This window comes from Dokdonella koreensis DS-123, assembly GCF_001632775.1.
Classification (GTDB): domain Bacteria; phylum Pseudomonadota; class Gammaproteobacteria; order Xanthomonadales; family Rhodanobacteraceae; genus Dokdonella; species Dokdonella koreensis.
The window spans coordinates 3,900,713-4,362,085 of record NZ_CP015249.1 but is presented as its reverse complement, the minus strand read 5'-3'; the positions used below and the strand labels follow the sequence as shown (position 1 = coordinate 4,362,085).

Here is a 461,373-nt window from a genome sequence, read left to right as displayed (position 1 = left end):
TTCTATGCCACGCCGCTGCTGTTGCAGCGCGGCCTCAGTGACTATTCGGCGGAACTCGGCTTCGTGCGGCGCAACCGCGGCCAGGCCTCGTTCGACTATGCCGGCGATCCGGTCGCCAGCGGCCTGTGGCGCCACGGCCTGACCGATCGCCTCACCGTCGAGACGCATGCCGAGGCGGGCGGCGACACGGCGCTGGCCGGCGGCGGTGCCCATCTCCTGCTCGGCATGGCCGGCGTGCTCTCGGCCGCGCATGCGCGCAGCCGCCATGCCGGGGCGAGCGGATCGCTGACCAGCATCGGCTACCTGCTGCGGCAGCGCCGGCTCCAGGTGGGCGTGCAGGGCAGTCGTACGCAGGGCGCCTACCGCGACATCGCCAGCGATTTCGGCCGGCCGCCGCCGCGGGCCAGTGCACGGGCGTTGCTCGGCCTCGACGCCGGCCGCATCGGCAACCTCGGGCTGGTCTTCGCCCACCTGCGCTACCCGGACGAGCCGGCGTCGCGCTACGTCAGCGCGTCGTGGTCGCGTTCGATCGCGAGGCGGGCGGCGCTGCATGTCAACCTCAACCGCAACCTGGAGGATGCCCGCGACCGTGGCGTCTTCCTCGGCTTCACGATGAGCCTGGCCGGCCCGGTGCAGCTCGGTGCCTCGCTGCAGCGCGAGCGCGGGACCGACACGCTGACGGTCGAGGTGGCGCGCCCGATACCCGGCGACGGCGGCACCGGCTGGCGCGCCCAGGCGCGCGGTGGCGACGGCGATGCCGGTGGCCTGGCCGAACTCGGATGGCGTGGACCCTGGGCGCAGCTGCTGGCCGGTGCGCAGGCGTCCGGTGACGAGCGGATGGCTTATTCCGGAATGAACGGCGCCCTGGTCTGGGCCGCCGGGCACCTGTTCGCGACGCGGCGCGTGGACGATGCCTTCGCGGTCGTGTCCACCGCCGGCGTCGGCGACGTGCCGGTGCTGCTCGAGAACCGCCCGATCGGCCGCACCGATACCGATGGCGTACTGCTGGTGACCCCGCTCAACGCCTATCAGCGCAACCGCATCGCGATCTCGCCGCTGAACCTGGCGGCGGACCTGCGGGCCGACGTCGTCGAGCACAGCGTGGTGCCGATGCGCGGCACCGGCACCCATGTGCGTTTCGACATCGCCGCGCGGGACGGTATCACGCTGACCCTGGTCGACACGGCCGGCAAGCCGCTGCCGGCAGGAAGCCGCATCCGCCGGCAGGGACATCCGCCCGCCGTGGTCGGCTACGACGGCCTGGCCTACATCGAGAACCTGGAGGACGACAACGTGCTGGAGATCGAACGGCCCGCAGGCCCCTGCCGTGTGCGATTCGCGCGGCCGGCGCGGCCGGCGGCCACCACGCCGGGACCGCTGACATGCCGATGAGCCACGCGGTGCGCACAGCGGCGGCGCTGCTGGCGGCCGTGCTCGGCGGCGGCGCACAGGCGGTGACGACCTGCAGCGCCACGATGACCGACATCAGCTTCGGCGCCGTGGACCCGCTCGGCGGCCTGGTCGACGCCACCGCCACGATCAACTACCAGTGCACCTACAGCAGCGGACTGCTCGGCAACCTCTACGGCGTCTATGCGCGGTTGTGCCTGAGCATCGGCACCGGCGCGCAGGGCACCGGCATCGCGCCGCGGCAGATGACCAACACCAGCGGCGACGTCATGGCCTTCCAGCTCTACCGCGACGCCGGCCACAGCCAGACCTGGGGATCGATCGATACGCCGGGGACGCCGCCGCTGCAGCGCGACCTGAGCTTCACGATCCTCGGCGTCGGCACCACCCGGACCGGCTCGGCCACCGTCTACGGGCGCGTGCCGGCCGGACAGACCGGGCTCGGCATCGGCAGCTACGCGAACGCGTTCAGCGGCATCCACACCCGGCTGTCGTTCCGCTACAACGAGGTATTGCTGAGCCTGGGCACGTACCCGGCGGACTGCGGCACCGCCAACAACGGCACGTTCGCGTTCACGGCGAACGCCAACGTGGCGCCGGCCTGCACGGTCAGCGCTGCCGATCACGATTTCGGCCCGGTGGACGGGCTGCTCGGCGTCGCCCACGATGCCGCCTCGGCGATCAGCCTGCGCTGCACCTATCGCGCGCCGTGGCAGGTGAGCCTGGGCAACGGCCAGAACGCGTCGGGAACCGCCCGGCGCATGAGCGGCGCCGGTGGCCTGATCACCTACGAGCTCTATCGCGACATCGCCCGCAGCCAGCGCTGGGGCAGCAGCCTGGGCATCGACACGCTGGCCGGGACCGGCACCGGCACCACGCAGAACCTGACCGTGTACGGCCGGGTTCCGGCCCAGGCGCCGCGCGCCGCGGGCCTGTACACCGACACCATCGTCGTGACCGTGACCTACTGAACGCCGCGTGGCCGGCGCGCCTTCAGCGCGAGGACACGTACTTCTCGCGCCGGATCTGCCGTACCGCCAGGCCGGCGTGCTGCAGCAGCGCGAAGCTCTCGTCGACCATGTCCGGATTGCCGCACAGGTAGGCGATGTCACGTGCCGGGTCAGGTGCCAGGTCGGCCAGCGCGACCTGCACGCGGCCGTTGCGGTCGCCCGGACGCGGCGGCGTGCGCGGCACGCGGCTGAAGCACGGATGGAAGCTGAAGCCGGGCACGTCCCTGGCGAAGGCCTCGAACTCCTCGCCGTAGAGCAGTTCGGCCTCGTTGCGGGCGCCGTAGACCAGCGCCACCTCGCAGCCCCGCTCGCCGATCGCCTGTGCCAGCGACGGCAGCATCGCCCGGTACGGCGTGACGCCGGTGCCGGTCGCCACCAGCAGATAGCGCCCGTTGTGGTCGCCGTCCTGCAGGCAGAAGCGCCCGTACGGACCGCTCGCATCGATCGTTTCGCCGACCGCCAGGTGCGCCAGCCGTTCGGTGGCGGCGCCGCCGCTCACGTACGAAACGGCGATCTCGACCCGTCCGCCAGCGGACGGGTCGTCGCTGCGGGTGGCGATCGAGTAGCTGCGCTTGGTCGGGGTGCCGTCGGCGTACTGGAAATGGAACTGGATGAACTGGCCCGGCACGAAGGCCACCGGCTCGCCGTCGGTGCGCTCGAAGGTGAGGTGCCGCACGCTGGGAGCCAGCATCCGGCCGGCGGTGAGGCGCAAGGGAAACAGCCTGATCACGGGGAAGGGAACCAACCGGTGGTCGCGGCCCGCTATACTAGCAGGGCCATGTCGGCCCTCCCCGCGTTGCCCCATCCCCCACTCCGATGAATACCGTGCCCGCGCTCGAACTCCACGAGCTGCGCAAGATCTATGCGACCGGCGTCGAGGCGCTCAAGGGCGTGACCCTGAGCGTCCAGCCCGGCGATTTCTTCGCGCTCCTCGGCCCCAACGGGGCCGGCAAATCCACGTTGATCGGCATCGTCAGCTCGCTGGTCAATGCCTCCAGCGGCGAGGTGCGGGTCTTCGGCGTCGACCTGCACGCCCAGCGCGCCGCGGCGATGCGCATGATCGGCCTCGTGCCACAGGAGATGAACTTCAACCTGTTCGAGAAGCCGTTCGACATTCTCGTCAACTACGCCGGCTTCTACGGCATCCCGCGGGCCGAAGCGATCGTCTGCGCCGAGCAGGAACTCAAGCGCGCCCAGCTGTGGGACAAGGCGCAGACGATGTCGCGCAACCTCTCCGGCGGCATGAAGCGGCGGCTGATGATCGCGCGCGCGATGATGACGCGGCCGCGGCTCCTGATCCTCGACGAGCCGACCGCCGGCGTCGACATCGAGATCCGCCGCGGCATGTGGCGCACGCTGCGCGAGGTCAACGCGGCCGGCACCACCGTGATCCTGACGACGCACTACCTCGAGGAAGCCGAGAGCCTGTGCCGCAACCTGGCGATCATCGACGGTGGCCGCATCATCGAGCAGGGGCCGATGAAGGCATTGCTGGCCAAGCTCGACGTGGAAGGCTTCGTCCTGGACATCGACGGCCCGCTGCCGGACCGGCTGCCGGAGATCGAAGGCGTCATGCTGGTGGCCGAGGACGGCCACACGCTGGACCTGGAAATGCCCAGGGCGATGGACCTCAACCGCGTGTTCGCGACGCTCGATGCCGCCGGCATCCGCGTGCGCTCGATGCGCACCAAGTCCAACCGCCTGGAGGAACTGTTCGTGCGCCTCACCGGAAACCGCGAGGCCGCCGCATGAGCACGCCCTCGACGCATCCCAACCTGGTCGCCTTCCTGACGATCGTGCGCCGCGAGGTCATGCGCATCCTGCGCATCTGGGGGCAGACCCTGGTACCGCCGGCGATCACGATGACGCTGTACTTCCTGATCTTCGGCAGCCTGATCGGCAGCCGCATCGGCGACATGGGCGGCCACGACTACATGGACTTCATCGTGCCGGGCCTGGTCATGATGTCGATCATCCAGAACAGCTACGGCAACATCTCCTCGAGCTTCTTCGGCGCCAAGTTCGGCCGCCACGTCGAGGAGCTGCTGGTCAGCCCGATGCCCAACATCGTGATCCTGTCCGGCTACGTGGTCGGCGCGGTGGTGCGCGGCCTGATGGTCGGCGTGATCGTGCTGGGCATCGCGATGCTGTTCACGCACGTGCGCATGCCGCACCCGCTGGTCACGCTCTCGACCGTCGTGCTCGGCGCGACGATCTTCTCGCTGGCCGGCTTCGTCAATGCGGTCTACGCCAAGAAGTTCGACGACATCGCGATCGTTCCGACCTTCATCCTGACCCCGCTGACCTACCTCGGCGGCGTGTTCTACTCGGTCAAGCTGCTGCCGGAATGGGCGCAGACGCTCACGTACGCCAACCCGATCTTCTACATGGTCAACGCGTTCCGCTACGGCCTGCTCGGCGAGAGCGACGTGCCGCTCGGCATCGCCTACGCGCTGATGATCGGTTTCACGGTGGGGCTGACCGCACTCGGCCTGTGGCTGTTGCGCACCGGGACCGGCCTGCGCTCCTGAGCGTGATCCACCGGCCGAGCGTGGCCGGGCGGTCGGTCAGCGCGGGGCCGGCAGCGCCGCCAGCCAGGCGGCGATCGCGTCGATCGAGGCGTCGTCCAGCCGGCTGGCGACGTCGCGCATGATGAAATCGTTGCTGGTGTGCACCAGCTTGCCGCTGCGATAGTCGCGCAGCCGGGTCGCCACGTACTGCGCCTGCTGGCCGTAGAGCAGCGGATAGGTCCGGTACTGCGTATCGCGGGAGGCCTCGGACGCGGCCAGTACATGGCCCTTGGCATCGGCGCCGTGGCAACCCTGGCACGGGGGTACGCCGCGCGCCGGGTCGCCGTCCCGGTACAGCGTGCCGCCGCGGTCGAGGATCGCCGGCTCGGCTGCCGCCGCGGGTGGCGGTACGTCCAGCGCCAGGCCGGCGTAGTGCACGGCGAGGTTGCGCAGGTCGGCATCCTCGAGCGGCTGCACCAGCGCCGTCATCGGCGACTCGGGCAGGGTTCCGCTCTTGTAGCGCAGCAGTTCCTGGTAGAGATAGTCGGCATGCTGCCCGGCCAGGTTCGGGAACAGCGGTACCGGCGAGACGCCGTTCGCGCCGTGGCAGGTGAAGCACAAGGTGGCGGCCTTCTCGGCGCCCGCGGCGGCATCGCCCTGCACCGGCTCGATCCGGCGCAGGTCGACGTAGTCGGCCGCACGGGCCGCCGGAGCGCTGCCGAGCAGGGCCAGCGCGAGGCCTTGGAATGCGAACAGTCCCAGCGTCTTCATCGCGCCCTCACAGTCTGATCGTCAGCAGCAGGCCGACCAGGTTCGCGTCGTAGTCCTCCGGGCCGCCGTCGCTGTAGACGCGATGGTCGATGACCCGGGCCTCGTCGAAGCCGAGGTAGTGCCAGTCGCTGACGCGGCCCCGCTCGTAGTAGTCGAACAGGCGCAGCGACACCTGCTCGTTGATCGGCATCGTCACGCCCAGCGTCAGCGAGTTGAGCTTGTACTTCATCGTCGGGAAGGCGTTGCCGGTGTAGGCGGCCACGTCCGGCCAGGCCAGCGCCAGTTCCGACGCGAAGCGGTAGTGGGTCAGCCCGCGCGACCACAGCCAGTTCCAGGCGGCGTCCACCTTGAACCGGCGGAAGTCGTGCACGAAGACCGCGCCCATGCTGTGGTTGCGCTGTTTGTCGTCGACCCACCAGCGGCCGGCTTCGGGATAGGTGGCGCCGCCGAGCACCGGATCGGTCTGTGCCGCCGCGCCGTCCTCGTTGACGTTGGCGATGCCGAGCTTGGACCGGTCGTAGGCGTAGAACAGGCTGGCGTTGGTGCGCGGTGAGGGCTGCCATTCCCATTGCAGCGTCGCGCCGAGCGTGTCGAGCTTCTGCCGGCCCAGCTTCGCGTCGTAGTCGTTCCAGTCGCCGCGCAGCGAGGCGGTGAAGCTCATGTCCTCGCGCGGCATCACGGTGGCCATCAGGTCGATCTTGTTCTGGTCGCGGCTGGCCATGTCGTACTTGCGCAGCGCATCGACCGTGTGCGCCGGCAGGCCGCCTTCCGGTTCCACGAAGCCGGGCAGGTGCTCGGAGAACGTGAACGCATAGGGATCGTAGTCGTAGCGGTCACCGGACCGGCGCAGGTAGACGTAGTTGGCGCGCAGCGTCAGCCAGCCGAGTGCGCGGTTGGTCCAGTTGAGCTTGACCGTGCTGTCGTCGACCTGGCTGCGTTCGCGGTGCGAAGGCTCGTTGCGCGTGAAGCTGAAGGTGGCGCCCAGGCTGTCGCGTGCCGACAGCCGCCAGTCCGCCCCGATGTTGGCCTCGGTCGTCTGCGTATCGAGCGGCAGGCTCATCACGCGCGTCAGGATCGACGCCCCGGTGACCGGGTTCCAGATGCCGACCTCGCCCGGCACGACGGTTCCCTGCGAGCCGTTCTCGGCGACGTAGCCGTATTCGCCGGTCAGCGGGTTGTAGGCGAGGTAGGTGTTGCGGTAGTCCTCGCGATAGAAGCGCAGGCCGCCGCGCCAGGTCAGGTCGGCGGTCGGCTGCAGCACGACGCGCGCGTCGACCAGGGTGGTGTCGATGCGCATGTCGGCCGACCGGCGCGACAGCGACGCCGGCGTGTTCCAGTCGGCGCACGCGTACAGGAACGGGTTGGTCGGGCCGACCTGGCCGTTGCCGACGAGGTCGATGCCGAAGGTGCCCGTGCAATTGATCGGCGCCAGCAGATCGTCGTCCTGGCGCATGCTCGCGCCCGAGGCGGTGACCGAGAACTGGCCGTTCATCGGCAGGCTGCGGCTCAGGGTGGCGCGCAGGCTGTGGTAGTCGTTGTCGGGCTCGGTCGAGAACTGGCCCTGGGTCAGCTGCGAACTGCGTACGCCCGGGCCGGTCACCACGTTCCACAGCGCATAGGGCTGCTCGTAGGTGAAGCTGCGGTAGCGGTCGCGGTAGAACGACCCCGAGTAGCCGATGTCCATGCGCCAGCGGTTGCCGACGAAGCGGATGCCGGCATTGGTGTTGACGGTGCTGTCGTCGATCGGCCGGATCGTCTCGAAGATGCCGCCGTTGTCGGCGAACGCGAAGTTGAAGAAGAACGGTCCGCCGAACGGCCGCGTGCCCTCGCGCTGCTCGTCGGTGACGTTGAAGTAGCCGGTCCAGCGCGGATCGAAGAAGTAGTTGATCCCGAGGCCCTGCTTGTCGCGGTTGACCTGCAGCACGCGCTCGGGCGCGGCGGCGGACACGGCCGCGACCTGGGCCGGGGTGCTGGCGCCGGGAACCAGGCCGCCGGCGAGGGTCAGGTTGTTGCTGCCCACGCCGTCCCAGATCGAGCGTGCGTTGCCGCTGACCACGTTCTGCGTCGAGCGGGCGTACGCCTCGATCTTGTAGCTGCCGGCGCGGCCGACCGTGCCCTTGATGTACTGGTCGTGCTCGCTGATGTGGCTGGCGCGCACGTCGATGTAGCTGCCGTCGGACGGTCGCACGAAGTGCAGTTCCAGCAGGCCGAGGACGAAGCCGTCGTCCCAGCCGGCGTAGCGGCGCCACAGCGCGCTCTTGTCGTCGCCGCCGATGGTGAAGTAGCCGAACTGGATCGAGGAGTCGTACTGCTGCCAGGCACCGCTGCCGTCGAGCACCGGCGGCTCGGCCGGACAGGCGTACAGCGTGCCGGTCGGCGTGCGCTTCTCGCCGGGGCGCAGCCATGTGGTGCCGCGCGGATCCTTCGGATCGGCGGCGGCGCCGGCGCTGGGGTCGAACTTGTTGGCGATCCACAGGTCCACCCCGACGCCGCTGTCGGCCGCGGCGGGCGCGGACAGGGCGGCGGCCACCGCCAGGGCGAGGCAGCAGGTCGGGTTCCGCGACGGGATGCGCATGGCAGGCCTCCTACTTGTGCAGCCGTGGACCGGAGGGGTTGTTCGATCCGTGGATCTGCGCGTGGCAGGTGATGCAGCCGCGTCCCATGATCCGCTCGTCCGGATGCGGTCCGCCGGCGAGCGACTGCGGCGTCTGCAGGTCGTTGGGATGGCGCAGGTGCGAATGGCACTGCTGGCACAGGAACGGCACCGGCGCCACCAGCAGGCTCAGCTGGTTCGATCCGTGCGGCGTGTGGCAGTTGAGGCAGCTGCCGCGGACCGGGGCGTGCTCGAACAGGAACGGGCCGCGCTTCTCGGCGTGGCACTGGTAGCAGGTCTCGTTGACGCTGTTGGTCTTCAGCAGCGGATTGGTCAGCGAGCCGTGCGGGTTGTGGCAGTCGGCGCAGGTCATCTGCCCTTCGGGCAGCGGCATGTGCGAGCGCCGGTCGAACTGGGCGCGGATGTCGCGGTGGCATTGCGCACAGGTTTCGTTGATCGACGTGCGCGCCATCGAGCCTTCCGGCGAGACCCGTCCCATCGGATTGTGGCAGTCGCTGCAGGACAGCCCGTTGCGCTGGTGCACCGAGCCGAGCCAGTGGTCGCGGGCGCCGCCCTGGTGGCAGGCCAGGCAAGTCTGCGTCTGCACCTCGATCGGCGTGCCGGCGCCGTGGGTGAAGCCGATGATCAGTCCCTTCTCGGGGGGCTGCGCCGCATGCGCGGAACCCGGGCCGTGGCAGGCCTCGCAGACGGGCGCGCCGGGCGTGGCGGCCGCGGCGGCGCGCAGGCCGAGCGCGTGCAGCGTGTGGCTGAAATGATCGTTCTCGAGCGCATGGCAGGCGGTGCAGACTTGCTCGCCGACCGCCTTGGCATCCGGCGCGGCGGGATTGTGCGCCACCGCGGCGTAGGCGAATCCCGGCGGGGCGTCGCCGATCGGCTTTCCCTCGCCGGAGAGGTTGGTCGCCGGCAGCATGTCGGCCAGCTGGTCGCGCGACTGCTGCGCCGGCAGCGGCAGCGGCGCCAGCAGCGCCAAGCCCGCGCCGGCCACGGCGGCGGTGGCCAGGAGAATGCGCAACAGGATCGGTCCGGGCTGCAGCATGGCCGGTCAACTCCAGGAGACGGGAAGGCGTCGCTGCGCGGCGGACGCGGGCGAGACGATCGGGAGGCGGGCACCGGCAAGGCCGGGCGGGCGGGTCGCGGCGGCGACACGCTGGGAGGACCGCCGATGCCGCGCACAGGGATGTGCTGCGGATCGCGGCAGGGCTGGCGACAGCTGGCCCACGATGGCACCCCAATTTGGTCGGGCCACGGCACAGTGCCCCGCCGTGGCCCGACCGAAACTAAACCCGTTGGTTTATGTCGGTCAAGCAGATTCGATGCTGCTGTGCATCAGGCCCGCACGCGAATGCGATGATCCGGTCCGCGCAGGCGGGTCACTCGGTGCCGCGATGACGGCCCCGCCAGGGCGCGTAGAACGCGCGCAGGCGCGTCAGGTCGGCATCGAGGTCGTCGCTCGGCACGAACGGGGCGCCGATGCCGATCGTCTTGTCCGGATAGTGGAAGTAGATCGGCAGGATCGGCACGCCGGCCTTGCGCGCGATGTGCCAGAAGCCGGTCTTCCAGCGCGTCACGCGCTTGCGCGTGCCCTCCGGCGTGATGCCGAGCCAGAACCGCTCGCTGCGCCGGAAGCGTGCGGCGGTTTCATCGACGATGCCGTGGGTCGCGCTGCGCTCGATCGGAATGCCGCCGAGACGGCGCAGCACGGTGCCGAGCGGGAAGAAGAACAGCTCGCGCTTGACCATGAAGCCGATGTCGGCGCCCAGCGCGACCTTCGCCAGTAGGCCCCAGATGCCGTCCCACCAGGACGAATGCGGCGCGCCGATCAGGACCAGCTTCGGAAGGTCGGGCAGCGTGCCGGTCACGCGCCAGCCGGCGCGTTCGAGCAGCCAGCGCGCCAGGCGCCGGCCGGGCCCGGGTGCATGCTGCGGCGCCGACGGCGGCATCGCCGGCCAGGCAGGTGCGGTCACTCCCCGCCCCAGTCGCGGCGTCCGCGCCCCTGCTTGATCGTGCCGCGCGATTTCTTGGCCTCGATGCGGCGCTCCTTGGCGGCACGGCTGGGCCGGGTGGCGATGCGCGGCTTGGGGACGTGCAGCGCGGCGCGCACCAGCTCGGCCAGGCGCGCACGCGCATCCTCGCGGTTCTTGGACTGGTCGCGGAAGCGGCTGGCCTGGATCACCAGCACGCCGTCGGCCGTCATCCGGCGGTCGCGGCGCGCCAGCAGGCGCTCGCGGACCGGATCGGGCAGCGACGGCGAGCGGGCGACGTCGAAGCGCAGCTCCACCGCGCTGGCGACCTTGTTGACGTTCTGGCCGCCGGGCCCGCCCGCGCGGACGAAGCTCTCGACCAGTTCGTCATCACCGATCCGGATGCGTCCGTCGATATCGAGCATGGGCTCCCCGGTGCCGGTTCGCTCTAGTCGCGGAAGTTGTCGAACTGCAGCGGCATCGCGATGTCGGCCGCGCGCAGGAAGGCGATCGCCGCCTGCAGGTCGTCGCGCTTCTTGCCGTTGACGCGCAGCTTCTCGCCGTTGATCTGCGCCTGCACCTTGAGGCCGGACTCCTTCAGCCGCTTGACGATGTCCTTGGCCAGCGGCTGGTCGATGCCCTGCTTGAGCGTCACGCGCTGGCGCGCACGGCTGAGGTTGGATTCCGGGTCGGCGATCTCGGCGCAGCGGATGTCGATGCCGCGGCCGGCCAGGCGGACCTTGAGGATGTCGAGCATCTGCTTGAGCTGGAACTCGACCGGCGCCGAAAGCGTGACCACGCTCGCATCGAGCTCGAAGCTGGCATCGCTGCCCTTGAAGTCGAAGCGCTGGCCGATCTCGCGATTGGCCTGGTCGACGGCATTGGTCAGCTCGTGCTCGTTGATCTCGGAAACGATGTCGAAGGAAGGCATCGGCCGATTCTAGCAGGTGGCGTCGAGCGTCCTGGTCCGGCCGGGCGGCCGCGGTCTATCGCGGGTCGGCACCGGCGTCGGCCTGCCCGGACGTGTCCGGCGACGGCCAGCCGAAACGGTCCAGCAGGCGCAGCCAGCCGGCATCGAGCGGGGCGTGCAGCTCGAGCGGGTGTCCGCCCACCGGGTGGCGCAGCCGCAGCCGCCAGGCGTGCAGCAGGAGGCGGTGCGACTGGAAGTGTTCGCGGAACAGCCGGTTGTGTTCGCCGCGGCCGTGGCTGGTGTCGCCGATCAGCGGGTGATGGATGTGCGAGAAGTGGCGGCGGATCTGCCGGTAGCGGCCGGTTTCCGGGACGATCTCCACCAGCGCGTAGCGCTGGCACGGATAGCGGCTGATCGCGATCGGCACCTCGACGGTGGCCAGGCGCTGCCAGCGCGTCAGCGCCGGCTTGCGCGGGCCCGATTCGCGAACACCGGGCAGCGGATAGTCGACCTGGCCGGTCGTTTCCGGCCAGCCGCGGCAGACGGCCAGATACCGCTTTTCCACGGAGCGCGCCATCAGCTGGCGCCCCAGGTCCGCGGCGATCTCGGCATTGCGCGCGACCAGCACGATGCCGCTGGTCGCGCGGTCGAGCCGATGGACCAGCTGCACCGGACCGCCCGCCTGCGCGCGCAGGCGATCGATCAGGTAGTCGCTGTCGCTGCCGACCAGCCGGCTGCGATGGACCGCCAGCGCGGCCGGCTTGTCGACGGCCAGCAGGTGATCGTCGCTGTACAGGACCGGCAGCGGTGCTTCGACGCCGCCGCCGGCGCTCACCGCTTGGCGTCTGCGGCCCGCTGCACCTCGTTGAGCAGCACCTGGGCGCTGCGCACGGCCATCTGCGAGGACTTGGCCAGCGCGGACTTGCCGAAGCCGCTGTTGTTGGCGGTCTCGGCGCTCATCTGCGCCCGGATCTCGCCGGCACCGGTCACGCACTCGTTGACCCGGCGTGTCAGGTCGGCGTTGTTGAGCTGGCTGCGTTCGATGATCTGGCGCGCCTGCTGGCAGAGGTGATCGAGTTCCTCCGCCGAGCTGTTGAAGCGCTGCTCGGTGGTCTCGCCGACCGGTTCGAACGTGTTGACCGGCGCCGCCGGTGCGGCCACGGGCGGCGGCGGTGGCGCGACGGCCGGCTGTTCGGCAGCGGGCAGCGCCGGCAGGGCGGCCAGCAGCTTCATGGCCCGCTCCGTCGGCTTGGACTTGGCCAGGTCGGTGAACAACAGCTGCTGCGGGTTGCGCGTCGCGTCGTTCAGCCAGCCCTGCACGGTGCGGCGGCACTCGTCCTTGTGGTCGCCCAGATAGGCCTCGGGCAGGCCGCTCTGCAGCTGGCCGTCGCCGGACCACGCGCGCAGGCAGTTCACGGCGTCGGCGTCGACGCGGTAGTCGGGCTGTCCTTCGGTATGCAGCAGCTTGGACAGCTCGGCGTCGGTCAGGCCGTCGGCCTTGCCGCTGCAGCCGGCGAGGGCCGCCAGGCAAAGGCCGAGCGCGGTCGAAAGAGCAAGGCGCGGGTAGGTCATCGGGATCTCCATCAGGTATCGGTAGAACGCAGGGCCGCGAAGAAGGCGCCGGTCGCGCCCAGCAAGGCCAACCATGCAGGCCAGGGAACATCGCCCGCCCGTGCGGTATCGGGTGCGGACGTCCACAGCAGCGCGGCGGCGACCACCAGGGCGGCGCCCAGCATGCGCCAGCCAGCGCTGCGCCGGTCGCTGCGGGCAGTGCCGGCCAGGCGCTTCAGATCGTCGGATGCGAGGCGAAGTTCCAGCCGGCCCTCGGTCGCCTGCTCCAGCAGGCGGTGCGTCAGGGTCGGCATGTCCGGTGCCGCGGCCAGCCATTCAGGTACGCGCCGCCGCAGCCGCGCCAGCAGCGCGCGCGGGCCGTGGCGCCGCCGCCAGATCCGCTCCAGCACCGGCTTGGCGGTGGCCCAGATGTCGATCGACGGGTCGAGCAGGCGTCCGACGCCCTCGATGTTGAGCAGCGTCTTCTGCAGCAGGATCAGCTGGGGCTGCAGCACCAACTGGTAGCGGCGCGCGGTCTGGAACAGCTTGACCGTGACCTCGGCCAGGGAGATCTCGCTGAGCGGCCGCGTGAAGTACGGTTCGCAGACGGCGCGCACGGCCGACTCGAGCTCGTCCAGGCGGACGCTCGCCGGCATCCAGCCGGCACGCACGTGCAGCTCGGCGATGCGCCGGTAGTCCTGGTTGAACAGCGCGATGAAGTTCTCGGCCAGCCAGTACTGGTCGGCCTCCGGCAGCGTGCCCATGATGCCGAAGTCGAGCGCGATGAAGCGCGGGTCCTCACGGCGGGTGGTGTCCACCCAGATGTTGCCGGCATGGGCGTCGGCGTGGAAGAAGTTGTCGCGGAAGACCTGGGTGTAGAACAACTCCACACCCTTGGCCGCCAGCCGCCGGCGGTCGATGCCGGCGGCGTCGAGGGCTGCCAGGTCGTCCACCGGGATCCCGCTGACGCGCTCGAGCGTCAGCACGCCGGCGGTGCTGTGCGACCAGTGGACCTCGGGCACCTTCAGGTCGTCGGAACCGGCGAAATTGCGGCGCAGCAGGCTGGCGTTGGCCCCCTCGCGTTGCAGGTCCAGCTCGTTGACGAGGGTGGTCTCGATCTCGTCGACGACCTCGTGCGGCCGGATCTTGTCGGCATTGGGATGATGGCGCGCGGCGACGTCGGCCAGCGCGCGCAGCAGCGCGACGTCCCGCGCGATGCGCGGCGCGATGTCCGGCCGCAGCACCTTGACCACGACCGCGCGGCCGTCCGGCAGCGTGGCCGCGTGCACCTGGGCGATCGACGCGGAGGCCAGCGGCGTCTCGTCGAACGCGGCGAACAAGGTCGCGACCGGCTTGCGCAGCTCGCGCTCGACGGCGGCGCGGGCGACGGCACCGGGAAACGGCGCGACGCGATCCTGCAACGCGGTCAGCTCGTCGGCGATGTCCGCCGGCAGCAGGTCGCGACGGGTCGAGAGGATCTGCCCGAACTTGACGAAGATCGGCCCGAGTTGGGTCAGCGCCAGTGCCAGGCGGGCGCCGCGCGGCTGGCTCGCGACCGCTGCCGACGGTCCGGGCAGCAGACGGCGCAGCCAGCGCAGCGAACGGCCGCCGCGCGCGTCGTCGACGAGGTCGAACAGGCCGTGCCGCGATGCCACGATCAGGATGCGGCCGAGGCGCGGTACCAGGCGCACCGGTGTCACGTGCCGGCGCCCGGGACCCGGCCCGCCAGCCGCTGTACGCGGGCGTGCAGGCGATCGCTGCGCTCGCGCAGCGCGTCGACCTCGTCGAGGAAGGTCTCGACCTCCGCCTTGGCGACCAGGTCGCGGCTTTCCTCGACCAGGTAGTCGGCGGTGTCGCGCGCCAGCGCACCGGCCGCGGCGCGCACCCAGCCGGCGCCGCCCCGGGCCAGCCGCGCGACCTGGAAGCCGGCGACGTCGCCGAACGCGCGGGCGAAGGCCTCGTCGATGTCGGGCGTGAAACCGTGGACGATCCGCTCGAGCCGCCGTGCCAGTTCGGCATCGCCGGCGATCTCGATGCGACCCGGCGCCAGCGGGGCATCGCCACCGCGGGTGGCCGCCATCGCCAGCAGGGCGCCGGGCGTCGCGGCCAGGCGCAGGTCGCCGTCGTCCGACGCCGGTCCGATCCGCAGCCGGCCCTCGTCCACCGTGGCGCGCAGCGCCAGGCCGGTACCGTCGAACCGCAGCACCACGCTGCGCCCGTCCAGCGCGGCCACGCGCCGCCCGGTTTCCGGGTCGAGCGCCAGCGCGCGTGCCAGCGCCTCCTCGAGCAGGCGGCCGAGAATGGACAGGGTGCGGCTGGGAGTGCGGGCGACGCCGGCGGCGGGGGTGGGCATCGGCCGATTCTACCGTGACCGCGGCGCGCCACGCCGCCGCGGCCGGACCTTCCGGCGGAGCGAAAGCCCTTGCGGGATTTGCCGCCGGTTCTTCTATCTGTCTTTCAAGGGGCCGATCCGTACCGGAATCGCGGCTTCGCAGACCGGGAACGTCAACGATCCGGCGGTAGCCGCCGGGCCGCCGTCCATTTCCTAACCGTCTTGCTCGGGGAGAGCGCATGAACATCGTTTCCGTCCGCTGGTTGCCGGCCGTTGCCGGCGTCGTCCTTTCCACCGCGGCCTGGCCGTCCGCCGCAGTTGCCCAGCCCACCGTTTCGAGCTACCAGCGCGCGGCACCCGGCGCGGCGCCGGCGGCCGGGGAAGCGCCCGTCTGCGCCGAGGATTTCGACCACGTCGACCGGCTGTACGGCGAGGACGGCTGGCTGCGCTTCAATACCAGCGCGCTGCCGACCGACTGGCCGGCACCCACGGCACGCCGTTGGGACCAGGGCAGCATCCATTCCGGCGCGGTCACCGGCGTGCCCGGGTCGAGCATCACCGCCGAGTACGTCGCCGACAACCACGGCACCGCATCGGTCTGGGCGGTGACGCCGCCGATCGACTTCGGTGCCGGCAACCGCCTGAGCTTCTGGACGCGCAGCCTGCCCGCGCAGTCCGGCAATTTCCTGAACCCGACACCGGCGCCGGACCGCCTCTTCGTGCGGGTGTGCACGGCAATGCCGTGCCTGGACGTCGGCGCCGACGAGGCCGCGGTCGGCGACTTCACGACCGCCGTCCTGGCGATCAACGAGAACCTCGCCTGGCCCGAACAGAGCGACGGCTGGCCGGCGTACCCGTTCTACTGGAGCCGCTACCAGATCGACGACCTGCCGATGTCGGGGACCGGCCGCATCGCCTTCCACTACCACGTCCCGAACTACTGGTGGCCCGACTTCGCCACCTGGCCGAACTGGGGCAGCAACGGCACCCAGGTCAACATCGACGCGGTCGAGCTGCAGGGCGCGGCGCGCTGCCCGTTCCGCCACAACCGGCTGTTCGGCGCGGGCTTCGAACCGACCGCGCCGATGCTGACGCAGAGCGTGGACCCGCGCACGATCACCCATCCGCTCAACATCGGCTGCGCGCTGCAGCCGACGTCGTACCTGCGGCGGTTCGACCTGGCCGGCGTGCCGGTGCTGTCCGGCGTGGCCACCGACACGATCGAGGTCGCCAGCGTCGAGGTGGGCATCGAGCTGGCGCGCAAGAACCAGCACATCAAGACGACGCTGTACACGATTCCGGACGGTGCGCCGCTGACCTACGCCAACCTCACGCCGATCGGTTCGGCGCGTACCCAGGTCTCGATCAGCGACAGCGGAGCGCTCAAGAACCTTCCGGTCGCCGGCCTGATCGAGACGTCGGCCGGCACGCCGGTCGCGGTCGACCTGGTGGTCGAGGTGACGGCCGAGGACGGCCTGGAATTCCTGCTCGGCGCCAACTCGGCCGGCCAGACCGCCCCGAGCTTCCTGGCGGCATCGGGCTGCGGGAATCCCGAACCGACGGACCTGGCGACCGGCGACTTTGGCGGCGGCGTCAACTATCCGGACATCCATCTGATCATGACCGTGAACTTCGAAGATCCGGCCGATCCGGGCACATGAACGCGGCCCCGTGCGCCGCCGGCGGCCGCGCATCGTCCGGCCGCCGGCGCGCCGGCACGCCACGCGCGACCCGCCGTGTCTAGCGGCCTGGTCGCGGCCGTGCCGTGCGCGGCCGTCGAGCGCGACCTGGCCGCGCCGCGGCCCGCGGCTGGACGCGGCCGGCCCGCGCGGCCCAAGATGGCGCCGGTTGCCGGACCCGCGCCGCTGGTGGACGTTCCCGAAGACATCACCCGACTGCTCGACCAGGCCCGCGACGGCGAGCGCGATGCCTGGGCGCGGCTGTTGCGGCGGACCTATGCCGACATCAAGCGGCTGGCGCGGCATCAGCTGGCGCAGGGCGCGACGATGCCGACCCTCAACACCACCGGTCTGGTCAACGAGTGGTACCTGCGCATCGTCGATGCGGGCGATGCGGTGCCGGAGAACCGGCAGCATTTCTTCGCCTTGACGGCCAGGATCATGCGCCAGGTGATCTGCGCCTACGCCCGCGAACGCGCCACCGCCAAGCGCGGCGGCGACCAGCGCCGCGTCGAGCTGGACCAGATCGACCAGGAGATCGGCGAGGAAGCGAACCGTTTCGTCGCCCTCGACCAGGCGCTGACGCGCCTCGCCGTCGAGAACGGGAACATGGTGCGCGTCGTCGAGTGCCGTTTTTTCGCCGGCATGACCGAGACCGAGACCGCCGAAGCCGCCGCGATTCCGTTGCGCACCGTGCAATGGCTGTGGGCGCAGGCGCGCGAGCGCCTGGCCCACATCCTGGAGGCGCCGTGACGACGTTGACCTTCGAACCCGGCGGCGCCTTGCGCAGCCGGCTGGTCTCGTCCCTGCTCGGCGCCGGGCTGGCGCCGCTGGAACCGGGCACGCGCATCGGCCCGTTTCGCGTCGTGCGCGAGATCGGCCAGGGCGGCCTGGGCGTGGTGCATCTGGCCGAACGCGCCGACGGCGCATTCGAGCAGCAGGTGGCGTTGAAGCTGATCGCGCCGGAGGCCGACGCCGACGTCGCCGAGGCGCTGCTCGCGCGCGAGCGGCGGCTGCTGGCGCGGCTGCAGCATCCGAACATCGCGCGGCTCCTCGACGGCGGCCGCAGCGAAACCGGATTGCTGTGGTTCGCGATGGACCACGTCGAGGGCGAGCGCATCGATCGCTGGTGCGATCGCCACCAGTGCGACCTGCGGGCGCGCATCGGCCTGATGCTGGCCGTGTGCGCCGCCGTCGCCTACGCGCATGCGCGGCTGGTGGTCCATCGCGACATCAAGCCGTCCAACATCCTGGTGGACGCCGACGGCGTGCCCAAGCTGCTGGACTTCGGAATCGCGGCGGCCCTGGACGACGCCAGCGACGATCCGGCCCGGCGCGCCGCGACACCCGGCTATGCGAGCCCCGAGCAGCATCGCGGCGACCCCGCCGGCGTGGCCCAGGACATCTACCAGCTCGGCCGCCTGCTCGCCGCGCTGCTGGAGCGAACCCCGGCGCGCTCGCGCCGCGCCGATGTCGAGGCGGTGTGCCGCCGCGCGACCGCCGCCCAGGCCGAGGCGCGCTATGCCAATGTCGAAGGCTTCGCCGCCGACCTGCGCGCCCTGGTCGAGCACCGTCCGGTCGCCGCCCGCCGCGGCGGATCGCTGCATCGGTTCGGCCTGCTGGTACGGCGCCACCGGCTCGGCACGATCGGCCTGTTCGCGGCCGGCCTGGTGCTGGTCGCGACGATCGGCTATTTCCTCTGGAACCTGGACCTGGCGCGCGACCGCGCCGAGCGCGAGGCGCGCACGGCCCGCCGGGTCAGCGGTTTCCTGGCCAGCGTGTTCGAGCAGGCCGATCCGGCGCGCAATCGCGGCGTCCGGCCGGATGTCGACACCTTGCTGGCCGAGGGGGCCCGGCGCATCGAGACCGAACTGGCCGACGAGCCGGCCGTGATGGGCGAACTGCTGACGACCCTGGCGACCGTCTATCTCAAGCTCAACGACAACCATGCCGCGCAACCGCTGCTGGACCGCGCCGTCGCGCTGGCCGAGCACGACCCGGAGCTTCCGTCCTCGGTCCGCGCGCAGCGCTACTGGCTGCAGGCGATGGCGCTGCGGCAGACCGACCGCGACCGGGCCGCTGCGCTGCTGGAGCGCGCGCAGGCGGTGATCGGCGACGCCACGCCCGAAGAGGCCGGCCTGCACAACCGCATCCTGCATGCGCAAGCGATGCTGGACAGCGCGGCGGGCCGCAAGGACCGCATGGTCGCGCGGCTGCACGAAGCACTGGCGCACGGACGACGCCACCTGCCGGAAGGCGACCCGGGCACCACCGCCAACCTGCTGAGCCTCGGCCAGGAACTGATCGGCACCGACCGCGGCGACGAAGCGCTGGACCTGCTCGAGGAGGCACTGCGTCGGGCCCGCGAGTTCCAGGGTGAGCGACACCCGTACACGGTATACGCGCAGTCGATGCTGGCCTCGGCGCTCGAGGCGCAGGGCCGCAGCAGCGAGGCCGAGGCATTGATGGGCCAGGTGCTGGTCGCGACGCGCGAGCTGTTCGGCGAGCGGTCCGGCAACTACGCGGTCCAGCTCAACCAGCAGGCCGGCCTGCTCCTGCGCCGCGGTGATCCGAAGGCCGCCGAGCCGCCGCTGCGCCAGGCGCTGGCGATCGGCGAGGCGCTGTCGGCCGAGAACGACCTGGCCAGCGTCGATACGCTGCAACTGCTCGGCGACGCGCTGCTGGCGCAGGGCGACGCGCCCGGCGCCGAGGCCGCCTACCGCCGCATGCTCGAACGCAACCGCGAAGGACGTCACGCGCAGGAAGCCGACGTCGGCCAGCGCTCGCTCAAGCTCGCGCAAGCGCTGGCCGCGCAGGAGCGCTGCGACGAGGCCGCCGCCGCTCTCGCCACGGCACGCCGGCGCGCAGCCACGGTTCCGGCGCCGCCCTCGCTCCAGTCGGAACTCGCGGTGCCGCTGCGCGGCTGCGATCGCTGACCGGCGGACGCGGGAGGATCGCGCGTGCGTGAGCCGCGGCGTTCCCGGGCCGGGGCCGGCGGGGCTGGCGGTCAGCGGCGCGCCAGGCGCGCCAGGGCGTCACGCGTGGACGCCTGCGGCGCGTAGCCCAGGTCGCGGCGTGCGGCGGCGATGTTGAACCAGGCGTTGCGGTTGACGAGGTTGAGCAGGAACGGTTCCAGCAGCGGCTGCCGGCCGCCGGGCAGGCGCCGGCGCAGGCCGGCACTGGCCGCCAGCCAGTGCGCCAGCTGCGGCGAGAGCCGGCGCGTCGGAAGCGCCAGTCCGTGCGCGCGCAGCAGCGCCGCGAGCAGGGCCTCGATGCTGATCGGCTCGCCGTCGCTGACGAAATAGCTGCGGCCGGCGATCGCCGCATCCGGTTCCAGGCGCTCGACCGCGAGCGCATGGGCCAGTGCCGCATTCTCGACGTGGCAGCAGTCGATGCGGTTGGCGGGACTGGCCGTCAGGCGCAGGCGGCCGCGGCGCGCCAGGTCGATCAGGCGCGGCGTCACGCGTGCTTCCTCGGGCGCCCACAGCAGGCCGGGCCGCAGCGCGACCGTCGCCAGCGCCTCGCCGTTGGCGGCCAGCACGCGCTGTTCGGCCAGCGCCTTGGCGTGCGGGTAGGCGGCCGGCCAGCGCGGCGGATACGGCAGTGTTTCGCCACCGCCGTTGATGTCGTGCACGCCGACCACCACGCTGGCGCACGAGGTGAACACCAGGCGGCGCACGCCGGCCAGCTCGGCGGCGGCCAGCACGACGTCGGTGGCGGCGACGTTGGCCTCGTAGCAGGCCTCGATGGCCGCCAGCGGATCGGCGTTGCCGGCGACGTGGACGATCGCATCGCAGCCGTTGGCGATGGCGATGACGGTGTCCAGCGATTCGGTCGTGCCTTCCCATTGCTCGACGCCGAGCGCGTCCAGCGGCGGCTGCGGCGTGCGTACCAGCGCGCGTACCAGGTGGCCGCGGTCGACCAGCTGGCGCGCGATCGCACGTCCGAGCAGACCGCCGGCACCGGTAAGCAGGATCTGCATGGTCGTGTGTCCCCGGGGACGCAGGCGACGGCCTGCGGACGGCACACTTTAACGATTCGCTCAGCTCCTGCGGACTAAGTTCATCACATTCTTCCTTGGGGATCGGCCGATGCGCTTCGTGGCAATGCTGTTGCTGCTGCTGGGCTTGAGCGCGCACGCGCAGGAGATCAGCGGTACCACCGCGTCGGGCGTCTGGTATCGCATCGCGGTACCCGCGGGCTGGCAGGCCGGCGGACCGCTGGTGCTCTACCAGCACGGGTTCAATTTCTCGGAGGCCGACGGCCCGCCGTCGCTGGGGCCGCTGCGCGACGTCATGCTCTCGCAGGGCTATGCGGTCGCCGCCTCGGCCTATGCCCAGCGCGGCTGGGCGGTGTTCACGGCGATCGAGGACAACCGCGAGCTGCTCGCGCTCTTCACCGAGGAGTACGGCGCGCCCGGCGAGATCGTGCCGTTCGGTGGTTCGCTCGGCGGCCTGCTGGCGCTCAAGCTGGCCGAGACGCCGGGACTGCCGCCGGTTCGCGGCGCCTATGCGCTGTGTCCGGCGGCGGCCGGCTCGCGTCTCTGGGATCACGCGATCGACATGCGCCTGGCCTACGACGTGGTCTGCGACGGATCCGGCCGCCTGCCGCGAGGGCCCCAGCCGCTGCCGTGGGCGCTCGACCTCGGCGACATCCCTGCCGACATCGAGGACCTGGAGAACCAGGTCGAGGTGCTGCGGGCACTGATCCCGCTCAACCAGTGCACCGGCGTCAACCTGCCCGAGCCCTTGCGCAGCAGCGGCATGAAGCGGCGGCTGGCGCAGCTGATGGCGGTGGCCGGGACCGATGACGAGACGTTCTTCATCACCAACATGGCCTACGCGATCTATGCGCTGAGCGACGTGGTGCGCGCGCCCGACAAGATGGCCGGGCGCAATCCGCTGGCCACCCGCGGCGTCGCCTATGCCGACCCGGCGATCGAGACCGGCATCGCGCGCGTCGACGCCGATCCGCTGGCCGCGCTGTCGCTGCGCTGGGCATCGGATTTCCGCGGTGCGGTGGGCAGCGCCAAGGTGCTCTCGCTGCACACCAGCGACGACCAGCTCGTGGTGCCGGCCAATCAGGACGTGCTGCGGCGGCACCTGCCGGCCGGCCAGCTCGTCAGCGCGATCGTGGCCGAGCAGGCACCGAGTCATTGCGGCTTTTCCACGGCGGAAGGACTGGCCGGCTGGGAGGCGCTGCGCGCCTGGATGGCCGGCGGCGATCGCCCGCAGGTCGCCGACCTGCAGCAGCGGTGCCAGGCCCTGGCCACGGCGGGTGCCGACGGCGATTGCCGCTTCGATCCGCAGGCCTCGGTGCCGGCCCTGGACGCGGTGATCCCGCCGCGGCCGGCGGCCACGGCGATCGACGCACGCTACAGCGGCTTGTGGTTCGATCCGTCGCGTGCCGGCGAGGGTATCTATCTGGAGATCCTCGATGCGCCGCGTGCGCACGTGTACTTCTACACGTACCCGGGACAAGGCGTGGCGGGCGACCAGGCGTGGTTGAACGGCGTCGGCACCGTGGTCGACGGCGGCATCGTGTTCGACCAGGTCACGCGGCCGGTACGCCAGGCCGGCGGCGATGGCGGCCAGCAGTTCGTGCACGAGCCCTGGGGCCGCATCCTGATCAGCTTCGACGGCTGCGACCGCGGCCGCATGCGCTGGGAAGGCCCGGAAGGCTGGGGCAGCGGCGAGGTCGCGCTGACGCGGTTGAGCGCGCTGGAGGGCCTGAACTGCGATGCGGCGCCCGCGGCGCCGCCGCAGACCAGCGGGGCCTGGTTCGACCCGGCGTTCACCGGCAGCGGCTTCCTGATCCAGCAGCTGGGCCACGGACGCAGCTGGATCGGCTGGTTCGACGCCGGCGCCGACGGCGTGCAGACCTGGGCCGAGGGCACGATCGAGCCGGGCGCGTCGCAGCTGACGCTGTTCAACCGTGCCGGCACCCGGTTCGGTGCCGGGTTCGATGCCAGCCAGCTGGTGCTGGCGCCCTGGGGCGAGGTGCCGGTGCTGGAGGTGTCCTGTGGCGATCGCGGCCGCGCCGAGCTACGGCCGCGGCCCGGTCAGCTGCCCGTGCCGGCGACGCTGGACCTCACGCGCCTGACACGGCCGCTCGGCACCCCGGACTGTCCGCCGTAACGCGATCGGCTTTTCGGAAGCCGCGGCGTCAGGTCCGCTGACCGGCGCCGCGGCGAGACGGGCAGCCGGTACCGGCCGGCGCCGTCACGCGGTCTTCGCCGGTCCCTGCCGCAGCAGGTGCGCCTGCAGGTGGGTCCAGGCGATGCCCAGCAGCGGCGCGGCGACGCCGAGCGCGGCCGCGCGGTGCACGAGGTCGCCGACGATGTGCGCAGCCTCGATGCGCTGGTGCGATTCGAGGTCGCGCAGCATCGATGCCGTCAGCGGCGAGCCGGTTTGGGTCAGCGCGCCCAGCGCGGTGGCCTGGACCGTTTCGGAGATCGCCTGTCCGGCGGCCCGGGCCACCTCGACGCATTCGGCGTACAGCGCCCGCACGAACGCCTCGCCGCCGTCGGTCGCGACGATCACGCCGATGCTCGCGCGCATCAGGCAGGTCGCGGCCGCGAGCGTCGTGAGGAACGAGTACTTGACCCACAGTTCGTGGTGGATGTCCTGGGCGTGCACCGCATCGAAGGACGCCGGCGCGAAAGCCTCGGCGATCGCGAGGCAGCGCGGGCTGTCGTGCGGGCCGCTGCGCTCGCCGAACGTGATCGACGCCACCGGCCCCAGGTGCAGGATCTCGCCATCGCCGCCCTTGGCGGCGCTGATGAAGCACAGGCCGCCGAGCATCCGCGCACTGCCGAAGCGCGCATCCAGAGCGTCGTAGTGCAGCAGGCCGTTGAGCAGGGGCAGGACGTCCGCACCGGCTTCCACCGCGGGCGCGATCGCCTCGATCGAGGCGTCCAGGTCGTAGGCCTTGCAGCTGAGCAGTACCAGGTCGTAGCGGCGCGCCGCGACATCGGCCGGCAGGTCCTCGGCCGTCACGCAGCGCACCGCCAGGTCGGCGTTGCCGACCGGGCTGCGGATGCGCAGTCCTTCCACGGCCAGTGCGCGTGCACGCGCCGGCCGGACCAGGAAACTCACGTCCGCGCCGGCTTGCGCCAGGCGGCCGCCGAAGTAGCCGCCGGTACCGCCGGCGCCGAGCACGAGCATTCTCATCGTTCAGATCGTCCGGCAGGGGGCGCTGCGCCCCGGTCGCCGGTCAGGATAGCGAGCGTCCTGTCCGTCTGCCACGGCGCCGGGCGGGATCGGCCGGGTGCTACGGAGTCTTGAACTCGCGCAGGAAGCGGTCGGCTTCCTGGGTGGCCTTGCGGATGTCGCCGCGCAGGCGGTCGGCATCGGCCTGGATGCGCGGCAGCTCGTCCTTGATCGCGCCGATCGCGACGGCGTTGAGGTTGTGCTTGAGGTACAGCACCTGGTCGTTGAGCGCGGCCAGGGCCGGCTTGAAGCTGGCTTCGGCGCGACGCATCGCCTGGCGCACGGTTTCGTAGCGGGCGCGCGTGCGATCCAGCTGGCCCTTGGATCGCGCGCGCAGGCCGGCATCCTGGTACTGCGTCAGTTCCTTCGTCCATTCGCGGAACAGCGCATCGGCGACCGACTCCACTGCACCGATGCGTTCGCTCATCGTCGCCGCGCGGGCCTGCGCGACATCCAGCTCACCCTTGAGCTTCTGGTAGGTGGCTTCGAGGTTGCCGCCGTCGAACGCGACTACCGAGCGGAACTGCTCGAGCGCGTCGACATAGGCCTGTTCGGCCTCGCCCTGCGAGGCGCGGGCCGCCGCGATGCGATCCACCAGCACGTCGCGCTTGGCGATGCCGAACTTCTCCAGGGTGCCGTAGTAGGCGCTCTGACAGGCGGCGAGCAGCGCGAAGAGCGCGATCAGCGCAACGGCACGACGGGCTGCGGACATGGCGGCTCTCGATGCGGGATTGCCAGCGACGGCCGGCGAGCCCGGGCGTCCGCCCCGCGGCGTGCCGCGGCGACGTGAAACGCGCGGCTGGCGCGAGGCGACGTCACTTGATCGGGTAGGTCTCGGTCGCGCCCTGCGGTGGGCGTTCGGCAGGCCGGTCCGTCGCCGGCCGGGCGACGGCGGGCCCGCACCGGTAGGCGGCCCAGCTCTGCGCGCCGTCGCGCGGATCGCCGAGCGGGCGGATCGTATCGGCCTGGAGGCCGGCGGCCTCGTTGCGCGCCATGACTTCCAGCTCGTCGCGGACCTTGAGGTTGCTGCGATCGACGGGGCCGACGCGGTCGAGCACCGAGACGGTGACCTTGCCGCGCTCGGTGCAGCCGCTGACGTTGCCGTCCCAGGCCACGCGCACGTTGCGGCCGCCGGCATCGAGCTTGATGCCCCAGCTGCAGCCGGCCAGCACGGCGCCGCACAGCAGCGCCGAAACACCCATCTTCATCAGGTTCTCCCGCACGGTTTGCCCGCCGCCGCGACTCGTGCGAGCGCGGCGGTGGGCTTCCGGATCAGCGTAGCACCTTGCCGTCGGCGTCGATGACCTTCACCTCGCCGAGCTTCAGGTCGCGGACAGGCTGCTCGATCTTCGACAGGTCGCCGACGATGACCCAGGTCAGCGCGTCGGCGCGGTACAGCGCCTTGGCGGTCGCCTGCACCTTCGCGTCGTCCAGCCCTTCGAGCTTCTGCTTGAGCGTGGCCACGTAGTCGTCCGGGCGACCGTAGAGCTGGTTGCCGACCAGGGCGGTCAGCACGGCGCTGGTCGCCTCGTAGGCTCCGGGCAGGGCGCGGACGCGCTGCTCCTTGATCTTGTCGATCTCGGCCTGGGTGAGCGGCTTGTCACCGGCGATCTGACGCACTTCCTTGAGCACCTCGGCGGCCGATTCGGCCGTCTTGTCGGTCTGGACCGAGGCGTACATCATCAACGGGCGTTGCCCGATGGCGTCCTGGATCATGCTCGACGCGCCATAGGCCCAGCGCTTGTCCTCGCGCAGGTTCATGTTGAGGCGCGAGGTGAACGTCCCGCCGAACGCGCCGTTGGCGGTCTGGACTTCCAGGTACTCGGGTGCGCGGGTCGAGGGCGCGAGCAGGCCGGCCATGATCAGCGACTGCGGCGAGTCCTTGCGGTCGATCAGGAACACGCGCGGCTTGGCCTGCGCCTTCACCGTCGCGATGTTCTTCTTCGGTATCGCGCCGCTCGGCGCCTGCCAGTCGCCGAAGACCCGGTCGAGCTCGGGAATGATCGCCTCGAGCGAGGTATCGCCGGCGACGATGATGCGGGCGTTGTCCGGCCGGTAGAAATCACGATGGAAGGCGGCCAGGTCCGCCGGCGTCAGCGAACGGATCGCTTCTTCGGTGCCGCTGCCGGTGAACGGGATGCCGTAGGCGTGGCCGGCGCCGTACAGCAGCGGCGGCAGGCTGCGCATCGCCAGGCTGTTGGGCTGGGTCTTCTCCTGCGCGATGCCGGCCAGCCATTGGGCGCGGATGCGATCGACGTCCGCCTCGCGGAATGCCGGATTGCGCACGACGTCGGCGAACAACTCCAGCGAGGGCTTGAGCTGGCCGTTGAGCGCGTTCAGGCCGATCGAGGAACTGTCCAGGCCGGCGCCGCCGCCGATGCGCGCGCCCAGGCGTTCCTTGCGCTTGGCCACTTCGATCGAGTCGAGCGTCTGGGTGCCTTCGTCGAGCATGGCCGCGGTGAAGCTGGCGGTGCCGAGCTTGCGCCCCTGGTCGGCCGCATAGCCGGCGTCGAACTGCAGCTGGATCTGCGTGACCGGGATCGTGTGTCGCTCGGCCAGCACCACCTCGATGCCGTTCTTGAGCTTGCCGCGCTGGACCTTCGGGAAGCTCAGGTCCGGGAAGGCGGTCACCTTCGGAAGGCCCTGCGTGCGGTCGAGGTCGCTGGCGACGGTGCGGTACTCGGCCTTCGCCGGTGCCACCGGCGCCGGCTTGCCCTCGGCTGCCGGCAGGCCCTTGACGGCCTTGTCCTCGGCGGCGAGGTCGGCGTCGGGCTTGGCCGGCACCACGGTCAGCGTGTAGTCGCCCTTGGCCAGCCAGCGGTTGGCCGCGGCCTTGACGCTGGCCAGGGTCGCCGCCTCGATGCGTGCCAGGTCGGTCTTGTAGGCGGCCGGGTCGCCGCGATAGACCTGGCCTTCGGCCAGGATCGTCGCCTTGCCGCCGAAGCCGCCGACTTTCTCCAGGCCGCGGACGAAGCCGGAGGTGATGCCGGTCTTGGCGCGTTCCAGCTCGTCCGCGGTCGGTCCCTCGGCGAGGAACTTGGCCCATTCCTCGGCGATGACCGCCTCGACCTTGGCCGGCTCGACCCCGTTCTTGACGTCGGCGGTCAGCATGAACAAGCCGGCGAGGTTGAAGGCCTGCGCGCCGGCGGACACGTCGTCGACCAGCTTGTCCTGGTAGACCAGGCGCTGGTAGAGCCGCGAGGTCTTGCCGCCGCCGAGCACCGAGCCGGCCAGTTCCAGCAGCGGCGCGTCGGCATCGCTGAGCGTGGGCATGTTCCAGGTGCGGTAGATGCGCGTCTGCGCGACGTGGTCCTGCTGCGTACCGCGCGTGGAGGTGGTGCGCGGCGCCGCCCAGGCCTGCTGGCGCGGCACCGGCGGGCCGGCGGGAATGTCGCCGAAGAACTTCAGCGCCTTTTCGCGCGCCACGTCGGGCGTGATGTCGCCGGCCAGCACCAGCGTGGTGTTGGTGGCGCCGTAGTAGTCACGGAACCACTGCTTGACGTCGTCGAGCGAGGCGGCTTCGAGGTCTTCCATCGAGCCGATCGTCGAATGCTGGTACGGGTGGTTGGCCGGGAACGCGTTCAGCAGGATGTTCTCGTAGACGCGGCCATACGGGCGGTTCTCGCCCTGGCGCTTCTCGTTCTGCACGACGCCGCGCTGGGTGTCGAGTTCTTCCTGGCCGATCGCGCCGAGCAGATGGCCCATGCGGTCCGACTCCATCCACAGCGCCATGTCCAGCGCGGTGGTCGGCACGGTCTGGAAGTAGTTGGTCCGGTCGAACCAGGTCGTGCCGTTCATGTCGGTGGCGCCGACGCGCTCGAACGGCTCGAAGTAGGTGCCCTTGCGGTGCTCCGAGCCGGAGAACATCAGGTGCTCGAACAGGTGCGCAAAGCCGGTCTTGCCGGTGGGCTCGTCGGCCGAACCGACGTGGTACCAGACGCTGACCGCGACCACGGGCGCCTTGTGGTCCTCGTTGACGACGACGGTCAACCCGTTGGGCAACGTGAAGCGGGTATAGGGAATGTCGATCACGTCGGCCACCGGTTGGGCGGAAGCGGCAAGGCTGGCCACCAGAAAGCCGGCGGCGATGGCGGGGCGAAACGATCTGCGCATGAAAGCTCCTCGTCGGACGAAAGGCCGATCGCCGATGACCGCGGCGCCGGCGAACCAGCGGACGGTAGAAGAACGGCGGGCCAGGGGGATCGGCCAATGGTACCGGATCGACTGCGGGCGACCGGCCAAGTTCACCGGGGCGGGACCGGGTGCGGCCGCGCGGCACTGTCCGCGTTCTCGCCGATGGACGTCGGATCGGACAGATCACCGCCGAATGAAATTACAAACTGTTGTTTTACATGTAATTTATTGTTGGCACGCCTATTGCTTTATCTGGTCTGCGGGGCAGCCGCCCCATTCGTAGACAGGAGAAAAACCATGAAAACCGAACTGTTCGTTCTGCGGGGTCTGTTCTTGATCGCCATGGCGACCGTCGTCACCGGCTTCGGCAGCTTCGTCCGCGCGGTGGAAGCCCCGGCCGCCCATGTGGTCCAGGCGTCGTCGGCCGATGCCGGTGCGGTACGCGCGGGCTGATCCGGCACCGATCGGATCGGCCCTCTCGTCCGTGAGCCTCCTCGGTCCTTTCGCTCGCCGCGGCACGCGCTGTTTCGCGCATGCCCGCCGCCGGGTATGCACGGCATCGGCCCGTGCAAGGCGCCGGCCGGGCGCTGCGTTAGGACACGTGCGGACGTTCCGCAACCGCCGTTCGACCGTCACGGTCGCCATCGCGCCGTCGACCGGTATCGCCGTCGACCGGTATCGCCGTCGATCGCAGTTCGGCCGTCGCGGCATTCCCGGGTCCGGCGCCGGGCCGCGCAACGAGCCTTTCATCCGGATAGCGCGCTGTCCGCGGCCGCGGCCGTCTCGCGCATAATGCGCCGGTGCTGCGCGTCGTCCTCTACCAGCCCGAAATTCCACCCAATACCGGCAACGTCATTCGCCTTTGCGCCAACAGCGGCGCCGAGCTGCATCTGATCCGGCCGCTGGGCTTCACGCTGGACGATGCCAGGCTGCGCCGCGCCGGGCTGGACTATCACGAGTACGCGCGGCTCGCCGTCCACGACGACCTGGACGCCTTTCTTGCGGCGGTCGCACCGCCACGCGTGTTCGCGCTTTCCACGCGTGGCAGCGCGCGCTACGACCAGACCACCTTCGGCGCCGGCGACGCCGTGCTGTTCGGCCCGGAGACGCGCGGCCTGCCGCAGGCCGTCCTCGACGGCGTACCGCCGGAGCGGCGAATGCGCCTGCCGATGCGGCCCGGAAACCGCAGCCTGAACCTGTCCAACGCCGTGGCCGTGGTGGTCTACGAGGCCTGGCGCCAGGCCGGATACGAAGGCGCGGATTGAGAAGGCCTGCGGCGGCGCGTTCGCGGCGCGCCGCGGGACACGGCTAGGGGAATTCGGGCTTCTGCTCGCGGGCCAGCAGCATGCGCATGCCTTCTTCGGGCGTGATCTCGCCGTGCAGCACGCGCTGGACGCCCTCGCTGATCGGCAGCTCGATCGCATGCTCGCGGGCCAGCCGCATCACGGTGTCGACGGTGACGATCGATTCGACCACCTGGCCGATCTCCTTGACCGCTTCGGCGATCGGCACGCCGCGACCGAGCGCGAGGCCCAGCCGCCGGTTGCGCGAGAGGTCGCCGGTGCAGGTGAGGACGAGGTCGCCGAGGCCGGACAGCCCCATCAGCGTCTCGGCGCGGGCACCGAGCGCGGCGCCCAGGCGCAGCATCTCGCTCATGCCACGGGTGATGAGCCCGGCACGCGCGTTGAGGCCCAGCTGCATGCCGTCGGCGACGCCGGTCGCCACCGCCAGCACGTTCTTCATCGCCCCGCCGAGTTCCGCGCCGAGCACGTCGGCACCGGTGTAGGCGCGCAGCAGCGGCGAATGCAGCAGCTGCGCGATGGCCTGCGCGTAGGCCGGATCGTCGGCATGGACGGTGACGGCGGTCGGCAGGCCGCGGGCGACTTCACGGGCGAACGACGGTCCGGTCACGACCGCCGCCGGATGGGCCGGGAAGCGCTCGGCCACCAGCTCGTGCAGGAAGCGCCCGGAGTCCGGATCGAACCCCTTGGTCGCCCAGACGATGCCGGCGCTCGGTGCGATCCAGGGCGCGATCCGGTCGAGCGTATCGGCGAAGGCGTGGCTCGGCACGACGATCAGCACGGTGCCGGCGTCGCGCACCGTGGTCTCCAGCGCGGCCGACAGCTGCAATGCGTCGGGAAACGGCAGGTCCGGCAGGTAGCGCGCATTGCTGCGCGCTGCCGCCATCTCGACGACCGACGCGGCCGTCCGGCCCCAGAGCGTGGTCGGCACGCCGTTGCGTGCCAGCAGCACGGCCAGCGCCGTGCCCCACGAGCCGGCGCCGATGACCGCGACCGGCGTGGTATCCGTCATCGCGCGATCAGGCGTTGAGGCCCTGGTTGGGCTGGTTCGCGCCCTCGGCGCGACGACGCAGCTGCTCGGCGTACAGCGCGTCGAAATTGATCGGCTGCAGCAGGAACGGCGGGAAGCCGCCGTTCTGCACGAGGTCGGAAACGACCTGGCGTGCATACGGGAACAGCGTGTTCGGGCAGTAGGTGGACAGGATCGCCTCGCGGGCGCCTTCGTCGAACCCGGACAGGCCGAAGATGCCAGCCTGCTGCACTTCGGCCAGATAGGCGGTCTTGTCCTCGACCTTGCAGGTCACCGTCGCGCCGAGCACGACTTCGAACACGTCGTCGCCGAGCTGGTTGACGCGCTGGCTGAGATTCAGCTCGATGTTCGGCTGCCCCTGCTGCTGGAAGATGTGCGGGGCGTTGGGCGCCTCGAACGAGGCATCCTTGATGTAGACGCGCTGCAGGTTGAGCTGGGCGCCGCCCTGCGGCTGCGCTGCGCCGTTGACTGCGCCGTCGGTGTTCTCTGCCATGTGTAGCTCCGGAAGTGTTGCGGAGGAAAGGGAAAAGACTGGGGATTATCCCATGCTGCCGGACCGTGCGCACCCCATGCGGCGGCGCGAGTCCCGGGTCCGCGCCCGCCGGCCACCGGCAATGCCTGGCGACCCGGGAGGCGCGGCCGTGCCCGAACGGCGCCGTCCGGCGCGTCCGTCCCGTGCCGGCATCAGCCGGTGGCGCGGCCCTTGACGACCGGCATCTGCGCCTCGGCCCAGGCGGCGAGGCCGCCATCGAGCCAGAACACCTTGCCGAAACCGGCCTTGGCGAGCTTGCGCGCCGCCTGGCCCGAGGCCTGGCCGTTGCGGCAGGTGAGGACGATCGGCAGTTCGCGGGCCTTGGCCAGGTCCTTGCCGTCGGGATCGAGCTGGCTCGGCGCGATGTGGCGGGCGCCGGGCACGTGGCCCTTCTCGTAGTCCTGCAGGCTCGATACGTCGATCACCAGGGCGTTTTCGCGATTGATCAACTGGGTCACGCCGGCCGGCGTCAGCGCCCGGTAGCCGCGCGTCAGGCGGCTGATCTCGGTGGCGATCAGCGCCACCAGCACGCCGATGAAGCCGAAGGCGAGCAGCGGGTGATGGCTGATGAATTCCGGAAGGCGGGCGAGGATTTCGGACACGATGGGCGACCTTGGCGCGCGCGAGGCGCGGACATGCGGCGGGCCGCGGATTATCGGCGAGCCTCACCCGCATGCAAAGCGCCGCGGTGGCGGGGCCGGCCGGCCTGTCGTGGCAGACTAGGCGCGCCGTCGCGCCGGCCGCGGCGCCGCACCCCGCCCAGCCATCCGTTCCGGAGCATCGACATGCCCGCCTGTGCCCCGCCGCTGCGTCGTTTCCCGCCGTCGCCGTCGCCCGGCCGGACCCTCGCCGATCGCCCATGATCGACCGGTCCGTCTGGCGCCTGGTGCTCGGCTATGGCCTGCTGGCGGCCTTGCTGCTGGTCTGCCTGCAACTGCTGAAGCTGGCGCCGTTGCGCCTGGCCGGCACGCGCGAGCTGGCGGCGGCGGTCGTCGCGGCCGGCTTCTTCGCGCTCGGCTGGCTGCTGCGCGCGCCCGAAAGACGCGCCGCGGAGCCCGCCGCTGTGCCGTCACAGCCGCCGGTGTCCGCCAGCCCGGCGCCGCCGGCCGGCCCGGACCTGAGCGCGCGCGAACGCGAGATCCTCGGTCACCTGGCGGCCGGGCTGTCGAACGAGGAAATCGCCGGGCGCCTGTTCGTCTCGATCAACACCGTCAAGACGCACGTGGCCAACCTCTACGCCAAGCTCGGCGTGCGGCGGCGAACCCAGGCGGTGGCGGCCGCGCGGCGCTGCGGCCTGCTGCCGTAGCACCGCAAATCGTTCCCAAGGGTGAGCCTGCGGGCGAACGTTCACCCGTTCGGGCGATGGTTGCCGGCAGCGCGGGCCGACTATCGTGACCGGGCTGTCCCATCCGTCCAGAGGAGCCCGACCATGCTTGCCTCGATCGTCCGTCACGGCGCCGCCGCCGGCCTGTTCATCGCCGCGGTGATGTTCCTTCCCTTCCTGCTGTTCGGGCGGCCGAGCCCGGAGTACCTGCGGCTCGGCGAGATCGTCGGCTACTCGGCGATGGTGCTGGCGCTGAGCGCCGTCTGGTTCGCGATGCGCAGCCGGCGCGCGCTGAACGGCTCGCTCGGCTTCTCCGAGGGGCTGGGCATCGGCGCCGGCGTCTCGCTGGTGGCGGCGCTGCTGTTCGGTCTCGCCACGTGGGCGTTCTACGCCTACAGCGGCGATGCGCTGCCGGAGGAGATCTATGCGTTCTACCAGGACCAGATCCACCAGAGCGGGGCCGATGCCGCGTCGATCGCCGCGCGGCTCGCCGAACTGGAGCGCATGCGGCCGATGTTCTTCGACAAGACGCTGCAGGCGGGGATCATGGCGGCGACGGTCTTCGTAATTGGCCTGGTCCTGAGCGTGATCTCGGCGGCAGCCCTGCGCCGCGTGCCGCGCACCGGTCCCGAGCCGGCCTAGGCCTTCGCGGTCCGGTGGCGCGCGGTCACCGGGCCGCGGCGGCAGGTGCCTCGACGACCTTGCGCGCCAGCGCGAGCGCGGCGGGGAAATCGTCGACGAAGTGCAGGTCAGCGCCGTCGGGGACGATGCCCATGCGCCGGAGGACGTCGCGCGGCTGCGGCTGCAGGCCCGAGAAGACCAGGCAGATCCCGTCGCGGCGGCAGCGCTCGATCAGGTTCTCCAGCGCGGTCACGGCGGACGCATCGATCAGCGGCACGCGGCGCAGGCGCAGGATGAACACGCGCGGCGTGCCGATCGCGCGCAGCACGTCGTCGATCCGGTTGGCGACCGCGAAGAACAGCGGGCCGGAGACCCGGTAGACCTCCACGCCGTCCGGCAGCCCGGCCCGCTGGTCCGATTCGGCGGTGGGTTCCTCGGCGTCCTCGCGGTCCTCGTCGATCAGGCCCACGTCCGATTCCAGCGCGACGACGTCGCTCATGCGGTGCATGAACAGGAACGCGGCCAGCACCACGCCGACCTCGACCGCCAGCGTCAGGTCGAACATCACGGTCAGCGCGAAGGTCGTGAGCAGGACCACGCGATCGCCGACCGGGGCGCGCATCAGCTGGCGGATGCGTTCGGTCTCGCTCATGTTCCACGCCACCATCAGCAGCAGGCCGGCCATCGCCGGCAGCGGCACGTAGTCAGCCAGCGGCGCGGCCAGCAGCACGAAGGCCAGGATGAACAGCGCATGGGCGACACCCGCCACCGGTGTGCGCGCGCCGGCGCGGACGTTGGTCGCCGTGCGCACGATCGCGCCGGTCGCCGGCAGGCCGCCGACCAGGGCGGAGGCCGTATTGGCGATGCCCTGCGCGACCAGCTCGCCGTTGGAGCGGTGGCGTCCGCCGGTCATGCCGTCGGCGACCACGGCCGAGAGCAGGGATTCGACACCGGCGAGGAAGGCGATCGTGAACGCGCTCGGCAGCAGGGCGCGCACCATCGCCAGGTCGAACTGCGGCCAGTGCGGCACCGGCAGCTCGGTCGGGATGCCGCCGAAGCGCGAGGCGATCGTGTCGACCGGCAGCCCGCTGGCCAGCACCACCACCGAGGCGGCGACCACCGCGATCAGGAACGCCGGCCAGCGCGGCCGGTAGCGGCGCAGCGCCACCAGCAGCACGAGCGTGCCGAACGCGAGCACGGCCGCCGCGGGATTGATGCTGCCCAGGTGCTGGAAGTACACCTGCCAGCGCTCGAAGAAGTCGGCCGGCAGGCGTTCGATGTCCAGCCCCAGCGCATCCTTGATCTGGCTGGTGAAGATGCTGACGGCGATGCCGGCGGTGAAGCCGGTGATCACCGGCTGCGGCATGTACTTGACCAGCGTGCCCAGCCGCATCACGCCGGCGACGATCAGGATCGCGCCGGCCATCAGGGTCGCCAGCACCAGGCCGTCGTAGCCGTGCTGGTCGATGATGTTGAAGATGACCGGGATGAAGGCCGCGGTCGGGCCGCCGATCTGCACGCGCGAGCCGCCGAGCGCCGAGATCAGCAGCCCGGCGACGATCGCCGTGGTCAGGCCGCTGGCGGGCGAGGCACCCGATGCGATCGCCAGCGCCATCGAAAGCGGCAGCGCCACGATCGCCACGGTGAGGCCCGCCAGCAGGTCGTGGCGCAGGTCGTCCGGACCGTAGCCCTGGCGCAGCAGGGTCACCAGTTTCGGGACGAACGGATTCCAGGCCCCGGTCGGGGGCGATGTGGCGGACATGGGACTCGCGCTGGGGCGCCGGCCGGAACGCGGCGCAGGCCGCCATTCTACTCCCAAGGCACCGTGGTGTTGGTGCGATGCAGCATGAGACAATGCCGCGCCGCGGTTTCCGAAGGTGTCTTCCGGCATGGCGATCGTCTCGGTCTTCGCATTCATCCTGGTGCTGCTGGCGATCGGCAGCCTGCTGCGGGTATGGCGCCTGGTGCCCGATTCGGCGCCGGAAACGCTCAACATCGTGGCGATCTACGTCTGCATGCCCGCCGCGATCCTGCTCAACGTGCCGCGCCTGTCGTTCGAGCGCGAGCTGGTCGGCCTGATCGCGATCCCGTGGCTGGCGCTCGTCGCCGGTGTCGCGCTGGTGCTGGTGCTGGCGCGGGTGCTGCGCTGGGACCGGCCGAGCACGGCCTGCCTCCTGATGGAGGTGCCGATGGGCAATACCGCGTTCATCGGCTACGCCCTGATCCCGGCGCTGGCCGGGCCGCCGGCGCTGCGCTATGCGGTGGTCTACGACCAGTTCGGCACGTTCCTGATCCTCGCCAGCTTCGGCCTGTTCGTGCTCGCGCTGTATGGCGGTGGCGCCCGGCCGAGCCTGGCGGCGATCGTCCGCCGCGTGCTCGGCTTTCCGCCGTTCCTGGCGCTGCTGTTCGGCCTGACGCTGATGCCGGCCGACCCGCCGGCCGCCGTGGCCGGCCCGCTGCAGCTGCTGTCCGGCGCGCTGCTGCCGATCGTCGTGCTGGCGCTGGGCATGCAGCTCAGGCTCAAGCTGCCCCGGCGCTACCTGGTGCCGCTGGGCATCGGCATCGCCGCCAAGCTGGTGCTGCTGCCGGCGCTCGCGCTGGCGCTGTGCGCGGCCTTCGGGCTCGGCGGGGACCTGCGCGCGGTGGCCGTGTTCCAGACCGCGATGCCGACGATGATGACGACCGGGGCGCTGCTGTCGATGGCCGGCCTGGCGCCGGAACTGGCGGCCGCGATGGTCGGCTACACCACCGTGCTGTCGATGCTGACGCTGCCGCTCTGGCATCTCGTGCTGTAGCGGCGCGACCGCTTGGGGCGCCGCGCGCGACACGCGTCCGTCCGACCGCGCGAGCCGGCCCCCCGACTTTCGGCGGTTGCCAGCGCACCGGCCTGCGGCGTCAATGATCGGATCCGGCGCCGTTTGTCGTCTTGATGACCGTGAACGTCTTGTCGATTCCCTCGCTTCAGGAACGGTACGGTCCGCAGCAGCCGATGGCCGGCGTCCTGCGCGTGGGCGACCATCGCGTCGACCTGGGCGCGCTGCGCCTGCTCGGCACGGAGGAGCCGCCGGTCCGGCTGACCCTCAAGTCGGTCCAGGTGCTGGTGGAGCTGGCGAGGAACCAGGGCACCACCGTCAGCCGCGACCACCTGCTCGACACGGTATGGCGCGGCACGCTGCCGACGCCCGAGGTGGTCACGCAGGCGATCAAGGAGCTGCGCCGCGCGTTCGGCGACAGCCGCGGCACCGCCGAGTACATCGATACGATTCCCAAGCTCGGCTACCGCCTGATCGCCGAGGCCTGCTTCGAGGACGACCCGCCGCGGGACGCCGAGCCTGGTCCGGCGGCGCCCGAGCCTTCCCACGACGTGCCGCCGTCGGACCGCCGGCCGGCCCGGTCGCGCCACCGGGCGGCCGGGCGCTGGGCGGCACTGGGCGGCGTGCTGGTTCTCGGCCTCGGCGCCTGGGTGCTCAGCACGCACGCGCTCGCGCCGCGCCGCCCGGCGCCGGCCTGGATCGTCGGGCCGCCCTGGCTGGTGACGACCGATCCGGCGCTGGAGATCGGGCCGGCGATCTCGCCTGACGGCAGCCAGGTGCTCTACCACCGGGTCGACGCCGAGGCCCGGGCCGGGCGCGTGCGCCTGCAGAGCCTGACCGGATCGCGCGCGTTGACGATTCCCACGCCGGCCGGCAGCAGCGACCAGCACGCGATCTGGTCGCCGGTGCCGGGCGAGATCGCCGTCACGCGCAAGAGCGAGGACGACTGCAGGATCCTGGCGATGCCGGCGCTCGGCGGGCCGTCGCGGCTGCTCGGGCGCTGCAATCGCGCGGAGGTCGTGCGGTTCGACTGGTCGCCCGACCGGCACTGGCTGGTCGGCATGGGGTCGGGATTCCTGGCGCGCGACGAAGCCGGCACGCGCCTGATGCGCCAGCCGGTGGGCGGCGGGGCGGTCGAGTCGTTCCCCTATCCGCACCGGCCGGGCGACATCGACCTCACGCCGCGGTTCTCGCCCGACGGGCGCCGCCTGGCGTTCCGCCGCGGCTACCTGCCGTACAGCGACCTGTACGTCATGGACGTGGACCAACCGGACAGCCTGCGGCGCCTGACCCGGCTCGGATCGCGCATGGTCGGGTTCGACTGGACGCGCGACGGCAGCGCGCTGGTGTTCTCATCCGATCATGCCGGCGACGCGGCGCTCTACGCCGTCGACGTGCGGTCCGGGCAGATCACGGCACTGGGCATCTCGCCGGCAGTCGAGCCGACCCTGGCGCGCGAAGCGGATGTCGGCGCCTACCGGGTGCCGGAGCAGCGCTTCCAGCTGGCCCTGCTCGACGCGGCGGGCACGGCCTCGCTGCCGGCACCGTCGACCACCAGCGACCGCGAAGGGGCGCTGTCGCCGGACGGCCGCCGGATCGCCTTCGTCTCGCGGCGTACCGGTCGCGACGAAATCTGGATCCACGATCTCGAGCACGGCGATGCCTACGCGTTGACGGCGCTGCCGCAAGGCGTGCCGCGCCTGCCGGAATGGCGCGCCGACGGCGCCGCGGTGCTGTTCGTGCTGCGCGGCGACGGACCGGGGCAGGCCTGGGAAGCGGAACTGGATACACGCCGCCTGACCGTGCGCTCGCCCGACGGGCTCGACGTCCACTACCTGAGCCCGGCACCCGACGGCCAGCTCTATGCGATCGCACTGGCCGACGGCGAACACGGCCTCTATGCGCTGACGCCGGGACCCGGTGCCGACCTGCTCGAGCCGGGCGTGGCGTTCGCCCGCGCCGGCGATGCGCAGACGGGCCTGCTCTTCAACTACCTCGCCCGTGGCGGCCTGTTCCGCTGGCGCGGCAAGGACCAGCCCGCCGAGCGGCTCGGCGACGGCCCGTACTTCCGCTACGAGATGCCGTGGGCGCTGGCCGGCGCGACCGCCTTCGAGGTCGTTCCGGAATTCCCGACGCGGCGCGTCGAGGCGATCGACATCGCCAGCGGCCAGCGGCGGCGGGTCGGGCAGGTGGACCAGGGCCTGGGCATCACCGCGGTCAGCAGCGACGCGACCGGGGAGAAGCTGCTGGTGTGGCTGCTCGATCGCGACGGCGGCGACATCGCCGGTTTCGAGCTGCGGCCGGCCGGTGCCGTCCGCCCGTGAGCGCCGGTGGCGGCGCCGGACGGCCGCCACGGCGATTTCACATCGATTTCCCGGCGATTTCCGCAGCACATCAGGACCTGCGCCGCTGCGATGACTAAACAGGAAACCCCCGTCCGACGAGGAGGTTTCCATGTTCGCATCGCATCACGCGCCATCCGGCGCGTCCCGGCCGCCCGGCGCGGCGGCCGCCTTCGAGTGCCGCTACCAGGCGGGTAGCGCCGACTGGATCGGCGGTCCGGGGCTGGCCCTGGTCGCCGGTTTCGAAGGCATCACGCGCATCCGCACCGCCGAGGGGCAGTGGTCGCTGGCCGCCGGCCAGGTGCACGTCGTCGAAGGGCCGCTGGTGGTGTTCGCCGATCGCGGCGACCGGCCGGCCTGGGGCGTGGTCGCCGGTACCGCCGCCGAGTGGGGCACGGCGCTCGGCGAGCTCGGCATCCCGGCTGCCCGCCGCTTCGTGCCGCCCGGCGAATACCGGCTCGAGCCGGTCCAGCTCGACCGCCTGCGGGCGCTCTGCCTGCTGGCCGGCCGCGTGTCCACGCACCGCGCGCTGGGCATCCTCGACGACTTCGGCCGCTGGCACCGGGCCGTGCTCGAGCAGATCGACCGCTGCCCGGGCCGCAGCCTCGGCCAGCGCCGGCGCGTGCATGCGCGCCTGCAGCGCGCACGCAACCTGCTGCGCGCGCGCTGCACGCAGGGCTATCCGACACGCCACGCGGCTTCGGTCGTCGGCTACACCGTCGGTCACTTCCAGCGCATCTTCCATCGCGTCTTCGGCGAGACCGTCCAGGGCTTCGTGCTGCGGCAGCGCCTGGAGGTCGCCCGGCACCTGCTGGAGACCAGCCAGCTGAGCGTCGGCGATGTGGGCCTCGCGGCCGGCTTCGAGTCGCGCTGGGCGTTCGCGCGCCAGTTCCGCCACCGCTTCGGCGCAACCGCCGGCGCGTTCCGCCGGAACGCGCTGGCCTGCGCCGACGCTACCGCACAGCGTCCGCCCCCCGGTTCCGCGCCGGCCGCACCACGTACCGCCGCGCGCGTCCCTAACGTTTCCCGCTACCCGGACGATGCGCGGCTCCCCGCCGCGTGACCGGGCTTTCAGCCGCATCGAGGCGATCATGAAGAACGAAAAGAACGAACAACCGATCCGCCGCCGTCCACCGGCCCTGCGCCGTTCCCTGCTGGCGCTCACCCTCGGCATGGCGCTCGGGCACGCCGCCCTCGCCCAGGAGACGGCCGGCTCGATCTTCGGCCGCATCCCCGATGGCCAGACCGGAACCGTGGTCATCGAGAACCGGGAAACCGGCCTCAAGCGCGAGATCGCGGTGACCGGCGACGGCCGCTTCCGCGTTCCCGGCCTGCCCAACGGCACCTACCGGGTGCACCTGCAGCGCGACGGCCAGGTGGTGGCCGAAGCGGCCGTGGTGGTCACCGCCGGCGCCGGCAGCGAAGTGCAGCTGCTCGCCGGCCAGCCGACCGAGCTGGAGGCCTATGTCGTCACCGCCAGCCGCGGCAATGCGATCGACGTGTCGACGGTCGAATCGCCGGTGGTGATCACCACCGAAGACCTCAAGAACATGCCGATCGCGCCGAACCTGACGGCGATCTCGCTGCTGGCGCCCGGCGTCATCGCCGGCGACTCCGCCTACAGCGACCCGCCGCGCTTCAGCGCGCTGCCGAGCTTCGGCGGCTCGGCGGTGTCCGAGAACGCGTACTACATCAACGGCTATCCGGTCACCAATCCGCTGACCAACCTCGGCTACTCCGAGCTGCCGTTCAACGCGATCGACCAGATCCAGCTGTCCACCGGCGGCTACGGCGTCGAGTACGGCCGCGCGACCGGCGGCGTCGTCAACGTCATCACCAAGCGCGGCAGCAACGCGTGGGAAGCCGGCGGCCAGGTGATCTGGCGCCCCGAAGGCCTGATGGCGGCGCCGCGCAACATCTACTACGGCGACAACGGCCGCGCGCTGGGCCAGCCCGGCGACGCCGGCCGCATCTACCAGTACCGCAACGAGAACCTGTTCAGCAGCAAGACCGCGTCGGCCTACCTGGGCGGTCCGATCATCAAGGACACGCTGTTCTTCTATGCCGCCGGCGAGTTCGTGCGGCAGGACGGCGGCGGCAGCGACGCGGCGGCCTCCTCGGCCACGGCGATCGAGAACGCCCGCACCAACGGCTGGCGCGACTACACCTACCGGACCCCACGCTGGCTCGGCAAGCTCGACTGGAACATCACCGGCAACCATCGCCTGGAACTGACCGGCTTTTCCGACCGCGCCAAGCAGAGCGTGGACCTCACCGGCATGGACTACACCGACTTCAGCCACAACGACGTCAAGGCCGGCGGCTACTACCGCGACGACAAGACGACGACGTGGATCGCCAACTACACCGGCTACCTGACCGACAGCCTGACGCTGTCGGGCATGTTCGGGCGCTCCAAGACCGACCACGTCAACGAGCCGTACCAGTACAACCCCGACTGCCCGAGCGTGACGGTGGCACCCGGTGCCGGTATCGAGGGCTTCACCTATCCGACCTGCCAGTTCGCGACCGACACGCTGACGCCGGCAGGCGCCAACGACAAGACCCGCAACGGGCGCCTGGACCTGGAATACCGCGTGGGGGATCACACGTTCAAGGCCGGCTACGACTACAACCGGTCCGAGTCGCTGATGGGCGAGGAGTTCTATCCGGGCGGTTCCTGGTGGGAATACCTGCGCAGCGACGACCCGAACACCCCGGTCGCACCGACCTTCGGCATCGGTTCGCCGGCCTCGGGCGGCGGCCACGGCCTGCAGGGCTACTACGTGATCCATCACGTCAACTTCGGCCGGTCCACCCTCAAGGTCGAGCAGAAGGCGCAGTACATCAAGGACCTGTGGCAGGTCACCGACAACGTGCTGCTGGAACTGGGCCTGCGCAACGAGCAGTTCGCCAACTACAACAGCGCCGGCGATACCTTCGCCAAGAAGAACCGCCAGCTCGCGCCACGGTTCGGCGCGACCTGGGACGTGCGCGGCGATTCCACGCTGAAGGTGTTCGCCAACGCCGGCCGCTATCACCTCGCGCTGCCGAGCCAGGTCGCCTATCGCGGGGCCGACGGCATCGTCAACACGCAGGAGGCCTACGTCTACACCGGCGTCGACCCGGTGACCGGGGCGCCGACCGGCCTGACGCCGCTCGGCCCGCGCTGGTCCGAGAACAACGAGTTCGGCCAGCCCAAGGACCCGCGCACCGTCGCGGCCGCCAACCTGCGCTCGCACTACCAGGATGCGGCGACGTTCGGCTTCGAGCAGGCGATCAGCGGCTTCAACGTCGGCGCCAAGGCGTCCTACCGCACGCTGCGCAGCGCGATCGACGACACCTGCGACGCGCGGCCGTTCCGGCGCGCAGCGCTGGCCAACGGACTGGACCCCGAGGCGGTCGCCGACTGGCAGTTCCAGTGCGCGCTGTTCAACCCGGGCTACGCCAACACGTTCTACCAGGACGTGGACGGCAACGGCGTGCTGGAACGCTACGACCTGTCGGCCGCCGACCTGCGCTACGACAAGGCCAAGCGCAAGTACTACGCGATCGACCTGTTCTTCGAGCGCCCGTTCGACGGCACCTGGTATGCGCGCGTGGACTACACCTTCTCGCGCAACTGGGGCAACACCGAGGGCCAGCTGCAGTCGGACTACGGCCAGGACGACGTCTCCCAGACGATCACCTGGGACTACCCGGAGCTGATGGAGCACGCCAACGGCCTGCTGCCCAACCACCGCAAGCACCAGCTCAAGGCGCGCGGCTACTACCAGTTCACGCCCGAATGGATGCTCAGCGGATCGTTCGTCTATGCGTCGGGCCGGCCGCGCAACTGCATCGGCTACTACCCCGATCCGGACAACGAAGGCGCCGGCTACGGTTCGTACTACTACTACTGCAACGGCGTGCCGGCGCCGCGTGCCAGCTATGGCTCGCTGCCGGCGATCTACCGGTTCGACCTGGGCGTGCGCTACGCGCCGGGCTGGGCCAAGGGCATGACCTTCAGCGCCGACGTCTTCAACCTGTTCAACCGCCAGTCGGCACAGAACGTGGTCGAGAACCGTTTCCTCAACACCTCCTCCTCGACGGTCAGCGCCAACTGGGACCGGGTCCGCAGCTACAGTCCGCCGCGCTACATCCAGTTCAGCGCGCGCTACGACTGGTAACGGTCGGTGGCGTGGCGTGCCGGTCCGTACGGGGCGGACCGGCCGTCACGCCGGCGGCGCCGCACGGCGGGTGCGCCAGCGCCGCACGCGGCGCGTGAGGAGCAGGTCGATGCGGTCGAGCAGGCGCGCGATCAGCAGCGATTCCTCGGCGAACAGGCCGGCGCCGATGACGATGACCAGCAGCCCGGGACCCGGCAACACCAGCAACATGATGCCCACCAGCACCAGCAGCGTCGCCAGCGCGAACACCAGCGACTTGCGCAGCAGGCCGCCCGGCCGTTCGGTCCGGCGCCGGTAGCGCTGCTGGAAGCGCGTCCCGCTGCGGTCGGCGACGAACTGGCGGAACTGCGCGCGGAAGGACTCGAACATGGAGGGTTTGCCGTAGACGACGGACGCCGAGGATTCGCTCATAGCCTATCCCGCTTGGGGTCGAGCGCGCAGTCTGCCGTGGCCTGGCTGAACGCTTCGGGCCGTCGACGTTCAGGCCCAGCCGAGCCGGAAGTAGGCACCGTCGCGATCGACGCGCAGCGGCTGTCCGTACAGCGCCGAGAGTTTCGCCGAGGTCAGCACCTCCTCCGGCGGGCCGTCCGCGAACACACGGCCTTCGCGCAGCAGGACCACGCGACCGATCTCCGGGACGATCTCGTCCAGGTGATGGGTGACCAGGACCAGCGTGATGCCGTGCCGTGCCAGCGTGCGCAGCGTCTCCACGAACTGGCGGCGCGCGACGATGTCCAGGCCCGTCGTCGGTTCGTCCAGCAGCAAGGCCTGCGGGTGGTGCGCCAGCGCGCGGGCGATCAGCACGCGGCGCAGCTCGCCGGTCGACAGCGAGGCGACCGGACGGGCCGCGAGGTGCCCGGCGGCGCTTTCCTCCAGGGCCGCCCGCGCCCGCGCGCGCAACGCCTCGGTGACCGGAGCGTGCAGGGGCGTGCGCAGGCTGGCGAAGAAGCCGCAGACCACCGCGTCCTCGGCCGAGAGATCGGTGACCGTCGAGAAGTCGCGGTGCAGGTCCGGCGCGACCAGCCCGAGCTGGGCGCGCAGCGAGAACACGTCCCAGCGCGACTGACCGAGAACCGTGACCGGGGGCGGACCGCCGCGCGCGAGCGCATACAGCTCGCGGTTGATCAGCTTGACGAAGGTGGACTTGCCGCAGCCGTTGGGCCCGAGGATGGCGACGTGCTGCCCCTGGTCGATGCGCAGGCTGACGTCGTGGAGGACGACCTCGCTGCCGCGCATGACGCGCGCGCGTTCGAGCTCGATCAGCGGCGGCGGCCGGCGGTCGGCCAGTGGCGGTGCGGCAGGGTCCATCCGGCGATGATCGCCGACTCGGCCGCCGCCGGCCAGGTTTCTGCGGCAGAATGCGGGGCCTGATGCCTGGGGGGATCCGATGAAGCCGTGCCTGCTGCTGTTGGGATTGCTGCTGGCGCTGCCGGCGGTCGCCGCTGACCGGGTCACCGGCCGCGCATTCGCGACACGTTCGGAGGTGATCGCGCGCAACGGCATGGTCGCCACCTCGCAACCGCTCGCGACACAGGTCGGCCTGGACGTGCTCAAGGCCGGCGGCAGCGCGGTCGATGCCGCGATCGCCGCCAATGCCGCACTGGGCCTGATGGAGCCGACCGGCAACGGCATCGGCGGCGACCTGTTCGCGATCGTCTGGGACGCCAAGACGAAGAAGCTCTACGGCTACAACGGCTCGGGCCGCTCGCCGCGCAGCCTGAGCCTGGCCTGGTTCCGCGAACACGGCCATGCGCGCATCCCGCCGTACGGGCCGCTGCCGGTCAGCGTGCCGGGCTGTGTCGACGGCTGGTTCGCGCTGCACCAGCGCTTCGGCCGCCGGCCGATGCGCGAACTGCTGGCACCGGCGATCCGCTATGCGCGCGAAGGCTTTCCGGTCAGCGAGGTGATCGCCTACTACTGGGAGCGCTCGGTGCCGCGCCTGCGCGACCAGCCCGGGTTCCTCGAACAGTTCACGATCGACGGCCGGGCGCCGGCCAAGGGCGAGATCTGGAAGAACCCGAACCTCGCCGCCACGCTCGAGGCGATCGCGAAGGGTGGCCGCGCCGCGTTCTACAGCGGCCGCATCGCGCGCACCGTCGGCGACTTCTTCGCCGCCCACGGCGGGTTCCTGAGCTACGAGGACATGGCCGCGCACACCGGCGAATGGGTCGAGCCGGTCGCCGTCGACTACCGCGGCTACCAGGTCTGGGAGCTGCCGCCGAACGGGCAGGGCATCGCCGCGCTGCAGATGCTCGCCATCCTGGAAGGCTACGACTTCTCGAAGATCCCGTTCGGCAGCGCCGAGCACGTCCACCTGTTCACCGAAGCCAAGAAGCTGGCGTTCGAGGACCGCGCGCGCTACTACGCCGATCCCGCGTTCGCGGCCGCGCCGCTGGAGCGGCTGCTGTCCAAGGACTACGCCGCCGAGCGGCGGCGCCTGATCGCGCCGGAGCAGGCCCGGCGCACGGTCGAGGCGGGCGACTTCAAGCCCGGCACCGACACGATCTACCTGACCACGGCCGATCGCGACGGCAACATGGTCTCGCTGATCCAGTCCAACTACCGCGGCATGGGCTCGGGGATGGCGCCGACCGGCCTGGGCTTCATCCTGCAGGACCGCGGCGAGATGTTCGTGCTCAAGGAAGGCCACGCCAACAGCTTCGCGCCCGGCAAGCGGCCGTTCCACACGATCATCCCCGCCTTCGTCACCAAGGACGGCCAGCCGTGGCTGAGCTTCGGCGTCATGGGCGGCGACATGCAGCCGCAGGGCCATGTCCAGATCGTCATGAACCTGATCGACTTCGGCATGAGCCTGCAGGAAGCCGGCGATGCGCCGCGCATCCAGCACGAAGGCTCCACCTCGCCGGAAGGCCAGGCCGAGCCGATGCGCGACGGCGGCTGGATCGACCTCGAATCGGGCTTCACGCCCGAGGTCGTGCGCGACCTCATGCGCAAGGGACATTCGGTGCGTTTCGCCGACGGACCCTACGGCGGCTACCAGGCGATCGGGCGCGATGCGCGCAACGGCACTTTCATTGGCGCATCGGAAAGCCGCAAGGACGGACAGGCGGCGGGGTACTAGCTTCCGATCCAGGATCAAAGGACAATCATGCCACCCGGTGGCATGGAAGCGTCTCTGTGCAGCGAGCCTTCAAGACCGGTCATTTCCAACGATGGATGCGCAAGACGGAGTTCACCGAGGCCGCGTTGCGCGCCGCCGTCGAGGAAATGGCGGCGGGACTGATCGACGCCGATCTGGGCGGCGGAGTGGTGAAGAAGCGCGTCGGGCTGGCCGGTCGGGGCAAGCGCGGCGGGGCCAGAACACTGGTCGCCACGAACAAGGGCAATCGCTGGTTCTTCGTATTCGGCTTCCAGAAGAACGATCGTGCCAATCTCAGCGATGAAGAACTGGAAGTCTTGCAGGCCATCGCCGTCGATCTGTTGGCGCTGACCGGCAACAATTGGATGAGGCCGTCCGCGACGGCACATTGCAGGAAATCTGACAATGACCACGAAGAACAAGCCCAAAAGCCGCATTCTCGACGCCGTCCACGAGACGGCCGGCGATCTGTACCGCCTGGGCTTCATCGACCAGCGCAAGATGCGCAAGTACGGCCTGCTGTGCCTCGAGCCGATCCAGGAATACGACGCCGCCAAGGTGAAGGCGCTACGTAAGCGCCTTCATCTGAGCCAAGTGGTGCTGGCGTCCGTGCTGAACACCAGTGCGTCCACGGTCCGAAAGTGGGAGGTCGGCGACAAGCGCCCCAGTGGGCCGTCGCAGAAGCTGCTGGATCTGATTGACCGCAAAGGGCTGGAGGCGGTTCTCTGAGCGGAAGGTCTCTCAAATCAAATGCGCCGCCTCCAGCTCGCGCTTGAGCAAGGCGTAGTAGATCGGCGCGGCAACTAGCCCGGCCAGGCCGAAGGCCGCCTCCATCAGCAGCATCGCCAGCAGCAGTTCCCAGGCGCGCGCGCGGATCTGGGTGCCGACGATGCGCGCGTTGAGGAAGTACTCCAGCTTGTGGATCGCGATCAGGAAGCCGAGCGCGGCGCAGGCGACCCATAGCGAGACCGACAGGCCGACGATGAAGATCACCGTGTTGGAGATCAGGTTGCCGATCACCGGCAGCAGGCCGACCACGAAGGTGAGGACCACCAGCGTCTTGGCGAACGGCAGGTTCACGCCGAACAGCGGCAGCACCAGCAGCAGGAAGATGCCGGTGAACAACGTGTTGAGCGCGGAGATCTTCACCTGCGCATAGACGATGTCGTGGAAGGCGATCGCCAGCCAGCTCGCGCGCTGCGTCAGGGCGCGCGCCAGCGGGCCGCGGTAGCGGTGGATGCTGAAGCTGTGCAGCGCGACCATCGCGCCCAGTACCAGGCCGATCAGCAGCTGCACGAAGGTGCGCCCGGCCTGGATGCCCGCCAGCTGCAGCTGGGCGGCGTGCATGCGCAGCCAATCGATCGCCGACGCGCGGAAGTCCTCGATGTTGTCCGGCAGGTGGTCCACGACCATCTGCGGCAGCTGCGAGCGCGCGCTTTCGATCAGCGGCATCATCTTCTCGAACAGCAGGCTGGGGTTGCCGCGCTCGCTGCCGAGGAACGCGATCAGGCCGATGATCGCCACGGTGAGGATGCCGACCACGACGACGCCGAGCAGCAGCACCACCAGCCAGTGCGCGCGGGCGCCCGGCAGGTGCTTCTGCAGGATCGGCGCCAGGCCGTGGACGAGCACGTAGACCAGCAGGCCGGCCAGCAGGGCCGGCAGCAGGTGCAGGTGGAGGATCGCCAGCAGCGCGAGCGCGGCCAGCACGTGGCTGGCGATCGTCACGCGCGGGGAAAGGGGTTCGTGAGAGGTCACGCGAGTTCCTGTCGTGTACGGTCCTGGCCGGTCCGGGGCGGCCCGCGCTTGCACGGGCGTAATAAACTGACCGGATCGTATGCGCTGGACCGTTGCGTTTCCAATCCCGGGAGTCATGATGAAGCCGTTTTCCGCTGCCGCCGTGCTGGCGCTGGCCCTGCTTGGCGGTTGCGCCACGCGGCCGGCGGTCGTCCCGCCTCCGGCGTCGCCCGCTGTCGCCCCACCTGTCGCGTCCGCGCAGCCGTCGGCACCGGCGCCCGACGACAACCTCAATGCCGTCGTGTGGACGCAGACCGCGGTCGAGCGCGCGCTGATCGCGCGCCAGGCGTTCCGCGCTGCCCGCGAGCGGCTGGTCGATGCGCTGGCCGATCCGGCCTGGGACGCGCTGCCGCGCGAGGAGCGCGAGCACGCGCCGGCAGGGCTCAAGCCCGCGGTGATCGTCGACATCGACGAGACGATGCTCGACAACAGCCCGTACCAGGCCCGCCTGGTGCGCGACGGCGCCAGCTACGACGAGTTCACCTGGGCCGCCTGGTGCCGCGAGGAGAGCGCCCAGGCAGTGCCGGGCGCGCTGGAGTTCGCGCGCTTCGCCGCCGAGCGCGGCGTGAAGGTCTTCTACCTGTCCAACCGCGCGCAGGACCTCAACGAGGCGACCTTGGCCAACCTGCGCAAGCGCGGGTTTCCGGTGAGCGGCGCCGACGCGTTCCTCGGCCTCGGCACCGTCGTCCACGGCTGCGAGCAGAACGGCACCGAGAAGGGCTGCCGTCGTCGCCTGGTCGCGCGCGAGCATCGCGTGCTGATGCAGATCGGCGACCAGATCGGCGACTTCGTCGACGTACTGGCCAATACGCCGGCCGGTCGGCAGCAGGCGGTGGAGCCGTATCTGGAATGGGTCGGCCAGCGCTGGTTCGTGCTGCCCAATCCCACGTATGGCTCGTGGGAGCCGGCGTTGTTCAACAATGCCTGGAGCCTGCCGGCCGGCGAGCGGCGGCGCCTGAAGCGCGAGGCGCTCGACTACGACTGATGGAGATCCATATTAAACAATGAGTTGATTGCCATATATTAAGGTGTTGCATTAGGTTGGGGCGGTCCGTATGATCCGGCCATACGCACGACGAGCCTGATGCGCCCGCACGATACAGGCACAACAACAACAATCGATTCCTCCTCCGGCTCTGCCGGACTCGCCCGGACGATTCCCATCGCCCGGGTTTTTTGTCGGCCGCGTCCGGCCCTTGCGCAGAGGCGTGGCGGTCAAGTCTGCTAGAGTGCCGCTCCGCCTTTTGGACTACTGGATCTCCTCATGTTCGCGAAAGCCCTGCGCATCGCCCCTCTGGCGCTGTTCGTCGTTCTCGCCGCCGCCTGCAACAAGGAACCCACGGCCGGTCAGGCCGTCGCTCCGGCCGCCAAGAGCGGCAGCAGTCCGGAAGCCGCCGTCCAGACCAGCATCGCCCTGCTCAAGTCCGGCGACGTCGGCGGCCTGATCGCGCATTCGCTGCCGCCGGAAGACTACGCACGCGTCAAGGCCGACTGGGGCAAGGACCAGGAGGCGCCGACCGACGAGGAGCGCGCGCACTTCAGCGAGATGATGGCCAAGCTGACCGCCGCCGACGCCGAACAGACGCTCTATGCCGAGATCGAGCCGCAGCTGGCCGCGTTCGACGCGCAGTACCAGCAGCAGATCCCGATGTACGTCAACATGGGCCGCGGCTTCCTGCGCAGCACCGTCCAGCAGAGCAAGGACCTGGCGGACGCGGAGAAGGAGCAGGCACTGGCCGCGATCGATGCGCTGGCCGACTGGATGCAGGGCACCCGCTTCACCGATCCGGACAAGGTCAAGCAGGTGCTCGCGATCGCCAGCGCGACCGCGCGCGAGATGAAGCTCTCGACGCTCGACGAGGCGCGCGCGCTCGGCTACGACGAGGCGATGCAGAAGGGCCAGCTGGTGTTCCAGGCGGTCAAGCAGGCGTTTGCCGTCTACGGTTTCTCGATCGACCAGACGCTGGACTCGGCCAAGACCACGGTCGTCTCCAGCGACGGCACCACCGCCAAGGTCAAGATCGACTACACGCTGCTCGGCAAGCCGCTTTCGGCCGATGCCGAGATGGTTCGCCGCGGCGACAACTGGTACGGCAAGAACGCGCTGGAGAAGCTCGAGCAGCACGCTGCCGAAGCGGCCGCCGCGCCCGCCAGCGAAGGCTGATCCCGGACCGGATTCCACGCCACGGTTCCGCCCGCTTTCCGCATCCGCACCATGGATCCGGCACTTCCCGGGCCCCGGCCGGCCGCTGTGCGCCGGCGGGCGCCGCCGCTGACTCGCCTGCTGTGCGCGCTGTTGCGGCCGTGGCTGCGGCTGCGGCTGCAGCCGGCCGAGCCGCGCACGCTGGTCGGCGAGGACGACGGCCGGCCGACCGTCTACGTCCTGGAGCGCTACGGCCTGTCCGATACGCTGATCCTGGACGAGGCAGCAGCGGCGGCCGGCCTGCCGGCGCCGTACTCGGCGGCCGACACGCTGCCGATCCGCCGCCGCCGCTCGGTGATCTACCTCTCGCGGCGGCCGCGCTGGTTCGGCCGCCCGCAGCACCCGACCCGCTCGGAGACGCTGGCGCACCTGTTCGCGCACGTCGCGCAGACGCCGGGCGCCGACGTGCGCCTGGTGCCGGTGTCGATCTTCGTCGGTCGCGCGCCGGACCGGCAGTCGGGCTGGTTCAGCGTGTTGTTCTCGGAGAACTGGGTGGTGGTCGGCCGCTTCCGCCGGCTGCTCGCCCTGCTCCTGAACGGCCGTGACACGATCGTCCAGTTCGCCGCGCCGGTGTCGCTGCGCCAGCTCGTCGACGAGGCCGGCGGCGAGGCGTCCGAGCGCAGCGTGCGCAAGCTCTCGCGCGTCCTGCGCGTGCACTTCAACCGCATCCGCGCCGCGGTCATCGGTCCCGACCTGTCCCACCGCCGCACCGTCGTCAACGCGGTGCTCAATGCCGAGCCGGTGCGCGAGGCGATCGCCGCCACCGCCAGCAAGGAAGGCCTGCCCGCCGCCAAGGCGCACAAGCGTGCGCGCGATTTCGCGATGGAGATCGCCGCGGACTATTCGCATCCGGTGGTGCGCTCGATGTCGTTCCTGCTGAACGGCTTCTGGAACAAGCTCTACGGCGGCGTGAAGATGCACCACTTCGAGTCGCTGCGCGCGAGCGTGCCCGGCCACGAAGTGATCTACGTGCCCTGCCACCGCAGCCACATCGACTACCTGCTGCTGTCGTGGCTGCTGTACCGCAACGGCTTGTCGGTGCCGCACATCGCCGCCGGCGTGAACCTCAACCTGCCGGTGCTCGGCGCGCTGCTGCGGCGCGGCGGCGCGTTCTTCCTGCGCCGCACGTTCCGCGGCAACGCGCTGTACTCGACCGTGTTCCGCGAATACCTCGGCCAGCTGTTCGCCCGCGGCGTGCCACTGGAATACTTCATCGAGGGCGGACGCTCGCGCACCGGCCGCCTGCTGGCGCCACGCGCGGGCATGCTGTCGATGACGCTGTCGAGCTTCCTGGCCCAGTCGCGGCGCCCGGTGCTGTTCCAGCCGGTCTACATCGGCTACGAGAAGCTGATGGAAGGCAAGGAGTACGCCGGCGAGCTGTCCGGCCGGCCCAAGCAGAAGGAGTCCTGGCTCGGCCTGCTGCGCGCGACCAAGGTGCTGCGCCAGCACTACGGGCAGGTGGCGGTGAGCTTCGGCGAACCGGTGTACCTGGCCGAGCTGCTCGACGAGGTCGCGCCGCAGTGGCGCCAGTCGCCGGTCGACCCCGACGACAAGCCCGAGTGGGCCGGCCCGGCGGTCGACGCGCTCGCCGAGCGCATCCTGGTCAACATCAACCGCAGCGCCGACGTCAATCCGGTCAACCTGCTGGCGCTGGCGCTCCTGTCCACGCCCAACCACGCGATGGCCGAGTCGGATCTGGTCGCCCAGCTGGATCTCGCCAAGCGGCTGCTGGTGGAGCTGCCGTACTCGGACCGCGTCACCGTCACCGCCCTCGATCCGGCCGCGATCATCGCGTACGGCGAGAAGATGCAGTGGATCGAGCGTGTCGCCCATCCGCTCGGCGACGTGCTCCGTTGCGGCGACGAACAGGCGGTGCTGCTGAGCTACTTCCGCAACAACGTCCAACATCTGTTCGCGGCGGCGGCCTGGGTCGCCTGCTGCTTCCTCAACAACCGGCGCATGGCGCGTTCCACGCTGGTGCGGCTCGGCCGCCTGGTGCACCCGTTCATCCGCTCCGAGCTGTTCCTGGCCTGGGACGAGCAGGCCTTCGGCGAGCGCATCGAGGCGACGCTGGACTTCTTCGCGCGCCACGACCTGCTCGAGGTCGACGAGGACGGCCGCATCATGAGCCGCGGTCCCGGCCAGAGCGATACCGCCTATCGCCTGCGCGGCATCGCCCACAGCCTGCTGCAGGCGTTCGAGCGCTACTACATCGCGCTCGCCGCGCTGGTGAAGAACGGTCCGCACAGCCTGACCGCCGGCGAGCTGGAGAACCTGTGCTACCTCACCGCGCAGAGGCTCTCGCTGCTGCACGAGGTCAACGCGCCGGAGTTCTTCGACAAGTCGCTGTTCCGCGGCTTCATCCAGAAGCTGCGCGAGCGGCGCGTGGTGTGGACCGACGAGAACGGCAAGCTGGACTTCGACGGTGCGCTTGAAGAGGTCGCACGCGACGCCCGCGTGATCCTCAGCCGGGAGATCCGGCACGGCATCCTCAAGCTGACCCAGGACATGCGTGCGCGCCTGGGCGAGGGACAGCCGGCCGGCGAACCGCCCGTTGCGGCCAAGCCCGCGGCGGAGTGAGGCGGCGGCGCAGCGGCCGTCAGGCGTCGAGGTCGGGAATCAGCCGGCTTTCGATCCAGGCGATCATGTCCTTGAGCCGCAGCTTGCGCTTCTTCATGCGCGTGATCTGCAGTTCGTCGGAGACGTTCGGGTCGATCGACAGGCGCGCGATCGCGGTATCGAGGTCGCGGTGCTCCAGTCGCAGCTCGGCGAGCTTGCGGACCAGCACGGCGGGATCGTCGGGGAACTGATGGTTCATGGCTGGGCGGCAAGTGTAGTGCTTTTGGCGGCGTGCGGGCGCCATCGGGCGGGGGCGTCCGCGGCACGTCCGCGGCAGGCTCGACGTACAATGCGCCGTCCCGTTCCAGCGTCCCGCCGATGACCGTCGCCGCCGCCCGCAAGCACGAACACGAAGCCGCCCGGCTGGCCAAGCGCCTGCGCCACCAGGTGGGCCAGGCGATCGCCGACTACAACCTGATCGAGGACGGCGATCGCGTGATGGTCTGCCTGTCGGGTGGCAAGGATTCCTACACCCTGCTCGACATGCTGCGGCGGCTGCAGGCCAAGGCACCGGTGCGGTTCGAGCTGGTCGCCGTGCACCTGGACCAGAAGCAGCCCGGCTACGATCCGGACGTGCTGCCGGCCTACCTGCGCGGCATCGGCATGCCGTTCCACATCATCGAGCAGGACACCTACAGCGTCGTGCGCCGCGTGATACCGGACGGCAAGACGATGTGCGGCCTGTGTTCGCGGATGCGCCGCGGCGCCCTCTACGACTTCGCCGAGCGCGAGGGATTCACGAAGATCGCGCTCGGGCACCATCGCGACGACATCGTCGAGACGCTGTTCCTCAACCTGTTCCATCACGCCGCGCTGAAGGCGATGCCGCCCAAGCTCAGGTCCGACGACGGCCGCAACCTCGTGATCCGGCCGCTGGCGTACTGCCGCGAGACGGACATCGCCGCGCACGCCGCCCATGAGGGGTTTCCGATCATGCCGTGCAACCTGTGCGGCTCGCAGGAGAACCTGCAGCGCAAGGTGGTCAAGGCGATGCTGGCCGACTGGGAGCGCCAGCAGCCGGGCCGGGTCGAGAACGTGTTCCGCGCACTGACCCATGTGGCGCCCTCGCAGCTGGCCGATCCGGCGCTGTTCGACTTCGCCGGACTGGGCGCGCGCGGTCCCGGCGCGGATGCCCACGACTGGCTGCGCGACAACCGGCCCGGCCCGTCCTGAGCCGAGCGCTTCCGTCCACCGCTTGCGCGTTGCGTGCCGGCACTCCGCGCCGGCCGGGTCGCGTTTCTCCGCCGTTCCTTCGTATCGAGATGCCATGTTCTTCCGAAACCTGACCCTGTTCCGCTTCCCCGAGACCGCCGTCGAGGCCCTCGACGACCTGGAGACCCGCCTGGAGTCCCAGCGCCTGCGCGCCTGCGGGCCGCTGGAGCTGGCCACGCGTGGATTCGTTTCCCCGTTCGGTCGCCAGTCCGACGCGTTGATGCACCAGATTGGTGCGTATACCCTGCTGACGATCGGCGGCGAGGACCGGCTGCTGCCGGGATCGGTGGTAACCGAGGAACTGGCCAACCGGATCTCCGAACTGGCCGAGAAGGAAGGCCGCCGGATCGGTGCGCGCGAGCGCAAGCGCTTGAAGGAGCAGGTGGTTTCCGAACTGCTGCCGCGGGCTTTCATCCGCCCGTCACGCCAGAGTGCTTATCTGGACGCCAAGAACGGCTGGCTGGTCGTCGATACGGCCAGCCGGAAGGTGGCCGAGGAGGCGGTCAGCCAGGTTCGCGAGGCGGTCGGGCAGTTTCCGGCCACCCCGATGGCGCCGGAAGAATCGCCGCGGGCGCTGATGACGGACTGGCTGATCCATGGCAAGCTGCCGGCAGGCTTGGCGCTCGGCGACGAGTGCGAGCTGCGCGATCCGGTCGAGGCCGGTGCCATCGTTCGCTGCCGTCGTCAAGAGCTTGAATCGGACGAGGTCCGGGAGCATCTGAAGACCGGCAAGCAGGTGTACCAGCTCGGGCTCACGTTCGACGAGCGCATGAGTTTCGTGCTCGGGGAGGACCTCACGGTCCGCAAGTTGCGTTTTCTCGATGTCGTACTGGATGAGCTGGGCGAGGAGTCGTCCGAATCGATCCAGGCGGAGATCGACGCCCGGTTCGCGTTGTTGACGCTGGAGTTGGCGCGCCTGTTCGACAAGTTCGGGGAGTGGTTTGGATTACCGCGGCCGGGGGACCGCGACTAGCGGACCCGTGTGGGTCATGAGGCAACGATGACCCTCGATAGCGACAACGGCAACAACTACCTGGAACTGGCGACGCAGACCGGCGACACGATCAAGGTCCTGCGTCGCAGCCATCCGCGTGCCCGGCGCCTGCGCCTGACGGTGACGCCCGGCGGCGCCCGCGTCACCTACCCGGAAGGGACCCATCCGGCCCAGGTGTTCGCGTTCCTGCGCAAGCACGGCGAATGGCTCGAACGAAAGCTCGACGAGCTCAACCTCGGTTCGCAGCCGCCGCCGCTGAAGGTGGGATCGGCCACGGTGATGCCGCTGCGCGGCGAGACCACGCGCCTGTCCTGGCGTGACGGCGCCTATCCGCACATCGAGCACACCGAAGACCGGTTGACGATCAGCCTGCCGCGACCGCACCGCCGCGCACCGGAAGCGGCGCGCGCCTTGCTGCGCTCGTTCCTGGAAGCGCAGATGCGGCGCGACATCTCGCGCTGGCTGGCGCGCTACACGCCGGAGCTGGGCCTGGCGCCGACCGGCATCCGCGTGCGGCCGCTCAAGAGCCTCTGGGGCAGCCTCGACACGCGCGACGTGGTGACGCTGGATCTCGCGCTGGCGCTGGCGCCGCCGGCGGCCCTGCGCTACGTGCTGGTCCACGAGCTGTGCCACCTGCGCATCCGCAACCACTCCAAGCGGTTCTGGAACCTCGTCCAGTCGCTGTACCCGGAATGGGGCGAGCAGCGCGACTGGCTGCGGCTCCACGGCCAGGCGCTCAAGGCCGAACTCGGCCGGCTGATCCAGGCGCCCGGCGGCGGCTGAACCTCGTCCCGCGCCGCTCAGGCGCGCGGCGGGTGGCGTCCGAAGAAATCCAGCAGCGCATCGGCCACCGGTCCGGGCCGTTCCAGGTGCAGGTGGTGGCCGCCTGCCAGCCGCACGATCTCGATCGCGGCCACCTCGGCCGCGCGGCGTTCGATCCACGCGCGCGGCAGGTAGGCCGTCTCCGGTTCGGTCAGCACCAGGAGCGTCGCCGCGTCGATGCCGGCCAGCAGGTCCAGCACCTGGTCCTCGGTGAAGCGCGCCGGCGAGGCGAGCCGCAAGCGGGCATCGCTCGACCAGGCCAGGCCACCGTCGACGGCCTGCAGGCCACGCTCGACGATCGGGCGCGCAGCGGCCGCGGACAGACCGCCGGCGGCGAGGCGCGCGGCGACGGCGGTGTCGATCGAGTCGAACACGCGGCGTCGGTCGCCACGGCGCGCGGCGCGCTCCCCGATGCCGCGGCGCAGCCGCTCGCGGGTATCGCCGGCTGCCGCGGTCAGCGGCCCGAGGGCTTCGATCAGCGCCAGGCGGCCGACCCGCTCCGGGAAGATCCCGGCGAAGACGCTGGCCAGCGTCCCGCCGAGCGAATGGCCGAGCAGGTCGATGCGCGGCCGGCCGAGCTGCTCGACCACACCGAGGATCTCGTCGAGGAAGTCGATGTAGGGGTACCAGGTGCCGGCGGGGCGATGCCCGGACCGCCCGTGGCCGGCCAGGTCGATGGCGATCACCTGATGGTGTGCCGCCAGCCGCGGTGCCAGATGGTCGAACGAGCCGGCATTGTCGAGCCAGCCGTGCAGCGCCAGCAGCGGCGGCAGTGCCGGGTCGCCCCAGCACCGGGCCGCGATCGGGAGGTGCGGCACGTCGAAGCGCCGCTCGCGGGCCTCGGTCACGGAACGGCGGGGTCGAGGTGGCGCCGGATCAGCTCGCCGACCAGGCGGACCTGGGCCGGCGAGGCGTTCAGTGCCGGAAGATACTCGTAGCGTTCCCCGCCGGCCGCCAGGAAGCGCTCGCGATTGGTGATCGCCAGCTCCTCCAGCGTTTCCAGGCAGTCGATCGAGAAGCCCGGCGCGAGGACCTGCACGCTGCGCACGCCTTCGCCCGGCAGCGCGGCCAGCACCGCGTCGGTGTACGGCTGCAGCCACGGCTCGCGACCCACCCGCGACTGGAAGCAGGCGAGGATCGGCGGCGCCGCCGCACCGAGCCGCCGCCGCAGGGCGTCGGTCGTCGCCCGGCACTGGTCGGCATACGGATCGCCGGCGCGGACGTAGCGCTCCGGAATGCCGTGGAACGACAACAGCAGGCGCTCGGCACGGCCGTGGGCCTGCCAGTGCGCCTCGACGCTGGCGGCGAGCCCTTCGACATAGGCCGGTTCGTCCGCGTAGCTGTCGACGAAATGCAGCTCCGGCACGCGCCGGCGCCGGCGCAGGTGGCGGCCGACCGCGTCGAGCACCGAGGCGGTGGTCGTCGCCGAATACTGCGGAAACAACGGCAGCAGCAGCAGGCGACGCACGCCGGCCGCCATCAGTTCGTCGATCCGCGTGCCGAGGTCGGGGAGCCGGTAGCGCATCGCGTGCCGCACCACCACGCCGGGCCATTCGGCCTGGACGGCTTCGGCCAGTGCCGCCATGCCGGTCTGCAGCGGCGAACCGGCCGGGGTCCAGATCGCGCGGTACAGCGCCGCCGATCGGGCCGGCCGGATACGCAGGATCACGCCGTGCAGCACCGGCAGCCAGAGCCAGCGCGGCTGTTCCACCACCCGCGGATCGGACAGGAACTCGGCCAGGTAGCGCCGCACCGCCGCCGGCGTCGGCGCATCGGGGGTGCCGAGGTTGATCAGCAGGACGCCGGTGTCCGGTGCGGGGCGGTCGGGGGCGGGAATCGGTTCGGTGGGCATACCGGGCGGAAGGCTGGGCGGCTGCGACGAATCTGGCCGCAAAAACGTCCGCCGCACGCGCGGTTGCAGTGCTTTGTTACGGCGGAGAGTGCTGCTAGACTCGGGGAGCCCGGCGTCGGCAGGACGGCCGGCCCGGGCGACGACTACCCATAACGATAACATCGACCGCCATGCGCATGCGTGCCTGCTTTGCCGCAGCCGTGCTTCTTTTCGCCTCGTCGCCTGCGTTCGCGCAACTGGCGACGCCGGCCTACGGCGTGGCGTTCCGTGACTTCTACCGGCTCGATCTGGCCACCCGGCGCGCGACCTTCATCGGCGAAGCCGGTCCGGTCAACGGCCAGGCGGTCGCCCAGATCCGCGGCCTGACCTACGGCCCCGGCGGCGAGCTGTTCGCCGTCGTCGGCAACCAGAAGATCATCGTCCAGCTCGATCCCGCGTCCGGCACGGCCAGCTATCGCGGCGCGCTGTCGGGCATGCCGACCGAGGAAGCGCTCGACCTGTCGATGACCTATGCCTGCGACGGCAACCTGTGGATCGCCTCGGCCAACGGCAGTCTCTGGAAGACCAGCCCGGCCGCGATCAACCCGGTCTACGTCGGCGACACCGGCCGGCCGATCACCGGCCTGGCCGCTCGCGGCGGCGTGCTCTACGGGGCCGCCGGTCGCGACGACAACGGCCTCTACCGGATCGACCAGACCACCGCGCGCGCCGAGCGCATCGGCGATTTCGGCCGCGTTCCCAACTACGTCAACGTCGTGGCCATGAGCTTCGACGCGTCGGGCAAGCTCTGGGCGACGCTCAACTACAATCCGCCGGCGCTGGTCGACTGGAGCGATCTGGTCACGATCGATCCGGCAACCGGCGCGCTGACCGTGCTCGGCTCGCTGGAAGGCCCCTCGCGCCTGCGCGGCATCTCGATGAACGGGTTCATCGTCGCGCCCACCGACTGCACGCCGACCGGCGGTCCGCCGGAGCCGGTGCCCATGCCGGTCCGTTCGCCGTGGGCGCTCGGCCTGATGACGCTCGCACTCGGCCTGGTGGCACTGTTCGCGCTGCGTCGCCGCCGGCTCTCCTGACCGCTTTCATCGGCGGCTCAGCTCGACCTGCTACGGTGTCGGGACCCGTATTTGCCTGGAGTTCCCCGATGCCTTCCCTCGCGCGCGTCTGCCTCGCCGTCGCCTTGCTCGTTCTGGCGCTGCCCGCCGTGGCGGGCGAGAAGGAAAACGAACGCGCCAGCAACGCGGTCCGTGTGCTCCAGGAAGTCATGCAGGCGCCGGACAAGGCGATTCCGCGCGACCTGCTCACCAACGCCTACGCGGTCGCGGTGATCCCGGATGTGATCAAGGCCGGCTTCGTGGTCGGCGGCCGCCACGGCTCGGGCCTGCTCTCGATCAAGTCGGCCGACGGCACCTGGTCCAACCCGAGCTACATCAGCATGACCGGCGGCAGCGTCGGCTTCCAGGCCGGCGTGTCGTCCACCGACGTGATCCTGGTCTTCCGCAACCAGCGCGGCGTCGAGTCGATCGTGCACGGCAAGTTCACGCTCGGAGCGGATGCGTCGGCGGCCGCCGGGCCGGTCGGCCGCACCGCGCAGGCATCCACCGATGCGCAGCTCAAGGCCGAGATCTACTCGTACTCGCGTGCGCGCGGCCTGTTCGCCGGCGTGGCCCTGGACGGCTCGGCGCTGACGATCGACAACAAGGCCAACCAAGCGGTTTATGGCAACGGCGTGACCGCCCGCCGCATCCTGGATGGCGGCGTCAGCAACGTGCCGGGCCCGGTCGTGGACTTCCGCGATCGCCTGGAAGAGTACACTTCGCAGTAATCGCGCCCGCCCTGCCGGATCGTTCCCCGGGGAACTCCTCGAAAGGCGGCGCGCGCCACCACGAGATCGAGGTTTCCCATGGGTAGTTTCAGTATCTGGCACTGGCTGATCGTCCTGGTCGTCGTCGCGCTGATCTTCGGCACCAAGCGCCTGCGCAACATCGGCGAGGACGTCGGCAGCGCGATCAAGGGCTTCCGCAAGGGCATGCAGGAAGGCGAAGAGGCGCAGGGCCAGCTCAAGGCCGATCCGCCGCCCACCGCCGCCAAGACCGAGAGCGAGCAGCGCGATCGCGCCGAATAGGACGCGGCCATGTTCGACGTCGGTTTCGGCAAGCTCGCGCTGATCGCGATCGTGGCCCTGCTGGTGCTCGGCCCGGAGCGCCTGCCGCGTGTCGCGCGCACGGCCGGTGCGCTGGTGCGCCGCGCACGCAGCAGCTGGCTCAACGTGCGCAGCGAGATCGAGCGCGAACTGGCCGCCGAGGACATGAAGCAGCAGGTCAACGACGCATTGCGCGCGACCGACCTGCGGGCCGAGGTCGACGCCACGGCCGAAAGCATCCGCCGCAGCGTCGAGCCGGTATCGTCCACGCCGGCGCCGGCGTCGCCCGCGCCTTCGACACCTCCCGCCGCAACGTCCGCTGCCGATGACCACCGCTGAGTACGCGGCGTCGACGGTGACCTCTTCGTCCCCGGTCTCCCACGCACATGCAAGTTGATCCCGGCATGGAAGAGGAGCAGTCCTTCCTCACGCACCTGGTCGAGCTGCGTTCGCGCCTGCTCAAGGCGGTGGCCGCGGTGCTCGTCGTGCTGGTCGCCCTGCTGCCGTTCTCCAAGCGGATCTATGCGCTGCTGGCCCGGCCGCTGGTCGAGCACCTGCCGGCCGGGGGCAGCATGATCGCCACCGAGGTCGCCTCGCCGTTCCTGGTGCCGCTCAAGCTGTGCTTCTTCGTCGCGCTGTTCCTGGCGATGCCGGTGGTGCTGTACCAGCTCTGGGCATTCGTATCGCCGGGCCTGTATCGCCACGAGAAGCGGCTGGCCCTGCCGCTGCTGGGCTCCGCCGTGGCGCTGTTCTACATCGGCTGCGCGTTCGCCTACTTCCTGGTGCTGCCGGCGGTCTTCACGTTCACCACCGGCATCGCCCCGGAGGGCGTGGCGGTGATGCCCGACATCAGCCGCTTCCTGGACTTTGCGCTGATCCTGTTCCTGGCGTTCGGGCTGTGCTTCGAGGTGCCGGTGGCCCTGGTGATCCTGGTCGCGATCGGCGTGGTGACGCCGGCGCAACTCGCCACCAATCGTTCTTACGCGATCGTCGGCGCCTTCGTGGTCTCGGCCGTCGTGACGCCGCCCGACGTGCTGTCGATGCTGATGCTGGCGATCCCGATGTGCCTGCTCTACGAGCTCGGCATCCTGGTTGCGCGCGCGATCGTGCGCCGCTCGGCCGCTGTCGACGCTGCAGCCGGCGACTAGTCGCCGGCTCTCCTCCGGTCGCGTCGCCGCGCGACCTGCCGGCGCAGGCCTTCGTACCGAGCGCCGCGTACGAAAAACCCGGTAGCACGGACCACCGCGACGCGCGCGGAGGCAGGTCGTGGTCGCGTAGACAGTTACAAAAAGTAACAAGTCAGCCGGCAGCGGCGGCCTGTGCGTACAGGTGCCGTCGATATACTGGCCCCAAAAGCAAAGGGATCTGCTCTGGATGCCGGCCCGGGACCGGACGGCACCGCGACGCAGGAACGGGTCGCCGGCACCATGGCGGCCCGCTGCATACTCAGCGACGGTGGATCCACATGAAGAATTCGACGCTCAATTCCGAAGACGCGCGTGACGCGTCCCTGCGTGTGTCCAAGCGCATGCGCGACAGCCTCAAGGCCGCTGCCGCGGTCATGGGCCGCCCGTTGTACGAAGTGACGAACGAGGCCATCAACCACTACCTCGGCAACCTCAAGCTCGGCGACCCGCTGGTGGCGATCCGCCGCAACGGCAGCGGCCGCGCGCGCACAGCCACCCGCTGACCGTCACGGCCGGCCGGCACGTCCCGGCTCCCTCCTTCCGGCCGGGCGCCCGCATCGGCGCCACCGCACCCCTGGACGCAGGGCACCGGACGGTCCAGCAATCTGGACGCTGCGGCGCGCCGTTACGAATCGCGCCGGTCCTGCGCGAGGGGTGATCAGTCGATCGGCGGCAGCACCGTGCTCACTTCGGCGATCGTCGTGATGCCGCGAGCGACCTGCGCGGCCGCGGAAAGGCGCAGCGGGCGCATGCCGGTGGCCAGCGCGGCGGAGGTCAGCTTGGTGAGATCCATCGCCGGCTCGATCAGCGCGCGCAGCTTCGGCGTGATCCGCAGCATCTCGTACAGCCCGGTACGGCCGAGGAAGCCGGTCTTGCGGCATTCCAGGCAGCCCTTCGGGCCGAACACGCGTTCGGGCGGCGTGATCTTCCAGCCGTGCGTCAATGCCGCCCAGGCCGGCTCGTCGACCGCCTGCTCGCTCTTGCAGTGCGGGCACAGCGTGCGCACCAGGCGCTGGGCGACCACGCCGGTCAGCGTCGACTGGATCAGGTAGTTCGGCACGCCGAGGTCGAGCAGGCGCGTCATCGCGCTCGGCGCGTCGTTGGTGTGCAGCGTCGACAGCACCAGGTGGCCGGTCAGCGACGCCTGCACCGCCATCTGCGCGGTTTCCAGGTCGCGAATCTCGCCGACCATGATGATGTCCGGATCCTGCCGCAGCAGCGTGCGCACGCCGGCGGCGAAATCCAGGTCGATCGCCGGCTGCACCTGCATCTGGTTGAACTCCGGCGAGACCATCTCGATCGGGTCCTCGACCGTGCAGACGTTGAGGTCGGGCGTCGCCAGGTGCTTGAGCGTGGAGTACAGCGTCGTGGTCTTGCCCGAGCCGGTCGGCCCGGTCACCAGCACGATGCCGTGCGGCCGCTCCACCATCTCGCGCCAGAGCTTCTCCTCGTCGGTGGCGAAGCCGAGCTGGCGGAACTCCTTGACCACGATGTCCGGGTCGAAGATGCGCATGACCAGCTTCTCGCCGAACGCGGTCGGCATGCTCGAGATGCGCAGCTCCACCTCGCGCCCGCCCTGCGAGCGCGTCTTGATGCGGCCGTCCTGCGGCCGCCGTTTCTCGGCCACGTCCATGCGCCCGAGGATCTTCACGCGCGCGGTGACCGCCGTCATCACCGGCGTCGGCAGCTCGAACACCTTGTGCATGACGCCGTCGATGCGGAAGCGGATCGGGCTGGTATCGCGGCGCGGCTCGAGGTGGATGTCCGAGGCGCGCTGCTCGAAGGCGTACTGCAGCAGCCAGTCGACGATGTGGACGACGTGCCGGTCGTCGACACCGACCTCGCCGGTCTTGCCCAGCTCGACCAGCTGCTCGAAGTTGAGGATCGCGCGGCCGTCGTGGATGTCGGACTTGGCGTCGCGCGCGCGCTGGATCGAGCGCTGCACGCTCCACCACTCGGCCAGGTAGCGGTTGACGTCGATCGGGCTGGAGACCACCCGCTGCACGTCCTTGCGCAGCACGTGGGCGAGGTCCGCGTGCCAGCGCTCGTCGAACGGCTCGGGCGTGGCGATGACCACCTGCGACTCGGTGACCGCCACCGGCAGGATGCGGTAGCGCTGCGCATAGGCGTGGCTGATGACCTGGGTCGCGGCGCCGACGTCGATCTTCATCGGGTCGATCTTGAGGTACGGCAGCTGCGCGCGCCGCGCCAGCCACTGGGTCAGCACCTCGACGCTGAGCGGCTTGTCCGGCTCGCGCACGTCGGCCAGCTTGAGGTTGGCGACCAGCACCAGCGGGTGCAGCTCGGTCAGGCCGCGCGCGGTGCGCACGTCGGCGCGCACGCGCTTGCAATCGGCCTCGGTGACCACGCCGTCGGCGAGCAGGGCGGCCAGCACGTCGTCCAGCTCCAGCCGCCCCCGTGCACCGAGCCGGGATTCCTTGCCCCGTTCCGACTGGGTGCGGTGCGGTTGCGTCGCCATGCGCTCGACCTCGGGAAAACCAGTGCCCGCGGCTATACTAACGCGCTTTTTCATCGCAACTGTGAGCCAGTGCATGGCCGGCCCGACCTTCCAGGACGTCATCCAGACCCTCAACCGCTATTGGGCGGAGCAGGGGTGCGTATTGATCCAGCCGCTCGACACGGAGGTCGGCGCGGGAACCTTCCATCCGGCCACGTTCCTGCGTGCGATCGGCCCGGAGCCGTGGGCCGCCGCCTACGTCCAGCCCTCGCGGCGCCCGACCGACGGCCGCTACGGCGACAACCCCAACCGCCTGCAGCACTACTATCAGTACCAGGTGGTGATGAAGCCCAATCCGGACGACATCCTCGACCGCTACATCGGTTCGCTGAAGGCACTCGGCGTCGATCCGCTGGTGCACGACCTGCGCTTCGTCGAGGACAACTGGGAGTCGCCGACGCTCGGTGCCTGGGGCCTGGGCTGGGAAGTCTGGCTCAACGGCATGGAAGTCACGCAGTTCACGTACTTCCAGCAGGCCGGCGGCCTCGAATGCCGGCCGGTCACCGGCGAGATCACCTACGGGCTGGAGCGCCTGGCGATGTACCTGCAGAACGTCGACAACGTCTACGACCTGGTCTGGACCGAGGCGCCGCACGGCACCGTCACCTACGGCGACGTCTTCCACCAGAACGAGGTCGAGCAGAGCACCTACAACTTCGAGCACGCCAACGTCGCCAAGCTGCTGGCGTGGTTCGACACCTGCGAGGCGGAGGCCGCGCGGCTGGTCGAGGCCGGCCTGCCGCTGCCGGCCTACGAGCAGGTCATGAAGGCCAGTCATACCTTCAACCTGCTCGACGCGCGCCGCGCGATCAGCGTGACCGAGCGCCAGCGCTACATCCTGCGCGTGCGCACGATCGCACGCGCCGTCGCCGAGGCCTATCACGCCCAGCGCGAGAAGCTCGGTTTCCCGGGCCTGAAGAAGAAGGAGGCCGCGTGATGACCACCACCGCCTCCCTGCTGGTCGAACTGGGCACCGAGGAACTGCCACCCAGGGCGCTCGACGACCTCGCCGCCGCGTTTGCCGGAGCGCTGGTCGAGGGCCTGGCCAAGCGCGGCGTCGCCGCCGATGCCGCCGGCGCACGCACCTATTGCTCGCCGCGGCGGCTCGCGGCCTGGATTCCCGCGGTTGCCACCACCCAGCCCGACCAGGTCGTCGAGCGGCGTGGTCCCGCGCTCGCGGCCGGGCTCGACGCGACCGGCCAGCCGACACGTGCCCTGGTCGGCTTCGCGCAGAGCTGCGGCGTCGAGGTCGCGGCACTGGAGAAACTGGAGACCGACAAGGGCGCCTGGTTCGTCCATCGCGCCGAGAAGAAGGGCCAGCCGACCGCCGCGCTGGTGCAGGCCGTTCTCGAGGACGCCCTCAAGGCGCTGCCGATCCCCAAGCCGATGCGCTGGGGCGGGCACGACTACAGCTTCGTCCGGCCGGCACACTGGCTGGTGGTGCTGCACGGCAGCGAGGTGGTGGACGCCGCCGTGCTCGGCCTGCGTTCGGGCCGGCAGTCGCGCGGCCACCGCTTCCATCATCCGCAGCCCGTGCACGTCGCCGACGCCGACGCCTGGCTGGACGCCCTGCGCGCGGCCAAGGTCCTCGCCGACCCGGCCGAGCGCCGCGCGCGCGTCCGCGCCGAGGTGGCACGCGCCGGTCGCGACACCGGCGGCGAGCCGCGCCTGTCCGACGCCCTGCTCGAAGAGATCGCCAACCTGACCGAATGGCCGGTCGCGATCGGCTGCGCGTTCGAGCGCGCCTTCCTCGAGGTCCCGGCCGAGGCGCTGGTGACGACGATGGAGGCCAACCAGAAGTTCGTCCCGGTGTTCGACGGCGAAGCCCGCCTCACCGAGCACTTCATCGGCGTCGCCAACATCGAGTCCAAGGACCCGGCCGAGATCCGCAAGGGCTACGAGCGCGTGATCCGCCCGCGCTTCGCCGACGCCAAGTTCTTCTTCGACGAGGATCGCAAGCAGCCGCTGGCGGCCTACCAGGGCGCGTTGGAGGCGGTGACCTACCAGCAGCAGCTCGGCAGCGTCTGGAGCAAGGTGGTGCGCGTGGCCGAACTGGCCCGCGTGATCGCCAACCGCACCGGTGTCGATGCCGGCCTGGCCACGCGCGCGGCGGCCCTGTCCAAATGCGACCTGATGACGCGCATGGTCGGCGAGTTTCCGGAACTGCAGGGCGTCATGGGCCGCTACTACGCGACGGCAGGCGGCGAGAACGCCGCCGTCGCCGCGGCGCTCGACGAGGTCTACGCGCCGCGCTTCGCCGGCGACGCGATCGCTGCCGGCCAGGTCGGCCGGGTGCTGGCGATCGCCGAGCGGCTCGACACGCTGGCCGGCATCTTCACCGTGGGCCTCAAGCCGAGCGGCAACAAGGACCCGTTCGCGCTGCGTCGCGCCGCGCTCGGTCTCGCGCGTACGCTGATCGAGGGTGAGCTGGAGCTGGATCTCAAGGCCCAGCTCGCCGAAGCGCTGGCGTTGCTGCCGGAGACGGCGTTCGCCGTGAAGGACGCGACACCCGGGAGCGATGCAGGCATACGCCGCGACGTCCTGGCCGCCGAACTCTACGACTTCATCCTCGACCGCCTGCGCGGCTACTACGCCGACCAGGGCATCCCCGGCGAGGCGTTCGAGGCGGTGCGCGTGCTGGCGCCGGCTTCGCTGCTCGACTTCGATCGCCGCCTGCGCGCCGTCGTCGCGTTCGCCAGCCTGCCCGAAGCCGAGGCCCTGGCCGCCGCCAACAAGCGCATCGGCAACATCCTCAAGCAGGCGGGTTTCACCACGCAGGCGGGTTACGCCGCGCGTGCGGACGACCCGCCGGCGCAAAGCGCGCTGCGGCAGGCGCTCGACAGTGCCGGCCAGGACTATCAAAGCCTGCTCGCCTCGCGTGACTACGTCGGTGTGCTGCGCACGCTCGCGACGTTGCGCGACGTGGTCGATCGTTTCTTCGCCGACGTGATGGTGATGGCGGAGGACGCCGACGTGCGCCACAACCGCCTGGCCCTGCTCAGCAACCTGCGCGTGATGTTCCTGCGCGTTGCCGACATCTCGTTGCTGCAGCGCGGCTGAGACCCGCACCGGAACGCGAGCACGCCTCGCCGCCGCCTGCCGTGCCGGCACGGCAGGCGTGAGCAGAGATCGCGCACGGATGCCGCGTGTCACGGCGATCGTGTACGCCATCGGCGGACGCGATCCGCAAGGCGATTCGAGCCGGGCTCGCGTACGGTCGGCTCGCGCACGGTCCGCCGCCGGCCCGTCGCCCTTCCGTCGCGCGAGCGGTCGCCACGGACACCGGCGCCATGCCGTCTCGGAACCTCCAGCCCGAGGCGGGCATACCGCCGGCGCCAGGGGTCAATCGAACCCGCCCTGAAAGATCGCGTCGGTCGAGCCGGCGCCCGAGAGCGGCAGCTGCGCGCCGATGCCCTGGTCGCTCATGACCATCAGCGTTTCGTTCTGCACGCCCGGCCCCATCGGCGAGAAGCGGATCTCGACGGTGCAGGTCTCTCCGGGCCCGAGCATCGGCATGCACAACATGCCGTCCGCCTGGAACGAGGGCAGCACCAGGAAATTCGAGATCGGCGCGAATCCACTGCCGGTATTGCGCAGCAGCACCGTGCGGGTCGCCGTCGTGCCGGTGGCGACGGCGCCGAAGTCGACGCTGGCCGGTTCGAACACCAGGCTCGCGGGATTGCCGTTGCCGAAGCCGGTACCCGACAGCGCAATCTGCGCCTGGGCGCCCTGTGCGGTGGTCAGCGTCAGCGTCGCGGCTGCGGGGCCGGCGGTGGTGGGTCTGAACTCGAGATCGACGATGCACACTTGCCCCGCCATCAGCCATTCGCAGCCGATGTCGCTGCCGGCGTGGAACGCCGGATCGGACGTGGAGAACGTCAGTTGGGTCAGCAGGCCCGTGCCGAAGTTGCGCAACTGGATCATCCGGCGTCCCACGGTGCCGACCGCGGTCTGACCGAAATCCACGCTGCTCTCCAGGAAGTCGGCGGCGGTGTCGCGCAGCACGCCGCGCCCGGACAGGGCCACATTGGCCTCGATGAGCGGATTGGGGCTGGAGATGCGCAGCGAGGTCGCGAGCGGCGTGACGTCGATCGGCTTGTAGCGCACCGTGATCTGGCAGCTCGCGCCGGCGGCGAGAAAATCGCAGGTCCGCGTGTCCACCAGGAAGGACGGCACGTCCCAGGCAAACCAGAGCATCGCCGCGGCAGTGCTGGTGTTGGTCACGGTGAGCGTGCGCGGCGCGCTCGTCGTGCCGACGTCGACGGTGCCGAAATCCAGCGTCTCTTCCGAGACCGATGCACCCTGCAACGGCGGGACCGCGGCCCCGAGCATGGTCAGGTGCGTCGTGGCGCTTTCGAGCGTGCTGACGCCCCAGCTGTCGGCAAGCGGGCCGGTAGCGCTCGGCGCATAGGTCAGGGTGATGCTGCAGTCCGCGCCCGGCGCCAGCGTCGCGCCGCAGGCGCTGGTGTCGACGCTGACGCCGGCTTCCGGCGCGGTGAACAGCAGCCCCGTCGCGGCGTGCGTGCCGATGTTGCCGAGCGTGACGGTGCGTGTCGCACTGCTGCCGGGCTGGACGTTGTGGAAGTCCACGTAGGCCGGCACGAAGCGCAGCCGGTCCGGGACCGGATCACGCAGTGCCACCTTGATGACCCGGCCGGGCGCGTTGAGCGTGCCGGCATAGGCGTAGTCGCCTCCGCTGTCGAGCGCGAGGCTCAGCAGCCCGTTGTCGTCGCCATCGAAGACCAGCGATTCGGCGGCCGTGAACGTGGACAGGTCGACCTTCAGCAGGCGCGCCGGTTTGGTCGCCGCGCCGAAGTACGCATACCGGCCGGCCGCGTCGATCGCGGCGGTACCGAGTCCGACGGAGTCGATACCCATGTGCAGCACCGTGCCCGGCTGGAAGCTCGCCAGGTCGACCTTGGCCACGTACGGCGCGTAGCTTGGGTTGGAGTAGGTGCCGAAATAGGCGGTCGAGCCGTCCGGCGCCATGACGGCCGAGCGGAAGCCGACCACGTGCGGCGGGAACGTGATCATGCCGGCCCACTGGAACGTCGCCAGGTCGATCCGCGCCACATTGGCCGGTGCAGTCATCGTGCCGAGATACAGATAGCGGCCGGCCGGATCGATGGTGGACGATTGCAGGTACTGCAGGCCGGTCTGCACGCGGCCGACCACCTGCAAGGTCGCCAGGTCGATCTTCTCGACCAGGCCCTCGTCCGAGCTGGTATAGCCGTAGCGCCCTTGCGGATCGATGCGGAAGGTCTGCGCGTAGTGGCTCAGCTGGCTGGTGCCGAGGAGCGTCATCGTCGACAGGTCGACCTTGCCGACCCTGGGGCCGGCCAGGCTGTCGTAGGTCACGTAGAGCGTGGTGCCGAGCGGGTGCAGGGCACCGATCGGGCCGTCGGCCGAGTCCACGCCCTGGTCGAACGGGATCTCGCCGACCGGCTCCATCGTGGCCAGGTCGATCGTGACCAGCGGGCTGGGCCGGCCCGGCGTCGGGCTCGTGATCACGTAGGCCCAGCGGCCGTCGCTGCTGACGAGCACGCTCCTGGCGTGGGGAAGGCCCGCGCCGACGATCGTGGCGTCGACGCGTTCGAGCGCGTGGGCACCGCCGGCGGACAACAGCAGCGCCAGCAGCACCAGCAGCAGGCCTGCGGCTCGCGGGGCCCGATGCAGCGGGTCCCTTGCAACCATCCAATCAGATGTCGCGTACATAAGTGTTTCCCCAAGCGAACGACGGTGGAGCAGCCCGCCACGATGCGGGATGCCGAAGCGAATGGCTGCGTGAACAGCGGGCCAGTCGAGTATGGAAGTGCGTAATCGGCCGCAACAAGCGGGCGCACCGCCGTGTTGGCGCCATGGCGGAAATGCGCCGCCGGGCAGTCACGCTTGCGCTGCCGCCGTTCATGCGTCCTCCCGCATGCCGAAGCGGTGCGCGGCGAGCCAGCCGGCCTGGAATCGTGTCCTGGCGCCGATGCGTTTCATGAAGGCGCCGATGCGGCGGTCCAGCGTGCGCGGCGACAGGCCCAGCGCGGCGGCGGTCGCCTTGTCGTTGGAGCCCGCGGCCAGGCGCGTCAGCAGCCGCTGCTCGCTGTCCAGCACGGCGCGCGGATCGGCGGGGTCGGACCGCGCGCAATCGGCGACCGACAGCGGCGCCGCCTGCCGCCAGAGCAGATCGAAGTAATCGCGCAGCGCCTCCAGCAGCGACGAGGCGCGTACCAGCAGAACCGGTCCTCCGAGGGCTTGCAGGCTCATCGGGATGAGGCCCGCCTGGCCGTCCGCGATCAACAGCTTCAGCGACAGGCCGGACCCGACGCGCACCTCGGCGCCGGCCTCCATGCAGACCCGCACCCGTTCGAGCACGCCGGGTGCGTCGAATGCCTCCACGTCGATCAACGTGCGATAGGCCACACCGCGTGCGAGGCCGTCGATTTCCGCCGCATCGACCGTATGCGGCGGTCCGGCGACGTACGGCGGCTTGTCCAGGCACAGGCACTCGGTTCTTGCGCCGCGCTGGATCTCGACGATGGCACGGCGCACGCGCTCCGCGTCGTCGAGCACCTCGATCACGTCGTTGCCGGGAGCGACCCGGAAGACCGCCGGGCGGAACTCCTCGATCAGTGCGGCGGCCGCGGCCCCAGCACGGGCCAGCGCGTCGGCCTGCCGCTGGATCAGGGCTTCCAGCACGATGTCGGGAGGCACCGCGCGGTAGCGGCGCGGCCGCTGTCGCGACGGCACGACCAGGCCCTTGGCCGACAGGTCGGCGACGAGGACGCGTGCCCGCGCGACCGGAAGGCTCAGCTGCGCGGCCAGTTCAGCTACCGATGCGCCGGCGCTGCGCAGCAGGGTCCGATAGGCGTCTTCCTCGATCGCGGCGAGGCCGAGCACCGCGAGCGCGGGAGACGCCGGGTGGTCCCCGGGCGCGAAGGCATCGGACATCATCGGGCTCCGTCCTGGCGCGGTTGCGCCACCGGACCTTCTTAGACGGGCCGGTCCTGCCGTGCATTCGCCACGGCTAACACGGGGCTAACACCGGTCTTCCGCCGCTTCCTTCGATAGCGTCGGCCGCCTACTCGGGGCAGCGGCAGGCCTCAGCGCAGCCCGGGGAAGTCGCGCAACGCCGGGTCGATGGTCCGCTCGCCGGCCAGGGCGTCGGCGCGATCGAGCGCCGCCTGCCAGGCCGAACGCTGGCGCGTGGCCCGGTAGAGCCGGACTTCGAGCACGGCGGCGTCGAAGTTGCGATAGGTGACGTCGCCGAGCAGCCCGACGATCTCCGCGGCACGATCGAGCTCGCCCCGGTCGACCAGCCAGGGAACATAGGCTTCGGCGATGCGCAGCCGGTCCCACGGCACCAGGTCGGCCGCCGCCTGCGCCTGCTCGAAAGCGAGCCGTGCCGCCTCGGCGTCGCCGCGCGCCATCGCCAGGGCCGCATCGGCCAGGCGCCGGTACGCAGCGACCGGCTTGGCCGGGGCGGCCTCGATGAACGCACCGAGCTGCGCCGCGGTCCGCTGCGCCGCCGCGACATCGTGGACGGCCTGCAGCCGCACGAGCACCAGATAGGTCAGTGCGACGTGCCGCGGATCCTCGTCCGGATCGAACAGGTGCTCGATCGCCCAGGCCGCTTCACGTTCCGCCCGCGCCGTCTCGCCGGACGCCAGCGCGGCGCGCGCGGCCAGCGCGTGGGCGAAGTACCGGTTGAGACGATCGTCGCCGTCGAGGATCTGGCGATAGGCGGGTGCGACGAGGCTCACGGCATCGGCGATGCGGCCGTTGTCCAGTAGCACGTCGGCACGGGCGAGCTTCATCGAGGCGCGCATGCCTGGATGTTCGATGCGCGCGTCGAGCTCGCGCATCCGCGGCTCCTGCGTGAGCGCCGCCTGCGGCTCGGCCAGCAGTGTCCACGCGGCGGCGAGGTGGCTGCGGATGACGCCTTCGTGCCAGGCCTCGTGAAACGCCTGCAGGCGATCGGCGGCGCGCGACAGCACCGCGATGCTTTCGGCCAGGCGTCCGGTCCGGCGCAGCAGGACGCCGACCTGCGCGTCGGTGCGCGTGACACCGAGCCAATCGCCGCTGGCGGCGAGCAGGACGCGCGCGCGTGCGTAGTCGCCGAGGCTCTGCTCGTAGCGGCCTTGGGAACTGGCGAGCGTGCCGAGCTCGCGCCAGGCACGGCCCAGTTCGTTCGTGCCGGACGTCCGGCCTTGCAGCAGATCGATCGTCTGCCGGGCGTAGCGCTCGACCTCGGCGAAGTCGCGGCGCTGGTAGTGCACCTGGCAGAGCGCATTGAGTGCGCGGGCGCGCAGGACGACATCGTCCGTTCCGGGATGGGCCGCGATCAGCGCTTCGAAGCGCTGCTGGGCCGCATCGAAGCGCCCGGTCGTGTACTCCATCCGGCCGAGCTCGTAGGCGAGCTCGGTGGACTCCGGATACCGGCGGTACGCCTGGTCCAGGATGACGCGGGCCGCCTCCGGCTTTCCGTCCAGATAGGCAGCCTGGGCCTGCTTGAGCACGACCGCCAAGGCGGGATCGACCTCGCCGGCCGGCGGAGGTGCGCCCTCGCCGACGCCGGCGAGCAACCGGTCCGCCGCCTCTCGCGCCGCGTCGAGCACCTGGTCGCTCTCGGCCGAGACGCCGAGGCGTATCGGCGCCTGGCCGTGGACGATCGTCAGCGCCACGCGCCAGCGCGGCCCGACCGCCTCCACGCGCGGCTGCACGATCCAGTTCGCGCCCGCGCTCTCGGCGAGATCGGCCAGCGCGGCCGCGTCGAGGCTCGCGGTGTCGCGTCCCTTGGTCAGCGCGACGCTGTTGTCGCTCGGGATCGTGGTCCGGCCCGACCCGGCGAGGCGTTCGGCGACGAGCGCCATGACGCCGAGCCGCAGCCAGGCCTGTCCCTCGGCCGGCTCGACGATCGCCGGCAGGACCAGCGCGGGACGCTGCGCGACCGGCACCGAGGCCGGGCTTTCCGCGGCGGCCGGCCGGACCGGCACCGGGGGTGCCTGGCGGACGAGCAGCGTTCCCAGCAGGGCCGTGGCACCGGCGATCCCGAGGGCGAGCAACCGGCCGAGCCGTCGCCGCGTGCGCGGCGCTCGGGCCGGCGCTGCCGCGGGGTCGGGCGCCACCGGCGGCTCGGCCGCTTCGGCGCTCGCATGCGGGCCCGGCGCCGGCTCGACCACGCGGGTCGCCGCGACCCAGTGGTAGCCGAATCCCGGAATCGTGCGGATCACGCGCTGCTCGTCGCCGCCGTCGTCGAGCATCTTGCGCGTACGGGCGAGCAGCTGCGCGAGGACGTTGTCGCCGACCTCGGTCTGGTTCCAGACCGCCGCGATCAGCTCGTCACGGCCCACCGCACGCGCGCGCTGCTCGATCAGATGCAGCACGCAGTCGAACACGCGTGCCGGCAGCAGGCAGACGCTGCCGTCGGGGCGACGGAGTTCGCGCGTCGCCGCCGACAGCTCAAACCCTTCGAATTCGTAGATACGCCCCGTCATGCCCGCTCGTCCGCAAGTCGGCTGCATTCAGCCGTCCATCGGCACGCGAGCAGACCCGACGGCACGACAGGCCGTCCGTCCCAAGCCTAAGCGAAGACGCCGGCGCCGCCTAGGCGCTCCCGCCGGGCCGACGTCAGTCGTGAACCGGCAGGGGCGGGATCGGCCGCGGCACCAGCGGCGGCACCGGTTCGCTGCGAAGCTTCTCCTGCAGGTAGCCGATCGCGCGGTCGAGCTGGCGGTCCTCGCCGGCGAAGGTGGCATGCGGCGGGTTCTCCACGACGATGTCCGGGTCCACGCCGACCGCCTCGACCAGCCACTGGCCGTCCACGCCGTACTGCGGGAACTCGGCCACGCGCGCGCGGCCGCGGTCGACCAGCGCGTTGCGGTCCGACAGCCAGACGCCGGCACCGGCCGTGCGCGTGCCGATCAGCGGCCCCAGCTTGAGCGCCTTGACCGCCGCCGAGAACGTCTCGCCGTCGGAATAGGTCAGCTCGTCGGTCAGCACCGCCAGGTGGCCGCGGAAGGTCTGCTGCATGTTCGCGTACGGCGGCGCGTCCGGCCGGGCCCAGAACGCCCAGGCACGGCGCAGCAGCTTCTCGATGATCCAGCTGTCGATGTTGCCGCCGCGGTTCCGGCGCACGTCGATGATGAGGCCGTCGCGGTCGTATTGCGCGTAGAACTCGCGCACGAAGGTGGCGATGTCGGCCGGACCCATCGCGCGCAGGTGCAGGTAGCCGATGCGGCCGCCGGCGACGCGCTCGACGGTTTCACGGCGTGCCTGCTCCCAGTCGTTGTAGCGCAGGTTCGCCTCGCGCATGCCGTTGGCCGGGACGACCACGAAGCGGCGCGTCGCGGCGGTGCCGCGGCGGACCTCGATCAGTACCTGCTGGCCGGCCTGGCCGCGCAGCAGGTCCGACAGGTCGCGCACGCCGGCGGTCGGCCGCCCGTTGATGGCGACCAGCAGGTCGCCTTCGCGCACGTCGATGCCCGGCTGCTGCAGCGGGCCGCGCTCGGACGGCAGTTCCGCTTCGGTCCGGTAGATGTGCGCGATGCGCCAGCCATCGGCGACACGCTCCAGGCGCGCGCCGAGGCCCGCCGCCTCCGGCACCGGGGCGCCCTGGCGCAGGTCGCCGCCGCCCACCTGCGAATGCAGGGCGCCGAGCTCGCCCATCATCTGGCCGAGCAGGTCGTCCAGCTCGCCGCGGTCGGTCAGCCGCGTTGCTAGGGGCGCATAGCGTGCGCGCACGGCCGCCCAGTCGACGCCGCGCAGCCTGGCGTCGAAGAAATGGTCGCGGTGCAGGCGCCAGGCGTCGTCGAACATCTGGCGCCATTCGGCCTGCGGGTCGATGCGCAGGTTCCAGTCGCCGACGCGCACGGCGGCCTTGCCGAGGTCGTCCGGCGCCTTCGCGCCGGCCTCCACGATGTACAGCGGGCCGGGCTCGTCGCGGCCCTGGCCGGGCTTGCGGAAATAGAGGCGCTTGCCGTCGCCCGACAGCGCGTACTCGGCGATGTCGCTGGCGAAGGTCTCCAGCTTGACGTCCTCGTTGCCGATCGCCGCGGTCTTGAGCGCGGTCTTGGGCCCCTCGCTGTCCAGGACGTACAGGCGCTTGTCGGTCGCGCCCAGCCCGCGGTAGTCGCCGGCCGGCAGCGGCACTTCGTAGAGCCGTTCGGCCAGGCCGTCGGTCTGGATCGCCGGCAGCTTCGGCGTGTTCTTCGCGTCCTTGCCCTTGGCGTCCTTGCCGTCCTTCGCGTCGCCCGCCTCGTCCTTCTTGCCGTCCTTGCCGGCCAGCTCGTCCCTGGCCTGGAACGGAAAGCGATTGCCGGCCTGCAGCGCCAGCGCGTATAGGCGCGTACGGCGCTCGAACGACGGACCGGTGTTGCGATCGCCCCAGGGCGAGCCGTTGGCCAGGGTGAACTGGCGATCGGACAGGAACCACAGCCAGCGCCCGTCCGGACTGAAGGCCGGCGACCCGGAGGCGTACTTGTCGCTGGTCAGCCACGCGAGCTTGCCGGTCGCCAGCGTGTAGAGCGCGAGGCGGCTGCGGTCGCGGTCGCGGCTGTCGGACAGGCGCACCAGCGCCAGGTGGCGGCTGTCGGCCGACCACACCACGTCGTCGTAGCCCTCGTTGCCGTCCTTGCCGCCGTCGTCGATCAGGCGGTTGCTGCCGCTGTCCAGGTCCAGCAGCCACAACCGGCCGCGCTTGTCGTCGTGCGCCAGCTGCTTGCCGTCCGGCGACAGGTACAGGCCCCAGCGCTGCGTATCGCCGTCCTTGGTCAGCGCGGCCGCGCCGGGGCTGCCGTCGGCCGGGAAGCGCCAGATCTCCTCCTCGCCGCTGGCGTCGCTGATCGCGTAGACCCATTTCCCGTCGCGGCTGGTGATCGCTCCGGCCAGGCGCGCGCCGGGTGCCGCGTCGACATCCACGCGCCGCAGCGGGCCGGTGCCGGCCAGCACTACCTGGCCACGCGCCGTCAGCGCCAGCCGCTCGCCGTCCGCCGACAGGCGGGCCGATTCAAGGTAGCGCAGCGGCTTGTCGATCCAGCGCTCGCGGCGCGGATCGAAGTCCCCGGCCAGCTCGATCGCCAGCGGCCGGTCCTCGCCGCTGCGCAGGTCCACCAGGCGCAGGTCCGCACCGGTCTGGTAGATCGCGCGGTCGCCGTCGAGGCTGGCCGTACGCACGTCGAAGTCGCGCCGCTGCGTCAGCGCGCGCGGATCGGTGCCGTCGGCCGCCAGCGACCACAGGTTGTCGCGGCCGTCGCGGTCGCTGATGACCACCAGGCGTCCGTTCCACCAGTGCGGCCGGCGCAGGTTCTCCTCGCGCGGGCCGATCCGCTCGGCTTCCGCGTTGCCGGCCAGGTCGTAGCGCCACAGCTGGCCGAGCGCGCCGCCGCGATAGCCGCGCGCGTTGTCGCCGGTCACCGACAGGCCAAAGCGGATGAAGTAGACCCAGCGGCCGGTCGGGTCGATCACCGCGTCGTTGGCGTCCGCCAACGGCAGCACGCCGCGCTCCAGCGTGTCGGGGTTCACGCGCACGACCACCCGCTGCGAGGACAGGCCGCTCGCGTCCATCGCCGTCATCAGCACCTGGCCGTCCGCCGTCCAGCCCAGCGCCAAGGTGCGGCCGTTGTCGAAGCTGATGCGCTTGGGCTGGCCGCCGGCCAGCGGCATCACGTAGACCTCGGTCGGCCCCTCGTACGTGGCCGAGAAGGCTACCTGCCGTCCGTCCGGCGAAATCGCCGCACGCGTCTCCTCGGCCGGATGGCTGGTCAGCCGCCGTGCCGTGCCGCCGGCCGCCGCCACCGTCCACAGGTCGCCCTCCGCGGTGAACACCACGGTCTCGCCGTGCAGCGCGGGAAAGCGGTAGTAGCCGGCTGCCGCACCCGCCGTCGTGGCGGTGGACAGGGCCAGCAGGCCGAGGGCGAGACGGGACAGCTTCATCGGGCGCTCCGTGGGGCGGGGACGGAAAGCGTCGATGGTACCGGCGCCGGTCATCGCCCACCCCTGCCATCCGGCAGGTGCCGGCCGGGCCGCGGTGAGGCGCTGCTATCCTGCTCCGTACCATGACTGCCCACGACACCCTGCGCCGCGTCCTGACCGCGCGCGTCTACGACGTCGCCCGCGAAACCGAGCTCGATCCCGCCCCGGCGCTGTCGGCGCGCCTGCGCAACCGCGTGTGGCTCAAGCGTGAGGACAACCAGCCGGTGTTCTCGTTCAAGCTGCGCGGCGCGTACAACAAGATGGCGCAGCTGACCGCCGAGGAGCGCGCCCGCGGCGTGTACGCCGCCTCCGCCGGCAACCACGCCCAGGGCGTCGCGCTGGCCGCCCGGCGGCTCGGCATCCGCGCGGTCATCGTGATGCCGGTGACCACGCCCGCGGTCAAGATCGATGCCGTCCGTGCCCACGGCGGCGACGCGGTGGAAGTCGTGCTGGCCGGCGAGTCCTACAGCGACGCCTACCAGCACGCCGTCACGCTCGGCATCGCGCGCGGCCTGACCCTGGTGCATCCGTTCGACGACCCCGACGTCATCGCCGGCCAGGGCACGGTCGCGATGGAGATCCTGCGCCAGCATCCCGGGCCGCTCGATGCGATCTTCGTGCCGGTCGGCGGAGGCGGCCTGATCGCCGGCGTCGCCGCCTACGTCAAGGCCTTGCGGCCCGAGATCCGCGTGATCGGCGTGCAGACCGTCGATTCCGACGCGATGGCCCGCTCGCTCGCGGCGCGCGAGCGCGTGGTGCTGGAGGAGGTGGGCCTCTTCTCCGACGGCACCGCCGTCAAGCAGGTCGGTGCCGCGACATTCGACCTGTGCCTGGCCCACGTCGATGCGATCGAACGCGTCGACACCGACGCGCTCTGCGCCGCGATCAAGGACGTCTTCACCGATACGCGCAGCCTGCTGGAACCCGCCGGCGCGCTCGCCGTCGCCGGCATGAAGCAGGTCGTCGAGCGCGAAGGCCTGCGCGACGCCAGCCTCGTCGCGATCGCCAGCGGCGCCAACCTCAACTTCGACCGCATGCGCTTCGTCGCCGAGCGCGCCGAGGTCGGCGAGGCCCGCGAAGCGCTGCTGGCCGTGACGATTCCCGAGGAGCGCGGCAGCTTCCGCCGCTTCTGCGCACTGCTCGGCGGCCGTTCGATCACCGAGTTCAACTACCGCATCGACGATCCGCGCCATGCGCGCATCTTCGTCGGCCTGCAGATCGCCGCCCGCGACGAGGGCGCCGCCGTCGCTGCCCGTTTCGCCGCGCAGGGGTTCGCCACGCTGGACCTCACCCACAACGAGCTGGCCAAGCTGCACCTGCGCCACATGATCGGCGGCCGCTCGCCGCTGGCGGTCGATGAACTCCTCTACCGCTTCGATTTTCCCGAGCGCCCCGGTGCGCTGGCGCGCTTCCTGGACGCGCTCGATCCGGCCTGGAACATCAGCCTGTTCCACTACCGCAACCACGGCGCCGACTTCGGCCGCATCCTGGTCGGCATCCAGGTGCCGGCCGGTGACCGCGGTGCCTTCGCGACGTTCCTCGCGCAGCTCGGCTATGCGTATACGGACGAGAGCGAGAATCCGGCGTATCGGTTGTTGTTGCGCGGTTGATCGCTTCTCGCTCGTAAGGGCAGCATGCTGGCTACAGCACTCTCCGCTCTACTGCTGCTACTCGGCATCGGCGTCGTAGCGCTCAACGGGGTCTACGCAGCTCAAGCGGTATCGCTGCGCCGGCGCGGCGATCGGCGCCACGTTTCGTTGATCTATGCCGTGCCGCAGCTCCTGGTCTGGGCAGCCGCGGTACCGGGACTTCGCGCCGATCCACCGGCGTTTCCGGCCTGGTTGTTCGTGAGCGTGGCGCTGGCCGACGTTTCGCTCTATTGGATGATCTTCGCCCTGGTGGCGGCACCGGTCCGCCGCTTCCGAAGCGCGCGCAGGGCAGCTCGCAGGCTCGATTGAGCCGCTACCCGCCGAGTGATTTCCAAGCCGCCAGCGCCGCCGCGCGCGTGTCCGCCAGATCGACCAGCGGTGCCGGGTAGCCGGTGCGGCGCAACAGGTCCGGGTCCTGCCAGGGCTGGTGCACCAGCGGCACCGCGATGCCGGCCAGTTCCGGTACCCAGCGGCGCACGTAGTGGCCGTGCGGATCGAACTTCAGACCCTGCGTCACCGGATTGAAGATGCGGAAGTAGGGCGCGGCGTCGACGCCGCAGCCGGCGGTCCATTGCCAGCCTTGCGCATTGTTGGCGAGGTCCGCGTCGACCAGCGTGTCCCAGAACCAGCGCGCGCCGTCCAGCCAGTGCTGGCGCAGGTTCTTGGTGAAGAAGCTGGCGACCAGCATGCGCACGCGGTTGTGCATCCAGCCGGTGCTCCACAGCTCGCGCATGCCGGCATCGATGATCGGGATGCCGGTGCGGCCCTGCTGCCAGCGGTGCTGGGCGTGGTCGTCGCGCGGGTCCCAGGCGAAGCGTTCGAAGCGCGGATCGAGCGGGGTGTCGGCCATCGACGGGTTGTGGTGCAGCAGGTACTGCGAGAAGTCGCGCCAGCCCAGTTCGCGCAGGTAGGCTTCCGCGCCTTGCCGCGCGCCCGTGCCGAGTCGCCCGGCGGCCTGCAGCACGGCGTGGGCCACCTGGTTCGGCGACAGCTCGCCGAAATGCAGATGCGGCGACAGGCGCGAGGTGCCGACCTGGTCGGGGCGGTCGCGCGCATCGGCGTACTCGCGCAGCGGGGCGCCGAGGAAATCGGCCAGTGCGTCCTGTGCGCCGGCTTCGCCGGGCTGCCAGGCGGTGGTGAAGCCGGCATCCCAGCGGATGGCGGGCAGCAGGCCGAAGGCCGCGAGCGGCAGCGCGCCGTCGAGCGTGGTGGACGGAATCCGCGGCGGCGCCGTCCACGGTGCGCGGGGACGCAGCAACGCCCGTGCCGTGCGCCAGTACGGCGTGAACACGCGGTACGGCGTACCGGCGCCGGTGACGACGGCAGGCGGCTCGGCGAGCAGTGCGCCGGACACGAAATGGACCGGGATGCCGTCACGCTGCAAGGCGCCGGCGACGCGCCGGTCACGTTCGGCGGCGGCCGGCTCGTAGAGCCGTTGCGCATAGATCGCTGCGGCACCCACGGCGCGTGCGGCGTTCCGTAGTGCGGCCAGGCTGGGGCCCTGGGCGAGATGCAGGGCCGCGCCGCGATCGGCCAGGCGTCCGGCGAGGGTTTGCAGCGCGTGATGCAGCCACCAGCGGCTGGCGGCGCCCGGCATCCATGGCGCTTCTTCTTCGGGCGCGTGCACGTAAAGGGCGACGATGCGATCGTGCGCGGCGAGCGCGGCCTGCAGCGCAGCGTTGTCGTCCAGGCGCAGGTCGCGGCGGAACCAGACGAGCGCGGTGTCCATGACCGTCAGCGGGCGTGGATGACCAGGCGCGACAGCACGAAGGTGACCGGGATCGTCGCGACGATCGCGAACGCGAGCGCGAGCCAGGCCGGCACGCCGACCAGGTCGACGGCCACGCGCAGCACCAGCAGGCTCAGCAGGTACTGCACCAGGTAGACCAGCGGATAGCGCAGGGCGGCGCGCCGGCTGAGCGGTTGGCGGAACACGAACAGCGTGTTCATGAAATAGCCGACCGAGATGCCGGCGAGGTAGGCGAGGCTGTAGGCCAGCTCGTAGCGCAGCCAGTGCAGCAGGATCAGGTACAGGCCGTAGGCGACGACGGTGTTGGTGCCGCCGACGACCAGGAACCGCAGGAACTCGCCGGCGACGCGGCGGCGGTGCTCAGGGGCCATGGCCGGCATCGCCGCCGCCGACGCGGTGCGCGACGATGTAGACCGGGCGCCGGTAGGCGGCGCTCATCAAGCGTCCGATGTACTCGCCGATCACGCCGAGGATCAGCAGCTGGATGCCGCAGGCGAGCAGCACCACCGACATCAGCGAGGTGTAGCCGGGGTCGGTGATGTGGCCGGTCAGCCGGCCGATCACCACGTAGGCCAGGTACAGGAAGCTGACCACCGCCAGCGCGGCACCGCCGTAGGTGGCCACGCGCAGCGGCAGGTGCGAGAAGGTCACGAAGATGTTGAGCGCATGCGAGATCAGCTTGCGCAGCGTGTAGGTGCTGTGGCCGTGCTCGCGTGTGCCGTGCCGGACCTCGACGGTGGCGACGCTGGAGGTCAGCCACGACAGCATGCCGTCGATGTAGGGCCGGTTGTGGCCGAGCGCGACCAGGTGGCGCGCGAGCGGGGCATGGATCGCGCGGAACGAGGTATAGGCCTCGTTGAGATCCGGGAAGGCGCGCTTGAGCGCGCGGCGCATCAGTTCGGAAGTCAGGTTGCGGTAGCCGGCATGGGTCCGCTGCGGGAACGTGCCGTAGACCAGCGGCGTCTCGGCGCTGCCGGCGGCGAGCAGGGCCGGAATCGCCTCCGGTGCGTGCTCCAGGTCGTCGTCGATCGTGACGATCCATTCGCCGCGCGCTTCGGCGATGCCGCAGACCGTGGCGGCATGCTGGCCGAAGTTCTGCGAGAGGCGCAGGCCGACGACCTCCGGATGCGCGTCGGCCAGCGCGCGGATCGTCGGCCAGGCTTCGGCCTGGCCGCGGTCGTCGACCAGGATCAGCTCGTGGCGAAGACCGGCCTGGCGCATCGCCGCCGCGAGGCGCTCGCGCAGTTCGGGCAAGGCGGCGCTGCCGCCGTAGACCGGGACGACGACGGAGACCTCGGGCAGGGCGGATGGCGCGTCAGGCATGCAGGTCAACCGGAACCAGGGGGCGCAAGTCTAGCTTGCCCGCGCGCTGCCGCTAGGCCTGGCCGCGCTCGGCCGCGCGCCGGAACCAGTCCCAGCACTGTGCGAGGCCTTCGGCCAGGCCGATCCGGGCGGTCCAGCCGTAGTCGGCCGCGACCGCGGTGCCGACCGGCGCGACGTGCGCCACGTCGACGCCGCGCGGCGGCAGGCGCTCGACGGCGATCGTGCGGCCGCTGGCGTGCTCGCAGGCGTTGACGAGGTCGAGCACGGAGGCGGTATGGCCGCTGGCGACGTTGTAGCAGGTGAAGCCCGGACGGCAGCCGGCGGCGGCGATCGTGGCGACGAGACCGGCCAGGTCGTCGACATGGCAGTAGTCGCGCACGTTGCGGCCGTCGCCCCAGATCGGGAACGGCGTACCGTCCAGCGCATGGCCGAACAGTGTCGGCACGATCGCGAAACCCTTGCCGACCGTCTGGCCCGGGCCGTAGACGTTGGTCGGCCGCAGTGCCGCCGCGCGCCAGCCGCTGATCGCGGTGCAGGCGTATAGGAACGCTTCGGCGGCCGCCTTGCCGGCGCCGTAGTACGAGCGCGGCTTCAGCGGCGTGGCTTCGACGGCACCGTTCGCGCCGTCGCCGTAGATCGCGCCGGCGGAGGAAAGATAGATCAGCTGGCGATCCGGGAACGCGGGCGCGAGTTCCAGCAGGCGGCCGAGCGGCAACAGGTTGCCGGTCACCTCCAGCACCGGCTCGCGGGCGGAGGCCCCGGGCGTGGTGACACTGGCGGCGTACACGATCGTCCGGCAGCCGGCCAGCAGCTCCGCCAGCAGGCCGGCATCCTCGATCGAGCCGCGCACCCGCGTGACCGTGCCCTCGCGGGTGACGCGCTCGGCGCGGCCCAGTGCCGTCACAGGCAGGCCGTCCGCGGCCAGTTGGCGGACGATCGCCTGGCCGGCGAACCCGGCCGAGCCGAGCACCAGCACGCCATCGGATGCCGCCGGCATGCTCATGCGGCGCTGACGGCGGTAGGCGATGCGGCCGGCCACGGTGCCGGATCGGCCACGACGATCCCGTCGCGGCTGGTCAGCCGCGCGCGGACCCCCTGGTGCCAGGTGCCTTCGCGGCCGCCGAAGCAGGCCTGGCGGTAGCGCTCGCCGTCGGGGTCGTTCCAGAACCCGAGCGGGAGCGCCGGAAACGGTGCGAGGCAGGCCAGCTCGCCTTCCTCGTCGCGCAGCGGCCGTCCGTCGGCGTCGATCACTTCCACGCGCATGCCCAGTCCCCGGCACTGCAGTTCGCCGCGGTGGATCGGCAGCAGCGGATTGCCGATCGCCAGGCACGAAACCAGGTCCGGCCCGCCGGCGACCGCGGCCAGCAGCACGCGCTGCTTGATCGCGCCGTAGACGTAGTCGTAGGCCTCGGCCGGTGGCGCCGGGCCGGTGACGGCGATGGTCCGCAGGTTCTGCAGCTTGTGCGTGTGCATCGGCGTGAGGCCGGCGGCCGCGGCGGCGGCGAGCGTGCGGCTGCGCGTGACCAGGACACTGGCGCCGACCTCGTCGAGGCGATCCCACAGGGCCTCGGGCGCGGCATCGGCGATCGCCGCGTCGAGCACCAGGGTTGCGCCGACCGCCAGCGCCGACACCAGCCAGTGCCAGGTCGGCAGGTCGTCGGTGGCGAGCACGATGCGGTCCTCGCGCTTCAGGTCCAGGTGCAGCACCAGTTCCTTGAGGTGCTGGATCAAGGTGCCGCCGGCGCCGTGGACGATGCCGGCGGTGGCGCTGGCCGACGGCAGCAGGTAGAGCGGGTGCGCGAACGGCAGCAGCTCGAAGGCCGGCACCGGTGCCTCCTCGGCGCCGAACGCGGCCCAGCTGACGACGGCATCGGTGACGGCCAGGGGGCCGGGTGGCGCCAGCACGACCACCGTGGCGAGCGACGGCGCCGCGTGCCGCAGCGCGGCCGGCAGCGACGGATCGGCGGCCGCTCGGCCACCGACGAACAGCAGCTTCGGCGCCAGCTCGGCCAGGTAGGCCGGATCCGGCAGGGCGTCCTCGCGCACCGGCAGCGGCGCCCAGAGCGCGCCGAGGACGATCGTCGCCAGCAGCGCGATCACGCGCTCGGTGCCCGGCGGCAACGCGGCGGCGACGCGATCGCCGGCACCGACGCCGGCGCGCGCCAATGCCTGCGCCACCCGGGCGACCTCGCCGTGCAGGGCGGCATAGCTCAGCGTGTGGCTGGCGCCGGCGGCATCGCAGGCGACCAGCGCCGGCCGGTCGTCGCGAAAACGCAGGAGGTTCTGCGCCACGTTGAGCCGCACCTCGGGAAACCAGCGCGCGCCCGGCATCTGCTCGGCATCGACCAGCACCGGGTCGAAGTCGCCGGAGGCACGGATGCCGCAGAACTCCCAGACCAGCGGCCAGAAGCGCGCCGGGTGGCGCACCGAGAAGTCATACAGCGGCGCGTAGCGGCGGATGTCGTCGTTGCCGGTCTGCTCGCGCACGAAACGCATGAAGCGGTTGAGGTTCGCGCGCTCGATGCGCTCGTCGCTCGGTTCCCAAAGCGGTTTGTTCATCGTGGCCCTGTATCCCTGCCGGATCGTGCGTGCCGCGGTGTGCCGATCGGTCGCGCTACGTTAGCAGGAAGGGCCGCCGGCGAACCACCGGCGACGCGGTTGTGCGCAGCGCGTCACGCGGCGCCGTGGTGATCAGGGCGCCAGGTGCGGCGCCAGCCAGGCCTCGAACGCGACTTCGTTCATGTTGCCCATGCGCTGCGCCAGCACGCGGCCGTCGCGACCGATCAGTACGTTGAACGGCAGCACGCTGCGGGTGTTGCCGAAGCGCAGCGAGAGATCCGGTCCGGTACCGGGCGCATCGATCAGGATCGGGTAGGCGACCGGATGCTCGCGCAGGAACGCCAGGGCCGGCTCGGCCTCTTCGGCGGCGACGCCGATGATCTCCACGCCCGCTGCGGCGTGGCGGCTGCGCGCGGCGTCGAGCATCGGCATCTCCTCGCGGCAGGGCCCGCACCAGCTGGCCCAGAAGTTGAGCACGACGAGCTTGCCGTCCCAGTCGGACAGCTGGCGCCGATGGCCGTCGCGGTCGGGCAGGGTGGCATCGAGGCGGCGATCACCGACGGCGAGCGCCTCGACGCCTGCGGCCGCCGGTGCGGCGGGCGCGGCCGGCCGCAGCCAGACGCTGAGCGCCAGGCCGGCACCGGCGCTGGCGAGCGCCAGTGCGACGATCAGGACATGATTGCGGTCGAGCACGGCCATGTCAGGGCACGGCCGGCGCCAGCGCCTCGGCGACGATCGCGTCGGTCAGCAGGGTCGGCAGCACGCGGCCCGGTTCTTCGCGGCCGCGGAACACGACGTACAGCGGCACGCCGACCGCGCGGTGTTCCTGCAGGAACGCGGTGATCTCCGGATCGACGTTGGTCCAGTCGCCCTTCATGTAGACGGCATTGGCCGCGGCGAGCCGCTCGCGGAAATGCGCCGAGCCGAGCACGTTCTTCTCGTTCGCCTTGCAGGTCACGCACCAGTCGGCGGTCATGTTGACGAAGACGGTGCGGCCCTCGGTGCGCAGCGCGGCCAGCTTCTCGCGCGAGTACGGCACGGCGCCTTGCGCCTCGATCGCGGCGGCATCGACGGCCGGCGGCGGCAGGCGCGTGATGCCGACGATCGGCACCAGGGCCGCCAGCACCACGGCCACGACGAGGGCCCGCACCAGCGGACGTCCGCTCCAGCGGCTGCGCTCGAACCACCACAGGCCCAGCGCGAGCACGACCGCGCCGGCCAGCACCAGGCCGATCGCATCGACGCCGCGCTGCTTGCCCAGCACCCAGATCAGCCAGACCGCCGTCAGGTACATCGGGAACGCCAGGACCTGCTTGAGCGTTTCCATCCATGCGCCGGGCTTGGGCAGGCGCGAGGCCAGCGCCGGCACGAAGCCGACGATCAGGAACGGCAGCGCCAGCCCGAGGCCGAGAGCCAGGAAGATCAGCAGGGCGACCAGCGAAGAAGAGGCGAACGCGAAACCCAGCGCCGGCCCCATGAACGGCGCCGTGCACGGGCTGGCGACGATGCAGGCGAGGACGCCGGTGAAGAAGTCCCCGGCCGGGCCCGAGCGATTGGCGAGGTTCTGGCCGGTGCCGGCCAGGCCGCTGCCGATCGAGAACACGCCCGACAGGCTCAGGCCCACGGCGAGCAGCACGTAGACCAGCAGCGCGACGAAGGCCGGCTGCTGCAGCTGGAAGCCCCAGCCCAGCGCCTGGCCGGCCGCGCGCAGCGCGATCACCAGCAGGCCGATCGCGGCGAACGACACCAGCACGCCGAGCGTGTACCAGAGTGCGTGGCTGCGCGCCTTGGTCAGGCTCTCGCCGCTTTGGGCCAGGCCGATCACCTTCAGCGAGAGCACCGGCAGCACGCAGGGCATGAGGTTCAGGACCAGGCCCCCGAGCAGGGCAAGCAGCAGGGCCCCGGCCAATGTGCCGGTGCCGGTCTCCGGTGGCGTGCTGCGCAGGGCGTTCTCGGCCGAGGCGTCCGCGGCCGAGGCGTCCGGTGCGGCGGCGGCCGGAACGAAGCCGGCCTGGGCCTTGGCCAGTTCCGCATCGGTCAGCGCCGGCAGGGCGACGTCCACGGTGCGGATCATCACCGGGTAGCAGATGCCGTTTTCCTTGCAGCCCTGGAAGGCCGCGCGCAGCTTCAGCGGTCCGGCCGCACCGTCGCTGCGGCGCAGTGCGACCGGCAGTTCCACCTGGTGGTAGTAGACGACGACGCTGCCGAAATGCTCGTCGACATGATCCACGCCCGGCGGCCAGCGCAGCGCGCCGAGCGTCATCCCGGCGGCGTCTTCCAGTGCCAGTTCGGTCTTGTCGCGATACAGGTAGTAGCCGTCCGGCATCGTCCAGCGGGCGAGGATCTCGCCGGGCGCCGAGGCGATCGCCTCGAACACGAAGGCCTTTTCCTCGGGCAGCGCGTCCTGGCCGGTGACCTGGCCGATCAGGCTGCCGCCACTGCCGCTGCCGAGTCCGGCCAGCCCGCCTACTGCTGCGGCCGACGTCGCCGTGGCCGGCGGCAGCTCCAGGCGCAGCCGGGTCGGATGCGGCGGGTAGCAGATCAGCGGCTCGACTTCGTGACAGCCCTGCACGGTGACGGTCAGCTCGATCGCCGTGGCGGCCGGGTCGGTCAGCGTATAGGCGAGGCTGCCTTCGACGGCGCCGTGGTAGATCTCGACGTCGCCGAAGAACTCGTCGTGCTTGGGAATGCCCGGCGGCAGGTCCGGCGCGGCCAGGGTCAGGCCGGGCTGGCTGGTCTTGGCGGTGATCCGCGAGCGGTAGAGGTAGTAGTCGGGGGCGACGTCCCACTGCAAGGCGATGCGGCCCGGGGCCGCCAGCGTGTAGCGAAAGACGAACGCCTGCTCGACCGGCAGCAATCCGTCCTGCTCCTGCGCCTGGACCGGCGATGAAAAAAGGCAGAGGCCGATCAGGCCGGCGAACAGATAACGGAACACGACAGGTACTCCAGAAAGGATCGACGGCACGGGCGCGGCGAGGGCGCCGCGGCGCGTATGCCTGCGCGGCCGGACCTTCGCCCGGTGACGGCCGGCGCCGGGCCGCGCCCGGATCATCGACCGCAATTGTCACGATCAGTTCAGGCCGGCGCCATCCCCGGCGACGCCGTGACGCAGCCGGCATCCTAGCGCGCGGTGGCTGCCGGCGCGCGCTCCGGTGCCGGCGGGTGCCGTGTTCCTGCATGAAAACAATCGGTTGGGCGGCGCCGCGCGTGGCCGGCCCTGCCCAAGGCGACCGGTCCGGGCCGGGCCGGCGCGAAGGGCCCGGCCGTGCCGGTACGGCCGTGCGGTCGAAGTCCGCAGATCCGGCGCCGTGACACCGGGGCGCGCCGGCGACCCCGGATGCCGCCGCGCCGCGCCCGCTGCGGGATCGGTGGCCTGTCAGTCCGGGCCGTCGAAGCCGTTGGCGAAGATCAGCGTATTGCTCTCGCAGACCGCCGGCGTGGTCGATTCGAACAGCGCCCGCGTCGCCCACTCGGGGTGGTCGATGAACGGGTTGCGGTTGCCCTGGAAGGTGTAGATCACCTCGTTGCGCGCGATCTCCGCGGCGTCCGGCGGATCACCGGCATGCCAGGCCAGCAGGTCGGCCAGCAGGCCCATGTAGGCCGGCACGTTGTAGTTGGATGTGCCGACGATCAGGCTGCGGTTGTCGGTCAGCTCCAGGTTCGGCTCGTTCTGGCCGCTGACCGGGTCGACGCCGCCCTCGTAGCGGATCGCCATGTACAGGATGGCGCGGGCGGTATCGCCCTTGCGGTGATTCCAGGTCTCGAACGCGCTGGCATTGACCCAGTTGGAGTTGCCCGGATAGGTGCCGGTGCCGCCGCCGACGCCGAAGTTCGCCTCGGTCGCGCGCTCGCCGCAGTTGGCCTGGGCCGGGCAGTTCGCGTACGGCTTGTTGCCGCGATCGGCGTTCCACTGGGTATCGGACAGGTAGAGCATGTGCGTGTCGGTGTAGGGCGCGTTCGGCCGGCCGAGGTTGCCGGTCGTGCTCGGGAAGCCGAGCGAGTTGGGCCAGGTGTGCTCGCGGTTGTAGGTCAGGCCGCTGCCGGTGCCGGCGCGGTCGCTGCCGGTGGCGTAGAGCCGGTTGCGGTAGACGTCCAGCACCTGGGCCGGGTTCGACGGATGCGCCTGCGCGGTCTCCAGGATCGTCCAGGTGCTGGTGCCCGATCCGCTGTACGGATAGGCGGTGTGGCCGCGGATCGTCGCGTGCAGCGTGCAGCGCAGCTGGCCGGGACTGCTGGTGTTGACCTTGGCGTAGTACCCCGTGAGCGAGCCGTCGGTGACCCGGAAGCGAACCGTGACCGACGCGGCCATCGGGACGTTGGCCGCATTGCGCACGCCGTTGGCGTCGATCGTGAACACGCAGGCCGCGCCCTTGGGCAGCAGTACGGCCGGCGTCAGCGTGCGGGTCGCGCCGGAACCGGTCTCGCCCAGCACGATCGGCTGTGCATCGCAGGCCAGGTCGAACGCGCCGGCGCTGGTCGTCACCGCCTCGCTGAAGGTCACGCGGACGTCGCTCGCGGCCGGCACGTTGACCGCGTTGTCGGCCGGCTGGGTCGAGACTACGGTCGGCGGCGTAGTGGCCGGATCGGCGGTGGTGAACGTGACGACGTAGTCGGACGCGAGCGCATCCGGCGTGCCGTCGCGATCGACCACGCCACTGGCGAGGGTCGTCCAGGTGCAGCTCTCGTTGGCGGCGAACGCCGGCGAGGGTGCGAGCGCGTACGAGCCGGGACCGCCGCTGACCGTGGCGGTGTGGCTGCCCGAGGTGGTGCACTGGATCGTGAACCACGGTGCCGTCACCGTGACCTCTTCGCTGAAGGTCACGTTGAGGGCGGCGCCGAGGCCGACGTTGGTCGCGCCGTTGGCGGGCGAGACGGCGACCACGGCCGGCGGCACGTCGGGCGGCGGATCGCCGGCGACCGTGAAGCTGACGGTATCGATGGCCAGGCCGTCGTCGGCACCGCTGGCATCGACGTCGACCCAGCGCACCCAGAGGCTCGCGCCCGGTGCGAGGTTCAATCCGCCGATCGTGCCGCTCACCGCCGTGCGGTTGGCCGCGAGGTTGCCGTTCAATGCGCGCGGCGTGCCGGTCGTGACCGGCGCGATGAAGTCGAGCGCGGCGACGTCGGTCCAGGTGCCGTTGCCGAGCGCGGTCGCGTTCACGCTGTACTGGAACTGCAGGCGGTCCGGCCGACCGGCCGCCCCGAGGCGCCACTGCTCGCCGGTGTAGGCGACGGCGACCTCGGCCAGCGCCGCGCCGGAGTCGTTGCGCAGGTGCGCGCCGATCGTCGGCACCAGCGAGCCGGAGCGCAGCAGGCCCAGGGCGCGCTCGCCGCTGCCGGCCGCCCCGTAGCTGTAGGTATTGCCGGCGTTGGCCGTGCCGTCGTCGGCGGCATAGGTGCCGTTGGCGTTGTTGCCGGTCTCGAGGAAATGCCAGCCGGCCGGCAGGGTCGAGCCGGTGCCGCTCGATGCCAGCGTATCGAACGTCTCGGTGGCCGGCGTGCCGCCGACCAGGCCGATGGACTGGGCGGACAGCCCGCCGCTGCCGGTCAGCAGGAGCAGCCAGATCAGGGCGCGCGCGGCGCCGGAACGTGAGCACATGACGGAAATCCCCAGCAACGGGCACCCCCTCGCGAAGGCGCCGAAAGCGCCACTCTAGCGTCCCGGCCGTGACAGGTGCGTGGCGCCGGTTCACAAGGCGCGCAACGGCGCGGCCCCTCGCCGGCGCAGGTAAAGGACGGGCGCGGGCCTTGAAGCGGATCGGCACGCCTCCAGATGGCAGCCAGCCGGTGCGGCTTCCGTTACGGTTGACGCGCCGCTAGAATTGGCACTCACTTAGGTCAAGTGCTAACAACGCTTGCCCAATCGTAACTAAATCAATCCTTTATCTTTCCACCCCACCTGTTGAAGGAAGCACCCATGGCACTTCGTCCCCTGCACGATCGCGTGATCATCAAGCGCCTGGAAGAAGAGAAGGTCTCGGCCGGCGGCATCGTCATCCCCGACAGCGCCGCCGAAAAGCCCAGCCGCGGCGAAGTCATCGCCGCCGGTAACGGCAAGATCCTCGAAGACGGCAAGGTCCGTCCGATCGCGGTCAAGACCGGCGACAAGGTCCTGTTCGGCAAGTACTCGGGCACCGAGGTCAAGGTCGACGGCGAAGACCTGCTGGTCATGCGCGAAGAAGACATCCTGGCGGTGATCGAGTAAGCCGGCGCCGCGCGCCGCTGATCGAGCATCCCTCCCCACCTAGCAGCAATCCATCGAAGGAATCCGTTCCATGGCAGCCAAAGACATCCGTTTCGCCGAAGACGCCCGCGCGCGCATCCTGCGCGGCGTCAACACCCTCGCCAATGCCGTGAAGGCGACGCTGGGCCCGAAGGGCCGCAACGTCGTGCTCGAGAAGAGCTTCGGTTCGCCGACGATCACCAAGGACGGCGTGTCCGTCGCCAAGGAGATCGAGCTGGCCGACAAGTTCGAGAACATGGGCGCGCAGATGGTCAAGGAAGTCGCTTCCAAGACCTCCGACGTCGCCGGTGACGGCACCACCACCGCGACCGTCCTCGCGCAGGCGCTGATCCGCGAGGGCCTCAAGGCCGTCGCCGCCGGCATGAACCCGATGGACCTCAAGCGCGGCATCGACAAGGCCGTCATCGCGGCCGTCGAGGAGCTCAAGAAGCTCAGCAAGCCGTCGGCCGACTCCAAGTCGATCGCCCAGGTCGGCACGATCTCGGCCAACGGCGACGAGCTGATCGGCAAGCTGATCGCCGAAGCGATGGACAAGGTCGGCAAGGAAGGCGTCATCACGGTCGAGGAAGGCTCGGGCCTGGACAACGAACTCGACGTCGTCGAGGGCATGCAGTTCGACCGCGGCTACCTGTCGCCGTACTTCATCAACAACCAGCAGAGCCAGCAGGTCGAGCTGGAAGACCCGTTCGTGCTGCTGTACGACAAGAAGATCTCCAACGTCCGTGAGCTCCTGCCGGTGCTCGAGGGCGTCGCCAAGGCCGGCAAGCCGCTGCTGATCGTCGCCGAGGAAGTCGAGGGTGAGGCGCTGGCGACCCTGGTCGTCAACACGATCCGCGGCATCGTCAAGGTCGCGGCCGTCAAGGCGCCGGGCTTCGGCGACCGCCGCAAGGCGATGCTGGAGGACATGGCCATCCTGACCGGTGGCCAGGTGATCTCCGAGGAAGTCGGTCTGCAGCTGGAGAAGGCGACGCTCAAGGACCTGGGCAAGGCCAAGAAGGTCGTGATCACAAAGGAGAACACCACGATCATCGACGGCGCCGGCGAAGCCGCCGCGATCCAGTCGCGCATCAAGCAGATCAAGGCGCAGATCGAGGAGACCTCCTCGGACTACGACCGCGAGAAGCTGCAGGAGCGCGTGGCCAAGCTGGCCGGCGGCGTGGCCGTCATCAAGGTCGGTGCGGCGACGGAAGTGGAAATGAAGGAAAAGAAGGCGCGCGTCGAAGACGCCCTGCACGCCACGCGTGCGGCGGTCGAGGAAGGCGTGGTCCCGGGCGGTGGCGTGGCGCTGATCCGCTCGCTGGCGGCCCTGACCAAGCTCAAGGGTGACAACGAGGAGCAGACCCACGGCATCCAGATCGCCAAGCGCGCGATGGAAGCGCCGCTGCGCGAGATCGTCACCAACGCCGGCGAAGAGCCCAGCGTGATCCTCAACAAGGTCGCCGACGGCAAGGGCAACTTCGGCTACAACGCCGCGACCGGCGAGTACGGCGACATGGTCGAGATGGGCATCCTGGACCCGACCAAGGTCACGCGCACCGCGCTGCAGAACGCCGCGTCGATCGCCGGCCTGGTCATCACGACCGAGGCGATGGTCGCCGAAGCGCCGAAGAAGGAAGAAGCCCACAGCCACGGCCCGGCGGGCGGTGGCATGGGTGGCATGGGCGGCATGGATTTCTGATCCTTCGCCTCCCGGCAGCGTCACGAAAAGGCCCCGCTTCGGCGGGGCCTTTTTTATGGGCTTTCTTCGCTCATTGGCGGGAATCAATCAGCTCTCCCTTTCGTCGCAGTCGCTGCTGCTCTCGCTGCTGCTCTCGCTGCTGCTCTCGCTGCTGCTCTCGCTGCTGCTCTCGCTGCTGCTCTCGCTGCTGCTCTCGCTGCTGCTCTGGCTGTTGGCTGTTGGCGCCTAAAGCGAGCCGAGCATCGCAGGTCGGCCAGGCCGAAGAGCTGCCCCGTGTCTGAGCGAAGCGAGTTGGGGCAGCGTGCCTGGCCGGCCGAGAAGCGCAGGGGACCGGCGCGGCGCAGCCGTGCCGGCTCGCGCCGGCGACGACGGTTTTGGTTACTTTTGCCAAGACAAAAGTGACCCGCGCGCGCAGCGTGCGGAAGCTCTTGCTTTGATCTTCCGCCGTGGCTTTTGAGGGATTGCCGGCACGGAGCAAAGCAGGAGCAAGATCAAGAGCTTTCGTCCGCTGCGCGGCCGAGTCCCTTTTGACGGGCCAAAAGGAACCAAAAGCCCTTTGCCCGGCGCAAGCCGATCCGGCTGCGCCGGCTCGGTCCCCTGTGCTTCTCGGACGACGAGGCACGGCGCCCCAACTCGCTTCGCTCAGACACGGGGCGCCTCTGCGGCCTCGCCGCCCTGCGATGCTCGGCTTGCTTTAGGGCGAAAAAGCCAAGGGCAAAATCCAAAGCAGGAGCCAAAGCAGGAGCCAAAAGCCGAATGACCCCGCAAATGGGCGAAGAACCCTTTTTTTGCGGGGCGTCCGGCGGATGCAGGCGCTGGAACCGCACCGCTCGCCGGCCGTGCCGGCGCGACCATCGGTCAGCGCCAGTCGCCGAGCGCCAGGAAGCCGGCCCAGTAGAACGGATGCGTGCTCAAGCCTGCCGCCTTGCGCGTGGCGAGCACCTGCCGCTGGGCGCTGCGCATGGCCTGCGTGGTATCGGCCTGCGATTGGAAGCGTGCCCGGTACAGCGCTTCGCTCCAGGCTGCCGTGGCCGTGTCGTCGACCGGCCACAGGCTGACGATGACGGTGCCGGCACCGGCGATGCGGAAGGCGCGCGCGAGTCCGTCGAGGCCCTCGTAGTGGCGCGTGGGACCGGCGGCGGTCGTGCAGGCGGCCAGCACGGCCCAGCGCACCCGGTGCAGGTCGAGTGCGGCGATCTCCAGGCCGCCCAGCAGGCCGTCGTCGGGGTTGCCGCTGTCCGGCGCCGGCGCGGCGAGGACCAGCGCGGCTGCCGTCGTGGCGGCCGGCGGCGCTTCGGCGACGAAGCCGACGCCGCGGTGGCCGGTAGCGTCCCGGCAGTCCGGCGCCGGTGCGGCGTCCGTGCCGTGCGTGGCCAGATGGACGATGGCCGCGTGCGGCGCCGCGTTTCGAAAGGCGGCCTCACTGGCGGCGGCGCCGACGAGGGCCAGCATCGGTGCCGCCTCGCTGGCGGCCACCAGGGCTTGCAGGCGGGCCGCTTCACGGCGCGCGCCCGGCAGCGGCGGCCAGGGCCGCCGGCAGCCGGCGCGCCGGTCGGTCCCGGGGCCGGACGGCCCCGTATGCGGGTCGGCCAGCGCGAGCACGCTGTAACGCGGCGCGTCGATCGGCGTCGTGGACGCGAGCAGTTCCTCCTCGTGGTTGAGCACGTGCACGAGGCGATCGCCGTCGAGCAGGTGGCCTGCGCCATCGGGCAGGGCGGCCCAGGCGAGCCGTTGCAGCGGTGCATCGGCGATCACGAACACGCGGCGTGCCGAGGTGGTCCGCGCGATCGGCTGCCAGATGCGACTGGCGACCTGCACACCAGCGGCGCGCAGCTGCGCAGGGTCGCTCTCGGGGGTCGCCAGCCGCGCCTGCCAGGCGGCGACCTCGGCCGCCAGCGCGCGAGCGGGCCCGAGGCGCAGGACCCGCACCGGCGTGCCGCTGCCGGCCTCGAGCACCAGCGCGTGCCACTCGCGCTCGCGATCGTGCATCTCGCGACTGGCGAAGTCCTCCGCGCGCCGGTGCGCGACCGGGATCATCCAGACCAGGGCGCTGTCCGGCGGCAGCGCCGCGCGCACGGCGTCGAGGCCGGGCTGCACGTCGGCGATCGCGACGCCCTTCGGCAAGGCCTGGGCGAGCCGGCGCTCGGCCCGTTGGAAGCGCACCTGGGCCGCGGTGTCGTCCGCCGTCGCCAGCCGCGCGCCTTCGAGCAGGCTGCTGGCGGCGAGCCATTCCTGCCACAGCGGTGCGATGGCGGGGTCCGACGCGAGGCGCGTGCGCGCCTGGCTGAGGCGGGCCGCCTGGATCGCGGTGACCTGGCCGCGCGCCGCGATCGCCAGCGACCAGGCCCGCTCGATCAGCGCCGGGCGGCCGCTGGCGAGCGCGATCGCGACGGCGAGGTCGAGCGTGGCGTACTCCTGTTCCTGGAACATCAGGGTCTGCTGGTCCGACAGGCCGGCGGCGACGTCGCGCAGGCTGGCCTGGCGCGTGTGCTCGGCCGCGGCGGCGGCGGCGAAGGCCGCGTCGTGGCGGCCCTGGCCCCACAGTGCGGCGGCCAGGCCGTGCTGCACGAACAGCGGTGTCGCCTCGCTGGCGGCCGGCATCGCCTCCAGCCGCCCGAGCATCGCGCGGAAGCCGGCCTCGGCCTCGCGATGGCGGCCGCGCCAGACGTCGACCATGGCGATGTTGGAGAGCGGCAGGTAGTCGCCGGGGTTCGCGGCCGGGTTGCGCAGCGCGATTGCGAGCGCGCGCCGATACAGCGCGACCGCCGCTTCGCGCCGGCCGTAGCGCACGCTTTCGGCATTGCCGTAGTTGTTCAGCACGCGTGCCAGCTTGAGGGAATCGGTGCCGTAGGCCTGCTCGAAGGCCGGGACGGCCTGCGCGTACCAGACGATTGCTTCCTCGATGCGCTCGCGGTGGCGCTCCAGGTTGGCGAGCGCATAGAGCAGGTCGGCGCGGAGGCGGCCGCGCGGATCGGGTGCACGGCCAGCGAGGGCCAGCGCTTCGCGGTAGCTGGCCTCGGCACGCACCACGTCGCCGCTGATGCGCTGGGCCTGGCCGAGGCGCAGCAGGCTCAGCGCGAGCGGCATCGGGTCGCTCGCGGCGCGTGGCCGCTGGATCGCCAGGGCCGCCTCCAGCGACGTCATCGCGCCGCCGTAGTCGCCGGCCATGCGCTGGGCGAAGGCGAGGTCGCCGAGGAGGGCGGCATGCCCGGCGCTGTCGGCGCCCTCGCGCACCCGGCTCAGGCCTTCGGCCTCGCGCAGGTCGGCCAGCGCGGCGTCGGTGTGGCGCTGCTCGGCCGCGGCCAGCCCGCGCAGCCGCAGCGCCTGCTGGCGCAACGCGGCATCGTCGTCCCCGGCACCGAGCAACGCGAGCGCGCGCGTGGCCGCTTCGGCGGCTGCCGCGGGTTGTTGCCGGTGCCAGTGCGTCTCGGCGAGCAGCAGCTGCAGCTCGGCCGGTGCCGCCGGCGCGGCGGCCAGGGCCTGGGTGAGCGCGGCGAGCGCGGCTTCGTCGCGGCCGGCGGCGAGCAGTGCACGGATCTGGGCCGGGGAGGCCGGATCGGCACCAGCGCCGGACAGCGGGGCGCTCAGCGTGGCGACCAGCCAGGCCGCACCCAGGACGGCGGCGCGCAGGCGCCGCTGTGCGAGGACGAAGCGATCGATCCGCACGGTCACCGCGCTGCTCCGGCTTGCCCGGCGCGAGAATAACGCACTCAATCGGCGCGATGCGGCAGCCGGTAGCGCCACAGGCGCAGCGGCTGGTCGGCGGCGTCGAGCTGCGCGACCAGGGTATCGAGGGGCGCCGACGCCGGAGGGGCGATCCCCGGGACCAGCACGCCGCTGCCCCGCAGGCGGACTTCGGCGTCGGTGGCGCCGTCCGTAGCGGCGAGGGTCTCGAGCACGTCGACCGGGGCGGCCGAGGCCACCACGAGGAACTCCTCGGCCTGCGCCGGCGAGGAGACCTCGATACGCAGGCTGCGCCCACCGCTCCGTCCCGGCAGCTCCACGCGCCGGCCTGCCGGCATCGGGTTGCGCGTATCGAGCGCCGGCAGCGGAAACAGGCGCTGCAGCGTGCCGTGGTCGTCGGTATTGAACACGTAGACCCAGGCCGGACGCTGGCTCGCCAGCGCGAACGAAAGGCGGTCGCGCAGGGCGACCGCGGTGCCGTCGGCGATCACCTGGGCGCGATCGCCGTCGTGGCGCAGCAGCTCCAGGTGCATCTCCGGCAGCGGCGGCGCGCGCAGCAGGGCCACCATGCCGGCAGCAGCGATGGCGAGTGCGAGCACGGCGGCGGCCATGCCGGCACGCCGTCGTGTCGGTGCTACCGAAGCGGGCGCCGCCGCCGCGGCGCCCGGCGCGTGCAGGCAGGCGGCGAGCGCATCGGCCATCCCGCCGGCGGTCGCATAGCGCGCGGCCGGGTCGGCGGCCCGCGCCCGCGCGATCACGGCACGCAGCGCGGGCGGCACGTCGCTGCGGTCGAACGCGGCGCCGGGGCGGACGGGATCGGGTGTCTCGCCGCTCAGCAGGAACTGCAGGACGCCGCCGAGCGCATAGAGATCGTGGGCCTGCGTGCGTGCGGCGCCGTGCAGGACTTCCGGTGCCAGCCAGGCCGGGCTGGCCTGCGTGCGCAGGCTGGCGTTGACCGTGGCGGGATCACCGCCGGCGCCGAGGTCGGCCAGGACCAGGCGGCCGCCGCGCTCGCGCAGCACGTTGTGCGGCTTCACGTCACCGTGCAGCAGGCCGGCCTGGTGCACGGCGGCGAGCGCCCGGCACAGGCCGATGCCGACCAGGGCAGCCTCGTCGGCGGCGAGCGGGCCGTCACGCGCGATCCGCTCCGCCAGCGTGCAGCCGTCGATCCACTCGCACCACAGGCCGGCACGTCCGTCGTGGACCGCCGCACCCAGCACGCCGACCACGTGGCAGTCGCGGATGCGCGCCAGCCGGCGTGCTTCCTCCAGGAAGGCATCCGTGCGCAGCGTGGCAGCGGCCGCCGGCGTGAGCAACTTGAGCGCGACATCGCGGCCGAGGCGGGGATCGTGCGCGCGGAACACCTCGGCGCTGCCGCCCTCGGCGACCCGTTCGCCGACCTCGAGCGGGCCCCAGCGGAACGCGATCGCGCGCGCGGGCACGGGTGCGTCGATCGCGCGGAACGCCGCGGCGATGTCCGACAGGGTCTTCAGCGCCGCCATGCGCGGATCGTCGGCGAGGTCCGCCGCCGTCCATTCGCAGGGCTCGGCGTCGAGGATGCGCTCGATCAAGCGGTCGAAGGCGGCATCGTCACGCGGTGTCATCGCTCATCGCCTTGGCCAGTTCGCCGGCGGCGCGCCGGATCGCCATGCGGGCGGCATCCGGGCGCATGCCGGTTTCGTCGGCGATGTCCGCGTAGTCCAGCCCGAACTCGATGCGCATGACCAGCAGTTCCTGGCTGCGCCGTGGCAGCGCCGCCAGCGCGTCCTCGTACCGGCGCAGCCGCTCGCTGCCGACGGCGGCCTCCAGCGGCGAGCGCGCCGTGTCGTCGATCAAGGTGTCGGCGAGGTCCACGCGCGTCCCGTGGCCGCCCGAACGGCGGATCTCGTTGCGCATCACGTTGAGCAGCAGGTGGCGCAGGTAGCCGAGGAAGCAGCCGCCGCCGGCGTACTCGAAGGCCTCCAGCCGGGTCAGCGCGCGCAGCAGCGTCGCCTGGACCAGGTCGTCGGTATCGGCCAGGTCGCGCGAATGGCTCGGCAGGCGGCCGTGCGCCCAGCGCCGCAGCACCGGCAGGTAGCGGGCGAGCAGGCGCTCGCGTGCGGAGTCGTCGCCGGCGCGGATCCGGTACAGCAGCTCCTGGGTGGTGTCGGCCGGCGCGGCGCCCATGCGCGGAGTTATAGCACGCGTATCGCGCACGGAAATCCGGCGCGGGCGCGGGCGGAGGAGTGGGAAATCGAGACTGGCCGTGGACATCGGGAGGGCCGCGGGAAGGGGCTCCGGACCCAACCCGGCGCGGCGGCGAAACCGAACACGCGGCGGGTTGTTCGGTTTGCGGCGCCGCCGGGTTTGGCATCGGCATCCGCAACCGCAGGAGTGCAAGCCATGTATCCATCCCCCGAGTCGGGCCGGTTCCGATCGGCCCTGTTCGTCGCGCTGCTCGCGACCGTCAGCGGCACGGCCGGTGCCGCACCTGGCGACCTCGATCCGACCTTCGGCGGTACCGGCATGGTCCGCGACGCAATGACCGGCAACGGCGCCGCCGCGACCGCGCTGGCGATCGACGCGGCCGGCCGCATCGTGGTCGCCGGCAGCGCCGCGCAGAACGCGATCGACGGTGACTTCGGCGTGCTGCGCCTCAATCCCGACGGCAGCCCCGATACGAGCTTCGCCGGCAGCGGCCGCGTGATCGCCGGCCACGCAGCGGCGAGCGACGAGGAGGGCTACGGCTTGGCCGTCCAGGTCGACGGCAGGCTCGTCGTGGCCGGCACCCGCTTCACGCCCGCCACCGGCGTGCGCTCCGTGGCGCTGCGCCTGGGCAGCGACGGCACGATCGACGGCAGCTTCGGCAACCAGGGCGACGGCTGGTTCCTGAGCGCGCGCCCCGGCGGGGACGTCGCGCTGGCGCTCGCGGCCGGTGCGAACGGTTTCGCGCTCGCCGGCTACGCCAGCGATGGCGGTGGCGGCATCGACGCCCTCGCCCTGCGGCTGGATACGCTGGGCATGCCGCTGCCGTTGTTCGGCGACGAAGGCTTCGTGCTGGCGGCACCGGACAGCAACTCGGCCAACGCGGTCGCGCTGCAGCCCGACGGCAAGGTGCTGCTCGGCGGGCACCTGGACGGTGACGGCGGCGCTGCCTTCATCCAGCGTCTCGCCGCCGACGGCAGCGCCGATGCCACGTTCGGGGGCGATGGCCGCGTCGAGCTGCCGGGCATGACGCGCATCGGTGACCTGCAGGTGCTGGCCGACGGCCGCATCGTCGCCGCCGGCCTGGCCGGCAGCGACACGCGGGTCACGCGCCTGCTGGCCGACGGCGCCGTCGATGCCACGTTCGGCAGCGGCGGCACGGTCGTGGTGACCGCGGCGAGCCAGGCCGTGGTCCAGCTGTGGCCGTTCGCGTTGGCCCTGCTGGCCGACGGCGGGCTCGTCGTCGCCGGCAACGCGAGCAGCTTCGCCGACGGCGCGATGGGATTCGCGCTGCGCCTGACCGCCGATGGCCAGGCCGATGCCGGCTTCGGCACCGGTGGCGTGCGATTGGTTGATGCGCCCACCGATCTCCAGATCGACGCGGTGGCCGTGCAGGCCGATGGCGCGATCGTCCTCGCGGGCGTCGATCGGGGCTCGGCCGGCGACGGCGACGACCAGTTCCTCGTCGTGCGCCTGCAAGGCGGTGGCGAACCGCCGCCGCTGCCCACGCTCTCGATCGCCGATGCCAGCGTCACCGAAGGCGATGCCGGCACCGTGATGATGACGTTCACGGTCACGCTGTCGGCACCGTCGCCGGGCGGTGTCGGTGTCATGGCGCAAAGCGACCTGGGCAGCGCGACGCCGAACGTGGACTACGTGCCGACCGGCACCTTCCTCACGCTCGACGAAGGCGTCAGCAGCGTCCTGTTCCAGGTGCCGGTGATCGGCGACCTGGCGGTAGAGGGCGACGAGACCTTCCTCGCGCGGCTCGGCGACGCGACCGGGGCGACGATCGCCGACGGCGTCGCCACCGGCACGATCGTCGACGACGACACTGCCGCGCCGGTCGTCGCGCAGCCGGTCCCGGCGGCCGGCTTGCCGGCGCTCGGTCTGCTCGGCCTGCTGCTGGCACTGGCGGCGGCGTGGCGTGGCCGGTCGAGGGCGCTGCTGTGAGCGCCGCACCACGACCGGCGCAGCGCCGCCGCGGCGACGTTCGTTCGCCCGCCGCCGCGGGTTTCACGACCGGTCATCCTGCCCGGGAGTGCCCCATGAACGGTCCGATCCCTACGCGCTCGCCACGCCGCGGCCTGCACTTGCTCTTCGCGCTGTGCGCGCTGGCCTGCGGCGCCCGCCCTGCCTCGGCGCTGGAACTGTGCGTGCAGACGCTCGGCGACCTGCTGGCCGGCCTCGACCAGGCCGGCCAGTTCCAGTCCGACCTCAGCGGCACCGTGACGCTGCGCCTGGTCGCGCAGACGTACGGCTACACCGGCTTCCGGCAGATCACCCAGGTCAACAGGCTCAACCTGCTCGGCGGCTATAACGCCGACTGCACGGCGCGCACGGTCGATGCCGCCAATACCGTCATCGACGGGCTCGCGCAGATGGACCTGCAACTGCGCCACGGCGGCCTCGGCGTGACGATCGAAGGCGTGCGCTTCCGCAACATGAAGCAGCTGCTGGTCTACGACATCGGCACCTGTGCCGACTACGGCCGCATCGTCACGATGCGCCGGAGCATGGTCGATACCGATACGTCCGCGGCGCAGGCCGGTTTCAGCCTCAGCAGCGTCTGCGGCAACGTCGTGTTCGAGAACAACCTGGTGCGCTCGCGCGGCGGCGTGACGCTCGGCAGTTCGCCGGCGGTGTTCGCGTCGGAGGTGTACGCCTCCAACAATACGATCGTGCAGTCCCAGCACGCCGGCCTGCAGCTCTATCGCGGACCCGATTCGCAGGCGGTCGGCTTCCACCTCAGCAACAACGTGCTCTGGAACAACGCCGGCGAGGACGTCGCGCTGGCGGCCAACAGCTGGCTGCCGACGGTGCACGCACGCCACAACCTCTGGCAGGGCACGCCGCTGCTGCAGCTGGCCACCTCGGCCGGCAACCTGGTCGCCGATCCGCTGCTCGGTGCGAACGGGCGTCCGGCCGAGCCGGCATCGCCGGCGATCAACAGCGGTCTCAACACACCGCCGGGCGGCCTGCCCGGCGTGGACCTGGACGGCGGCCCGCGGATCGTCGGCAGCGCGGTCGATCGCGGCGCCTATGAATCGGCCGTGGTCGACATTGCCGACCTGGTCGTGACGACCGCGGCCGACAGCGGCGCGGGATCGCTGCGCCAGGCGATCATCGACGCCAACTCGCACCCCAACGCCAGCACGGTCCGCTTCGCGATTCCCGGTCCCAACGGCGCGATCCTGGTTCCGGGCACGCCCTATCCGGATGTCCTCGCGCCGCTGCGCATCGACGGTTTCAGCCAGGCCGGCGCGCAGCCGAACACCAGCGAATGGAGCAACAACGCCAGCTACCGCATCTTCATCCAGCGCAGCCAGCGCATCAGCCATGCGTTCCGGGTGCCGGCCAGCGCAGCCGCGAGCGTGAGCCTGCAGCTCGACGGCCTGGTGCTCGGCGGCTTCGACAATGCGATCGTCCTGCAGGGCGGCAGCGGGCATGCGATCCGCGGCAGCCACCTCGGCTCGGGCTTCGCCGATTTCCTCGACGTGCCGGGCAACCTCAACAACATCGCCGTCGGCGGTAGCGCGCACGCCGTCAGCATCGGCGGCTTCGCGCCGGCGGACCGCAACTCGATCGCGGGTGCGGACGACATCGGCATATCGCTCGCCGGCAGCGGGATCCAGCACCTGGTCGTCAACAACCTCATCGGCACCGCGCGCAACGGCAACGAGGCACGCGGCAACGGCACCGGCATCCGCCTGGCGACCGACCACAGCGCGGTGATCGACAACCTGATCTCCGGCAACACGGTGGGCCTGGACGTGCGCGGCAGCAACGCGATCGTGTCGGCCAACCGGATCGGCCTGAAGGCGTTCAGCATCTGCCTGCCGCCGTGCACGCCCAACCACGCCCTGCCGAACGGCGACGGCGTGCGGTTCGCGGCGACAGCGCTGGACAACCTCGTCACCGGCAACACGGTGGCCTACAACAGCGCGCTGGGCGTAGTCCTGGCCGCGGGCGCGACCGGCAACCGCTTCAGTTCCAATCTCGCCTACCAGAACGGCTTGCGCGACTTCGACCTGTTGCAGCCGGCCGGCATGAACCCGATCGACTCGGACGTGCCGCTGGTCACGCCGGGCGGCTGCGGCAACGCGAACTGCGACCAGAACTTCCCGGCGCTGGCCGCCGCCGCGGGCACGCGCAACGCCGGCCGCGTGGCCGGCACGCTGTCGACCTGGAACGGCGTGCACCGCCTGGAGTTCTTCGCGGGACCGAGCTGCGGTGCCGGCGGCCAGGCCGGGGCCCGGCGCTACCTGGGCTCGGCGCAGGTGACGGTCGCCGGCGGCACACTGCTGCCGCCGGTCAACGGCAGCGCGCCGTTCGACCTGCCGATCCAGAGCACACAGTCGCTGTACGGCACGTGGATCACCGCGACCGCGACGTCGCCGAGCGGCAACACGTCCGAATACGCCGCCTGCGTCGCCTATGCCTGTGATCGCATCTTCGCCTACGGCCTGGATACCGACGCGGCGGAGGTCTGCCCGCCGATCGATTGAGTGTGCCGGCCGTGCCGACGGCCGCGTCCCGGCGGTGCGCGGCCGCCGGGACAGCGGCGGAGCATCGCGATCGGCTTGGTATGCTCGGGCCGTTCTTCCGCGGAGCATCGGCTGATGGCGACTACCGGCGAGGTCGGGAACGGTACGGCGCCGGACGCGCTGGCGGCACGCGCGCTGGCGGCGTTCGATACCTATGCCGAATGCACCGGTGCGGCGCGCGAACGGGCACTGGCCGCCTTGGCCGCGACCGATCCACCGTTGCATGCCGAGCTGGTCCGCTGGTTGGCGGCCGATGCGCGAGTGGGCGTGCTGGAGCGGCCGGGCGCGGCCGTCGCCGCGCTGCATGCCGCACCGGCCGATCCCGCGCCGGCCGGCACGGCCGACCGGCGGCTGGGACAGCGCCTGGGGGCATGGCGGATCGAGGCGGTGATCGGCCGGGGCGGCATGGGCACGGTCTATCGCGCACAGCGCGCCGATGGCGCCTACCGGCAGACGGTGGCGATCAAGTGCGTGCGTGGCGGTTTCGGCGGGCCGGCGCTGGCCGAGGCGCTCCGCAACGAGCGGCAGGCGCTGGCGGGCCTGCGCCATCCGGGTATCGCGGCCCTGCTCGACGGTGGCCTCGACGAGGACGGCGATCCGTGGTTCGCGATGCCCATCGTCGAGGGGCGGCCGATCGACGCCTGGTGCGCGGAACAGGCCCTGGGCCTGCGCGCGCGCGTGGCCTTGTTCGCGCGGGCCTGCGAGGGCGTGGCCCATGCGCACGGCAGCGGCCGCGTGCACGGCGACATCAAGCCGTCCAACCTGCTCGTCGAGGCCGGCCGACCGCTGCTGCTCGACTTCGGTCTGTCGGTGCTGGCCACGGCGGACCCGAGCCCGCCGCGCATCGCGGCGACGCCCGGCTACGCCGCGCCGGAGGTGCTGGCCGGCGCTGCCCTGTCGGTGGCGGCAGACATCCATGCGCTCGGTGTCGTGCTGTATCGCCTGCTGTGCGACCGGTGGCCTGCTGGCGTCGAGCCGACCGTCTTCCCGGCGCTGCACGCCGGCCCGTCGAGTCCGCAGCCGCCGAGCCGTCTGGCCGGTCGCCGGAACGGAGGACGGGGCCTGCCGCGGGCGCGGCTACTGCGCGGCGACCTCGATGCGATTGCGCTGCGCTGCGTGGCGGCCGACCCGGCGCGGCGCTACGGGTCGGTGGCCGCCCTGCTGGACGACCTGAATCACTGGCTGGCCTCGCGGCCGCTGCCCAGCCGTGGCCGCGCGCCCGGCTACCGGGCACGCCTGTTCCTGCGGCGCCATCCGGCGCCGGTGGTCGCGGCGCTGCTGGCGCTCGCGCTCGGTGCCGCCACGGCGGCGTACCGCAGCCAGACCGTGCAGGCCGCCCGAACGGTCCAGGACCTGGCCGGACTCTACGAGGCCTCGCTCGCCGCGCTGGCCGATGCCGGATCGCCGCTCGACGAGCCCGAGCGCCGCTTGCTGCGTCCCGATGTCGCCGCTGCGGCGCGCGCGGCCGGCCTGCCGGCGCTGGCGCGGCACCACATGGCGGCCGGCGACTACCGCCGGGCGGCGATCCTGCTGGCCGCAGCGCCTGCCGACCGCCTGCTCGATCCACGCCAGCGGGCCGGATTGGACGCGGCCCGCGCGCACCTCCTCAACGCCCGTTCCGCGCATGCCGCCGCCGGCCGGATCGCCGAGGCCGGGCTCGCGCACCTGGGCCCGCAGGCCGCCGACGCGCCGGCCCGCATCGGCCTGCAGGCCGAGCTGGCACGCGCCTGGTGGGGACGCGGCGAACCGGCGCGGGCCGAGGCGGTCCTGCGCGAGGCTTTCGTCGCGGCCGAGGGGCTGGCCGCGCACGATCCGGCGCCGATGACCGAACTGCTGGTCCTGCGCGGGCAGCGGCGGTTGCAGACCTGGCAGTACGCCGCCGCCGAACACGACCTGCTCGATGCGCTCGGCCGGGTGGCCGCCGGCGACCGGCGCCTGGCCGACGCCGTGCACGCCGAACGGGTGCGCGCGGCGCTGGCGCGCGAAGCGCCGGCCGAGGCGCAGCAGCAGGCGCAGGCGCTGCTCGCTGCGCGCCGGGCCGGCCTGGGTGAAACCCACCTGCGCACCGGCTGGGCCTGGATCGCGCTGGCACAGGCGCAGTACGCCCAGGCGCGGTTGGACGAGGCGCAGCAATCGGTGCGGCGCGGCGAGGCGATCGTGCGCGCCGCGCAGCCGGGGGACACGCCCGCGCTGGCCGACGCACTGGGCACGGCGGCGCTGATCGAGGCCCTGGACGGCGACCTGGCGCGCGGCGTCGCCCAGGCGCGGCAAGCGCTGGCGATCACCCGGGCGGTGCACGGCCCGTCGCACGAGCGGACGCTCGAGGCGATGCTGGCGCTCGGCAGCCTGCTGGCCTGGCAGGCGAGCCTCGCCGGGGCGGACCCGGCCGCGCTGGCGCCCGCCGTCGACCTGCATCGGCTCGGGCTGCACGAAAGCGAGCGGCAGGGCCTTCCGGTCGCGCTGCACCGGCTGTTCCTGCTGCGCGCCCAGGCCGCCTGGCGCGACCCTGCCGATACCGAGACCGAAGTGCGTCCGCTGATCGCCGAGCTGTCGCGCCTGCGCGGAGCCACCAGCGACCGTGCGCTGCAGGCGCGCATGCTGTTGGCCGGCGTCCTGATCCGCCAACGGCGCGAGGACGAGGCGGCGGCGCTGCTGCGGTCGCTGGCCGACGACGCGCAGGCGCGGCTGCCGTCGCTGGTCGCCGGCGTGTCGCTGGCGTCCGCGCTCGAAGCGCTGGGGGACATCGATCACACGGCCGGCCACGTGCAGCGCGCCGGCGCGCACTGGCGGCAGGCGCGCGAGGTGGCGTCGGGCCTGGTCGGAACGCACAACCCGGTGGTGCAGCGGCTGGCCGCCAAGCTCGGCAGCCTGGAGACGCCGGTGCCGGCGGCCGGGCCCGGTCGCGCCTAGCCAGCCGGCAGGCGATCAGATCGCCAGGTCGGTGTCGCCGAGCTGGCGCAGCAGGAAGGCGCGCGCGCGCCGCCAGTCGCGACGCACGGTGCGGACGTCCACGGCGTGCAGCCGGGCGATCTCCTCCTCGCCGCATCCGCCGAAGTAGCGCAGTTCCACGACCCGGCCCAGGCGCGCGTCGAGTGCGGTGAGCCGATCGAGCGCCTGGTCCAGCGCCAGCAGCTGGGTCAGTGGCGAAGCGACGCCGGCGGCGTCCTCCAACGCACCCGCCGCGTCGCGCCCGCCGCGCTTGTCGGCCAGCCGCTGCCGGGCTTCGTCCAGCAGCGCGTAGCGCATCGCGCGAGCGAGCAGGGCGGTCAGGTGCTGCCGGTTGCTGGCGGCCGCCGCGGAGCCGGCCAGGCGCAGCCAGGCCTCGCTGACCAGCGAGGTCGGCGAGAACGCCCGGTCGCCGTACCGCCGCACCTGGGCCTGCGCGATGCGGTGGAAGTCGCGGTAGAGCCGGGCATAGATCCGGTCCCAGGCACCGGGGTCGCCGGCATGCGCGGCGGCCAGCAGCACGGTGACCTCGGTGATCGCCGTGTCCTGTCCCGACACCGGATCGCGAAACGAAGGGGACTGCCGATCGCGTCGCGCCGGGCGCGTCGCATCGGTGCCGTTCCGCGGAAGACCCAGGAGAGCCAAATGTCCCGTCCGTTCGTTGCCGTCCTCGCCGCAAGCCTACGCAACCTGGCCGTTCCTGCGCCAGCCGCCTTCACCAGGGGCGCACCATCTGCGCCCTGCCGGCGCGTGCTGGCATTCCTCGCCGTATTCGTCGCCGTGTCCGGTCCCGGCCAGGCCGCCGCACCAGCCCTGCCGACCGCGGCCTACGCGCAAGCCGAACGCGTGCACGACTTCAACCTCAAGGGCCAGGTGCGCAATGCCCGGGTCGTGCCGCACTGGCTGGCCGACGGGCGCTTCTGGTACCGGCGCGACGACGACAGCGCCGCGCCGTATCGACTGGTCGATCCGGCCGCGCGTCGCCAGGTACCGCTGTTCGACGGCGTACGCGTGCGGCAGGCCTGGCCCGAGGCCGCCGGAATCGCACCGGTCGTGCCGGAGCTGCTGTCGGTGCGCAGCCCATCCGCTACGGAAATGGTGGCGACCTTCCGCGGCGGCGATGACGGCGACATCGAATGCGCGCTGGGCCGGTACGCCTGCCGGACGGTTCCCGCGATGCCGCGCGGCGCGCAGCTGCTGCCGGCGCCGGATGGTCGGCGCAGCCTGTTCGTGCGCGACGACAACCTCTGGCTGCACGACCCGCAAACCGGCGATCGCGCGCTCACGCACGACGGCGCGCCGTTGCACGGCTATGGCGTGCTGCCCGACTTCACCTTGCGCGCCATTCCCCACCGTCAGGGCCGGCTGAAGGTGCCGCCGTTCGCCACCCACTGGTCGCCGGACGGGCGCTGGGTGTTCGGCACGCGCTACGACGAGCGCAAGGTCGGGCGCTATCCGCTGGTCGCATCGGCGCCGCAGGACGGGTTCCGCCCGGTCGTCCACGAGATCCGCATGAGCCTGCTCGGCGATCCGGAGCCGGTGCGCGATGCCTGGTTCGTGGTCGACACCGCTGGCGGTGGCGTTCGCGCCATCGCCATCCCCGAAGGTTGGAACGGCCTCGCCGAGGCCGGCGTGCTCGGCTGGTCCGGCAGCCGGGTCTATGCGGCGATCGCCCGCTACGACCGGCCGGCACGTCTACGCCTGGTCGAGATCGACCTGGCTTCCGGCGCGGTGCGGACGATCGTCGAGGAGCGCTCGGACACGCGCGTGCAGCTCAACGACTATTTCTACAACCGCGCCGCCGTGCGCATCCTGGCCGGACGCGAAGAGGCGATCTGGTTCTCCGAGCGCGACGGCTGGGGTCATCTCTACCTCTACGACCGGCGAGACGGCCGCCTGATACGCCGGCTGACGTCCGGCGACTGGCTGGTGCGCGACATCGTCGGCGTGGACGAGGCGCGGCGCCGCGTCTACTTCACCGCGGGCGGGCGCGAAGGCGGCGATCCCTACCAGCGGCGGCTGTACCGCGTCTCGCTGGACGGCGGCCAGCCGGTGCTGCTGACGGCCGAGGCCGCCGACCACGCGATCGACAATGGACCCGGCGCGTTGGTGGGCGCGCTGGCCGGCGAAGGTCCGTCGGGCGCGCTTTCGCCCGCGGGCGACACCGTGGTCGACAGCTACTCGACGGTCGACCAGCCGCCGGTGACGGTCCTGCGTTCGACCGAGGACGGCGCCGTCGTGCTGGAACTGGAGCGTGCCGATGCATCCGCGGTGTACGCCGCGGGCTGGCGGCCGCCGGTGCGGACGCGGGTGAAGGCCGCCGACGGCCGGACCGACCTTTACGCGACGGTCTACTTCCCGCCCGATTATTCGCCGGAGCGCAGCTATCCGGTGATCGACGCGATCTACGGCGGGCCGCACGTCACCAACGCGCCGGTCGGTTTCGTCGAGGCGACCACGACGATGAACCCGGTCTCGCGCGCCAGCCTGGCGGCGCTCGGCTTCGTCGTCGTGACGATCGACGCGCGCGGCACGCCGGGGCGCTCGCAGGCGTTTCACGACGCGAGCTTCGGCCCCGGCGGAGGGCCGCAGATCGACGACCATGTGGCGGCGATCCAGGCGCTGGCCGGCCGCTATCGCGGCATGGACCTGGCGCGCGTCGGGATCTACGGCCATTCGTTCGGCGGCTATACCTCGACACGGGCGCTGCTGTTGCGCCCGGACTTCTACAAGGCCGCGGTCTCCTCGGCCGGCAGCCACAACGGCCAGGGCATGTACAGCGGGCCGGTCAACGGCGTGGACCGGCTGGTCGCCGGGCCGCCGGTCTACGGCACCGCGGGCGCGGCACGGCCGTCGCCGGGCACGGTCGCCGACAACTACCGCCAGCTCGACAACGCCGTGCTCGCCGATCGCCTGGCGGGCAAGCTGCTGCTGGTCTACGGCGACCTCGACGAGCACGCGCCAGCGGGGGTGACGGTGCAGCTGGTCGACGCCCTGGTCAAGGCCGACAAGACCTTCGACCTGGTGGTCCTGCCGAACCAGGACCACGACCTGTTCCGCAACGATCCCTACTACACGCGGCGACTCTGGGACCATTTCGTGGAACACCTGATGGGTCGGACCCCGCCGGACTACCGCATCACCTCGCTGCCCGGCAGGCGCTGACGGCGGCCGATTGCCAGCACCGGGCGCGCGTGGCACCGTACCGGCGGCGACCGGGGAAGGCTCGTGGCCGAAATCACCGAACTGATCGGCAAGGCGCGCGGTGGCGACCAGGATGCCGCCGCGCGCGTGTTTTCCCTGCTCTACGACGAGCTGCATCGCCTGGCCGCCGGCCAGTTGCGCGGCGATGCGGCCATGCGCGCGACCTCGCTCGTGCACGAGGCCTATCTGAAGCTGGCCCACCACGGCGCCCTGGCCGTCAACGACCGGGGGCACTTCTTCGCGGTCGCGGCACGCGCGATGCGCCAGATCGTCGTCGACCACGTCCGTGCGCGCGCCGCGCTGCGGCGCGGCGGCGACCTGCAGTTCGCCGCGCTGGAGACCACGGCGCTGCACCTGGCCGCGCAGCACCGCGACGATGACCTGCTCGCGCTCGACGAAGCGTTGGTGCGCCTGGGCGAGGTCGATGCGCCGCTGGCGGCCCTGGTCGAGATGCGCTTCTACGCCGGGCTGGAGCTGGCCGACATCGCCGTCCAGCAGGGGCGCTCGGAGCGGTCGCTCAAGCGCGACTGGCGGCGTGCGCGCGCATTCCTGCAGCGCACGATGACCGAGGCCTGACCGCGTGTCCGACGCCGCCCAACGCTGGAGCCGGATCGCCGTCTTGTTCGACGCGCTGGTGGAGCTGGGACCGGCCGAGCGCCAGCAGCGGCTGGCCGACCTCGAGCGCGACGACGCGAGCATCGCCGCCGACCTGCGCGCGTTGCTCGCCGCCGATGCCGACGCCAACGCCCTGCTCGACGCGGACGCGGTCGCCGTCGTGCCCGGCCTGCTCGCCGACGGTGCGCCGGCCGACCGCCGGGCCGGTCCGTACCACCTGCTGCGGCCGATCGGCGAGGGCGGCATGGGCGTGGTCTGGCTGGCCGAGCGCACCGACGGTGCCTACGAGCAGCAGGTCGCGGTCAAGGTGCTCAAGCGCGGCATGGACAGCGTCGCGATCATGCGCCGCTTCCTGCAGGAGCGACGCATCCTCGCCCGCTTGCATCATCCGCACATCGTGCGGCTGGTCGACGGCGGCATGAGCGCGGACGGCCGCCCGTTCTACGTCATGGAGCACGTCGACGGCCGCGCGATCACGCGCTACGCGGCCGAACACAGGATCGACGTGGCAGCGCGCGTCGCCCTGCTCGCGAAGGTCGCCGACGCGGTGGCGTATGCGCACACGCAGCTGATCGTGCACCGCGACCTGAAGCCGTCGAACGTGCTGGTGGACGCCGCCGGCGAGCCACGCGTGCTCGACTTCGGCATCGCCAAGCTGATCGAGCCGAGCGGCGAGGAGACCGTGACCGGCACCGGCCTGCGCGTGCTGTCGCCGGCCTATGCGGCGCCCGAGCAGATCCTCGGCGAGCCGGTCGGCACCACCACCGACGTGTATGCGCTGGGCCTGATGCTGTGCGAGCTGCTGGTCGGCCAGCTGCCGCAGCGCCGGCGTGCCGGTACGGCGGCACAGCTCGCGCAGGACGTCGCCCAGGAAACCAGCCAGCGTCCGAGCGCACTGGCGGCGCAGATGAAGCCGCAGCGCCTGGCCGAGCTCTACGAGGACGGCTTCAGCGCGCGGCATCTCGTACGCCTGCTGAGCGGCGACCTGGACGTGATCGTCGCGACCGCACTGCAACGCGATCCGGCCCGCCGCTATCCGACTGCGGCGGCCTTCGCCGGCGACCTGCGGCGCTGCCTCGACGGCCGGCCGATCACCGCGCGCATCGACTCCCCCGCCTACCGGATGCGCAAGTTCGTGCGCCGTCACCGGCTGGGCGTGACGGCGACCGTCCTGGTGGCGACGTCCCTCGTCGCCGGCCTCGGCGTTGCGGTGTGGCAGGCCTACCGTGCGCAGGCCCAGGCCCAGCGCGCCGATGTCGAGCGTGCCAATGCCGAGCGCCAGCTGGCCCGCACCGAGCGCGTCAAGGACTTCATCCTGACGCTGTTCCGCGAACAGGACCCGGTCAGCCGCGTCCGCGCCCAGGCGCGGTCGGCGCCGGACCTGATCCGCGAAGGCATCGCGCAGATCGACGCGACGCTGACCGGCGAGCCGGACCTGCAGGCCGAGCTGCTGCGCGACCTCGGCGAGATCCAGGTCAACCTCGACGACCGCGAGGCGGCGAAGGCGACCCTGCAGCGCGCGTGGGAGTTGCAGAAGTCCTTGTCCGGCGCCGACAGCGTGGCGAGCGCCGAGACGCTCGCCGCCTATGCCGATGCGGTCTATGCGGTCGGCGACGTGGAGGCGGCCGGCACGATGCTGCGCGACGCGGTGACGCGCCTGTACGCCGCCGGCCACGCGGAGCGGCCCAAGACCGCACAGGCCGAGGCGACACTGGCGATGGTCGAGCTGATCCGGTCCAACCCGGCCGAGGCCGAGCGGCTGGCCCTGCATGCGCTGGCGGTCGATCGCGCGACCTATGGTCCGTACGACGGACGCGTGGCCTCGCGGCTGGCGACGCTCGGCAAGATCCAGCAGGAAGCGGCACGCTACGCCGACGCGCTGGCGAGCTACCGCGAGGCCCTGGGGATCGTCGTCCACAGCGGGGGCGAAGACCATGCCCGCGCAGCGCTGCTGCACACCAGCATCGCCGACGTATTGCGCGTGCAGCGCACCTACGAGGAAGCACGTGGTCACTACGAGGCGGCGGTGCGGATCGAGCGCATCCAGCTGCCGCCCGGCCACATGATCCTCGGCGGCACGTTGATCCGGTTGGGCGACCTGCACCGGCGCATGGGGCAGTTCGACGCGGCGGACGCGGCGCTGACCGAGGCCATCGCCATCCTCTCCAGGACGCCGTCGGGCCAGTACGCGCAGGCGTTGCAGTTCCACGGCAACCTGGCCCGCGCGCAGGGCCGGCTCGAGCTTGCCGCGCAACGCTACCGTGCGTCGTTCGACGCGTTCCGCACCGTCGTCGGCGACAGCGTCTACACCTGGCTGACCGCGCTGGAGGTGGTCAGCGTGCTGACCGAGAGCGGGCGCCTGGCCGAGGCCGATGCGCTCGCCGTCGAGGCCGCGGCGGCACTGACGCGCATCTCCAGCGAAGACTACGAGACCGCCTACATGAACAGCGTGATCGGCGCCTTGCGGCACGCGCAGGGCCGCGACGGCGAGGCGATCCCGCTGCTGCGTCACACCGCCGAGGTGCTGGCGAAGGTCTACGGCGAGGACCACGCCGAAGTCGCGCAGGCACGCGGCGCGCTGGCGGCAAGCCTGATCGCGACCGGCGACGCCGCTGCGCGTCGCGAAGCGGCCACCTTGATCGAGACCGCCCGCTCCGCGCTCGAGCGGGGCGACGACGAGGCGAAGGAACCGTTCCTCGGCGCGATCTATCTCGAGCGCAGCCGGCTGCGCCTGGACGAGGGCGAGATCGCCGGCGCACGCGCGGACATCGGCGAGGCGCTGCGCCGGCTGCAGGCACCGGAGTACGCCACCCGGCTGCGCCAGGCGCGCGCGCTGGCGCGCCGCCTCGACGTGCGCGGCTGACGGCGGTCCACCGAGACGCGCGGCCCGCACCACCACGGTGCCCCGGCATCGCGGTGGCGGGCGTTCGTGCGCGAACATAGCGCCCTGCTCGGCGCTTGGCGCTGCCCCGGCGCGCAGCGGGTGCCGCCACGACGCGTGGTGCCGAGCCGGCGTACCGATCCGCGCGTCGATCCGTCGACGCGCGTCCCGCCGCCGGCGCCGGCTCAGCCCCCGATCGGCGCGGTGCCGGCCGGCACGTGGCCGTCCGGCGCCGGACCGAAGCGATTGGCGCCCGGCGTGCCGGGGATGAAGCCGTTGAAGACCAGCGCGACCAGGCCGCCGATCACCGGCACCAGGCCGATCAGGATCCACCACGCCGACTTGTCCACGTCGTGCCAGCGCTTGGCCTGGATCGCCAGCGCCGGCCACAGCAACAGCAGCATCACCAGTATCGGCAGCACGCCCAGGCCGCCGCCGGCCGCGGCGGCGTCCGGCGCATTGACCACGCTCATCACGCCGAACGCGCTGAGGCCGCCGAGCACCAGCAGCGAGACGACCACCAGGCCCCAGTACGGACCGCGTCCGACGCGGCCCTGGAACGAAAACAACAGCGTCTTCCAGCTCACCTGCCTTCTCCTTGCGAGGATGGGATGGGCACGACATCGGCGTCGCCCCGCTGCTGTCCACGCAGAACGCGGCCGGCGGGGGCCACGGTGACCAGCAGTCCCGCGCCCTCGTCGCCGGCGCGCTGGAAAGGAGCCGTCGTTGCCGTGTAGTGTCGTTTCCGCGGGACCGGGTGGTGCCGCCGGATGCGAGCGGCCGGAACGCTCGTCGACGGATGCTCCGGACGGGGCGGAACGAGTGGAGAACGGCATGCGCGCTGCCTGGATCGTCGGAGTGCTTCTCGGCCTGGCGATGGTGTCGCTGCCGGCCGCCGCGGCCAAGCCCGCCCCGGAGGCGGAGCCGGAGTCCCCGGCCGACACCGCCCGGCAGGCGCTGCGTCTGGCATTCGCGCAGTTTCGCGACGGGGACATCGCGGCCGCCGACCGCGGCTTTGCCGCCGTGGTCGCCTCGAGCGGTTTCGACGCGCTCGACGACCGGGAGCAGTACGAAGTGCTGGCGCTGGCCGGCCGGCTCGCCGGCGAACGCGGCGAGCCGGCGCGCGCGCATCCATTGCTGGTCCGCGCCAGCGGCTACGCCCAGGCCGAGGGCGGGATCTGGCATGCGCGCCTGCTGGCCGCCTCGGCGCTCGACGACGACGTTGACGTCGCGCGCTGCGTCGCCAGGATCTCCCGGCGCTGGCCGCAGGTCCTGCAGGAGTACGACGGCTGGGCCATCGTCCGCCTGGCGTCGAGACTGGAGGAACGGCCGGAGGCAGCGGCCGAGCACCGCGAGCTGCTCGATGCGCTTTTCGACACCGGCTTCAACGTCGGCGGCGAGTCGCCGGACGGTCTCTGGCTGGTGCTGGCGCGGCTGGCGCTCGAACAGGACCACGTGACGCGGGCGGCTGCCGTCGCGCGCAAGATCCGGGCGCCGCGCTCGGTGGTCGCGCTGCATGCCGATCGGCGCTTCGACCGCGTGGTCGACGACGCGTCACGCTTCGCGCTCGACGCGGTCATCGAGGCGGACCTGGCGCGGGCGCGCCGCGTGGCCGAAGCGGCACCCGATCGCCTCGATCCGCGCACCGTGCTGCAGCGGCGCCTGCTCGATGCGGGCCGGTTCGCCGAGGCGCTGGCCAGCGCCGACGAGGTGGTCGCGCGCGTCGCCGACGGCGACGGGGAGACGCACTACGCTGATTTCGAGAAGGAGTACGTCTGGATCCTGGACCACCGCGCGCAGGCACTGCAGGGCCTGGGCCGTTGGGACGAGGCTGTGGTCCAGCAGCGCCGCGCGGCGCGCCGCCCCGAAAACGGCCGCATGAACGTCAGCCAGGCGCTCAACCTGGCCTGGCTCTACGCTGAGCTCGGCCGCGACGAGGAGGCACTCGACGCGGTGGAGGACCTGGGTGCGCCCAGCCCCTACGGCCGCATGCAGCTGGAGATGCTGCGCCTGATGGTCGCCGTGCAGCGCCGGGACGCGGCGGCGGTGGAGCGGCATCTGGCCTTCATGCGCGAGCATCGCGACGATGCGGTCGCCACCTACCAGCTGGCGCTGGCGCATGCCGATCGCGCCGACGAGGCAGCCGCCTTGCTGATCGAGCGCCTGCGCAGCACGGACTGGCGCAGCGATGCGCTCAGCGAAGTCCAGGCCTACCTGGACGTGCCGGCGCCGCCGATCAAGAAGGCGCGTAGCGCCCGCCAGGCGGCGGTGGCAGCGCGCGCCGACGTCCGGACGGCGATCGCCGCAGTCGGGCATGCCGGGCCGCCGATCGCGCTGACCGCGCCGGGCTTCTGAGCCGCCGCCGGGACCGCAAACGAAAACGGCCGCCCGGAGGCGGCCGTTTCGCAAGACATGATCTACGCGATCAGATCGCGTAGTAGAGCTGGTACTCCAGCGGATGCGTGGAGGCGCGGAACTTGGTCACTTCCTGCATCTTCAGGTCGATGTAGCCGTCGATGAAGTCGTCGGAGAACACGCCGCCGGCCTTCAGGAACCCGCGATCCTTGTCGAGCGCGTCGAGCGCCTGGTCGAGGCTGGAGCAGACCTGCGGGATGTTCTTCTCCTCTTCCGGCGGCAGGTCGTAGAGGTCCTTGTCCGACGGCGGACCCGGGTCGATCTTGTTGATGATGCCGTCCAGGCCCGCCATCAGCAGCGCGGTGAACGTCAGGTAGCCGGTGTTGACCGGATCGGGGAAGCGGACCTCGATGCGACGGGCCTTCGGGCTGTGCACGAACGGGATGCGGCAGCTCGCCGAGCGGTTGCGTGCCGAGTAGGCCAGCATCACCGGCGCCTCGAAGCCCGGCACCAGGCGCTTGTAGCTGTTGGTCGAGCTGTTGGCGAACGCGTTGATCGCGCGGGCGTGCTTGAAGATGCCGCCGATGTACCACAGCGCCAGCTGGGAGAGGCCGCCGTAGCCGTCACCGGCGAACAGGTTGGTGCCGCCCTTGGCCAGCGACTGGTGCACGTGCATGCCCGAGCCGTTGTCGCCGACGATCGGCTTGGGCATGAAGGTCGCCGTCTTGCCGTTGCGATGGGCGACGTTCTTGACGATGTACTTGAGCGCGAGCAGTTCGTCGGCCTTGCTGACCAGCGTGTTGAACTTGACGCCGATCTCGCACTGGCCGGCGGTGGCGACCTCGTGGTGATGCACCTCGACGGTCTGGCCGACCTGCTCGAGCACCTTGCACATCTCGCTGCGCAGGTCGTGCAGCGAATCGACCGGCGGCACCGGGAAGTAGCCGCCCTTGACGCCCGGCCGGTAGCCGGAGTTGGCGCCGTCGAACTTGTCCTTGGACGACCAGGCCGCTTCTTCGGAATTGACCTCGAAGAAGGTCTTGCCCATGTCGTTCTGCCAGCGCACCGAGTCGAAGATGAAGAATTCCGGCTCCGGCCCGAAGAAGGCGGTGTCGGCGATGCCGGTCGACTTCAGGTAGGCCTCGGCGCGCTTGGCGGCCGAGCGCGGGTCGCGCGAATAGGCCTGCATCGTGCTCGGCTCGAGGATGTCGCAGGTCAGGATCAGGGTCGGGTCGCCGGTGAACGGATCGAGCACGGCGGTGGACGCGTCCGGCATCAGCACCATGTCCGACTCGTTGATGCCCTTCCAGCCGGCGATCGACGAGCCGTCGAACATGCGGCCTTCCTCGAACAGCGACTCGTCGATCGAGTGCGCCGGGAACGTCACGTGGTGCTGCTTGCCGAGCATGTCGGCGAAGCGGAGGTCGACGAACTCGACGTCATGGTCCTTGATGAGCTTGAGCGCGTTGTCTACAGACATGAAAGAGCCTCGGTGGTAATCGGTGGCTGCCCCGCAGCAGGATGCGTGCCAAGCGGCGGGAGGTCGGTCGATCAGGGGCTTGTGCGATCTCGTCGTTAAGCAGCCGACAAAAAAGCACCTCGTTGGTGCAATGTGCGGTGGCTACGGCACCGCCGTTGTGCAAACGGCGGAAGCGGCTGCGATTATCGCATCCATTCACGACAGCGCGGGGTTCTCGCCTATCCTTGCCGGTCTCGCTGTTCCGGCTCCCCTGCCATGCCCGATCTGATCGACGTCATCCTGCTCGGCATCGTCGAAGGTGTCACCGAGTTCCTGCCCATCTCCAGCACCGGCCACCTGCTGATCGCCCAGCACTGGCTCGGCGCGCGCTCGGACACGTTCAACATCGTGATCCAGGCCGGCGCGATCCTGGCCGTGACGCTGATCTACCGGCGGCGCCTCTGGCAGCTGGCCACCGGCTGGCGCGATCCGGCCAACCGCGACTACCTGTTCAAGCTCGGCACGGCGTTCGCGATCACGGCCGTGCTCGGCTTCATCGTCACGCGGCTGGGCTTCACGCTGCCGGACCGCGTCATGCCGATCGCGATCGCGCTGATTCTCGGCGGCTTCTGGATCCTGGCGGCCGAGCGGTACACCGCCGGCCGGCCGGCGAGCACCACGATCACCTGGAAGGTGGCGATCCTGGTCGGGCTGGCGCAGATCGTCGCGGCGATCTTCCCGGGGACCTCGCGCTCGGCGGCGACGATCTTCACGGCGATGCTCGCCGGTGCCAACCACCGGCCGGCGGCGACCGAGTTCGCGTTCCTGGTCGGCATCCCGACGATGTACGCGGCCAGCGGCTACCAGATCCTCAAGAAGCTGGCGGAAGGGCCGGGGCAGGAGGACTGGGCGGCGCTGGGCCTGGCGTTCGCGAGTGCGACGATCACGGGCTTCATCGCCGTCAAGTGGTTGCTCGGCTACATCGGCAGCCACAGCTACCGGCCGTTCGCGATCTATCGCATCGTATTCGGCATCCTGCTGCTGGTCGCGGTGCCTGGGGGATGAATGCGTCCGAGGGCCGGCCTGGCCGGTCCTTGCGGCGCCACGTTCGATGACGACACGCCTGTTCCGCTTCGAAGACTTTCGCCTCGATGCCGCGCGGCGCGAGCTGTGGCAGGGCGGCGAGCGCCTGGTCATTCCGCCCAAGGTGTTCGACTGCATCGCCTACCTGGTCGAGCACCGCGACCGCGCGGTCGGCCGCGACGAGCTGATCGCGGCGGTCTGGGGCAAGGCCGACGTGACCGACAACCTGCTCGACCAGGTCATGCTGCGGGCGCGGCGCGCGCTCGGCGATACCGCCGAGCAGCGCCGTTTCATCCTGACGATGCCGCGCTTCGGCTTCAGCTGGGTGGCGCCGACCGAAGAGGTGGCCGCGCCGGGGGCGTCGCCCGTGGCCATGCCGTCGCCGGCGCTGCCGGAAGCGCCGCCCCTCGCGGCCGCGGAGCCCGCCGCCGCGGCCGTCGCCGTTCCGGCACGGCAGGCACGCGTTCGCCGCTGGCCGGGCGCCGTCGCCGTGCTCGCGGCACTGGTGCTCGCGGCAGTGGCGGCCGCCTGGCTGCACGGGCGCCGGCCTGCGGACACCGCGGTCGCGTCGGCGGCACCGGCGGCGCTGGTGCTGCCGGTCGAGGTGCGGGCCGAAGGGGCCTTCGGCTGGGTGCGGCTCGGCGTCATGGACCTGGTCGCCGAGCGGCTGCGCCTGACCGGCAGGCCGGTCCTGCCGAGCGACAACGTCGTGGCGCTGACCCGCGACCGCGGACCGTGGACGCGCGGCAGCCCGGCCGCGGCGGACCTGGGCCGCGTGGCCGGCGCGTCGCTGCTGATCGCCGGCGAGGCGGTGCTGGCCGAGGGGCGCTGGCGCGTGGCGCTGCGGACGATTCTCGGCACCGACAACGAAATCCTCGTCGAAGGCCAGGCCAGCGACGTACTCGACGCCGCGCGGCTGGCCTCCGACCAGCTCGAGGCCGCGCTCGGCTGGTCGCCGGGCAGCGACGATCCGCTGCCCGGCGATCCGGCGCTGGCGTTGCTGCTGCGCCAGGTCGATGCCGCCCTGCTGGCCGACCAGACCGGCGTGGCGCGACGCCTGCTGGACGGCCTCGATCCGGACCACCGGACCTTGCCGGAGGTGCGCTTCCGCCACGCGGCGGTCGATTTCCGCGACGGCGACCTGGCTGCGGCCCAGGCCGGCTATGAGGCGCTGCTCGGCAGCCTCTCGGCCGACGATGCGCCGCTGTTGCGGGCACGCGTGTTGTCGGGCCTCGGCAACGTCCATCTGCGCCGTGGCCAGCCGGCCGAGCTGGAGGCGCTGTCGGACCAGGCGATCGGCCTGCTCGCCGGCCAGCCGCCGTCGGCGGAGCTGGGCCGCGCGCTGACCGGCCGCGCGATCGCGCGCAGCACGCAGGGCGACTTCGACGCGGCGATGGAGGATTTCGCACGCGCCCGCATCGTCCTGGAGAGCGTCGGCGATCGCTTCGGCCTGACCCGCGTGGAGGTCAACATCGGCATCCTGGACGCGCGCCGCAACCGCTATGCCGAAGCGCTGCCGGTGCTGACGGCCGCTGCCGACCGGCTGACCGCCTTCGGCGATTTCACCAACGAACTCTACGCGCGCGTGGCGCTGGCGCGGGCGCGCCTGGAGCTGCTCGATCCGGCCGCGGCGCTGGCCGGCGACGAACGCCTGCGCGAGCTGATCCAGAACGAACCGTCGCCGGCGCTGCGGCGCTACGCGAGCCTGGTACGCCTGCTCGTGCAGAACGCCAATGGGCGCCTGCGGGCGGGCCAGGTGATGGCCGAGGCCCTGAGTACCGACGCGGCGGCGGCCGGCGACGGCGTGATGGGCGCACTGGCGGCGGCGATGGTGGCGCGTGCCGCGCTGGCGCAGGGCGATGCCGCGCGCGCCGCCGCGGAGGCCGCGCGCGCGCTGCAGGTGGACTGGTCGAACGAGGGGCCGCTCGACTATGCACGCACGTGGCGGATCCTGGCGGTCGCGCGCCAGCAGGTGGACGCGCCGGCCGAAGCGCAGGCCACGCTGGCCGCGCTGCGCGACTGGGTAGCGGACCGTACCGACGGCGGCATCCGCATCCAGCTCGCGCTGGCCGAAGGCGCACTGGCACCGCCGGCGCAGGCCCGCACGGCCTACGAACAGGCGCTGGCGCTGGCGGAGACGCGGCGCGTGCCGGCCGAGCTGATCGAAATCGCGGACGCCTACCTGCCGTGGCTGATCCGGGAGGGCGATCTGGCGCGGGCCGGTGTCCTGGCCGGTCGCACGGCCGGCTGGGCCGGCCGCGACTACGAGGCCGCGCTGCTGCAGCTGCGGCTCCAGCACGCCCTGGGCAACCTCACCGGCTGGCGCAATGCACTGGCACGGGCACGCACGCTGGCCGGCGAGCGGGTGGTGCCGGCCGAGCTGCTGCGGGCGCCTTCGCCGCAGGACCGGATCGTGTCAGGCGCGCCGTCAGGCGCCTGACCTGCACGGCGTAAGGCCCAGCTAAGGACGCACGAAGGGCCGGCGAATGCTGGCGTCTCATTCGCTGTGGCACCGTCGGAGCGGCTACTCGGGCCGTCGTGGCCCCTGCGAGGATCATCCATGAAGAACAGCAGTCCGCCCGGCCGACCTGGCACGGGCCATTCCTGGCGCGTGCGGGGGCTGACCGCCCTGGCGACCGTCGCCATGGCCGCCGCGGCGGTCACGGCGGCCGCCGTCGAGGCACCCGCCGGCGCCACCATCAGCCGGCCGTCGCGATCGGCGCAGCCCTCGCCCGGCGGCGCCCAGGTCGACCCGGCCCTCCTGCGTGGCCTGCAGGCGGGTACGCCGCGCAGCTTCGTCGTCGAGTTCAAGGAGAAGGCGGACCTGTCCGCCGCCGCCGGCATGGGCTGGCAGCAGCGCGGCCACTACGTCTACGAGCAGCTGCGCGGCGCGGCCGAGCGCAGCCAGGCGCCGCTGCGCGCATCGCTGGCTGCGCGCGGCGCCACGGTCGAGTCCTTCTGGATCAAGAACGTCATGGTCGTGCGCGACGGCGACCTCGCCGCCCTGCAGGCCGCGGCGGCCCTGGGCCAGGTCGAGCGGATCCGCGGCCTGCCGTCGGCGCGCCTGATCGAACCGGCGCAGCCGCCGGTGTCCGCCGCCGCGCGCGGTGGCGAAGGCATCGGCGAGAACATCGCCTGGGTCGGTGCCGAGCAGGTCTGGGCACAGGGCACGACCGGTTCGGGCGTCACCGTGGGCCTCATCGACGGCGGCGTCTTCTACCAGCACGAGGCGGTCGTGTCGCAATACCGCGGCAACCTCGGCAACGGCAGCTTCGAGCACGACTACAACTGGCTGGGCCTGACGCCCGAGCCGTACGCCGGCATCGAACCGCACGCCACGCACGTGCTCGGGACGATCCTCGGCGACAACCACGCCGCCGCCGCGCGCGAGCGCATCGGCATGGCGCCCGACGCGCGCTGGATCGCCTGCGACGGCTTCCCGATGGAGGGCGACCCGGCGGTCATGCTGTTGCGCTGCGGCCAGTTCATGCTGGCACCGCACCGGCGCGACGGCAGCGGCGCCGATCCGGACCGGCGGCCGCAGGTCGTCAACAACTCCTGGTCGGAGGGCAACTGCGACGGGACGGCGTCCTCGTTCTATGCCGACATGGTCGAGGCCTGGGTCGCGGCGGGCATCTTTCCCGCCTTCGCCGCCGGCAACGCCTTCAGCTGCGGCCTGCCGGAGCCGGCCGGGCTGTCGACGGTCTCGAGTCCGGCCTCGCTCGGCACGGCGTTCGCGATCGGCTCCACCGGCAACCACGACGGCACCTATGCCGTCCATTCGCTGTGGGGACCGACCGCCGATCCCAGCCCGGGCACGCCGGCCTATCCGGACCCGCGTGGCTTCCCGCAGCTCAAGCCGCAGGTCGTCGCGCCCGGCGTCGGGATCCGCTCGGCGGTGATCGACGACGAGCATGCCTACGGCACGATGACCGGCACCTCGATGTCGACGCCGCACGTCACCGGCCTGGTCGCGCTGATGCTCGATGCCGGCAACTGCCTGGCCGGTGACTACGCGGCGATCGGCGGGCTGATCATGCAGACGGCGCGGCCGATCGCCTACGACTCGGCCGGTACGCCGTCGCCGGGTCCCGGCAACGTGCCCAACTACGCGACCGGCTGGGGCGAGATCGACGCCGCGGCGGCGGTCAGCGCCGCCGCCGATGCCTGCGGTCCGACCGGCTTCGTCGGCGGCACCGTGACCGATGCGTCCGGTACGCCGGTCGGCGGCGCGACCGTGGCCTTCCTGGATGCCGCCGCCACGCCGGTCCACCAGACCACCACCGACGCCTCCGGCCGCTTCGCACGGCGCCTGCCGGCCGGGTCCAGCCTTACCTACGGTCTGCGCGTGTCGGCCTACGGCTACCTGCCGTACACCGAGTCGGGCATCGTCGTCACGACCGGTCAGAATGTCCGCGTCGACGTCAGGCTGTCGGCCGCGCCGTTCCACAAGGTGTCCGGCATCGTCACCGATGCCACGACCGGCTGGCCGCTGCACGCGCGCGTCACCGTGGTCGGCGCCCCGCTGGCGCCGATCTGGACCGACCCCTCCACTGGCACGTACTCCGTGCGCCTCGCCGAGGGCGTGAGCTACCGCCTGGACGTGATGCCGGCGATCGACGGCTATCGCAGCCAGTCGCGCTTGATCGGCCAGGTGACGACCGGCCGCACCGAGAACCTCGGGCTGGCCGCCGACGCCGCCGCCTGCAAGGCGCCGGGCTACGCCTATACCGGCACCGCGATGACGCAGGACTTCGAAGGCGGCGCGCTGCCCCCCGGCTGGACGCGCAGCAGCCTGGGCCTGGGCTGGCAGTTCGGCACGCAGGCGGAGCTGTCCAGTCTCAATTTCGTGATCCCCGACCACGGCCGCTTCGCCGGCGCCAACGACGAACTCGGGCCCGACAGCGGGTGGGCGAACAACGGTCGCTACGACTACCTGGTGATGCCGGTGGTCAACCTGAGCGGCCTGGATCGTCCGGCGCTGCGCTACCGCAGCTTCCACACCTTCGTGCAGGACGAATACAGCCAGGGCGAGCCGGCACGGGTCGAGGCCAGTACCGACGGCGGTGCGACCTGGGTGCGTCTGGGCATCCCGCAGAGCACGACGTTCGCGGCTGGCTGGACCGAGGAAGCGATCGACCTCTCGCCGGTGATCGCGCCGTCGGTACTGATCCGTTTCCATTCGGACGACCTCGGCACCGACGAGTACGACCTGCGCGGTCCCGGCTGGGCGATCGACGACGTCGCCATCCGCACCGGCTGCACCGCGCCGGCCCAGGGAGCGCTGGTGATCGGCCAGGTCCGCGACGCCAATACCGGGGCGCCGCTCGACGGCGCGCAGGTGCGCGTCGACAGCGGCAGCCCGGTGACCACGCGCACCAACCCGGATCCGGCCGTCGGCGCCGGCTTCTACGCGGTGCACGCACCGGCGGGCGCGAGCCAGCTTCTCGCCGCGCCCGGGCCGACCGTCGGCGCCGGCTACGGCGACATCCAGGTACCGGCCGCGGCGCCGTCGGGTACCGTCCGCCGCGACCTCGGCCTGCCGGCCGGCCGCTTGCGCCTGTATCCGGACAAGCCCTCGGCGAGCATCGAGCTCGGCACCGTCGGCAGCACCACGATGACGGTGACCAACACCGGCGCCTGGCCGCTGGCCTACGGCTTCGAGGGTGTCGCCGTCGAGGAACATTTCGAGGACGCCTTCCCGCCGGCCGGCTGGACCGTCGTCAACCACGGTAGTGGCTGCACCTGGGGCCGGCCCGCGCGCCTGCCCAACTACGCCGGCGGCAACGGCCTGCCGGCCGGCATGGACCTGTGGGACGACTGCCGCGACGACGGTCCGGTCGACACCTCGCTGGTGTCGCCGCCGATCGACCTGTCGTCGAGCGCCACCGCGTCGATGGGCTTCTTCGTGTCGCTGCTGGTCGGCGCCGACAGCTGGCCGCGCCTGGACGTGGACGCCTCCACCGATGGTGGCGCCACCTGGACGACCGTGCACAGCCAGCTCACCGACGTCGGTGTGGACGGGGAGCCGTACCTGCTGGAACTGGACCTGTCCGCCTTCGCCGGCCACCCGGCGGTGCAGGTGCGCTTCCACTACACCGCGCTGCCGCCGTGGGGCTGGATCATGGTCGACCAGGCGCACCTGTTCAACTCGATTTCCAAGAGCGGCCTGGCGACGATGACGCCCGACCACGGCAGCCTGGCCGCCGGCGAGAGCCACTCGATCACGGTCGGCTTCGACGCTCGTGCGCTCGAACAACCCGGCGTCTATCCGGTGCCGGTGCGCGTTGCCGAGGACACGCCGTACGCCTGGCCGTTCGGCGAGGTCGAGGCGGTGATGACGGTCACCGCGCCGCCCAGCTACGGCGCGGTGGGCGGCATCGTCCGCGGCATGGGCGCCTGCGACCTGTCGCCGGCACCGATCGCCGGTGCCACCGTGCGCATCCAGAGCACCGCCGGCACGGTCACGACGACGACGGGCGCCGACGGCAGCTATCGCTACTGGTTCCCGGCGACGCAGGGACCGTTGCAGGTCAGCGTCGAGGCGGCCGACCACGTGCCGCGGACGCTGCCGGCCGCGCTGACCGCAGGAACGGTCACGCCGGCCGACTTCGACCTGCGCCTGCTGGCGCCGTGCCTGATGCCCGATCCCGGATCGATGACCGCATTCGTGCAGCCGGGCCAGACGCTCGCGCGGCCGTTCGACCTGCTCAACGGCGGCCCCGTCGCCGGCACCTGGCAGGCACGGGCGGGCGGCGACCCGAACGCCCTGGTGCCGATCTCCGTGGCGCAGACCCACAGCCCGGACCCGGAGGAGAACGCGAGCTTCGGCTGCATCATGACGGCCAGCGGCTACTCGCTGGAGAACCGCTACTTCCGCATCTTCGAACCGGCCGAGCTGCCGGCCAGCGGCTCGATCCGGCAGATCAGCGGCGTCAGCTTCGCGATCGACTCGGCGACTTCGCCGACCGGCTCGCAACCGGTGAGGGTGCGCGTGCACGCGTTGAACGGACCGATGCAACTGGCCAACCTGACCTTGCTCGGCGAGGCCGTCGCCACCGTGACGGACACGCCGTTGCAGCGCTACCGGGCCACGTTCGCCACGCCGGTGGTGGTGGCGCCCACCACCGTGCTGGTCGCCGAACTCTACGTCGCCAGCGGCGCAGCCACCGCGACCAGCGTGTACCCGGGCGGCAACTTCCAGGGTGATCGCACGCCGAGCTATTGGGCGGCGAGCGGCTGCGGCGCACCCGAGCCGCTGGCGCTGCCGGAAGCCGGGTTCGGCTGGATCAGTTTCCTGATCGAGCTGGACGTGCTGGGCAGCGACCCCTGCGGCCCCGGCGCCACGCCGGCGCCCTGGCTCGGCGTGGCACCGGCCAGCGGCAGCATCCCAGGTGACGGCAGCGCAGCGCTGTCGGCGACGTTCGCAGCCGGCAGCCTGCCGCTGGGCGCGCACCGTGGCGCTGTCTGCCTCGCCACCGGAGCCGGACGGCCGGTCGTCATGCCGGTCACGATGAACGTCGCGGTGGACGCGATCTTCGCCAACGGCTTCGAGTGATCCTCGCGGCCGCCGCCTGATCGCGGCAGCGGTACATCAAGCCCGGCGGCTGGTCCGCCGGGCTTTTTCGCTCTTCGCTGAGATGCGGAAAGGTGGCATGGATTTGGGGAAGAGTGTGGTCTCAACAATCGAGCGCAACACGTTTAGCGCACGGCGTCATCGAAGCAAAGGCCGTCGCTTCGCAGCGCATGTAATGAAGTGTCACACCGGCATGCTTTTAAAACTGCACAGTTCGGGTTAAGTTCGATGCACGTCGCAGGGAAGCCCACAGGGGGTCGCCCCGGCGTAGACGTCGGGCATCGGATCGGCTTTCCGTGGACGCGTGAGGGAGCGTGCAAGGCGCTCGCTCGATTGCCGAAGGGGTTCGGGTTCGGGGCCTGCAAAGGAGCTTTGCATGTCCGTGCTGCACCGCGCGCTGCGCGCCGTGGGTTTCTCTCCTTCCTCGCATCGAGTTGATCGCTCGTTGACCGCGCCGGTCCTGGCCGGGCTGCTGGCGCTGGCGCCGGGCCTGGTGCAGGGACAAGCCGGTGAAGTGTCGATCTACGACGAGCAGGGGAAGCTGCTGCGCGGCAGCGAGACGGCGGGGACCTTGGGTCCGGACCTGTTCGGTGACCAGGTGAGCCTGTACACGGGCAGCGTGGAGTTCGTGCAGACGGATGTGAGCATTCCGGGCAACAGCGCGCTGCCGGTGTCGGTGGGGCGGCGCTACCGGATCGGCCAGAACCAGCAGCCGAAGGGCCACTTCGCGGACTGGGACCTGGAGGTGCCGCGCGCACACGGGGTGTTCGCGACGGACATCGGCTGGGCGGTGGACGGCGGCGGCGGCCGCTGTTCGAGTTTCGGTGTGCCGCCGGCGGCCGCTGTCGGTGCGGCACCGGGCGGTACTGCCTACCAAGTGGAGGCCGAGGCGTACTGGCAGGGCAACTTCATCTACCTGCCGGGCAGTGGCGACCAGGAGATCCTGAAGCGGGCGCCGGGCAATGCGCCGCCGAGCAATGCCAACAGCAGCAGCTACACGCTGACGACGAAGGCGGGCGGGATGATCCGCTGCATCGGCAGCGGCGCGAACGAAGGCTTCGAGCTGCTGACGCCGGACGGGACGACCTACCGGTTGGACCATCGCATCCAGCGCGAGGCGTCGTCGATGGCGGGTGGCGGCGGCCTGGTCGCGCGGCCGGCGGGGGAGAGCCGGGGCGAGGCGCTGCCGAGCCGGGGTGTGAACGGGGTGCTGCACCGGATCGAGGTGTGGATCGTGCCGACCTTGGTGACGGACCGGTACGGCAATACGGTGAGCTATGTCTGGGATGGCTGGCGGCTGCTGCGGATCGAAGGCAGTGACGGGCGGTTGTTGACGTTCACGTACCCGGCCACTCCGTCCACGAGCCACGAGGTCCAGACGGTGACGGCGCAACCGGGGGGCGGCGAGCTGGCGCGGACCTGGACCTACCAGTACCAGACCCAGGTGTCGGCCGACCAGGGCTTTTCGGGGCTCAAGTACGTGAACCTGCCGGGCGGCCTGGGCGCGTGGACGTTCAACCTGGCGCAATTCATGTTCCAGCTGCCAACCGAGCCGCTGGCATCGAAATGCACCTATGCGCAGCCGGGCGTGGGCGAGCTGACCGGCTCGATGACGCATCCGGGCGGCACGACGGGCACGTTCACGCTGGATCGGCTGGAGCACGGCCGCACCTGGGTGGATTTCCACTGCACCCCGCCCACCGGCTTGCCGCCCGACGTGCCTGGCTCCTGGCCGATGCAGCCGCGGCAGTTCGGCGAGTGGTCGTTGACGAAGAAGCAGCTGAGCGGCCCGGGCCTGCCCGGCTACACCTGGGACTACGTCTACAACGAGAGCCTGAGCACCAGCAGCTACTGCTGGGACCCGGCGACGGCCGGTTCGGTCGGCACGCCGGTATGCACGGCATCCTCGCCGACGACCAAGACGGTGCGGGTGGTCGACCCGCAGGGATACCAGACCCGCTACACGTTCGGGATCCGGTCGAAGGTCAACGAAGGGCAACTGCTGAAGACGGAGTTCGGCTGGAACGGTTCGACGGCGCAGCGGACGGTGACGACGACCTATGCGGCCCCGGCGAGCCCGCCGTGGCCGTTGCCGCTGGGGACGAGCATCCAGCAGCGCGGCGATGCGTTCATGGGTGAGCGGCTGTTCCCGGAGTCGGGTCGCTCGACGACACAGGATGGCGTGACGTTCAGCTGGACGGTGGGCAGTTTCGATGCGCGCGGCCGGCCGCTGGGTGTGGGCAAGTCCAGTTCGCTGGGGAGCAAGGCGGAGACGACGGCGTACCACGACAACACGAGCAAGTGGGTGTTGGGCCAGGTGGCGAGCGTGATGGTGCAGTTCGGCAGCCAGACCTGGTATCCGGTGGTGAACACCTACGATGCGACGACGGCGAACCTGCTCACGCACAGCCGCTACGGCAAGCTGCACCGCAGCTACCAGTGGTATGCGAACGGGACGCTGTCCAAGAGCATGGATGCCCGCGGGGCGAGCTTCACGAGCTACACGACCAGCTACGGCCCCTACCACCGCGGCGTGCCGACCAGCATCACCTACGGCAATGGTGACTGGTTGAACGCAAGCATCAACGACACCGGCGAGATCCGGACGGTGCAGCAGGCCGCCGCGCCGGAATTCACGTCGCTGACGACCGGCTACCAGTACGACCAGCTGGGGCGCCTGAAGCAGGTGGACTACCCGGGGACGGGCTGGAACCCGCTGGTGATCGGCTACCAGTGGGTGTCGACGAGCGAGATGGGGGCCTCGCACTGGCTGCAGACGACCAGCCAAGGCAACGCCCGCACCTTGACGTACTACGACGCGCTGTGGCGGCCGGCGCTGACCAAGCGATACGACGCGCTCAGCACGGCCACTGAGGACGAAACGCGGCGGATGACGCTGACCCGGTACGACGGCGAGGGGCGGGTGACCTACCAGTCCTACCCGCAGCGGCTGATCACGTCGATCACGCCGTTGACGCTGCCGGGTGGGACGAAGACGACCTACGATGCGCTGGGCCAGGTGAAGACGACGCTGGCCGACAGCGAGCTGGGCCCGCTGGAGACGGTGGTGACGTACCTGAGCGGGTTCCGCAAGCAGGTGCTCAACCCGCGGCTGAAGACGACGGTGACCTCCTACCAGGCGTTCGACGAGCCGGTGGAGGACGCGCCGATGAAGGTGGTGCTGGCCGATGGCGGTGAGATCACCTACACCCGCGACGTGCTGGGCAAGCCGCTGACGCTGAAGCAGAGCGGCCCGAGCGGTGCGGCGCCGGTGGCCGAGCGCAGCTATGACTACGACACCTACCAGCGGCTGTGCAAGACGGTGGAGCCGGAGAGCGGGGCGACGCTGCTGGGATACGACCTGGCCGACAACGTGACGTGGCGTGCGACCGGCCAGAGCGGTGGGCTGGCCTGCGGCGGCGCAGTGGCGGCGCAGCGGGCGACGATGACCTATGACGCACGCAACCGGCTGCAGAGCACGACCTATGCCGATGGGGTGACGCAGGGAACGACGCAGAGCTGGACGCAGGACGGCAAGCTCAAGACGGTGACCTCCGGCGGTGCGACCTGGACGTACGGCTACAACACGCGCCGACTGCTGGAGAGCGAGACACTGACGTACGGCGGGACGAACTACCCCTTCACCTACCAGCACGACACGAACGGCAGCGTGAAGCAGCTGAAGTACCCGGACGATTCGCTGGTGAACTACGCGCCCAATGCACTGGGCGAGCCGACGTATGTGAGCGGGTACGCCACGCAGATCAAGTACCACCCCAATGGGGGGCTGTACCGGTTCGCCTATGCGAACGGGATCCAGCACGAGACGCTGCAGAACGCGCGGGGCCTGCCGGGATGGAGCACGGATACGGGCGTGATCGACGACACCTACACGTACGATGAGAACGGGAACGTCAAGACGATCACCGACGAGACTTCGGCCCCGAACGCGGTACTGGGCCCGAACCTGAGCCGGACGATGGACTACGACAGTCGGGACCGGCTGATCGTGGGTCACTTCAACGACCTGAGCACGCTGAGCGACCTGAGCGCGCGGGGCGTGACCTTCAGCTACGACATGCTGGACAACCTCCAGACCAACGTGACGGGGCTGCGGAACTTCACGTACCACTACAACGCGCAGCAGCAGCTGACGAAGATCACCAACGCGGCGCCGCCGCTGTCGTACGTGGACTATGCCTATGACACGCGGGGCAACATGACCTCGCGCAGCGTGGTGGACCCGGTGACGCCGGCGAACAACCATGCGCGGACGTTCACGTTCGACAAGGCGAACCGGATGACAGCGGTGACGGTGCCGTGGCCGGGGACGGGCGGGGCCTCGCCGGGGACGACGACGCACGGGTACGACGGCAACGGCCGCCGGGTGGCGATCACGCCGCCGGGCGGGGTGGCGAAGCTGCAGATGTACAGCCAGGGCGGCCAGCTGCTGAGCGAGATCCGGGCGAACGGATCGGGCCGGGTGAACTACGTGTACCTGGGCCGTCACCTGCCGGTGACGTCATTACGCAGGCTTGGATTCAGCGTATACGTGCCGGTCAGGGCCGCCTCGGCGAGCACGTGTCCGGCCATCGCGCGGCGGACGTCGGCGAGCGTGAAGCGCTCGGGCAGGTCGAGGGCCGGCACGTCCAGCGCATAGACACGGAAATGGTAGTGGTGCACCAGCGCATCGTTCCACGGCGGGCAGGGGCCGTCGTAGCCGAGGTAGTCGCCGGCCATGTCGGCGTCGCCGGCGAACCAGCCGGTGTAGTCATTGAGGCCCTGCCGCGATCCGGGCGGGCCGAATGGCTCGCGCTTGCCGCGCGCGACCACGCCGTCGGAACAACTGCCGGCACCCAGCTCGCGAAAGTCCACCGGGATGTTGGCCATCAGCCAGTGCGTGAATTCGGTGCGTGGCAGGTCGGCGGGCACTTCGCGGCCGGCCTGGTTGACGTCGTCGCCCACGGTCGGCACGTCGGTGTCGATGCAGGCCAGGACGAAGGAGCGGGTCGCTTCGGGCACGTCGCTCCAGGCCAGGTGCGGGTTGCGGTTGTCCGACAGCACGCACGGCTCGCCGGCGGGGCCCGGCTTGCCGAACGCGAACGACGCGGGAATCGGTTGCATCGGTTGGATGTCGTTGCTGCGGATCTGCATGGTTTCCAGCCTCGGTTGCGGTGAGGGTCCGGCGCGTCAGGCGCCGTGGACGACGGCGAACGGTTCGGCCAGCGCCTCGCGGTAATGGCGCCAATGGCCGGCGGGGAAGCGCGACGGCAAGCCGCCGGGCCATTGGTCGGCCAGCGCCAGCTCCGGTCCACGGCGCAGCAGGCTACCGAGGCCGAGGAAGGCCGACAGCGCCGCGCCGCCGGTCGCCGGGTCGGCCAGTACGGCATCGGCATCGACGTGCAGCCGGCGCGGGTCGTCGAGTGCGGCGCCATAGGCCAGGTGCCGGTTGGCGCGTGCCAGCCAGCTCGCCGCCGCACCGACGTCGCTGCAGCCGATGCCCGGCAGCCAGCCGAACGCCAGCCAGTTCAGCAGCGCGTCGCGCGGATCGCGTTCGACCACGACCAGCCGCGTGCCGGGCAGCGCCCGGCGCAGCAGGAGCAGCAGGCGCGCGTCCCAGCGCGGCAGCCAATCGACCAGCGTGGCACCGGGGTCGATGTCGGCGCGCTGCAGCGGCGCCAGGTAGCGCTGGCGGATCGCCTGGATCGCCGCTTCGTCCAGTCCGGCGCGGTAGGCGTCGAACTGCGGTGCGGCGAAGTCGTCGTTGCGCTGGAGGCGGCCGCTGCGGTCGCGCAGCACGGCCAGCCCGGGCTGGTCGGCCAGCAGCGCGGCAATGCGCTCGACGCCGCTGCCGGGCAGGCCGACCAGCAGGACCGGCGCGCGGTCCCAGGCGGCCTGCGCCGGTTCGGCGAGCGCGGCATCGAGTTCGGCCGGGATCGTGCGTGCCAGCGCGTGCAGCGCGCTGGGGGCACCGCGCTGGGCCTCAGCGAAGCAGGCGACGGCCTCGGCATAGGCGCCGGTACGATCGTGGACCTGGCCCAGGGCATTCAGGCGCAGCCGCCGCGAGCCGTCCGCGAGCGGTCGGGTGCCGAACGCATCGAGCAGCTCGCGCGCGCCGGCATCGTCGCCGTCGCGCAGGCGGGCGCGCACGCGCACCATCGTCGTGACCGGTTCGCCGGGCCTGGCCTCGGCGACGCGCTCGGCCGCTGCCAGGGCGGTGCGGTACTCGCCCTGCTGCTCGTGCAATTGCGCCAGGCGGATCTGCGCTTCCAGGTCGTCCGGGTCCTGCTCGGCCAGGACGGTCCATTCGGTGATCGCCTCGGCCGGGCGGCCGGTCGCCGCATTCACCTCGGCGCGGGCGGCGCGGACGGTGCGATCGCCGGGACTGTGCTGCAGGAAGGCGTCGTAGGCGGCCAGGGCTTCGTCGCGGCGACCCAGCTCCGTCAGGCACCAGGCCAGCGGCACCACCACCTGCGCCTGCCCCGGGCTCACGGCCAGGGCGGCCCGGTAGCCTTCGACCGCGGCCGCCAGGTCGCCGCGCGCCCGCGCCAGGTCGGCCAGGCCGAGCACGCCGATCGGTCCGAACGAGGGATGCTCGGCCAGCGTGCGGTAGTGTTCCTCGGATTCCTCGTGGCGCCCGTCCTCCAGCAGCAGCTGGGCCAGCATGTGGCGCGCCGGATGGAGGTTCGGGTTCAGCCGCAGCGCATTGCGGAAGGCCTGCTCGGCGAAGGCCGGCGTGTCGCGCAGCAGGAAGGCGCGACCCAGCAGGAACTGGATCGCCGAATCCGTGCTGGCGATCTGCGCGGCACGGGTGAGGAGGGCGATCGCGCGTTCGGCTTCCTTGCGCTGCAGGGCGATCCCGCCGAGTCCGGCGAGCGCCGCGGGCGCATCGGCCAGGCGCAGCGCCATGTGGAAATGCTGCTCGGCGCGATCCAGGTCGCCGCGCCGCAGCAGCGCCTGTCCCAGCGAGATGTGCGCCAGCGGCTCGTTCGGGTCCAGCGCCAGCGCGTGCTCGTAGCGCCGGCAGGCGGCGGCGAGGTCGAGCTTCTCGACGTACACGTCGCCGATGCCGATCAGGATGTCCGGTCGATCGGGCGCCAGCTCGTGCGCGCGCAGCATCAGCTCTTCGCCTTCGTCGTAGAAGCCGAGCTCGCGGCGCAGGATCGCGAAGCGGTACAACGCTTCGGGGTCGTTGGGATGCTGGCCCAGCCACTCGCGGTAGCCCTGGTCGGCTTCGGCGTAGCGGCCCTGGCGGTGCAGTTCGATCGAATTCTTCAGCATGAAGGGGGAGTGCCCGGAGGAGACCAAAGGCTGCGATTATGCCGCAGCTCGCCGAACCGTCCCGCGCCGGCACCTGAAACGGCCCGCGTCGCGGGCCACGGCCTTCGTTGCGATGGTGGCCCGCCGGTCCCGTGGCATCGGCGCGTCGTCTTCGCGAGGCTGATGAAGGTCCGGCTACACTCGGCGCCGGCCATCCCGCACCGGACTCCATGAGCGCCAACCAGGATCTTCCCGCGCTGCTGCGCGCACACACGCCGCTGCTGGTCGTCGAGTCGGCGGCCGAGAACCAGGTCGTCGAGGGCTTCCGCCATGCGATCGCCCAGGCGCTGCGGCCGCTGTACCGCTGGTCGATCACCGAGGGGCTGGCGCGGCTGGACATGGACATGGACGGCGAGCCGCCGCCGCCGGACACCACGGCGCTGCTGGAGGCGATCAAGCGGCAGGCCGAGCCGGGCGTCTACCTGCTGCTCGATTTCATGCCGTACCTGCGTTACCCGATGGCCTTGCGGATGCTGCGCGAGATCGTGCTGCGCGCGGGCAGCGCCGAGCACACGCTGGTTCTGGTCGCGCCGCGCATCGAGCTGCCCGAGGACCTGCTGCCGCATGCGACCCGCTTCGAGCTGCCGCTGCCCGACGCGCAGGCGATCGCGACGATGCTGCGCGAGGAGGCGTTCCGCTACTCGCGCGAGCACGGCCGGCGGGTCGAGGTGGACGCCGAGGCGGCGCGGGCGATCGTGCGCAACCTGCGTGGCCTGACGCTGGACGACGCACGCCGCATCGCGCGCAAGCTGATCCAGGACGACGGCGCGCTGACCGCCGGCGACCTGCCGGCGCTCGCCAGTGCCAAGCACCGCCTGCTCGACCGCGGCGGCCTGCTGCACTTCGAGTACGAGACCGCCGCCTTCGCCGACGTCGCCGGCCTGGACCGGCTCAAGCAGTGGATCGCGCAGCGCCGGCCGGCCTTCATCGGCGCGCGGCTGCCGGTGAAGCTCGATCCACCCAAGGGCGTGCTGCTGCTCGGCGTGCAGGGCTGCGGCAAGAGCCTGGCGGCCAAGGCGATCGCGGGCGGCTTCGGCGTGCCGCTGCTGCGGCTGGACATCGGCACGCTCTACGACAAGTACCACGGCGAGACCGAGCGCAACCTGCGCGAGGCCTTGCGCAACGCCGAGCTGCTCGCGCCCTGTGTGCTGTGGATCGACGAGATCGAGAAGGGCCTTGCCGGCGACGACAACGACGCCGGCGTCTCGCGCCGCGTCCTGGGTTACCTGCTGACCTGGATGGCCGAGCGCAAGGCGGCGGTGTTCCTGGTCGCCACCGCCAACCAGGTCGAGCGGCTGCCGGCCGAGCTGCTGCGCAAGGGGCGCTTCGACGAGGTGTTCTTCGTCGACCTGCCGCATGCGGACGCGCGGGCGGCGATCTTCGGCATCCACCTCGCGCGGCGCGGCCTGCGGCGCGAGGACTACGACCTCGGCGCGCTGGCCGCCGGCAGCGGCGGCTACTCCGGCGCCGAGATCGAGCAGGTCGTCGTCGCGGCGCTCTACGCGGCGGCGGCCGAGTCGGCGGCGCCGACCCAGCAGCACCTGATTGCCGCGATCGCCGCCACGCGGCCGCTGTCGGTGCTGATGGCCGAGCCGGTCGCCGCCTTGCGCGCCTGGGCGCGCGAGCGCACGGTGCCGGCGGACTGAGCCGGCCTCAGGCGGCGCTGGCCAGCCCGGTCGCGGCCGGGCCCGGCGCGGCCTCTTCGGCGTCCTCGACGAACTGCCCCTGGCGCGCGAGATCGGCGAACAGCCCGCCAGCGGCGACGAGGTCCGCGTAGCGGCCCTGTTCGACCAGGCGGCCGCGGTCGAGCACCAGGATCAGGTCCGCGGTGCGCACGGTCGACAGGCGATGGGCGATGACGAAGGTCGTGCGGTCCTTCGCCAGCGCCGCGAGCGCGCGCTGGATGCGCGCCTCGGTGGCGTTGTCGAGCGCGCTGGTCGCCTCGTCGAGGATCAGGATCGGCGCATCCTTGAGCATCGCCCGCGCGATCGACAGCCGCTGGCGCTCGCCGCCCGACAGCGAGCGGCCGCGCTCGGCCACCAGGGTCTGGTAGCCCTCGGGCTTGGCGGCGACGAAGTCATGCGCCTCGGCCGCGCGCATCGCCGCCTCGATCGCGGGCATGCCGGCCTCCGGGTCGGCGATGCGCAGATTGTCGAGGATCGAGCGGTAGAACAGCCCCGGCTCCTGGAACACGACCGCGATCGCGCGCCGCAGCGAGTCCAGCCGCAGCGTGCGGATGTCGTGCCCGTCCACCGTGATGCGGCCGTGCTGCGGATCGTAGGCCCGGTAGAGCAGCGACAGTGCCGTGGTCTTGCCGGCGCCGGTCGGCCCGACCAGCGCGATCGTGCTGCCGGCCGGGGCGCGGAAGCTCAGGCCGCTGACGGCCGCCGCGCCGTCGTAGCCGAAACTCACGTCCTCGAACGCGACCTCGCCGCGAACCGCCGGCAGCGCGATCGCGTCCTCGGCGTCGGTCACGCCCGGCCGCTGGTCGAGCACCTCGAAGAAATGGCGCAGCGAATGGGTCTGGAAGAACAGGTTCGAGATGAACCCGGCGAACTGTTCGAGCCGCCCGATCAGCATCAGCGAGAAGCCGACGAAGCTGACGATGTTGCCGACCGTCACCTCGCCCTTGCCGTGCAGGTTGGCGCCGAGCGCGAAGATCGCCACCACCGTCAGCGTGCTGGCGGTGCGGTTGAGGACCGAAAGGATCGCCCAGCCATTGAGGACCGGGTACTGCGCGGCCAGCACGCGCCGCATCATCTCGCGCAGCGCGGCCGCCTCGTCGCCCAGCCGCGTGAAGCTCTGCACGACCGAGACGTTGCCGAACACGTCTCCCGCGCGCGCGGCGATCTCGTGGTGCAGCTGCTCGACCTCGCCCTGCGCCTTGTGCGTCCGGCGCACGGTGATCGCGTTGAACGCGACGAAGCAGACCATCAGCCCGATCATCAGCGCCGCCAGCTTCCAGTTCATCCACAGCGCCAGCGGCACCATGACCAGGATCGCCAGCAGGGTTGCCAGGTGCTCGCGGAAGAAGCCCAGCCACAGCCCGAACAGGTTGCCGACGCCGGCATTCATGACGCGGCCCAGGCGGCCGGTGTGGTTCTCGCCGTGGAACGCGAGCGGAAGGCCGGCGGCGTGCTCGAAGAACCCGGTGATCGCCGCCAGGCGGCGGCGGTGCGCCAGGCGGTCGGCGTAGAGGGACACCCAGACGCCGGCGACCACGCCGCCCAGGCCCACCGCCGCCCACAGCGCGATCAGCCGCGTGGCCTCGCCGGCGCCGGGCTTGCCGAGCGCATCGACGACCTGGCCGAACAGCATCGGTTCCAGAAAGAAGACGCCGGCCAGGGCGAGGTTCGCCAGGGCCAGCAGAACGGCCAACCGCCACTCGGGCGCGAGCAGCCCGAGCACCCGCAGGTACAGACGCAGGATCGACACGACCCGACGGTCCTCGACAATGCGCACGATCGCGCGGCGCGCATTGGCGCATCACGCGGTTCAAGGAATGCTGAATGCAGGGCCGGTACGCGGCCTGCGGGGCGAACGACACCAAATGTCACGAATCGGCCGGCCGCCGGCGCACCGGTCCGCACCGCGTCCGGATGCCGCGCGCCCGCTGCCGGACGCTCCGGCGGGGCCGTGCTTGGCCTGCCGTGCCGGTGCCGCTACGCTCTGCGTCCGTCACCGAACCTGCAGCCCTTCCCATGCGCATCATCAGCTTCAACGCCAACGGCATCCGCTCGGCGGCCAGCAAGGGCTTCTTCGAATGGCTCAAGCAGCAGGATGCCGACGTGACCTGCATCCAGGAGACCAAGTCGCAGGAGGATCAGCTGGCCGATCCGTGCTTCCGGCCCGACAAGCACCACTGCTTCTACCGCGACGCGTCGACCAAGAAGGGCTACAGCGGCGTGGCGATCTACTCGCGCCGCGAGCCCGACGAGGTGCGCACGGCACTCGGCTGGGCGCCGTTCGACGACGAGGGCCGGTACATCGAGGCCCGCTACGGCAACCTCAGCGTGGTCTCGTTCTACATCCCGTCCGGATCCTCCGGCGACGAGCGCCAGCAGTTCAAGTACCGGGCGATGGCCTACCTCAAGCCGATCTTCGACGAATGGCTCGCCAGCGGCCGGGACTACGTGCTGTGCGGCGACTGGAACATCGTGCGTGCGCGGGACGACATCAAGAACTGGACGTCCAACCAGAAGAACTCCGGCTGCCTGCCCGACGAGCGAGCCTGGCTCAACGGCATGATCGCCGACGACCGCGGCGACGGCACGCCGCCGCCGGCGCGCGGCTGGATCGACAGCTTCCGCGCGATCAAGCCCGACGCGGTCGAATACACCTGGTGGTCCAACCGCGGCCAGGCGCGCGCCAACAACGTCGGGTGGCGCATCGACTACCAGATCGTCACGCCGACGCTGCGCGACCGCCTGCGCAGCTGCGCGATCACCGCCGCGCCGCGCTTCTCCGATCACGCCCCGTACGCGGTCGACTACGTTCTCTAGGAGTCTTGCATCCGAGGAAGGTGGTCCATGGCGTGCCGAGGTCCGGAATCATGGTGGCAGTTCCCATGCGTCGCGACTTCTATCGTTCCACCGAGTGGCCTTCGTATTCGCCGCTGATCTTGCGTTCGAACAGGACCCCTTCATTCCGCTGCAATGCCGCTGAGAGGGTGTTGGACAGCGATAGTTGAATCGTCGCAAGTCTGGTCGGTTTTCGGTGGCCGACTACATCGGCAATTACATCAATCTCATAAATGCCTGGCTCAAAGCAGTAGGCGTCCTCGTGGACAGATAGAACGAAGTGATGATTGGCGGCGAAACCAGTACGACTTGCATGTAGGCCACTGCCAGGGGACAGTTTTTCCATTTCACCGTAACCCCAAAAACTGAATATCCGTTCGTCGCTGCCATGCCGGACCTTGGCATACATGCCTTCAACGACCTGCCCTCGCGCCGCCGTGCTGTACAGCAATGTACGCAAGAAGACCTTGGGCGTAGATTTTGGAACGCTATCGAAGCCGAAGAACACGATGGTCGGCTTCGTCATTCTGAGTCGCCCGCGGGCAACGAACGCCAACCAAAACGTGCCGAGAGATATACCCAGCGACACGAGCGATATCGGGATGCTGACAAGTTCCATATGCTGCATAGCGCGAAGATGACTTGACAGAAACTAGGGCATCGCAAGCGCGACGTCGACTCTCGGCACGGACTAGCGAGTATCCCGGACTTTTGGCCCAGTAGCCTCGGGCTCAAGCGCGGCGGCATGCGCGCGACCCTCGGTTGCGGCGCGCACGTCGGACTCGCCGATCGAGCTGTCGATCAGGCCCGAGCGCATCATCCACGCGAACAGCACGATGCCCGGCAGGGCGGCGATCGTCGTCAGCACGTAGAAATCGATGTAGCCGAGCTTCTCGATCAGGCTGCCGGCGGTCGTGCCGGTTACCAGGCGCCCGACGATCGACGCCGCCGCGGACAGCAGCGCGAACTGCGTCGCCGTGAATGACAGGTTGCACAGCGCCGACAGGTAGGCGACCACGACGACCCCGCCGATGCCGCTGGCCACGTTCTCGAAGCAGATCGCGCCGGCGAGCAGGGCGTTGCTGTGCCCGTAGGCGGCCAGGCCGGCGAAGGACAGGTTCGATACGCCCATCAGGATCAGGCTCAGCATCACCGAGCGCTTGAGGCCCAGGCGCGTGTACAGCACGCCGCCGATGAAGATACCGACCAGGTAGGCGATGAAACCGAAGCCGACGTCGTACTGGGCGATCTCCGCGTTGCTGAAGCCGAGGTCGTCCAGCAGCAGGCGCAGCGTCAGGTTGGCCAGCGTGTCGCCGATCTTGTGCAGGAGGACGAACGCCAGCACCAGCCAGGCGCCGTGGCGGCTGAAGAACTCGGTCAGCGGCGCGACGACGGCGGCCGCCATGGCCTTCAGGCTCTTCGCCGCGACCGGCTCGCGATGCCGCTCCGGCTCGCCGAGCCAGAGGCAGGCCACCACCGCCGGCAGCACGAACGCTGCGCACAGCAGGTAGGCGCTGGTCCAGCCGATGTGCTCGGCCATCAGCAGCACCAGCGCACCCGCGGATACCGAGCCGATGCGCCAGCCGTATTGCGACATGCCCGAGCCGACGCCGAGCTGGCTCGGTTGCAGGGTCTCGATCCGGTAGGCGTCGATCACCACGTCGAAGGTCGCGCCGGCGACGCCGACGCACACCGCCGCCAATGCGGTGGCGCCCAGGTGCGCGGACGGCTCGGCGACCGCCAGGAACGCGACCGCCGTGGCGACCGCGGCCGCCGACAGCACCAGCCAGGAGCGGCGGTGGCCCAGCCGCCCCAGCAGTGGCAGGCGCAGGCGATCGACCAGCGGTGCCCAGAGGAACTTGATGTTGTAGACCAGGAACGCGAGCGAGAACGCGGTGATGCTCTTCTTGTCGATGCCGTCCTGCGCCAGCCGTGTGGTCAGGGTCGCGCCGATCATCGCGTACGGGAAGCCGGACGAGATCCCCAGCAGCAGGGCGCCCAGCGGCGCCGGTTCGAGGTAGGGCTTGACGAGCGCGGCGAGGCCGCCGGGACGGCCGCTGGAGGGTGAGGTCATGCGTCGCATGCTAGCCGATCGGCCGGGCCGTCGGCGGCGCGACGGTGTGGCGAAAGAAAGGCTGTCGTTCCGGAACGGGAATCTTGGCGGTGGACCGCGGCCTCACCCGCGGCCCGGATAGATCGCGCCCAGCCGGCGCGGTCCGCGAGCGCCGGTGACGCTGGGCAGGTTGCCGGCGCGATCGGACAGCCGCTCGCCGGCGAGCCAGGCGAACGTGGCCGCTTCGACGAAATCCGGATCGATGCCGGCCACCGCCGTGCTGTGCAGCGCGGCCGGTGCCAGCGCCGCCTGCAGGCCATCCATCAGTGCCCGGTTGTGCACGCCGCCGCCGCAGGCCAGTACCTCGCGCAGGCCGCCGGCCGTGCCGATCGCCGTGGCGATCGAGCGGATGCTGAGCGCCAGCAGGGTGGCCTGCACGTCTCGCGCGTCGCGGCCGGCCGGCAGGTGCGCGTCGAGCCAGTCCAGGTTGAAGTATTCGCGGCCGGTGCTCTTGGGCGCGGGCTGGGCGAAGTACGGATCGTCCAGCAGGCGAGCCAGCAACGGCGCGTCGACCGTGCCGCCGGCCGCCCAGGCGCCGCCGGCATCGCGCGCGGTACCCAGGTGCCGCGCCGCCCAGGCGTCCATCAGGCAGTTGGCCGGACCGGTGTCGAAGCCGATGACGCCGCCATCGGTGGCCAGGACCGTGATGTTGGCGATACCGCCGAGGTTGAGCACGCCGCAGGGCGCGCGCGCGCCGAAGGCTGCGGCATGGAAGGCCGGCGCCAGCGGTGCGCCCTGGCCGCCGGCGGCCACGTCGGCGCGCCGGAAATCGGCGATCGTGGTGATGCCGGTGCGCTCGGCGATGACCGACGGGTCGCCGATCTGCAACGTGAACGGGTGTGCCAGCGCCGGCCGGTGGCAGACGGTCTGGCCGTGCGAGCCGATCGCCGTCACCGCGGCCGGATCGATGCCGGCGTCGCGCAGCAGCGCCAGCGCGGCATCGGCGAACGCGGCGCCGACCTCGACGTCGAGCGTGCCGTAGTCGTCCAGGGCGATGCGCGCGGACGAGCGGGCCAGGTCGAGGATGCGCCGGCGCAATGCGTCGGGATAGGGTGCCGTGGTCGTCGCGACGATGCGCCGTTCGGCGCCGAGATTCAGCAGGGCGGCATCGATGCCGTCGGCACTGGTTCCGGAAATGAGGCCGAGATAGAGGCCGTCAGCCATTGCCCGCCGACCGCGGGCTGCTCGAGGCCAGGCGGCTGCCGTCGACCATCTGCAGCTTGGCCAGCATCGGCGAGGCCTGCTGCCGGAAGCGGGCGAGTTCGCCGGCCGGCAGCGGGGCGGCCGGCGGCAGCGTGACGGTCAGCGGGTCGCGGTGGGCACCGGCGACGCGGAATTCGTAGTGCAGGTGCGGGCCGGTCGCCAGGCCGGTGGCGCCGACGTAGCCGATCGTCGAACCCTGCGAGACGCGCTGGCCGACCTTGATGTTCGCGAAGCGCGACATGTGACCGTACAGCGTCGTGTGCTTGCCTTCGTGCTGGACGATGACGGTATTGCCGTAGCCGTTCTGCCAGCCGCGGAACGTCACCTTGCCGTCGCCGGCCGCGCGAATCGGCGTGCCGGTCGGCGCCGCATAGTCCACGCCCTTGTGCGCGCGCATGTAGCCGAGCACCGGATGCTTGCGGCCGGTGCTGAACTTGGACGAGATGCGCGTGAACTCCACCGGCGTGCGCAGGAAGCTCTTGCGCAGCGGGCGGCCGTCCTCGGTGTAGTAGACGGTCTCGCCGGTGGTGTTGGTGTAGCGGATCGCGGTGTAGCGCTTGCCCTGGTTGATGAAGGTCGCCGCCAGGATCTCGCCGTTGCGCAGGCGCTCGCCCTCGCGGTAGACCTCGTCGTAGATCACGCTGAAGCTGTCGCCCTCGCGCAGGTCCTGGGCGAAGTCGATGTCGTAGCCGAACGCGTTGGCGAGCTTGATGACCATGGCGTCGCTGATGCCGGCCTGCTCGCCGGCGTCGAACAGCGATCGCGTCACCACGCCGTGGGCGACCTGGACGCGGCGCTCGACCAGGCGGTCCTGCACCGCTTCCTGCACGCCGCTGCCGTCGAACTGCAGCGTGACGCGGGCGTTGTCGCCGCGGTCGAACCGCATCGCCGTCAGGCTGCCGTCGGCCGCCACGTCGAACGCGAACTCGTCGCCCGGGCGGATCCGGCGCAACGCCGAGGCGTCGTCCTGCGCGTCGAGCGCGCGCTGCAGGTCGGCGGGCGAGAGGCCCTGCTCGCGGAAGATGTCCGACAGCGACTGGCCGGCCTGGACGCGCACGATCCGCCATTCCCGCTCGTCGGCGCCCGGCTCGGCACCGGCCAGGGCGGCGATCGCCGGGTCGGCCTCGTCGAGCGGCCGCTGCGGCAGATCCAGCGAGACGGTGGTATAGGTGACCGGTACCGGATCCTGGCGGGTGGCGCCGGCGAACGTCGGCACGATGAAGCCGGCCAGCACGATCAGCGTCACGGCGGCGCCGCCCAGGACCCAATGCTCGCGGCGCCAGGACACCGGCGCGGCGGCGACGTTCTGGACGAAGGTCCAGTTCGCGCAGCGCGAATAGAACTGAAAGTAGTGACGCTGGGCCCAGCGGCGGATGGCGAGACGACGATTGCTCTGGCGGGTGGCCTGCGGCCGCTGGGAATGGTCGGTCACTGGTGTCGCCTCGGGGGTACTGGCGGCGTACCATACCGGCCCCCCGCGAGCGCCGTCAACGCCAATGATTACGCGGGTTTGCGCGATTTTCTTGAGTAACGAATAATTAACGCGGAGACACGGTCGGGCAGCCCCCGTCCCCCTCCATCCCCGCTGGCCAGACTCCCGGATTTTTCATGTCGGACATCCCATCCGCGCTCGACCTGATCGGTCGTGGCGCCGAAGAAATCATCAAGCGCGAAGACCTGGAGGCCCGGCTGCGGCTGGGACGGCCGCTGCGCATCAAGGCCGGCTTCGATCCGACCGCGCCGGACCTGCACCTCGGCCATACCGTCCTGCTCAACAAGATGCGCCAGTTCCAGGATCTGGGACACCAGGTGATCTTCCTGATCGGCGACTTCACCGGGATGATCGGTGATCCCACCGGCAAGAACGTCACGCGCAAGCCGCTGACCCGCGAGGACGTGGAGGCCAACGCGCAGACCTACGCCGACCAGGTGTTCAAGGTGCTCGACCGGGAGCGCACCGAGGTCCGCTTCAATTCCGAGTGGTTCGGCAGCATGGGCGCGGCCGACATGATCCGGCTGGCCGCCCAGCACACCGTGGCGCGCATGCTCGAGCGCGACGACTTCGCCAAGCGCTACGCCGCCCAGCAGCCGATCGCCATCCACGAGTTCCTTTATCCGCTGGTGCAGGGCTACGACTCGGTCGCGCTCCGGTGCGACGTCGAGCTCGGCGGCACCGACCAGAAGTTCAACCTGCTCATGGGGCGCGGCCTGCAGGAGCACCATGGCCAGCCGGCGCAGATCGTGCTGACCATGCCGCTGCTGGAAGGCCTGGATGGCGTCAACAAGATGTCCAAGTCGCTCGGCAACTACATCGGCATCAACGAGCCGGCGATCGACATCGTCACCAAGACGATGAAGATCGACGACGTGCTGATGTGGCGCTGGATCGACCTGCTGAGCTTCGAGATCGGCCTTGCCGAGGCGGCCCGGTTCAAGCAGGACATCGAGGCCGGCCAGCTCAACCCGCGTGACCTCAAGCTGCGCCTAGCGCGCGAACTGGCGGCACGCTTCCAAGGCGCGGCCGCGGCCGAGCAGGCGATCGCCGGCTGGCATGCCGTGGTGCGCGGCGAGGGTGATACCGCCCTGCTGCCGCTCAGCACCCTTCCGGTGCCGGTCGAGGGCCTGCGGCTGCCGGCCTTGCTGACCGCGGCCGGCCTGACGGCCAGTAACTCCGAGGCCAGCCGCAAGCTCAAGGAGAACGCCGTGCGCATCGATTCACAGGTAGTGGTCGACGCGCAGCGCGTGTTCGCGCCGGGGTTCGAGGGCGTGCTGCAGGTCGGCAAGCGCACGTTCGCGCGCGTACGCCTGACCGCCATCTAGCTGCATGCCGTGCCCGCCGCGCGTGTTTTCATGCGTGCGGCGAAAATTTTTCGTCTTCCCCCTTCCCGAAACGGTCGTGTCTGGTTAGGATGCGCGCCCCCTGCAGGACAGGCCGCGAGGCCGGGCGGGGTGGCAGGAAGGCCGCACAAGGAAGCGACGCCCGGGAGGGCGAAGAAAGTGAGCGGCGGGTGTTGACGGAAAGGAATTTGGTTGTATGATGCACGGCTCCCTCGGACGAAACGTCATGAGGAGCGGGACGAAGAAGGTTCCGCAAGCGATTGATCTTTGACAGTGCGCGCAGGTGACTTGTGTGGGCGCCTTGGGATGGAGAAGTCCATCGATACCAAGAAAGCGTCCAAGCAAGTTCAAAGCAGCAAGCTTTACATGCTTGGGTTGACTTTCAGAAAGAACAAGCCGCTGGGGAAACCTGGTGGTTGCAAGATCTAACTGAAGAGTTTGATCCTGGCTCAGAGTGAACGCTGGCGGCAGGCCTAACACATGCAAGTCGAGCGGCAGCGCGGGGGCAACCCTGGCGGCGAGCGGCGGACGGGTGAGGAATGCATCGGAATCTGCCTCGTTGTGGGGGATAACGTAGGGAAACTTACGCTAATACCGCATACGACCGAGAGGTGAAAGTGGGGGACCGCAAGGCCTCACGCGACGAGATGAGCCGATGCCGGATTAGCTAGTTGGTGGGGTAAAGGCCCACCAAGGCGACGATCCGTAGCTGGTCTGAGAGGATGATCAGCCACACTGGAACTGAGACACGGTCCAGACTCCTACGGGAGGCAGCAGTGGGGAATATTGGACAATGGGCGCAAGCCTGATCCAGCCATGCCGCGTGTGTGAAGAAGGCCTTCGGGTTGTAAAGCACTTTTGTTGGGGAAGAAAGCGTACGGATTAATACTTCGTGCGGATGACGGTACCCAAAGAATAAGCACCGGCTAACTTCGTGCCAGCAGCCGCGGTAATACGAAGGGTGCAAGCGTTACTCGGAATTACTGGGCGTAAAGCGTGCGCAGGCGGTTCGTTAAGTCTGCTGTGAAAGCCCTGGGCTCAACCTGGGAATGGCAGTGGATACTGGCGAGCTAGAGTACGGTAGAGGAAGGTGGAATTCCCGGTGTAGCGGTGAAATGCGTAGAGATCGGGAGGAACACCAGTGGCGAAGGCGACCTTCTGGACCAGTACTGACGCTCATGCACGAAAGCGTGGGGAGCAAACAGGATTAGATACCCTGGTAGTCCACGCCCTAAACGATGCGAACTGGATGTTGGGCACACTTTGGTGCTCAGTGTCGAAGCTAACGCGTTAAGTTCGCCGCCTGGGGAGTACGGTCGCAAGACTGAAACTCAAAGGAATTGACGGGGGCCCGCACAAGCGGTGGAGTATGTGGTTTAATTCGATGCAACGCGAAGAACCTTACCTGGCCTTGACATGTCCGGAATCCTGCGGAGACGCGGGAGTGCCTTCGGGAATCGGAACACAGGTGCTGCATGGCTGTCGTCAGCTCGTGTCGTGAGATGTTGGGTTAAGTCCCGCAACGAGCGCAACCCTTGTCCTTAGTTGCCAGCACGTAAAGGTGGGAACTCTAAGGAGACTGCCGGTGACAAACCGGAGGAAGGTGGGGATGACGTCAAGTCATCATGGCCCTTACGGCCAGGGCTACACACGTACTACAATGGTCGGTACAGAGGGTTGCAATACCGCGAGGTGGAGCCAATCCCAGAAAGCCGATCCCAGTCCGGATCGGAGTCTGCAACTCGACTCCGTGAAGTCGGAATCGCTAGTAATCGCGAATCAGCATTGTCGCGGTGAATACGTTCCCGGGCCTTGTACACACCGCCCGTCACACCATGGGAGTTGGTTGCTCCAGAAGCAGGTAGTCTAACCGCAAGGGGGACGCTTGCCACGGAGTGGTCAATGACTGGGGTGAAGTCGTAACAAGGTAGCCGTATCGGAAGGTGCGGCTGGATCACCTCCTTTCGAGTACGACTGATCCGCCCAAGGCGTCCACACAAGACACCTGCCTATTCAGAGCACACCCGTTCGCGGTCATGCGGTGCATGACTGACGGACGAGAACGCCGATCAAGATGGGTCTGTAGCTCAGGTGGTTAGAGCGCACCCCTGATAAGGGTGAGGCCGGTGGTTCGAGTCCTCCCAGACCCACCACTCGGCAAGCCCGGTACAGCGGCCATTTTGTGGGGCCTTAGCTCAGCTGGGAGAGCACCTGCTTTGCAAGCAGGGGGTCGTCGGTTCGATCCCGACAGGCTCCACCAGCTTCTCTGAATAAGCGCGCACTTAAGAATTTTGAAGCAGTCCGACGTTGAGGTCGGTCTGTGTTCTTTGACAACTTGGGACGTAAACAAGCGTTTTGGATCTGCCGATCCAGAATGTGTCGTTGAGGCAAGTAAAGCGAACGTCGAGGCTGTAGGACTCTGAGGCGACTTGGAGTTATATGGTCAAGCGACAAAGCGCATACGGTGGATGCCTTGGCGGTCAGAGGCGATGAAGGACGTGGCAGCCTGCGAAAAGCTCCGGGGAGCTGGCAACAAGCATTGATCCGGGGATGTCCGAATGGGGAAACCCACTCCGCGAGGAGTATCCAGATCTGAATACATAGGGTCTGGAAGCGAACCCAGGGAACTGAAATATCTCAGTACCTGGAGGAAAAGAAATCAACCGAGATTCCCTCAGTAGCGACGAGCGAACGGGGAACAGCCCAAAAGTGGTGCAAGTTCTAGTGGAGCGGTCTGGAAAGGCCGGCCATAGACGGTGATAGCCCGGTACACGAAAGGGCTTGTGCCATGAAAGTGAGTAGGGCGGGGCACGTGAAACCCTGTCTGAACATGGGGGGACCATCCTCCAAGGCTAAATACTCCTGACCGACCGATAGTGAACCAGTACCGTGAGGGAAAGGCGAAAAGAACCCCGGAGAGGGGAGTGAAATAGATCCTGAAACCGTATGCGTACAAGCAGTGGAAGCCCCTTCGTGGGGTGACTGCGTACCTTTTGTATAATGGGTCAGCGACTTACAGTTTGTGGCGAGCTTAACCGTATAGGGGAGGCGAAGGGAAACCGAGTCTGAATAGGGCGCATAGTCGCAGGCTGTAGACCCGAAACCGGGTGATCTAGTCATGCCCAGGGTGAAGGTCCGGTAACACGGACTGGAGGCCCGAACCCACTCCCGTTGCAAAGGTAGGGGATGAGGTGTGATTAGGAGTGAAAAGCTAATCGAACCCGGAGATAGCTGGTTCTCCTCGAAAGCTATTTAGGTAGCGCCTCAAGTATCACTGTTGGGGGTAGAGCACTGTTATGGCTAGCGGGTCATTGAGACTTAGCAAACCATTGCAAACTCCGAATACCAACACGTGCAAGCTTGGGAGACACACGGCGGGTGCTAACGTCCGTCGTGAAAAGGGAAACAACCCAGACCCGCAGCTAAGGTCCCAAAATCATGGCTCAGTGGTGAACGATGTGGGAAGGCATAGACAGCCAGGAGGTTGGCTTAGAAGCAGCCATCCTTTAAAGAAAGCGTAATAGCTCACTGGTCGAGTCGGCCTGCGCGGAAGATTTAACGGGGCTAAGCCATGTACCGAAGCTCGGGGTTCACACCTTTGGTGTGAGCGGTAGAGGAGCGTTCCGTACGCCTGTGAAGGTGAGTCGTAAGGCTTGCTGGAGGTATCGGAAGTGCGAATGCTGACATGAGTAACGATAAGGGGGGTGAAAAGCCCCCCCGCCGAAAGCCCAAGGTTTCCTCGCGCAACGTTAATCGGCGCAGGGTGAGTCGGCCCCTAAGGCGAGGCGGAAACGCGTAGTCGATGGGAAGCGGGTTAATATTCCCGCACCGCTCGTGATTGCGATGGAGTGACGGAGAAGGCTAGGTGTACCGGGCGTTGGTTGTCCCGGGGAAAGGCGGTAGGTGTGGATCTTAGGCAAATCCGGGATCCTCTACACCGAGCACCGAGACGAGTCCTTATCAGGACGAAGTCACTGAGGCCACGCTTCCAGGAAAAACTTCTAAGCTTCAGATCACGAGGACCGTACCGTAAACCGACACAGGTAGGCAGGGTGAGAATCCCAAGGCGCTTGAGAGAACTCGGGTGAAGGAACTAGGCAACATAGCACCGTAACTTCGGGAGAAGGTGCGCCCTTGATCGTGGCTCCGTGCGGAGCTGAGCGATCGGGGGCCGCAGTGACCAGGCCGCTGCGACTGTTTATCAAAAACACAGCACTCTGCAAACACGAAAGTGGACGTATAGGGTGTGACGCCTGCCCGGTGCCGGAAGGTTAATTGATGGGGTCAGCCGCAAGGCGAAGCTCTTGATCGAAGCCCCGGTAAACGGCGGCCGTAACTATAACGGTCCTAAGGTAGCGAAATTCCTTGTCGGGTAAGTTCCGACCTGCACGAATGGCGTAACGATGGCGGCGCTGTCTCCACCCGAGACTCAGTGAAATTGAAATCGCTGTGAAGATGCAGCGTTCCCGCGGCAAGACGGAAAGACCCCGTGAACCTTTACTATAGCTTCACGCTGAACGTTGAGTTCGTCTGTGTAGGATAGGTGGGAGGCGTTGAAACCAGGGCGCTAGTTCTGGTGGAGCCATCCTTGAAATACCACCCTGATGTGCTTGACGTTCTAACCTAGGCCCGTAATCCGGGTCGGGGACCGCGTGTGGTGGGTAGTTTGACTGGGGCGGTCTCCTCCCAAAGTGTAACGGAGGAGCACGAAGGTGCGCTCAGCGCGGTCGGACATCGCGCAGTGTGTGTAAGAGCAAAAGCGCGCTTGACTGCGAGATCGACGGATCAAGCAGGTGCGAAAGCAGGTTCTAGTGATCCGGTGGTTCTGTATGGAAGGGCCATCGCTCAACGGATAAAAGGTACTCCGGGGATAACAGGCTGATTCCGCCCAAGAGTTCATATCGACGGCGGAGTTTGGCACCTCGATGTCGGCTCATCACATCCTGGGGCTGTAGCCGGTCCCAAGGGTATGGCTGTTCGCCATTTAAAGTGGTACGCGAGCTGGGTTCAGAACGTCGTGAGACAGTTCGGTCCCTATCTGTCGTGGGCGTTGGAGATTTGAGAGGGGCTGCTCCTAGTACGAGAGGACCGGAGTGGACGATCCCCTGGTGTTCCGGTTGTCACGCCAGTGGCACAGCCGGGTAGCTACGATCGGAAGCGATAACCGCTGAAAGCATCTAAGCGGGAAGCGCGCCTCAAGATGAGATCTCCCGGGGCCTTGAGCCCCTGAAGGACCCATGAAGACTACATGGTTGATAGGTCGGGTGTGTATAGCAGCAATGCCGAGCTAACCGATACTAATGATCCGTGCGGCTTGATCATATAACTCCAAGACGCTTCCAGCCCCAACGGCATGTTCTGCCGGCAGGCCCGAACGCTTGTTTACGTCCCAAGTCCCCTATGTGAGACGGGCGCCCTCGGGCGCGGTCTCCGCCAGTTCCTTGGCGACCATAGCGGTGTGGTCCCACCCGATCCCATCCCGAACTCGGAAGTGAAACGCACCCGCGCCGATGGTAGTGTGGCTTAAGCCATGCAAGAGTAGGTCATCGCCAAGGGCCTCAAAGCCGACCCCCGCCTTACCGGCGGGGGTTTTTTGTTGTGCGCTGGACGCCAACCGCCAACCGCCGCTGCTCCATGCCGGCACCCACCGCGAACCGCCGGATCTCGCGCACCCGCGCCGGCCTATCCCGTACAGGTGAAACGAACTGCTATCGTTCCGCAGCTTCCGGCGAGGCTTTCCACGTGCACGATCATCAACGCGAGTTTCTCGAGCTGGCCCTGGCACGCCAGGCCCTGCGCTTCGGCGAGTTCACGCTCAAGTCCGGGCGGTTGAGCCCGTATTTCTTCAATGCCGGCCTGTTCGATTCGGGCCGGGCGCTGGCCACGCTCGGGCGGGCCTATGCGCAGGCGGCCACCGACTCGGGCCTGGCCTTCGACGGCCTGTTCGGTCCCGCCTACAAGGGCATCGTGCTGGCCGCCGTCACGGCGGCGGCCCTGGCGGACCGGCATGGCCGCGACCTGCCGTACACCTACAACCGCAAGGAAGCCAAGGACCACGGCGAAGGCGGTCTGCTGGTCGGCGCACCGCTGGCCGGCCGCGTGCTGATCGTCGACGACGTGATCACCGCCGGCACCGCGATCCGCGAGTCGCTGGCGCTGATCCGTGCCGCCGGCGCCACGCCGGCCGGTGTGCTGATCGCGCTGGATCGCCAGGAGCGCGGCCAGGGCGAGCGTTCGGCCGCCCAGGAAGTGGCCCACGAGTACGGCATCCCGGTCATCGCGATCGCCACGCTGGCCGATCTCCTGGCGTTTGCCGGCGAGCGCGAGGACCTGGCCGTTCATCGGCCGCAGCTCGCCGCCTATCGCGCGCGTTACGGGGTGTGACGGCGGTTCGGCGTCGGAAACGACGACCTCGCCTATACTCCCGTCGTCTGGAGGTGGACATGGCGTTCTACAGGGGAATCGCTCTTGCAGCACTGACGGTTCTGCTGGCTGCCGCGCAGCCGGCGGCGGCGCAGCGCTCCTCCCTGCCCGACCACAACCGCTACAAGTGGCGTGACAGCGAAGGGAACCTGCACTACGCGGACATCCCCACGCCCGAGGCCGTGCGGCTCGGCTACGAGGTCATCAGCCCGCAAGGCATCGTGATCCGCCGGGTCGAGCGCACCAAGACGCCCGAAGAACTCGCGGCCGCCAAGGCGGCGCAGGCCAAGGCACAGGCCGACCTGCAGGAGGCCGCGCTGCGCAGCCGTTCCGACTCGCAGATGCTGGTGGCGTTCCCGGCCGAGGCGGACCTGCTGCGTACCCAGCAGCAGCAACTGGACCTGCTCGACCAGACGATCAAGGCTGCGCGCATCAGCCTGCGCAGCCAGGAGGGCACGCTCGCCGACCAGCTCGCGCATGCCGACGAGCTCGAGCAGGCCGGCAAGCCGGTACCGGTCGTGCTGACCAACCGCATCCTCGATCTGCGCGAGCAGATCGACACCCACCGCAAGCTGATCGCGCGCAAGGAACAGGAGCGCGTCGAGACCGCCGAGCGCTTCGAGGCCGACGCAGCCCACTACCGCAAGCTCAAGCTCGCCCAGGACGAGCGGGCGCACTGACGGCCGGCCAGCGGCGGCCACGAGCCGCCGATTGGAAGAGCGTACCTGTGCTTGGCGCGGTTTCGTCGATGACCGATGGACCCGCCTGCCGTGAAGACCGGCACGCGGCCGCCGCGATCCCATGACGTGACCGGCCCGCGATGCGGGCCGGCCCGGTCGATCAGAACGGCAGCTTCAGGTCCGGATCCAGCGCCAGCAATTGCGCGCGGAAGGCGTCCTGGATGCGGTGCAGTGCCGTCGCATCGTCACCATCGAAGCGCAGCACCAGCACCGGGGTGGTATTGGAGGCCCGCACCAGGCCCCAGCCGTCGGGCCAGTCCGCGCGCACGCCGTCGATCGTCGTCAGCCGGGCGCCCTCGAAGCGGGCCTTGCCCTGGAAGTTCGCGATGAAGCGATGGGTCTGGCCTTCCTTCATCGGGATCTTCAGTTCCGGCGTAGAGACGGAATTGGGCAGCGCGTCGAAGATCTGCTTGGGCGTACGCTCCTCCAGGTCCCCGCCGAGGATCTCCATCAGCCGGGCGGCCGCGTAGATGCCGTCGTCGAAGCCGTACCAGCGTTCCTTGAAGAAGAAGTGCCCGCTCATCTCGCCGGCCAGCTCGGCGCCGGTCTCGCGCATCTTGGACTTGATCAGCGAATGTCCGGTCTTCCACATCAGCGGGACGCCGCCGTTCTGCAGCACGTTCTGCTGCAGCTTGCCGGTGCACTTGACGTCGTAGATGATCGTCGCGCCGGGCGCGCGGGTGAGCACGTCGGCCGCGAACAGCATCAGCAGCCGGTCCGGGAAGATCACCTCGCCCGCCTTGGTCACCACGCCCAGCCGGTCGCCGTCACCGTCGAACGCGAGCCCGAGGTCCGCATCGGTGTTCTTCACCGTCAGGATCAGGTCCTGCAGGTTGTGCAGCTCGGACGGGTCCGGATGGTGGTTGGGAAAGGTGCCGTCGACTTCGCAGTACAGCGGCATGACCTCGCAGCCGATCGACTCGAGCACCTGCGGCGCGATCGCGCCCGGCACGCCGTTGCCGCAGTCGACGACCACCTTGAGCCGCCGCTGCACCTGCACGTCGTCGGCGATCCGGTCGATGTACTCGCGGCTGACGTCCATGCTCTGCAGGCCGCCGCTGCCGCTGGTGTAGTCCTCGTCGCGGATGCGCTCGTAGAGCTTCTGGATCGCCGACTCGGCCAGCGTCTCGCCGCCGAGCACGATCTTGAAGCCGTTGTAGTCCGGCGGGTTGTGGCTGCCGGTCACGGCCACGCCCGACCCGGTGTTGAGGTGGTAGCAGGCGAAGTAGACCAGCGGCGTCGGCGCCAGGCCGATGTCGATGACGTCCAGGCCGGCAGCGCGCAGGCCCTCGATCAGGGCGCCGGAAAGCTCCGGCCCCGACAGGCGGCCGTCACGGCCGACGACGATCTCGCCGAGGCCGCGGCTGCGCGCTTCGCTGCCGATCGCCCGGCCGATGGCCCGCGCCGTGCCGATGGTCAGTGTCTGGCCGACCACGCCGCGGATGTCGTAGGTACGGAAGATGCCCTGGTCCACCCAGCCGTCGTCGGTGGCCGGGTGATCGGTCGGGGCTTCGGCGACCGCGGCGGGCGCAGGCGTTTCCGGCTTCGGCGGCTGCTTGATGACGTCGGACAAAAGCGTGTTCTCCTGAGGATGGGAAGGGCGCCGCAACAGGCCCAGCGCGCGCTCGAGGCCGGCCTTGCGCAGCCACAGGGCGGCCACGCCACCCAGCAGGCACAGTGCGGTCAGCACCGAAAGCAGCAAGGGTGAACGAGGCACCGTTATGAAATAGTTCGGCGGCGCCTTGCCGATGCGCAGGTCCGAACCGGCGACCGGCTTGCCGACATCCGCCAGCGAACTGGCATCGCCGTCGCCGATCGCCCGCAGCAGCTGGTCGCTGCGGCCGTCGCCCTGGCGCAGCTCCAGGCGCGCGCCGCTCAGGCGCTGGCCGGCGAACCGGTCGAGGATCGCCTGCGCCGGCCACTCGGCCAGCAGGTACGCGCGCGCCGGCCCGCCGGCCTCGCCGCCGACCGGCCAGGCCTGCAGCAGGACGGTGGGCTTGTCCTTCTCCTGCCGCAGCGCGGCGACGGTCGGCGCCGCGTCCGATTGCGCACGCATCAGCAGGGCAGCGCGGGCGTAGCCGACCTGGGCGAGGTCGTCGACCAGGACCGAACCCAGCGCGGCGTCGTAGAACCGCGCGGCGCCCAGCTCCGGCACGGTGGCCTTGATCAGGTTCGACGCCATCGCCAGGTCCGGCGTGGGCGACTGGAACAATTGCTGGACCGGCGCGCTACCCAGCGCGGCCTCGACCTGACGGCGCTGGTCGGCGATCCGCTTGCCGAACTCGGCCACCAGTTCGGTGCGCAGGCGCTCGGCCTCGATCGCGCCGCTGCTCTCGCGCATGACCAGCCAGGTCTGCCAGGCGAGAAAGGCCGTGCCGGCGAGCAGCACGGTCGCCGCGGCGACCGAGAGCAGCACGCGCGGATCGGGTCGGTAGCTCAGGCGCGGAAGACGCCGCTTGGCCGATGGTGATTCCTCGTTCCCCATGTCCTCCCCCGAGGGTTCGTTGCCCGTCGCGCCGCCGGCGGTACCGGGGCAGTGTGCCTGCCTGCACGTCGGCATTCCGAGAACGGCGCGCCACCTGCCGTCGACGCATTCTAGAGCGTGTCATGGCCTTTGAGGTGGGGCACCCCATCGGGAAGGCCCCGGCGCAGCCCGGTCAGGCTGTGGCCCTGGGCCCGGTGGCTCGTCGGATCCTGCCGCCTTGCCTGGCCGGATCACCGCGCCGACGCTCGAAATCGACCGCGCGCCGTACCGCGCGTCGGGGCGTTTCGGAGGCGCCGCGCACGAACGATCCCGGGCGGGGCAGGCGGCGCTTGCGGCCGCCGGAGGCGACCGGCCGCAGTCACTCCGGCTGTGCGGAACCGGCGCCGACGCCGGTGGATCCGAACCCGCCCAGGCCGCGCGTGCTTTCCGACGAGAAGGTCGAGACGACCGTGAACTGCGGCCGCAGGACCGGCAGGAACAGCATCTGCGCGATGCGATCGCCGGGATGGATCGTGATCGTGGCATCGGCGGCCGAGGGCGGATTGCGGTTCCACACGCTGACGAAGCACTCGGCCATGTAGTCGGCGTCGATGATGCCGGTGCCGTTGCCGAGCACCAGCCCTTTCTTGTGGCCGAGGCCCGAGCGGGCCACGATCACCGCGCACAGGGCGTCGGTGTCCATGTGCATCGCGATGCCGGTGGGAATCAGGATCGCCGGCGCCTGCGGCGCGATGCGAACCGGCTCGGTGACGCAGGCGATCAGGTCGATGCCGGCCGCCTGGGCGCTCTGGTAGCGGGGCAGGCCCCATTCGTGCAGGCGCTCGTCGAGGATGCGCAGTTCGATGCGGGGCGGGGGCGTGATCGAGGAATTCACGAAGGCGGTCCGGAAGGTACGAAGGAAGGCGATCGGGGACTGGGAGCGGTCCCGCTGCGGGGGCAGATTAGACCATGCCGGAGCGTCAGCGCAGCTTGCTCCAGCGCAGCTCGGTGATGCCGGGGGGCGGCCCGAAGCTGTCGGCGCGCGCCGCGCGCCAGAAGCGCTGGAACACCGCGTGCTCGGGGACGTCCGCCAGCAGTTCGCCGGGGCGCAGGAACGGATACAGCGTCGCCAGCGAGCGCACCTCGTTGCCGGAAACGCGTCGGATGATGTGCTCGGGCCCGAGTTCGCCGGGGTGGTGCAGGCCTGCGGCGGCGATCAGCTCCTTGAGCGCGTGCAGCGTGCCTTCGTGGAAGTTCCTGACGCGCTCGGCCTTGTCCGGCACGGCCAGCGACTTCCAGCGCCGCGGATCCTGCGTGGCGACGCCGGTCGGGCAGTGATCGGTATGACAGGCCTGCGACTGCAGGCAGCCGAGCGCGAACATGAAGCCGCGCGCGGCATTACACCAGTCCGCGCCGAGCGCCAGCGTGCGCGCGACGTCGAACGCCGTGATGATCTTTCCGGCCGCACCGATGCGGACCTGGTCGCGCAGGTTCAGGCCCACCAGTGTGTTGTGGACCAGCAGCAGGGCCTCGCGCAGCGGCACGCCAACATGGTCGGCGAACTCCATCGGTGCCGCGCCGGTGCCGCCCTCGGCGCCGTCGACGACGATGAAATCCGGGCGGATGCCGGTGCTGAGCATCGCCTTGGCGATGCCGAACCACTCCCAGGGGTGGCCGATCGCCAGCTTGAACCCGGTCGGCTTGCCGCCGGACAGCGTGCGCAGGTGCGCGATGAAGCGGAGCAGGCCTTCGGGCGTGTCGAAGGCCGAATGACGCGCCGGCGAGATGCAGTCCTCGCCTTCCGGAACGCCGCGCGTCAGCGCGATCTCGCGGGTGACCTTGGCCGCCGGCAGCACGCCGCCGTGGCCGGGCTTGGCGCCTTGGGAGAGCTTGAGCTCGATCATCTTGACCTGGGGCAGCGTCGCCCGCTCGGCGAACCGCTCCGCGCTGAACACGCCGGCGCGTTTGCAGGCGCCGAAGTAGCCCGAGCCGAGCTCCCAGACGATGTCGCCGCCGTTCTCGCGATGGTACGGCGACAGCGAGCCTTCGCCGGTGTCGTGGTAGAAGCCCCCGCGCCGCGCGCCCTCGTTGAGTGCCCGGATCGCGTTCGGCGACAGCGAGCCGAAGCTCATCGCGGAGATGTTGAAGACGCTGGCCGAGTACGGCTGGGTGCATTCGGGCCCGCCGACCGGCACGCGAAAGTCGTGGCCGTCGATCAGCGCCGGCGCCATCGAATGGTTGATCCATTCGTAGTCGCCGCGGTAGACGCTGCGCTCGGTGCCGAAGGCGCGCGTTTCCAGCTCGCGCTTGGCGCGCTGGTAGACGATCGCGCGCTGGTCGCGCGAGAACGGCACTTCGTCGTCATCCGCCTCGACCACGTACTGGCGCATCATCGGGCGGATCGCTTCGAACAGGTAGCGCAGCCGGCCGACGATCGGATAATTGCGACGCAGGGTGTGGCGCGTCTGCACGAGGTCGTGCACGCCCAGCGCGGTCAGGGCCAGGCCTGCCGCCGCCAGCACGCGCCAGCCGATGCCGTGGGCCCATGCGGCGAGGCCGACCGCCAGCGCCACGACGGCGATCACGAAGCACAGGTAGCGAAGCGGCACGAATCGGGTCACGGCTGGAATCTCGTCGGTTCTGGCTGGGCGCGAGGATAGCCCAAGCGTGATGCCATCCGGCCGTTGCAGACGTGTCGCCCGCGAGACGAAGCCCTACACTTGCGCGATGGACGAAACACCGCCTCCACCTCCGAAAAAACCCCGCGCGCCGCGCCGCAAGCCGATGCCGCCCGCGGATGCCGGGGCGAGTCCGGCCGCCGACGCACCCGAGGCTCCGGCCGTCGCGCGGTCGCCGCGCCGCCGTACCGCGCCGCCGCCGGACCCGTCGGTTTCGCCGGCCGCGGACGTAGCGGTCACGCCGCCGCCGCGCCGTCGTGTCGTCGCGCCGAAGGTCACCGACGCCGCCGCCGCGTCGGTGCCGGCCGATCCGTCGATCGTCGCGCCAGCGCGTCCGGCCGCGCCGCGCCGCCGGGCCACTTCGGCCGTGACGGCAGCGGAGCCAGCGGCCTCCCAGGACATCGCGCCTTCGCCCGGGGCGCGGCGCCCGCCCGTCCCGGCGTCGGCGCGCGCAGCGCAGCCGACGCAGCCGACGCAGCCGACGCAGCCGACGCAGCCGACGCAGCCGACGCAGCCGACGCAGCCGACGCAGCCGACGCAGCCGACGCAGCCGACGCAGCCGACGCAGCCGACGCAGCCGACGCAGCCGACGCAGCCGACGCAGCCGACGCAGCCGACGCAGCCGACGCAGCCGACGCAGCCGACGCAGCCGACGCAGCCGACGCAGCCGACGCAGCCGACGCAGCCGACGCAGCCGACGCAGCCGACGCAACTGGCGCAACTGGCGCAACCGGCGCAACCGGCGCAACCGGCGCAACCGGCGCAACCGGCGCAACCGGCGCAACCGGCGCAACCGGCGCAACCGGCGCGCGGCGCATCCGCGCCGCGGCGCGAGCCCCCGGCGGCACCGGCGGGGACGCCGGCGAAGGCGGCCGATCCGCCGTGGAGCCGTGCCGGCGCGGCGCGGTCCGCCACCGCGGCCCCCCCGGTATGCACCGATCACCAACCGGCCGACGCCTCGACGCGTTCGCAGCGCGTGATCGACGTCCTGCTCGGCTATCTGCCGGCCGACCGGCGCGGACGCATCCGCGAGTACCTCGTGCTGATGCGGATGGACCGCCCGATCGGCGCCCTGCTGCTGCTATGGCCCACCTGGTGGGCGCTGTGGTTCGCCGCCAACGACTTTCCGCCGGTCGGCCTGCTGGTGATCTTCACGCTCGGCGTCTTCGTGATGCGTGCGGCCGGCTGCGTCATCAACGACTACGCGGACCACGACTGGCTCGACGCCAAGGTGCAGCGCACGCGCGGCCGGCCGATGGCCGCCGGCCGGGTCTCGAAGCAGGAGGCACTCGCGCTGTTCGGCGGCCTGCTCGCACTGGCCTTCGTGCTGGTGCTGTTCACCAATACGCTGACGATCCTGCTTTCATTCGTCGGTGCCGCGCTGGCGGCCATCTACCCGTTCACCAAGCGCGTCACCCACCTGGCCCAGGTCGTGCTCGGCGCCGCGTTCGGCTGGTCCATCCCGATGGCGTTCGCGGCCGTGACCGGCAGCCTGCCGCCGCTGTGCTGGCTGCTGTTCCTGGCCAATGTGCTGTTCTCGGTGATCTACGACACCGAGTACGCGATGGTCGACCGCGAGGAGGACATCCGGGTCGGCGCGCGCTCGACCGCGATCCTGTTCGGCGACGCGGACCTGCCGATCCTCGGTGTGCTGATGGTGACGTTCGTCTTCGCGATGCTGCTGGCCGGCACGCGCGCGGCGCTGCCGTGGCCGTACTTCGTGGGCCTGGCGGCGGCGGCGGGCCTGTTCGCCTGGCAGCAGTGGATCATGCGCGATCGCGCGCGCGCGCCCTGCCTGGCCGCGTTCCGCAACAACAACTGGGTCGGCTTCGTGCTTTGGGCCGGCCTGCTGCTGGCCCTGGCGATTCGCTGAGGCGTACGCATGGATCCGACGACGCAGCCGGCGCTGCCCTGGCCCGCGCGCTGGCGCGAAACGCTCGAAGGCTATGCCGTCGAGCAGCAGACGATCGGCTGCTCGGACGCGGCGGTGTTTCGAGGGGTCGCTCCTGGACGGCCGACGCTGTTCATCAAGACCGAGGTGGCCGACCGGTTCGCCGAACTGCGCGACGAAGCGCTGCGTCTTCGCTGGCTGGCGACGACCGGCAGGCCGTGCGCCGGCGTGCTCGACCAGGTGCTCGGCCCGGAGCGCGACTGGCTGCTGCTGAGCGCGGTGCCGGGGCGCGACCTCGCCTCCTCGGCGCTGGGGCCGGAGACGAGCGTGCGGATCGCCGCCGATGCGCTGCGCGACCTGCACCGCATCGATCCGGCCACCTGCCCGTTCGATCACGCGGTCGATCGCCGCATCGCCCTGGCGGCGGCGCGGCTGGAGGCCGGCCGGGTCGACGCGGACGATTTCGACGAGGTCCATCGCGGGGCCTCGCCGACCGCGCTGCTGGCGCGGCTTCGTGCCTCGCGGCCGGCGGTCGAGGATCGCGTGGTCGCGCACGGCGACGCCTGCCTGTCGAACCTGGTCGCCGACAAGGGGCGGTTCGCCGGCTTCATCGATTGCGGGCGCCTGGGTGTCGCCGACCGGTACCAGGACCTGGCGCTGGCCGCCCGCGACATCGCCGAGACGTTCGGCGAGGCCTGGGTCGGCCCCTTCCTGGCCCGCTACGGCGTCACGCCGGACCCGGGCCGCCTGGCGTTCTACCGGTTGCTCGACGAGTTCTTCTGAACGGCTGCGCCGTGCACCGCACGGGCGCAGCCTCCACCGCGCGCCGGCGTCGCGGCGCCCCGGAGCGCGGGCGTCAGTCGAAGCCGTCGCGCAGGATCGTCGGCAGCACCTGCGCGAACAGGTCGTGCGACGGCCAACGGGTGACCTGGCCGTAGGCGGCCCAGACCGCGGCGTCCATCGCGTTGCTGGTGTCGTCGGGATTGTTCTCGTTGCGGCGGTTCAGGAGGATCACGATCTCGAAGCCGTTGCGGTAGCGCACGACGTAGCTCGCGGTGGACGGCAGGCTGCCGGCGTGAAAGGTCGTACGGCCCTGTGCGCCGTAGTCGCGCACGGCCCAGCCGCTGGCGTAGTAGTAGCTGCCTGGCGTGTACGGCAGCGGATAGTTCTGCGGCAGCGCGAACATGCGGTCGAGCGAGGCCTGATCGAGGATCGCGTTCGGCGCCTGGGGCGCATCGAGATTGGTCATCCAGCGCAGCAGCTCGGGCGCCGAGGCGACCCAGCCGCCATAGGCGTCCATCGTGTCCTGGTTGATCGAGCCGCCGTATTCCCAGGGGCGCAGCACACCGGTGGCGTCGATCACGCTCGGGCCCTGGCCGCCGGAGCGGTAGGCCACTTCGCCGGGCGCGCGTTCTTCGCGCCGCGCCCGGGCCAGGCGCAGGTTCCACACGCCGATCCGGTTGAGCATGCGCTGCGCGTAGCGCTCGTAGGACTGGCCGCTGGCGGCCTCGATGACGCGGCCGAGCAGCTTGTAGCCGTAGTTGCTGTAGTGGTAGGTCGTCCCCGGGGCGGCCACCAGCGCCACGCCGCTCTGGTAGCGGATCACGTCGGCATGAGAGACCGGCAGCGCGATGCCCAGGCCCTGTGCGACGGCGGTGTCGCGGAACACCGGGTCGTAGCCGAGGGTGGCCGGATCGCCGAAGCCGCCGAGCATCTCGAGCAGGTTGCGCACGGTCACCGTGGCCAGTCGCGGATCGGCGGTCGTGCCGGGCCGCGGCGTCAGGTCCACGTACTGGCCGATGGTGTCGTCGGGCGCCAGGTGGCCGTCCTGGATCAGGCGGTTGACCAGGGTCGAGGTGATCGGCTTGCTGCAGCTGGCGATGCGGAACAGCGAATCGGGCTGGGTGACGATGTCGTCCGGGCCGGGATTCCACGAGTAGCCGCGCGCCAGCACCAGGCGGCCCTGCCAGGCGACGGCGATCGCGCCCGAAGGCGTGTTGCGCGTCGTCATCAGCTGCTGCATCTGCTGGTCGAACGCGGCCAGGTCCGGCACGTCGACGCCGGTGACGGTCCACTGGGCGCGCGCCGGCGCCGGCATGCCGGCCAGCAGGCCGCCCAGCAGCGACAGCAGGATGAAACCCAGGACACGGGTGCTCGACGACATCGAAAGGCTCCTTGGACGGGTGACCTTTCAGAAGGCGGCAAATACCGCGAAACCGGCTCACGCGCGACGGCTCACACCGGTCACGGCGCGGAGCGCGTGTCCGATGCGGCGCGCTGCCGGCGCATCGGCTGCGCCGCCGTCCTCACGGTGCGCGCGCCAGCGCCCAGGCATCGACGCGCGCGACACCGGCAGCCGCCAGCACGCGGGCGCATTCGCCCAGGGTCGCACCGGTGGTCATGACGTCGTCGAGCACCGCCACATGGGCGGGCAGCGCGATACCCGCCCGCAGGGCCAGCGCCCCGCGCAGATTGCGCCGGCGCGCCGGCGCCTCCAGGCCGGTCTGGGCGGACGTGGCCCGGGTGCGCACCAGTGCGTCGTGCAGCAACGGCAGGTCGAGCGCGCGCGCCAGCGGCCGGGCCAGTTCCAGCGCCTGGTTGTAGCCGCGCCGGCGCAACCGGCCGGTGTGCAGCGGCACGCACAGCAGGGCGTCGGGCCGCGCCGGCGGGTCCAGGCGCGTCCGTTCGATCATCAGGTCGGCCAGCACGCGGCCGGCGGCCAGGTCGCCGCCGAACTTGAATCGCGTTTCCAGCAGGTCCAGCGGGTGCGCGTAGCGGAACGCGGCCCAGGCCGCGGTGAACGGCGGCGGGCGGCGGATGCAGGCCCCGCAGTGCGGGGCGGCCATCGGCAGCGGCAGCGCGCAGCGTGCACAGCGGACGGTATTGGCGGGCATGTCGGCGCGACAGCCGTTGCACAGGTCGCGGCCATCGGCGCCGGCATCGCCGCAGAGCAGGCAGCGCGGCACCAGGATCCGGCGCAGCAACCGGGCCGCCCAGCTGTCAACCTTTGCATACGCCGCCAAGTTGACAGCCCTCCGTGCCGGCCTCCAGACTCGCGCCACTTTACCGGAGCCGGAAGCCGCATGACCGCCACCTTGCGCCACGACTGGACCGTCGAAGAGACGGTCGCGCTGTTCGACCTGCCGTTCGCGGACCTGCTGCATCGCGCGCACGAGGTTCATCGCGCCCATCACGACGTCAACGCGGTGCAGGTCTCGACGCTGCTGTCGATCAAGACCGGCGGCTGCCCCGAGGACTGCGCCTACTGCCCGCAGGCGGCGCGCTACGCGACCGGCGTCCAGGCGGAGAAGCTGATGGCGCTGCCGGCCGTCGTGCACAAGGCGCGGCAGGCCCGCGAAGCGGGCGCGACGCGCTTCTGCATGGGCGCGGCCTGGCGCTCGCTGAAGGACCGCGACGTCGAGAAGGTCGCCGGCATCGTCGGCGCGGTCAAGGCGCTCGGCATGGAAACCTGCGCGACGCTCGGCATGCTGACGGGCGATCAGGCACGGCGGCTCAAGGCGGCGGGCCTGGACTACTACAACCACAACCTCGACACGGCGCCCGACTTCTACGGCGACATCATCTCCACCCGCGACTACCAGGACCGGCTCGATACGCTCGGCCACGTGCGCGACGCCGGCCTCAAGACCTGCTGCGGCGGCATCGTCGGCATGGGCGAATCGCGCACGCAGCGCGCCGGCCTGCTGCGTACGCTGGCGACGCTGCCCGAGCATCCGCAGTCGGTGCCGATCAACCGCCTGGTGCAGGTGGAGGGCACGCCGCTGGCCGGCACGGCCCTGCTCGATCCGTTCGAGTTCGTGCGCACGATCGCCGTGGCGCGCATCCTGATGCCGCTCTCGATGGTGCGGCTGTCGGCCGGCCGGGCGGAGATGAACGACGAGCTGCAGGCGCTGTGCTTCTTCGCCGGCGCCAACTCGATCTTCTACGGCGAGAAGCTGCTGACCACCGGCAATCCCGACGTCGAGGCCGACCGCGCGCTGTTCGCGCGCCTGGGCATCCATCCGCTGGAGGTAGTGCTCACCGACGACCACCACGGCGGCACGACCGTGCATGCCGACATCGTCGAGCCCTGCGACGTCGACGCGGCGGCCTGAACCGCTCCGGCCGGCACCGCGCCGGCAGGCGAGGGCTCAATGCAACTTCAGGCGTCCCGACACGCGCCGCTGCAGCAGGCGCGCCAGTGCCAGCACGAGGGTGTTGCCGGTGCCGAGGATCGCGCGGTGGTGATTCAGATGCAGCGACATGTACATCCACTTGGCGATCAGGCCCTCGACGAAGAAGTTCGGGCCGCCGAGCCCGCCCATCAGCGAGCCGACGCCGCGGTTCTCGCCCAGCGAGACCAGCGAGCCGAAGTCGCGGTAGACGAACGGCGCGTCGTGGCTGCGCTCGCGCCGGCGCGCCAGCAGCACCTTCGCCAGGTAGCTGGCCTGCTGGTGTGCGGCCTGCGCGCGCGCGGGGACCAGCTTCTCGCCCCACGGGCAGGCGGCGCAGTCGCCGAGCGCGTACAGATCCGGTGCGCCCGTGCGCAGGTGATCGTCGACGACGAACTGGTTGGCGCGGTTGACGCTGAGGCCCAGCCGCGTATTGGCATCGGCGGCCTTGATGCCGGCCGCCCAGACGATCAGGTCGGCGGCGATCTCGCCCTGCGCGGTCACCAGGGCGTCGGCGCGGACCTCGGTGACCGGCGTCGCCGTGAGCACACGCACGTTCTTGCGTTCCAGCGCCAGTTGCGCCTGCGCCGAGATCTTCTCCGGCAGGCCGGCCAGGATGCGCGGCGCGGCCTCCACCAGGGTGATGTCGAGCCGGAAGCGCTGGTCGGCGCGGAAGCCCTCCTGCAGCAGGGCATGCGCCTCGAGCAGTTCGGCCGACAGCTCCACGCCGGTCGCGCCGGCGCCGACGATCGCGATGCCCAGGCTGCGGTGCTCGGCGAAGGCCGCCCGCGTGAAGGCCGCCAGCAGGTGGCGCTGGAAACGCTCCGCGTCGCTGGCGCGTTCCAGCACGTAGGCGTGCTCGGCGGCGCCCGGCGTGCCGAAGAAGTTCGAGCCGCTGCCGAGCGCGAGGACGGCGTGGGTGTAGCTGATCGTGCGCTCGGGCACCACCTGGTGCCCCGTCTCGTCGCGCATCTCGCCCAGCGTGATGCGCTTGGCCTGCGGGTCCAGGCCGATGATCTCGCCGGGCGAGTAGCTGAAGTGGTTGCGGCGCGCCAGGATCATGTAGGACAGGCCTTCCTGGTGCGCATCGAGCGTGCCGGCCGCGACCTCGTGCAGGGTCGGCTTCCAGATGTGGAAGACCGAGCGGTCGATCAGCAGCACGCTGGAGGGGCCGTCGCGGCGCCCGAGTTTCCGGCCCAGCCGCGCGGCCAGCTCCAATCCGCCCGCGCCGCCGCCGACCACGACGATGTCGTAATGCATGAACACCGCTCCTGCTTCTGTGCGCGCGCCAGTCTACGCAGTTTCGCCGGGCGCGGCGGCCCCGCCGCCGGGTACCGGCCGTGAGCCGGCCGGACCTGCTCGCCCGCCTGGCCGCCGCCCAGGCCGACCGCGCGCAGGCCGCGCTGCTGCGCCGCCTGCGCACGGTCGACGCGGTCGACGGCACCGACATCGTCGTCGCCGGCCGGCGCCTGACGGGATTCGCCAGCAACGACTATCTCGGGCTGGCGGGTCATCCGGAACTGGTCGAGGCCCTGGCGACCGCAGCGCGGCGCTGGGGCGTCGGCGCCGGCGCCGCGCATCTGCTCGGCGGCCACCGCGAGGAACACGCCGCGCTCGAGGAGGCGCTGGCGCGCTGGACCGGCCGCGCCCGCGCGCTGCTGTTCTCGACCGGCTACATGGCCAATCTCGGCGTGCTGCAGGCCGTGCTGGCGCGCGGCGACCTGTGCGTGCAGGACAAGCTCAACCACGCCTGCCTGATCGACGGTGCGCACCTGGCCGGCGCCGTGTTGCGGCGCTACCCGCATGCCGATGTCGCGGCGGCACAGCGCCAGCTCGACACGGCGCCGGCCGCGCCGGCGCTGGTCGCCAGTGACGGCGTCTTCAGCATGGACGGCGACGTCGCACCGCTGCCGGCGCTGGCGGACCTGTGCCGGACACACGGCGCCAGCTTGATGATCGACGATGCGCACGGGCTGGGCGTGCTCGGGCCCGAAGGCGCCGGCAGCCTCGCCGAAGCCGGACTGGACGAGGCGGCCGCACCGATCCTGATGGCCACGCTCGGCAAGGCGCTCGGCGTCGCCGGCGCGTTCGTCGCCGGCCCGGCGGCGCTGATCGAGGGACTGGTGCAGTTCGCGCGGCCGCACGTGTACACCACCGCGATGCCGCCGGCGCTGGCCGCGGCGACGCGGGTCGCGGTCCGGCTCGCGCGCGAGGAATCCTGGCGGCGCCAGCACCTGGCCGCGCTGATCGCGCAGTTCCGCCTCGGCGCCGCGCAGCGAGGCCTGGCGCTGGCCGCCTCGCGCACGCCGATCCAGCCGGTGCTGGTCGGTGCCAGCGATGCGGCCCTGGCCGCCGCGCAGGCGCTGGAGGCCGCCGGTTTCTTCGTGCCGGCGATCCGGCCGCCGACCGTGCCGGCCGGCAGTGCGCGGCTACGCGTCACGCTGTCGGCGGCGCATCGCCAAAGCGACGTCGAGCGCCTGCTCGATGCGCTGGCCCGGGTGCTGCGATGAGGCCGGCGGCGGACGACATCGACGCGCGGCGGCCGGTATGGAAAGCCTTCTCGGCGCTGTACCTCGATACCGATTACCGCCGGGAGGTCCGGTGGGCCGCCCGCGCGGCCGCCGCCTCGCCGTATGCCGAAGCGGAATTGCAGGCGATCCTGCTGCACGAAGTGCATCCGGTGCTGCGCGGCAACCTGCGGGTCCCGGCCGGTGTCTGGGACGGCTTCGACCCGGACTGGCTGGCATCGACGATCCTGCGCCGGTCGCGGCGGCCGGGCTGGCTGCGCCTGGACGGCTGCATGCGCGGCTACGCCGATCACCTCTGGCGGCTGCTGGCGCCGCGCATCCGGCGCCAGCGGCGGATGGAGTCGCCGCAATGAACGATTTCGCCTTCCGGTCGCGGCCCCTGGCTGCCGATCTGCCCTGACCATGGCCCTCATGCATATCCAAACCACGGGCCGCGGCCCGGACCTCGTCCTGATCCACGGCTGGGCCATGCACAGCGGCATCTTCGCGCCGCTGGTCGCGGCGCTGGCCGCGCGGTACACGCTGCACCTGGTGGACCTGCCCGGTCACGGCGCCAGCCGCGACTACGCGCCCGGCGCGCTCGATCCGGCCGCCTGCGCGCACGCGATCGCCGCGGCCACGCCGCCGGCGGCGTGGCTCGGCTGGTCGCTCGGCGGCCTGGTCGCGCTGCGCGGCGCGCTCGACCGGCCCGGCCACGTGCGTGCACTGGTCGCGATCGCCGCCAGCCCGCGCTTCGTCGTCGGCGCGGACTGGCCGCACGGCGTGGGCGCCGAGACGTTCCGTGCCTTCGCCGACGGATTGGGCACGTCCTATCACGCGACGATCGAGCGCTTCCTGGTGCTGGAGACGCTCGGTTCGCCCGAGGCGCAGAGCGAACTGCGCGCGTTGCGCCAGCAGGTGTTCGCGCGCGGCGAGCCGGATGCGGCCGTGCTCTGCGACGGCCTGGCGATCCTCGATACCACCGACCTGCGCGCCGAACTGGCGACGCTCACGGTGCCGAGCCTGTGGATCGCCGGCCGGCGCGACCGCCTGATCCCGGCCGGCGCGATGCGCTGGGCGGCCGAGCACGCGCCCGGCGGGCACTACCTGGAACTGGCCGCCGGTCACGCGCCCTTCCTCAGCCATGCCGAGGCGGTCGCCGACGCGGTCGACGCCTTCCTCGGCACAGAGGCCGCGGCATGAGCGGCCCGGACGGCGCACCGTTCGACAGCGCGCACGTGCGCAAGGCCTTCGGCCGCGCCGCCGCCAGCTACGAAGCCCATGCCGTGCTGCAGGCCGAGGTCGAGCTGCGCTTGCAGGAACGCCTGGACCACCTGCCGCTCACACCGCGACAGGTGCTCGACGTCGGCTGCGGGACCGGCCGCGGCACCGCGCAGCTGCGCCGGCGCTACGGCAAGGCGCAGGTGGTCGCGATGGACATCGCCCTGCCGATGCTGCAGGCCGCGCGCCGCCATGCCGGCTGGCTGCGGCCGTTCGCACGCGTGGCCGGTGACGCCCAGGCGCTGCCGTTCGCCGATGCGAGCTTCGACCTGATCTATTCGAACCTGTGCCTGCAATGGAGCAGCGACCTCGCCGCCGTCCACGACGAGTTCCGCCGCGTGCTCAGGCCCGGCGGGCTGCTGCTGTTCAGCACGTTCGGGCCGGAGACGCTCGGCGAGCTGCGCGCGGCGTTCTCGGCGGTCGACGACCAGCCGCACGTCAGCCGGTTCCTGGACCTGCAGACCGTCGGCGACGGTCTGCTCGCCGCGGGCTTCCGCGACCCGGTCCTCGAACGCGACGTCTTCACGCTGACCTACGCCGACGCGCTCACGCTGATGCACGAACTGCGCGCGATCGGCGCGACCAATGCCGATACCGCACGCAGCCGCGCACTGACCGGCAAGACACGCCTGCGCCGTGCGATCGAGGCCTACGAGGCCTTCCGCGTCGAGGGCCGCCTGCCGGCCACCTACGAGGTCATCTACGCGCAGGCCTTCGCGCCGGAGCCCGGGCAGCCGCGCCGCACGCGGGGCGGCGACCTGGCCAGCTTCCCGATCGAGCGCCTGCGCGGCAGCCGCCGGGCGCGTACGCCGTGACGCGCCGCCGGGCACTCGCGGCGATCCTGGTCGCCCTGGTCTCCGCGCTGTTCTTCACGTTCACCTACGTGTTGAACCGCGTCGCCGCCACCAGCGGCGGCCATTGGGCGTGGACCGCCGCCTTGCGCTACCTGATCACGCTGCCGCTGCTGGCCGCGGTGCTGCCGTTCGCCGGCGGCCTCGGCGCACTGCCGCGCGCACTGGTCCGCCACGCCGGGGTGTGGCTGCTGTGGAGCCTGGTCGGCTTCGGCGTGTTCTGCGCCTGCCTGACCTATGCCGCGGCCAGCGGACCGTCCTGGCTGGTGGCCGGCAGCTTCCAGGTCACGGTGATCGCCGGCATGCTGATGTCGCCGCTGATCTACGACGACGCACGTCGCCGCATCCCGCTGCCGGCCTTCGCGGTCGGACTGGTGGTGGTCGCCGGCGTGCTGCTGCTGCAACTGGCGCATGCCGACGGGCGGCTGGACCGTGCCGGCTGGATCGCGCTCGGCTGCGTCGTCGTGTCGGCCTTCGCCTATCCGCTCGGCAACCGGATGATCCTGCTGCACCTGGAGCGCACCGGCACGACGCTGGGCACGCTGCAGCGCGTGTTCGGCATGACGGTGATGAGCCTCCCGGCCTGGCTGGCGCTGGCCGTCTGGGGCTGGCAGCAGGCCGGTCCGCCGTCGGCGACGCAGACGCTGTCGGCCGCCGGCGTCGCCGTGACCTCGGGCGTGATCGCGACGGTGCTGTTCTTCGCCGCGACCGAGCAGGTGCGCACCGATCCCACGGCGCTCGCCGCGGTCGAGGCGATGCAGGCCACCGAACTGCTGTTCGCGACGCTGCTCGGCGTGCTGTTCCTCGGCGAGGCCTGGCCGAGCGGGGCAGCGCTCGGCGGCGCGCTGCTGATCGTCGCCGGCATCGTCGGGTTCTGCCTGATCAGCGGGCGTCAGGTGCCGGTGTCCGGCGCCGCCGGACCGCCGCCGGACTGCTAGCGCGTGTCATGGACGTCGAGCTGGGTGCGAAGGCCTCTGGCGCGGTGATCCGGTTGGCCGTCTGGCCAAGGGTTGCAACGCCGCCGGGCGCCGCGCCAGGGGCCTTCCCGACGGGTTGCGCCGCCGCGCCGCCCCGGCCGCGTTGCCCATCTTGCCTTGGGCACCCCCCAAGGCGGCGACGGGCGCCTTGCCGGAACGACGCGGCGGCGCAACGCAGCTCACCTCAACTCACCTCAACGTCCATGAAACGCGCTAGCGTTTCGCCGCGCCGGAGCGGCCCGGGCGGTCGGCGTGGATCGTCGGCCAGACCTCGTCGAACCAGCGCTTGGTCTCCTCGACGAAGACCATCTGGATCGCCGCCAGCGCATTGCGTGCCTTCTGTGCGATCACGATCCGCTGCAACGGCAGCGGGTCGGCGATCGGCCGCCGCACCAGCGGGCGGCCGTCGTAGCTGAAGTCGCCGTAGGGGCGCGAGTACGCCAGCGCCACGCCGAGGCCGTTGGCGACCATCGCGCGCTGCAGTTCGAACGAGCCGGTGCGGATCGCCTGCGTGGGCCGCACGTTGCACAGATGGAACAGCTCCAGCACGTGCTGCCAGCTCTGCGCCTGGTCGGTCAGGATCAGCGGTTCGCCGCCGAGTTCGGCCATCGTCACGGTCTCGCGCGCGGCCAGCGGATGGTCCGACGGCAGCAGCGCCTGCGGCGCCAGCTCGCAGAGGATGGTCGCCGTGGCGCTCGCCGGCAGGCCGAGGTCGTAGCTGATCGCCAGGTCCGTCGCGCCGTCGTCCAGGTGGCGGCCGAGCGTGTCGAAGCCCTCCTCGCGCACGACCACGTCGATCGCCGGGCAGCGCCGGCGCAGTCGCGCCAGGATGGAAGGCACGCAGTACGGCGCGAGGTCCTCGAAGCAGCCGAGCACCAGTTCCCCGCGCAGTCCGCTGTCGGCATCGCCGAGCGTCTCCAGCGCCTCGGCGTCGGCCAGCAGCTGGCGTGCCTTGGCCATGACCACGTGGCCGAACGCGGTCAGCGAGACGCCCGAGCCGCGCTGGCGCACGAACACCGGTTTGCCGAAATGGTCCTCGATCTGGGTGATCGCCATCGACACCGACGGCTGCGACACGTGTAGCACCTTGGCCGCCGTCGTCACGTTGCCGTAGCGCGCCGCCGCCTGGGCGTAGCGCAGCTGCCTGAGGGTCAGGGTCATTCGATTTCCTGATGGGGCAGGCATGTTTTTAATATTTTACTTCCCGGTGACATGCCGACATTGTGCAGCACAAGGGACAACGACGGATAGGCGGATAGACGTCTATCCGGCCATGCGCGGGGACGTGACGCGCGCACTTCCGAGGGCCGCCGGGTCCGCCGCCTGCATTCGCCGGCGGCGGCACGCGGCGAGCCGATCGTGCACGTTCTCCGCTTCGACCACCTGCCGGCCGCGCCGCTCCGGGGCGTGCCGTGCGCGGCGGTCCCCTCGCGTCGCCACAGCGGCCGGAACGCTCCGGCCGAGTCCGCTTTTCGACTTCGGGAGAATCGCCGTCATGAACAGATCCTCGTTTGCCCGCCTTGCCGCGCTGGCCGTCGGCCAGGCGCTGCTGCTGCCGGGAGGCGCGCTGCAGGCCGCGCCGCCGGCGGCCCACGTCTTCGTGCATGCCCCTGCCGCGGTGACCGGCGGCGGGCTGCAGCTCGCGCTGACCGTCGCCGCGTTCGCTGGCGATCCCAACCACTGCGGCACCGAGACCGAGATCGAGGCGACCACCGGCGATCAGGTGCTGCTGTGCTACACGCTGACCAACAACGGATCGACCACGCTGACCCACCAGTCGCTGGAGGACAGCCTGGACGGCACGATCCTGGCCTACGAGCCGATCACGCTGACGCCGGGACAGAGCCACCGCCGCGTGCGCACGATCGTCGCCGTCGGCGACGTGCAGCGGACCGCGAGCTGGAAGGGCTACTCGACGCTGCCGCGCTACGACTACGTCGACACCGGCGCCTCCGGCTTCGTCGATATCGCCGCCACCGGCACGCGCATCGGCTTCGACGCCGCGCCGGACCTGGTGTCCTACAACAGCGCGTTCCCGCTGCGCTTCTACGGACGCACGTCTTCGGCGCTGTGCGTCAGCAACGACGGCGTCGTGCTGTTCGACGATCCGGACTGCCGCTCGCCGCAGGCCGGCTCGAAGCCCGACTACGGCTACGCCTACAACGAGCCGCTGCCGGTCCAGGTCGGTTTCGGTCGCGTGCTGGTGCCCACCGTGATCGCGCCGATGTGGTTCGACCTGGACCGTGCTCCCGGCGGTGTCTACGCGCAAACGCTCGGCACGACGCCCAACCGGCGTCTGATCGTTCAGTGGAACGACCTCAATACCAATATCGCCAGCGAGACGGCGGCCCGGTTCCAGGTGGTGTTCCAGGAGGGGAGCGACACGATCCGCTTCGAGTACGCGGCCACCGCATTCGGTAACGAAGCCGACCACGGCGCCTTCGCCACCATCGGCCTGCAGGGCGACCCGGCCGGTCTCTACACGCAGTACTCCTACCGGCTGCCGTCGCTCGCGCCCGGCAAGTCGATCCTCTGGAACTACACGCCCGAGATCGGCGGCACCGCGGCCGGCAACACCGTCCACGTCGATGCGGGCGTCCCCGCGATCGCGGTGGCGCCGGGCGAGCTGTCGGCGGTCGCCGGACCGGGCGAGACCGTCGTCAAGACGCTGACGATCGACAACGTCGGCGCGCGCGACCTGGCCTGGAATCTCGGCGAGGCACCGGGCGGCACGGCAGCGCACTTCCCGCGCACGCAGCGCTACATCCGGCCGCCGCTGACGAACGGCACCGAGGCGGCCACCGGCTCGCTGGCTACCGCTTTCGCCGGCGCCGCGCGCCTGCCGTGGCTGTCCGGCCAGCGGCCGCTGGCCCCGGCCGGCGGCCTGCCGTTCTTCGGCACCAGTCCGATCGCCGGCTTCCTCGGCTTCGACGGCGCCGACCCCGGCGGCACCTTCAGCATCATCAATCCCGACGTCGACACCTGGTACTTCGGCAGCCAGTTCATCGGCAACGACTTCAGCAAGCTCTACGTGATCGTCTACGACAGCTGGACCTACCCGCCCGGCACCTACGGCACCATCGACGTGACCACCGGCGCGTTCACGCAGCTGGGCCGGATCTCCGGTGGCGACAGCTGGACATGGAGCGGCCTGACGCAGGACCCGCTGACCGGCACGGTCTACGCGCTCAACAGCAACGACGGCCTGTTCGCGAAGCTCTACACGATCGACTTCGCCACCGGCCGCGCGACCAAGGTCGGCGACATCACCGGGCCGGGTCTCAACCCGCCGTACTCGGTGCACACGCTGGCGATCTCGCCGGGCGGCCTGATGTACGGCATCGACCTGTACGGCCAGATGTTCGTCGCGATCGACAAGTCGACCGGCCAGGCGCATCCGATCGAATCGCTCGGCCTGCAACTGGGCGGCTTCCAGGACCTGGAGTTCGACCCGCAGACCGGCGTCCTCTACTACTCGGCCGCGTACGTCAATTCCAGTGGCGTCATGGTCGGCGAGCTGCGCCGGATGGACCCGCTGAGCGGCCTGTCCACCCCGATCGGCGGCTATCCGCCGACCGGCGGCTTCCCCGGCACCCAGGTCGGCACGATCGCGCTGGCCAAGCCGACCGTCGGCTGCGCGGCGCCGGGCGACGTGCCGTGGCTCTCGCTGACGCCGACCTCCGGCGCGATCGCCGCCGGTGCACCGGGCCAGGACGTCACCGTCACGTTCGACGGCACGGGCCTGTCGGCCGGCCGCTACGAAGCGTCGATCTGCGTGCACAGCGACGATCCGCGCCGGCCCGACGTGGCCGTGCCGGTGAGCTTCATCGTCGCCGACGCGCTCCTGTACGACCAGGGCATCGCCGATACGCCGCTGCGCGCGTTCAACAACACCGTCGTCGCGCCGGTCGTCGTGACCGGCATGTCCTCCGAGGGCGCCGACGACTTCGTCGTGACCGCCGCCGAAGGCTGGCGCGTCTCGGGTTTCAACTTCACCGCCTACAGCAACAACGGCACGTTCCCGTCGCACGTCAACCTGCGCGTGCACGCCGACGACGGCAACGGCCGTCCCGGCGAGGAGATCGTCTGTCTGGCGCCGCGTGTGCCGGCCTACGTGCTCGGCGAGCCGGCCAACCAGATCGGCGTGTGGCTGGCTTCGCCGTGCGTGCTCGCGCCCGGCACCTATTGGGTGGTCTGGTCGTTCGCCGACGTCGACATCTCCACGCCGGTGCTCGGCCTGTGGGGACAGACCACGGTGCAGCACAACCAGCCGGCGGTCTGGCGCAATCCCGGCGGCCAGCTGAGCGCGGGCTGCACGGCCTGGTCGACGTTCGGCCAGTGTCCGGACCAGTTCAACGCCAGCGCGCGTGACTTCGGCTTCGCCGTCTACGGCCGCGTGTTCGACGTCTGCGACGACGTCCTGTTCGCCGACGGCTTCGACGGCGGGCCCGGCGCCTGCCGCGCGGCGCCGCGCGACTGACGCACAGCCGGAGAGGCGGCGCCGTGCCTTCTCTCCGGACGTCAGCCGCGGACGCGGCATTCCGGATGCGGCTCGATGCCGAGCCGCATCCTTCTCCCACACGATCGGGAATTCCACACGTGCGTGACACCCTTCGAACGACGCTGCTCTTCGCCGCGGTGCTGTCCGCGATCGGCGCGACGCCCGGACGCGCGGCCGACGCCGACGCGCCGCGCAGCTATCTGATCCGCTACGCCGAGCCCGGCCTGTTCGAGTCGCGACCCGGCGGCGGCGCACCGCGCACGGGTGCCGCGATCGAGCAGGCGCGCGTCGAGCTGGTGACCGGGCAGCGTGCCCACACGCAGGCGATGCGCGCGGCGCTCGGTCGTACGCCGATCGTCACGCATCACTACCTGGCCAGTCACAGCGGCATCGCCGCGCAGCTGACGCCGGCTGAAGCCGAGCGTATCCGCGGCCTGCCCGGTGTCGCCGACGTGCGGCCGGACGGCGTGGAGTATCTGGACACGTTCCGCACGCCGGCCTTCATCCGCGCCGATGCGGTCTGGGACGGCCTCGCCGTGCCGGGCTTACCGGGCAGCCGCGGCGAGGGCACGGTCGTCGCGGTGATCGACACCGGCATCACGCCGGATCACCCGTCCTTCGCCGACGATCCGAGCTGTCCGGCCGACGGGCTCGGTGCCAAGCTGCTGAGCCACGTCGACTGCGGCAGCACCGACGAGAACGGCCGCTGCAACGGTCCCGAGCCGCTCGACGCGATCGGACACGGCACGCATACGGCCGCCACCGCGGCCGGCAGCTTCGTCGCGGCCGACGGCGCGCGGCCCGCGGTCTCCGGCGTCGCGCCGTGCGCGCACATCCGCGCCTACAAGGCCTGTCCGGGACTCGGCTGCACGTTCTCGGGCATCTACGCGAGTCTCGACAACATCCTGCTCGACGGCGACGTCGATGCGCTCAATTTCTCGATCGCCGGCGGCACCGATCCGTGGAACGATCCGGACCGCGTCAAGCTCGACCTGGTTGCCAACGGCATCTTCGTCGCGGCCTCGGCCGGTAACACGACGCCGTCGCAGCCGTATCCGGTCGGCCGCGTCAATCACCTCGGGCCGTGGGTCACGACGGTGGCCGCGACCACGCACGACGTCTGGGCCGACGGCCTGCTCGACGTCGCCGATGCCGGTGCGCCGGCCGAACTGGCCGGCATCCAGCTCTACAAGGCCAGCGATGCGCCGAACCTGACGCCGCGATCGAGCCTGGCGATTCGCCACTACGACGCGCAGCCGACGATGTTCGAGGGCTGCAGTGCCGGTCTGGAAGGCGCGCCGGCCGACCTGCCGGCGTTCCCGCCCGGTTACTTCCTCGGTGCGGCCGCGCTGGTGCGCAATGCCGGCTGCGCGCCGGCCACGCAGATCGCCAATGCGTTCGCGGCGGGTGCCGAGCTCGTGCTGATCCGCGCGACGCCCTCGCTCGGCGCCACCGATCTGCAGAGCCAGGGCCAGCCGGCGATTCCGGCCTACGGCATCGCACTGGCCGCCGGCGAGGCGCTGGCCGCCCATGTCGCCGCGAACGCCGAGGTTCGCGCCGATCTCGCGCCGGTGCAGGGCGATGCGCTCGGCGTGTTCTCGCTGCGCGGCCCGACGCCCGGTCCGTACCGTGATCTGACCAAGCCCAATCTCTCGGCGCCCGGCGTACGCATCTTCGCCGCGTCCAGCCAGCCACCCGGCTATGCGACGCTCGACGGTACCTCGATGGCGGCGCCGCACGTCGCCGGCGCCGCGGCGCTGTTGCGCAGCCTGCATCCGGACTGGACCGTGCCCGAGATCGCCTCGGCGCTGATGACGACCGCCAGGGCCGCCGGCGTCGACGACAGCTGGTCGCGGCCCTGGACCTGGGATCAGGCCGGCAGCGGGCGCATCGACGTGGCCGCCGCCGTCGGTGCCGGCCTGGTGTTCGACGAGAGCGTCGAGCATTTCCTGGCCGCCGATCCGGCCGTGGGCGCCCTGGACCTGCGCGATCTCAATCTGCCGTCGCTGCGCGACACCGACTGCGCACCGAGCTGCACCTGGGTACGCGGCCTGCGCAGCACGCTGGCCGACCCGGGGCAATGGACCGTCAGCGTCGAGGCGCAGACGCCCGGTCTGCGGATCGGCGTATCGCCGGCCACCTTCACGCTGGCCGGCGCACCGGCCGGCGGCGGTGTGGCCGATCGGCTGTTCGCCGACGGCTTCGATCCGCCGGCGCCCGGTCGCGATCAGGTGCTGGCGATCACCGCGACGCCGCCCGAGGACGGCGTGCTCGCGTTCGGCCGCGTGATCCTGACCGAGGTCGGCGGACGCGCGCCGCCGCAGCACCTGACGGTCGTCGCCTCCGGCCGCCGGGCCGGCACCGGCCGGCCGCAGATCGCGACGCTGCCGGCGGCGGTCACGGCGCACGCGTCCATCGGCGACGGCATCGTCAGCCGCACACTGGTCGTCGCCAACGACGACAGCGGCGACCTGACCTGGCAACAGACCCGCGTGCATCAGGCGGCGGTGCTCTGGGATCAGCCGGCCAGCGGCGGCGCCGGCGTGCGCTCCAGCCGCTCGACGACGCAGAACGGCGGCGTCTACAGTGCCAACGATTTCCGCCTGCGTGCGCGCACCGCGCTGACGGTGATCCGCACGCCGGGACTGGCAATGGCGGCGCCGCTGACGAACCAGCCGGTCACCTGGGCGATCTATCCGGACGACGGCGGCCGGCCGGCCGGCGATCCGGAAACCCGGCCGGGTGCCGCGGTCTGGACCTACACCGCGCCGGCCGACGGTGCCGGCGTGTCGATCGACGGCGGCACGATCGCGCTCGACCTCGCCGCCGCCGGCCAGAGCGTGGACCTGGCGGCCGGCGTGTACTGGCTCAGCGTGTTTCCGACCTACGCCAATCCGGTGACCGGTACCGCTGCGCACTGGCGCTGGCTGCAGGCGACGCGGGCCGACCTGGGCGCCCAGCTGATCTCGCCGGTGATCTACGGCGTCTCGAGCTGGTCGCCGATCGGGGTCATCGGCGTGTCCTTCGACGATACCGCCTTCGCCATCGAGGGGCGCATCGGCGGCGCGGCGGTCGACTGCTCGGCGCCGTGGCTGCAGCTGGCTCCTGCGTCGGGACAGGTGCCCGGCAGCAGCGCGCGGCCGGTCACGCTGCGGCTCGATCCGCGCCAGCTCGCGCCCGGTACGCATCGGGCGAGCCTGTGCATCGACAGCAACGATCCGTACCAGCCAACCCTGATCGTACCGGTGACGTTCACGGTCGATCCTTGATGGCCGGCACTGCGTTCTGCCGATCCGCCGTCGCGGCGGATCGCGCAGCATGCACGCCTGTCTCCTTCGCTACCGGTCGAACGCCAGGCCGTGCCTGCGCTTCGTGCCGAGGGACCCGCACCACACTATGAATACCCCCATGGAAACGATGACCGTGCCCGGGACGGCGGTGCTGCCGACGCTTCGCATCCGTCAGGCGACAGCCGTCGATGCGGCCGCCCTGGCGATCTTCGCCGCCCGCACGTTCGAGGAGACCTACGGCAAGGACAACCGGCCCGAGGACCTGGCGCTGCACCTGGCGACCGCGTTCGGGCCGCGGCAGCAGGCCGCCGAACTGGCCGATCCGCACGTCGTCACGCTGCTGGCGCACTGTGACGGACAGCTGGCTGCCTACGCCCAGGTCCGGCGCGCCGTGCCGCCGCCCTGCGTCGCCGGCCGCGCGCCGATCGAGCTGCACCGGCTCTACATCGACCGTCCGTGGCACGGCCGCGGTGTCAGCCAGCGGCTCCTGGCCGAGGTGCGCACGGTCGCCGCCGTGCAGTTCGGCGGCGCCACGCTCTGGCTGAAAGTATGGGAACGCAACGCCCGGGCGATCGCGTTCTACGCCAAGTCCGCCTTCGTCGACGTCGGCGTCGCCGACTACTTCGTCGGCACCGACCGGCAGACCGACCGCGTGCTGGTCAGCACGCTGGCCGGGTCCGCGCCGCCGCCGTGACCGTGCGCGGCGCGATGGCTACAGGTTCGCGTCCATCCAGGCGATGCGCTGCGTGAGCCAGTCCTTGAGATAGGCGATCTCGCCTTCGTAGGAGCCGGCCACCACGGCATTGGGCCAGAGGATCTCGGTCAACACCGGCCACGGTCCGAAGTTGGCGCCGAACGCCGTGCCGTAGACATCGGCCTGCTGGTCGATCGCGTCCAGCAGCGTGTCGATCTGGCTGGCCTTGAGCGCGTCCCAGCGTGCCCGCACCGCCGCGCGGAACGCCGGATCCTCGAACAGGCGCACGTACCAATGGCCACCGCGTATCCACCAGCCGTACGGATCGTTCTTGACGCCGTGGAACAGGTTGCCCGCCGCGATGTCGAAGTCCCACAGCGGACCGCGCGCGAACTTGCCGCCGCGATCCTTGAAGTTCCAGATGCTGCTGCCGTCGCGTGCGTCCTGGTTCTTCAGCAGTTCGTTCACCAGGTACCAGTCGATGAAGCTCGCGGTGTCGATCCAGGCCGCGTAGCCGTTGACCGGGTCGGCGAAGTACGGGCTGTAGATCGCCGCCTCGGTATTGCGCACGTAGCTGGCGATGTAGGCGTACTGCTCCGGCGCCAGTGTCTCCTCGTCCGGGTTGTCGATGCAGAACGGCACCAGGAGCGTGTCGAACTGCACCGACGGCGCGCAGTCGCGCCGGCCGTCCAGCTCGAGCAGGTAGCCGCCGGAGATGGCCGGCCGGGTGATGTCCCCGGGCGTGAGCTCCGGGATGTTCACGCGGTCGCGATCGATGCGGATCTGCTCGGTCAGCTGGTAGACGCCGAGGTAGGCGCCGTTGAGCTGCACGTCGACGAAGCGCGACCGCGGCGTCCAGGCCATGCCCAGGCGCTGGCCGGCCTCGAACGCCACATAGTTGCGCAACAGCGTCTTGTCGGCGTGGTTGGCCAGCAGGACCCAGTGCTTGCTGCTGGGCATGCCCAGCAGTGGTGTCTTCTGGTCCAGCTTGACGCGGTAGGGCTTCTTGTCCATGAGCCAGGTGCTGTTGCCGCGGCCGCGGATCTGCAAGGCGCCGGCATGGTTGAAGCCGTCGCCCTCGAGCGTCATCTGCGCGTCGACATAGTCGTCGCGACCGATCGGTGCGCCGCCGGCCGTCGTGATCGCCAGCACCGGCAGTGCCTGCGGCGGCGCCGGCGGCGGCGGCGCTTCCAGGTCGTCCGCGAACACGGCATCGCGCGGCCGGCCCTCGACAGCGGCTGACGCCGTGCGGACCAGCCGCGTGCGCGCCAGCGCCGTCTTGTCCATCGCGAACACCGCCCCTTCGCCGAAGAACACGGCCCAGGCCATGCGTCCGACGTGCCAGTTCGTGGTGGACGTCCAGTACGCGGTGTCGAGTGTGTTCGGGAACCGCGTCGTGTCGATCGCCGGCCGGGCACCGTCGCGACGGGCCAGGCTCGCCAGCTCCTTGACGTTGGGCAGGCGCCAGTCGGCGTGGCCACGCCAGGCCTGCTGGTTCTGCGTCTGCACGCGCTGCAGCGCCTGCTGCCAGGTCATCTCCTGCGGCATGCCCTGGCACTGGCTGCCGCCGAACTGGCCGATCGAGCACTGGTCCCACATCAGCCCGCTGCGCGGGTCGGTCACGGTGCCGTTGCCGTTGTCGATCAGCGCGCCGAACGCCTCGCCGCCGGTCACGAGGCGGATGGCCGCCGTGCGGTGGCGCGCCAGCGTGTTGACCTGGCCGCCGTGGAAATTGACGACCCAGCTGCGTTCGCGCGCCGCGCGCTCGCCGGTCCAGTGGAAGGCCGTCGCCGTGGCGGGAAGGAAGTCCGGATCGATCGCCGGTGCCGACGAACCGTAGTCCACCAGCTGCTGCAGCTCTTTGACGCTGGGCAGGCGCCAGCCGAAGCGCCCGCACAGGCCGCCGTCGGCATTGGCGATTCCGGCCGCCCGGCGGGCCTGCAGCCAGTCGCCGGTGGCGCCGTCGATCGACCAGACCAGGCCCGTCACGTTGTCGCGCGTGCAGGCCCAGTCGTCCATGCCGGGTCCTGCCGCCGCATCCAGCGGCAGCAGGTCGCCGCGCGCCGAGACCTTGCTGAAATCGAAGCCGTTGCGGCCGGCGCCCTCCTTGACCAGGGCGCCCGTCAGGGCCGAGTGGTCGCGGCCACTGGCGGCGTCCTGGCCGGGCCAGTCCGGATCGTCGCACGCGACCAGGGCGGTGAAATCACCGCCGCTGTAGCAGAGGTCCAGGCCGCTGTCGTTGATTCGCTGCGGCAGTGGTTGCGTCCCGACCGCGGAGCCGGCGGCCAGGAGGGCCAGCCAGAGCCAGCGGGAAGCGATGCGTGGGCCATGCGCGTGCGCGCGGAAGCCGATGGCGGGGTCCATGAAGGAGGTCCTCCGTCGTTTGGGGCGGGCGGCCGCATCCGCGAGGGGCAGAGCAGGGCCTGGGGATGACGTCGCGCCGGGCGCGCGCCTTGGACCGGCTTCGATCGCGATCCGGTACGGATCGGCATGGGCGGTGCGGCCGCAAACCCGCTGCAAGCCTGCTTGCCCTGTCCCTGCGAAGTCGATAGCGTCGCATTATGCAGGCCACGCCCTCGCCTGCAAGTTCATGCCGGAGTGCTGCGATGTCCCCGAGTACCGCGCGTTGCCGCGTCCCCTCCGCCGCGCTCGGCGCCCTGGCGCTCGCCGCATGGCCGGCCATTGCGGCCGAAGTCGATCTTTCGCAGTGCGTCGGGATCGCCGACGCCAGCACGCGCCTGGCCTGCTATGACGTCGCCGCCGGGCGCAAGGAACTGCCCCCCGGCGTGATCGCCGACGCGCCGCCCGAAGCCCTGGAGCCCGCATCGAAGACCGCCAAGGCCGCACCCGAGGTCTTCCGGCACGACACCGGCCTGCAACCCAAGCCCCGGGTCTCGTTGCTCGACTCGCGCTGGGAGCTGGATCCGGACTCCAAGCTCGGCACGTTCCACCTGCGCGCCTACCGTCCCGTCTACCTGCTGCCGGCGTTCTACGCGACCAGCCTCAACCGTGAGCCCGGGTCTCCCTCGCCCGACAACCAGGTCACCGACGCGCTCGACATCGACCGGTCCGAGCTCAAGTTCCAGCTGAGCTTCAAGGCGAAGCTGTGGGAGAACATCTTCGGCGACAACGGCGACCTGTGGACCGGCTACACCCAGGTCTCGCACTGGCAGGTCTTCAACAGCGCCACCTCGCGCCCGTTCCGCGAGACCAACTACGAGCCCGACGTCAACCTGATCTTCCGCACCAACTACGACCTGTTCGGCTGGAAGGGCCGCCTGCTCGGCATCGGTGCCGTGCACCAGTCCAACGGCCGCGGCGATCCGTTCTCGCGCAGCTGGAACCGCATCGTCGGCAACGTCGGCTTCGAGCGCGACGGCTGGACCCTCAACCTGCGTCCCTGGTACCGCATTCCCGAAAGCCGCCACGACGACGACAACCCCGACATCAGCGACTACATCGGCCGCGGCGAGGTGCAGCTGATCCGCGTGACGAACCGGCATCAGCTGTCGCTGCTGGTCCGCAACTCGTTCAAGGGCGACTGGCACGGTGCGGCACAGTTCGACTGGGGCTTCCCGATCGCCGAGGAGCTGCGCGGCCACGTGCAGGTGTTCCACGGCTACGGTGAAAGCCTGATCGACTACAACCACCGCGCCTGGTACTTCGGCGTGGGGATTTCGTTGCTGGAGTGGTACTGACGCGGGCGCGCAACCTGCCCACGTCTGCCAGAGCAGGCGATCCACGAACCGGCGCGCGGGCCGGTGAAGACGCAATTGCCCGCGCGCTGCCCGCCGATGTCAGAAGAACGCCATTTCACCGTCGCCGCCGTCGCGCAGATTCGCGTTGAACTGCGGCGGTCGAACCGGGCGGACCTTCCACATGCGCCTAATGCGCGAACCGCGTTTTACCGCTGCCTTGACGCGGTCGTCGATTGCGCGCGTTCTCGCGGCCCGGAAGCGCCCGCGTCCACACACCCGCGGTCATCGCCTTGCCGAGGGTATCGCCGAGTTCCTGATCTTCGGCTGCAAGCAGGCCTGGGCCTGCGTGTTCGGCGGGGCGATGGTCGCGTTGATCGTGGCGACGCACCTGTACTACCCGCACGACGCGTACGTGACGCGCTATGACTTCCTGTTCCTCGCGGCGCTCACGATCCAGGGCATTCTCCTCGGCAGCCGGTTGGAGACCGTCGAAGAGGCCAAGGTGATCCTGATGTACCACCTCATCGGTACCGCGATGGAGGTGTTCAAGACCGAGGTCGGCTCCTGGTCGTATCCGGAGGCCGGCCTGTTCCGCATTGGCGGAGTGCCGTTGTTCTCGGGCTTCATGTACGCCGCGATCGGCAGCTACATTGCGCGATGCTGGCGCCTGTTCGATTTCCGCTTCACGCGACATCCGCCGATCTGGGCGCTCGGCCTGCTCGCTCTCGCGATCTACGTGAACTTCTATACGCATCACCGGTTCATCGACCTGCGGGTCGCTCTGTTCGCCGCCAGCGCCGTGCTGTTCGGTCGTTGCTGGGTGCACTACCGCATCTGGCGGGTGCATCGACGCATGCCGCTCCTGCTCGGTCTCTTTCTCGTCGCGCTGTTTGTCTGGATCGCCGAGAATCTCGGCACGTGGACTCGCACGTGGACGTATCCGCACCAGACCCATGGTTGGTCGATGGTGAGGCTGGGCAAGCTCGGCTCGTGGTTCCTGCTGCTCGTCGTCAGCTACACGCTCATTGCCGCGGTCAGTCGGCCGCGTGCGCTGGACCAGGCGGCCGCCGGAAGGTGTCCAGGCTGAAGCCCCGTCCCGGTCCAAGCGGCTGCCGGACGCCGAGGAAGCGCCGGGACATACCTTCTCGTCGAAGGTCGCCGTGCGACCGATGAACCCGCATGCACGCAAGGTTTCGCACGAGCGACCCGATCGTCACGGCAGCCCGGAAGCTCGCCGTGCAAGACCAGCCGAACAGGACAATCCTCGGGTTGCCGTGCGTTTCTGGCACCCGGTTTCGCCGCGTATTCTGGCGCGCCGTGTCGGATCGGCGCCACGTTGAGTGATTGGAGCGGCGATACGGCGGTCGTGTGCCGAATCAACGCTCGCGAGCGTGCCTGATCAGCGCGTCCAGATCGGGCGGAACCGGCATGCGTCGGAATGGGCTGATGTCGGCACCGCCGGTATTGCCGTGCGGCACCAGGCCGAATACGGTCTTGGTCGCCGCGCCGGCGATGCGCAGCAGCTGGCCCAGGACTTCGCGCAGATTCCGCTGTGCGAAGCCCCAGTACAACATGCGCACGTGCACACGGACGTGTTCGATCGTCGAGGCTTGCCCGAGTACATGCGCACGTTCCAGATGGACGAAGGCGCGCGTCGCATCGTCCTCGGCAAGCGCGCGATCCGCGGCCTGCAGTTCGGCGTCGACGTAGGGGCGGATCGCGCGCGTGAAAGAGGGCATGGAGGTCTTCCTCGAATCGGTCAGCACCGGCGGCCCAGGGCTGCCGGCGCCCGGCGCCGAAACATCATTCGGTCGCGGCCTGGCAGGCGAGCAGGTCGCTGTCCTTGATGACCCACTTGTCGGTGTCGCCGCACAGATCGACGCTTTCGACGATGCACTCGTCGCCGTCTTCGTCGACGACCCTGACGTCCCAGGTGCCGCAGGCCACGCCCGTCAGCGTCAGCTGATCGCCTTTGGCGAGCGTGTGCTTGCCCAGATGGTCCTCGCCCCAGTCCGAGTCGCTGGTCGGCGCGAAGTACAGCTCGTTGATCGACCAGTTCGACTGGTTGACGAAGATGACCTTCGAATCACCCTTGGCGGCCAGTGCCGCGGTGGCAGCCAGGACGAATGCGAGCGGCAGCATCGATGCGCTGCGAATCGGATGCGACATGAGTTTTCCCCCAGTTGGCGGACGGGTGCCGGCAGGCGATCGCGCTGCCACGGGTCGTCCGTGCACGAGTATACCGGCGGCGGGCTTCAGGTCATGCGCGCGAGACGAAGGCGTCGTACCGCATCGCGCACCGGGCCGGAGCTTGCGCGGGCGGTCGCGCATCGACCCCCGGTGTAGCCGAGGACGCCGTGGCGCCGCCGTTCCGAAGAGAACCGTCGCGCCGTACCGTGCCGGCTGGCGCGACGGCAGCCGACGTTACGGCGTGATCGATTCTTCGGTCAGCGCCAGTCCGTAGCGTGTCATCACCGCGTCGATCTCGGCACGGCTGACGGTCTCGCCGTTGCCGGCACGCTCGGCCTGCGCGAAGAATTCGGTGATGCGCGGCTCGCCGTTCGGCTCCGGGCTCAGCACGAAGCTGGGGTGCAGCGCGAAGCCGCGTGCCCATTCGGCGCGCACGTCGGCCCAGTAGGCCTTCGTCTTGCGCCAGTACGCGCGGCCCGGGCCGAAGTCGTGGTCGGTGATGCGTGTGTAGCTGTTGATGCCGTGCTCGCGCGCCAGCGCCTGTTCGGTGCCGTCGGCGCGCAGGACGACCTTGGTGTTGTCCTGCTCGTGCACCCAGCCGGCCGGCGTCAGCGTGTGGCGGTTGATAACGTCCAGCGCCTGGTAGTCGCTGCGCTTGGTGAACTCGCGGCGCGGCAGCGGCCGGCGCGTGAGGTCCGATTCCCAGGCATCCACGCCCGCGTCGTGGCGCCAGCGGCCGATGCCGGCATACCGGGGCGCGTCATCCACTTCATAGACCACCTGCGACCAGGCGCCTTCGGCATCGGTGGCGGCGACGGGCTCGGTCTGGAAGCGGCCGTTGCCCCGATAGCGCAGGATCTGCGTCGGCTGGTAGTGCCAGTCCTGGCGCCAGTGTTTGATGACGTGGACATCCTCGCCCATCTTCATGACCAGGATGTGCTGCAGCACGATGCTGGCGCCGTCGTCGCTGACGACCTCGACCAGCTCGGTGCCGCCCGAGCGTTGCGGTGCCTTGGGCTGGTAGCCCGGCGCGAGCGCAGCGGTCTCGTCGAACGTGAAGCGCACGCGAAACTCGCCGGCCATCGCCAGGATGCTGCGCCGGTCGCATTCGAAGGTGTTCTGCGCGGTGGGCGGCAGGCCGGCGCAGGGACGCGTGTAGACGGCCGGTGCGGCGGGCAGCGTGGCGGCCGTCGCGCCGGCCGGTTTCTTGGGGGCGGTGCCGGCGCAGGCGGTGAGGGCTAGGGCCGATGCGGCGATGGCGAGCAGGCGCATGTTCAATCCTCGGGGAACGAAAAAGGACGCTCCTGCGCCGGCGGCAAGGGGCGCAGGGAGCGGTGGCGTGATGCGACCGGGCGGCCGCCGGGGCGCGACGGACGATGCACGATCAGACGGACACCGGGGCACCGGCCCAGTCGGCGCGTTCGTCGGTGGCGATCAGCCGGGCGAGTGCCAGGCCCAGCGGCGAGATCGCCGCCGGTGGCCGCGCGCCGAGCGCGTGCAGCCACGGCAGGCGGTTGACCGATACCGTCAGGACGCTCGCGCGCCACGGCGTACCCAGCCGTGCCAGTGCGCCGCGCAGGTAGGTGATCGGTGCCTGCCAGCGGCTGCCGCTGCCGATCGGCTCCTCGTCGGTCCGGTTGCCGAGATCGGCGAGCAGGCGATCCCAGGCGAGGTAGTCGGTGTCGGGCAGCAGGAACAGCTTGGCCTGGGCACGGCCTTGCACGTCACGCACGGCCAGCCATTCGCGCGGACCCTGCGGCGTCACGGCGGAGCCGGCGACGACCTGGGTGCTGCGCGCGAGCGCGGACAACGCAGGATGATCGAGCAGCATCACGCCGCGCGCGGTCATGCAGGCGCGTTCGTGCGGCGACGGACGCGGATCCCGATGGATCCACAGCACCGGCCCCAGGCGTGGCAGCCAGTCGGCCAGGCGGACCAGGTCGTCGTCGCGAACCGGCGAGGGTGCGTCGTTGGCGGCCGGCAACGGGTCGAAGCCGGTCGTGGCCGGCTCCCACGACAGCGCTGGATCGTGAAGCGGGTAGCCGTCGCTCATGCGTGTTTCCTGCCTGGAGGCCAAGGGTCCGGCCGGTCGATGGCGGATCGAATCGAGCGCCGCCCCGCCGGGCGGGGCATGGCGCGCGCGGCCGCGGACCGGCGACGCCGGGGAGTTCCGAACGGAGCGCTGGCTGGCATGGCAACCGTGGATGGCGGGACGGTTTCCGGCTGGCTAGGCGACGTTGGAGCGTATGCGGACGCGCGGGGGAGCGCCGCCGCAGATCCGGGACATCGGCCGCTGCGGGCCGGGCGAACCTATTTGGTGAGGATCAGCTTGTCGTTGCGGGTCAGCCGCAGCCGGTATTCCTGGCCGGCGTGATCGATGACCAGCTCACGGCCACCGGAGAGGAGGCGCTGGCTGTCGATGCGCGGGGCGCGCTGTTCGGCGCGCGGCGGGCGTGGGCTGTCGGCGGTGGCGATGCGAACCGGAGCGGCATCGTGCGCCGATCCCGTGGAGAGGCTGGACGTCGTGAGCATGGAACCGTTCCTGTTGCGAGAGGTGTCGTGAATGATAACGATTCTCATTTGAGTGTCAACAGGCCGCATCCCTGCGCTTTCCGGACGCCCCGGGCCGGACCCGGGTCGGATCCCGACGCGGGCGCCATCCGGCGCCTGGCCTCGCGCATCCGGGAGAACGCATGCGCGTCCGGCAGGCATCGCCGGGGGTTCTCATCGACCCGAGCGTCGCCGAGTCAGGCCGGGCACGGTTCCCGTTACAGGGCACGCCGGGATGCCGACGGCCTTCGCTGCAGGCAGCCTCGTAGCGAACACCTTGCGGCGCCGTACGGCACGCAGGAACACCCGACGCGCGCGAGGCCGGTCAGCCGTCGGCCAAGGCCTCGCGGTAGACCGCGATGGTTTCCTCGACGCAGCGCGACCACGGAAAGGCGCGTGCGCGCTCGACGCCCGCCTGCGCTGCATGCGTGCGCCACGGTGCGTCCTCCAGCAGACGGACCAGGCCGTCGCGGATCGAGGTCTCGTCCAGCGGATCGATCGTCAGCGCGGCGTCGCCGGCGACCTCCGGCATCGAGGAGACGTTCGACGTCAGCACCGGCACGCCGCTGGCGAGCGCCTCGAGCACCGGCAGGCCGAAACCTTCGTACAGCGACGGGAACGCGAAGGCGCCGGCACCGGCATAGATCAGCGGCAGGTCCGCTTCGTCGACGTAGCCGAGCCGGCGCGCGACGCCGGCGGCTTCGAGCGGGCCGAGCACGCGCTCCAGCTCGCGGTTGAGCCAGCCGCGCGCGCCGACGATGACCAGCGGATACGCAGCGCGCAGCGCCGCCGGCAGCAGCGCATAGGCGCGCACCAGGCGGACCAGGTTCTTGCGCGGCTCCAGCGTGGCGACCACCAGCAGGTAGCGGCCGGCTTCCAACTGGTGCCGCGCCAGCGCGGTGGCGAGCTCGTCGGGCCGCCGCGGGCGATAGACCGGATCGACGCCGAGCGGGATCACGCGCAGCTTCGTGCGCGGCACGCCCAGGCGCTGGACGGCTTCGTCGGCGATGAACTGCGAGTCGGTCAGGATGAAGCGCGCGCGTTCGAGCGACGGCGGCAGGTGCCGGTCCATGAAGCGCACGCGCTCGACCGGGTGCGTCTCGGGGTAGTTCATCCACGACAGGTCGTGCACGGTCGTCAGCATCGGCCCGTCGAACGGCATCAGCACGTAGTTGGGCGTGTGCAGCAGGAAGCCGCGCATGCGCCGCGTATGCGCGCGGAACAGCGTGCCGCGCATCTGCGTGTAGAGCTCCAGCGCCGCGGTCTTGAACGGCAGCCGCTTGCGCAAGGTCGCTATCGTGCGGTTGGCGCGCAGCGCGTGCTCCGGATCGTCGACCCAGTGGTAGGCGGAGAACAGCTTGAGCGTCTCGATGTCGCGGTGGCGCGCCAGGCCGCGTGCCAGCTCCAGCGCATAGCGGCCGATGCCGGTCAGCGGCGCAGTGATCGCATCGACGTTGAAGATCACCTTCATGCGCGGCCCTCGCGCTCGAGGTCGGCCGTCACCATGCGCCGGGCCAGTTCCGCCAGGTCCACCTGCGGTGCGAAGCCGAGCACGCGGCGCGCCTTGGCCGCGTCGCCGAGCAGCAACGCCGCATCGACCGGGCGCAGCAGGCCCGGGTCGACCGTCACGCGCACGCGGCCGGCCGCGTCGACGGCGACTTCCTCCGCGCCGCTGCCGCGCCAGGTCAGCGCGATGCCGGCGGCGGCGAAGGCCAGCGTGGCGAACGCGCGGATGCGCGCGGCCCGGCCGCTCGCCAGCACGAAGTCGTCGCCGTGCGGCTGGGCGGCCATCGCCGCCAGGGCGGCGACGTACTCGGGCGCATAGCCGAAGTCGCGCTCGGCATCGAGGTTGCCGAGCGCGACCGCGTCCTCGCGGCCGAGCGCGATGCGCGCGGCGGCGCGTGTGATCTTGCGCGTGACGAAGGCCTCGTCGCGCCATTCGGACTCGTGGTTGAACAGGATCGCGCTGCTCGCGCGCAGGCCGTAGCTGGCCCGCCATGCACCGACCGCCGTGTGCGCGAGCAGCTTGGAGACGCCGTAGGGCGTTGCCGGCGCCGGCGGCGTGGTCTCGTCCTGCGGCGCCTGCCGTGGCCGGCCGAAGATCTCGGCGCTGGCGGCCAGCACGAAATGCGCGTCGCGCGCTTCGTTGCGCAACGCTTCGAGCAGGTGCAGGGTCGAGCCGCCGTTGGCGGCGATGCTGGCCAGTGGATCGGTGAACGAATCGGCCACGCGCGACTGGCCGGCCAGGTGGAAGATCGCCTGCGGGCGCACGGCGGCGACCAGCTCGCGGCAGGCGGCGGCGTCGCCGAGGTCCAGCGCATGCAGGCGCAGGCCGGGATCGGCACCGATGCGCAGCTCTGCCAGCCGCCAGGCCGGTGTCGCGCCGCCGGGCCGGTAGGTGCCGTCCACGGCGACCCCTGCGGCCAGCAGGTGCTGCGCCAGCAAGGCGCCGTCCTGGCCGCCGATGCCGGTGATGAGCGCGCGGGCGTAGGGCAGCGGGGCTACCGGGTCAGGCATGCGGCGGGTCTCCGAAGGAGCGCGGATTGTCGGCGATGCGGCCATCGTCCGACCAGTCGATGCCGAGCCGCGCACCGGCGGCGCGGGCCGCCTCGGCCAGCGCGGACGGCGCACCGCCAGCTGCCAGCTGCTCGATCGCGTGGCGCTGCAGCCAGTCCCACAGCAGGTCCGCGGCAGGGCCGGTGCCTTCGGCCACTGCGGTCCGGCCGCCGCCGGCGTCGCTGCGCAGCAACCGCCAGCCGTCCGCCGCGACCGGCTCGATGTGCCAGGCCTCGGCGCCGGCATCCGTCATCGCGGCTCCGGCAAGCCCCAGCACGCGCGGCCGCGGGGCGTTGGCCGCCGTGGCGCCGGCGAACAGGCGGCGCACGCGCCAGTCGAGCACGCGCCGCGGGTAGGAGAACAGCGTCGCGCCGACCTCGTCCTCGTAGCGCGGCCAGCGCGTCCGCAGCACGGCCATGCCTGCCTGGCCCAGCGCGATGCGGCGCGCGTGGCCGAAGCTGCGGCTGCGCGCATGGCGCACCAGCACGTTGCCGGCGACCGCGTGATGCCAGCCGGCCGCCGCGGCGCGCTGGCACCAGTCGTTCTCCTCGCCGTAGCCCTGCGGGAACGCCTGTGCGTCGAGCAGGCCGACCGCATCGAGGGCGGCGCGGCGCAGGTACAGGCAGAAGCCGTTGCCGGTCGGCAGCATCGGGTAGGCGAGCCCCGCACCCTGCCACAGCGCGCGCGCGGACTGCTCGAAGCTCCATGCGGCCGGCAGCGCGTTCTCGCATTCCAGCTCGGGGACCGAGAACGCCCCGGCGTTGTCCGAGACGGCGGTCGCGCTGGCGATGTCGGGACGGCTGGCGATCGCGCGGCGCAGGCCGGTCAGCCAGTGCGGCCCGACCTCGGTATCGGCATTGAGCAGCACGACGTCCGCGTCATCGGCCGCCTCGATGCCGCGATTGGCGGTGGCGGTGAAGCCGCGGTTGTCGGGATTGCGCAGCACGCTGACGCCCGCCAGTCCGGCGTAGCGCGCGAGCAGCGGCGCGACCGCCGGGTCGGTGCTGGCGTCGTCGATGACGATCAGCCGCGCCCGCCCGGTGGTGTGGCGCAGCACCGAGGCCAGGCAGCGCGCGACGTCGTCGGCGGCGTTGTAGACCGGCACGACGACGGCGACCGCCGGTGCCATCGCATCGGCGCCCGGCGGCAGCAGCTGGGCGCCGTCGTCGGTGGTCGCCAGGACCAGCGTCAGCGGCTGCCGGAGCAGCGGCGGCCCGTCGCGCGTGAGCCGCGGCAGCAGGGCGACCCGCCGCCGGCCGGCCGGCGCGAACGGGAACGCGAGCGCGGCGATGCCACGCGCGTCGATCGGCAGGTCGGTGAAATAGGTGCCGTCCAGGTCCAGCGCGACGCGCCGGTCCGGCGGCAGGCCGGCATCGGCGGCGAAGCGCAGCACCAGCCGATGGCCGTCCCAGTCGGCGTCGAGCAGCAGCGGCAGGCGCGATGCCGCCATCGTCAGCCGGCGCGGCGCGTGGAGAGGCCGTCGCGGTCGGTCGGAAGCGGGCGTGCCGTGCGCTCGGCCAGGATGCTGCCGTCGGCGATGGCGGCCTGCAGCGCGCGCTGGTCCGGCGTCAAGACGTCGAGCGCGCCCGGATGCGAGCGGCCGTGGCGCAGGCCCGGCTCGATCCAGTCGGCCACGCGCTCGGCCTGCGGTGCCGCCAGGCCGGCGACGCCGAGCGCGACCAGCTCGTGATGGAGTGCCTGCGCGGTCGCCAGCGGCGTGTCGACGAGGGCGGCGTAGTCGACCAGCACGCGCGGCTGGCCGAGGCTGGCGTTGAAGGCCTCCACCGTGTAGCGCTCCCACAGTGCCAATGCCTGGTGGCGTGGCATGCCGTCGCGCCGTGCCAGCGATTCGGCCACCTCGACCGGGTCGCGCACGACGTGGATGAAGACCGGCCGCGTCAGCAGCGGCAGCAGTTCACGCGCCAGCAGGCACAGCCGCGGCTCCTTGATGAACCAGGGGCGGCGCGGCTCGAGCGTGTCGAGCACGGCGGCGGCCTCGCGGCGGAACGCATCGATCGCCGCTGCCGGTGCGGTCACCGGTGGCCGCTGCCAGTCGCCGCCGGCGGCGGCGAGGCGGCGCACGCAGGCCATGTGCAGGTCGGCGTGCTCGTAGTGGCCCTTGGGATTGTCCGGCCCGCGCAGCAGGCGCTCGTCCGGTCCCGGCCAGACGCCGAGGGTGGCCAGCAGGCCACCGACGCTGGAGGTGCCGGAGCGGTGCATGCCGAGCACCACCAGCTGGCCGCCGGCCGGCCGTGCCAGGTCGACCGGTCCGAAGACCGGCGGCGCCGGCTGCGGCGCGGTGAACGTGCCGTCGCGGGTGATCTGCTCGTGCAGCCGGTCGGCACTGGCGTCCAGGTCGTGCGCGGCGGCGAAACCGTCCGCCTGCGCCAGGGCCGCCGTGCGCCAGGCCTCGCGCTGCGCGAAGGCCTCGCGCAGGCGCGCCGTCAAGGCCTCGCCGTCGACGTCGGCCCACAAGGCGCCGCGCTCGGCCGGGTCGGCGACCATCCGGTACTCGACCGCATGGCCGTAGGTCTCCACCAGGTCCTGCTGGCTGCCGTAGGCCGGTGCGATCAGCGGCCGGCCGCAGGCGATCGCCTCGCGCGCCAGCGGATCCCAGCCGGCGCCGCGGCGTGCGCTGACGACGACGTCCGCCGCGGCGATCAGCGCGGCGCGCTGCTGGGCCGGGAACGACCAGCCCGATAGCGCCGTGATGCGCGGCGCGTCGGCACCGGCGGACAGGCGCTCGACGGCCTCGCGGATCGCCAGCTCGTCGTCGCCCGGGCGGATGTAGACCAGCAGCTCGACCGGATCGTCGGCGTGGAACGCCGCGCGGAACGCCGCGACGAGACGCTCCGGAGCGTCACGGCGCAAGCGCTCGACGACGGCCAGGAACACGGTCCGGTCCGGCGCCCGGGCCAGTGCCCGGGCCTGCGGATGGAAGTACGCGCGATCCACGCCCAGCGGCACCACGTCGATCGGCCGCCGATAGCCGGCGCTGGTGAAGGCCTGTGCCTGGAACCGGTCCGGCACCAGCAGCCGGTAGCACTGCGCGTAGCGCTCGGCCCAGGCCGCCGGCACGCGGTCCCAGTCGCCGAAGGCGAGCGCCAGCCGGCGCCGCCCGACGATTGCGCTGTCGGGCGGTTCGGCGGCGCAGTACAGCGCCGCCTCGGGACGCGCCGGCAGGCTGCGCCGGGCGGCCAGTTCCAGGCGGAAGTCCTGGGCATCGAGCACCTCGCGCCGCACCGGCGCATAGGCCATGCGCAGGCCGCGGGCGTCGAGCCGCCAGACCAGCTTGCGCGCCAGGTGCGCATGGGCCTGCGGCGTGGCGGTGGTGCCCTGCCAGAGCACCGTGCCGCGGTAGCCCGCGCGCAGGCGCTGCTGCCAGCGCGCGGCGAAGCTGCGCCGGCTGTCCTGCCACAGGCGCTGGCGGAAGCCGCCGTCGTCCTGGGTGGAGCCGTGCTGGACGTGGTGCAGCGTCACCGCGCCGGCGACCACGCTGGCGATACCGGCATCGGCCGCGCGCAGGCAGTAGTCGGTGTCCTCGTAGTAGCTGTGGAAGGCCTCGTCGAGCACGCCGATGCGATCGATGCAGTCGCGCCGGAGGTAGGCCAGCGCGAAGGCCACCGCCTGCACGCGACGCGTCCGGCCGTACTGGCCGATGTCGATCTCCTGCAGGCCCGACTCGCTCTGCTGGCCCCACAGGTCTTCCGGCTCGATGAAGCCGCCGGTGTGGAACAGCCGCGGCTCGCCCTCGCCACCCAGCAGGCGGCAGCCGACGATGCCGTGCTCGGGTGCCGCATAGGCGGCATCGCGCAGGCGGTCGAGCCAGTCGGCCTGGGTGAAGATCAGGTCGTTGTTGAGCAGCACGACGTCGTTGTCGGGCGGCGCCGCGGCGATGCCGGCATTCATGCCGCGCACGAAGCCGAGGTTCTCCGGCAGGCGCAGGTAGCGCAACCGGTCGCCGTAGGCGGCGATCGCGGTCGGCGTCTCGTCGGTCGATCCGTTGTCGACGACGAGCAGGTCGGCATCGGCCGGTGCGCTGGCCAGCAGCGAGTCCAGGCACTGCCGGGTCAGCGGCCACTGGTTCCAGGCCAGGACGATCAGCGTCGCGCCGCGCACCTCACGGCTCCGTGCGCGTGTCCGGCCAGAGCCGGGCCAGGAGACGCGCCAGGTCGTCGCGCGCGTAGCGCGCCGGTGGCGTCAGCAGCAGATCGGCCGCCTCGACCGGCGCGGCGGCCGCCGGCGCGGTACCGGTCTCGATCTGGTGCATCGCCAGCACCAGCAGCTGCCGCGGCGAGAGCCCGCGGCGGCGCGCGGCGCCGGCCAGGCGTGTGGCGGCTTCCGCGTTCACGCGGCCGCCCCGGTCAGGTGCAGCTGCTGGTGGTAGGCCTCGAACACGCTGTCGCGGTCGCCTTCCATCACGCTGCGGCCGTGCTCGATCCACAGCAGCCGGTCGCACAGCTTGGCTACTTCCGGCTCCGAATGGCTGACCAGCACGACAGTGTGGCCCTGGCGCATGCGCTCGCGCAGCGCGGCGCCGGATTTCTGCTGGAACTCGGCATCGCCCACGGCCAGCACCTCGTCGATCAGCATCACGTCCGGTTCGACCTGGATCGCGACCGAGAACGCCAGGCGCATCACCATGCCGCTGGAATAGCTGGAGATCGGCTCGTCGAAGAAATCGCCGAGCTCGGAGAATTCGCGGATGGCCGGCAGGCGGGCGATGATCTCGCGCTGGCGCAGGCCGAGCATCAGGCCCGACAGCACGGCGTTGTCGCGGCCGGTCAGGTACGGCATGAAACCGAGCGCCAGCGACAGCAGCTGGCAGGAGACCGGGCCGCGCCGCACGCGGCCGCGATCCGGTTCCAGGATGCCGGCCAGCACGCGCAGCAGCGTGCTCTTGCCGGCGCCGTTGCGGCCGATCACGCCGAGCCGCTCGCCGCGCTTGAGGCGCAGGCTGACGTCCTCCAGCGCCCAGTAGCGGCCGCCGCGCATGCTGCGGGTGGCGTTGAAGGCGACGCCGACGTTCTCCAGCTCGATCAGGACTTCGTCGGACATGTCAGGCCGCCAGCTTCGGATAGCGCGGCGTCAGGCGCACGATCATCGTGATGCCGAGCGCGCAGACGGCGGCGGAGACGCCGGCCACCTTGGCCAGCGCGCCCCAGTCGGGCCAGCGTCCGTACATCACCACGCCGCGGGTGGCGTCGACCAGGCCGGCCACCGGATTCCACTGCATGACCGCATGCACCTTCTCGGGCATGTTGGTCAGCGCGAACACCACGCCGGACAGGAACATCACCACGGTCAGCACCTGCTCGATCACGAAGCGCACGTCCGGCACGAACGGTACCACCGCCGCCAGGATGAAGCCGCCGCCGGCGGCGAACAGGAAGATCGCCACGAAGATCACCGGCAGCGCCAGCCAGGCGACCGTCGGCGGATGGCCGAGCAGCCAGAGGATCACCGCCAGCAGCGCGAAGATGAAGAAGAACTTGACCGTGTCGGCCAGCATCTGCACCAGCGGGAACACGATCAGCGGCAGGCGTGCCTGGCGGATCAGGCCGAGGTTGGACCAGATCGCGTAGCCGCCGTGCGTGATGCACGACTTCATCCACTGCCACATCGTCAGGCCGGTCAGCAGGAACGCCAGGTTGTCCGGGCCGCCGGTCTTCAGGATCACGTCGAAGACCAGCCAGAACGCGCCCATCATCATCGCCGGCTCCAGCAGCCACCAGATGATGCCGAGGTAGTTGCGGGCGCGTTCGGCGCGCAGTTCCGCGTAGGTGCTGAACAGGATCAGCTCGATGACGTGTTGGCGCATGCGCGAACCGGTGAGGTCAGGCCGCGCAGGATACCGAAAAAGGGAGGGGGTTCGCCCATCTGCAGGATCCTTGGGCTTCGGATCAGCTCCGGCTCTGGCTTCGGCTTCGGCTGTTGCTGTGGCTGTGGCTTTTGCTTTTTTCGCCCTGAAGCAAGCCGAGCATCGCAGGGCGAGGAGGCCGCAGAGGCGCCCCGTGTCTGAGCGAAGCGAGTTGGGGCGCCGTGCCTCCTCGTCCGAGAAGCGCAGGGAACCGGTCCGGCGCAGCCGGATCGGCTTGCGCCGGGCAGAGGGCTTTTGGTTCCTTTTGGCCCATCAAAAAATGTCCGGGAGACATTTTTGACATCGCGCAGCGATGGCCCGGAGGGCGGCGGCCAGGGATGGCTGCCGCAAAAGGGACTCGGCCGCGCAGCGGACGAAAGCTCTTGATGTTGATCTGGCTTTTCTCTGTGCCAGCGATCCTCATCGGAAAACCACAGCAGAAGATCAGAGCAACGGCTTCCGCACGCTGCGCGCGCGGGTCACTTTTGCGGCCCGCCATCCCTGGCGGCCGCCCTCCGGGCCGTCGCTACGCGACGACAAGAATTTCTCCTGGAAATTCTTTGTCTTGGCAAAAGTAACCAAAACCGTGGTCGCCGGCGCGAGCCGCCGCGGCTGCGCCGCGCCGGTCCCCTGCGCTTCTCGGCCAGCCAGGCACGCTGCCCCAACTCGCTTCGCTCAGACACGGGGCAGCTCTGCGGCCTGGCCGACCTGCGATGCTCGGCTCGCTTCAGGCGCCAACAGCAAGGGCGAGAGCACGGCAACGGCAACAACGACCAGAGGGAGAGCGACGGGCCGATCGATTCCCGCAGATCAGCGAAGAAGCACGATCACGGCGGGCATGTCCGGTCCAGCACCGGTCCCAGCCACGCCAGCGCCAGCACCAGCGCGGCCAGCACGGCGCCGGCCGCCAGCCGCAGCGGCGTGAACGCGATCGGACCCGCGCCGGCCGCGGCCGCGCGCCGGCGCGCCAGCGAGACCAGCCAGCTGGCCGCCAGGCCGCAGGCGATCGGCAGCAGCGGAAACAGGAAGCGCGCCTTGACGTGCAGCGGCAGCATCAAGGCGAGCTGGTACCCGGCGAACAGCACCAGCAGCAGCGCGATCCGGTCCGGACGCCGCCGCCACGCGACCAGGCCGAAGGCGCCGCCGGCGAGGATCAGCGTGTGGAACAGCGCATTGGCCGCGGTCAGCGTGCCGGTCAGCCACGGTGCCGTGCGGTAGGCCGCCAGGTGACCGGCGCAGGCCGGCCCCGGCAGCTGCGAGACCAGCGGCGTCTTGGCGTTGAACAGCCGGAAATACTGGCGGCCGAGCTGGTCGGCCGCGATCCGCAGCAGGCCGCGTTCGGCGACCAGCGCGTCGATCTTCTCGCGGGTGGCGGCGTTGCGCGCCTGCGGCGTGTCGCCGGCTGCCATGAACGCGGGCAGCGTGAGGCCGCCCATGTCCTCGACGTAGTCGCTGCGCCAGCGATCGGTCAGCCCGATCCACAGGTTGTAGACCGAGCTGTCGGCGATCATCGGCGTGCCGTAGTCGCGCCAGCCCTGGAGCAGCGCCGGTGCGGTGACCAGGCCGGCGCCGGCGAGAAACGCGGCGATCGCGAGCAGCCGCGCGCGCGCCTGGCCGCGACCGACGAAGGCCAGCAGCAGCACCGGCCAGAACGCGGCCAGCAGGCTCTTGGCGAGCAGGGCCAGGCCGGTGCAGACGCCGGCCAGCGCGGCGCGTGCCGGAACCAATGCGTCGCTCGCCAGCAGGCGCAGCACGGCCAGCACCAGGAACAGGTGCACGACCTCCGGCCACAGCCAGTGCGCGTAGGCGGCCGTGCCGGGATTGAGCAGGAACAGCGCCGCGGCGAGATTGGCGGCGGCCACGCGGCCGTCGATGCGCCGCCACAGGCTGCGCAGCAGCGCCGCGCAGCCGGCCAGCAGCGCGGTCTGTACCAGTTGCACGGCCAGCAGGTGCGGTCCGGCCACCGCGGTGATCGCGGCGATCAGCAGCGGCTGCAGCGGCGGCCAGATCGTGCTGGCATGCCAGGGGCCGCCGGCCAGGATCGCCTGGGCGGCGGCCAGGTAGCCGCCCTCGTCGCCGATCAACTGCTTGGGGCCGCCAGCGTAGTACGCCCACCACAGCAGCGCCTGCGAGGCGGCCAGCAGCGCCAGCGCCGCCAGGGACCAGCGGCGCCGTCCCGCCCGACGCGCCGCAAGCTGCGCGGGCGGGACGGTCATGGCCGGATCACGGCGTGGCGGTCTTCTTCGCGACGCGCTTGGCCGGTGCCTTGAACGTCGGCGTGAACTTCTCGCGGACGCCGGCGGTGGAGATCGACTCGACGTAGTACCAGTACTCCTTGCACGGGTCGATCGTGTCGTCACGGAACGAGTACTTGTGCGACTCGTCGGTGGTGCCGGCGCCGAGGATCGGGTCCTTGGTCAGCTTCGCGAACTCGCCGGTCTCGCTGTCGCTGCGGAAGACCTCGAAGCCGAAGTTGTCCTGTTCGCTGGCGGTGCTCCAGCGCGGCGTGTTGGCGACGCGCTCCTCGGCCGGCAGCGCGCTCTGGTCGCCGCACTCGCCCTCCGGCAGCGCGGCAGGGGGTGCCGGCGTGGCAGCGGTGGCGGGCGCTGCCGCTGGTGCGGCCGCCGGTTCGGTAGCGGGCGCGGCCGTCGGCGCCTCGGCCGGTTTCTGCTCGCAGCCGGCGAGGCCGAGCGTGATGGACAGGGACAGCAGGAGCAGGGCAGAGCGTTGCATCGAAGCCTCCGGGAAGTCGGGACGGGCATCCGCCGCCGTGCAGCGGCAGGCAGGCTGGACAACGGGTGATGGCGGCAACGATAGTCGCCCGATGTGCTGGCTGGCAACTTGTCTGCGGCGCCTGCCGCTCGTGCTCGGCGCCTGGCTGGGCGCGACGGCGCCGCTGCCGGCGGCCGAACCGCGCCTGCGGGTCGAGCTGACGCCGCCGGGCGACCTCTATCCCGCGCTCGACCTGTCGCAGGCGGTCCGTGGCGATGCCCCGCACGGTGGCGGCACCGGCCTGCTGCGCATCCACGTCGAGAATCCCGGTGCGGCCCGCACCGTACGCCTGCGTGTGCAGACGCCGGGCCTGCGCGCGCCGGCCGTGCTGGAAACCGGGCTGGCGGCCGGCCAGTCGCTGGAGTGGTGGCCGCGCCTGGCCTGGGACGCCGCCGCGGTGCAGGCCCTGGCGGCGCCGCGCCGGCAGGTGCTCGCGGTCCGGCTCGAAAGCGCCGGCGCCGCCGCCGCGGAGGAGGTCGACGTGCGCCTGCACGGGCTGGACGAGGCGCTCTATTACGTGTCCAGCGACGGGCAGGCGGTCGATCTCGCCGGCATCTTCGCGGCCTACGTGGACCCGCACAGTCCCGCGGTCGACGCGATCCTGGGCCGCGCCGGCCTGCTGGCCGAGGCGGCCCAGGCCGTGCCGGGGACCCGCGGACGCAGCCGTCGGCTGGCCCTGGCCGAGGCGGTCTGGACCGAGCTGGTGCGCCGCGGGCTGCGCTACTCGGCCGAGGTGCTGGCGATCGAGGCCGGCCCGCACCTGTACAGCCAGCGCGTGCAGCTGCCCGGCCAGACCTGGCAGCGGGGCAGCGCCCATTGCCTGGACGCCAGCGTGCTGATCGCCTCGGTGCTCGAGCGGCTCGGTATCCCGACCTTCCTGGTGCTGGTCCCCGGCCATGCCTTCGTCGGCTTCTATGTCGACCCGGAGCGGCGGCAGGCCGAGTTCGTCGAGACGACCCTGCTGGCGGCCGGCGGCACCTCCGCCGCATCGTTCGCGGCCGCGCGGGCCGCCGGCCGCACGCGCTATCGCGATGCGCTGCCGCACCTGACCGCCGGCGCCCGGCCCGGCTACGTCCTCATCGATACAACCGCGGCGCGGGCCTATGGCATCATGCCGCTCGCCGTCGGGGCCGGCAGTGGCGAGGGCCGCGTGCCGTCCCGCGAGTGAGCGCCGGAGCCGATGCTCCGATCCGAGCTTCGCCCGGACAGCGCGCGAGCGCGTGTCCGCCGGCTTTCCAACCTCATCGACCGCCCGTGACCGAACAGACCGACGACACCTACCTGGCGCGCATCAAGGACGAGATCCGCGCCGAAGCCGAGGCGGCGCGCCGGCGCTCGCCGCTGCCGCGACGCGAAGCGCCGCCGGCCGCGGCCCAGCCGGATGCCCCTGCCGATGCGCCGCGCGTGCGCACGATTCCGGAACTGTCCGGCCTGCACCACCTGGAGTTCCTGCACAACGCGTTCCGCGCGGTGCTCAAGCGCCCGCCGGACGGCCCCGGGGAACTGGTGCAGCTGCGGCTGCTGGCCGCCGGCGCCAGCAAGGTCGAGATCCTCGGCAATCTTCGCTATTCGCCGGAAGGCCGCGAGGTCGGCGTCCCGATCCCGGGCCTGCGGCCGCGCTACCTGCTGACCAAGCTGTTCCGCGTGCCGGTGCTCGGCTACGTCGCCGAGTGGCTGTTCGCGCTGGCCGGCCTGCCCAAGCTGATGCACCACCTGCGTGCGTCGGACACCTATCACGTCGCCCATGCCCGCGACCTGCGCAAGGCCTTCGACGCGCGCTTCGACGACCATACCCGCGACATCGCCGAACACCAGCGCCTGATCGAGCAGCACCTCGATCGCATCAACCGCGCCGGTGAGGACCTGCGTCGGGTCCAGGTCGAACTCGGCGGCCTGGCGACCACCACGCAGCGGCGCTTCGCGGCGGTGGACACTGCGCTCGATGCCGTGCGCGACCTGTCCGGCACGCGCATCCAGGGCCAGCTCGACGAGCTGCGCCACCACGTGCTCAGCATGAACCACTGGCTGACCTCGCTGCGCCAGACGATCGCCGCGCTGGAGAATCCGGACGACGCGGCGAACCGTTCGGCCCGCACGCTGGCCGCGACCGTCGTGGCGCGGCACCTGGCCGGCGACGCCGGGCGCCCGCCGCGCCTGGCCGGCTGGCGCGATGCGCTCGCCGCCGCGGCCGGCACCGGCCGCGTGCTCGACCTGGCCAGCGGCCAGGACTGGCAGGCGGCGCTCGCCGAGCGCGGCCTGGCGATCGAGCCCGCGGACGCCGGCGACCTGCCCTCGTTCCTCGACGATCCGGCCACCGCGCTGGTGCGCACCGGCGACGGCGCGCTCGGCGCGCTGACCGCGCTCGGGCTCGCCGGCGTGCTGCGCCGGCTGCCGGTCACCGGCCTGCTGGCAGCGGCGCAGCGCACGCTGCAGCCCGGCGGCGTGCTGCTGCTGGCGTTCACCGACAGTCCGGCGGCGATCGCCGACCGGCTCGACGGTGGCGCCGCGGGCGCGACGATCGAACCGGCGCTGGTGGCCGAGGCACTCGCCGCGGCCGGCTTCCTCGACGTGCGCCGGGTCGACGCGGCCGACGGCACGCCGGCCCTGCTCGCGCGCCGTCCATGACCGGATGCGCCGCATGAGAATCGCGGTACTGGTGCCGGGGCTGCGCGCCTACGATGCCGTCAGCAACGATGCCCGCCAGATGGCCGCGGCGCTGCGCGCGCAGGGCCACGAGGTGGCGCTGTTCGCGATGGAGGCGCACGGCATCGACGAGCCGGTGCTCTCGCACGAGGACCTGGCCGGCTGGATCCGCTCGCCGGACGATCTGGTGATCTACCACTTCTGCACGGCCTGGGACTTTCCGCTGGAGCTGTTCCGCCGCATCCGCGCGCGCCGCGTCGTGCGCTACCACAACGTCACGCCGCCGGACTTCTTCCGCGGCTGGTCCGACGGCTACGTCTCCGCCTGCGGCAACGGCCGCAAGCAGATCAGCGCGTTCGCGCGGCTCGGCTGCGAGCTGTACCTGGGCTGCTCGCCGTTCAATCTCGAGGATTTCGCGGCCGAGCGCGTCGACCCGGCGCGCATGGCGGTGCTGGCGCCGTTCCATCCGGTCGAGGACCTGGCCGCCCTCGTGCCCGATGCGCGGCGCCTGCCCGACAACGGCGGCGCGCCGCTCCTGCTGATGGTCGGCCGCATCGTGCCGAACAAGGGCTACCTGGAGCTGGCCGAGGCGCTGGCCGCCTGCGTGCGCGAGGTCGACGGGCAGTCGCACCTGCTGCTGGTCGGCAAGCTGGCACCGGCGCTGGCCAGCTACGGCGATGCGTTCTGGACCCGTATCGACCAGCTCGGACTGCGCGGCAACGTCACCCTGATCGACGACGCCGACGGACCGACCCTGCGTGCCGCCTACGAGGCCGCCACCGCGCTGGTGATGCTGAGCGCGCACGAAGGTTTCTGCGTGCCGCTGATCGAGGCGCTCGCGCTCGGCACGCCGGCGGTCGCCTACGGGTCGAGCGCGATCCCGTGGACGCTCGGCGACGCCGGCCTGGTCTGGGACGACCGCGATGCGCACCTGATCGCCGCATCGGTCGGCCGCGTCTACGCCGATCCGGCCTTGCGCGAACACCTCGTCGACCACGGCCGCGCGCGCTATCGCGACGCGTTCGCGCCCGCCGTGCTGGAGCGCGAGCTGGCCGCCGTCATGCGCCGGTTCGATTGACGACGATGCCGCGCGATCCGTCCGCCACCGGCTCCGGCGCCTCGCGCGGACGCGCTGCGCACAGCGGCCGCCCCAACCGATCCTCCCGCCGCGCGCGGAGCCCGTACCGATGAAAGCCGCGATCCTGATCCCCAACATCGCCAGCCGCGACGCGGTCGGCGCCGACGCGATGGCGATGTTCCGCATCCTCGTCGACGCCGGCATCGAGACCCGCATCTTCTGCGACGCGGCCGGCGACATCGGCGAGAAGACCTACCCGGCCGAGCGCCTGCCCGCGTTCGCCGGCGGCAGCGACGACCTGGTGATCTACCACTACTCGATGGGGTGGAAGAAGGGTATCGACCTGCTGCGGCGCTGCCGCGGCTTTCGCGTCGTCAAGTACCACAACGTCACGCCGCCGGCCTTCTTCGAGGGCATCGCCGGCGACTACGTCGAGGCCTGCCGCGGCGGCCGCGCCGAGATCGCGGCGATCGCCACGCTCGGCTGCGAGCTGTACCTGGGGGCCTCGGGCTACAACCTGGCCGAGCTGGTCGAGGCCGGCCTGACGCCGGCGCGCGGCGGCGTGCTGGCACCGTTCCACCGGATCGACGCGCTGGCCGAGGCCGAGGCCGACCTCGATCTCGTCGACGAGCTGACCGACGGCGCGAAGAACATCCTGATGGTCGGCCGCATCGCGCCGAACAAGGGCCATGTCGACCTGGTCGACGCGTTCGCCGCCTACGTGGACGCCTACGGCGATCCGGCGCGGCTGGTCATCCTCGGCAAGATCGATCCACGCCTGGCCGTCTACACCGACCGTATCCGCGCGCGCATCGACCATCACCGCCTCGGCGGCCGCGTGCGCTGGATCAACGGCGCCAGCGAGGGCCAGCTCAAGGCGGCCTACCTCGCCAGCCACGTCTTCATGCTGCTGAGCGAGCATGAGGGCTTCTGCGTGCCGCTGGCCGAATCGATGGCGCTCGGCACGCCGATCGTCGCGCGCGCGACCAGCGCCATTCCCGAGACGCTGGCCGACGCGGGCCTGTCATGGGCCTCGAACGACCCGTACCTGTTCGCCGCCAGCGCCGCGCGCCTGTTCGGCGACGGCGCGCTGCGCGACACCCTGCGCGGCGCTGCGTTGCGCCGCTACCAGACCACCTATGCGAGCCGCGTGCTGCGCGAGCGGTTCCTGCGCTACCTGGAGCCGGCCCTGTGAAACGCCGCGTCGCGATCGTCGTCCAGCGTTGCCACGAGAAGCTCGTCGGCGGCGCCGAAGCCCATGCCTGGCAGTATGCGACCCTGCTCGCCGACGACTACACCGTCGACGTGCTGACCTCCACGGCGATGGACTACATCCGCTGGGACAACGACCTGCCGGCCGGCGTCGAGCAGCGCGACGGCGTGACGATCCGCCGCTTCCGCGTCGAGCACGGCCGCAAGCCGTACTTCGGCCGCCTGCACCGGCGCGTGCTCGACCGCTTCGAGGCCACCGCGGGTGCACCGGACCAGGACCGCTACGGCTGGCCCGAGGCGCTGGAGGAGGAGTTCATCCGCTCACAGGGGCCGGTCTGCCCGGACCTCTACGACCACCTGCGCCAGCACGGCGAGGACTACGCGGCGGTGATCTTCCTGACCTACCTGTACCCGACCACGTTCGACGGCGTGCGCGCGATGCCGCACCGCCGCTGGGGCCTGGTGCCGACCCTGCACGACGAGCCGCCGGCCTACCTGCGCGCGGTCGGGCAGATGGCGCGCAACGTGCCGCGCATCCTGTGGAACACGCAGGCCGAACGGCACCTCGGCGGGCGGCTGTGGAATCGCGATTCGGGCAACCTCGTCGCGATGACCGTCGCCACCGAGCCGGCGCCGCCGGCGCGCGAGGCGACGCCGTACCTGCTCTACTGCGGCCGCATCGACATCAACAAGGGCTGCGACCACCTGCTGCAGTGGTTCGCCGCCTACAAGGCCGCCCGGCTGGCCTCGCCGCTGCGCCTGCTGCTGACCGGGCACAACATCATGCAGGTGCCCGACGACGCGAACGTCAGCGTGCTCGGCTTCGTCGAGGAAGACCGCAAGTTCGCGCTGATGGCCGGCGCGGTCGCCTTCGTGCAGCCCTCGCCGTACGAGAGCCTGAGCATCGTCGCACTGGAGGCGATGGCGCAGGGCACGCCGAACATCGTCAACGGCCGCTGCGAGATCCTCGCCGACCACGTCGCCCGCAGCGGTGCCGGCTTCGTCTACCACGACCAGGCCGCGTTCGACGCCGCGCTCGACGCCGCGATGGCGCTCGACGCCGCCGAGCGCGCGCGCCAGGCCGACCTCGCGCGCCGCTATGTGCTCGACAACTACAGCCGCGACCAGGTGCGTGCGCGGCTGATCGCCGAGGTCGAGGCGCTGGCCGGCGGCTGACGCCGCGACCGCCTGCACCGTCATTTCTCCGCCGCCGGCAGACGCGATAAGGTGCCGGCGTGAGCCGCATCGAGTACCGCTTTCCCCCGTTTCGCCTGTCCCCGGCCGCGCGCGAGCTGTGGAAGGACGCTGCGCTGTGCGCGCCGACGCGGCCGGTGTTCGACTGCATCGCCTACCTGGTCGAGCATCGCGACCGCGCGGTCGGCCGCGACGAGCTGGTCGCGGCGGTCTGGGGCCGGGTCGACGTCTCCGACGGCCACCTCAACCAGACCATCGTGCGTGCGCGGCGCATGCTCGACGACGACGCGCAGACGCAACGCGTGGTCCGCACCGTCTCGGGCTTCGGCTATCGCTGGATCATGCCGGTGATCGCCAGCGACGTGGAGGACGTGCCGGCCGCACCCATCGCGCCGGAGTCCGAGCCGCCGCCTCCTGCGCAGGCGACGCCCGCCGCGGTGCCGCGCACGTCGCGTATTCCGCGCCGCATCGGCTGGGCCTTGCTCGCGCTGGCGCTGCTGATCGTTACCGCCGGCGCGCTCCATCGCTTTACCGCGCCGCGGCCGGTGCCGGCGGCCGCCCCGGTCATCGCGGTGCTGCCGGTCGCGGTCAGTGCGGGACCGTCGGAGGAATGGGTCCGGCTCGGCGTGATGGACCTGGTCGCCGGCCGCCTGCGTGAGGCGGCGCTGCCGGTCGCGCCGAGCGAGGCCGTGATCGCCGCGCTGCACCGGATGACCGATGCCGCACCCGACCGGGCCGCGCTGGCGCGCCTGCTCGAGGCCGGCACCCTGGTCGAAGGCCGTGCGCATCGGGCCGACGGCGCCTGGACGGTGACGCTGGCGACGGTGCCGGCCGACGGCCTGCCGCAGCGCGCCGAGGGCCGCGCCCGCGAGGTGGTCGAGGCGGCGCGCCAGGCCAGCGACCGTCTGCTCGCCGCGCTGGGCCGCACACCGCCCGGCGAACTGCCGGGCGACGGTGCGCTGCGCGAACGGCTGGCCCAGGCGCAGGCCGCCGTGCTCGCGCACGCGCTCGACACGGCCCGCACGATCCTCCAGCAGCTCGCCCCGGCCGATGCCGAGCGGCCCGAGGTGCGCCAGCGCCTGGCCGAGATCGATTTCCGCGCCGGCCGGCTCGACGCCGCCGAAGCGGCCCTGGCCGACCTGCTGGCGCTGCCGGAGGTCCAGGCCGATCCGGTGCAGCAGGCGCGCGCGATCGCGCTGCGCGCCAAGATCCACTTCCGGCGTGGCCGGTTCGAGAGCGCCGAGCGCGATTTCGACGCGGCGCTCCCGGCGCTCGCGGCCGGCCCCTGGCCGCAGGAACTCGGCGATGCGCTGGCCACGCGCGGTGCGGCACGGGTCGCGCTCGGCCGCTACGAGGCCGCCTCGGCCGACCTTGGCCAGGCGCGCCTGGCGATGCGCCAGGCGGCCGACCCGCTCGGCGCCGCCCAGGTGGAGGCCAATTTCGGCGTGCTCGAAGCGCAGCGCGACCGTCCCGAGCGCGCGCTGCCGTACCTGGCGATCGCGGCCGAGCGCTTCGAGGCATTCGGTGCCGCCGAGCGGCTGCTGTTCGTGCTGACCGCCACCTACGACGCGCAGGCGGCGCTGCTGCGCTGGACCGATGCGCTGGCGACCAGCGACCGGCTCTGGGCCTTGCGTGACCGCATCGCCGATCCGGCGTTCTCGCTGGTCGTGGCCTGCCGGCGCGGTCGCGTGCTGCTGGCACTCGGCCGCTACGGCGAAGCCGAGGCCCTGTTCACCGAGACCGCCGCGCGGCGCGAGACGGTGCGGCCGGAGGTGCTGCGCTACCTGCACGACTTCGAGGCCGACCTTGCCGCGCGGCGCGGCCGCTGGGCCGACGCGCTGGCGGCCGCCGATCGCGCGCTGGCGACCTGGCCGGCCGGCCCCGGCCACGACCGCTACGCCCACCTGCTGCGGCTGCGCCAGCAGGCCCGCATCGCGCTCGGTACCGCGCCGCTGCCGCGCGAACCGGCCTATGACGTGGCCGGCACCGCCGAGGCCTCGCCGCTGCTGACGCTGGCCGCCGCCGAATGGAACGACCACGCGCACCGGCCCGATCCGGCCGCCGCGCTCTACGAGGCCGCCTGGCGCCGCGTCGACGCGGCCGGCACGCCGGCCCAGATCGCCTGGGTCGCCGGCGCCTATGTCCCCTGGCTGCTCGCGCGCGGGCGTCTGGACGAGGCCGCCGCGCTGGCCGGCCGCGCCGCCGCCTGGGCCGGCGAGGACTACGGCTGCGCCGCGCTACAGGTGGCCGTGTTCCATGCGCGCGGCCAGCGCGAGGCCTGGGCCGCCGCACTCGCCGCGGCGCACACGCTGGCCGGCGAGCGCACGCTGCCGGCGGCCTGGACGACCTGGCCGCCGGAGGACGCGACCGTCCCCGCCCGGTAGGGCCACGTCGCGCCGGTGGTCGCCCGGCCATCGGTCCCGCCGGCCGGCGCCTGCCGGCCCCGGCGGACCGCTGATCGGTGGCGGGGCGCACGCCGGATCGGCGCGCCGCGCCCGGCATTCTCGATGACGGACAGGGCCCGGACGCGCTCGCGTCCGCGTGGCCGATGGCGGCCCGCCGCCGTGGCGTCGGCGTGTCATTGCTCCGTCACTGGTTTGTCGCCACCACCGAATGACTGTCACACGGCCCCGGCCCAGGCTGCCGCGAGGCCATGGCAGGCCGTGACGCGCCGAGGCGCGCCCACAGCCGAGCATCCGGCATCAGACCTTCATCCAAGAAAACGACACTGGGGAGTGCAATGAACAAGGCCATCATCATGCTGCTGGCGGGACTGTCCGCCGGCTCATCGGCCGTCTGTACCGCCGCCGAGCCCGCGCTCGGCGCACCACCCGCGCTGCGGGCCTATGCCGGCATCGACCAGGACCGCAGCGCCGCCCTCGACGATGCCTACGCCGCGTTCGACCTGCGTGCGCTGTCGGCCTGGCCGACCGGCTTCAGCGTGATCGAATCGCTGCCGATCGCGCTGGCCGCCGAGCGCTTCCTCAACTACGGCATGGGCACGTTCATCGACGACAGCTTCGGCCTGCAGTTCCTGCTCGGGCCGGGCGGCCGCTTCGCCTCGCTCGACACCGGCACCGGCGCGCTGACGCCGCTCACCGACCGGTTGCAGCCGGCCGACCAGCCGTGGCTGTGGTGCTACCAGACCATGGCGACCCCGTGCTGGTCCGCGCTGCACTGGGATGCGACCACGCGCACGCTGTTCGCGATGGCGATCGACCCCTGGGCGCCGCCGTACGCCAGCCGCATCTACACGATCGACCCTGTCGCCGGCACTGCCCGTCCGGTCGGCGAGCCGCTGACCGGCCTCATCGTCCGGCCGATGGCGATCGATCCGCACGGCCGCATGGTCGGCTACGACGAGCTCAGCAGGCAGCTGCTCGAGATCGACAAGCGCAGTGGCGCCTACGACGTCATCGGCACGCTCGACCTCGCGCCGAGCATCCCGCCCGGCGGCCTGCTGCCCGGCGCCGACATGGGTTTCTCGGCCGACGGCACGCTCTGGCTGGTCGGCACCCGGTGGGACGCCGAGGTCCAGCCCAAGTCGACCTACTACCACAGCTATGCGTTCACGGTGGACCGGCAGACCGCGCGCGGCACGCTGGCCGGCGACGCCGGCCTCGTCAACGTGCACCATCTGTCGATTGCCGAAGCCAACCGCGGCCCCGACGTGCTGTTCGCGGAAGGCTTCAACGGCGCGGACGCCTACGATTTCCGCCTCGCCGTCGACATCGCCGAGCCCGCTCCGGTCCCGGCCGGCGAGCCGACGCCGCTGCTGCTGCGCCTGAGCAATTTCGGCAGCGGCGAGATCGTGCTGACCGCGCCGTGGACGATCACGCTGCCGGCCTCGGTCGCCGTCGCCGACGTGCCGGCCGTGCACAGCGACTGCCCCGACGCGTTCGTGCGGGCCGACGCCGGCGCCTCCCAGGTCGAAGTCCGCGCCGGCGTGCGCGTCCGCAGCGAGCTGACCTGCACGATCGAGTTCGCGATCCGCGCGACCCAGGCCGGCAACCATACGATCACGGTGCCGGAACGCGCGGTGCAGACGCAGAACGGCGGCAACGGCAATACGGCGACGACCGTGTTCGTGGCCAGCCCGGCGGTGGTCTCGCCGGTGCTCTACGACCAGATCCACTACATCGGCGAGGGTGGCGGCGCCTATGCGGTGCGCTGGGACGCCGGCGTCGGCCCCGGCCCGACCTGGTCGTCCGAGGGTGCCGACGACTTCAGCGTCGACGGCGCCGGCTGGACGATCACCGAGATCCAGCTGATGGGCGGCGCGGCCAGCCAGCAGGTGGACCTGGCGATCTATCCGGATGCCGGCGGCCTGCCCGGCGAGACGCCGGCGTGCGCCGCCGCGGCGACGCCGTTCACCTATCCGCCGGACGGTCCGCGCGCCCTGGTGTCCGCGCCGCTGCCGACGCCGTGCACGCTGGCGCCGGGCAGCTACTGGCTCGGTGTTTCGTTCGTCAACGACTACTCGTTCTGGCAGCCGAACCTGCCGATCAGCGGCCGCCAGGCGGTCTGGCGCAATCCGGGCGGCGGCGTGCTCGCCCAGGTCGCGCCGTGCCCGACCTGGAACACGCTGACGCACTGCCTCGGTGCGATCCAGCAGGGCAAGGACTTTTCGTTCCGCTTGATCGGTACGCGCTCCTGAGCGTGACCCCGCGTGCGGCAGGGGCCGTACGCGGGGTCAGCCAGCGCACGCAGGCCCGGCTTTTTTTGCACGGGCCGGTCCCTGCCGGAACGCCCCTTCTATGGATGCACCTCACCGCTGCGCTTCGGCACCTCGGTCGACGAGGAGCGCATGCTCGGCGCCTTCGAGCAGCACCACGCCATCGCCGCCGACCAGCGCGAGCGCCGCGCCCGGATGCACGGCCGCCCAGGCGCTGCTCCGTGCCGCGCCCGCGCGCGGCGCGAGGCGAAGGCGGACGAGGTCCTGCGTATCGAGCCGCAGGCGATCGGCCCGAACGCGGCTGTCGTCCGGTAGGCGCCACTGGCGCACGGTCTCGATCGCCGTGCCCTGCGCCGGCGCGAGCGCGAAGACATCGCGCACGCCGTCCTGCAGCGGCAGGGCCTCGGTGCCGTCGGCATAGGGCACGTCGAAGCGGTCCTTGAAGATCACCAAGGTGTTGGTATCCGTCAGCGGCGCGATGTCGCCGGCAGCGAACGTCAGCGTGGCCGTCGTTTCGCTGGGCGTGGCCTGCATCGGCACGCTGAACAGCCAGGTTGCCCGCGCACCGGGCGGCAGCACGGCGGTATCGGCCAGAAGGCCCGATCCCGCAGACGCACAGACCACGCCGTCGACGCCGGGGAAGCACTGCCACGTCGCCGCATCGCCGTCGAAGGCCGGCGACAGCGTCACGGCAACCGGAACCGTCGCCGCGGTCGCCGGGTCCTCGTTGGTCAAGGTGATGACGTAGGTGATCGTCTGCCCGTACCGCGCATAGGCGTGCGCGTCGTCGATCGTCGCCACGAGCGTCGGCTCGCCGGCGGCGGCGACAGGCATCCAGAGCGTGCAGCCGATCAATGCGGCGCGGATGGCGAGGTGCATGGCATGCTCCCGGATCGATGCATTGAGGGGATGGCGGGACGGGCGGTTCGCGAAGGAGCGGATCATGGCGTCCCCTCGAAGTCGTCGCGGAACAGCACGACCGTCGCCACGTCGACGACCGGATCGAGCCCTTCGACCTCGAAGCGGAAGTCGAGCGTTCCGGCGGGGGTGTGCGTAGCGACCGGGACGTGAATCAACCAGGTCATCGACACGCCGGGGGGGACCGTCACGTGGTCGTCGATCGCGCCGTTGCCCAAGGGTGTGCAGCTCGCATCGACGCTGCCGGCGATGCACTGCCACGTCGCCGCGCCCACGTCCGCGCCGCCGCCGAAGCGGGCGCTCACGGCGGCGTTCACCGCCGGGCCGTTGCCGCTGTTGGACAGCGTGACGATGTAGTCGACGATCCGGCCGTAGGTCACGTAGTCAGGGGCGGCCTGCGTCAGCGTGAGCGTCAGCACAGCCGTCGTACACGTCACCCCGACGTCGTCCACGTCCGCACCCGCCAGGACGCCGCTCGCGTGTGATGTCACCGCGCAGCGCTGCAGCGGCGAGGCCGGCTGCTGCGACACCGTCACCGTCCACGCCGTGCCGTTGGCCAGCGGTGCAAACGTGAATGCCGGCGCATCCGCCGAGACGACCTGCGTATCGCCGCCGTTGATCTGGATCTGCACGGTCTGGCCGCTCGCCAGTCCCGCCACCGTGCCGCCGACCGTGTAGGCCGTCGACGTCACCACGCCCGAGCCGATGTAGGTCCGCTGATGGACCGAATCGCGCACCGTCACGCCCGTGCCGCCGACGTTGGCGGTCGCGCCGGCTGCCAGTGCCGGATCGGCGAACCATGACGGCGCGCCATCGACCCCTGCGCTCGCATCGAGCCCATCCTGGTCGACGATGGCGTACGCATCCACGCTCACCGCCGGCACGCCCTGCATCACGTGCGCGCCCTGCGCGACCACGCGCACGTGGGGAAAGCCGTTGAGCACCGGATATGGATAGCCGGCCACCCAGGTCGCGGCCGTGTCCCACAGGCCGGTGGCGATCGGGCCTTGCGAGAGCCAGCGCAGCGTGGAAAGACCGGTGCCGCCCGCGCTGGCACCTTGCCCGCTGGCGTCCGTGTCCCAGAAGCTGTTGGTGGTGTCGCCGCCGAGGCTCCTGCCGACCAGGCCGCCGACATGGGGCGCATGCGTGGTGCTCGATGCAGACGCTGTGGCGGTGGAATAGACGCGATCCAGGCTCGCGCCCTGGTGCACGCCGAGCAGGCCGCCTGCCGCCGCCAGGTCCGCGGCGGTTGCCCGCACGATGCCGGTGGCATAGGCATTGCGGATCGTGCCCTGGTTGTAGCCGACCAACCCTCCGACATTGGCAAAAGGGTTGCTGTTGACGGCGCTGACGTCGGCATCGAGCGCGAAGCTCTCTTCCACGTCGCCTGCGTCCTTGATATAGCCCACCAGGGCGCCGGCCATCGCGTAGCTGCCGCTGCCGGTCAGCTCGATGCGCGGACGCAACAGGCCGATGCGGCGGATCGTGCCGCCGTTCAGTTCGCCGATCAGGCCGGCCACGCCGAAGTCGGCCGCGCTGCGCGCGGCGATGCGCAGGTCGCCGATCACGTGGTAGCGGCCGTCGAAGCTGCCGCTGAATGGTGTGGCGTCACTGCCCACCGGCACGAAGCCGGTGCCCGGCCACATGCCATTGCCGCCGGCCGGCGTGCCGTCGCTGCGGCCGGTTTCGCCGGCGTCGACGTGGCGCGCCAGCGTGTAGTGCGCGTCCGGTGCCATGTACATCAACTGCAACTGATGTGCGGTGCCGATGCGCGTCGCATGTTCCATCTGCAGGAACGGGCGCGTAGCGCCGTCCACCATCGTCCAGGTGGCGCTGCCCGGCGTGTTGCCGAACGTACCGAGCGCCTGGCCCGACGCCGTGTCGTAGGCGCCTTGCCGGAACGCGTAGTCGGCCGCACCGCTTTGCGCCGGGTCGCTGGTGACGGGATTGAGGTTGGTGACGGTGGCGTTGGCGTTGACGAAGCCGACCGCGCTGGCCTGGCCGGTGCTGAAGCGGTCCCAGTACGCGTCGCTGACGGTGCCGTCCATGGCCAGGCCGACCAGTCCGCCGACGTAGGTGCCATTGCCGGTCACCTGGCCGCTGGCCCACGTGCGGCTGATGGCGCCGCGGTTGCCGCCGGTCAGTCCTCCGGCACCGTCGCCCGCGACCGTCACGCGGCCGGTGGCGTAGGCGTGGCTCACCTCGCCAGTGGTGAAACCCACCAGGCCGCCGCCGTACTGGGTGTCCGCGGCCACCTCGGCCGTGGCGAAGGCATGGTCGATGGTCCCCGCCGCGCTGTAGCCCACCAGTCCGCCGACCATGGAAATCCCCGTAACCGAACCGCCATCGACGCCGATGTTGCGCACCACGCTGCCGGCGTCGATGGCGCCGAACAGGCCCACGCAGAGCGTGTCGCCCCGGTCGATGGCGAGGTTGCCGACCACGTGCCCCAGGCCGTCGAACCGGCCGGTGAAGCCGCCGGCACAATTGCCGATCGGCACGAAGCCCGCGCCGCCGTTCCAGTCGCGGGTGGCCGTGGCGTCGATGTCGTCGAACAGCGCGAAGTGACCGGCCAGATCGCTGCCGACCGCCTGCAACTGCTCCAGCGTGGTCACCGGCGTGTAGACCCGCGCGCTGCCGGCGCTGGCGCTTTCCGCCTTCACGTACACCGCGCCGGGCACGGATTTGAGGTACGGCGTGGTCTTGCCGTTCTGGCTGGCCCACACGGCGGCGTCGAAACCGCCCGGCAACGCCGAAATCAGGTTCGCCAGGGGAATCGCCGTGCCGGCGCCATTGTCCGGGTGCGCGCCGGGCGTGTCGCCGGCGAACCAACCGTCGCTGACGCTGCCGCCGGCACCGGCTGGGTTGTGGCCCACCAGACCGCCGACATAGCTGTTGCTGCTGGCCGAAACACCGCCGGTGGCAAAGACATGCTCGACGAGGCCCCGGTTGTAGCCCACGAGGCCGCCGACCTCGAGGCTGCCCGCCACATTGCCAGTGGCATAGGCGTTGCGCAGGGTACTGCCGACGTCGGCGGCTCCCACCAGCCCGCCGATGCTGGACGAGGTGCCCGTCACGTTGCCGCTGGCCCAGACGTTGTCGACGGCACTGCCGGGATAGGTGGTGCCCACGAGGCCGCCGACCGCGCCCGTGCCGGTCACGTTGCCGCCGGCCCAGGCATCGGCGATCAGGCTGCCGCTGCCACTGTGGAAGCCCACCAGACCGCCGACGAACAGAGTGCCCGAGACGTCGGCCGTGGAATAGACGCGGGCGATGACGCCGGAGCTGTTGCCGACCAACGTACCGACCCACCCGCCGCCCGACACGCTGCCGCCGCGCACGCCGAGGTTGCGGATCACGGCGCCCCCGTCAGCGCTGGAAAACAGTCCCGTATCGTCGGTATTCCCGGGGATGACGAGATCGAGCAGCCGATGGCCGAGGCCGTCGAACCGATCGCTGCCGCCGAGAATACCGAGCGGCGTGGTACTGATGACATCGCTCCAGTCCACATCGGCCGCCAGCGCGTAGGCGCCGTTGATGGTGCCGCTGGCGGGACGAATGGCTTCCAGTTCGGCCATGGTATGGATCAGCGTGTAGGGCGTGCCGTTGACGCGGTAGCTTTGCCCGGTTCCCGTGAAATCCACGCGCCCGGTGAAGCCGCCGCCGGTCAGCGCCATGGCCACGCCGCCGTCGGCTTCCGACGCGTCGGTTTCAAGTGACAGGCCGGCCGAGCCTGCGGCGGTCATCACCGCGTTCACGTTCACGTTGCCCGAAGGCGCCGACAGCGTGAGCGTGTGCGCGCTCCAGCTCACCGTATCGTTGACGACGACATCGCCCGACGCGGCGGTGAGCGTGACGTCGCCCTCGGCCAGCTGCGCCGACAGGCGCGCGCCGGTGATGTCGCCGCCCGATGGCGCGATCACGTAGTCGGCCAGGGCCGGCGTGGAAACCAGGGCCGCGAGCGCGGCGACGGCATGCAGGAGCGCGATCGATCTCATGGGGGATGTCCTGGGGTTCATGCGTTCGCGCCGTCGAAGTCGTCGCGGAAGATCAGGTCCGGCTCGACCGCGCCGATGTCGCAGTGCGCGCCCTCGGGCCGGGCGGCGGCGAGGTGACGGGTGCCGTCGCCGCCGGCGGGGCCAGCGGCGCCAGCGCCAGCAGCAGGGCCCCGCTCAGCGGGGCACGTCGAAGGGATCGGGTGTTCGGCGCGGCCATCGTCGGCTTCCTCGGGACCGGGTCAACGGGAAATCACGCCCTCGGCCCGGACCGCGGCCCCAGGCTGAACGCGGCACCGGGCAACCGTTGCGAAGCCGTGACCGACTTCGAATCCGGCCGCAACCGAATGCCGATACGCTTCGCAGGCACGTCGCGGCCGCGCGAGCGCCCACGGCGATGCCGCGCAACGGCTGCCCGGTGCGAATGTGGAAACCCGCGCAAATGCGGCATCGGCTACGGAGGCGAGGGTAGGCCTACACGGCGATCCGGGCTATCACACGTTGGGGTGAGTTGATGACGAAGTCAGAAGCCGATCACAGTGAATCCGAGGCCGGCTTCATGCGCCGGGTGATCGCCTTGTACGCGGCCGAGCCGGACCTGCATGTCTTGCCGCGCGAGGTGTTCGACTGCGTGTCCGTGGCCGCCCGGAGCGAGATCGTCGCCTATACCGAGTTCCATACCGGTTCCGGCGAGTTCCGCGCCGAGTTCTCGCGGCCGGACCCCGATCCGGAACGGCGTACGCGGCTGGCGGCCGCGTACATGCGGCATGCCCGCAGCCACCCCTTCTGGGCCCGGGACCCGGTGTTCTTCGGCGAGCGCGTGCTGCGCGAGTCCGACTTCTTCAGCGACGCCGAGTACATGGCGCTGCCGATCGCGCAGGAGGCCTACCTGCCGAGCGGGGCGCACCGGCAGATGGCCTTCCTCATCGTCAACGAAGGCTATGCGCTGTCCGTGTCCGCCCACCGGGTGGTCGGGGAGCCGGCGTTCTCGGACACCGAGCGCGACCGGATGCAGGAGCTTCGCGGGCATGTCGCCCGGCTCTATCGCCAGGCGCTGGAACGGACCGCGCGCACGATGCCGCCGGTGGAGCGGCTGATCCACCTGTGCCCGGATCTCACGACGCGCCAGCGCGACGTCGCGCGCTGGATCGCCGAGGGCAAGTCCAACGAATCGATCGCGCAGCTGCTCGGCATCCGCCTGGACACGGTGAAAAGCCATCTGCGCATCGTCTACGACAAGCTGGGCGTGGACGACCGGCTGGCCGCGGCGCTGGCGATCCATCGGCGGCCGCCGTTCGCCAAGCTGCCGCCGATGTGGACCTTGCCCGGCGCCCGCTGGAGCGGCGAGGGCCTGCGCACGACCGGCGCCGATTGAGCATCGCCGCGCGGATGGGAAACCGGCGGCGCCCCCGGCGGGACGACGCCTGCGCGTACCGCTGGAGCGGCACGCGCTTCCACGCTCGCTGCCGCGGGCGGCCCTGACCGCCTGCGGCAGCGATCAGCGCAGCACGTCGTCGAAGAACGCCAGCGCCCGCGGCGAGCCCGACTGGCCGAGCCAGAACAGCGCGCGCTGCTTGACCTCGCGCGGCTGGTCGCCCCGCAGCACCGCGATCAGCGCCTCCTCGCCGCGGCCGTCGTCGAGCTGCGACAACGCGAACACGGCCTGTTCGCGCACCGATTCGGACGCTTCGCGCGAAAGGGCGGCGAGGATGTCGTCGGCCGCCGCCGGTGCATCCATCTGCGCCATCCAGAACAAGGCGCGGCTGCGCACCGCGTCGGCTGCGTCCTCCCGCGCGATCGTGCGGACCGCCGCATAGGCGCCCTCGGCGCTCGATTGCGAGGCCGCGAACACCGCATGCTCGCGCAGGTCCGCGTCGGGATCGCTGCGCGCGTGGCGAAGGATCGCGGCCAGGCCGGCCGCGCCGCGCATCTGGCCCAGCCAGAACAGCGCCTGCTCGCGCCGTTCGCGCGGGCGCCCCGGCTCGGCGTTGCGCTCGAGTGCGGCCGTCGCGCTCGCATCGGCGTGCTGGGCGATCGCGACCAGCGCCTGCTCGCCGGCCTTGCCGTCGCCGTCGGTGGCCTGCGCCAGCAGCGCGACACTCTCGGCCGGCACGACCGGATCGATCCAGCGCACCGCGGCGGCATCCTCGATCGGACAACTGGCCGACCACGCGCGCACCGTGTCGACCACGCCGTCCTTGACGTGCAGGTACACCGCCAGTGCCGCGTCCGCGGACGACGGGGCCGCGGTCACGATCGTGCTGCCGTGCGCAGTGCCGCCGTCCAACCGGCAGCCGGCCGTGCGCGCGCCGCCCCGCGCGATCGTGTAGCAGCACGACTGACCGGCGCCGGCGACCGCCGCCACGCGGTAGCCGACCCAGCCGTCGGCGGCGGCGACCTGGGATTTCAGCGTGGGTTCGGCGGCAATGCTGCCGCTCGCGCACGCGGCGGCGAGCAGCCAGAGGCTGGCTTGCAGGGTGTTCATCGGGTTCTCCTCGTCGTGGATGGCCGCAGCGGTGCGGCCGCTGGGCAGGGGTGGGGAAGGCCGCATCGTCCGCGGCCGCCCGGTGTGCGCCGGGACCGCCGCTTCGACGCGGCCATCCCGGGTGGGCGGACTTGCGCTCAGTCGCCCAGCGCGCGCTCGATCAGGTCCAGCGTGGCATCGCTGTCGACCATGCCGAGCACGCGCAGCACCGCCTTCTTCTCGTCCGGCGTCTTGGCCTCGCCGTACAGGCGCTTCAGGCCGGCGCTGTCATCGGCGATCAGCATCGCGCGCAGGGTGGCGTCGCGCAGCGCGGCGGTGTCGGCCTTGGCGTAGAGGCCGGCCAGCAGCTCGGCACCGTGGCCGGACAGGCCCACCGCTTCCAGCGCGGCAGCGCGCACGGCCTCGGGTTGCTTCGTATCGCCGGCGATCGCCGCCACGCGTGTGCCGTCACCGGCGATGCCGAGCGCGCGCACGATCGCGCTGCGCGCCGCCGGGTCGGTCGTCGCGTCGAACAACTGGCCCAGTTCCGCCGTCGCGCCCATCGCGCCGAGCATCTGCGCGGCGTGCTCGCGCACCACCGGATCGGACTCGCTGCGTGCCGCCGCCAGCATCAGGTCCTTGCGGTCGGCGATCAGCCAGGCATCGATGACCTGGCGCTTCTCGGCCGCGTCGGTGCTGCCGGCATAGAGCTCGCGCAGGCGCTCGGCACCGCGCGGGTCGCCGCCGATGCCGAGGATGCGGATCGCCTCGGCGCGCAGGGCCGGATCGGCCGTGCTGCGCGTCACCTCGATCACCGCGTCGAGCGCGCGCGCGTCGCCGAGTTGGCTCAGCACGAACAACGCGCGCTGCTTGGTGCGCAACGGCCGCTGGCTCTTGAGGACCTTGCCCAGCAGCGGGATCGCGCGATCGGGCGGTGCGGTCAGCAGCGCCTCTACGGCGGCGTCCGCTAGGTCGTCCTGCTCGCTCACGGTCGCTGCACCCGCCGCCGCCGCGGCGGGCTTGCCGGGTGCGACCAGCGCATCGGCGTCCTTGCCCCAGCGGCTGGCCGGAAACTCCCGGTGCAGGCGCTCGACCAGCGCGCGGGCCTCGGTGGTGCGGCGCAGTTGGACCAGCGTATGCGCACGCCAGTACAGGGCGGCATCGGCGCTGCGCGGCTCGCGCTCGCGCAGCTGCTGTTCGAGCTGCTCGAAGCGCTGCAGCGCGGTGGTCCAGTCCGCATCGCGCAATGCCGACTGCGCCTGCCAGTAGAGGCGGTTGGCCGCCTGGTCCGTCGGCGCCATGGCGCCATCGTCCAGGACGGCCGACGCCGGACCGGCAGCAAGGGCCAGCGCCAGGGCGAGCAGGGGGGTTCCGAATCGGGTCATGCCGGGGTCCTCAGGGTTTCAGGTGCGCTGCACGCGCTGGTGATCGAGCCGGACCTGGGTTGCGCGCACCTGGAACAGCAGGTCGGTGTCGCGCAGGTAGTCACGCAGGCCTTCATCGACTTCGACGGGCGCCGATGACGCGCGGTTAGCCAGCGACAGCAGCACCGGCTCCAGCCGCTGCAGGAAATCGGCCAGCACCAGGTCGCCGGCTTGCGCGGCGGCGCGGGCATAGAGCCGGTTCGACGCGACCAGCGCGGCGGCCCGTTCGCGATTGCCGGCCAGCAGGGTGGCATCGGCGCTGTTGCCGGCCGTCAGCAGCACGCCCTCCGTCGTGCGCAGGTGGGCGGCCACATAGGCGTCCAGCACGCGCGCGGCCGCGGCGTTGGCACGCGCTTGCGCGGCTTCATCGGGCGTGGGTGCGCTCTGGCGGCCGGCGAAGAAGCCGACGCCGACGGCCAGCGCGAGCGCGCAGGCCGCGGCCCAGCCCAGCCGCGGCGGCGCCGGCAGCGCCAGCGCCGCCCGCAGCCGGCGCAGCCAGGTGGGCCGGACCGACGCCGGACGCAGGCGCGGCTCGATCCGGCGCCAGAGCCGCTCGCCAAGATCCACGTCCGCCACCGGCACCGGCGTCGCATCGGCCAGCGCCAGCGTCGCCTCCAGCGCGACCAGCCGCGCGCGCAACGGCGCGGAGGCCACCAGCGCCGCTGCGATCGCGGCCCGTTGCGGCGCATCGAGGCCGTCGTCGTAGAAGTAGAGAACCAGGTCGTCGTCGCTGATCGGAGTCATGGTGTTCATCCCGCGGGTTCGATCGCCGCACGCAGCTTGCGCACGGCCCGAAAGATCGCCTGCTTGCAGGCGTTGACGTTGAGCGACAGCGCCGCGGAGATGTCCTCCAGCGACTGCCCCTCGTGGTGGCGCAGCACGAAGGCGGTGCGCTCGGTGCTGCTCATCCGGGCCAGCACCGCCTGGATGCCGCGGCCGATCTGCGCGCTGGCGGCATGGCGCTCCGGGCCCGGCGCCGCCTCCATCACCGCCAGCACGTCGTCCTCGTCGCTATCGGCCTGCAGCACCTCGTGCCGGCCGCGCCGGCGCATCTGCTCCAGCGCCGCATTCACCGCGATCCGGTGCAGCCAGGTCGAGAACGCTGCGCGCCCGTCGAAGCGGCCCAGGTGGCGGTAGGCGCTGATGAAGGCCTCCTGCAGGGCGTCCTCCGCCAGCGCGCGATCGCCGGTGATGCGCGCGCAGACGCGGAACAGCCGGTCGACCTGGGGGTCGATCAGCCGCCGGAATGCCTGCGTATCCCCCTGGGTGGCCCGCTCCAGCCAGGCCGCTTCGTCATCTGCCATGCCCCCTAGGATGCACCTCGGGGCGATTCGGTTAGCCGGCCCGCGCCACCGGCCGTGCGCAGTAGACTCGGCGGTCTCGCCAGGCCGGCCGTGCCGGCCCCGGAGTGCCCGATGAGCGATTCACCCCACGACGCGGCGATCCTGGCCGCCTGGCTGCGCAACGCCGCCCCCTGGGAAGCCGCCGTGCGCGAGCAGCGCATCGAGAGCCGCCGCCTGGTCACCGACCACGCGATCGTCGCCGCCGTGAAAGAGGCTGCACCGCGCTACGTGCTGGACCTCGGCTGTGGCGAAGGCTGGCTCGCCCGCGCCCTGGCCGCCGAGGGTATCGCCGTGACCGGCGTGGACGCCGTGCCCGCCCTCGTCGAGGCCGCGCGCCAGCAGGGCGACGGGCCGTTCCACGTCGTCGCCTACGAGCAGCTCGCCGCCGGCGTGCCCGGCGGGCCGTTCGACACGGTGGTCTGCAACTTCGCGCTGCTGGGCGAGCAGTCGGTGGAGCAGGTATTCGCGGCGCTACCGGGCTTGCTGGTGGCCGGCGGGCGTTTCATCGTGCAGACGCTGCATCCGCTCGTCGCCTGCGGCGAGGCACCCTATCGCGACGGCTGGCGTGAGGGTTCCTGGAGCGGCATCGACGGAGATTTCGTGGACGCGCCGCCGTGGTACTTCCGGACGTTGGAGAGCTGGGTGGTGCTGTTTGTGCGGTATGGGCTGGCGTTGGAGGCGCTGTGCGAGCCGGTGCATCCGGCGACCCAGCGGCCGGCATCGGTGATCCTTGTTAGCAAATGCCGGCGTGACAGCTGAAGCTTTCAGAAGCGAAAGTGCCGTTAGTAGCGACGTCGAGCAGCCAAAGAGCCGGCTCCGACTGAAGTCCTACTAATGTACCGGCGCAGCTAAGCCATCCTGGCCAGCACCACAAGCGCGGCGCATGCTTCCGGTGGCAAATACTATGTGCTGCAACTGGCAATTGTGGCTATGGCTAAAGGCCGAATCTCGGTGTAAGAAATCTCCTACTTACCCACTTAAGGCTAGGCTATCGAGTTCTTGGCGCACTTGCGTCAGCAACTGACCTGCCTTGCGTGGATTGGCATCGGCGTAGGCCAACGCGACGAGCACAAGAGGGTGAATATCTAGAACCTCACACAACTCACCTAACTTTCCTAGAGTTGGACTCTTCAGGTCGCGCTCTAAGGCGCTTAAGTACGTGCGGCTGGACACGTTAGAGAATGACTCTTGGCTCAAGCCGCGCGCTTTTCTGACCATTCTTAGTGCAGCCGCCAATGAGTTCTTCGCCGCCATGAGGTGGTCTCCCAGAAAAGAGGGATAACACCCTATTGATATCTATAGAGCTACAACCTATAGTGTTCAAACCAGGGCCTTGGAGGTGCTTGGTGGAATCAGCGTTCTGCGGAATGTGTGCGCCTATCAAAGGTTCGCCGAGAAGCGGCGAAGGCCTTTAATCGTGCATTGAGTTCCGCTCATCAATGTCGGTAAGTGCAAGGTACGCTCAAAAGATAAGGAGCTCTTCATGTCGTCCTCTTCCGTGGTGGAACGTTTCGAGCAAATCGATCAAATCGCTTCGCGAGCAAGATCGCTTGTTACCGTCTTAATACTTCACTATACGACGCCTGATCGACATAGCGAGCTGGGCGACACTCATATGGTGGATGTTCTTGAGTTGCTAGAGGAATCCCTGGAGCAAGTTCGTGAGAGAGCGCGCTCATAAAGGAACTGGAAAGACATGCTGTCTTCCGCCTCTCAAATCCCTCTACGAAATTTATCCGGGGATCGGGCGTCCGCGCATACACTACATTGCTTCTCATTCTCTCGAACCTCGAAGGTCCTGCCACATAAGCTGCATAAGCGATGAACGACACAAAATGTTTCGGCTCGCATGGTTGCAGAGTCTGTGACTAACATAAAAAGTCTATTGAGAAATCTCATGGCGAAATCTTCCGATGTGCTGTAAGCATCTATCTGCACATGATAAATATTCGTAGACTCTGCAACTTTCCTAGCCCCAGCCTGGAGTGGAAGAGGCGAAACAATAATTCCCGCGTCCGCCCCAGTATCTCTCAACACAAATGCGAGAGCGCCAATGTTAGCCTGGGACTGCCGATTGTTCGTTCTGCGGCATTCCACAACCACAACCCGCGCGCTACCAGAGGTGACACCTTTAGCGTCAATTTCCCACTCAGTGCCGCTTGAACCATATATCCGCTGCTTTCCTTCAAATCGTTCCACCCCGAACTCAGAGGCAAAGCGGTTCAATAGCTCCTTAGCGAGAGCTTCGTATCGTTCCCAAGGCTTCAGTTCGCGAGGGCGGGTCATTGCAAAGTAAGTATTGGGCCGCGCCGTGAAGCAGTGCGGGCTCTAGAATCATTGAGCGAGCGGTAAAGCCGCCGCATGGATAAATAGTGCGTTGCCGGGCAGCGAACTACCCAATGTTGTCGGATACGGACAGTCGCTGTCGGCCTGGCTAGTTTCCCCTCTGGGGCAATGGCCCGCAACTTCTTGCTGCTCGCCGAGTAGCCAAACGAACAGCTGATACTCGTGAGATGCTTGAGCTTGTCAGGAGTATCAGGCGGCAGCCTGCTCACCCTTTGCCATGTCGCCCTTAGATGCAGCTGCCATCGCCACGAGGCTGGTCACCTTCGACTCGAGCGAGACATTTACTTCCATAGTTATATTATAAGAACATGATTTTATTGAGATAAATTATCAGGGGGTATTAGTTTCTTCAGCTCGGATTCGTAAACAAAACTTTCTTCTATGCGCACGGAGACTTCTTTACTGAGGCCAGCAATAGTCTTGTTTAGACCATTGCCATCCAAGATGTCGCCATCGAGCGAGCGATAAGATGGGCGAGTTCCACTTAAGGCCTGTTCCGACAGAAACTGGATGTGAAGTCGCTTAATTTGGATCTCAGCCGCAATTAAGTTTATTAGCGCAGTGATGGCCGCTACGCGAACAGATACTTGCGCGGCATCGGCTTGTGCTGCATGAGACTTCGAGGATTCCTGCAACGCCATTCGCGTATCTTGCAACTCTTCTTTTTGCAATAAGATAGAGTGCGTTAGCCAATAAAAAGCGAAATATGCAACTAATGGGTTAAGGATTCCGCCAACATAGTCTCCAAACTGCCCCCAAGCATCTGCGCTATTTGAAATATTGCCGCCATGGATGATCCAAAACCAGATCGTATAAAAGCTAAAAGTAAATACAATGGCAAGGACAACAATCAAGCGGGATTTTCTGACATTATTGTTCAGCGAGCTTAGGTCCATCCTTTCTCTTGTCATGTCGACCCTCTAGCCAATTTGTACCTATTCTCGTGATTTGCAGGCACAGGCCGCGCCGCCAGTAGCTTGTAGGTCTCGGCTTACACGACCTGAAGAATGCGTTCTCGATTCGCGGCAGTCACACTGCTAATTTATATTGATTTATTATATGGCCCGACTATTTCTTTTGGCGGAAACGGGGTGGGGTCACTTTGCTCGGTGGGAGCTCGCAAGGCGGGGATCATCGACTAAGGTGCGCTGTTGGGCTGTCCGGCGCATACGCCAAGCGGCATAGCCCAGACCTAAGCCGCAGAAGCCCGTTGCAGACCCCAGCCATGGAACCAGCCGATTGTCAGACTCCCAGGCGGCTGCGGACGCAGCGTACGTGCGGATCGCACGATCTCCAACGGTCAGTTCCCATACGTTATGGTACCGGTCATCTGAATATACTGGCCCGTGGGTTTTGCGCTCATAGCGGATGGAAACAACCCTATCGCCCGCTTGGTTCAGTGCATTCCGGACCGCACCCATCCCCTTGGCTTTGGATAAGTAGTCAAAGCGCTCGCTGATCCCCGCTAACCTGAAGCGGGTTCCATATTTGTATTCCTCTATCCAAGCCACCTTGCCAGTCGCTTCTAGCAATGTGTCTTCCGCTGCGATGCCAGCCTTGGGGTCTAGGTTCACGAGACAAATGGCTGCCATCACAAAACCAACCAACGAACAAAAGGCGAGGTATTGCCAGTTGTATTGCTTGTTCATCGGCAAGGTGGTCAAGTGGCTGAGCTAGGTCGAGAAAATCTGGGTCAGGGCAACTCTGGATCGGAATCAGTTTCCTGCCGCCGGGAGTTCGGCCGGCGAAGGTGTGCCCGGTGCGCTGCGCTGCCGCGGTGGCGCGTTCGCGTTATCCATGTCCGAGAAGATCAGCCACGGCTCGCCGGGCGCGCGGCGCAGGGTGAGGGTGAACTTTCCCGTGTCGCCGGGCCCGTCGCCGTAGCCGTATGCGCCGATGATGTAGCCGGTCGTTTCTCCGGCGGAGAACGCGAGCGCGCGCAGCCGCAGAGAACCGCCGCTGTTGCCTTCATAGGCGGTCCGGATGGCGGAGCGTCCGCGGATCGGCGGACGGTTGCTCTGCAGCACGAACCCATCCTCGGCAAACAGCGCGGCGAGGGCTGCCGCGTTGCCCGCGCGCCATGCGCGCTCGTAGTCGCGAAGCACGCGGTCCAGGTCAGCGGGTAACGCGACGCCGGGGACCTCTGCGGACGGGACCGGTTCCGGGGCACTCTGTCCAAGGAGCGGTCCCGCCATCAGCATGGCGCCGAGGGCGACGATAACGAGGATGGGACGATTCACTACCATCTAGTCGATTCCTCTCAAGCTCGTGGACCTTCACCGGGGATTTCCCGCGCAGGATCGTACCGCCGACGATCAGCCCGGGAACAGTGTGCCAGCCGGCCGAGAGCGTGCGCGGGTAGCAGGCCGGGCGAGCGGAGCTACCGTTCCTTCTTGCGCCTTGCATGCGATACAGCATCGATCGCCGCACCGAACGCGGCGCCCAACGCCGTGCCGAGCGCAAGCTGGTCAAAGGCCGCGCCGAGTGCCACGCCGATGGCGATGCCGACAGCGATCCCGGCGCCGGCAAGAGGCTTCTTTTCCTGAGTCTTGTCATCGGATGCAGTCATGTTCACGCTCCCATGAATGTGCCTGCTGGCACGTGAAATACCTGACGTTTGAGCGAGGCCGCACTGCGAGGTGGCATTGGTTCGAATCAATGACCACGTGGTTTCGCTCGCAGCGGTGAAGTTGTCCGGCTGCATGACCATCCGGAACTAGGAGGCCTTTGCCTTGGCCCGCAGCGACAGGCAGTAGCCCAGCGTCACGGCTATCCCTGCCATGACCGCGCTGCATCCGCCCGCTACCGCGAGTTGAATCGGGGCGAACAGCCACAGCCCGGCATAGACGAGGCCACTCAGCGTCATGGTCCAGCCTCCTACGCGCGCAGCCTGACGAGCCCGTGAGCTCGGCACGATCCGCTTGGGCATCCGGTTGCCGAACCAGGCGACCATCAGTCCCGTGGCGCCCATGACCATCCGCGTGACCGTGTCGGCATCGATATAGCCGAGCTTGCGCGCGAAACTCGCGCCGAGCGCCAGAACGAGAATGCCACCGCCCCAGGCGAGGTCCGAGAGCAGCTCCCTGTTCATCGTGCAGTCTCCTTCTTGAGCTTCGGCGCCTGCGTGCCCAGGCCGAACGAATGGACGAAGCCCAGCAAGGCTTCTTCGAGCACCGAGAGCTTGAGGTGATAGATGACGGACTTGCCGGCCTTCTCGGCATGCACCAGGTCGGCTTCTTTCAGCACCGCGAAATGCGCCGACATCGTCGGCTTGGAGACGTCGAACTGGTCGCTGAGCTCGCCGGCGCTCATCGGCCCGTCGCGTAGCAGCTGCAGCACCCGCCGGCGGGTAGGGTCGGAAAGGGCTCTGAAGACCTGGCTCATGGTGCGATAGTTAGCTAATCATCGAAATGTGTCAAGTGACAACCCTCTTCGGACGGAGCGTGTTCTGGACAGAGCTGAGGCTGGGCTGGTATCTGTCGCGCTGCCTTGTCGGCCGCCCGCGACCAGCTTAGCCGTCCGAGGCGATCTGGGAGCGGGCGGCAACGCGGAGTGCTCCGCGGCGAATGTTTGGCGCCGGTACCGTCGAAAGCGTGACCCTGCTCCTGTGCCCTGTCGATTCCGCGCCCTGCCGAACGTCGTGGCGGCGTCACCCCCGATTTTCCGCCCGGCGCCGTACCCTGCGTCGGGGCGCCCGAAGCCCAGGAGCAAGCAATGACCCCTGAAACACCGGCATCCGGTTCCGCCACCGCCGCCCACCCGCCGCACTCGCTGTGGCGCGAACTGCGCGACGCGGTCCGCGGTACCGACGCCGACTACACCCGCATCCCGCTGCGCCGCGCGGTGTTCCTGCTGGCCGTGCCGATGGTGCTGGAGCTGGTGCTGGAGTCGACCTTCGCGGTGGTCGACATCTTCTTCGTCTCCAAGCTCGGCCCCTCGGCCGTCGCCACGGTCGGCCTGACCGAGAGCTACCTGTTCCTGCTCTATGCGGTGGCGATGGGCCTGGCGATGGCGGTGACCGCGGTGGTGGCGCGGCGCATCGGCGAGGGCAAGCGCGAGGAGGCGGCGATCACGGCGGTGCAGGCGATCTTCGTCGCCCTGCTGGTGTCGGTGCTGCCGGCGCTGGTCGGCATCTTCTACGCGCAGGACCTGCTGCGGCTGATGGGCGCCGACGCCTGGGCGATCGAGCACGGCTACCGCTACACGCAATGGATGCTCGGCAGCAACGCGGTGATCGTGCTGCTGTTCGTGATCAACGCGATCTTCCGCGGTGCCGGCGACGCGGCGATCGCGATGCGGGTGCTGTGGCTGTCCAACGGCCTCAACATCCTGCTGTGCCCGCTGTTGATCTTCGGCTTCGGCCCGGTGCCGGCGCTGGGCATCGAAGGCGCAGCGATCGCTACCACCATCGGTCGTGGCTGCGGCGTGCTGTACCAGCTCTGGATGCTGTTCCACAGCGGCAAGCACATCCGCGTGAGCCTCGCGCAGCTGGTCTGGCGCGGTGCAGCGTTGTGGAACATCGTGCGCACCTCGCTCGGCGGCATCGGCCAGATGATCGTGGCGATGACGGCGTGGATCTTCCTGATGCGCATCCTCGCCGAGATCGGCAGCACGGCAGTGGCCGGCGCGACCATCGCGATCCGCCTCATGATGTTCACGATGATGCCGGCCTGGGGCATGTCCAATGCGGCCGCGACCCTGGTGGGACAGAACCTGGGCGCCGGCCACGCCGATCGTGCCGAGGCGTCGGTGTGGCGCATCGGCTGGTACAACATGGCCTACCTGATCGGCGTGTCGGTGCTGTTCTTCGCGTTCCCGCAGCCGCTGGTCGCGTTCTTCAGCAGCGACCCGGAGGTGGTCAAGGTCGGCGCGGAATGGCTGCGCATCCTGTCGTACGCGCTATGGGTCTACGGCTGGTGGATGGTGACGGTGCAGGCGTTCAACGGCGCCGGCGACACGATCACGCCGACCAAGATCAATGTGGTGTTCTTCTGGCTGATCCAGATTCCGCTGTGCTACCTGCTGGCGATCCACTTCGGCTGGAAGGAGCTGGGCGTGTTCTGGGGCGTGTTCGTGTCCGAGACCTCGGTCGGCCTGTTCACGCTGTGGCTGTTCACGCGCGGGCGGTGGAAGCAGGCGAAGGTCTGAAGGGCGGGGAATCGAGAACAGGGGAGCGCGCTCGGGGGTAGCGTCGTCTTGTCGCCCGGGAAAACTCGACGCTCCTCTGATTTGCACCTAGGCGAGCGTAGACGCACGCGGTGGGTGCGGGTACAACCGCGGCTGAAGGGGGCCGCGGTGCGCCCTGTCCGCTTGCCGGGCCGCGTCTCGAATCGTTGTCATCGTGCCAGGCCGGCGTCGCGGCGCAACCGGTGAGACGCGCGCCGCGCAGGCTGGCCCGCCCATCTCGTGGTTCATCGCCAATGCTCACTACGCTCGCCGTCGCCAACTACCGATCCCTGCGCGACCTGGTGCTGCCGATGGGGCGCTTGAACGTCGTCACCGGCGCCAATGGCAGTGGCAAGTCGAACCTGTACCGCGCGCTGAGGCTGTTGTCCGAAACCGCGCAGGGCGGGGTGGTGCCGGCGCTCGCACGTGAAGGCGGGCTTCAGTCGACGCTGTGGGCCGGGCCGGAGACGATCAGTGCGCGCATGCGCCGCGGCGAAGTGCCGATCCAGGGCGGTCCGCGCACCGCGCCGGTGTCGTTGCGACTGGGTTTCGCAGGTGACGACTACGGCTACGCGATCGACCTGGGCCTGCCCGAGCCGAGCCTGTCGCGTTTCGCCCACGATCCGCAGATCAAGCGCGAGGTGATCTGGAGCGGGCCGTTCCTGCGCCAGTCGAACGTGCTGTTGGACCGGCGCGGACCGATGGCGCGGGTGCGTGCGGGCCGCGGCTGGCGGGTGGCGGCCGAGCACGTGAGCCTGTTCGAGAGCGTGTTCGCCCAGCTCGCCGACCCGCAGGCCGCGCCGGAAGTGTTGAGCCTGCGCGAGACCATCCGCGGTTGGCGGTTCTACGATCATTTCCGTAGCGACCTGCAAGCGCCGGCGCGCCAGCCGCAGCTGGGCACGCGCACGCCGGTGCTCAGCCACGACGGCCGTGATCTGGCCGCGGCGTGGCAGACCATCGTCGAGATCGGCGATGCGCGTGCGCTGGCGGCGGCGGTCGACGATGCCTTTCCCGGAACGCGCGTGGCGGTGGTCGGTGACGGCGACCGCTTCGCGCTGGAGTTCTCCCAGCACGGATTGCTGCGGCCGTTGTCGGCGGCGGAATTGTCCGACGGCACGCTGCGCTATCTGTTGTGGATCGCCGCCTTGCACACGCCGCGCCCGCCGCCACTGATGGTGCTCAACGAACCCGAGACCAGCCTGCATCCGGACCTGCTGCCGGCGCTGGCACGGCTGATCGCGCATGGGGCGCGCAGCACGCAGGTCTGGGTGGTGTCGCATGCCTCGCGCTTGATCGCGGCCCTGGAGGCGCAAGCCGATTGCAACAGCATCCATCTGGAGAAGCAGTTCAGCCAGACCGGGATCGTGGGTCAGGGGATGTTGGATGCGCCGGCGTGGTATTGGCCGGAGCGGTAGCCAGGTGCGGTGGTGGAGAGCGACGGTCGATCATGACGCCCCTGCAAGGTCGATGCCCGCCTTTGAAGACGGGGCGGACCAGGACGTTGACGTGTGGCGGCGGCCGATTGCCCTGCAGCACGAGCCCAGCGGGGTGGAGCAGCGGCGTCGCTTGCGCGCCTGCGCGTTCGCAGCCGCGGAGCACGCGATCGAGTTCGGGCGGCGGCGCGACACCAGGCATCCCGTTCGACGTGGCGGGCTACGGGATGTGTTGCCCGGGCAGCGGCCTTGCCGTCGGTGCCAGATTGAAGGTGACGCAAGAGCGGATCGATCTACGACCTTCCCGGCGACGCCTCATCCAACGAGCAGGTCTGCGTTGGATCCGGCGGGCAACCGTGTGGAACCGGTACGGGGTCTTCGCTCAGCCCAGCAGCCCCCACACCGCCGCATTGATCGCCAGCCCGCCGACGATCAGCCACGCGAACAGCGTGCCGGCCAGCGCCAGTGGACGCAGGCCGGCACGGCGGATCGCGGCTATGCGCGTGCTGGCGCCGAGGGCGGCCATTGCGGTGGCCAGGATGATCGCGTCGAGTTCGACGCCGATCGAGACCGCGCGCCCGGGCAGCACGCCGAGCGAATGGATGCCGGCGACGGCGATGAAGCCGAGCGCGAACCACGGCACGTGCAGCCGGGCGGGGCTGGCGCCGGCGGCCGGCTCCGGGGCCTTGCGCGCAAGCCAGGCGGAGAGCAGCAGCAGGAACGGCGCCAGCATCATCACGCGGACCATCTTGGTGACCACGGCGACGTCGGCGGCCTGCTCGCCGACTGCGCGGCCGGCGACGACCACCTGGGCCACCTCGTGCACGGTGGAGCCGGCATACACGCCGTAGTGCAGCGGCGAGACATCGGCGCCTAGCGAGCCGGCCAGTGTGTACAGCAGCGGATACAGGAACATCGCCACCGTGCCGAACACCACCACCGTGGCGACTGCGACGGCGACCTGCTCGTCGCGTGCGCGCGCGACGGGTGCGGTCGCCATCACCGCGGCGGCGCCGCAGATCGCGCCGCCGGCGCCGACCAGCATCGACGTCGTCGGGTCCAGGCCGAACAGGCGTGGCCCCAGCCGCCAGGCCAGCGCGAACGTGCTGGCCAGCGCCAGTGCGTCGATCAGCACGCCGGCGACGCCGATGGCCGCCACGTCGTGGAAGCTGATGCGCAGGCCGTACAGCACGATGCCCAGGCGCAGGAGCGTCTGCTTGGCATACGCCAGCCCGGATGCGGAGGCGCCCAGCCAGCGCGCCGGGGCAAGGTTGCCCACCGCCATGCCGATGACGATGGCCAGCGTCAGCGCGCCGATGCCGTGACCCTGCAGCCAGGGATGGCCGGCGGCGAGGGTGGCGGCCGCGGCGATCGCGGCGGCGAGGGCAAGCCCGGGCAGGCGCGCCAGCCAGGGGTGGCGGGCGGGGAGGGCGGGAACGACGGAGGACATGGGTGCGCGAGCGGTTGGACGTAGCGGGCGCGCACTCTGGCAGCTTGCCTCATATCCATAAAACGGATTCTTCTAATAGAATCTATGTACTTTATCGATAGATGGCGGTATGCGGCTGACCTTGCGTCAATTGCAGATCTTCCGTGCGGTGGCCGAGACCGGCAGCACCGTGGCGGCGGCGGACCGCGTGGCGCTGTCGCAGTCGGCGACCAGCGTCGCGCTGGCCGAGCTGGAGCGCGCGCTCGATGCGCGGCTGTTCGATCGCATCGGCCGCCGCCTGCTGCTGAACGATCGCGGCCGGGCTCTGCTGCCGGCGGCGGTGGCGCTGCTGGACGATGCGCGCGACATCGAGGCCGCGTTCGGCGGGGCCGGCCGGCCCGACCTGCGCCTGGCGGCCAGCACCACGATCGGCAACTACGTGCTGCCGGGCCTGCTCGCCGGCTTTCGGGCGCAGTGGCCCGAGGCGCGGCTGGGCCTGCGCGTGGGCAATACGCTGGAGGTGGTCAACGCCGTGACCGCGTTCGAGGTGGACCTGGGCTTCATCGAAGGGCCCTGCCGTGCCGACGCGGTGACGGTGATCCCGTGGCGCCAGGACGAGCTGGTGGTGGTCGCGGCACCGACCCATCCGCTGGCGCGCAGCGCGGCGCAGGGGCGCCTGCCGCTGCGTCGCCTGCGCGAGGTGCGCTGGCTGCTGCGCGAACCGGGCTCCGGCACGCGCGAGGCGGTCGAACAGGCGCTGCTGCCGCACCTCGACCACCTGCCGGCCGACATGACGCTGGGCAGCTCCGAGGCGATCAAGTACGCGGTCGCCGAAGGGCTGGGCGTCAGCTGCCTCTCGCGCAGCGTCGTGCGCGATCTGCTGGATCTGGGCCGGCTGGTGGTGTTGCCGACGACGTTGCCGCGGCTGAGCCGGCCGTTCTCGTTCGTCCACCACGAGAAGAAGCGCCTGTCCGAGGCGCTGCAGGCCTTCCTCGCGCACTGCATCGGTTGAGCGCCCGGCCGCGCAGGACGCCGGCGGCTCCCGAGCCGCCCCGTTCGCATCGACATCCGGGACGCCTCGCGCCGGCCTGAGCCGATCGGCCGCCGTTCTGCGCAGAGAGACCGACGGCGCCGAGCGCGGCGCGCCCCGTATGAGGACCGGTCCGATGATGATGGCGTGCTCGTTCGCTTCCACCCGCTACCCCGGCACGACCCGCCGCCGGCCGGTTCGGTCCGGCCGGCGCCAGGGTGTCGCGCTGGCGCTGCTGGTCGCGACCCTCTGCGGCAGCGGCACCGCCGCGACAGCCGCGCAGCCCGCGGTGCCGGAACGCTGGACGCTGGGGATCCCACTCGGCGGCGTGCCGCTGATGGCCGCTACCGAGTGTCCGCGGTCGCTGTTCCGCGACGCGTTCGAGCGCGGCACGCTGGCGCAGCCGGGCGGCGCCGGCTCGCCGATGGCGTATGTGACGCGCGCCGGCTACACGATCAAGATCGACCACCACACGATCACGGTGACCGATCCGTTCGGCTTCAACACGGTTGAGCACTGGGGCGACCCGCACGAAAACCTCAACGGCAAGCACATCAAGGACTGGGGCGGCGAGCCCGAATGGGACGGCTCCCGGCGTTCGGTACTGCTGGACGGCGGTGCCAAGCTGACGATGCATGCGGTCGGTCCGCAGGGGCTGGTCCTCGAAACCGCGATCTACGACGGCGACCGCAACCTGCGGTTCGCCAACACGACCAATACGGTGGTCCATCACGGCCAGGACGCGGCCGACACCGCGGCGCGCGATGCGGCCGAGTACGACGGCGAGACCGCCTCGTTCGCGACCGATCCGCTGACCGTGATCGCGATCTACCGCAACGTCTACAACGAGGACCCGGCGTTCCAGCGCGTCGAGGGCGAACGCATGCTCGGCTCGACCGGCGGCTGCGCGAATCCGAACCAGGTCAACGACTACTACGACGACCCGCGGCTGGGGCATACCTGAGCGCGCGGCCTGCGCCGCGCGCCCAGGACGGGTTGCGCCTCAGCGGGTGCGGCCGACGACCAGGTTGTCGAACACGCCCCAGGCGTGGTCGCCGTCGGGCAGCGGCACCGGCGCGGTGACGGTCAGGCTGCGGATCGGCCGCGTCGCGACGAAGCCGCGGAAGTCGCGCTGGCTGGTCGCGGTGAACGTCTCGACGGTGCCGTCGTCCAGCGTCAACACGATCGGCGTGGGCAGCTGCAGGTTCTCCTCGATGCTGGCCGAGACGAAGAACGACTGGCCCCAGAAGTTGCCGCCGAGCGCGGTCACCGGCGCGCCGGTGAAGGTGATCGTCAGCGAACTGTCCTCGCCGGGACCCATCGGCGCGAGCATGCCGGCACCGGCGAACAGGAACAGGTTGCCGAAGAAACCCGCCGGCGCGCCGATGACGGTATAGGTGAAGCCGCCGTCGCCGAACGCCAGCGGGCCGTGGACGTAGCCGCTGCGCAGGCCGGTGAAGGCATTGCGGTGCGCGCCGGGCGCGACCTCGGCCAGGAAGGCGTCGGCATCGTCGTACGTGCGCAGCGCGCCGCCGCAGAGGCCGTCGCCGCTGTCGTCGAAACCGTTCGCGAACACGCGGTCGGCGGCGACGCAGGCCTCGGCCGTCACCGTCAGGTGCAGCGGGATCGACCGTACCGTGCCGGTATCGCTGCCGGTCACGCACAGCAGGGCGTCGTGGTCGCCGGGGGCCAGGCCGCCGCTGTCGATCGTCAGCGTGGCCGCGGCACGCGCGCCACCGGCGACCTGGCCGGCGGCCTCGTCCACCTGCAGCCAGGCCGGCGTGCCGGGTGCCGCGCAGTCGGCGGTGGCGGCCGCCACCGCGTAGTCGAGCAGGCCGCCGCCGGCATTGCCGATCGCGAGCGGCTCGGTGCGCTGCGTGCCGGCACTGACCGTCACGGCCAGGCGTGTCGGCAGCGCCGCCTGCGGGACCGTCGGCGCCAGGCGGATGTCGTCGATCCACCAGCCGTTCGGTGCCTCGGGCGTGCCGGCGCAATCGGTGCCGAGGCGCCAGCGCAGTTGCACGCTGCGGCCAGCCGCCGCCGGTGGCAGGACTGCCGCGACCGCCCCGAAGCGGCCGTGCGCGCCGCTCCAGGCCGACCGCCCGGCCAACGGGTTGGCGTTGCCGGCGCAGGCGGCCGGCGTGGCGAGCACGCCGTCGTAGCCGCCGGTGGTGAACTGCCCGCCGGCGGCGAGGATGTCCTGGAACGCGCCGCCGTCGATGGCGATCTCCAGCACGCCGCCGTCGGCGCCCGCATCGGTCGCCAGGCGCTGGCGGAACTGGATCTCGCCGCCGTCGGCCGGCACCGCGATCGGCGCCGTGGTCAGCGCCGACTCGCCGCGCGCCGCCGGGGCCGGCGCATGGACAGCGTTGGGCGCGGTGTCGACCAGCGCCGCCTGCGTGACCCACGGCACGCCGGCACCGGTCGCCGCGGTGGCCCAGCCGCCGGGCAGCGCCGGTGCGGCGAGGTCGTCGAAATGCCAGCGCAGCGCGGCCGTCGCGTCGTCGGCGAAATTGAGGGTGACGCTCGCCTCGTTCGGCCCGCCGCCGGTGCCGTCGCCGAGCAGGTGGACGGTCAGCGGCAGGTCGCCGACATAGTCGGCCGGCACGTCGACGTCGACGATCACCACCTGCAGTTCGCCCGGTGCCGGTGAGCCGGACAGGCTGCCGCAGCCGGCCGGGTCCGGATAGCCGCGCTGGTACCAGCCGCCTTCGCGCGTGCCCATGCCGAGCACCAGGACGTCCACGTCGCTGCACCAGGTGAAGGTGTTGCGCTCGCGCACGGCCGAGAGCGTGACGCCCTCGGGCACGCTGAAGTAGGTCGCGTCGGCACCGCCGAAGGCCTCGGAGATCACGCGCAGGTCGATCACGTAGCTGTTGGTGCGGCCACGCGCGTAGGTGGTCGGTTCGGCGGTGGCGGTAACGGCGATGTCGGCCCAGGCCGGCGCGGCGGCGAGCGCCGCCAGGAGCATTGCGGCGGCCAGGGATCGGCGCATGCGGGAGCCCTCCGGGGCTGCGTGGACTGCGGTGGGGCAGCAGACAGGGCGGGCGTTCATTGCGCGCTCCCGAAGACCAGGTTGTCGAGCGTCGGCCAGCGGTCCGGCGTGGTGCCGGCGGGCGGGTCGGTGAGGTCCGGCGCCTCGATCAGCAGGTAGGCGATCGGCACGCCGGTGCTGACGAAGCCGCGGAACGTGTCCGGGTCGGCACCGTCGATGATCGCGGTAGCGCCGAGCGTGCCGTCCTGCAGGATCACGTCGATGCCGATCGTGCCGTCGGTCGGCCGCAGCGAGAAGTCCGACGGCCAGACGTTGCCGCCGATCGCGGTGATCGGCCGGTCGTCGAGCGTGGTCCAGATCATGATCGGCTCGTCCACCTGGTCGATCGAGACGAAGCCCGGGCCGTTGTAGAGGCCGTGATGGGTGCCGACCGGCGTGAACACGTAGAGATTGAACCCCGCGTCGGTGTAGTGCAGCGGCGGGCTATGGCCCGGGACGAGCTCGTCGAAGTCCTTCTCGATACGGTCGGGGCCGACCGCGGCGAGGAACGCCGCCCGATCGGTGTAGACGGTCACGTCGCTGCCGCGGCGGTCGAACGCGTCGGCGAAGACCGGATCGGTGGCGGCTGGCCGGGGTGCGCTGGTGCTGCCGGGCGCGCCGGAACGGGTCGTCGGGGCGCCGAGGGCCGGCGCTGCGGTGATCGCCAGCGCGATCAGGGCCGTGCTCGATAGGGGAACTGCGGATCGTCGTTTCATGGGATCGTCATGCGCTCACGAGGGAAGGCCGGCGGGGCGGACGTGGAGACGGCAGGGTTCGCCGGTACCGCGCACACTGTGATGACCGCCGTTCGCGCCGGTCCATTCCAGCGGCCTTACGACCGCCTTACGAACGTCTTCGCGCCGTGGAAGGGGCCTTTCCGATCAAGGACGTAAAGCGGCCGGCGCTGCTGTCAGCCCGGCCGGCAGGCGGCGTTCGCCGGCGACGCGGCGGGCGGCATCGAGCGCCGCCTGCCAGGCCGGCACCGCGCCCAGCGCGTGCGCCACGCGCAGCCGGACCACGGCGCTGCCGTAGTCCTCCTCGGCCCAGGTGCCGACCCGGCCGGCCAGCTCGGCGGCCTCGCTGGTGCGGCCGGCAGCGAGCAGGAACGGGACGTAGGACGCGACGACCTCGGCGATCGTCACCGGCAGGCCGATCGCGTCGGCCTGCGCCAGCGCCTGCCGGTAGGCCGCATCGGCTGCGTCGCCCTGGCCCCGGCGGGCGGCGCGCTCGGCCTCGGCCAGGCGCCGATACGGACCGGCATGGCGCGTGCCGGCATCGTCGCCGGCCGTGGCCGGCGTCGGCGTCGGCGGGCCGTCCTCGTGCAGTGTCCGCTCGCGCACCAGTGCCGCGCGGGCGCGCAGCACGTCGTCGCCGCCGCCGGGCAGCGGCCCGGTCGGCAGCTCGGCCGCATCGCGGCGCGCGTCGTCGCTGCGCGCCTCGGCGAGGGCCAGCTCGACCTCCAGCAGGCGCAGGCGCTCGGCGTCGCGTGACAGCGCCAGGTAGTCCTGGGTGCCGGTCGCGAGTGCGTCGAGCAGTTCGCGCGTCTCGCGCAGGCGCCCCACCGCGAACAGGCTGCGCGCGCGCTGCAACGTCAGCACGCGCCTGAGCAGCGGGTCGTTGCCGGGCGCGGAGGCGGTCCAGGCGCGTTCGTTGGTGGCCAGGGCCGCGCGGATGTCCAGCAGGTCGAGCTGGATGTCCTGCAAGCCGATCAGTGCGCTGCGCAACGGCCGCCGCGCGCCGAAGGCCTCGAACGACCGGGCCGCGCGCTCGAAGCGCGGCCCCGCTTCGGCAAACGCGCCACGGCCGGCATCCAGGACCGCCCAGCTCAGGTCCACGCGGGCGACGCCGAGCGCATCGCCGCTCTGGTCGAGCAGGACGCGCGCCCGGCCCAGGTCCGCCGCGCCGCCGCCGGCATCGCCACGCATCGACGCGGTGATGCCACGGCCCAGATAAGCCTCGCCGAGCGTGTGCGGAAAGGTGGCGGCACCCGGCACGGCCAGGGCGGCGTCGAAGTCCGCGCGGGCCTCGCCAGCCTGGTCCAGCGGGATGCGCGCGGCGCCACGCGTGATCAGGATGCGCATGCGCAGGTAGGGATCGTCGGCGCCGGAGGCCGCATCGAGCAGTGCCGAGGCCTGGTCGATGGCGGCCTCGAAGTGGCCGAGCCGGGCCTCCACGCGTGCCGACAGCAGGCCGGCTTCCGGATCGTCCCGCAGCGACGGCGGTGCCGCATCCAGCAGCGCGCGGGCGCGCGGCGCATCGTCTTCGAGCAGTGCCGTGCGGGCCTGCTGCAGCAGGCCGACGAGAACGCCGTCCAGGCCGCGATCGGGCAGCGCACGCCCCAGCGCCGTCAGCAACCGGTCGCTGGCCTGCTGCAGGGCCGTCATCAGGTCCGTGTCGGTCGCGCCGGTCCGCAGCGGCGGCACGCTCGCCAGCGCCGCCGTCAGCGTCACCGTCCACGCCGTCCCCTGTCGCACGGCCACACCGGAGACGACGGCGTCGATGCCCTCGCTGCGCAGACGTGCGTCCTGGGCCGCCGCATCGGCGCCGGCGGAGGCCAGCAGGCCGAGCGTGCCTTCCGCGGGCTGCACCGCCAGGCCGGCGCGGCCGAGGCGGTCGGCCAGCAGATCCATGCCGCCGAGCCGGACCCAGGCCAGGCCTTCGACGGGCTCGACCGCGAACGGCAGCACCGCCCATCGCTGCGCCGGCGCGGTTTGGGCCGGTGTGCCGGCGGAAGTGACCGGCGCGACCGGTGTCCGGGTGGCATACCAGAGGATGCCCGCTGCCAGGGCTACCGCGATCGCAATCGCGGCGAGCCGCATGGCGCGGCCGAAGCGCGCCGGGACGGCCCCGACCTTCGTCGGCATGCCGGCTGCGTGACCGGCGGCGGACGCGGGTGTGGACGTGGCCGTCGGGGCCGGCTCCGGCACCGTGGTTGCCGGGGGCGCGTCCGCGGCCGACGAGTCCGCTACCTGTGTCGGCGCCACCCAGCGATAGCCGAAGCCGACGATCGTACGGATACAGCGCTGCTGCTCGGCATCGTCGCCGACCGCCCGGCGTGCGCGCAGCACCAGCTGGAACAGCTGCGTCTCCGACACGTTGTCGCGGCGCCAGGCCGCCGCGATCAGCTCCGCGCGCGATACCGCGCGCTCGCGCTGCTCGACCAGGTAGCACAGGCAGGCGAACACGCGCGGCGCGAGGTCGACGAGCACGTCCTCGCGCCACAGCTCACGGCGCACGGGGTCGAGTCGGAATGCGCCAAAGCGGTAGACGGGGGCGGACATCCGCGCACTATGGGATATCGTTCGAGGGAGTCAATGGTGATTCCACCCAACCAGTGCATTTTCTCCGGGGTCCGGCACCTCGCTTGCCACGCCGTCGAACCATCCGCGAACAGCCGTTCGCCCGGCGCATAGTCTCGCGCCAACCGGATCGCGGCGCGGTCATTTCCGAAGTACGGGTCGTGCCCCGCGGAGCTGGCTTCGGTCGAAGCGGGGCACTGTATGTACGTGCTGCTTCGTATGAGAGCACAGGGCAGCCGAAGCGCCTGCATTTGCGATAGCCCATCTCGTGCAGAACCCGGGCATGGCACCGAATTTGGAACGAGCCGAGGTCAGTGGAGCCGATCATGTGCGCGTCGGCCTACGTGGGCGAATCGATGGCGCTTCGCCAGGATATGGATCGCGTCGGCCTCATTCCGCCCGCGATCGTGCAGACTCGTCGTCCGGGCGGGGCTCAGGGAGCGGCCTCGAAGTTGCCGCTGAAAATGGCGTCGGTCAACACCAGCCGGTACCGATACGTCGTCACCTCGGTCGTCGCGGCAATGTGCCACGCACCGCCTCCTTGATAGGCGGCACCAACCTGCGTATTTGCGTCGAACGCCCCCAGCCCTGCGCTTCGTGTCCTCAGCGTGCCGGTACGGCCGTCGATCAGCATCAGCGTGTCATCAGCGGCCGCCAGCACGCTTCCTGCGTCGCCCGCGAGCGCCTGAACCGCATGAAAGGATGCATCGAACGTGAAGCTGCGCAACGTGGTACGAGTCGAGGCATCGAGAAAGCGCATTTGGCCCGTTTGCGTGAAGACGAGGATTTCTGGCCCACCGACGCCATCGGCCACGTAGGCCGCACCGTCGTTGGGCATGGCCAGCTCCCATGAAACGCTGCTCGCCGACCGGCCGAAGCCGTACAGGCCTCCATCGGTAGCCACGACGAAAGTGTCCTCGGCGTGCGAGGTACCCGGCAGCACGAAAACGCTCTTGACGAGGGCATAGGGCCCGCCGAACCCTTCTGACGTCCAAAGCGGATTGCCGTCACTCGCGGACAGCACGCGAAGCCTCGGCCAGTTCGGGCTCCAATTGCGTATGCCCTCGGCGACCAGCAAGGCGTCGTTGCCGTCCTGGGCCCAATCGTACGTCGTTGCCGCTCGAATCGGTCCGAACACGTCTGCAGGCGTTCCTCCGACCTGCAGCGTAGGGGACATATCGGAAGGGTCGAGTACCACGATTCGCCCGATGTCGCCTACGTGAAACTCGTTGCGAGCACCCGCCAGCACGATCCTGGGACGTGCGTCGTTCGCCCTGCGGGCCAGGGCGATGGTGCGTGTGATGATGCGGAATGGATCCTCCAAGGTGCCGGCATCGGCCGGTGAAAGCCAGCCCTCGGTGCCGGTCACGAAATCGAGCTTCGCGATGCTGCCGGGACGGGTGCTATCGGGACCGGCGACCAGAACGTCCTCACGCCCGTCACCATCGGCGTCACCTACGGCCGCAGCCGTATAGCGCCTTCCGTTCGGGATGAACTGCCACCTTGTCGTGCCTGTGGCGATATCCGCAACGGCCAGCGCCGGCGCTGTGGAGTAGTGGTTGATGGCAGAGAAAATGATCTCGGTCTGCCCGTCACCATCGATGTCGGTGGCTGCCAATGCGGAGATGGGTGCCCCATTCGAGATGCGGAAGCGCTCCGTTTGTGTCGCCAGGTCGAATGCGATGACCGTCGATGCGCTGCCTCCGGTCAGAATCACGTCCGAACCCTCCACCTCGTCCACTGCCATGGCCATCGAGGAGATCGGCTCCGATAACACCTGTCGCCAAACAGGGCCCCAGGGCATCGCCCCATAGACGTCGAACCCGGTGAACTCGAAGAACGGAGCCGTTGCCCAGACCTGCGCGCCGCTCGCTCCCGGCGGCATCACCGCAATGCGGTGTCCGAATGCGGTCGGAGACTGCCAATCCGTCGCGAATGTCGCTCCATCCAGGACCGCGCCTGAGTAAAGGCCGCCGACAATGATCTCGAGTGCGGGATCGGCGTCAAGTTGCGCCAGGGCCAAGTCGTTGTTGTCGGCGGTAGCGATCTCGTGAATCAGTGTGCCCGCACCGACCGTATAGATTCGTATCCCAGCTGCATTCAGAACGACCAATTCGTCATTGCCGTCGACATCGATGTCGCCGATAGCCGCAGCCAGAATGCCTGCCTGAGTATCGAAGCGGCGCACTTCGACCATCGGCCACTGACCATAGATGCGAACAGTGCCGTTCTGACCGACCGTGACGATTCGCGGTGCGCCATCTTCGGACCAGGCCAATACGCGTGCAAAGCCACTTGCGCTGGGCGTATCCACGCCGTCATAAGGGACGACAAGGTCCTGCTTCAAACCGATCGCCCCATTCGTGTCCACGCCGGCGACGAGCAGAAGCGGGTTGCCCTGCAGAGCGGAGAACACGACATCCGTGATGCCGTCTCCGTCCACGTCAGCCAGAGCAAGCCGTCCCGCACCGGCGGCGTTGAAAGTGTCGATCCGGTGACCGACCTCTAAGAAATGCGCGAGGTCCTGTGCAGAGGGCGCAGTGGTTGCGAGCGCCAGGAACAGGAGTTGGAAGCTGATGGCAGGTTTCATGGTGGCACCGGAGAAGGGTGGCCGGAACGGGGTGTCAGAATAGCCGGGAGGCACCAAGATGAGAAACGCTGAAACCCTGGGGCATCGCGCGGTGTCGGCGGGCCAGCCGGCCGGAGATGGCGGTCCCCTCTCATCGCTGCTCGCGCGCGGTCAATTTCATCGCTGAGAACGCTCGTGCCGTTCATGAGCACCTCGCGCCATAGTGCGCGTGCGGCTTTTTTGCGTGTGATGACTCGTTGCGGGATCGCATGGCTTGGTCTCAGTGCGTTCGCGCGTCGCGATCACGCATGACCAGGCATTCGTTCCGTGCCGGCGGCATCCTTGCCGCCGGCTTCGTCGAAACACCAGGGTGCGTGGCGCACCGCTTCGGAAGCGCCCCGTTCGTGGGCGTCGCCGGCTTCAGGGGCCGCCCGCACCCTCGAACCCATCCGCGAACACCCGCTCGTCCGCCGCGTAGTCCAGCATCAGGCGCAGCGTCGCCCGGTCGTTGGCGGCATTCGGGTCGTCCTGTGCGGCCTGCACCTTCAAGACCGCCTCGACCGGGCCCGGCCCTGCGTCGGTGCCGATGCCGGCGTCGATCTCGAGCATCGCCGCGAACGCGTTCACCGGCAACGTCGCGCCGATGAGCGCGCAGCGGACCTCGCCACCCTGCGGCGCGCACGTCCAGTCACCGCTGCCCCGCGGCACGCCGTCGATCCAGCGGCCGGAAAGGAAGACCAGTTCCGGCGGCAGCGTGACCGTGACCGCGACCTCTTCGGCCGCGTCGGGGCCGAAGTTGCCGACCGTGGCCAGCAGGTGGACGCGGCCGCCGATGGCGGCGCGGCTGGGCAGGGCCATGCCGCCGATGCCGAGGTCGGCGGTACCGCCGGTGCAGCCGGCGCAGCGCAGGTCCAGCGTCAGTGGCAACGCCGGCAGCGGCACATCGAGGTTGCTGGTGATCCGCACGGCCGCGGTATAGGTGCCGGTGTCGGTGAGATCGGCGGTATCCAGGCGCACCGCGAAGCTCGCGCTGCCGCCGGCGGGTACCGTCAGCCGTGCCGGCGCGACCGAGGCCCAGCCGCCGCCATAGCCGTTCTCGCTGTTGGCGATCAGGTTGATCCACAACTCGACGGCATCGGGCACGCCGTCGCCATCGAGGTCGGCGCTGTGGCTGCCGTCGTTGAAGCCCTTCAGCACAGTGCGGCCGTCGTTGCCGATCAGCAGGGCCGCTTCGCCGGCCGCGGGCCCGGCGGGTGTGTAGCCGGCGATCGCGATCGCGCCGGGGGCCGCGGTGAAGCGGTAGCCGTTGATCGCATAGATGCCGCTGGCGGGTGCCAGCAGTGCGGGCACGGTCTGCGGCCGGGTGAAGACGCCGTGCGCCGGTTCCCACCAGTGGATCGGTGCCGGCGGGTTGTAGACGGTCGTGAAGCTGGCGACGCCGAGGCGCGGCCACAGCGGTGAGGCATCGATGCCGTTGGAGTGCATGACCAGCTTGCCGCCGGCGCGCACATGCGCATGGAGTGCGGAGACGGCACCGGGGCTGATCGGCATCGTTTCGTGCCCGACCAGCACCAGGTCCCAGCCGCCGCCGGCCAGTGCCGAGACGAAGCCGGCGAAGTCGCCGTCGTAGTGGGCGGTGTAGCCCCAGCCGAGGGCCTGCAGCGCGCGATCGAGGTAGGTGGCCGGTGCGCGATGGACGATATCGTCGGCATAGACCAGGACGCGTGGCGCACCGGTCAGCGGCTGGTCCGGCGTCCAGCGGTAGGCGCCGGGATACAGGCGTGCGGCCGGATCGCCGTCGGGCGGCGGCGTGCCCAGTGCGTCGCGGTAGAGCCATTCGCCGTGGCCTGCCGCTTCGTTGGCAGCGGCATTCCGCTGTGGGGCGGTGAAGCTGCCGACCGCCAGGTCCAGCTCGACAGGTACCGTGCCCGCGTTGGTCACGGTAACGGTGCGGGTCGCTGCCGCGCCGATCGGCAGGGATTCGTCGATCGCTGCGGGGGTATAGCTGACGTCGGCGTACTGGCGCAGCAACGCGAAGTCCGCGGTCAAGGTGGCACCGCCCGTGATCGTGACATCCGTGCGCGCGTCGAGGTAGCCGGGCGCCGAGACCTGGACGGCATACGGCCCCGGTGGCAGGTCGATCGCGTAGTCGCTGCCGACCGCGCCGGTGGACACGCCACCGCTCGCCGTCACGCGGACGCTGGCGGTCACTGCGCCGCCGCTTTCGGCATCGGTGACCGTGCCGGCGAGCCGGCCACAGGTGGCGCACACCAGCTGCAGCGTCACCGGCAGTGGCGCCACCGGATCAGCCGCGTTGCTCAGGAAGCGCAGCTCGGCCGTGTAGGTTCCGGGCTGCCGGAATTCGCGCGCGTCGAAGCTGACCGCGATGACGGTCGAGGCGCCGGGCGCGAGGGTCCGCTCGTCGCCTTCGACGGTGATCCAGGCCGTTTCGGCGAAGCAGGCCTCGGCAGGACGGTAGCGGTTGGCTGCCAGGAAGCCGAGCCCGGCGTCGACGCCGCCGACGGCCCAGACCTCGCCGCCGGTGAACGCCTGCGTGCAGTAGCCGCCACCCAGCGCGGTCAGCGGCGCCAGCGGAGGCGCCAGGTCCGTCCAGCCGCCGATCGGCCAGGCGGCATGGTCGAGCACCTCGACCTGGCCCGACGCTTCGTACAGATCGCCGCCGCTGGCATCGCCGCCGATCGCATGAAGCCGGGTGCCGGTCGCGGCCAGCGCGAAGTCGGCGCGTGCGGAGGTGAACGCCGGGCCGGTTTCCCATTGCCCGGTCACGAGGTCGTAGCGCTGCGTGCGGTCGACGTTGGCCGCCGGCGAGCCGACGCCCCAGCCGCCGACCACATAGAGATGGCGGCCGACCTGCGCGTAGCCGGATGCGACGGTGCCGACCGGCATCGGCGTGCCGGTGCTCCAGGTGCCGGCCTGGATGTCGAAGACGTCGACGGCGTGGCTGACGTTGCCGAAGGCGAAGCCCGGCGCGCCGCCGGCGACATGGATGCGGCCGTCGTAGGCGCCGATCGCCGCGCCCCACAGGCCGCGCGGCAGGGCCGGACCGGCGGCCCAGGCATCGGCGGTGATATCGTAGACCAGAAAGCGGTCGGTGCCGTCGCCACCGGCCGCGTAGAGGTAGCCGTCGTGGCAGGTCAGTGCGATGCCCTCGCCACCGCCGACGCTGCTCGGCAGCGGCGCCAGTGTCGTCCAGGTGTCGCTCGCCGCGTCATAGCGGCGCACGGCACGGCTGTACTGGCCGCTCTCGATACCGCCGACGACGTAGTAGCGATCCGGGTCGCCGGGGCACTGCGCATGGCCGTAGCGTGCCAGGCCCGCTGGCAGGGGCGCCGCCGCGGTCCAGCCGCCGGCCGCCACGGCCGGCATGCTCGAATCCCTGCGCAGCGAAGCCGGTCCGTGCGCCGCGGGTGGACTGAAGGCGGCGGTGTCGACCGGTTGCGTACGTGGTGTGCGGCGCGGCCCCTCGGCATTGCCGACGCGGGCGCGGAACGTCAGCGGCACCGTGCCGGTGTTGGCGACGGTGACCGGCAGCTGGACCTGGTCGCCGATGGCCAGCGACTGCGTGATCGTGCCGGGACTGTAGGCGAGCAGGGGCTCCTGGCGCACCAGGGCGAAGTCGGCGGCAACCGCACCGCCGTCGGGGATGGTGAGCGTGCGGCTCTGCGCGAAGTAGCCGGGCGCACTGACGGTGGCGGTATAGGTGCCGGCGGGAAGATCGATCGCGTAGTCGCTGCCGATGCCTTCGAAGGCGGTCTGGCCGTCGTCCAGCCGGACCGACGCGCCCGTCACCGGGAAGCCCCGGCGGGCATCGGTCACGCGGCCGGCGGCGTGGCCACAGGTGGCGCAGCCGATCTGCATCGTCAACGGGACCGGCGCGGGTCCCTGGGCGAACGCGCCGACCAGGTTCAAAGTCGCGGTGTAGGGGCCGGGTGGCGCCACGATCGTCGCGTCCAGCCGCAGCTCGACCTGCACGGTGCCGCCGGCCGGAACGCTGCCCGCATGCGGATCAGCACTCACCCAGGGACCGGCGCCGTCGTTCTCGAACGCCAGCACGCCGACCTGCACATCCTCCGGGAAGGCGCCGACCGGTGCGCTGGCACCGGTCGCCGTGTCGATCACGCGCAACTGGCCGCCATTGCCGTAGGCCGCCCAGAACAGCAGGCCGCTCGCATGGTGGAAGGCGATGCTCTGGGCGTAGTTCGCGTCGATGCCGAGCGAACCGATGCGGGTCGCCTCGGCGGTCGTGGGGTCCAGCGTGTAGAGGCTGTCGGTGACGATGTCGATCGCATAGAGCGTGCCGTCGGGCGCGAACGCGATGTCGATGATCAGCGGCGCGGCCCGCGTGCTGCCGATTCGCGTCGGCACGGCAGTGGCCGGGTCGATCGTGTACAGCGTGGACTCGGTGCCGTTCGGCCCCATGCCGGTAGCCACCGCGTAGAGCCGGCCGTCCGGCGTGCTGGAAAGGCCGGTCCAGTTGCCGAGCGGCGTGGCCACACCGATGGCGGCGTGCGCGCCCGTGGCGACATCGACGGTGCGCAGCACGTTGTCGTAGTGGTCGAGCGTGTAGAGCCGCGTGAAGTCGCGGCCACGGAAATCGCCGGTGTACGGCGCGCCGCTCAGGGCGGCGACGACGTTCCACCGATCGGGCCGGTCGACGTCGGGGATCTGCACCAGCCGTTGCTGCGGATAGACGTTCAGCGCGAAGGCGCGCGCGCCGGTCAGCGGCCAGGCGTACACCGCCTCGGTGGCTGCGGCCGCGGGGCGGGTGCCGGGCAGCGGCGCGCCGGCCGACGGCGCCTCGCCGGACGGGGCGAGCGTGCCGGTGAAGCGCGGGATCGACACGCCACGTAGCGGCGCGGCGCCGTGGCCGTCGATGCGGATCGCGAACTCGGCCGGTGCGGGACCCGGGTTGGTCAGCGTGAGACGCCGCGTGAACACGGTGCCCGGTGCGACGGTCTGTTCGATCGATGCCGGGCTGGCCACCAGCTGCGCGCCATCGAGGACGAAGTCGAGCGTGGTCGTGCCGTCGGCGGTCACCGCCGTGCCGGTGACGGTCTGCGGCGCGTAGCCGGTGCGTGCGGCGGTGGCCGCGTACACGCCGGCGACGGGCGTCAGCCGGTAGGCCCCGGCCGCGTCGGTGCGCACGACGAAGGGGCCGACCGTGACCGACGCGTCGGCGAGCGGCATGCCCGAACCGGCGTCGGCGACCGTGCCCTGCAGGGTGCCGGTGGCGCCTCCGAGGGCGATGGCGGCCTGTACCGCGGCCAGCGCGTCGAGCGTGCCGTGACCCCAGTCGTTGTTCGGCCCGTCGGTATAGTCGCCGCCGCAGTTGGAACCGGTCTGGCCGGTCAGCGGCACGGCGGTGGCGTAGATCAGCTGTTCGGTCAGGGCGACGTCGCCGCGCAACGCCGGGTTCGCCTGCCACATCAGGCCGACCGTCGCGCTGACGTGCGGGCCGGCCATGCTGGTGCCGCTCCAGCGCGCATAGGTGTCGCCCGGGACCGCCGAGCGGATTGCTTCGCCGGGCGCCATGATGCCGGGCTTGTACGCACCGGGCTGCAGGGTCGAGGGGCCGCGGCTGCTGCGAGCCGTCAGCAGGCCCGGTATGCCGGCGCCCAGGCCGACCGAGCCGGTGGTGAGCACGTCCGGATAGTCACCGGGCGAGCCCAGCGTGCGGCAGCCGGGTCCTTCGTTGCCGGCCGAGACCTCGACCAGGATGCCGGCCGCCCGTAGCGCGGTGACGGCCTGGCGGAACACCGGACGGTTGCCGCCGATGTAACCCCAGGAGTTGTTGACGACGTCCGGCGCCAGCTCCGGCCGCGGATCGTCGCCGGCCAGGTTCCACGGTGCCAGCATGAACTCGAAGCAGGTCAGGAAGCTGAGGTCGTTGCCCTGGCCTGCGTCGGTCATGTTCTTGCAGTGGATCGTGCGGGCCCGCGGCGCAACGCCGATGCGATGGATGCCGCGGTCGTCGCCGACCAGGGTGCCGGTGGTATGGGTGCCGTGACCGTGACCATCGCCGGGTGCGGCCGGATACTGGCCGGTCGCATCCCACCAGTGATGATTGTGATCCGCGCGGATACCGTCCCAGCCGCGATACTGGTTGATGATCGCCGGATGGTCCCACTGCAGGCCGGTGTCGCTGCCGCCGATCACGAGACCGTCGCCTTCGACGCCCAGCGCCCAGGCCTGGTCGGCCCGGATGAAGCGCAGGCTCGATTCGATCGCCTGCGAGGTTGCAGCCGGTTCGTCGTCGCCGGGCTCCGGCGGGTCGAGCCGGATGCTGCGGTTCGGCACGATCGCCGCCACGTCCGGCCGGGCGGCCAGTCGCTCGACCAGCGGGCGGTCGCCCTGCGCCACGTAGATCGCATTGGCGATGTAGAACGATCGGTAGCCGATGCCGTCGGCATCGAGCTCGGCCCGCACGGTGCGCTGTGTCGCGTCGGCGTGCTGCCGGAGCGTGTCGAGCACGAAACGTCCCTTGGCCGCCTTGCCCTGGCGCTGGTCGGCCGAAGCCAGGCCGGCCGGCTCGGCCAGGACGACGAAGAAGTCGGTCGGCTCATCCCGGCCGAGCGTTTCGGCCAGCTGCGGGTCGATGGTGGCAGCGGCCGTGAGGGCCGGTCCTCCGCCGAGGGCGGCCAGCGCGGCCAGCAGGCACCTCGGCAGCCATCCGTGCCTTCGGCCGGCACGTGTGTTCCAGTTCGAATCGTTCATGCGAAATCCCAGGCGTGGAGAAAGAGCAGGCGCTGCGCCGGACCCGTCCCGCGTCGCGGGGCATGGATGCGCGACGGATCGCGGCGCAGCGACTGGCTTGATGCCCGCCGCCCGCCTGGGGCTCATGTCGGTTGGCTTAGCGACTGCTTTGAAAGGCCTGAACGTCCGATCTGAACGCGGGATGTGCAGGTTCCGGCGCACGCCTGCGTCGATCGCAGGGCACCGGCGCCGGTTGCTGCGCGCGGACGGGCGACGCAACGAACCGTGGCAGCGGGGGTGGATGCGGGCCGCCGGCCGGCGACGCGCTGCGTCAGTGCGGCTGCGGGCGCGCTGGTGGTGCACCGCGATGGCGGCCATGTGGCCGCCGGTTGCGCGATGCCGGCCATCGCGCGGGCACGGTTCCAACCCCGGCGTGCGCGGGACGTGCGGCGGGTCAGCTTGGTCGAGCGCTGCCGCGGAGCGCGGCGGCGCGGTCCGCGTTAGCGGCTGGCGATCGCGTGGCGCGGCAGCGCCAGCAGCTCGGGCGGGATCTCGCGCTCGCCGGCCAGCACCTCGGTCCGCACCCGCGCCACCTGCCAGGCGCCGGCATCGGCCAATGCGTGGTAGACACGCAGCTGCAGCAGGGCCGCCTCGTAGCTCTGCAAGGCCCAGCCGGCACTGCGGCCGGCGGCTGCGACGGCCTCGTCGAGCCGGCCCCGGTCGATCAGGTACCCGGCATGGGCCGCGGACACGCGCAGGATCAGCGCCGGCGCGCGCGGATGCTCGGCCTGGTCGAGGGCCTGCCGGAATGCCGCCTCGGCGGCGGCATCATCGCCGTGCAACACCGCCTGCTCGGCCTGCATCAGCGCAGACAGCACGATCACCTCCGGCACGTCATCGGGTGCGTGCGCCCGCCGCGACACGGTATCCGCAATGGCCGCCGCCGCGGCGAGATGGCCCTGGCGGCGCTCCGCGGTGAACGCCACGTACTGGCCCCAGACGAACTGGTGCGGCGCGGTGGTCCGCAGCGCGTCGGTCAGGGCGGAGGCCGCCAGCTCCGCGGCCCGGGCGGGCTGGCCCGATTCAAGCGCGTGCGCCGCGGCGACGATCTGCATCCATGCGTCCAGTGCCTCGCTGCGGCCTTCGGCCGGTGCGTCGCGCAGTTGCTGCAGCAACGCGGCTGCGTCGTGCAGGCGGCCGTTGGCGGTCAATACCTGCACGCGGTTGGCGTTGACCAGCTCGCGCGTGCCCGGATGGGTGACGCGGTCGAGCAGGGCGGCGATCCGCGCATCCTGCGCCAGCGCGGCGGCGGGTTCGAGCAGGCCGAGCAGGCTGCCGGCGATGTTGATGCGGGCGCCGAGCTCCGGCTGCAGCGCCTGGAAGGCCGCAGCGCGCTCGGCGGCGCGGTGGAAGTACGGCAGCGCCTCGGCCGGGCGCCCGCGCAGTTCGTGCAGCGCGCCGACATTGTTGTCGAGCTGGGCCAGCGCCAGCTGGTCGCCGCTGCTTTCGAGCGCGACGCGGGCGCGGGCGTAGTCGTCCTCGGCCTCGTCGAAGCGCCGCAGCCAGCTGCGCGCGAGCCCGCGTCCGTTCAGCGCGATGCCGAGCTGGTTGCGCGCCTCGCCGGTGGCGGCACCGGCGAGCCCACGCACGGCCTGGTCGAACTGGACGGCCGCGGCCTGGAAATCGGCCAGGCGCAGGCAGGTGTAGCCCAGGCCGTGGTGCACCTTGGCCTGCAGCACCGCGTCCTGCGCGAGGCGGGGTTCTTCCAGCAGTGCGCGGAACGCCGCCTGCGCCTTGTGCACGTGGCCGGCCAGGTGATCGATCTCGGCCAGCCAGTAGCGCACGTCCAGTGCCGCGCCGTGGCGCGCGGCGGCGGCCTGCAGCAGCACGCGCGCCTGGTCGTGCTGCTCGGCCCAGGCGGCCGCCTTGACCTGCTGCAGCAGGCGCGCGCGGTCGTGCGCCTCGGCACCGGCATCGCCGCCGGCCGGTGTCAGGTCGAGCCGGCGCGCGAGATCATCGGCGGCGAGGTAGGCCGCCGCCAGCGGATCGGCTGCGCTGCCGAGGCCGGTGGGCATCGGCGAGGGTCCATACAGGCCGTGCAGGCGCACCTGCCATCCGGTCTCCACTGCCTCGGCACGCACGCCGAAGATCCAGGCCGGCGCCGTAGCCGCCGCCAGCGCCGCCGCGACGACGTCCTCGGTGGCGGCATCCGCATCGAAGCGGCGCACCAGGGCGACGACGTTGTCGCTCGGCAGCACCGGCAAGCCGGCATCGCGCAGGCGCTCGGCGATCGCGTCCATCAGGCCCAGGCGCATCCAGGCCTGGCCCTGGCCGGGCGCCAGCTGCACCGGCAGCACGATCGCCTTGGGTTCGGGCGCAGGCACGGGCGGCGGTCGCGACACCGGTGTGCCGCTGCCGACCAGCAGGCCGAGCGTCGCCACCGCGGCCGCCCGCCAGTGCCGCCACGCGTGGGCATCGCCGGTCCAGCGGGCCGCGCGCCGCATCGACCGGCCTGCCCGCTCGCGGACCTGCGACCATCGCGCGCGCAGGCGCCCGGCCAGCGGGTGGACCCGGCCGGCCGGTCGCGCGGCGGCCCGGCGGGAAGGCGCTGGCGCCGGCGTGGCGGTCACGTCGGCGATCCAGGCATAGCCGAATCGCGGAATCGTGCGGATGGCGTAGCGTTCCGGGCCGGTGTCGCCGATGGCCCGGCGGCAGCGCAGGATGATCTGGTCGACCAGGTTGTCGGTGGCGTCCACCCGCCCCCAGACCGCGGCGATCAGCTCGTCGCGGCCGATCGCGCGTCCGCGCTGTTCGATCAGGTAGGCCAGGCAATCGAATGCGCGCGGCGTCAGCGCCACGCGTTCGCCGCGATGCCACAGTTCGCGCAGCGCGGTGTCGATCTGGTAGTCGCGAAATCGGATCGTTTCCATGACCATCGGGAGCCTTGCGTCGCGGCGAACGGGAGGTTGCCGGCGGTCCCGAGGGCACTGTGCCGCGATCGGTTTGTCGATGCAAGTATCGATTTCATGTTAGTGAAACTTATAGTTCAATCGTAGCGGACAGGGCGGGCGCGACGGCAGCGGCGGCGCGCACGGTGACCGGCCCGGCCGGCCGGTGGCCGGTGCTGGCCGGCGGGGATCGTTGCTATGCTGCCTCGCGCCGTGCCGATGCCGGCCGAGTCCGGGTTCCGATGTCCGAATCTTCCGCTGCCGACGCGATGGCCGATCTGCTCGCCCGCTGCGGCGCCGGCGAGCCGGCTGCGGCCGAGCGCATCACGCCGATCGTCTATGCCGAGCTCAAGGCCCTGGCGGCGCGTGCGCTGCGCGGCGAGCGTCACGGCCATACCCTGCAGACCACCGCCCTGGTCAACGAGGCCTGCCTGCGCCTGCTCGGCCAGCGGCAGGTCGATCCGGCCAACCGGGCCCAGCTCGTCGGGCTCGCCGCGCAGGCGATGCGGCGCGTGCTGGTCGACTACGCGCGGCGTCGCCAGGCCGACAAGCGGCCGCATCCCGACCAGCGGCTGGCGATCGAGGAGATCGACCTGCCGGCGGCCCAGGCCGACCTGATCGGCCTCGATGCCGTGCTCGATCGCCTGGCGCAGCTCAGCCCACGCCAGGCCCGCGTGGTCGACCTCAAGTTCTTCGCCGGGCTGGAACTGGAGGAGATCGCCGAGGTGCTCGCCATCGCCCGGCCGACCGTGGTGCGCGACTGGCGCATGGCGCGCGCGTGGCTGCAGCGCGAGCTGGCCTGACCGCGAGCGGGCAGGGCCGGCGCCTCACTCGAAGTCGTCCGCGAACAGCCGGTCGTCGCCGATGACGGTGAACGTCACGCGCTGGGGATGGTAGGTGACCAGGCCGACCGACGGCGCCGCCACGACCTTCGCGAAGGCGCCGGTGACGTTGCCGGCGACCGCGATCGTGCACGAGGTACCCAGGGCCGGCGTGGCGTCGAAGCTGACGCGCAGCGTGCCGCCGAGGGCCAGCGTGCCGGTCGCGTCCAGGCCAGAGCAGGTGCTGCCGGTCGCGCTGCGGATCGCCAGCGTCGAGCCCGGCTGCAGCCCGACATCGCCGCGCACGGCGAGCGTGCCGTAGGGCAGGGCGGCATCACCCGGCGCCAGCGTGCCGCCGTGGGCGACGTCGGTCGAATGGACCGTCCCGTTGCCGGCCAGCGCGGCGCCGGCCTGCACCCGCACCGACCCCACGGCGCCCGGTCCGGTAGCCGCCGGGCTTCCGTTGGCCACCAGGGTGCCGGCGTCGATCGTCCAGTGCTGTGGCGCGCCCCAGGCCGCGGCAAGGCCGCTGCCGACCAGGGTCCAGGTCCCGCCATCGATCTTGCGGTAGGCGCCGAAGCCCTGGTAGGCCGCCGCGCTGCGCACGTCGGCCGCGCTCAGCTGCGCCAGGTCCAGGGTGCCGCCCGTCGCGCCGCCGAGGGCGAGGACGTCGGCGGCCTGGCCGGTGCTCGACAGCGCGATCACCGTGCCGGCAAAGCGGGCGCCCGGCTCGATCACCAGGCGGTTGCCGCCGCCGAGGAACTCGATCGCGGGCGCCGGCGGCTGCACCGCGGGCGCGTACTGCAAGCCGCCGCCGATGTGGCCCGACGTGACCACCGTCGCAGCGCCGGTGCCGGTCACGCCCGTGCCGCCGCGGCCGCTGATGTCGAGGCGGTCGCCCGCGCCGCCGTCGCCACCGGCGATCGCACCGCGGTTGACCAGGGTCGCACCGGCCATCACGACGCCGGCACCGCCGCCGCCGCCGCCGCCGTGCGTCACGCGGAAGACCGAGGTATCCAGGCCGCGCTCGCCGCCGGTGCCGCCGACGATCGTGCCGGTATTGGTCAGCGTCGCGCCGGTGCCCAGCCAGGCGCCGACACCACCCCCGCCACCGCCGCCGCCCCCGCTGAGGCGGCCGGCGTTGTCGCCACCGCGTCCGCCGTTGCCGCCGTAGAGGCCGGCCTCGTTGGTCCAGGACCCCGTTATCACGGCGCCGGGTGCGCCGCCGCCGCCCCCGCCCCCACCGCCGCCGCCCGCATCCTGGCCGCCCCCGTTGCCACTGCCGCCGCCGCCCCCACCCCCGCCGATGCCGTCGTTGCGCGGACCGCCGCCGGCACCGCCACCCCCGCCGGCGCCGCCGAACAGGCCGACGCTGCCGACACTGGGTCCGGCCCCGCCGGTCCCGCCCTGGCCGCCGTTGACGCCGCCGCTGCCGCCCGGCGCCAGCGTGCCCGGCAGGGTCGTCATGCTGGTGTTGTTGCCGCCGCCCCCGCCGCCGCTCAGGACCTGCGCCGACGGATTGCCGCCGGCGATGCCCGGCTGGCCCGGCGTGCCGGGCACCAGGCCCGCCGTGCCGCCCGCGCCGCCGGCATTGCCCGGGCTGACGCTGCCGGGTGTGCCGCCCGCGCCGCCGGCGTGGCGATCGCTGCCGGGAAGGCCGCCGGGGCCGCCATCGATGCCGCACACGTCGCCGGCCTCGCAGGCCTGGGCGGCGGGCAGGGCGGCAGCCATCGCCCAGGCCAGCGTGGCGCCGATCGCGGCGGCCGCGCGGCGGCGTCCATCAGCCCGTGTCTTCATCACATCCTCCTGCATCGTCGGTCCGATCCGTGCCGCCGCCGGTGACGGCGGCGCGTTCATCCTCCAACGCGCAAAGGCGCGCGCGCGCGGATCATCGGCGTCGATCGGCGCTGCTATGCTCGGCGGCATGCCTTGCCGTCATGCCAGACACGCCCGTGTTGCCCGGGGTGCCGCCGCAGCGTGGCCGGCCCATCGCGGGTCGCTGCCCGCCGCCGCGTACGCGCGATGAGCGCGGAGGCGGACGCGCGCTATCGCCGCGCACAGGCGATCGCCCACCAGGCGCTCGACCTTCCGTCCGACGCGCGCGAGGCCCATCTCGCCGCCGCCTGTGGCACGGACGTGGACTTGCGCCGCGAGGTCGACTGGCTGATCGCCGCGGTCGAGGGCGACGAGCCGGCCGATGCGCTCGCCGGGGTCGTCGACCTGGCCCGCACGCTGCTGGCCGAGGCGCGCGTGGAGTCCGCCGCGCCGCGCCGCTACCGGCTGGTCGAGCGCCTCGGCGAGGGCGGCATGGGCCAGGTCTGGCTGGCCGAACGCGACGACGGTGGCCCGCGCCAGCGCGTGGCGCTCAAGCGGCTGCACGGCGTCGGTGCGCCCGGTGCCGGGGAGGCGGCGCGCTTCCTCGCCGAGGGCCGCATCCTGGCGTCACTGCAGCATCCGAACATCGCGCACCTGATCGACGCCGGCTTCGACGCGGACGGTCAGCCGTTCCTGGCGATGGAGTACGTGGACGGCCTGCGCATGGACCAGTGGTGCGCCGCCGCCCCGCGGCCGATGCGGGCGCGCATCGAGCTGTTCCTGAAGGTCTGCGGCGCGGTGGAGCATGCGCATGCCCAGCTGGTGATCCACCGCGACCTCAAGCCGGCCAACATCCTGGTCGGCGCGGACGGCGAGCCCCGGCTGCTCGATTTCGGCATCGCGCGGCTGCTCGACCGCGACGCCGGCGCGGCACCGGCGACCACGGTGCTGCGCGCGATGACGCTGGCCTACGCGAGCCCGGAGCAGGTCGAGGGCAAGGCGCTCGGTACCGCCACCGACATCTACTCGCTCGGCGTCGTGCTGTACGAGCTGGTCGCCGGCGTGCGGCCGTTCGACCACCTCGATTCGGAGCACGAGCGGTCCAACGCGATCGTCTCCGGCACGTTCCCGCCGCCGAGCCGGCCGGCGCGGCGCGCGCCGGCGCCGCGCCGCATTCCGGCCGACATCGACGCGATCGTGCTCAAGGCGATGCGGCGCGAACCCGCGCAGCGCTATGCCTCGGTGGCCGAGCTGGCCGACGACCTGCGCCGCCACCTGGCCGCGCGGCCGGTGCTGGCGCGGCGCGGGCAGTGGGGCTACCGCGCGCAGCGCTACCTGGCGCGCAACCGCTGGGCGATCGCGACGGCGGTGCTGCTGCTGGGCCTCGCGGGCGGCTTCACCTGGCGCACGCTGCTGGCCGAGCGCGAGGCACGGCGGCAGGCGGCGGTCTCCGACCGCGTGGCCGAGTTCCTGGTGTCGGTGTTCGCCGCTGCCGATTCCAACCTCAACCGCGACCTGCGCCACGATCTCACCGCGCGCGAGGTGCTCGACGCCGGCGCGGCGCGCATCGGCACGGAGCTGGACGGCCAGCCGCACATCCGCGCCCGCCTGCTCGAGGCGGTCGGCAACGCCTATCGCCACATGAACGCCAATCCGCGGGCGGCCGCACTGATGCGCGAGGCGGCGGATCTCAACCTCGATCCGGCGGTCGACCAGCCGCTCGCCGCCGCGCGCTGCCTCGAAGCGCTCGCGAACATCATGGCCAACGGCGAGTTCCCCGCGGACGAGGCCGTGCGCGCCGCGCGCGAATCGCTGACGCTGGCCGAGCGCCTGACCGCGCCGGGCTCGCAGCCGGTCGCCAACGCCTGGATGGTGCTCTCGCTGGCGCTCAATCGCGCCGGCCAGCTCGCCGCCGCGCAGGCCGCGGCGGAAACGACGCTGGCGATGAACCGGCAGTTGCCGCGCGGGGGCGACAACCGCATCGGCGCGGCCTTCCACAACCTGTGCATGATCACGCTGGCCCGTGGCGACGTCGCGACCGCGCGCGGCCACTGCGAGCAGGGGCTGGCCGAGCTGCCGGCGGGCGACAGCCTGTCCCGCAGCCAGCGCTACAGCCGCCATGCCCAGCTGCTCGCTCGCGCCGGCGACCTTCCCGCCGCCATCGCGACGATGGAGGACGCGCTGGCAATGGCCGGCCGCATCGAGGGCGAGCGCGGTCCGTTCGGTGCGCTCTATCGGCTGCGCCTGGCCCAGATCCTCGACCAGGCCGGCCGCTATCCGGCGGCGCTGCAGCGGCTGGAAGAGGCACTGGCCGACCAGGTACGGCTCAACGGCAGCGACAGTGGCGAGGCGGTCGCCGTGATGCTGGCCACCGGCGAGCACTACCTGCTGACGGGCCAGTACGCGCGCGCGCAAGCGTCGCTGCGTCCGGCCCTCGACGCCTCGCTCGCGCGCTACGACACGGATGACCCGCGTGTCCTGCACGCCCGAACGCTGCTGGCCCGCGTGCTGATCGACAGCGGCGAGGCCGGCGCGGAAGCCCGCAGCCTGCTCGATGCGGCGCAGGCCGGCTGGGCGTCCAAGGACGATCCCGGCGCGACGCTGGCGCCGTACACGCCGCTGGCACAGGCGCACTGGCTGTTCGCCACCGGCGATGCCGTGCAGGCCACTGCGCTGCTCGACCGGGTCGAGGCGCCGGCCACGCGCGCCGACGCCTGGGTGCTGGCCCAGTCCCGCCTGCTGCGGGCCGAAATCGCGCGGCACACCGGCGATGCCGAGGCGGCCCTGCGCGCCGAGGAGGCGGCCTGGCGCGCACTGGACGCGGCGTTCGGTGCCGGGCATCCGCAGGTGGCGCGTCTCGGACTGCGCTATGCGGCCAGCCTGCGTGCGGCCGGCCGTGACGCGGACGCACAGGCACTGGAAGCGGCATCACGGCCGGTCTTGGAGGCGGCGTTTCCGGCCGATTCGGCGTTCCGGCGCGGGCCGGCTGCGCCCGGCTAGCGGCATGCGTTCCGGCGCGCCCGGCCGGTCCGGACCCCGTGCGTCACGAGCCGGCAGGCATGCCGTGGCTCAGGAGGCGGGCGGTTCCGCGGCCGGCGATTCCCAGGGCGGCCCCTCGTCGAACGCGGCCACCAGCCGGTCGATCAGCGCGCGCACGGCGCGGCTGACGTAGCGCGTCTGCGGATAGACCGCGTAGATGGCGTCCGCCGTCGGCGGCGAGCCGGGCAGCAGCTCGATCAGTGTGCCTTCGCGCAGCGCCGGGGCGGCGATGAACAGCGGCAGCAGGGCGATGCCCAGGCCCGCGATCGCCGCGTCACGCATGCTGTCGCCGTTGTTGAGATGCGTGCGGCCGCGCACGACGATCTGGCGCGGCGCCTCGCCGTCCGCGCGCGGCGCGAACTGCCAGTACGGTGCCACCGACGCGTTGCCGTAGCAGATGCAGTCGTGCTGCTGGATGTCGTCGATCGCCTGCGGCGTGCCGTTGTGATGCGCGTAGCCGGGGCTGCAGACCAGCACGCGCCGGCTCGGCGCGATGCGCCGCGCCATCAGCGAGGAATCGTGGAGGCGGCCGATGCGCACGCCGAGGTCGTAGCCGCCGGCCAGCAGGTCGACGTAGCGGTCGTCCAGTTCCAGCGTCAGCTCCAGCGCCGGGTGCTCGCGCATGAAGTCGTACAGGACCGGGCCGAGGTAGGCGGTGCCGAACGTCATCGGTGCGGCCACGCGCAGGCTGCCGGCGATCGACCCGGCGTCCTCGCCGGAGGCCTCGTCGACCGCCTGCTGCATGCGTGCGAGCACTTCGCGCATGTGCTCGTAGAAGCGCTGGCCGGCATCGGTGACGGCGACGCCGCGCGGCGAGCGGTGCAGCAGCTTGGCCTGCAGCGTGCTTTCCAGCCGCGCGACGCGCGCGCTGAGCTGCGATTTGGAGACGTTCATCCGTGTCGCCGCGGCGTTGACGCCGCCGCTGTCGACCACCTGGATGAAGGCCCGGATGTCGCCGAAGTCGGGGTCCATCGCGGTATTGAAGCACGGAAACCGCGGATGCCGGCGCGCCAGCGGCACGGCTCCAGGTGGTGTTCGGGAATAGCGAACGCGCCGTTCGCGGTTCGCCGGCTAGGCGCCCGGCCGGGCGCTGCCTAGAGTGCGCCGCATCGACGCAACGGAGACACCGCCATGCACACCACCCGTCATTCGAACGATCGCGGCTTGGCCGATTTCGGCTGGCTCAAGAGCCGTCACACCTTCTCGTTCGGCGACTACCACGATCCGGCGCACATGGGCTTCGGCCCGCTGCGCGTCATCAACGAGGACCGCGTCGCGCCCGGCAAGGGTTTCGGCGCACACCCGCACCGCGACATGGAGATCCTCTCCTGGGTGCTGGACGGCACGCTCGAGCACAAGGACAGCCTCGGCACCGGTGCGCAGATCCGCCCCGGCGAGCTGCAGCGCATGAGCGCCGGTACCGGCGTGGTGCATTCGGAGTTCAACGCCTCGCCGACCGACCCGGTGCACTTCCTGCAGATCTGGATCCTGCCCGAGCGGCAGGGCCTGGCGCCCGGCTACGAGCAGCACCGTTTCGACGCGGCGGATCTCGCCGATCGCTGGTGCCTGATCGCGTCGGGTACGCCGCGCGACGGCGCGCTGAAGGTCCACCAGGACGTGGACCTGTACGCCACGCGGCTCGCCGCCGCGCACGAGCTGAGCCATGTCCCGGCCGCCGGCCGCAAGCTCTGGCTGCAGGTGGCGCGCGGGTCGGTCGAGGTCGACGGCGAGGTGCTGAACGCCGGCGACGCCGCGGCCTGGACCGATGCGGCGAAGCTGGTCGTGCGCGCGGCGGACGACGCCGAGCTGCTGCTGTTCGACATGACCCCGTAGTAATCCCTCCACCCCGGACCCCGACGCAGGAAACGCCATGCCCATCGCCACCGCCACTCCCGCCGCGACGCTGCTCGACGGCGCCGACCACACCCTGATGCTGATCGACTTCCAGTCGCAGATGGCGTTCGCGACGCGTTCGATCGACGTCGTCGAGCTGCGCAACAACGCGGCGCTGATCGCCGAGGCCGCCCGCACGTTCGCGGTGCCGGCGATCGTCACCACGGTGGCCGAGAAGAGCTTTTCCGGCCCGACCTTCGACGAGGTCACCGGCGTGCTGGCGGACCGGGCGCCGATCGACCGCACGACGATGAACGCCTGGGAGGACGCCGCGGTCGTCGCCGAGGTCAACCGCCTCGGCAAGGGCAGGGTGGTGTTCGCCGGGCTGTGGACCAGCGTGTGCATCGTCGGGCCGGTGTTGTCGGCGCTCGCGCAGGGCTTCGAGGCGTACGTCATCACCGATGCCTGCGGCGACGTCAGCGCCGAGGCGCACGAGCGCGCGGTGCAGCGCATGGTGCAGGCCGGCGCCCGGCCGCTGACCGCGCTGCAGTACCTGCTGGAGCTGCAGCGCGACTGGGCGCGCGCCGCCACCTACGACGCCACCGTGGCCACGGCCGTGGCCCATGGCGGCGGCTACGGCGTGGGCCTGGTCTATGCCAGGACGATGTTCCAGGCGCAGGAAGGCCACTGAGCCGCGCCATACCCCTTCCATCCCCCCACGAGACCCCGACGATGAGCACGATCACGACGAAAGACGGCACCGCGATCTTCTACAAGGACTGGGGCAGTGGACAGCCCGTGGTGTTCTCCCACGGCTGGCCGCTGTCCGGCGACGCCTGGGACGTGCAGATGCTGTACCTGGCCGAGCGCGGCTACCGGACGATCGCGCACGACCGGCGCGGCCACGGCCGCTCGGCGCAGCCCTGGCACGGCAACGACATGGACACCTACGCCGACGACCTGGCCGGACTGATCGAGACGCTCGACCTGCACGAGGTGGTGCTGGTCGGCCATTCCACCGGCGGTGGCGAGGTCGCGCGCTACGTCGGCCGCCACGGCACCGGCCGCGTCGCGAAGGTGGTGCTGGTCGGCGCCGTGCCGCCGCTGATGCTCCAGACTCCGGCCAACCCCGGCGGCCTGCCGCTCGCGGTGTTCGACGGCATCCGCGCCGGCGTGCGGGCCGATCGCTCGCAGTTCTACAAGGACCTGGCCGCCGGGCCGTTCTACGGCTTCAACCGGCCGGACGCCACGCCTTCGCAGGGGTTGGTCGACACGTTCTGGCTGCAGGGCGTGATGGGCGGACTCAAGGGGCAGTACGATTGCATCCGGCAGTTCTCCGAAGTGGACTACACCGAGGATCTCGAGAGGATCGACGTGCCCACGCTGATCGTCCACGGCGACGACGACCAGGTCGTACCGATCGAGGCCTCGGCCCGGCGTGCGGCCGGGCTGGTCCGGAACGCGGTCCTGAAGGTCTATGCAGGCGCACCGCACGGCCTGGCGAGCACCCATGCCGACCGGCTCAACGCCGACCTGCTGGCCTTCATCCAGGACCGGGGCTGAGGGCGCGCCGCGATGAAGCTCTATGCGGCTTCGCTCGCGGTCGGCGTCCTGGTCGGCGTGATCTACGGCCTGCTCCACGTGCGATCCCCGGCACCGCCGGTGATCGCCCTGATCGGCTTCGCCGGCATCCTGCTCGGCGAGCAGCGGGTGCCGGCCGCGCGGAAGTGGGTCGCGCACGCGCCGGCCGGCATCGTGCAGGCCGGCCGCGCCGCGCCGGCGCGCGACCCGGCGCGGCCACCGGCGTCCGCCGGCAGTGACGAACCTTCGCACTGACCTCCCTTCCGTCCGACGCACAGACGCAGACCTGACCATGCCCGAGCCCGCCGATCTGATCGTGCACAACGCCAAGGTCGCCACCGTCGATCCGGCCCGGCCGCAGGCGCAGGCATTCGCCATTGCCGACGGGCGGTTCCTGGCCGTCGGCACGGACTCGGACGTCGTCGCGCTGGCCGGCCCCGCGACGCGCACGGTCGACGCCGGCGGCCGCACCGTGATCCCCGGCCTGATCGACTCGCACGTGCACGTGATCCGCGGCGGGCTCAACTACACGCTGGAGCTGCGCTGGGACGGCGTGCCCTCGCTGGCCGATGCGATGCGCCTGCTGCGCGCGCAGGTCGCGCGCACGCCGCCGCCGCAGTGGGTGCGCGTGGTCGGCGGCTTCAGCGAGCACCAGTTCGCCGAGAAGCGCCTGCCGACGCTGGCCGAACTCAACGCCGTCGCGCCCGATACGCCGGTCTTCATCCTGCACCTGTACGACCGCGCGCTGCTCAACGCCGCCGCGCTGCGTGCCGCCGGCTACACGCGCGACACGCCCGATCCGCCCGGCGGCCGGATCGTCCGCGGCGCCGGCGGCGAGCCGACCGGCCTGCTGCTCGCGCAGCCCAACGCGCTGCTGCTCTATTCGGCGCTCGCCAAAGGCCCGCGGCTGCCCTACGACTACCAGCTCAACTCCACCCGCCATTTCCTGCGCGAGCTCAACCGCCTCGGCGTCACCAGCGTGATCGACGCCGGTGGCGGCTTCCAGAACTACCCGGACGACTACCGCGTCGTCGAGGACCTGCATGCGCGCGGCGAGCTGACGCTGCGCATCGCCTACAACCTGTTCACGCAGAAGCCCAAGGAAGAGCTCGCCGACTTCACGCGCTGGACCGCGGCCAACCGCTACCGCCAGGGCGACGACTTCTACCGGCTCAACGGCGCCGGCGAGATGCTGGTGTTCTCGGCCGCCGATTTCGAGGATTTCCGCCAGCCGCGGCCGGAACTGCCGCCCGGCATGGAAGGTGACCTCGAAGCGGTCGTGCGCCTGCTCGCCGCCCATCGCTGGCCGTGGCGGCTGCACGCGACCTACGACGAATCGATCGGCCGTGCGCTCGACGTGTTCGAGAAGGTCCATCGCGACATCCCGCTCGACGGCATCGGCTGGTTCTTCGACCATGCCGAGACCGTCAGCGACCGCAGCCTCGAGCGTATCGCCCGGCTCGGCGGTGGCGTCGCCGTGCAGCACCGCATGGCCTACCAGGGCGAGTACTTCGTCGAGCGCTATGGCGCCAAAGCCGCGGAGCGTGCGCCGCCGGTCCGGCGCATGCTGGACCGGGGCATCCGCCTCGGTGCCGGCACCGACGCCACGCGCGTGGCCAGCTACGACCCATGGACCGCGCTGCACTGGCTGACCAGCGGCCGCACGGTCGGCGGCACGCGCCTGTACCCGCCCGGCAACCGGCTCGACCGGCACACCGCGCTGGACCTCATGACGCGCGCCAACACCTGGTTCTCGGGCGAGGACGGCGTGAAGGGCCAGATCCGGGCCGGCCAGCTCGCCGATTTCGCCGTGCTGTCGGAGGACTACTTCAGCGTGCCGGAAGACCGCATCCGGCAGATCGTCTCGCTGCTGACCGTCGTCGGCGGACGCATCGTCCACGCCGATGGCGCGTTCAAGTCGCTCGACCCGCCGCTGCCGGCACCGATGCCGGACTGGTCGCCGGCCAATTTCGGCAGCCGCTACTGGAAGTCCGACGCGGCGCAGGCGGCGGTGCGTGCCGCGCCGCCGGCGACCGCCTGTGCCGTCCACGCCGGGGCTCGCGCGCCCGCGACCGGACTGGCCGACGCGCACGGTTTCTGGGGCGCGCTCGGCTGCGCGTGCTGGGCGTTCTGATGCGCACGGCCCCGCAGCGCCGGCCTGGCACGTCCCTGCGGCGTCGCCGCTGCCGGGTTCCGCGCCGTGCCGCCGGGCCCGCGAACGTCTTCTTCCTTGCCGAGATCCGCCGATGAACGCCAGCGCCGCCCCGCTCGAGTCCCCACGCCGTCCCGTTGCCGAACCGGCCGCCGACGCACGGGCGTCGGCCTTGCTGGCCTTCGTCGCCGGCTTCGTCGACACGGCCGGCTTCGTCGCGTTGTTCGGCCTGTTCACGGCGCACATGACCGGCAACCTCGTGCTGATCGGCGACAGCCTCGCCACGCACCGCGCCGACATCGCCGGCAAGCTGCTGGCGTTCCCGGTATTCCTGGCGGTGGTCGGCGCCACGCGCTTGTACGAGCACCGCGCGGCGCGGCGCGGGCGCGATCCGGCCGTGCCGATCCTGGTGGCCGAGATGGTCGTCCTTGCCGCGTTCCTCGCGGCGGGCGTGTACTTCGCGCCGTTCGTCGCGGCCGGGGCGCCCGGCACGATCCTGGTCGGCATGCTCGGCGTCGCCGCCATGTCGATCCAGAACGCCGCTTCACGCAGCGCGCTCGCCGGCCACGGACCGACGACGGTCATGACCGGCAACGTGACGCAGGTGACGATGGACCTGGTCGATCTCGCGCGCGGCGTCGAGGCGGCACAGGCGCAGGCGCGCCTGCGCAAGATGGCGCCGCCGCTGCTCGGCTTCGCGATCGGCGCGATCGCGGGCGGGTTCGGCGTGGTGGGCTTCGGCTTCGCCTGCCTGGCCTGTCCGTTCGCCGCGCTCGGTCTCGTCGTGCTGTGGCGCCGGCGCCGGCCGGGCTGATCGACGTCGCAGTGTGTCGCGGCCGTCAGCTTGCGGCGGTGCGTTCCTCCGCGCCGGCGAGCAGGGCGGCTTCCTGGTCCGCGCTCAGCCCGATACCGGCCGCGGCGAAGTCGAACGCATCGCCGCGGCGCACGCGATGGTCCAGCCAGTTGCTGCGTATCGTCTCCTCGATCGCGCGGAAGCGCAGGCCGGCCGCGCGCGCCTTGGCATTGCTGGCCGTCGCGAAGCCCGGCACCGCCGCGTACGGCGGCGCCAGCGGCAGGCCGTACATCGCGCGCGGGAAGTCGCCCTTCCAGATCACCTCGGCACGGCTGCCGACGACACGGCCGGCCGCGGCGATGTAGTCGCGCAGCGACAAGCGCTCGGCCGGGCCGGCGACGTTGTAGATGCCGGCGAGCTTGCGTTCGCCGGCCAGCACGGCGAAGTCGGCGACGTCGCGCACGTCGATCAGCTGGGTCGGGTCGCTGCCGTCGCCGGGCAGCAGCACGCGCCCGCCGCGCTGCAGGCGCGCCGCCCAGTACGCGCCGCTGCCGTCGTTGTTGCCGCCGCCGCAGATCGAGCACGGGCGCAGGATGGTCGCGCGCGCGCCGAACACGCGCTGCACGATCGCCTCGTTGGCGGCCTTGCGTCCGCCATAGGTCTTCCAGTCGTTCTCGTAGAGATCCGGCAGTTCCTCGAAGGTCTCGGCCAGCGGCAGCACCGCGGCGGTCTCGTCCGGGCCCTCGGTCTTGAGGTCGCGGAAGACGCTGACGCTCGACACCATCAGATAGCGATCGGTGCGATCGGCCAGCAGCCGCGTCGACGCCTCGACCAGCCGCGGGTAGTAGGCGCACAGGTCGATCGTCAGGTCCCAGCGGCCGCCCTCGAGCGCGGTCATGCCGCCGTCGCGATCGGGATAGCGGTTGCCGCGCAGCCGGGTCACGCCCGGAAACAGGTCCGGCGCGGTCATGCCGCGATTGAACAGCGTCACCGCGTGCCCACGCGACAGCGCGGCCTCGACGACCGCCGGCCCGAGGTAGCGCGTGCCGCCGAGCACCAGGATCTTCAGCGGCCGGCCCGTCGGCCCGGCCAGCGTGGGTCCGAGCGCCCGGGCCGGTGCCAGTACGGCGGCGCCGGCGAGGGCGGCCCCCAGTTGCAGAAAACGACGACGATCCAGAGGCATGGCGATCTCCTGACGGGGGGGGGCGGGAACGGCAGCGCAGCGGCGCGGCCACGGTCGGCCCGATCGTGCGGAAGCATCCCCGCCGCGAACAAGGCCGATCCGGCCCGAACGGGACGAACCGAGTGTCTGGTGCGGCCGGCGGTTGACACGGACTACTGTTCTATCTGTACTATGTGATATAGTACAGATAGCCGAGGTGCCGTGTGGCCCGAACCCGTCCCTTGATGATCCAGATCGCCACCGGCGATTCGCGCCCGATCGGCAAGCAGATCGTCGATGCCGTGCGCATGAAGATCGCCACCGGCGAGCTGGAGTCCGGCGACCAGCTGCCGAGCGTGCGCGGCCTGGCCCAGCAGCTGACGGTCAATCCGAACACCGTCGCCAAGGCGTATGCCGAGCTGACCGCCGAAGGCTGGCTGGAGGCGCGGCAGGGCCTGGGGCTGTACGTCGCCCCGCCGCGCCAGCGCCTCAGTGACGCCGAGCGCGCGCGGCGCCTGGACGAGGCGATCGGGCGCTTCCTCAACGAGGTGGTCGCCCTCGGCTATCCGCACGACGCGGTCCAGGCCCGCCTGCTGCACGCATTCCGTGCGCTGGTGCCGCGCAAGACCGCCTGATCCTTTCCTACGGAGCGTTCGATGTCCGATCCCGACTACGTCGTCCAGACCGTCGCGCTCAGCAAGCGCTACGGCCGCAAGCTGGCGCTCGACCGCCTGGACCTGCAGATCCCGCGCGGCCGCATCCACGCGATCGTCGGCGCCAACGGTGCCGGCAAGTCCACGCTGTTCCGCGTGCTGCTCGGTTTCCTGCCGCCGAGCGCCGGCACGGCCCATATCCTCGGCCGCGACAGCCAGCGGCTGACGCCGGCGGACCGCGGGCGCATCGGCTTCGTCAACGAGGAACACACGCTGCCGGGCTGGGTCCGCGTCGATGCCGTGGTGCGCATGCAGCGGCGCCTCTACCCACGCTGGAACGAGGGTGCGTTCGCCGAGGTGATCGGGCACTACCACGTGCTGCCCGAGCAGCGCGTGGGCCAGCTCTCGCGCGGCGAGCGCGCCGGGCTCAACCTGGCGCTGGCGCTCGCACAGTCGCCGGAGCTGCTGGTGCTGGACGAGCCGACGCTGGGCCTGGACGTGGTCGCCAAGCGCGCCTTCCTCGAATCGCTGATGTATTCCAGCGCGGCCGAGCGCTGCACGGTGATCTATTGCTCGCACCAGATGGAGGAGATCGAGCGCGTCGCCGACAACCTCATCATCCTCGAGCGCGGCCAGCTCAAGAACATGTCCACGCCCGAGGACTTCTGCGCGCGCGTCACGCACTGGGTGGCCGACGTGCCGTTCAAGGGGCCCGAGCCGGCCGCCGTGCCCGGCCTGCTGCAGGTCCAGCGCCTGGACGGGCTGTACCACTACCTGGTGCTGGACCAGGACGAGACCTTCGCCGAGTTCCTGCGCAGCTGCGGCGCGCGCTCGGTGCAGAGCATGCCGGTGGGGCTGGACCGCGCGGTCAACGGCTTCCTGGCGAAGAACCACGCCGCTCCGGCCGCCGCCTGAGCCGCACACGATTTCGAGGACGACGAACCATGTGGGACCTCTTCAAAGCCGAGCTGCTGCGCCTGCGCGTCTGGGCGCTGGCCTATGCCGCGGTGCATCTGGCGATCCTCGGTTTCCTGATGCGCGTGGTGGACCTGGCCCAGCAGCCGCTGCTGGTGTACCGCGTCTTCGGCGCCGTCTATGCACTGACCGGCGTGCTGCTGGGCCTGTACCAGATGGCCGGTTATCGCCGCCCGACCACCTGGCTCAACCTGCTGCACCGGCCGCTGGCGCCGTTGCGGATCGCGCTGGCGCTGCACGGCGCGGGCGCGGTGCTGCTGGCGGTCGGCGTGGGACTGCCGGCGCTGCTGGTCGCAGTCGGCCAGGAGACGATGACCGCCCGCGTCGTGGACCTGCGCCACTGGCTGCTGCCGCTGGCCGCCTGGCTCATCGCGCTCGGCCTGTACCTGGCCGGCTCGTTCGCGATGCTCGCGCCGCGCCGCGTTGCGCTGGCGGCCCTGGTGCTGCCGCTGGCCTGGATCGTCGGCGGGGCCAGCGGACCCTGGGCGCTGCTCGTGCAGGCGCTGACCGTGGCCTGGCTGGCGGCTCTTGCGGTGATCGCGTTCAAGCCGGACCTCGCCGCGCCGCCGCGGCATCCGCTGGCCGTCGCCGCCGTTGCGCTGCCGGTGCAGATGGCGGTCTACCTGGCCTTCCTGGTGCTGTGCTTCGGCGTCGAGATGCTGTGGATCATGCAGGGCTCGCATCCGCTCAACAGCGCCACGGCGCCAGCCGGCGGCGCGATCGAGACCGACCGCATGGACGGCCGGCAGCGGCTGCTGGCCGGCCTGGCCGCCAGCGACGATCCGCAGGCACCGCTGTGGCGCGAGCAGGTGACGCTCGCCGACGTGCTCGGCGTCGGCTGGCAGCTCGCCGCCGGATTGCAGCGCCAATCGCTGACCAACGTCGCGCCGATGGAATTCGACGACAGCGAGCGGCGCGTGCGCTGGGTGTTCAGCCATGATCGCATGCGGCTGGAAGGCTACCGCCTCACCGATGGCGCCGGCACCGGCGAGCTCGGCATCGGCAACGATACCGCCGCGTTTCCGGCACCGGCCCTGCCGGCCGGCACGCTCGGCCCGCTGCCGGCCGGCGACGGCCTGCTGATCGCCGGCGACACGCTCTACCACTACGTGACCGAGACCGGCCGCATCCTGCCGCGCATCCACCTTGCCGATGGCGAGCCACTGGCCGGCGTGCAGCCGCTCGGCGAGGCCGTCGCCGCGCTCGGCGCGCGCGCGCTGGCCGTCTACGACGGCCGCGATGCGGCCGATGCCGACGTGCCGTTGACGCCGCGCCTGCGCATCCCGGTGCCCGGCGCGTTCGGCGACCTCAGCGCGATCGACGTGGTCGAGCGGGTGGACGGCTACCTGGCCTCGTTCGCATTCACCGCGCAGGCACACGACATGCGCGGCGCCTTGCCGTACCAGGTGGTGCTGGCCGTGGACGACGACGGGACGCTGCGGACCATCGCCCGCCGCGACATCGACGCCGATTTCCCGGCGCTCTACCGGTACCAGGCCTGGTGGCCCTCGCCGTTCCTGCACGCGCTGCGCGAGGGCGCGCGCGGCCTGTTCGCCCGGCCCGATGCGCTCACCGCCACGCAGTGCGCGCCGGTGCCGCGCGCGATCGTTTGGCTGGCGGCCGTGCTCGCGGCGCTGGCCGCGCTCGGCGCGCTGCTGCTGACGCGCAACCGGGCATTCTCGCCGGTCGCGCGCGCGGCCTGGATCATCGCCTGCGCAGTGGTCGGCCTGCCGGCACTGGCGAGCCTGTGGCTGCTGTACCGGCCGCAGGAACGCCTCGGCACCGTGCCGCTCGCGCACGCCGCCGCGGCCTGACCGCGCTCCGCACCGTTCCATCGGGACCCGCCGCCGCGGCGCGTCCCGATGCCCGCTCGCGCCCGAGCTCCGCCTGCACTCGCTGGAGGTCCGCCATGCCGTACCGTCCATTCCTGTCCGCCGCGCTGTTCTGCGCGGCTGCCATCCCCGGCTTGGCCGCCGGCACGCCCGTCGACGCCGCCGTTGCCGAACACGCCGCGATCGCGGCCGAGCGCCATCGTGCAGCGGCGCCACCGCGGCCGCGCACGGACTTCCTGCTGCGCTCACCCCTGCGCAGCGTTGCGCTGGCGCCCGATGGGCGGCACGTCGCCTGGCTGCTCGACGACGGCCGCACACGCAGCGCCTGGGTGATGCCCACCGCCGGCGATGCTCCGCGGCGCCTGCTGCCGGCCACCGAGGCCGGCCGGCTCCTGTGGACGCGCGATGGCCGTTGGCTGCTGCTCGTGTCGGACCGCGCGCTGTTCGCGCTCGGCGTCGACGGCCAGCCCGGCGGCGGACTGGTGACGCCGCTCGGCGGCGCCGACGAGCGAGAGCTGCTGGCCGTCGACCCGGCCCGGCCCGCCGCCGCGATCGTGCTCGAACACGGTCGCGCGACACCGGACGCCGCGCGCCGCTGGCGCCTGCTGCGCGTGGACCTGCACGGCGCGCGCACCGTGCTGCACGAGGACGCGCGGCGCCTCACCGATGCCGCCTTCGCCGCCGACGGATCGCTCGCCTACCTGCAGCGCGTCGAGGACGAGCACCTGGCGATCCTGCGCGCGGACGCGCACGGGCTCGCGCCGGTCGTCCGCTGCGAACGACTGCACCGGTGCAGCCTGTTGCCACGCGTCGCTGCCGACGGTGCCTTGTGGATGACCAGCGACCTGGCGGCCGACCGGGCCGGGCTGGTCCGGCTCGCCCCCGACGGCACGCACCAGCGCGTGCACGCCGATCCGCGCAACGAGGCCGACATCGACACGGTCGCGACCGACCCGGTCGACGGTCGGCCGCTGGTCGCCCACTACCGCGGCGGCGAGCCGGCCGGCTACGGCGTGACCGCCGAGGCTGCCCGCCACGTCGCGGCACTCGATCGCCAGCTGCCGGGGCGCGATCTGGCGATCACGGTCGGCCAGGCACGGTGGCTGGTCGGCGAGCGCGCCAGCACGCTGCAGGAAACGCGCTGGCACCTCTACGACCCGGCGACCGGCGCGCTGCGGCGCATCCTCGACGAAGCGCCGCGCCCGGTCCGCAGCGGCGTTCCGGCGCCGGACGGCTGGTTGCCCGAAGCGGCGCTGGCACCGAAGATCCCGGTCGCCTGGTCCGCTTCCGACGGCCTGCGCCTGCACGGCTTCCTGACGCTGCCGCCGGGGACCGATCCGGCGCGCGTGCCGCTGGTCGTCCATCCGCACGGCGGACCGTGGAGCCACACGCGGCCCGACTACAGCGGCTTCGTGCAGTTCCTGGCCAACCGCGGCTATGCGGTGTTCGAGCCGAACTTCCGCGGTTCCACCGGCTACGGCCGTGCCTACCTGTTCGCCGCCCGCGGCGATTTCGGTGACGGCCGCGTCCAGCAGGACATCGTCGAGGGCACGCGGGCGCTGCTGGCGCGCGGCATCGGCGATCCCGCCCGCGTCGGCATCGCCGGTGCCTCGTTCGGCGGCTATGCGGCCCTGCTCGGCGTCACCGGATCGCCGGACCTGTTCAAGGTCGGCATCGCCGGGGTGCCGCCCCCGGACTTCGGCTGGAACCTGCGCTGGGTCGCGCGCAGCCGCGAGGCGCTGGCGCTGTCGCGCAGCATCGGCTTCGAGGCCTGGATGCGCCTCGTCGACCTGGACCTGGCCGATCCGGCCACGCTGCAGCGGCTCTCGGCCGCCTCACCACTGGCCAACGCCGCGCGCATGGACCGGCCGCTGCTGCTGTTCGCCGGCGGCGAGGACCGCCGCGTGGCGGTGCGCGGTGTCGTGGAATACGCCGCGCAGCTCAAGCAGCTCGGCAAGGACATCAGCCTCTACGTCGATCCGGAGGCCGGCCACGCGCTGGAAGACCCGGTCTCGCGCGAGGCGTGGCTGTACCTGGCCGAGCGGATGCTGGCGCAGCACCTCGGTGGGGAGGAACCCGCGCCGCCCGACGCCGAGCTGCGCCGCTATCTCGATCGCAGCGCGCGCCTGGAAGCGCCCGGCCTGCGCCAACCCTGACTGGCCGCATAGCGACCGGTGCATCGCACGGTCGCGTGTGCAGATGCCGGTCACGATGCGGGCGTGCCGGATGGCGCGCGGCGCATCGTTATAACCCGGGCCGGATCGATTGATACACTCTGGCCGTCATAGCGCACACGAAAGGATCTGCCGTGCTGATCTCTCTCCTGTTTGCCACGGTGCTTGCCGCCACTCCTGAAGCTGCGCCGCCGCGACTTACCTGTATCGCCGCCACGGTCCGCGCCAGCGGCCGGATCGCCAAGCGCCGCGTCGAGGTCAGCTCCGGTGACAAAGCGGCCGATCGCCGCGCGCTGGACTATCTCGGCATGCTCGACCTGTCCAAGCTGGTCCCGACCTTCGAGCGGGTGGCATACAGCGGATATGTCGTCGTCGCCGAGCCCACGCCGCAGGCGTTCGAGCTCACATTCAACGAACAGCACCGATTCCACGATTCGTGCGATGCGGCCTTCGCCGCGCGCAATGCGCCCTGACATTGCCTACCGCTGGCGTCACCCGCTCGCCCGATGAATGGCGAGTGATGTCAGAGACGGCACCGGTGCAATGTGCTGTCCCAGCTGGGCCGGCGCGGGCGACAGCCACACTGCCGTGCGCCGACAGCGGACGGACCGCACGTCCCTTGCGCCCGGCAGGAACGAGGTCACGGGTCGGCGTACTGCGCCTCGCCGTTGCCGAACGACCAGTTTTCCTTCGGCACCTCGACCAGACTGATCAGCACGTCCTCGCGGCGCACGCCCAGGTGCGCGTGCAGGCCCTCGGCGACGGCGCGGTAGAACGCCTTCTTGAGCGCGATGCTGCGGCCCTGGTTGAGCGTGACCTGGATGACGATGCAGTCGGCGCTGCGCGCGATGCCTAGGTAGGTGGCGTCCACCACCAGCGTAGCGCCGGTGTGCTCGGCGAACACCTGGAAGCGGTCGTCCTTGGGGACGTTGAGGGTCTGCGTCATCGCGTCGTAGATGACGTCGCTGATGCCTTGCAGATAGTCCGCGCTCTTGCCGGCGCGCAGGTCGATACGGGCGAGGGGCATGGGGGCTCCAGTGCAACAGCCGCTGGCGGCGGCTAGCACCGAGTATGCCGATACGGCGGTCCGGCGGACATCTGCCCGCGGCCGTCGTCCGTCGCGACACCGGCACGGTGCGTGCCGGTGTCGCCGGCCCACTAGGGGGTCTCGAAGCCGTCGTCGAACAACCCGTCGCCTTGGCCGCCGCCGACCGTGAAGCGCACCGGCACCGCGACGATCCGGCGCGTCAGGTCGTTGCTGCGCACGCATACCGTCGCCTCGTAGCGGCCGGCCGCTAGGTGGGTCGCGTCGAGCGTCGCCGTGAGGCCGGCATACCGGCCTGCGTCGATCACGCCGCTGGCCGGGGTGACGCGCAGCCACGGAACCTCGTCCGGCGCCGTGCAGCCGGCGTACGGGATCGCCAGCGAGAACGCGACCAGGTCGACTGCAAGGCGGGTCGGGCCCACTTCGCTGGCGCGGCCGTTCGCCGGGTCGATCGTGTAGATCGCCGGCCGGGCAGGGAAGCCCGGTGCCACGTAGGGATGGCCGGCGTACCAGAGCACGCCGGTGCGCGGATCGAAGTCGATGCTGCCGATGTTGGAGAGCGTGAAGCCGATTGCGCCGATGCCCTGCCACTGGCCGTTGCGCTTGTCGATCGCGATCAACTGGGCGCCGCGCGCGTCCAGGCCGTAGAGATGGCCGGTCGCATCGAACGTGGCGCTGGTCACGAACGTGCCGTCGATCCGCGCGACCTGCGTCAGCGCGGCACTGGCCAGATCGATCGTGTAGAGGTAGCTGACGCTGGTGCTGGCGACGTCCCAGCCGGTGACGTACATCGTCTGCGTGGCGGGATCCCAGGCCAGGTCGGTCAGCCAGACGTTTGGCGCCGTCGGAGCGAAGCCGACATAGGTCATCTGGCCGTTGGCCGTGTCGACCGTGAAGAAGCCGCCGCCACGACCGATCACGTATTGCTTGGAGAAGTCGTTGTGCGCGAACGCGCCGCCGGTGTAGGTGTCGATCGGGTACGCCGCGATCGAGCCGAGCACCGACGGATAGGCCGCGTCGAGCGGGAAGTACTCCAGATGATCCGGGTGCGCACCGCCGCCGGGACCGACGCCGCCGATGGCATAGGCCGGCACGTTGGCGTCGGTGAGCGGGCCGGTGTCGCGCGGCAGGAATGGCGCAGACACTGGCGTGCCGTCGGTCGCCACCTGCGCATCGGCCAGCTCACGCAGCGTCGCGACCGAGGCCGGTGTCGCGTGGTACGGCATTGCCGGGAAATGGGCGCGCGGATCGTCGCGGTCGGCAGCCGCCGTGTCGATCGACCAGGTCAGGGCCCGGCTGCCGGTGTTGCCGAGCGTCAGCGGCACCTGCGTCGTCGCGCCCGCTTGCGCCGATCCGATCAGCGCGCCCGGCGCGACCGAGACCACCGGTGCGCCGACGTCGAGCGTGACCGCGGCCGAGGTCGTGAACGCGTTGTCGATGACGCCCGGGAACCAGGCGATGGAGGTGCCGTCTCCGACCACGACGTTGCCCGAGCCGACCTGGGTCGAGAACGCCGCGTCGCGCTGCACGCCGATCGTCGCGCAGGCGCCGCCGTTGCAGCTGGCGGGGTCCGGGCTGGCCCCGATCGCGCTGTACTGGACGTCGGCATACTCGTAGGAGAACGTGCCGGTGGCCTCGTCGATGATGACCTGAAATGTCGCGCCATCCGTGTTGGATGCGCCGTCATAGTGGACCAGGTCGTCCCATTGCACGACGAAGCGGCGGTTCGGCGCGGTGCCGAGCGTGGCGTAGTAGATCCCGCCCGGCGCCGAATCGAAGTCGTCCCACAGCGGCAGCATCGCCGGGCCGCCGAGCCCGCCGTTGGGCAGCGGGCCGTTGTCGCCCCACAGCGGCCGCACCATGCCGACGTACAGGCCGCCGTTGGTGGCGATGCCGAGCTGGTTGGTGGTAGTGCCGTAGAAGTTGAACGAGAACGGCATGTCGACGCCGAGTGTATTGTCGTTGCCCAGCTCCATCCGCGTGCCGACGCCGGTGATGTCGACGAAACGCGAGCTGCCACTGCTGGTGTAGTCGTAGCCGGGCAGGCGGTCCTGGCCGGTCAGCGTGGCCTGTATCACGCCGCTGTCGGCGATCTCGGTGGTGACGAGGCGGTTGTAGCGCAGGCTCTGGCCGTCGCCGAGAGCCTGCTGGCGCAGCGAGAACAGCAGTCCGCCCTGGGTGTCGCCGAGCGTCTGGTAGTCGAGCGCGATGCCGGTACGGTTGGTCATCGTGTAGCAGAAGTTGACCTTGTCGCCGGCGCTGACGGTGAGCCGGGTCGCTGTGCCGCACTGCGTCGGGTCGCCATTGTCGAGCGCCATCGTCAACGTGAGGGTGAGCGCAGTGCCATCGCCCCCGCCGGGATAGCCGACGACGTCGAAGCCGAGCGCGCTGGTGGCGGTGTTGCAGCTGGTCGCCGGTTGCCAGGTCGCGCAGCCGGCCGCCGGGCTTTGCCAGGCGGCGGTCGCACCGGGCGTCGGCGACGGCAGGTAGCCGTTCCAGTACAGCGCCGTCGCGAGCGGCTGCGAGCCGTCTCCGTCGATGTTGGCCTGCAGCGCGACCCAGTAGGTGCCCTTGGGCAGCAGGCAGGCCTGCGGCAGCGGGACGCTCAGCATCGTATCGTCGTTGTCTAGGATGCCGGCCACGGCGGTCGCCGCGCACAGCGCCGGCGCGGCGGCGTTCGGCAGGCCGGCCGCGTCGGCGTGGACGGTCAGGTTGTAGGTGATGCCTGCCGTCACCGGCGGTGGGTTGGCGATCGCGATCGCGAAGTTGAACGCGCTGACGGTCCAGCCGTCCGCGTCGGTCACCGTGAAGTCGTCGGCGGCCTTCGTCGGGTTGCCATCGGTGGCGGTCTGCGCGGTCAGCCCGCCGCTGTAGAAGTCGGCTTGCTGCCGGTACAACACCATGCCGCTGGCCGCTTCGCGCGGTGCAGCCGGGGATGAGGTCGCCGGCGGCGGGACCGCGCCGGCAGGAGGGGCGAAGGCCGCGGACAGGGCCGCAGCGATAGCGAAGGTGGTCGGGCTGGTGCGCGTGAGCATGGAAGGTCCGGGTCGGAAGGTGGCGGTCGGGTTCGGGTCGTCCGAACCGTCGAGGAGCGTAGTCCTGGCCGGCCCGAGCGCCATGACCGCGCCCCTTCGCTCATTCCGCGGGCGTGTCCGAACCGTTTCCGGAGGATGACTTTTCTGCAACCGGTTGCACTGCCGCCTCCGGTGCCGGTGGCAGCGGCCGTTCGCCCGCCAGTCGGCGGGCCTGCGCCCAGGCCGCGGCGGCCGCCCCGTCCTGGCCGAGCGCGTGGTACAGCGCCCGCTGTAAGTCGGCCGATTCGAAGTCCACGTCCGCATAGCCGGCCACCCGGCCGATCACCGAGCTGGCCTCCGGCAGATCGCCCTGGGCCAGCAGGAAACGGCCGTAGCCGCCGGCGACCTCGCGCAGCACATCCGGCACGCTCCAGCGTTCGGCCATCGCCAGCGCGTCGGCATAGGCGGCGCGCGCCGCATCCGGATGCCGCTCGGCCACCGCCTGCTCGGCCTCGGCCAGCCGTGCGAACAGCGCCACCGAGTCGTCGCGGGAGGTCGCCGCCCAGGCCACGAACGCGCGGGTCTCGGTGCCCGCCTCCTCGATGCGGTCCAGCGCCTGCAGGCTGAGCGCCACGGCGCGCCAAGCGGCTGCACGGTGCGGGTTGTAGGCGGGCGAGGGCAGGGCCGCCAGCGCCTGACGCGCCAGCGTCAGTGCCACAGCGGGCCGGTCCTGGGCCAGGGCCAGGCGTGCAAGCCCGGTCCGCGCGATCGCCTGCTCGGCCGGATAGCCGTCGCGTCCGGCTTCCTCGACCGTGCGCTCCAGGGTCGCCCGCAGCTCGCCGAGGCGGCCATTGAGGTCCAGTGCGTTGGCGCGTTCCAGGTAGGCATGCAGGCGGGTGCCGGCATGCGTCACGCGCGGCAGCTGCGCCATGACCCGTGCACTGGTCTCCAGTGCGTCGAGTGGCCGCAGCAAGGTGATCTGCGCGGTGCCGATGTTGATCAGCGACGTTACATATTCGTCGATCATGCCGAAGCGCTCGAAGCGCTCGCCGATGCGCTGCTGGGTCGCGATCACTTCCGCATAGCGGCCCTGCAGCGCATGCAGGTTGCTCAGGTTGCCGTCGATCTGCGCGACCAGCAGCGCATCGGCGGCCAGCGTCGCGGCGACCCGTGCGCGCGCGAAATCCTGGCTGGCCAACGCGTAGGACTCGCGCATCAGGTGGACCACGCCGCGGTTGTTGTTCGCGCGCGCGACGTCGCTCGGCAGGTTCTGGCCGTCGAGCAGCGTGATCGCGCGGTCGCAGGCGTGCAGTGCGGCCTCGGACTGGCCCAGCCGCGAGAGCGCGATGCACAGGCTGCGCTGGATGCGCGCCTGGGTGACCGGATCGGCTTCGGCCGATACCTCGTCGGCCAGCGCTTCGAGCTGCTGGCGCGCGACTTCGGAGTTGCCGAGGTCCAGGTCGATCTGCGCGCGGCGCATCCGGACCGGCAGGCTGCGCTGTGCGGCTGGCGTGGCGGCATCGATCAGCGCGCGTGCCGCGGTCGCCTGACGCGCCAGCCGCAGCGCGTCGATCCGTTGCAGCAGCTCGGTCTCGGAAGGCTCGCCGGTGGCGGCCGCCGGTAGGCGCTTTCCGAGCCGCTCCAGCACGCGATCGGCCACCGCGCGTGCCGCGGCGACCACGGTATCGGCCTCGACCTCGACCGGCTGCGATGCGCCCACCGTGTCGACCAGCTCGGCGCGCACGATCCAGTTCGGCCCGGCGCGGCGTGCCGCCGGGGCGATCAACAGACCCTCGGCGGTTACACGGCGTACTGCCGTCACCGCCGCTTCACGGCCGGCACCGGTCGGTACCAGGCGCACGACGTTGTCGCTCGGTAGCGTCGCTACGCCGCCATCGCGCAGGCGCGTGGCGATCAAGTCCATCACGCCCAGGCGCAGCCAGTCGTCCTCCGGCGCCGCGGCGATCTCTGCCGGCAGCACCGCCGCCGCATGGGCCGGCAGGTCGACCGCGTCCGGCACCGCGACCACCGGTGCGCCAGGCTGCCAGGTGCCGGCCGCGAACCAGGCCACCGCGGCCGCGGCCAGCAGCGCCACCGCCAGTACGACGCCCACAGCATCCCGGCGGCCTGCCGACGGCGACTCCGCAGGGGGTATGGCTGCGTGCACGTGGGCCAGGTCACCGGTCGCCGGCGCGCCGACGCCGGGCACGGCCTCGTCGGTCTCGACCGCTGCGATCCAGCGAAAGCCGTAGCGCGGCACGGTGCGTAGCAAACGCTGCGTCTCGCCGGTGTCGCCGATCGCGCGGCGCACGGTCAGGATCGTCTTGCCGATCGCCGCGTCGCTGACGCTGGTCCTGCCCCAGACCGCGGCCACCAGCTCGTCGCGCCCGACTGCGCGGTCGCGGTGCTGGATCAGGTAGACCAGGCAGTCGAACACGAGTGGCGGAACGGTGACACGTTCGCCCGCGCGATAGAGCTCGCGCGAAGCGACGTGAAGGCTGCAGTCGTCGAAACGGAAGACGCCGGGTGTCATTGCGGCAGAGTAGCAACGGCCGCTCGCGTTGGCACGGATGCCGATGCACGCGACGTCTCCGACAGCCTTCGGTCCGCCGGCCGGTCCACTCGCGTGCCGGCCCGCCGTCATCGCCGTAGCCGATCGCCGGGATCGGCACATCCGCCGGCGCGCGAGCCATGTGCGGCGCCCTCTCAACGGGCTAGGTCGGTCTCCCCGGCAGCGGCCGCGGCGAGCGCGCCGATCCGCTTGGTCGTCGCCGTGTGCGAGGCGCAGCCGCCGTGCCCGCACCCGCAGTGGTCGTCGACCGCGGCCAGCGGTGTGTCCGCTGCCGCGTTGGCGCAGTGCGGACCGCAATAGGTCTGGCCCTCCTCGATCAGGCAGCCGCAGCCGTTGCGGGCGCAGCGCCTTGCTGGAGCCGTGCTTGCCATCGCCGATCCCCATCAGTCCCAAGGAACCCCGACCATCGCCGATCGCGACCTGCTGCGGCGTGACTGGCGTGGTAAATGCGCCGATACGCGGCCGGCCGGTCGGTCGCGATTCACGTCCGGTGGCGCCGCGCGCCCGCTGCGTGCTCCGGAGGTGAACAGCCCGGCAACGCCAACGGCCGTGGGCGCGCCGGAGCTGCGAAAACTCAGCAGCCGTTGCGGCGCGGATAGGCCTACTCGTGGCCCCTTCCTCACCAGCGAGACAGCGCCATGAAGCCCAAGTACGACGAGAACCAGCTCAACGAGCTGCTGTACCAGGCCCTCGAGACCGAGCGGGGCGGCATCAAGGTCTACACCGCGGCGGTCGCCTGTGCCGTCAACGATGACCTGCGCAAGGAGTGGAAGGAGTACCTGGAGGAGACCCGTACGCACGAACGGGTTCTCACCCATGTGTTCGAGCAGCTCGGCCTGGACGTCGAGGCGCGCACGCCGGGTCGCGACGTGGTCGCGCACCAGGGCGCTTCGCTGGTCGCGGCGATCGAGCAGGCCGTGGCCGCCGGCGATCCGGCCGCCGCACAGCTCGTGGCCGCTGAATGCGTGGTGTTGGCCGAGACCAAGGATCACCTCAACTGGTCGCTGATCGGCCACGTCGCCGAACGCGCCAGCGGCGCGACCGCCAAGGTGCTCAAGCAGGCCTACGAAGCGGTCGAGTCCGACGAGGACCATCACCTCTATCACACGCAGGGCTGGACGCGGGAGCTGTGGATCGAGTCGCTCGGCCTGCCGGCCGTGCTGCCGCCGCCGGAAGAGATCAAGCACGTGGAGACCGCCATCGGCGCCTCGCGCGCCGAGCAGGCACGCGAGACGATGCTGTAGCGGTTGTCGTATGCATGGCGGCGATGCAAGGTCGCCGCCATGCGGATGGGCGAGGCAAAGGGGGAAAAGCGAATAACGGAAATTTACCGCCGCGGGCGCATGCTCCGGCCACAGTTTTCTGTCTCGCGCGTTACGAGCAACCTTCGTTGATCGGGAGTTTGCCCGCCTGGGGTCGATGCAAACTCCCTCGTACGTGGCAGCCGTTATTCCCGCTCGAACGTGATCCGTCGGGTTCAAAGGAAAAATGGCAATGAGTTCCGACGCAGTTCCATTGTGGCGTTGCATGGCGGTGATCGAAGTGGGCGACCACATCGATCGCCTCGACGAACTGATCCGCGAGGACGGCCTGCACTACCGGCTGGTTCCCTGCGCCAGCTCGCCCAAGGGCTTCCTCTGGTACGAGCTGCACGTGGACAGCTCCGGCAGCGAGCACCGGGCCGCGCGTACCGCCTGGGCAATCCTCTGGGCGATCAAGCGACTCGCCGCCGACGGTGTCGTCACCGATCTTCGCATCGTCACCGGCGCCGAATGGCTCCATGTTCCGCCATCCGCATTGCCGCGGATCGACGTGGACATCAGTGGCGCGGCGCACCACTGAAGGACGCCTTGCCGATCCGGCAGCGCCGCGTGCCGGCTCCTCGGGCACACGCAGGCGTGCGCAGGCTCATGGGATCGGCGTGCCGGGTGGCTCCGGCGCGGTCGGCGGCGCGGCCGGCTCGCGAACCTTGGGCCATGCCTTCTGCAGGCTTTCCGGATCGCCGCGGTCGTAGATCACCGGGTACTTCCATTGGCCGGACAACGCGATCAGGTCGACCGTTCCCAGCTGATACCTGAAGGCCCGGCCGGTGATCGCCGCCACCAGCACCAGCAGGGTCAGCGACAGTGCCAGGCGCAGGTAGACTTCGTGCATCAGGTGGTTGGCCTGCAGCACCTGGTAGAGCTTTTCGGTGCCTTCGCGAAACGGCGAGTTGCTCCACAGCGAGAGCAGGTCCACGGCCAGCACGCCGGACAGCGCACCGGCGGGCAGGAAGAAGACGATGTTCGTCGCCAGGAACGTGCCCAGTTTCAGGACCGCGTTCTGCCGCTGCTCGGACCGCTTCTTGGACTGGGCGTTGTAGGCGGTATCGACGATGTTGCGCCCCTCGAACGGCCGGCTGTGCTGGCCGGTGAACAGTTGCGTGGCGTAGAGCTGGTTGCGGAGGTAGAACCGCGCCGCGTCGCTGAAGTCGAACTCGGCCACGTCCTTGATGAGGAAGTAGACGATGTGGTTCTCGCGCTTGAGCGCGTAGTAGCCCCAGAGCACCGCGACGAACAGCAGCATGCCGCCGACGATGCCCGCGTCCGATGCGCTGAATCGCCCGCCGAGGTACGGCAGGTCGAACTGCAGGCCCGACACCCATTCCTTCATCTGCAGCAGGACCATCTGGTCCGGCCAGTTCTTTTCATTGAAGACGCGTCCTTCCGCGCCCTCGGCCATCAGCCGCGACCAGGACGCCAGCTGGTTGTAGGACACCGAGATCAGCAGCAGCGAGATCAGCGACGTCACGATGTAGAACCATCGGGAACGCTCCGACGCGCGCTCCACGTCGCGCATCCGGGAATCCAGATAGGCCTGCTCGCCGTCGCGCAGCGAGATCGTCCTGCAAGGAACCGTCATAACTATCCCCTCATAGCCAGTCAACGATGGGCTTGCGTTCGATGTGGGCGATGGTGCGGTGTCGTTCGTTCTCCGTCTGGGTCTGGGCGTGGAGGCGATCCGGTTCGGCGGACGTGTGCCGGCCGATGCGCGCACCACGGGTCCCGCCATTCTAGGGCGCAGATCGGTCCGGGAAAGGCGCATCCACGGCCGGTGCGGCCCTTGCGCGGGCCACCGGCCGGCCGGGCACTGCGCCGCCTGCACGGCCGGTGACTGTGCAGGGCAGTACCCGCTGCCGGCGCGGTTTCCTTGGCGGGTCCGGGCGAGGCGACGCCCGGACCCGGGCAGGCCGCCGGGGCCGGCGCAGCGCGATCCTCAGTCGAAGTCGGTCGCGAAGATCCGGTCCGTGCACGCGAATACCTGTGCCGGATCGACCAGGACGTTGAACGCGGTATCGGCCGGCCACGGCGTCGGCGAGTAGATCCCCCAGCGACCGTCGACGAGACCGTAGTCGAGATCGAAGCCGCCCATCGGGCCCGGGCTGGCCGGGGAGACCACGCGCGTGACCTGGGCGGCCGCGCACGGGGTGCCGTTGAGCAGCGGATGGTCGAGCAGCACCAGGTTACGGCCGGGTATCGCCGCCACGCGGAACGCGTTCGGGCTCGGCGGCTGCGCGTAGACGTTGAATGCGCTGCCGGCCGGCAGGTTCGCCTGGTCGAGATTGGCGACGTGCCAGCGTCCGGCGCTGCCGGTGCCGCTGTAGTACACGCCGATCGGGTGGTCGTTGTAGGCCGGCGAAGACGTCCAGTTGTGCGCGACGATCAGGATGCGCGCGGCTTGTCCGTTGGCCGCGGCGTTGTCGACCTGTGTGCGCCATGTCGTCGTATTGGCCGCTGTCGCCGCATGGATGAAGCGACCCGCGCCGGGAGCCGGCGCCCAGACGTTCCAGATCAGGCCCGGCAGCAGCGGCGCGACCGACTCGTTGTAGATCGCCCAGGTGCCGGCGGTGTAGAACAGCCCGAACGGCATCACGGTACGCCCGCCATAGTTGTAGACACGCGTGGCCTGCAGTTCGGCCGTGAACGGTGCGGCCAGCGGATGGCGGATCACGGTCCAGTTCGCATTGACCGAGCCGATCGTGGCGACGTGGCGCATCGCGCCGTCGCCAGCCTCGTATGCGCCGATGTCCGCGCGCGCGCCCTTGAGGCGGCGCAGGCCGTCCGCGTCCAGCGTCGGCAGGCCGGCTTCGATGATGAGGTTGGCCAGCCCCGGGCCGTCGGCGGCGTCGATCGCCGGCGAGCCGGGCCGCAGTCGCGGCGCATGGCGCGCCACCAGCTGCGCCGGGCCGGAGACCGTGTTCGGTCCGGGCGTGGCCAGGTTCACCGGTGCCTGGACGAGGTTGTAGTCGTTGTCCAGCCCCGGCGTCAGCGCCGCCGTGAAGACCAGGCCACGCGTGGCCGCCTGGATCAGGTTGTTCCGGACCGACCCGCTGATCCGTGCCGCCGGGCTGCCCGAGTCCCAGCCGAGTGCCGAGATGCCGTGCTGCGCGCCGGTGATCGTGTTGTTGAACACCTGGGCCTGGATCGTGCCCTGGCCGACGGTGAGACCGACACCGGTGCTGCTGCCCTGGGCGGTGCCGGTCGCTACGTTGTTGGCCGCGACCACCTCCAGCGTGGACGCGCTCGACGAGAACAGCCCTTCGCTGAAGAAGAACGCCGCGCGGCCGAACGCCCCGCTCGCGGTGTTGCCGTAGGCGCGCACGGAGGCGGTGGCGGGCTGGCTGCCGATCGCGTGTGCATCCACGAACAGGCCCGCGCCCTGTGCCGTGGGATCGGCGTTGCGCGCGAGCGTGTTCCAGGCCACCACGGCGTTCAGCGTCGCGCCGCCCGCCTCCAGGTGCAGCAGCCCCTCGTTGAGCGAGCCGGGCAGGCCGCGCACGCGGTTGCCGGTCACAGTGGCGTTGACGGTGGCGCCGCTGGTTGCAGTCACGGCGATGCGGCCGGTGCTACCGGACGGCGTGCGCTCCACGCCGACATCCTCCACGGTGAAGCTGGTGATTCCGGTGCCGTTCTTGCGCAGGTCGACCGCGCCGTCGGTGAAGTCGATGCGGCTGACCGTCACCGTGGCGGACACGCCGCTGCCGATGGTCGTCGTCACCGAACGGCCACTGGCGAAGCGCGCGCGCAGGCCGGGCAGCGAGGTCAGCGTCAGGCTGCGGTTGGCGAGGCTGATGTCCTCCTCGATCGGCGCCAGTCCGGCGATCTCGATACGGTCGCCATCGGCAGCGCCGTCCATGCAGGCCTGCAGCGTGCCGGTGCACGCCGCCGACGGCCAGACGCGGGTGGCCGCGTCGGCGGACGGCAGCAGGGCCAGGACGAGCCAGGGGAGATGGTGCCCGGCGCGGGCAGGGAAGAAGCGGTTAGGCACGATGGGTGTTCCTCGGCAGCGGAATGACGAGGGCACCTAGCGCAAAAGGGCGCGACGGGAAGACATCCACTGCAGCCAGGGGTCGTCCTAGGGCTGTTCGACGAGCGGCGGCGCCCGATGCCCGGCACGCCCGGGCGGCTTCGTCGGACGCTCACCCGCTCCGGGCGGGCGTCGATCGCCGTGTGCTCCCCGGACACCGTCGACCTGCCGTCGACGCTCCGGCGCAATCGGGCGTCCGGGTGAAGAATGCCGTAGGCGGGCGCGGCACGCGCAGTCCGTTGCCCGATCGAGCACGCGCCATCCCAGCCGCGCCTGACGGCTCAGGCATCGAGCAGGGTCAGCAGCGCTGCGGGCATCTGCGCGACCGGCCGCGGGGGCGGAGAAGCCTCGCGCAGGCGCAGGTACAGTGCCGCCGATGCCGCCAGTGCGGCGGCCACGGCGCGCGCGTCATGGCCGGCCAGTGTCGCGGCCAGCGCCGCCGTGGTCTCCGGCGATTCGATGCGGCGCATGCCGCGTTGCGGCCGGCCGGCGTTGCGGTGCAGCAGCGGGCCCAATACCTGGTCGCGGAAGAACGCCAGCATGCCGATCGCCTCGAACAGCTCGCCACGCCGGCACTTGGTCACCCCGTAATGCAGCCAGACCCAGGCGCGGTCCTCGAACCACTGCGCATCGCGGTCCGGCCACTCGACGTGCGCTGCGTCCAACTGCGTGGTGATCGCCGCCGGGTCACGCGCCCACAGCAGGCGCGGCCGCTCCACCATCGCGTCGAGTGCAGCGGCGGTGACGAACTTCAGGTCCACGTGCACCAGCGGCGGGCCGTACAGGCAGATCAGCAGGCGCGGCTCGCCCACGTGCTCGCCGGTGAACGCTGCCAGCAGCGGCCCGGCCGATGCGGCGATCGCGTGGCGCGTCGTCATTACCTGCGCATAGGCGTCGGCCCGCACCACCACCACCAGGTCCAGGTCCGAGTGCGCATCGAACGCTCCATGCACCAGCGAGCCAGCGCCGAGAATCGCCTCGATGCGGTCATCGGCGCACAGCGTGTCGCACACGGCGGCCAGCGTAGCGGCCTGGGGTTGGGGCAGGGCGATGTCCATGCGAGGCTCGACGATGGAGGGGAGACACCCGCACCGCGCGGGCGTGACGATTCGATCATCGAACGCATCGGGTGGGAAGAGGGATGCGCGCGAGCACGAAAGGAGTACTCACGCGCCGGCCCCTTGGCGCATCGCACGCCGTCAGCCGCGTTCGCCCCACGATGCCTGAAGGAAATGCCATGGCCGCACCTGCCCTCATCCGCGAAGCGCGTCCTGACGAATACGAGGCCCTCGGCCTGTTGCTGATCGCGGTCTATTCCACCCTGGAGGGCTTCCCCACGCCGCGCGAGCAGCCGGCGTACTACCGCACGCTGGCCGACGTCGGGGCCCTGGCTGCAAGGAAGAACGTCACGCTGCTGGTGGCCGCCTCGACGGACGGCACGTTGCTCGGCGGTGTCGTCTATTTCGGCGACATGACCGAATACGGCAGCGGTGGCAGTGCACCGACGGAGCGGAACGCCGCCGGCATCCGCCTGCTCGGCGTGCGCAGCTCCGCGCGCGGACGGGGCATCGGCAAGGCGCTGACGCACGCATGCATCGAGCGCGCCCGCAGGCAGGGTCGTGCGCAGGTGATCCTGCACACGACCGAGGCGATGCATGCGGCCTGGGGACTGTACGTGAGCCTGGGTTTCCGCCGGTCCGATGACCTGGACTTTCTGCAGGAGGGGCTGCCGGTGTTCGGGTTTCGGCTTCGATTGATGGAGGAATAGTCCAGGCGTCGCGCACCCGTTGCGTCGGAGCTACGATGGTGGTGGGATCGGCATCCTGCACGGTGCAAGTGCCGCGCTGACAGGAGCACGCCCATGAAGACCTCGAGCATCCCGGCTTTCGCGCTGGTCGCGGTGGCCGGCCTCGCCTTCGCCGTCCGGCCGATCGCCGCCCGGGCGGAACCGCCGGTGCAGGCGCACATTGCTCACGCCCATGCCGGCGGCATCTGGAAAGCGGCGGTGCCGGCCCATGAGATGCAGGCGGAGTTCGACCGCCTCGATGCCTACGGTCTCGCCGTCGGCGCGCGCATCCAGGCCGATTGCTCGCTCAACTGGGTCGATCCCGATGACGGCAGGCGTTACTGCTTCGCCAGCGGCACCTCGCTGGTCTACTTCCTCGAAAGTCCCCGGACGTATCTGGCGCAGGCGCGTGGCTACTGGCAGGGTTTGAAGAAGGCGCACTGAGGCTCGGGTTGAATCAGCCACGAGCGGCGAAGGGCGAGAGGCCCGGCCCTTCGCCCGGCTTTCCTACACGGCGGAGTCGGCCGGCTTGCTGCAACCGCGGTGGCCGCAGGCGCAACTGTCCCCGACCTTGCTGGCGTGCTCGCGGCAGTGATCGCTGCAGTACTCGGTACCGATCGGCACCTGGCACGTGCACGGTGCATGCGCGCACTTCTGATGCTGCTCGATCTGCATGGCGGTTCTCCGGAGGAGGGGTGTGCGCCTTTATGCGCCGCAGAGCCTGAATTGTCTCGGCCTGCGACCACGCGAAGTCAACGGTCATCCAGCGCCGAGTCAGGTAAGGAATCTCCTGCATCGGCACAGGCCATCGCTGCGTGGCTTGCGTTGGGGCGCCTTCCCATGCCGGCCCGGCGCGCTCAGTCCATGTCGTCGGCAAAGAGCGTGTCGGACACGGCGGCGGTTTCGGCGGCTCCGCTGTCGCAGGCGATGCCGGCGGCGGGGCGCAGGTAGCGCCGCTGGTCGAGCCGGGAAAACACCCCACCGGCGATGTTGCACCAGGTGGCCACGCCGCGGTCGACCGCCGGGCTGTAGCGCGTCGGCAGGAACGTCCGCGTGAAGCCGCCGTTGTCGGCAAGCGGGCCGAGGAACAGGTCCATTGGCGGGACGTCGATGTCGTTGGTGGCCGCAGGGAGCCGGCAGGTATTGCCGGGTACTTCGAGATTGCCCTCCGCCTGGGTCATGCCGGCGCCGCTCGCGAAGGCGCAGGTGCCGTCCAGGATACTGTTGTAGATGCGTAGATTGGCCGCGGCCCCGCGTACCGCCAGCAGCGAGGCGACTGCGTTGTCGGGCACGAATGGTCCCGCACGCAGCGTTGCATGGAACAGCCAGAACACCGCCGTGTCGCCGGCGGTATCGACGCCGATCGCATGGCCGGCCGCGTTGGCCACCTCCGGCCGGAACGTGTTGTCGTAGAACGTGGTGTCGCTCATGACGAGGTTGCCGCCGGCCGTCACGCGCACGGTCGATCCGATCAGGCCGGGCCCGGAACCGCCGCCGCCGCGGTTGCCAATGAACAGCGCCCGTGCGATGCGCCAGGCTGTCTCGTCCTGGGCCAACAGCACCGCGGGCGCGCCGTTGGCGAGACGGGCATCGTCGACGATGTTGTCGCGGAACTCGACGTCCTCCAGCCACGCCATGCCGTCGCGGCTGCCGTGCAGCGGACCGGTATTGCCCACGAAACGCGTATGACGGATGCGCACGTCGCCACCGCTGCCGCCCAGCACCAGCGGCGCGGCATGTCCGCGGATCGTGCTGTTGCGGATGGTGGCGGTGCCGCTCGTAGTGAACGCCACGCCGTACAGGGCCGGCGTTGGGCCGATCACCTCGACGCGATCGAGCACCAGGTCGGCACTGCCGTTGTAGACCAGCACGCTGTTGAGCGTGCTGTCGGCAATGCGTACCGACCCGGCCCCGCATTCGCAGCCCAGCGCATCGCCCAGCACGGCATGCTCGACGCGTAGCTCGGCCGGGGCGCTGGTGCCGATGGCCGAGATCGTTCCTCCGCCAGCCGGCACGCGTACGAAGCGCAACAGGGCCGTGCCGCTGCTTACCTTCAGCGCCTGACGCTGGGAGGACAGCGCGAGCCCGTCCAGTGTCAACGCGCCGAGCGGCGTGACCTCGATCAGGTCGAAGTTGCCGGTGCCGACGATCCGTGTCTGGGCCATGCCTTCGCCCTCGATCGTGACCTCTCCGTATACCGGCAGTGTTCCGCGGGTGACGGTGTACTGGCCCGAGCCGAGCACGATCGTGTCGCCGCCCGGCGTGGCGACGGCGGCGTCGAGCGCCTCGCGCAGCGAGCAGTCCGTGCTGGCGCAGGCGCCGGGAGTGGGATCGTCGCCCCGGGTCACGACAAAGGTCGCAGCGGTCGCTTGGGACGCCGCCAGCGCGATGCACAGGGACAGTACACGGGAGTGAAAGGGCATGGCGATCTCCTGGAGCCTGTCCTTTCCACGGAAAACGATGCGGGCGGGTGCCACGCCGATTGATCATGCGGACTGCCGCGTCGAGCCAAAAAAGAAGCGGCCCCGAGAGGCCGCTTCCGCGAGATCGACAGGGCCGACCCCGGAACCGGTCAGCCGTCCTTGGTCGGTTTCCCGGCATCGACCCAGTCGGCGTACTCGGCCTGGGAGATCTTGCCGTCGCGATCGACATCGATGACCTCGAACTGCTTGAGCACGCTCGGGAACGGGATCAGTTCTTCCTTGGTCAGGAAGCCGTCGCGGTCGGTGTCGGTCTTGGTCCACTCGGGCGCCAGTTCGGCGGAGTTCTGGCGCGGCGTCTGCGCGAACGCGGCCAGCGAGACGGCGGTGAGCGTGAGGGCGAACAGGGGATGCTGGATGCGTGGCAATTTCATCGCGTGTCCTCTCGGGAATGACTCGATCGGTCGAACGGCGAGTCGGTGACAGGGGAGGCTAGTCGGGCCGGTCCGACCGGCGGATGAACTGGGGGAGTGATACGGATCGCGGTTCAGGGCTGGGATAGGTTCGCGTGGCTGCGCTCGCCACGTGGTGGGTTCCGGTCCGGGGGTGGCCGGTACGAAATCAACGCCGATGGCGCAACGTGTTGATCAGGTGGGCATTGTCGCTGCGGGCGATGCCGCTGTACGGAGTGTTCGTTGTTCCGGAGGAGGTGTCGCGCTTTGCGCGCGTCCGGCTGGCCGCTGCATTGCTCTTCGGGCCGCTGGGCGGTGCCGCCGTCTGAACGCGGGCGGCAATGGGCGGGCGCGTCGCCGTGTGGCCAGGCAATAAAGCGGGGGCCGGCGCCCCGGTCGCGTGCCGGCCCCGACTCGGCCCTGATTCAAGGATTGGCCGAGTCATTGCTTGGGCGGGCACCTGCCGTTGCCGCCGCACCGCTCGGTGTCCGCAGGGTGAGCGGCGGGAAAAGTATTCTTGTGGACGGTCTCGGGGCGTCGGCGTATCGTGCGCTGGCGGTGGGGGACGGCGACAAGAGGGTCGGCGGCCGCTGCGGGGAGCGAGATCGGGACGGACACCGCGACGTCTCGATGGGGAATCGAAAATGACGATGCAGAGCCGGGCCGCGCGCGCGGCCGTTTCGTTGTGCGTGATGGTCGTGGCATTGGCGGCTGGTGCGCTGGGCGCGCAGCCGGCAACCGGCCCACTGCAGTTTTCGGCGCCGGTGAGTGCGCCTTTCGTCGAGACCAAGCCGGTGGTGGCCAACCCGTTCAGCGAGGCGGCGCGGCCGGTCTCGCCGCGGGCGTTCTCGACCGAGTTCCCGGCCGAGGTCGAGCCCAATGGCACGCCGGCGACCGCGACGCCGCTCGGCGCCGCGACGTACGTGCGCATGCAGGGCAACCTCTTTCCCGCAGCCGATGTCGACTACTTCAGCTTCGCCGCGCAGGCCGGTGACCGCATCTACGCGGCCGTCATCACCGCGGCCAACACGAGCACCTCGGCCGACAGCCAGCTGAACCTGCTCGACACCGACGGAACGACGGTGCTGGAGTTCGACGACGACGACGGCTCGTTCGCGGCGACGTCCTCGAGCATCGCCGGCACCGTGATCCCCGCCGATGGCACCTACTACCTGAGCGTCAACCACTTCACCGCTGCGCAGACCCTGCGCCCCTATGAGCTGCATGTGCGCATCCAGCGCGGTAGCCCGACGCCGGAGGTGGAATCCAACGATACGCCGGGCACCGCCAACCCCTTGCCGGCCAACGGCTGGGTCAGCGGCACGCGCAATCCGCCCGCTGCGACCGAGCAGGACTGGTACGCCTTCACCGCGAACGCCGGCGACACGGTGTTCCTCAGCCTGGACGCCGATCCGGAGCGCGACGGCGTGCAGTGGGACGGCCGGCTCGGCATTGCGCTGTTCGGCGATGCGGCCAACCAGATCCTGGTCGTCAATGACACCAGCTCCGGGGCCGGCAATCCGCTGTCCGAGGCACTGGTCTTCACGATCAAGACCGCCGGTACGTACTTCGCCTTCGTCGATTCGGCCACTGCCGCCGTCGGCGGACCGACGGCCACCTATCATTTGAGCGTCAGCGTGCAACCGCCGCCGACGCCGATGCCGTTGGCCGCATGCACCACCTACACCAGCACCGACGTGCCCAAGACGATCGGGCCTGCCAACGGCCTGGTCAGCTCGCTCATCACCGTGCCCGGCAACCCGCGCATCGGCGACCTCAACGTCGAGATCCAGCTCAACCATGCGCTGATGGCCGACGTCGACGCGCACCTGCGCTCACCGAGCGGCAACGACATCGGCCTGTTCACCGACATCGGCGCGGCAGCGACCGGCGGCCAGGCGCAGATGGATGTCGTCTTCGACGACGAAGCGGCGATACCGCCCACCTTCACCGCGTTGCGCAACATGGCGCTCAAGCCCGAGTTGAACTACCGGCTCTCGTGGTTCGACGGCGAGAATGCCGGCGGCACCTGGACGCTGGACCTGCGCGACGACGTCAACAACGCCTCCGGCGGCACGCTGACCAGCTGGAGCCTGCGCATCTGCGAGCCGCCGCCGCCGCCGACATGCGGCCCCGGTTTCGTCCAGACGACCGTGTACTCGACCGACTTCGAGAGCGGCGCGGCCGGCTTCACGCACAGCGGGACGCAGGACGAGTGGGAACTGGGCCTGCCGGCGACGGTGGCGACGACCACCGCCAACCCGGTCGCCGCGTTCAACAGCTGCGCCAGTGGCGTCAACTGCTGGAAAACCGACCTCGACAATACCTACAACATTTCGAGCAACCAGAACCTGACCTCGCCGTCGATCAACCTCGGCGGTTTCTCGCCGCCGATCGTGGTGCGCTGGTCGCACCAGTACCAGATGGAGAGCGCGAGCTTCGATCTCTACAGCGTCGACCTGCGCGAGGTCGGCGGGGCCAATCCGGTCCGGCTGTTCGAGTGGCTGGACGCCACGATGACCGACGCGGTAGGCAATCCAACGGTCAACATCCCGGCCCGCGCCGGCTGGAGCCAGGTGGTCACGCGCGCCGATGCGCTGGCCGGCCAGAACGTCGAGCTCAATTTCAACCTGACCAGTGACAACACGGTCAACTTCGGCGGCGTAGCGGTGGACGACGTCAGCGTGACGGCGTGCCGGGTGGCGATAGCGGACCTGTCGATCACCAAGACCGACGGGGTGACGACCGCGGTGCCGGGCGGCAGCGTGACCTACACGATCACGGCCTCCAACGCCGGTCCGGATGCCGACACGGCGGCGACGGTGGCCGACACCTTCCCGGCGGCGCTGACTTGCACCTGGACCTGCGTGGGCGCCGGCGGCGGCACCTGCACGGCCGCGGGCAGCGGCAACATCGCCGACACCGTCAACCTGCCGTCCGGCGGCAGCGTGACCTACACCGCCTCGTGCGCGATCGGCCCCAGCGTGACCGGCACGCTCAGCAACACCGCGACGGTCACCGCCAGCGTCGCCGACCCCAACCCGGCCAACAACAGCGCCACCGACACCGACACGCTGACACCGCAGGCGGACCTGGCGATCACCAAGACCGACGGCGTGACCAGCGTGATCCAGGGCGGCTCGACGACCTACACGATCACCGCCTCCAATGCCGGCCCGAGCAATGCGTCCGGCGCGACGGTGACCGACACCTTCCCGGCGTCGCTGACCTGCACCTGGACCTGCGTGGGCGCCGGCGGCGGTACTTGCACGGCCGCGGGCAGCGGCAACATTGCCGACACCGTCAACCTGCCGGCCGGCGGCAGCACCACCCACACCGCCTCCTGCGGGCTGAGCGCCAGCGCCACCGGCACGCTCAGCAACACGGCAACGGTCGCCGCGCCAGCCGGCGTGACTGACCCGACGCCGGGCAACAACAGCGCGACCGATACGGACACGATCACCCTGCTCGGCGCCGCGGTGACCGCGTCCAAGACCGTCGCCGGCAGTTTCGTGCCGGGCAGCCCGGTGACCTACACCGTCACGCTGACCAACAGCCTCGGCGCCCAGGCCAACAACCCCGGGGACGAGTTCACCGACGTGCTGCCGGCGGCCTTGACCCTGGTCTCGGCGACCGCGACCAGCGGCTCGGCGGTGGCCACCATCGGCACCAACACGGTGACCTGGAACGGGGCGATCCCGGGCGGGGGCAGCGTGACGATCACGATCACGGCGACCCTGTCGCCGTCGGCGACCGGCACCGTCGCCAACCAGGGCAGCTTCGCCTACGACGGCGACGCCAACGGCAGCAACGAGACGAATGGCCTGACCGATGACCCGGCCCAGCCCGGCGCGGCCGATCCGACCGTGTTCACCGTCGGCGCGGCGGTGGCGGACCTGGCGATCACCAAGACCGACGGGGTGACCACGGCGACGCCGGGCGGCAGCACGACCTACACGATCGTCGCCAGCAACGCCGGCCCGAGCGCGGTGACCGGTGCGACGGTGACCGATACCTTCCCGGCGTCGCTGACCTGCACCTGGACCTGTGCCGGCAGCGGTGGCGGCACCTGCGCGCCGAGCGGCAGCGGCAACATCGCCAGCCCCGTCACCCTGCCGGTGGGCGCCAGCGCGACCTATACGGCGACTTGTGCGATCAGCGCCACGGCCAGCGGCACGCTGGTCAACACGGCGACGATCGCCGTGCCGGCCGGCGTCAACGACCCGACGCCGGGCAACAACAGCGCGACCGATACCGACACGCTGGCCGCCACGGCGGACCTGGCGATCACCAAGACCGATGGAGTCACCAGCGCGACGCCGGGCGACAGCACGACCTACACGATCGTCGCCAGCAACGCCGGCCCGAGCGCAGTGACCGGCGCGACGGTGACCGACACGTTCGCCGCGTCGCTGACCTGCACCTGGACCTGCGCCGGCAGCGGCGGCGGCACCTGCGCGCCGAGCGGCAGCGGCAACATCGCCAGCCCCGTCACCCTGCCGGTGGGTGCCAGCGCGACCTATACGGCGACCTGTGCGATCAGCGCCACGGCCAGCGGCACGCTGGTGAACACGGCCACGATCGCGGCGCCGGCCGGCGTCACCGATCCCACGCCGGGCAACAACAGCGCGACCGACACCGATGCGCTCGGCGCCGAGACGGCGCTGTCGATCAGCAAGACCGACGGTGCGACCACGGTGGCACCGGGCGGTACGCTGACCTACACGATCGTCGCCAGCAATGTCGGTCCCAGCGCCGCCGTCGGTGCCACCGTCAGCGATGCGTTCCCGGCGGCCTGCGTGGCACCGGCCTGGACCTGCGCGGCCAGCGGCGGCGGCAACTGCCCGGCCGGCGGCAGCGGGGCGATCGCGGCGAGCGTGGACCTGCCGGCCGGCGCGGCGGCGACCTTCACGGCGACCTGTCCGGTCGATCCGGCGCTGGCCGACGGCACGGTGATCACCAATACCGCGACGGTCGCCGAAGCGGCTGGTGCGACCGACCCGGACCCGTCCGACAACAGCGCCACCGACACGACGACCGCGGCGGTACCGGTCGCCGGGGCGGCGGTGAGCGTGCGCAAGAGCGTCAGCGGCAGTTTCCTGCCGGGCGGGGCGATCCGCTACACGCTGGTGCTGGTCAACAGCGGCGGGCCGCAGGGCGACAACCCGGGCGACGAGCTGACCGACGTGCTGCCGCCGCAGCTGGTGCTGGTGGCGGCCAGTGCGAGCAGCGGCGCGGCCAGTGCGAACCCGGCCACCAACACGGTGACCTGGAACGGGGCGATCCCGGCCGGCGGCAGCGTGACGGTGCTGATTGATGCGACGATCCGCAGCGACGCCAGCGGCACGATCGGCAACCAGGCCGGCGTTGCCTACGACGGCGACGGTGACGGCAGCAACGAGGCGACGGCGCTCAGCGACGATCCGGCGGTACCGGGGGCAGCCGATCCGACGGTGTTCCCGGTCGGCGCACCGGCGGTGGTGGTGCCGGTGCCGACCCTGACCGGGCTGGGTGCGCTGCTGCTCGGGCTGGGCCTGGCCGGCCTGGCGATCGCCGCGCGGCCGCGGCGGCGACTGCGCTGAAACCATCGGGCCGGCCCCGCGTGAGCGGGACCGGCCCGGGCGATGCGAGCCGGCCGCCGTCGCCGACGGCCGGTTCGCGTCGGCGCATCAGTCGTCGAAGCGGGCAGTGAAGATGCCGTCGTTCTCGAGCCGCACGATGCCCAGATCCACCAGCCGCGAGCCGGTGGCGCGCTGGCTGGCACCGGCGAGAACGGCCCGGCCGCCCTGCAGCGTGAGCGCGGTGGAATCGCTGTAGATGCCGCTGGGCGCCAGGTCGAGCTGGAACACGCCGTCCTGGCCGAAACCGCCGTCGAGCGCACCGTCGGCGCCGAGCCGCACGGCCATGAAGCCCTGGCGGACATCGGGAATCGCATAGGTGATCGAAGCGACCAGCTTGCCGTCGCTCTGCCGCGCCAGGCCGCTGACGTAGCGGTTCCAGGCGCCGGTCGCGAGGGCGACCGGCCGATAGCCGGGCATGGCCGGGTCACCGAACGTGGCGTCGTCGCTGCCGTCGGCCGTGAGGCGGCCGAAGACCACCTGCACCTCGCTGGCGTCGTCCTGGTAGTAGCCGCCGAAGACGATCCGGCCGCCGGCATCCACCACCAGCCGGTTGACGCCGTTGTAGGGCGAGGTGCTGGCCGGCAGGACGAAGGTGCGCCGGCCGTTCTCGCCGAAGCCCGCGTCGGGCTGCCCGTCGGCGCCCAGGCGCACGATCAGGAACGTGTAGATGCTGCCGAAGATCTCGTCCGGCACCGCGGCCATGCCGCCGGCGACGATGGCGCCGTCGCCGGTGATCGCCAGCGTACGCAGGTAGCCGCTCTCGTCCTCGGCGCCGAGCGCGACGATACCGTCGGTGCCGAAGCCGGGATCGGGCTGGCCGGAACCATCGAACCGCGCGAGGATCGCGCGGTCCAGGCCCGGGCTGCTGCGCTCGCCGGCGGCCACGATGCGGCCCTGGTCGTCGACGCCGAGCGCATGGACGTACGTGCCGGTGACGCGCACGATGCCGTCTTCGCCGAAGGCCGGGTCGAGGTCGCCGTCGGCGCCGAGCTTGACGATGAAGCCGGTGAGCGGGCCGAAGGCCTCGGCGCTGCCGGCCAGCAGGATCGAGCCGTCCTCCAGCGGCACGACCGCCTCGACGATCTGCATCTGCGTGCCCGGCTGGATGTCGGGCAGTACCCGTAGGCCGGGAATGCCGGGGATGTTGCCGAAGTCGGTATCGACCGCGCCGTCGGCGCGCAGGTGCACCAGCGTGCCGCGCATGTGCGGGTCGGGGCTGCCGTTGATGAACTTGTTGCGCGAGCCGCCGACCAGCACGCTCCCGTCGGGCAGCGTGACCGCCGCGTTGGCACGCAGCTCGTGCCCTTCGACGCCGTCCGGCACGACGAAGGTGGCGCCGTCGGTGCCGAAGCTCGGGTCCAGCACGCCGTCGGCCGCCCCCACGGCCAAGGGCGCTGCGCCGGCGGCGACACAGAACAGGACGGACAGGTAACGACGCACCATCGACGATTCTCCTTGCGAAACGGCCGGAAACGGATTCCCGAGCCTGGGGGCCGGGCGGTGCCCGCGCATCCGTATTCGATCAAAGCGGCATTCGTTTCCCGTAAAACGGTCGTCCCGGCCGTGCCGGGCGCCGGCGATCACGCTCTCGATCGGGTGGGACCGGCGCCGTGACGCTGCCGCTCAGGGTGCGACGAGGAGGCGGGCCGGCAGTACCCGTTCGCCGGCCAACCGCCGGCAGCGCGCGAGCGCGCCGTTCCAGGCGGCGGTCTGGCCGAGCGCGTGATAAACGCGCAGTTGCAGCAGGGCGGCTTCGTAGTCGTGATCGGCGAAGCCGCGTACCCGCTCGGCCAGCGGTGCGGCCTGCCCCGGCAAGCCGGCCGCGATCAGCCGCTGCGCATAGCCCTGCGCCACCAGCAGGACGTCCAGCGGCGTCCGGCCCTCGTCCGCCGCGGCCAGTGCCTGCTCGAACCCGGCCATGGCGATGCCGGCATCGGCGGCGTGCTCGGCAGCGGCCAGCCGTGCAAGCAGATGCGCGGGCGGTGTGTCCAGCCTCGCCGCCCGGGCGTCGATCCGGGCGACCGTCGCGGCTGCCGCCGCGACTTCGCCGAGCGCCTGCTGTGCACGCAGCAAGGTGATCCAGGTCTGTTCGGCCAGGCGGGCGTCGTCGCTGTCCGGGAGGGTCGGCAGTGCTTCGGTGGCGAGCCGTTCCGCCTCGGCCGGCGCCTCGGCCGCCAGCGCCAGGCGCGCCGCGATCGCCGCGGCGCGCGCGCGGAGGGCCGGTGAGGCGGCCGGATCGGCGGTGGCCAGCGCCAGCAGGGCCTGGGCGTCGGCCAGCCGGCCGTTGGCGGCCAGGACCTGCGCGCGGGTGAGTTCCGCGGCGAGGCGGCGCTGCGGATCGGCCACCTGGCTGGCCAGCTCGTGCAGCCGCGCATCGGAGGCCAGCGCCGCGTCGGGCCGCAGCAGGATCAGCTGCGCCTGCGCAGCCGCGTCACGGGCGTTGAGTTCGGCGGCGTAGAGGCGGAAGGCGGCGAAGCGGCCGATGGCCCGGTCGAGTGCATCGACCGCTTCGGCGTGACGGTCGCGCAGCAGGTCGAAGGCGCCGAGGTTGGCATCGAGGACCGCCAGTGCCAGGCCGTCGCCGGCCGCTTCCAGTGCGCTGCGCGCCGCCGCGAAATCCGCGAGCGCGGCGGCGTTCTCGCGCCGTACCGCATGTGCACCGGCGCGGCTGTTGTAGGCCTTGCCGAGCAGGTCGGGCACCGAGCGATCGCGGAGCAGGTCGATCGCGGCATCCAGGCGCGGCAGGGCGGCCGCGCTGTCGCCGCGCTGCATCGCCAGGATGCCCAGGCCATGCAGCGCACGGGCATGGATGATCGGATCCTGCTCGGCCGGCACGGTGGCGACGAGGTCGGCGAAGCCGGCTTCGGCCGCGGCGGATTGGCCGGCCTGGTAGTCGATCTGGGCCCGCCGAAAGCGCAGCTGCGGGTCCGCGCGCAGGGCCGCGCCGGCCTGGTCGAGCAGGACGCGCGCGCTGTCGAGCCGTTCGGACAGCATCGCCGCGTCGACCTGCTGCAGCAGGTCCTCGAGCGCCGGCTCGGCGGCCGGTGTGGTGCTCGCCTGATCGCCGCCCAGCCGTGCCGCGAGCCGGTCCCCGGCCAGCCGCGCCGCGGCCAGCAGGTCCAGCGATTCGCCCTGGACGTCGATCGGCGGCTCGCGGCCGAGCACGGTCCGCAGCGAGACGCGCCAGTGGCCGGCCAGCGCATCGGCGCGCGCATCGACGACCAGTCCGGCCGCGGCGGCCGTCGCCAGCGCGTGCAGCGCGTCGCCGCGATCGTCGGCCGCGAGGCCGCGCGCGAGCGCGACGACGTTGTCGCTCGGCACCACGGCCAGCCCCGCCGCGCGCAGGCGGTCGGCCACCAGGTCCATGACGCCCAGGCGAGCCCAGCCGGCTTCGGCGTCGCCACTGACCGTGGCCGGCAGCACCAGCGTGGCCGGCCGCGCCGCCGGCGGGCCCGCGGTGGCCCCGGTGGCGCGGTCCGGCACGGCGGCGCTGCGCCAGAACAGGCCGCCGGCGATCGCCAGCGCGACGGCGGCCAGTGCGAGGCTGACGCGAAGCGCGACGGCCCGATGCCGGTGCGTCACCGGAGCCGGAACCGGAAGGTCCAGACCAGGGACGATGGCCGCGTCGTCCTGTGGCCCTGCCGGCGGCGACGCGTGCGCGGGCATGGCCTGCGGTGCGGTCTCGATCGTGACCGGCGCCACCCAGTGGTAACCGTAGCGCACGATCGTGCGGATCGCATGCTGCTCCTTGCCGGTATCCTCCAGCGCGCGCCGCGCGAACAGCACGGTCTGGCCGAGCACGTTGTCGCCGAGCTCGGCCTTGCCCCAGACGGCCGCGATCAGCTCGTCGCGACCGACCGCCCGATCGCGGTGCTCGATCAGGTAGACGATGCAGTCGAAGGCCTTGGAGGGCAGGGCGATCGTCTCGCCGCCGCGGCTCAATGTACGGGTGGCCGGGTCGAGGCGGAAGTCGCCGAAGCGGTAGGTGGCGGACGTCATGATCCTGGCGGTATGCAGGCGCCGCCGCGCGCTGTCAATCGCGCCGTGCCGGCCCCGTCCTGGCCGACGCTGCAGCGCTCCCGTTGCCGGCGGGCGAAATGGTATACCTGCGCGCCGTTTCGCCTGCGATCCGCGATCCGCCGATGACCGATCCCGCTCCCCGCACGCTGGCCCGCCGTGACGTCCGCACACTGCTGCTGGCGGCGCTCGGCGGCGCGCTGGAGTTCTACGACTTCATCATCTTCGTGTTCTTCGCGGCGACGATCGCGGAGCTGTTCTTTCCGCCCGACCTGCCCGAGTGGCTGCGCCAGCTGCAGACCTTCGGCATCTTCGCGGCCGGCTACCTGGCGCGCCCGCTGGGCGGCATCGTCATGGCGCACTTCGGCGATCGCGTGGGCCGCAAGCGGATGTTCATGCTGAGCGTGCTGCTGATGGCGGTGCCCACGCTGCTGATGGGGCTGCTGCCGACCTATGCGAGCATCGGCATTGCCGCGCCGCTGCTGTTGCTGGTGCTGCGCCTGTTGCAGGGCGCCGCCGTGGGCGGTGAAGTGCCCGGTGCCTGGGTCTTCGTCGCCGAGCACGTCCCGCCGTCGCGCGTGGGCCTGGCCTGCGGCACGCTGACGGCCGGGTTGACGCTGGGCATCCTGATCGGCTCGCTGGTGGCCAGCGGCATCAAAAGCGCATGGAGCCACCAGGCGGTGCTGGACGGAGCCTGGCGCATTCCGTTCGTGCTCGGCGGCGTATTCGGCCTGCTGGCCGTCTGGCTGCGCCGGTTCCTGCACGAGACCCCGGTGTTCGAGGCCTTGCGGGAACGGCGCGCACTGGTCGAGGGGTTGCCGCTGCGGCAGGTGCTGGGCGGCCACCGGCAGGCCGTGGCGGTCTCGATGCTGCTGACCTGGCTGCTGACGGCCGGCATCGTGGTCGTGATCCTGATGACGCCGACGCTGGTACAGAACCTGTTCGCGATTCCGGCCGCCGTCGCCGCGCGGGCCAACAGTGCCGCGACACTGGCCCTGTGCGCCGGCTGCATCGTCTACGGCCTTGCCGCGGACCGGTTCGGCGTACGTCGAGTGCTGGTGATCGGCGCCGCCGTGCTGGCCGGCGCGACCGCCGTGCTGTACCTGGGGCTGCGCAGCGCGCCGCACCAGATCATGGGGTTGTACGCGGCCGCTGGCTTCTGCGTCGGTGTGGTCGGCGTGGTGCCGACGGCGATGGTGCAGGCCTTCCCGGCGGCGATCCGCTACTCGGGCATTTCCTTCGCCTACAACGTGGCCTATGCGATCTCCGGCGGCCTGACGCCGTTGGCGGTCGCGTTCTGGCTGCGCAGCGAACCCAACGCCGCCGTCTACTACGTGGCCGCGGCCTGCGCGGTGGGCGCCGCCGCTGCCGGGTGGCGCCGGCGGCTGAAGCCGGCCTGAGGCGGCTGCCCGGCAGCGGTTCCGGCGGGACTCCCGGCGCGGGACAATCGCAGCTTCCGCCGTCACGCCACGCCTGCCATGCACCCGGACCTGTTCGCGACGAAACCGGCCGCCTCGCTGCCGGACGCCATCCGCACCGGCATCGGTGGCTGGACCTATGCACCCTGGCGCGGCGTGTTCTACCCGGCCGGGCTGGCGCACAAGCGCGAGCTGGAGTACGCCAGCCGGCAGTTGGACGCGATCGAGGTCAACGGCACGTACTACGGCGCACAGAAGCCCGCCACCTATGCGCGCTGGCACGCGGAGACACCCGCCGGTTTCGTGTTCTCGCTCAAGGCGCCGCGCTATTGCACCGAAGCGCGCCGGCTGGCCGATACCGGCCGGACGATCGACGCCTTCGTCTCCGGCGGGCTGGCCGAGCTGGGCGACCGGCTCGGTCCGATCCTCTGGCAGTTCCGGCCGCAGCGCCGCTTCGATCCGGACGATTTCTCGGCCTTTCTCGATCTGCTGCCGCGCACGCTGGACGGCGTGCCGCTGCGGCACGTGCTGGAAGTACGCCATCCCAGCTTCCAGTGCGACCGCTACCTCGCCCTGGCACGCGCGCACCGCCTGCCCACGGTCTTCACCGATTCCCCGGACTACCCGTCCTTCGCCGACCTCACCGGCGACGTCGTCTATGCCCGACTGATGCGCAGCCGCGAAGCGGTGACCACCGGCTACCCCGCCGCGGAGCTGGACGCCTGGGCCACGCGTGCACGCGCCTGGGCCGCCGGCACGGCGCCGGCCGATCTGCCGTACGTCCAGGCGGTGCAGGCGGCCACCCCGGCCAGCCGGCGCGATGTGTTCGTCTATTTCATCAGCGCCGCCAAGGTGCGCAACCCGGCGGCTGCGCGGGCGCTGCGCGGATGCCTGGATCGCTGAGCGCTGCCGCGCGGCGCCAGCCAGCCGGCGCCCGTGTCGCGGGTTCTGAGACACGTCGATCGCACAGTCCCGGTCGCCACCCCTGCGCCCGAAGGCATGCCGGTGCGGACGTTCCGGCGTCCGGGCAGGTGATCGTACGGACGGGCGCCCCACAGACCAGGACGTGATCATGATCGACCCCTCCCGCCAGATCTGGCCGCAAAAGGCCTGCAAGCCCAATCAGCTGACGATTGGCTACGACCACTATCGCCCGCTCAAGGGACAATGGCTGCCTCGCCAGGTGCCGGTCTTGAAGCTGGGCGGGCAATGGCTGGCGGACGCCGGATTCAAGGTCGGCAGCAAGGCCGTCGTCACGATTGCCGACGGCGAGCTGGTGATCCGGGTCGTACCGCCCGCGGAGGCGGCGGTGCCGCAGCGACCGTGCCGGACGCGCATGGCCGGGCGAGCATCGGCGGCGTGATCGCATCCGTCGCCTGAGGCCGTTCTGCGGTCATGGGCGGCGGTCGCCTGCGGCCGGCCGGCAACGCCGGGCGGCCCGCGCGTTCGCGCGAAGCGGTCGGTGCGGTCTTGTTCGATACGCCGGGATGCGAACGTCGCCGACGATGCTGCAGAATCGGTGCTTTCGCCCGCAGCGGGATCGGAGCATGGGTATCCTCGTCACCGGCAGTGCCGGCCACCTCGGCGAAGCGCTGATGCGCACCCTGGTTGCCCAGGGAAGGAACCCCGTCGGCCTCGACCGTCTCGCATCGCCGTTCACGACCCATGTCGGCTCGATCACCGATCGCGCTTTCGTGGCGCGCTGCCTGCGGGGCGTGCGGACCGTCTTCCATGCGGCCACGCTGCACAAGCCGCACGTCGCCACGCATGCGCGGCAGGATTTCATCGACACCACCATCACCGGCACGCTGAACCTGCTCGAAGAAGCGGTGACGGCCGGCGTGGACGCCTTCGTCTACACCAGCACGACGAGTGTCTTCGGCGGCGCGCTGACGCCGGCGCCGGACGCACCGGCAGCCTGGGTGACCGAGGACGTGGTTCCGGTTCCGAAGAACATCTACGGCGTGACGAAGGCCGCGGCCGAGGACCTGTGCCAACTGCTCCACCGCCACGATGGGCTGGCCTGCATCGTGCTGCGCACGTCGCGCTTCTTCCCGGAAGCCGACGACGACCCGGCGGCCCGCGATGCCTATGCCGACGCCAACCTCAAGGCCAACGAGTACCTGCACCGGCGGGCCGACCTGGAAGACATCGTCCAGGCGCACCTGCGCGCGGCGGCCTGCGCGCCGCGGCTCGGCTTCGGCAGGTACATCGTCAGCGCGACCACGCCGTTCGCCCCGGCGGACATGCCGGCCTTGCGTACCGATGCGCCGGGCGTGGTCCTGCGTCGCGTGCCCGCCTATGCGCCCGAGTACGCCCGACGTGGCTGGACCATGGCGCCGCAGATCGACCGCGTCTACGACAATGCGCGCGCGCGGACCGACCTCGACTGGCATCCGCGCTACGACTTTTCGTATGTGATCGACCGGCTGCGGGCCGGCGAGGACGTTCGCAGTCCCCTGGCCCGTGCGGTCGGCGCCAAGGGTTATCACGCCGAGACCTTCGCCGAGGGACCTTATCCGGTGCGGGCACGCTAGGTCTGCAGCACGACGGCCGCAGGCGCAGGAACGGGGCGTTCGTGCGATCGATCCGACCGGGCATGGCCGATGGCCGGGATCGGAAGGCCGCGTGTCCGGCGTTCGCAGGTCCCGAGACACGCGCTTTCGTCCGTGTCGGCACCCATCGTCGATGCCGACGTGAGGCCCCGGCGGCAGAATGCTCCCGTCGGGTTGCGGCGGTCGCGCACCGGCATGATTCGGCAGCCAGGCCGATGTCATAAGAGCAACCTTTAGGTTGCATTGTTGCGGCGGTCGGCGTAGGGTACGAGCAACCAGGAGGTTGCATATGAACGATACCACCCACTCCACCGATCGCATCCAGAAGCGTGTCGTACTGAAGGCCCCACGCGAGCGGGTGTGGCAGGCCATTGCCGATTCGTCCCGGTTCGGGACCTGGTTCGGCGTCGAGATCGAAGGTCCGTTCGAGCCCGGCGTCCGCGTCGGCGGTCGGCTGGTGCCGACCACGGTGGATGCCGAGATAGGCCGCCAGCAGAGTTGCTACGCCGGCATGGAATTCGACTTTCACGTCGACCGTATCGAACCGATGCAGGTGTTCTCGTTCCGCTGGCACCCGTGTGCCGTCGAGCCCGATGCGGATTATGCGAAGGAGCCGATGACCCTGGTCGTGTTCGAGCTGGCCGACGCGCCGGAGGGAACGCTGCTGACGATCACCGAATCGGGCTTCGACCAGATCCCGCTGGCCCGACGCGCCCAGGCATTCGCATCCAACGACCAGGGCTGGACCGAGCAGGTGCGGCTGATCGAGAAGTACCTCGCGCAAACCGCTTGAGGCATGATGCGCCGTCCATGCCGCGTGCTTCCGCTGCCCGCTTGATCGACGCCGCGCCGTTGTTCGCCGCCCTCGGCGACCCGGCGCGGCTCACCATCGTCTCGCGCTTGTGTGAGGACGGGCCGTTGTCGATCGTGCGGCTGACCGAAGGCGCGAACATCTCGCGCCAGGCCGTCACCAAGCACCTGGTCGCCTTGTCCGACGCCGGTCTGGTACGCGGCGAGCGCAGCGGCCGCGAGCGCGTCTGGCAGCTCCAGCCGCATCGGCTGGACGACGTGCGTCGCTACCTGGACCAGATCGCGCTGCAATGGGATGCGGCGATCGCGCGGTTGTGCGCGCTGGTCGAGGAAGAAGGCTAGCCGGTTGTGGCGGCCGATCGGCGACCGGACAACGAGGCGTGCGACAAGAGCGGTGGCCTTACGGATCGATGTGGATCGGCGTTCCGTTCGGCACCAGCGCGTAGACCCGGTCCATTTCCGCGTTGGTCACGGCGATGCAGCCGTCGGTCCAGTCGAACGCGCGGTACCCCGCGTTGCCGCCGTGGATCATGATGTCGCCGCCGGGCGGATAGCCGCCCTCCCGCGCGCGGCGCCGGTCCGTCGCGCTCGGATACGAAATGCGCAGGCTCAGGTGGAACCGGCTGTTGGGATTGCGTCCGTTGATGGTGTAGTCGCCTTCGGGCGTGCGCTCGTCGCCTTCCCGTTGCTTGTGGCCGTGCGGCGCGTCGCCGAGCCGTACCGCATAGCGGGCGATCGCCTCGTCGCCGCGGTAGAGCGTCATGCGCCGGTCGGACTTGTCGACGTGGATGCGCGTGGCGCGTTGTTCGGGTGGTGCCAGGTCGGGTGCGGCCTGGCCGGCCACCGGCGCGGCGGACAGCACGAGCACGAGGGCTGGACGAAACATCGGCGCTCCGGTGTGTGCACGGTGGGAGAAAGAGGCCATCCGGCGGCATTGGTTCCGCACGGGCCGCACGGCACCGGCACCGATAGCCCCGGTCTTGTCCGGTCGTCTTCGGCGTCATGCCCGCGTGTCGTGGCCGGCCCGGGCCGCGTGCCTCCCGCATGCCGGCCGATGACGCCGTATGCTGGGTCGGTGCAGCCGCAGGCGAGGTAGCGAGATGTCAGAAGACACGTCATGGCCCGACATGCGTGCGCTGAAACTGTTCGGCATCGCGTTGCCGATTCTCCAGGCACCGATGGCGGGTGCCGGCTTGTCGGCGTTGGCCGTCGCCGTGGCCGAGGCCGGCGGTCTCGGGGCGATTCCCTGCGCGGCGATCGCACTCGACCAGGCGCGTGCCGAGGTGGCCGCGTTTCGCGCGCGGACGCGTCGCCCGCTCAATCTCAATTTCTTCTGTCATGCGCTGCCGCCGGTGGATGCGGCGCGGTTGCGTGCGTGGCGCGACCGGCTGGCGCCGTACTACGCAGAGCGTGGCGTGGTGCCGCCGGAGGCGCTCGGCGACGCCGGCCGGCAGCCGTTCGATGCGGCGGCGTGCGCCTTCGTGGAGGAGGCCTGCCCGGAGGTCGTCAGCTTTCATTTCGGTTTGCCGCCGGCGGATCTCCTGGCGCGTGTGCGCGCGGCCGGCGCCAAGGTGATCGCCTCGGCCACGACGGTACGCGAAGCGCGCTGGCTGGCCGAGCGTGGCGTGGACGCGGTGATCGCGCAGGGTGCGGAAGCCGGCGGCCATCGCGGCCTGTTCCTGACCGACGACGTCACGACCCAGGTCGGCACCTTCGCCTTGCTGCCGCAAGTGGTCGATGCGGTGGACGTGCCGGTGATCGCGGCGGGCGGCATCGCCGACGGCCGTGGGGTGGCGGCCGCCTTCGTGCTCGGCGCCTCGGCGGTGCAGGTCGGCACCGCCTACCTGTTCTGCCCGGAAGCGAGCGTGACGCCGGCACATCGCGCGGCACTGCGTGCCGGCGGCGACGCCGACACGGCCCTGACCAACCTGTTCAGCGGCCGGCCCGCCCGCGGCATCGTCAATCGCCTGATGCGCGAACAGGGGCCGCTCGACCCCGGGGTGCCGCCGTTTCCGCTGGCCGGTGCCGCATTGGCGCCGCTGCGCGCGACCGATGCGGCCGGCGACTTCACCTCCTTGTGGTCCGGCCAGGCGCGGGCCCTGGCGGTCGAGCTGCCGGCCGGCGAGCTGACGCGCCGGCTGGCGGCCGACGGGCGGAGCGCGCTGGCGCGCGCTGCAGCGCCGGGGATTGAAGTCCGGCCCACTGACTCCACATGGACAGTAAATATTGAATTTCTCTCCATATGAAGCTAGATTGTGAGCCGAGGTACCCATGACGCCCGTCCGCTCCGCCCTGTCCGCTCCGCCTGACGCCGATCCCCGGATGCTTTCGGGGCCGGCCTTGCGGGCGTTCTTCCGCATCGCGGAGCTGTGGGGACTCAAGGCGGCCGAGCAGCGCGTCCTGCTCGGCAGTCCGCCCGAATCGACGTTCTTCAAATGGAAGCGCGCGCGCGAGGGTGCCTTGCCGCGCGACGTGCACGAGCGCATCAGTTACGTGCTCGGCATCTACAAGGCCTTGCAGATCCTGTTCCCGGATCCGGTCCGCGCCGATGCCTGGGTGCGCAAGCCGAACCAGGCCGAGCCGTTCGCCGGCACCAGCGCGCTGGAACGGATGCTGTCGGGCAACGTGGCCGATCTGTACGTCGTGCGCCAGTACCTGGACGCCCAGCGTGGCGGGTGGGGCTGATGGCCGCGTCCATGCCCATCGCCAACGTCCAATGGCGGCCGGCGCACCGGATCGTCTCCAGCCGCTTCCCGCCGGTCAGCCTCTGGGACCGGATTGCCGATCCGGCCGACTACGAGGCGCTGGCGGTGCTGGAGGGGCTGACCAATCCGCGCCTGCGCGAGGAACTGGGCCAGCTGGCGCAGGTGCCGGCGGCGCGTCGTGTCTCCGGGCCGGGCACGACGCCGGTGATGGCCGCCTTCACGCACGTCGATCCGGCCGGCAGCCGGTTTTCCGATGGCAGCTATGGCGTCTTCTACGCGGCACGGGCGATCGAGACCGCCATCGAGGAAACGCGTTACCACCGCGAGCGCTTCCTGGCGAGCACGCGCGAGCCGCCGATCGAGCTCACCATGCGCTGCTATGCCATGGACGTCCGCGCGCAGTTCCACGACCTGCGCGGCGGCTACCCGCAGGCACACGATCCCGACGACTACGCTGCCGGCCGGGCGCTCGGCCGGCGCCTGCGCGAGGCCGGGTCGAACGGCCTGGTCTATGACAGCGTGCGCCATGCCGGTGGGGAGTGCATCGCGGCGTTCTGGCCGGATCAGGTCGGGCCGTGCCGGCAGACGCAGCACCTGGGCTACTACTGGGACGGGCGGCGCATCTCGCACGTGGTGCGCAAGACGCTGATCGACTGACACGCCGGCCGGTGCGGCCGCGCCGTTCTGCCAGCGCCGCGCACGGTCAGTCCCCCTCGCCGCGCGATCGCGGCCGCAGATCCTCGAAGTACGGCGTCAGCGCCTCGACGAAGGCGTTGCGCAGCACGCCGACGACGGCGGCCCAGGTGCTGAGGTCGGCATCGTCGATCGACCCGCTGATCGGGATGCGCGTGCCGAACTGGTCGGCCGGGTGGTTCTTGAACACCGTCACCACGCCCTGCACGATCGCCTCCCAGGCGATGCGGAACGGGTTCTTGCCGTCCTTGCCGACGTCCTCGCGCCAACTGAAGATCTTGAGCTGCTGGAACAGCGGCTTGGCGTAGCCGGTCAGGCGTCCGTGGGCGGCTTCCAGCTCCAGGACGATCTCGCCGTTGCCCGACTCGATGTCGAGGTTGGCATAGGCCTGGGCGAGGTCGTTGATGTGCGTGAGGTCGATGCCGAGCACGCGCAGCGCCAGCTCGAACTCGTCCATGCGGCCGAACGGGTCGAAGCGTGCCTTGGCCTCCAGCGCGGCGTCGCCGAACAGGCGGCCCTGTGCCGTCAGCCCGGCGACGCGCGCACCGGCTTCGTCGCGGACATTGGTCAGGTTGTCGATCGTCGCCTCCACGGCGGTGGCGCGCAGGTCTACCGGTGGATCGGAGACGAAGTTGTGGAACACCACGGTGCCGTCGTGGATGCGGATCGCGTCGATGCGGATCGGCACCAGCGCATCCAGCCGGTCGCGCCAGTTGACGCCGGCACCGGTCTGGCTCTCGGCCGGGGTGCGCCCGTCGACGAAATGCACGGTCGGCGCCTGGAAGGCGACCTCGGCGACCACGGCGCCCTTGAGCAGGGCACGCCAGCTGACCAGGATGTCCACGTCCGGTGCGTCCAGCAGCGGCACCGGCACGCCGTCCTTGGCGATGCGCAGGCCCTGCAGGCGGTAGGCGCCGCGCCAGAGGCTGAGGTCCAGGTCCGCGACATGGCCGTGGTAGGTCCCCATCGTCGCGAGCCGGCTGTTGACCACGCTCTTGAGCACCGGCGGCAGCGCCAGCCGGGCCGCCACCAGGACCAGCACGAGGACGACCAGGGCGATGCCGCTCTTGCCGAGCCGCCTCATGACGGCCATCCGGTGGCCGGCATGCGGCTGCCGGCAGCGTGCCGACGGACCTGGGCGCGTGCGATGCGGTCGGGGGATCTGCGGATCGGGGGCATGCGGCTCTCCGGGCAGCGGCGAGCGGGCAGGGTGGCCCAGCGCGAATGGCTCCACGGTGAATCAGGCGGCTCAGCTCAACGCGGAGGTCGCCTCGAACGGCAGCTCGCGTGCGCCGGCGGCGGCCAGCGCCGCCTCGATGCGCGGCAGTTGTCCGGTGTCGACATCGACGACGACCAGGATGCGGCCGGCCTCGATCTCCGCCTCGAACTGCCGGCGGATCGGATTGGGTACCGTCGATCCGATCAGCGCCGAGCTCCAGCTGCCGACGGCCGCCCCGGCCAGGGTCAGCAGGGCGACACCGGCGACCGTGATGCCGACGGCCGGCACGGTGATCGCGGCGAGGCCCGCCAGCAGGCCCATCGCGCCGCCGCCGGCCGCACCACGCAGGGCCGCCGGCACCAGGTCGCTCTCGACGTTGATGCGGTCGTCGTGGATCTGCCGCAGCTCGATGTCCGAGCGCGCGATCAGCGAGACATCGCCATCGTCCGCGCCGGCCGATCGGGCGGCGGCGACGGCGGTCTCGGCGGCCGTCACATCGTTCACGGAAAAGACGCGTCGCTGTTTCATCGCCGTGCCCTCGCTGGGAACCGACCTTCGTTCTGCTCGTCCGTGCCTGAACCTGCGTCGAGCGGACGTCACGCCGAATAGGCAAGGATGGCCGAGGATCGGGTATTCGCACCCAGACGGCCCGTCGCTACGCTGCGTGATACCCGACCACCGGTGCCCCAGTCGCTGCCGCCAGCCCGTCCGGGCCGCGTCGGTCCCCGGCGGTCCGTTCGCCTGCTGACACCCCGTTGTCAGCAGGCCCTCCCTATCGTCGTACCCAACACGTCGCGCCGACGGCCCTGCGGCCGCCGGCGCTCCGGCGTCCGGCCGGCGATGCCATTCCACCCCGCTCGAGGAAACCCCCATGCGCAACATCGTCTATTTCTTCGTTTTCGACGGCTTCGCCGATTGGGGAGCCGCCCTGGCGCTGTGCGAGATCCGTCGTCCCGGCGACTACCGGGTGCGCACGGTCGGCCTGCGCCGCGCGCCCGTGCAGTCCATGGGTGGACTGACGGTGATGCCGGACCTCACGGTCGATGAGGTCGACAGCCGCCACGGCGCCCTCCTGATCCTCCCCGGCGGCACCGCCTGGGAGCGCGGCGAGAACGGCGCGCTGGTCGCGGCACTGCCGCAGTGGCTGGCGAAGGGCATGGCGATCGGCGCGCTCTGCGCCGGCGTGCTGGCGCTGGCGCGTGCCGGCCTGCTCGAACGGCGCTGGCACACCGCCAACTACCCCGGCTACATCGAGACCTTCGAGCCCGGCTATGCCGGGTCCGCACAGTTCGATGCCAGTGCGCTGGCGGTCGGCGACGCCAACCTCATCACCGCCAGTGCCTTCGGCGGCGTCGAGTTCGCCCGCGAGGTGATCCGCCTGCTCGACCTGTACGACGCGCGCGACAGCGAGGCCTGGTACCGCCTGTACAAGTACGGCGATCCGCCGTCGTGGCTGGTGGCCGAGACGGCGCCTGCCGAGGCGCTGATCGAGCGCTGACGGCGTCGAGCGCTGCCCGCCGGCTGCTCGCCGGCGGGCAGCCGCTGCGCCGTTCCGTCCTTCGCCCGTTGCGGCCTCCCATGCCCCCGCTGCTGCGCTCCGATCCCGCTGCGGTTTCCCCGGGCCACCGGCCGGGCCGCGCTGCCGTGTCGCCCGGCGGCCCGTCCACGAAACGGTGCTGCGGTTCTTTGCCAGCCGGCCGGCCAGCGGCGATCATCGGCGGATGCGCCGCGCCGACCGTCTCTTTCTCATCATCCACGCCTTGCGCGGCCGCCGCACCGCCCTGCCGGCGCGGCGACTGGCCGAGACGCTGGAAGTCTCGCTGCGTACCGTCTACCGCGACGTGGCCGACCTGCAGGCCTCGGGTGTGCCGATCGAGGGCGAGGCCGGCATCGGCTACGTGCTGCGCAAGGGGTCGGACATTCCCCCGCTGATGTTCACCGCCGAGGAAATCGAGGCGCTGGTGGTCGGCACTCGGTTCGTACGCGCGTTCGCCGGCGGCCGGCTCAATGCCGGCGCACAGGCGGCACTGCTGAAGATCGAGGCGGTGCTGCCGCCGGAGCTGCGCGAGCGCGCGATGCGCTCACGCATCTATGCGCCGGCCTATGCCTCCAAGAACGGCCTGATCGACCGCCTGCACGAGGCCATCGCGGCACAGCAGGTGCTGCGGCTGGACTACCGCGACGAGGCCGGCCGCGCGAGCCTGCGCGAGGTGGAGCCGCTGTGCCTGGCCTGCTGGGGCGGTGTCTGGACGCTCGGCACCTGGTGCCGGCTGCGCGCCGACTTCCGCAACTTCCGGCCGGACCGCATCGCCACGTTCGAGGCCACCGGCGAGGTCTTTCCGGACACGCCCGAGCGCGGTATCGGTGCCTACCTGCGTACCGCGGGCATCGATCCGGCGGCGATCGAGGGGTGACCGGCGGGACTCAGATCACCCGCAGCGTGATCGCCTTGAGCACGGCGCGCGTGCGGTCGCGCGTCTCGAGCTTGTCGAGGATGTCCGAGACGTAGTTCTTGACGGTGCCTTCGGCGAGGAACAAGGAGCGTGCGATCTCCTTGTTCGAGTAGCCGCCGGCCAGCAGGCGCAGGATCGAGACTTCCCGCTCGGTGAAGTGCGTCTTCGGCGCCGCCTGCTCGCGGTAGGCATAGCGTGCGCGGACCGGTTCGGTCGCCACCGGCTGCAGCAGCGACTCGCCGCGGGCGACCGCGCGGATCGCCTCGACCAGGTCCTCGGGTGCGGCGTCCTTGAGCAGGAAGCCCTGGGCGCCGGCCTCGACCGCCTCGAGCAGGAGGGCGCTGTCGTCGAACGTGGTCAGCAGGATCACCGGCGTGCGGTCGCCGCGTGCGCGCAAGGCGCGCAGCGCGTCCGGTCCGGACAATCCCGGCATGCGGATGTCCGACAGCACGACGTCGACCGGCGTCGTCGCCAGCGCTTCGAGCAGGGCGTTGCCGTCGGCCGCCTCGACCACGACGGCGACGCCGCCGAGGCTTTCCAGCAGCGACTTCAGTCCCGCCCGCACCAGGGCCTGGTCGTCGGCGAGCGCGATGCGCAGGACGGGCTCGGTCATCGGGGTGCTCCACAGGACCCGGTCATGTCAGCGGCACCCGCGCGGTGACGCGGAAGCCGCGCTCGGCGTCGATGGCGAGCGTACCGCCGACCGCAGCCAGTCGTTCGCGCATGCCGGCCAGGCCGTGGCCGATGCGCAGCGTGCGTGCGCCGCGGCCATCGTCGCATACGGTGAGCACCAGGCTGCGCCCGTCGCGCGCCAGCCGCAGCCATACCTGGCCGGCACCGGAGTGGCGCACGGCATTGGTCAGGGCCTCCTGCGCCACGCGCAGCAAGGCCTGCGCCTGGCCGATGTCGTCGACACGCGCATCCTCGGCCAGGTCCAGGTGGACTGCCGGCCGCGGGATCGGCACGGCCAGCTGCGTGATCGCCTGGCGCAGGTCCAGGCCGTCGGCCTGGCGCAGCTGGCCGACCACGCCGCGGATGTCGCCGAGCAGGCTGTCGGCCAGCGTCGCGGCCGTCGTCACCGCCGGCGGCGCACCGGCGGGATCGCGTGCCAGCAGGGCCAGCTGCAGCTTGAGTGCCGTCAGCGTGTGGCCGGCGACGTCGTGCAGCTCACGCGCCAATCGCAGGCGCTCGCGGTCGCGTGCGCTTTCCTCCAGCAGCGAATGGGTCGCCAGCAGGTGCGCGTTGACCTGGGCCAGTTCGGCGCGCGCGGTCTCCGCTTGGTGCGCATACAGCGCGGTGGCCGCGGCGAAGATCTGGAAGCCCATGTGGATCACGGTCAACAGCAGGGGTGTGGAGTTTCCCCACAGCCGGCTCAGGATCAGGTAGAGCGCGATGTTGGCCAGCACCAGTACGGTGATCCAGGCCGGTCGCGACATCAATGCCGGCAGTTGCGCCGCCGCGATGACCAGCAGCACCGCCGCGAGGACCTCGCGCGTGACCATGCAGGTCAGCAGCGCGATCAGCACCTGCGTCAGGACCAGCACGCGCTGCCAGGAGGCCGGCGGCGTCGACTCCTCGACCAGGATGCTGACGAGCAGGCATGCACCGAAGCTGGCCAGCAGCACCGCAAGCGCCGGGTCCAGTGCGTCGGACGAATAGCGCAGGACGCCCGCGAAGATCGCTGCCCAGGTGATGAGGCCCGCCAGGGCGAGCGGCTCGACCAGGCGGCGCAGCGCGGGGAGTACGGAAGCGGGACGCATCGGGGGCGTGGAGGCGGGCGGGCCGCCAGCATCGCGTGTGCGCCGCCCGCGCTCAAGTCGTCCGGCAGCGAAGGTGACTTCCGGCAGGTCGCGAAGGTGACGCCCGGCATCTGCCCGCGACGGCGGCCGATGCACAGACTGGTCCCGTACAGACCGCCCCTTCCTTCGCCCCGGAGCCTGCCATGATCGTCCGCCCCGCGCTTCTCGCCCTGATGCTGGCCGCAGGCAGCGCCGCTGCCGCCGACCTGACCGTGACCGTCAGCGACATCCGCGTCCAGACCGGCCAGTTGAAGATCGCCGTCATCGGCTCGGCCGAGGGGTGGGACGGCAAGGCCAAGCCCGCCGCCGTCGATGCCGCCCCGGCCGCCGGCACGCAGGCCACCTTCCGCTTCGCCGACCTGCCGCCGGGAGCCTATGCGGTGCAGGTCATGCACGACGAGAACGACAACGGCAAGCTCGACACCAACTTCGTCGGCATGCCGATCGAGGGCTACGGCTTCAGCAACAACCCGCCGGTGATGCGCAAGCCGACCTGGGACGAGGCCCGGTTCGAGCTCGCCGCCGACGGCGCCACGCTCGTCGTGCACCTGCGCTGATTGCCCTCCGCCCTGTCCTTGCCTGCGAGGTCCGCCATGAACCGCCGCCGTTTCCTTCGTGACCTGCTGTCCGGCGCTGCCGCGCTGGCCTGCACACCGGCACTGCTGCACGCCGCCACCGGCAGCGACGGCAGTGCCCGCTTCGCGGCCGGGCTGCGCCAGCGTCCGTGGCTGGCCGGCTGGAAGAGCGTCGACAGCGAGTCCCTGGGGCCGACCGCGGCCACGCTGCAGGGCCGGCTGCCCAAGGGGCTGGCCGGCACGCTGTACCGCAACGGTCCGGCCTGGTTCGAGCGCGACGGCTTCCGCTATTCGCACTGGTTCGACGGCGACGGCATGGTGCATGCCTGGCGCCTCGGCGACGGGGCGGTCAGCCATCGTGCGCGCATGGTCGCCACGCCGAAGTTCACGCGCGAGCAGGCCGCCGGGCGCTTCCTCTATCCGGCCGTCGGCACCACGATCCCGAATGCGCTGGCGGTCCGCAACAACGACGATGCCAACGTCGCCAATACCTCGGTCATGGTCGTGGACGGCCGCCTGTTCGCGCTCTGGGAAGGAGGCTCGGCCTTCGAGCTGGACCCCGATTCCCTGGTCACGCGCGGGCCGACGACCTGGCGCGAGGACCTGGCACTGGCACCGTTCTCGGCACATCCGCTGCGCGAGCGCGACGGCACGCTCTGGAACTTCGGCTCGATCTCCCTGCTCGGCGGCTCCGGCCTGCTGGTCTGGCGCATCGGCAAGGACGGCAGGCTGATGAGCGCCACGCAACTGGCGGTCGAGCAGAGCGCCTACCTGCACAGCTTCGCGATGACCGACCGTCATCTGGTTTTCGTGCTTATGCCATTCCGGCGGACCGAGGGCGGCGCGTTCTTCGAGAGCCTGCGCTTCGCGCCGGACCTGCCGTGCAAGGTGGCGGTGGTGCCCAAGTCCGCGCCCGACACGGCGCAGTGGTTCGAGGTCGACTTCGCCGCGATCTATCACTTCGGCGATGCCTTCGAGCGCGACGGCCGGATCCAGGTGCGTGCGGTGCGTCACACCGACCCGGTCGGCGCCGGCTCGCCGATGGCCGGGGCGATGCGCGGCGAACAGGAACAAGCACCGACCTCCGGCCACCTGCGCACGCTGCACCTGGACCTGCGCAGCGGACGCGCACGCTGGGAACTGCACGCCAAGCACGTCATGGAGTTCCCGCTGTTCGACACGCGCACGCGCGGCGATCGCCCCGCCATTCTCTATGCGCCGACCGAAGTCAATCCGGCGGTGCCGTACTTCAACGCGGTGATGGCCTTCGACCCGGAACGCGATCGCCGCATGGTCCACCGCTACGGCGATCACGTCCTGGCCGAGGAGCACGTCTTCGTGCCGCGTCCCGGCAGCCGCCGTCCCGGCCAGGGCTGGCTGCTCGGCACCCTGCTGGACAGCGCCCGCGGCCGCTCCGGCATCGCGGTGCTCGATGCCGAGCACGTCGAGGACGGCCCGCTGGCCGAGGCATGGCTGCCGTACACGTTCCCGCTCGGGTTCCACGGGACGTTTGCGGGCTGAAAACAGTCGCCGTCGCCGGGAAGCGGCGGAGCCGAAGGCGCCGGGGCGTCGGCGATCAGTCCCGTGGCATGCGAGACCGCGCCCGGCCCCTTCGTCCGATGGCGGTCCATCCGGCGGCTGCGAATGCAGCGAGCAGGATCAACCGGAATGCATCCGACAGCGCCGGAACGGACTGCGGGCTCGGAGCAGGCGCATCACCGCGCAGGGCGATGCTGTACATGCGCAATCGCCGCGGATCTCCCTGGATGAAGGTGGTGTCGGTCCAGTTGACCACCAGGGTGGAGCCGTCCTCGGAAAGATCGAAGCTCGGCGGGTAGTAGTCAGGCCCTCCATTCAGTGTGGCAGTCGCGTTGATCATCCGCCCGGTCCAGCGATCCTTGACGTAGACGCCGCCCGCTGGCTGTGGCGTGTCGAGCAGATTGGTCGCGCGGGTCGCGAATGCGAGATAACGCCCATCGGCGCTGATGCGAACCTGCTCGGTATAGCTGTCGGGGTGCTGGCCCTGCGCACCGATGGATGCCAGCTCGACGCTGCCGTCGGAAAGATCCATCAGATAGGCGTTTCGCATCGGCAGATCGCCCCCGCCGACCACCAGTTCCTGACCGTGTGCCGTGAACACGAGATAGCGATTGTCTCGCGTCAACTGCAGGTCGTAGGGCTGGATGTGCGTGGAGAATTCACCGCCACCGGCGGGAAACGTCAGCCTGCGCGTGTGCTGCATGCGCCGGTCTCGCAGAAAGATGTTGACGAAGCCGGCCGGATTGTCGTCCGTGAGTTCGCTCGCTGCCGAGACGAAGGCGACGAAGCGTCCATCCGTCGACGCGGTGGCTTCCCACAAGTAGCCTTCGATGGGACGCCCATCCAGCGTTATCGAGATCAGTTCGATTGCACCCGTTACCCAGTTCCGGACGTACAGGTTTTCTCCCGATGTCGTTCCGCCGCCGATCAGATCGGTCCGGCCTTTCAGAAGCACCTCGTTCGTGAGGAAATTGGCGTCCAGCGCCGAGGTACTCAACTCTGGGGCTGCTCCATCAGCTCTGCGTGCGATGAGATGCGTCGTAGCCTCGTGCACGTCGCGCAGATAGGCAAATGCTCGGCCGAAATCGAAGATCGTCCAATCGGTTTCGGGCGTCAGCGGCGCGTTCGAAACGAAGACGACGTATCGACCGTCGTGCGAGGCCTTGAGACCCCAGCCGTGATAGGGGTGATACTGTCCCTGGTCGTCCAGGTCCAGCATGTCGACCCGGCCGGTATGGCGGTCGCGCAGGTAGGCGTGTCTCGGCGGATCGCTCAGTGGCTCCTCACCGGGGCCTTCACGCAGGCCCGCATGGTTGCAGGTGACGATGAGGTATCGGCCATTCGGCGAGACCCCTCCTGTCCAGCAGAAGCCCATGACGATCTGGCCGTCCGACCCGTACGACTCCAGCACCGGAGCGCCGACTTCCAGCGCAGACGTGTCGGATGCCGCCGTCATGACGGCCAGTCCCAGAAGTGCGGCCGAACGGCGTGATGCACCACTTCCGCGCGAACGCGGCGACCGGCCGTCACGTCGTATCGCCACAGCGCCGATCCAGGTCAACAGGCCCGCCAGCACCAACCAGGCGGGGCGCGCCGTGGATGGAACCGCAATCGGATCGGCGGGCACAGGATCGCCCCGAAGCGTGGCCGAGTACATCTGCTGCCGGCGCGGATCGCCTTGCGGGTATGCGCTGTCGATCCACGTGAAGGCCAGCGTCGAGCCATCGGCCGACAGGTCGAGGTCCGGCAGGCCGGACTCGGGCATCTCACCCAGCGATGCCGATGCGTCCACCAGTGCGCCGGTGAGGCGGTCCTTGACGTACACGCCCGGTCGTTGCGGCGTGTCGAGCAGGTTGGTCGCGCGCGTCGCGAACGCGAGATAGCGACCATCCGCGCTGATGCGTCCGCTGGCGCTGGCGCCATCGGGACGCTGTCCACGCGAGCCGGTCGAAGCCAGCCTCACGGAGCCGTCGGTCAGGTCCATCAGGTACACGTTCGAGTACGGCAACGCTTCCCCATCCTCGACCAGTTCGCGGTTGGAGCTGGTGAACACCAGATAGCGGCCATCGGCAGTCAGCTGCAGCGACCCGTCCGTCGAAAGCGGTGTCTCGAACTCGCCGCCGCCCGCCGGAAAGCTCAAGCGCCGCGTGGTTCGTGCCTGCCGGTCACGGATGAAGAGATTCGGCAAGCCTCGTGGATTGTCATCGGTGAGGTCGTCGGCGCTCGACGTGAAGACGACGTATCGCCCGTCGGCGGACAGCACACCGGGCCCTCCGTGGCTCGGAGCGCCGTTCATCGCAACGGTGACGCGTTCCACGGCGCCGGTTCGCCAATTGCGTACGAACAGACTGCCCCCGTACGGCGTGAACTCGCCGGTGAGGAGATCGGTCTGGCCGGACAGTAGGACTTCGCCGCGCTCGAAATCGGGCAGGCCGCTCTGCCACATCGCGTACTCCGGAATGCTGCCGTCGGCCATCCGGGCGATCAGCTCGGTGGTGCCGCCGAGCGTATCGCGCAGGTAGACGTATGAGCGTCCGGGCGAAATCGCCGGCCAATCGAACTCCGGGATCAGCGGCGCTCTCGACTCGAAGACCACGTAGCGGCCATCCGCCGATACCAATCCGTAGCGTGCGCTTTGCGCGTAATAGCGCCCCTGGTCGTCGACGTCGGCGATCTCGATGCGCCCCGTGAGGCGATCGCGAGCGAATACGTGGGTTGCCGGGCCGCTCTGCGGCACGTCTGGCTCATTCTGCAGGAGCTCGGGTTGATTGCAGGCGAACACCAGATGGCGGCCGGTGACTGACAGCCGCGTGCTGCCGCAGAAGCCGAGTACGGGCTGGCCGTTCGAATCGACCGATTCGGCGACCAGGGGCCGACGCCCAGCGCAAGTGCGGGCGCCGGCACGAGCGTGGTCATCAGGGCGATCCCTGCGCGCCATGTGCTTCTCATGAGATTCGTTCCCCCCGTCCCGGGACTCGGGTGCCGGGGCGATTTATACCAGCAGCCATGTCCCATCGTGTCGGCCGGCTGCGGCAGACGGTCCATTCGGTGCGATGATCGCGACTTTGGATTCGTCGGGATTCGCAATGCCACGTCTGATCATCTGGCTTTCGTTCTGTTCCTTGCTGGCTGGCGCCTTCGGCACGGCGCCGGCCCTGGCCAACGAGACCGACGAGGCGTTCCGTGCGATCACCGCGCGGGAATGGACCTGGCGCAACGCCGAGTTCTCCGGCGACGAGGACGGCGAGGACACGACGGCGCGCCGCCGCCTGCCGTCGGTCGATCCGGCGACGCACAAGGCGCGGCTCAAGGTCTGGGAGGGCGTCCTGGCCGAGCTCGACGCGCTGGACCCGGAAGCGCTGTCGGACGAGGAGAAGATCAACTACGCGGTCTATCGGCCGCAGGTGGAGAACCTGGCGGCGTCGGTGCGGTTCCGCGACTACGAGATGCCGTTCAACAGCGACTCGTCGTTCTGGTCGGACCTGGGATTCATGACGCGACGGCCGATGCGGACCGCGGCCGACTACCGCGGCTACCTGGCCCAGCTCGACGACGTGCCGCGCTATTTCGACGAGCAGATCGCCAACATGCGCCGCGGCCTCAAGCGCGGCTTCAGCGTGCCGCGCGCGGTCCTGGACGGGCGCGACGTGTCGATCGCCGCGGTGGCGGAACTGAAGGACCCGACCGAAAGCACGTTCTACCAGCCGTTCCGCGTGCTGCCGGCCTCGATCCCGGCGGACGAACAGGCGGCCTTGCGGCGCGAGGCGGCCGAGACGCTCGGCCGGCACGTGATACCGGCCTATGCCCGGCTCCTGAAGTTCTTCCGTGGCGAGTACCTGTCCAAGGCGCGCACGACGCTGGCGGCCGAGGCGATGCCGGACGGCCGGCGCTGGTACCGCCAGCAGATCCGCGAGTACACCACGCTGGACCTGGATCCGGAGGCGATCCACGCGATCGGCCTGGCCGAGGTCGAGCGGATCGAGGGCCAGATGCGCCAGACGATGCGCGACGCCAGGTTCGAGGGGAGCTTCCCCGAGTTCCTGGCCTTCCTGCGCAGCGATCCGCAGTTCTATGCCAAGACGCCGGAAGAACTCCTGATGCGCGCGGCGTGGATCGCCAAGCGCGTGGACGGCCAGCTGGGGCGGTTCTTCGGGCTGTTGCCGCGCGGGCGCTTCACGATCGTCCCGGTGCCGGCCGACATCGCGCCGTTCTGGACGGCGGGCCGGGGCGGCGCCACCACGTACTGGGTCAATACCTACGACCTGCCGTCGCGTCCGCTCTACAACCTGCCGGCGCTGACGCTGCACGAATCGGCGCCCGGCCACTCGCTGCAGGGCGCGCTGGCCAACGAGCAGACCGGCCAGCCGGAGTTCCGGCGCAAGAACTACATCTCGGCCTACGGCGAAGGCTGGGCGCTCTACACCGAGAAGCTCGGGCAGGAGATGGGCATCTACGAGACGCCGTACGAGGAATTCGGCCGGCAGACCTATGAGATGTGGCGTGCGGCGCGGCTGGTGATCGATACCGGCGTCCACCACAAGGGCTGGAGCCGCGAGCAGGCCCTGGCCTACCTGCGCGACCGCACGGCGCTCAGCGAGCACGAGGTCACGACCGAGGTGGACCGCTACATTTCCTGGCCGGCGCAGGCGCTCAGCTACAAGCTCGGCGAGATCCGCATCGTCGAGCTGCGTGCCGAGGCCGAGCGGACCCTGGGCACGCACTTCGACATCCGCGCGTTCCACGACGCGGTGCTGGCGCTCGGCTCGGTGCCGCTGCCGGTGCTCGAGCGCGAAGTACGCCGCTTCATCGCCGCGGCGAAGGACAAGGCGGACGGCAAGGACGAGGAAAAGGTGGACGTGGCGTCCGGCTGATGCGCCCGGGAGGGCCGGGCAGGCGCTGCCGCGTCAGCCCAGGCCCGCGAGCGGCCCCATGAAGCGCCGGTAGTAGACCAGTTCGTCGATCGAGTCGCGCACGTCGCTGAGCGCGGTATGGGCCGCTTCCTTGACGAAGCCGCGCCCGATCTCCGGCGCCCAGCGCCGCGCCAGCTCCTTGACGGTGGAGACGTCCAGGTTGCGGTAGTGGAAGAACCGCTCCAGGCGCGGCATCAGGCGATGCAGGAAGCGCCGGTCCTGGCAGATGGAATTGCCGCACATCGGCGACTTGCCGGCCGGGACCCAGTGGGCGAGGAATTCGACCGTCAGGGCCTCGGCGGTGGCCAGGTCGATGTCCGATTCGATCACGCGCTGCCACAGGCCCGAGCGGGCGTGCTGCGTGCGGTTCCAGTCGTCCATCGCCTCCAGGCGTTCGAGCGGATGCCGCAGCGCGAAGGCCGGCCCTTCGGCCAGGACCGTCAGGTGCTTGTCGGTGACGATCGTGGCGATCTCGAGGATCGAGTCGCTGTCGGTGTCGAGCCCGGTCATCTCCAGGTCGATCCAGACCAGATTGTCCTCGTGCGCCTGCGCCACCGTCATCGTCTCTCGTCCGCCGGTCCGAAGCGCCTATTCTGCCTGCTGCGGCGGGATCCCGGAACACGCCGGCCTTGCCTCCCGCTCCGGTCCCGCTACGCGCATCGCCGCGGCGGCGGGGAGAATGCCCGTGCCGTCCCTGGCACGGGCACCGGGGGAGCGGCTCAGCGCTGTTCGAAGTCGCCGAGGAAGATGCGGTCGCCGCCCAGCTCGTAGGCGCCGATGTCGGTGCGCGAGGCGGCCTGGTTGGCCAGGTTCGGGTCGCTCCAGGCACGGACGAAGCCCGGGCCGCGCTGGTCGGTGGTCAGGTTGCCGGGGTTGGAGCCGGCGTCGACCGCGGGACTGGTCCGCGCCAGGGCATGCACCGGGATGAAGCCCAGGCCGCCGCCGTGCATCGCCAGCGGGCGCAGCTGCGCGTCGGTCGCGAACAGGTTGGCCACCGACTCGCCGTTGATCGCACCGGCCTCGGGCAGGGTATGGAACAGCGAGTTGCGCACGTGGACCCTGCTGGGCGTCTGCGGCGAGGTCGACAGGTGCGACAGGTCGATCGCCGGCACGGTGCTGGTGCCGTTGGTGTTGTGGTTGAACAGCGTGCTTTCGAGCGTCACGGTGGTGGCGGTGCCGGCGACCCACAGCGCGCCGCCGGCGCCGGTGGGTACCGCGTGGGTCGGCCCGTTCTTGTTGTAGGCGAAGGTGCTGTTGCGGATCACCGTGGTGCCGTTGCTCACCGACAAGGCACTGGCGACGCCGGACTGGTGGCGCGAGCGGTTGTCCGAGAAGGTCGTGTTCTCGATCACCGCGCCGGCATCCCCGGGACTGCTCGAGACCACCAGTTCCAGGCCGCCGCCATGGGTCTGGCCGGTGGAGTTGCCGACGAAGGCACTGTTGGCGATGCGCAGACTGGAAACCGTGCCGATGACGGCGCCGCCGCCGGTGTGGCCGGCCCAGTTGTCCTGGATCAGCGTATCGGCGATCACCGCGTGGACGCGCGGCGAGCTCAGGCGCAGGCCGCCGCCGAACGAGGCGCGGTTGCCGGCGATGTAGCTGCGGCGGATCGTGGCGGTACCGGCGGTGAAGTAGATGCCGCCGCCGGAGCCTTGCGCGTCTTCCGGCGCGCGGTTGTTGACGACCACGACGCCGTCGAGCGTCAGGTCGGCCTCGGTCATCCAGATCGCGCCGCCGTGGTTGGTCACGCTGTTGTTGGAAAGCGTGAGGGCGGCCAGCGTGAGGTTGTCGTCATTGGCCCAGATCGCGCCGCCGTCGTCGGCACGGCCGCGCGTCAGCGTCAGGCCGCTCAGGCTGACCGTGCGTGGCTCGCCGGTGGTGCGCTGGACGCGGAACAGGCGCGTCGTTTCGTTGCCGTCGACCGTCACCAGATGGGCGCCCGGTCCCTGGACGTTGAGGCTGCGGCTGATGCGGATCTCGCTGCCGAGTGCGATGGTGCCGGCCAGCCCCGGCTGGAACTGGACCAGGTGCGGTTCGCCGCTGCTGGCGTTGGCCTGGGCGATCGCGTCGCGCAGGCTGCCCGGCCCGCTGTCGGCGAGGCTGGACACCGTGAACGTGGCGGCGCCGGCCAACGGCGCGCTGGTCAGCAGGCAGGTCAGCAGGGCGGATCGGACGGGTATCATGGTGCACTCCGTTACAAAGGGTCGAAAGTGGACGCCGTCCCTTCCATTCGGGACTGGCTGTGGCGCGGACGGTCCGGTACAAGAGGGCGGCCGTGCCGGCATGGCGCGGTGGCTCCCGTGGTCGCTGCGGTCATGCCGCCGCCTGCTGATCCAAGACGCAGGCACGTGGAATTTCCTATCACTGCCTGAAGTCCGTCGTAGCCATGACCGACCTGTCCGCTGACTCCGCCGCCACCCGTCGCGATGTGACCGTGTTGCTGCACGCCTGGAGCGACGGCGACGCTGCGGCGGCCGACCGGCTCACCGAGATGGTCTATGCGCAGGTGCGGGCGATGGCCGGCAAGCACCTGCGGCAGGTCGATGCCGGCGTCACGCTGCAGGCGACCGAGCTGGCGCACGAGATGTTCATGCGCCTGCTCGAGGCGGATGTCAGCTGGCGCGACCGCCGCCATTTCTACGGCGTGGTCAGCGCCGCGCTGCGCAACATCCTGATCGACACGGCGCGTGCGCGCGGCAGCGAGAAGCGCGGCGGCGGCCAGGTGCACGTCACGCTGTCGGCGGCGGACGGCATCGCCGACGAGCGCAACGACGCCCTGGTGCTGGACGAGGCGCTGAAGGCGCTCAAGGCGCTGGACGCCCGCAAGCACGAGATCGTGGAGTTCCACTACCTGCTGGGGCTCAAGCGCGAGGAGATCGCCGCGGTCACCGGTCTTTCGGTGCCCACCGTCGATCGCGACCTGCGCTTCGCCCGGGCCTGGCTCAAGGAACGCATGCAGGCATGAACAGCGAGGACCGCTGGCAGCGCCTGCAGGCCTTGTTCGATGCGCTGATCGCCGTCGCGCCCGGCGAACGCGAGGCCTGGCTGGCCGAGCGCGAACCCGATCCGGACCTGCGCCGTGAGGCGCTGTCGCTGGCGGACGCCGACAGCACCGTGCACGACGGCATCGCCGAGCGCCTGCGCGGCGTCGCCGAGGACCTCGGCGACCAGCCCGAGAGCGGAACCCGGCTCGGCTCCTACCGCCTGCTGCGCGAGATCGGCAGCGGCGGCATGGGCACGGTATTCCTGGCCGAACGCGTCGATGCCGAGTTCGACCGCCAGGTGGCGATCAAGCTGATCCGCGGCATCGCCACCGCCGATGCGCGCCAGCGCCTGCGCCGCGAGCGGCAGATCCTGGCCGACCTCAACCACCCCAACATCGCGGCCCTGCTCGACGGCGGCACCAGCGACGCCGGCCAGCCGTACCTGGTCATGGAGTACATCGAGGGCGCGAGCATCACGCGCTACTGCCAGAGCCGCAGCCTGCCGCGGCGGCAGCGCCTGCGGCTGTTCCAGCAGATCTGCCGGGCCGTGCACTACGCGCACCAGCGGCTGGTGATCCATCGCGACCTCAAGCCCGCCAACGTCCTGGTGCGCGACGACGGCACGCCGGCCCTGCTCGACTTCGGCATCGCCAAGCTGCTCGACGCGCAGCACTCCGGCCAGCAGACGCAGACCGGCGTGCCCTGGTTCACGCCGGCCTACGCCAGTCCGGAGCAGCGCGCGGGCCGCCCCGTCAGCACGGCCACCGACGTCTACGGCCTGGGTGCGCTGCTGTACGAGCTGGTGCTCGACCAGGTGCCGGCCCCTGCCGCCGACGGCAGCCTGCCGGCACCGAGCAGCATGGCCCTGCCCGATCAGGCACGCGTCGACCGCGACCTGGACATCATCATCGGCAAGGCCACCCATCCGGAACCGGACCGTCGCTACGGCTCGGCCGAGGCGCTGGCCAACGACCTGGAGCGCTACCTGCGCGGCCAGCCGATCCAGGCCGCGCCCGACAGCCTGCGCTACCGCCTCGGCAAGTTCGCGCGGCGTCACCGCTGGGGCGTGGCGGCCGCCGCGGCCGGCATCGCGCTGGCCCTGGTCTTCACCTGGCGCCTGGCGGTCGAGCGCGACCGCGCACTGCGCGCCGAGGCGCAGGCGCGCAGCGAGTCGGCCACCGCAGAGCAGGTCATCGAGTACCTGGTCTCGCTGTTCGAGGAGGCTGCCCCCGAGAGCAGCGGCGATCGGCCGGTCACGCCGCGCGACCTGGTCGATCGCGGCCGGACCGAGCTGGACCACCGGCTGGCGGACCGGCCGTTGCAGCGCATCCGGCTGCTCGGCGCGCTCGGCGACATCTACGAGCGGCTGGGCCTGACCGACCAGGCGATCGGCACGCTGGAGGCGGCCGTGGCGCTGCAGCGCGAGACGGATGCCGACGATCGGCGCATGGCCGCGCTGCTGCAGGAGCTGGCGCGCAGCTATGCGCTCGCCCAGCGCTTCGACCTTGCCGCCACGCACGTCGAGGAAGCCGGCCGCCTGTTCGAGCGCATCGGCACCGAGCCGGTGCAGATGGCCGAACTGCTCGGCTCCAAGGCGTTCTACCTGACCAACCTGGGCCGCAACGAGGAAGCCGTCACCGCCGGACGCAGCGGCCTGGCGCTGGCCGAACTCGCCGGCGGGCCGGACGGCGAGGACGCCGCGGTCGCCGCCTCGATGCTGGCCAACGCGCTGACGGCCGGCGGCCAGCTCGACGAGGCACGCGCGACGGCCGAGCGCGCGGTGGCGATCCTGCGCCGGATCAAGGCGGCCGACGACGATCTCCTGATCAGCGCGCTCGGGCACCTCAGCCAGATCGTCTATGCGCAGGGCGACATCGCCGCCAACGAGCGGCTGCTGCGCGAGATGCTGGCCGCGCGCGTGGACCGCTATCCACCCGACAGCGCGCGCATCACCACCGTGCGCAACGAGCTGGGGCGCTCGCTCTATCGCCAGGACCGGCTGCGCGAGGCCACCGCGGAGTTCTCGACCATCGTCGCGGCGATGCGCGGCCAGAAGGAGGACGCCGGCTATCTCGTCGCGCTGAACAACCTGGCCAGCCTGCTCGAAACGATGGGCGACCATGCGGCGGCCGAGCCGATGTTCCGCGAAGTGCTCGAGCTCAGCGAGGCCGATGGCGTCGGTCCCAGTCCGCGGCTGGCGACGTTCCGCCAGAACCTGGGGCGTTCGCTGCTGCTCCTGGGGCGCCTCGACGAGGCATGGCCGCTGCTGTCCAAGGCCATCGTCGGCGACGACCAGGACATGGTCCTGCGCTCCGAGCGCATGCGCCAGCAGTTTCACCTCGGCGAGTGGATGCGCCGGCGCGGGCGCCACGCCGATGCGCTGGCGTACTTCGCGCAGGCCGAGAAGGCCATCGCCGCACTGCCGCCGGAGCAGCAGTACCGCGTCGCCGTCGTGATGCGTGCACGCGGACTGGTGTTGCAGGCGCTCGGGCGCAACGCCGAGGCCGAGGCAGCGCTGCGCCGGTCCGAAGACCTGCTGCGTGCCGAGTTCGGCGAGAACGGTTCGCAGGTGGTCGAGGTGCAGGTGGACCTCGCCGGCCTCCTGGTGGACACCGGCCGCATCGCCGATGCGCGGCAGCTGCTCGATGCCGTGGCGCCGTCCCTCAACGACCGTTTCGTCGACCAGGCACCGGTGCGGGTCCGCTACCACGCCCTGCGCCAGGCCGTGCAGGACGGTCCGGCGGCGGTCGCACAGGCACCGCACCGCTAGCGTCTGCGTCCCCACCGTTCGGCAAAGTGCGCCGGCTTGCGGCACACTGCGGCCGCATGCCGTTCCTGATCGCCCTGCTCGACTTCGCCGGTTCCGTGGCCCTGCTGCTGTGGGGCACGCACATGGTCCAAACCGGTGTGCAGCGTGCCTACGGCCCGCGGCTGCGGTCCCTGCTCGGCGCTGCGCTGCGCCGGCGCGATCGTGCATTCGTGGCCGGCGCCTGCATCACGGCGCTGCTGCAGAGCAGTACCGCTACCGGCCTGATGACCACCGGCCTCGCCAACCGCGGCGTCGTCGCGCTGGTGCCCGCGCTCGCGGTGATGCTGGGCGCCAACCTGGGCAGCACGCTGATCGTGCAGGTGTTCTCGTTCGACGTCGCGGCGTTGTCGCCGGTCCTGATCCTGGTGGGCGTGGTCCTGTTCCGGCGCGGGGCCGGGTCGCGCGCACACGACCTCGGCCGCGTGTTCATCGGCCTGGGGCTGATGCTGCTGGCCCTGCACCAGCTGCTGGGCGCGATGAGCCGCTACGAGGACGCCCCGGCCCTGCGTGCGCTGCTCGGCGCCGTGTCGTCGATGCCGGTGCTGAACCTCGTCCTCGCCGCCGCGATCACCTGGGCGGTGCATTCCAGCGTCGCCGTCGTGCTGCTGGTGATGTCGCTCGCGGCGCAGGGTGTCGTCGCGCCGGAGGCGGCGTTCGCGTTCGTGCTCGGCGCCAACATCGGCACGGCGATCAACCCCGTGCTCGAAGGTGTTTCCGGTCCGGATCCGGCCGGCCGCCGGGTGCCGGTCGGCAACCTGCTGCCCCGGGTCGTCGGCGCATTGGCGCTGCTGCCGTTGCTGCCCCTGCTGGTCGATTTCTCCGCCGCCTGGCATGCCGAGCCGGCGCGAGCCGTGGCCGACTTCCACACCGTGTTCAATCTCGCCCTGGCGGTACTGTTGTTGCCGCTGCTGGTGCCGTATGCCGGGCTGCTGCGCCGGCTCCTGCCCGATCGCCCCATCGCGGACGATCCGGGCCGGCCCGTCTATCTCGATCCCGCCGCGCGCCAGCTACCGGTCGTCGCGCTCGGCAACGCCACGCGCGAGGCCTTGCGCATGGCCGACGCGCTGGAGCGCATGCTGGCCGCCGTGCGCCCGGTGCTGGAGCCGGGCAGCCGCGTCGGGGATGCCACGCCGATCCAGGCCCTGGACGACGTGCTCGACCGGCTCAACGCCGCGATCAAGACCTACCTGGTCTCGCTCGACATCGACGAGCTCGGCGCGGCCGACCACCGGCGGCTCAACGACATCCTGCGCTTCGCCACCCACCTGGAGCAGGCCGGCGATGTCGTCGACCGTGGCCTGCGCGGCCATGCGGCCAAGCGATTGCGCCAGGGCATGGCCTTCTCGCCGGAAGGCCAGCGCGAGCTGCTGGCCTTGTTCGACCATCTGGTCCCGAACCTGCGCATGGCCGCCGCGCTGTTCACCACCGAGGACCTGCGCGGCGCGCACGCGCTGTACGCGGAACGCGCGGCGTTCGACCGGGCCGAGAGCGAGGCCACCGACCGACATTTCGAGCGGCTGCGCAGCGGCCGCACCGACACGCTGCAGACCAGCGCCGTGCACCTGGACGTGCTGCGCGACATCGCGCAGATCAATACGCTGATCGTCGAATCCGCCGCCCCGCCGGTGCTGGAACGCGCCGGCGAAGCACCGGCGCCTTCTCCGAGGCAGGAGCCGTCATGAGTACCAGCTTTCTCTGGCACGACTACGAAACCACTGGCGCCGACCCGCGCCGCGACCGCCCGGCGCAGTTCGCCGCGATCCGCACAACGCCGGACCTGGAGCCGATCGGCGAGCCGGTCGATTTCCACTGCCGCCCGGCGCCGGACGTGCTGCCGCATCCGCAGGCCGTGCTGATCACCGGCATCACGCCGCAGCGCATGCAGCACGACGGCGTCATCGAAGCCGACTTCGCCGCCCGCGTCCACGAGGAAATGAGCACGCCGGGCACCTGCGTCGTCGGCTACAACTCGATCCGCTTCGACGACGAGTTCACCCGCCACCTGCTGTACCGCAATTTCTTCGACCCGTACGAGCGCGAGTGGAAGGACGGCAACTCACGCTGGGACCTGATCGACCTGGCGCGCATCTGCTACGCGCTGCGGCCCGACGGCATCGCCTGGCCGCAGCGCGAGGACGGCAGCCCGAGCTTCCGGCTCGAGGACCTGGCTACCGCCAACCGCATCGTCCAGACCCGCGCCCACGAAGCCCTGTCCGACGTGGAGGCGCTGATCGGACTGGCGCGCCTGATCCGCCTGCGCCAGCCGCGGTTGTTCGAGTACCAGTTCGCGCTGCGCCGGAAGCAGCGGGTCTTCGAGCTGCTCGACGTCGCACAGATGACGCCGCTGCTGCACGTCTCCTCGCGCTATCCGGCCAGCCGCGGCTGCCTCGCGCCGATCGCCCCAGTCGCTATGCACCCGAGCCTGCCCAATGCGGTCCTAGTCGTCGACCTGGCCGACGATCCCGGCGAGCTGATCGCGCTCGATGCCGAAGCCATCGCCGACCGCGTCTTCACGCCGCGTGCCGACCTGCCCGAAGGCGTCGAGCGCATCGGCCTCAAGGCGATCCATGCCAACCGTTCCCCCGCGCTCGCGCCGCTGTCCACGGCGCGCGGCATCGATACCGCACGCATCGGCCTGGACCTGGACCAGGCCTTGCAGAATCTGGAGCGCTTGCGCACCGCCGAGGGCCTGGTTGCCAAGGTGCGGCAGGTCTTCGCGCTGGCCCGCGACGCGCAGGCCGCCGTCGATCCGGAGCTTGCGTTGTACGGCGGCTTCCTGCCCGATGCCGATCGCGCCTTGCTGCGCGAGGTCCGCCGTACGCCGCCCGAGCAACTGGCCCGGCACGCCACGGCGTTTCGCGATCCGCGCTATGCCGAGCTGCTGTTCCGCTATCGCGCGCGCAACTGGCCCGAGACGCTCGACGCCGACGAGACCGCGCGCTGGACAGCCTTCCGCCGCGAGCGCCTGCTGCGGCCGACGCCGTTGACCGGGTTGACGCTGGAGGACTATTTCGCGCAGATCGCCGCCTTGCGCGCCGATCCGGCGCAGTCCGATCGACAGGCGTTGCTCGATGCGCTGGAAGCGTGGGGGCGGCAGCTCGAAGGTGAGCTTGAGGAGATCGGTGGATAGGGCTTGTTGGCTCCCTCGAAGGCTTGGCCTTCAAGCGCATCAGGGACTGGACTTACAATGCCGGTCTTTCAAGACCGCGTTGGGGAATAGCATGAGCGCACCGGAAGAAAAGAATGTGCCTGCGTGGGTAAACAGAGGCAAGACGATAAAGCAGCTGATAGGAGAGCTTGGCACATTCGATGACCAGGACATGAAGGTCGTCATATCTTTGGATGGAGGTGCCACTCACAAGCAGATCAGCCTTGTTGGGCGGCAGAAAGGAAATCTCTGCGTGCTCATGAATTGCGAATGAGCGCGGCAAATGCTAGAAGTGCCACTCAGTTGATGGCCATCGTGTGCAGAGAGGATGTGCGCCTTTGGAGGGCGTAACAGGCGCTCCGCCAATACGCGGCTTCCATAGCCATCCATGCGGAGAAGGGCGGAGCGATGGCACTCCTTCCCGTCATTGCTCACAGGTTTCGCACCATTTGATGCGAGGCAACGTGCTTGGACTGGTTCACCATTGCACGAGGCGCGGCCCCCGCAGCCGCGCGTTGCGAACTAGTTGAGTCGAGAGCTCCGCTGTCGGGGTGCGCTCAGCCGCCGAACACCGATTTCAGCAGCGCGCTGCCGGTGGCGACCGGGTTCTCGCGGATCGCCGCTTCCTGCTCGGCGATGGTGTGGAACAAGCCGTCGAGCGCCTTGTCGGTGACGTAGCGGTCGATGTCGAGCTTGTCCTTGCTGGCGCCGAGGTTGCCCAGCATGCCGCCGCCCTTCTCGGTCAGCTGCTTGTAGGCCTTGGTGACGCCGGCCGAGTCGGTGGCTTGCTTGACCAGCGGCAGCATCTTCTGGCGCAGCGCGTCGCCGCTGGTGCGGCGGAAATAGGCGGTGGCCGCGTCCTGCTTGCCGCCGACGATGCCGACGGCGTCCTGGACCGACATCGCGCGGATCGCGTCGCCGAAGATCTCGGCCGCGGCCGGTACGGCCTGCTCCGCGGCGTGGTTCATCGCGGTTTCCAGCTGGTCGACGTACTTGCCCTGGCCGAGCTTGCGCGCGGCCTTGGCGACGGACTGCAGTTGATCGGGCACGGCGATGCGCACGGCCTGGTCGGCGAGGAAGCCGTCGGGCTTGCCGAGTTGCTCGATCGCCGACTCGACGCTGCGGGACAGGGTTTCCTTGATGCCGTCGGCGGCCTGGGTCGTATCGGCGGCGGCGGCCGGGACGGCCAGCAGGGCCAGCCAGGCGAGGACCAACGGAAGAACGCGGCGGATCGGCGAGCGGTTCATGGCGGCTCCGGTGAGCGGTGCGGTGCGGCCATTCTACGGCGATGGCGGCCGGCCTGCGGCCGCGCCGTCCGGGGTGCAAGAACATGCGAAGGCCGGCGCTTGCACGCCGGCCTTCGATGCCCCCTGATGCACGCGGCCGGTCGTCCGTTCCGACCGCGGCACGATGCCGGTCCGCGCGTGGGCATGGACCGTACGGTCGGACCATGCGGTCCGGCGACGGCGGCCGCTGTAACGGCCGCCATTCGCGCGGCACGATCCCTCGCGCCGGCGCGGTCCTGATCTAGAAGCGGTAGCCGACGGCGATGCCGTAGACGAGCGGATCGATGTTGACGGTGCCGACCTTGGTGCCGTTGACCTTCACGTCGGTGTCGATGTCCATCCAGCGCGCGTCGACCGTGAGCGACCAGCGGTCCTTCAGCGCGAAGTCGACGCCCAGGTGCGCAGCCAGGCCCCAGGAGTCGTCCAGATCCAGGTTGGTGCCTTCGAGCGGGCCGGTCTCGTCGGTCGAGAAGAAGCGCGTGTAGTTGAGGCCCAGGCCGACGAACGGATTGACCTTGGCATCGGGCAGGAAATGCCACTGCAGCGAAACGGTCGGCGGCAGGTGCTTGGTCTCGGCGGCCTTGGCGCCGTTGAGCTTCACCTCGTGCTTGAACGGCAGGGCCGCCAGTACTTCCAGGCCGAGATTGCGCGAGAAGTAGTACTCGACCGTGAAGGTCGGCTTCCAGTCGCTGTCCACGCGGGCTTTCAGCGTGCCGTCGGCAAGCGTGCCGTTGTTGGACTTGGGGTCGACCACGTGCGCACCGACCTTGACCTGCCAGTCGCCTGCATCGGCGGCATGGAGGGCGGGGGTGCCGGTGGCGAGGACGGCGAGGACGGCGGCAGCAAGCATCTGTTTCATGGTGGGGCTCCTTGGGTTCTAGTGGTATGCCGTCATGATCCGTTCCGGCCCGGCAGCGCCCTTGATCCTGGTCAACTGCGGAAACGGGTGCGGCACCCTGCCACGCCTGCAAGCGACATGCCTTCGCAGCGCGCTCGCCGGGATGGATGAGTGGATTTGTGGACGGATTGGCAATTGGCGACGCACGGAATGCGTCGCCGCGCTGCCCCGAGGTGATGCACCCCGCGAGCCGCGTCGGGCTAGAAGAGGCTTCCCTGCGGCGAGGCCGGCCGCGGTGGTTGGAACAGGTCGGTCGCCAGGCGCAGGTCGCGCGTGCGTTCGAGCCCGGCCTTGCGGCAAGCGACGGCGAAGCGCTGGCGCAGCAGGTCCGCGAAGACGCCTTCGCCGCGCATGCGCTGGCCGAAGCGCGGGTCGTTGTCGCGGTTGCCGCGCATCTGGCGCAGCAGGCTCATGACGTGCTCGGCGCGTTCCGGCACGGTGAGGTCCAGCCAGTCGCGGAACAGGTCCTTGAGTTCCCACGGCAGGCGCAGCACGGTGTAGCCGGCCGTGCGCGCGCCGGCGGCGACGGCCCGTTCGAGGATGCGCTCGATCCAGGCGTCGGTCACGGCCGGGATGATCGGGGCGACCATGACCCCGCAGGGCACGCCGGCGGCGGTCAGGTTGGCGATCGCCTCGATGCGCCGGCGCGGCGCGCTCGCACGCGGTTCCAGCGTGCTGGACAGGCGGTTGTCGAGCGAGGTCACCGAGACGAACACCTGCACCAGGCGATCGCGCGCCATCGGCGCGAGCAGGTCCAGGTCGCGCTCGACCAGGGCGTTCTTGGTGATGATCGTCAGCGGGTGGCGGCATTCGGCCAGGACTTCCAGCACCTGGCGCGTGACGCGGTAGCGTCGTTCCGCCGGCTGGTAGGGATCGGTGTTGGCGCCGATGTTGATCGGCGAGCACACGTAGCCCGGCCGGGCCAGCTCGGCGCGCAGGCGCTCGCCGGCGTTGACCTTGGCGAACAGCTTGGTCTCGAAGTCCAGGCCCGGGGACAGGTTCAGGTAGGCATGCGAGGGGCGCGCATAGCAGTACACGCAGCCGTGCTCGCAGCCGATGATCGGGTTGATCGACTGGGTGAACGGGACGTCCGGGGAATCGTTGCGGCTGATGATGCTGCGCGCGCGGATCTCGCGGACCTCGGTGGGCGGCCGCGGCGCGTCGCGTTCCTCGCGGTACCAGCCGTCGTCCTCGGTGGTGCGCGTGCGCGTCTCGAAGCGGCCGGCCGGATTGGACGCGGCGCCGCGACCCTTGATGCGCTGCGGGCGGTCGAGGAGGGCCGGATCGGGTGGCTCGGGGCGGGGCATGCGGGCAGTATGCGCCGGCCGGTCTCAGCGTCTGCGAAACGGTTGCAAGCCGTAGCCCCGCCCCCATCTTCGCGGCTCCGCGCCGCACTGGAGGGTGCCGCCGGCCAGCCTGCCGTCCACCGTCCGCGCCGGATGCGCCCTTTCATTCTGGAGTCAGCCATGGCACTCGTCTGCGATATCCCCGGGCTCAACCTCGCCGTGCCGCGCGGCGCGTTCCCGGATCCCGCGCGCGACATCGATCCGGCCAGCATCAGCGGCCCGCAGAACGCGGTGCTCGCGGCCGGTTGTTTCTGGTGCGCGGAGGCCGTCTTCCGCGAGCTCGACGGCGTGCTCGACGTCGTCAACGGCTACAGCGGCGACAGCGCCGCCACCGCCGACTACAAGACCGTCTGCGCCGGCCAGACCAATCATGCCGAGGTCGTCTCGATCGACTACGACCCGGCCCGGATCAGCTACGGCCAGCTGCTGAAGGTGTTCTTCTCGGTGGCGCACGACCCGACCCAGAAGGACCGCCAGGGCAACGACATCGGCCGCCAGTACCGCTCGGCGGTGTTCTACGCCGATGCGGCGCAGAAGGAGGTGGCCGAGTCCTACATCGCGCAGCTTTCCGCGGCCGGTGTCTACAGCGAGCCGATCGTCACCGACGTGGTGCCGCTGGAGGCATTCCACCGGGGTGAGCAGTACCACCAGAACTACGCGGCCCTGCACCCGGAGCAGCCGTACATCGCGGCGGTGGCGATCCCCAAGGTCGTCAAGGTCCGCAAGCAGTTCGCCGACCGCCTCAAGAAGGAGCCCTCATGAGCAAGTCCGCATCCGGTTATGAGCTGACCCTGGATCCGGCCGAGCGCAACCGCCTGGCCGCGCGGCTGGATCCGGAGGAGCGCCGCATCCTGCTCGACCACGGTACCGAGCGGCCGTTCTGCGGCGGCCTGCTGGACAACCACCAGGACGGCATCTACGTCTGCCGCCTGTGCGCGTTGCCGCTGTTCCGGTCCGACGCCAAGTTCGAGTCGGGCAGTGGCTGGCCGAGCTTCTTCACGCCGTACGACCCGGCGCACCTGCGCGAGCTGCGCGACGACAGCCACGGCATGGTCCGTACCGAGATCCGCTGCGCGCGCTGCGACGGCCACCTGGGCCACGTGTTCCCGGACGGCCCGCCGCCGACCGGCAATCGCTACTGCATGAACTCGGTCGCGCTCGACTTCCTGCCGACCGATCCGTAGCACGGCTGCGGCGCAGGGCCGCCGCGGCTCCGTTCACGCGGGTGCAACGATACCGCCCGCCACGCCGGTGGCGGGCGGTTCGATGCTGCGAGCGCAGCATAAACCTCATGATTTTCATGAAATGTCGGCCGTCGCCGCCGGAAGGCGCCGATTCGGCTTGCGGCGCCGGGATCGATTCGGCACAACACCGCTCTGTTCATGAATCCAGGGGACGTCTTCGATGCGAGCGGCAGGTTTCAGCGGGTCCTTTCTCGGCGCCGCCCTGGCGTTTTCGGCACCCGTGCACGCGCAGGCGCCGGCCGATGCGGACGCCGATGCCGAAAAACTGCCGACCGTGGTGGTCACCGCCACCCGCACCGCCAGGAACGCCGAGGACGTGCCGGCCGCGATCGACGCCGTTCCGATCGACACCGCCGACCAGGCCGGCCTGGGCGTCAATGTCTCCGAAGTGCTGGAGGCGGTGCCGGGGGTGCTGGCCCGCAACCGCCAGAACTACGCCCAGGACGAGCAGATCTCGATCCGCGGCTTCGGCGCGCGCTCCACCTTCGGCGTGCGCGGCGTGCGCCTGTTCGTCGACGGCATCCCGGCGTCGATGCCGGACGGGCAGGGCCAGGTCTCGCATTTCAACCTCGATTCGGCCAGCCGCGTGGAGGTGCTGCGCGGCCCGTTCTCGGCGCTGTACGGCAACTCGGCCGGCGGCGTGATCCAGCTCTTCACGGCCGACGGCCGCGACGCGGACGAGCTGCGCCTGGGCCTGGTCGGCGCCAGCTACGGCGTCGGCCGCGCCAGCGTCAACGCGCGCGGCAGTGCCGGCCTGTTCGGCTACAACCTCGATTTCAGCCATTTCCAGACCGACGGCTACCGCGACCACAGCGCCGCCCGCCGCGAGTCCGGCAACGCCAAGCTGAGCTGGGACTTCGGCAGCGGCAGTACGCTGACGATGGTCGCCAACACCGTCTACATCCCCGATGCGGACGATCCGCTCGGCCTGACGCGCGCGCAGTACGAGGCCAATCCGCGCCAGGTCGCCGCCGTGGCCGAGCAGTTCAACACGCGCAAGAGCGTGGACCAGAAGCAGGTCGGCGCGATCTTCGAGCAGGCGCTGGGCGGCGCCCATACGCTGCGCCTGATGGCCTACGGCGGCCGGCGCGAGGTGGAGCAGTTCCTGGCGATCCCGGCGGCCACCCAGGCCAACCCGCTGCACGCCGGCGGCGTGATCGACCTGGACGGCGACTATGCCGGCACCGACGCGCGCTGGACCTGGGCGGCCGATCCGCTGGAGCTGACCGTCGGGTTCAACTACGACGAGCAGGACCAGCACCGGCGCGGCTACGAGAACTTCGTCGGCGAGGCGCTGGGCGTCCGCGGCCGGCTGCGCCGCAACGAGATCAATACCGTCGACAACTTCGACCAGTACGCCCAGGCCACCTGGCGCCTGGCCGAGCGCTGGTCGCTGATGGCCGGCGTGCGCCACAGCAAGGTGAAGTTCGACATGCGCGACCGCTATGTCGTCGGCACCAACCCGGACGACAGCGGCAGCCGCGACTACTCGGCCACCTCGCCGGTGGCCGGCCTGCTGTTCGAGGCTTCGCCGGACGCGAGCTTCTACGCCAGCTGGGGCAAGGGCTTCGAGACGCCGACGTTCAACGAACTGGGCTACCGCAACGACGGCGGTTCCGGCCTCAACTTCGGCCTGCTGCCGGCACGCACGCGCAGCGGCGAGCTCGGCGCCAAGCTGCGCCTGGGCGCGCGCGCCGCGCTGGACATGGCGGTGTTCCGTGCCGACACCGACGACGAGATCGCCGTGGCCACCAATGCCGGTGGCCGCACCAGCTACCGCAACGTCGGCGCCGCGCGCCGGCAGGGCGCGGAAGCCGGCCTCACGCTGGGCCTGGCCGACGACCTCAGCCTGCGCCTGGCCGCCACCTGGCTCGAGGCCACCTTCCGCACCGGCTTCCTGACCTGCACCGGCGTGCCGTGCACCAACCCGACCACGCCCGTCGCCGCCGGCACGCGGATCCCCGGCGTGCCGCGCACCGACGTGCACGTGGGCCTGACCTGGGGCGGCGAGCGCGGCTGGCGTTTCGGCGCGCAGGGCGACTACGTCAGTTCCATCCCGGTCAACGACACCGGTACCGAATCGGCCCCGATGTCGGCGGTCTTCGCCGCCGACATCGGCTACGGATTCGACCTGCCGAACGGACGCCTGCGCAGTTTCCTGCGCGTGGACAACCTGTTCGACCGCGACTACATCGGTTCGGTCATCGTCAACGACGGCAACGGCCGCTACTACGAGCCCGGTCCGGGCCGCAGCTTCATGCTCGGCGTGCAGTGGGTGTGGGCGCAATGACCGCGCCCGCGCGCAGCCGCGGGATCGGCGCAGCGGACGCCTGAAGGCCGACGGCGGCGGCCCGCTTCGTCGCGATCCTGGCCGCCGGCAGCCCGGCCTGCTGACGGAGGCGCCGCTGCTGGCGCATGTGCGCCATCTGCGGACGCAGGCGGCGCTCGGTCATCGGGTGCTGTGTGGCCCGTTCACCGACGGCGACGGTGCCGTGCAGGTGCTGGACGCAGCGGATCGTGCCGCTGCGCGCACGCGGATCGAGGCCGATCCGTTCGTCCGCGCCGGCTACTGCGGCCGCTGCCTGCGGCATGAATTCCCGGATGCCGCCGAAGCCAACGATGGGCTGATCGGCGATGCGGCGACGCGCGCCGGCCCTGCCGGGGCGGGCCTGCCTCCACCCCTGCGGACGACCCGTTCGCCTGACCCGGCGGTCCGTGTGTGGCCTTGGGCCGCCTTCAAAAAAAGATTCCCGCAGTTCCGGCGTCTCACGACGAGCGGCTGCGGGAGAGTGGTGTCGTCGCCCGGCCAGGGGAGGGAATGCGGGCGACGGAGTGCATCCTCGCCGGCCGGCGTCTCAGGGGTTGAGATTGGGCCTCGCCTGCGCCGACTCGGCTGCCATCGCCAAGGCCAGGCTCTTCGGCGCTGCCGGGGTGGCCGCACCGTAGCCGTCGCCGGCGCGGCGGCGCCCAGCCGGTTCACGCGCAAAGGGTGCGGCTTCTTCCAGAGCACGGCCGGCTTCGCCTGGCATGCCGTGATCCCCGATCCGATGCCCGGGCCGTTCGAGTTGCTGCCGCCGAGGCGCTGGAAGTGAACGACCCGACCTACGCGCCCGGCGCGGGCCTGGTCGATCGCTGCGCGGTGAGGCAGGTCGCGCTATCCCTTGAGGTGATCGGCGAAGTACTGCCGAGTGCCCGCATCCGCACACCACACGTAGCAGCCCTTCAGTCCGCGAGTCATCAACGTGCGGTAGGTGTTGCGAATGATGCGGTCGACACGTGCCCGTGTGGTCTCCGGATCGGTCTTCATCAAGGCCTTGTAGCCGCGGATCGAACGATCCATGCGCGAGCGCTTCTCGGGGGAGGTGACCAGTTGGCCATCGCGGGCCTGCAAGTCCGGGCCAATGATCACACCGACATAGTCCAGCTCCAGTCCCTGACAGGTATGGATGCAGCCGACCTCTTCGATCGAGTGGCGTGCCATGATCCAAAGGCTGCCATCCCGATCCAGGTTCCAGCGCTTCTGGTAGCCGAATTCAGGAATGACGATGTCATAGGCATCGGCATTCGCTTTGCTCGTCCAGTCCCAGCAGTAGCCGGCCACCATGCGGGACTTGTTGTTGGACGCATTCCGATCGGCTATCAACGCATGCAGCTCAGTCGGCGAGTCGAGCAAGCGAAAATCAAAGAGCTCTCGATCAAGATGGTCGTTGGCCGTTTCACGAATGCCCAGCATGTTGTCCAGCCACGCCAAGTAGCCGTCCGATCCACCGCATCGAAACTGCGATGCCAGTTGCAGATGCGTGACCTCGGCACCCAATGCCCCGGCCCATCGCTCCAACTCGCGCGAATGGCCGATGTCGCTCAAGGTCACGATCTGGTCGTCATCGACGAACATGACGGCGCACCTCGCAGCGGCGATCAGCTCCTTGATCTGATTCTCGCCGAGATTGGCGTAGAGGCCGCTCTTCTCGTTGAGGCGATGGGCTTCATCGACGATCAGCGCGTCGAAGGTGTTGGCCGTCGTCTCGATGAAGCCGCCCGAACCTCCAAACATCGCTGAAATCTCCACCTGTCTGCGATGACCGCGCAATCGTTCCTGGTAGACGGCGCGCGGTGCCGCATTCTTCGACACGTACTTGCTCAGCAATCCTCGCCGTGACAGCTCAACGATGAGGTTGATGGCTACGACGGATTTTCCCGTGCCTGGGCCGCCCTGGACGATGAGCACGTGCTTCCTTTCCGTGGAAGCGCTGCAAATTCTGGCGATCGCGGTTTCGTAGACGAGCTTCTGGTCGTCTATCAGCACGAACTCGCGATTGCCTTTGAGCATCTCTACGAGACTGTCGGCGAGCATCTTGGATGGTCGAATGCGGCCCTCGTCGATTCGATAGAGAAGCTCGGCATTGTCACCGTGTCTGACGTGCTGCCTGATGAAGTCGCGCAGACGCTGACGCTCGGTGAGGCCACGCAGGAACAGCGGTGCCTTGTCGATATAGGGCGCGTAGCGTGGATGATCGATCACGCCGTCCGGAAAGTAGTTGTGCAGGTAGGCGCAGGGCCGCAGCGCCACGCCATGCTCGTAGACCGCCTCGTTGAATCCTTCCAGCAGAGCCGCATAGGACCAGGCCTGGTACGACGGGTGTGGGCCTTCGGTCTCGGCACGACCGCCACGACGCGCAATCACGATGCCGTCCTTGTCGGTCAATCTCGACTCCGACCATTGCTTCAGCTCGATGATCACCACATGAGGTCGTCCGTCATCGGACCGGCCGGACAGGATGAAATCGACACGCTTGGAGGTTTGCGGAATGCCGAACTCGATACCCACGCCCATGTCGTCGGCCAAGTCTGGGTCCGCCAGCACGTCGGCCATCTGGCCCAGCGACGCACGCCACGCCCTGATCTCGGCGTCGGGGGCGTACCGGTTGGTCTTCTTCAGATACTCACTGGCGATGACGTGCTCGATCGCTCGCTTGTCGGCATCTTCGAGAAATTGCGATTTCGTCGCCTGATAGACGATCACGTTGGGCGCTCCCCCTGCTGCGGTCAGCGCTCGGTGTACTTGGTACTGTTGCCCTTCGCCAGCGCAACCGGGTACTTCTGCGCATTGGTGGCGATCTTTGCCTTCGCTGCGTCGATCGGATCGATATCCAGCTTGTCGCACAGCTGCAGCAGGTAGAGCAGGACATCGGCGACTTCACTGCTCACCTGGTCGACTTTGGCGGGAGGCAGATTGCGACTTTGCTCCTCCGTTACCCACTGAAAGTGTTCCAGCAGCTCGGCTGCTTCCACTGACAGGGCGCTGGCCAGGTTCTTGGGGCTATGGAACTGGCCCCAATCCCGCTCCTGGGCGAAAGTTCGCAGGGAAGCTTGAAGTTCGCGAATGTCGTCGTTCATTGGTGTGATGCGCTATAGCTCGATGTCATGGTAAACCACGAACCCGTGACCGCTGACGTCCCGCTGGGCAGTCGTCCGGGAAGCATCCGATGCGCGATGGCAGATGCCGCGGCATCCGCGCCGGTCAGACCCGCTCCTTGAGATCGGCGCGGTAGCGCCGGCTGCACGGCAGCGTGCTGCCGTCGGCCAGGTGCAGGCGGGCGTCGCCGGTGTCGAGCGGTTCGATCGAGACGATGCGGTCGAGGTTGACGATGTAGCTGCGGTGCACGCGCGCGAAGCGCGCAGGATCCAGCCGTGCCTCGATGCCGGCGATCGTGCTGCGCAGCGGGTAGTCGTGGCCGCGCACGCGCAGGTTGACGTAGTTGCCGGCGGCCTGCAGCCATTCGATGTCGTTGGCGGCGACCAGGAAGTCGCGGCCGAGCTTGCGCACCAGGAAGCGTTCGGGCCGCTCCACCGATTCGAGCGGGGGGCCTTCGTCGGGTGCGGCGAGCAGGCTGGCCTCGCCCTGCAGGCGGCGCAGCGCCAGGCGGTAGACCTCGATCGCCAGCACCATGCCGGCGTAGCTGCGCACGTCCTTGAGATATTCGTAGCCCAGTTCCACCGGCCAGTCGCCGAACACGTAGGTGCCGCCCATCACGCGGTAGGCCAGCACGCGCAGGCCCACCATGCCGCCGACGTGGACCAGGCAGACCAGGACACTGGCCGCCAGGTGCAAGGCGAGGTAGCGGCGCAGGCCGTCCCACTGGAACGGCACGCGGCGCGTGAACCACACCACGCACGGCACGATCACGAGCCACAGCAGCGCGCTGGAACCTTCCCAGACGGCCGGTTCCCAGTCGGCGGTGTCCAGGCCGGAACGCCGGGCATCCATCAGCACGGTGATGCTGTTGGCGACGGCGTTGACGAGGATCGTGCCGACCCAGAAGCCGGTCTCGACCAGGCGCTGCCACGGCCGGTAGCGTTCGTAGGCGGTGGGCGAAGAGGCAGGGGATGCGGGCATGGCGCGCATGGTAGGTCGTGCGGCCGGTGTTTGCGTGCCGGCGTTTCGACGGGCGGTCGTCGCACGCCGGCGGCGGCAGCCGCTTCGTCCTTGCGGGTGCGGAGGCGAGCGCCACTTTCCGTTTGCGGGCTTTCATGTAACATGTAGAGTTATATGAAAAGCGACAGCCGGCTTTCCTCCGTCCTCCATGTGCTGCTGCACATGATCCACAGCGACCGGCCGCTCACCTCCGAGGCGCTGGCCGGCTACCTCCAGACCCATCCGGTGGTCGTGCGGCGCACGCTGGCGGGCTTGCGGACCCTGGGCTATGTCGGCTCGACGAAAGGGCACGGCGGCGGCTGGGTCGTCACCTGCGACCCGGCCGTGGTGACGCTGCACGACATCTACACGGCGGTGGGCGCGCCCGCGCTGTTCGCGATCGGCCATCGCACGCCCGATCCGGTCTGCCTGGTCGAGCAGGCCGTCAACGCGGCGCTGGACGACGCCTTCCAGGAGGCCGAAGCCCTGCTGACGGCGCGTCTGGGCGGCATCACCCTGGCCGCCCTGGCGGCGGACTTCGGCCACCGCCTGGCGGCGCATCCACGGAGCACGCACATCCATGCACACTGAAATTCCCCGCTACGACGCCGACGTCGTGGTGATCGGCGGCAGCTACGCCGGCCTGTCGGCGGCCCTGCAGCTGGCGCGCGCGCGGCGCCGGGTGCTGGTGGTGGATGCCGGCGTGCGCCGCAACCGCTTCGCCGCCCATTCGCACGGTTTCCTCGGCCAGGACGGGCGCGCACCGGGCGACATCGCCGCGGCCGGCCGCGCCGAGGTGCTGGCCTATCCGACCGTGCGCTGGCACGACGGTGCCGCGACCGGCGCGCAAGCGGACGGCGACGGATTCGCCGTCTCCCTGGCCGATGGCGCCACGGTCCGTGCGCGCCGCCTGGTGCTGGCCGTCGGCGTGGAGGACCAGTTGCCGCCGATCGACGGCCTGGCCTCGCGCTGGGGCCGCAGCGTGTTCCATTGCCCGTACTGCCACGGCTACGAACTGGGGGGAGGCCGCATCGGCGTCCTGGCGACGAGTGCCCTGTCGCACCACCACGCGATGATGCTGCCGGATTGGGGCACGGTCACGCTGTTCACCAACGGCTGCTACGCGCCGGATGCCGCGCAGCGCGAGGCGCTGGCGGCGCGCGGTGTCGCGATCGAGCCTGCACGCGTGGAGTGTCTCGTGGACATGGCCACGCTGGCGCTGGCCGACGGACGCCGGGTGGTGCTGGACGGCCTGTTCACGCTGAGCCGCACGCAGGTGAACGGCTCCGTGGCGGCGCAACTCGGCTGCGCGATGGACGAGGGGCCGATGGGCGCCTACCTGCGCACCGATGCGATCAAGGAGACCTCGGTGCCGGGCGTGTTCGCCTGCGGCGACGCGGCGCGTGCCGCGGGCAGCATCGCGTTCGCGGTCGGTGACGGCGTGCAGGCCGGCGTCGGCGCGCATCAGTCGCTGCTGTCTCGCTGACGGCGCTACCCGCGGTGCGGGATCCGTCGGATTGCTATCGATACTTTCACAAAACATGTAAGTGAAACTTGCATGCGTGTGTGCGTTGTGCCAGTCTCGGCACGACGGGGCGCTTCAGGGAGAAGCCGTGCACACGACGATGCCGCGGGATCGATCGGCCCAGCCGGAGGCTGCGAATGGCGGCCCCGGATGCGCACTCGCACCGGACGCCCGCGGGCGGGGTCGGGCACCTGCATCCGCTTGCGCTGCTGCCTCGACTGACGCGGCGCCGGGCCATGCCCGCCGCCGCGGCAACCCGCCGTTTCTCCCGTCCGGTGCCGCCTACCTCGTACGCCTGCCATGCCGCCCGCGACCCGCGCCCGCCGCGATCGCGTCGCCCGGCATGTCCGCAGGCATCCGGCGCGATCCGCTTCCCGACCCGATCACCAGACACGGCCGCGAAGGCCCAAGGAGGCCGTTCCCCAGCGACCCGAAGCGATGACTCATCGATGTGGTGTGGCGCCATCCGGCTGCCCGGGGCAGGCACAGGCCGGTCGGCATGAAACCCGACAACCAAAGGAGAAAAGCACCGATGAAATGGCACCTGATACTGGCCGCTGCGGCCCTGTTCCCGATCGCCTGCGAGGCGACCGAGCTCGGCAGCCGGCAAGGCCCGGCCGTGATCGACGCGAGCATGCAGCCCGCGCTCGACGCCGAGGTCCAGCGGCGACGCGACATCGAGCAGTTCCTTGCGCCGATCAAGTCCGAGCGCGACCTGGCCGAGCACCTCGACACCCAGCTGGGCCGCGGCTCGCCGCTCGATCGGTTGAGCACCCACGCGCGCACGCGCTTCCTCGGCAGCCTGACGTTCAACGAACGCGGCCTGACCGGCTATCGCTACGACGACCTCGAAGCCGAGCTCGGCGTCAGCGAGGCCTTCCAGGTGCTGAGCCTGTTCGGCGCGCAGGACACGCTCGGCACGCTGCGCCTGCGCCAAACCACCGACCGCGATGCGCAGTTGCAGGCGCTCTACGGCAAGGGCAGCGAGGCGGTGGCCGCGGACCACTTCAACTACAAGTGCGTCTCCCGGGCGACCTGCGAGTTCGGCAACAACTTCATCTGCATGAGTGGCTGTCTGACCTACATCCAGTGAGCATGCGGCAGGGCCCTGGGAACCGGAGCCCTGCCGTGTTCCGTGGCGGGCCACGGCCGTAGTGGCCGTGGCCGGCGGTTCCGGGAGCGGCATGTGAAAACGAAACGGTTGGCGTGGTTGTACGCGGTCGTCGCGGGCGCGTCGGTGGCGACGGCAGGCCCGGTGCGCGATCTGCAGAAAGACTACGACGTCCTCGTGGGCGTTCAAACGGCGGCGATGGATCGTCCCGAGCCCGAACGTGCCACCCTGATCGCGGCCAGTTACCGCGAGCACTTTCAGGCGGTCGCGACCGGAGACCTGCAGGCGGTCGCCAGTGCGGACCTGGACCTGGTGTTCCGCGCGGCCACCATCGCCGCTGGCTACACGCTCGAGCGTGCCTATGTCGTGCAGATGAAGGCGGTCTACGACGTGCTGGCGGCGCGAAACGCCATCAGCGGGCGCCATCCTCAATCGATGCTCGAAGCCTTCGTCGCCGCGCGCATGCTCGAGGATGCGCGCCGCTTCGCGCAGGCCATGCCGTCACTGGGCGTCACGCTGCCGGCGTTCCGCGACGCGGCAGGCGGATCGGACGGGCCGATGCTGTGGTCGGTCCAGGACCAGGGCAGGACGCTGGTCCGCCAGGCGGCCGACCTCGGCACGTCGACGGTCGTCGTCGTTGCGCATCCCTTGTGCGGCTTCAGCCAGGCCGCAGCGGTGCAGATCGCCCGGGACGAGACATTGCGCGGACGCTTTGCGCAGCAGTCGATCTGGGTGCTGCCGCAGACGGCGATGATCGACACGGCGCAGGTGTTGGCCTGGGAAAAGGACCATGCGCCGTTCTCGATGGCGTACGTCGACCGCCAGCGCGGGTGGCCGATGATCGACAGCTGGGCCACGCCGACGTTCTACTTCTTCAAGGACGGCAGGGTCGTCCACGAGGTGGTCGGCTGGCCGCAGGAAGGGCGCAAGGCCGAACTGCTCGAAGGCCTTGCGAAGATCGCCGCGGAATGAAACGGCCGGCCGCCGCCGCGCCGATACGTTCGTGCCATGCCGCGATCGATCGCGGATAGCCGCGGCGCGGCATTGCACGTGGCGCAGCTCACGGTGACGACCCCGCCGCCGCCGCCGGCGCCGGTTCGGCGGCCCGCGCCAGCGGACCGAAGCCGTCGCGCCAGCTCAACCACCATTGCTTCGGGCGCGGGCCGGGCAGGGCGTCCCACCAGGCGGTGATCGCGGCGCGGTCGCCGCCGATCCAGCGGGCACGATGGGCCGGATCGACGATGCGCAGTCCCAGCAGCGCGCCGAGCCGCGGATAGAGCGCGGTCGCCGCCAACCCGGGGTAGCGCGTCAGCACCGCCAGCAGGGTCATCGCATCGGCCGGTTCGGCGGCGGCGGCCAGCCGCTCGGCGGCCGGCGCGGCGTCGCCCTCGCCGCGCATCGCGGCATCGACCGCGTGCACGGCCTCCCGCACCGCCGCGGCGGCCTGCGGGCGCAGCGGCGAGGACGCCGCGCCGCCGGGTGCCAGCTCGGCGACGAAGCCGGCCGGCACGAGGATCTCGTCCTGGACCGATTGGTAGCCGACCCAGCCGCTGCGCACGTCGAGCACGCCGCGGCCGTCGGCATCGCTGGCGAGGACGAACTCGCAGCCGAGGTCGACGGCGACGCCGCCGGCGGTGAGCACGCCGAACTGGCCCGGCGGCGCCCAGACGCGCGCATGCAGGCGGCCGTGGTCCAGCGCCAGCCGGTGCGTGCCGGTGCCGGTGGTGGCCAGGCGCACGCGCGAGCCCGGCTCGATGCGCAGCTGGCCGATCCGGGCGATCCTCACCAGCGCGGCCTGGTCGGCCGGCGTCTGCAGGATGCCGCCGACCGGCCAGACCTCGTCGGCGCGCGCGGCGGCGGCCGGCGTGCCGCCGGCCGGCAGCCAGGTCACCGCCCACGGACGGGCCGCCGGCCAGGCGAGGCGGTACGCGTGCCAGCCGGCCACCGCGGCGACCAGGCCGGCGGCCAGCGCGACGGCGGCGAGCAGGCGCGACCGGTGCCGGCGCACCGGCGTCACGGCCGGCACCGGCAGGGCGCGCCGGTCGGCACGCCAGGGCCGCAAGGCGTCCTCGAGCGCGGCGATCGACGGCTCGACCGGGCCGCTGGCGTCCCACAGGTAGGTGGATAGGCGTTCCACCGATGCGCCGGGCTCATGCTTGGCCATGACGGTCCTCCTCGGGCGTGATGTCGAGCAGCGCGCGCAGGCGACGCACGCCGCGGTGAAGATTGACGCGGACCGAGTCGGGCGTGAGTCCGCACAGCGCGGCGATCTCCGGGCCGGTCAGGCCCTCGACCAGGCGCAGCGCGACGGTCTCGCGATAGGCCTCGGGCAGCCGATGGAGCGCGGCCAGCACGCGCTCGGCTTCGGTCAGCCGCTGCGGGTCCTGGCCGGCGTCGGCCGGCTCGGTCCCGTCCAGCGGCACCCAGGGCTGCGCGCGGGCGCGCGTGGCGGTCCGCTGGGCGATGCGGTACAGCCACGCCGGGAACGCGGCGGCGTCCTTCAGTCCGGACAGCGCGCCGAAGGCCGCGATGAAGCACTCCTGGCACAGGTCGTCGGCCTGGGCAGGACCGACGTGCGCGATCATCACGCCGTGCACCAGGGGCAGGAAGCGCCGGTGCAGATAGGCGAACGCCGGCTGCTCGCCGGCGCGCGCGGCGGCGACGTACCGGACCAGCTCGGCGGCTTCGCCTGCGTGCATCAAGCGTCCTCGGGATGGCCGGGAATGCGAAGGCCCAGGCGGATGTCGCGCCGGCCGTGCCATCGCCCGTCTTCGTGCTGCAGCGACAGGATGCCCGATCCGCCGCGGCCTTCGGCATGTCGGCGCTCGGCGGCGGTGAGCAACGGGTCGTCGTCGAACACGAAATCGTCGATGTAGTAGTACGGGCGGCCCGGCTCGCGGACGACGGCGTGGATGTGCGCCGGCATCGTCTGCCCCGGATAGGACGCCGGCCGGATCGTCTCGATCCGGTAGCGGCCGTCGCTGCCGGTGCGCAGCCATCCGCGCAACACGCCGTGGCGGGCGGCGGCGCCGCGCTGGCCCGGGGCGGTCCGGTAGTGGCCGGCGGCATCGGTCTGCCAGAGGTAGAGCACGACGCCGGCCGCCGGCATGGCGCCGACCCGGTGCAGGATACGGCCCTCGACGACCAGGCGCTCGCCCGGTTCGGCGGTGCCGGCCAGCACGGCGGTCGCGTCGAGCGTGGTGGGCTGGCCGTCGTCGATCGCCTCGCAGCTGTCGCAGGGGCCGCCCAGGGTGGCGGCGGCCCAGCCGGACCGCGACGCTCCCGCGACGAGCAGGCCGGCGATGCCGGCCGCCACGGTCTTGACCAGGGTGCGGCGGTTCATGGCGCGCTCCCGGCGGGCGGCGGGCAGGCCGCCGTGGCCGGTGCCAGCACGACCGGTGTCGTGTCGGCGGGTACCGCCAGGCGTGCGAACACCGGCGCGTCGCCGATCCGATAGGCGGCGAGCGCCAGCCGGTCGCCGACGCTCCAGGCGCGGTCGCTGGCCGTGGGAGCGGCCGTGATCGCGATGCACCCGGCCGCGTCGGTCCGCAGCCAGCGCTGGCGGACCGCCCGGCGCTGGAACAGGCCGGCGCTGCCGCAGGCGGCGTCGCCGGCATCCGGCGCGGCGTAGACCAGGGCATCGGCCAGCGGGCGCCGGTCGCCGTCGCTCAGGCACAGTGCGGCGGCCGGGGCGGCGACGACCGGCAGGGTCGTTTCCAGGTGGTCCGGCGCCGCCCACAGCGCCAGCTTGACCGCCTCGGGGTCGGTGCCCGGGGGCACCGCGGGATTGGTCAGGTCCAGGAAGCGCACGGCATAGCCCGCGGCGTCCGGCAGGCCGTCCGTGTCGTCGGCGGAAAAGGCCGCGATCAGCCGACGCTGCGCGAACACGTAGCCCCAGGCCGCGGCCGCCAGCGGACGGCCGAAGTCGCGCTCGGCCTCGGCCAGCGCCGGGCCGTCGAGCGTGGCGACGAACCAGCGCGGGTCGTCGCGGCCACCGGCCAGCGTGCGGACCAGCTCCGGCGCCGGTGCCGGACCGGCGACGACAATGAAGATCCGGAAGCGCGGATCGGTCACCCCGAGCGCGGCAGGGGCCAGCGCCTCGGCCCACTCGGCCGCCGCCCGGACCGGCATGGCAGCGGGAACGAAGGCGACGATGCCGGCATCGTAGCCGTGCCGGCACATCGGGCAGACACGCTCGCCGGCATAGGCGCCGGCCACGTGCAGCGGATCGAAGGCGGGCAGGCCGTCCCAGCGCGCGATCGCGCCGGCGCCCGTCATCGGTAGCAGGGCCGCGAGCAGCGCGGCCAGTCCTCGCAACACGGTCATCGTTCACTCCAGGCAGGTGGGTACCGGAAAGGAGGGGGCGGCAGGGGCGACCGTTAACGGGCACTCGGCCGGCGATCGGCCAGCGGCCCCCGCTGGCCCGGAAAACACGCCGTGGAAGGGGCGTGGACGATTCGTGGAACGGCATAAGCACTTCGTAACGAGTCCGTGATGGCGTCGCTACGGCGCGGGTGGTCAGATGGATGCCCGGTCGCCGCCCCGGCACCGGCGTCCGGCTGCCTCCGGACTTCCGCCCGTCGCGGCCGGCATCTGGCCGGTGCATCCCTTGCGTCCGCGACCGGGCCCGCATACAGGATCCGCTCCCATGTTCGCCACACCTGCTGCTTCCAAGCCCCTCGTCCTGGCCCTGGTCCTGGCCGTGCCGACGGTCGCCACCGCCGCCGACTGGCTGCCGGCGTCCGGCACCGGCACCTGCTCGGCCACCGACGTGGATTTCTCCGACACGCGCCACGGCTTCGCGGCCGGCGCCTTCAACTGCGGCCTGGTCACCGACGACGGCGGCCTGACCTGGACCCCGATCCGGGTGGTGCCGCAACAGGGGCAGAGCCTGCTGTTCGCCCATGCTGCCGATGCCGACACGTTCTACGCGGCCCGCCAGAACCTGTACCGCAGCACCGACCGCGGCAAGACCTGGACCGAGCTGGCCGCGCTCGGCGCCGCCGGCGGCGGCAGCGTCTTCGACATCCATTTCGCGGATGCCGCGCACTGGGTCGCGGCCAAGGGCGGCCAGATCCACGTGACCGACGACGGCGGCGACAGCTGGACGCTGGCCTACCCGGGCGAGTTCAACATCAACTTCGACGAGTTGCACTTCCCCGACCCGCAGACCGGCTACGCCACCGGCGGCATCGTGCGCAGCTCCGGCGAACTCGGCACGGTGCTGCGCAGCGACGATGCCGGCGCCAGCTGGACGCTGCTGACCTTCCCGCACGGCAAGATCACCGCGGCGGACTTCATCGACGCGGACCACGGCATCGTCGCCACCCAGAGCCAGGGCCTGTTCGAGACTCTCGACGGCGCGCAGACCTGGACCTCCATTGCCGCCAGCCCGGACGTGACGCCGATCATCGACCTGGTCCATCGCGGTACGCATTGGTATGCGGCCACCTATGCCGGCTGCGTGCACGAGTCCTTCGACAACGCACGCACCTGGCAGGAAAGCTATTGCGATCCGGCCGAGCGGGCGCTGGCGGCGCTCAGCGCCCGTGGCGGCGCGATCGTGGCGGCCGGCAACGACGGCGTGGCGGTGTTCGAGGAACGCATCCTGCGCGACGGCTTCGAGGAGCCCCAGGCGCCCCGGTTCTGAGGACCGTGCGCACCACGGCGGCAACTCCGCGCCCGTCGGGCGCGGGTGGCCGCGCCGGTGCGCCGTTCAGCGGCCGCTGCCATCCGGCCCGGTGTCCGGAGGCGGCAGCGTGAACTCGATCGCGGCCAGTGCCTCGCGCGCGCGGCGCTCCAGGTCGGCGCGCCGCGCACGCGCACGTTCGGCGGCCGTGCCCTGGCCGTGCGCGGCGGACCACTCGGCGAACAGGCGCAGCACTTCGGCGTCGTTGTTCGCGTCCGGGTCGAAGCCGGCGGTGACCAGGGCGGCGACGGCCGGATCGCCGCCGGCGATCGCGATGCGCAGGGCGACGCGGTTGAACTCGTTGCGTTGCGGATCGTCCCGGTCCGGATCGTCGCGCTCGGCCTCGAGCGCCGCCAGCGCCGCCGCGCGCTCGCCGGCGGCGGCCGCGGCGAGTGCGTCGACCAGCCGCCCGGCGTGCAGAAAGACCGCCGGGTCGGTCTCGGTGGCGACCTGTGCCAGGTGGGTGCGGATCGCCGGCAGGGCCGCCGGTTCGGCGACGAACGCCGCGAGTGCCTGGTAGCGCAGCACCAGCGCGGCCAGTTGCGGGTCCTCGCGCGGGTCGACCAGCGGCCAGGCGGCCCGGTAGCCGGCCAGGCCGGCGGCCGCGTCGCCGCCGGCGCGCCGGCAGCGTGCATCGGCCGCGGTCGCCACCGCCTTCCAGTAGCGGTTGGACTGGTCGTGCAGCGCTGCCAGCACGGTTCCGGTGACCGCGCAGGCCTCGGCGTACAGGCCGGTCTCGGCCAGCACCCAGGCCATCTCGACGCCGCTGACCACCTGCGTGTGCAGCATCTGCGCCTCGCGTGCGCGCTGCCAGGCACGCACCAGCAGCGGCAGCGCCTCGAACGGCCGCTCCTGCCAGCTCAGCATGCGCCCCAGCAGGTAGGTCTGGCCGATGGCGGTGCGCTCGTCGCCGAGCGCCTCGGCGGCGGCCAGCGCGCGGTGCGCGGCCGCCTGCTGGGCCGGAAAGTCGCGCCGTGTCTCGGCGATCAGGCCCTCGGTGTGGGCCAGGTACGCCAGGCGCTGGCGCAGGCCGTAGCGCTCGATCAGTTCGCGGCCGCGCCGCAGGTCCTGCGCCGACTCCGGTGCGCGTTCGAGGATCGCCAGCGCCTGCGCCGCCATCAGGTGCAGCCGGGCGCGCACCTCCGGATCGGCGCCTTGCTCGGCCGGTCCGCGGGCGCGGTCGATCAGGGCCAGGGCGGCGCGCCGATCGCCGCGACGGAACTGGTTCTCGGCCAGTGCCAGCAGCGCGGCGGCCTGCAAGCTCGGCATCTCGTGCTGCGCGGCCGCCTCGGCCAGCCGCGCGAGGGTGGCGTCGCTGCGGGCGAGGTCGCGCGTATTGGCCTCCGCCTCGCCGAGGCGCAGCTGCGCCGGCAGGAAGTCCGGCGCGTTCTGCACGCACAGCGCGAAGTACGGCTTGGCGCGCGTCCAGTCGCCCTGGGCCGCCAGGTCCAGGCCGCGGGCGAAGGTCTGCGCGAAATAGTCCTCGCCGTGAGGTCCGGATTCCGGTCGCGCCGGCGGCGGCTGCAGCCCGAGCAGACGCAGGATGCGCGGTGCCGCGTTGACGCCGAGCGTGGCGACATCGGTCGCGCTGACCACCAGGCGGTCGCCGTGGGCCGCCGCGCCGCCGCCGTCCACCTGCAACGCCAGTTCGTAGAGGTTCTCGCCGATGCGGCGCAGGCGTCCGCCGACCACCACCGTCGCGCCGGTGGCGTGGCGCAGGCGGTCCTGCGGCGAGGCGTCGCCGACCGGTGCGAAGTTGGCCGCCCGTGCCGTCTGCAGCGCGTCGCCGACGTCCACCGCGCCGGTCTCGCCGATCAGGCTGCCGATCAGGCCCGGCAGGCCGTTGCGGACCCAGTCCAGGCTGGCGTCGCCGGTGGCGTTCTCGACCGGCAGCATCGCCAGGCGCAACGGCGGTGCCGGGGCCTGGCGCGACAGCAGCGCGAGCAGCGCCGCGACGGCGGCCGCCAGGACCAGGACACCGACGGCGGCGAGCCAGCGTGCGCGCCGTGCCGGGCGCCGCGCCGGCGCCGCGCCGGCGCTCGCCGTCGGCGCGGGTTCCGCCACGGGGACCGCGGGCTCCGCCGTCGCCGGTTCGGCCGCGAGGCATTCGGTGGGGGCCGCCCATTGCAGGCCGCGGCCGTAGACGGTGCGGATCGTCGCCTGGCGCTCGCCGTCGTCGTCGAACGCGCGCCGTGCCTTGTAGACCAGCTGGCTGAGCGCGGTATCGGTGACCGGTCGCCGGCCCCAGAGCGCCTCGGCCAGCGTGCGCTTGTCGAGCGCGCGGTCGCGGTTCTCGATCAGCATCACGATCAGGTCGAAGACCTTGGCTTCCAGCTCCAACGGCTCGCCGGCGCGCAGCAGGCGGCGTTCGGCGGGAATGATCGTGTAGTCGCCGCAACGGTACGCGGCAGGTGTCGCCTGGTGGGCCATCCGGTCTCCGGGGGTCCGCGCGCGGGTCGGCCGCGGACGCTCTAGGATACCCCGGCGCCGTCCGGTTGCAGGGACGTCAGGCCTCGCGTTCGAGGTCGTGCGCGACCAGCCAGTCCCGCGCCTCGCCGATCGAAGCCGGGTTGCGATGCATCTCGTAGAGCCGGAAGCGCCGGTAGACCGCCGCGTTGGCGCTCAGGTGCGCGCTGATGTAGCCGCGCGCGCCGTCCAGCACGGCCAGCCGCAGCAGGTATTCCTTGAGGAAGATGCCGAGGAAGATCAGCGGGCACAGCGCGATCGACGGCTGCCTGCCGGCGGCGTGGCGATCGGTGGCCTTGAGCTCGGCGTAGCAGGCCGACTTGAGCTGCTTGTGCAGCAGCGTGGGCGTGGTGCGGTGATGCAGCGGCGCGTCCAGCATCGCCACCGGGCCGCGCGCGCGCAGGGTCTCGTGCACGCGGGCGTCGGTCCAGCGCGCGCGCTCGCGGTGGTACAGCCGCAGCTTGCGCTCGCCGCGCAACGGCCGGTAGGCGCGCATCGGCGCCGCCATGAAGAGGCCGTGGCGGCGCAGCCCGGCGGCGGCGGCCGGGCCGGCCAGCAGCGCGGGCAGGCGTTCGCGGCACTCGGCCTCCAGTTCCGGCGAAAGGTACTCGTCGGCGTCGAGCATCAGCAGCCAGTCGTGCCGGGCGAACGCGGCCGCGGCATTGCGCTGCCGGCCGAAGCCGAGCCACGGCTGGTGGACGACACGTGCGCCGTGCGCGGTGGCGATGGCGACCGTCGCATCGGTGCTGCCGCAGTCCACGACCAGCTTCTCGCTGGCGAACGGCACGCTGTCCAGGCAGCGCGCGATGGTGTGCGCCTCGTTGTAGGTCAGCACGACGAGGCTGAGCGGCAGTATCGCCGGGGTGGATGCGACCGCGGCGGGATCGGACAGGAACGCGGTCATCGGGTCGTCGCCTCTTCCCGCAGCGGCGTGCGGTCACGAAGCGAGCCGGGCGATGCCGGCGATGGGCGGGAAGGGGACGGCATCATCACGTACGACTCTCGAGCGCCCGGCTGGGCGTGGCGGATCGTGCGCGGTCCCGATTAAACGATGTGCGAACGGCGGCGTGAAGAATCCGTGACAGTTCGCCTGAACGCCCGGCGCGGGCGCGACCCGTTTCCGGGCCGTGCACGCGCCGTCCGGGACGGCACGCGCGACGTCCGCCCGGCAGTCTCAGGCACCGGATGTCGGTGCAATGTCGGCCCGTGCCAGGCGCGCGGCACGCTTCGCTTCGCGAAGCGCCCGCTTCTCGGCCCGGCGCGTGCGGCGCCGCTCGGCCATCCGCGCGAACACCAGGTAGATCGCCGGCGTCGACAGCAGCGTCAGCGTCTGCGAGACCAGCAGGCCGCCGATCATCGCGATGCCGAGCGGCTGGCGCAGCTCCGAGCCGATGCCGAAGCCGATCGCCAGCGGCACCGCGCCGAGGATCGCGACCATCGAGGTCATCATGATCGGGCGGAAGCGCACCAGGCAGGCCTCGCGGATCGCCTCGATCGGCGGCTTGCCGTGGTCGCGCTCGGCGTGCAGCGCGAAGTCGATCATCATGATCGCGTTCTTCTTGACGATGCCGATCAGCAGCACGATCGCGATGATCGAGATCAGCGTCAGCTCGGTATTGGTCGCCAGCATTGCCAGCAGGCAGCCGACGCCGGCCGAGGGCAGGGTGGAGAGGATCGTCACCGGGTGGATCAGGCTCTCGTAGAGCATGCCGAGCACCAGGTAGACCGCGATCACCGCCGCGATCAGCAGCAGGCCCTGGCTGGACTGCTGCTGCTGGAAACGGCGCAGCTCGCCGCCGAACTCGCCCTGGATGCTGCCGGGCATGCGCAGGTTGCGCATCGTCTCCTGGATCAGCGGGATCACCTGGCCCATGGTCACGCCGTCGGCCATGTTGAAGGTGAGGTCGAACACCGGGAACTGGAAGTCGTGCTGGATCATCAGCGGCGCGCGGCCGGGTTCGAGCCGCGTCACGGCGGTCAGGGGCACCATCGCGCCGGTGTTGGCGCGCACGTAGAGGCGCTTGAGCGTATCCACGCCGGGGGATTCGCCGGTGATGGCGTTCAGCACGACGCGGTACTGGTTGAGGTCCGAATAGATCGTCGAGATCTGGCGCTGGCCGAACGCGTTGTAGAGCACGCTGGAGATCGCGCCGACCGACACGCCCAGGCGCGAGGCGGTGTCGCGGTCGATGACCAGGTTCTGCTCGATGCCGCCGTCGTCCAGCGCGGTGCCGACGTTGGTGATCTGCGGCAGCTTCTTCATCTCGGCGGCCAGGCGCGGCCCCCATTCGAGCAGTTCGGCGTAGTTGCTGCCCTTGATCGAGTAGCTGAACTGCGAATCGCCGCCGCGCGGGCCGCCGCCGCCGCCCAGGTCCTGCACCGGCCGCAGGCGCAGCTCGATGCCGGGCAGGTTCTCGGTCTTGCGGATCAGCCGGTTCATGACCTCGAACGTGGACTCGTCGCGGCCGTTGCCGAACGGCTTCAGGTTGATGAAGAACTGGCCGCGGTTGGAACTGGCGCCCGGACCGCCGCCGCCACCGACCGACGAGCCGACGCTGGCGACCGCCGGATCGGCCATCAGGATGCCGGCGACCTTGCGCTGCAGGCCGACCATCGCCTCGTAGGACACCGTGGCGCTGGCGACGGCGGTGCCGTTCATCATGCCGGTGTCCTGCTGCGGCACCATGCCGAACTTGAGGAACGTCGACAGCCAGATCGTGGCGATCACCAGCAGCAGCGGCTGCAGGCTCATGATGCGCGGATGGCGCAGCGACCAGTCCAGCGCGCGCTGGTAGCCGGAAAGCATGCCGGCGTGCATCGCGTCGATGCGCCGGCTCAGCCAGGAAGGCTTTTCCTCGCCGTGCGGCTGCAGGTAGCGGCCGCACAGCGCCGCCGTCAGCGTCAGCGAGACCACGGCCGACATCGCGATCGCCGCGGTGATCGTGACCGCGAACGAATGCAGGAACATGCCGATGAAGCCGCCCATGAACAGCAGCGGCACGAAGACCGCGATCAGCGAGGCGGTGATCGAGACGATCGTGAAGCCGATCTCCTTGGCGCCGTCCAGCGCGGCCTGCAGCCGCGACTTGCCCATGTCCAGGTGGCGCACGATGTTCTCGATGACGACGATCGCGTCGTCGACGACGAAGCCGATCGAGATGACCAGCGCCATCAGCGTCAGGTTGTCCAGTGTGAAGCCGAACGCGTACATCACGATGAACGCACCGGCCAGCGACAGCGGCACCGACAGGCCGGCGATCACGGTCGGGGCGACGCGGCGCAGGAACAGCAGCATCGTCATGATGACCAGCGCCAGGCTGATCAGCAGCGTGATCTGCACCTCCATGACCGAGGCGCGGATCGTCGCGGTGCGGTCGTTGAACGGCGTCAGCTCCACGCCTTCCGGCAGCCAGCTGCGCATCAGCGGCAGCTCGTCGTAGATCTTGTCGACGGTCTCGATGACGTTGGCGTCGGCCTGCTTGCTGATGACCATCAGGATCGCGCGCTGGCCGTTGAACCAGGCCGCCTGGTTTTTGTTCTCCTGGCCGTCGCCGACGGTGGCGATGTCGCGCAGCCGGATCGGGATGCCGTTGCGCACGGCCACGACGATGTCGGCGAACTGCGCGCCGGTCTTCAGCGCGTCGTTGGCGGCGATCGTCATCGTCGTGCGGCCGTCGCTCAGGAAGCCCTGCGGCGAGGTCACGTTGGCAGCGGCGATCGCGTTGCGCACCTGGTCGGCCGACAGCCCCATCGAGCTCAGCTTGCGCAGGTCCACGTCCACGCGCACGGCCGGTGTCGCGCCGCCGGTGATGTTGACGTCGGCGACGCCGGCCACCTGGCGCACCCGCTGGGCCAGCAGCGAGTCGGCCATGTTGTACAGGTCCGCCGTGGTGCGGGTCTTGGAGGTCAGCGCCAGCAGCAGCACCGGGTCGTTGTTGGGGTTGGCCTTGCGGTAGATCGGCGCGGTGCGCAGGCCCGACGGCAGGTCGGCCATCGAGGCGTTGATCGCCGCCTGCACGTCGCGGGCGGCGGCGTCGATGTTCTTGTCGAGCGAGAAGAACAGGATGACCACGGCCGAGCCCTGCCGGCTGGTCGAACTCATCTGGTCGACGCCCGACACGCGGCCCATGTGCCGCTCCAGCGGTGCCGCCACGGTCGAGGCCATGTTCTCGGCATCCGCGCCGGGCTGGTTGGCGACGACGAAGATCACCGGGAACTCGACGTTCGGCAGGGCCGCGACGCCGAGCTGGAAGTAGGCGATCAGGCCACCGACGAGGACGCCGAGGGCGAGCAGGATCGTGCCGATGGGGCGTTTGATGAAGGGGGCGGCGATGTTCATAGGGAGATTATGTACGCCGTGCTTGCCGTCACTGCCGTTGCAGGGCGTGCTTTGCTGGTGGTGACGTGCATGCCGTCCTTGGCTTTTTCCGCTCGCCTCCGGGGCGAGCGGGTCACTTTTCTTTGGGTGGCCAAAGAAAAGTAACCAAAAGAAAGGCCACCCGGCGCACGCGCCCTCCGCACAGTCCCTGTGCTGCGGGTCCGCGGGATGGCTACGGGGTTGGCCGACAGGCCATCCCTGGCCTGACGGCCAACGGGCCGGCATCGTGCCGGCCCCCCTGCGGGCTGATCCTGCGCCATCCCGCCGCGCGCGACGGGACCCGAAGAAGCGCGCATCCTGCGCGCCGAAGCCGAAGCCGAAGCCGAAGCCGAAGCGTGTTGCGTGACAGGTGGCGCCGAGCTTGCGCTTTGCTCTGGCTTGCGCGCGCAGGAAGCGCGCTGATGGGGCCCCTGTGCCGCGGCAGGTTCACGGAGAAAGGCCCGAAGGGGGGCCGGCACGATGCCGGCCCGTTCGCTGTGGGCACAGGGATGTGCCGTCAGCGAACCCCGGAGTGAACCTGTGCAGTCGGAGGGCAGGATGCCCGGAGACCGTGGCACCGGGGTGCCCTTCTCTTTGGTTACTTTCTCTTGGGCACGCAAGAGAAAGTGACCCGCTCGCCCGGGAGGCGAGCGGAAAAAGGCAGGGATGCCGCCCCCCGAGCGCAGCGAGTCAAATACCTATCAGTACGACCGCTATCCACGACACCAAGCGTCGGATCGTAGGCAAGCGAAAAAAGACGCGCCATCCGCGTGCGAAGCATTGGTATGCAGCCGGTGACTGGCGAGGCGAAGCCGGCGATCACGCCATCCTCCCCGCGTGTGCGAGGTCGCGCCGCTCGCGCCGTGCCTTGAGCCAGTCCGACACCCGTTCCATGTACAGGTACAGCACCGGCGTCGTGTACAGCGTGATCAGCTGCGACAGCAGCAGGCCGCCGACGATCGACACGCCCAGCGGCCGGCGCAACTCCGAGCCGATGCCGGTGCCGAGCGCCAGCGGCAGCGCGCCGAACAGCGCGGCCGCGGTGGTCATCAGGATCGGCCGGAAGCGCAGCAGCGCGGCGCGGCGGATCGCGGCCTGGGCGCCGGCACCGGCGCGCTGCGCATCGATCGCGAAGTCGATCATCATGATCGCGTTCTTCTTGACGATGCCGATCAGCAGGATGATGCCGACGATGCCGTCGATCGACAGGCTGAAGCCGCACAGCGTCAGCGCGAGCAGGGCGCCGACGCCGGCCGGCGGCAGGGTCGAGATGATCGTGATCGGATGGATGTAGCTCTCGTACAGCACGCCCAGCACGATGTAGATGACGATCAGCGAGGCGAGGATCAGCAGCACCTCGTCGGTCATCGAGGCGGAGAACTCGGCCGCCTTGCCGATGAAGTTGCCGCGTACCTGCGGCGGCATCTGGATCGAGGCCTCGACCTCCTCGATCGCGCGCACCGCCTGCGACAGCGAGTACCCCGGGGCGAGGTTGAACGAGATCGTCACGGCCGGCAGCTGGTTCTGGTGGCTGATGACCAGCGGCGCGTTGACGACCTTGGCGTCGACCAGCGAGGCCATCGGGATCGTGCCGCCGCTGCCGAGGTTGATGCCGGTATTGCCCTGCGCGCCGATGCCGCTCGGCGTGGCCGAGTTGCTCGACGTGACCTGGCCGAGCGTGGTCGCGTTGGAGCCGATCAGCGCGCCGTTGCCGCTGCCGCGTACGCCCAGGCGGTTGAGCAGGTCCGCGCTGGTGCGGAACTTCGGATCGACCTCGAGCACGACGCGGTACTGGTTGAGCTGCGTGAAGATGGTGGAGATCTGGCGCTGGCCGAAGGCCGAGTACAGCGTGTCGTCGATGGTCTGGATCGGCACGCCGAGGCGGCTGGTCTGGTCGCGGTCGATCGTCAGCTGCAGCTGCAGGCCGGCGGCGGCGAGGTTGTTGTCGACGTCGGCCAGCTCCGGCCGCTTCTGCAGGGCGGCGGTCATCTTCTCGGCGAACGTGTGCAGCTCGTCGACGTTGACGTCGGTCAGCGCGTACTGGTACTCGGTCGGCGCGATGCGGTTGTCGAGCGCGATGTCCTGCACCGGCTTCAGGTATAGCGCCACGCCGGGAATCGCGTCGACCGCGTCCTGCAGGCGTGGCAGGATCTGCGCCAGGCTGCCGCGCTCCGAGCGCGGCTTGAGCACGATGTTGAGCTGGCCCTGGTTGAGCGTCGGGTTGATCGAGCCGGCGCCGATGAACGCGGCGACGCCGCTGACGGCCGGGTCGGCGCGCAGGGCCTCGGCGACGCGCTGGGTGCGGTCGAGCATCGCCGGGAACGCGATCGACTCGTCGGCCTGGACCACGCCGGTGATCATGCCGGTGTCCTGGTCCGGCAGCAGGCCCTTGGGCATCATGACGAACAGCAGCACCGTCAGCGCGACGGTGGCGGTGAGTACCAGCATCGTCAGCGGCTGGTGCGCGAACACCCAGTCCAGGCTGTTGGCGTAGCCGTTGACCAGGCGGTCCCACCAGCTGCGCTTGCGGTCGTGCTGGACGGCGTGGTCGCCTTCGGCTTCCTCCTTGGGCGCGTTCTCGCGGCGCAGCAGGTAGGCGCACATCATCGGCGTCAGCGTCAGCGAGACGATCATCGACAGGCCGACCGCGATCGACAGCACGACCGCGAATTCCTTGAACAGGCGGCCGGTCACGCCCGGCATCAGCAGCAGCGGCAGGAACACCGCGATCAGCGAGACCGTCAGCGACAGCACGGTGAAGCCGATCTCGCGGGCGCCTTCCTCGGCGGCTTCCTTCGGCTCGCGCCCCTTTTCCAGGTAGCGCACGATGTTCTCGATCATGACGATCGCGTCGTCGACGACGAAGCCGGTGGCCACCGTCAGCGCCATCAGCGAGAGGTTGTCGAGCGAGAAGCTCGCGAAGGCCATGACCGCGAACGTGCCCATGATCGACAGCGGCACGGCGACGCTGGGGATCACGGTGGCCCAGAGCCGGCGCAGGAACACGAAGATCACCGCGATGACGAGGAAGATCGTCAGCATCAGCGTGAATTCCACGTCCTCCACCGAGGCGCGGATCGTCACCGTGCGGTCGGCGAACACGTCCAGGTGCACGTTGGCCGGCAGGACGGCGCGCAGCTCGGGCAGCATCGCCTTGATCGCGTCGACGGTCTGCACGATGTTGGCGCCGGGCTGGCGGCGGACATCCAGCAGCACGGCCGGCTTGCCGTTGGCCCAGGCGGCGAGCTGGTCATTCTCGACGCCGTCGACGACGTTGGCGATGTCGCCCAGGCGCACCGGCGCTTCGCCCTTGTAGCTGATGATGACGCTGCGGTACTCGTCGGCGTCGGAGATCTGGTCGTTGGCGCCGATCGTGAACGACTGGGCGGCGCCGTCGATCGTGCCCTTGGGGCCGTTGACGTTGGCCTGGGTCAGCGCCGAGCGCACGTCCTCGATGGTCAGGCCCTGGTTGGCGAGCGCCGCCGGATCGACCTGGATGCGCACGGCCGGCCGCACGTTGCCGGCGATGCTGACGAGGCCGACGCCGGCGACCTGCGAAAGCTTCTGCGCGAGGATCGAGTCGGCGTAGTTGTTGACCTCGCGCAGCGGCAGCGCGTCGGAGTTCATGACCAGGGTCAGGATCGGCGCGTCGGCCGGGTTGACCTTGTTGTAGACCGGCGGGTAGGGCAGGTTGTTGGGCAGGGTGCCGCGCGCCGCGTTGATCGCCGACTGCACGTCCTGCGCCGCCGCGTCGATGTCGCGGTTCATGTTGAACGTCAGCAGGATCGTCGACAGGCCGGCCGACGAATCGGACGTCATCATCGACAGGCCCGAGATCTGGCCGAACTGGCGTTCCAGCGGCGTCGTCACGAGCGCCGCCATCGTCGTCGGGCTGGCGCCCGGGTACTGGGTGGTGACCTGGATCGACGGAGCGTCGATGTCGGGCAGCGCCGAGACCGGCAGCTGGCGATAGCCCATGAAGCCGAGCAGCAGCAGGCCGGCCATCAGCAGCGAGGTGGCGACCGGTCGTCGGATGAAGAGGGTGGAGAAGCCCACGGCGTCAGGATTCCTGGAGGCGTCGCGCCCGCGAGACGGGCGGCGGCGGGAGTAGGGGCGTCAGGCCGGCCGCAGCCGGCGTCGAAACACGGTGTCGCAGGCCCGGTGCGCAGGCGCTGCCATTGCCGGAAGGGCAGGCGGCCGCCGCGAGTGCACCGGGTGGCATGGCGGCGTCAGCCGGCCCGCCGGCGCGCGGTCTTGGCCTCGCCCTCGGCCGGCGGCGCGCTGGGCGGCGCGACCTCGCCGGGCGCGAGCGGCTTGACCTTGCCGCCGACCTTGAGCCGGAACTGGCCCTCGGTGACGACGCGGTCGCCGAGCGCCAGCCCGCCGGAGACCAGCACCAGGCCGCCGTCGACCGTGCCGGCGGTCGTGACCGGCTGCATCTTGACGGTGTCGTCGCCCTGCACGATCCAGGCGTACTCGCCTTCCGGCCCCTGCTGGACGCCGGTGGCCGGCACCACGGTGCCGTCCTTCACGATGCGGACCTGCAGGCGGATGTTGACGAACTCGCCGGGCCAGAGCCGGCCGTCGGCGTTCGGGAACTCGGCCTTGAGCTTGAACGTGGCGGTCGAGGTGTCGATCGTGTTGTCGATCACCATCAGCTCGCCCTCGGCGATCGGCGTGGCGTCGGTGCGCGAAAGCGCCAGCACCTTGAGCGGCACGGCGTCGGCCTCGCGCACCTTGGCCATGTCCTGCTGCGGCAGGTTGAAGACGACGTTGAGCGGCCGGGTCTGCGTCAGCACGACGATCGCGGTGGCGTTGGCCTGGACCAGGTTGCCGACGTCGACCTGGCGGATGCCGGCGAGGCCGTCGATCGGCGCGGTGATGCGCGTGTAGCTGAGCTGGGCGCGCGCGCTGGCGATCGCCGCCTCGTCCGAGGCGACCTGCGCCTCCTGCTGGCGGACGGTCTGGCGCTGGTTTTCCAGGTCCTGGGCGGAGACGAACTTCTGCCCGCTCAGTTCGTCGTAGCGCTTGAGCGTGCTGCGCGAGGCGGCCAGTTGCGCCTCGTGCTGCTTCTTGTTGGCGATCGCCTGGTCGAGGGCCGCCTGGTAGGTGCGCGGGTCGATCTGTGCGATCAGGTCGCCCTTCTTGACCTCCTGGCCTTCACGGAAATGGATCGCCATCAGCTGGCCGCCGACCTGGGCGCTGACGGTGACGGTATTGAGCGCCTGCACGGTGCCCAGCGCGGTCAGGAACAGCGGGACGTCCTGCGCGGATGCCGGTACGACGGTGACCGGGATCGGTCCCTCCTCGCGGTCAGGGCCCCCTTTCGGGGTCTTGGGGGCGCCGGCGGCGCGCCAGACGAGCGCGCCAACGACGATCACCGCCACGGCGGCGAGGAGGAGCTTGCTGCGGGACATGCGTGTTCCTAGGTTCCTGGCTTGGGCTGGGAGAGGGCGGGGCATCCCTCCTCCGGGTCGGGTATTCCTCCCGCCGGTCGCGCTATTGTCCCGGCGCGGCGTACGGCCTGCATCGGCCGAGCGTCATGGCCGTGCAGCCAGTCAGCCGGCCGTCAGGAAACTCGGCGGGGCGCGGAGTGTGGGTCAAGTCGATGGCGAAAGTTGCAGGCCGGGCAGGTCTTTACGTGAATTTTCCAGCGGCCCGGCGGCCCCCGGGGCGTATCGGTCCGGCTGGTGCGTCCTTTCGGCGCGGGCCGGCTGGACGGGGGCGGCGTGCAAGCTGTGCACTGGATCGCCGCACGCGACTGTGCCGGACGGCACACTCCACCCGGTCCGGTTGGCACACGGGCTGCTTCCCTTTTTTCCGCGTACTCATGTCGACAGGAAACCCTTGATGAATATCCGCCCGTTCCTCGGCGTCGCGCCGCGCCTGGCCGCCACCGTCTACATCGACCCCGCCGCGACGGTCATCGGCAACGTGGAGCTGGACGAGGATGCCTCCCTGTGGCCGGGGGCGGTGGCGCGCGGCGACGTGCACGCGATCCGCATCGGCGCGCGGACCAACATCCAGGACTGCGCCGTGCTGCACGTGACGCACGACGGCCAGTACACGCTCGGCGGCTTCCCGCTGTCGATCGGCGCGGACGTGACGATCGGGCACGGCGCGGTGGTCCACGCCTGCACGATCCAGAGCGCCGTGCTGATCGGCATGAACGCGACGATCCTCGACGGCGTCCTGGTCAAGAAGCACAGCATGGTCGGCGCCGGCGCCGTCGTCACGCCGGGCAAGGTCGTCGGGGAGGGCGAGCTGTGGCACGGCAACCCGGCCCGCTTCGTGCGCCGGCTCAACGACAGCGAGATCGAGCACCTGTACTACTCGGCCAAGCACTACGTGCGGCTCAAGAACCAGTACCAGGGCAAGCTCTGAGGGGTACCGCCGTCGCCATGCACCGTTCCGGTGCCGGCAGGCCGGCCGTCAGCGGGCAGGGTCTTCCAGGGCGATCGCGTCGTAGCCGCGATCGCTGAATGCGATCAGGCACAGGCCGTGGCCGAACGGGTCGGCGAGCTGGGCGATGCGGCCCCAGGCGGCGGGGCGGATCGCGCCCTCGCGCACGGCGCCGGCGGCTTCGGCCCGGGCCACCGCCGCTTCGAGGTCGGCGACGACGAAATCCAGGTGCACCGGCGTCCAGTGCCGCCCGTAGTCGCGCCGGTGGTCGGCCGCGGCGACGCCGCCGGGCGGCTGCAGCAGCAGGTAGACCGGCGCGTCGGCGCCGAGCAGTTCGACCGCGCCGCCGCCGAGCCGCCGGCCGGGCCGCAGGTCCAGCGCCGCGCAGTAGAACGCCTCGGCGCGCGCCAGGTCGGGCACGTCGATATTGACCAGCAGCGCGGGACGCACCGGTCGCGCGGCGGACTGTCCGGCGTCGCTTCCTGACATTCGGTGTCGCCGCCGCGTCAGACGTCGCCGTCCTGGAGCCAGCCTTCGCCGGTGCCGCGCTGCAGGACGCGGTCGGACGGCAGCAGGTCGCCGGCCGGGATCGAGGGCTGGTCGGCCAGATGCGCATAGATCGGCGTGAAGTCCGGCCGCGTGGCCTCCATCAGCTGCTCGAAGCTGTCGATGACGTGGTAGGTCTTCTGGTAGGTGTCGATCCGGTAGCGCGTGCGCATGATCCGCTCCAGGTCGAAGCCGATCCGGTTGGGCGCCGCCGATTCCAGCGAATGGATCGACTCGCCCTTGGACGAGACGATGCCGGCACCGTAGATGCGCAAGCCGTCGTCCTGGCGGATCAGGCCGAACTCCACCGTGTACCAGTACAGCCGCGTGAGGTTGACCAGCGCCTCGGCACCGATGCCGTGCGCCTTCACGCCGCCCTTGCCGTAGGCCTCCATGTAGTCGGCGAACACCGGATTGAGCAGCAGCGGCACGTGGCCGAACAGGTCGTGGAACAGGTCCGGCTCGGCGATGTAGTCGATCTGCTCCGGGCGGCGGATCCACCAGGTCACCGGAAAGCGCCGGTTGGCCAGGTGGTCGAAGAAGGTCAGCTCGGGCAGCAGGCCCTCCACGCCCACCAGCTGCCAGCCGGTCGTGCGCGCGAGGACCTCGTTGAGGTCGTCGAAGCGCGGGATCGCGTCCGGCGACATGTGGAAGCGCTCCTGGTTCTCGATGAACTCGCGGCAGGCGCGGCCCTTGAGGATCTCGCGCTGGCGCCGGAACAGCGTCGCCCAGGTCTGGTGGTCGGCCGGGGCGTAGCTCGCCCACGGCTGCTCGACGATCTCGGTGGTGTAGACCGGTACGTAGCCCTTGTCGGTCTGCAGGCTCTCGACGCGGCGGGGGGCTTGGCTCATGGGGCGGCTCCGGTCGATGGACGGGACCATCGTATCCGGGATGGCGCGCAAGGAGCTTGCGATGTTGCGGCTCCCGCGGCAGCAGGAGCAATATTATTGCGTTTAGACACAAGAGCGAGCAAAGAAATGCATGGCCCCATCGCGCTCGACCGCACCGACCTGCGCCTGCTCGCCCTGCTGCAGCGGGAAGGGCGCGCCACCAACAGCGACCTGGCCGCGCGCATCAACCTCTCGGCCTCGGCCTGCCTGCGCCGGATCCAGCGCCTGGAGAGTGCGGGGGTCATCACCGGCTACGGCGCGTGGATCGATCCCAAGACGGTGGGGCTCGGGCTCCAGGCCTTCGTGCGCGTGCAGTTGGAGAAGCACGGGCCGAGCGCGATCGACCGCTTCGTCGAGCGGGTCAACGGCTGGGACGAGGTGGTCGCCTGCCACGCACTGACCGGCGACATGGACTACCTGCTGCACGTCGTGGTCGGCGACCTGGAGCATTTCTCGCGCTTCCTGCTCGACAAGCTGCTCAACGCGGCCGGCGTCGCCGACGTCAACTCCAGCTTCGTGCTGCGCACGGTCAAGCAGACGCGCGAGCTGCCGCTCGATCCGGCCTGAGCGGCGGTGGGGAACGTCGCCGCGCGTCGGTCATAATCGCGCGCTGGTTTCGATGGGAATCCAGACGTGGAAAATGCAATACGGATCGGCGCGGTCGCGGCCGTCGCCGCGTTGGGACTGGCGGGCTGCCTGGGCACCCGGCCACCGGCCCGCGCGCAGGCCGCCGCGATCGAGGTGCCGGCCATCGCACGGCCGGGCGGCGAGACGCCGGAGTGGTGGTTCCGCGCGGGTGCCGCCGCTGCACAGCGGGCCCGTGCCGGTACGGCCGGGCAGGCCCGCAACCTCATCGTGTTCCTCGGCGACGGCATGAGCATCGGCACGATCGCCGCGGCGCGCATCCTCGAAGGCCAGCGCCGCGGCGATTCGGGCGAGGAGAACCGCCTGAGCTTCGAGGACTTCCCGTACACGGCGCTCAGCCGCACCTACGAGACCGACCAGCAGACGCCCGATTCGGCCGGCACGATGTCGGCGATCATGACCGGCGTGAAGACCCGTGCCGGTGTGATCGGCGTCACCCAGCGCGTGCCGCGCGGCGACTGCGCGGCGCTGGCCGGCAACGAGGCCGCGTCGCTGCTGGAGCTGGCAGCGGCCGCCGGCATGGCGACCGGCATCGTCACCACGGCGCGCCTGACCCATGCCACGCCGGCGGCGACCTACGGGCACCAGCCCGACCGCCACTGGGAGCATGACGGCGCGATGCCCGCGTCCGCGCACGCGCAGGGATGCATCGACCTGGCCCGGCAGTTCGTCGCGTTCCCGTTCCCGCTCGACCTCGCGCTCGGCGGCGGCCGCGCGCGCTTCCTGCCGGCCACGCAGCCGGATCCGGAGCGTCCCGGCACCACCGGCCTGCGCCGGGACGGCCGCGACCTGGTCGCCGAATGGCTGCGCCGTCCGGGCGCCGTGTACGTATGGAACGCCGACCAGCTCGCGGCGATCGATCCGGCCGCGGCCGGACCCGTGCTCGGCCTGTTCGAGCCCGGGCACATGAACTACCAGCACCAGCGCGCGCGCGATGCCGGCGGCGAGCCCGGCCTGGCGGAGATGACGCGCGTGGCGATCGAACGGCTCGCGCGCAAACCGCACGGTTATTTCCTGATGGTCGAGGCCGGACGCATCGACCATGCCCACCATGCCGGCAACGCCTTTCGCGCACTGGACGAGACGATCGCGCTGTCGGACGCCGTGCGCACCGCGGTCGCGATGACCGACGCGGCCGACACCCTGATCCTCGTCACCGCCGACCACGCGCACACGATGAGCTTCGTCGGCTATCCGGTGCGCGGCAATCCGATCCTGGGCCTGGTGCGCGGGGTGGCCCACGAGGACGACAACGAGTCAGGCCCGGTACTCGATCTGCTCGGCCGGCCGTACACGACGCTCGGTTACGCCAACGGGCCCGGCTACGCCGGCGCCAGTCAGGCGCAGGGCGCCGGCGCCAAGCGCTTCCCGCACGCGCCGCGGACGGTCGAGCCGGCCGTGGGGCGGCCGGACCTCGCCGCGATCGACACCACCGATCCGGACTACCTGCAGGAGGCGCTGCTGCCGCTGGCGTCCGAGTCGCACAGCGGCGAGGACGTGGCCGTGTTCGCGCGCGGGCCCGGCGCCGAGGCGGTGCGTGGCTCGCTCGAGCAGAACGTGCTGTTCCACCTGCTGGCGCAGGCGAGCGAGCCGATCCGCCGGACGCTGTGCCGGATCGGCAGCTGCACGGCGCAGGGCGTGCCGGTGCACCTGCCCGACCGCCGCCGCCTGCTGCCGGTGACCCGTGGCGAGCGCTGAGCGTGCGTGCGGCCCGTGCCCGCGAGCGGCGGGAGGGTTCAGCAGCAATTCAATCCGGGCTGTCGAGACTGTCGCTCCGCAACCAGCCTTGCGCCTGGTTGCGGGCGCCTTCAAGATGAAGTCCATGTCCCTCTCCCGCTGGTTGTTGTCGCTGGTCCTCCTGCCGGTTGCGGTCGGGTTCGCGTCTTCGCCTGTCGGCGCACGCGAGATCACCGTGCAGGAAGCCGTGGACCAGGTACAGCGCGAGACCGACGGCAAGGTACTGTCCGTGCAGACGATGGAACGCAACAAGCGCAAGATCTACCACATCAAGGTGTTGACCCGGGACGGCCAGGTGAAGGTGTTCCAGATCCGCGCCAACCAATAGGACACTAAGGAGATCCACCATGCGCGTACTGCTGGTCGAAGACGAAGCGCCGCTGCGGGAAACCCTGGCGGCCCGGCTCAAGCGGGATGGGTTTGCGGTCGATGCCGCAGGCGATGGCGAAGAGGGTCTCTATCTGGGGCGCGAGGTACCGTTCGACGTGGCGATCATCGACCTGGGCCTGCCCAAGCTCTCGGGCATGGACCTGGTCAAGCAGCTGCGTGACGCCGGCCAGCGCTACCCGATCCTGATCCTGACCGCGCGCTCGTCCTGGCAGGACAAGGTGCAGGGCCTCAAGAACGGCGCCGACGACTACCTCGTCAAGCCGTTCCACGTCGAGGAACTGCTCGCCCGCATGAATGCACTGGTGCGCCGCGCCAGCGGCTGGTCGCGTCCGCAGCTGGAGTGTGGCCCGATCGTGCTCGACACCACCGCGCAGACGGTCCACGTCAACGGCCAGTCGGTCGACCTGACCAGCTACGAGTACAAGGTGCTCGAGTACCTGATGCTGCACGCCGGCGAGCTGGTGTCCAAGGCCGACCTGACCGAGCACATCTACCAGCAGGATTTCGACCGCGACTCGAACGTGCTGGAGGTGTTCATCGGCCGGCTGCGCCGTAAGCTCGATCCGGAGAACGCGATCAAGCCGATCGAGACCGTGCGCGGCCGCGGCTACCGCTTCGCGCTGGAGCGGACCGACACCCCGGAAGAGGCGGAAACCGCCACGGGCAACTGATCGATGGCGCGACCGCTGTCGCTGCAGGCGCGCTCGCTGGCAGCGGCCGGTATCGCATTGACCGCCTTCCTCGGTCTGGCGTTCTTCGCGCTGGACCAGGCGTTCTACGACGCCGCGGAAGGCTCGTTGCGCGAACGCCTGCAAAGCTACGTGTTCGCCTACCTGGCCGGATCGGATACGACACGCGGCGGCGAACTGCTGCCACCGGAGTACGGGCCCGACCCGCGCTTCGACCGGCCGGCCGGGTCAGGCCTGTACGCCGGCATCGTCGGCGCCAAGATCCGCGGTGCCAAGGACCAGGTCTGGCGCTCGCCGTCGGCGCAGGACCGGAACCTGCCGTTCGGCGAGGAACTGCCGCAGGGCGCGGTGCGTTTCCGCGGGCCGATCACCACCGACCAGGGTGACCTGTTCATGCTCTCGCAGGGCGTCACCTGGAACACGCCGAGCGGCGGCGAGCTGCAGCTGACCTTCCACGTCGCCGAGGACGTCAACGGCCTGCGCCGCCAGGTCGAGATCTACCGGCGCACGCTGCTGGCCTGGCTCGGCGGCCTCGGCGTGCTGCTGCTGCTGTTGCTGATGGCGGTGCTGCACTGGAGCCTGGCGCCGCTGCGGACGCTGACGCGCGACCTGCGCCGGGTGGAGCAGGGCAGCCAGGAGCGCCTCACCGGCAACTACCCGGTGGAGGTGGCCGGCGTCACCACCGGCCTCAATGCCTTCATCGACGGCGAACGCCATCGGCTCGGCCGCTACCGCAACACGCTGGCGGACCTCGCCCACAGCCTCAAGACGCCGCTGGCGGTGATCCGCAACCAGCTCGAGTCCGGCAGCGATCCGCAGCAGTTGCGCTGGACCGTGCTCGAGCAGGTCGGGCGCATGGACGAGATCGTCGCCTACCAGCTGTCGCGCGCGGCCACCTCGGGGCACTCGACCTTCGCCGCGCCGCTGCCGGTGGAGCCGTATGCCGAGGAAGTGGTGCGCAGCCTGGAGAAGATCTACGTCGCCAAGAACATCCTGTGCGAGTTCGACATCGACAGCCAGGCGCGCTTCCACGGCGAGCTCGGCGACCTGATGGAAGTGCTCGGCAACCTGCTCGAGAACGCATTCAAGTGGGCCGGCCACCGCGTCGTGCTGACGGTGCGCGAGATCGCCACGCGCGACAAGGCGCGCCCGGGCCTGCAGATCCTGGTCGAGGACGACGGCCCCGGCATCGCCGAGGACAAGATCGAATACGTCCTGCAGCGCGGCGTGCGCGGCGACGAGCGCGTGCAGGGGCACGGCATCGGTCTCTCGATCGTCCAGGACATCGTCAAGGCCTACCGCGGCGAGCTGGTCGTCTCGCGATCCGAGGCGATGGGCGGTGCGCGCTTCGACGCGCGCTTCCGCATCCACTGACCACGGGCCTGTCGCGCGCCGGCGCTGCGACGCCGCCTGCCGTCAGTCCGGCGCCGCGCCGGCGAGGATCGTCTCGGTCACCCGCTGGTAGTCGCCGCCGAAATGATGGTTGCCCGGCAGCGTCACCACGCGGAAGCGCCGCCGGTCCAGGGGCGTGCAGGCATTGTCGTCGTCGCCTTCGCCGGCGATGCACAACAGCGGAACGCCGAGCCGCCCGATCTCCGGCGCCACCGGCAGGCCGTCGTCGGTATCGGCCATCCAGTTGCTGACGTGGAACTCGAACGTGGCGGTCGGGCCTGGCGCCAGCGCCGCGGCATAGGCGATGCGCGCACGCGTGGCGTCGGGCAACCGGTTGATCGCGAACGGCAGGACTTCGGCGCCCATCGAGTACCCGATCACGATGACCGACGGCTTGTGCCAGCGGCTCACGTAGGTGTCGATGATGCGGCCGAGGTCGACCGCGGTCTGCTCCGGCGACTTGGCCGACCAGAAGTATTTCAGCGTCGAGACGCCGACCACCGGGATGCCCTGCGCGGCGAGCGTGTCGGCGACCTCGCGGTCGAGGCCGGCCCAGCCGCCGTCACCGGTCAGCAGGACGGCCATCCGGTCGCCGCCCTCGCGCGTGGCCGGCACCTCGACCAGCGGCAGGTCGGCGAGATTCGCCGGCGCCTCGGAGCGGTCCGCGCGCGTGGCGTCGGCGGCCAACGTGTCGAATGCGGCCAGGTAGGCCTCGCGCCAGTCCGGCGTCAGGCGATAGGCGCCGTCGACGCCGGGTACGACGCTGTGATGCGCACCGGCCACGGCGGCGGCGAAGGCCGGCACGCCGGCACTCGCGGATGCGGTGTCGGCCGCGCCCTGCAGCACGATCCAGGGCGCGGGCGGCGCCGCCGGCTCCAGGGCGTAGCGGTCCGCGGTGCCGGCCACCGGATGGCTGCGCAGCAGGTAGGCGCCGCACAGCTCCTTGTCGAGCGCGACCACCGGCGAGAAGCCGAGGCTGAGTGCCCCGGCGAACGTGCCCGGCGGCTGCTGGACCAGGATCGCGTAGACCATCGTGGCGCCGGCACCGATGCCGGCGAGCAGCGGTGGCCGGACCTGCGCCAGGTGGTAGTGCGCCTGCACGGCGCGGCCCAGGTCCTCGAAGTCCGACGACAGGTACAGGCACGGTGCGCCGTCCCGCTCGACCGCGGCGCGAAAGCGCGGGTAGTCGATGCCGGCGACCAGGGCGCCGCGCTCGGCCAGCGGGCGCGCGCGTTCGGTCATCGCCGCATCCCAGCCGGCCTCGCCCGACAGGTACAGCACGACACTGGTCGGCGCGTCGGCGGGCCGCAGCACCGTCAGCGCGCCGAAGCGGCCGAACGCGAATCCCGTCGCGTCCAGTTCCACCGGCAGCGGGGCCGGCGGCTGCGGCACGCCGGCGCGGCGCGGCAGCAGCAGCGCGACCAGGCCGATCAGCGCGACGACGAGCAGGACCAGGACATGGGACAGGCGAGGGCGCGGCATCGGTCAGTGCTCCAGGCGGGCGGCGGCGGTGGCGTGCAGGATGCGCAGGCTGGCCGGTCCGCGGTTGATCAGGCGCGTGAGGTCCAGGAAGACGCCGGGCAGGTGCACGCCGCCGGGCGCGGCCAGATAGCGCGGCTTCCACTCGGGGCCGAACTTCTGCTTGTAGCGGCGCAGGCCCTCGAAGCCGTAGAAGCGCTCGCCGTGGCCGGCGAGGAAACCGAGCAGGCGCTGCGAGCGTGCCGCCAATCGATGGCGGGCCATGCCCGACAGCGGCGCCATGCCGAGGTTGAAGCTGCGATAGCCTTGCGCGCGGCCCCACAGCATCAGCTCGATGAACAGGAAGTCCATGACGCCGCGCGGCGCATCGGCCGCATGCCGCATCAGGTCGATCGACAGCTCGCCGCCGGCGGCAGCCGGCCAGAGATTGGCGAAGGCCACCGGCGTGCCGTCGGCCGCCAGGACCAGGGCCAGCGGAAAGCGGCGCAGGTAGGTCTCGTCGAAGAAGCCGAGCGAGAAACCCTTCTCCGACCCGGCCTTGAGCGCGAGCCACTGGTCGGAGATGCGGTGCAGCGCCGGCAGCCACGGATCGATCGCGCCGGCCGCGACGTACTCGATGCGCAGGCCCTCGCGCAGCCCGCGATTGCGCGCCTGGCGCAGTTCCGCGCGCGTGCTCCCGTCCAGGCTGAAGCCGGCCAGGTCGACGAGGGCTTCCTCGCCGAGCTTGACCAGCGCGAGGCCGAGGTCGAGGTACGCCTCCAGGTCCTCGCGGCCGATCTGGTAGAACACGCAGCGCAGGTCGCGCTGGTCGGCCAGCTCGCGGAAGGCCCAGCGCAGATCCGCGCGATCGGCCGGCGTACCCAGCGGGTCGCCCATCGCGATCAGCGATCGGCCGGACTGGCGGAACATCAGCAGCCCGCTGCCGCTGGGCGCCGTCATCACGGCCTTGTCGCCGAGGTAGACCAGGTTGGCGTGACTGTGCGTGGCGTTGTCGATCAGCGGCTTGAGCGCATCGAGTTGCTGGTGGTCGGGCAGCGGGTCGCGGCGCGGCGCCGGACGCAGCAGCTGCCAGAGCGCGATCAGCGACAGCACCACCACCACCGCCAGCAGCGCACGCAGGGCCCGCGGCGCGTCGCCGCTGAGTTCGAACTGCCACCACAGGCGGTTGCGGTAGGGGACGTTGCGGTAGGCGAACAGCATCAGCCAGCCGGTGCCGAGCACGACCAGCGCCACGTTGCGCCACCAGACCAGGCTGAAGCGCGCCTCGAGCACGGCCGCCGGCCGCGAGAAGCGGCGGCGGTTGGCGATCAGCAGGACGGCCAGCGCGGCGATGGCCGCGATCAGCAGCGGCGGGTCGCCGCGCACCAGGGTGATCGGCACGCCGGCCGCCAGGACGCCCAGCGTCAGCAGCCAGGCGCCGTGGCTGCAGCGGCGGATGCCGAGCGCCAGCACCAGCAGGAACACGCCGAGCAGGCTGCCGAGCAGGTGCGACAGTTCCAGCAGCGGCAGCGGCGCGGCCACGACGGTTTCGTCGGGTACCGGCAGGGCGCCGGCGATCAGCAGCCAGGCACCGGCGGCGAAGACCGCGGCGGCCGTGACCGTCGGCACGACCGCACCGGCGAGACGCGAGATCCGCCGCGCCGTTCCGCCCAGGCTCCAGGCGGTCACGCCCGCCAGCGCCAACAGCAGCGGCAGCCCGTAGTAGACCAGCCGGTACGCGACGATCGAGGCGAGCAGGGCGCTGCGGTCGATCGCCGGCAGGGTCTGGATCATCGTCCATTCGAAGACGCCGAGGCCGGCCGGCACCGTCGAGACGACGCCGGCCAGGATCGCGATGACGTAGCTGCCGACGAAGCCGAGGAAATCCGGTGCGCCGGCCTCCGGCAGCAGCACGTACAGGGCGGCGGCGGCGCAGCACAGCTCCGCGGCGCTGACCACCAGCGCCACCACGGCGACCGAGCGTGACGGCAGCCGCAGCGACAGGCGGCCGATCGCCAGCAGGCGCGGCTCGCGGCGGAGCAGCGCCAGGCCGAGCAGCAGCAGTGCCAGGATCGCGACGCCCAGGCCGCGCCAGAACGCCGGGGCGCCCGGCAGCACCGCGGCCAGGTGGGCCGGTGCGGCCGCCAGCGTCAGGCCGGCCAGGGTCCAGGCCCCCAGCACGAAGGCCAGGCTCACCTGCACCGCGATCCGCCCGATGTCGGCCAGGCCGACGCCGGCATCGCCGTAGCCCTTCAGGCGTACCGTGCCGCCGGTGAGCGGCGCCAGGCCCAGGCTGTGCCCGAGGGCGTTGGCGACGAACGAGGTCGCCGCCAGCCGCGGCCAGGGGACGTGCTTGTCGACCAGGCGCAGCCCCTGCCAGTCGAACAGGACCAGCAGGGCGTAGCTGGCCAGCGTGAAGCCGAAGCCGAGAACGAGCGCGCGCAGCGGTACCGCGCGCAGCTCGCCCACCAGCTGGTCCCAGTGGATGTCGTGGAATTCGCGTTCCAGCGCGTAGACCGCCAGGGCCACGACGAGGATGCCGAGCACGCTGCGCAGATGCGTAGGCGAGAAGGGCGATTTCACGCGGCGAGAGGCGCTCGGTGTGCCGGCGGGCGGCGAGGTTCGCAGCGGATGCTACTGCGGGGCGAGGGCTTTGGCACGGCCGCCGTGACGCCGGCCCGGCGGCCGGTTCAGCTTGGCCCGGTTTCGAGCAGGGACTGCGACCAAACGGGAGTGCAAAGCGTCCTGGGTTTGCGCAGAATGCAGCCGTCCTCGATCGCGACCCCCGATCCGAAATGTTCCCCAATCCACCCCTGTTCCCGGCGTCGCCCGGCCGGCGCCCGCCGCGCCTGAGCGTCGTCGTGCCGTGCTACAACGAAGAAGCGGTGCTGGAGCAGACGCACTGCCGGCTCACCGCCGCCTGCCGGGTCTCGGCCGGCGACGACTACGAGATCGTCTACGTCGACGACGGCTCGCGCGACACCACCTGGACCCTGCTCGATCGCCTCGCGTCGGAGGACGCGCACGTGGTCGCGCTGTCGCTGTCGCGCAACTTCGGGCATCAGCTGGCCCTGAGCGGCGGCCTGTCGGTGGCACGCGGCGAGCGGATACTGATGATCGATGCCGATCTCCAGGACCCGCCGGAACTGCTGGCCGACATGATGCAGCGCATGGACGCCGGCGCCGACGTCGTCTACGGCCTGCGCACCGAGCGCGAGGGCGAGACCGCGTTCAAGAAGTCCAGCGCGCAATGGTTCTACCGCACGCTCAACCGCCTGACCGACGTGCCGATCCCGCAGAACGTCGGCGACTTCCGCCTGATCAACCGCCGCGTGCTCGACGCCCTGCTGGCGATGCCCGAGCAGCACCGGTTCGTGCGCGGCCTGATCGCCTGGCTCGGCTTCCACCAGGAGGCGCTGCCGTACGTGCGCCATGCGCGCGCGGCCGGCGAGACCAAGTACCCGCTGCGGCGGATGCTGCGCCTGGCGGCCGATGCGATCACCGGTTTCTCGGTCCGCCCGCTGCGGGTCAGCATCCTCTTCGCCGGCATCTCCTTCGCGGTGGCGCTGGCGATCTCGCTGTATGCGCTGCTGGCCTGGCTGGGCGGCAACACCGCCCGCGGCTGGACCAGCCTCATCATCATCGTCGCGCTGTTCTCGGGCGTGCAGCTGCTGTGCCTGGGCATCATGGGCGAGTACCTCGGGCGGATGTTCATGGAACTGAAGCGGCGTCCGCTGTTCGTGTTCCGCGAACTCAAGACCCGGGGCGGGCCCGGTGCGTCCGCGCCGGAGCGCCCACCCGTCGCCGCTGCCGACGTGCCGGTGACGGAGCAGCAGCCGTGAGGCGCGATACCGTCGTTCCGCGCCGCGCCCGGTCCCGGGACTGACCCGCGCGCATGGATCGCCTTCGAACGTCCGATACGTCCGGCTTCCTCAGTTTCCTGCACGTGTCCGCGCGCGCCCTGGCCGCCAGCCCGCTGGCGGCGATCCTGGGCCTGTACGCGGTGTCGCGCATCGCCCTGCTCGCCATCGGCGCACTGACGGTACTCACCGTCGACTCGACCGTGTACCTGGATACCGGTCGCTCGCTGCTGTGCCGGTGGGACTGCGGCTGGTACCTGGAGATCGTGCGCAACGGCTATTCGCAGCTCGCTCCGGCCAACGCGCCGGGACAGACCTCGCTCGCGTTCTTTCCGGTCTACCCGCTGCTCATCGAGGGCTTGGCCACGGTCGCCGGCATCGACGTGCTGGCCGCGGCGCTGACGATCTCGAACCTGTGCTTCGTCGCGGCCCTGGTCTACATCTACCGCTATGCGTGCCTGCTCGGCTTCTCCCGGCAGACCGGGCTGCTGACGGTGGCCCTGCTGTGCTTCGTGCCGCAGGGCTTCGTGTTTTCGGCGGCCTATACCGAGAGCCTGTTCCTGCTGCTGCTGGCGGGGGCGATGTATCACCTGCGCCGGGGCCATTTCCTGCTGGCGGGCCTGATGGCGGCGGTGCTGTCGGGCGTACGCGCCAACGGTGTGTTCTTCGTCTTCTTCGTGCTGTTCTGGATCCTCCGCACGTTCGGCTGGCAAGCCTTCCTGCGGCCCTGGCAGCGCCCGCAGCTGTTCGTGCCGGTCGTCCTGGCGCCGCTCGGCTTGTTCTGCTTCTGGGCCTACTGCTTCGCGATGACCGGCGACGCGTTTGCGCAGGCGTCCACCGTCGCCCATGGCTGGGGCTGGCGCTCGGACCTGCCGTGGCGCAACGTGCTGGCGCACCTGCTGACCGGCAACCTGGCCACCTACTGGGTGTTGTGCAGCCTCGGCGCGTTCGCCGCTTCGTTCCTGCTGCTGCGGCTGCGGCTGTACGAGGAATTCGGCTTGTGCCTGCTGATCCTGCTGCTGCTGTGGACCGGGCAGATCCCCAATTCGCTGCTGCGTTACACGATCGTGTTGTTCCCGATCGCGATCGGCCTGGCCCGGCACCTGGAAGGCCGCACGCTGGCGGCCGCCGTCGTGTTCTCGTGCTTCGCGTTGCTCAACGGATTCCTGATGACCGCATGGACACTCGGCAAGTCGATCACGATCTAGGTCTATGGCAGTCGCCGTGGCGGCGCTGGCTGCTGCTGGCGTCGATGCTGGTGCTCGGGAGCGGCTACATCGCCGCGTTCGTGTTCTTCCGGACGCACAGCGAGGACTTCGTCGCGCGCCAGATCGACGCACGGGCGCTCGACTACGCCTGCGCGAACCGGCTGTCGCCGCCGGCCGAGCTGCGTTTCGCATCGGGCAGCGCGGACCTGGCGTTGCTGGGCACGGGATGGAACCAGGCCGACACCGACGGCCTGTGGAGCCGCGATGCCGATGCATCCTTGATGCTGTGCGCACCGGCCGGACGCGATCTGCTGCTGGACCTTCGCCTGCACAGTTTCGTCGCGCGGCGGCACCCGGCGGTGGACGTCACGCTGCTCGCCAACGGAACGATGCTGGGCCAGTGGCGCACGCGTGTGGGGCAGAACCGGATCGACGAGCAGGTACGCATCCCCGCGACGCTCATCGGCGATGGCCGGATCAAGCTGACGTTCCGGGTCGACACGCCGGCCTCGCCGCGGGTCATGCGGACCGGACCGGACATGCGCCGGCTCGGCATCTTCGTTTCGCAGCTGAAGATCCTGCCGGCGCCCGAGCGCTGACACGCCCGCCGGAAACGGCGTTCCGCCGCGGCGTCCGACAACTCCTGCCGACCTTCACCGGCCCCCCTGCGGCGCCGGTCGCGCGGTCGCTACGGTGTCGGCGTCGTGGGTGGCCGGACCGTGTCGGCCATCGGCGAGAGCGGGTGGTCCTCCGGGCGGACCTGCTTCAACGGATCGAACGCGCCTGGCAGGTCGAGCAACGGGTACGGCGGCGGCGACAGGCGTCGCTCGCCGGCCAGCGCCACCGCGCGCGCATAGGCGCGCTGCAGCGCGACCGGACGCTCCAGGGCGGCGTACAGGCGCGCCTGCGCCCAGGTGATGCGCACGTCGGCATCGGCATAGGGCGCCAGCTCGGCCATCCGCGCCGACGCCTCGTCGATGCGGCCGGCGTCGATCAGCGCGTGGAGATACGGTTCGGCGATGGCGACCGCGTCGGCCGGTTCCGGATTGCCGCCGAGCGCCTGCAGGGCCTGGGCGTAGTGCCCGAGTCCGGTATCGACCGCTCCCCGTGCGACCGCGACCTCGGCGTCGGCGAGCAGGCCGTAGGCGCGGTGCCAGCCGTCCGTGTACTGGTTCAGCCAGGTCTGCAGGCCGGCGTTCTCGGCTTCGGCCTCGGCCAGGCGCTGGCTGCGGACCAATGCACCCAGGAGCACCAGCCGGTTGGCGAGGTAGACGTCGCCGGCGCTGTTCTCCAGCGCCGCGGTCGAGGCGAGGCGTGCCTGCGCGACCGCCTGCTCGGGCCGGTCGCGCAGCAGTACCAGCGCCGCGGCCACCGCTTCGGTTTCGGCACGCACGCCGGCGTCCGCCTCGGTGGAGGCGCCGTCGCGAATCGCCTGCAGCAGGGTCTCGGCCTCGGCCAGTGCGCCCTGCGCCGCCAGCACGCGGGCGCGGGCGAGCACCAGGTGCCAGCGCAGCCGCTCGTTGGCCGTCGCGGTCTCGGCCGGCCAGAACCGGTCGCTGGTCGCCCGGGCGGCCGCGGTGTCGAGCAGGCGCAGCTCCACCTCGCTCTTGAACAGGCGCGCATAGACCAGCTCCTCGCGGGCCGAATACGGTTCCAGGCCGCGCTCGGCGGCGCGCAGTGCATTGAGGGCCGCCGTGGCGTCGCGCCGGCGCATCTGGATCTGGCCCAGCGAGAGGTCGACGGTGGCGCTGCCGATGCTGTCGCCGGCCGCTTCCATCTCGATCCGGGCCCGGCCCAGGTCGGCCGTCGCTGCGTCGAGCTCGCCGACCATCGAGGCGACCATCGCGCGGCCCATGTAGGCATAGCCGAGCACGCTGGGTTCGCCGCCGCCGGCCAGCAGGTCGATCGCTTCGCTGTAGGCGGCCATCGCCGGGTCGGGCTGGTCGGCGCGCACGTGCAGCGCCGCGAGCGCGTTGAGCGCACGGGCGCGGGTCGCCACCGCCAGCGTGCCGGCGCCGCGGTCGAGCAGCTGGCGCAGGCGCTGTTCGGCGGCGCGGTAGCTGCCGGAGCGGATCTCCAGGTAGGCCATCAGCACGTCCACCTCGGGCGCAGCCGCCAGGTCCGGCGGCGCCTGTTCGATCAGCCGGGCCGCGGCCGCGAAACGCTCGCCGAGTACGGCCGCATGCGCGCGCTGCAGCAGCTCCTGCAGCGCGCGCGGCGGCGGGTCGCCGGCCTCGGGCGGCGTGTGGCCGAACAGGACCAGCAGGGCATCGCTGGCCTGGCGCCCGGCCAGCAGCACGTCACCCGACTGGGCCTCGACGACGGCCGGCGTGCCGGCGCGGACGGTCTCCAGCCGCACGTTCCACCGGTCCCCGGCCCGGCTCGCCTCGACCCGGATCGGCTGCGGCGCGGCGGCATCCGCGGTGGCGGCAGGGCGGCCGTCGCGCAGCAGGCCGACGACGCTCTCGCTGCTCAAGGTCGCCAGGCCGCCGTCGCGCAGCCGGCCGGCGACCAGGTCCATCAGGCCCAGCCGCAGCCAGTCCCATTCGCTCCCGGCCCGTACCTCGACCGGCAGCACCATCGCCGGCGCGGCGGCCGCCGGCAGGGCCTTCGTGGCCACCGCCGGCGGGGACGGGACCGGGGCGCGCAGGCCGGCGAGGCCGAGGCCGAGCAGCAGGCCACCGGCGAGCAGGCCGCCGGCCCAGTGGGCGGTCCGCCGTACCCGGCTGCGCGGCCGGCCGGCCACGGCCACGGCGTCGGCGGCTACGGCCACGTCCGCCAGGGCCGGGTCGGGAGGGGTAGCTTCGACGTCGGGGGTCGTGGGGGCGACCCAGCGATAGCCGAAGCGCGCGACCGTGCGGATGCAGTGCGATTCGGCAGCCGTGTCGCCGAGCGTGCGGCGGATCTTGAGGATCGTCTGCTCCAGCAGCTTGCCGCCGATCTCGGTGCGGCCCCAGACCGCGGCGACCAGCTCGTCGCGTCCGACCGCGCGGTCGCGCTGTTCGACCAGGTAGCACAGGCAATCGAACGCGCTGGCGGGCAGGTGCACCAGCGCGCCGTCCGCGCGCAGCTCGCGCGCTTGCGGGTCCAGGCGGAAGTGCAGGAAGCGACAGATCGGGGCGGCCATGCCCGTAGGGTAGCGCCCGGCGCATGCCGGTGCGGCGCCGCTTCACCTGAACCGCCGCGGTGACGGCCTCGCGACTACCGGCCGCGAACCGGCTGCGAACCATCGATGAACCTGCGTCGGCACCGTGTCCGGTAGAACGGGACGTGTGGCTGTGCGGCCAGGCCGCCGTCCGGCACGCCCCGTCCCCCCTTGCCGCGGAAGCGCCGATGAACACACCGATGCTCAAGAAGATGGTCCTGCTCTCGTGCGCCCTGGCCGCGCCGGCGTTGCCGGTCGCGATCGCCGCACCGGTCCGCTCCGACGATGGCATGCGCGATGTCCCGGTGCAGGCGGTGCCGCTGCATCCGGCCCCGAATGTCCGCAACACCACCGACGACGCGGCGCCGTCCCGCTACATCGTGCGTCTGGAGGCGCCTTCGGTGGCGGCCTACAACCGCGCCGTCGCGGCGATGCCCACCCTGCGCGCCGAGGGCATCGGCGCGATCCCCACGCGCCGGACCGGTGCCGGCCGCGAACGGCTCGACACCCAGGCGCCGGAGGCGCGCCGCTACGCCGACTACCTGCAGCGCGAGCAGGCGGCGGCGGTCGCGCGCATCGGCCGGGCGCTCGGCGCGGCGCCGACCGTGGCCCACGCGTTCTCGTATGCGCTGAACGCGGTGGTGATCGAGCTGACCGCCGACCAGGCGGCGCAGGTGCGGCGGCTGGCCGGCGTGGCCTCGGTCCAGCGCGAGCGCCGCTGGCTGCCGGCCACCGACGTCGGGCCCGGTTTCATCGGCGCGCCGTCGTTGTGGTGGGGACAGCCGGCGGCGCAGGACACCCTGTTCGCCAACGGCTTCGATGCGGTCGAGGGCATGGCCGGCGACGGCATCGTGATCGGGACGATCGACAGCGGCTACAACAGCGCCAGCCCGTCGTTCCAGGCCGTGGACGGCGATGGCCGGCCGATCGTCAATCCGCTGGGTGCCGGCGTCTACCTCGGACAGTGCGGCGTGCCGGGGATCAGCGACCGCGGCTGCAACGCCAAGGTCATCGGCGTCTACGACCTGATCAACAGCGGCTCGGCCTCGGCGCCGTACTCGGTCGAGGACCGGCAGGCGCACGGCAGTCATACCGCCAGCACCGCCGCCGGCAACCGGCGCCGGTCGCCGCTCGGCGGCGTCGGCATGGCCGGCGTGGCGCCGCGCGCCAACCTCGTCGTGTTCTACGCCTGCGGCCCGGCGCCGGTCTTCTGCCCGGAGTCCGCCACGGTCGGCAGCGTCGACCGGGCGGTCGCCGACGGCGTCGTCGACGTTCTGAACTACTCGCTGACCGGCGGCCTGTCGCCGTGGGACGACAACACCTCGCTGGCGTTCCTGGCCGCGACCGAGGCCGGCATCTTCGTGGCCGCCGCCGGTGGCAACACCGGCCCGGGCGTGCTGCAGTCGGCCGGCCTGGTCAACCACGTCGAGCCCTGGGTGACCACCGTCGCGGCCGGCTCGCACACCGGTGGCGCCACGTTCCAGGCGCGCCTGGACCTGACCGGGCCGGGCCAGCCGCCGGCGCCGACGCGCGGCATCGCGCTGACCGGGGCCGTACCCGGCACCGACCGGCCGGCGACGGGGCCCTTTCCCGCCACGACGCCGGTGGTGCTGAGTCCGCAGTTCAACGCTGCCGACCTGACCGGCAGCGACGGCTGCAGCGGCTACCCGGCCGGTACCTTCGCCGGCGCGATCGCCCTGGTCAGCCGCGGCACCTGCCCGTTCGCCGACAAGGTCGCCGCCGCGGTGAACGCCGGCGCGATCGCGGCCGTCATCGCCAACAACCGGACCGAAGGCACCTTCGTGCCGGACCTGTCGGCCGGACCGGCGACCGTGCCGGTGTTCATGGTCCTGCAGGAGGACGGGCTGGCGCTGGCGGCCTTCCTCGGTGCGCAGGCCGGCCGTGCCGGCACCGGCGCGATCCCGTACCCGCATGTGCGCCTGCCGACACCGGCGGACGTCCTCGGCACCTACAGCCTGCTCGGCCCGGCACCGGCCGTCGACGTCGTCAAGCCGGACCTGCTGGCGCCCGGCTCCTTCATCCTGGCCGCCGTCAACAACCGCACGCTGCCCGACGGCAACGGCAATCCGGTGCCGGGGCGTGGTGCCGATGCAGTGGGCATCCAGAGCGGCACCTCGATGGCCTCGCCGCATGTGGCGGGCGCGGCGGCGCTGCTGATGCAGCGGCATCCGGACTGGTCGCCGGCCGAGATCAAGTCGGCGCTGATGATGACGGCGCACGAGGACGGCCTGACCAAGAGCGACGGCACCACGCCGAGCGATCCGTTCGATCGTGGTGCCGGCCGCATCGATGTCGCGCGCGCGGCCCGCGCCGGCCTGGTGCTCGACGCGACCGGCGCGCAGTTCGCCGCCGCAGATCCAGCGTCCGGCGGCGATCCGGCCCGGCTGAACCTGGCCAGCATCCAGGACCTGGCCTGCGGATCGACGCGGCGCTTCACCCGCACGCTGCGCAGCACGCTGCCGGCCGCGCAGGGCTGGAGCCTGGCGGTGACCGGCGATCCGGCCCTCGTCGCCGGCATCGCCGCCGGTACGACCGGTTTCACCGTGGCGTCCCAGGCGCAGCAGGCAATCGATCTCGACATCGCCTGCGACCAGCTGCCCGCCGACGGCGCGGTGCGGTATGCGCGGCTGGTACTGACCGCCGCCGATCCGGCGTTGCCGGCCCTGCACCTGCCGATCGCGATCCGCGTCCCGCCGCCGCGCATCGCGGCGGCGCCGGCACCGCTCGGCCTGGTGCTGGCCGGGCAGCCCCAGGCGACGGCGGTGCTCACCGTATCCAACCTCGGCGGGCCCACGCTCGTGGTCGACCGGACTGTCAGCGGCACCGCGCCGTACGGGTGGGCGCAGCAGCCGATCCAGGACGACGGGACGCTGTACGGCTACGGCGACGCCGAGTTCATCGACCTGCCGCCGACCGCCAGCCACCAGTACAGCGCGGATGACTTCCTCGTCACCGGCCATGCGCCGGTCGACCTGGCGACGATCCAGATCACCGGCCACAGCCTGCAGCAGACCCTGACCAGCATGGGCCCGAACGCAGCGCTGCACTGGCGGATCTTCGCCGATGCCGGCGGCATTCCGGCCGACCATCCGGGCGGCAGCATCCCGCCGGTCTGGCACTTCGACGCGACCGCCGGCTCGCCGGGCGTCAGCGTGACCGAGGTGCGCAACTCGACCGGCCTGATGGTCGACGTGGCCCACCTCGATCTGGCGGCGGCCGGGCTCCACACCGCGCTGCCGCCGGGACGCTACTGGCTGATGGTCTATCCGACGGTGCCGTGCACACCGCTGTCGCCGATCTCCTGCGACGGCTGGAACTGGTCCGGCAGTACCGAGGGCAACGGCGAAGGCCCGGTCCAGCGCGCACCGTCGATTTCCGGTACCTGGACGCGCATCACGACGGTGCCCGGCCTGACGATGACGATCGAAAGCCGGCCGGCCTGTGCCGCACCTGCCTGGCTCGGCGCTACCGGGCTGCCGCTCGGCCTGGCGGCGTTCGCCGATGCCGGCGTGACCGTGACGGCGGGCGCGGCGGCACTGGGGGGTGTCCCCGCCACCGCCTACCTGTGCCTGCAGAGCAACGACGCGGTGACGCCGCTGCTGCCCGTCCAGGTCAACGTGCAGCCGTAGCCGGCGCCGTGAAACCGAGGCCGCGTCCCGGGTCGACCGGGGCGCGGTCTATCGGGGGGTGGAGGACATCCCCTAGCCGCCGGCGGCCGGTTCGCTGACGAAGCCGATCCGCGCGTGGCTGCCGTCGCAGAACGGCTTGTCGCCGCTGGCACCGCACCGGCACAGGCGCACGTCGGTGACGCGCGCCACCATGCGCCCGGTGCCGCTGACGATCTCGATGTTGCCGCGGACGTGAAGCGGACCGTTGGGCTGCGGCTCGATCGCCAGCGGCCCGTCGCGGGTGGCCAGCATCGCGGTCTGGCTGCCGGTCGGCGGCTCGCCGCTGGCGGCGAACGCGACCGCGTGGTGGCTGCCGTCGCAGAACGGCTTGTTCCTCGACGCACCGCAGCGGCACAGCGTGGCACGGAATCCGGCGGGTTCGCCGTCGATGCGCAGGTCGCCGCGGAACGCATACGGGCCGGCCTCGCGCACCGTCATCAGGTTCACCGGCGGTGGCGGCTCGTCGGGACGGCCGTCGCGGCGCGCATAGCGGATCGCGCCGGACGGGCAGGCATGCGCGATCTCGACCAGCCGCTCGACGTCGAGGGTGTCGGGATGGATCCACGGCCCCTGGACGTTGGCGAGGAACACGGTCGGCGCGCCGGTGACGCAGAAGCGGGCGTGGATGCAGCGCCGGCCTTCGTAGATCAGCGTGAGGTCGCGGCCTTCGATGTGCTCGATCGTGCCGGGTACCGGAGCCGCGGCGACGGGTGCCGCGACCGCTGCGACCGCGGCCGCCGGTTCCGGCGCGGCCGGTGCCAGCGTGCCGAGGTCGAACCCGGCCAGGGCACGCGCCGCGAGCGCGTCCAGCACGGCACTCGCCGCCTGTGTCCGCGCGGACGCGGGGAGCGGCAGTTGTCGGGCGGCATCGGCGAGCTGCTCGAACCGTTCGCAGAACATCCGGCGGGCCGCCGGTCCGGGCGGCAGGGCCGCGGCATCGCGCAGCGTGATGAACGAGACGCCGGCATTGCCGGCCACGCGCGGGGATGCCGGCAGCCGTGCGGCCAGCTCCGCCAGTGGCACGAAGGCATGCATCAGGCCCAGGGCCAGGTCCGCCGCCAGGGTCTTGTCCGCATCCGGCGCCGGCACGGCATAGGCATAGGCCAGCAGCCGCAGCATCAGCCCGTACACGCTGTTGGCGAGGTCCACCACCGCGGCCGCCGCGGGATCCTCGATCCAGACCCGGCCTTCGCGCTGCGGGCTGCGCAGCACCGGATTGGTGGCGGCCGGAAACGCGGGTTCGAAGTCCGGTGCTGCCGCGCGTGCGGCCGCGAGTTCGCGGCGGATGTCGGCGAACCGCCGGTAGTGCGATTCGGCCGCATGGGCGGCCGCGCCTTCGCCCTGCGTGACGATGGTATCGAATGCAGCCAGGGCGGTCCGGGAGCACACCACCCGCGCGATGCCGGGCAGTGCCGCTTCCGCAGCCGAGAGCTGCAGGGCCGGATCGCCGCAGAAGGTGGCCGCCTCGCCCCACTGGCCCACCATGTCGCGCAGGCCCTGGCCGATCGCGGCATAGAAGGTGCCGACCGTGTCGTAGTCCATCGGCATCGGCGTGATGCGGCGTACCGGCCGGTCGCGCACGAAGCCGTGCCCGGCCGCGAAGCCCTCGCCGTCGGCTTCGGCCGATCCGGCCGGGCGCTCCAGGAAAATGAAATGCTGCAGCGTGGCGGCGTTGAACGGCGCCAGCCTGACCACGACGCTGGCCGGCAGGGCGCCGGGGTCCAGCGGCAGGTTCAGGCGGCCGATGCGCGGCGCGCCGCCCAGGGCGGAGGTGATGTTCCACACCGCCACCAGATGGCCCATCTCCTCGATCGCCACCTGCACGATGGCGCGCCGCCAGCGGCGGGTGGCCGCGAGCTGGTCGGCGTCGAGGCCGTCGTCCTCGTCGGTCTTCAACGAGAAGGCCGCGTAGAGGTAGGTGCACATCAGGCAGTGCTCCAGCTCCGCCGCCTCGTACAGCAGGTGCAGGAGCTGCTCGCGACTGGTGATCGTTTGCGCGGAGGTGAGACGGACCATGCCTGGCTCCTGCGCCGGAGGCGCACGTGCATTGCTGGGAAGGTCGGTTGCCGTCGACGCGGATGCGGGCGGCGAGCCATGGTACGCCGCCGATGCGGCGGCGGACCAGAGCAGCGCTACGCCGGCAGGCAGCCCTCCTGCCGGCGAGCGTTCAGGCCGGCCGGTGGCGCCGTTCCAGTTCGGCGACGACGTCGGCCAGGACCAGGTCGCTGCCGTGCAGCAGCACCAGCAGGTGGAACAGCAGGTCGGCCGCCTCGGCGCGCAGCTCGCCGGGTTCGCCGGCGAGCGCCGCCAGGGCGGTCTCGACGCCTTCCTCGCCGACCTTCTGCGCCTGGCGCTTGCGTCCCTTCGCGAACAGGCCGGCGACGTAGCTGGTGGCCGGGTCGGCGGTGCGGCGCGCCGCGATCAGCGCCTCCAGCCGGTTCAACCACGGGTGTGCACCGCCGTCGCCGTCGAAGCAGCTGGCCGTGCCGGTGTGGCAGGTCGGCCCGGCCGGGACGGCCTGGCACAGCAGCGTGTCGCCGTCGCAGTCGGCGGCCAGCGAGACCAGGGCCAGTACGTGGCCGGAGCTCTCGCCCTTCTTCCAGAGCCGCCCGCGGCTGCGCGAGAAGAAATGCACCTGGCCGCTGGCCAGTGTCTGTTCCAGCGCGGCGCGGTCGGTGTAGCCGAGCATCAGCACGCGCCCGTCGTGGGCGTGCTGGACGATCAGCGGCACCAGCCCGTCGCCCTTGTCCCAGTCGATGCGTTCGGCGAGCGTGCTCACGTGCGCACCGTCAGGCCGCGCGCGGCCAGGTAGTGCTTGAGGTCGCCGAGGTGGATCTCGCCGCTGTGGAACACGCTGGCGGCGAGGGCGGCATCGGCCTCGCCGCGCTCGAAGACGTCGGCGAAGTGCGCCGGCGTTCCGGCACCGCCGGAGGCGACCAGCGGCAGGCGCGTCGCCGCGCGCACGGCGGCGAGCGGGCCGTGGGCGTAGCCGGCGCGCACGCCGTCGGCACGGATCGCATTGAGGACGATCTCGCCGGCGCCGCGCTCGCCGATCTCGCGGACCCAGCCGAGCAGGTCGCGGCCGCTGTCGGCGGCGCGGTCCGGCCGGCCGCTGTTGGCGACGACGCGCCAGCTCGCCGGTGCCTCGCCCGGCGCGTCGAGGTCGATGCCGACGACCACGCACTGGCTGCCGAAGCGGCCGGCGAGCGCGTCGATCAGCGCCGGCTGCGCCAGCGCCGGGCTGTTGACCGACACCTTGTCGGCACCGGCGGCCAGCACCTGCTCGGCGTCGGCGATCGAACGGATGCCGCCGGCGACGCAGAACGGGATGTCGAGCTCGGCGGCGACGCGCTCGATCCAGGCGGTGTCGACCCGACGTCCTTCGGGGCTGGCGGTGATGTCGTAGAACACCAGTTCATCGGCGCCTTCGGCCGCGTAGCGGCGCGCCAGCGCGACGATGTCGCCGACCACGCGATGGTCGCGGAAGCGCACGCCCTTGACGACCACGCCGTCGGCGACGTCCAGGCATGGGATCAGGCGGTACGCGAGCATGCGGCGATCTCTTCCAGGGCGAGGCTTCCGTCGAGCAGGGCCGTGCCGGCGACGCAGGCGGCGACGCCGGTGCCGCGCAGCGCGTCGACGTCGGCGCGATGGCGCACGCCGCCGGACGCGATCCAGTCCAGCTGCGGCCAGCGGCCGGCGAGCATGCGGTAGAGGACCAGGTTCGGGCCCTCGCCCATGCCGTCGTGGGCGATGTCGGTGCTGAGCACGTGGCGCAGGCCGCGTTCGGCCAGGTCGTCGAGCAGGACGGCGATGTCGGCGTCGCCGGTCGCCTGCCAGGCATCGACCGCCGGCCGCCAGCGGCCATCGCTGTCGCGCAGCAGGTCCAGTGCCAGGCACAGGCGATCGGGCCCGAAGGCGTCGAGCCAGCCGGCGAAGGTGTCCGGGTCGCGCACGGCGACACTGCCGACCACGACGCGCGCGATGCCCGCGTCGAGCAGGCGCGCGACGTCGTCGCGGCTGCGCACGCCGCCGCCGGCCTGCACCTGCACCTCGCCGGCGGCGATCCGCTGCAGCAGCGCCACCTGTACCGGGCGGCCGGCGCGCGCGCCGTCGAGGTCGACCAGGTGCAGCCACTGCGCGCCGGCACCGGCGTAGCGCGCCGCCAGCGTCTGCGGCTCGTGGTCGAACTGCCGGCTGCGATCGAAGTCGCCCTGGCGCAGGCGCACGACGCGGCCGTCGCGCAGGTCGATGGCGGGGATGATCTTCATCGGAGCGCAAAGAAGTTGGCGAGCACGCGGCGCCCGGCGGCGGCCGATTTCTCGGGATGGAACTGGACGCCGTGAACGCGGCCGTCGCCGACGGCGGACGCGAACGCGGTGCCGTAGGCGGTCGAGGCCTGCGTCGTCGCGCCGACCGGCGCGGCATAGCCGTGCACGAAATAGAACCAGGCATCCGCGTCGATGCCGTCGAACAGCGGCGCGCCCGGCGCTGCCTGCACCCGGTTCCAGCCCATGTGCGGCCAGCGCGGCGCGTCCGGCAGCCGGCGCACGCGTCCCGGCAGGACGCCGAGGCATTCGGTGCGGTCCTCCTCCGAGGCTTCGAACAGCAACTGCATGCCCAGGCAGATCCCGAGCAGCGGTTGCGCGAGGCGCGGGAGCAGCCGGTCGATGCCGCGTTCGCGCAGGCCGTGCATCGCATGGCCGGCGGCACCGACGCCGGGCAGGACGAGATGGCTGGCGGCGGCGATGCGCGCCGGATCGTCGCTGACCTCGGCCGCCACGCCGATGCGCGCGCAGGCCTGGCGCAGCGAGCCGAAGTTGGCGCCGCTGCCGGGGATGATGACCGCGCGCACCGTCATGCCAGCACGCCCTTGCTGCTGGGCACGTCGCCGGTGCCGCGCCTGAGCGCGGGACGCAGCGCCCGACCGACCGCCTTGAAGCAGGCCTCGATCATGTGATGGGTGTTCTCGCCGTGCACGCGCAGGTGCACGGTGGCACCGAGCGCATCGGCGAGGCTGCGGAAGAAATGCGGCACCAGCTCGGTCGGCAGCGTCCCGACCACCTCGCGCGGGAAGCGGCCGTCGAACACGAAGTACGGCCGGCCCGAGAGGTCGATCGCGGCCTCGGCCAGGCTCTCGTCCATCGGCAGCGTGAAGCCGTAGCGGCCGATGCCGCGCCGGTCGCCGAGCGCCTCGCGCAGCGCCTGGCCGAGTGCCAGCGCGCAGTCCTCGACGGTGTGATGCTCGTCGATGTGCAGGTCGCCGTGGCAGGCCAGCCGTAGCGCGAAGCCGCCGTGCACGCCGAGCTGCTCGATCATGTGGTCGAGGAAGCCGATGCCGGTGGCCACCTCGGGCCGTGCCGTGCCGTCCAGGTCGATCGCCACGACGATGCGCGTCTCCCGCGTGGTGCGCTCGACCCGCGCGGTGCGTGGCGCGTCGAGCAGTGCGCGCGCGATCGCCGGCCAGTCGCCGTCGGTGCCCAGGCGAAGCCCGCGGATGCCGATGTTGCGCGCGAACTCCAGGTCGGTCTCGCGATCGCCGATGACCGCGCTGCGGGCGCGGTCGAGCGCGCCGTCGACGAGGTAGTGGCGGACCATGCCGGTGCCGGGCTTGCGCGTGGGCGCGTTGTCGGCGGGCCGGTGCGGGTCGATCAGGACCTCGCGAAAGCCGACGCCCTCGCTGGCCAGGATGTCCAGCAGCAGCTGCTGCGGGCCGGCGAAGTCGGCCTCGGGAAAGCTGGGCGTGCCCAGGCCGTCCTGGTTGCTGACCATGACCAGCGCGTAGCCGGCGTCGATCAGGCGCCGCAGCGCCGAGATCGCGCCGGGGACCAGCCGGAACTTGGCGTAGCTGTCGATCTGCTCGTCCGGCGGCTCGGCGATCAGCGTGCCGTCGCGGTCGACGAACAGGATCTTCGGTGCACTCATGCCAGCGCCTCCAGCAGCGCCTCGTTCTCGTACGGACTGCCGACGGTGATGCGCAGACAGTCGTCCAGGCCCGGCTGCGCCGAGACGTCGCGCAGCACGATGCCGGCGGCCAGCGCGCGCTCGAGCGCCGCCGGGCCGTCGTCGAAACGGGCCAGCACGAAGTTGGCCGCCGAGGGCCAGACCCGCCGCACGCGCGGCAGCCGCGCCAGCGCGTCGGCCAGCTGGCCGCGTTCGGCGACCAGGGTGGCGATGCGCGCGTGCGTGCGCTCCAGCGCCGCCGGTTCCAGTGCGGCGACGGCGGCGGCGACGCACGGCAGCGGCAGCGGATACGGCGCGGCGATGCTGCCGATGAAGCGGGCCACGTCGGCATGCGCGATCAGGCTGCCGATGCGGGCGCCGGCCAGCGCGTGCGCCTTGGACAGCGTGCGCAGCACGACCAGGTTGTCGTACCGGTCGAGCAGGGCGGTCGCGCTGGGGATGCCGGCGAACTCGATGTAGGCCTCGTCGACCACCAGCAGCGCGCGTCCCGCCAGGGCCTGGGCGAGGTGGCCGATCGCGTCGTGGTGCAGCTCCCCGGTCGGGTTGTTCGGCGAACACAGGATCACCAGCTTGGTGTCGGCGTCCGCCAGTGCCAGCAGCCGGTCCGGATCGAGCGCGAAGTCCGCCTCGGCGCGCAGCGCCAGCGTGCGGTACTCGGCGCCTTGCAGCTGCGCACCGATGCGGTACATGCCGAAGCTCGGTGCCAGCCCGACGACGTTGTCGCGGCCGGCGCGGCAGAAGCCGCGCAGCAGCAGGTCGATCGCCTCGTCGCTGCCGCGGCCGGTCCAGAGCCGGTCCTCGGCGACGCCGTACAGCGCTGCCAGGTCGCTGCGCAGCGCCAGCGGCTGGGGATCGGGATAGCGGTTGAAGCCGGTCGGGCAGCCGTCGCCGGACCACGGCGACTCGTTGGCGTTGAGGCGGATCGTGCCGACCAGGCCGCTTCGGCGAGCCGAGGCGTACGGCTGGAAGCCGGCCAGGTCCGGGCGGACGCGCGCGAGCATGTTCATGCGCCGACCGCCTGCGCACGTCCGAGTGCGGCCAGGCGCAGGTCGACCGCGCGCGCGTGCGCCTCCAGCGATTCGGCGCGGGCCAGCACGGCGGCATCCGGCCCGATCGCGGCCAGGCCTTCGGCGCTCAGTTCCTGCACGTAGACGCGGCGCAGGAAGCTGTCGACGCCGACGCCGCTGTAGGCCCGCGCGAAGCCGAGCGTCGGCAGCACGTGGTTGGGTCCGGCGCAATAGTCGCCGAGCGTCTCCGGCGACCACGGGCCGAGGAAGATGCTGCCGGCCGCCGACAGCCGCGGCAGCAGGGCCCGCGCATCGCGCGCCTGCACGATCAGGTGCTCGGGCGCGTAGCGCTCGGAGACCTCGACGGCTTCGGCCAGGTCGCGCACACGGATCAGGCGTGCGTGCGCGAGCGCGGCCTGGGCGATCGCGCGGCGTGGCAGCGTCGCCGCCTGGCGCGCCACGGCCGCCTCGACCTCGTGCAGCAGGCGTTCGCTGGGGCTGACCAGGACCACCTGCGAGTCGGCGCCGTGCTCGGCCTGCGCGAGCAGGTCGGCGGCGACGAAGGCGGCATCGGCGGTCTCGTCGGCGATCACCAGGACCTCCGACGGGCCGGCCGGCAGGTCGATCGCCGCGCCGTCCGGATCGGCGGCGACCTCGAGCTTGGCCTGGGTGACCCAGGCGTTGCCGGGACCGAACAGCTTGTCGCAGCGCGGAACGCTGGCCGTGCCGTAGGCGAGCGCGGCGATCGCCTGGGCGCCGCCGAGCTTGAACACGCGATCCACGCCGCACAGGCGCGCGGCGGTGAGGATGACCGGGTCGGCGCGCCCGTCGGCGCGCGGCGGCGTCGCCAGCACGATCTCCGGGCAGCCGGCCAGCCGCGCCGGCACCGCCAGCATCCAGACCGTCGACGGCAGCGGCGCGCTGCCGGCCGGCACGTACAGCCCGACCCGGGCGATCGGGCGGATCAGCTGCTCGCAGCGCACGCCCGGTGCGGTATCGACACGCAGCGACGGCGGCACCTGCGCGGCGTGGAAGCTGCGCACGCGGTCGATCGCGCGGCCGATCGTCGCGCGCAGGGCCGTGCCGACCTCGGCCTCGGCGGCGGCGAACTCGGCCTCGTCGACGGCGAAGCGTGCCAGCGTGCAGCCGTCCAGCCGTGCGGTCAGCTCGTGCAGGGCGGTATCGCCACGCGCACGCACGTCGGCGAGCAGCGCGCGTACCTGGTCCAGTTGCTGCGGATCGCGGACCTGGCGCGGGCGCGCCAACGCGGCCTCGCGCTCGGCCTCGCCGAGAGCCGACCAGTCGAACCTCTTCATGCCAGCATCCGCTCCACGTTCAGTACCATCAACCCGCGCGCACCGAGGCGCTTGAGATCCTCCAGGTGCTGCCAGTCCAGCGCGCCGCTGCACAGCGCCTGCACGGCGATGTCGTCGGGCAGTCCGTCCAGGCTGAGCACGCTCGGCGATTCGCGCACCGGCAGCAGGCGCGTGATCGCCGCCAGCGCGGCGCGCGGTGCCTGCAGCATCAGCAGGCGCGCGCCGTCGCTCGACTGCGCGCCTTCGATGCGCGCGCACAAGCGCTCGACCTGCTCGGCCTTCGCGCTGCCCAGCGGATGCGGGCTGGCGGCGAGCACGGCCTCGCTGTGCAGGATCGCGACCAGCTCGTGCAGCTGGTTCGCGGCCAGCGTCGCGCCGGAGGAGACCAGGTCGCAGATGGCGTCGGCCTTGCCGAGCCGCGGCGCGATCTCGACCGAGCCGCTGAGCACGACGATCTCGGCGCGGATGCCGTTGACGGCCAGCCAGTCGGCGAGCAGGCCCGGATACGACGTGGCGATGCGCAGGCCGTCCAGCTGGGCCGGCACGGTTATCGGCCCGCCGTCGGTCACCGCCAGCGACAGCCGGCAGCCGCCGAAGCCGAGCGCCAGCCGTTCGGCCGGCGCGTCGGTGCCCGGGAGCGCCGTCAGGCGCTGCTCGGCCAGCACGTTGCGGCCGACGATGCCCAGTTCGCAGCTGCCTTCCATGAGCAAGCCGGGGATGTCGTCGTCGCGCACCAGCAGTACGTCGATCGGCAGGTTCTCGCCGTAGAGGAACAGGCGGTCGCGGCTGGCGCGGAACGAAAGTCCGGCCCGGCGCAGCAGGGAGAGCGAAGTCTCGGCCAGGCGGCCGGATTTCTGCACCGCCACGCGCAAGCGGTCGCGTGCGATCGTCACGATGGCGTCCTCGCCGGCGTGGCGCCGGCGGTCGCCGCGGGCCGGTCGAGCCCGAGCCGCTGCGCCGCCAGCCGATAGCCGCCGGCGCCCTGCTCGAGGCAGCGCGCGACACGACCGATCGTGGTGACGCTGACGGAGGTGTTCTCGTGGATCTCGCGGTAGGGCTCGCCCGCGATCAGGTGCGGGACCACGCACCAGCGGTCGCGCATCGCCTCGCGCTCGGCCGGCGTGCACAGGTCGTCGAGGAAGGCCCGCATTTCCTCGACGCTGCGCAGGGCCAGGAGGGCTTCGCAGAGCGAGCGCTCGGCATGCCCGGAATCGAGCGAGGGTTCGGCCTGACGTCGTTTCATGGGTGTAATGTATTAGCGCGTTAATACATTAGACTAGTCCTCGCAGGTAGCCCGGTCAAGCGGCGTGTCGGCATCGGGTTGCTCGTCCCGCGGGACGCCAAGCGGGCGCCGGCGCGCCTGGCACCTAGACGAACGGGCCGCGTGCGCGCTTGCGGACGGTCCTGGCCGCGGCACCGGCCAGCTCGCGGAACTCCCGGGCCATGTGGGCCTGGTCGGCATAGCCGCCGTGCGCGGCCTGGTCGGCCAGTGCCGTCGCATCGGCCTGGATCGCCGACAGCGTGTCCTGGAAGCGCAGCAGGCGCAGGTAGGTGCGCGGCGGCAACCCGACCGCGTGCTGGAACCAGCGCTGCAGGCCGCGCATCGACCGGCCGCTGCGCCGGGCCAGGTCGGCGACCGATGCCGAGGCCACCACCGCGCGGCCGATCGCACGATCGGCCGGCGCCACCGCCGCGTCGAGCGCGGCGCCGATCGCATCGGCGTCGCCGGCGTCGAGCGCGTGGAACAGCGCGACGGTGCGGTCGGGCAGGCCGGCGGCGTCGAGCGCGATCCAGTCGTTGAGGAAGCCGCGGCAGGGACGGCCGCCGAGGGCATGCCAGGTCCACGGCCACAGCCGCAGGCCGACGAAGGCAGCGTCGCCGCTGAAGTGCAGCAGCGCCGGCCGGTCGATCAGGCCGGCGACGAACACCGCCGGCTGCGCACGTCCCCAGGTCGAGCGGCCGTGCAGCCGCCGGATGACCTCCACGCAGCCGTCCGGCGTCGCGCTGTGCTCCACGCCGGCCGGGGCGGCGCCGTCGCCGCGGAGTGTCCAGAACGTCTTGGCCAGGTCGCCCAGTCCCGGCAGGGGAATCTCCGCGTACTCCATCGCCAGCTCCGGTTGTCGTGTTCGTTCAAGCGCCGCCGGTCGCGCGGCGATACCGTGCGCCCTTCTTGACCGGTGGGAGTCCCGAGATGAAGAGCGTACTGGCAATGGCCCTGGCTTGGAGCGTCGCTGCGGCAATCCCGGCGGCTGCCGCCGGCGGCGCGGCGATCGACCAGTTGGCCTGGATGAGCGGCACCTGGGGGGCGGAGAAGGACGGCCGCTGGACCGAGGAGCACTGGACCGCGCCGCGCGGCGGCCTGATGCTGGGCGTCAACCGCACCGGCGCCGGCGACGCGGCGCGTGGGTTCGAGTTCCTGCGCATCCAGGCCGGCAGCGACGGCGTCCTGAGCTACTGGGCCGCGCCGGCCGGGCAGGCGCCGGTGCCGTTCCGCCTGACGGCGAGCACCGCCGACAGCGTCACGTTCGAGAACCCGCAGCACGACTTCCCGACCGTCATCACCTACCGGCGCGAAGGCGATCGCCTGCAGGCCACGATCGCCGGACCGGGCGGCGCGAAGGCGATGAGCTGGACCTGGCAGCGCCGTTGATCCCGCCCACCGCCGCGTGCTGCGCGCCGATGCGGGAAGCGCGGCGCGTGCGGCCGGGCGCCGTGGCGCGGTCAGGCGCCAGCCGCGTCCTGGCCGTTGCCGCGCGCCAGGCGGCTGTGCCGGATGCTGTAGCCGAAATAGACCAGCAGCCCCAGGCCCATCCAGATCAGGAAGCGCTCCCAGGTCGCCCACGGCAGGAACGACAGCAGCCAGATCGAGAAGCCGATGCCGACCAGCGGCACGAACGGCACCCACGGCGTGCGGAATGCGCGCGGCAGTTCCGGGCGCCGGTGGCGCAGCACCAGGATCGCGCCGCAGATCACCACGAAGGCGCTCAAGGCGCCGATGTTGACCAGCTTGGCCAGGTCGCCGATCGGTAGTAGCCCGGCGGCGATCGCGGTCAACACGCCCAGCACCAGGGTCGGGCGGTACGGCGTGCCGTAGCGCGGATGCACCTTGGCGAACCAGGCCGGCAGCAGGCCGTCGCGCGCCAGCGAGAACCAGATGCGGGCGGCGGCCAGCATGAACGCGAAGACGACGCTGATGATGCCGGTCACCGCGGTCACCGAGATCGCCACGCTGACCCAGGTCAGGCCGATGCTGCCGAACGCGTGCGCGACCGGCGCCTCGTTGTCCAGCGTCGAGTAGTGCGCCACGCCGGTCAGTACCAGCGAGATCGTCAGGTACAACGCCATCGAGATGCCGAGCGAGAGCAGGATCGCGCGCGGCAGGTCGCGCTGCGGGTCCTTGGCTTCCTCGGCGGCGGTGGTCAGCGTGTCGTAGCCGAACACCGCGAAGAACACCACCGCGGCCGCCGCGACGACGCCGTGCCAGCCGTAGTGGCCGACGCCGGCGGCATCGACGACGCGGGCCGGGACGAACGGCTGCCAGTTGGTCGGATCGATGTAGAACGCGCCGACGCCGATCACCAGGGCGACGCCGATGATCTTGATCGCAACGACGATCGTGTTGAGGCGCGCGCCCCACTCGGTGCGCAGGGTCAGCAGGCCCGCCACCGCCAGGGCGACGGCCGCGGCGACCACGTTGAAGACACGCCCCTCGCCGGTGCCGAGCGCGCCCTGCGCCCAGACCGGCAGCGGCATTCCCGCTGCGTCGAGCAGCGCCTGCAGGTAGCCGGACCAGCCGCTCGCGACGGCGGCGACGATCAGCGCGTACTCCAGCAGCAGGTCCCAGCCGATCAGCCAGGCGACGAACTCGCCGAGCACCGCGTAGCCGTAGGTATAGGCGCTGCCGGTGACCGGGATCAGTCCGGCGAACTCCGCATAGCACAGCGCCGCCGCGGCGCTGGCGATGCCGGCGATCAGGAACGCGATCGCGACCGCGGGTCCGGCGTTGACGGCCGCCTGCTGGCCGGCCAGCACGAAGATGCCGACGCCGATGATGCCGCCCAGGCCGATGCTGGTGAGCTGCCAGACGCCGAGCACCCGCCGCAGGTCGCGGCGCTGGCCGAGTTCGGCCTGCAGTTGTTCGACGGTCTTGTGACGGCCGAGCTGTTCGATCAGGCGCATGCGGATTCTCCCCGGGTGATCGGCCGATCATAACCGTCGCTGCCGGGCGGCTGTGCGGCGCCGGCGGATGCACGCGATGGCCCGATTCGCTAGAGTCGTTCGCATTGCAGCGCAGCAAGTCCGTCCATGCCCCGCATCCTCGTCTTCCAGCATGTCGCCGCCGAGCCGCTCGGCACGCTGGACCCGCTGATCCGCCGCCGTGGCCATCGCATCAAGTTCGTCAATTTCGAGCGCGATCCCGATGCCCGTCCCGACATCGACCGCTACCGCGGCCTGATCGTGCTGGGCGGGCCGATGAACGTCGAGGACCAGGCACGCCGGCCGCACCTGAAGACCGAGCTGGCGGTGATCGAACGGGCGCTCGCGCAGGGCAAGCCGGTGCTCGGCATCTGCCTGGGCGCGCAGCTGCTGGCGCACGTGCTCGGCGCCGGCATACGGCGCAATCCGTCGCCGGAGATCGGCTGGTACGACCTGGCGACGACCGACGGCGGGCGCCGCGATCCGGTGACCGGCGCGCTCGGCGCGCATGCGGCGGTGTTCCAGTGGCACAGCTACACGTTCGACCTGCCGGCGGGTGCCGAACACCTGGCGCGCACGCCGACCTGCGAGAACCAGGCATTCCGCTACGGCGCTGCTGCCTATGGCTTCCAGTTCCACCTGGAGATGGACGGCGCCTTGATCGAGCGCTGGCTCGGCCTGCCGGAGTATCGCGACGAACTGGTGGCCGCGCGCCTCGGCCACGGCCCGGACGAGATCCGCACGCTGACCGCGTCGCGCATCGATGCGATGCAGGCCTCGGCCGACACCGTGTTCAACGGCTTCCTCGACCTGATCGGACGCCCCGCGCGGCGCATCGTGCTGCCGTCGCGCTAGCGTGCCCGCGGCGCGCCGGGACCGGCCTCAGTAGATTTCCGCCACGCAGCAGCGCAGGCTGCCGCCGGCGGTCTCGATCGTCGCCAGATCCACGCTGCCGATCGACCATCCCCAGCCGGCCAGCGCCGCGCGCTGGCCCGGCGTGAGTGCATCGGCGGCGCGTTCGCTCATCCACACGCGCTGCGGCGTCAGGCTGATCGCATTGCCGGCATAGGCGCGCTTCTGCGCCGCGTCGATGAACACCGCCCGGCCGCCGTAGGCACGGGCGATCGCGTCCGGTACGGCCGGATCGGCGAAGCCGTCCGGCGCGATGATCGCGCTGCGGCCGGCCAGCAGCGCGAGCACGACATTGGTGTGGTACTCGCCGGGGGCCAGATCGAAGCAGAACATCAGGCGCAGGCCGAAGGCGGCCTGCATCGCCCGTGCGCCGGCCCGGTCGCAGCGCTCGGACAGGCCGCAGTAGCCGATGCCGCGTGCGCGGTCGATCACCAGGGCGCCGGTCAGCTCGGCGACGAAGGATTCCTGCGACAAGTCGATCGTGCGATAGCCGAGCAGGCCGGTGAAGAACGCGCGGATGTCGGCACGCCCGGCTTCGCGCCGGCGCACCGCATGGCGCATGCGGCCGACGATCAGGCGACCCGGGACGGTGGCGAAGACATTGTTCGGGAAGATGCCGTCCGGGCAGGCCGGATCGCCCGGAAAGCACAGCGTCGGCAGGTCCGCGCCGATGCGGCGCGTCAGCCCGGCGTGCTCGGCCAGGGCGCGCAGCGGGTCGGGTGCGGCCGACAGGTCCATGTAGCGATTGTCGCGGGCCGACTCGGCGGCCAGCGAGAAATCCGCCGGCGCGACCGTGAACGCGGCGCGTGCGGTCGAAGGGCCGCGCGGCGGAAAGCGCTCCTCGTCGAACGCGGCGAGGAAGGCGGCCGGGTCGGTGAGGATCATGCGCCGGCCGCCACCTCGCGGTAGCGGAAGCAGCCGGTGACGTGGTCGTTGACCATGCCGGTGGCCTGCATCATCGCGTAGCAGATCGTCGTGCCGACGAAGCGGAAGCCGCGCTTCTTGAGCGTCTTGCTCATGCGGTCGGAGGCGGGCGTGCTGGTCGGCGCCTCGCGCATCGTCTTCCAGGCGTTGACGACCGGCGTGCCGTCGACGAACGACCACAGGAACGCATCGAGGCTGCCGAACGCCTCGATCGCCTCCAGCGCCGCGCGCGCGTTGTCGCGCACCGAGTACACCTTGAGACGGTTGCGCACGATGCCCGGGTCGGTCAGCAGCTGCTCCAGTCGCGCATCGCCGAGCCGCGCGCAGCGCGCGATGTCGAAGCCCTCGAACGCGCTGCGGTAGTTGTCGCGCTTGGCGAGGATCGTCCGCCACGAGAGGCCGGCCTGGGCGCCCTCCAGGCACAGGAACTCGAACAGCGCGCGGTCATCGTGCAGCGGCACGCCCCACTCGGTGTCGTGGTAGTCGCGCTCGATGTCCGTATGCATCGCCCATCCGCAACGGACCGGACCGTCGGCGGCCATGGTGGGCCTCAGGCGCTGACCTGGCGGATCCAATCCTCCAGGTTGTAGTAGTTGGTGACGCGCGCGATCTTGCCGTCGCGGATGTCGAAGAACGCGCCGCCCGGCAGCACGTAGGCCTGACCGCGGGCCGGCGGCAGGCCTTCGTCGGCGACCAGGTACTGGCCGTGCACGACGTACTCGGCCGAGGCGTTGCGGCCGTCCTCGCTGGCGCACACGACGATGTTCTCCAGGCGTTCGCGGTAGCAGCGGTCCATGCGCGCCAGGAACGCGCGGAACGTCGCCTTGCCGGTCTCGCGGCCGCCCTGGTTGATGTCGTGGGCGACGTCCTCGGTCAGGTGGCCCAGCATGGTCTCCCAGTCGGCACGGTTGAACGCCGCGTAGTAGTCGCGGATCAGGTCGGTGGTCGCGGACATCGGCAATCCTCGTGGAAGGTCGGCAGGTATCATAGGCGATCCCCCCGGCCCGCCATGCGACGTATCGCCGTGCCCCGTCCTGCCTCTCGCGCCTGGCTCGCGCTCGTCGTGCTCGCGCTGATCTGGAGCTACAACTGGATCGTCATGAAGCAGGCGATGGCCTATTCAGGCCCGTTTTCGTTCTCGGCGTTGCGCTACCTGCTCGGCACGCTGGTGCTGTTCATCCTGCTGGCGGCCCGCGGCGAGTCGCTGCGGCCGCCGCCGCTGCTGCTGACCGCGGCGATCGGCCTGGCGCAGACCACCGGCTTCCAGGCCTTCGTGCAGTGGGCGCTGGTCGACGGCGGCGCCGGCCGGACCGCGCTGCTGGCCTACACGATGCCGTTCTGGACCGTGCTGCTGGCCTGGTGGCTGCTGGCGGATCGACCCTCGGCCCGGCATGGGGCCGGGATCGCGGTCGCTGCCGCCGGCCTGGTGCTGGTGCTGGAGCCCTGGCACGGCCTGGGCACCGCCCAGAGCGCCTGGCTCGCGATCGGCGGTGGACTGTTCTGGGCGATCGGCGTGGTGTTGTCCAAGCGGCTGTTCGCGCGCGGCGGGGTCAGCGCGCTGTCGCTGACCGCCTGGCAGATGGCGTTCGGCAGCGCCGGCCTGGTCGTCGTCGCGCTGCTGGCGGACGAGCGCAGCTACGATTGGACCGGCTACTTCGTCGCCGCCGTCGCCTACAACGCCGTGCTCGCGTCGGGTCTGGCCTGGGTGCTGTGGTCCTACATCGTCGAGCGCCTGCCGACCCACGTGGCCGGCATGACCAGCCTGGTGATCCCGGTGCTCGGCATCGGCTTCGCCTGGTGGCTGCTCGGCGAGCGCCCGGATGCGGCCGAAGCGGCCGGCATCGTACTGATCTGCCTGGCGCTCGCGATCGTCAACCGGCGTCCGCAACCTCAGCCGCGGTAGCCGATGCCGCGCGCCATCAGCGCGGCCAGCAGCGGCAGCAGCGCGACCAGGTGCAGCTCGACCAGCACCAGCAGGCGGACGCGCCGCTGCTGGTCGGCCGGGATGCGCCAGCCGGTGTCTTCCCGCTGCAGGCGGCGCCAGCGCAGGAACGCGCGCGTCGGCGCGATCGACAGCAGGCCGATCAGCACGAACAGGCTGATCTTGGCGTGGAACACCGGATTGCCGAGGAAGAACGCCGCCGGCTTGGCGCCGAAGAACAACCGCCCGGCGCCGCTCGCCAGCACGGCGATGGCGGCGATGAAGTAGCCGATGTCGATGCGGGCCAGGAAGGCCGGATCGGGCGGCGTGTCCCTGTGCCGGAGCAGCAGGTATTCGCAGAGCAGGTAGCCGGCCAGGAACAGGATGCTGGCGTAGTGGGCGTAGGCGAGCAGGGCATCGGTCCACATGCGGGCGGGCCTCTCAGGACATCCAGGGCAGGTGATCGAGGTCGACGTTGCCGCCGCTCAGCACGATGCCGACGCGCCGGCTCGCGAACGGCTCGGGGTTGCGCAGCACGGCGGCGAGCGCGATCGCGCTCGACGGTTCGACGACGATCTTGAGGCGTTCCCAGATCAGGCGCATCGCGGCCACGACCTCGGTGTCGCTCACCGGCAGGACCTCGACGGCATGGCGCTGCAGCAGCGCGAAATTGATCGCGCCGAGCAGGCCGCGCAGGCCGTCGCAGATCGTCGCCGGGACCAGGTCGCTCACGCGCTGGCCGGCGCGCAGCGAACGGAACGCGTCGTCGGCGCCTTCGGGCTCGGCCGCGAACACGCGCGCGGCGGGCAGCAGGGCGTGCGTGGCGATCGCGGTGCCGCCGATCAGCCCACCACCGCCGATCGGTGCGACCACGGCGTCGAACGGCCCGTGCTCGCGGATCAGCTCCAGCACGGCCGTGCCCTGGCCGGCGATCACGCGCGGGTCGGTGTAGGGATGGACCAGGGTGCCGCCGGTCTGCGCGGCCACGTGCGCGGCGGTGGCCTCGCGCGCGGCCATCGTCGGCGCGCACGAATGCAGCGTCGCGCCATAGGCGGCGATGCCGGCGAGCTTGGCCGCCACCGCGCCTTCCGGTACGACGACGTGGGCGGGAATGCCGCGCGTGCGCGCCGCCAGTGCCAGCGCGGCGCCGTGGTTGCCGGAGGAATGCGTGACGACCCCGCGCCGGGCCTCCTCGTCGGTGAGCGACCACACCGCGTTGCAGGCGCCGCGGAACTTGAAAGCGCCGACCCGCTGGAAGTTCTCGCACTTGAAGACCAGGCGGGCGCCGGCCAGTGCGTCGAGACTGGCCGAGCGCAACACCGGCGTCGCCGCGACGAACGGCGCGATCCGGCGGGCGGCGTCCTCGACGGCGGAGAAATCGGGAAGGGCGTCGGACATGGCGCGCGGATGGCAGCGGGAGGGCGGGGACGATACACGCCGGTGCATTTCACATGCTAGTGTGGCGGCCGCCGATCGGGGCGGACGCGGCGCCAGCGCCGTGCGCCGGCCGATCGCATCGTCCGCGGCCGATCGCTGCCGCGGCCCCGTTCCGCGCCGCCGCCGCCATCCCATGTCCGCTCCCGCCCTTGCCGTCCGCCTCGCCGATTACCAGGCGCCCGCCTGGCGCGTAACCGATGTCGAGCTGGTCTTCGATCTCGATCCGGAGGCGACCGTCGTCGAGGCCTGTCTTCGCGTCGAGCGGGACGCCGGCACGGACGCCGTGCCGCTGCGCCTGGACGGTGAATCGCTGGAGCTGCTGGCGCTGGAGGTCGACGGCGGGCCGCTGCCGGCGGAGCGCTGGCGGCTGGACGAGCGGTCGCTGACGCTGCTGGACCTGCCGGCGACCGCGACGGTCAGGACGCGCGCGCGCATCCGGCCGGCCGCCAATACCGCGTTGCAGGGGCTGTACCTGAGCGGCAGCGCCGCGGCGGGCTTCCTGCTGACGCAGTGCGAGGCGGAAGGCTTCCGCCGCATCACCTGGTTTCCCGACCGGCCGGACGTGCTGGCGCGCTATACGGTGACCCTGCGCGCCGATCGCGCGCGGTTCCCGGTGCTGCTCGCCAACGGCAACGCCGCCGGTGCCGGCGATGCCGGCGGCGGCCGGCACTGGGCGCGCTTCGTCGATCCGCACCCGAAGCCGAGCTACCTGTTCGCACTGGTGGCCGGCCGCCTGGAGCGGATCGAGGACACGTTCGTGACCGCCGAGGGCCGCCGCGTCGGCGTGGTGGTGCATGCCGAGGCCGACGCCATCGCGCAGTGCGGCTGGGCGCTGGACTGCATCAAGCAGGCGATGCGCTGGGACGAGGCGCGTTTCGGGCGCTGCTACGACCTGGACGCCTTCCACGTGGTCGCCACGCACGACTTCACGATGGGCGCGATGGAGAACAAGGGCCTCAACATCTTCAATTCCAAGTACCTGCTGGCCGACATCGAGCAGGCCACCGACGACGATTTCCGCCATGTGCTGGCCGTGGTCGGGCACGAGTACTTCCACAACTGGACCGGCAACCGCGTCACCTGCCGCGACTGGTTCCAGCTCAGCCTCAAGGAAGGCCTCACGGTCTATCGCGAACAGGAGTTCGAATCGGACGTCGCCTCGCGCACGCTGCGGCGCATCGAGGACGTGCGCACGCTCTGGCGCGCGCAGTTCCCGGAGGACGCCGGCCCGCTGGCGCATCCGGTGCGGCCCCTGCACTACAGCGCGATCGACAACTTCTACACGGCCACGGTCTACGAGAAGGGTGCGGAGATCGTTCGCATGCTGGCCACCGCGCTCGGCCGCGAGGGCTTCCGCCGCGGCCTGGACCTGTACTTCAGCCGGCACGACGGGCGGGCGGTGACGATCGAGGATTTCCTCGCCGCGCTCGGTGCCGCCACCGGTCGCGACCTGGCGCCATGGCTGGCCTGGTACGCGCAGCCCGGCACGCCGGAGCTGGTCGCCAGCGGCCGGCATGACGCACAGGCGCAGCGCTATGCGCTGACGCTGCGCCAGCGCACGCCGGCCACGGCCAACCGCCCCGAGGGGCAGGCGCTGCCGCTGCCGGTCGCCACCGCGCTGTTCGGCCGCGACGGCCGGCGCCTGCCATTGCGTGCCGATGCCGCTTCGCCGCCGGTTTCCGACGACGGGGTGCTGCTGCTCGACGGGGCGGAAGCGACCTGGCAGTTCGAAGGCGTCGCCGAGCCGCCGGTGGTGTCGCTGTTGCGCGGCTACTCGGCACCGGTACGGCTGCACCAGGACGTCGCTGCGGCGGACCTGGCCCTGCTGGCCCGCCACGAGGACGACGGCTTCAACCGCTGGCTGGCGGTGGACACCCTGGGCCGGCGCCTGTTCGCCGACATCCTCGCGGGCACCGCGTCGCCGGCAGCGCTGCCACTGTGGACCGATGCGATCGCCGCCGTGCTCGGCGACGACGGCATCGATCCGGCGCTGGCTGCGGAGCTGTTGACGCTGCCGGATGAAGCGACGCTGTCCGAAGGCCGGGTGCCGGTCGATCCGGAGGCCGTGCACGTCGCGCGCGCGCGGCTGGAAACGGCGCTGGCTACCGCGCTGGAGCCGGACCTGCTGCGGTGCCTGGACCGGCCGGTCGCCGTGGCCTCGCAGGCCATCGATGCCCCGGCCCAGGCGCGCCGGCGGCTGCGCAACCGCTGCATGGCGCTGCTGGCGCGCGCCGCGCCGACCCACCTGGAGCGCGTGCGGCTGCAATGGCGCGAAGCGGTCAACCTGACCGACCGGCTGGCGGCCCTGGCCTGCCTGTTGCAGGCGGAGGCGCCCGATGCGCCGGCCGCCCTGGACGATTTCGCGACGCGTCACGCCAGCCAGCCGCTGGTGCTCGACAAGTGGTTCTCGCTGCAGGCGACCGCCGCGCGCGACGATGCGGCCGAGCGGGTGGCGGCCCTGACCACCCATCCGGCGTTCCGCTGGGAGAACCCGAACAAGGTCTATGCGCTGCTGCTGGCGTTCGCGCTGCGCAATCCACGCGGTTTCCATCGCGCCGATGGCGCCGGCTACCGGCTGATCGCCGAATCGATCACCCGCGTCGACGCGCTGACGCCGCAGGTGGCGGCCCGCCTGGCGACCAGCTTCGGTGGCTGGCGCCGGTACGAGCCGGTACGGCGCGCGCAGATGCGCCACGAGATTGAACGGCTGCGCGCCCGCCCCCATGTATCGACCGACTTGGCCGACATTCTCGATCGCAGCCTCGCCTAGCGCGCTTCAGCGCCGTGTCGGTGTGCATCGACTATGATCGGACCGCTGCTCGCGGAGGTGCACCATGATCCGACTCTTGCTTGCCTTGGCCATCGCCCTGCTGGCCGGCTGTGCGACGACGCCCAGCTACACGTACTACTACGGCGACGGACCGGAAGGCGCGGTCGACGCCAGCGGCGACTACTACGCCGGCGCGGCACCGTCCGTCTACGTCGGTGGCTATGGCGGCTACGGCTATGGTTGGGGCGGCTATCACGCGTGCCCCTATCCGTATGCGTTCGGCGCCTGCTCGCCGTACAGCTGGGGTTTGGGCTATGCCGGTTGGGGCTACCCGGGCTGGGCCATGGGCTATCCGGGCTGGGGTTACGGCTACGGCGGCTGGTGGGGCGGCTATCCGTGGGTCTACCACGTGCCGCACCGCGGCCCGCGCCGCGACGAGGGCATGATCGAGCGCGAGCGGGTTCGCCAGGCGGGCTACACCCGCGACCCGGCCGGCACGTCGGGCTGGGTCTCGTTGCCCGATGCGAACGCCGCCACCGGCGAACGCGGCTTCAACCGCAGCCAGGCGCCGGCTTACCGGGAACGCTCCACGATCTCGGCGCCGCCCGAAGCGCGTCGTGTGCAGCGCGCGCCGATGTGGGACAACGACGGCAGGACCGGCCGGGTGATCGGCCCCTCGTCGGCGCCAGCCGCGATGCCGCGGCCGCAACCGCGGATCCAGGCACCGCCGCCGATGCGTTCGGCGCCCGCGCCGGCCGTGCGTTCCGCACCGCCGCCGGCCCCGCGCTTCGAGTCGGCGCCGCGCGGCAAGCGCGACTGACGCCGGCGTGACCGGTACCGCGGCGGTATCGCCGCGAAGGACTTCGACGCCGCGGGAGCGATCCCGCGGCGTTTTCGTTTGCGCCGCGGGTTATTCGCCCAGCGCCTCGCGCATGAACTCCGGCAGGGCCAGCGCGGCCTTGTGGATGTCGGCGTTGTAGTAGCGCGTGGCGAACTGCTTGGTCGCGGCGCCGCGTTCGCGGAAGCCGGAAAGGTCGGCGCCCTTGCGCGCCATCGTGCAGCTCCACCAGCCGGTCGGGTAGCACGGCTGCGGGAACGGCAGCGTCTTGACGGCCTGGAAGCCGGCGCTGCGCATCGCCATCCGCATCGACTTGATCAGCTCCAGGTGCGCCAGCGGCGACTCGCTCTGCTGCACCAGCAGGCCGGCCGGGCGCAGCGCCTTGAAGCAGCTGGCGTAGAACGCGGCGTTGAACAGGCCCTCGGCGGGGCCGACCGGGTCGGTGGAATCGACGATGACCAGATCGACCGATTCGGGCTCGCAGTCGGCCATGTACTTGATGCCGTCGTCGAACTTGAGTTCCGCGCGCGGGTCGCCGTTGGCTTCGCACAGTTCGGGGAAGTACTTCTCCGCCAGGCGCGTGACGCGCTCGTCGATCTCCACCTGCACCGCGTGCTCGACTTCCTCGTGGCGCAGCACTTCGCGCAAGGTGCCGCAATCGCCGCCGCCGATGATGACGACGCGCTTGGCGCGGGCATGCGTGAACAGCGCGGGGTGCGCGATCATCTCGTGATAGAGGAAGTTGTCGCGCGCGGTCAGCATCATGCAGCCGTCGATGACCATCAGCTTGCCCCAGTCCGTCGAGTCGTAGATCTCGATCGTCTGGAACGGCGTCTTCTCCGCATGCAGACGCTCGGTCACGCGGAACCCGATCGACGAGCCGGACGGCTCATAGGCTTCGGTGAACCAGTTCGATTCGGTGCTGGACATGATGTGGTCTTCCGGAAAGGGAGGGTGGAACGGGTCGAAGGCGCGCGATTGTAGCGATTCGCGATTGCCCGTGGACACGCGGCGCCGGACACGCGCTGACACGGTGGCGACCGTACAATAGCCGCCCCCGGCCGTCAGGCCGTCTCCCGGACATCGGACCTGCCCCGCATGACGACGCCCTTCAGCATCGAAGACGCCCGCCATACCTACTCGATCCCGCACTGGAGCGAAGGCTATTTCGACGTCGGCGCGGGCGGCACGGTCCTCGTGCGTCCACGCGGTGAAGGGGGGCCGGCGCTGGATCTGCACGAGGTCGTGAACGCCGCGCGGGCGCACGGCTGCCGGCTTCCGCTGCTGGTGCGCTTCGCCGACATCCTGAACGACCGCCGTGCCCGGCTGCAGGCCGCCTTCCGCCGCGCCATGGACGAATGGGACTACGCCGGCGGCTATACCTCGATCTATCCGATCAAGGTCAACCAGCAGAAGAACGTGGCCGGCGAACTGGCCGCCAACGGCGCGGAAGGCTTCGGCCTGGAAGCCGGCTCCAAGCCGGAGCTGATGGCCGTGCTGGCGCTGGCGCGCCACGGCAGCATCGTCATCTGCAACGGCTACAAGGATCGCGAGTACGTCCGGCTGGCGCTGATCGGGCGCAAGCTGGGCCTGGACATCTTCATCGTCGTCGAGAAGCCCTCGGAGCTGCGCTACGTCATCGAGGAGGCCGCAGCGCTCGGCGTGGAACCGCTGCTCGGCGTGCGCATGCGCCTGAAGAGCCTGGGTGCCGGCAAGTGGCAGAACTCCGGCGGCGACAAGGCCAAGTTCGGCCTGACGCCGCGCCAGCTGCTGACGCTGATCGACGAGCTGCAGGCGGCCGGTCTCTCGCACACGCTCAAGCTGCTGCATTTCCACATGGGATCGCAGATGTCGAACGTGCGCGACATCGCGCGCGGCATGCGCGAGGCGGTGCGCTACTTCGTGGAGCTTTCGCAGCTCGGGCTGCCGATCCGCTACATGGACGTCGGCGGCGGCCTCGGCGTGGACTACGAAGGCACGCGCTCGCGCTCGGACTGCTCGATCAACTACGGCCTGGACCAGTACGCCTCGAGCGTGGTGGGCGCGCTGGCCGAGGCCTGCGCGGCCAACGGCCTGGCGCCGCCGCACGTCCTGACCGAGTCGGGCCGTGCGCTGACCGCCCATCACGCGGTACTGGTCGTCAACGTCAGCGAGATCGAGCAGGCACCGACCGGTGCCGTGCCGCCCGAGCGCGAGGACGAGCCGGCCGTGCTGCGCCGGCTGCGCGAAGCGCACGCCGAGATCGGCCTGCGCCCGGCGACCGAGCTCTATCACGAGGCGCAGTACCACCTGTCCGAAGGCCAGTCGCTCTACGCGCTGGGCCAGCTCTCGCTGGCCGACCGCGCCCAGCTCGACGACCTCTACTACGCGATCGTCAACGCGGTGCGCGAGCGCCTCAAGCCCGACGAGCGCTCGCACCGGCAGGTGCTCGACGAGCTCAACGAGACGCTGGTGGACAAGTATTTCGTCAACTTCTCGGTGTTCGAGTCGGCGCCGGACATCTGGGCGATCGACCAGGTGTTCCCGATCGTGCCGGTCACCCGCCTCGATCGCCGGCCCGAGCGCCGCGGCGTGATCGCCGACCTGACCTGCGACTCGGACGGCCGCATCGACCGCTACGTCGATGCCGACGGCATCGACGTCAGCCTGCCGCTGCACGCGGTCGAGGACGGGCAGCCGTACCTGCTGGGCCTGTTCATGGTGGGTGCCTACCAGGAGACGCTCGGCGACATCCACAACCTGTTCGGTGACACCGACGCGGTCAACGTCAAGCTGGACGGCGAGGTCTATGCGTTCACCCACGTGCGCCGCGGCGACACCACCGACCTGATGCTCGACTACGTCGGCTACGACCTCGGCGATCTGCGCCAGGCCTACCGCGACAAGCTGGCCGCGGCCGGCCTCGACGCCGGCGAGGCGGCGGCGCTGGAGGCGGCGCTGGAAGCGGGCCTGACCGGCTACACCTACCTGGCCGAAGACGCCTGACCGCGGACGGCGGCATTCCGGCTTCTTCCCAAGGATCCTCGATGAGTGAACTGAAAGCGGGTTTCGTCGGCCTCGGCGCCATGGGCCACCCGATGGCCGCGCACCTGGCCCGCGCCGGGCTGCTGCAGGCGGTCTGGACGCGCACGCCCGAAAAGGCCCGGGCGGCCGCGGCCGAATGGGACCTCACGCCGGCGGCCGACCTCGCCGACCTGGCCGCGCGCTGCAACGTCATCGCCCTGTGCGTACCGGCCGACGCCGACGTCCTGGCCGACGTCGCGGTCATCGCCCGGCACGCGGCGCCGGGTACGATCGTGGTGGATCATTCGACCGTCTCCTCGGTCACCGCGCAGGAGGCCCGCCAGCGGATGGTCGCGGCCGGCGGCGACTTCGTCGACGCGCCGGTGTCCGGCGGCGTCGAGGGCGCGATCAACGGGCGCCTGTCGGTGATGGTCGGCGGCGACGAAGCGGCGGTGGCGCGGGTCCGGCCGCTGCTGGACTGCTATGCGGCACGGATCAGCCATCTCGGCGGCAGCGGCGCCGGCCAGAACGCCAAGGCGGTCAACCAGGTGCTGGTGGCCGGCATCGCGGCGGCGGTCTGCGAAGGGCTGGCCCTGGCCGAGAAGCTCGGCCTCGACGGCGAGACGCTGATTCCGACGCTGGCGGCCGGTGCCGCCGGCAACTGGTTCCTCGACAAGCGCGGCGCCACCTTGCTGCGTGACGAGTTCTCGGTCGGCTTCAAGCTGGCCCTGCTGCACAAGGACCTGAAGATCGTGCGCGAACTGGCCCGTTCGGCCGGTACCGATCGCAGCGTCATCGAGAAGGCCCTGGCCGACTACGCCGTGCTGATGGCGCAGGGGCACGGCGACGAGGACATCTCGGCGCTGATCCGGCTCAAGCGCCGGCCGGGTGCCTGAACAGCCTGCGTTCGTCCTGCATCAGCCGCCAAAATTATGTGACAGAATTCACACTATTTCGGCATCCAGAGGGTTCAGTCATGGCCGTCCGTTCACGCGGGTGGGGTCGTATCGTCCTGGGAATCGGTCTGGCCTGGGCGACGGCAGGGCAGGCGCAGCTGCCGTCCGACCTGGCCCTGGTGCCGGTGGTCACCAGCGGGCTGGTCAACCCGACGGCCATCGCCAGTCCGCGCGACGGCAGCGGTCGCATGTTCATCCTGGAGCGGTCAGGCCGCATCCGCGTACTGAACGCCGCCGGCACGCTGCTGTCGACGCCGTACTACACGCGCGACGTCAACACCGGTGACGTCGAGCAGGGCTTGCTCGGCATCGCCTTCGATCCGTCCTTTGCGAGCAACGGCACGCTGTACATCGTCTACGGCGGCACGCCCGCCGAGCAGCGCGGACTGATCCTGCGCCGGCTGGTCGCCTCCGATCCGGCGGCCAACGTGTTTTCCGGCAGCCAGGCGCAGGTGCTGCGGGTGCCGGAGCTGAGCTACAACCACAACGGCGGCGACATCCATTTCGGCACCGACGGCCATCTGTACTGGAGCATCGGTTCCGGTGGCGGCGAGCCGGCCGACCACGCGCACGCCCAGGCGCTGGGCGACCTGCGCGGCAAGATCCTGCGCCTGGACGTGCGCAATCCGACCGGATCGGCCTCGGCCGGCATGTGTGGCGCGACGCAGGGGCAGTCTGCGCAGTACTCGATCCCGGCCGGCAATCCGTTCACCGGCACCGGGCAATGCCGCGAGGTCTGGCTGTACGGCCTGCGCAATCCGTGGCGCTTCAGCATCGACCGCGCCACCGGCGACCTGTGGATCGGCGACGTCGGTGTCAATCGCGAGGAAATCGACCGCTACGTCGCCGGCGGCAACCGCAACTTCGGCTATCCGCGCTGCCAGGCCAGCCAGTACTACCCGCCCACCGGCAGCAACGACTGTCCCGCGGCGACGGGAACCGCGCCGCCGCTGTTCGAGTACCCGGGCGGCCAGAACCTGCGCTGCGCGGTGACCGGCGGCCTTCGCTATCGCGGCTCGATCGCCGGCCTGCGCGGCATCTACGTGTTCGGCGACTCGTGCTCGAGCGAGATCCTGCTCGGCACGCAGGCGGGCAGCGGCAGCTGGTCCTACGCGCCGTTCCCGTCCGGCATCCCGGTGGGCTACGGCACCGTCGCGGCGTTCGGCGAGGGCGAGAACGGGCGGCTCTACGTGGTCGACCATCAGGATGGACGGATCTTCCGGCTGTACTCCTCGCAGGAGAACGAAGACGTCGTCTTCATCTCCGGGTTCGAGTAGACCGGTATGATCGGCGGGCCGGCATCGCCCCGCGATGCCCGTCACACTTGTATCCATCCGCGATAGCGTCGGCAGGAGGGGAGGCGTAGAACCGATCTGCCGATCGTCGCCCCGACTGCGAGTCCGCCTGATGCGAATGTTTTCGTGGGTCCTGCTCTGTTCGACCGCGCTTGTACCGTTTTCCGCCGTCCAGGCACAGACGGTTCCCGCGGACCTGGACCTGGTCCAGGTCACCAGCCAGGTCAGCGCACCGGTCGCGATCCGCGCGCCGCACGACGGCAGCGGCCGGGTGTTCGTCGTCAGCCAGGCCGGCTCGATCCGCATCATCAAGGACGGCACGCTGCTGCCGACGCCGTTCCTGTCCGTGCCGGTGAGCTACGGCGGCGAGAGCGGCCTGCTGGGCCTGGCGTTCCATCCCAACTTCGGCCGGCCGGGCCAGCCGCACAACGACGAGTTCTACGTCGCCTACAACCGCGCGTCGGGTGAGCCGCGGCTGGGCTCGTCGCCGGACGTCGCCGTCGCCCGCTACACGGTATCGGCGGGCAATCCGGACGTCGCCAACGCATCCGGCACGCTCGTGCTGCGGGTCCCGGACATCGCCTCCAACCACAACGGCGGCGACATCCACTTCGGTCCCGACGGCTACCTGTACATCGCCACCGGTGACGGCGGCGTACAGAACGACACCAATGGCTTCGCCACCTGCCTGTGGAAGAAGAGCAGCGATACCAACCCCGCCACCTGCGGCAGCGGCACGCCGACCTACTTCCTGATGGGCAAGATCCTGCGCATCGACGTCGACACCCGCGGAGGTACCGTGAGTGCCGAGATGTGCGGCTCGAGCGGCATCGGCACGGCCGAGTACTCGATCCCCACCGACAATCCGCACGTGGGGACCACCAACACCTGCGACGAGATCTGGTTGCACGGCTTCCGCAATCCGTGGCGCATGAGCTTCGACCGCCAGACCGGCGACCTGTGGATCGGTGACGTCGGCCAGGGCGGCCGCGAGGAAATCGACCTGCGCGTGAACGGCTCGACCGAGCCGCTGTTCTACGGCTGGCGCTGCATGGAAGGGACCGCGGTCTTCAATTCGTCCAACGTCTGCCAGCCGCCGATCCCGAGCCACGTCCTGCCTGTCATGGAGTACACGCATGCCGGCGGCCGCTGCGCGATCACCGGCGGCTTCCGCTATCGCGGGCCGATCGTGCCGTTGCGCGGCATGTACATCTTCGCCGATGCGTGCACCAGCGAGATCTTCGTCGGCAAGCCCAATGGCAGCGGCGCGTGGACGTACACGGTCTGGCGCGACGACGCCAACGGCTACGGCACCTACTCGGGCTTCGGCGAGGACGAGGCCGGCAATCTCTACGTGGCACACACCTCCGGCAACCGCGTCTACCGCTTCGAGAGCAAGGAAACCTCGGACGACGTGATCTTCGCCACCGGCTTCGAGTGAAGCGTGGCGGATACCGGCGACCGGCGTGGTCTCGCACGCCGGTCCTGCAGGATGCTCCGCAGCCGTCGCGATGGACGGCATGGTTGATCGACGGAGAAAGCTCATGCGCAATACGATCCGACTTCTCGCGGCGTCGCTCATCGTGGCCGCGGGCGGCGCCGCGGCCCAGGACATCCCTGGCGTCACGCTGACCCAGATTCCCGGCTCCTACATCTCGCCGGTCGCGGTCCGCGCGCCGCACGACGGCAGTGGCCGCCTGTTCGTCGTCAAGCAGGGCGGCGAGATCCGGGTGATCAAGAGCGGCGCGATGCTGCCGACGCCGTTCCTGACCGTTTCGGTCAATTTCAGCGGCGAATCGGGCCTGCTGGGCCTGGCCTTCCATCCGAACTTCGGCAAGCCCGCGCTCGCGCACAACGACGAGTTCTACGTCTTCTACACGCGGCCCAACGGCGATCCGCGGCTGGGCGCGACACCGGACCAGGTAGTCGCGCGCTACACCGTGCCGACCCCCGATGCGGACGTCGCCAACCCGGCCGGGACGATCGTCCTGCGCATACCGGACCTGGCCGGCAATCACAACGGCGGCGACATCCATTTCGGCCCCGACGGCTATCTCTACATCTCATCCGGCGACAGCGGCGCGCAGGGCAATCCGTACCAGTTCGCCGAATGCCTGTGGAAGAAGCCGGCGAGCAGCGGCAGCGCCTGCGGCGCGACGGGTGGCACCCAGTACTACCTGCTCGGCAAGATCCTGCGCATCGACGTGGACACCCGCGGCGGCGCGGTCGGCGCCGAGATGTGCGGATCCAACGGCATCAGTCCGGCCGAATACTCGATCCCGGCGGGCAACCCGCATGCGGCCACCAGCAGTACCTGCGACGAGATCTGGGCGCACGGCTTCCGCAATCCCTGGCGCATGAGCTTCGATCGTGCAACCGGCGACCTGGTGATCGGCGACGTCGGCCAGGGCACCTACGAGGAAATCACCGTGGAGCCGGCCGGCGTCGGCGGTGGCGACCACGGCTGGAGCCGCTGCGAAGGGCGGCACTACTACGACGCGTCCGGGTCGGGCACGACCTGCCCGGGCACCACCGGCACGATCGCACCGGTGATCGAATATGCCCACGGCGAAGGCTGCGCGGTCAGTGGCGGCTATGTCTACCGCGGACCGGCGACGGCGTTCCACGGCACCTACTTCTACGGCGATTCGTGCTCGAGCCGGCTGTGGTACGCCACCGCGTCGGGCCCGACCTGGGACACCGGCGGCATCCAGATGACCAGCCCGGCCAGCGGCAACATCTACGGCTTCGGCGAGGACGAGGCCGGCAATCTCTACATCGCCCGCTCGAACAGCACGATATGGCGCATCGACATCGAACTCGGCGACGCGATCTTCGCCGACGACTTCGAGTAGCGCGTCACGGCGGCGGGCGCGCTCGCGCCCGCCGGCCCAGTGCGTGTCATCCATCCCGAGTCAGGCTGGCGTTCCTGCGCGCGCTTGGGACAAGAAAGCGCGAGGACGTGGACGTCGGTCCACGTCCGGACGATGCGCGGTCCCGGGCGCGGCCCGCTGGGCTGGCCCTGAGAAGCCGCCAGCGTGCGCTGCGCGGCTGGGCCTGACGGCCAGTCAGCGGAATGACACGCCCTACTGCGCGTTTTCCTTCAGCGCGATCGCGTTGATGCCGTTGTCGGCGAGGGCGCGCTTGGCGTCTTCCAGCTCGCTCGCGCTCGGATACGGTCCCAGGCGCACGCGGTTCCAGGTCTTGCCGTTGATCGCGACCGGCTGCACCTGGGCGACGAAGCCGAGCAGGGCCAGCTTGGCCTTGACCTCGTCGGCGGCACGGGCGTCCGGATACGAACCGGTCTGCAGCATGTAGCGCACGCCCGGCGTGGCGGTCGCAGCCGGCGCGGTGGCACTGGGCTGCTGGGCCTGGGCGGCCTTGGCCTGCTGCTCGGCCCGGGCCCGGGCGGTCAGTTCCGCGTCCGGTATCACGACTTCCTTTTCCGGGAGCACCTGGTAGAAGTCGTAGGTCTTGCGCGGCTTGCCCTTGCCGTCCTCGGCGATGCCGGCATCGCCCGCCCGCGGTGCGGTGGCCTCGGGATTGGGCTGCGGCAGGTTCTGCTTGCGCAGCAGCGGCGCCCAGTCCTTGCCGAGCACGACCAGCATCAGGCCGATGCCGAGCAGCATGCCCAGACCCACCCAGACCCAGACCGGCCAGGCCGACCGCGACGAGCCGCGCGTGGCCTGTTTTCCCTTCCTGCGTGTTGCCATTACATGGTCTCCGGGGCCGACAGGCCGAGCAGGTCGAGTCCGTTAAAGAGCACTTGGCGCGTGCCTTCGGCCAGGCCGAGGCGCGCATCGCGCACGTCGGCGTCCTCGACGATGAAGTGGTGCGAGTTGTACCAGGCGTGGAACGCCGTGGCGACCTCGCGCAGGTAGTGGGCGAGCAGTTGCGGGTCGAGGTTGGTCGCGGCCGCCTCGACGACTTCGGGGTAGCGCGAAAGCTCGACCAGCAGAAGCTGCTCGTGGGTCTCGACCAGGCGGTCGAGCCGGGCCAGGCCGTTGTCGCGGTCCCAGGCGATGCCGCGCTCGGCCAGCTGCCGGCGCACGCTGCACACCCGCGCGTGCGCGTACTGGATGTAGAACACCGGGTTGTCGTTGGTCTGCGCCCGCGCCAGGTCGATGTCGAACACCAGCTGCGAATCGGTCTTGCGGGCGATCAGGAAGTAGCGCGTCGCGTCGCGGCCGACCTCGTCGATGAGGTCGCGCACGGTGACGTAGCTGCCGGCGCGCTTGGACAGCTTCACTTCCTCGCCGCCACGCATGACCGTGACCATCTGGTGCAGCACGTACTCGGGCCAGCCCTTCGGGATGCCGGCGTCCAGCGCCTGCAGGCCCGCCCGCACGCGCGTGATCGTCGAGTGGTGATCGGCACCCTGCTCGTTGATGACGCGCTCGAAGCCGCGCCGCCACTTGTCGACGTGGTAGGCCACGTCGGGAACGAAGTAGGTGTAGCTGCCGTCGCCCTTGCGCATGACGCGGTCCTTGTCGTCGCCGAAGTCGGTGGTCTTCAGCCAGAGCGCGCCTTCGTGCTCGTAGGTGTGGCCGGCGGCGATGAGGTCGCGCACCGTCGCCTCGACCTTGCCGTCGCGATAGAGCGAGGATTCGAGGAAGTACACGTCGAAGACCACGCCGAACGCGCGCAGGTCCAGGTCCTGCTCGCGCCGCAGCCAGGCGACGGCGAAGCGCCGGATCGCTTCCAGGTCGTCGCCGTCGGCGGTACCGCTCACGTCCTGCCCGTCCGCGTGGACCGTGGCGCCGGCCATGTAGTCGCGGGCCACGTCGAGGATGTAGTCGCCGCGATAGCCGTCCGCCGGCCAGGCCGGATGGTCCGGCTCGATGCCCTTGCAGCGCGCCTGTACCGACAGCGCGAGGTTGGTGATCTGGGCGCCGGCGTCGTTGTAGTAGAACTCGCGGGTCACCGCCCAGCCGTTGGCGTCGAGGACGCGGGCCAGGCTGTCGCCGACGGCGGCGCCGCGCCCGTGGCCGACGTGCAGCGGTCCGGTCGGGTTGGCCGACACGAACTCGATCTGCACCCGGCGTCCACGGCCACTGTCGTTGCGGCCGTAGGCGGTGCCCTGGGCCAGGAGGGTGCGCAGCTGGGCCGTATAGGCCGCGCCGTCGAGGACGATGTTGATGAAGCCGGGGCCGGCGATGTCCACGCGTGCCACGCCTTCCCGGGGGGGCAGGGCCGCCGCGATCGTCGCCGCCAGGTCACGCGGCTTGGCGCCGGCCGCCTTGGCCAGCAGCAGGGCCGCATTGGTCGCGAAATCGCCGTGGCCGCGGTTCTTGGTGCGCTCGACGACGAAGTCGGGAAGGTCGCCGGCGGGCAACGAGCCCCCGGCCTGCAGGGCGGTCAGCGCCTGAAGGATCCAGTCACGCAGGTCTTGTTTCACGATGGGAGCCGTTCGAAAAAGCGGGCCTATTGTAGGCCAGCGCGCCGCGATCGCGGTCCTGTGGATAAGTCTGTGGGTGGATGAGGACAAGCCGGTAAATTGGCGCGCCTTCGCGCGGCCGGCATCGCCGGCCTGGCTAGATTTCAGTATAAAAACATATTGTTTTCAATTGCCTGTAGGCCACTTCACGAAACGACATGTGAAGTGGCTCCAAAGTGTCGGAGCCGGGTTGATTTGTGAATAACTGTGGGCAGCCGTCCGCGGGGATGGCCGTTGGCGGGGGCTGGCGTCAGGGTTCGGGACGGGCGCCGAGCTCGGTACCGACGGCGCGGTAGAGGGCGATGACCGCCTCGCCCGAGCCGGGTGGACCGGCGGCGGCCGCCCGCGCCCGGACGCCCGCGCACAAGGCCTTGAGGCGGGCCGCATTGGCGCTTTTCCCGTCCGAGAACGCCGCCCGGCCGGCCTGGGAATGGAACCGGTGCAGATCGAAGAAATACGCTTCCTGCGCATCGGTCAGGAAGCGCAGGACCGGCGCCGCGCTGGCCGCCGAATCGATCGCTCGTCCGCACAGCATCTCCCGCTCGCGGCACAGGCGCTCGCCGCTGGTCACCAGCGAAAGGAACGGCTCGGCCACGTTGGCCGTGTCGAGGTCGGCCGCGACCAGGGCCAGGTTGGCCGCGTGGACCAGGCGCGGCTCGTCGCGCCAGCCCGGGCGGCTGGCGTCGAGGTAGGCCGGCAGCGCCGAGGCCAGCGCGCCACCCGTGTGCAGCAGCTCGGCGGCGTTGAGCGTGGGGCCGCCGGGCGCCTGCCGGGCGTCGAAGGTGCTGCCGGTGATCATCAGCTCCAGGTTGGCGTGGAAGTCGCCGTCCTGCTCGCGGCAGAACCCGCAGGCGTCGAGGATGCGCAGCGCTTCCTCGGCGCTGGCGCGCTCGTTCGTGCCGATCCGGCTGCCGGGAAGGGGAGACTCCCGCTGGCGCAGGTCGTGCGTCGCGGCGAACAGCAGCAGGGCGCACCAATCCCGCCAGGACAGGCTGCGCAGGCCACCACGGGCGATCAGGCGCCCGACGCGGCCGTCGAGGATCTCCAGGATGTGATCCTCGCAGTGGTAGGCATGGAAGTCGTTGCCGAGCCGCCCGTGCCGCAGGCTCATGCGCGCGTGGGCGACACGGATCGCATCGGCCACGCACGACAGCAGCGTCGCTTGCGGACCGGCGAACGGCAGCAACGCCCCGAGGCGCTCGTCGAGGAGCGCTTCCAGGCGTTCCGCATCCGGTAGCGGCAGGCGCCGGGCCGCGCCGGCGTCGGCCACCTGCATCTCGATGCTGTCGGGAGGGAAGGCCCGCGGGAAGGCCAGCAGCACGCACGCTCCATGTCTGCCTCGTGAGGGTCGAAGTATAGGTGGCGCGCCGGCTGCCGGACAGGACGCGCCGCAGTCCGGCCGGGCGGGCCGCGGCGCGGCGGCGGGAGCGGGCCCGCCGCGCCCCGCGGCGGCCGGTCCGGCGACGCTAGAGCATCCCGCGGCGCGCCATCGAGATCGGCGTGCCGTCGCCGACGATGAAGTGATCGAGCACGCGGACCTCGATCAGGTCCAGCGACTCGCGCAGGCGCGCCGTGATCGCCTGGTCCGCGGCGCTGGGCTCGGGCTGGCCGGAAGGGTGGTTGTGGACGAAGATCACGGCGGCGGCATTGAGCTCGACGCAGCGGCGGACCACCTCGCGCGGATGCACGCTGGCACCGGCGACGGTGCCGCTGAACATCTTCTCGAAGCTGACGATCCGGTGGCGGTTGTCGAGGAACAGGCAGGCGAAGATCTCGAACGGATAGCCTGCCAGCTGCGACTTGAAGAAGCGCGAGGCCATCTCCGGCGTCGTCAGCGGCGTGTCCGTCGTCCCGTCCACGTGGTGGTTGAGGCAGCGGCGGCCCAGCTCCACGGCGGCGTGCAGGCGGCACCAGGTGGCCGTGCCGATCGCATGGGTCCCGCGCGGCGCCTCGAGCAGCTCGCGCAGGCCGCCGCTGTTGCGCAGCCAGACGCAGGCGGTCTCCACCGCGTTCCTGCCCGAGCGGCCCGAGCCCAGCAGCACGGCGAGCACTTCGGCATCGGACAGGAACCAGGCGCCCCGCGCCATCAGTTTCTCGCGCGGGCGCTCGTCGTCGGGCAGTTCGATGATTTTCATCCAGGCGCCTCCGGGACCGGTAGGCCACCGACTCTAGCGGCCGCCGGCGCGCACGCCGTCATCGGATGCGCCGATTTTGAGTAAGCTAGATGCCGTCATTCCGGTCGGATTTTTCGCACATGACATCAGCGAGCTTGGCGAAGCGGCGCATCCTGCTCGGCGTTTCCGGCGGGGTTGCGGCGTACAAGGCGGCCTATCTGGTGCGCCGCCTCGGCGAGGCCGGTGCCGAGGTCCAGGTGGTCCTGACCGAGAACGCGGCGCGTTTCGTCACGGCGTTGACGTTCCAGGCCCTGTCGGGCCGGCCGGTGCGCACGAGTCTCTGGGACGAGGCTGCCGAAGCGGCGATGGGCCACATCGAGCTGGCGCGCTGGGCCGACCAGATCGTCGTCGCGCCGGCTTCCGCGGACCTGATCGCACGGCTCGCGCATGGCCATGCCGATGACCTGCTCACCACGCTGTGCCTGGCCAGCGCCGCGCCGATCGCGCTGGCGCCGGCGATGAACCAGCAGATGTGGGCGCAGCCCGTCACGCAGGCCAACCTGTCGCTGTTGCGCGGCCGCGGCATGCAGGTGATCGGGCCGGGCGTGGGAGACCAGGCCTGTGGCGACGTCGGCGCCGGACGCATGTCCGAGCCCGAGGACATCGTCGCCGCGCTCGCGCCGGGTGGGCGCGGCAGCCTGCTCGCCGGAAAGCGGGTGCTCGTCGATGCCGGGCCCACGCACGAGCCGATCGATCCGGTGCGCTTCATCGGCAACCGCAGCTCCGGGCGCATGGGCTTCGCGGTCGCGGCTGCGGCCGCGGCGCAGGGTGCCGAGGTCGTCCTGGTCGCCGGTCCGGTCGCACTGGCGACACCCGCCGGTGTTCGCCGCGTCGACGTGCGCAGCGCGGCCGAGATGCATACCGCGGTGCTCGCGGAAGCCGGCGCGGCGGACATCTTCATCGCGACCGCGGCGGTGGCCGACTACCGGCCCGAGACGGTCTCGCCGTCCAAGCTCAAGAAGACCGGCGGTGCGATCGAGCTGAAGCTGGTGCAGAACGCCGACATCCTGGCCGATGTCGCGGCGCTGCCCGGCCGGCCGTTCGTGGTCGGTTTCGCGGCGGAAACCGACAATGTCGAGGGGTATGCGCGCGGCAAGCTCGAGCGCAAGAACCTCGACATGATCGCGGCCAACCGCGTTGCCGACAACATCGGCTTCGAGTGCGCCGAGAACGCGCTGCTGCTGCTGTGGGACGGGGGCCGCGAGGAACTCGAGCGGGCGGACAAGCAGGTCCTGGCGGCACGCCTGATCGAGCGGATCGCCGAGCGTTACCGGCCGCGCGGCGGTTGATGCCGTGCGCCGTGGCGACCGGATGCCGGCCGCCACGTACGCACGATGCGCCGTTGCCGGTGCTTACCGCGGCATGCGCCAGATGAGATTCAGCGTATAGGCGTCGACGTGGTCGAAGCGACCGTTGCCGCCCTCGGTGAGGGCAAACCGGTTGCCGACGCGGAACCAGCGGTCCCAGTCCAGGCGCAGGCTCCACGTGGGGTCGATGTTCCAGGCCAGCCCGATACCGGCGATCGGCCGCGTCTTGTCCTCGTCGTCGGCGCTGAAGCGGTGCGGGGTATCGCTGGCGGACGTGCCGCGCTCGGCGTACTCGAGCCGCGAGAACACCAGGCCGGCCCGCAGCGAAGCGGAGAAATCGGTGCCGAGAGGGATCTCGCCGACGGCGACCGCGCTGATGCCGTGCAGCTTGTATTCGCCCTCGATGGCGGCGGTACCGCTGGTCAGCGGGGCGATCGAGTTCAGCCGGAAGTCGCTGTGCGCTTCGCCGAGCGTGGCATAGGCCAGTTCGCCGCTCAGCCACGGCGTGAAGCGGTAGCCGGCCGTGAACTTGAACGCGCTGCCGCTCTTGTCGCTGAGCCGGGCCGACTCGACCGCGTAGCTGGCATTGCCTTCGTAGGCGTCGAAGATCTGGCGGCGCAGGGTGTCGTTGTACTCGCTCGAGCCGGCGCCGATGCCGAAATAGAACCCGCTGTCCTGGGCATGGCTCGCGGTCGTCGCAAACAGGCCGATGGCGGCGAGGGCGATCGCGTGGAGGTTCCGGTTCATGATGTCTCCTTTGAATGACGGGCAGCAGGGGCTGCCGGCGCATGGTAGCGGCTGTCGTGTCCGGCACCAATGCGAAACGTCAGGGGGCGCCACCGCGTGAGCCCGGCCGTCCGGCGCATCCGCGGATCGTCCGGCGTCGGGCAGCCGCGGGATCCGCTCGTGCCGTCGCGGCAGGCCCGCTCGCGGTTCCCCAGGCCGCCGTTCGCGGGGCGGCCATGCCGGCGGAATCAGGCAGGGAACAGGTCAGGCGCCCGCGATTCTCACGCGCCGTTCAGAGGCGAAAGCCGGGCGTAGGCGAGCACCAGCCACTTCTGTCCGCTGTCCTCGAAATTGACCTGCACACGCATGTGGTTGCCGCTGCCTTCGAAGTCGACGACGACGCCTTCCCCGAAGGTCTCGTGGCGGACGCGCTGGCCCAGGGAAAGGCCCTGGGCGTCCGGTTCGGCCGCCAGGGCACGCGGTCCGGCGAACACCGGCCGGCTGACCTGCACCCGGGGACGCACCTCGTGCAGCAGCTCGCGCGGGATCTCGGCCAGGAAACGCGACGGCCGGCCGTACATCTCCATGCCGTGCAGGCGGCGTGATTCGGCGTAGGTCAGCACCAGGCGCTCGCGTGCCCGCGTGATGCCGACATAGGCCAGCCGCCGCTCCTCGGCCAGGCGGCCGGGTTCCTCCATCGACTTCTGGCTCGGAAACAGCCCGTCCTCGAGCCCCACCAGGAAGACCAGCGGAAACTCCAGGCCCTTGGCCGAGTGCAGCGTCATCAGCTGGACGCACGATTGCCAGGCTTCCCCCTGGCCTTCGCCCGCTTCGAGCGCGGCATGGGCCAGGAAGGCGCCGAGGCGCGACAATCCCGCCTCTACGTCCTCGGGCGTCGGCTCGAACCGGTCGGCGACGTTGACGAGTTCGTCGAGGTTTTCGACGCGCGATTCGGCACCGCCGCGCGAGTCCGATTCGTAGAAGTCGCGCAGGCCGGTGCGCCCGATCGCGAGCTCGACCTGCTTTTGCAGCGACAGCGGCTCGTCGATCACGGCATCGGCCGGGACGTCACCTGCCGCCTCCGGACTCAGGCATTCGCGCGCCAGCGCATCGATCAGCTCCAGGAATGCGCGCAGCGCGTTCTTCGCGCGGCCGGCCAGCTCCGCGCCGGCAAGCTCCGCCAGAGAGGCCTCCCACAGCGAGGCGTCGTCCCGGCGCGCACGCCGCCGCAGTGCATCGACCGTGCGGTCGCCGATGCCGCGGGGCGGCGTGTTGACGACGCGCTCGAACGCCGCATCGTCGTGGCGATTGGCGAGCAGGCGCAGGTACGCCAGCGCGTCCTTGATCTCGGCGCGTTCGAAGTAGCGCAGGCCGCCGTAGACGCGATACGGAATGTCGCGCTGGATCAGGTGCTCTTCGAAGTTGCGCGATTGCGCGTTGGATCGATAGAGCACGGCCACGTCCGCCGCCGATCCACCGCCGTCGATGTGCTCGCCGATGCGGTCGACCACATAGCGGGCCTCGTCCTGTTCGTTGTACGCCGCGTAGACCTCGATCGGCGCGCCGGCCGGGCCCGCCGTCCACAGCTGCTTGCCGAGGCGGTCGCGGTTGTTCGCGATCACGGCATTGGCGGCGCCGAGGATGTTGGAGGTCGAGCGGTAGTTCTGTTCGAGCCGGATCGTGGCCGCATCGGGGAAGTCGCGCAGGAAATGCTGCACGTTCTCCACGCGCGCACCGCGCCAACCGTAGATCGCCTGGTCGTCGTCGCCGACCACGAACACCTGGGCGGTCGTTCCGGCCAGCACGCGGATCCAGGCGTACTGCAGCGTGTTGGTGTCCTGGAACTCGTCGATCAACAGGTGCCGCCAGCGCTCCCGGTAGTGCGCGAGCAGGGCGTCGTCGTTGAGCCACAGCTCGTGGGCGCGCAGCAGCAGCTCGGCGAAGTCGACGAGACCGGCGCGGCGGCAGGCGTTCTCGTAGGCGCGGTAGATGTCGACCAGGGTCTGGGCCAGCGGATTGCCGTCGGCGGCGATCGCGTCGGGACGCCGGCCTTCGTCCTTGGCGCCGTTGATGAACCAGGCGGCCTGGCGTGGCGGAAAGCGTGCCTCGTCCAGCCCGAGTCCCTGGATCGTGCGCTTGACCAGCCGCTGCTGGTCGTCGGCGTCCAGGATCTGGAACGTCTCGGGCAGGCCCGCCTCGCGCCAGTGGCGGCGCAGCAGCCGGTGGGCGATGCCGTGGAACGTGCCGATCGTCAGCCCGCGGGCGTCGTTGCCGACCAGCCCCTCGGTCCGCGTGCGCATCTCGCCGGCGGCCTTGTTGGTGAAGGTCACCGCGAGGATCGACCAGGGCGAGACGCGTTCGACCTCGAGCAGCCAGCCGATGCGGTGCGTGAGTACCCGGGTCTTGCCGGAGCCGGCACCCGCCAGCACGAGGCAGTGGCCCGCCGGCGTGCTCACGGCTTCGCGCTGCGCAGGATTCAGCGCGTCCAGCAGGTGGGAAACATCCATCCGTCGCGTCTTGGCGGGCCGCCGTGGGCGGCGCCGACCTTTGGGGGTCACGCCGGCTTACGAGGCAAGCGGCGTCGGTATGCCGGGTGAGGGATTTGAACCCCCGACCTTCGGTTTACAAAACCGCTGCACTACCACTGTGCTAACCCGGCGCGAGGTCGCGATTGTACCCTGGAAGCACCGGCGCCGTTAACGGATCGGACGGTTGCAGCAGGTCCAGCGCGATCGCGCGCGCGACGGCCTGGTGCCGGCTGAAGACGCCGAGCTTGTGCGAGGCGTTCTCCAGATGGAAGACGACCGTGCGCTCGGAAATGCTGAGCAGCCGGCTGATCTCCCAGCCGGTCTTGCCGAGCGAAGTCCAGCGCAGGCATTCGATCTCGCGCACGGTCAGATGGATCTGGTCGTCGCGGGTCATCTCTGCGGCATAGCGATGGCCGGCCTCGTGGACGTAGGTGGCCAGCAGTTGCACCTGCGGCAGCCGGCTGACCACTTCGCGTCGCTTCAACGGATGGTAGGTCGCCACGACGACCACGCCCCAGCGGCAGCCGAGGCCGTGGACCGGCACGCCGATGATGGCCTGCAGCCCCGATCCGGTGGCATCCTCCAGGAGCCGGCACGGAGGCGTGCCGTCGGTTCCTTCAATGGCCGGCTCGGCGGTCCACACCAGCGGCGTGGCGTGCTGGCGGCAATGCGCCATCATCGGTTCGTTGCTGCGGCACAGGAGCTGGAGGTGGTCGGAGATGCCGCTGCGCGGCTCCTCGCTGAGCACGTAGGGTGCCCTGGTCGAGGCCGAAAGGCTGACCGTGTAGGTCCAGCATTCGAATCCGGCGGAGAGCGCGCAGCGGCTGATCTGCCGTTGCAGCTTCTTCTCGGTATCGCAATCGAGCAGCCGAGCAAATCGGTCCAGCGGTCTGGCCATGACGTTCTTCCTTCCATCGCTGCCGCGATCGAGTGACGGCAGCTTCCTTTCTTGCTGTCCGAAACCGGCCCGACTTCTGGCTCAGGCGGGACCCGGGCAGTGATGCGACAATCTCCCAGTCCTCCCGTGCGTAGCACGTCACATGCCAAGAACCCATGACGTTCCGTGATCTCATCCTCTTTTCGATGCTGACGGCACCGACCTGCGCGTTTGCCGGTGATCCGCACAGCTATGCAAACACCGACAGCGTCAGCGTGCGCGCGCTCGCGCTGGACCTGAACATCGATTTCGCCGATCGCCGGCTGGCCGGCAACGTGCGCCTGGATCTGGATTGGAAGGATGCCAAGACGCACGATCTGGTGCTCGATACGCGGGACCTGAACATCGAGCGCGTCCTGGCCGTCGGCGCGGACGGCACGGAAAAGAAGGTCGACTACCGCCTCGATCCGCGTGACCCGATCTTCGGCTCGGCCTTGCACATCGCTCTCCCGGATGCGGCGCCGGCGGTGCGGATCTACTACCGCACCGCGCCGACGGCATCCGGACTGCAGTGGATGACGCCCGAGCAGACGGCCGGAAAGAAGCGGTCATTCATGTATTCGCAGTCGCAGGCCATCCATGCGCGCAGCTGGGTACCGTTGCAGGACACGCCCTCGGTCCGCTTCACCTACAGTGCGCGGATCAAGGCACCGGCCGGCTATCGCGTGCTGATGAGTGCGGACAACGACGCCAAGCATGCGCTGAACGGTGACTTCCGGTTCACGATGAAGCAGCCGATCCCGTCGTACCTGCTGGCGATCGCGGCGGGTGACCTGGCGGTGCGGGAGACCGGCCCGCGCACCGCGGTCTATGCCGAGCCCTCGGTGGTCGCCGGTGCCGCCAAGGAGTTCGAGGACACCGAGTCGATGATCCGCGCGGCCGAGAAGCTCTACGGCCCCTACCGCTGGGAGCGGTACGACATCCTGGTGCTGCCGGCCAGCTTCCCGTTCGGCGGCATGGAGAATCCGCGCATGACCTTCGCGACACCGACGGTCATCGCGGGCGACAAGAGCCTGGTCGGACTGATCGCGCATGAGCTGGCCCATTCCTGGTCCGGGAACCTGGTCACCAACGCCAACTGGCAGCACATGTGGCTGAACGAGGGTTTCACGACCTATGTCGAGAACCGCATCGTCGAGGCGGTCTACGGCAAGGACGAAGCGGACATGCAGCGCGTGGTCGACGAGGGCGAAGTGCGCGAGGAGATGGCCAAGATGTCGGCCAACGAGCAGCTGCTGGTGCCCGATCTGAAAGGTGTCGATCCCGACGAAGGCCTGTCGGGCGTGCCCTACAACAAGGGGCGGTGGTTCCTGCGCTTCCTGGAGCTGCGCTACGGACGTGAGGCGTTCGACCCGTTCCTGCGCGGCTACTTCGATCATTTCGCGTTCCGCAGCATCGATACCGACCAGTTCCTCGCCTACTACGACGAGCACCTGGCCAAGCGCTATCCCGGCAAGGTCAGCGCGGCGGAGGTCGACGCGTGGCTGCACAAGCCGGGTATTCCGGCCGATGCACCGGTATCGGTTTCGCCGCGATTCGCCGCGGTCGATACGGCACGCACGCGCTGGCTGGACGGCGAACTGGCCGCCAAGGACATCGGTGCCGGCACCTGGGTGACCTTCGAGTGGCTGCATTTCCTGAACGGTCTGCCGCAGACGCTGCCGGTGGACAAGCTGCGTGCACTCGACGAGGCCTGGAAGCTGACCGGTACCGGCAACGCCGAAGTGGCGTTCCGCTGGTATGCCCTGACGATCCGCAGCGGCTACACGCAGGCGCGCCCGGCGATCGCTGCCTTCATCGAGCGCATCGGCCGACGCAAGCTGGTGCTCCCGTTGTACGAGGCGTTGGCCAAGACGCCGGACGGGCTGACCTTCGCCCGTGCGATCTACACCAAGGCCAAGCCCGGCTACCACCCGCTGACCCAGGGCAGCGTGGAGCGTGTCCTCGCCGAGAAACCTGCCGGTGAAAGGCAGTGAGTAACTGACAGTGTCAGTAAAAGACAATGGGCGCGGCTTTCGCCGCGCCCATTGTTGTCCTGAAGATCCGTTCAGGTCGTTATCGCGCTGCGGTCATGCTCACGAACGCAGCGGATCACGCGGCTACTGCACCTGGAACGATTGCGTGCCTGCGTCCTTGCCGTCGATCGAGATGGCGACCTGGTAGCTGCCGGCGGGCCAGCCGTCCGGCTTGCTGATCTGGAACGTGGTCACGGCTGCACCGGTCGGTGCGATCGTCTTGCTTTCCTCGTTGACGACCTGGCCGTCCTGGTAGGTCCACTTGGCCGCGATGGTCGCGCTCGGCGCGCTGCCGGACGTGCTGACCGCGGCGTGGATCGTGTCGGTCGGCGCAAACGTCGTCTTCGGCTGGGTGATCTTCATGTCGGCGCCCACCGCGCTGCCGAGGTCGATCGACACCAGCAGCAGGCCTGCCGGCGCAGCCGGCGGCGGCGTGGGGGCCGGCGCCGGAGCCGGGGCGGGCGTCGGTGCGGGAGCCGGCGCGGGCTCTTCCTTCTTGCCGCAGGCCGCCAGCGCCAGGGCGCCGCCGAGTGCGAGGATCAGAGGGACTGTTTTGCGAATAGAGGTCATGAACGTGGCTCCGTTGAACAGTAGAGGTCAGGACTTGCCGGTGTCTGCGGGGATGGTGAGCACCTGACCGGGCTTGATCAGGTCGGGATTGGAAATCTGATCCCGGTTCGCTTCAAAGATCGCCCGCCACCGATTCGCGTTGCCGTAGAACTTCTTCGCAATCTTCGACAAGGTGTCGCCCTTGACGACGGTGTAGGTTTCCTTCTCGACCGGCGCGTCCGGCGCCGTCGATGCCACGCTGCTTTGCACATTGCTGAAGTCGGCTTTCGCCGGCGCCTCCGGCGCCGTCGACGTGACCGTACCGCTCACGTTGGAAAAATCCGGTTTCTTCGTTTCGTTGGCCATGGATAGTCCTCCTCGCCGTTGCGAGGGGCGATACGTTACACCCCCGCCGGATTAACAAAAGGTTATTAGGGCCCTAATCGGCAACAAATGGTTACGGCGCCCGGTGTCCTGTCAGGTGGCGTTCACCCGCCCGGCCCGAGCGGCTGGCCGCTGCCCGACGATGCGACGCCGACGTGACCGGACGATGGCAGCACGCCGCAAGGCGCACGCCGCGGGTCACTGGCGGAACGCGCGCCGATTCGGAGGGGGAGGGCTGCCGGCCGTGGCGCGCCACGGGTTGATGTCCAGGCCGCCGCGACGCGTATAGCGCGCGTAGACGCTGAGGCGGCGCGGCGCGCAGCGGCGGACGATGTCGATGAAGATGCGCTCCACGCATTGCTCGTGGAAGTCGTCGTGCAGGCGGTAGGACACCAGGTAGCGCAGCAGCCCGCGGCGGTCGATGCGCGGGCCGACGTAGGCGACCTGCACGGTGGCCCAATCGGGCTGGCCGGTGACCGGGCAGTTGGAGCGCAGCAGGTGGGAGACCAGGGCTTCGTCGGCCTCGTCCTCGCCGGTATCCACGGTCAGCAGATCCGGTTGTGGCGGGGTGTAGCGGTCGAACGTCACGTCGAGATCGTCGATCAGTTCGCCCTCCGGCTCGCCGATCCAGGGCGCTTGCGGTGCCGGCAGGAGCTGGACGGCAACACCCACCGGCGCACCGGCGGCCGCGGACAGATCGGCCACGAGCCGCGCGCGCAGCGTGGCGACATCGGCCAGGTGGGTCTGGTTGTAGCTGTTGAGATAGAGCTTGAGCGATTTGGATTCGACGATCCGCGGCGAACTCGCCGGGACCTCGAACGTGGCGACCGCCACCCGCGGCTTGCCGCCTGGTTCGAGCCAGGAAAGCTCGTAGGCGTTCCAGTAGTCGATGCCGACGAACGGAAGCGGAGCGGCAATGCCGATCTCGGCGCGCTTGGCCTCGCGCGGGATCGGGAACAGCAGGGTCGGATCGTAGTCGGCGGCGAAGGCGACGGTGCGGCCGAGCGGGGAATCGTGCGGCGTGTTCATCCGCCGATTGTATCGGCGGCGCCGGCTTTGGGGCCGGCGCCGCCCTCCATCAGGCCAGGCCCGGCTGCGCGGACGACGCCTCGTCCTCGAGGCGCTTGGCCGCTTCGCCGTGGTGATCCTGGGCCAGCAGCATGTAGAACGCCGGCACGACGAACAGCGTGAACAGCGTGCCGATCGTCAGGCCGGTGGTGATGACCAGGCCCATGTTGAAGCGGCCGGCCGCACCGGCGCCGCTGGCGATGACCAGCGGAATCACGCCCAGCACCATCGCGGCGGTGGTCATCAGGATCGGGCGCAGTCGCGTCGCGGCCGCCTGCTCGATCGCCTCGCGCTTGGTCTTGCCGGCGCGCTGCAGCTCGTTGGCGAACTCCACGATCAGGATGCCGTGCTTGGAGATCAGGCCCATCAGCGTCACCAGGCCGACCTGGGTGTAGATGTTGAGCGAGGTCGACCAGCGTGTGGACAGCGCCCCCATGCCGACGAAGCTCGGCAGCAGGTTGATGAAGATCAGTGCGCCGAACAGCGCCATCGGCACCGAGATCAGGATCACGATCGGATCACGCAGGCTGTTGAACTGCGCGGCCAGCGCGAGATAGACGATGATGACCGCGAACAGCAGCGTCAGCGCGAAGCCGCCGGTTTCGTTGACGTACTGGCGCGCCTGCCCGGAGTAGTCCACGCCGTAGCCGGCCGGCGCGACCTCGTTGATCGTCTTGCGGACGAAGTCGATCGCCTCGCCCTGCGCCACCGCGGGCACGCCCTGGATCGTCACCGAGTTGAGCTGCTGGAAGCGCGTCAGCGACTGCGGGACCACCTCGTTCTTGATCGTCGCGACCGTGGAGGCCGGGATGACCGAGCCGGTCGGCGTGCGGATGTAGTAGTCGAGCACCTGGTCGGGATTGAGGCGGTCGGCCTGCAGCACCTGCGGGATGACTTTGTACGAACGGCCGGCGATCGAGAAGTAGTTGACGTAGCCACCGCCGAGCGCCGAGCCCAGGGCACTGCCGACGTCCTGCTGCGTCATGCCGAGCGTCGCCACCATGTCGCGGTCGACCTCGACCGTGCTCTGTGGCTTGTCGATCTTGAGGTTCATGTCGGCGAACCAGAACATGCCGCTCTTCTGCACGCGATCGAGCACCGTCTGCGCGACCTCGTAGAGGTTCTCGAACGGTTCGGTGGTCGATATCACGACCTCCACCGGCATGCCTTGCGCACCCGGCAGCGACGGGAACTGGAACGCCACCGTATTGGTGCCGGCCATCCCCGCCCACTTCTGCTGCAGGTCCTGCTGTATTGCGTTGGCGTTGCGGGTCCGTTCCGACCAGGGCGTCAGCTGTGCGCCGGTGAACACCGAGTTGGGACCGGAGAACCCGGTGAACTGGAAGGTCTGCTGCACCTCGGGCACGGTCTTGGTGATCTCGTGCATCTGCTGCAGGTACTCGCGCACCTGCGCCGGCGACGCATTCGGCGCGGCCATGCCCATGCCGAGCACGATGCCCTGGTCCTCCTCCGGCGCGAGCTCGGACTTGGAGTTGGTGAACAGGTAGGCGGTGCCGCCGAGCAGCAGGACACCCATGACCACCGGTACGATCCAGGTCTCCAGCGTGCCGTGCAGGCGCCGCTGGTAGCCGTGGTGGAGGCGGTCGAACCGCCGGTCGATGAAGTCGACGAAGCGGTTGCCGCCGTGCTCGCTCTTGAGGAAGCGCGAGCCGAGCATCGGCGACAGCGCCAGCGCGACGACGGCCGATACCGTGACCGCGCCCGCCAGCGTGAACGCGAACTCGGTGAACAAGGCACCGGTCAGTCCGCCCTGGAAGCCGATCGGCACGTAGACGGCCACCAGCACGATCGTCATCGCGATGATCGGTCCGGTCAGCTCGCGCGCGGCGACCAGCGCCGCCTGGAACGGCGTCTTGCCTTCCTCCTTGATGTGCCGGTCGATGTTCTCGACGACGATGATCGCGTCGTCGACCACCAGGCCGATCGCGAGCACCAGCGCCAGCAGCGTGATCAGGTTGATCGTGTAGCCGAGCACCAGCATCACGAAGAACGCGCCGATCAGCGACAGCGGCATCGCGATCACCGGGATGATGACCGCGCGGAAGCTGCCCATGAACAGGAAGATCACCAGTGTGACGATGACCAGCGCCTCGACCAGCGTCTTGATCACTTCATCGATCGAGGTATTGATGAAGTTGGTCGCGTCATAGGCGATCTGGCCGGTGATGCCGGAAGGAAGCTGCGACTGGATTTCCGGGAAGGCGTTGCGCACGCGCTCGGCGACGTCCAGGACGTTGGCGTCCGGCGAGGTCTTGATGCCGAGGAAGACCGACTGCTTGCCGTCGAACGCGACGGCCGAGTCGTATTCCTCGGCGCCGAGCACGACGTTGGCGACGTCCCGCAGCCGCACCAGGGCGCCGTCCTTCTGCTTGACGACCAGGTTGCGGAATTCCTCGACAGTGTGCAGGTCGGTGGCGGCGGTCAGTGCGACCGTCACGGTCTGGCCCTTGGTCGAGCCCACTGCGGCCAGGTAGTTGTTGGTCGACAGCGCGGTGTAGACATCCGATGCGGTGACGCCGTGGGCGGCGAGGCGCGCCGGATCGATCCAGGCGCGCAGCGCGAACTGGCGGCCGCCGATCAGCTCGGCGGTCTGCACGCCGTCGATCGAATCGAGCTTGGGCTTGACGACGCGCACGACGTAGTCGGTGATGTTGTTGGCCGGCAGCGTTTCGCTGTAGAAGCCCATGTACATCGAGGCGATCGTCTCGCCGACCTGCACCGTGATGACCGGCTGCTGGGCCTGCGGCGGCAGCTGGTTGGTGACCGAGCTGATCTGCGTCTGGATCTCGGTCAGGGCGCGGTTGGAGTCGTAGTTGAGCTGCAGCGTCGCGGTGATCGTCGATGCGCCGGTCACGCTCGAGGACGACAGGTAGTCGATGCCCTGCGCCTGGGCGATCGCCGCTTCGAGCGGCTGGGTGATGAAGCCGGCGACCGTTGCCGAGTCGGCACCGTAGTACGTCGTCGTCACGGTGACGACGGCGTTCTCGGTCTTCGGGTACTGGCGCACCGTCAGGTCGGTGACCGAGCGCAACCCGAGTACGAGGATCAGCAGGCTGACGACGATCGCCAGTACCGGCTTGTTGATGAAAAGATCGGTGAATTTCATCTCATATTCCTTCTGCCCCTGAGCCCGCGGCCAGGGATGTGGCGGTCGGCCGGCCGGCCGCTCCGACGGATGTCGCAGCGGCGGCGCCGTTCCGGCCCATTACTGTTCCTGGGGCTTGGGATTCGGATCGTTCTTGGGCTGCTTGCTGTTGTCGATGATCAGCGGCGTGCCGTTCTTGAGCTTGAGCTGTCCGCTGGTGACCACTTCGGCGCCTTCTTCCAGGCCGGTGAGCACCGCCACCTGGTCGCCGCGCCGCGATCCGGTGGTGACGAAGACCTGCTGGGCCTCGGGCAGGGCCGGCTTGCCGTCCTCGCCCTTCTTCTCGCTGGGCTTCACGACGAACACGGTCTCGCCGTACGGATTGAACGTGATCGCGGTCTGCGGCAGCGTCAGCTGGCGATCCTGATCGCCGACGTCGACGCTGACATTGGCGAACATGCCCGGTACGAGCGCACCGTCCGTGTTGGACACCGCCGCCTCGACGCGGACGTTGCGCGTATCGCCTTCCACCTTCGGGTCGATCGCCGAGAGCACGCCCTCGAACGTACGGTCGGCATAGGCGTCCAGCGTCAGCGCCACGCGCTGGCCGACCTTGAGCGCACCGAGGTTGCGTTGCGGCGCGAAGAAGTCCACGTACATCGGATCGGTCTGCTGCACGGTGACGATCGCGGTGCCCGAATTGACGTAGGCGCCCGGGCTCAGGGTGACGATGCCCGCACGGCCCGAGAACGGCGCACGCAGCTGCTTCTTGGCGACGAGCGCCTGCTGCTGCTGCACCGCGGCCTGCTTGGCCTTCAAGTCGGCGGCGGCGTTGTCGTAGTCGGCCTGGCTGATCGCCTTGACGTCGAGCTGGCGCTTGGCGCGATCGAAGGTCACCTTGGCCAGCGCCGAGCCGGCCTCGGCCTGGCGCAGCGCGGCGACGTCGTCGTCGTCGCGCAGCTGGATCAGCACCTGGCCTTCCTGGACCGTATCGCCGGACTTGAGGTTGACCTTGGTGACGACGCCGGAGACGTCGAAGGCCAGGTCCGCGCCCCGCACCGCGCGCAGCGTGCCGACCGCGGTCTGCGACGGCTGCCACTGGTCGTAGCCGGTCTTGGTCGAAGTGACCGTCTGCGGCGGCACCGGCATGTTCTCGCGGAACTTGGCCGTCATGACCTGACCCATGACGTTCCAGCCGATCAGCAGGGCCAGCAGCAGGCCGACGATCAGCAACATGATGATCATGCGCTTGGTGGTGCTGGGTTTGCGTTGCTCGCGCGTAGCCATGCGCGTTTCTCCTCAGTTCGAAATCGTTTGCGCAGCCGCGATCGCGGCTGCGTCGGTACCGCGCCAGCCGCCGCCCAGGGCGGCGTAGAGCGCAGCGGTATTGGTCAGCCGCGCGGCGCGCGCCTGGATCACGGCAATGCGGGCCTGCTGGTACAGGCGCGTCGCGTCGATCACCTGCAGGTAGCTGGCGGCGCCGTCGTCGTACTGGATACGCACCAGGTCCAGGCTGCTGCGCGTGGCCTGTTCGGCATCGGCCTGTGCCTTCAGCCCGGCGGCGTCGAGCTCGAGCGCGCGCAGCGCATCGGCCACGTTCTGGAACGCGGTCAGCACGGTGGTGCGGTAGTCGGCGGCGGCCTTGTCCACGCCGGCCTCGGCCGCGCGCTTCTGGGCGCGCAGCGTGCCGCCGCGGAAGATCGGCTGGAGCAGGTTGAGGCCGAGGCTCCAGGCCTCGGTCCCGCTGCCGAACAGGTCGCCGCCGCGTGCCGCCTGCGAACCGTACGAGCCGTTGAGGGTGATCGTCGGGAACAGGTTGGCGGTCGCGATGCCGACCTGGGCGGTCGCCTGGTGCAGCTGCGCCTCGGCGGCGCGGATGTCGGGGCGTTCGCGCACCAGCGTGGACGGCAGGCTGACCGGTATGTCGATCGGCAGCTTGACGGCATCCAGCTCCAGCGCCGCGAACTCGGCTTCCGACGGGAAGCGGCCCAGGTAGACCGCGAGCTGCGTCTGGGTCTGCGCCAGCGCCTTGCGCAGCTCGGGCAACTGGGCGCTGGCCGTGGCGACCTGGCTCTGCGCGACCAGGACGTCGGCTTGCGACTTGGCGCCGATCTCGCTCTGCTTGCTGGTCAGGTCGTACTGCTGGCGATACAGGTCGACGATCTCCTCGGTCGCCCGGATCTGCTCGCGCAGCGACGCTTCCAGGATGCTGGTCGTCGCGACATTGGCCGCCAGGCTGAGGTAGGTGCCCTCCAGCTGGTAACGCTGCAGGTCGGCCAAGGCCGATTGCGCCTCGACGCCGCGCCGTACGCCGCCGAACAGGTCCAGCGTGTAGGAAACGCCGACGCCGGCGTTGTAGACGGTGAACGGCGAGGTGCCCGGCGTGCCCGCGGCGATGCCGTTCTGGCGCGTGGCGCCGGCGTTGGCGTCGACCGACGGGAACAACGAGCCGCGCGCGGCGTTGACGTTTTCCTGGGCCTGCCGCAGCGCGGCCTGGGCCGAGGCGACGCTCGGGCTGTTGGCGAGCGCCTGCTCGATGCGCTGGCTCAGCTGGTCATTGCCGAAGTTCACCCACCACCGGTCGGGCGGGCTGGTTCCTTCGAGGAAGCGCTGCGCATCGCCGGTGGGCGTGTCGGCGGATGCCGTCGTCGCCGGCAGGCGGTCGGGCAGGTAGGCGCCGGTTTCCGGCGGTGCCGGCGAGCGAAACTCCGGGCCGACCGCGCAACCGGCCAGCAAGACCGTGAGCACGGCAGCACCGACCGCTGAACCGCGGCGGCCGGAAACGGAGGCAGGAGAAGGAATCCTGGACACAAGGCAGGGTTGGCTGGCCATGGACGGCACCAAATAATGAACTGGAAAGTATAGTAACAGCGGGCGGGCGCAGCGCCAATCAGAAAACCCACCCCGGTTTCGGGATCTGTGGCTGCGGCTTGCACAAAGCGTGCGGATTTTTGCCTGATCCGCCCAGTGCTTGCTAGTGTCTTCCGTCATACGATCGCACGCCGGGAGCTGAATGATGGCTGACTGATGCGCCGCGTTCAGCGCGTCTGGCAGGCGGGACAGTAGAACGTGCTGCGCTGGCCCAGCCGTACGCCGCGAATCGGCGTGCCGCAGGTGCGGCAGGCCTGGCCTTCGCGGCCATAGACGAACAGTTCCTGCTCGAAGTAACCGGGAGCGCCGTCGGGATTCAGGAAATCGCGCAGGGTGGTGCCGCCGCGCGTGATCGCATGCGCAAGGATTCGCCGCACCGCGTCGGCCAGCCGGACGTAGCGCGCACGCGCGATCCTGCCGGCCGCCTGCCGCGGGTCGATGCCCGCGGCGAACAGCGCTTCGGACGCATAGATGTTGCCGACGCCGACCACGATCGCCTGGTCCATCACGAACAGCTTGACCGGCGCCGCGCGGCCGCGCGACCGGTGCCAGAGCAGGTCGCCGTCGAACGCGTCGGACAGCGGCTCGGGACCGAGGTGGGCCAGCAGCGGGTGCGTCTCGCCGCGCGGCTGCCAGAGCTGGCAGCCGAACCGGCGCGGGTCGGTGTAGCGCAGTACGCGGCCGGACTCGAGCTGCCAGTCGACATGGTCGTGTGGGCCGATCGGCGTGGAGGCGGGCAGGACGCGCAACATGCCCGACATGCCGAGGTGCAGCAGCGCGCTGCCGGCGTCGGTATCCACCAGCAGGTACTTCGCCCGCCGCTGTACCGCCTCGATCCGGTGGCCGACCAGCCCTTCGCGCAGGGCAGGGGGGATCGGCCAGCGCAGCTTCGGCTGGCGGATGTCCAGGGCGTCGACGCGCTGGCCGACCAGGTGCGGCGCCAGGCCGCGCCGCGCGGTCTCCACTTCGGGCAATTCGGGCATCGGGACGTCGGTGAAATGAGGAGCGACAGCCGCGGATGATGCAGGTCCGCGCCGGAAGCGTCACTGCGGCAGCGCGACACCCTCCGGCAGCAGCGCGACCAGGGTGGCCTGGTCGAGGACGTAGATCAGGGCCGGAGCGTCGCGCAGCGCCAGGTAGGCGTTCCCCTGGCGCAGCAGCCGGTAGCTCAGCGGTGTGCCGCCGGCCAGCACGAGGGTGGCCTCGATCGCCGACGCAGGCGGTTGGAAGCCTTCCGCCGCCTTCTCGATGTGCAGCGCCTGTGCCTGTGCCCAGGCGCCGGCGTCGCCGGCATGGACCGTGCCGGCGACGGAGAGGCTGACCGTCAGCGGGTTGCCATCCTGCGGCACCAGGTGGCGCTCCAGCTCGGTTTCGGCGACGGCGAGCAGGCGTGGGCTGAAGCGGTCGCGCGCGCGTGCGACGGTGTTGCCGACGGCGATGTAGCGATCGCTGTCGATGGCGTCCGTGGTGCCGACCCGGATGGCGTGCGCGTCGAGCTGGAGCTCGATCAGCGGCGGGTCCAGGCCCAGGCGCGAAAGATCCAGGTCCCCTTCGTGGTACCAGGTGCGTACCGGCGTGGCGGCGATGGCCAGCAGGCCGTCGACGGCCGCGGGGTCGGCCGGCAGGTCGTAGGGCTCGCGCATCCACCAGCGGCCGTCGACCCGTTCGAAACGCCGTGTGTCGCAGCCGCGGCAGCGGACCGTCACCTCGGTGATGCCGGCGGCATCCAGGGCCGTCAGCGGACCGGGCAGCGCGGTCCGCTCGTGGCGGAGCTGCAGGCCGACCGCGCCCGCGAGCGCGGCGGCCGCCGCGACGGCCAGCACCAGATGGCGTGTGCGCCGGCGCATCAGCGGCGCCGGCGGCGCCAGGCGATCACGCCGCCGCAGGCCGCCAGCAGTGCGGGGAGGCCGACCAGGAACGCGAAGCCGAGCAGGTTCAGGGTGGTTTGGGACAATGTCAGCTCGCGATCGGGCGCGCTGCGATCGGGGACTTCGACCAGGCTGTCGTCGTGGACCAGCCAATTGAACAGGCGCACGCCGAACTCGCGGTTGCCGGCGTTGCCGAGAAAGGTGTTGGAGAGGAAGTCGCCGTCGCCGATCACGACGACGCGCTGCTCGCTGCGCTCGGGATCCGGCGAGTTGCGCCGCAGCGCGAAGCCCAGGTCCAGCGGGCCGGTGATCTCGCCGGCTTCGGCGTCGTGGCGGACGTTGCCGGCGGCCTCGCCGGCCTGGGGGATGTGGCCGGTCTCGTTCCACGACTGCAGCGAACTGCGCAGCAGCGGGGCGATGTCCCAGCGGGGCGGCGAAACCTGCGCGAGGGCGACGGCCTGCGGAAACAGCGTGGTCAGCACGAAGCCCTGGGTGATCGCATGCGGAGGGTACTGGCTGACCGCGACGAAGGTCGGGTCGTCGAGCCCGAAGGCCGCGCCGCCGCCGTCGACCACCGTGCCGGGCAGCACGCGCAGCGAGAGCGCCTCGGCCAGCGCATCCAGGCCGCCGCGCTCGTCCGGCTCGGCCAGCCAGAGCAGGTTGCCGCCCCGCTCGACATAGTCGATCAGCTCGGTCACCGCCGCCGGCGGGAGCGCGACGCGCGGATTGGCGATCACGAGCAGGTCGGTGTTGCGCGGCACCTGGCCGCTGCTCGCCAGCGGCAGCCCGACCGGACGCATGCCTTGTTCCTGCAGCGCCAGGACGAACTGCCCGAGGTCCGCATTGGCCTGGCCCAGCGGCTGCCGCTCGCCGGCGCCTTCGAGGAAGGCGACGATGCGCTCGCCGCTGCGCGACAGGCGCAGCAGCGCGTTGGAGAACTCGTTCTCACTGAGCACCTTCAGGCGCTCGCTGCGCTCGCGATAGCGGATCTCGATCTCGCCGTCCAGGCGGATGCCTTCGGCGCGCATCGCGCCCGGGTCGGCGTCCGGATCGACGAAGCGCAGCGTCAGGTCCGGCTTCAGGCGCTGGTAGCGCGCGACGAACTCGCCGATGACCGGCCGCAGCCCGCCCTGCCGGCGCGCGTAGGAGACCACCTCGACGGGCGCGTCCAATGTTTCGAGCAGCGCGGTAGTGGCCGGGCCGAGGCTGGCGCGGGCACCGGCGCTGAGGTCGTACTCGAAGCCGTGCCGCGTGCTCAAGAAGCCCAGGCACACGGCCGCGATGCCGATCGCCACCTTGAAGAGGATGTCGCCGAGCCGTGCGCGCATCACGGTGCCTGCCGCAGGCGCTGCAGCCGGCGCGTCGCCAGGGCCAGGGCGACGGCGCAGATCAGCAGGAAGTAGGCGATGTCGACGCTGGCGACGATGCCGCGCAGGAACGGCTCGAGGTGGGTCGGCAGCGCGAACCAGTTGATCGCGCTGTTGCCGATGCCCTCGAAGCGCGCGCCGAGGTCGAGCACGCTCAGCGCGCCGCCGATCGCGACGGCCAGGCCGGCGGCGAGCGCCGGCTGCGCGACCCAGGCCGAGCAGGCGATCCCGATCGCGACCAGGGCGGCGGCGAACAAGGTCAGGCCGAGGGCCGCCGCCGCCAGCTTGCCCAGGTCCAGCGTGGTGCCGAAGGCGAGGCTGAGCGGCATCGCCGCGACCAGCGCGATCAGGATCAAGGCCAGCGGCAGCGTGCCGAGAAACTTGCCGAGCACGATGCGCAGGTCGCCCGCGCCGGCGGCCAGCAGCAGCGGCAGCGTGCGCAGCTGGCGCTCGCCCGCGAACGTGCGCATCGTCAGCAGCGGCACGACCAGCAGCAGCAGGTTCGAGAAGCTGCGCAGCAGCGGGATCGCGACCAGGTCCGTCACGCCCGGGGCGTTCGGCAGCGCGCCGAGCTTGGGCGCGATCTGCAGGTAGGCGCCCAGGGCCACCAGGAACTGCCAGGCCATCAGGGCCAGCACGGCAGCGGCCAGGCCCCAGGCGAACGCCTGGACCGCCTGTCGCCGCCATTCGTTGGTCGCGATCAATCCGGTGCTCATGCGGCGGCACCTTCGGGTTCGGGTTCGGTTTCGGTACTGGCGATGCGCAGGAAGGTTTCCTCCAGCGCGGAGCCTTCCGAGCGCAGCTCGACCAGGCCCCAGCCGCGGCCCACGACCGCCGCGGCGATCGCCGCCGCATCGGTCGCCGCCTGCGGGCGCAGCCGCCAGCGCAGCCCGTCGATCGCCTCGGCCGCCGCGACGCCGGTCATGCCGGTCCACGCGTCGGCCGTCACCGGCCGGGCCAGGGTCACGCGCAGCAGGCCGCCGGCGTCGAGGGCGTCGATGCGGCCGCGGTAGCGCAGGCGGCCGCGATGCAGGATCGCGACCCGGTCGCAGCAGGCCGATACGTCCGGCAGCAGGTGGGTCGACAGGATCACCGCATGGTGCTCGCCGAGGCTTCGCACCAGCGCGCGCAGCTTCAGTGCCTGCACCGGGTCCAGGCCGGAGGCCGGCTCGTCCAGTACGATCAGGTCCGGTTCGTGCACGATCGCCTGGGCGATGCCCACGCGTTGCCGATAGCCCTTGGACAGTGCGCCGATCAGGCGCCGCCGGACGTCGCCGAGGTCGCAACGCTCGATCGTGCGGTCCAGTTGCGCGCGCAGCCGCGCGCCGGCCAGGCCGTGCAGCCGTCCGCAGAACCGCAGGAACTCGGCGACCGTGAGTTCCGCGTAGAGAGGCGGGTCCTCCGGCAGGTAGCCGATCGCACGCCGGGCGGTGTGCGGCTGTTCGGCCAGGTCGACCCCGTTGAGGCGGATGGTGCCGCGATCGGGCGCCAGGACGCCGGCCACCAGCCGCAGTGTCGTGGACTTGCCGGCGCCGTTGATGCCGAGCAGGCCCACGACCTCGCCCTTGCCGACCGTCAGGTCCAGTGCGTCGACGATGACGCGGCCGGCCAAGGAGCGGCCGGTCTGTTCGAGCGTGAGGACAGGGGGTGAAGAAGGCATGGAGCGCGCATTGTTCCGGTTCGGCCCCCCGCGCGGCAAGCCGGGCCGCGGGACGGACCCGCCCGGCAGCTTTTGAAACCTTTACGCCGCCTGCGGCGTCGTCGATGGTCCCCGGGGGGCCGGCTCACGTATAGTCGGCCATCGCATTCCTTGGGCTTTTGGCGTCAACATGTTGGATACCGTTCTCGATTTCGCCGCGCGCGGCCTGTTCAGCCAGGCCTCGTGGGGCACCTGGATCACCTATTTCGTGGTCGTCACGCAGTTGACGATCTTCTCGGTCACGCTGTACCTGCATCGCAGCCAGACCCACCGCGGCGTCGATTTCCACCCGCTGCTCGCGCATTTCTTCCGCTTCTGGGCGTGGCTGACCACGGCGATGGTGACCAAGCAGTGGGTCGCGATCCACCGCAAGCACCACGCGCAGACGGAGACCGCCGAGGATCCGCACAGCCCGGTCGTCCACGGCATCGGCAAGGTGCTGCTGGAGGGCGTGGACCTGTATCGCGTCGCCTGCCGCGATGCCTCGATCATGGACAAGTACGGCATGGGCACGCCCAACGACTGGATCGAGCGCGCTGTCTACGCGCGCGCGCCGTCGATGGGTCCGACGCTGATGCTGCTGGTCAACTTCGCGCTGTTCGGCGCGGTGGGCGTGGCCATCTGGGCGTTGCAGATGATCTGGATCCCGTTCTGGGCGGCCGGCGTCGTCAACGGCCTCGGGCACTGGTGGGGCTACCGCAACTTCGAGTCGGCCGACACCTCGACCAATCTCTCGCCGTGGGGGCTCATCATCGGCGGCGAGGAACTCCACAACAACCATCACGCGTTCCCCAGCTCGGCGAAGTTCGCGCTGCGCAAGTTCGAGTTCGACATCGGCTGGGCGGCGATCCGCCTGTTCGAGACGCTGCGCCTGGCCAAGGTCCTGCGCGTCGCGCCGGCGCTCGATCTGCGCGCGAACGTGCCGCTGCCCGACGGCGAGACGATCAAGGCGCTGCTGTCGCACCGGTTCCACGTCATGAGCGACTACTTCAGCGGCGTGATCGTGCCGATCCTGCGCGAGGAAGCTGCCCATGCGGGCGCCAGCATCAAGTCGATGCCGCGCAAGCTGCGCAAGGCGCTCGCCAACGGCGGCCGCTGGCTCGATTCCCATTCGCGCGAGCGGCTCGAGGCGGTCGTGCGCGAGCGCCCGCTGCTGGCGACAGTCTGCGAGTTCCGCGCCCGCCTCGCCGCGCTGACCGAGCGCAACGGCCGCAATGCCGAGGCGATGCTGGAGAGCGTCAAGCAGTGGTGCCACGAAGCCGAATCGAGCGGCATCCGCGTGCTGGCCGATTTCGCGGCGCGGCTCAAGGGCTACCGGATCGCGGCCGAGCATTGAGCCGGCAGCGGCCGCGCGGGCATCGGACAGGCCCGGACAACAAAAAACCCGCCGAGAGGCGGGTTTTTTGTCGGGTCGGCAAGGCCGGACTTACTTGATCTTGCCTTCCTTGTACGGCACGTGCTTGCGCACCACCGGGTCGTACTTCTTGACTTCCATCTTTTCCGGCGTGTTCTTCTTGTTCTTGTCGGTCGTGTAGAAATGACCGGTGCCGGCGGTGGAGATCAGGCGGATCTTGTCGCGCTTGGATGCCATGTTCGATTACTCCTCAGACCTTCTCGCCGCGGGCGCGCAGTTCCTTGAGAACCGCGTCGATGCCCTTCTTGTCGATCGTGCGCAGGCCATTGCTGGACACGCGCAGGCGGATCCAGCGGTTCTCGCTGGCAACCCAGAAGCGGCGCTCGTGGAGATTCGGCAGCCAGCGGCGCCGGGTCTTGTTGTTGGCGTGGGAAACGTTGTTGCCGGTAAGAACGCTCTTGCCGGTCACTTGGCAGACTCTGGACATGCGAACCTCTCGTGTCTCGGGTGCCGTCCTTGGCCAGGACGGCGGCGGCCCAGCGGCGACGATGCGCCACACGGTGCTGGAGCGCTGCGATCGGGCGACAGGGCGGACCGTGTGCCGGGGCCTGGCGGCCTGCGGAGGCAGGCGGATCGAAGCGAGCCGCGCTTTATAGCGGAAATCCGCCGGTCCGGCAACCGCCGGGACGGCGGGCGGGTCCGGAAAGCGCCCGCCGGATCGGGCCTGGAGGCCGCCGGCGGGTGCCGGGTGCCTGGACCCGACGGCCGGAGCCCGCGGCACCCCTGACGACATCTTCAGCGCCCAGGCGCGACCGGTCCGGCGCTGGACGAAGGGCCTAGAGTTCCTCGACCGCCGTGCGGCGCGAGCGGCGGATCAGCCAGGCGACGCCGCGCAGGTCCGCGATCCCGACCAGGGCCCGGTTGAGGTTGTTGTACTTGGAGCTTCCGGCCCCGCGGGCGCGATGGTTGACCGGTACGCTGCGGACCTGCCAGCCCGCCCGCTGCATCAGCGCCGGCAGGTAGCGGTGCATGTGGTCGAAGTAGGGCAGGTCCAGGAACGCGGCCCGCTCGAACAGCTTGATGCCGCAGCCGGTGTCCGGCGTGTCGTCGCGCAGCAGGCGCCGGCGGATCGCGTTGGCGATGCGGGAGGCGTAGCGCTTGGAGCCCGAATCCTGCCGATGCACGCGCCAGCCGGCGAACAGCTTGACGTCGGCAGGCGATCCGTCCCGCAGTACGAGCAGCTTGGGGATGTCGGCCGGGTCGTTCTGCCCGTCGCCGTCCAGCGTCGCGATCCAGTCGCCGCGCGCGGCCTTGACGCCGGTGCGGATCGCCGTGCTCTGGCCGCTCTGGGCCAGGTGGCGCACGACGCGCAGCTCGGGCGTGCGCGCGCGCGCTTCGGCGAGCACGGCCAGCGTGTCGTCGCGGCTGAGGTCGTCGACGTAGACGATCTCGAAGTCGGCTCGCCCGCGCAGGGCGGTGACGATCTCGTCGATCAGCGGCAGGATGTTGTCGCGCTCGTTGTGCACCGGCACGACGACGGAGAGTTGGCGCATGACACCGGGTCCATCACACGGGAGGGATGCGGCGGCCGGGCCGCCCGGGCGCCATTATCGCCGATCGGCCCGCAGCACGGCGCTCCGTGCACCCGGATCCGTCGTGCTCCAGGCGCCGCCGGTCGGGTGTACCGCCGATGCCGCCGGCTCCCGGGACGGCGAGGCGCTGGGGCCGCCGCCGGTCAGCGGATGCGCTCGAGGATGCCGTCCAGCTCGTCGAGGCTGTGGTAGTGGATCACGATGCGGCCGCGGCCGCCGCGGCCGTGCGCCAGTGCGACCCGGGTCGAGAGTTTCTCGGCCAGCTCGCGCTCCAGCGATTCGATGTTGGCGTCGCGGCGCGGCGTGGCGGCCTTGCCGGTGGGCAGCTCGTCCACCCGGCGCACGGCTTCTTCCAGCTCGCGTACCGACCAGCCGTTCTCGGCGGCCTGCCGGGCCAGCGCGATCGCGCGGTTCGGCGGCAGCGTCAGCAGCGCGCGGGCGTGGCCCATGTCGAGCTTGCGCGTATCGAGCAGCGTGCGGATCTCGGGCGGCAGCTCCAGCAGGCGCAGCAGGTTGGAGACGGCCGCCCGCGACCGGCCGACGGCATCGGCCGCCTGCTGATGGGTCAGGTCGAACTCCTCGATCAGGCGGGCCAGCGCCTGGGACTCTTCCAGCGGCGACAGGTCCTCGCGCTGGATGTTCTCGATCAGCGCCATCGCGACGACGGCCTGGTCGGGCACTTCCTTGACCAGGGCCGGGACCTCGGTCATGCCGGCCTTCTGCGCCGCGCGCCAGCGCCGCTCGCCGGCGATCAGCTCGTAGCGGTCCGGCGCGATGGCGCGCACGACGACCGGCTGGATCAGCCCCTGCGCCTTGATCGACGCGGCCAGTTCCTCCAGCCGCTCCGGATCGATGGACTGCCGCGGCTGGTACTTGCCGGGCTGGATGCTGGCGGCGGCCAGCGTGCGCAGTTCGCCTTCGCTCTCGGCGGCCGCGGCTTCGCCGCCGCCGAGCAGGACATCGAGCCCGCGGCCGAGTCCGCGCTTCTTGGCTGCCATCAGGTCCAACTCCTATGCGTGGGGAACGGCCGCCGGTGCCGGCGGCGCGGGGCCGCGCTCGCGCCGCAGCATCTCGCCGGCCAGGCCGAGGTAGGCGATAGCGCCGCGCGACTCGCGGTCGTAGAGATTGATCGGCTTGCCGTGGCTGGGCGCCTCGGCCAGGCGGATGTTGCGCGGGATCACCGATCGCAGCACCTTGTCGCCGAAATGCTTGGTCAGCTGCGCGGAGACCTCGTTGCCGAGATTGTTGCGCACGTCGTACATGGTGCGCAGCAGGCCATCGACTTCCAGGTCCGGATTGAGCCGGCGCCGCACCGCCTCGATCGTGTCGAGCAGGCTGGAGAGGCCCTCCAGCGCGAAGTACTCGCACTGCACCGGGATCAGCACGCCATGGGCAGCGGTCAGCGCATTGAGCGTCAGCAGGTGCAGGCTCGGCGGGCAGTCGATCAGGATCGTGCGGTAGCGGTCGCCGAGGCCGGCGAGCTGGTCCTTGAGCCGCGATTCGCGGGCCAGGGCGTCCATCAGCTTGACCTCGGCGGCGGTCAGGTCGGGGCCGCCGGGCAGCAGGTCGAAGCCGCCCTCGGTCGACACGATCGCCTGCTCGGCGCGCACCTCGTCGAGCAGGACGTCGCAGGTGTTGGGCTTGGCGTGGCGCTTGTCGATGCCCGACGCCATCGTCGCGTTGCCTTGCGGATCCATGTCCACCAGCAGCACGCGGCGGCGCGTCTCGACCAGCGCGGCGGCGAGGTTGACGGCGGTCGTGGTCTTGCCGACCCCGCCCTTCTGGTTGGTGATGGCGATGATGCGCGTCATGGCGGGGCCGGATCCTGGGCGTTGCGTTGGATGACCACCAGGTGCCGCTCGGCGCCCAGGCCCGGAACCTCCAGGGCATGGACGGCGTCGATGCGGAATCCGGCGGGAACGGCGTCTATTTCATCCTGAGGGAAACGGCCCTTCATTGCCAGCCACCGCCCCCCGGGAGCGAGCAGGTGGCCGCCGCTGTCGAGCATCTCGGCCAGCGTCGCGAAGGCGCGGGCGGTCACGCAATCGAAAGTGCCGTCGACCGCCTCGACCCGGCTCTCGGCCACGCGTACGTTGCGCAGCCCGAGGTCGCGCGCGGCCGCCCGCAGGAAGCGGGCCTTCTTGCCGTTGGCGTCGATCAGCAGCACCGGCCGCTCCGGCGCGAGGATCGCCAGTGGAATGCCCGGCAGGCCGGCGCCGGAGCCGACGTCGGCCAGGGCCGCGCCGTCGACCCAGCGGGCGATCGCCAGCGAGTCGAGCAGGTGGCGCACGACCATGGCCGCCGGGTCGCGCACGGCGCTCAGGTTGTAGGCGCGATTCCAGCGAACCAGCAGATCGATGTAGTCGAGCAGGCGCTCGGCCGTCGCGTCGGCGAGATCGAGGCCGAAGCGGGTTGCGCCGTCGGTCAGGAGAGGCCGCAGCGGTTCGCGGGCAGGCATGGCGGAAAGCGGGTGCGGGCGCGCCAGTATCGGGGCGGCGCTCCGCAAAATCCAGACGGGCCGCCGTCTTCCGGCGGCCGCGCGCCGGCGTCAGGCGGCTTCGGCCAGGTCGATGCGCGTCACCAGCAGCCCGCGCTCGCGCAGCTCGCTGTTGAGCGTCTGCTTGAGCCAGGTGCGCCGTTCGGCCAGGTCGTCGGGCAGCGCCGGCTGGTGCAGGAGCTCGCTGGTGCGCGCCCGCAGCAGGTCGTCCACCTGTTCGATCACGGCATCGGCACGCTGCGGGTCGAGCACCTGGAAATAGACCGCGCCGCTGATGCGCCGGCCGTCGCCGGCGGCGTCCTCGAATGCGAGCGAGCTGCCGGTCAGGCTGATCTTGTGGGCGACGCGCTCGATCAGCGGCACCACCACGTGCATGCCCGACGGCAGCACGCGCGTGCGACCGCCGAGCCGGCGCAGCGTATAGACCTGCCCCACGGGGATGCGGCGGATCGAGAGGACGGCGAGCAGGGCGGCAGCGCCGAGGAATGTCCATATGAAGGGCGACAACATGTCCTGGGTACTCTAGTTATTTAACTACAGACACTTGCAGCGCATTGTTGATGCGATGCTATCAGAGATATTCCTAAGTTGGAATAACAAACGCTTAACAGTTTGCCCGAGGGCTGCATAACAAAAACTGAACATTGTCGGCTGCCAGGGTGCGAAGCAGCCTGGCGCAGCGCGAAGACGGAGAACGGCAGCGGATCGGCGCGTCTGCGGGCGTTTTCGAGCAGAATCCGGTCCCTGGGCCCCCGGGGGCGTCTCGAGGCGGGCGATGCCGCGCCACTATGCGATGGGAGGCCGGGCCGGCAGCGGCCCGGGCTGGCAGGGGCGCGAGCCGCCGCCGAAGCAGACGCTGCGGCAACGATTCGGTGCGCTGCGCAACCTGCCGCCGTTCCTGCGGCTGGTCTGGGAGACCCACCGCGGTTTCACGCTGGCCACGCTCGGACTGCGCCTGGTCCGTGCGCTGCTGCCGGTGGCCACGCTGTATGTCGGCAAGCTGATCATCGACGCGGTGGTCGCGCTGGTCGGCCATCCGGTCGCCGCCGACGGCCTGGCGGCGCTCTGGCACAGCGGCGTGCTGGATCCGGTGTTCGCCCTGCTGCTGGTCGAGCTGGGACTGGCCGTGCTTTCCGACCTGCTCGGGCGGGCCGTCTCGCTGATCGACGCGCTGCTGTCGGAGCGCTACACCAACGCCTCGAGCATCCGCCTGATGGAGCACGCGGCGACGCTGGACCTGGAGGATTTCGAGGACAGCGAGCTGCAGGACCGCCTCGACCGCGCCCGCCGCCAGAGCATGGGCCGCGTGACCTTGATGGCGCAGCTGTTCGGCCAGGCGCAGGATGTCGTGACGATCCTGGCGTTCGCCGCCGGCCTGATCGTCTATGCGCCGTGGCTGATCGTGCTGCTGGTGATCGCGCTGGTACCCGCCTTCATCGGCGAGGCCCATTTCAACGCGCAGAGCTACTCGCTCGACTACGCCCGGGCGCCGGAGCGGCGCGAGCTGGACTACATCCGGCAGACCGGCGCCAGCGCCGAGACCGCCAAGGAGGTCAAGATCTTCGGCCTGCACGCGTTCCTGATCGCGCGCTACCGCGAGCTGGCCGAGGCGTTCTATGCGGCCAATCGCGCGCTGGCGACACGCCGCGCGGTCTGGGGCACGGTGCTGACCGCGATCGGCACGCTGGCCTACTACGCCGCCTACGCGATCATCGTCTGGCGCACGATCCGCGGCGACTTCACCATCGGTGACCTCACCTTCCTGTCCGGCGCGTTCCGGCGCCTGCGCACCCTGCTCGAGAACCTGCTGATCGGTTTCTCGCAGGTGGCCGGCCAGGCGCTGTACCTGGACGACCTGTTCTCGTTCTTCACGATCCAGCCGGAGATCCGCACGCCGGCGCAGCCGCGCGCGTTCCCGCGGCCGATCCGCGCGGGGCTGGCCTTCGAGAACGTCGGCTTCCGCTACCCGGGCGCGGAGCGGTGGGCGGTGCGCCACCTGGACTTCACGCTCGAGGCCGGGGAGGTGCTCGCGCTGGTCGGCGAGAACGGCGCCGGCAAGACCACGCTGGTCAAGCTGATGGCGCGGCTCTACGACCCGGACGAAGGCCGCATCCTGCTCGACGGCCACGACCTGCGCGAGTACGACCTCGACACGCTGCGCGCGAACGTCGGCGTGATCTTCCAGGACTTCGTCCGCTACCACCTGACCGCGGCCGAGAACATCGCGGTGGGCCGGATCGAGGCGCGGGCCGACCGCGCGCGGATCGAGCGTGCCGCCCGCGACAGCCTGGCCGACGAGGTGATCCGCCGGCTACCGGACGGCTATGACCAGGTAGTAGGCAAGCGCTTCCGCACCGGCGTGGAGCTGTCGGGCGGGGAGTGGCAGAAGATCGCGATCGCCCGCGCCTACATGCGCGACGCCCAGCTGCTGATCCTCGACGAGCCGACGGCCGCCCTGGATGCGCGCTCGGAGTTCGAGGTGTTCCAGCGCTTCAAGGCGCTGGCGGCCGGGCGCACCGCGGCGATCATCTCGCACCGGTTCTCGACGGTGCGCATGGCCGACCGCATCCTGGTGCTCGACGGCGGCCGCATCGAGGAGATCGGCACGCACGAGGCGCTGCTGGCGGCCGGGCGCCGCTACGCGGAGCTGTTCGAGCTGCAGGCGGCCGGTTATCGCTGAACGTCGTCGACGGCGGCCGCCGCTTCGAGGGCGGGCCGCTGGCCCGGCGCCAGCAGGGCGGTCAGGTCCAGCTTGTGCAGCAGGCGCGGCTCGCCGATCCAGTGGCCCTGGGCGTAGTCGACGCCGGCCGCGCGCAAGGCCTGGATGCTGCCGAAGCTCTCGACGTGCTCGCCGATGACCTGCAGGCCCAGCGAATGGGCCAGCTGGCTGATCGAGACGATCATCTTGCGGTCCATGTCGCTGGTCGTCATCGCCTCGACGAAGCTGCCGTCGATCTTGACGAAGTCGACGTCCAGGTCGCGCAGGTGGCTGAACGAGGAGAAGCCGATGCCGAAGTCGTCCAGCGCGAAGCGGCAGCCCAGCGCGCGCATCCGGCCGATGAAGCGGCGCGCCAGACGCAGGCTGACCAGCTCGCTGGTCTCGGTGATCTCGATCATCAGCCGGCGCGGCGGCACGCCCGAGGCGACCACGCATTCCTCGATCGCCTGCAGCGTCGCGGCATCGTCGAGCGTGACGCCGGAAAGATTGACCGTGAACGTCACCGGCACCGCCGGCAGCGGCAGCCGCACGATCTGGCCGAGCAGGTGGCGGAACACCCACAGGTCGAAGCGCGGCATCAGGCCGACACGCTCGGCCATCGGCACGAACACGCTCGGCGTGATCAGCTGGCCGCCCTTGCCGACCATGCGCGTGAGCACCTCGAAGAAATACTCGCGATCGCCGTGGCTGCCGCCGTTGATGCGCCAGCCCTGGCGCTCGACGACGTCGCGCTCGTCCTCGGGCAGCGCGCCGATCGGCACGATCGCCTGGGCCAGCAGGACCAGGCGGTCGTGCTCCAGCGCGGCACGGATGCGCTCGGTCCAGCCGGCCTCCAGCTCGCGCGCGACGCGCGCGTCGCGCTGGCCGCTGTTGATCTCGGTCTGGTCGCGGCCGCGCTGCTTGGCGGTCTTGCAGGCCAGCCGCGCCTGCTCCAGCGCGTGCTCGACCGAGGGCGTGCCCGGCCCGAGGATCGCGACGCCGAGCGAGGCGGTCGCCGCGCGCCAATGGCCGCCGGCCTGGTAGCGGCGCTGGCGTACCAGCGCCCGGTAGCTCTCGGCCTGCGCGTGCAGCTGGTCCAGCTCGATCCGCGACAGCAGCACCGCCAGGCGGTCGCCCTCCAGGCGGGCCGCCTGGTCGCCCTCCGCGAGTTGCTGGCGCAGCGCCTCGGCCAGCTCGACCAGCATGCGGTCCGCGGCCGGCTGGCCGCCGGCATCGATGACCTGGTTGAAGCGGTCGATGTCGATGTAGAGCAGGGCCGAGTAGCCGCCCTGTTCGGCGAGGCGTTCGAGTTCCCCGGCCAGCAGCTCGTTGAAGCGGCGTCCGTTGAGCAGGCCGGTGAGGTGGTCGTGGGTCAGTTCCCAGTGCAGGCGCTGGACGTCGTGCTGGCCGGAGGCGTCGCGGAAGATCACGGCGGCGCCGTTGCGCTGCCGCGGATCGTGCAGCGGCAGCAAGGTGTACTCCACCGCCAGCGGCGTGCCATCGGCGCGCAGGAAGACCGCTTCGAGGCCACGGGCCGGCGTGCCGGCCGCCAGCGTCTCGCGCAGCAGGCGGGCGGTCGCGCCGTAGCCGCCGACGTAGCGGTCGATCGGCGTGCCGAGCAGCGGGCCGTCGTCGGCATGGCCGAGCAGCTCCAGCGCGGTCGGGTTGACGAAGCCGATGCGGCCCTCGCCGTCGAGGCCGAAGACGCCGTCGCCGACCGAGCCCAGGATGCCTTCGAGCCGCTCGCGCTCGGCGTCCGCGGACCGTTCCAGCTCGATCTGCCGGGCCAGCCGGCGCACGCGCGCCAGGAACAGGTCTTTGGTTTCGGTCTTGAACAGGCATTCGCCGGCGCCGGCGGCCAGGCAGCGCTGGATGATGTCGTCCCGGTAGGTGCCGGTGATGACCGCCAGCAGCGGTGCCGCCGGCTGCGCAGCCAGGCGCCGGCACAGCTCGTCGCCGGTGCCGTCGGGCAGGAAGTAGTCGACGATCGCCAGGTCGTGGCGCGCGGCGGCGGTCCGCGCCAGCGCCTCGGCGACCGAGCCGGCGGTGTCGACCGCGAAGCCGTTGCGTTCGAGCAGCTGCCGGTAGGCGTGGCGGACGCTGTGCGAGTCGTCGACGAAGAGGATACGCAGCTGGCCGTCGCGCACCGGTGCCGGTACGTCGACCGGCGCGGTCGAGACGCCGACCGGATGCAGCTCGCCGATCACCGCCGGCAGGCGCGCGAAGTTGGACCAGAGCAGCAGGCGCCCGTTGCGGCAGGTGCGCGCCCAGCTGCCGGCCTCGGCGCTGGCCTCGTGCGCCAGGATCACGGCCGAGGGCGCCGTCGGGTTGCGTCCGAGGTAGTCGAGCAGGGCCAGGAACTCGCGGCTGGAGCGGGGTGGCGCACCGATCACGGCCAGCGAGTAGGCCTGGTTGGCGCCGACGGACTTGCGCAGGTGGTCGTGCGCGTCGAGGTAGCTGGCCAGCTCGGCGCGCGGCGGCAACCCGGCCGCATTGAGCGTGCGCCGCAGCAGATGGCTGAGCGTACTCGACCGCTCGACTAGCAAGATGCCGCTCAAGAAGTCCCCCGGGATGTGATGCGATCCGCCGCGAACGCGCCGCATCGCCTTGCGCGCGTGGCGTGTCGCACGCCGTCGTCGCCATCGGAGCGGTCGCCAGGCCGCCGGCTTCCTGCCGGCTGCGAGCCCTGCGCCGGGCGACCCTTGCTGTGCCGGTGCGCAACCCCGCCATCAGATCAAAGAGCACCGGCGCTGGCAAGCGGGGTGCGGCAGGGCAGGGCCCGCGGCCGAGGCATTTGGACGCAACGGGCCGCCGCATCGCTTTCATTACAATGGTCGCCCCGTTTCCGCTGCGCCCACGATCCACCCGGAGCCGCCATGTCCTATCCGTCCACCCGCCTGCGCCGCATGCGCCGCGACGCGTTCTCGCGCGCGCTGATGCGCGAAACCACCCTGCTGGTCAGCGACCTGATCATGGTCGCCTTCGTCGTCGAGGGCAGCGGCAAGCGCGAGGCGGTACCGTCGATGCCGGGCGTGTTCCGGCTTTCGATCGACGAACTCGTGAAGCTGGCCGGCGACTGCGTCGCCCTCGGCATCCCGGCGCTGGCGCTGTTCCCTTCGCCCGGCCAGGACGTCAAGACCGAGGACGCGCGCGAGGCCTGGAATCCCGACGCGCTGTTCCAGCGCGCCGCCCGCGCGGTCAAGGCGCGCTATCCGCAGCTCGGCCTGATCGGCGACGTGGCCCTGGACCCGTACACCACGCACGGCCAGGACGGCCTGATCGATGCGGCCGGCTACGTCATGAACGACCCGACGATCGAGGCGCTGGTGCGCATGGCGCTGGCCCAGGCGGAGGCCGGCTTCGACTTCGTCGCCCCGTCGGACATGATGGACGGGCGCATCGGCGCGATCCGGCTGGCGCTCGAGCAGGCCGGCCACGTGCATACGCGCATCCTGGCCTATTCGGCCAAGTACGCCTCCGGCTTCTACGGCCCGTTCCGCGACGCGGTCGGCTCCGCCGGCAACCTCGGTTCCGGCGGCAAGCACACCTACCAGATGGACGTGGGCAACAGCGACGAGGCGCTGCGCGAGGTGGAGCTGGACATCCACGAGGGTGCCGACGCGGTGATGGTCAAGCCGGGCCTGCCGTACCTGGACGTCGTGCGCCGGGTCAAGGATCGCTTCGGCGTGCCGACCTTCGTCTACCAGGTCAGCGGCGAGTACGCGATGCTCAAGGCCGCCGCGCAGAACGGCTGGCTCGACGAGCGCACCGTCGTGCTCGAGACCCTGACCGCGATGAAGCGTGCCGGCGCCGATGCGATCCTGACCTACTACGCGATCGACGCCGCGCGCTGGCTGACGCGGGGCGAATGAGCGCGCCGGTGCTGCATGCGGTGTTCGGCCAGCCGGTCGCGCATTCGCTGTCGCCGTACATCCACGCCGCGTTCGCGGCGCAGTTCGGGCTGGCGATCGACTACCGCCGCATCGAGGCCGGGCCGGACGACTTCGCCGCGGCCCTCGCGGCCTTCGCGACCGCCGCCGGCCGCGGCGCCAACGTCACGCTGCCGCTGAAGGAACTGGCTGCATCGCTGTGCGCCGAGGTGACGCCGCGCGCGCGCCGGGCCGGCAGCGTCAATACGCTGACGCGCACGTCCGGCGGCTGGGCCGGCGACACCACCGACGGTATCGGCTTGCTGCAGGACCTCGGCGCCCGCCACGGCGTGTCGCCGGTGGGCCTGCGCGTGCTGATGATCGGCGCCGGCGGTGCCGCGCGTGCCGCCGCCCGCGCGCTGCTCGATGCCGATGTCGCCGCGCTCGTGATCGCCAATCGCACGCCGGCGCGCGCGCAGCGACTGGTCGAGGCGCTGGCCGATCCGCGCGCCAGCGCCTCGGCGCCCGATGCCGTGCCGGGCCGGTTCGATCTCGTCGTCAATGCCAGCGCGGCCGGGCACCAGGGCCAGCCGCCGGCGTTCGCGGCCGCGGCCATGGACTCCGGCAGCGTCGCCTATGACCTCTCGTACGGTGCGGCCGCGGCGCCTTTTCTTGCCCTGGCAACTTCGGCCGGCGTGCGCACCGCGCTCGACGGCCTCGGCATGCTGGTCGAGCAGGCGGCCGCCTCGTTCGCGCTCTGGCACGGCCACCCGCCCGACACCGCGCCGGTGTACGCGGGACTGCGCGCGCGGCTGGCCTGACCGATGGACTGCCGGTCCGGCTGCGGCGCCTGCTGCATCGCGCCTTCGATCTCCTCGCCGATCCCCGGCATGCCGCACGGCAAGCCGGCCGGCGTGCGCTGCGTGCAATTGACGCCCGACAACCGCTGCGCGATCTTCGGGCGGCCCGAGCGGCCAGCGGTATGCCGGCGCCTGCAGCCGTCCGCATCGATGTGCGGGTCCGGGGCCGCCGATGCGCTGTCGCGATTGACCGCGCTGGAAGTCGCGACGCGGCCCTGACGGCCGGCCGCGTCATCGCCGCGTGAGCGATGGAGAGCGTCACCGGGGGGCCTGGGGTTCCGTCCGTGTCCCTGCGCCTGGGCGATCGGCCGGCAGGCGATCGAAGCTGTACGCCAACTGGCTGGTGCGAATACTTGCCTTGACAACTAAACTGGCGAGTTTAGAATGCGCCGCCCATGTGCCCCTCCGAACGCCCGCCGGTCGAAGCCCACTACAGCCTCGGGTCGCTGATCGGCCAGACGCGCAGCGCCCTGGTCGCCTCGATCGAGCGCACGCTGGCGCAGCGTGGCTTCGACATCACGATGTCGCAGTTCCTGGCGCTCAAGCAGCTGGCGGCCAACGGCCCGATGAGCGCGGGAGAACTGGCGCAGGCGCTGCGCCACGACCCCGGCGCGATGACGCGGATGCTGGCCAAGCTGGAGGCGAAGGGCTACCTGTGCCGCCACCCCGATCGACGTGACCGCCGTGCGCTGCGCATCGAACTGACCGAGGTCGGCGCCCGGCTCTGGCAGGACATCCGTGCCAGCGTCGACGCCTGCCTCGAGAACGCACTGGTGGACCTGGATGCCGGCGAGCGCGAGCACCTGGCGACGATCCTCCAGCGCATCCTGCGCACCCTCGCGTGCGAGTCCTGATCTTCCGCTTCCGGAACCCGATCATGCGTCCTTCTCTTGCGATGCTCGTTCTTCCCCTGGTGCTGGCCGCGGGTTGCGCCAGCACCCATGGCCTGCGGCCGGAGGGGCGCCTGCGCGACCCCGACAGCCTCGCTGCGCGCAGCAGCCTCGGCCAGGTCGAGGTGTCGGCGGCGGCCTGGCCCCGGCGCGACTGGTGGCGGTCGCTCGGCGACCCGCAGCTCGACGCGCTGATCGCCGAGGCGCTGGCCGGCAATCCCGGCCTGGAGGCTGCCGATGCGCGCAGCCGCCAGGCGCTGGCGCGGGTCGGCGTCGCCGATGCCGATCGCCAGCCGACGATCGGCGCCAGCGCCTCGTCGTCCGGGCTGCGCATTCCCGAAACCGTGATCGAGCCGCCGACCGGAGGCCACTACAGCGCGCTCAATTCGCTGTCGCTGAGTTTCAGCTACGGCTTCGACCTGTGGGGCGGCAAGCGCGCGGCCTGGGAGGCGGCGGTCGACGAGGCGCATGCGGCCGAGATCGACGCGCAGGCGGCGCGGCTGACGCTGTCGGCCAATGTGGCGCGCAGCTACATCGAGCTGGCGCACGCGTTCGAGCGCGCCGACATTGCCGACCACGAGCGCGAGCGCGCCCGCCATTCGCTGGAGCTGACGCGCCAGCGCGTCGACGCCGGCATCGACAGCGCGTTGCAGCTGCGCCAGGCCGAAGCGGCCGTGCCGGCGGCCGAACAGCAATGGCTGGCGGCGACGGCGAAGATCGACGACGAGCGCATCACGCTGGCGGCCCTGCTCGGTGCCGGCCCGGACCGCGGGCTCGCGATCACCCGCCCGCAGCGGCTGGCGCCGGCCGCGCTGCAGCTGCCGGCGACCCTGCCGGCCGAGCTGCTCGGCCGCCGGCCCGACCTGGTGGCCGCGCGCTGGCGCGTGGAGGCGGCCGACCATGCGATCGCCAGCGCGCGTGCGGCGTTCTACCCCAACATCGATCTCAGCGCGGCGGTCGGCCTGGCGGCACTCGGCGGCGACGGCCTGTTCTCGGCCCAGGGGCGCTACTACCAGTTCGCGCCGGCGATCTCGCTGCCGATCTTCGACGGCGGCCGCCTGCGCGCGAACCTGGCCGGTTCCGACGCGCAATACGACCTGGCCGTCGCCCAGTACAACCAGAACCTCGTCGATGCGTTGCGCGACGTCGCCGCACGGATCACCGCGCTGCGCTCGCTGGTGCCGCAGATCGAGGCGGCGCGCCAGGCGGCACGGACCGCCGCCGACGCGCATCGCCTGGCCGAGGAACGCTATCGCAACGGCATCGGCAGCTATCTCGACGTGCTGGTCGTGCAGCAGCAGCTGCTGGTCGCCGAGCAGCGCGTGGCCGACCTCGAGACGCAGCGCATCGACGGCTCGATCGCGCTGGTGCAGGCGCTCGGCGGCGGATTCGAGGCCGACGCGGCGCCACCAGCGGACGCCGACGCGCACTCCTGATCCCATCGAACATCCAGAGGACATCGTCATGAGCAGTCCGCAACCCCTCGCCGCCACGACCCAGCGCGGACGCCGCCGGCGCCTGCTGGTGCTGCTGGCGGTCGTCGTCGCCGCCGCGGCCGTCGCCTGGGCCGCCTGGTACTGGCTGCACGGCCGCTGGTTCGAGCACACCGAGGACGCCTACGTGCAGGGCAACATCGTGCAGATCACGCCGCAGACCGCGGGCACGGTGATCAGCATCGGTGCCGACGACGGCAACCTGGTGCGGCAGGGGCAGCCGCTGATCGAGCTGGACGTCACCGACGCCGAGGTCGCGCTCGAACAGGCCAAGGCCGGCCTGGCCGGTGCCGTGCGCCAGGTGCGCGGCCTCTACAGCAACGTCGACAGCGGCCGCGCCAACGTGGCCGCGCAGAAGGTGGCGCTGGAGCGGGCCCGCGACGACTTCAAGCGACGCAAGAACCTCGCCGCCAGCGGCGCGATCTCGGCCGAGGAACTGGCGCATGCGCGTGATGCGCTGGCCGCTGCCGAGTCGGCGCTGTCGGCGACGCAGGAACAACTGGTGACCACCCGCGCGCTGGTCGACGACACCGTGATCGCCTCGCATCCGGACGTGCAGACGGCGGCCGCGCGGCTGCGCGCGGCCTTCCTGGACCGTGCGCGCGCCACCGTGGTGGCGCCGGTCACCGGCTACGTCGCGCGCCGCAGCGTGCAGGTCGGCCAGCGCGTGCAGCCCGGCGCGCCGCTGATGGCGGTGATCCCGCTCGAGCAGGTCTGGGTCGACGCCAACTTCAAGGAGACCCAGCTGCGCCACATGCGCATCGGCCAGGAGGTCACGCTGACCTCGGACCTGTACGGCCGCGAGGCGGTCTACCAGGGCCGCGTGCAGAGCCTGGGCGCCGGCACCGGCAGCGCGTTCGCACTGCTGCCGGCGCAGAACGCCAGCGGCAACTGGATCAAGATCGTGCAGCGCGTGCCGGTGCGCGTGGCGCTGGACGCCGCCCAGCTCAAGGAGCATCCGCTGCGCATCGGCCTGTCGATGCAGGTGGAGGTCAACCTGCACGACCGCTCCGGGCCGGCGCTGGCGCAGCAGCCGCCGGCGCAGCCCGCGTTCGCGACCGACGTCTACGGTGCGCAGCTCGGCGAGGTCGAGGCGCTGATAGCGCAGATCGTCCACGCCAACTCCGCCGGCGGCGCGATCGCGGCCAAGACCCCGTAACGCGCCCGGACCCCCGAGGACTCCCCGATGAACGCTGTCGCCGCACCGCGGCCGGACGCCTTCCGGCCCGCCAGCGTCGGCCTGACGACGGTCGGCTTGTCGCTGGCGACCTTCATGCAGGTGCTCGACACGACGATCGCCAACGTCTCGCTGCCGACGATCGCCGGCAACCTCGGCGTCAGCGCCGACCAGAGCACCTGGGTGATCACCTCGTTTGCGGTCTGCATGGCGATCTCGCTGCCGCTGACCGGCTGGCTGACGCGCCGCTTCGGCGAGGTGCCGCTGTTCGTCGCCTCGACGCTGCTGTTCACGCTGGCCTCGTTCCTGTGCGGCATCGCCCAGAGCATGCCGATGCTGATCGCGTTCCGCGCGCTGCAGGGCGCGGTCGCCGGGCCGATGTACCCGGTGACGCAGAGCCTGCTGATCTCGATCTATCCGCCGGAGAAGCGCGGCCAGGCGCTGGCGCTGCTGGCGATGGTGACGGTCGTCGCGCCGATCGCGGGTCCGATCCTCGGCGGCTGGATCACCGACAACTATTCCTGGCCGTGGATCTTCTTCATCAACGTGCCGATCGGCCTGTTCGCCTGCCTGGTCGTGCGCAGCCAGCTCGGCGCCCGGCCGCAGCGCCTGGAACGGCCGAAGATGGACTACGTCGGGCTGATCACGCTGATCATCGGCGTGGGCGCGCTGCAGATCGTGCTGGACAAGGGCAACGACGAGGACTGGTTCGAGTCGACCTTCATCATCGCCACCTCGATCGTCTCGGTGATCGCACTGGCGGTGTTCCTGATCTGGGAGCTGACCGACAAGGAACCGATCGTCAACCTGCGCCTGTTCCGCCACCGCAACTTCGCGGCCGGAACCACCGTCCTGGTCTTCGCCTACGCGGCCTTCTTCGCGATCAGCCTGCTGGTGCCGCAGTGGCTGCAGCGCCAGCTCGGCTACACCTCGACCTGGGCCGGCCTGGCGACGGCACCGATCGGCCTCCTGCCGGTGCTGCTGTCGCCGTTCATCGGCCGCTACGCGCCCAAGTTCGACCTGCGCGTGCTGGCTTCGCTGGCCTTCCTGACGATGGGTGCGACCAGCCTGATGCGCGCGGGCTTCAACCTCGACGTGGATTTCAACCACGTCGCGATGATCCAGCTGATCCAGGGCATCGGCGTGGCGTTGTTCTTCATGCCGGTGATGCAGATCCTGCTGTCGGACCTGCAGCCGAACGAGATCGCCGACGGCTCCGGCCTGGCGACGTTCCTGCGCACGCTCGGCGGCAGCTTCTCCGCCTCGCTGACGACCTTCCTCTGGGAGCGGCGTGCCGACGTGCATCATGCGCACCTGACCGAGCACGTGACGGTCTACGATCCGGCCGCGCAACAGGCACTCGCCACCCTCGGCAACGGCGATCCGCAGCGCGCCGCCGGCCTGCTCGACCAGATGATCACGTTGCAGAGCTACCAGCTCTCGTTCAACGAGGTGTTCCACCTGCTCGGCTGGACGTTCTTCTCGCTGGTGCTGGTGCTGTGGCTGGCCAAGCCGCCGTTCGGCGCCAAGACCGGCGCGCCACCCGGCGGCGGGCACTGAGGCGCGCCGCCCGGCGGCCGGCGCTGCCGGTCACGGCGGCCCGAGCAGGTGTGGGCGCTGCGCGTACCAGTCGGCGGCGCGCAGCAGGTGGAGGTCGCGCGTGTCGTCGCGCAGCTCGACACCGACGCTCAACGCGCGCCAGCGCAGCAGGAGGTCGCCGACCGGGCTGCCGCCGGCGATGCGCATCCGCGTCTTGACCTCGAAGCGGTCGTTCGCGGCCTCGACCCGGTCGAACACGATCGCGTCGCCGCGCACCTGCATCAGGCCGCGTGCGCGCAGGCGGCCGGCGTCGACCAGGCCCAGCACCCAGCGTGGGTAGTCCTTGCGCTCGGCGAACAGCGCCAGCAGCAGGCCGATGTTCTCCATCTCGATCGCCGCGTCGGTGCGCAGCGCCAATGGCCGGCCGGCTTCCACGTGACCGCGCACGATGCCGATGCTGGCCCACCAGTCGCGGCCGGCGGTGCGGCCGGCGTCGGCCACGCGCACCTTGCGCAGGCGCAGGCTGCTGCCGTCGAGGTCGAAGCGGCCGGAGGCGATGTCCGCCCGTGCCAGGCGGCCGTCCAGGTCGAAGTCGCCGGCGAACTCCAGCCGGCCCAGGCGGGCCTGCCCGCCGCGTCCCTCGATGCTGACGCGGCCGCTGGCGATCTCGCCGGCGGCATCCAGGTGCAGGTCACCGCTGATCCGGCTGCGGCCGGCCAGCAGGCGCAGCTCGTTGCGCGGCAGGTATGGGTTGAAGGCGCGCAGGTCCGGGATCTCGGCCTGTTCGAAGCGCAGCCGCGCCTTGAGCGATTCGCGCAGCCCGGCCAGGCTGTCCGGTGCCTCCAGGTCGATGCGCAGGTCGCGGCCGCGCACCAGCGGCGTGCCGGGCGCGTCCACGGCGGCGACGTCGAAGCGATCGATCGCCAGGTCGATCCGTGCCAGCGCCGTGCCCGCGGCGTCGACGAGCTGCCCCTCGGCATGCGCCTGGCCGTCGAAGCGATGGCCGGCGACCGTCGCGGCCACCGCCACGTCCGGAATGCGCAGCGTGCTGCCGGGGCGCAGCAGGCCGCGCTCGAGCAGTAGCCGGGCCTCGACCGCACCGGCGCCTTCCAGCTGCAGCCACGGCGCCTTGAGCAGCAGCGGCCCCAGCCAGGCCAGCGAACCGAACCGCCAATCGAGCGCGACCTCGCCACCCAGGCGCGCGAGCAGCTGCTGCGGATCGGGCGGCAGCGGGACGGCGGTGCCGGCCAGCACCAGCCGGGCGTCGATCGAGCGCGGATCGGTCTCGCTGCGCGGCAGCGTCGCGTCGATGCGGATCGCCTCGTCCTCGACCGCCAGGCGCAGCGTGGCCTCGTTGTCGAACGCGGCGCCAGGGCGCGTGGCCTGCAGCGGCACGCGCAGCGCCAGCGTGCCGCCGGCCGTCAGCGCGCCGCGCTGCCAGCCGAGCGTCGCGGCCAGCGTGCCGGTGCCGGCCGGGTCGAGCGTGCCGGTGATCCGGCCGGCGTCGTCGAGGTCGACCGCCAACCCCGGCAGTGCGCCGTGCAGGTCCAGCGCCGCGTCGGCCAGGCCGAGCTTCGCCAGGCCGCTCGCGTCTTCCCGCCGATGCCGCGGCAGCGCGAAGCGCGCCGTGGCGGCGCCGTCGTGCAGCAACACACGCCCGTCCCAGGTGACCTGCAACGCGTCCAGCCGGGCCTGCGAGGGATAGATCTCCAGCGGTCCGCCGCGCAGCTGCTTGTAGAAGCCGAACGCGACCTGGCCCTGCGTCGCGATGTCGATAGCGCCGATGCGCGCGGTGCGCAGCGAATCGGTGGCGATGCGGTCGAAGCGCAGCGACCAGCCGCCCGGCCGCGGTGGCGGCGGCGTCCGGTCCTGGTCGGTGAGGTGGAGACTGCCCGTCACCTCCGAGGCGTCGATCGAGGCCAGCCGCAGCTCGCGCCCGAACAGCGGCAGCAGCGCGATCCGACCGTGGCCGCGCGCAGCCCGCGCGTTCCAGACGACGCGGCGCACATGGCCGCCGACCTCCACGTTCCAGAGCATCGCGCAGCCGGGCCACCAGGTCAGGCCGTGCGACCACTGCATCTGGAACCGGTCGGGCTTGCGATTGATCGCCCACGGGCCGACCGGCGTGTTGAGGAACAGGTTGCCGGCGATCAGGTACAGGCCCAGCAACCCGGCCGCGATCCAGCCGAGGCGGCGCACGCCGCGCAGGAACGCCGGCCGCGGGCTCACCGGCCTGCGCCGCCGGCGCTGCGATCAGCCACGGCGCCCGGGACGGAACTCGGCCAGGTTGCGATCGACGGCGTCGAGCATCGGATCGACCACCTCGCGGGCCTTCTCGGCGGCGTTGAGCGTCGTGAAGTTGACCTGCTCGGCCGGGCTGCTCCACAGCACGCTGCCGTCGCCGACGCGATACGCCTTGACCGCCACCTGCACGGTGTAGAGCGTCGAGCTCTGGCCGTAGTAGTGGATCTCCTGGCTGCCGACCGGACGGGCCTGCACGAAGACGACCGCATCGGCACGACCCGACAGGGCCTTGAGGTTGGGCTGGCTGCCCGAGACGCTGCCGGCTTCGATCACGCGGAAGCCCCGGCTCTGCAGCAGGTCGGTGATGGCGTCGCGGGCGGGCTCGGCGATGACCTCGTCGCCGCCGAAGACCACCGCCACCGTCGGCACGCGCGGCTTTGCCGGCGCGGCCGGCTTCGGGGGCGGCGGCGCCTTGGCGATCTGCGGCGGCGCGCCGCTTTCGGCCTGGGCGGCCGGCAGGTTGCGCAGGGCCTCGACATCGGCCTGTGCGGCACGTGGCGCCGGCGGTTCGGCCGGTGATGCCGGCGGCGGATCGCTCTGGGCCCGTGCGCCGGCGGTCGTGTCTTCGGGCGGTGCCGCGCCGGTCGTGGCGCCGGGCGCCTGCGGCGCGGCGGTGTCCGGCGTCGGGACCACGGCTGCCGTATCGGCCGGCGAGGGCGTGCTCCCGGCCGCCGGATCCGACGGTCCGGAGGGCGGCGGTGCCGGGATCGGCGGCGTGACGACCGACGAGATCGACGCGCTGGCCGGCGCATCCGCGGTCGCCGCGGTCGCGGTGATGGTCTGGGTCGAGGTGGTGGTCGGGCCGGCCAGGCCGGGAATCCGGTCGCGCAGCGTCCAGGCGCCGGCACCGGCGGCCAGCACCAGCAGCGCGGCGATCGCCCAGGGCAGGGCGCTCGTGCGCTTCGGCGCGGAGGCATGCACGGTCGGCCGGTCGAGGACCGAAGGACGGGCCGGCGCTCCCGGCACCGGCGGCGCCACCGCCGCGCCGGCGCTGATGTGCGTCGGCGCGCCCGCCGACGGCCGGATCGGTGTCGGCGCGGTGATCGGCGTCGTCACCGCGGACGGCAGCGGCGTCTTCTGGCCGATCACGGTCGCGGCAGCCGGCGACAGCTTGGGCTGCAGCGTGATCGGCCCGCTGCGGGCGACCAGCGGGTTGCGCTGCAGGTCGGCGGCCAGCTCGTGGCAGTCCTGGTAGCGGCTGGCCGGGTCCTTGGCGATCATCCGCGACAGGATGCGCGAGGTCTCCTCGTCGACATTGGCGTTGAGCTGGCGCACGTCGGGAATTTCCGCCCGCACGACCTCCAGCATCAGCCCCAGCGGCGACTCGTCGGTGAACGGCATCTTGCCGGTCAGCATCTCGAACAGCACGATGCCGAGCGAGAAGATGTCCGAGCGCCGGTCGACCGGCTTGCCGAGGCACACTTCCGGCGACAGGTAGCCGGGCGTGCCGACGAATTCGCCGGTGGTCGTGAGCTTCTTGGACAGGTCGTGGTTGGACAGCGCGATGCCGAAGTCGGCGATCTTGATCGCGCCGCGGCTGCTGACCATCAGGTTGCCCGGCTTGATGTCGCGATGGACCACGCCGCGGTCGTGCGCGGTCGCCAGGCCCGAGGCGGTCTGGTGGATGACCTTCAGCGACTGCTCCAGCGTCAGCCGGCCTTCGCGCTTGAGCAGCGAGCCGAGCGACTCACCCTCGACGAATTCCATGACGAAGTACGGATGGCCGGCGTCCTCGCCGATGGCGTGGATCTGGATGATGTGCGGGTCGTTCAGGGCCGCCATGCTGCGCGCTTCGCGCAGGAAGCGTTCGCGCACGGCGGGGTCGTCGGCCAGCGAGTCGGCCAGCACCTTGATCGCGACGTAGCGGTTCAGCGCCGCCTCGAATCCCTTGTAGACCACGCCCATGCCGCCGCGTCCGAGTTCGGCGACGATGTCGTAGTGACCCACGCGCTGCTTCATGGCCTTGGCACTCCCCCGGGGGTGTTCCCGTTTTCGATGAAGGCATCCTAGCACCGGCCTGCCGGGGGTATTCGCGGACCGGCTTGGCGGCCGGCACCGTGCCGGCTGCACGCAGCGAGTGCCAACTGCGTCACGCTGTGGTCGCAGGGCGCGGGTATCGTGCCGGGCCGCGCCGCGGCGGCCCGCCCCCGGCGGCGGCACTGGATCGCGGGGGTACCAATTGCCGAGAATGGACCGCATGCACGACACCGCCGATCCACGCCAGCCCCGCGACCGACCACCGGTGCGCGGCTGGGCGCTCTGGCTGGTGGCCGCCCTGCTGGCCCTGGGCCTGGTCCGCGCGTTCGCCATCTGGGCGCACGAGCCGCTGTACGCCTATGCCAACAGCTACGACCAGGTGCGCTATACCGCCTGCTTCGACCTGTACCCGGATCGCCCGGCCGACGTGCCGCCGACGCAGAACAGCCCGGAGGCGCCGTTCGAGCGGTTCCGCTTCCTCGCCACCACCGACCCGATGTGCTACTGGTCCAGCGAGCTGGTGTTCCAGGGCCTGGCCGTGGCCGGCTATCACCTGGCCGAGGCGTTCGGTGGCGGGCCGCTGCATTCGGTGCGCTGGCTCGGCCTGCTGCGCCTGGCGGCGCTGGCGGCGCTCGGCGTGGCGCTGACGGCCGGCTTCCTGCGCCGCGGCCGCACCGGTGCGGCCGTCGTCCACGGCGTGGTCTTCGCCGTGGTGCTGGCCGATCCGGGCAATACGCTCTACCTCAACACCTTCTACGCGGAATGGACCGCGCTGCTGGCGGCGTACGCGCTGTTCACGCTGCTGCTGCTGTGGCACGACCAGCCGCGTTCGCGCGGGCGCTTCTTCGTGCTGGCGCTGCTGGCCTTCGCGCTGGCCGCCAGCAAGATCCAGCACCTGCTGCTGCCGCTGGCACTGGCGCTGGTGCTGCTGGCGGCGGACCGGCTGCGGCTGCGCCGCACCGGCTGGCGCGCGGCGGCGGTCCTGATCGGCGCCCTGGCCGGCCTCTGGATGCAGTTCATCCAGCTGCAGCGGCCCGGCGCGATGGTCGACAGCATCCGCCAGTACAACCATGCGCACGTGGTGTTCACCGCGCTGCTGCCGATGGCCGGTGACCGGCGCGCGCTGCTCGACGAGCTGGGCCTGGACCGGGCCTGCGAGGCCTTCACAGGCCTGCATGCCTGGCAACTGCCGGACATGCCCGACCGAGCCTGCCCGGGCCTGGTCAACTTCACGCGCGGCAAGGAGCTGGCGACCCTGCTGCGCCATCCCGGCCTCACGGCGCGGCTGGCCTGGGGCGGCGTGAAGGCGCTCGATCCCTGGCTGGCGCGCAACATCGGCCATGTCGAAGGCGCCTCGTTCGCGCTGCTCCCGGCCTCGCAGCCGAGCCTCGGCCACCTGCTGCATGCCTGGCCGGCGCTGCAGTGGCTGATCCTGGCCGTGCCGCTGGCCGGTCTCGGCCTGCTGCTGGCGCGGCACGGCCTGCGGCGCGTCTCGGTGCTGCGCGACTACGCGGCACTCACGGCGGTGACGATGGGCGTCACGCTGACGATCACCGTGCTCGGCGACGGCCTGGCCGACGTCGCCAAGCAGGGCCACCTGCTGGTCAATGCCGCACTGGTCTTCGCGATCGTCGGGCTGGCGGCGTTGACTGAGCGCATGCGCCGCCCACGTTGACGCGGCGGACCGGCCTGCCGTGCACCGCGGCAGGCCGTAGAATGACCGGTTCGTTCCGTGCCGGATCCTTACTTGCGTGAATGCCGCCGTCCCACCTGCGTCCGACGCCGCCCTCGACGCCTTGTTCGTGCCGTTTGCCGACGGCGCCCTGGCGCTGCCGGATGGCGCGCCGGTGCTGTTCCTGGGGGCCCGCGCCGGGCGCTGGCAGCAGCTGCATGCCGGTGTGGACTGGCATTGCGTGCAGACGTTCAAGCCGTTCGCCAATGCCCTGGGCCACGCCGGCACCGTGGTGTCCGAGCCGGCCGAGGACACGCGCTTCGCGTTCGTGCTGGTGCTGCCGCCGCGCCAGCGCGAAGCGGCGCGGGCCCTGCTGGCGCGCGCACTCGGCCACGCCGGTGATCACGGGGTGGTGGTGGTCGCACTCGCCAACGACGAGGGCGCCCGTTCCGGCGAGGCCGATCTGGCGCGCCTGGCCGGCCCGTTGCAGGTGCGGTCCAAGCACAAGTGCCGGGTGTTCTGGACGGCGCCGGACGCGCGCCGGCTCGACCGGACGCTGGCGGCCGCCTGGTCCATGCTCGATGCGCCGCGGCCGATCGCCGACGGCGCGTTCGTCAGCCGTCCCGGCCTGTTCGCCTGGGACCGCGTCGATCCGGCCTCGCGCTTGCTGGCCGACGCCTTGCCGGCGGCGCTGCAGGGCCGCGTCGCCGACCTCGGCGCCGGCTACGGCTACCTGGCGGTGCGCGTGCTGCAGCGCTGCCCCGCCGTCCGCGCGATCGACCTGTACGAGGCCGAACAGCGTGCGCTGGCGCCGGCGCGGACCAACCTCGATCGCGCTCGGGCCGCACGCGGCGACGCGGTCGAGACCGCGGTGCACTGGCACGACGTCGCCGCCGGCCTGCCGCAGCGCTATGACGCCATCGTCAGCAATCCACCGTTCCACCAGGGCCGCGCCGGCCAGCCGGAACTGGGCCAGGCGTTCATCGCCGCGGCCGCCGATGCGCTGCTGCCGGGTGGGCGCTTCTGGCTGGTCGCCAATCGCCACCTGCCGTACGAGGCGCTGCTCGCGCAGCGCTTCGCATCGGTGCAGACCCACGTCGTGCGCGAGGGCTACAAGGTCATCGAGGCCGGCGGAGCGCGTCGATGAAGCTGGTGCGCCTGATCGCCAACCTCGGCTACGGCAGCCGCAAGCAGGTCGCCGCGATGTTCCGCGAGGGCCGCGTCACGCTCGCCGACGGCGAGGTGCTCTATGCCGACGACGCGGTCGCCCCTGCCGACGTCCGCATCGACGGCGAGCCGCTCGACCCGCCGCCCGGCCTGTCGCTGATGCTGCACAAGCCGACCGGCTACACCTGTTCCACGCGCGATGCCGGACGGCTGGTCTACGACCTGCTGCCCGAACGCTACCGGCTGCGCAGTCCGCTGCTGTCGACGGTCGGCCGGCTCGATCGCGACACCTCGGGCCTGCTGCTGCTGACCGACGACGGCGGACTGCTGCACCGGATCATCTCGCCGCGTGCGCAGGTCGCCAAGGTCTACGAAGCGGACCTGGCCGAGGACCTGCGTGGCGACGAGGCCGCCCTGTTCGCCAGCGGCACGCTGCTGCTCGAATCGGAGACCACGCCGCTCGCGCCGGCGCGGCTGGAGGTGCTGGCGCCGCGCCGGGCGCGGCTGACCGTCTTCGAAGGCCGCTATCACCAGGTGCGGCGGATGTTCGCGGCCACCGGCAACCACGTCGTCGCGCTGCATCGCGCGGCGGTCGGTGGCCTCGCACTCGATGACCTGGAGGCCGGTGCCTGGCGCGCGCTCGACGCCGCGGCGATCGCGCGGGTGTTCGCCGCCGATTGACCGTGCCGCCGCGCGCTCAGCGTTGCGCGGTCCAGCGTGCGTATTCGCGCGCCGAGATCCGGCCGTCGCGATTGCTGTCGGCGTAGAGGAAATCGGTGGCCAGCAGCGGATAGGCCCGTGCCTCGTCGGCGGAAATGCTGCCGTTGCGGTCGGCATCGAGGGCGGCGAAGGCGGGAGCGGGGCCGTCGGCCGGGTACACCGGCTGGCCCGAGTGCAGCTCGACCTGCGCGCCCTGGCGGTCCTGGAACCGGTGGACGCGGTCGCCGCCCTGCGCCCAGGCGGCGCCGGCGGCCGTGAACGCCAGCACGAGGCCGGCGCAGCGGGAAAGAGCGGGATGGATCATCGCGGCAACCTCCCTACGACTTCGGTCCCCGCAGCCTAGTCCCTGCACCTGAATCGCCGATGGACCGGCAGCGGGAGGTCAGTCGCACGCCGCCAGCGGTGCATCGAGCCGGGCCCGCAGTGCGGCATCGGGTGGGAAGCGCTCGGCGCGCTGCCGGGCGGTCTGCCGCCACTGCGCCGCCTCGGTGCACCGCCCCTGCGCGGCGAGGGCGCCGGCCAGCTTGAGCGGCCGCTGGCCGCGATCCAGTGTCTGGGCACCGCTGCCGTCGCGGTTGAGGTCGAGCATGCGGCGGTAGCTGGCCTCGGCCGCCACGGCATCGCCGCCGGCCAGCAGCGTATCGCCGAGGGCCTCCAGCACGTTCACGCTGAGCGTGTCATTGCCGGGCGGCAGCTGCTCGCAGACGGCCAGCGCCTGCCGGAGCACCGGCACGGCCTCGCCGTGCCGGCCCGCGGCCGCGGTGACCTCCGCGCTCTGCAGCAGGGCCAGCGCATAGTTCGGCGAGGGATTCCCGTAGAGCTGCAAGGCCCCCGCGACGGCTTCGCGCATCGGCTGCGTCGCCTCAGTGTGCCGCCCGACCCGCGCCAAGCTGCCGGCCAGGCCACCGGCCGCCAGGATCGTGTACGGATGGCGTACGCCCAGGTATTCGCGGCCGCTGGCATAGGCGTCCTGGTAGAGCGCCAGCGCCTCGGACGGATCGCCGTCCTCGGCCAGCGCACTGGCCAGGCCGAGCAGGTCCGCGACCAGCGAGGGTTCGCCCTCGGCCAGCAGGCGGCGGCCATGATCGAGCGCCAGGCGCAGGCGTTCGATCGCGGCGGTCCTGTCGCCGGCCGACAGGTCGGCCATCGCCAGGTTCTGCTGGGTGATGTTGTACGTGCGCGCATGCTCGCGGGAGTCCGGGTCCAGGCCGGCGATCGCCTCGACCAGCAGCGCGCGCCGCTCGTCGATCCGCTCGATGTCGTACAGCGTGATCGCCAGCGCCCGCAGGCGCTCGGCCCGCACGAGCGGCGGGGTCTGCGGCTGCGCGCGGGTCAATTCGACCGCCTTGCGCAGCGGCGGCTGGGCGCGCGTGAAATCGCGCAAGGCCACGAAGGTGCGGCCGATCGTGGTCAGCAGCTCGGCCATGACCAGGGGTTCGGTGGCCAGCTCGCGCTCGATGCGCTCGGGTGCATCGGCCAGCACCGTGTCGATGGTCGGGACGCGGCCGCCGTGCAGCGCCGGGTCGGCGGCACGGAACAGTCCCACCATGAACTCGCTGACGTGCCGGGCCGTCTGTGCCTCGCGCTCGGCGCGGTCGCGCTCCCGGTCCAGGCTCCACAGGAAATAGCCCACCACGCCGACCAGGGTCAGGGCACCGAGCACCAGCGCACCGGCCGTCAGGCGGTGGCGCCGCAGCAGGCGGCCCAGGCGATACGCCAGCGCGCTGCCGCGTGCCGCGACCGGGCGGTGTTCGAGTATCGCGCGCAGGTCCGCCGCCAGTGCATCGACGTTGGCGTAGCGGTGCTCGGGCTGCTCGGCCAGCGCGCGCCGCAGGATCGCCTCGGCATCGGCACGCTCGTGCCGTGACAGCCGGCCTTCGAGCAGGGTCTGCAGCAGCCGGCCGATCTGGTAGATGTCCTGGGCGATCCCGGCCGGATCGCCGCGGCGCTGTTCCGGGCTGGCATAGCCGGGTGTCGAGGCGCGCCGCGCGGGATCGTCGCTGGCGTCGTCCAGCGCCGCGGCGATGCCGAAGTCGAGCAGTCGCGGCACGCCGGCGTCGTCGACGAGGATGTTCGAGGGCTTGATGTCGCGATGCACGACCAGGCGCGCGTGGGCATAGGCGACCGCCGTGCAGACCTCGGCCACCAGCCGGATGCGTGCACGCGCGTCGAGGCCACGTTCGTCGCACCACAGGTCGATGCGCACGCCCTGCACCGCGTCCATCGCGAACCACAGCAGGCCCGTGCTGCTGCGGCCGCCGTCGAGCAGGCGGGCGATGTTCGGATGGTGCAGGCGCGCCAGCAGCCGGCGCTCGCGTTCGAGCAGGATCTCGGCGACGCCGGGATCGACCTCCGGCGCGATCAGCTTGAGCGCCACCTGCTGCTCGAACGCACCGTCGGCGCGTTCGGCGAGGTAGACCACGCCGAGGCCGCCCTGGCCGACGAGCCGCAGCACACGGAACGGACCGATCTGGGTACCGGCCTCCAGCGCGGGCAGCGTGTCCACCAGCATCGTCGAGACCAGCCGGCAGCGCAGCGCGCCACCGGGCTCGAAGGTGACCGTCGAGCCGCTCATGGTTCTTCCATGATGTGCGCGAGCCGGCCGCGCGCCTGCGCCCACAGCCATTGCACGGTGCGCATCGGGATGCCGACGGCCTCGGCGGTCTCCGGCTCGGTCATGCCGGCGAAGAAGCGGCATTCCACGACGCGCACCATGTCCTCGTTCTCCTTGCCGAGCTGGGACAGCGCCTGGTCCAGCACGATGAAGCGGTGGGCCTGCTCGCTGAGCTCCCGGTCGACCAGGCCGATGTCGATGCGCGTCTGGTCGCCGCCGCGCTTGGCGGCAGACCGCTCGCGCGCGTAGGTGCAGATGACCTGGCGCATGATCTTGGCGGTCAACGCGAAGAAGTGCCGGCGGTTTTCAGGAATCGCGTCGCCGGCGTCGGCCACGCGCAGGTACCACTCGTTGACCAGCCCGGTGGTGTTGAGCGTGGGCATCGTCGCGCCCTGGGCCAGCTGCCGGCGCGCCAGCCGCTTGATGTCGCCGTAGGCCGAGCGCAGCAGGCGCGTCCACGCCTCGTGTTCGCCATCGCGGGCCTGGTCGAGCAGGCGGGTGATGTCGTCGAGGGGTTCCACTGCCTGTCCGCCGGAGATGACCGGCGGACATAGTGATATGACCGGCGCACCGGCGTCCAATCGGAGCGGTGGCCGGGTGCGGCTGGCGGGACCCGTGCCCGCTGCGCGGCGGCGTCCGCCGCGCAGGTGATCGGAAGCCGGCCGGCCGCCCGGTCCGTTCAAGGACCGGCCTGGCACGTGCCGGGCAGCTCGGCGTCGACGCGGATGTCGTCCAGGTAGAACCCGGCCGCCTGCATGGCCGGGTCCGAGCTCAGCCGCCAGCGCACCAGTACGCCCTGGCCGGCGTAGGCACTCAGGTCGTGGCTGATCTGGACGAACTGGCCGGCGGCGAAGCCGGCCGATTCGCCGGTGAACGCGCTCTGCGAGGCCGGATAGCCGCAGGCGTTGACCGGCGGGTCCATCGTCTGCGCGAAACTGCCCGGGTAGCCGCCGGCGGGCACCAGCGGCGTCCAGGTGGCACCGCCGTCGGCCGACAGTTCCACGACCACGCCGTCCCATTCCGATTCCAGCTGGTAGCGCGCCGCATAACGCAGCTGCGGCGTGCCCGCCGCCAGCGTGAGCGGCACGGTGGCGATCGCCGCGCAGGTATCGGCCGGATAAGCCGGGCCCGGCGCACTGCGGTAGCTGAAGCTGCCGTTGGCGGCCGCGGCGTTGGTGATCGACCACGGCCATTGCTGCTGCAGGTTCGTGCGCGTGTCGGCATCGTCGGTCCAGACACCGGCGCCGGTGCTGCCGGTGCCGCTCGGCGTGGTGCCGATGATGTGCGAGCGGGTGGTGTTGCCGGCCTCGTCGAAGGCCTCGACCTGGTAGAAGCGCGGCTGGCCGTCGACGACATCGGTGTCGCTGTAGGCCGGCATGTCCACGGTCGCGACGACCTGGGGCGCGGTGAACAGCGGCGTCGTGTCGCGCAGCACCCGGTAGGCGACCGCCTTGCCGGGGCAGTTCGCCGTGGCCGGCTGCCACGACAGCCCGACGGTGCAGGTCGCGTGCGCCGACGCGGCGGCCAGCGAGTCGCCGTCGAAGTTCAGCGACATCGAGCAGGCATCGGCGGAGACCACGTCCACGCAGGCGTGCGAGAGCGGTCCCTCCGCGCCGTCCTTCACGGCGCGGACGCGGTAGGCGTAGGCGGCGCCGCCCTGGCTGCGCGTGTCGAGCAGCGTCGCCGACGGCGACTGGCCGACGAAGCGGAAGCGGCCCGGGTCGGCGGTCGCGCAGCTGCCGTCGGCGCGGTAGAGCTGGTAGCCGTCGGCGCCGGCCACCGGCTGCGCCGCGATGCGCACGCCCTCTTCGCCGTTGCCGGTCGTCTGCAGCGAGGCCGGCGCGGCCACGCCCGGCGTATCGTCCGCACCGAAGCCGTCGGCCAGCAGCCGGTCGCCGAGCACGCCCATGCGCGCGCCCACCACCAGCGCATAGCCCTGGCGGTGGCTGGTCGGCCGGCCATTGCCGGGAACCGCGTGCGCGATCACGCGCAGCGTCCAGGCGCCGGCCACCGGTGCGATCACGCGCAGGTGCTCGACCGTGTTGAGCCGGTCCGGGCTGCCGCCGGTCGCGGACTGACCGGCATGGAACACATTGCCGAGGTACTGGCGGCCATCCGGCGCCACCGCCACCAGGTCGAGGTCGTTGACCAGGGCCGGGCTGGCCGCCAGCGCCGCTTCCGGATCGAACCAGGTCAGCGTGACGCGCAGCTCCTCGCCCGCGGCCACCGTCACGGGGAAGGTGTCGACGTCGCCGGTTTCCAGGCCGGCGCCGTTGTCGCGGACCCAGTGTCGCAGGCCGCGCGTGCCGCCCTGGAAGTAGAGGCTGTTCTCGAGCCAGATCCGTCCCCAGCCGACGTTGTGGCTGGGCCAGTTGGTCGAGATCGGCGCGGTGCCGTTGATCAGCGCGGCCTTGAGCAGGGTGCCCGCCGGCTCGCTGCGTTCGCGCGGCGTCGCGCGCCCGAACGGGTACCAGCCGTCGCCGAAGTACTGGCGCAGCAGCGCGGCGCCGCCGGTGACCGTCGGCGCCGCCATCGAGGTGCCGCTGAGCGCCTGCGTCTGCGGTGCCTGCACGGCGGCACCGTTGTCGTCGTTGCCGCGCGCCGACACGATGGATTCGCCGGGCGCCATGATGTCCGGCTTGCGCCGGCCGTCCATCGTCGGCCCGCGGCTGGAGAACGCCGAGGTCGCCGTCAGGTGGCCATGCCGCGTCGACCCGACGGCCAGCACGTTCTTGGCATTGCCCGGCGAGCCGGTGGTGGTGGCCTCCGGTCCGGAATTGCCGGCGGCGGCGACCACCAGCAGGTTCTCGCTCGACCACAGTGCCGCATCGGCCCTGACGTCGTGGCCGACGTAGTAGCCGCCGCTGGAATTGCCCCAGCTGTCGTTGTGGATGCCGGCGCCGCCGGCGTAGGCCTGGGCCAGGGTCGCCCCGAAATCGGCGATCGACAGGCAGCCGGTGGCATCGTCGCCGAGGTCCTGGAACAGCACCTGGGCGCCCGGTGCCATGCCGTCGCCGTCGGTGTAGTCGACGGCACCCGGCCTCGCGTACGGCGCGGCGTCGCCGGCCGCGGTGCCGGTCACGTGCGTGCCGTGGTAGCGGTTGTAGGCCTCGCAGAACTGGTTGTTGTCGTACGCGCTCGCGCCCGGCTGCACCCAGTAGGCGTACACCTTGCGGTCCGGGTAGGTCGCGCCGGTCGCCAGCGGAGCGGGTGCCGGATCGTCCGCATCGGTGATGGCGATGTTCGGGCCGGCGCCCAGGTCGAGCCCGGCGAACCAGTCTTCGTTGCGGTCCAGGCCGCTGTCGGCGATCGCCACGATCTGGCCGTGACCGGTCAGGCCGCGCCGCCAGAGCGTGGCGCGTGCCGGGTCCAGCCCGTCCGCGCAGGCGCCTTCGCCGTCCGGCGCGGTGCACGAGGCCTGGTTGGCCTGGATCGGGCCGACCGAATCGCGGTTGTGCAGGGTGGCCGGCAGGTAGGGCTCGATCCAGGCGATGCCCTCGATCGACGAGGCGGCCAGCAGCAGGGCGTCGAGCGCGGCCGGATGGACATCCACCCGGACCGAGGGCAGGTCGAAGGCGCCGGCACGCGTGCCGATGCCGAGGTCGATGCCGGTCGCCCGCAGCACGTCGACCAGCCGCTCGATCGATTCCCCGCGGAAACCGTGGATCTCGAGCGCGACGCGGCCCGACGGCGCGTGGCGCGCGGCCACGCTGCCGTCGAGCAGACCGGTCGCGAGCTTGAAGCCGGCCGGGTACGGGGCGCTCCAGCGCACCGCCGGCGCGTTGCCGATGCGCGCCAGTGCATCGGCGTCGCCGCGGACCTGGAAGGCCGTGTTCGGCAGGTGGCCGACGATCTCGGCGCCGGCGCGCGCGATCGCGGCCCGTGCCGCCGCCGACTGCCCGGCGCGGTACTGGACGATGCCGTAGCGTGCATCCGCGCGCGCTGCGGCGCGCGCCGCCGGGAACGCGATGCGTTCGCGCAGCGGATCGAAGGCGCCGGCCTGCAGCACCAGCAGGGTCGCGTCCTCGCGCAGGCTCTGGATCGTTTCCGGGGCGGGTGCCTGCAGCGGCAGGGTGTGCAGCAGGGGCGGGGCGGCCTCGCCGCGGGTGGCCAGCGCGAGCAGGACGGCAGCGGCGAGCGCAGGCCGCGACAGGGTCAGGACGGACATCGGACGGGACTCCTGATCGAGGGATCGATCGATGGATGAAGGGGCGGCACGGCGTTCTGCCGGACGTCAGCGCGATCCGGTTTCGGCGGCCGGATCGGCGAGGTTGACGCGCAGCAGCAGGCTCGCGTCCGGAGCCCCGCCGATGTTCTCCATGTCGGTCGGCTCGGGATGGTCGCCGCAGTTGTCGCCACGGAAGGCCATGTACGACGGGGCGGTCTGCGTCTGCGCGTTGAAGCCGACGTAGAACTCGCGGTGGAACTCGTTCTTGCGGATCTCCACGACCAGGTCGTGGGTGGCCGCATCGGGCACCGTGCCGGTCACGGCGACGGTGCGGATCGACAGGCGGTCGTTCTGGTCGACGGTGATCGTGCGCGCGCCGATCTGCTCCAGGTTGGCATAGACGAAGTCCGCCTCGTTGGGAATCGCATAGAGGCGCACCTCGACCGGAACGGTGCTGTAGCTGCGCTCGACGGCGAAATCGACCGAGTCGACCGACACGCGCCCGTCCAGGCCGAACTCGCCGTCGAGGTCGAAGCGGCGCAGCCAGGACGTCGGGGCGACGCAGGTGGCGACCAGGCCGTCCACCGGCGCGAAGGTGCCCGTGTTCTGGGTGATCGAGCGCGGCGCGCCAGGCTCGAAGCCGTCGGCGAACAGCGGCGTCGCCCGCAGCGGACATGCCCCGGCGCCGTGCAGTTCGACGCTGTCGAGCGCGATCATGTTGCCGTTGCCGACGCCGGAGAATGCGCCTTCCACGTCCATCGCACCGGTGACGTAGTACTGGAACGCGATGCGTCCGGTGCCCGATGCGGGCAGGTCGGTCAGCGTGAACTGGCGCCAGCCGTTGTAGGGATAGCCCAGCAGCCCGGCCGGGTCGTCGTTCATGCCCAGCTGCGGATTGATCGTCAGCAGCGTCGTCGTGAAGGCGCCGGTGTCGTGAGGGCCGGTGCCCACGTCGCTGCAGTCGCCGGTCGTGCACAGGCGCACCACCATGCGATCCGGTGCGTCGGCCCAGATCGGCGCGTACTCGTAGAACCCCTTGCGCGTCCAGAAGCTCAGGCGCATGCCGGGGCGGAACGTGATCTCGGGCGTGACCAGCCAGTTGCTGAGCACGCCGGTACCGGTGCCGGTGCCCGGTATCATCAGCACCGAGTGCGCGTACAGGCTCGTGAAGATCACCGAGTGCGGCGTGCCGGCATGCGCGTTGAAGAACAGGCCCTCGACGTTGGAATCGAGGTACTCGATCTTCTGTTCCCAGCGGGAGCCCTTGCCCGGCATCAGGGCCTGGTCCCATTCCTGCTCGAGCGTGCTGGTGTTGCGGCGCAGCCAGCCGCCTTCGGCGAACAGCGACTCGACGTCCTCGAAACCCTCGCTGCATTCGCCCGGTGCGTCGCCGGCCGGCGCTTCGGCCACCGTCGGCGGCCGGTCCCAGCGCGGCGGTGCCGCCGCCGCGGGAGCGGCCAGGCCGCCGCATACCCCAGCCAGCAGCGCCAGGAGCGCCGGTGCGATCGTTGCTGTGTTCATACTCTTCCCCGGAACGTACGGGATACGGCGCGTTCCGCTCGGCGCGTATCGGTTCATCGACGGTCCCGGCGAGCGGGACGTCCCTGCGGATCGATAGATAGACTTCAATAGGCAAAACGGCGGCCGATCACGCAAGCCGGCCGCGGCGGGGGCGGTGGCCGGCGTCGGCGCGAGCCGCTTGTCCGGATCCGAACGGGGCGCCTATAGTCGCCGCTCCATCACGCTGCGGAGCGCCGGACATGTATTCGGGAAGCTGTCATTGCGGACGGGTCGCGTTCGACGTCGCCGTCGAAGGCCCGATCGGCGACGTCGTGGAGTGCAACTGCTCACATTGCAGCCGCAAGGGCTACCTGCTGTGGTTCCAGCCGCGCGAGCAGGTGACGTTCCGCTCCGGCGAAGCGGACCTGGCGACCTACACGTTCAACAAGCATCACATCCAGCACCGCTTCTGCACGCACTGCGGCTGCGCGCCGCTGGGCTTCGGCACCGGCCCCGACGGTCGCGCCACCGCCGCCATCAACGTGCGCTGCCTGGAAGGCGTCGAGCTGGACACGTTGAAGCGCATTCCGTTCGACGGCCGCAGCTACTGAGGAGGCCCGCCGGGCGGGCCCGGAACCGGCCGGCCGGTTCCGTGGAGCTGCCGCGCCTCGAGCGCTGGCTGGCCAGGGAGGCCGAGCGGGTCGTGTCGCGTTTCGACGCGTCCGGCACGTTCGATCCGTGGCATGCACACCCGGACCCTCACGGCTACGGCAACACGGGGACGGACGCCAGGCAGTGGTGCTCCGCCGGCTCTTCGGCGTATTCGCGCAGTTGGCGGACCGGCTGTGGGTGCGCCGCCATGATCTGCAGCTGTTCGTGTCGGTGGCGGCCGACGATTCCGCGAGCGATGCGGTGTACGTGCACACGTCGCGCGCCGCCGCCGCGCCGTTTCCGTACGTGGCCGCCGGCTTTTCCGGTTGCGCGGACCTACCCGACTGGCTGGCCCGCCACGTCGACGCGGCGGAGCAGGCGGTCGGTGCGAAGCGCTGGGATGACACCACCTTTTACCTGATCGAATACACCGGCTGGCCGCATCGGGTGCTCGGCCGGGCCGCCGACCCGCGGTCGTGAGATCGCTTCGCCGGGCCGGCTGCTGCCGCCGGCTCAGTGCTTGCCAGGTTCCGGATCGGCATCGGGGGGCAGCGAACGCTCGCCGGCCAGCGCCT

Annotated in this window: 350 protein-coding genes, 3 tRNA genes, 3 rRNA genes and 1 pseudogene (2 of these 357 only partly in view); 166 read left to right on the top strand and 191 right to left on the bottom strand. The window is 71.0% G+C overall.

Translation table 11 applies throughout. The features are described 5' to 3' along the window. Together I596_RS17645 and I596_RS17640 are read left to right on the top strand one after the other, a co-directional pair. Nucleotides 1-1,392, top strand: the 3' portion of a protein-coding gene (locus tag I596_RS17645) for a fimbria/pilus outer membrane usher protein (protein WP_083965707.1). The gene continues 927 nt to the left of window position 1, outside the view; only the last 1,392 of its 2,319 coding nucleotides appear in the window; the start codon falls outside the window, past its left edge; it ends in the stop codon at nucleotides 1,390-1,392. Beyond that, on the top strand, nucleotides 1,383-2,381 hold the full coding sequence (locus I596_RS17640; RefSeq protein WP_083965706.1) for a Csu type fimbrial protein: 999 nt from the start codon (nucleotides 1,383-1,385) through the stop codon (nucleotides 2,379-2,381). The genes I596_RS17645 and I596_RS17640 overlap by 10 nt, the downstream gene beginning before the upstream one ends. A 22-nt stretch (nucleotides 2,382-2,403) precedes the next feature. Here the strand turns inward: I596_RS17640 and I596_RS17635 are convergent, their stop codons facing one another. Then, the gene (locus I596_RS17635) at nucleotides 2,404-3,141 is read right to left on the bottom strand and encodes a ferredoxin--NADP reductase (RefSeq protein WP_425478816.1); all 738 of its coding nucleotides are present in this window, start codon (nucleotides 3,139-3,141) and stop codon (nucleotides 2,404-2,406) included. Nucleotides 3,142-3,236: 95 nt separating this feature from the next. Here I596_RS17635 and I596_RS17630 point away from each other — a divergent pair, with 95 nt between their 5' ends. Together I596_RS17630 and I596_RS17625 are read left to right on the top strand one after the other, a co-directional pair. After that, nucleotides 3,237-4,172, top strand: coding sequence for an ABC transporter ATP-binding protein (locus I596_RS17630; protein WP_067651014.1), 936 nt, complete (start codon nucleotides 3,237-3,239; stop codon nucleotides 4,170-4,172). After that, nucleotides 4,169-4,951, top strand: a complete 783-nt coding sequence (locus I596_RS17625; RefSeq protein WP_067651011.1) for an ABC transporter permease — start codon at nucleotides 4,169-4,171, stop codon at nucleotides 4,949-4,951. Before I596_RS17630 ends, I596_RS17625 begins: the two co-directional genes overlap by 4 nt. 36 nt (nucleotides 4,952-4,987) lie before the next feature. Here I596_RS17625 and I596_RS17620 read toward each other — a convergent pair whose 3' ends face one another. The 10 genes from I596_RS17620 to I596_RS17575 all read right to left on the bottom strand — a co-directional run bounded on the left by I596_RS17620 (nucleotide 4,988) and on the right by I596_RS17575 (nucleotide 15,090). Then, complete coding sequence (locus tag I596_RS17620) at nucleotides 4,988-5,701, bottom strand: c-type cytochrome (protein ID WP_067651007.1); 714 nt, start codon at nucleotides 5,699-5,701, stop codon at nucleotides 4,988-4,990. 7 nt (nucleotides 5,702-5,708) lie between these two features. Further along, on the bottom strand, nucleotides 5,709-8,276 hold the full coding sequence (locus tag I596_RS17615) for an MtrB/PioB family outer membrane beta-barrel protein (RefSeq protein WP_067651004.1): 2,568 nt from the start codon (nucleotides 8,274-8,276) through the stop codon (nucleotides 5,709-5,711). Nucleotides 8,277-8,286: 10 nt separating this feature from the next. After that, nucleotides 8,287-9,351 carry a DmsE family decaheme c-type cytochrome gene (locus tag I596_RS17610; RefSeq protein ID WP_083965704.1) on the bottom strand — a complete coding sequence of 355 codons (1,065 nt, stop codon included), beginning with the start codon at nucleotides 9,349-9,351 and terminating at the stop codon, nucleotides 8,287-8,289. 334 nt (nucleotides 9,352-9,685) lie between these two features. Continuing rightward, nucleotides 9,686-10,255: a lysophospholipid acyltransferase family protein gene (locus tag I596_RS17605; RefSeq protein ID WP_067652265.1), complete on the bottom strand. Its 570-nt coding sequence runs from the start codon at nucleotides 10,253-10,255 to the stop codon at nucleotides 9,686-9,688. A 20-nt stretch (nucleotides 10,256-10,275) separates the two neighbouring features. Further along, entirely contained in the window at nucleotides 10,276-10,701 is a 426-nt protein-coding gene (gene arfB, locus I596_RS17600) for an alternative ribosome rescue aminoacyl-tRNA hydrolase ArfB (RefSeq protein ID WP_067651001.1), read from the bottom strand. A 23-nt stretch (nucleotides 10,702-10,724) separates the two neighbouring features. After that, nucleotides 10,725-11,207, bottom strand: a complete 483-nt coding sequence (locus I596_RS17595) for a YajQ family cyclic di-GMP-binding protein (RefSeq protein WP_067650998.1) — start codon at nucleotides 11,205-11,207, stop codon at nucleotides 10,725-10,727. A gap of 55 nt (nucleotides 11,208-11,262) precedes the next feature. Next, the gene (locus tag I596_RS19115) at nucleotides 11,263-12,021 is read right to left on the bottom strand and encodes a pseudouridine synthase (RefSeq protein ID WP_223303871.1); all 759 of its coding nucleotides are present in this window, start codon (nucleotides 12,019-12,021) and stop codon (nucleotides 11,263-11,265) included. Further along, nucleotides 12,018-12,758 carry a hypothetical protein gene (locus tag I596_RS19110; protein ID WP_223303870.1) on the bottom strand — a complete coding sequence of 247 codons (741 nt, stop codon included), beginning with the start codon at nucleotides 12,756-12,758 and terminating at the stop codon, nucleotides 12,018-12,020. Before I596_RS19110 ends, I596_RS19115 begins: the two co-directional genes overlap by 4 nt. 11 nt (nucleotides 12,759-12,769) lie before the next feature. Further along, entirely contained in the window at nucleotides 12,770-14,437 is a 1,668-nt protein-coding gene (gene ubiB / locus I596_RS17580; RefSeq protein ID WP_150132244.1) for a ubiquinone biosynthesis regulatory protein kinase UbiB, read from the bottom strand. After that, entirely contained in the window at nucleotides 14,434-15,090 is a 657-nt protein-coding gene (locus I596_RS17575) for a ubiquinone biosynthesis accessory factor UbiJ (RefSeq protein ID WP_067650992.1), read from the bottom strand. The genes ubiB and I596_RS17575 overlap by 4 nt, the downstream gene beginning before the upstream one ends. Nucleotides 15,091-15,308: 218 nt before the next feature. Between I596_RS17575 and I596_RS17570 the strand changes: the two genes are divergently transcribed. From I596_RS17570 to I596_RS17560, 3 genes are all read left to right on the top strand, one after another. Continuing rightward, the gene (locus I596_RS17570; protein ID WP_067650989.1) at nucleotides 15,309-16,730 is read left to right on the top strand and encodes a choice-of-anchor J domain-containing protein; all 1,422 of its coding nucleotides are present in this window, start codon (nucleotides 15,309-15,311) and stop codon (nucleotides 16,728-16,730) included. Nucleotides 16,731-16,937: 207 nt separating this feature from the next. Continuing rightward, nucleotides 16,938-17,501 carry an ECF-type sigma factor gene (locus I596_RS17565; RefSeq protein WP_067652256.1) on the top strand — a complete coding sequence of 188 codons (564 nt, stop codon included), beginning with the start codon at nucleotides 16,938-16,940 and terminating at the stop codon, nucleotides 17,499-17,501. Then, nucleotides 17,498-19,684, top strand: coding sequence for a serine/threonine-protein kinase (locus I596_RS17560; protein ID WP_067650986.1), 2,187 nt, complete (start codon nucleotides 17,498-17,500; stop codon nucleotides 19,682-19,684). The genes I596_RS17565 and I596_RS17560 overlap by 4 nt, the downstream gene beginning before the upstream one ends. Before the next feature lie 71 nt (nucleotides 19,685-19,755). On the opposite strand, the gene I596_RS17555 is transcribed toward I596_RS17560, so the two are convergent. After that, a complete protein-coding gene (locus I596_RS17555) occupies nucleotides 19,756-20,730 on the bottom strand; it encodes an NAD-dependent epimerase/dehydratase family protein (RefSeq protein WP_067650983.1) in 975 nt (324 codons plus the stop codon). 109 nt (nucleotides 20,731-20,839) lie between these two features. Between I596_RS17555 and I596_RS17550 the strand changes: the two genes are divergently transcribed. Further along, a complete protein-coding gene (locus I596_RS17550; protein WP_067650980.1) occupies nucleotides 20,840-22,885 on the top strand; it encodes a hypothetical protein in 2,046 nt (681 codons plus the stop codon). An 84-nt stretch (nucleotides 22,886-22,969) separates the two neighbouring features. On the opposite strand, the gene panE is transcribed toward I596_RS17550, so the two are convergent. The 4 genes from panE to I596_RS17530 all read right to left on the bottom strand — a co-directional run bounded on the left by panE (nucleotide 22,970) and on the right by I596_RS17530 (nucleotide 28,072). Then, nucleotides 22,970-23,920 carry a 2-dehydropantoate 2-reductase gene (gene panE / locus I596_RS17545; protein WP_067650977.1) on the bottom strand — a complete coding sequence of 317 codons (951 nt, stop codon included), beginning with the start codon at nucleotides 23,918-23,920 and terminating at the stop codon, nucleotides 22,970-22,972. Between the two features lie 100 nt (nucleotides 23,921-24,020). Beyond that, nucleotides 24,021-24,671, bottom strand: coding sequence for a DUF2959 family protein (locus I596_RS17540; protein WP_067650974.1), 651 nt, complete (start codon nucleotides 24,669-24,671; stop codon nucleotides 24,021-24,023). Between the two features lie 103 nt (nucleotides 24,672-24,774). Beyond that, on the bottom strand, nucleotides 24,775-25,167 hold the full coding sequence (locus I596_RS17535; protein WP_067650971.1) for a DUF4156 domain-containing protein: 393 nt from the start codon (nucleotides 25,165-25,167) through the stop codon (nucleotides 24,775-24,777). A 64-nt stretch (nucleotides 25,168-25,231) separates the two neighbouring features. Further along, the gene (locus tag I596_RS17530; protein WP_067650968.1) at nucleotides 25,232-28,072 is read right to left on the bottom strand and encodes a M16 family metallopeptidase; all 2,841 of its coding nucleotides are present in this window, start codon (nucleotides 28,070-28,072) and stop codon (nucleotides 25,232-25,234) included. A gap of 318 nt (nucleotides 28,073-28,390) precedes the next feature. Between I596_RS17530 and I596_RS18860 the strand changes: the two genes are divergently transcribed. Then, nucleotides 28,391-28,546 carry a hypothetical protein gene (locus I596_RS18860; RefSeq protein ID WP_190278943.1) on the top strand — a complete coding sequence of 52 codons (156 nt, stop codon included), beginning with the start codon at nucleotides 28,391-28,393 and terminating at the stop codon, nucleotides 28,544-28,546. Nucleotides 28,547-28,893: 347 nt separating this feature from the next. Further along, nucleotides 28,894-29,358 carry a tRNA (uridine(34)/cytosine(34)/5-carboxymethylaminomethyluridine(34)-2'-O)-methyltransferase TrmL gene (gene trmL / locus I596_RS17525; RefSeq protein ID WP_067650965.1) on the top strand — a complete coding sequence of 155 codons (465 nt, stop codon included), beginning with the start codon at nucleotides 28,894-28,896 and terminating at the stop codon, nucleotides 29,356-29,358. Between the two features lie 43 nt (nucleotides 29,359-29,401). Here the strand turns inward: trmL and I596_RS17520 are convergent, their stop codons facing one another. The 3 genes from I596_RS17520 to I596_RS17510 form a co-directional block, all read right to left on the bottom strand. Beyond that, nucleotides 29,402-30,406 carry an NAD(P)H-dependent glycerol-3-phosphate dehydrogenase gene (locus I596_RS17520; RefSeq protein WP_067650963.1) on the bottom strand — a complete coding sequence of 335 codons (1,005 nt, stop codon included), beginning with the start codon at nucleotides 30,404-30,406 and terminating at the stop codon, nucleotides 29,402-29,404. Nucleotides 30,407-30,413: 7 nt separating this feature from the next. Continuing rightward, a complete protein-coding gene (gene secB / locus I596_RS17515) occupies nucleotides 30,414-30,917 on the bottom strand; it encodes a protein-export chaperone SecB (protein ID WP_067650960.1) in 504 nt (167 codons plus the stop codon). Nucleotides 30,918-31,108: 191 nt separating this feature from the next. Continuing rightward, entirely contained in the window at nucleotides 31,109-31,558 is a 450-nt protein-coding gene (locus tag I596_RS17510) for a rhodanese-like domain-containing protein (RefSeq protein ID WP_067650957.1), read from the bottom strand. 257 nt (nucleotides 31,559-31,815) lie between these two features. On the opposite strand from I596_RS17510, the gene I596_RS17505 reads away from it, so the two are divergent. Then, the gene (locus I596_RS17505) at nucleotides 31,816-32,262 is read left to right on the top strand and encodes a helix-turn-helix transcriptional regulator (protein WP_067650954.1); all 447 of its coding nucleotides are present in this window, start codon (nucleotides 31,816-31,818) and stop codon (nucleotides 32,260-32,262) included. Between the two features lie 123 nt (nucleotides 32,263-32,385). After that, complete coding sequence (locus I596_RS17500; RefSeq protein ID WP_067650951.1) at nucleotides 32,386-32,922, top strand: DUF4199 domain-containing protein; 537 nt, start codon at nucleotides 32,386-32,388, stop codon at nucleotides 32,920-32,922. A 25-nt stretch (nucleotides 32,923-32,947) separates the two neighbouring features. Here the strand turns inward: I596_RS17500 and I596_RS17495 are convergent, their stop codons facing one another. After that, on the bottom strand, nucleotides 32,948-34,663 hold the full coding sequence (locus tag I596_RS17495) for a SulP family inorganic anion transporter (protein ID WP_067650948.1): 1,716 nt from the start codon (nucleotides 34,661-34,663) through the stop codon (nucleotides 32,948-32,950). Between the two features lie 127 nt (nucleotides 34,664-34,790). On the opposite strand from I596_RS17495, the gene I596_RS17490 reads away from it, so the two are divergent. The 4 genes from I596_RS17490 (at nucleotide 34,791) to I596_RS17475 (ending at nucleotide 42,225) form a co-directional block, all read left to right on the top strand. Next, nucleotides 34,791-35,696 carry an AEC family transporter gene (locus tag I596_RS17490; protein WP_067650946.1) on the top strand — a complete coding sequence of 302 codons (906 nt, stop codon included), beginning with the start codon at nucleotides 34,791-34,793 and terminating at the stop codon, nucleotides 35,694-35,696. Between the two features lie 134 nt (nucleotides 35,697-35,830). Next, the gene (locus I596_RS17485; protein ID WP_067650943.1) at nucleotides 35,831-38,038 is read left to right on the top strand and encodes a winged helix-turn-helix domain-containing protein; all 2,208 of its coding nucleotides are present in this window, start codon (nucleotides 35,831-35,833) and stop codon (nucleotides 38,036-38,038) included. Nucleotides 38,039-38,168: 130 nt separating this feature from the next. Continuing rightward, nucleotides 38,169-39,119 carry a helix-turn-helix domain-containing protein gene (locus I596_RS17480; RefSeq protein WP_067650940.1) on the top strand — a complete coding sequence of 317 codons (951 nt, stop codon included), beginning with the start codon at nucleotides 38,169-38,171 and terminating at the stop codon, nucleotides 39,117-39,119. Between the two features lie 28 nt (nucleotides 39,120-39,147). Further along, nucleotides 39,148-42,225: a TonB-dependent receptor gene (locus I596_RS17475; protein ID WP_067652253.1), complete on the top strand. Its 3,078-nt coding sequence runs from the start codon at nucleotides 39,148-39,150 to the stop codon at nucleotides 42,223-42,225. Between the two features lie 45 nt (nucleotides 42,226-42,270). Here I596_RS17475 and I596_RS17470 read toward each other — a convergent pair whose 3' ends face one another. Continuing rightward, nucleotides 42,271-42,636 carry a PGPGW domain-containing protein gene (locus I596_RS17470; RefSeq protein ID WP_083965701.1) on the bottom strand — a complete coding sequence of 122 codons (366 nt, stop codon included), beginning with the start codon at nucleotides 42,634-42,636 and terminating at the stop codon, nucleotides 42,271-42,273. 69 nt (nucleotides 42,637-42,705) lie between these two features. Beyond that, nucleotides 42,706-43,533 (bottom strand): ABC transporter ATP-binding protein, encoded by an 828-nt coding sequence (locus I596_RS17465; RefSeq protein ID WP_067650934.1) that lies wholly within the window; start codon nucleotides 43,531-43,533, stop codon nucleotides 42,706-42,708. A gap of 79 nt (nucleotides 43,534-43,612) precedes the next feature. Between I596_RS17465 and ggt the strand changes: the two genes are divergently transcribed. The 3 genes and pseudogenes from ggt (at nucleotide 43,613) to I596_RS17455 (ending at nucleotide 46,054) form a co-directional block, all read left to right on the top strand. Further along, nucleotides 43,613-45,307: a gamma-glutamyltransferase gene (gene ggt, locus I596_RS17460; RefSeq protein WP_067650928.1), complete on the top strand. Its 1,695-nt coding sequence runs from the start codon at nucleotides 43,613-43,615 to the stop codon at nucleotides 45,305-45,307. A 95-nt stretch (nucleotides 45,308-45,402) separates the two neighbouring features. Continuing rightward, nucleotides 45,403-45,627: pseudogene (locus I596_RS18285) on the top strand (type II toxin-antitoxin system RelE/ParE family toxin); the annotation flags it as partial. 103 nt (nucleotides 45,628-45,730) lie between these two features. Next, the gene (locus tag I596_RS17455) at nucleotides 45,731-46,054 is read left to right on the top strand and encodes a helix-turn-helix domain-containing protein (protein ID WP_083965700.1); all 324 of its coding nucleotides are present in this window, start codon (nucleotides 45,731-45,733) and stop codon (nucleotides 46,052-46,054) included. A 12-nt stretch (nucleotides 46,055-46,066) separates the two neighbouring features. Here the strand turns inward: I596_RS17455 and I596_RS17450 are convergent, their stop codons facing one another. After that, nucleotides 46,067-47,083: an AI-2E family transporter gene (locus I596_RS17450; RefSeq protein WP_067650921.1), complete on the bottom strand. Its 1,017-nt coding sequence runs from the start codon at nucleotides 47,081-47,083 to the stop codon at nucleotides 46,067-46,069. Between the two features lie 118 nt (nucleotides 47,084-47,201). Between I596_RS17450 and I596_RS17445 the strand changes: the two genes are divergently transcribed. The 3 genes from I596_RS17445 to plsB all read left to right on the top strand — a co-directional run bounded on the left by I596_RS17445 (nucleotide 47,202) and on the right by plsB (nucleotide 51,905). Continuing rightward, nucleotides 47,202-48,107: a 5'-nucleotidase, lipoprotein e(P4) family gene (locus I596_RS17445; protein WP_067650918.1), complete on the top strand. Its 906-nt coding sequence runs from the start codon at nucleotides 47,202-47,204 to the stop codon at nucleotides 48,105-48,107. A gap of 279 nt (nucleotides 48,108-48,386) precedes the next feature. Then, on the top strand, nucleotides 48,387-49,286 hold the full coding sequence (locus I596_RS17440; protein ID WP_067650915.1) for a hypothetical protein: 900 nt from the start codon (nucleotides 48,387-48,389) through the stop codon (nucleotides 49,284-49,286). A 51-nt stretch (nucleotides 49,287-49,337) separates the two neighbouring features. After that, complete coding sequence (plsB, locus tag I596_RS17435; protein WP_083965698.1) at nucleotides 49,338-51,905, top strand: glycerol-3-phosphate 1-O-acyltransferase PlsB; 2,568 nt, start codon at nucleotides 49,338-49,340, stop codon at nucleotides 51,903-51,905. Between the two features lie 19 nt (nucleotides 51,906-51,924). Here the strand turns inward: plsB and I596_RS17430 are convergent, their stop codons facing one another. Beyond that, nucleotides 51,925-52,143, bottom strand: coding sequence for a YdcH family protein (locus I596_RS17430; RefSeq protein WP_067650909.1), 219 nt, complete (start codon nucleotides 52,141-52,143; stop codon nucleotides 51,925-51,927). A gap of 119 nt (nucleotides 52,144-52,262) precedes the next feature. Here I596_RS17430 and ttcA point away from each other — a divergent pair, with 119 nt between their 5' ends. The 3 genes from ttcA to I596_RS17415 all read left to right on the top strand — a co-directional run bounded on the left by ttcA (nucleotide 52,263) and on the right by I596_RS17415 (nucleotide 54,933). After that, nucleotides 52,263-53,117 (top strand): tRNA 2-thiocytidine(32) synthetase TtcA, encoded by an 855-nt coding sequence (gene ttcA / locus I596_RS17425; RefSeq protein ID WP_067650906.1) that lies wholly within the window; start codon nucleotides 52,263-52,265, stop codon nucleotides 53,115-53,117. 94 nt (nucleotides 53,118-53,211) lie between these two features. Beyond that, entirely contained in the window at nucleotides 53,212-54,129 is a 918-nt protein-coding gene (locus tag I596_RS17420) for a recombination-associated protein RdgC (RefSeq protein WP_067650903.1), read from the top strand. A gap of 27 nt (nucleotides 54,130-54,156) precedes the next feature. Beyond that, nucleotides 54,157-54,933 carry a M48 family metallopeptidase gene (locus I596_RS17415; RefSeq protein WP_067650900.1) on the top strand — a complete coding sequence of 259 codons (777 nt, stop codon included), beginning with the start codon at nucleotides 54,157-54,159 and terminating at the stop codon, nucleotides 54,931-54,933. A 17-nt stretch (nucleotides 54,934-54,950) separates the two neighbouring features. Here the strand turns inward: I596_RS17415 and I596_RS17410 are convergent, their stop codons facing one another. After that, a complete protein-coding gene (locus I596_RS17410) occupies nucleotides 54,951-55,820 on the bottom strand; it encodes an alpha/beta fold hydrolase (RefSeq protein ID WP_067650897.1) in 870 nt (289 codons plus the stop codon). Then, on the bottom strand, nucleotides 55,817-56,824 hold the full coding sequence (gene hemH / locus I596_RS17405; protein WP_067650894.1) for a ferrochelatase: 1,008 nt from the start codon (nucleotides 56,822-56,824) through the stop codon (nucleotides 55,817-55,819). Before hemH ends, I596_RS17410 begins: the two co-directional genes overlap by 4 nt. 200 nt (nucleotides 56,825-57,024) lie before the next feature. Here hemH and I596_RS17400 point away from each other — a divergent pair, with 200 nt between their 5' ends. The 6 genes from I596_RS17400 (at nucleotide 57,025) to I596_RS17375 (ending at nucleotide 60,657) form a co-directional block, all read left to right on the top strand. Next, complete coding sequence (locus tag I596_RS17400; RefSeq protein WP_150132241.1) at nucleotides 57,025-57,900, top strand: NHL repeat-containing protein; 876 nt, start codon at nucleotides 57,025-57,027, stop codon at nucleotides 57,898-57,900. Between the two features lie 68 nt (nucleotides 57,901-57,968). Next, the gene (locus I596_RS17395) at nucleotides 57,969-58,649 is read left to right on the top strand and encodes a lipid-binding SYLF domain-containing protein (protein WP_067650888.1); all 681 of its coding nucleotides are present in this window, start codon (nucleotides 57,969-57,971) and stop codon (nucleotides 58,647-58,649) included. A gap of 78 nt (nucleotides 58,650-58,727) precedes the next feature. Beyond that, nucleotides 58,728-58,949, top strand: a complete 222-nt coding sequence (gene tatA / locus I596_RS19180) for a Sec-independent protein translocase subunit TatA (protein ID WP_067650884.1) — start codon at nucleotides 58,728-58,730, stop codon at nucleotides 58,947-58,949. 9 nt (nucleotides 58,950-58,958) lie between these two features. Continuing rightward, nucleotides 58,959-59,306, top strand: a complete 348-nt coding sequence (gene tatB, locus I596_RS17385; RefSeq protein ID WP_067650881.1) for a Sec-independent protein translocase protein TatB — start codon at nucleotides 58,959-58,961, stop codon at nucleotides 59,304-59,306. A 47-nt stretch (nucleotides 59,307-59,353) separates the two neighbouring features. Next, nucleotides 59,354-60,115: a twin-arginine translocase subunit TatC gene (tatC, locus tag I596_RS17380; RefSeq protein WP_067650878.1), complete on the top strand. Its 762-nt coding sequence runs from the start codon at nucleotides 59,354-59,356 to the stop codon at nucleotides 60,113-60,115. A gap of 317 nt (nucleotides 60,116-60,432) precedes the next feature. After that, nucleotides 60,433-60,657, top strand: coding sequence for a hypothetical protein (locus I596_RS17375; RefSeq protein WP_067650875.1), 225 nt, complete (start codon nucleotides 60,433-60,435; stop codon nucleotides 60,655-60,657). A gap of 155 nt (nucleotides 60,658-60,812) precedes the next feature. Here I596_RS17375 and tfpB read toward each other — a convergent pair whose 3' ends face one another. Then, the gene (gene tfpB / locus I596_RS17370; protein ID WP_067650871.1) at nucleotides 60,813-62,633 is read right to left on the bottom strand and encodes a type IV pilus assembly ATPase TfpB; all 1,821 of its coding nucleotides are present in this window, start codon (nucleotides 62,631-62,633) and stop codon (nucleotides 60,813-60,815) included. 73 nt (nucleotides 62,634-62,706) lie between these two features. Here tfpB and glyQ point away from each other — a divergent pair, with 73 nt between their 5' ends. Both glyQ and glyS read left to right on the top strand, forming a co-directional pair. Continuing rightward, nucleotides 62,707-63,609 carry a glycine--tRNA ligase subunit alpha gene (glyQ, locus tag I596_RS17365; protein ID WP_067650869.1) on the top strand — a complete coding sequence of 301 codons (903 nt, stop codon included), beginning with the start codon at nucleotides 62,707-62,709 and terminating at the stop codon, nucleotides 63,607-63,609. Next, nucleotides 63,609-65,732, top strand: a complete 2,124-nt coding sequence (glyS, locus tag I596_RS17360; RefSeq protein WP_067650866.1) for a glycine--tRNA ligase subunit beta — start codon at nucleotides 63,609-63,611, stop codon at nucleotides 65,730-65,732. Before glyQ ends, glyS begins: the two co-directional genes overlap by 1 nt. Before the next feature lie 282 nt (nucleotides 65,733-66,014). Here glyS and I596_RS17355 read toward each other — a convergent pair whose 3' ends face one another. From I596_RS17355 to I596_RS17340, 4 genes are all read right to left on the bottom strand, one after another. Further along, entirely contained in the window at nucleotides 66,015-68,366 is a 2,352-nt protein-coding gene (locus I596_RS17355) for a choice-of-anchor D domain-containing protein (protein ID WP_190278942.1), read from the bottom strand. A gap of 210 nt (nucleotides 68,367-68,576) precedes the next feature. After that, the gene (locus I596_RS17350; RefSeq protein ID WP_223303869.1) at nucleotides 68,577-69,611 is read right to left on the bottom strand and encodes a helix-turn-helix domain-containing protein; all 1,035 of its coding nucleotides are present in this window, start codon (nucleotides 69,609-69,611) and stop codon (nucleotides 68,577-68,579) included. Nucleotides 69,612-69,763: 152 nt separating this feature from the next. Next, complete coding sequence (locus I596_RS17345) at nucleotides 69,764-72,157, bottom strand: winged helix-turn-helix domain-containing protein (RefSeq protein ID WP_067650857.1); 2,394 nt, start codon at nucleotides 72,155-72,157, stop codon at nucleotides 69,764-69,766. Between the two features lie 133 nt (nucleotides 72,158-72,290). After that, nucleotides 72,291-75,593 (bottom strand): S41 family peptidase, encoded by a 3,303-nt coding sequence (locus I596_RS17340; RefSeq protein ID WP_067650855.1) that lies wholly within the window; start codon nucleotides 75,591-75,593, stop codon nucleotides 72,291-72,293. A 122-nt stretch (nucleotides 75,594-75,715) separates the two neighbouring features. Between I596_RS17340 and ilvA the strand changes: the two genes are divergently transcribed. Together ilvA and I596_RS18630 are read left to right on the top strand one after the other, a co-directional pair. Continuing rightward, nucleotides 75,716-77,242, top strand: a complete 1,527-nt coding sequence (ilvA, locus tag I596_RS17335) for a threonine ammonia-lyase, biosynthetic (RefSeq protein WP_067650852.1) — start codon at nucleotides 75,716-75,718, stop codon at nucleotides 77,240-77,242. 24 nt (nucleotides 77,243-77,266) lie between these two features. Then, nucleotides 77,267-77,590 (top strand): hypothetical protein, encoded by a 324-nt coding sequence (locus I596_RS18630; RefSeq protein WP_150132240.1) that lies wholly within the window; start codon nucleotides 77,267-77,269, stop codon nucleotides 77,588-77,590. 4 nt (nucleotides 77,591-77,594) lie between these two features. Here I596_RS18630 and I596_RS17325 read toward each other — a convergent pair whose 3' ends face one another. From I596_RS17325 to I596_RS17290, 8 genes are all read right to left on the bottom strand, one after another. Further along, entirely contained in the window at nucleotides 77,595-79,010 is a 1,416-nt protein-coding gene (locus tag I596_RS17325) for a cryptochrome/photolyase family protein (protein WP_067650844.1), read from the bottom strand. 5 nt (nucleotides 79,011-79,015) lie between these two features. Then, complete coding sequence (locus I596_RS17320) at nucleotides 79,016-79,402, bottom strand: GtrA family protein (RefSeq protein WP_067652250.1); 387 nt, start codon at nucleotides 79,400-79,402, stop codon at nucleotides 79,016-79,018. Then, nucleotides 79,392-80,354 (bottom strand): glycosyltransferase family 2 protein, encoded by a 963-nt coding sequence (locus I596_RS17315; RefSeq protein WP_067650841.1) that lies wholly within the window; start codon nucleotides 80,352-80,354, stop codon nucleotides 79,392-79,394. Before I596_RS17315 ends, I596_RS17320 begins: the two co-directional genes overlap by 11 nt. Nucleotides 80,355-80,406: 52 nt before the next feature. Further along, nucleotides 80,407-81,357: an NAD-dependent epimerase/dehydratase family protein gene (locus I596_RS17310; RefSeq protein ID WP_150132239.1), complete on the bottom strand. Its 951-nt coding sequence runs from the start codon at nucleotides 81,355-81,357 to the stop codon at nucleotides 80,407-80,409. Then, the gene (locus tag I596_RS17305; RefSeq protein WP_067650838.1) at nucleotides 81,354-82,913 is read right to left on the bottom strand and encodes an AMP-binding protein; all 1,560 of its coding nucleotides are present in this window, start codon (nucleotides 82,911-82,913) and stop codon (nucleotides 81,354-81,356) included. The genes I596_RS17310 and I596_RS17305 overlap by 4 nt, the downstream gene beginning before the upstream one ends. 132 nt (nucleotides 82,914-83,045) lie before the next feature. After that, nucleotides 83,046-83,612, bottom strand: coding sequence for a TlpA family protein disulfide reductase (locus I596_RS17300; protein WP_067650831.1), 567 nt, complete (start codon nucleotides 83,610-83,612; stop codon nucleotides 83,046-83,048). 1 nt (nucleotide 83,613) lies between these two features. After that, complete coding sequence (locus I596_RS17295) at nucleotides 83,614-85,848, bottom strand: protein-disulfide reductase DsbD family protein (RefSeq protein ID WP_257722434.1); 2,235 nt, start codon at nucleotides 85,846-85,848, stop codon at nucleotides 83,614-83,616. A gap of 441 nt (nucleotides 85,849-86,289) precedes the next feature. Beyond that, the gene (locus I596_RS17290; RefSeq protein WP_067650829.1) at nucleotides 86,290-88,512 is read right to left on the bottom strand and encodes an endonuclease; all 2,223 of its coding nucleotides are present in this window, start codon (nucleotides 88,510-88,512) and stop codon (nucleotides 86,290-86,292) included. 318 nt (nucleotides 88,513-88,830) lie between these two features. On the opposite strand from I596_RS17290, the gene groES reads away from it, so the two are divergent. From groES to I596_RS19105, 3 genes are all read left to right on the top strand, one after another. Then, nucleotides 88,831-89,118: a co-chaperone GroES gene (gene groES, locus I596_RS17285; RefSeq protein ID WP_067650820.1), complete on the top strand. Its 288-nt coding sequence runs from the start codon at nucleotides 88,831-88,833 to the stop codon at nucleotides 89,116-89,118. 70 nt (nucleotides 89,119-89,188) lie between these two features. Beyond that, a complete protein-coding gene (gene groL, locus I596_RS17280) occupies nucleotides 89,189-90,835 on the top strand; it encodes a chaperonin GroEL (protein WP_067650817.1) in 1,647 nt (548 codons plus the stop codon). Between the two features lie 73 nt (nucleotides 90,836-90,908). Beyond that, nucleotides 90,909-91,064 carry a hypothetical protein gene (locus I596_RS19105; RefSeq protein WP_223303868.1) on the top strand — a complete coding sequence of 52 codons (156 nt, stop codon included), beginning with the start codon at nucleotides 90,909-90,911 and terminating at the stop codon, nucleotides 91,062-91,064. 629 nt (nucleotides 91,065-91,693) lie between these two features. On the opposite strand, the gene I596_RS17275 is transcribed toward I596_RS19105, so the two are convergent. The 3 genes from I596_RS17275 to I596_RS17265 are packed head-to-tail and all read right to left on the bottom strand — an operon-like array spanning nucleotide 91,694 to nucleotide 96,685. Further along, nucleotides 91,694-94,507, bottom strand: a complete 2,814-nt coding sequence (locus I596_RS17275) for a CHAT domain-containing tetratricopeptide repeat protein (RefSeq protein ID WP_067650814.1) — start codon at nucleotides 94,505-94,507, stop codon at nucleotides 91,694-91,696. A gap of 38 nt (nucleotides 94,508-94,545) precedes the next feature. Further along, nucleotides 94,546-96,123 (bottom strand): protein kinase domain-containing protein, encoded by a 1,578-nt coding sequence (locus I596_RS17270; RefSeq protein WP_067650810.1) that lies wholly within the window; start codon nucleotides 96,121-96,123, stop codon nucleotides 94,546-94,548. Further along, nucleotides 96,110-96,685 carry an RNA polymerase sigma factor gene (locus tag I596_RS17265; protein WP_067650807.1) on the bottom strand — a complete coding sequence of 192 codons (576 nt, stop codon included), beginning with the start codon at nucleotides 96,683-96,685 and terminating at the stop codon, nucleotides 96,110-96,112. The genes I596_RS17270 and I596_RS17265 overlap by 14 nt, the downstream gene beginning before the upstream one ends. Nucleotides 96,686-96,901: 216 nt before the next feature. Here I596_RS17265 and I596_RS17260 point away from each other — a divergent pair, with 216 nt between their 5' ends. From I596_RS17260 to I596_RS17250, 3 genes are all read left to right on the top strand, one after another. Beyond that, a complete protein-coding gene (locus I596_RS17260) occupies nucleotides 96,902-98,656 on the top strand; it encodes a Calx-beta domain-containing protein (protein WP_067650802.1) in 1,755 nt (584 codons plus the stop codon). Nucleotides 98,657-98,751: 95 nt separating this feature from the next. Further along, nucleotides 98,752-101,211, top strand: a complete 2,460-nt coding sequence (locus I596_RS17255; RefSeq protein ID WP_067650799.1) for a NosD domain-containing protein — start codon at nucleotides 98,752-98,754, stop codon at nucleotides 101,209-101,211. 114 nt (nucleotides 101,212-101,325) lie between these two features. Further along, nucleotides 101,326-104,160 (top strand): serine/threonine-protein kinase, encoded by a 2,835-nt coding sequence (locus I596_RS17250; RefSeq protein ID WP_067650797.1) that lies wholly within the window; start codon nucleotides 101,326-101,328, stop codon nucleotides 104,158-104,160. Between the two features lie 15 nt (nucleotides 104,161-104,175). Here I596_RS17250 and I596_RS17245 read toward each other — a convergent pair whose 3' ends face one another. Beyond that, nucleotides 104,176-104,754, bottom strand: a complete 579-nt coding sequence (locus I596_RS17245; RefSeq protein WP_067650792.1) for an ECF-type sigma factor — start codon at nucleotides 104,752-104,754, stop codon at nucleotides 104,176-104,178. A 192-nt stretch (nucleotides 104,755-104,946) separates the two neighbouring features. On the opposite strand from I596_RS17245, the gene I596_RS17240 reads away from it, so the two are divergent. The 3 genes from I596_RS17240 to I596_RS17230 all read left to right on the top strand — a co-directional run bounded on the left by I596_RS17240 (nucleotide 104,947) and on the right by I596_RS17230 (nucleotide 110,878). Continuing rightward, nucleotides 104,947-107,361, top strand: coding sequence for a S9 family peptidase (locus I596_RS17240; RefSeq protein ID WP_223303867.1), 2,415 nt, complete (start codon nucleotides 104,947-104,949; stop codon nucleotides 107,359-107,361). A 63-nt stretch (nucleotides 107,362-107,424) separates the two neighbouring features. Further along, nucleotides 107,425-107,976 (top strand): ECF-type sigma factor, encoded by a 552-nt coding sequence (locus I596_RS17235; protein ID WP_067650790.1) that lies wholly within the window; start codon nucleotides 107,425-107,427, stop codon nucleotides 107,974-107,976. Between the two features lie 4 nt (nucleotides 107,977-107,980). After that, nucleotides 107,981-110,878 carry a serine/threonine-protein kinase gene (locus tag I596_RS17230; protein ID WP_067650788.1) on the top strand — a complete coding sequence of 966 codons (2,898 nt, stop codon included), beginning with the start codon at nucleotides 107,981-107,983 and terminating at the stop codon, nucleotides 110,876-110,878. 203 nt (nucleotides 110,879-111,081) lie between these two features. Here I596_RS17230 and I596_RS18850 read toward each other — a convergent pair whose 3' ends face one another. Further along, nucleotides 111,082-111,483, bottom strand: coding sequence for a DUF805 domain-containing protein (locus I596_RS18850; protein ID WP_067650785.1), 402 nt, complete (start codon nucleotides 111,481-111,483; stop codon nucleotides 111,082-111,084). Nucleotides 111,484-111,730: 247 nt separating this feature from the next. Between I596_RS18850 and I596_RS18625 the strand changes: the two genes are divergently transcribed. After that, the gene (locus tag I596_RS18625) at nucleotides 111,731-113,251 is read left to right on the top strand and encodes a hypothetical protein (RefSeq protein WP_190278941.1); all 1,521 of its coding nucleotides are present in this window, start codon (nucleotides 111,731-111,733) and stop codon (nucleotides 113,249-113,251) included. Nucleotides 113,252-113,321: 70 nt separating this feature from the next. Here the strand turns inward: I596_RS18625 and glnA are convergent, their stop codons facing one another. Then, nucleotides 113,322-114,731 carry a type I glutamate--ammonia ligase gene (gene glnA / locus I596_RS17215; protein WP_067650780.1) on the bottom strand — a complete coding sequence of 470 codons (1,410 nt, stop codon included), beginning with the start codon at nucleotides 114,729-114,731 and terminating at the stop codon, nucleotides 113,322-113,324. 255 nt (nucleotides 114,732-114,986) lie between these two features. Between glnA and I596_RS17210 the strand changes: the two genes are divergently transcribed. From I596_RS17210 to I596_RS17200, 3 genes are all read left to right on the top strand, one after another. Further along, nucleotides 114,987-115,775 carry an undecaprenyl-diphosphate phosphatase gene (locus I596_RS17210; RefSeq protein ID WP_067650778.1) on the top strand — a complete coding sequence of 263 codons (789 nt, stop codon included), beginning with the start codon at nucleotides 114,987-114,989 and terminating at the stop codon, nucleotides 115,773-115,775. 46 nt (nucleotides 115,776-115,821) lie between these two features. Then, entirely contained in the window at nucleotides 115,822-118,233 is a 2,412-nt protein-coding gene (locus I596_RS17205) for a winged helix-turn-helix domain-containing protein (RefSeq protein WP_067650777.1), read from the top strand. 120 nt (nucleotides 118,234-118,353) lie between these two features. Further along, nucleotides 118,354-123,351: a carboxypeptidase regulatory-like domain-containing protein gene (locus tag I596_RS17200; RefSeq protein WP_067650774.1), complete on the top strand. Its 4,998-nt coding sequence runs from the start codon at nucleotides 118,354-118,356 to the stop codon at nucleotides 123,349-123,351. A gap of 4,524 nt (nucleotides 123,352-127,875) precedes the next feature. Here the strand turns inward: I596_RS17200 and I596_RS18270 are convergent. Both I596_RS18270 and I596_RS17190 read right to left on the bottom strand, forming a co-directional pair. Further along, nucleotides 127,876-128,523 carry a YbhB/YbcL family Raf kinase inhibitor-like protein gene (locus I596_RS18270; RefSeq protein ID WP_083965829.1) on the bottom strand — a complete coding sequence of 216 codons (648 nt, stop codon included), beginning with the start codon at nucleotides 128,521-128,523 and terminating at the stop codon, nucleotides 127,876-127,878. 36 nt (nucleotides 128,524-128,559) lie between these two features. Next, a complete protein-coding gene (locus I596_RS17190; RefSeq protein ID WP_067650770.1) occupies nucleotides 128,560-130,650 on the bottom strand; it encodes a tetratricopeptide repeat protein in 2,091 nt (696 codons plus the stop codon). 209 nt (nucleotides 130,651-130,859) lie between these two features. Here I596_RS17190 and I596_RS17185 point away from each other — a divergent pair, with 209 nt between their 5' ends. Continuing rightward, nucleotides 130,860-132,335, top strand: a complete 1,476-nt coding sequence (locus tag I596_RS17185) for an AAA family ATPase (RefSeq protein WP_067650767.1) — start codon at nucleotides 130,860-130,862, stop codon at nucleotides 132,333-132,335. A 7-nt stretch (nucleotides 132,336-132,342) separates the two neighbouring features. On the opposite strand, the gene I596_RS17180 is transcribed toward I596_RS17185, so the two are convergent. Continuing rightward, a complete protein-coding gene (locus I596_RS17180) occupies nucleotides 132,343-134,124 on the bottom strand; it encodes a glucan ABC transporter ATP-binding protein/ permease (RefSeq protein ID WP_067650764.1) in 1,782 nt (593 codons plus the stop codon). Between the two features lie 266 nt (nucleotides 134,125-134,390). On the opposite strand from I596_RS17180, the gene I596_RS17175 reads away from it, so the two are divergent. Continuing rightward, the gene (locus I596_RS17175) at nucleotides 134,391-135,191 is read left to right on the top strand and encodes an exodeoxyribonuclease III (RefSeq protein WP_067650762.1); all 801 of its coding nucleotides are present in this window, start codon (nucleotides 134,391-134,393) and stop codon (nucleotides 135,189-135,191) included. 79 nt (nucleotides 135,192-135,270) lie between these two features. Here the strand turns inward: I596_RS17175 and I596_RS18620 are convergent, their stop codons facing one another. From I596_RS18620 to I596_RS17160, 4 genes are all read right to left on the bottom strand, one after another. Next, nucleotides 135,271-135,735: a hypothetical protein gene (locus tag I596_RS18620; protein WP_150132236.1), complete on the bottom strand. Its 465-nt coding sequence runs from the start codon at nucleotides 135,733-135,735 to the stop codon at nucleotides 135,271-135,273. Nucleotides 135,736-135,900: 165 nt separating this feature from the next. Further along, nucleotides 135,901-137,283, bottom strand: coding sequence for an AmpG family muropeptide MFS transporter (locus I596_RS17170; RefSeq protein WP_083965689.1), 1,383 nt, complete (start codon nucleotides 137,281-137,283; stop codon nucleotides 135,901-135,903). A gap of 102 nt (nucleotides 137,284-137,385) precedes the next feature. Next, entirely contained in the window at nucleotides 137,386-138,486 is a 1,101-nt protein-coding gene (locus tag I596_RS17165) for an anhydro-N-acetylmuramic acid kinase (protein WP_067650754.1), read from the bottom strand. Further along, the gene (locus I596_RS17160; protein ID WP_067650752.1) at nucleotides 138,479-139,957 is read right to left on the bottom strand and encodes an OapA family protein; all 1,479 of its coding nucleotides are present in this window, start codon (nucleotides 139,955-139,957) and stop codon (nucleotides 138,479-138,481) included. The genes I596_RS17165 and I596_RS17160 overlap by 8 nt, the downstream gene beginning before the upstream one ends. 176 nt (nucleotides 139,958-140,133) lie before the next feature. Between I596_RS17160 and tyrS the strand changes: the two genes are divergently transcribed. The 8 genes from tyrS to I596_RS17120 all read left to right on the top strand — a co-directional run bounded on the left by tyrS (nucleotide 140,134) and on the right by I596_RS17120 (nucleotide 148,466). Beyond that, nucleotides 140,134-141,345: a tyrosine--tRNA ligase gene (gene tyrS / locus I596_RS17155; RefSeq protein ID WP_067650751.1), complete on the top strand. Its 1,212-nt coding sequence runs from the start codon at nucleotides 140,134-140,136 to the stop codon at nucleotides 141,343-141,345. Between the two features lie 444 nt (nucleotides 141,346-141,789). Continuing rightward, nucleotides 141,790-143,328 (top strand): 16S ribosomal RNA (locus tag I596_RS17150). 111 nt (nucleotides 143,329-143,439) lie between these two features. Further along, nucleotides 143,440-143,516 (top strand) — tRNA-Ile (locus I596_RS17145). A gap of 31 nt (nucleotides 143,517-143,547) precedes the next feature. Then, nucleotides 143,548-143,623: transfer RNA gene (locus tag I596_RS17140), tRNA-Ala, on the top strand. 181 nt (nucleotides 143,624-143,804) lie between these two features. Beyond that, nucleotides 143,805-146,685: ribosomal RNA gene (locus tag I596_RS17135) — 23S ribosomal RNA — on the top strand. A 118-nt stretch (nucleotides 146,686-146,803) separates the two neighbouring features. Next, nucleotides 146,804-146,918, top strand: a 5S ribosomal RNA gene (rrf, locus tag I596_RS17130). Together the 16S, 23S and 5S rRNA genes with 2 tRNA genes alongside form the textbook arrangement of a ribosomal RNA operon. A gap of 187 nt (nucleotides 146,919-147,105) precedes the next feature. Then, nucleotides 147,106-147,747 (top strand): orotate phosphoribosyltransferase, encoded by a 642-nt coding sequence (gene pyrE, locus I596_RS17125; RefSeq protein WP_067650748.1) that lies wholly within the window; start codon nucleotides 147,106-147,108, stop codon nucleotides 147,745-147,747. A gap of 59 nt (nucleotides 147,748-147,806) precedes the next feature. Continuing rightward, nucleotides 147,807-148,466 (top strand): DUF4124 domain-containing protein, encoded by a 660-nt coding sequence (locus I596_RS17120; protein ID WP_150132235.1) that lies wholly within the window; start codon nucleotides 147,807-147,809, stop codon nucleotides 148,464-148,466. A gap of 160 nt (nucleotides 148,467-148,626) precedes the next feature. Here the strand turns inward: I596_RS17120 and I596_RS17115 are convergent, their stop codons facing one another. From I596_RS17115 to I596_RS18845, 4 genes are all read right to left on the bottom strand, one after another. Further along, nucleotides 148,627-150,942 (bottom strand): phosphomannomutase/phosphoglucomutase, encoded by a 2,316-nt coding sequence (locus I596_RS17115; protein WP_335340372.1) that lies wholly within the window; start codon nucleotides 150,940-150,942, stop codon nucleotides 148,627-148,629. Nucleotides 150,943-151,369: 427 nt separating this feature from the next. Then, a complete protein-coding gene (gene dut, locus I596_RS17110) occupies nucleotides 151,370-151,873 on the bottom strand; it encodes a dUTP diphosphatase (protein ID WP_067652234.1) in 504 nt (167 codons plus the stop codon). A gap of 97 nt (nucleotides 151,874-151,970) precedes the next feature. After that, nucleotides 151,971-153,611, bottom strand: coding sequence for an FMN-binding glutamate synthase family protein (locus I596_RS17105; RefSeq protein ID WP_083965686.1), 1,641 nt, complete (start codon nucleotides 153,609-153,611; stop codon nucleotides 151,971-151,973). 93 nt (nucleotides 153,612-153,704) lie between these two features. Then, nucleotides 153,705-154,070, bottom strand: a complete 366-nt coding sequence (locus I596_RS18845; protein ID WP_190278939.1) for a hypothetical protein — start codon at nucleotides 154,068-154,070, stop codon at nucleotides 153,705-153,707. 574 nt (nucleotides 154,071-154,644) lie between these two features. Here I596_RS18845 and ubiA point away from each other — a divergent pair. Both ubiA and I596_RS17095 read left to right on the top strand, forming a co-directional pair. Next, nucleotides 154,645-155,541 (top strand): 4-hydroxybenzoate octaprenyltransferase, encoded by an 897-nt coding sequence (ubiA, locus tag I596_RS18610; RefSeq protein ID WP_067652227.1) that lies wholly within the window; start codon nucleotides 154,645-154,647, stop codon nucleotides 155,539-155,541. A 9-nt stretch (nucleotides 155,542-155,550) separates the two neighbouring features. Then, on the top strand, nucleotides 155,551-156,342 hold the full coding sequence (locus I596_RS17095; protein ID WP_067650744.1) for an APH(3')-II family aminoglycoside O-phosphotransferase: 792 nt from the start codon (nucleotides 155,551-155,553) through the stop codon (nucleotides 156,340-156,342). A 73-nt stretch (nucleotides 156,343-156,415) separates the two neighbouring features. Here the strand turns inward: I596_RS17095 and I596_RS17090 are convergent, their stop codons facing one another. Beyond that, nucleotides 156,416-157,723, bottom strand: a complete 1,308-nt coding sequence (locus I596_RS17090) for a serine hydrolase domain-containing protein (RefSeq protein WP_083965684.1) — start codon at nucleotides 157,721-157,723, stop codon at nucleotides 156,416-156,418. Between the two features lie 142 nt (nucleotides 157,724-157,865). Next, nucleotides 157,866-158,582, bottom strand: coding sequence for a ComF family protein (locus I596_RS17085; RefSeq protein ID WP_067650741.1), 717 nt, complete (start codon nucleotides 158,580-158,582; stop codon nucleotides 157,866-157,868). Between the two features lie 60 nt (nucleotides 158,583-158,642). Here I596_RS17085 and bioB point away from each other — a divergent pair, with 60 nt between their 5' ends. Further along, entirely contained in the window at nucleotides 158,643-159,674 is a 1,032-nt protein-coding gene (gene bioB, locus I596_RS17080) for a biotin synthase BioB (RefSeq protein ID WP_067650738.1), read from the top strand. A 36-nt stretch (nucleotides 159,675-159,710) separates the two neighbouring features. On the opposite strand, the gene I596_RS17075 is transcribed toward bioB, so the two are convergent. Next, on the bottom strand, nucleotides 159,711-160,991 hold the full coding sequence (locus I596_RS17075; protein ID WP_067652221.1) for an NAD(P)/FAD-dependent oxidoreductase: 1,281 nt from the start codon (nucleotides 160,989-160,991) through the stop codon (nucleotides 159,711-159,713). An 80-nt stretch (nucleotides 160,992-161,071) separates the two neighbouring features. On the opposite strand from I596_RS17075, the gene bioF reads away from it, so the two are divergent. Genes bioF through I596_RS17050 form a run of 5 tightly spaced genes read left to right on the top strand, consistent with a single transcriptional unit; the run spans nucleotide 161,072 to nucleotide 165,308 of the window. Further along, a complete protein-coding gene (gene bioF, locus I596_RS17070) occupies nucleotides 161,072-162,241 on the top strand; it encodes an 8-amino-7-oxononanoate synthase (RefSeq protein ID WP_067650735.1) in 1,170 nt (389 codons plus the stop codon). After that, nucleotides 162,238-162,612 carry a DUF7079 family protein gene (locus I596_RS17065; RefSeq protein ID WP_067650732.1) on the top strand — a complete coding sequence of 125 codons (375 nt, stop codon included), beginning with the start codon at nucleotides 162,238-162,240 and terminating at the stop codon, nucleotides 162,610-162,612. The genes bioF and I596_RS17065 overlap by 4 nt, the downstream gene beginning before the upstream one ends. Nucleotides 162,613-162,670: 58 nt before the next feature. Next, entirely contained in the window at nucleotides 162,671-163,441 is a 771-nt protein-coding gene (gene bioH, locus I596_RS17060) for a pimeloyl-ACP methyl ester esterase BioH (RefSeq protein ID WP_067652219.1), read from the top strand. Continuing rightward, nucleotides 163,438-164,334, top strand: a complete 897-nt coding sequence (bioC, locus tag I596_RS17055; RefSeq protein ID WP_067650728.1) for a malonyl-ACP O-methyltransferase BioC — start codon at nucleotides 163,438-163,440, stop codon at nucleotides 164,332-164,334. Before bioH ends, bioC begins: the two co-directional genes overlap by 4 nt. After that, on the top strand, nucleotides 164,331-165,308 hold the full coding sequence (locus tag I596_RS17050; RefSeq protein WP_067650725.1) for a multidrug resistance efflux transporter family protein: 978 nt from the start codon (nucleotides 164,331-164,333) through the stop codon (nucleotides 165,306-165,308). Before bioC ends, I596_RS17050 begins: the two co-directional genes overlap by 4 nt. Before the next feature lie 252 nt (nucleotides 165,309-165,560). On the opposite strand, the gene I596_RS17045 is transcribed toward I596_RS17050, so the two are convergent. Continuing rightward, nucleotides 165,561-166,508 (bottom strand): LysR family transcriptional regulator, encoded by a 948-nt coding sequence (locus tag I596_RS17045; RefSeq protein WP_067650723.1) that lies wholly within the window; start codon nucleotides 166,506-166,508, stop codon nucleotides 165,561-165,563. A 334-nt stretch (nucleotides 166,509-166,842) separates the two neighbouring features. Between I596_RS17045 and I596_RS18840 the strand changes: the two genes are divergently transcribed. The 3 genes from I596_RS18840 to I596_RS17030 all read left to right on the top strand — a co-directional run bounded on the left by I596_RS18840 (nucleotide 166,843) and on the right by I596_RS17030 (nucleotide 173,832). Then, on the top strand, nucleotides 166,843-169,827 hold the full coding sequence (locus I596_RS18840) for a hypothetical protein (RefSeq protein WP_067650720.1): 2,985 nt from the start codon (nucleotides 166,843-166,845) through the stop codon (nucleotides 169,825-169,827). A 119-nt stretch (nucleotides 169,828-169,946) separates the two neighbouring features. After that, entirely contained in the window at nucleotides 169,947-173,117 is a 3,171-nt protein-coding gene (locus I596_RS19175) for a S8 family serine peptidase (protein WP_067650717.1), read from the top strand. 139 nt (nucleotides 173,118-173,256) lie between these two features. Then, nucleotides 173,257-173,832 (top strand): GNAT family N-acetyltransferase, encoded by a 576-nt coding sequence (locus I596_RS17030; RefSeq protein WP_190278938.1) that lies wholly within the window; start codon nucleotides 173,257-173,259, stop codon nucleotides 173,830-173,832. 18 nt (nucleotides 173,833-173,850) lie between these two features. On the opposite strand, the gene I596_RS17025 is transcribed toward I596_RS17030, so the two are convergent. Further along, nucleotides 173,851-176,196 carry an Lcl domain-containing protein gene (locus tag I596_RS17025; RefSeq protein ID WP_067650716.1) on the bottom strand — a complete coding sequence of 782 codons (2,346 nt, stop codon included), beginning with the start codon at nucleotides 176,194-176,196 and terminating at the stop codon, nucleotides 173,851-173,853. Between the two features lie 242 nt (nucleotides 176,197-176,438). Here I596_RS17025 and I596_RS17020 point away from each other — a divergent pair, with 242 nt between their 5' ends. Together I596_RS17020 and I596_RS17015 are read left to right on the top strand one after the other, a co-directional pair. After that, nucleotides 176,439-177,530: a phospholipase A gene (locus I596_RS17020; protein ID WP_067650712.1), complete on the top strand. Its 1,092-nt coding sequence runs from the start codon at nucleotides 176,439-176,441 to the stop codon at nucleotides 177,528-177,530. A 181-nt stretch (nucleotides 177,531-177,711) separates the two neighbouring features. Beyond that, complete coding sequence (locus I596_RS17015) at nucleotides 177,712-178,617, top strand: DUF817 domain-containing protein (RefSeq protein WP_150132234.1); 906 nt, start codon at nucleotides 177,712-177,714, stop codon at nucleotides 178,615-178,617. Between the two features lie 289 nt (nucleotides 178,618-178,906). Here the strand turns inward: I596_RS17015 and I596_RS17010 are convergent, their stop codons facing one another. The 14 genes from I596_RS17010 to I596_RS16945 all read right to left on the bottom strand — a co-directional run bounded on the left by I596_RS17010 (nucleotide 178,907) and on the right by I596_RS16945 (nucleotide 193,419). After that, entirely contained in the window at nucleotides 178,907-179,296 is a 390-nt protein-coding gene (locus I596_RS17010; protein ID WP_223303865.1) for a DUF3703 domain-containing protein, read from the bottom strand. Nucleotides 179,297-179,333: 37 nt separating this feature from the next. After that, complete coding sequence (locus tag I596_RS17005) at nucleotides 179,334-179,699, bottom strand: hypothetical protein (protein ID WP_223303864.1); 366 nt, start codon at nucleotides 179,697-179,699, stop codon at nucleotides 179,334-179,336. A 255-nt stretch (nucleotides 179,700-179,954) separates the two neighbouring features. Next, complete coding sequence (locus I596_RS17000; RefSeq protein ID WP_223303863.1) at nucleotides 179,955-180,992, bottom strand: DUF6607 family protein; 1,038 nt, start codon at nucleotides 180,990-180,992, stop codon at nucleotides 179,955-179,957. Nucleotides 180,993-181,104: 112 nt separating this feature from the next. Further along, nucleotides 181,105-181,773: a hypothetical protein gene (locus I596_RS16995; protein ID WP_067650703.1), complete on the bottom strand. Its 669-nt coding sequence runs from the start codon at nucleotides 181,771-181,773 to the stop codon at nucleotides 181,105-181,107. 257 nt (nucleotides 181,774-182,030) lie between these two features. Beyond that, nucleotides 182,031-182,252 (bottom strand): hemin uptake protein HemP, encoded by a 222-nt coding sequence (gene hemP / locus I596_RS16990; protein WP_083965681.1) that lies wholly within the window; start codon nucleotides 182,250-182,252, stop codon nucleotides 182,031-182,033. A 343-nt stretch (nucleotides 182,253-182,595) separates the two neighbouring features. Continuing rightward, nucleotides 182,596-183,741, bottom strand: coding sequence for a glycosyltransferase family 4 protein (locus I596_RS16985; RefSeq protein WP_067650701.1), 1,146 nt, complete (start codon nucleotides 183,739-183,741; stop codon nucleotides 182,596-182,598). Further along, nucleotides 183,738-184,787, bottom strand: a complete 1,050-nt coding sequence (locus I596_RS16980) for a GDP-mannose 4,6-dehydratase (protein WP_067650699.1) — start codon at nucleotides 184,785-184,787, stop codon at nucleotides 183,738-183,740. The genes I596_RS16985 and I596_RS16980 overlap by 4 nt, the downstream gene beginning before the upstream one ends. Further along, nucleotides 184,780-186,276: a glycosyltransferase gene (locus tag I596_RS16975; protein WP_067650697.1), complete on the bottom strand. Its 1,497-nt coding sequence runs from the start codon at nucleotides 186,274-186,276 to the stop codon at nucleotides 184,780-184,782. The genes I596_RS16980 and I596_RS16975 overlap by 8 nt, the downstream gene beginning before the upstream one ends. Before the next feature lie 2 nt (nucleotides 186,277-186,278). Continuing rightward, complete coding sequence (locus tag I596_RS16970) at nucleotides 186,279-188,945, bottom strand: glycosyltransferase (protein WP_067650694.1); 2,667 nt, start codon at nucleotides 188,943-188,945, stop codon at nucleotides 186,279-186,281. A 1-nt stretch (nucleotide 188,946) separates the two neighbouring features. Then, nucleotides 188,947-189,177, bottom strand: coding sequence for a hypothetical protein (locus tag I596_RS16965; RefSeq protein WP_067650692.1), 231 nt, complete (start codon nucleotides 189,175-189,177; stop codon nucleotides 188,947-188,949). After that, nucleotides 189,174-189,884 carry an ABC transporter ATP-binding protein gene (locus tag I596_RS16960; protein WP_067650689.1) on the bottom strand — a complete coding sequence of 237 codons (711 nt, stop codon included), beginning with the start codon at nucleotides 189,882-189,884 and terminating at the stop codon, nucleotides 189,174-189,176. Before I596_RS16960 ends, I596_RS16965 begins: the two co-directional genes overlap by 4 nt. Before the next feature lies 1 nt (nucleotide 189,885). Continuing rightward, complete coding sequence (locus I596_RS16955) at nucleotides 189,886-190,647, bottom strand: ABC transporter permease (RefSeq protein ID WP_067650687.1); 762 nt, start codon at nucleotides 190,645-190,647, stop codon at nucleotides 189,886-189,888. Between the two features lie 866 nt (nucleotides 190,648-191,513). Continuing rightward, entirely contained in the window at nucleotides 191,514-192,902 is a 1,389-nt protein-coding gene (locus tag I596_RS16950) for a hypothetical protein (protein WP_067650685.1), read from the bottom strand. 7 nt (nucleotides 192,903-192,909) lie between these two features. Beyond that, the gene (locus I596_RS16945; protein ID WP_067650682.1) at nucleotides 192,910-193,419 is read right to left on the bottom strand and encodes a hypothetical protein; all 510 of its coding nucleotides are present in this window, start codon (nucleotides 193,417-193,419) and stop codon (nucleotides 192,910-192,912) included. A 91-nt stretch (nucleotides 193,420-193,510) separates the two neighbouring features. On the opposite strand from I596_RS16945, the gene I596_RS16940 reads away from it, so the two are divergent. From I596_RS16940 to I596_RS16910, 7 genes are all read left to right on the top strand, one after another. Then, nucleotides 193,511-194,626 (top strand): hypothetical protein, encoded by a 1,116-nt coding sequence (locus I596_RS16940; protein WP_067650679.1) that lies wholly within the window; start codon nucleotides 193,511-193,513, stop codon nucleotides 194,624-194,626. Nucleotides 194,627-194,712: 86 nt separating this feature from the next. Next, on the top strand, nucleotides 194,713-196,083 hold the full coding sequence (locus I596_RS16935; protein WP_067650675.1) for a spectrin repeat-containing protein: 1,371 nt from the start codon (nucleotides 194,713-194,715) through the stop codon (nucleotides 196,081-196,083). A 13-nt stretch (nucleotides 196,084-196,096) separates the two neighbouring features. Next, entirely contained in the window at nucleotides 196,097-197,179 is a 1,083-nt protein-coding gene (locus I596_RS16930) for a glycosyltransferase family 4 protein (protein ID WP_067650671.1), read from the top strand. 109 nt (nucleotides 197,180-197,288) lie between these two features. Next, on the top strand, nucleotides 197,289-198,374 hold the full coding sequence (locus I596_RS16925; protein ID WP_067650669.1) for a glycosyltransferase: 1,086 nt from the start codon (nucleotides 197,289-197,291) through the stop codon (nucleotides 198,372-198,374). Next, nucleotides 198,371-199,567 (top strand): glycosyltransferase family 4 protein, encoded by a 1,197-nt coding sequence (locus tag I596_RS16920; protein WP_067650666.1) that lies wholly within the window; start codon nucleotides 198,371-198,373, stop codon nucleotides 199,565-199,567. Before I596_RS16925 ends, I596_RS16920 begins: the two co-directional genes overlap by 4 nt. Before the next feature lie 59 nt (nucleotides 199,568-199,626). Then, nucleotides 199,627-201,969, top strand: coding sequence for a winged helix-turn-helix domain-containing protein (locus I596_RS16915; protein ID WP_067650664.1), 2,343 nt, complete (start codon nucleotides 199,627-199,629; stop codon nucleotides 201,967-201,969). 356 nt (nucleotides 201,970-202,325) lie between these two features. Further along, nucleotides 202,326-204,242, top strand: a complete 1,917-nt coding sequence (locus I596_RS16910; RefSeq protein WP_067650661.1) for a DUF7933 domain-containing protein — start codon at nucleotides 202,326-202,328, stop codon at nucleotides 204,240-204,242. Between the two features lie 111 nt (nucleotides 204,243-204,353). Here the strand turns inward: I596_RS16910 and I596_RS16905 are convergent, their stop codons facing one another. Then, nucleotides 204,354-205,139: a DUF11 domain-containing protein gene (locus I596_RS16905; RefSeq protein ID WP_190278937.1), complete on the bottom strand. Its 786-nt coding sequence runs from the start codon at nucleotides 205,137-205,139 to the stop codon at nucleotides 204,354-204,356. 62 nt (nucleotides 205,140-205,201) lie between these two features. Next, nucleotides 205,202-209,176, bottom strand: a complete 3,975-nt coding sequence (locus tag I596_RS16900; RefSeq protein WP_067650654.1) for a beta strand repeat-containing protein — start codon at nucleotides 209,174-209,176, stop codon at nucleotides 205,202-205,204. A gap of 511 nt (nucleotides 209,177-209,687) precedes the next feature. On the opposite strand from I596_RS16900, the gene I596_RS16895 reads away from it, so the two are divergent. Further along, nucleotides 209,688-210,548, top strand: a complete 861-nt coding sequence (locus tag I596_RS16895) for a helix-turn-helix transcriptional regulator (RefSeq protein WP_067650652.1) — start codon at nucleotides 209,688-209,690, stop codon at nucleotides 210,546-210,548. A gap of 123 nt (nucleotides 210,549-210,671) precedes the next feature. Here I596_RS16895 and I596_RS16890 read toward each other — a convergent pair whose 3' ends face one another. From I596_RS16890 to I596_RS16875, 4 genes are all read right to left on the bottom strand, one after another. Further along, nucleotides 210,672-211,658 (bottom strand): HEAT repeat domain-containing protein, encoded by a 987-nt coding sequence (locus tag I596_RS16890; RefSeq protein WP_067650650.1) that lies wholly within the window; start codon nucleotides 211,656-211,658, stop codon nucleotides 210,672-210,674. A 137-nt stretch (nucleotides 211,659-211,795) separates the two neighbouring features. Next, entirely contained in the window at nucleotides 211,796-213,022 is a 1,227-nt protein-coding gene (locus I596_RS16885) for a HEAT repeat domain-containing protein (RefSeq protein WP_067650649.1), read from the bottom strand. Nucleotides 213,023-213,040: 18 nt separating this feature from the next. Further along, nucleotides 213,041-213,805 (bottom strand): hypothetical protein, encoded by a 765-nt coding sequence (locus I596_RS16880; protein WP_150132233.1) that lies wholly within the window; start codon nucleotides 213,803-213,805, stop codon nucleotides 213,041-213,043. A gap of 5 nt (nucleotides 213,806-213,810) precedes the next feature. Further along, entirely contained in the window at nucleotides 213,811-214,365 is a 555-nt protein-coding gene (locus I596_RS16875; protein WP_067650644.1) for an RNA polymerase sigma factor, read from the bottom strand. Between the two features lie 111 nt (nucleotides 214,366-214,476). On the opposite strand from I596_RS16875, the gene I596_RS16870 reads away from it, so the two are divergent. After that, on the top strand, nucleotides 214,477-215,163 hold the full coding sequence (locus I596_RS16870; protein ID WP_067650639.1) for a class I SAM-dependent methyltransferase: 687 nt from the start codon (nucleotides 214,477-214,479) through the stop codon (nucleotides 215,161-215,163). 210 nt (nucleotides 215,164-215,373) lie between these two features. On the opposite strand, the gene I596_RS18260 is transcribed toward I596_RS16870, so the two are convergent. From I596_RS18260 to I596_RS16850, 8 genes are all read right to left on the bottom strand, one after another. Then, the gene (locus tag I596_RS18260) at nucleotides 215,374-215,622 is read right to left on the bottom strand and encodes a helix-turn-helix domain-containing protein (protein ID WP_484481960.1); all 249 of its coding nucleotides are present in this window, start codon (nucleotides 215,620-215,622) and stop codon (nucleotides 215,374-215,376) included. A gap of 495 nt (nucleotides 215,623-216,117) precedes the next feature. Next, entirely contained in the window at nucleotides 216,118-216,690 is a 573-nt protein-coding gene (locus tag I596_RS19330) for a restriction endonuclease (RefSeq protein ID WP_425478783.1), read from the bottom strand. A gap of 374 nt (nucleotides 216,691-217,064) precedes the next feature. Continuing rightward, on the bottom strand, nucleotides 217,065-217,646 hold the full coding sequence (locus I596_RS18600; RefSeq protein ID WP_150132232.1) for a hypothetical protein: 582 nt from the start codon (nucleotides 217,644-217,646) through the stop codon (nucleotides 217,065-217,067). Nucleotides 217,647-217,847: 201 nt separating this feature from the next. Beyond that, a complete protein-coding gene (locus I596_RS18595) occupies nucleotides 217,848-218,399 on the bottom strand; it encodes a hypothetical protein (RefSeq protein ID WP_150132231.1) in 552 nt (183 codons plus the stop codon). A gap of 66 nt (nucleotides 218,400-218,465) precedes the next feature. Continuing rightward, nucleotides 218,466-218,945 carry a YybH family protein gene (locus I596_RS16865; RefSeq protein ID WP_425478815.1) on the bottom strand — a complete coding sequence of 160 codons (480 nt, stop codon included), beginning with the start codon at nucleotides 218,943-218,945 and terminating at the stop codon, nucleotides 218,466-218,468. A gap of 185 nt (nucleotides 218,946-219,130) precedes the next feature. Continuing rightward, nucleotides 219,131-219,454, bottom strand: a complete 324-nt coding sequence (locus I596_RS19090; RefSeq protein ID WP_223303861.1) for a glycine zipper domain-containing protein — start codon at nucleotides 219,452-219,454, stop codon at nucleotides 219,131-219,133. A 12-nt stretch (nucleotides 219,455-219,466) separates the two neighbouring features. Continuing rightward, entirely contained in the window at nucleotides 219,467-219,841 is a 375-nt protein-coding gene (locus I596_RS16855; protein WP_067650633.1) for an ammonium transporter, read from the bottom strand. Continuing rightward, the gene (locus tag I596_RS16850; protein ID WP_067650630.1) at nucleotides 219,838-220,134 is read right to left on the bottom strand and encodes an autorepressor SdpR family transcription factor; all 297 of its coding nucleotides are present in this window, start codon (nucleotides 220,132-220,134) and stop codon (nucleotides 219,838-219,840) included. Before I596_RS16850 ends, I596_RS16855 begins: the two co-directional genes overlap by 4 nt. Nucleotides 220,135-220,464: 330 nt before the next feature. Here I596_RS16850 and I596_RS16845 point away from each other — a divergent pair, with 330 nt between their 5' ends. Both I596_RS16845 and I596_RS16840 read left to right on the top strand, forming a co-directional pair. After that, nucleotides 220,465-221,898 carry an MATE family efflux transporter gene (locus tag I596_RS16845; protein ID WP_067650629.1) on the top strand — a complete coding sequence of 478 codons (1,434 nt, stop codon included), beginning with the start codon at nucleotides 220,465-220,467 and terminating at the stop codon, nucleotides 221,896-221,898. A gap of 272 nt (nucleotides 221,899-222,170) precedes the next feature. Further along, nucleotides 222,171-223,331, top strand: a complete 1,161-nt coding sequence (locus I596_RS16840) for an AAA family ATPase (protein WP_067650627.1) — start codon at nucleotides 222,171-222,173, stop codon at nucleotides 223,329-223,331. Nucleotides 223,332-223,731: 400 nt separating this feature from the next. Here I596_RS16840 and I596_RS16835 read toward each other — a convergent pair whose 3' ends face one another. Then, nucleotides 223,732-224,799 (bottom strand): YeiH family protein, encoded by a 1,068-nt coding sequence (locus I596_RS16835; protein WP_067650625.1) that lies wholly within the window; start codon nucleotides 224,797-224,799, stop codon nucleotides 223,732-223,734. A 109-nt stretch (nucleotides 224,800-224,908) separates the two neighbouring features. On the opposite strand from I596_RS16835, the gene I596_RS16830 reads away from it, so the two are divergent. Together I596_RS16830 and I596_RS18835 are read left to right on the top strand one after the other, a co-directional pair. After that, nucleotides 224,909-225,790, top strand: coding sequence for a LysR family transcriptional regulator (locus I596_RS16830; RefSeq protein WP_067650623.1), 882 nt, complete (start codon nucleotides 224,909-224,911; stop codon nucleotides 225,788-225,790). A 154-nt stretch (nucleotides 225,791-225,944) separates the two neighbouring features. Continuing rightward, entirely contained in the window at nucleotides 225,945-226,772 is an 828-nt protein-coding gene (locus I596_RS18835) for a hypothetical protein (protein WP_067650620.1), read from the top strand. A 39-nt stretch (nucleotides 226,773-226,811) separates the two neighbouring features. On the opposite strand, the gene I596_RS16820 is transcribed toward I596_RS18835, so the two are convergent. The 6 genes from I596_RS16820 to I596_RS16795 form a co-directional block, all read right to left on the bottom strand. Continuing rightward, a complete protein-coding gene (locus I596_RS16820) occupies nucleotides 226,812-228,803 on the bottom strand; it encodes a hypothetical protein (RefSeq protein WP_150132230.1) in 1,992 nt (663 codons plus the stop codon). A gap of 56 nt (nucleotides 228,804-228,859) precedes the next feature. After that, complete coding sequence (locus I596_RS16815; RefSeq protein WP_067650613.1) at nucleotides 228,860-229,558, bottom strand: hypothetical protein; 699 nt, start codon at nucleotides 229,556-229,558, stop codon at nucleotides 228,860-228,862. Nucleotides 229,559-229,723: 165 nt separating this feature from the next. Then, nucleotides 229,724-232,078: a winged helix-turn-helix domain-containing protein gene (locus I596_RS16810; protein ID WP_067650610.1), complete on the bottom strand. Its 2,355-nt coding sequence runs from the start codon at nucleotides 232,076-232,078 to the stop codon at nucleotides 229,724-229,726. A 496-nt stretch (nucleotides 232,079-232,574) separates the two neighbouring features. After that, the gene (locus I596_RS16805) at nucleotides 232,575-234,731 is read right to left on the bottom strand and encodes an outer membrane protein assembly factor BamB family protein (protein WP_067650607.1); all 2,157 of its coding nucleotides are present in this window, start codon (nucleotides 234,729-234,731) and stop codon (nucleotides 232,575-232,577) included. Nucleotides 234,732-235,130: 399 nt separating this feature from the next. After that, nucleotides 235,131-241,445, bottom strand: coding sequence for a S8 family serine peptidase (locus I596_RS16800; RefSeq protein ID WP_067650604.1), 6,315 nt, complete (start codon nucleotides 241,443-241,445; stop codon nucleotides 235,131-235,133). 479 nt (nucleotides 241,446-241,924) lie between these two features. Next, the gene (locus I596_RS16795) at nucleotides 241,925-244,354 is read right to left on the bottom strand and encodes a winged helix-turn-helix domain-containing protein (RefSeq protein WP_190278936.1); all 2,430 of its coding nucleotides are present in this window, start codon (nucleotides 244,352-244,354) and stop codon (nucleotides 241,925-241,927) included. 260 nt (nucleotides 244,355-244,614) lie between these two features. On the opposite strand from I596_RS16795, the gene I596_RS16790 reads away from it, so the two are divergent. Then, nucleotides 244,615-245,175, top strand: coding sequence for an ECF-type sigma factor (locus tag I596_RS16790; protein ID WP_067650598.1), 561 nt, complete (start codon nucleotides 244,615-244,617; stop codon nucleotides 245,173-245,175). 24 nt (nucleotides 245,176-245,199) lie between these two features. Here the strand turns inward: I596_RS16790 and I596_RS18250 are convergent, their stop codons facing one another. Beyond that, complete coding sequence (locus I596_RS18250) at nucleotides 245,200-246,990, bottom strand: hypothetical protein (RefSeq protein ID WP_190278935.1); 1,791 nt, start codon at nucleotides 246,988-246,990, stop codon at nucleotides 245,200-245,202. A gap of 225 nt (nucleotides 246,991-247,215) precedes the next feature. Between I596_RS18250 and I596_RS16780 the strand changes: the two genes are divergently transcribed. Beyond that, on the top strand, nucleotides 247,216-250,008 hold the full coding sequence (locus I596_RS16780; protein ID WP_067650592.1) for a serine/threonine-protein kinase: 2,793 nt from the start codon (nucleotides 247,216-247,218) through the stop codon (nucleotides 250,006-250,008). A 69-nt stretch (nucleotides 250,009-250,077) separates the two neighbouring features. Here I596_RS16780 and I596_RS16775 read toward each other — a convergent pair whose 3' ends face one another. After that, on the bottom strand, nucleotides 250,078-251,019 hold the full coding sequence (locus I596_RS16775) for a LysR family transcriptional regulator (protein WP_067652202.1): 942 nt from the start codon (nucleotides 251,017-251,019) through the stop codon (nucleotides 250,078-250,080). A 159-nt stretch (nucleotides 251,020-251,178) separates the two neighbouring features. On the opposite strand from I596_RS16775, the gene I596_RS16770 reads away from it, so the two are divergent. The 6 genes from I596_RS16770 to I596_RS16745 all read left to right on the top strand — a co-directional run bounded on the left by I596_RS16770 (nucleotide 251,179) and on the right by I596_RS16745 (nucleotide 256,427). Beyond that, a complete protein-coding gene (locus I596_RS16770) occupies nucleotides 251,179-251,880 on the top strand; it encodes a pirin family protein (RefSeq protein WP_067650589.1) in 702 nt (233 codons plus the stop codon). Between the two features lie 37 nt (nucleotides 251,881-251,917). Next, entirely contained in the window at nucleotides 251,918-252,571 is a 654-nt protein-coding gene (locus I596_RS16765; protein WP_067650586.1) for a hydrolase, read from the top strand. A gap of 41 nt (nucleotides 252,572-252,612) precedes the next feature. Beyond that, nucleotides 252,613-253,443 (top strand): alpha/beta fold hydrolase, encoded by an 831-nt coding sequence (locus tag I596_RS16760; RefSeq protein WP_067650577.1) that lies wholly within the window; start codon nucleotides 252,613-252,615, stop codon nucleotides 253,441-253,443. A gap of 12 nt (nucleotides 253,444-253,455) precedes the next feature. Then, nucleotides 253,456-253,716, top strand: coding sequence for a DUF1427 family protein (locus tag I596_RS16755; protein ID WP_067650574.1), 261 nt, complete (start codon nucleotides 253,456-253,458; stop codon nucleotides 253,714-253,716). A 37-nt stretch (nucleotides 253,717-253,753) separates the two neighbouring features. Then, nucleotides 253,754-255,595, top strand: coding sequence for an amidohydrolase (locus I596_RS16750; RefSeq protein WP_067650571.1), 1,842 nt, complete (start codon nucleotides 253,754-253,756; stop codon nucleotides 255,593-255,595). 112 nt (nucleotides 255,596-255,707) lie between these two features. Continuing rightward, nucleotides 255,708-256,427 (top strand): YoaK family protein, encoded by a 720-nt coding sequence (locus I596_RS16745; protein WP_083965671.1) that lies wholly within the window; start codon nucleotides 255,708-255,710, stop codon nucleotides 256,425-256,427. A gap of 25 nt (nucleotides 256,428-256,452) precedes the next feature. Here I596_RS16745 and I596_RS16740 read toward each other — a convergent pair whose 3' ends face one another. Beyond that, a complete protein-coding gene (locus I596_RS16740) occupies nucleotides 256,453-257,589 on the bottom strand; it encodes an NAD-dependent epimerase/dehydratase family protein (protein ID WP_083965670.1) in 1,137 nt (378 codons plus the stop codon). A gap of 224 nt (nucleotides 257,590-257,813) precedes the next feature. Here I596_RS16740 and I596_RS16735 point away from each other — a divergent pair, with 224 nt between their 5' ends. From I596_RS16735 to I596_RS16715, 5 genes are all read left to right on the top strand, one after another. Then, complete coding sequence (locus I596_RS16735; RefSeq protein WP_067650568.1) at nucleotides 257,814-258,203, top strand: GntR family transcriptional regulator; 390 nt, start codon at nucleotides 257,814-257,816, stop codon at nucleotides 258,201-258,203. A gap of 21 nt (nucleotides 258,204-258,224) precedes the next feature. Continuing rightward, complete coding sequence (locus tag I596_RS16730; protein ID WP_067650565.1) at nucleotides 258,225-259,136, top strand: ABC transporter ATP-binding protein; 912 nt, start codon at nucleotides 258,225-258,227, stop codon at nucleotides 259,134-259,136. A 29-nt stretch (nucleotides 259,137-259,165) separates the two neighbouring features. Beyond that, nucleotides 259,166-261,010 (top strand): hypothetical protein, encoded by a 1,845-nt coding sequence (locus I596_RS16725; RefSeq protein WP_067650561.1) that lies wholly within the window; start codon nucleotides 259,166-259,168, stop codon nucleotides 261,008-261,010. A gap of 95 nt (nucleotides 261,011-261,105) precedes the next feature. Then, nucleotides 261,106-263,184: a prolyl oligopeptidase family serine peptidase gene (locus tag I596_RS16720; RefSeq protein WP_150132227.1), complete on the top strand. Its 2,079-nt coding sequence runs from the start codon at nucleotides 261,106-261,108 to the stop codon at nucleotides 263,182-263,184. A 152-nt stretch (nucleotides 263,185-263,336) separates the two neighbouring features. Beyond that, a complete protein-coding gene (locus I596_RS16715; RefSeq protein WP_067650555.1) occupies nucleotides 263,337-263,675 on the top strand; it encodes a hypothetical protein in 339 nt (112 codons plus the stop codon). A 167-nt stretch (nucleotides 263,676-263,842) separates the two neighbouring features. On the opposite strand, the gene I596_RS16710 is transcribed toward I596_RS16715, so the two are convergent. The 4 genes from I596_RS16710 to I596_RS18830 form a co-directional block, all read right to left on the bottom strand. Further along, a complete protein-coding gene (locus I596_RS16710; RefSeq protein ID WP_067650552.1) occupies nucleotides 263,843-264,229 on the bottom strand; it encodes a tautomerase family protein in 387 nt (128 codons plus the stop codon). A 131-nt stretch (nucleotides 264,230-264,360) separates the two neighbouring features. Next, nucleotides 264,361-267,282: a lactonase family protein gene (locus I596_RS16705; protein WP_150132226.1), complete on the bottom strand. Its 2,922-nt coding sequence runs from the start codon at nucleotides 267,280-267,282 to the stop codon at nucleotides 264,361-264,363. A gap of 100 nt (nucleotides 267,283-267,382) precedes the next feature. Then, nucleotides 267,383-269,794, bottom strand: coding sequence for a winged helix-turn-helix domain-containing protein (locus I596_RS16700; protein ID WP_067650546.1), 2,412 nt, complete (start codon nucleotides 269,792-269,794; stop codon nucleotides 267,383-267,385). A 173-nt stretch (nucleotides 269,795-269,967) separates the two neighbouring features. Further along, a complete protein-coding gene (locus I596_RS18830) occupies nucleotides 269,968-270,204 on the bottom strand; it encodes a hypothetical protein (protein ID WP_190278934.1) in 237 nt (78 codons plus the stop codon). Between the two features lie 267 nt (nucleotides 270,205-270,471). Here I596_RS18830 and I596_RS16695 point away from each other — a divergent pair, with 267 nt between their 5' ends. Together I596_RS16695 and I596_RS16690 are read left to right on the top strand one after the other, a co-directional pair. Then, a complete protein-coding gene (locus I596_RS16695; RefSeq protein WP_067650543.1) occupies nucleotides 270,472-271,077 on the top strand; it encodes a hypothetical protein in 606 nt (201 codons plus the stop codon). A gap of 250 nt (nucleotides 271,078-271,327) precedes the next feature. Beyond that, complete coding sequence (locus I596_RS16690; RefSeq protein ID WP_150132225.1) at nucleotides 271,328-271,675, top strand: hypothetical protein; 348 nt, start codon at nucleotides 271,328-271,330, stop codon at nucleotides 271,673-271,675. A 66-nt stretch (nucleotides 271,676-271,741) separates the two neighbouring features. On the opposite strand, the gene I596_RS16685 is transcribed toward I596_RS16690, so the two are convergent. The 3 genes from I596_RS16685 to I596_RS16675 form a co-directional block, all read right to left on the bottom strand. Further along, complete coding sequence (locus I596_RS16685) at nucleotides 271,742-272,734, bottom strand: hypothetical protein (RefSeq protein WP_067650538.1); 993 nt, start codon at nucleotides 272,732-272,734, stop codon at nucleotides 271,742-271,744. Nucleotides 272,735-273,088: 354 nt separating this feature from the next. Then, nucleotides 273,089-275,140, bottom strand: a complete 2,052-nt coding sequence (locus tag I596_RS16680; RefSeq protein WP_067650535.1) for a DUF7452 domain-containing protein — start codon at nucleotides 275,138-275,140, stop codon at nucleotides 273,089-273,091. 320 nt (nucleotides 275,141-275,460) lie between these two features. Next, nucleotides 275,461-276,237, bottom strand: a complete 777-nt coding sequence (locus tag I596_RS16675; RefSeq protein WP_067650532.1) for a hypothetical protein — start codon at nucleotides 276,235-276,237, stop codon at nucleotides 275,461-275,463. Nucleotides 276,238-276,416: 179 nt separating this feature from the next. On the opposite strand from I596_RS16675, the gene I596_RS16670 reads away from it, so the two are divergent. Continuing rightward, nucleotides 276,417-276,947, top strand: a complete 531-nt coding sequence (locus I596_RS16670; RefSeq protein WP_067650529.1) for a GNAT family N-acetyltransferase — start codon at nucleotides 276,417-276,419, stop codon at nucleotides 276,945-276,947. A 93-nt stretch (nucleotides 276,948-277,040) separates the two neighbouring features. Next, the gene (locus tag I596_RS16665; RefSeq protein WP_067650526.1) at nucleotides 277,041-277,409 is read left to right on the top strand and encodes a hypothetical protein; all 369 of its coding nucleotides are present in this window, start codon (nucleotides 277,041-277,043) and stop codon (nucleotides 277,407-277,409) included. A 413-nt stretch (nucleotides 277,410-277,822) separates the two neighbouring features. Here I596_RS16665 and I596_RS16660 read toward each other — a convergent pair whose 3' ends face one another. Both I596_RS16660 and I596_RS16655 read right to left on the bottom strand, forming a co-directional pair. After that, complete coding sequence (locus I596_RS16660; RefSeq protein WP_150132224.1) at nucleotides 277,823-279,388, bottom strand: choice-of-anchor Q domain-containing protein; 1,566 nt, start codon at nucleotides 279,386-279,388, stop codon at nucleotides 277,823-277,825. 149 nt (nucleotides 279,389-279,537) lie between these two features. Further along, nucleotides 279,538-279,819 (bottom strand): EF-hand domain-containing protein, encoded by a 282-nt coding sequence (locus tag I596_RS16655; protein WP_067650521.1) that lies wholly within the window; start codon nucleotides 279,817-279,819, stop codon nucleotides 279,538-279,540. A 662-nt stretch (nucleotides 279,820-280,481) separates the two neighbouring features. On the opposite strand from I596_RS16655, the gene I596_RS16650 reads away from it, so the two are divergent. Further along, nucleotides 280,482-285,419 (top strand): pre-peptidase C-terminal domain-containing protein, encoded by a 4,938-nt coding sequence (locus I596_RS16650; RefSeq protein ID WP_067650518.1) that lies wholly within the window; start codon nucleotides 280,482-280,484, stop codon nucleotides 285,417-285,419. An 87-nt stretch (nucleotides 285,420-285,506) separates the two neighbouring features. Here the strand turns inward: I596_RS16650 and I596_RS16645 are convergent, their stop codons facing one another. Then, entirely contained in the window at nucleotides 285,507-286,901 is a 1,395-nt protein-coding gene (locus I596_RS16645; protein ID WP_067650515.1) for an NHL repeat-containing protein, read from the bottom strand. A gap of 180 nt (nucleotides 286,902-287,081) precedes the next feature. Then, nucleotides 287,082-289,457: a winged helix-turn-helix domain-containing protein gene (locus tag I596_RS16640; RefSeq protein ID WP_067650512.1), complete on the bottom strand. Its 2,376-nt coding sequence runs from the start codon at nucleotides 289,455-289,457 to the stop codon at nucleotides 287,082-287,084. A gap of 143 nt (nucleotides 289,458-289,600) precedes the next feature. Here I596_RS16640 and I596_RS16635 point away from each other — a divergent pair, with 143 nt between their 5' ends. From I596_RS16635 to I596_RS16610, 6 genes are all read left to right on the top strand, one after another. Next, nucleotides 289,601-290,875: an MFS transporter gene (locus tag I596_RS16635; protein ID WP_067652193.1), complete on the top strand. Its 1,275-nt coding sequence runs from the start codon at nucleotides 289,601-289,603 to the stop codon at nucleotides 290,873-290,875. A gap of 78 nt (nucleotides 290,876-290,953) precedes the next feature. Then, complete coding sequence (locus tag I596_RS16630; protein ID WP_067650509.1) at nucleotides 290,954-291,796, top strand: DUF72 domain-containing protein; 843 nt, start codon at nucleotides 290,954-290,956, stop codon at nucleotides 291,794-291,796. A gap of 169 nt (nucleotides 291,797-291,965) precedes the next feature. Beyond that, nucleotides 291,966-292,256: a SymE family type I addiction module toxin gene (locus I596_RS16625; protein WP_223303986.1), complete on the top strand. Its 291-nt coding sequence runs from the start codon at nucleotides 291,966-291,968 to the stop codon at nucleotides 292,254-292,256. A gap of 184 nt (nucleotides 292,257-292,440) precedes the next feature. Continuing rightward, complete coding sequence (locus tag I596_RS16620) at nucleotides 292,441-293,430, top strand: NAD-dependent epimerase/dehydratase family protein (protein ID WP_067650503.1); 990 nt, start codon at nucleotides 292,441-292,443, stop codon at nucleotides 293,428-293,430. A gap of 307 nt (nucleotides 293,431-293,737) precedes the next feature. Next, a complete protein-coding gene (locus tag I596_RS16615; protein WP_067650500.1) occupies nucleotides 293,738-294,241 on the top strand; it encodes an SRPBCC family protein in 504 nt (167 codons plus the stop codon). 17 nt (nucleotides 294,242-294,258) lie between these two features. Further along, nucleotides 294,259-294,600: an ArsR/SmtB family transcription factor gene (locus tag I596_RS16610; protein WP_067650497.1), complete on the top strand. Its 342-nt coding sequence runs from the start codon at nucleotides 294,259-294,261 to the stop codon at nucleotides 294,598-294,600. 58 nt (nucleotides 294,601-294,658) lie between these two features. Here I596_RS16610 and I596_RS16605 read toward each other — a convergent pair whose 3' ends face one another. Then, nucleotides 294,659-295,144 (bottom strand): L,D-transpeptidase family protein, encoded by a 486-nt coding sequence (locus I596_RS16605; protein WP_067650495.1) that lies wholly within the window; start codon nucleotides 295,142-295,144, stop codon nucleotides 294,659-294,661. Between the two features lie 241 nt (nucleotides 295,145-295,385). Here I596_RS16605 and I596_RS16600 point away from each other — a divergent pair, with 241 nt between their 5' ends. The 3 genes from I596_RS16600 to I596_RS16590 all read left to right on the top strand — a co-directional run bounded on the left by I596_RS16600 (nucleotide 295,386) and on the right by I596_RS16590 (nucleotide 297,620). Then, on the top strand, nucleotides 295,386-296,504 hold the full coding sequence (locus I596_RS16600) for an NAD(P)H-dependent flavin oxidoreductase (RefSeq protein ID WP_223303859.1): 1,119 nt from the start codon (nucleotides 295,386-295,388) through the stop codon (nucleotides 296,502-296,504). A 76-nt stretch (nucleotides 296,505-296,580) separates the two neighbouring features. Beyond that, nucleotides 296,581-296,943: an MbcA/ParS/Xre antitoxin family protein gene (locus I596_RS16595; protein ID WP_425478782.1), complete on the top strand. Its 363-nt coding sequence runs from the start codon at nucleotides 296,581-296,583 to the stop codon at nucleotides 296,941-296,943. 11 nt (nucleotides 296,944-296,954) lie between these two features. Next, nucleotides 296,955-297,620, top strand: coding sequence for an RES family NAD+ phosphorylase (locus I596_RS16590; protein ID WP_223303858.1), 666 nt, complete (start codon nucleotides 296,955-296,957; stop codon nucleotides 297,618-297,620). Nucleotides 297,621-297,666: 46 nt separating this feature from the next. Here the strand turns inward: I596_RS16590 and I596_RS16585 are convergent, their stop codons facing one another. Together I596_RS16585 and I596_RS16580 are read right to left on the bottom strand one after the other, a co-directional pair. Continuing rightward, entirely contained in the window at nucleotides 297,667-298,740 is a 1,074-nt protein-coding gene (locus I596_RS16585; protein WP_067652190.1) for a DUF748 domain-containing protein, read from the bottom strand. A 165-nt stretch (nucleotides 298,741-298,905) separates the two neighbouring features. Next, the gene (locus I596_RS16580) at nucleotides 298,906-299,403 is read right to left on the bottom strand and encodes a hypothetical protein (RefSeq protein ID WP_067650483.1); all 498 of its coding nucleotides are present in this window, start codon (nucleotides 299,401-299,403) and stop codon (nucleotides 298,906-298,908) included. A gap of 343 nt (nucleotides 299,404-299,746) precedes the next feature. On the opposite strand from I596_RS16580, the gene I596_RS16575 reads away from it, so the two are divergent. Both I596_RS16575 and I596_RS16570 read left to right on the top strand, forming a co-directional pair. Continuing rightward, nucleotides 299,747-300,373 (top strand): DJ-1/PfpI family protein, encoded by a 627-nt coding sequence (locus I596_RS16575; RefSeq protein WP_067650480.1) that lies wholly within the window; start codon nucleotides 299,747-299,749, stop codon nucleotides 300,371-300,373. Nucleotides 300,374-300,596: 223 nt separating this feature from the next. After that, a complete protein-coding gene (locus tag I596_RS16570) occupies nucleotides 300,597-301,289 on the top strand; it encodes a helix-turn-helix transcriptional regulator (protein ID WP_067650478.1) in 693 nt (230 codons plus the stop codon). A gap of 10 nt (nucleotides 301,290-301,299) precedes the next feature. Here the strand turns inward: I596_RS16570 and I596_RS16565 are convergent, their stop codons facing one another. Next, entirely contained in the window at nucleotides 301,300-301,941 is a 642-nt protein-coding gene (locus I596_RS16565; protein ID WP_067650476.1) for a response regulator transcription factor, read from the bottom strand. Nucleotides 301,942-301,963: 22 nt separating this feature from the next. Beyond that, nucleotides 301,964-303,088, bottom strand: a complete 1,125-nt coding sequence (locus I596_RS16560) for a sensor histidine kinase (RefSeq protein ID WP_067650474.1) — start codon at nucleotides 303,086-303,088, stop codon at nucleotides 301,964-301,966. Between the two features lie 182 nt (nucleotides 303,089-303,270). Here I596_RS16560 and I596_RS16555 point away from each other — a divergent pair, with 182 nt between their 5' ends. Both I596_RS16555 and I596_RS16550 read left to right on the top strand, forming a co-directional pair. Then, nucleotides 303,271-303,684 (top strand): DUF2141 domain-containing protein, encoded by a 414-nt coding sequence (locus I596_RS16555; protein ID WP_223303857.1) that lies wholly within the window; start codon nucleotides 303,271-303,273, stop codon nucleotides 303,682-303,684. A 36-nt stretch (nucleotides 303,685-303,720) separates the two neighbouring features. Then, nucleotides 303,721-305,223, top strand: coding sequence for a carotenoid oxygenase family protein (locus I596_RS16550; RefSeq protein ID WP_067650472.1), 1,503 nt, complete (start codon nucleotides 303,721-303,723; stop codon nucleotides 305,221-305,223). A gap of 55 nt (nucleotides 305,224-305,278) precedes the next feature. Here I596_RS16550 and I596_RS16545 read toward each other — a convergent pair whose 3' ends face one another. After that, nucleotides 305,279-308,179 (bottom strand): TolB-like translocation protein, encoded by a 2,901-nt coding sequence (locus I596_RS16545; protein ID WP_150132223.1) that lies wholly within the window; start codon nucleotides 308,177-308,179, stop codon nucleotides 305,279-305,281. 148 nt (nucleotides 308,180-308,327) lie between these two features. On the opposite strand from I596_RS16545, the gene I596_RS16540 reads away from it, so the two are divergent. Next, nucleotides 308,328-310,112, top strand: a complete 1,785-nt coding sequence (locus I596_RS16540; RefSeq protein ID WP_067650468.1) for a DUF885 domain-containing protein — start codon at nucleotides 308,328-308,330, stop codon at nucleotides 310,110-310,112. Between the two features lie 33 nt (nucleotides 310,113-310,145). Here the strand turns inward: I596_RS16540 and orn are convergent, their stop codons facing one another. Both orn and I596_RS16530 read right to left on the bottom strand, forming a co-directional pair. Next, nucleotides 310,146-310,712 carry an oligoribonuclease gene (gene orn, locus I596_RS16535; protein ID WP_067650466.1) on the bottom strand — a complete coding sequence of 189 codons (567 nt, stop codon included), beginning with the start codon at nucleotides 310,710-310,712 and terminating at the stop codon, nucleotides 310,146-310,148. 158 nt (nucleotides 310,713-310,870) lie between these two features. Continuing rightward, nucleotides 310,871-312,334 (bottom strand): right-handed parallel beta-helix repeat-containing protein, encoded by a 1,464-nt coding sequence (locus I596_RS16530; RefSeq protein ID WP_067650464.1) that lies wholly within the window; start codon nucleotides 312,332-312,334, stop codon nucleotides 310,871-310,873. A gap of 203 nt (nucleotides 312,335-312,537) precedes the next feature. On the opposite strand from I596_RS16530, the gene I596_RS16525 reads away from it, so the two are divergent. The 5 genes from I596_RS16525 (at nucleotide 312,538) to I596_RS18240 (ending at nucleotide 319,366) form a co-directional block, all read left to right on the top strand. Continuing rightward, complete coding sequence (locus I596_RS16525) at nucleotides 312,538-313,116, top strand: ECF-type sigma factor (protein ID WP_067650462.1); 579 nt, start codon at nucleotides 312,538-312,540, stop codon at nucleotides 313,114-313,116. Then, nucleotides 313,113-315,905, top strand: a complete 2,793-nt coding sequence (locus I596_RS16520) for a serine/threonine-protein kinase (protein ID WP_067650460.1) — start codon at nucleotides 313,113-313,115, stop codon at nucleotides 315,903-315,905. The genes I596_RS16525 and I596_RS16520 overlap by 4 nt, the downstream gene beginning before the upstream one ends. 56 nt (nucleotides 315,906-315,961) lie before the next feature. Further along, entirely contained in the window at nucleotides 315,962-317,626 is a 1,665-nt protein-coding gene (locus I596_RS16515) for a Na/Pi cotransporter family protein (RefSeq protein WP_067650458.1), read from the top strand. After that, a complete protein-coding gene (sbcB, locus tag I596_RS16510) occupies nucleotides 317,623-319,074 on the top strand; it encodes an exodeoxyribonuclease I (RefSeq protein ID WP_067650456.1) in 1,452 nt (483 codons plus the stop codon). The genes I596_RS16515 and sbcB overlap by 4 nt, the downstream gene beginning before the upstream one ends. Before the next feature lie 91 nt (nucleotides 319,075-319,165). After that, on the top strand, nucleotides 319,166-319,366 hold the full coding sequence (locus tag I596_RS18240) for a hypothetical protein (RefSeq protein WP_083965665.1): 201 nt from the start codon (nucleotides 319,166-319,168) through the stop codon (nucleotides 319,364-319,366). 283 nt (nucleotides 319,367-319,649) lie between these two features. Here the strand turns inward: I596_RS18240 and I596_RS16505 are convergent, their stop codons facing one another. The 3 genes from I596_RS16505 to I596_RS16495 all read right to left on the bottom strand — a co-directional run bounded on the left by I596_RS16505 (nucleotide 319,650) and on the right by I596_RS16495 (nucleotide 322,583). Continuing rightward, on the bottom strand, nucleotides 319,650-320,339 hold the full coding sequence (locus I596_RS16505; protein WP_067650454.1) for a DUF4197 domain-containing protein: 690 nt from the start codon (nucleotides 320,337-320,339) through the stop codon (nucleotides 319,650-319,652). A gap of 280 nt (nucleotides 320,340-320,619) precedes the next feature. Then, nucleotides 320,620-321,237, bottom strand: a complete 618-nt coding sequence (locus I596_RS16500) for an OmpW/AlkL family protein (RefSeq protein ID WP_067650452.1) — start codon at nucleotides 321,235-321,237, stop codon at nucleotides 320,620-320,622. Between the two features lie 239 nt (nucleotides 321,238-321,476). Continuing rightward, nucleotides 321,477-322,583, bottom strand: coding sequence for a PA0069 family radical SAM protein (locus tag I596_RS16495; RefSeq protein WP_067650450.1), 1,107 nt, complete (start codon nucleotides 322,581-322,583; stop codon nucleotides 321,477-321,479). A 159-nt stretch (nucleotides 322,584-322,742) separates the two neighbouring features. Here I596_RS16495 and msrA point away from each other — a divergent pair, with 159 nt between their 5' ends. The 4 genes from msrA (at nucleotide 322,743) to I596_RS19325 (ending at nucleotide 326,958) form a co-directional block, all read left to right on the top strand. Next, entirely contained in the window at nucleotides 322,743-323,384 is a 642-nt protein-coding gene (gene msrA / locus I596_RS16490; RefSeq protein WP_067650448.1) for a peptide-methionine (S)-S-oxide reductase MsrA, read from the top strand. Next, the gene (msrB, locus tag I596_RS16485) at nucleotides 323,381-323,806 is read left to right on the top strand and encodes a peptide-methionine (R)-S-oxide reductase MsrB (protein WP_067650446.1); all 426 of its coding nucleotides are present in this window, start codon (nucleotides 323,381-323,383) and stop codon (nucleotides 323,804-323,806) included. The genes msrA and msrB overlap by 4 nt, the downstream gene beginning before the upstream one ends. 220 nt (nucleotides 323,807-324,026) lie before the next feature. Further along, nucleotides 324,027-326,156, top strand: a complete 2,130-nt coding sequence (locus I596_RS16480; RefSeq protein ID WP_067650444.1) for a TonB-dependent receptor family protein — start codon at nucleotides 324,027-324,029, stop codon at nucleotides 326,154-326,156. 127 nt (nucleotides 326,157-326,283) lie between these two features. Further along, nucleotides 326,284-326,958 (top strand): YciI family protein, encoded by a 675-nt coding sequence (locus I596_RS19325; RefSeq protein WP_190278933.1) that lies wholly within the window; start codon nucleotides 326,284-326,286, stop codon nucleotides 326,956-326,958. Between the two features lie 62 nt (nucleotides 326,959-327,020). Here the strand turns inward: I596_RS19325 and I596_RS16470 are convergent, their stop codons facing one another. From I596_RS16470 to I596_RS16460, 3 genes are all read right to left on the bottom strand, one after another. Then, nucleotides 327,021-328,889, bottom strand: a complete 1,869-nt coding sequence (locus tag I596_RS16470; protein ID WP_067650439.1) for a DUF2075 domain-containing protein — start codon at nucleotides 328,887-328,889, stop codon at nucleotides 327,021-327,023. 23 nt (nucleotides 328,890-328,912) lie between these two features. Next, entirely contained in the window at nucleotides 328,913-329,263 is a 351-nt protein-coding gene (locus I596_RS16465; RefSeq protein ID WP_067650437.1) for a nucleotide pyrophosphohydrolase, read from the bottom strand. 124 nt (nucleotides 329,264-329,387) lie between these two features. Then, nucleotides 329,388-330,263, bottom strand: a complete 876-nt coding sequence (locus I596_RS16460; RefSeq protein WP_067652184.1) for a LytTR family DNA-binding domain-containing protein — start codon at nucleotides 330,261-330,263, stop codon at nucleotides 329,388-329,390. 153 nt (nucleotides 330,264-330,416) lie between these two features. On the opposite strand from I596_RS16460, the gene I596_RS16455 reads away from it, so the two are divergent. The 4 genes from I596_RS16455 to I596_RS16440 all read left to right on the top strand — a co-directional run bounded on the left by I596_RS16455 (nucleotide 330,417) and on the right by I596_RS16440 (nucleotide 333,889). Next, entirely contained in the window at nucleotides 330,417-330,872 is a 456-nt protein-coding gene (locus I596_RS16455; protein WP_067650435.1) for an Rrf2 family transcriptional regulator, read from the top strand. Beyond that, the gene (locus I596_RS16450) at nucleotides 330,862-331,767 is read left to right on the top strand and encodes an NAD(P)/FAD-dependent oxidoreductase (protein WP_067650433.1); all 906 of its coding nucleotides are present in this window, start codon (nucleotides 330,862-330,864) and stop codon (nucleotides 331,765-331,767) included. The genes I596_RS16455 and I596_RS16450 overlap by 11 nt, the downstream gene beginning before the upstream one ends. Before the next feature lie 571 nt (nucleotides 331,768-332,338). Beyond that, entirely contained in the window at nucleotides 332,339-332,899 is a 561-nt protein-coding gene (locus I596_RS16445) for a hypothetical protein (protein WP_067650431.1), read from the top strand. Nucleotides 332,900-332,941: 42 nt separating this feature from the next. Then, the gene (locus I596_RS16440; RefSeq protein WP_150132221.1) at nucleotides 332,942-333,889 is read left to right on the top strand and encodes a thioredoxin domain-containing protein; all 948 of its coding nucleotides are present in this window, start codon (nucleotides 332,942-332,944) and stop codon (nucleotides 333,887-333,889) included. 88 nt (nucleotides 333,890-333,977) lie between these two features. On the opposite strand, the gene I596_RS16435 is transcribed toward I596_RS16440, so the two are convergent. The 4 genes from I596_RS16435 to I596_RS16420 are packed head-to-tail and all read right to left on the bottom strand — an operon-like array spanning nucleotide 333,978 to nucleotide 337,243. Further along, on the bottom strand, nucleotides 333,978-335,081 hold the full coding sequence (locus I596_RS16435; RefSeq protein WP_067650427.1) for a FecR family protein: 1,104 nt from the start codon (nucleotides 335,079-335,081) through the stop codon (nucleotides 333,978-333,980). After that, nucleotides 335,068-335,616, bottom strand: coding sequence for an RNA polymerase sigma factor (locus tag I596_RS16430; protein WP_067650425.1), 549 nt, complete (start codon nucleotides 335,614-335,616; stop codon nucleotides 335,068-335,070). The genes I596_RS16435 and I596_RS16430 overlap by 14 nt, the downstream gene beginning before the upstream one ends. Beyond that, entirely contained in the window at nucleotides 335,616-336,260 is a 645-nt protein-coding gene (locus tag I596_RS16425; protein WP_067650423.1) for a dioxygenase family protein, read from the bottom strand. The genes I596_RS16430 and I596_RS16425 overlap by 1 nt, the downstream gene beginning before the upstream one ends. Continuing rightward, on the bottom strand, nucleotides 336,257-337,243 hold the full coding sequence (locus I596_RS16420; protein ID WP_067650420.1) for a hypothetical protein: 987 nt from the start codon (nucleotides 337,241-337,243) through the stop codon (nucleotides 336,257-336,259). Before I596_RS16420 ends, I596_RS16425 begins: the two co-directional genes overlap by 4 nt. A 322-nt stretch (nucleotides 337,244-337,565) precedes the next feature. Here I596_RS16420 and I596_RS16415 point away from each other — a divergent pair, with 322 nt between their 5' ends. Continuing rightward, nucleotides 337,566-338,567, top strand: a complete 1,002-nt coding sequence (locus I596_RS16415) for a WD40/YVTN/BNR-like repeat-containing protein (RefSeq protein ID WP_067650418.1) — start codon at nucleotides 337,566-337,568, stop codon at nucleotides 338,565-338,567. A gap of 66 nt (nucleotides 338,568-338,633) precedes the next feature. On the opposite strand, the gene I596_RS16410 is transcribed toward I596_RS16415, so the two are convergent. From I596_RS16410 to I596_RS16390, 5 genes are all read right to left on the bottom strand, one after another. Then, the gene (locus I596_RS16410) at nucleotides 338,634-341,036 is read right to left on the bottom strand and encodes a winged helix-turn-helix domain-containing protein (protein WP_067650416.1); all 2,403 of its coding nucleotides are present in this window, start codon (nucleotides 341,034-341,036) and stop codon (nucleotides 338,634-338,636) included. A gap of 76 nt (nucleotides 341,037-341,112) precedes the next feature. After that, entirely contained in the window at nucleotides 341,113-341,976 is an 864-nt protein-coding gene (locus tag I596_RS16405; protein WP_067650413.1) for a glycosyltransferase family 2 protein, read from the bottom strand. A 270-nt stretch (nucleotides 341,977-342,246) separates the two neighbouring features. After that, on the bottom strand, nucleotides 342,247-345,411 hold the full coding sequence (locus I596_RS16400; protein WP_067650411.1) for an efflux RND transporter permease subunit: 3,165 nt from the start codon (nucleotides 345,409-345,411) through the stop codon (nucleotides 342,247-342,249). 837 nt (nucleotides 345,412-346,248) lie between these two features. Next, a complete protein-coding gene (locus I596_RS16395) occupies nucleotides 346,249-349,485 on the bottom strand; it encodes an efflux RND transporter permease subunit (protein ID WP_067650409.1) in 3,237 nt (1,078 codons plus the stop codon). Nucleotides 349,486-349,658: 173 nt separating this feature from the next. After that, nucleotides 349,659-350,846 (bottom strand): efflux RND transporter periplasmic adaptor subunit, encoded by a 1,188-nt coding sequence (locus I596_RS16390; protein ID WP_067650407.1) that lies wholly within the window; start codon nucleotides 350,844-350,846, stop codon nucleotides 349,659-349,661. Nucleotides 350,847-351,279: 433 nt separating this feature from the next. On the opposite strand from I596_RS16390, the gene I596_RS16385 reads away from it, so the two are divergent. Beyond that, on the top strand, nucleotides 351,280-351,813 hold the full coding sequence (locus I596_RS16385) for a gamma carbonic anhydrase family protein (protein WP_067650404.1): 534 nt from the start codon (nucleotides 351,280-351,282) through the stop codon (nucleotides 351,811-351,813). 48 nt (nucleotides 351,814-351,861) lie between these two features. Here the strand turns inward: I596_RS16385 and I596_RS16380 are convergent, their stop codons facing one another. Further along, nucleotides 351,862-352,320, bottom strand: a complete 459-nt coding sequence (locus tag I596_RS16380) for a VOC family protein (protein WP_067650402.1) — start codon at nucleotides 352,318-352,320, stop codon at nucleotides 351,862-351,864. Between the two features lie 17 nt (nucleotides 352,321-352,337). After that, nucleotides 352,338-353,228 carry a phenylalanine 4-monooxygenase gene (gene phhA / locus I596_RS16375; RefSeq protein WP_067650399.1) on the bottom strand — a complete coding sequence of 297 codons (891 nt, stop codon included), beginning with the start codon at nucleotides 353,226-353,228 and terminating at the stop codon, nucleotides 352,338-352,340. A 126-nt stretch (nucleotides 353,229-353,354) separates the two neighbouring features. On the opposite strand from phhA, the gene I596_RS16370 reads away from it, so the two are divergent. The 5 genes from I596_RS16370 to I596_RS16350 all read left to right on the top strand — a co-directional run bounded on the left by I596_RS16370 (nucleotide 353,355) and on the right by I596_RS16350 (nucleotide 358,102). Beyond that, nucleotides 353,355-353,834, top strand: coding sequence for an Lrp/AsnC family transcriptional regulator (locus I596_RS16370; RefSeq protein WP_067650397.1), 480 nt, complete (start codon nucleotides 353,355-353,357; stop codon nucleotides 353,832-353,834). A gap of 66 nt (nucleotides 353,835-353,900) precedes the next feature. Continuing rightward, complete coding sequence (locus I596_RS16365; RefSeq protein WP_067650395.1) at nucleotides 353,901-355,610, top strand: alkaline phosphatase; 1,710 nt, start codon at nucleotides 353,901-353,903, stop codon at nucleotides 355,608-355,610. Between the two features lie 124 nt (nucleotides 355,611-355,734). Beyond that, nucleotides 355,735-355,977: a PepSY domain-containing protein gene (locus I596_RS16360; RefSeq protein ID WP_150132219.1), complete on the top strand. Its 243-nt coding sequence runs from the start codon at nucleotides 355,735-355,737 to the stop codon at nucleotides 355,975-355,977. 19 nt (nucleotides 355,978-355,996) lie between these two features. Next, nucleotides 355,997-356,710 (top strand): response regulator transcription factor, encoded by a 714-nt coding sequence (locus tag I596_RS16355; RefSeq protein WP_067650391.1) that lies wholly within the window; start codon nucleotides 355,997-355,999, stop codon nucleotides 356,708-356,710. Nucleotides 356,711-356,713: 3 nt separating this feature from the next. Beyond that, nucleotides 356,714-358,102 carry an ATP-binding protein gene (locus I596_RS16350; protein ID WP_067650389.1) on the top strand — a complete coding sequence of 463 codons (1,389 nt, stop codon included), beginning with the start codon at nucleotides 356,714-356,716 and terminating at the stop codon, nucleotides 358,100-358,102. Between the two features lie 42 nt (nucleotides 358,103-358,144). Here the strand turns inward: I596_RS16350 and I596_RS16345 are convergent, their stop codons facing one another. Together I596_RS16345 and mprF are read right to left on the bottom strand one after the other, a co-directional pair. Then, nucleotides 358,145-359,602, bottom strand: coding sequence for a virulence factor family protein (locus tag I596_RS16345; RefSeq protein ID WP_067650387.1), 1,458 nt, complete (start codon nucleotides 359,600-359,602; stop codon nucleotides 358,145-358,147). A gap of 3 nt (nucleotides 359,603-359,605) precedes the next feature. Then, on the bottom strand, nucleotides 359,606-362,161 hold the full coding sequence (mprF, locus tag I596_RS16340) for a bifunctional lysylphosphatidylglycerol flippase/synthetase MprF (protein ID WP_067650385.1): 2,556 nt from the start codon (nucleotides 362,159-362,161) through the stop codon (nucleotides 359,606-359,608). Nucleotides 362,162-362,373: 212 nt separating this feature from the next. Between mprF and I596_RS16335 the strand changes: the two genes are divergently transcribed. From I596_RS16335 to I596_RS16325, 3 genes are read left to right on the top strand one after another with little or no spacing between them, the layout of a single operon-like run. Further along, nucleotides 362,374-363,420, top strand: a complete 1,047-nt coding sequence (locus I596_RS16335) for a glycosyltransferase family 2 protein (RefSeq protein WP_067650383.1) — start codon at nucleotides 362,374-362,376, stop codon at nucleotides 363,418-363,420. A 53-nt stretch (nucleotides 363,421-363,473) separates the two neighbouring features. Further along, a complete protein-coding gene (locus I596_RS16330) occupies nucleotides 363,474-364,646 on the top strand; it encodes a mannosyltransferase family protein (RefSeq protein ID WP_067650381.1) in 1,173 nt (390 codons plus the stop codon). Next, entirely contained in the window at nucleotides 364,616-365,245 is a 630-nt protein-coding gene (locus I596_RS16325) for a hypothetical protein (protein ID WP_150132217.1), read from the top strand. The genes I596_RS16330 and I596_RS16325 overlap by 31 nt, the downstream gene beginning before the upstream one ends. Nucleotides 365,246-365,334: 89 nt before the next feature. Here the strand turns inward: I596_RS16325 and I596_RS16320 are convergent, their stop codons facing one another. Then, complete coding sequence (locus tag I596_RS16320) at nucleotides 365,335-367,773, bottom strand: winged helix-turn-helix domain-containing protein (protein ID WP_067650377.1); 2,439 nt, start codon at nucleotides 367,771-367,773, stop codon at nucleotides 365,335-365,337. A gap of 206 nt (nucleotides 367,774-367,979) precedes the next feature. Here I596_RS16320 and I596_RS16315 point away from each other — a divergent pair, with 206 nt between their 5' ends. Then, nucleotides 367,980-371,441 (top strand): S8 family serine peptidase, encoded by a 3,462-nt coding sequence (locus tag I596_RS16315; RefSeq protein WP_067650375.1) that lies wholly within the window; start codon nucleotides 367,980-367,982, stop codon nucleotides 371,439-371,441. Nucleotides 371,442-371,513: 72 nt separating this feature from the next. On the opposite strand, the gene I596_RS18230 is transcribed toward I596_RS16315, so the two are convergent. The 11 genes from I596_RS18230 to I596_RS16260 all read right to left on the bottom strand — a co-directional run bounded on the left by I596_RS18230 (nucleotide 371,514) and on the right by I596_RS16260 (nucleotide 381,872). Further along, entirely contained in the window at nucleotides 371,514-373,496 is a 1,983-nt protein-coding gene (locus tag I596_RS18230) for a ferritin-like domain-containing protein (RefSeq protein WP_083965663.1), read from the bottom strand. 151 nt (nucleotides 373,497-373,647) lie between these two features. Continuing rightward, nucleotides 373,648-374,259, bottom strand: coding sequence for a bifunctional phosphoribosyl-AMP cyclohydrolase/phosphoribosyl-ATP diphosphatase HisIE (gene hisIE, locus I596_RS16305; RefSeq protein WP_067650373.1), 612 nt, complete (start codon nucleotides 374,257-374,259; stop codon nucleotides 373,648-373,650). Beyond that, nucleotides 374,256-375,032 carry an imidazole glycerol phosphate synthase subunit HisF gene (hisF, locus tag I596_RS16300; RefSeq protein ID WP_067650371.1) on the bottom strand — a complete coding sequence of 259 codons (777 nt, stop codon included), beginning with the start codon at nucleotides 375,030-375,032 and terminating at the stop codon, nucleotides 374,256-374,258. The genes hisIE and hisF overlap by 4 nt, the downstream gene beginning before the upstream one ends. Further along, nucleotides 375,014-375,751 (bottom strand): 1-(5-phosphoribosyl)-5-[(5-phosphoribosylamino)methylideneamino]imidazole-4-carboxamide isomerase, encoded by a 738-nt coding sequence (locus I596_RS16295; protein ID WP_067650369.1) that lies wholly within the window; start codon nucleotides 375,749-375,751, stop codon nucleotides 375,014-375,016. Before I596_RS16295 ends, hisF begins: the two co-directional genes overlap by 19 nt. Further along, the gene (hisH, locus tag I596_RS16290) at nucleotides 375,748-376,341 is read right to left on the bottom strand and encodes an imidazole glycerol phosphate synthase subunit HisH (RefSeq protein WP_067650367.1); all 594 of its coding nucleotides are present in this window, start codon (nucleotides 376,339-376,341) and stop codon (nucleotides 375,748-375,750) included. Before hisH ends, I596_RS16295 begins: the two co-directional genes overlap by 4 nt. Beyond that, the gene (hisB, locus tag I596_RS16285) at nucleotides 376,338-377,405 is read right to left on the bottom strand and encodes a bifunctional histidinol-phosphatase/imidazoleglycerol-phosphate dehydratase HisB (RefSeq protein WP_067650365.1); all 1,068 of its coding nucleotides are present in this window, start codon (nucleotides 377,403-377,405) and stop codon (nucleotides 376,338-376,340) included. Before hisB ends, hisH begins: the two co-directional genes overlap by 4 nt. Further along, the gene (hisC, locus tag I596_RS16280; RefSeq protein ID WP_067650363.1) at nucleotides 377,402-378,451 is read right to left on the bottom strand and encodes a histidinol-phosphate transaminase; all 1,050 of its coding nucleotides are present in this window, start codon (nucleotides 378,449-378,451) and stop codon (nucleotides 377,402-377,404) included. Before hisC ends, hisB begins: the two co-directional genes overlap by 4 nt. After that, nucleotides 378,448-379,767, bottom strand: coding sequence for a histidinol dehydrogenase (gene hisD / locus I596_RS16275; RefSeq protein WP_067650361.1), 1,320 nt, complete (start codon nucleotides 379,765-379,767; stop codon nucleotides 378,448-378,450). The genes hisC and hisD overlap by 4 nt, the downstream gene beginning before the upstream one ends. After that, entirely contained in the window at nucleotides 379,764-380,663 is a 900-nt protein-coding gene (hisG, locus tag I596_RS16270; RefSeq protein WP_150132283.1) for an ATP phosphoribosyltransferase, read from the bottom strand. The genes hisD and hisG overlap by 4 nt, the downstream gene beginning before the upstream one ends. Then, nucleotides 380,657-381,010 carry a YerC/YecD family TrpR-related protein gene (locus tag I596_RS16265; protein ID WP_067650359.1) on the bottom strand — a complete coding sequence of 118 codons (354 nt, stop codon included), beginning with the start codon at nucleotides 381,008-381,010 and terminating at the stop codon, nucleotides 380,657-380,659. Before I596_RS16265 ends, hisG begins: the two co-directional genes overlap by 7 nt. A 124-nt stretch (nucleotides 381,011-381,134) precedes the next feature. After that, nucleotides 381,135-381,872: a helix-turn-helix domain-containing protein gene (locus tag I596_RS16260; protein ID WP_067650357.1), complete on the bottom strand. Its 738-nt coding sequence runs from the start codon at nucleotides 381,870-381,872 to the stop codon at nucleotides 381,135-381,137. Between the two features lie 86 nt (nucleotides 381,873-381,958). On the opposite strand from I596_RS16260, the gene I596_RS16255 reads away from it, so the two are divergent. Next, nucleotides 381,959-382,417, top strand: a complete 459-nt coding sequence (locus I596_RS16255; protein WP_223303856.1) for a DUF6265 family protein — start codon at nucleotides 381,959-381,961, stop codon at nucleotides 382,415-382,417. Between the two features lie 71 nt (nucleotides 382,418-382,488). Here the strand turns inward: I596_RS16255 and I596_RS16250 are convergent, their stop codons facing one another. Then, nucleotides 382,489-383,946, bottom strand: coding sequence for an amino acid permease (locus tag I596_RS16250; RefSeq protein ID WP_067650353.1), 1,458 nt, complete (start codon nucleotides 383,944-383,946; stop codon nucleotides 382,489-382,491). Between the two features lie 126 nt (nucleotides 383,947-384,072). Here I596_RS16250 and I596_RS16245 point away from each other — a divergent pair, with 126 nt between their 5' ends. Then, on the top strand, nucleotides 384,073-384,819 hold the full coding sequence (locus I596_RS16245) for a type 1 glutamine amidotransferase (protein ID WP_067650351.1): 747 nt from the start codon (nucleotides 384,073-384,075) through the stop codon (nucleotides 384,817-384,819). Nucleotides 384,820-384,846: 27 nt separating this feature from the next. Here the strand turns inward: I596_RS16245 and I596_RS16240 are convergent, their stop codons facing one another. Genes I596_RS16240 through I596_RS16230 form a run of 3 tightly spaced genes read right to left on the bottom strand, consistent with a single transcriptional unit; the run spans nucleotide 384,847 to nucleotide 386,755 of the window. Continuing rightward, nucleotides 384,847-385,761, bottom strand: a complete 915-nt coding sequence (locus I596_RS16240; RefSeq protein WP_067650349.1) for an arginine deiminase-related protein — start codon at nucleotides 385,759-385,761, stop codon at nucleotides 384,847-384,849. Continuing rightward, nucleotides 385,758-386,342, bottom strand: coding sequence for a DNA-3-methyladenine glycosylase I (locus tag I596_RS16235; protein WP_067650347.1), 585 nt, complete (start codon nucleotides 386,340-386,342; stop codon nucleotides 385,758-385,760). Before I596_RS16235 ends, I596_RS16240 begins: the two co-directional genes overlap by 4 nt. Nucleotides 386,343-386,350: 8 nt before the next feature. Further along, nucleotides 386,351-386,755, bottom strand: coding sequence for a ketosteroid isomerase-related protein (locus tag I596_RS16230; RefSeq protein ID WP_067650345.1), 405 nt, complete (start codon nucleotides 386,753-386,755; stop codon nucleotides 386,351-386,353). A gap of 69 nt (nucleotides 386,756-386,824) precedes the next feature. Between I596_RS16230 and I596_RS16225 the strand changes: the two genes are divergently transcribed. Beyond that, a complete protein-coding gene (locus tag I596_RS16225; RefSeq protein ID WP_223303855.1) occupies nucleotides 386,825-387,703 on the top strand; it encodes a DMT family transporter in 879 nt (292 codons plus the stop codon). Here I596_RS16225 and I596_RS16220 read toward each other — a convergent pair. Further along, complete coding sequence (locus tag I596_RS16220) at nucleotides 387,691-388,149, bottom strand: DUF2214 family protein (RefSeq protein WP_067650338.1); 459 nt, start codon at nucleotides 388,147-388,149, stop codon at nucleotides 387,691-387,693. The two genes, I596_RS16225 and I596_RS16220, sit on opposite strands and share 13 nt — an antisense overlap. A 13-nt stretch (nucleotides 388,150-388,162) precedes the next feature. Continuing rightward, the gene (locus I596_RS16215) at nucleotides 388,163-389,119 is read right to left on the bottom strand and encodes a pyridoxal-phosphate dependent enzyme (RefSeq protein ID WP_067650335.1); all 957 of its coding nucleotides are present in this window, start codon (nucleotides 389,117-389,119) and stop codon (nucleotides 388,163-388,165) included. 172 nt (nucleotides 389,120-389,291) lie between these two features. Here I596_RS16215 and pepN point away from each other — a divergent pair, with 172 nt between their 5' ends. Further along, on the top strand, nucleotides 389,292-391,928 hold the full coding sequence (gene pepN, locus I596_RS16210; protein WP_067652175.1) for an aminopeptidase N: 2,637 nt from the start codon (nucleotides 389,292-389,294) through the stop codon (nucleotides 391,926-391,928). A gap of 64 nt (nucleotides 391,929-391,992) precedes the next feature. Further along, entirely contained in the window at nucleotides 391,993-392,748 is a 756-nt protein-coding gene (locus I596_RS18825; protein WP_190278932.1) for a hypothetical protein, read from the top strand. A gap of 90 nt (nucleotides 392,749-392,838) precedes the next feature. Here I596_RS18825 and speE read toward each other — a convergent pair whose 3' ends face one another. Then, nucleotides 392,839-393,696 carry a polyamine aminopropyltransferase gene (speE, locus tag I596_RS16200; protein WP_067650329.1) on the bottom strand — a complete coding sequence of 286 codons (858 nt, stop codon included), beginning with the start codon at nucleotides 393,694-393,696 and terminating at the stop codon, nucleotides 392,839-392,841. A 168-nt stretch (nucleotides 393,697-393,864) separates the two neighbouring features. Between speE and speA the strand changes: the two genes are divergently transcribed. The 5 genes from speA to I596_RS16175 all read left to right on the top strand — a co-directional run bounded on the left by speA (nucleotide 393,865) and on the right by I596_RS16175 (nucleotide 400,875). Next, nucleotides 393,865-395,751, top strand: coding sequence for a biosynthetic arginine decarboxylase (gene speA, locus I596_RS16195; protein WP_067650326.1), 1,887 nt, complete (start codon nucleotides 393,865-393,867; stop codon nucleotides 395,749-395,751). After that, nucleotides 395,748-396,665 (top strand): NAD(P)-dependent oxidoreductase, encoded by a 918-nt coding sequence (locus tag I596_RS16190; RefSeq protein WP_484481959.1) that lies wholly within the window; start codon nucleotides 395,748-395,750, stop codon nucleotides 396,663-396,665. The genes speA and I596_RS16190 overlap by 4 nt, the downstream gene beginning before the upstream one ends. An 80-nt stretch (nucleotides 396,666-396,745) precedes the next feature. Beyond that, nucleotides 396,746-398,002 (top strand): PQQ-dependent sugar dehydrogenase, encoded by a 1,257-nt coding sequence (locus I596_RS16185; protein WP_067650323.1) that lies wholly within the window; start codon nucleotides 396,746-396,748, stop codon nucleotides 398,000-398,002. Nucleotides 398,003-398,132: 130 nt separating this feature from the next. Beyond that, nucleotides 398,133-399,461 carry a PQQ-dependent sugar dehydrogenase gene (locus tag I596_RS16180; protein WP_190278931.1) on the top strand — a complete coding sequence of 443 codons (1,329 nt, stop codon included), beginning with the start codon at nucleotides 398,133-398,135 and terminating at the stop codon, nucleotides 399,459-399,461. A gap of 103 nt (nucleotides 399,462-399,564) precedes the next feature. Beyond that, nucleotides 399,565-400,875: a PQQ-dependent sugar dehydrogenase gene (locus tag I596_RS16175; protein ID WP_067650318.1), complete on the top strand. Its 1,311-nt coding sequence runs from the start codon at nucleotides 399,565-399,567 to the stop codon at nucleotides 400,873-400,875. Between the two features lie 231 nt (nucleotides 400,876-401,106). Here the strand turns inward: I596_RS16175 and I596_RS16170 are convergent, their stop codons facing one another. The 4 genes from I596_RS16170 to radC form a co-directional block, all read right to left on the bottom strand. Further along, the gene (locus I596_RS16170) at nucleotides 401,107-401,733 is read right to left on the bottom strand and encodes an SPOR domain-containing protein (protein ID WP_067650316.1); all 627 of its coding nucleotides are present in this window, start codon (nucleotides 401,731-401,733) and stop codon (nucleotides 401,107-401,109) included. Beyond that, nucleotides 401,733-403,418 (bottom strand): arginine--tRNA ligase, encoded by a 1,686-nt coding sequence (gene argS, locus I596_RS16165; protein WP_067650313.1) that lies wholly within the window; start codon nucleotides 403,416-403,418, stop codon nucleotides 401,733-401,735. The genes I596_RS16170 and argS overlap by 1 nt, the downstream gene beginning before the upstream one ends. Before the next feature lie 289 nt (nucleotides 403,419-403,707). Next, a complete protein-coding gene (locus tag I596_RS19210; protein WP_067650310.1) occupies nucleotides 403,708-404,778 on the bottom strand; it encodes a hypothetical protein in 1,071 nt (356 codons plus the stop codon). A gap of 145 nt (nucleotides 404,779-404,923) precedes the next feature. Further along, nucleotides 404,924-405,592: a RadC family protein gene (gene radC, locus I596_RS16155; RefSeq protein ID WP_067650307.1), complete on the bottom strand. Its 669-nt coding sequence runs from the start codon at nucleotides 405,590-405,592 to the stop codon at nucleotides 404,924-404,926. Between the two features lie 119 nt (nucleotides 405,593-405,711). On the opposite strand from radC, the gene coaBC reads away from it, so the two are divergent. After that, nucleotides 405,712-406,920, top strand: a complete 1,209-nt coding sequence (coaBC, locus tag I596_RS16150; protein ID WP_067650304.1) for a bifunctional phosphopantothenoylcysteine decarboxylase/phosphopantothenate--cysteine ligase CoaBC — start codon at nucleotides 405,712-405,714, stop codon at nucleotides 406,918-406,920. Between the two features lie 63 nt (nucleotides 406,921-406,983). Here coaBC and I596_RS16145 read toward each other — a convergent pair whose 3' ends face one another. The 4 genes from I596_RS16145 to I596_RS16130 all read right to left on the bottom strand — a co-directional run bounded on the left by I596_RS16145 (nucleotide 406,984) and on the right by I596_RS16130 (nucleotide 411,090). After that, nucleotides 406,984-407,685 carry an outer membrane beta-barrel protein gene (locus I596_RS16145; protein ID WP_067650301.1) on the bottom strand — a complete coding sequence of 234 codons (702 nt, stop codon included), beginning with the start codon at nucleotides 407,683-407,685 and terminating at the stop codon, nucleotides 406,984-406,986. A 260-nt stretch (nucleotides 407,686-407,945) separates the two neighbouring features. Further along, nucleotides 407,946-410,171 carry a DNA helicase II gene (gene uvrD, locus I596_RS16140; RefSeq protein ID WP_067650298.1) on the bottom strand — a complete coding sequence of 742 codons (2,226 nt, stop codon included), beginning with the start codon at nucleotides 410,169-410,171 and terminating at the stop codon, nucleotides 407,946-407,948. 80 nt (nucleotides 410,172-410,251) lie between these two features. Continuing rightward, nucleotides 410,252-410,323 (bottom strand) — tRNA-Thr (locus I596_RS16135). Continuing rightward, the gene (locus tag I596_RS16130) at nucleotides 410,314-411,090 is read right to left on the bottom strand and encodes a helix-turn-helix transcriptional regulator (RefSeq protein WP_067650295.1); all 777 of its coding nucleotides are present in this window, start codon (nucleotides 411,088-411,090) and stop codon (nucleotides 410,314-410,316) included. Before I596_RS16130 ends, I596_RS16135 begins: the two co-directional genes overlap by 10 nt. 155 nt (nucleotides 411,091-411,245) lie before the next feature. Between I596_RS16130 and I596_RS16125 the strand changes: the two genes are divergently transcribed. Continuing rightward, nucleotides 411,246-413,105: a M1 family metallopeptidase gene (locus I596_RS16125; protein WP_067650292.1), complete on the top strand. Its 1,860-nt coding sequence runs from the start codon at nucleotides 411,246-411,248 to the stop codon at nucleotides 413,103-413,105. Nucleotides 413,106-413,228: 123 nt separating this feature from the next. Here I596_RS16125 and I596_RS18820 read toward each other — a convergent pair whose 3' ends face one another. The 11 genes from I596_RS18820 to I596_RS16070 all read right to left on the bottom strand — a co-directional run bounded on the left by I596_RS18820 (nucleotide 413,229) and on the right by I596_RS16070 (nucleotide 426,017). Beyond that, entirely contained in the window at nucleotides 413,229-413,714 is a 486-nt protein-coding gene (locus I596_RS18820; RefSeq protein ID WP_067650289.1) for a hypothetical protein, read from the bottom strand. 27 nt (nucleotides 413,715-413,741) lie between these two features. Next, nucleotides 413,742-414,059, bottom strand: coding sequence for a LysM peptidoglycan-binding domain-containing protein (locus tag I596_RS16115; protein ID WP_067650286.1), 318 nt, complete (start codon nucleotides 414,057-414,059; stop codon nucleotides 413,742-413,744). A gap of 216 nt (nucleotides 414,060-414,275) precedes the next feature. Continuing rightward, complete coding sequence (gene queF, locus I596_RS16110; RefSeq protein ID WP_067650283.1) at nucleotides 414,276-415,106, bottom strand: NADPH-dependent 7-cyano-7-deazaguanine reductase QueF; 831 nt, start codon at nucleotides 415,104-415,106, stop codon at nucleotides 414,276-414,278. Nucleotides 415,107-415,155: 49 nt separating this feature from the next. Next, nucleotides 415,156-418,272, bottom strand: a complete 3,117-nt coding sequence (locus I596_RS16105) for an efflux RND transporter permease subunit (RefSeq protein WP_067650280.1) — start codon at nucleotides 418,270-418,272, stop codon at nucleotides 415,156-415,158. A 99-nt stretch (nucleotides 418,273-418,371) separates the two neighbouring features. After that, entirely contained in the window at nucleotides 418,372-419,538 is a 1,167-nt protein-coding gene (locus tag I596_RS16100) for an efflux RND transporter periplasmic adaptor subunit (RefSeq protein ID WP_067650277.1), read from the bottom strand. A 12-nt stretch (nucleotides 419,539-419,550) separates the two neighbouring features. After that, entirely contained in the window at nucleotides 419,551-420,999 is a 1,449-nt protein-coding gene (locus I596_RS16095) for an efflux transporter outer membrane subunit (protein ID WP_067650274.1), read from the bottom strand. A gap of 290 nt (nucleotides 421,000-421,289) precedes the next feature. Then, a complete protein-coding gene (gene mutM, locus I596_RS16090) occupies nucleotides 421,290-422,105 on the bottom strand; it encodes a bifunctional DNA-formamidopyrimidine glycosylase/DNA-(apurinic or apyrimidinic site) lyase (protein WP_067650271.1) in 816 nt (271 codons plus the stop codon). Between the two features lie 60 nt (nucleotides 422,106-422,165). Then, the gene (locus tag I596_RS16085; RefSeq protein WP_067650268.1) at nucleotides 422,166-422,969 is read right to left on the bottom strand and encodes a DUF4340 domain-containing protein; all 804 of its coding nucleotides are present in this window, start codon (nucleotides 422,967-422,969) and stop codon (nucleotides 422,166-422,168) included. Beyond that, entirely contained in the window at nucleotides 422,969-424,318 is a 1,350-nt protein-coding gene (locus I596_RS16080; RefSeq protein ID WP_067650266.1) for a GldG family protein, read from the bottom strand. Before I596_RS16080 ends, I596_RS16085 begins: the two co-directional genes overlap by 1 nt. Continuing rightward, nucleotides 424,318-425,073, bottom strand: coding sequence for an ABC transporter permease (locus I596_RS16075; protein WP_067650264.1), 756 nt, complete (start codon nucleotides 425,071-425,073; stop codon nucleotides 424,318-424,320). Before I596_RS16075 ends, I596_RS16080 begins: the two co-directional genes overlap by 1 nt. Next, nucleotides 425,070-426,017, bottom strand: coding sequence for an ABC transporter ATP-binding protein (locus tag I596_RS16070; RefSeq protein WP_083965658.1), 948 nt, complete (start codon nucleotides 426,015-426,017; stop codon nucleotides 425,070-425,072). The genes I596_RS16075 and I596_RS16070 overlap by 4 nt, the downstream gene beginning before the upstream one ends. A gap of 169 nt (nucleotides 426,018-426,186) precedes the next feature. On the opposite strand from I596_RS16070, the gene I596_RS16065 reads away from it, so the two are divergent. Continuing rightward, nucleotides 426,187-427,392, top strand: coding sequence for a DesA family fatty acid desaturase (locus I596_RS16065; protein WP_067650259.1), 1,206 nt, complete (start codon nucleotides 426,187-426,189; stop codon nucleotides 427,390-427,392). Between the two features lie 90 nt (nucleotides 427,393-427,482). Here I596_RS16065 and rpmG read toward each other — a convergent pair whose 3' ends face one another. From rpmG to I596_RS16030, 7 genes are all read right to left on the bottom strand, one after another. Then, nucleotides 427,483-427,647, bottom strand: a complete 165-nt coding sequence (gene rpmG, locus I596_RS16060; protein ID WP_067650256.1) for a 50S ribosomal protein L33 — start codon at nucleotides 427,645-427,647, stop codon at nucleotides 427,483-427,485. Between the two features lie 13 nt (nucleotides 427,648-427,660). Further along, nucleotides 427,661-427,897, bottom strand: a complete 237-nt coding sequence (gene rpmB / locus I596_RS16055) for a 50S ribosomal protein L28 (RefSeq protein WP_067650253.1) — start codon at nucleotides 427,895-427,897, stop codon at nucleotides 427,661-427,663. 349 nt (nucleotides 427,898-428,246) lie between these two features. Next, nucleotides 428,247-428,963, bottom strand: a complete 717-nt coding sequence (locus I596_RS16050; RefSeq protein WP_067650250.1) for a glycosyltransferase family 2 protein — start codon at nucleotides 428,961-428,963, stop codon at nucleotides 428,247-428,249. Between the two features lie 182 nt (nucleotides 428,964-429,145). Further along, complete coding sequence (locus tag I596_RS16045) at nucleotides 429,146-430,003, bottom strand: ParB/RepB/Spo0J family partition protein (RefSeq protein WP_190279034.1); 858 nt, start codon at nucleotides 430,001-430,003, stop codon at nucleotides 429,146-429,148. A gap of 9 nt (nucleotides 430,004-430,012) precedes the next feature. Next, nucleotides 430,013-430,813 carry a ParA family protein gene (locus I596_RS16040; RefSeq protein WP_067650247.1) on the bottom strand — a complete coding sequence of 267 codons (801 nt, stop codon included), beginning with the start codon at nucleotides 430,811-430,813 and terminating at the stop codon, nucleotides 430,013-430,015. Next, on the bottom strand, nucleotides 430,810-431,460 hold the full coding sequence (gene rsmG, locus I596_RS16035; protein WP_067650244.1) for a 16S rRNA (guanine(527)-N(7))-methyltransferase RsmG: 651 nt from the start codon (nucleotides 431,458-431,460) through the stop codon (nucleotides 430,810-430,812). The genes I596_RS16040 and rsmG overlap by 4 nt, the downstream gene beginning before the upstream one ends. A 90-nt stretch (nucleotides 431,461-431,550) precedes the next feature. Then, a complete protein-coding gene (locus I596_RS16030; RefSeq protein WP_067650241.1) occupies nucleotides 431,551-432,009 on the bottom strand; it encodes an SPFH domain-containing protein in 459 nt (152 codons plus the stop codon). Nucleotides 432,010-432,292: 283 nt separating this feature from the next. On the opposite strand from I596_RS16030, the gene I596_RS16025 reads away from it, so the two are divergent. Beyond that, nucleotides 432,293-434,179: an ABC transporter ATP-binding protein gene (locus I596_RS16025; protein ID WP_067650239.1), complete on the top strand. Its 1,887-nt coding sequence runs from the start codon at nucleotides 432,293-432,295 to the stop codon at nucleotides 434,177-434,179. On the opposite strand, the gene I596_RS16020 is transcribed toward I596_RS16025, so the two are convergent. Then, nucleotides 434,170-436,755, bottom strand: a complete 2,586-nt coding sequence (locus I596_RS16020; protein ID WP_067650237.1) for a GGDEF domain-containing response regulator — start codon at nucleotides 436,753-436,755, stop codon at nucleotides 434,170-434,172. The genes I596_RS16025 and I596_RS16020 overlap by 10 nt on opposite strands. 318 nt (nucleotides 436,756-437,073) lie before the next feature. On the opposite strand from I596_RS16020, the gene hemB reads away from it, so the two are divergent. From hemB to I596_RS15985, 7 genes are all read left to right on the top strand, one after another. Beyond that, nucleotides 437,074-438,069 (top strand): porphobilinogen synthase, encoded by a 996-nt coding sequence (gene hemB, locus I596_RS16015; protein ID WP_067650234.1) that lies wholly within the window; start codon nucleotides 437,074-437,076, stop codon nucleotides 438,067-438,069. After that, nucleotides 438,066-438,887 (top strand): shikimate dehydrogenase, encoded by an 822-nt coding sequence (aroE, locus tag I596_RS16010; RefSeq protein WP_067650231.1) that lies wholly within the window; start codon nucleotides 438,066-438,068, stop codon nucleotides 438,885-438,887. The genes hemB and aroE overlap by 4 nt, the downstream gene beginning before the upstream one ends. A gap of 3 nt (nucleotides 438,888-438,890) precedes the next feature. After that, nucleotides 438,891-439,145 (top strand): YkgJ family cysteine cluster protein, encoded by a 255-nt coding sequence (locus I596_RS16005; protein WP_067650225.1) that lies wholly within the window; start codon nucleotides 438,891-438,893, stop codon nucleotides 439,143-439,145. A gap of 176 nt (nucleotides 439,146-439,321) precedes the next feature. After that, a complete protein-coding gene (locus tag I596_RS16000; RefSeq protein WP_067650222.1) occupies nucleotides 439,322-439,780 on the top strand; it encodes a MarR family winged helix-turn-helix transcriptional regulator in 459 nt (152 codons plus the stop codon). A gap of 20 nt (nucleotides 439,781-439,800) precedes the next feature. Beyond that, on the top strand, nucleotides 439,801-441,252 hold the full coding sequence (locus tag I596_RS15995; protein WP_425478814.1) for an efflux transporter outer membrane subunit: 1,452 nt from the start codon (nucleotides 439,801-439,803) through the stop codon (nucleotides 441,250-441,252). A gap of 28 nt (nucleotides 441,253-441,280) precedes the next feature. Then, on the top strand, nucleotides 441,281-442,468 hold the full coding sequence (locus I596_RS15990; RefSeq protein ID WP_067650219.1) for an HlyD/EmrA/EmrK family protein: 1,188 nt from the start codon (nucleotides 441,281-441,283) through the stop codon (nucleotides 442,466-442,468). Between the two features lie 27 nt (nucleotides 442,469-442,495). After that, entirely contained in the window at nucleotides 442,496-444,046 is a 1,551-nt protein-coding gene (locus tag I596_RS15985; RefSeq protein ID WP_067650216.1) for a DHA2 family efflux MFS transporter permease subunit, read from the top strand. A 30-nt stretch (nucleotides 444,047-444,076) separates the two neighbouring features. Here the strand turns inward: I596_RS15985 and I596_RS15980 are convergent, their stop codons facing one another. Together I596_RS15980 and I596_RS15975 are read right to left on the bottom strand one after the other, a co-directional pair. Next, entirely contained in the window at nucleotides 444,077-446,254 is a 2,178-nt protein-coding gene (locus tag I596_RS15980) for a hypothetical protein (RefSeq protein WP_083965655.1), read from the bottom strand. A 24-nt stretch (nucleotides 446,255-446,278) separates the two neighbouring features. After that, a complete protein-coding gene (locus I596_RS15975) occupies nucleotides 446,279-448,288 on the bottom strand; it encodes a serine/threonine-protein kinase (RefSeq protein WP_067650213.1) in 2,010 nt (669 codons plus the stop codon). A 238-nt stretch (nucleotides 448,289-448,526) separates the two neighbouring features. Between I596_RS15975 and wsfD the strand changes: the two genes are divergently transcribed. The 3 genes from wsfD to I596_RS15960 all read left to right on the top strand — a co-directional run bounded on the left by wsfD (nucleotide 448,527) and on the right by I596_RS15960 (nucleotide 451,826). Next, nucleotides 448,527-449,981 (top strand): glycan biosynthesis hexose transferase WsfD, encoded by a 1,455-nt coding sequence (gene wsfD, locus I596_RS15970; RefSeq protein ID WP_190278930.1) that lies wholly within the window; start codon nucleotides 448,527-448,529, stop codon nucleotides 449,979-449,981. 76 nt (nucleotides 449,982-450,057) lie between these two features. Continuing rightward, a complete protein-coding gene (locus I596_RS15965) occupies nucleotides 450,058-451,125 on the top strand; it encodes a class I SAM-dependent methyltransferase (RefSeq protein WP_067650207.1) in 1,068 nt (355 codons plus the stop codon). After that, nucleotides 451,122-451,826, top strand: coding sequence for a pseudouridine synthase (locus tag I596_RS15960; protein ID WP_067650204.1), 705 nt, complete (start codon nucleotides 451,122-451,124; stop codon nucleotides 451,824-451,826). Before I596_RS15965 ends, I596_RS15960 begins: the two co-directional genes overlap by 4 nt. Nucleotides 451,827-451,842: 16 nt before the next feature. Here the strand turns inward: I596_RS15960 and I596_RS15955 are convergent, their stop codons facing one another. From I596_RS15955 to I596_RS15935, 5 genes are all read right to left on the bottom strand, one after another. Beyond that, on the bottom strand, nucleotides 451,843-452,169 hold the full coding sequence (locus I596_RS15955; protein ID WP_150132213.1) for an EF-hand domain-containing protein: 327 nt from the start codon (nucleotides 452,167-452,169) through the stop codon (nucleotides 451,843-451,845). A gap of 78 nt (nucleotides 452,170-452,247) precedes the next feature. After that, nucleotides 452,248-454,440 (bottom strand): serine/threonine-protein kinase, encoded by a 2,193-nt coding sequence (locus tag I596_RS15950; protein ID WP_067650198.1) that lies wholly within the window; start codon nucleotides 454,438-454,440, stop codon nucleotides 452,248-452,250. Further along, nucleotides 454,437-455,000, bottom strand: coding sequence for an ECF-type sigma factor (locus tag I596_RS18815; RefSeq protein WP_067650196.1), 564 nt, complete (start codon nucleotides 454,998-455,000; stop codon nucleotides 454,437-454,439). The genes I596_RS15950 and I596_RS18815 overlap by 4 nt, the downstream gene beginning before the upstream one ends. A gap of 158 nt (nucleotides 455,001-455,158) precedes the next feature. Continuing rightward, complete coding sequence (locus I596_RS15940; RefSeq protein WP_067650193.1) at nucleotides 455,159-458,647, bottom strand: S8 family serine peptidase; 3,489 nt, start codon at nucleotides 458,645-458,647, stop codon at nucleotides 455,159-455,161. A gap of 66 nt (nucleotides 458,648-458,713) precedes the next feature. After that, a complete protein-coding gene (locus tag I596_RS15935; protein WP_067650190.1) occupies nucleotides 458,714-460,168 on the bottom strand; it encodes a choice-of-anchor J domain-containing protein in 1,455 nt (484 codons plus the stop codon). 239 nt (nucleotides 460,169-460,407) lie between these two features. Here I596_RS15935 and I596_RS15930 point away from each other — a divergent pair, with 239 nt between their 5' ends. Together I596_RS15930 and I596_RS15925 are read left to right on the top strand one after the other, a co-directional pair. After that, a complete protein-coding gene (locus I596_RS15930; protein ID WP_067650187.1) occupies nucleotides 460,408-460,758 on the top strand; it encodes a GFA family protein in 351 nt (116 codons plus the stop codon). A 184-nt stretch (nucleotides 460,759-460,942) separates the two neighbouring features. Then, a complete protein-coding gene (locus I596_RS15925; protein WP_067650184.1) occupies nucleotides 460,943-461,278 on the top strand; it encodes a hypothetical protein in 336 nt (111 codons plus the stop codon). 33 nt (nucleotides 461,279-461,311) lie between these two features. On the opposite strand, the gene I596_RS15920 is transcribed toward I596_RS15925, so the two are convergent. Then, nucleotides 461,312-461,373: the 3' end of a winged helix-turn-helix domain-containing protein gene (locus I596_RS15920; RefSeq protein ID WP_083965650.1), read on the bottom strand. Its footprint extends 2,467 nt past the window's final position; 62 of the gene's 2,529 nt are visible here — the last part of the coding sequence; its start codon lies beyond the right edge, outside the window; the stop codon is at nucleotides 461,312-461,314.

Excerpts from the sequence above, each read along its gene's own strand:
- I596_RS16630 (WP_067650509.1), top strand. The coding sequence starts at position 290,954 with ATGCACCCGGACCTGTTCGCGACGAAACCGGCCGCCTCGCTGCCGGAC.
- I596_RS16355 (WP_067650391.1), top strand. The coding sequence starts at position 355,997 with ATGCGCGTACTGCTGGTCGAAGACGAAGCGCCGCTGCGGGAAACCCTG.
- I596_RS17025 (WP_067650716.1), bottom strand. The coding sequence starts at position 176,196 with ATGGACCCCGCCATCGGCTTCCGCGCGCACGCGCATGGCCCACGCATC.
- I596_RS17005 (WP_223303864.1), bottom strand. The coding sequence starts at position 179,699 with ATGTCGCATCCGATTCGCAGCGCATCGATGCTGCCGCTCGCATTCGTC.
- I596_RS17625 (WP_067651011.1), top strand. The coding sequence starts at position 4,169 with ATGAGCACGCCCTCGACGCATCCCAACCTGGTCGCCTTCCTGACGATC.
- I596_RS16115 (WP_067650286.1), bottom strand. The coding sequence starts at position 414,059 with ATGGCCAACGAAACGAAGAAACCGGATTTTTCCAACGTGAGCGGTACG.
- I596_RS16070 (WP_083965658.1), bottom strand. The coding sequence starts at position 426,017 with ATGCCTTCTTCACCCCCTGTCCTCACGCTCGAACAGACCGGCCGCTCC.
- I596_RS17575 (WP_067650992.1), bottom strand. The coding sequence starts at position 15,090 with ATGCCCACCCCCGCCGCCGGCGTCGCCCGCACTCCCAGCCGCACCCTG.
- I596_RS16455 (WP_067650435.1), top strand. The coding sequence starts at position 330,417 with ATGAAAAGCGACAGCCGGCTTTCCTCCGTCCTCCATGTGCTGCTGCAC.
- I596_RS17420 (WP_067650903.1), top strand. The coding sequence starts at position 53,212 with ATGTTCTTCCGAAACCTGACCCTGTTCCGCTTCCCCGAGACCGCCGTC.
- I596_RS17550 (WP_067650980.1), top strand. The coding sequence starts at position 20,840 with ATGCGCTTCGTGGCAATGCTGTTGCTGCTGCTGGGCTTGAGCGCGCAC.
- phhA (WP_067650399.1), bottom strand. The coding sequence starts at position 353,228 with ATGAGCCAAGCCCCCCGCCGCGTCGAGAGCCTGCAGACCGACAAGGGC.
- hemH (WP_067650894.1), bottom strand. The coding sequence starts at position 56,824 with ATGCCCACCGAACCGATTCCCGCCCCCGACCGCCCCGCACCGGACACC.
- I596_RS16505 (WP_067650454.1), bottom strand. The coding sequence starts at position 320,339 with ATGAACCGCTCGCCGATCCGCCGCGTTCTTCCGTTGGTCCTCGCCTGG.
- I596_RS17375 (WP_067650875.1), top strand. The coding sequence starts at position 60,433 with ATGAAGAATTCGACGCTCAATTCCGAAGACGCGCGTGACGCGTCCCTG.
- speA (WP_067650326.1), top strand. The coding sequence starts at position 393,865 with ATGACGACGCCCTTCAGCATCGAAGACGCCCGCCATACCTACTCGATC.
- I596_RS16815 (WP_067650613.1), bottom strand. The coding sequence starts at position 229,558 with ATGAAACGACGATCCGCAGTTCCCCTATCGAGCACGGCCCTGATCGCG.
- I596_RS16705 (WP_150132226.1), bottom strand. The coding sequence starts at position 267,282 with ATGCTCACGCGCACCAGCCCGACCACCTTCGCTATCGCTGCGGCCCTG.
- I596_RS16580 (WP_067650483.1), bottom strand. The coding sequence starts at position 299,403 with ATGAAACAGCGACGCGTCTTTTCCGTGAACGATGTGACGGCCGCCGAG.
- I596_RS16670 (WP_067650529.1), top strand. The coding sequence starts at position 276,417 with ATGGCCGCACCTGCCCTCATCCGCGAAGCGCGTCCTGACGAATACGAG.
- I596_RS16220 (WP_067650338.1), bottom strand. The coding sequence starts at position 388,149 with ATGTGGACCGATGCCCTGCTCGCCTACGCCCACTACGCCAGCATCCTG.
- I596_RS17210 (WP_067650778.1), top strand. The coding sequence starts at position 114,987 with ATGCCCGATCTGATCGACGTCATCCTGCTCGGCATCGTCGAAGGTGTC.
- I596_RS16790 (WP_067650598.1), top strand. The coding sequence starts at position 244,615 with ATGTCCGAATCTTCCGCTGCCGACGCGATGGCCGATCTGCTCGCCCGC.
- I596_RS16875 (WP_067650644.1), bottom strand. The coding sequence starts at position 214,365 with ATGGCAGATGACGAAGCGGCCTGGCTGGAGCGGGCCACCCAGGGGGAT.
- I596_RS16125 (WP_067650292.1), top strand. The coding sequence starts at position 411,246 with ATGACGTTCCGTGATCTCATCCTCTTTTCGATGCTGACGGCACCGACC.
- I596_RS16175 (WP_067650318.1), top strand. The coding sequence starts at position 399,565 with ATGCGCAATACGATCCGACTTCTCGCGGCGTCGCTCATCGTGGCCGCG.
- I596_RS16130 (WP_067650295.1), bottom strand. The coding sequence starts at position 411,090 with ATGGCCAGACCGCTGGACCGATTTGCTCGGCTGCTCGATTGCGATACC.
- I596_RS17415 (WP_067650900.1), top strand. The coding sequence starts at position 54,157 with ATGACCCTCGATAGCGACAACGGCAACAACTACCTGGAACTGGCGACG.
- I596_RS16145 (WP_067650301.1), bottom strand. The coding sequence starts at position 407,685 with ATGAACCGGAACCTCCACGCGATCGCCCTCGCCGCCATCGGCCTGTTT.
- I596_RS15985 (WP_067650216.1), top strand. The coding sequence starts at position 442,496 with ATGAACGCTGTCGCCGCACCGCGGCCGGACGCCTTCCGGCCCGCCAGC.
- I596_RS16255 (WP_223303856.1), top strand. The coding sequence starts at position 381,959 with ATGAAGAGCGTACTGGCAATGGCCCTGGCTTGGAGCGTCGCTGCGGCA.
- I596_RS16430 (WP_067650425.1), bottom strand. The coding sequence starts at position 335,616 with ATGCACGCAGGCGAAGCCGCCGAGCTGGTCCGGTACGTCGCCGCCGCG.
- panE (WP_067650977.1), bottom strand. The coding sequence starts at position 23,920 with ATGAGAATGCTCGTGCTCGGCGCCGGCGGTACCGGCGGCTACTTCGGC.
- I596_RS16950 (WP_067650685.1), bottom strand. The coding sequence starts at position 192,902 with ATGACCGTCCCGCCCGCGCAGCTTGCGGCGCGTCGGGCGGGACGGCGC.
- I596_RS16975 (WP_067650697.1), bottom strand. The coding sequence starts at position 186,276 with ATGGCGGCATCGCGCCTGCCGCTGCTGCTCGACGCCGACTGGGACGGC.
- I596_RS16765 (WP_067650586.1), top strand. The coding sequence starts at position 251,918 with ATGCCCATCGCCACCGCCACTCCCGCCGCGACGCTGCTCGACGGCGCC.
- I596_RS16065 (WP_067650259.1), top strand. The coding sequence starts at position 426,187 with ATGTTGGATACCGTTCTCGATTTCGCCGCGCGCGGCCTGTTCAGCCAG.
- I596_RS16925 (WP_067650669.1), top strand. The coding sequence starts at position 197,289 with ATGAAAGCCGCGATCCTGATCCCCAACATCGCCAGCCGCGACGCGGTC.
- msrB (WP_067650446.1), top strand. The coding sequence starts at position 323,381 with ATGAGCAAGTCCGCATCCGGTTATGAGCTGACCCTGGATCCGGCCGAG.
- I596_RS17300 (WP_067650831.1), bottom strand. The coding sequence starts at position 83,612 with ATGGCCGTGCTCGACCGCAATCATGTCCTGATCGTCGCACTGGCGCTC.
- I596_RS16215 (WP_067650335.1), bottom strand. The coding sequence starts at position 389,119 with ATGTCCGACGCCCTTCCCGATTTCTCCGCCGTCGAGGACGCCGCCCGC.
- I596_RS16740 (WP_083965670.1), bottom strand. The coding sequence starts at position 257,589 with ATGCCTCTGGATCGTCGTCGTTTTCTGCAACTGGGGGCCGCCCTCGCC.
- I596_RS17475 (WP_067652253.1), top strand. The coding sequence starts at position 39,148 with ATGAAGAACGAAAAGAACGAACAACCGATCCGCCGCCGTCCACCGGCC.
- I596_RS17265 (WP_067650807.1), bottom strand. The coding sequence starts at position 96,685 with ATGGGCGCCGCGCCGGCCGACACCACCCAGGAGCTGCTGTACCGGATC.
- I596_RS16180 (WP_190278931.1), top strand. The coding sequence starts at position 398,133 with ATGCGAATGTTTTCGTGGGTCCTGCTCTGTTCGACCGCGCTTGTACCG.
- I596_RS17075 (WP_067652221.1), bottom strand. The coding sequence starts at position 160,991 with ATGCATTACGACATCGTCGTGGTCGGCGGCGGCGCGGGCGGATTGGAG.
- I596_RS16685 (WP_067650538.1), bottom strand. The coding sequence starts at position 272,734 with ATGACGGTTCCTTGCAGGACGATCTCGCTGCGCGACGGCGAGCAGGCC.
- I596_RS18250 (WP_190278935.1), bottom strand. The coding sequence starts at position 246,990 with ATGAAGACACGGGCTGATGGACGCCGCCGCGCGGCCGCCGCGATCGGC.
- I596_RS16400 (WP_067650411.1), bottom strand. The coding sequence starts at position 345,411 with ATGAACATCGCCGCCCCCTTCATCAAACGCCCCATCGGCACGATCCTG.
- rpmB (WP_067650253.1), bottom strand. The coding sequence starts at position 427,897 with ATGTCCAGAGTCTGCCAAGTGACCGGCAAGAGCGTTCTTACCGGCAAC.
- glyS (WP_067650866.1), top strand. The coding sequence starts at position 63,609 with ATGACCACCACCGCCTCCCTGCTGGTCGAACTGGGCACCGAGGAACTG.
- I596_RS16755 (WP_067650574.1), top strand. The coding sequence starts at position 253,456 with ATGAAGCTCTATGCGGCTTCGCTCGCGGTCGGCGTCCTGGTCGGCGTG.
- I596_RS17305 (WP_067650838.1), bottom strand. The coding sequence starts at position 82,913 with ATGAACAAACCGCTTTGGGAACCGAGCGACGAGCGCATCGAGCGCGCG.
- I596_RS16345 (WP_067650387.1), bottom strand. The coding sequence starts at position 359,602 with ATGCCGCGCCCTCGCCTGTCCCATGTCCTGGTCCTGCTCGTCGTCGCG.
- plsB (WP_083965698.1), top strand. The coding sequence starts at position 49,338 with ATGGATCCGGCACTTCCCGGGCCCCGGCCGGCCGCTGTGCGCCGGCGG.
- I596_RS16585 (WP_067652190.1), bottom strand. The coding sequence starts at position 298,740 with ATGAGGCGGCTCGGCAAGAGCGGCATCGCCCTGGTCGTCCTCGTGCTG.
- I596_RS16700 (WP_067650546.1), bottom strand. The coding sequence starts at position 269,794 with ATGACACCCGGCGTCTTCCGTTTCGACGACTGCAGCCTTCACGTCGCT.
- I596_RS17260 (WP_067650802.1), top strand. The coding sequence starts at position 96,902 with ATGTATCCATCCCCCGAGTCGGGCCGGTTCCGATCGGCCCTGTTCGTC.
- I596_RS17065 (WP_067650732.1), top strand. The coding sequence starts at position 162,238 with ATGAGGCCGGCGGCGGACGACATCGACGCGCGGCGGCCGGTATGGAAA.
- I596_RS16595 (WP_425478782.1), top strand. The coding sequence starts at position 296,581 with ATGCTTTCGGGGCCGGCCTTGCGGGCGTTCTTCCGCATCGCGGAGCTG.
- I596_RS16380 (WP_067650402.1), bottom strand. The coding sequence starts at position 352,320 with ATGTCAGGAAGCGACGCCGGACAGTCCGCCGCGCGACCGGTGCGTCCC.
- I596_RS17170 (WP_083965689.1), bottom strand. The coding sequence starts at position 137,283 with ATGACCTCACCCTCCAGCGGCCGTCCCGGCGGCCTCGCCGCGCTCGTC.
- tyrS (WP_067650751.1), top strand. The coding sequence starts at position 140,134 with ATGTCGGACATCCCATCCGCGCTCGACCTGATCGGTCGTGGCGCCGAA.
- bioB (WP_067650738.1), top strand. The coding sequence starts at position 158,643 with ATGACCGCCACCTTGCGCCACGACTGGACCGTCGAAGAGACGGTCGCG.
- pepN (WP_067652175.1), top strand. The coding sequence starts at position 389,292 with ATGTCCGCTCCCGCCCTTGCCGTCCGCCTCGCCGATTACCAGGCGCCC.
- I596_RS17000 (WP_223303863.1), bottom strand. The coding sequence starts at position 180,992 with ATGCGCCTGCTCGCCATCGCCGCATCGGCCCTAGCCCTCACCGCCTGC.
- I596_RS16370 (WP_067650397.1), top strand. The coding sequence starts at position 353,355 with ATGCATGGCCCCATCGCGCTCGACCGCACCGACCTGCGCCTGCTCGCC.
- I596_RS17570 (WP_067650989.1), top strand. The coding sequence starts at position 15,309 with ATGAACATCGTTTCCGTCCGCTGGTTGCCGGCCGTTGCCGGCGTCGTC.
- I596_RS16260 (WP_067650357.1), bottom strand. The coding sequence starts at position 381,872 with ATGGAGTACGCGGAGATTCCCCTGCCGGGACTGGGCGACCTGGCCAAG.
- aroE (WP_067650231.1), top strand. The coding sequence starts at position 438,066 with ATGAGCGCGCCGGTGCTGCATGCGGTGTTCGGCCAGCCGGTCGCGCAT.
- I596_RS18860 (WP_190278943.1), top strand. The coding sequence starts at position 28,391 with ATGAAAACCGAACTGTTCGTTCTGCGGGGTCTGTTCTTGATCGCCATG.
- I596_RS17540 (WP_067650974.1), bottom strand. The coding sequence starts at position 24,671 with ATGTCCGCAGCCCGTCGTGCCGTTGCGCTGATCGCGCTCTTCGCGCTG.
- ilvA (WP_067650852.1), top strand. The coding sequence starts at position 75,716 with ATGACTGCCCACGACACCCTGCGCCGCGTCCTGACCGCGCGCGTCTAC.
- I596_RS16800 (WP_067650604.1), bottom strand. The coding sequence starts at position 241,445 with ATGAACGATTCGAACTGGAACACACGTGCCGGCCGAAGGCACGGATGG.
- I596_RS16420 (WP_067650420.1), bottom strand. The coding sequence starts at position 337,243 with ATGACCGTGTTGCGAGGACTGGCCGCGCTGCTCGCGGCCCTGCTACCG.
- I596_RS16620 (WP_067650503.1), top strand. The coding sequence starts at position 292,441 with ATGGGTATCCTCGTCACCGGCAGTGCCGGCCACCTCGGCGAAGCGCTG.
- I596_RS16895 (WP_067650652.1), top strand. The coding sequence starts at position 209,688 with ATGACGAAGTCAGAAGCCGATCACAGTGAATCCGAGGCCGGCTTCATG.
- I596_RS16295 (WP_067650369.1), bottom strand. The coding sequence starts at position 375,751 with ATGAAGATCATCCCCGCCATCGACCTGCGCGACGGCCGCGTCGTGCGC.
- I596_RS16660 (WP_150132224.1), bottom strand. The coding sequence starts at position 279,388 with ATGCCCTTTCACTCCCGTGTACTGTCCCTGTGCATCGCGCTGGCGGCG.
- I596_RS18845 (WP_190278939.1), bottom strand. The coding sequence starts at position 154,070 with ATGTCCTGGGAGGCCGCTGGCTCCGCTGCCGTCACGGCCGAAGTGGCC.
- I596_RS18625 (WP_190278941.1), top strand. The coding sequence starts at position 111,731 with ATGCGCGCTGCCTGGATCGTCGGAGTGCTTCTCGGCCTGGCGATGGTG.
- I596_RS16435 (WP_067650427.1), bottom strand. The coding sequence starts at position 335,081 with ATGGCCAAGCATGAGCCCGGCGCATCGGTGGAACGCCTATCCACCTAC.
- I596_RS17020 (WP_067650712.1), top strand. The coding sequence starts at position 176,439 with ATGTCCCCGAGTACCGCGCGTTGCCGCGTCCCCTCCGCCGCGCTCGGC.
- tatC (WP_067650878.1), top strand. The coding sequence starts at position 59,354 with ATGCAAGTTGATCCCGGCATGGAAGAGGAGCAGTCCTTCCTCACGCAC.
- I596_RS17165 (WP_067650754.1), bottom strand. The coding sequence starts at position 138,486 with ATGGCTGACGGCCTCTATCTCGGCCTCATTTCCGGAACCAGTGCCGAC.
- I596_RS16000 (WP_067650222.1), top strand. The coding sequence starts at position 439,322 with ATGTGCCCCTCCGAACGCCCGCCGGTCGAAGCCCACTACAGCCTCGGG.
- I596_RS16025 (WP_067650239.1), top strand. The coding sequence starts at position 432,293 with ATGGGAGGCCGGGCCGGCAGCGGCCCGGGCTGGCAGGGGCGCGAGCCG.
- I596_RS19090 (WP_223303861.1), bottom strand. The coding sequence starts at position 219,454 with ATGCAGCCGGACAACTTCACCGCTGCGAGCGAAACCACGTGGTCATTG.
- I596_RS16050 (WP_067650250.1), bottom strand. The coding sequence starts at position 428,963 with ATGCGCCAACTCTCCGTCGTCGTGCCGGTGCACAACGAGCGCGACAAC.
- I596_RS17430 (WP_067650909.1), bottom strand. The coding sequence starts at position 52,143 with ATGAACCATCAGTTCCCCGACGATCCCGCCGTGCTGGTCCGCAAGCTC.
- I596_RS16995 (WP_067650703.1), bottom strand. The coding sequence starts at position 181,773 with ATGAGCGACGGCTACCCGCTTCACGATCCAGCGCTGTCGTGGGAGCCG.
- bioC (WP_067650728.1), top strand. The coding sequence starts at position 163,438 with ATGAGCGGCCCGGACGGCGCACCGTTCGACAGCGCGCACGTGCGCAAG.
- I596_RS16710 (WP_067650552.1), bottom strand. The coding sequence starts at position 264,229 with ATGCCCCTCGCCCGTATCGACCTGCGCGCCGGCAAGAGCGCGGACTAT.
- glyQ (WP_067650869.1), top strand. The coding sequence starts at position 62,707 with ATGGCCGGCCCGACCTTCCAGGACGTCATCCAGACCCTCAACCGCTAT.
- I596_RS16575 (WP_067650480.1), top strand. The coding sequence starts at position 299,747 with ATGCGCAACATCGTCTATTTCTTCGTTTTCGACGGCTTCGCCGATTGG.
- I596_RS17200 (WP_067650774.1), top strand. The coding sequence starts at position 118,354 with ATGAAGAACAGCAGTCCGCCCGGCCGACCTGGCACGGGCCATTCCTGG.
- I596_RS16890 (WP_067650650.1), bottom strand. The coding sequence starts at position 211,658 with ATGAACACCCTGCAAGCCAGCCTCTGGCTGCTCGCCGCCGCGTGCGCG.
- I596_RS17185 (WP_067650767.1), top strand. The coding sequence starts at position 130,860 with ATGAGCGCCAACCAGGATCTTCCCGCGCTGCTGCGCGCACACACGCCG.
- I596_RS16385 (WP_067650404.1), top strand. The coding sequence starts at position 351,280 with ATGAATATCCGCCCGTTCCTCGGCGTCGCGCCGCGCCTGGCCGCCACC.
- I596_RS16640 (WP_067650512.1), bottom strand. The coding sequence starts at position 289,457 with ATGACGTCCGCCACCTACCGCTTCGGCGACTTCCGCCTCGACCCGGCC.
- I596_RS16610 (WP_067650497.1), top strand. The coding sequence starts at position 294,259 with ATGCCGCGTGCTTCCGCTGCCCGCTTGATCGACGCCGCGCCGTTGTTC.
- I596_RS17090 (WP_083965684.1), bottom strand. The coding sequence starts at position 157,723 with ATGTCGTCGAGCACCCGTGTCCTGGGTTTCATCCTGCTGTCGCTGCTG.
- rsmG (WP_067650244.1), bottom strand. The coding sequence starts at position 431,460 with ATGCCTGCCCGCGAACCGCTGCGGCCTCTCCTGACCGACGGCGCAACC.
- I596_RS17485 (WP_067650943.1), top strand. The coding sequence starts at position 35,831 with ATGACCGTGAACGTCTTGTCGATTCCCTCGCTTCAGGAACGGTACGGT.
- hemB (WP_067650234.1), top strand. The coding sequence starts at position 437,074 with ATGTCCTATCCGTCCACCCGCCTGCGCCGCATGCGCCGCGACGCGTTC.
- I596_RS16565 (WP_067650476.1), bottom strand. The coding sequence starts at position 301,941 with ATGACCGAGCCCGTCCTGCGCATCGCGCTCGCCGACGACCAGGCCCTG.
- I596_RS16085 (WP_067650268.1), bottom strand. The coding sequence starts at position 422,969 with ATGCGCCGGCGCACACGCCATCTGGTGCTGGCCGTCGCGGCGGCCGCC.
- I596_RS16040 (WP_067650247.1), bottom strand. The coding sequence starts at position 430,813 with ATGACGCGCATCATCGCCATCACCAACCAGAAGGGCGGGGTCGGCAAG.
- I596_RS15960 (WP_067650204.1), top strand. The coding sequence starts at position 451,122 with ATGAAGCTGGTGCGCCTGATCGCCAACCTCGGCTACGGCAGCCGCAAG.
- I596_RS16425 (WP_067650423.1), bottom strand. The coding sequence starts at position 336,260 with ATGAACCGCCGCACCCTGGTCAAGACCGTGGCGGCCGGCATCGCCGGC.
- I596_RS16855 (WP_067650633.1), bottom strand. The coding sequence starts at position 219,841 with ATGAACAGGGAGCTGCTCTCGGACCTCGCCTGGGGCGGTGGCATTCTC.
- I596_RS18830 (WP_190278934.1), bottom strand. The coding sequence starts at position 270,204 with ATGGCAAGCACGGCTCCAGCAAGGCGCTGCGCCCGCAACGGCTGCGGC.
- I596_RS17465 (WP_067650934.1), bottom strand. The coding sequence starts at position 43,533 with ATGGACCCTGCCGCACCGCCACTGGCCGACCGCCGGCCGCCGCCGCTG.
- I596_RS16330 (WP_067650381.1), top strand. The coding sequence starts at position 363,474 with ATGGATCGCCTTCGAACGTCCGATACGTCCGGCTTCCTCAGTTTCCTG.
- I596_RS16665 (WP_067650526.1), top strand. The coding sequence starts at position 277,041 with ATGAAGACCTCGAGCATCCCGGCTTTCGCGCTGGTCGCGGTGGCCGGC.
- I596_RS16845 (WP_067650629.1), top strand. The coding sequence starts at position 220,465 with ATGACCCCTGAAACACCGGCATCCGGTTCCGCCACCGCCGCCCACCCG.
- I596_RS17440 (WP_067650915.1), top strand. The coding sequence starts at position 48,387 with ATGTTCGCGAAAGCCCTGCGCATCGCCCCTCTGGCGCTGTTCGTCGTT.
- I596_RS16955 (WP_067650687.1), bottom strand. The coding sequence starts at position 190,647 with ATGCGCCAACACGTCATCGAGCTGATCCTGTTCAGCACCTACGCGGAA.
- uvrD (WP_067650298.1), bottom strand. The coding sequence starts at position 410,171 with ATGGATGTTTCCCACCTGCTGGACGCGCTGAATCCTGCGCAGCGCGAA.
- I596_RS17015 (WP_150132234.1), top strand. The coding sequence starts at position 177,712 with ATGCGCCTAATGCGCGAACCGCGTTTTACCGCTGCCTTGACGCGGTCG.
- I596_RS16600 (WP_223303859.1), top strand. The coding sequence starts at position 295,386 with ATGCGTGCGCTGAAACTGTTCGGCATCGCGTTGCCGATTCTCCAGGCA.
- I596_RS16100 (WP_067650277.1), bottom strand. The coding sequence starts at position 419,538 with ATGGCTACGCGCGAGCAACGCAAACCCAGCACCACCAAGCGCATGATC.
- I596_RS17495 (WP_067650948.1), bottom strand. The coding sequence starts at position 34,663 with ATGTCCGCCACATCGCCCCCGACCGGGGCCTGGAATCCGTTCGTCCCG.
- I596_RS18820 (WP_067650289.1), bottom strand. The coding sequence starts at position 413,714 with ATGACCTCTATTCGCAAAACAGTCCCTCTGATCCTCGCACTCGGCGGC.
- I596_RS16880 (WP_150132233.1), bottom strand. The coding sequence starts at position 213,805 with ATGACTCCGATCAGCGACGACGACCTGGTTCTCTACTTCTACGACGAC.
- I596_RS16525 (WP_067650462.1), top strand. The coding sequence starts at position 312,538 with ATGACCGACCTGTCCGCTGACTCCGCCGCCACCCGTCGCGATGTGACC.
- I596_RS16865 (WP_425478815.1), bottom strand. The coding sequence starts at position 218,945 with ATGGCGGGACCGCTCCTTGGACAGAGTGCCCCGGAACCGGTCCCGTCC.
- tatA (WP_067650884.1), top strand. The coding sequence starts at position 58,728 with ATGGGTAGTTTCAGTATCTGGCACTGGCTGATCGTCCTGGTCGTCGTC.
- I596_RS16805 (WP_067650607.1), bottom strand. The coding sequence starts at position 234,731 with ATGAAACCTGCCATCAGCTTCCAACTCCTGTTCCTGGCGCTCGCAACC.
- bioH (WP_067652219.1), top strand. The coding sequence starts at position 162,671 with ATGCATATCCAAACCACGGGCCGCGGCCCGGACCTCGTCCTGATCCAC.
- hisB (WP_067650365.1), bottom strand. The coding sequence starts at position 377,405 with ATGAGTGCACCGAAGATCCTGTTCGTCGACCGCGACGGCACGCTGATC.
- I596_RS17290 (WP_067650829.1), bottom strand. The coding sequence starts at position 88,512 with ATGTGCTCACGTTCCGGCGCCGCGCGCGCCCTGATCTGGCTGCTCCTG.
- I596_RS16840 (WP_067650627.1), top strand. The coding sequence starts at position 222,171 with ATGCTCACTACGCTCGCCGTCGCCAACTACCGATCCCTGCGCGACCTG.
- I596_RS18600 (WP_150132232.1), bottom strand. The coding sequence starts at position 217,646 with ATGGACCTAAGCTCGCTGAACAATAATGTCAGAAAATCCCGCTTGATT.
- I596_RS16515 (WP_067650458.1), top strand. The coding sequence starts at position 315,962 with ATGCCGTTCCTGATCGCCCTGCTCGACTTCGCCGGTTCCGTGGCCCTG.
- I596_RS16820 (WP_150132230.1), bottom strand. The coding sequence starts at position 228,803 with ATGCGCCGATCCCTGGCCGCCGCAATGCTCCTGGCGGCGCTCGCCGCC.
- I596_RS17095 (WP_067650744.1), top strand. The coding sequence starts at position 155,551 with ATGGATCCGACGACGCAGCCGGCGCTGCCCTGGCCCGCGCGCTGGCGC.
- hisC (WP_067650363.1), bottom strand. The coding sequence starts at position 378,451 with ATGAACATGCTCGCGCGCGTCCGCCCGGACCTGGCCGGCTTCCAGCCG.
- I596_RS16695 (WP_067650543.1), top strand. The coding sequence starts at position 270,472 with ATGAAGCCCAAGTACGACGAGAACCAGCTCAACGAGCTGCTGTACCAG.
- I596_RS15990 (WP_067650219.1), top strand. The coding sequence starts at position 441,281 with ATGAGCAGTCCGCAACCCCTCGCCGCCACGACCCAGCGCGGACGCCGC.
- I596_RS16655 (WP_067650521.1), bottom strand. The coding sequence starts at position 279,819 with ATGAAATTGCCACGCATCCAGCATCCCCTGTTCGCCCTCACGCTCACC.
- I596_RS17595 (WP_067650998.1), bottom strand. The coding sequence starts at position 11,207 with ATGCCTTCCTTCGACATCGTTTCCGAGATCAACGAGCACGAGCTGACC.
- I596_RS16445 (WP_067650431.1), top strand. The coding sequence starts at position 332,339 with ATGAAATGGCACCTGATACTGGCCGCTGCGGCCCTGTTCCCGATCGCC.
- I596_RS16570 (WP_067650478.1), top strand. The coding sequence starts at position 300,597 with ATGCGCCGCGCCGACCGTCTCTTTCTCATCATCCACGCCTTGCGCGGC.
- I596_RS16465 (WP_067650437.1), bottom strand. The coding sequence starts at position 329,263 with ATGAACGACGACATTCGCGAACTTCAAGCTTCCCTGCGAACTTTCGCC.
- I596_RS16720 (WP_150132227.1), top strand. The coding sequence starts at position 261,106 with ATGCCGTACCGTCCATTCCTGTCCGCCGCGCTGTTCTGCGCGGCTGCC.
- I596_RS16265 (WP_067650359.1), bottom strand. The coding sequence starts at position 381,010 with ATGAAACGACGTCAGGCCGAACCCTCGCTCGATTCCGGGCATGCCGAG.
- I596_RS16635 (WP_067652193.1), top strand. The coding sequence starts at position 289,601 with ATGACCGATCCCGCTCCCCGCACGCTGGCCCGCCGTGACGTCCGCACA.
- I596_RS18835 (WP_067650620.1), top strand. The coding sequence starts at position 225,945 with ATGATGATGGCGTGCTCGTTCGCTTCCACCCGCTACCCCGGCACGACC.
- I596_RS16750 (WP_067650571.1), top strand. The coding sequence starts at position 253,754 with ATGCCCGAGCCCGCCGATCTGATCGTGCACAACGCCAAGGTCGCCACC.
- I596_RS15940 (WP_067650193.1), bottom strand. The coding sequence starts at position 458,647 with ATGTCCGTCCTGACCCTGTCGCGGCCTGCGCTCGCCGCTGCCGTCCTG.
- I596_RS16900 (WP_067650654.1), bottom strand. The coding sequence starts at position 209,176 with ATGAGATCGATCGCGCTCCTGCATGCCGTCGCCGCGCTCGCGGCCCTG.
- I596_RS16735 (WP_067650568.1), top strand. The coding sequence starts at position 257,814 with ATGATCCAGATCGCCACCGGCGATTCGCGCCCGATCGGCAAGCAGATC.
- I596_RS16770 (WP_067650589.1), top strand. The coding sequence starts at position 251,179 with ATGCACACCACCCGTCATTCGAACGATCGCGGCTTGGCCGATTTCGGC.
- I596_RS16985 (WP_067650701.1), bottom strand. The coding sequence starts at position 183,741 with ATGAAGGTGATCTTCAACGTCGATGCGATCACTGCGCCGCTGACCGGC.
- I596_RS16315 (WP_067650375.1), top strand. The coding sequence starts at position 367,980 with ATGAACACACCGATGCTCAAGAAGATGGTCCTGCTCTCGTGCGCCCTG.
- I596_RS16905 (WP_190278937.1), bottom strand. The coding sequence starts at position 205,139 with ATGCACCTCGCCATCCGCGCCGCATTGATCGGCTGCACGCTCTGGATG.
- I596_RS18270 (WP_083965829.1), bottom strand. The coding sequence starts at position 128,523 with ATGCAGATCCGCAGCAACGACATCCAACCGATGCAACCGATTCCCGCG.
- I596_RS18825 (WP_190278932.1), top strand. The coding sequence starts at position 391,993 with ATGATCCGACTCTTGCTTGCCTTGGCCATCGCCCTGCTGGCCGGCTGT.
- groES (WP_067650820.1), top strand. The coding sequence starts at position 88,831 with ATGGCACTTCGTCCCCTGCACGATCGCGTGATCATCAAGCGCCTGGAA.
- I596_RS16105 (WP_067650280.1), bottom strand. The coding sequence starts at position 418,272 with ATGAAATTCACCGATCTTTTCATCAACAAGCCGGTACTGGCGATCGTC.
- I596_RS18240 (WP_083965665.1), top strand. The coding sequence starts at position 319,166 with ATGAGCGCACCGGAAGAAAAGAATGTGCCTGCGTGGGTAAACAGAGGC.
- I596_RS16730 (WP_067650565.1), top strand. The coding sequence starts at position 258,225 with ATGTCCGATCCCGACTACGTCGTCCAGACCGTCGCGCTCAGCAAGCGC.
- I596_RS15955 (WP_150132213.1), bottom strand. The coding sequence starts at position 452,169 with ATGATCCATCCCGCTCTTTCCCGCTGCGCCGGCCTCGTGCTGGCGTTC.
- I596_RS16030 (WP_067650241.1), bottom strand. The coding sequence starts at position 432,009 with ATGTTGTCGCCCTTCATATGGACATTCCTCGGCGCTGCCGCCCTGCTC.
- I596_RS16775 (WP_067652202.1), bottom strand. The coding sequence starts at position 251,019 with ATGGACCCCGACTTCGGCGACATCCGGGCCTTCATCCAGGTGGTCGAC.
- hisD (WP_067650361.1), bottom strand. The coding sequence starts at position 379,767 with ATGAAGAGGTTCGACTGGTCGGCTCTCGGCGAGGCCGAGCGCGAGGCC.
- I596_RS17250 (WP_067650797.1), top strand. The coding sequence starts at position 101,326 with ATGGCGACTACCGGCGAGGTCGGGAACGGTACGGCGCCGGACGCGCTG.
- I596_RS18840 (WP_067650720.1), top strand. The coding sequence starts at position 166,843 with ATGAACAGATCCTCGTTTGCCCGCCTTGCCGCGCTGGCCGTCGGCCAG.
- I596_RS16590 (WP_223303858.1), top strand. The coding sequence starts at position 296,955 with ATGCCCATCGCCAACGTCCAATGGCGGCCGGCGCACCGGATCGTCTCC.
- I596_RS17350 (WP_223303869.1), bottom strand. The coding sequence starts at position 69,611 with ATGTCCGATGCCTTCGCGCCCGGGGACCACCCGGCGTCTCCCGCGCTC.
- I596_RS15975 (WP_067650213.1), bottom strand. The coding sequence starts at position 448,288 with ATGAAGCAGCGCGTGGGTCACTACGACATCGTCGCCGAACTCGGACGC.
- I596_RS16075 (WP_067650264.1), bottom strand. The coding sequence starts at position 425,073 with ATGAGCACCGGATTGATCGCGACCAACGAATGGCGGCGACAGGCGGTC.
- I596_RS16240 (WP_067650349.1), bottom strand. The coding sequence starts at position 385,761 with ATGATCCTCACCGACCCGGCCGCCTTCCTCGCCGCGTTCGACGAGGAG.
- hemP (WP_083965681.1), bottom strand. The coding sequence starts at position 182,252 with ATGCTCACGACGTCCAGCCTCTCCACGGGATCGGCGCACGATGCCGCT.
- I596_RS15930 (WP_067650187.1), top strand. The coding sequence starts at position 460,408 with ATGTATTCGGGAAGCTGTCATTGCGGACGGGTCGCGTTCGACGTCGCC.
- I596_RS16835 (WP_067650625.1), bottom strand. The coding sequence starts at position 224,799 with ATGTCCTCCGTCGTTCCCGCCCTCCCCGCCCGCCACCCCTGGCTGGCG.
- groL (WP_067650817.1), top strand. The coding sequence starts at position 89,189 with ATGGCAGCCAAAGACATCCGTTTCGCCGAAGACGCCCGCGCGCGCATC.
- I596_RS16850 (WP_067650630.1), bottom strand. The coding sequence starts at position 220,134 with ATGAGCCAGGTCTTCAGAGCCCTTTCCGACCCTACCCGCCGGCGGGTG.
- I596_RS16320 (WP_067650377.1), bottom strand. The coding sequence starts at position 367,773 with ATGGCCGCCCCGATCTGTCGCTTCCTGCACTTCCGCCTGGACCCGCAA.
- I596_RS16335 (WP_067650383.1), top strand. The coding sequence starts at position 362,374 with ATGTTCCCCAATCCACCCCTGTTCCCGGCGTCGCCCGGCCGGCGCCCG.
- I596_RS17455 (WP_083965700.1), top strand. The coding sequence starts at position 45,731 with ATGACCACGAAGAACAAGCCCAAAAGCCGCATTCTCGACGCCGTCCAC.
- I596_RS16760 (WP_067650577.1), top strand. The coding sequence starts at position 252,613 with ATGAGCACGATCACGACGAAAGACGGCACCGCGATCTTCTACAAGGAC.
- I596_RS17555 (WP_067650983.1), bottom strand. The coding sequence starts at position 20,730 with ATGCAGATCCTGCTTACCGGTGCCGGCGGTCTGCTCGGACGTGCGATC.
- wsfD (WP_190278930.1), top strand. The coding sequence starts at position 448,527 with ATGCACGACACCGCCGATCCACGCCAGCCCCGCGACCGACCACCGGTG.
- I596_RS17445 (WP_067650918.1), top strand. The coding sequence starts at position 47,202 with ATGAAGCCGTTTTCCGCTGCCGCCGTGCTGGCGCTGGCCCTGCTTGGC.
- I596_RS17310 (WP_150132239.1), bottom strand. The coding sequence starts at position 81,357 with ATGAGCATGCCGGCGGCATCCGATGGCGTGCTGGTGCTCGGCTCGGCC.
- I596_RS17340 (WP_067650855.1), bottom strand. The coding sequence starts at position 75,593 with ATGAAGCTGTCCCGTCTCGCCCTCGGCCTGCTGGCCCTGTCCACCGCC.
- hisH (WP_067650367.1), bottom strand. The coding sequence starts at position 376,341 with ATGACGGTGCGCGCGGTCATCATCCCCGGCAGCGGCGCCAACTTCGGC.
- speE (WP_067650329.1), bottom strand. The coding sequence starts at position 393,696 with ATGTCCAGCACCGAATCGAACTGGTTCACCGAAGCCTATGAGCCGTCC.
- I596_RS16545 (WP_150132223.1), bottom strand. The coding sequence starts at position 308,179 with ATGGCGCGCAGGGATCGCCCTGATGACCACGCTCGTGCCGGCGCCCGC.
- I596_RS16550 (WP_067650472.1), top strand. The coding sequence starts at position 303,721 with ATGAACCGCCGCCGTTTCCTTCGTGACCTGCTGTCCGGCGCTGCCGCG.
- I596_RS17395 (WP_067650888.1), top strand. The coding sequence starts at position 57,969 with ATGCCTTCCCTCGCGCGCGTCTGCCTCGCCGTCGCCTTGCTCGTTCTG.
- I596_RS16080 (WP_067650266.1), bottom strand. The coding sequence starts at position 424,318 with ATGCGCGCACGGCTCGGCGACATCCTCTTCAAGGTGGCGATCGGCATC.
- I596_RS16745 (WP_083965671.1), top strand. The coding sequence starts at position 255,708 with ATGAACGCCAGCGCCGCCCCGCTCGAGTCCCCACGCCGTCCCGTTGCC.
- I596_RS17045 (WP_067650723.1), bottom strand. The coding sequence starts at position 166,508 with ATGACCCTGACCCTCAGGCAGCTGCGCTACGCCCAGGCGGCGGCGCGC.
- I596_RS16250 (WP_067650353.1), bottom strand. The coding sequence starts at position 383,946 with ATGCGCCTGATCGAACAGCTCGGCCGTCACAAGACCGTCGAACAACTG.
- I596_RS17175 (WP_067650762.1), top strand. The coding sequence starts at position 134,391 with ATGCGCATCATCAGCTTCAACGCCAACGGCATCCGCTCGGCGGCCAGC.
- I596_RS16980 (WP_067650699.1), bottom strand. The coding sequence starts at position 184,787 with ATGCCTGACCCGGTAGCCCCGCTGCCCTACGCCCGCGCGCTCATCACC.
- I596_RS18595 (WP_150132231.1), bottom strand. The coding sequence starts at position 218,399 with ATGAACAAGCAATACAACTGGCAATACCTCGCCTTTTGTTCGTTGGTT.
- tfpB (WP_067650871.1), bottom strand. The coding sequence starts at position 62,633 with ATGGCGACGCAACCGCACCGCACCCAGTCGGAACGGGGCAAGGAATCC.
- I596_RS17520 (WP_067650963.1), bottom strand. The coding sequence starts at position 30,406 with ATGACGGATACCACGCCGGTCGCGGTCATCGGCGCCGGCTCGTGGGGC.
- I596_RS19110 (WP_223303870.1), bottom strand. The coding sequence starts at position 12,758 with ATGACCTACCCGCGCCTTGCTCTTTCGACCGCGCTCGGCCTTTGCCTG.
- I596_RS16945 (WP_067650682.1), bottom strand. The coding sequence starts at position 193,419 with ATGCAACGCTCTGCCCTGCTCCTGCTGTCCCTGTCCATCACGCTCGGC.
- I596_RS16405 (WP_067650413.1), bottom strand. The coding sequence starts at position 341,976 with ATGACCGCGTTCCTGTCCGATCCCGCCGCGGTCGCATCCACCCCGGCG.
- I596_RS16650 (WP_067650518.1), top strand. The coding sequence starts at position 280,482 with ATGACGATGCAGAGCCGGGCCGCGCGCGCGGCCGTTTCGTTGTGCGTG.
- I596_RS16780 (WP_067650592.1), top strand. The coding sequence starts at position 247,216 with ATGAGCGCGGAGGCGGACGCGCGCTATCGCCGCGCACAGGCGATCGCC.
- I596_RS16235 (WP_067650347.1), bottom strand. The coding sequence starts at position 386,342 with ATGGCCGCCGACGGTCCGGTCCGTTGCGGATGGGCGATGCATACGGAC.
- I596_RS19330 (WP_425478783.1), bottom strand. The coding sequence starts at position 216,690 with ATGACCCGCCCTCGCGAACTGAAGCCTTGGGAACGATACGAAGCTCTC.
- I596_RS16870 (WP_067650639.1), top strand. The coding sequence starts at position 214,477 with ATGAGCGATTCACCCCACGACGCGGCGATCCTGGCCGCCTGGCTGCGC.
- I596_RS17190 (WP_067650770.1), bottom strand. The coding sequence starts at position 130,650 with ATGCTGAAGAATTCGATCGAACTGCACCGCCAGGGCCGCTACGCCGAA.
- I596_RS17320 (WP_067652250.1), bottom strand. The coding sequence starts at position 79,402 with ATGGCCCCTGAGCACCGCCGCCGCGTCGCCGGCGAGTTCCTGCGGTTC.
- I596_RS16450 (WP_067650433.1), top strand. The coding sequence starts at position 330,862 with ATGCACACTGAAATTCCCCGCTACGACGCCGACGTCGTGGTGATCGGC.
- I596_RS17490 (WP_067650946.1), top strand. The coding sequence starts at position 34,791 with ATGGCGATCGTCTCGGTCTTCGCATTCATCCTGGTGCTGCTGGCGATC.
- I596_RS16690 (WP_150132225.1), top strand. The coding sequence starts at position 271,328 with ATGAGTTCCGACGCAGTTCCATTGTGGCGTTGCATGGCGGTGATCGAA.
- secB (WP_067650960.1), bottom strand. The coding sequence starts at position 30,917 with ATGGCAGAGAACACCGACGGCGCAGTCAACGGCGCAGCGCAGCCGCAG.
- I596_RS16625 (WP_223303986.1), top strand. The coding sequence starts at position 291,966 with ATGATCGACCCCTCCCGCCAGATCTGGCCGCAAAAGGCCTGCAAGCCC.
- queF (WP_067650283.1), bottom strand. The coding sequence starts at position 415,106 with ATGAACACGCCGCACGATTCCCCGCTCGGCCGCACCGTCGCCTTCGCC.
- arfB (WP_067651001.1), bottom strand. The coding sequence starts at position 10,701 with ATGCTCGATATCGACGGACGCATCCGGATCGGTGATGACGAACTGGTC.
- ttcA (WP_067650906.1), top strand. The coding sequence starts at position 52,263 with ATGACCGTCGCCGCCGCCCGCAAGCACGAACACGAAGCCGCCCGGCTG.
- orn (WP_067650466.1), bottom strand. The coding sequence starts at position 310,712 with ATGACGGTGGCGCAGGCGCACGAGGACAATCTGGTCTGGATCGACCTG.
- I596_RS16930 (WP_067650671.1), top strand. The coding sequence starts at position 196,097 with ATGAGAATCGCGGTACTGGTGCCGGGGCTGCGCGCCTACGATGCCGTC.
- I596_RS16605 (WP_067650495.1), bottom strand. The coding sequence starts at position 295,144 with ATGTTTCGTCCAGCCCTCGTGCTCGTGCTGTCCGCCGCGCCGGTGGCC.
- I596_RS17615 (WP_067651004.1), bottom strand. The coding sequence starts at position 8,276 with ATGCGCATCCCGTCGCGGAACCCGACCTGCTGCCTCGCCCTGGCGGTG.
- I596_RS16415 (WP_067650418.1), top strand. The coding sequence starts at position 337,566 with ATGTTCGCCACACCTGCTGCTTCCAAGCCCCTCGTCCTGGCCCTGGTC.
- I596_RS16500 (WP_067650452.1), bottom strand. The coding sequence starts at position 321,237 with ATGAAACAGATGCTTGCTGCCGCCGTCCTCGCCGTCCTCGCCACCGGC.
- I596_RS17505 (WP_067650954.1), top strand. The coding sequence starts at position 31,816 with ATGATCGACCGGTCCGTCTGGCGCCTGGTGCTCGGCTATGGCCTGCTG.
- I596_RS16555 (WP_223303857.1), top strand. The coding sequence starts at position 303,271 with ATGATCGTCCGCCCCGCGCTTCTCGCCCTGATGCTGGCCGCAGGCAGC.
- coaBC (WP_067650304.1), top strand. The coding sequence starts at position 405,712 with ATGACATCAGCGAGCTTGGCGAAGCGGCGCATCCTGCTCGGCGTTTCC.
- I596_RS16390 (WP_067650407.1), bottom strand. The coding sequence starts at position 350,846 with ATGTCCCGCAGCAAGCTCCTCCTCGCCGCCGTGGCGGTGATCGTCGTT.
- I596_RS17355 (WP_190278942.1), bottom strand. The coding sequence starts at position 68,366 with ATGGTTGCAAGGGACCCGCTGCATCGGGCCCCGCGAGCCGCAGGCCTG.
- sbcB (WP_067650456.1), top strand. The coding sequence starts at position 317,623 with ATGAGTACCAGCTTTCTCTGGCACGACTACGAAACCACTGGCGCCGAC.
- I596_RS17610 (WP_083965704.1), bottom strand. The coding sequence starts at position 9,351 with ATGCTGCAGCCCGGACCGATCCTGTTGCGCATTCTCCTGGCCACCGCC.
- I596_RS16615 (WP_067650500.1), top strand. The coding sequence starts at position 293,738 with ATGAACGATACCACCCACTCCACCGATCGCATCCAGAAGCGTGTCGTA.
- I596_RS16795 (WP_190278936.1), bottom strand. The coding sequence starts at position 244,354 with ATGGAAACGATCCGATTTCGCGACTACCAGATCGACACCGCGCTGCGC.
- hisF (WP_067650371.1), bottom strand. The coding sequence starts at position 375,032 with ATGCTCGCGTACCGCCTGATCCCATGCCTGGACGTCGCCGACGGCGTG.
- I596_RS17470 (WP_083965701.1), bottom strand. The coding sequence starts at position 42,636 with ATGAGCGAATCCTCGGCGTCCGTCGTCTACGGCAAACCCTCCATGTTC.
- I596_RS17205 (WP_067650777.1), top strand. The coding sequence starts at position 115,822 with ATGACGACACGCCTGTTCCGCTTCGAAGACTTTCGCCTCGATGCCGCG.
- I596_RS18230 (WP_083965663.1), bottom strand. The coding sequence starts at position 373,496 with ATGGTCCGTCTCACCTCCGCGCAAACGATCACCAGTCGCGAGCAGCTC.
- I596_RS16360 (WP_150132219.1), top strand. The coding sequence starts at position 355,735 with ATGTCCCTCTCCCGCTGGTTGTTGTCGCTGGTCCTCCTGCCGGTTGCG.
- mutM (WP_067650271.1), bottom strand. The coding sequence starts at position 422,105 with ATGCCCGAATTGCCCGAAGTGGAGACCGCGCGGCGCGGCCTGGCGCCG.
- I596_RS16960 (WP_067650689.1), bottom strand. The coding sequence starts at position 189,884 with ATGTCCGACGAAGTCCTGATCGAGCTGGAGAACGTCGGCGTCGCCTTC.
- I596_RS16910 (WP_067650661.1), top strand. The coding sequence starts at position 202,326 with ATGAACAAGGCCATCATCATGCTGCTGGCGGGACTGTCCGCCGGCTCA.
- I596_RS16675 (WP_067650532.1), bottom strand. The coding sequence starts at position 276,237 with ATGGACATCGCCCTGCCCCAACCCCAGGCCGCTACGCTGGCCGCCGTG.
- I596_RS16005 (WP_067650225.1), top strand. The coding sequence starts at position 438,891 with ATGGACTGCCGGTCCGGCTGCGGCGCCTGCTGCATCGCGCCTTCGATC.
- I596_RS16830 (WP_067650623.1), top strand. The coding sequence starts at position 224,909 with ATGCGGCTGACCTTGCGTCAATTGCAGATCTTCCGTGCGGTGGCCGAG.
- I596_RS17030 (WP_190278938.1), top strand. The coding sequence starts at position 173,257 with ATGGAAACGATGACCGTGCCCGGGACGGCGGTGCTGCCGACGCTTCGC.
- I596_RS16540 (WP_067650468.1), top strand. The coding sequence starts at position 308,328 with ATGCCACGTCTGATCATCTGGCTTTCGTTCTGTTCCTTGCTGGCTGGC.
- I596_RS17500 (WP_067650951.1), top strand. The coding sequence starts at position 32,386 with ATGCTTGCCTCGATCGTCCGTCACGGCGCCGCCGCCGGCCTGTTCATC.
- I596_RS15950 (WP_067650198.1), bottom strand. The coding sequence starts at position 454,440 with ATGAGCGGCTCGACGGTCACCTTCGAGCCCGGTGGCGCGCTGCGCTGC.
- I596_RS17620 (WP_067651007.1), bottom strand. The coding sequence starts at position 5,701 with ATGAAGACGCTGGGACTGTTCGCATTCCAAGGCCTCGCGCTGGCCCTG.
- I596_RS18630 (WP_150132240.1), top strand. The coding sequence starts at position 77,267 with ATGCTGGCTACAGCACTCTCCGCTCTACTGCTGCTACTCGGCATCGGC.
- I596_RS16245 (WP_067650351.1), top strand. The coding sequence starts at position 384,073 with ATGCCCCGCATCCTCGTCTTCCAGCATGTCGCCGCCGAGCCGCTCGGC.
- I596_RS17640 (WP_083965706.1), top strand. The coding sequence starts at position 1,383 with ATGCCGATGAGCCACGCGGTGCGCACAGCGGCGGCGCTGCTGGCGGCC.
- I596_RS17270 (WP_067650810.1), bottom strand. The coding sequence starts at position 96,123 with ATGACACCGCGTGACGATGCCGCCTTCGACCGCTTGATCGAGCGCATC.
- ggt (WP_067650928.1), top strand. The coding sequence starts at position 43,613 with ATGAAGCCGTGCCTGCTGCTGTTGGGATTGCTGCTGGCGCTGCCGGCG.
- I596_RS17480 (WP_067650940.1), top strand. The coding sequence starts at position 38,169 with ATGTTCGCATCGCATCACGCGCCATCCGGCGCGTCCCGGCCGCCCGGC.
- I596_RS16885 (WP_067650649.1), bottom strand. The coding sequence starts at position 213,022 with ATGACCCGATTCGGAACCCCCCTGCTCGCCCTGGCGCTGGCCCTTGCT.
- I596_RS16495 (WP_067650450.1), bottom strand. The coding sequence starts at position 322,583 with ATGCCCCGCCCCGAGCCACCCGATCCGGCCCTCCTCGACCGCCCGCAG.
- I596_RS17605 (WP_067652265.1), bottom strand. The coding sequence starts at position 10,255 with ATGCCGCCGTCGGCGCCGCAGCATGCACCCGGGCCCGGCCGGCGCCTG.
- I596_RS17345 (WP_067650857.1), bottom strand. The coding sequence starts at position 72,157 with ATGACGGGGCGTATCTACGAATTCGAAGGGTTTGAGCTGTCGGCGGCG.
- I596_RS16410 (WP_067650416.1), bottom strand. The coding sequence starts at position 341,036 with ATGGCCCACCAGGCGACACCTGCCGCGTACCGTTGCGGCGACTACACG.
- I596_RS17255 (WP_067650799.1), top strand. The coding sequence starts at position 98,752 with ATGAACGGTCCGATCCCTACGCGCTCGCCACGCCGCGGCCTGCACTTG.
- I596_RS16480 (WP_067650444.1), top strand. The coding sequence starts at position 324,027 with ATGCGAGCGGCAGGTTTCAGCGGGTCCTTTCTCGGCGCCGCCCTGGCG.
- radC (WP_067650307.1), bottom strand. The coding sequence starts at position 405,592 with ATGAAAATCATCGAACTGCCCGACGACGAGCGCCCGCGCGAGAAACTG.
- msrA (WP_067650448.1), top strand. The coding sequence starts at position 322,743 with ATGGCACTCGTCTGCGATATCCCCGGGCTCAACCTCGCCGTGCCGCGC.
- I596_RS18260 (WP_484481960.1), bottom strand. The coding sequence starts at position 215,622 with ATGGTCAGAAAAGCGCGCGGCTTGAGCCAAGAGTCATTCTCTAACGTG.
- I596_RS16350 (WP_067650389.1), top strand. The coding sequence starts at position 356,714 with ATGGCGCGACCGCTGTCGCTGCAGGCGCGCTCGCTGGCAGCGGCCGGT.
- tatB (WP_067650881.1), top strand. The coding sequence starts at position 58,959 with ATGTTCGACGTCGGTTTCGGCAAGCTCGCGCTGATCGCGATCGTGGCC.
- I596_RS17325 (WP_067650844.1), bottom strand. The coding sequence starts at position 79,010 with ATGGACACCGCGCTCGTCTGGTTCCGCCGCGACCTGCGCCTGGACGAC.
- I596_RS17315 (WP_067650841.1), bottom strand. The coding sequence starts at position 80,354 with ATGCCTGACGCGCCATCCGCCCTGCCCGAGGTCTCCGTCGTCGTCCCG.
- I596_RS15935 (WP_067650190.1), bottom strand. The coding sequence starts at position 460,168 with ATGAACACAGCAACGATCGCACCGGCGCTCCTGGCGCTGCTGGCTGGG.
- glnA (WP_067650780.1), bottom strand. The coding sequence starts at position 114,731 with ATGTCTGTAGACAACGCGCTCAAGCTCATCAAGGACCATGACGTCGAG.
- I596_RS17535 (WP_067650971.1), bottom strand. The coding sequence starts at position 25,167 with ATGAAGATGGGTGTTTCGGCGCTGCTGTGCGGCGCCGTGCTGGCCGGC.
- I596_RS16560 (WP_067650474.1), bottom strand. The coding sequence starts at position 303,088 with ATGCGTCCCGCTTCCGTACTCCCCGCGCTGCGCCGCCTGGTCGAGCCG.
- I596_RS16460 (WP_067652184.1), bottom strand. The coding sequence starts at position 330,263 with ATGCCCGCATCCCCTGCCTCTTCGCCCACCGCCTACGAACGCTACCGG.
- I596_RS18620 (WP_150132236.1), bottom strand. The coding sequence starts at position 135,735 with ATGACGAAGCCGACCATCGTGTTCTTCGGCTTCGATAGCGTTCCAAAA.
- I596_RS16185 (WP_067650323.1), top strand. The coding sequence starts at position 396,746 with ATGGCCGTCCGTTCACGCGGGTGGGGTCGTATCGTCCTGGGAATCGGT.
- I596_RS16645 (WP_067650515.1), bottom strand. The coding sequence starts at position 286,901 with ATGGTGCGTCGTTACCTGTCCGTCCTGTTCTGTGTCGCCGCCGGCGCA.
- I596_RS16725 (WP_067650561.1), top strand. The coding sequence starts at position 259,166 with ATGTGGGACCTCTTCAAAGCCGAGCTGCTGCGCCTGCGCGTCTGGGCG.
- I596_RS17530 (WP_067650968.1), bottom strand. The coding sequence starts at position 28,072 with ATGCGCAGATCGTTTCGCCCCGCCATCGCCGCCGGCTTTCTGGTGGCC.
- I596_RS17630 (WP_067651014.1), top strand. The coding sequence starts at position 3,237 with ATGAATACCGTGCCCGCGCTCGAACTCCACGAGCTGCGCAAGATCTAT.
- I596_RS16520 (WP_067650460.1), top strand. The coding sequence starts at position 313,113 with ATGAACAGCGAGGACCGCTGGCAGCGCCTGCAGGCCTTGTTCGATGCG.
- I596_RS16325 (WP_150132217.1), top strand. The coding sequence starts at position 364,616 with ATGGACACTCGGCAAGTCGATCACGATCTAGGTCTATGGCAGTCGCCG.
- I596_RS17120 (WP_150132235.1), top strand. The coding sequence starts at position 147,807 with ATGGCGTTCTACAGGGGAATCGCTCTTGCAGCACTGACGGTTCTGCTG.
- I596_RS16530 (WP_067650464.1), bottom strand. The coding sequence starts at position 312,334 with ATGATACCCGTCCGATCCGCCCTGCTGACCTGCCTGCTGACCAGCGCG.
- I596_RS16940 (WP_067650679.1), top strand. The coding sequence starts at position 193,511 with ATGTGCTGGCTGGCAACTTGTCTGCGGCGCCTGCCGCTCGTGCTCGGC.
- I596_RS16230 (WP_067650345.1), bottom strand. The coding sequence starts at position 386,755 with ATGTCCGCGACCACCGACCTGATCCGCGACTACTACGCGGCGTTCAAC.
- rpmG (WP_067650256.1), bottom strand. The coding sequence starts at position 427,647 with ATGGCATCCAAGCGCGACAAGATCCGCCTGATCTCCACCGCCGGCACC.
- I596_RS16170 (WP_067650316.1), bottom strand. The coding sequence starts at position 401,733 with ATGGCAACACGCAGGAAGGGAAAACAGGCCACGCGCGGCTCGTCGCGG.